The sequence below is a fragment of the Ferrimonas sp. YFM genome (assembly GCF_030296015.1).
Lineage (GTDB): Bacteria > Pseudomonadota > Gammaproteobacteria > Enterobacterales > Shewanellaceae > Ferrimonas.
Genome location: NZ_AP027368.1, coordinates 395,334 through 852,304 on the forward strand (window position 1 = coordinate 395,334; position 456,971 = coordinate 852,304).

Sequence of the window (456,971 nt, forward strand, 5' to 3'; positions counted from 1 at the left end):
GGAGGCATGATCCACGTCTGTGTCTCTGTGGGAGCCGGTTCGCCCGGGGCGCTGGTAGCGCCACACCGCATTCATGGCCCAGAACACCAGGCTGGCCAACAGCACCAGGGGCAGCATCAGCAGCAGCAGCGGCACCATCAGCAGCAGCAAGATCAGGCTGAAGCCTGAGGGCTTGATGATGCGGAACCTGTGTTGCCAACCTGCAATGCCGCTGGAGAACTGATTCATATTCCGTCCTATCTTTTTCATCTGTCGGAAAAACGTACACCTATATGTATTGTAAAGCCCCTTGGGCCGATGACAAGGGGGTGGGGCTAGTTGTCACAGGGTGGTACAGTGTGGGTCAAGTTGTATGTCCAAAATGCCCCATGTTGTTACGAACTCTGCTGATTCTGTTGATTGTCGTTCATCCTGTCCTGCAGGCCGCCGAGCGCCTGACCCCCAGCCACACCGCCGGCACCCTGGGCGAGGTATTGCTGGTGGCCCCCCAGGGCGCCCCGGGTTTCGCCGCCCTGGCCACCGCCCTGGAGACCCAGTTACCCGAGTATGGCTGGCAGGTGCGTCGCGTCGATGCCCTGCCCGAGACCGCCCCGGATCCGGAGAGTGTCTGGCTGGTGGAGGGGGCCACCGCCGGCACCCTGGCCAGCCGCATGGCCGAACAAAGCTGGCTGACGCCCCGGGCCCTGGTGATGATCGGTGGCTATCAGACCGCGGAACCCGCCCTGGGTCAGTTCCTGGTGGACCTGCCGTCGGCGGTGCTGGACGTGGTCTCCGACTGGGATCATCCCCTGGCCCTGGCGGATCGGCAGGACCGCAAGCGCCAGGCCAAACGCAGCAATAAAACCAACTACCGTCAGTGGCGTAGCTACCTCAACTACCATGAAGGGGAGGACCACGATGAGCTGGTCAGTCGCATCCATGGCTGGTTAAAACGGCAGTTGCGCGCCTCCAGAGGCATTCGTTGAATATACTGCCTTGAGTTGACAGGGAATTAGCCCTACAATCGGCGCGCCAAATTTTTTGAGTGGATCAAAATGGACCCTAGCACGAGTAGTCCCAGTTGGGACATCACTAAAGACTCGAATACAAAGCTGATTGACGGCACCGAAGCCCGCCGCTGATAGGGATCCCTCCCTCCTCATGCATGCTTCGTGGCCAATGGAGATGAAGCATGCAAAAAGACACCCTTTTTGCCACCCTGGAAACCGCAGTGATCGCCGGCGACAAACAGTCTGCCCGGGCGACACTGGAGCTTGCCCACCCGGCGGACATTGCTGAAGCGATCTGTGAGTTCACTGCCCAGCAGGCGGTGCACTTCCTGTCCCTGCTGTCCCTGCCGGACCACGCGGTGCTGTTCGGTTACCTCACCCCCCATGCCCAGGCGGAGATCGCCCGGGAGATGAGCCGCAACGATCTGGCGGCGCTGTTCTCGCAGATGGAAGCGGATGAGCGGGCCGACCTGTTCAACCGCCTCAGTGAAGAGGACCAGCACACCCTGCTGCCCGGCCTGGCCCAGGCGGAGCGGGAAGACGTGCGCCGGTTGGCCAGCTACCCGGAGGAGACCGCCGGGGCATTGATGACCTCGGACTACGCCACCCTGCGTGGCCACTGGCCGGTGCGCAAGGCGCTGAAGAAGCTGCGCCTGGAAGCCCCGGACAAGGAGACCATCTACCAGACCTATGTGATTGACGCCAACCGCCACCTGATGGGGACCCTGTCCCTGCGGGAGCTGATCCTGGCCAATCCCGACCGTCTGGTGGAGGACCTGATGCGGACCGAGGTGGTGCACACCCGGGTGGACGAGGACCAGGAGGTGGTGGCCAAGAAGATTCGACACTACGACCTGCTGGCCCTGCCGGTGCTGGATGGCGAAGATCGCCTGGTGGGCATCGTCACCTACGATGACGCCATGGACGCGGCGGTGGAAGAGGCCACAGAGGATGCCCAGAAGAGTGCGTCGGTGGCCAAGCTGGACGCGCCCATGAACCAGGTAACCGGCTGGGAGCTGTACCGCAAGCGGGTGTTCTGGCTGGTGCTGCTGGTGTTCGGCAGCCTGCTCTCCGGGGCGGGCATCGCCTATTTCGAGGACACCATCGCCAAGTACGTGGCCCTGGTGTTCTTTATGCCCCTGCTGGTGGGCAGCGGCGGCAACGCCGGCTCTCAGTCGGCGGCTCTGATGGTGCGGGCCCTGGCCACCGGCGAGGTGGCGATGAAGGACTGGGCCAAGGTACTGGGGCGGGAGTTCCTGGTGGCCGGTGCCCTGGGGCTGACCATGGCGGTGGCGGTGTTCGCCCTGGGCTGGTTCCGTGGCGGGGTGGAGATTGCCTGGGTGGTGGCCTTTGCCATGGTGTCTGTGGTGATGGCTGGCTCGCTGATTGGCCTGTGCCTGCCCTTCATCCTCAGCCGGGTGAAGCTGGACCCGGCGACCGCCTCCGGTCCCCTGGTGACCACCATAGTGGACGCCACCGGGGTGCTGATCTACTTCGGCTTTGCCACCACCATTCTCGGCCTCTAGAGCCCGAAGGTGAGCCAATAAAAAACGACGCCCAAGGGCGTCGTTTTTTTGTGTCGGACTGGGGTCAGTTGGCCACGTCGTAGACCTTGTACCCCTTCTCCTTCAGGCAGTTTCTCAGCACCAGGGCCTGGGTTTCGGTGGCTCTGACGCTGCCCTCGGCGGCGCCATAGGCCCCACCGGCCGCGGCGCCGACGGCGGCCCCAATCAGGGCGCCCTCCAGACCATTCTCAATGGCGCCGACCACCGCACCTCCCCCGGCGCCCACGGCGGCACTGTTGGCGGCCCCCACCTTGGCGGCCTCGCCCTTATCCACCTTGAGGGCATACTCCTGGCAGTAGGCGTAGTCCTGTTCATACTGGGCCTGATCCTTGCCATTGAGGTCCACTATGGGCGCCTGGTTGTAGGCACAGCCGCCAAGGGCCAGCAGGGGGAGAAGATAGATCGCTTTCACTGGGTCACTCCTTAGGCAGCGACCGGGCAGGGCTGCCGGATAACATCCACGGGACTCAGCCAGAGAGACCATCTGGGCGTCCATGGGTTTTAAGGTGGCCCCAGTATAAAAGCCAACCACTGTACGGAAACTGTACTTCTAGACGCCCCGGCCCGAACCGGCACTTTCCAGAGATCGTCGTGGCGGCATCAGGTAGTGATCCGGGTGACGCTGCCGGTGGACGAAGTGGCGGGTGTTCTTATAGGGCAGTTTCATGAAGCCGGAGATCCCCTGGTCGCGGATCTGAGGCACCTGGGCCAGAATCCGCCCCAGGCAGTCGCGAAATTCCGCTTCCCGCTCCGGATCCAGCAGGCGCAGGTAGGAGTGCAGTTTCATGTGGGTGGGCAACACCTCGAAGATGATGCAGCCGGTGTGGTGGATGGTGTTGAGCTCCGCCAGGGCGGTCATGATCCCCTCGGGCAGGCGCAGGTTCTCGTCCGGGTCCTGGCCATCCTCGAAATAGCTGTGCAGCCGCGTCTTGTCCTCCAGCTCGGGCACATCGGACAGATCGAAGCGGATCCGCTGCTCCTGTGAGGGCACAAACCCCTGCTGTGGCGTCTCCCGCTCGAGGTGCAGGGTGTCGCGGGCGTTGAAGAAACAGGCTTTGAACACCCCCTGATGGGGAATGGTCTGGGCCAGCTTCACCAGATTGTTGACCGCATGGGTGAAGGGGGCCTTAAGGGTGGGGTCAAACAGGTTGAGGCTGGAGTCGATGGCCACCCCGGCGCCGTGCCAGTGCAGGGCCAGGCCCCCGAGGATGGGAAACTCCCCCAATCGCCCCACAGCGGTGACAAAGGCTTTCTCCACATCCCCCATCCCCATCAGATAGTCCCGGTAGTAGCGGTCTATCTGGATGTCGCCGCTGGGCAGGGGCGCGTCCCCCTGATGCTGCTGCAGGAAGGATTTGCGCGAGCTGTAGGCCACGGTGTCGATCCCCTGGCCAAACTGGTGCACCCACACCGGCAGGGTGGGGGTGAGGCTGGGTTCGGCCATCACCGGTGGTTGCCAGGCCGGCCCCTGGGTCAGGCGCCGGATAAAGTGGTCGCCTCCCTGGCGCTGCACCTTGGGGTCGTCACTCAGCATGGCGTCCAGGGTGTCGGCGAAGGCCTTGGGCAGCCCCAGGCTGGCGGCGGGCAGCACGCTGCGGCCGAAGCGGCTGGGCAGGCCCGAGGCCAGGGCATAGAGGGTGCCCGCCACCCCCTGTTCATCGAATCTGGGGGAGGAGGGGCGCCCGGCCAGCTGGTCGGCGCCGATGAAGTAGAGATCCCCCATGCGGGCGTTGCTGTGCAGGGGCTCACCGCCCACTCCCAGGCCGGTGGCGGCGATGGGTTCGCCATCGGCGTCCTGCTGGGCGAACACCGCCGAGCCCCAGTCGATCAGAGACAGGGTCTGGGACAGAGGATCGAACACCAGGTTGGAGGGCTTGATGTCGCCGTGGACTATGGGGCGGGACAGATCCTGGCGCAGGTAACGCAGCAGCTCTGCCAGCTGGCGGGCGATGGCGGCCAGCCAGGTCAGGGGCAGGGGACCGCAGCGCAGCGCCAGCTGAGCGAGATCCCGGCCTGGGGCCAGGCTCATCACCATGATCCCCTGCAGCTTCAGCTGCTGGTAGCGGATCAGCCTGGGGATGTTGGGGTGGCTGACCTGGTCCAGCATCCAGGCCTCCTCCTCCAGCCGCGCCTGCAGATGCACCGGCAGGGTGATGCGGGAGAACTTGAATACCTGCTCCCCCTCGGTGGGGTGGCGGCCGGCGAACACAAAGCCGTACACCCCTTTGCCGACGAAGCGGATCTGCCGGTAACCCAGCCTGGCCAACTGCTTTTCACACAGCCTCAGCCACTGCTTCAGCTTTTGAGCATCGTCATGTTTCAGAAGATAGATCGACTGCTCTTCAGCGATGTAAAAATGGTGTAGCGGCGCCGTGTCTTTCATGGAACTCCCTGTATTTCACAGCTTTGCTGGTGATCACTGGGTAAAGTCGGACTTTTCTTTCCTGTTAAGCCCGGTTACCGCCATAGAAAAGCGTTCATTACCTTGATCAAAATCAAGGGTTTCGGGGCGGTTTATGTGATTATTGGATCCGCATTGTAACATGGGAGACAGAGAGATGGCCGAGGCTGCCGCCGCACCCACAGTCGCCGAACTGGTTGAGTTGTTAAATTATCCGCGCAACAAGATGCGCGACAACATGGATGTGCGCTTCTGTCCTCACGCGGTATTCTATAATCCGGTGGATGAGAGATGCATCTATTGCCATCAGGGCATGGAGTGCAAGTGGCTGAATCATAACGACGAGCTGGTCGCTGTTGAGCGGAAATCCATGAAGGAGTTTCGCCGTGAGCTGACCCTGGCTTGTGATTACGTTGAGGCTCAGCTGACCCCCGCCCACCTGTCTCGCCGCGCCTGCAGTTGCGACAACTGCAAATGGCTGGAGCGCGTGAGGGTGGTCCTGTCCAAAGAGTGGTAATGACATTCTTCCGGTGAGCAGGTAAGGTGCCAAGCCTGGACAGAGCAGGATTGGCACTTTATGGACGCATCATTCTGGCACGATAAGTGGGAAAACCAGCTTATCGGCTTTCATCAGGACGAAATTAACCCCTTCCTTAAGTCCCACTGGTCGAGCATCGACCACCAAAGTGGGCGCATCTTCGTTCCCCTGTGCGGGAAATCTCTGGATATGATCTGGCTGGCGGAACACGGCGAAACCGTGGTGGGCTGTGAGCTCAGTGAACTGGCGGTCTCCAGTTTCTTCGACGAGCGCGGCCTGTCACCGCAGATCGACCCTCGCCCTCCCCTGAAACGCTTCAGTGCCGGCGCCTATGAGCTGTGGCAGGGCGACCTGTTCCAGCTGGACAGGGAGCAACTGGCTCCGCTGAGCGCCTTCTACGACAGGGCGGCACTGATCGCCCTGCCCGAGGCGATGCGTGCCGACTATTGGCAGAAACTCGCCGACATGCTGGCCCCAGGCACCCAGGGGCTGCTGATCACCCTGGATTACCCTCAGCAGCAGCTGTCCGGCCCTCCGTTCTCCGTCAGCGAGCAGCAGGTTTTGGCGTTGAGTGACGGGCTGTTCAAGGTCGAGTTGCTGGAGCGCATCGACGTGCTGGCGGACAACCCCAGGTTCCTCAACAAAGGGGTGGAACGACTGGATGAACTGGTGTTCCGCCTGACCCGGCTGTAGTTACCCGAGAGAGAGCAGGAAGGGGATCAGGATCGGGGTGGCCAGGCTCAGCAAAAAGCCGGAGACAATGGCCACCGGCACCACCTTGGGTCCCCCGGTCTGCTGCAGCACCGGCAGGGTGAAATCCATGGCGGTGGCGCCGCCGTAGCCGATGGCACCGGCGGGGGAGATCCGCATCAGGGCCGGGATCAGCACGATGGCGATCAGCTCCCGGCTGAGATCCGCCAGGAAGGCCACCGATCCCAGCACCGGCCCCAGGCCATCGGTGATCAGAATCCCGGACAGGGAGTACCAGCCAAAGCCGGAGGCGAGAATCACCCCGTGCAGCAGCGGCAGGCCGTGAATTACCGCGGTCAGGGCGCCGGCGGCCAGGGAGGTGACGGCGACCAGGGCGGCGATGGCCAGTCCCCTGGGGTTGAGTAGGATGCTGCGCAGTCCCAGGTTGGAGCCTCTGAGCTGGATGCCGATGAGCGCCAGTAGCACCATCAGGGCGCCATTAGCGGTCTGTTCAATCAGGCTGTGGGGCAGGGTCACCACCAGCCCCACCAGCACCCCGCCGGCCACCACCAGCGCCAGCTTCAGCGATTCCATCACCAGCTTGCCCAGGGGCTGCTTACTCTCCCCCAGATCCAGCGCCAGGGGCCAGCGCTTGTCCACCAGGGGCAGGGCCGCCAGGTTCAGGCCCAGGGTCAGAACGATCAGGGTGGAAAGCAACAGCCCTATGGTGCCCAGCTCCGACGCCAGGTTGTCCACCTGGGCCAGAGAGAGGCCCATCAGGGCCAGGATCAGATAGACGATGCCACTGAGTATCCGGTCGATGCGCGCCAGCAGGCTGCGACTCTTTATCGGCACCAGATAGCCGCCGAACAGCGGCAGAAGAATGATCAAAGATTCCAGGGACATCAGTACTAACCTCGGTTGGGGACACAGCAGGTTAGCAGGGCCGCTCCGGGTCTACAACTTCGACCCTCAGCCGAAGCAGGCGTGGTGCCACTAGTGGATGTTTTATAGGGCTCAATGAGTTAGCTCGCTGCCTCATCCCATTGACGCCCTCCCTGCCGCCGAAGGTGTCGAAAAATTGCCGCCTGGAGAGGAATCAGGCGGTTTCGTGTATACTGTGCGCTTCGAATTTTTTGGGTTGGAGTATCACCTTTGCAATTTTCTGAACTGGGTCTCGACAAGCGATTGGTTGAGCGCATGGATCACCAGGGCTTCCCGCAGGCCACTGACATTCAGCAGCAGGCCATTCCGGTCGCCATCGCCGGCAAGGACCTGCTGGCGTCCTCCAAGACGGGATCCGGTAAGACCCTGGCCTACCTGCTGCCTGCGGTTCAGAGAGTGATGAAGCAGAAGGCCCTGAGCAAGCGCGACCCACGGGTGGTGGTGCTGGCTCCCACCCGCGAACTGGCCAAGCAGGTCTACGGTCAACTGCGCAGCCTGATCTCCAACACCAGCATCAAGGGTGTGCTGATCCTCGGCGGCGAAGACTTCAACCAGCAGAGCAAAGACCTGGCGAAAGACCCCCATTTCGTCATCGCCACCCCGGGCCGCCTGGCGGATCACCTGGAGCACGGCCACCTCTACCTCAACGGCCTGGAACTGCTGATCCTGGATGAGGCGGATCGGATGCTGGATCTGGGCTTCGCCGATCAGCTCAACGCCATTCACAAGGCGGCGGATCACCGTCGTCGTCAGACCCTGATGTTCTCCGCCACCCTGGACAGTGCGGTGGTCAGCGAGTTTGGCCAGGATCTGCTCAGTGCCCCGGCCCGGGTGCGCATCGATGCCGAACAGCAGATGCACGCCAACATCCGCCACACCTTTATCCTGTCGGATCACCTGGACCACAAGCAGGCTCAGCTGATGAAGCTGCTTGAGGAGAAGCCGTTCAATCAGGCGATGCTGTTTACCGCCACCCGGGCAGACACCGACCGTCTGGCTCAACTGCTGGCGGAGCAGGGCTACACCACCCTGGCCCTGTCCGGGGATCTCAGCCAGTCGGCCCGCAACCGCATCATGGATGAGTTTGCCGCCGGCAAGGCGCAGATCCTGGTGACCACCGATCTGGCCAGCCGTGGCCTGGACATCAGCCAGGTGTCCATGGTGATCAACTTCGACCTGCCCAAGCACTCCGAAGAGTACATCCACCGCAGTGGCCGCACCGGCCGCGCCGGCGCCACCGGCGAAGCCTACTCCCTGGTGGGACCCAAGGACTGGAAGGCGGCGGAAGACTTGCAGCGCTTCCTGGGGCAGAGCCTGAGCTTCGAGGCCCTGGAGGGGATGGAAGCCAAGTTCAAGGGGTTCAAGCCCAAGCCCAAGGCCAAGAGCGTCAGCAAGGGCGACAAGGGTGGCCCGAAGAAGGCGGCGCCGAAGAAGTCTGCCGCGCCCAAGAAGAAGCGCAAGACCGCCTTCGTGCTCAAGGACGCCGGCGAGCTGCCCTTCATTCCGAAGAAGCCCAGCTCAGAGGAATAAAAAAACGCGCCGAAAGGCGCGTTTTTCTTATGGCAGGCGAACTGTCTGTTACTCCAGGCCGTCGTCGACGTCGTCGTCCTCAGGCTCCAGCATGCCCCAGCCGTCGCTCTTGCCCTTGTACTTCTTACACAGGGCGGTCAGGGTCTTCTCAATTTCGCAGATGGGGCCATGCTCGGGCACCATCTCGGTTACCAGGCGCAGCTCCCACTCCTTGGCGGCCTCATTGTAGTTCAGGTAGAGGCCACAGCCCGGGTACTCCTTCTGCACCCGCTCGGCCGCCTTGCGGCCCTGCTCCTCGTCGGCAAACAGCACGTAGAAGTCCAGCATATAGGGCTGGCTCAGATCGATGCCTTCGCCCTGCATCAGTTCCAGCAGTTCGCCGGTGGGATCGGAGGGAAATGTCATGGGTTCTCTCTTTGGTTAAAACTCGATGGAGGGGCGGGCCCGCTTCTTGGGGGCACTGCTCTTGGCCTGGGCCTTGGGTTTGGCGCCCTCCTGGGGCGGAGCGATGGTGACCGTCTCGCCATTGAAGCTGACCCGGTCGCCGGCCACCAGTTTGCGCCGTTTGCGGGTTTCCAGCTCGTCGTTCACCTCGACCATGCCTTCGCTGATCACCAGCTTGGCATCGCTGCCGGAACCGACCCAGCCCTGAACCTTCAGCACTTTATACAGCTCGACGAAATCACACCCCGGCATCAGGGGCAGTTGCTCACTCATCAGTCTCTGTCCTGTTAAATCAACGGCGATAGTATAGCGGTAATCGTTGGGGAAGCGGGAGCGGGAAGAAAGGAAAAAAGGTGCAGACTGGGGTTGTGCTGCACCCTTAAGGTAAAACATTCTCTTTTGCCAGCTGCTGCTCTATCAGCTTTGGCTTGTTGCCATAGATCAAGGTGTCGCCAATGAGGAGGATGGGTACGCTGTCACAACCCAGGGGTACGTGTCCTTCGAACCAGTTTGAGCTGGCCGCCAGATCACGCTCCTCAAAATTCACCGCCCGGTTTGCAAGAAGTGAGTGGATCTCCCTGCTTGCTGGACACCAGCTGGCGTTATAGATAACCACCTGGGCCTTGCTGTCTCCGGAATAGGCCGAGAAGTCTCCTTGAAACAGAGCGGGGGGATGAGTCAGGCTCTCCAGGGCGACCACCAGCACCAGTGCCGAAAACGGCAAAAGCAACAGTTGAGCCACATTGGTCAGCAAGGGCCAGAGAGAGGAGTTGGCTTGCTGGTCCCGGAGCGTCGACATGACGTACCTCCCGCAGGGATATCAGGAACTGTCCGTTGGGCAGCAAAAAAAGGGGAGAGGTTGTCTGGACCTATCACTCCCTTGACTGCTGCCCAGACGCCTACAGAATACCGATGGCACCGGGTGGCCGACAGTGGCGACTACCGTCCCTTCGTGTGAGAGATCAGCCATTTACAATGTAAAGCATTCGCCGAGTTGGCGAAAAAACAGTTCAGGCCGGGGGCGCTGCGCCTGCCAATGTCCGGGAGAATGGAGAGTGCGGGGGTACTTTTTGGGGGACATAGAACGAAAAAAACCCTTAGCTCAGAGAGCTAAGGGTTTGAATTTTAAAACTTTAGAGCAGAGCTCTTAGTTCATGCCGTACTTCTTCAGCTTCTTGCGCAGAGTACCGCGGTTGATGCCCATGATGTTGGCAGCACGGGTCTGGTTACCACGGGTGTACTGCATGATGATGTCCAGCAGGGGCTGTTCCACTTCGCACAGGACCATCTCGTACACTTCAGAAGCTTCCTGGCCGTCCAGCTGAGCAAAGTAGTTACTTACGGCGCGCTTCACGGAGTCGCGTAACAGCTGAGGCTTCACGGTGCCGTTAGGGGTTTCGATCTGGCCTACGGTCAGTTGTGCTTCTGGATGGGAGTTCTGCTGATCAAACATACTGCCTTGCTCTTAATTAAATTGTTAAACCTGGTCAAAATAGCGCGTCAACGCTTCGAGTTGCGCTGTGGCACTTTCCAAACGATTAAACTCGCGTCGTACCGAATCCTGCTGCTGGTGCGTCAGGTACCAACCCACATGTTTCCGAGCGATGCGAAGACCACGCTCTTCGCCGTAGAAACGGTGCAGGGTGTCCAGGTGCTCCAGCATGATGCCCCGAATCTCTTCCTGGCTCGGGGCCGCTAGCTTGGTGCCGGTACGAAGAAAGTGCTCAATTTCCCGAAACAGCCATGGCTGTCCCTGGGCGGCTCGACCAATCATGATCGCATCCGCCTGGGTAACCTCCAGGACATGACGCGCTTTCTCTGGGCTGTCGATATCCCCATTGGCGACAACCGGGATGGACACCGACTGCTTGATGGCAGCAATGGTGTCGTATTCCGCCTCACCCTTGTACATGCACTGCCGGGTACGGCCATGCACGGCGAGGGAGGCGATCCCATGTTGTTCGGCAATCTGGGCAATCTCGATGCCGTTTCGATGCTCTGGATCCCAACCGGTGCGGATCTTCAGGGTGACCGGTACGTCCACGGCGTTGACCACCGCGTCCAGTATCTGCTTCACCCGGTCCGGTTCCCGCATCAGCGCGGACCCAGCCATCTTCTTATTCACTTTTTTTGCCGGACAGCCCATGTTGATGTCGATGATCTGGGCACCACGCTCCACATTGAAGCGCGCCGCCTGGGCCATTAACTCGGGCTCAGCGCCGGCGATCTGTACTGAACGAATTCCGTCTTCACCACCGTGGTCCATCCGCGAACGGGACTTGTCCGAATCCCAGACTTTGGGATTGGAAGACAACATCTCAGACACGGCTAAACCAGCGCCTAATCGGCGACACAGTGTGCGGAAGGGGAGATCCGTTACCCCGGCCATGGGAGCCACGATCAGCCGGTTTTCCAGTTGATAGGGTCCTATGCGCATGATGACAAATCTCCTCGTACGTTCACGAGGGAGCGCATATTACTCTTTTTTGTCAGTGGTGGGAAGGTCAATAAATGTACGAGAAGCAACTTTTTTTGCTTGACATTATTGGAGTTATTTCAATGAGGGCAGGGGGGTCAAAGTGAGTGGGTACTCACATACCCGACCACCCCTGAAATCGTTCGTTTTTTGAACGTTTACTTGCGTTTGCCGCTGATGCGACACCAATCTTCCATTACGGCGGTGTCGTCCAGCTCGAACCATTGGCTGTAAATTTTGCGAAGTTCGTCATTCTGTTCCTGCAGCAGGCCGGACAGCGCCAGGCGTCCGCCGGGCTTCACCAGGCCGGCGATCAGCGGCGCCAGTTCCCGCAGCGGGCCGGCCAGGATGTTGGCCACCAGCACGTCCGCCTGCAGGTTCTCAGGCTGGTTCTTGGGCAGGTAGAGGTCGAAGCGGCTCTCTTCGATGCCGTTGCGGCCGGCGTTGTCGCGGCTGGCGGTTAGGGCCTGGGGATCGATGTCGATGCCGATGCAGTGTTGGGCGCCCAGCTTGAGGGCCGCCACCGCCAGGATGCCGGAGCCACAGCCGAAGTCGATCACCTGCTTGTCGGACATCTCCAGGCCATCGAGCCATTGCAGGCACAGGGCGGTGGTGGGGTGGGTGCCGGTGCCGAAGGCCAGGCCGGGATCCAGCAGCACATTGACCGCCTCCGGCTCAGGGGCTTCGTGCCAGCTCGGGCAGATCCACAGCCTCTTGCCGAACTGCATCGGCTTGAAGTTGTCCATCCACTCCCGCTCCCAGTCCTTGTCCTCCAGGGCTTCCACCTTGTGGGTGAACTCCGGGCCCAGTTCAGGTTGCGCTTCCAGCTCGGTCACCACCGCCTTCATGTCGGTGATGGCGTCATACAGGCCGATTACGTCGGTGTCGCCCCACAGTCGGGTCTCTCCAGGCAGGGGTTCAAACACCGGGGTGTCTTTGGCATCGACGAAGGTCACGGAGACGGCGCCGGTTTCGGTCAGGTGGTCGCCGATGGTCTCGGCCAGCTCACCATTGGTGTTAATGCGGATCTGAATCCAGGGCATAGTGCGCTCATAGTTAAGGAGGTTTGGTTGCCTCTATTGTATGCGACAACGTCTGCGGCTGCATCAGGCGGATGACTGGGGCGGATCGCCGGCGGTATTTTGAACAGAGGTCAAATAGTGTGATTGATTTCACATGGGTGAAAATCCCAAGGGTGATCTTGATCAATGACTGGTGTTTTGTCCCTTAACTAGGGGCGGGCGGAGCCGTATCGTTGATCTTCCTCTTCTAATCCCTACAACAATAATAGGTTTATCTATGACCCCTAATGGAGTAAGCGGTCGTACCGCAGCCAGGCTGGATCGATGGCAGGGGCTCTCCGGAGCCGCGCTGGCGATCTTCCTGCTGTTCCACCTGCACTTCGAATCCAGCATTCTGTTCGGCAAAGAGGCGTTCTACCGGGTGGTGCGGATCCTCGAAGCGGGCTTCCTGGATCCCCAAGGCCATGGCTTCCCCGCCCTGACCGTGCTCGTGGCCCTGACTCTGACCGTATTGCTGCTGATCCACGCCCTCACCGCCCTGCGCCGCTTCCCCCAGAAGTACCGTCAGTGGCAGGCCCTGAAACAGCAGGCCGGCATGAGCCTGCCGGACACCCGCCTGTGGCTGGTGCAACTGGCCAGTGGCTTCGCCCTGTTTTTCCTGGTGCCGGTACACCTGATTGGCATCCTGCTGGATCCCGCCGCCATCGGTCCCCACCAGTCCGCCTACCGCATCGTCGAGCAGGGCTTCGGCTGGCTGTACATGCTGCTGATGCCCCTGGTGGTGCTGCACGCGGTGATCGGCCTCTACCGCCTCAGCCTGAAATGGTTTGGCGACAAGGTCTCCCGCGCCAAGGCCCGTAAGCTGGCCCTGGGGGTCACTATCTGGCTGCTGGTGCTGGGCAGTGCCAGCCTGGTGGTATGGTTGGCCGTGGGCCAGAACCTGCCGGTTCCCCTGACTCCCTACAGCCCCAACTGAGGATAACAACAATGAAAACCATCTATACCGATGCCTTGGTGATTGGCGGTGGGCTGGCCGGCCTGAGGGTGGCCATCGCCTGTAAGGAGCGGGGCCTCAATACCCTGGTGTTGTCGCTGATCCCCGCCAAGCGCTCCCACTCCGCCGCTGCCCAGGGGGGCATGCAGGCCAGCCTGGGCAACAGCGTCAAAGGCGTGGGCGACAACGAAGACGTGCATTTCCAGGATACGGTCAAGGGCTCCGACTGGGGCTGTGACCAGAAGGTGGCACGGATGTTTTCCCATGTGGCCCCCAAGGCGGTGCGCCAGGCGGCGGCCTGGGGCGTGCCCTGGAGCCGGGTGCAAAAGGGCGACCGCAAGGCCATTGTCAACGCCGAAGAGGTGACCATCACCGAGCCGGAAGAGGCCCATGGCCTGATCACCGCCCGGGATTTCGGTGGCACCAAGAAGTGGCGAACCTGCTACACCGCCGACGGCACCGGTCACTCCATGCTCTATGCCATGGACAACAAGGCGATCAGCCTGGGCATCCCGGTGCATGAGCGCAAAGAGGCGATCGCCCTGATTGAGGATGGCGAGCGTTGTCATGGTGCCATCGTCCGCGACCTGATCACCGGTGAGCTGGTGGCCTACCTGGCCCGCACCACCACCATCGCCACCGGCGGCTATGGCCGGCTGTGGTCGGTGTCCACCAACGCCATCATCTGTGAAGGCACCGGCCAGGGCATCGCCCTGGAAACCGGCAAGGTGGCCCTGGGCAACCCGGAGGCGATCCAGTTCCACCCCACCGCCATCGTGCCCGTGGGCATTCTGACCACCGAAGGCTGTCGCGGTGACGGCGGCATCCTGAGGGACAAGGACGGCTACCGCTTCATGCCCGACTATGAGCCGGAGAAGAAAGAGCTGGCCTCCCGGGACGTGGTCTCCCGCCGCATGACCGAGCACATGCGTAAGGGCAAGGGGGTGGACAGCCCCTATGGTCCTCACCTGTGGCTGGACATCACCCTGCTGGGCCGGGAACACATCGAGAAGAACCTGAGGGAGGTGCAGGAGATCTGCCAGTACTTCCTCGGCATCGACCCCGCCGAAGACTGGATTCCGGTGCGCCCCACCCAGCACTACTCCATGGGCGGCATCCGCACCGACGAGCAGGGCGAAGCGCCTAACCTCAAGGGGCTGTTCTCCGTGGGTGAAGCCGCCTGCTGGGACATGCACGGCTTCAACCGCCTCGGCGGCAACTCCCTGGCGGAGACCGTGGTGGCGGGGATGATCGTCGGCGAATACGTGGCCGACGCCTGTCAGCGCTACGACATGGGCAACCAGGCCCTGGCGCAGCAGTGCCTCAACCGCGAACAGGCGGATCTCGACCGGCTGCTGGCCCGGGAGGAGGGGGAGAACCCCTTTACCCTGCGTCAGGAGATGGAAGCGATCATGATGGACAAGGTGGGGATCTTCCGCACCGGCGAGGAGCTGGCCAAGGCCGTGGCCGAGCTCAAGTCCCTGGCGGATCGCAGTGAGAACCTGGTGGTGAACAACAAGAAGCGTCACGCCAACCCCGAACTGGTGGCCGCCATTCGCCTGCGCAAGATGATCAAGGTCGCCCTGGCGGTGGCCATGGGCGCCGAGGCGCGCACCGAATCCCGCGGTGCCCACTCCAGGGAGGATTACCCCCAGCGCAACGACCGCGACTGGCTTAAGCGCACCCTGGCGTTCTGGCGCGATCACGGCATCGACCTGGAGTACGAAGAGCTGGACGTGAACGAGATGGAGTTGCCACCGGGTTACCGCGGCTATGGCGAGGATAACGCCATCGCCCATCCGGACACCGACCGTCGCCTGCAGGAGGTGGAGGCGATCGCCAAGGAGTTCAGTGACCGTCATCAACGTCAGCAGCAAACCATGGCCTTCGAGCTGCCCGTTAAGTTCAAACCGAAAAACCAGCGCCGTGGAGAGGATCTATGAGCCGTACCCTGACTTTCCGTATCTTCCGTTACGACCCTCAGCTGCCCGGCGACAAGCCGATGATGCAGGAGTATCAGCTGCAGGAAGCCCCGGGGATGACGGTATTCATCGCCCTCAACCTGCTGCGTGAGCAACAGGATCCCACCCTGCAGTTCGATTTCGTCTGCCGCGCCGGCATCTGTGGCAGTTGCGCCATGGTGATCAACGGCTTGCCCACCCTGGCTTGCCGCACCCTGACCAGCAACTTCAGCAAAGGGGTGATCACCCTGATGCCGTTGCCCGGCTTCGAACTGATTGGGGATCTGTCGGTGAACACCGGCAAGTTCATGCGTGCCCTGTCCGAGCGGCTGCAAGCCTGGCTTAACCCTAAAGAGGTGAATCAGGATATGCACCGGCTGGAGCGCCCCATGGAGCCTGAGCTGGCGGACGCCATCTATGAGTCTGAGCGCTGCATCGAGTGCGGCTGCTGCGTCTCCGCCTGTGCCACCGCCCAGATGAGGGAAACCTTTGTGGGTGCCGTGGGCTTCAACAAGGTGGCCCGCTTCGCCTTGGACGACCGGGATGCCCGGGACGCCGAGGAGTTCTACCACATCATCGGCGACGAAGACGGGGTGTTTGGCTGCATGACCCTGCTGGGTTGTCAGGACACCTGCCCGAAAAACCTGGATCACCAGGGGCAGATCGCCTACCTGCGCCGCAAGCTGAGCAGCCCGGAGCGGATTATCTGATCCCGGCTGCAGTCAGCATTAAAAAAGGCCAGCGTACGCTGGCCTTTCTCGTTTAATCCAGCTCCATGATGCCATCCTGGTCGCTGGTCAGATCCTCGCTGCCGCCGTCATCGTCGTCGCCCTCATCGGCGGAGGACGACTTGGAGCTCATGGTGAACAGCTTGCGCCTCTGGCTCTTGGCGATGTACTTGGTCCAGGCCTGCTCCAGAACCGTCTCGGCCGGGCGCTCACCCCTGGCCATGGAGATAAACTGCTCCTCCTGTGGGGTGGCCGGCGGCTGAGTGCCTTCGGCCAGAGCCTTGAGTCGCCGCCCGTACTGCTCAAGCAGATCGGACTCTTTCATGGTGAAGTGGCCTGAACGGGCAAAGCCACGGGGAAAATGTTTGTCATCGAAGAAACGACCGGCTGGCTGAAATCCTTCAATTTGGCTCATGACATTCTCTCTCGGTGTACTGTCTGACTGTGCCCTCTTGTAGAGGGCCTTTGTGGAAGATTTGATGGCAAATATAGGACACTTTTATTACTTCGAGCCGGGGATTTTGGCAAGGACCCAGCGCACGTTTGCAGGGGCAATAAACTGCTGTTTGTTTTGCATGTTGTGTTATGTTTAAAAAACGTTAAGCAGCGCCAGGTGTCTTATGTTTTTAGATTATTTTGCTCTCGCTTTGCTCTTTTTTGTGGGGTTGGTCCTGTTCTACGGCATCATTGCCATCCACGACATCCCCTACGAAATTGCCAAAAAGCGCAATCACCCCCATCAGGACGCGATCCATGTGACCGGATGGGTCAGCCTGTTCACCCTGCACGTTATCTGGCCCTTCCTGTGGATCTGGGCCACCCTCTATCGCGAAGATCGCGGCTGGGGGTTTAAGCAGCTGCAGGAACACGAACAGGCGCTGGAGGTCAAGGTGGCCTCTTTGGAGAATGACGTCGCCAGCCTGCGGGAACAGGTGGCCAAACTGAGTGGGGAGAGCTAACAGATGGACCTGCTACTCATAATGACCTACACCGCCTTGTGCGTTGCCATCTTCAAAATCTTTAAGATCCCCCTGAATAAATGGACCGTACCTACTGCAGTACTGGGCGGCGTGGTCCTGATTGGCGCCTTGCTGCTGCTGATGAACTACAACCACCCCTTTACCCCGCTGGCGCGCCAGGTGTTTGTCACCACCCCCATCGTGCCTTCGGTGAGAGGGCCGGTGGTCGAGGTGCCTGTGGTGGCCAACCAGCCGCTGAAGCAGGGGGACGTGCTGTTTCGCATCGACGATACCCGCTATAGGGAAGTGGCCGAAGAGAGGCAGGCCCAGGTGACGGCGGCCACCGCCGACCGGGACCGTACCAAGGGTGAATACCTAAGGTATAAAGAGGGCTACGACAAGGGCGGCGCCTTTACCCGGTCGGAACTGGACATTCGCGAGCAGCTATACCTCGCCGCGGAAGCTAAGCTGGCGGCTCGCCAGGCGGACCTGACCAAGGCGGAGTATGACCTGAGTGAAACCGTGGTCCGGGCCCCCACTGACGGCTACGTGACCCAGGTGGCCCTGCGCCCCGGGATGATGGCGGTGCCTCTGCCGCTGCGTCCGGTGATGGTGTTCATCAACAGCACCGACTCGGCCTATGTGGGCGCCTTCAATCAGCGTTCCCTGCTGAGGATCAGCGAAGGCTACGAGGCCGAGGTGATCTTCCCGGCCATTCCCGGTCGGGTGTTCAAGGGCAAAGTGTCCCAGGTGCTGCCGAACATCGGCGAAGGTCAGTTTCAGGCACAGGGGCAGCTGTTTACCACCGCCGTGCTGATGGGCCAGGGCCGGGCCTTCGTTCAGATCGAGTTGGATGACGACATTGAGCAGTACGTGCTGCCGGATGGCGCCAATGCCGAGATGGCGGTGTACTCGGACAAGTTTACCCACGTCTCCATCATCCGCCGGGTACTGCTGAGGATGAAGAGCTGGCAAAACTACTTGTTCCTCGAGCATTGATTTTGTGTAGCAGCAGACAGCTTGGAATTTAAGCTGTTGTTACCATGGATGGAATTTGTTAAGAGTCAGACTGAAACGCCGTCGGTATGGCGAGTCGAATAAGGATTATATGAAATGCTGAACCCTACCTTCAGTCGCCGGCTGATACTGATGCATGAGATCGCCCATCATGAGAAGGCCAGTGTACCGGCACTGATGAAGAGCCTGGGCTGGCCTCGCCGCACCATCCAGGATGTGCTCAAGGCGCTCATTGGCATGGGCGTGCAGGTGGAGTTCATTGAAGATGGCGTGCGCCATAACGATGGCCACTACCGGGTGGCGGACTGGGGCCCCATCGATCCCATCTGGGTGAGGAACAACCTGGACAATCTGCTCGCGACTCTGGAGCGGTAATCCAGACTCAGGCATAAAAAAAGCTTCGCACCAGGCGAAGCTTTTTTATTGGAGGTCGTTCAGTGAGTCGGCTTAGGACTCGGCAACCATGCGACGGGCGGCTTCCACTACGATGGAAACGGCAGAGGTCTCGGTCTTCTTCATGGTGGCTTCGTCAGGGATCTCCTGCTGGGTGCGGTTTACAATCACACCGGCCACACAGCCCGCGTACCAGCCCTGGGCGGCACACATGGTCAGCAGAGTGGCAGACTCCATCTCGTAGTTCAGTACGCCCATCTCCTGCCACTCTTTCATAGAGCCCTTGAAGCGGCGGGTAACGCGACCGGATACGGTGTCGTAGCGCTCCTGACCTGGGTAGAAGGTGTCGGAAGAGGCGGTGATGCCTACGTGAGGCTCGTGGCCCAGATCGTTGGCGGCGTTCACCAGGGCAGTGGTGCAGGCGAAGTCGGCAACGGCAGGAAACTCCATGGGGGCGAAGTGCAGGCTGGCACCGTCCAGGCGAACAGAGCCGTTGGTCACGATCACATCACCCACATTTACGTACTCCTGGATGGCGCCGGTGGTGCCCACACGCAGGAAGGTGTTGATGCCCAGCTGGCCCAGCTCTTCTACGGCAATAGAAGTAGAGGGACCGCCGATACCGGTGGAGCAGATCACGACAGGCTTGCCGTCGAGGTAACCCAGGTAGCTGGTGAACTCACGGGTGCTGGCCAGGAAGGTGGGGTTTTCCATCAGTTCTGCAATGCGCTTTACACGCTCTGGATCGCCAGGGACGATGGCCACGTTGGCGCCGTCCAGCATCTCTTTGGTCAAACCGAGGTGAAACACTGTGCTCATGGTTGTTTCCTTATTAAGTAAAATTCGGTGGTGCTTAAAGGTGGTGAAACTGATTTCCGTAATTAAACAACATTCAGCTCACATCTTTGTAGACCCATGTGGCATAAATAGCCCATTTTTGCGCCCATGCCTGTGATCTAAGCACAAAAAAAGTAACTTTCAGCCGACGTGACCAAAAAAAAGCCGATCGAACGCGATTGTTGAGATTTCCCTTGCAGGAAGCGTTCCAGTCCCTATAATGCGCTTCCTGTCGACGGGGCAAAGCGGGTCATCAAACACCGCGCTGAGCAAAACATCGACACCCGGAAAAACCTTTGAAAATAGGGCTTGACGGGGGATGAGGAAAGCGTAGAATGCGCAGCCTCAGCAACGAAAACAACGTTGCACTGTTCTTTAACAATTAGTCAGACAATCTGTGTGGGCACTCGCGCAGGATTGATATCTCATATATCAATGTTGCACTGAGTGACTATAACAAGTTAATTCAGTAATTCATTGAGTCGGAATTTTCGGATTCCAAAAAACTTTTTAATTGAAGAGTTTGATCATGGCTCAGATTGAACGCTGGCGGCAGGCCTAACACATGCAAGTCGAGCGGAAACGACAGTATTGAAGCTTCGGTAGATTTACTGGGCGTCGAGCGGCGGACGGGTGAGTAATGCTTAGGAATTTGCCCAGTCGAGGGGGACAACAGTTGGAAACGACTGCTAATACCGCATACGCCCTACGGGGGAAAGAGGGGGACGCTTCGGCACCTTTCGCGATTGGATAAGCCTAAGTGAGATTAGCTAGATGGTGAGGTAATGGCTCACCATGGCGACGATCTCTAGCTGGTTTGAGAGGATGATCAGCCACACTGGAACTGAGACACGGTCCAGACTCCTACGGGAGGCAGCAGTGGGGAATATTGCACAATGGGCGCAAGCCTGATGCAGCCATGCCGCGTGTATGAAGAAGGCCTTCGGGTTGTAAAGTACTTTCAGCGAGGAGGAAAGGTTAACGGTTAATACCCGTTAGCTGTGACGTTACTCGCAGAAGAAGCACCGGCTAACTCCGTGCCAGCAGCCGCGGTAATACGGAGGGTGCGAGCGTTAATCGGAATTACTGGGCGTAAAGCGCATGCAGGCGGTCTGTTAAGCGAGATGTGAAAGCCCCGGGCTTAACCTGGGAACTGCATTTCGAACTGGCAGACTAGAGTCTTGTAGAGGGAGGTAGAATTTCAGGTGTAGCGGTGAAATGCGTAGAGATCTGAAGGAATACCAGTGGCGAAGGCGGCCTCCTGGACAAAGACTGACGCTCAGATGCGAAAGCGTGGGGAGCAAACAGGATTAGATACCCTGGTAGTCCACGCTGTAAACGATGTCTATTAGGAGTCTGTGCCCTTGAGGCGTGGGTTCCAAAGCTAACGCATTAAATAGACCGCCTGGGGAGTACGGCCGCAAGGTTAAAACTCAAATGAATTGACGGGGGCCCGCACAAGCGGTGGAGCATGTGGTTTAATTCGATGCAACGCGAAGAACCTTACCATCCCTTGACATCCACGGAAGCTTTGAGAGATCGAAGTGTGCCTTCGGGAACCGTGAGACAGGTGCTGCATGGCTGTCGTCAGCTCGTGTTGTGAAATGTTGGGTTAAGTCCCGCAACGAGCGCAACCCTTGTCCTTAGTTGCCAGCGCGTAATGGCGGGAACTCTAGGGAGACTGCCGGTGATAAACCGGAGGAAGGTGGGGACGACGTCAAGTCATCATGGCCCTTACGGGATGGGCTACACACGTGCTACAATGGTCGGTACAAAGGGTTGCGAGCTCGCGAGAGTCAGCCAATCCCATAAAGCCGGTCGTAGTCCGGATTGGAGTCTGCAACTCGACTCCATGAAGTCGGAATCGCTAGTAATCGTGAATCAGAATGTCACGGTGAATACGTTCCCGGGCCTTGTACACACCGCCCGTCACACCATGGGAGTGGGCTGCACCAGAAGTCATTAGCTTAACCTTCGGGAGGGCGATGACCACGGTGTGGTTCATGACTGGGGTGAAGTCGTAACAAGGTAGCCCTAGGGGAACCTGGGGCTGGATCACCTCCTTACGAAATAGATACGGTTTTGCGTTGAGTGTTCACACAGATTGTCTGAAATCATCCCAAGGGGTGATTTTGGCGTTTTTGCTTTAGGCAAAAACTTGCTCTTTAACAATTTGGACAAGCTGATAATTTCTCGAGATATTTGCAATTTTTGCAAGTGCCTTGAATATCTGGCGATAGATTAACGTATTGGTTGTGAAGCAATACGATTCCAAGACTTATTGGGGTTGTATGGTTAAGCGACTAAGCGTACACGGTGGATGCCTAGGCAGTCAGAGGCGATGAAGGACGTACTAACTTGCGATAAGCGGTGATGAGGCAGTAAGAGCCATTTGAGTCACCGATTTCCGAATGGGGAAACCCGGCCGCATAAGCGGTCACTGTGCACTGAATACATAGGTGTACAGAGCGAACCAGGGGAACTGAAACATCTAAGTACCCTGAGGAAAAGAAATCAATTGAGATTCCCTAAGTAGCGGCGAGCGAACGGGGATTAGCCCTTAAGCACAGAGGGTGTTAGTGGAAGCTTCTGGAAAGTAGCGCGATACAGGGTGATAGCCCCGTACACGAAAACTAACTTTGTGTGAAATCGAGTAGGACGGGACACGTGATATCTTGTCTGAACATGGGGGGACCATCCTCCAAGGCTAAATACTCCTGACTGACCGATAGTGAACCAGTACCGTGAGGGAAAGGCGAAAAGAACCCCTGTGAGGGGAGTGAAATAGAACCTGAAACCGTGTACGTACAAGCAGTGGGAGCCCTTCGGGGTGACTGCGTACCTTTTGTATAATGGGTCAGCGACTTACATTTTGTAGCGAGGTTAACCGAATAGGGGAGCCGTAGGGAAACCGAGTCTTAACTGGGCGAATGAGTTGCAAGGTGTAGACCCGAAACCCGGTGATCTACCCATGGGCAGGTTGAAGGTTGGGTAACACCAACTGGAGGACCGAACCGACTAATGTTGCAAAATTAGCGGATGACTTGTGGGTAGGGGTGAAAGGCCAATCAAACCGGGAGATAGCTGGTTCTCCTCGAAAGCTATTTAGGTAGCGCCTCGTATCTCACCATTGGGGGTAGAGCACTGTTAAGGCTAGGGGGTCATCCCGACTTACCAACCCTTTGCAAACTCCGAATACCAATGAGTGCAATTACGGGAGACACACGGCGGGTGCTAACGTCCGTCGTGGAGAGGGAAACAACCCAGACCGCCAGCTAAGGTCCCAAAGTTCTAGTTAAGTGGGAAACGATGTGGAAAGGCTCAGACAGCCAGGATGTTGGCTTAGAAGCAGCCATCATTTAAAGAAAGCGTAATAGCTCACTGGTCGAGTCGGTCTGCGCGGAAGATGTAACGGGGCTAAACTAGACACCGAAGCTGCGGATGCACACTTGTGTGCATGGTAGAGGAGCGTTCTGTAAGCGGTTGAAGGTGTGTCGAGAGGCATGCTGGACGTATCAGAAGTGCGAATGCTGACATGAGTAACGTTAAAGCGGGTGAAAAACCCGCTCGCCGGAAGACCAAGGGTTCCTGTCCAACGTTAATCGGGGCAGGGTGAGTCGACCCCTAAGGCGAGGCCGAAAGGCGTAGTCGATGGGAAACGGGTTAATATTCCCGTACTTCTTCTTACTGCGATGGAGTGACGGAGAAGGCTAGGCCAGCGCACTATCGGATGTGCGTTTAAGGTTGTAGGCGGTGTGTTTAGGCAAATCCGGACACACATTACGCTGAGAGCTGATGACGAGGTGCTACGGCACTGAAGTGGTTGATGCCATGCTTCCAGGAAAAACTTCTAAGCTTCAGGTAAGAAGGAATCGTACCCCAAACCAACACTGGTGGTCAGGTAGAGAATACCAAGGCGCTTGAGAGAACTCGGGTGAAGGAACTAGGCAAAATGGTACCGTAACTTCGGGAGAAGGTACGCTGCTGACGGTGATGGGACTTGCTCCTTAAGCTGTCGGCAGTCGCAGATACCAGGTGGCTGCAACTGTTTATCAAAAACACAGCACTGTGCAAACACGTAAGTGGACGTATACGGTGTGACGCCTGCCCGGTGCCGGAAGGTTAATTGATGGGGTTATTCTTCGGAAGAAGCTCTTGATCGAAGCCCCGGTAAACGGCGGCCGTAACTATAACGGTCCTAAGGTAGCGAAATTCCTTGTCGGGTAAGTTCCGACCTGCACGAATGGCGTAATGATGGCCACGCTGTCTCCACCCGAGACTCAGTGAAATTGAATTTGCGGTGAAGATGCCGTATACCCGCGGCTAGACGGAAAGACCCCGTGAACCTTTACTACAGCTTGGCACTGAACATTGACCCTACATGTGTAGGATAGGTGGGAGGCTTTGAAGCGTTGTCGCTAGATGACGTGGAGCCGTCCTTGAAATACCACCCTTGTAGTGTTGATGTTCTAACCTGGGCCCCTGAATCGGGGTTAGGGACAGTGCCTGGTGGGTAGTTTGACTGGGGCGGTCTCCTCCCAAAGAGTAACGGAGGAGCACGAAGGTTGGCTAAGTATGGTCGGACATCATACGGTTAGTGCAATGGCATAAGCCAGCTTAACTGCGAGACAGACACGTCGAGCAGGTACGAAAGTAGGTCATAGTGATCCGGTGGTTCTGCATGGAAGGGCCATCGCTCAACGGATAAAAGGTACTCCGGGGATAACAGGCTGATACCGCCCAAGAGTTCATATCGACGGCGGTGTTTGGCACCTCGATGTCGGCTCATCACATCCTGGGGCTGAAGTCGGTCCCAAGGGTATGGCTGTTCGCCATTTAAAGTGGTACGCGAGCTGGGTTCAGAACGTCGTGAGACAGTTCGGTCCCTATCTGCCGTGGGCGTTTGAGAATTGAGAGGGGCTGCTCCTAGTACGAGAGGACCGGAGTGGACGAACCTCTGGTGTTCCGGTTGTCACGCCAGTGGCATTGCCGGGTAGCTAAGTTCGGAATCGATAACCGCTGAAAGCATCTAAGCGGGAAGCGAGCCTCAAGATGAGTTCTCACTAGACCTTTAAGGTCTCTAAAGGGCCGTCCAAGACTAGGACGTTGATAGGCAGGGTGTGTAAGCGTTGTGAGGCGTTGAGCTAACCTGTACTAATGACCCGTGAGGCTTAACCATACAACACCCAATGGGTTTTGAAATCCCAGATAGAAAGCGCTTGCGAGAATGCAAACGAGAAAACAGCTTGTGCGAATTGTTCCAAATTCGTCTGACGACCATAGCGCTGTGGTCCCACCTGATCCCATGCCGAACTCAGCAGTGAAACACAGTAGCGCCGATGGTAGTGTGGGAGTTCCCATGTGAGAGTAGGTCATCGTCAGGCACCAAATTCGGCGGAGTGGTAGTTCAGTTGGTTAGAATACCGGCCTGTCACGCCGGGGGTCGCGGGTTCGAGTCCCGTCCACTCCGCCAACATTTTGAAAGAGCCCGTCCAGTTGGACGGGCTTTTTTCGTTTCTGCGGTTTGAAAAAGTGACGAGACCGGAGTGGACTACCCGAGTCGCGCTTTAGGGCGTTGGGAGTCAATCGTTCCTTTGGTGGTGGAACCCGTCCCTGGTGGATCCCCCAGGCCGACATCCCTGTCGGTCGCCTTCGGCACTGCGATGCTGCGCATCGGTTACCTCAGGCCCACTCCGCCAACAAATCGAAGAAGCCCGTAGCTAACGCTACGGGCTTTTTTCGTTTGTGCTGTTTATAACTTCCAGGTTGCTTGGTCAGGCCAACGAAGCTCTCCCCGCCCCACACGCACAATCGTCTCCCTGGCGCACGCCAGGGTCCAGCGGCTTTCATGTATCTCTTCAAAACCAAAGCCACTGGATACCGGCGTGCGCCGGCATGACTGTGCTAGGGGAAGCCGCATTAGGTTGGATTTAGACTCCTTGCGAACCCGCAACTGCGCAGAAGGCAGGTTGGTATTGGCACCTCACGTGCCAGCAGCTCTGGCAGGAGGGCTTAGGGACTAGGTGCCAAGGCGAAGAAGCCAACCCCTCCTGAAACGGCAACGAAGCTCTCCCCGCCCCACACGCACAATCGTCTCCCTGGCGTACGCCAGGGCCCAGCGGCTTTCTTTCGTCGCTTAAATCAAAGACTTATATGGACGCCCCTGCAGTTGCAAGACATTGATGAGATCGGTTTGCGGACGTATATTCGGCGTCTGTATTACCTTCGAGAGGTAGCGCCACAATGTGGTCCGAACCTGGCCACCTTCACGCTGGAACGACATTCTCTGTCGGTCTTATGTCAGGCTCTTGCCAGGCCGGATAACCGTTTTTCATCAAGCTATGCAAACTCAGGTTGCTTGGTACCCTCTATTCCTCTTTCTGAGTGGAGGATGTGGTTATTTAGAAACTGTGAAAGCGTGGGTCAACTCGAATTGGTTTCCGCTGACCGTCATGCTCCAGGCAATCCGGGCCAATTTATTGGCCAGGGCCACGATTGCCTTGCACTTGCCCCGACGCGCTATCAGGTTGCTCAGCCATCTCCCCAGCCTGTCATCTCGTTTGGCCACATGAGCGAAGACCGCTCTTGCCCCGTGAATTAACAGCACTCGTAGTTGCTTGTTTCCTGCCTTGGTGATGCTGCCCAATCTAGTTTTGCCTCCAGTGCTGTGCTGCTTTGGAACCAAGCCACACCAAGCCGCCAGTTGACGGCCATTAGAAAACTGCCGACCGTCACCCACTTCACTGACGAAAGCCGCCGCGACAATGGGGCCGAACCCCGGAATGCTCTGCAAAATTTGGTAGCGCGGCTGCTGTTTGCACAGCTGATGAATCTCCTGCTCTATGGCTTTGATTTCCTCATCCAGAGCTTTGAGCTCCCGCTCTATCCGCAGCAACAGCCCCCGCATGACAAAGCTCAGACCGTTATCGCCATCTTCAACGGATTCGGGTAACTGATTTCTCAGCAGCTTTATCCCGGTACTGAAGTTAACGCCATATTCCCCTGCCAAGCCGCGTATCTGACAGGCCAGAGCCGTTCTGTATTCGACCATTCTCTGCCGGACGCAACGCAGAGCCTTAATGTCTTGCTGCTCAATGGTCTTTATGGGGACGGGATGCAGCTTAGGCCGGAAGGCTGCCTCGCAAATGGCCAATGCATCGTTGGCATCGTTCTTTTGCGCAGACACCATGGGTTTTACGTGTTGTGCGGGGATGAGCTTCACCTGGTAACCAGCCTGCTGAAGCTGCCTTCCCCAATAGTGAGAGCGAGCACAAGACTCCATGGCCACTAGTGTACCCGTTGGAAATTCAAGGAGTGTGTGAAGCAGCTTTTCTCTTTTGACCTTGCGGTTCCAAAGGATGGAGCCATCCTCCAACAGAACGCAAACCTGAAAAACACTCTTGGCTAAATCAATTCCAATGGCTTTAATAGACATGATGGATGCTCCTCTCTGAATTATGTGTCGCAACTTAATTCTGGCGCATTTGACGCCGTATCGTAGGGGGGCGTCCATCACATCACTGGATACCGGCGTGCGCCGGCATGACTGTGCTGGGGGGAACCGCGTGGTCATGAAAGGGCACCGAGCGTGTTGAAGGTTTAGGCAGGGAGCCTTAGGACTTCTGTGCCAAGGTGAGGAAGGACTTCGCTAGCTAATCCTTCCTGTACCAGCAACGAAGCTCTCCCCGCCCCATACGCACAATCGTCTCCCTGGCGCACGCGAGGGTCCAGTGGCTTTCTCTCGTTCCTTAAAATCAAAGACTCTGGATACCGGCGTGCGCCGGCATGACTGTGCTGGGGGGAACCGCATAAGGTTGGAATTGGACTCCTGCGAACCTGCAACTGCGCAGAAGGCAGCAACAAAGCTCCGTACTCTCCACACGCACAATCGTCTCCCTGGCGTACGCCAGGGTCCAGCGGCTTTCTCTCGCTCCTTAAATTCAAAGACTCTGGATACCGGCGTGCGCCGGCATGACCGTGCTAGGGGAGGCGGTGTCGTAATGAAAGGGCACCGAGCTTGCTGAGGGTTCAGGCAGGGAGCCTTAGGACTTCTGTGCCAAGGTGAGGAAGGACTTCGCTGGCCAACCCCTCCTGCAACGGCAACGAAGCTCTCCCCGTCCCACACGCACAATCGTCTCCCTGGCGTACGCCAGGGTCCAGTGGCTTTCTTTCGCCCCTTAAAAATCAAAGACTCTGGATACCGGCGTTCGCCGGCATGACCGTGCTGGGGGGAACCGCGTGGTCTTGAAAGGGCACTGAGCATGCTGAAGGTTCAAGCAGGATGGCTAAGGGACCTATGTGCCAAGGCCAGGCAGCACATTACTAGCCAACCCCTCCTGCAACAGCAACGAAGCACTCCCCGCGCCACACGCACAGTCGTCTCCCTGGCGCACGCCAGGGTCCAGTGGCTTTCTTGCACAAGACTCTAGATACCGGCCTTCGCATGCATGACGCTGTTTCTAAACTGTTCCCTTTCTCATTCACCACACCCAACGCCCACTACAGCATTGGGTGGGGGCGCATGTAGCGGGCGAAGCGGGGGATGCCGCGTTCGGTCAGGCCGTTGTATCTGAAGGTGATCACCGAACCCACTTTAGGAGGATTTAAGCGCTCGGCGTCGCTGAAGCCGGTGCCTATGCGAAACTTGATGCCGTCCGGTGTCTCTACCAGCAGCGAGCCCATCATTCCGGTGTATTTGCCTTTACCGGGCAGGTGGCTGAGCACCACTGCCTCGGCATCGGAATAGCTCTTGTACTTAATCAGGCTGCCGGTGCGCCCTGGCAGGTAGGGGTTGTCCTTATGATGCAGCATCAGACCTTCAGCGCCGCTGTTGGCGAGCTGCTCTAGGGTCGATTGCAGCTCCTCCTCGTTGGCTATGGGGCTCTGGGGGAGCACCTGGATGTGTGGCTGACCTATGGCCTTTGCGATGGCTTGCAGGCGCTCATAGCGTTGCCAGAACGGCTGCATCACCCCGGGCATGTCAAACAGTTGAAGCTGCACCTGGCGCCACTGCTGATCGTCGGGCGTTTGGTCGCGCACCACAGACAGCAGGGTTTCAAACTGCCCCCGGCCTATCCACAGCTCGCCTTCCAGTTCCAGGGCGGGCAGGTCGGCGGTAAACCACTGCGGCGCCTGTATGGGCTTGCCACTGCGAGAGAGCAACTGACTGCCGGTCCAGTAGGCACGAACACCGTCGAGCTTCTCGCTGACCAGATATTGAGAGAGATCTATCTGGCCGTGATAGTCACTGGCCAGCATCAATTTGGGCTCAAGGGCGCTGGCAGTGAAAGGATATTGGCTAAAGGCGAGAGTCAGCCCCAGAGCCAGGGCCAATGAGTGCTGCTTCATAGAGACCTCCATGTCCGCTTGGCCTTCAGCTCCTTGAAAGCCTGACTGTCAGTGTAGCCGGGTCAGGGTGGTGTGTTCGCGACAGCAGCTATATCTCAACGGCGAAAGGGTCATTGTCTGCATCACTGTTCCATTGGTACTCGGCCAGGGTGGCGATGCGCTTGGCTTCCTTCTCTCCCCGGTAGAGTCGAACCAGCTCCAGGGCGGCGTCGGTGCCGGCGGAGACCCCGGAAGAGGTGATGTACTTGCCCTGATTGACCCAGCGGGCGCGCGGCTGCCACAGCACCTTGGCATTAAGGTGAGTCACCCAGGCGTAGGCCTGCTTGTTGGTGGTGGCAGACACGCCGTCAAGCAGCGGCGTGCTCGCCAACAGGGCGGAGCCGGTGCAGACGGTGAATACTTTGGCGGACACGTGGCACTGCTGGGTTAGCCAGGTCAGCAGCTCTTGGTCTTTGACCAGTTTACGGGTCCCTAGGCCTCCGGGAATGAGGAACAGGTCGCAAGGGTGCACCTGGTCCATGGACAGATCGCTGACCACCTTGGGCCCTTGGTAGCTGCGGGTTATGGAACGACGGCCCACCAACTCGATGGTGCAGCCCTCCATGTGCCCCAGCATCTCTACCGGACCGTGCAGATCCAGAGTCTCATAGTCGTCGAACACCAGGGCGATGACCCGAAACTGCCTGTGATCCGCCGAGGCATACAGCGGCAGGGAAGCAGAAGTGGCTACGGCCAGGCTGGCAGAGATAAATTGTCTTCTATTCATAGAGTTGCCCAGTGTGCAGAGGGTATCCACATACTAGGCAAACGCAGGGCGAACACCAGAGGCCAGGGTCATGTTCCTGGCAGTTGTGTCGGTGAAAGTGTGAGGGGCTGTGTTGTTGTGGGCAGATGTTACGCGAGGGTAAGGCGGCTCCTAAGTTCGGAGCCGCCATGTTAGTCAGTCGCGACCACACTGATCACCCTGAACAAAGCTCTGCAGTACCAGAGGGCCGAACTGGTCCCCGGTATTCAGCGGCAGTGAACAGGAGGTGTGGATGTCCAGAGTCTGCATGGTGCCGTTCACCTGCAGCAGCAGCTTGGTTTGCGGTGGCAGTCGTCCTGCACGTCCACCGGTGCCGTCGGCCACCACGGTCACGGCGCCGCCCAGGGAGACCATGGGTGTGGTGACAGCGATGTCTCGCTGGGTGTCACCCAGGTTGAACTTGTGGGCAAAGGTGGTGACGCTCACCGGCTCGGCGAAGTTAAGGTCGCCCATACACTTAAACTCTTCACCCTGATCGTTATCGGATGCGGCGCAGCTGCCCCCTACATAGGTGAAGGTGATCGCTTTAGGCCGACATTCACACACGTTCTCTACCGGAGTCGGAGTCGTCAGGCCCGCGGCCAGCCACACGAAGGAGGCCGGATCGATGGTCTTGGAACCATCCGGGTTCAACACGCTCAGGGGGTCCACATAGGGGTCGGTCTCGGAGAGGATCTCCACCTCCACGTAATCCACGCCAGCTGGGATGGGCACCATCTTCAGGTAATCGTCCCACTCCTCACCGCGGTTGCTCATCAGGGCGTTGGCATCGCGAATTTCATCGGCGGGATCGCCACCGGGGCGAATCACCACCACTGAGGGGCGGTCGTCGCCGGTCTGGCCGCTGCCTTCGACACTGGAGACAAACATGGAGAGAGCAGCGAAGCGCTCGACACTGGCGGGCTCAAATTGGAAGCGCACCGGTACGGTGGAGCCCAGGGTTTCGGAGAACTTGTCGGTACCCGGGTAGTTGCGCTCCCACCAGGCGGCATCGTGGCCATCGAGCAGCTGCACACCATCGCCGGAGTCGTCAGAGTAGATCAGCAGGATGCCAGCACCGTTACGGCCATCGTCACCGAAGTTGGGGTCAGGCAGGGCAATCTGGTCCAGGCCGGAGATCAGCAGGGTGTTGCTGCCGGGCTGAATCAGGTTGAGGTCGGTGATGTCGGCGCGAATGGTGGCGCTGTAGGCGTTGTAGAACGCCAGGTCGGGCGAGCCACCAAAGCCTTCCACGTACTCGCCAATTATTTGGCCGGTCACCATGTTGGCAAAGCCATCGCCCATGCGCTCTACGTCGATGTCGACGTCGTAGGCGGTGTCTTCATCGAACACCTGCCAGTAGAGCAGCACCCGCTCGATGGTTTCGCCAGGGTTCAGGTCGATGGTGATGCTGCCGGGCAGAGCCGGCAGGGTGTGCAGGCCGGTTCCCGAGATGCGAATTTTGTTGCCGTTGAGCTGGGCATCGATGATGGCCTGGCTGCCCACGGCGGGCAGCAGCATCTCGTTGCCTTCGGCATGGAGGTTGGTGCTTAAACAGAGGGAGAACAGTGTTGCTGTCAGCGTTAGCTTATTCATTCGTGGTAGCGCCGGTTTCATAGCAAACTCCTGTGGTTGGGTATAACAACCTAGGTCAGAGAGATAAGGAGTATAGGCAGGAATTGGCGCAAGCTCAGGAAAGTTGGGCTTCAATTTAAGGCAAGGTGAGCTACAAAATAAGAAAGGCACTGTAGAACAGTGCCTTCTCTCTTATGCCCTTAGGCAATGACTTTCGAAGTAATTCGGTCTTCGGTTCGACGCCCGGTCAGGTGCCGGCGATCTCCCTTCTCGTCTTCAAAGCGTACTTCGCCACGACGCTCCATATGGCTGCGGCGATCTTTTTCCCGGCGCTCTCGGTCACCGGCTTTTTCTCCATGGCTCATGGATGGCTCTCCTTCAGTGATCATACCTAAGTTATAGGAGAGGCTGCAGGATTCGGCCAATGGCAAAAAAAGACCCGGCCGTATGGGCCGGGGGGATTCTGAGTGCGAGGAACGCTAAGGGTGACGTCACACACTTTCAGCCTAGCTCTAATTGTGTGTCGGTGTGCGTCCCGGTGGTAACAAGGTGTTGCTGCAGTTTGGCTAAATTTGCCCATCAATATTTGGTGTAAGTCACTGGAAAATAGTATCAATTGCCGTAGATTGGGAGTTTGTACTCTCTGCCGTATATTGTCGCGAGTCCGTAGGAATGGATGCCCTAACCGCCAAGTTTTACGAAATCAACGCCGAATCGTTGGCGAACACCTATGACAGCGTGTCATTCAAGCAGGTGCACAAAGCCTGGGAGAGCTTTTGGCCGAACGAAAGCTGCCAGGATCTGTTTGCCTTGGACATAGGTGCTGGCAGTGGTCGCGATGCCAAATGGTTGGCTGAGCGAGGCGCGCAAGTGGTTGCGGTAGAGCCGACCGCAGCACTCAAAACCATTGGCAAGCTCAATACCCAGAACCTACCAGTAAACTGGATAACGGACTCGCTGCCGGAGTTTTCCGAGGTCACTAAGCTGGGAATGCGGTTCGACCTGATTCTGGCCAGTGCGGTGTGGATGCACATTGCCCTTTCTGAGCGTGCCCGTGCCTTTCGTAAGATGGCCAATCTGCTCAAATCGGGTGGCCACTTAATTATCTCTCTGCGCCATGGCGAATTTGGTGACGGTCGTACCGGTCATACCGTCTCAGTTGAGGAATTGGAGAAGCTGGCCAGGCATCACGGTCTGGTGATGAAGTTGGCCACCGAGAAAATGAGTGACGAGCTGGGTCGCAGTCAGGTTACCTGGCAGACCGTTGTACTGAGCAAGCCAGAAGACGGCAGTGATAACCTGGCCACTATTCGTCAGGTGATCCTCAACGACAGCAAGTCTGCCACTTATAAGCTGGCCTTGCTGAGAACCCTTCTTCGCATCGCCGATGCCCACCCGGGCTGTGTTCTTGATCGCAGTGACAGCAAGGTGGCGATTCCTGTGGGGCTGGTTGCGCTGTACTGGACTCGCCAGTACATGCGCCTGTGCAATATCGGTGGCCTGCACCAAATGCCAAGAACCAACGCCAAACTGGCATTTGTGAAAGCCGGTTGGAAACAGCTGCAGAAGCTGCATCTTGGCCCGGACGACCTGATGGTGGGGGCGTTTCTCAATACCGAAGAAGCGGCGGCACTCAAGGCCACGTTTCAGGATGTACTTAATACGATTAAGCAGGGGCCGGTTACGTTTATCTATCGTGACGACAAGAGCCAGCCGCTGTTTGCCATAGAGCGCAAGCAGGTGCGCGGTATCGGCCCGGTGCTGCTGGATAACGACTATTTCAGCAGTTACGGCCGCTTCATTCTCAATGCGGATTTGTGGGACAGTTTTCGGGTTTATCACAGCTGGATTGAGCCGCTGCTTACTCAGGAGTGGGTCAATGAGATGCGCCGATATCAGTGCAACATCGACCAGGAGCAGCGCCTGAACAGCCCCGTTACTCTGGGCGATTATTACGAGCACCTGAAGTGGGTGGATGCCAAACACGACACTAGCCTAATTCGGAATAAGATGGCTGAGTTGTACCAGAGCGGTTATGAACTACGGAGCGTTTGGAGTGGCAATCCAATGTCGCCAAAAGGGGCCGAGGTCGATCACTGCCTGCCGTTTGCCCATTGGCCGAATAACGATCGCTGGAACCTACTGCCCACGACCACTGAGGAAAATCGCAACAAATCAGACCGATTACCCCACCCACAACGGCTTATTCAATCACGCGCTTGGGTGCTGGAATGGTGGCAAACCGCCTTTAGCACCGAGCAGGAACGTAATCAGTTCTTCGCGCAAGCCCAGGTTTCCTTACCCAATCTAGACAAAGGCTGCCGTGAGTTTGAAGCCATCTACGACGCTCTGGGATTGCAAAGCGCCGGGCTAAAGAGCCGATTATTGTTGAGGGAGTGGCATGGATTGCACCGGGCTCCCTAAGCATTCACTCGTTGCTTAACGCCATTGCTTTATAGACTTCAGGCTGCAGATTCAGCACTTGATCCGCTGCTCCTTGAATTTTATAGAAGCGGGTTTGAGTGTTGGTTGGGTTAAATCCAAAGACTCGGTATATCCAATAATCCTTTCCTAATTCTAAGGAGCGCTCTACTTCATTTCTTGAGATATAGAATGGTGTATTGTGAGAGTCTGAAGTGGTTTTTACTTCGATGTATTTGCGATGGCCGTGAGCATCAAAAGAGAGCAGGTCATAGCCAGCAGCGGAATTGGTTAAGGCCACATGCTCCACTTTCTTGGCCAAGTCTGGCCGACCAGCCTGCAGTAGCTGAGATTTCTCATAAGCTAAAACCAGCTCTTCTCCCCGAAGGCCGACTTCTCTATTTCTCTGATCTCGTTTATCCCAATTAACAGTGCCCTGCGTTCCCGTGTGTGATTTGGTTCGTTGAGTTTGTCCAACTGGCTTTTTGCATTCTACGAGGCTTGCATGTTCATCGATAGGTTGCAGTGGTTTATAGGTGGCGACGGTTGGCGCTTGCAGCTCAAGGCCAATCTCTTTTTGCGTTGCCTGAGTTAAGGGCCAGTTTAGAATTTTCCAAGAGATATGAACGGGGTTGCTGGAGCGTGAGTCCCAGGAATGAAACGCTAGTGGACCAAGGTAGCAGTAATCGTCTTTTTCGGATGTTCTCAAAAATAGGTACACATTGTTGTCGTTCTCATTGTGAGTAACTAACGATTTTATGATCGGCGATTCTGGATCATGCCTGTTTTGGGATTTCCACATTAGGTAGCCATCAGCGGTGACTGAGTCTTCGTAATCATTGCCATCGTAGTGGCCAAGAGTAACGAATAGGACGAAGTCATCGACACAAGGAGAGTTTGGAATGATTCCTTGCAGGCCCCAAACGCCGCTTCCTGGGGTGAAGTTGGTCTTTGGTGAGAAGATACGACAAACCGATTTTCTGTTATAGCGACGGTGTAAAATCAGGCCATCTTCAGCGGTTGGTCGCTCTGTTTTGGGTTGAATGAGAAAACCGAGCTGCCTGAGCAGTTTAAAGCAAGGATGTTCATCGCCTGCGCTGAAATGGCTCGAGAGTACGGCTTGTCCTAACACCTGGCTTGCTGCCAGTCCAAAGATGGCTTTGGGTGGGTACTTGTTACCGTTTATGACGAGGTCGTATAAGCGGGAGTCATCATAAGATTCGATATCACCATTCAGAGATTCAAATTCGGCAACCGCGTTTAGGATGTGGCGGGCCGTAAGTCCTTTTAAATGAGAAGCCAATTGCAGAATTTGACCATTCTTTCCGTATTTGATCTTAGCCACAAGCGTACCAATGAGTGATTTAGTAACCGTAGTGATGATACTGCCACCGATTGCTTAATGATCAAATGTAGTTTTGATGAAATTTATTGATTTATAGTGGTTTTTTGTGAGTTTTGTTGTGTGATTCATTGAAGGGCAAGGGTGAACCACCGAGAATGATGTTCATAGTAAAGACCAGGAGTGAGCCTTAGAGTGAGATTTGGGCTGTGTGAAGCCTGTATCATAATCCAAGCATGACCAGTACAATGTTCTCTATTGTATTGCCAAGTTCCTTGGTGCAGTATTGAGGCTCTTTTAGTTTATTTTGCACCCTTCCATCGTATCTTTGTCAAACGAGAAGCGGTGTTCTAGAGGATTGTTTACACATACACCGATTAAACGGGAGTTAAACAATGACTGCTTTTCTAATGATATGGACTTAGTAATTTTATGGGTCCTGTGACAAATTGGGCAGTTTGCAGTCAGATCAAAGGACGTAAGTTCTCGTTTGACATATTTTGAATCTATGCATTGGTTAGTCTTCTTTACTTCGCTAATACAAATCGAGCCATAGGGCGACATCACATGCTCCAATAAAGTTACTTTTCTTAAAGCAACTGCAAGTAGATTTTTTATTGGTCTCCAGACTAAACAGTAACTGAGTGTAATGGTAGCCCATAAAAAGGTGGGGTAGAGCAGGTGTCCGTAGAGTTGAACAGAGACAAGCCACGCCGAAATTACTAAAGGTGTTATCCAAAAGGAAATTAATAAACAGGCCAGCAGCCACACTCTTGTTCTCCGAGATTCAAATAGAGGGTTGCATAATTTTAGGTACCAGGGTGTCCGTTTTAGCCTTACTGCTTCATATTTAATGGCTGTGAGTTGTGGATTATTATTCTGATTAGAGTTTAGGTTCTGAATAGTGGGTTCAGTACTAGGGTCGATTGGTTCTAGTTCAAAGTAAGTTTCATTTCCTGCTCCTCCTTCGCTACAGCGGCGAACGAGCATTGGGAAACGCTGTAGATCTTCCCCGTGTTTTTCCCATAATCGTTGTTGATTTTGCTGTAGTAAATCGCAGAGCTTAGTGAGCCATTTATCATGAGTCTTTGGATCTCGAGCGTTTCCCAAAGCAGCTAATTCAGGCAGTTCACTCCGTTTTAGGCTCTCCGTTTCTTGAAGGCGCTTCAAGCAATTCTCCAGAAATAGAATCTGTTCATCCCTTCCCAGATCTTGCTTTAAGAACTCAATGCTATTCGATAAGAAATTGAGCTGCTGCGGATTCATAGCCTTTCCCCACGCCTGCTTATGCCAGTATCCGGAAATTCCGGAAATTCACGAATTAATTTAGTACCTTATCCACTATTGGTCTCGAGCACAATAGTGCCATTAGATCTGTTGAAGGTGAGGTCACAAGCATGGATAAGTCACACGAATTGAACATTGTTGAGAAGAGCCAATCATTGGTTGGAAGCAGCTCTGAGTTACTCTACGGAAGGTTAAACAACAAGCTAGTACATATTGAGGAGGTCAGTCATGGGCTACTTTGTGATTGCCGCTGCCCCCATTGCGATGCACTATTGATCGCCAAAAAAGGCAACATTCGAGCTCATCATTTCGCTCACTATGCTGGTGCTGATTGTGGAGCTGGAGCAGAGACCGCACTGCACTTGATGGCTAAGCAGATTCTGGTAACCCATCGGTGCCTATTGTTTCCGGGTGAATCAGTATCTGTAGATGATGACCGGTTCGAAAATTTAGATTTGCAGAGACATAGGGAGGCAGAGCTAACTCAGTTTGAAAGAGTTGAGGTAGAGAAAAGTATAGGGTCTTATCGGCCCGACCTTACAGCGTTGACCTCAGAAGGGGATTGGGTTGATATTGAAATATTGGTTACCCATGGTATTGATGATGCCAAAGTTCTTGAAGTAACTAGAGCCGAGCGAACGATGATAGAAATTGACCTATCTTATCTGCCAAGAGATAGTTCACCTACAGATATAGAGCACGCTGTCCTTTGGAAAGCGCCGCGGTATTTTATTCATTCGAGTTGGTTTGCTGAAACTAAAATTCAGTTGCGTCAGCAGTTAAGTTCTCTACATAGCGAAATAGATAAATCTAAAAATGATGCAATCTTAAATGTTAATTCAAATGAAAGTGTCATGCTTCTGGGGTACAAGTTTGGTGCAGGATACTCTACTGGAAAGCAGTCAAATTTCGAAATTAGTCATCTTTTTTGCGTTGCTCCGACCCAAAAAAATGGAACAGTTAATTTTAGTATTAGATCCAGTGGTGGGTTTGAGCCGAAAACAATGAAAGTGGATTATGCACTTAATGAAACGTTGAAAAGACTCAATTACCCATGTGCTGTGCGTTTGCAGTTTTCAGCGGAGCCCGGGTATGGAAGAAGAACTAAGTGGATAGTCACTGGGATAGAGCAGGTATAGCTTTGCTTTGGCCGCGATTTTCAGCTGTTAACTGACAATTGTCAGTAACAATAAAGGCGCAGCGGTTACTAACCGGCTGCGCCTTGCTGTATATGGTGGCCCCTGGGGGACTTGAACCCACGACCAAGCGATTATGAGTCGCCTGCTCTAACCAACTGAGCTAAGGGGCCAAATTGTTTTGGTCGGGTTTGCACCCAACTAGGCCGAAGAGTATATCCAAGGGCGGCAGGCTTGTCATCCGCCTGAACCTTCCACCGGTGCGTTTGGTTAAGAAAACGCCACGCTGTCAAGCCGTTTCGCATGAACAAAGGTCCTGTGACCTTAGGGAGGGAGGTTGATGGAGATCATGGTTGGGTGCTTGGGGCTATGGTGCTATGGAACTGTGGCGAAAGATTCGCCAATGGAGTGCCTTTCAAGGCACGGCCCACCAGGAGCGCAGAAGGAGAGTCAGGATGAAAGCGTATAAGAAAGTATTGATTCCGTTAGATTTCCACAGCGACAACGACCAGATCATTGCCAAGGGCAAGGCGTTGGCCGAGATTAATGGTGCCAACATCTACCTGTTGCACGTCAATGAGCCGATGGCCGGTATCTACACTTTTGAAGCGGTGAGCTTCGGTGATGAGCTGGAAGCCTTTAAAGACAAGATCCGCAGTGAATCCCACGTACGTCTGGGCAACTTTGCCGAGGAGATGGGCGTTGCCGATTCCGAGCAGCTGATTCGCGAAGGTAAGGCGGCCACCGAGATTGAAGACGTGGTGCGTGAATTGGACATCGACCTGATCGTGATGGGAACTCATGGGCACTCCGGCCTGCAGCGTCTGCTGGGTTCCACCGCCAACAGTGTCCTGAACCACGTTGATTGCGACGTGCTGACCGTGCGTATCCGCGAATAGGTGTCCTGCTGGTGCCTTGATTGGGTGATTGCGAGTGAATGAAGAGAGCGGGCCAAGGCCCGCTCTGTTGTGTCTGCACACTGAAAAGGGCAGGACTCCGGGTCAGTGAAATGCGGTTCATTCACCTACAATTAATGGGGATACGCTGAGTTTCTGGTTTGGGCCTCACTGAAGGTCTGAGGCGAGTGAAAAGGGAGGCTGACTATGTGTAACTACAAGAAGGTTCTCATTCCGGTTGATTTTCACGACGACAACGAGCGCCTGGTAACCAAGGGCAAGCGCATTGCCGCCGACAACAACGCCGAACTCTTCCTGCTGCATGTGGACGAGTCTCTGTCCGATCTCTATCTGTTTGAGGCGGCCAGTTTCAGCGGCCACCTGAAGGAGTTCAAACAGGACCTGAATCGCCGCTCCCAGGAGAAACTGGCCCAGCTTGGTGGTGATCTGGACGACAATCACCTGCTGGTTCGCGAGGGCCGGGCCACCGGCGAGATTGAGCGGGCGGTGAAGGAGCTGGACATCGATCTGGTGGTGATGGGCTCCCACGGTCACTCCGGTCTGCGTCGTCTGCTGGGCTCCACCGTGAATGTGGTGCTTAACCATGTGCATTGTGACGTGCTGACCGTGCGCACCAAGGCGCTGGACACCTAGGCTTTATCAGGCGGTCGATTCAACTTGCGCCCGTAGCTGCAGCTTGTGAGCCAGCAGCACAATGAGGGCGTAGCTGACCAGGCTGCTGGCCACCACCAGCGGCCAACCTCCCAATTGCCAGATGGGCAGCAGCACGAAGCCGCCCAGGCTGGCCCCCAGATAGTAGTGCACCAGATAGAGGGAGCTGGCTTTGGCCCGCTCCCTTTTCGCCTGTTTGCCCACCCAGGAGTAGGCCAGGCTGTGCACCTGGAAAAAGCCCACCGAACACAGCAGCAGCCCCAGTACGATTACCGCCAGGTCGTGAGACAGGGTGATCACCGTGCCCATGATCAGGAACAGGGCGCCGGTCTGCATGCCTGCCGGAGCGGTGAAGTAACGCAGCCAGCGGCCCGACAGCTGAGCAGAGACGCTGCCAGCCAGGTAGGTGCAGAACAGCAATGAGAGCTGGGCAGTGGTCAGGTTCCAGGGGGCCTGGGCCAGCTGGAAGCCCAGCACGGTAAACAGGTTGACGAAGGTGCCGAAGGTGATGCCGGCGATGAGGAAGGCGGGCTGCAGCTGCTTGTTGTGCAGATGGTCCATCAGCCCATGCCAGGCGCACTTCAGCGATGGGGTGACGCTCTGGAAGTTCTGTTGTCTGGGCAGCAGCCACCACAGCATCAGGGCGGCGGCGCAGCTCAGGGCCACCAGGGTCATAAAGGGTACTTGCCAACTGTCAAACTGGCTGGCCAGGCCGCCCACCAGTCGGCCACTGAGGCCACCCACGGCGTTGGCGGCCACGTAGCTGCCCATGGCTGTGGGGAGACGGGCGGCGCCGATCTCTTCCGACATCCAGGCGGCGGCCACCGCCACGAAGCCGGCCAGCATCACGCCGTGAAGGATGCGCAGGGCGATAAACCACTCCACCTGACTGGTGGTGAGAATCGCCAAGTTAATGAGCGGCAGGCTGGCCAGAGAGATCAGCATGATGGGGCGACGGCCCAGGACGTCGGAGAGCATGGCCCAGGGGATTAACGACAGCGCCAGGGCCAGGGGGGCTCCGGCATGCAGCCAATTGGCGGTGGAGGCATCCAGGCCGAAGGTGTCGGCCAGTTGCGGCAGCATCGGCTGGGCCACATACAGGTTGCAGAACACCACCATGGCCGCCAGGGTAAGGGCGGTCAGGGCGCGGTAGTAGTTGCGTCCGTCCAGATGAGCCATGGGAATTCCGGGTGCGAAATCTGCCGTCAGCATACTCCTGTCCATGGGTGCGGAATAATACAAATCATCAATGAAGTCTTAATCGATGCCGAGGACAGCCGCTTACACTGGCGAGTGCTTTTTTGCGGTGCGCCTTCAGGCCCGGGCAATTGGAGTCGCTTTTGTGTCCTATTGATGACATGTGGGTGACCGTATGTCTGGGTCTGAAATATACGGGGGCGCTCCTTAACGCACTCACTTGGTGCTGGCCAAAGGGTGGGACACGGAGCATAAGAAGCGATGTCTCATCGTCAATTACAGTTGGGCCTGGCGCTGTTGATGCTGGTGGTGGCGGCCATAATGCCCGACTGGCAAACCCAGGTGGGGGTGGGCGTACGCTGGCTGCTGGTCTACCTGCCCTGGATCCTGCTGGGGGCGGCCGGAGTAACTGCGCACATCTACGGGCTGAAGAAGTTCAGCCTGATGGTGGTGCTGTGCCTGGTGCTCTACACCGTATGCCGACAACACCTGTTGGTGCTGCAGCCCGGGCATACCAGCGAGCTGCTGTTCTGGGAGCTGTGCCTGCTGGCCCCTCTGCTGATCTTTCTCTATGACCAGTTGCCGGATCACTGGTTGTTCGACGGTTACTACCTGGCGGTGCCGCTTTCCCTAGCGCCCTGCGGCTTACTGTTGCTGCTGCATCAGTATGCGCCGGAGCTTGAGCGCAGGATGCTGGAATCGCTGGTGGAGGGTCTGGGGGGCTATCCGGCCCCCTGGCTGGCGCTGCTGTTTATGCTGCTCTATTTTGCCCTGTGTGCCCAAACCCAGTACCGCAATCAGGATAAGGGGGACTCCGCCGCCCTGTTGTGCCTGACGGCCCTGGCGCTGCTATTCAGCAACTATGACATCTCCGGCTTCTCCTCCCTGGTGTTTACCTATCTTGGGCTGGCGCTGTGGACCCTGCTGCTGTTTCACGGGTTTCAGGTGGTCTATTTCGACCCGCTGACGGAGATCCGCAATCGGCGCCGCCTGCATGCGGTGCTCAGTGGTCGGGGTGGGCGTTATCAACTGGCCATGGTCGACATCGACCACTTTAAACGTTTCAACGATACCTTTGGCCACGACGTGGGCGATCACGTGCTGAGGATGGTGGCTCAGAGGCTCAATCGCATCGGTGCTGGCGGTGTGGCGTTTCGTTATGGGGGTGAGGAGTTCACCATAGTGTTTCCCTCCGCCGACCGCGCCACCTGTCTCGCGGCCCTGGCAGAGGTGCGTATGTCCATTGCCGCCTATCCGTTTCGCATCCGTTCCCGTGAGTCCAAGGGCAGGGTAGGGCGTCTGGGACCAGGAGGGAAAGAGGTGCCGCCTCAGGCCATCACCGTGTCCATTGGATTGGCCCAGGCCGAGCCCAGTGATGCCGGGTATGAAGAGGCCATCAAGCGCGCCGACATCGCCCTTTATGAGGCCAAGGAAGCGGGGCGCAACTGCATCCGCACCGACGCCATGGTGGGCCGCAGTGCGCGCAAGAGTGTGGCTTAGTATCTTCATTGTGCTGAGTGCGGTACTTCAGTGTCTGTGGTTTTAGCCGGAGCCCGAGCAGGAAAGCCACTGGACCCCGGCGTGCGCCGGGGAGACGATTGTGCGTGTGGAGGGGGAACACTTCGTTGCTACGTTTGTTTGAAGCTGCAGGTTCGCAGAGAGCCTGAATTCAACCCATGCGGCTCCCCTTAGCACCGTCATTGTGGCGAACGCCGCAATCCAGTGTCTGTGGTTTTCGGCGGAGCCCGAGCGGGAAAGCCACTGGACCCCGGCGTGCGCCGGGGAGGCGGGAGAGGGGTGTCATTGTGGCGAACGCCGCAATCCAGTGTCTGTGGTTTTAGGTGGACCTGAGCAGGAAAGCCACTGGGCCCCGGCGTGCGCCGGGGAGACGATTGTGCGATAGGGTGGGGGAGGCACTCAGTAGTAACGGGTTGAGGTTGCTGCTGACTCGTCGCCAAGAGGTCTTCTGCCTTTAGTCGCTGCTGCAGGTTCGCAGGGAGTCTGATTCCAACCTATGCAGCTCCCCTTAGCACCGTCATTGTGGCGAACGCCGCAATCCAGTGTCTGTGGTTTTAGGTGGACCTGAGCAGGAAAGCCACTGGGCCCCGGCGTGCGCCGGGGAGACGGGAGAGGGGTGTCATTGTGGCGAACGCTGCAATCCAGTGTCTGTGGTTTTCAGCGGGCCCGAGTAGGAAAGCCACTGGGCCCCGGTGTGCGCCGGGGAGACGATTGTGCAATAGGTTAGGGGAACACTTCGTCGCTGTTTTTAGTTGAAGCTGCAGGTTCTCAAGGAGCCTGAATCCAACCCATGCGGTTTCCCCTCGCACCGTCATTGTGGCGAACGCCGCAATCCAGCGTCTGTGGTTTTCATCGACGAGCAGTGGTGAGAGGCAGGTAGATAACAGAGTAAAATAATCCAGTTCACCGACGGATTGGCGGCGCTATAATCCAATCCGGTAAACGAGGCCGGCCGCGCAGTTTTCACCTGGTGTGTGATCGATAATGGGCGCCACCGAGCGCCGGCTGCGCTGAACTCAGAACAAGAAAGAGACCCCTATGGCCGAGAAGATTATCTTTGACACCGATCCAGGCATCGATGATGCCATGGCCCTGCTGTTTGCCCACGCCCTGCCCAACATCGACATGATGGCCATCACCACGGTGTACGGCAACGGCACCATCGAGGATTGCACCCGCAACGCCTGCTTCCTCAACGACAAATTCAACATGGGCGCCACCGTGGTGCGTGGTGCCGAAGGCCCCATCACTCGTGATCCTGTGGGCCCGACCGTGGTGGTGCACGGTGAACACGGCCTGGGCACGGTGGAAGCGCCGGCGGACCAGCCCATCAACATCGATTCTCGTCCCGCCCATGTGTACATGAGCGAGATGACCCGGGCCCATCCCGGCGAGATCACCCTGGTGGCGGTCGGCCCTCTGACCAACCTGGCGCTGGCACTGGAGTACGACCCTGAGATCGTCAACAACGTCAAAGAGGTGGTGATCATGGGGGCGGCCTTCGGCGAACAGGGCCACAGCGGCAACATCTCTCCCGTGGCCGAAGCCAACATCTATGACGACCCTCATGCCGCTGATGTGGTGTTTACCGCCGACTGGCATGTGGTGATCGTCGGCCTGGACGTGACCCACCAGACCTTCTTTACCGGCGAATACCTGGACAAGCTGCGCGATGCCGCCGGTGACGTGGGCCAGTTCATCTGGGACGTGAGCCGTTTCTACCTGAAGTTCTACTCCGAGCGCGTTGGCGTCAATGGCTGCCATGTGCACGACCCGTCGGCGGTGGCCTATGTGGCCGACCCCAGCCTGTTCACCACCCGTAAGGGGCCGGTACGCGTGGTCACCGACGGGCCTGCCATCGGCATGACCATCCAGAAGACCGACGACAAGTTCTACCACCACGACCAGTGGTCCTCCAACCGGGCCCAGAGTGTGTGCGTTGGGGTGGAGAACGAGCGTCTGCTTCAACTGTACTGGGACAGTATCCTCAGCCTGGCCTAGTTTCAGTTTGCGGCGGGATGGGTCGCCTTGTGCGAAGGATTCGCCAGGGAATCTATCCCGCTGCGGTGCCATTTCAGGTACTCTGTAGCACAAGAGAACAATAGGGCACCTGGTGCCAGCATAACCTTAGGGGAAGAGATAGGATGTCGCATCGCCTGATCCAACTAGGTATGGCGCTGTTTATGCTGATCAGTATGGCGGTGCTGCCAGGATGGCTGGCGGCCGCCGGCGGCGAAGTGCGCTGGCTGCTGGAGTACCTGCCCTGGGTGCTGCTGGGAGCGGCCGGGCTGGTCAGCTTCGTCTATGGACTGAAAAAGCTCAGCTTTATGGTGATGGTGTGCTTGGGTGCCTATGCCCTGATCCGCAACGACCTGCAGGTGCCCCTGCCCCAGGGCAACACCGAGCTGAAGTTCTGGGGGTTGTGCCTCATCGCCCCGCTGTTGGTGTTCCTCTACGACAAGCTCCCCGAGCGCTGGCTGTTCAGCGGCTACTACCTCTCTGCCCTGACCGTGGCCCTGGTGCCCACCGGTCTGTTCTACTATCAGCTCAGTACGGATCCGGCTGGTGCCCACCAGGCGCTGGCGGGCTGGTTTGAGCCTCTGGGCGGCTACCCCGCCCCCTGGCTGGCCCTGCTGCTGATGGGCAGCTATTTCGCCATCTGCGCCCTCAGCCAGAACCGCCGCCAGGACAAGGGGGATTCCGCCGCCCTGCTGTGCCTGATGGCCCTGGCGCTGACCAGCTTCAACTTCGATGTGCCGGGGATCTCCTCACTGATGTTCACCTGCCTCGGGGTGTTGCTGCTGGTGGTGCTGGTGCTGCACAGCTACCGGCTGGCGTTTTACGACCTGCTGACCAGTGTACGCAACCGCCGCAGCCTGGACTCGCGCCTGAAAGGGCTCAGTGGCCGCTACCAGGTGGCCATGGTGGACATCGACCACTTCAAGAGTTTCAACGACACCTTCGGCCACGACGTGGGCGATGACGTGCTCAGGCTGGTGGCCCAGCGGCTGACCAAGGTGGGGGCCGGGGGCACCGTCTATCGTTACGGCGGTGAGGAGTTCACCATCCTGTTCCCCAGCCGCGATCGCAAGCGTTGTCTGGAGGCGCTGGAGGAGATTCGCCAGGCCATCGCCGATTACCCCTTCTACGTGCGTGACAAGCAGCCCAGCGGCCCGGTAAGACGGCGTCGTCGGGAAGCCAAACCCAAGACGCCGCCGCAAACCATCACGGTGTCCATGGGGCTGGCTCAGGCCCGCTTCGATGATGCCAATGCCGAGGCGGTGATCAAGCGGGCGGACGAGGCCCTCTACCAAGCCAAACAGGCGGGCCGTAACTGCATTCGTGCCGACGCCACCCCTGGCCGGCGCCCCGCACGTCGCCGGGCCATGGCATAACGACCGGCAAAAAGTTCTAACTTTTCCCGATATTTCGATCTATCCCTTTAGGCGTACCCGGAACATCTCAACTATCCTCTTTGGTGAAAACCAAAAAATGGGAGCACAGGAGTGCTCCTCGCGAGGAACAGGATGTTGATATGTTGATACGGACGGTGCAGGGCGCCTTGCCGGTGCTGCTCTGCTCCCTGATACTGCTGCTGCCCCAACTGCTGGCAGGGTCTCATCCCGCCATCATGAATCTGGTCACGGTCCTGCCGTGGCTGCTGTTGTGCGCCGCCTGGCTGGTGAGCCGCCTCTATGCCCAACCCAAGGTCAGTTTCATTCTGCTGGTGTCCCTGGTGGCCTACAGCATCCTTGAACTCTATCTGCAGCAGCTGCTGCCCTTTGGCCACAACGAGCTGATGTTGTGGCTGCTGTGCCTGATGGTGCCGCCGCTGATCATCACCTTCGAGCTGGTGCCCGACCTGATGGCTGGGGAGTCCAACAACTGGAAGTGTTACCTGTTGCTGGCGTCGGTGCTGGCCCTGGGGGCGGTGCTGCTGGTGGAGATCCCGGCGACCTCAGAGCAGCTGCTGTCGAGCCTGCCCGGACTGGATCTGGGCGACCCGCCTCTGGCCGGATTGATTTTGCTGGTGACCAGCATGACGGTGCCCCTGGCCATGCTGTTTCAGCGGCGGGAGAGCGTGGACATGGCGGCGCTGATGGCGCTGCTGGTGCTCGGGTTTGGGGTGTGCGGCTTCAAGGTGGAGAGCATGCCTGAGGTGGCGTTCTCGGCCATGGGGGTGTTCACCATTTTGCTGTTGCTGCTGCACAGCTATCGTCTGGCCTTCTTCGATACCCTAACCGGGCTGCGCAACCGGCGCAGCCTGGAGTCCATGCTCAACGATCTGCCCAGGGGGTTTCATCTGGCCATGGCAGACGTGGATCATTTCAAGCAGTTTAACGATACCTATGGCCACGAAGTGGGTGATGAGGTGCTCAGGCTGGTGGCCCAGCTGCTGGATGAGGTAGAGGGCGGCGGCAAGGTGTATCGCCTGGGCGGGGAGGAGTTCGTCATCGTATTCCGTTCGCGCACCCGGGGGTGCTGCGCCAACGCCCTGGAGAATGTACGCCGCAAGGTGGCCAGCTACCCCTTCCGCATTCGTCGCCCCCTGAACCAGCCCGTCGATCACGACAAGCAGGAGCGGGTCGAACAGATCACCGTGTCATTGGGACTGGTGCAGCAGAGCATCGATGACCGCCACCTGGATGACGTTCTTCGCCGGGCCGATGCCGCCCTGTACCGGGCTAAGAATCGGGGGCGCAACTGCCTGGTGGTGGACAATGGTCGGCCATTTCCCTGGACCATCATAGGGCGGGGCCACACCCTGCCTTAGCGGCCGCCTGCTACCAGATCCCCTTGGCTTTCACCCGGCTGGCTTTCTCAAGCTGGCTTTCGAGCTGGGCCGGCTCCGGTTCGGAGGCGGCAGTGCCTGGCTGGGCAAGTTGGCCTTTGAGTCCCTTGAGCTGGGACATCAGTTTCTCCTGGCCCTGCTTCAGTTGCAGCAAAGAGGGGCCAAGGTCCGGCTGGCTGCGCTCGGGCAGGGCATCGAACCTCTCCATCAGCGTCTGTTGAAACTCCACCAGTTGCGTCAGTTGCCCTTCCAGGGCAGAGAGGGCCGGATCCACTTGGGCCGGTGTGGGGGCGGGGATGGTCGACAACTTGTGCTCTACCTGTTCCAGCTGGCGGGTCAGGGCGCCGAGATCAGCTCCGGCGTCCGGTTTTGGGGTGGCCATGGCGGTCTTCAGCATGGAGGTGAGCTGTTGCCACTGGCCATCGGAGAGGGCGCCCTCGCCGGACTGTAGCAGCCCGGCATTGGTCAGACACTGCTGCAGGGCGGCATCCGGATTGGGCTCCCCCAGGCGGGCGCTGAGCTGCGCCGTCAGTTGGGGGGAGAGCTGGTGCAGGAACAGCCCGCTCAGATACAGATCCCGATGGAAGGCGTTGCGGCGGGCCAGTTGCGCCTGGCTGTTGCTCTCCAGGCTCTTCTCCCGCTGTTGCCATTGGCGCAGTCGTTCCACCGCATGGCTGTGGTTCTGATGTTGTTCAGGCTCCAGGGTAAAGCTGCAACGTATGCGCATACTGGCCTCAGACGGCTTCGGCGGTTTGTGGCTCGGCGGCGTGGTAGCAGCAGATCTCCCGGCTCAGGGCTTCCTGGGGCTCGGGCACCAGTACAATCTTCTCGCCCAGGCTGGGGTAGGCTTCGCGGATCGCCGGCTCGATGAGGGTGGCGCCACCGCCCACCAGATAGATGCGGTTGGGGTTGCGGGCGAAGGTTTTGGCCTCGTAAGCCACGGCGCTGCCCAGTTCGGCGATCTTCTCGTCAATCTTGCCCAGCACCCAGTCCAGCTTGGACAGGTCATTGATGACGTCACCAACAAAATCGCGGTCGTGGCGGCGTTTGATCAGTTCGTTGGCCACCAGATAGCTGGCGTCGCTGTCGGCGGCAGCCAGGGCCTTGCGGGTGGCGTTGGTGACCATGGATACGCCGATGTCGGCATTGCCGTAGACGGCGGAGACATCGTCAAACTCACCGACGATCACCCCCATGTCCAGGGTGGTGCCGCCGCAGTCGATCACCAGGGATTTGGTGTACTGGTTGACGCCGGAGTCCATCAGGGTGGTCAGTACCGCAGGCAGGCTCTCCGGCAGCACCTGGACGTCGACAATCTCGAACAGCTGGCCCTTGTTGAGACTGATCTTCCGCATCAGGTTGGCCTTCTTGCGGGCGATGTTCTCTTCGTTCTTCTGGCAGTCGTCGGCGTTGTAGTACTCGGTGATGGGCAGGGTTACCAGGATGGAGACCGGGCAGGGCTCGATGCCGGTCTGCAGCAGGGCGTGGTGCACAGACAGCAGGTTCAGGTCGTCGTACTGGAAGGCCACGTGGGTAGTGGACAGTGCCTTGTCCGAGGTGGCGTCGTAGGTGTACTTGGTGCTGCCCACCTGGTAGTTGAACACCTTCTTGTCGCTCAGCAGCGCGGCGCTCTTCCACTCCTTACGGAAGGAGTTGGGGGAGGTGATGCTGCGCACCAGACCACCTTCGATCCAGCTGATTTTTACGTTGGTGGAGCCATCGTCGATGGCGAACTTCATCTTGGCCTGTGGCATTGCGGTTTCCTGAAAATTAGCCCACTGGGTGGGCTAGGGCGACAGCTTTTTTCCGGAACTTTAATTTCCTGTCGAAAATTGTGAGTTTTTGCGGGCGGCAGAAGGCCACTGGACCCCGGCGTGCGCCGGGGAGACGATTGTGCGTGTGGCGTGGGGGAGCACTCCGTCGTAGCTTTGGCTTGAAGCTGCAGTTTCGCAGGGAGTGTATTCATTGCCATGCACCTCCCCTTAGCACTGTCATTGTGGCGAACGCCGCAATCCAGTGTCTGTGGTTTTAGCCGGAGCCCAAACAGGAAAGCCACTGGCCCCCGGCGTGCGCCGGGGAGACGATTGTGCGTGTGGCGTGGGGGAGCACTCTGTCGCTGTTTTTACTTGAAGCTGCAGGTTCGCAGGGCACTCAATCAATGCCATGTGGCTCCCCCTCGCACCGTCATTGTGGCGAACGCCGTAATCCAGTGTCTGTGGTTTTAGCCGGAGCCCAAACAGGAAAGCCACTGAGCCCCGGCGTGCGCCGGGGAGAAGATTGTGCGTGTGGCGTGGGGGAGCACTCTGTCGCTGTTTTTACTTGAAGCTGCAGGTTCGCAGGGCACTCAATCAATGCCATGTGGCTCCCCCTCGCACCGTCATTGTGGCGAACGCCGCAATCCAGTGATGTGATGGACGCCCCCCTACGATACGGCGTCAAATGCGCCAGAATTAAGTTGCGACACATAATTCAGAGAGGAGCATCCATCATGTCTATTAAAGCCATTGGAATTGATTTAGCCAAGAGTGTTTTTCAGGTTTGCGTTCTGTTGGAGGATGGCTCCATCCTTTGGAACCGCAAGGTCAAAAGAGAAAAGCTGCTTCACACACTCCTTGAATTTCCAACGGGTACACTAGTGGCCATGGAGTCTTGTGCTCGCTCTCACTATTGGGGAAGGCAGCTTCAGCAGGCTGGTTACCAGGTGAAGCTCATCCCCGCACAACACGTAAAACCCATGGTGTCTGCGCAAAAGAACGATGCCAACGATGCATTGGCCATTTGCGAGGCAGCCTTCCGGCCTAAGCTGCATCCCGTCCCCATAAAGACCATTGAGCAGCAAGACATTAAGGCTCTGCGTTGCGTCCGGCAGAGAATGGTCGAATACAGAACGGCTCTGGCCTGTCAGATACGCGGCTTGGCAGGGGAATATGGCGTTAACTTCAGTACCGGGATAAAGCTGCTGAGAAATCAGTTACCCGAATCCGTTGAAGATGGCGATAACGGTCTGAGCTTTGTCATGCGGGGGCTGTTGCTGCGGATAGAGCGGGAGCTCAAAGCTCTGGATGAGGAAATCAAAGCCATAGAGCAGGAGATTCATCAGCTGTGCAAACAGCAGCCGCGCTACCAAATTTTGCAGAGCATTCCGGGGTTCGGCCCCATTGTCGCGGCGGCTTTCGTCAGTGAAGTGGGTGACGGTCGGCAGTTTTCTAATGGCCGTCAACTGGCGGCTTGGTGTGGCTTGGTTCCAAAGCAGCACAGCACTGGAGGCAAAACTAGATTGGGCAGCATCACCAAGGCAGGAAACAAGCAACTACGAGTGCTGTTAATTCACGGGGCAAGAGCGGTCTTCGCTCATGTGGCCAAACGAGATGACAGGCTGGGGAGATGGCTGAGCAACCTGATAGCGCGTCGGGGCAAGTGCAAGGCAATCGTGGCCCTGGCCAATAAATTGGCCCGGATTGCCTGGAGCATGACGGTCAGCGGAAACCAATTCGAGTTGACCCACGCTTTCACAGTTTCTAAATAACCACATCCTCCACTCAGAAAGAGGAATAGAGGGTACCAAGCAACCTGAGTTTGCATAGCTTGATGAAAAACGGTTATCCGGCCTGGCAAGAGCCTGACATAAGACCGACAGAGAATGTCGTTCCAGCGTGAAGGTGGCCAGGTTCGGACCACATTGTGGCGCTACCTCTCGAAGGTAATACAGACGCCGAATATACGTCCGCAAACCGATCTCATCAATGTCTTGCAACTGCAGGGGCGTCCATATACGTCTTTGGTTTTTGTCGAAGCCCGAGCAGGAAAGCCACTGGGCCCCGGCGTGCGCCGGGGAGACGATTGTGCGTGTGGCGTGGGGGAGCACTCCGTCGCTGTTTTTACTTGAAGCTGCAGGTTCGCAGGGCACTCAATCAATGCCTCGCACCGTCATTGTGGCGAACGCCGCAATCCAGCGTCTGTGGTTTTAGCCGGAGCCCAAACAGGAAAGCCACTGGGCCCCGGCGTGCGCCGGGGAGGCGATGGTGCGTGTGGCGTGGGGGAGCACTCCGTCGTAGCTTTGGCTTGAAGCTGCAGGTTCGCAGGGCACTCAATCAATGCCATGTGGCTCCCCTTCGCACCGTCATTGTGGCGAACGCCGCAATCCAGCGTCTGTGGTTGTAGAGGGGTGAAAACAATAAAAAAGCCACCGCTTAGGGTGGCTTTTCTGTTTTCAGGCTAGAGCTTACAGAGCGCTGAGCTGTTGCTTCTGCTCTTCCAGCTTGGCGATGTCGCGCTTGGCTTCATCCAGCTTGGCTTGCTCCTTGGCGACAACGGCCTCGGGGGCCTTGGCCAGGAAGCCCTGGTTGGAGAGCTTCTTCTCAACACGCTCGGCGTCCTGAGCCAGCTTGGCGATCTGCTTGTCGATACGGGCCATTTCGGCTTCCACGTCGATCAGGCCGGCCATGGGGATCAGCAGCTCCATCTCACCAATCAGCTGGGTGGTGCACATGGGCGCGTCGCCAGACAGCTCGGTGATGGACTCCAGGTTGGCCAGCTTGGTGAGGAAGGTGCTGTTGGTGTCGATGCGAGCCAGATCCTGAGCGGAGGCGTTCTTCAGCAGCACGTTCAGTGGCTTGGATGGCGCCACGTTCAGCTCACCGCGGATGTTACGCACCGCGACGATGAACTGCTTCACCCACTCCAGATCGGCGTGAGCCTCTTCGTTCACCAGAGAAGCATCGAAGCTTGGGAACTCACGCAGCATGATGGTATCGGCTTCGATGCCCATCAGCTTGGAAACGGTCAGCCAGATCTCTTCGGTGATGTAAGGCATCAGCGGGTGCAGCATGCGCAGCATCCCTTCCAGCACGGTCATCAGGGTGTGGCGGGTACCGCGCTGCTGGGCGTCGCTGCCAGATTGCAGAACCGGCTTGGTCAGCTCCAGGTACCAATCACAGAACTGGTTCCAGGTGAACTCGTAGGCGATGTTGGCGGCCATGTCGAAACGGTAGCCTTCCATCGCTTCACGGATGTTCTTCACGGTGTCGTTGTACTGGGCCAGGATCCAGCGATCCGCCAGGGACAGCTCCATCTCGCCACCGCCAAAGCCACAGTCGTGCTCTTCGGTGTTCATCAGTACGAATCGGCTGGCGTTCCACAGCTTGTTGGCGAAGTTGCGGTAACCCTCCAGGCGGTTCATATCCCAGTTGATGTCACGACCGGTGGAGGCCATGGCTGCCAGGGTGAAACGCAGGGCGTCGGTGCCGTGTGGGGCGATGCCATCCGGGAACTGCTTGCGAGTGGATTTCTCGATCTTGGCGGCCAGCTGCGGCTGCATCATGTTGCCGGTGCGCTTCTCAACCAGGGATTCCAGGTCGATGCCGTCGATCATATCCAGAGGGTCCAACACGTTACCCTTGGACTTGGACATCTTGTCGCCGTTTTCGTCACGAATCAGGCCGGTCACGTACACGGTCTTGAACGGAACCTGTGGCTTGCCGTCTTCGTCCTTGATGAAGTGCATGGTCATCATGATCATCCGGGCAACCCAGAAGAAGATGATGTCGAAACCGGTTACCAGCACGTCGGTGGGGTGGAAGGTCTTCAGATCTTCCAGGTTGTCCGGCCAGCCCAGGGTGGAGAAGGTCCACAGGGCGGAGGAGAACCAGGTGTCCAGTACGTCGTCGTCCTGGCGCAGGGCCACGTCGGCGGCCAGGCCATTGGCGGCGCGCACTTCGTCTTCGGTGCGGCCTACGTAGACCTTGCCAGACTCGTCGTACCAAGCCGGGATGCGGTGACCCCACCACAGCTGACGGGAGATGCACCAGTCCTGGATGTCGCGCATCCAGCTGAAGTACATGTTCTCGTACTGCTGAGGCACGAACTTGATGTCGCCGTTTTCAACGGCTTCGGTGGCGGTCTTGGCCAGAGGGGCGGCGCGCACGTACCACTGGTCGGTCAGCATCGGCTCGATCACCACGCCGCCACGGTCGCCGTAAGGCACCTGCAGCACGTGGTCTTTGATCTCTTCCAGCAGACCCAGCTCTTCGAATTCGGCCACTACGGCTTTACGCGCCTTGAAGCGCTCCAGGCCGTGGTATTTCTCGGGCAGCTCGGTGGTGTAGACGTCGGAGGCTTCACCGTTGAAGTCGAACACTTCGGCGGCGTCACGGATGTCGCCATTGAAGGTCAGGATGTTGATCATCGGCAGCTTGTTGCGTTTACCCACTTCGTAATCGTTGAAGTCGTGGGCCGGGGTGATCTTCACACAACCGGTGCCCTTCTCCATGTCGGCGTGCTCGTCGGCGACGATGGGGATGCGACGATTAACGATAGGCAGGATGATCTCTTTGCCAATCAGATTTTTGTAGCGAGGGTCTTCCGGGTTTACCGCCACGCCGGTGTCGCCCAGCATGGTTTCCGGACGGGTGGTGGCCACCACGATGTAATCTTTGCCGTCGGCGGTCTGAACGCCATCCGCCAGAGGGTAGCGGAAGTGCCACATGAAGCCCTTCTTCTCCTTGTTCTCTACTTCGAGATCGGAGATGGCGGTGTGCAGCTTGGGATCCCAGTTCACCAGGCGCTTGCCGCGGTAGATCAGGTCATCTTCGTACAGGCGTACAAACACCTCCTGAACCGCCTTGGACAGGCCTTCATCCATGGTGAAGCGCTCACGGTCCCAGTCTACGGACGCGCCCAGGCGACGCAGCTGCTGGGTGATGGTACCGCCGGACTCGGCTTTCCATTCCCACACCTTGTCAATGAAGGTTTCACGGCCCAGTTCCTGACGGGTGATCCCCTGAGCGGCCAGTTTGCGCTCGACCACCATCTGGGTGGCGATACCGGCGTGGTCGGTACCCACCTGCCACAGGGTGTTTTTGCCCTGCATCCGCTGGTAGCGGATCATGGTGTCCATGATGGTGTCTTGGAACGCGTGGCCCATGTGCAGGCTGCCGGTGACGTTCGGCGGCGGGATCATGATGCTGTAGGCGTCTTTGCTGGTGTCGCCGTGGGGCTTGAAGTACCCGGCATTCTCCCAACGCTGATAGTGGCGCTGTTCGATGGCGTTGGGGTTGTAAGTCTTATCCATGGGTGTTCCGAAATCAGTGAAAACTAAAGCGGCTGCGCAGCCAGGTCATGGGTGGTCAGTTCCACCCCCATCTGGCGGTAAGCGCGGTAACGCTCACGGGCCAGGGCCTTGGCATCGTCGGCAGCCGGGACAAAATCGAAAATTTGCGCAAATTCTACCGCAAATTGGGGCGCTTTGGCGGCCAGGTTGATTAAAACCGGCCGTTTTTTTGAGCTGAACTGGCCATTATGGCCAATTTCCACCGGGGCACCACCCCGGGGACCCTCTCCCACCAGGTTGTGGGGGACGAAGCGATCGGCATCGAACTGCCACAGGGTCTCATCCATCTGCTCTGCCTGGGCCTGGTCCTCGCAGTGGAGGTAGACAGGTTTGCCTTGCCGGTAGCAGTTGGCTGCCAGCTGGCAGGCCAGGCTCAGGTGGGCGCTCAGGGCACCGTCGGCGTTGGCATCGATGAGATAGAAGGTGGCGTTGGCCATGCAGTTCGGCTCCTGTCAGCTCAGCCCCAAAGGGCGAACGGAGTATTCTATCGCGTCGAGGCGGCGACAGAAACAGAAAAGGCGGGGAGAACCCCGCCTTTTTCAGTTGGTCAGGCCCAAGGCCTTATTCTACGTCCAGCTCACCGGTGCGGGAGAGCAGGAACTGGGTCAGCAGAGGCACAGGGCGACCGGTGGAGCCCTTGTTGGCGCCACTTTCCCAGGCGGTACCGGCGATGTCCAGGTGGGCCCAGCTGTACTTCTTGGTGAAGCGGGACAGGAAGGCCGCGGCGGTGATGGTCCCGGCGGGACGACCACCCAGGTTGGTCATGTCGGCGAAGGGGCTCTTCAGCTGCTCCTGGTAGTCTTCCCACAGGGGCAGACGCCAGCAACGGTCACCGGACTGTTCACCGGCGTGCTGCAGGTCGTGGGCCAGGGAGTTCTGGTTGGAGAGCAGGCCGGAGGCGTGCTTGCCCAGGGCGATGACACAGGCACCGGTCAGGGTGGCGGTGTCGATCACCAGCTCGGGGTCGAAACGCTCCACGTAGGTGAGGGCGTCGCACAGCACCAGGCGGCCTTCGGCGTCGGTGTTGAGCACTTCGACGGTCTGGCCGGACATGGTGGTGAGGATGTCACCGGGGCGGTAGCTCTTGCCGTCGGGCATGTTTTCACAGCCGGCCAGAACGAAGACGATGTTGGCTTTGAGGTCCAGCTCGCACACGGACTTCAGGGTACCCAGTACGCCGGCGGCGCCGCCCATGTCGTACTTCATCTCGTCCATGCCTTCGCCAGGCTTGAGGGAGATGCCGCCGGAGTCGAAGGTCAGGCCCTTGCCCACCAGCACGATGGGACGCTGGTCCTCGTCGCCGCCCTGGTAGTGGCAGACGGTCATCATCGACTCGTTCTCACTGCCACGGCCCACGGCCAGGTAGCAGTTCATTCCCAGTTCGGCCATCTGCTCTTCGCCGATCACCTCGACCCGCAGCTTGTCGTACTGCTCGGCCAGTTGGCGCGCCTGGCTGGCCAGGTAGGCGGGGTTGCAGATGTTCGGTGGCATGTTGGCCACGTCACGGCACATCTTGCTGCCGGCGGCCACGCCCAGACCATGGGCAATGGCTTTCTCACCCACGGTCAGCTCGCGACGGGTGGGCACGTTGAACACCATCTTGCGCAGAGGGCGACGGGTCTCGTCTTTCTTGCTCTTGAGCGCATCGAAGGTGTACAGGGTGGATTGGGTGGTCTCAATTGCCTGGCGCACCTTCCAGTAGGTGTCGCGACCCTTAACGTGCAGTTCGGTCAGGAAGCACACCGCTTCCATGGAACCGGTCTCGTTGAGGGTGTTGATGGTCTTGGCGATGATCTGCTTGTACTGGCGCTCATCCAGCTCGCGCTCTTTGCCACAGCCTACCAGCAGTACCCGCTCAGAAAGCACATTGGGTACGTGGTGCAGCAACAGCATTTGACCGGGTTTTCCTTCAAGATCGCCGCGGCGCAGCAGGTTGCTGATGTAGCCGTCGCTGATGCGATCCAGTTGTTCTCCTACAGCGGACAGGCGGCGCGGTTCGAAGACACCTACAACGATGCAGGCGCTGCGCTGTTTTTCTGGGCTACCGCTTTTTACACTGAACTCCATGCCATCTCCCGGTTTCGTAAAGACAAAGCGTATGAATTGTTAGATAATGGCCCCTTTATCGGCTCCTGACAGCATCATTGCGGAACTCCATCTGCTAAACTGGGGTCCGCCCCGATGTTGCCCCCTTAAATAATAGGGGATAAGGGCCCGGGCTGGTTACAAAAACATCTGAAAGTAACCAGTTTACTTAAATAACGTCTCGTTTCCAGAGAAATTACAAGTTTGCTAGTTGAGCACAGACTTTGATTATCTTTCGCTACTTGTTGAAGGAAGCGTTCAGAGCACAGATTGCCGTGCTGGCCGTGCTGGTTTCCATTTTCGTAAGTCAACAGTTCGTTCGCATCCTGGCGGACGCCGCCGAAGGTCAGCTTCCCGGGAAGCTGATCACCACCCTGGTGGCGCTGAATATGCCCGAACTCTTGGCGCTTATTTTGCCGCTGTCCCTGTTCCTGGGGATCCTGCTGGCACATGGCCGTCTCTACGCCGACAGTGAGATGACGGTGCTGCACGCCGTGGGGGTGTCCGAGTGGTACGTCACCCGGGTGACCCTGGTGCTGGCGCTGATCATGGCGATCGTCTCCGGCTTTATCTCCATCAAGGTGGCGCCCTGGGCCAAGGAGACGGAGTACCAGGTGCTGGAGAAGGCCGAATCTGAGGCAGGGCTGGCGGCCCTGGTGCAGGGCCGGTTCCAGCAGGCATCCAACGGTAAGGCGGTGATCTACGTGGAAGGCTTGTCCAAGGGCAAGCTGGAGAACGTGTTCGTGGCCATGCTGCCCCCCAATGATCAGCCGGACAGTGGAACCTCCATCGTGATGGCCAACGGCGGTGCCATGGTGGAGGAGCGCGACGGCTCCCAGCGACTGCAGCTGAGTGAGGGCACCCGCTACAACATGATTGCCGGCTCTCCCGAGTCCAATCAGATCGGCTTCGATACCTATCAGATGGAGATCCGCGAGCAGGAGGTGGACAAGAAGCGCCGCAAGCTGTCCGCCTACTCCATGCAGCAGCTGCTGGATGAGGGCACGCCCCACGCCTGGGCGGAGATCCACTGGCGGCTGGCGGTGCCCATCGCCATTCCCCTGCTGACCCTGATTGCGGTACCCATGGCCCGCACCAATGTGCGCCAGGGTAAGTTTGCCAAGATGATGCCGGCGATCCTGATGTACCTGGGGTACTTCGCCCTGATGATGGCCGGTCGCAAGGCCATTGAGGATCAGGTGATTCCCGCCGCCATCGGCATGTGGGGCATCCATCTGGCCGCCCTGGCCATCGGGGTGATATTGGTGGGCAAGGGCCGGCCTACGGGCAAGAAGATTGCCGCCAAGCTGGTGAGGGCCAAGTGATGATCAAGATTCTTGACCTCTACATCGGCCGCACCATCATCAACACCTCGGCCCTGTGCCTGCTGGTACTGACCGGCCTGTCCGGGCTGATCAAGTTTGTCGACCAGCTGCGCTACGTGGGCCGCGGCGACTTCGACATCTTCGACGTGGGCCTCTATGTGCTGTTCCTGGTGCCCCGGGACATCGAGATGTTCTTCCCCATCGCCGCCATGCTGGGTGCCCTCATCGGCATTGGCATGCTGGCCTCCAGCTCTGAGCTGGTGGTGATGCAGGCGGCGGGGATGTCCAAATTCCAGATCACCCTGTCGGTGATGAAGACCGCGGTGCCGCTGATGCTGACCATCATGCTGGTGGGCGAGTATGTGGCACCGGCCTCCGAGGCCACCGCCCGGGAGATGAAGGCGCAGAAGATCTCCGGCGGTAACCTGATTGGCGGGGCCCGGGGCTCCTGGGCCAAGGATGGGGACAGCTTCGTGAATATTGGCACGGTGCAGGACACCGGCCATCTGCAGAACGTCACCATCTACCACTTCGATAAATCTCGCAACCTGGACAAGGTGACCTTCGCCAAGCAGGCGGTGTTTGACGGCGATGCCTGGCGCATCATCGACATCACCGACACCCTGATGGAGGAGAAGCAGGTGACGGTGACCGAGCGGGAGCAGGATCGCTGGAAGTCCACCCTGACCCCGGACAAACTGCAGGTGGTGACGGTGCACCCAGAGTCGCTGTCCATCAGCGGTCTGCTGGATTATCTGGATTACCTCAAGGTGAATCAGCAGGACCCCACCCGCTATCAGCTGGCGCTGTGGCGCAAGGTGGGGCAGCCGGTGACCGTGGCGGTGATGATGCTGCTGGCGCTCTCCTTCATCTTCGGTCCGCTGCGCAGCGTGACCATGGGGGCGCGCATCCTGTTGGGGGTGGTGACCGGCTTCAGTTTCTACCTGGCCAGCGAGATCTTCGGCCCCATGAGCCTGGTGGCCAACCTGCCGCCCTTCCTGGGGGCGTTTTTGCCCTCCATGCTGTTTGCCGGAGTGGCCATCTACCTGCTGCAGCGGCGCTAGTTCCACTACACTCAAGGCTGGCAAAGGCCGGTTTAGAACTGGAAGAGGGAGCCCCGGGGCTCCCTCTTTGAGTTAAGTCATTTTGTGGAAGGCAATCATTACCATGACGGCACTCGTCAGGGCGATCATGGTTCCCAAAAGGCCGATACTGTCATCGGCAGTAATCTGAAACACCTGGGTCAGATAGCCACCAAAGATGGCACCTCCAACGGCCAAACCGATTGTCATTGAGGGGCCAAATCCCCGGGTGCCTCTTAGAGTCCACAGTGCCCAGCCGCCTACCACTACGCCGGCCACTATCCAGGTCAGGATAACCATGGGACCTCCTAAGGTGCGACGCGCCAATGGCGCGCCACCTGTAAGCATAGCCCTATCAGGAGCCCATGCGAGCCCGATTTTGCTCCAGGGTCAGCTCCACCATTTCACTGTGACTCCACTTGTCGTGCAGGGCGCGTTTGTCCGAGCTGAGCAGCATGGTCAGGGTCATCAATCCGAACAGGGAGGTGAGGGTGCGCACCAGGCCCTGCTGCCAGCTGATGAGGCTGCCGTCGGTGTTCTGCAGCTTGAGGCGCCAGGCACGCATGCCTATGGTCTGCCCAGACTTTTGCCAGAAGTAGCAGAAGAAGGCCATCACGCCTCCCAGCTTGAACAGCTCATTGACCAGGGTCCAGAAACTGCTGTGCTGCAGGACGTCGACGGCGTGTTCCTGCCCCAAGGTATCCACCATGCCATTGGCCACCAGGATGCCGAACAGGGCGAAGAACAGGGCACCTACGGCCATGTAGATGGCAAGGGCAACCAGGGCGTCGTAGATAAGGGTCGCCAGGCGGCGTTTCAGGCTGGCTCTGGGGGCATTGGCGTGGGGATGCATAACTTGTCCTAGTTCGAATTCTGGCGGCAGTTTACCAGAGAAAGAGGGGGTTACGCAGTTTGTGATAAATCTCTCGCTTCATTCAGTAAAACTGTGATTCCGGCTGGGTAATAGCTAATTCCGTGATCCCGAACTTGCGTCGGTGCTGATGTGGTTGCGGCTCACAAAAAACGTGACATTCTTGTTACCCAATTAATGAATTCTACTGATGTTTGTGCAAAAATGGTGCAAATCAAGTACATGTTTGGTTCGGCGCTAAATTAAGCCTGAATTAAGTCGCTTTTCTTTTGTACGACGCATTTTTTGCAACTTATTGATATAGAAATAATTGATGTTTAGCTTCGCCTGGGCGCCCCGTTAGAGGGCAAGTCAGCTGGTTGGATCTCTGTCAAGAATGGAATTCACCAGCCGATATCAAGGATGTGCCCAGCAATGAATTGTCATAAATCAGTCACATAACCAGTGCTCGAAATTATGGCGATTTCTGTCGAATGGATCACCCCAGTTGACCGTGCTTGAGGGAGAGCTTCCTCATAATTTTTATCGGTCGTGTAACTAAATCAGTTGCTGCAGTAGGTGGAGAAGATATATGAAGCGACTCGGATTGATGGGAAAGATGTTGCTCCTGGCAACCCTGCCTCTGGTGATTACCCTGGTGGTGGTGACCGCAGGCTCCATCTACTTCAAGGAGCAGACCCTTGAGAAGCAGGTGGCGACCTTTACCGAAGATCTGCGCCACGAGAAGATGGCCCAGGTGAAAGACGCGGTAACCATCGCCATCGGCACCGTCCGCAATCAGATCAAGGCGCAGCCTCACCGTGACCCCCTGGACGTGGTGCGAGACACCCTGACCCAGGTGAAATTCGGCGATGGTGGTTACTTCTTCCTGTACGACATGGAAGGCACCAACATGTTCCATGCCCTCAAACCTGAGGTAGAGGGCAAAAACCTTATCCACCTGAAAGATCCCAACGGCACCCCCTTTATCGTCGAACTGATCAACGCCGCCAAGGCCGGTGGTGGCACCTCCTCCTACTTCTATCAGAAGCCGGGCAGCGACAAGCTGGTGGAGAAGGTGAGCTGGGTTGAGCCCTTGAATGAGTATGGCTGGTGGCTGGGTACCGGTGTCTATGTGGACGAGATCGACGCCGCCGTGGACGCCTTCCGTACCGATGCGGAGGCCCGCGCCCAGGAGGAGACCCTGACCAACATCATGATCTCCCTCGGCATCATGGCACTGGCTATTGTCGCCATCGTCTACGTGTCCCGTCGCACCGTAGCGCCGGTGAACGCCATGCTGGTGAACCTGCAGGAGATCGCCCAGGGTGAGGGTGACCTGACCAAGCGTCTCGAGGTGAAGGGCCAGGATGAGATCGCCAAGCTGGGCGAAGCCTTCAACCAGTTTACCTCCAAGCTTCAGGAAACCATCAGCGAGGTGGCCGACGCGACCGAGCAGGTGGGCATGGCCGTGGACAGCATCAACGATCAGACCTCGACCATCAGTCGTCAGCTGGCCACCCACAATGACGAGACCGAGCAGGTGGTGACCGCGGTGACCGAGATGAGCACCGCCGCCGCCCAGATTGCCGGCAACGCCAACCAGGTGGCAGACGCCACCCAGGCCGCCGCCGATGACGCCGGTACCGCTCAGAACAAGCTGGGCCACTCGGTGACTTCCATCAATGCCCTGGTGGGTGAGGTGGACCTGGCGGCTCAGCACATCGACCGCCTCAACGAGCAATCCACCAAGATCCACAGCGTCCTCGGGGTGATTGGCGACATCGCCGATCAGACCAACCTGCTGGCCCTGAACGCCGCTATCGAGGCCGCCCGGGCCGGTGACCAGGGTCGAGGCTTTGCGGTGGTGGCCGATGAGGTACGGGGCCTGGCCAGCCGTACCCAGACCAGCACCCTGGAGATCAAGGAGATGCTGGACGAGTTGCATCAGTCTGTATCCAAGGCGGTAGAGACCATGAGCAACAGCCAGCAGAACTGTGAGACCACGGTGAGCTCCTCCTCGGAGATCACCACCAGCCTGAACGCGGTCTCCGGTGCGGTGAACGAGATCAACGACATGACCAGTCAGATCGCCACCGCCGCCACCGAGCAGAGCTCGGTGACCGAGGAGATCAACCGCAACATGGTGGCCATCCGCGATATCGTTGGCGAGCTGGTGCACGCCAGTGAGGAGTCCGCCCAGATCTCCGATCAACTGGGGATGTCCGGTCAGAAGCTGCGTCAGTTGGTGGGCCAGTTTAAGGTCTAACCCGCTTCAGCATTAGAAAAGCCCCGCATTGAGTGCGGGGCTTTTTTGTTTTTGCGGCTTTAAAAGTTATTCAGGAAGTAGGGAATCATCAGGGCGTTGGCCAGATCGATGAAGAAGGCGCACACCAGGGGCACCACGATGAACGCCAGCTGGGAGTTGCCGTACTTGTGGGAGACCGCCGACATGTTGGCCATGGCGGTGGGGGTGGAGCCCAGGGAGATGCCGCCGAATCCGGCGCACACCACGGCGGCGTCGTAGTTTTTGCCCATGGCCGGGAACACCACCAGCAGGTTGATGGCGATGGCCACCAGGAACTGGGCGCCGAGAATGGCGAAGATGGGCCCGGCCAGGTCCACCAGGGTCCACAGCTGCATGCTCATCAGCGACATTGCCAGGAAGGTGCCCAGGGAGATGTCGGCAATCAGCGCCAGGGCCGGCTTACGGGCAGGCCACTGACTGCCGCTGATGCGGGGGAAGTTCTTGGGCATCAGGTTGGTGATGGCGATGCCGGCAAACAGGCAGGTGACGAACAGGGGCAGTTGCAGTCCCAGTTGCTGTATCCCTTCGTTGAGCAGGAAGCCGGCGATGATGCACAGGTGGATGGCGTAGATGGCATCGAGGAAGTCGAAGGCGTCGATGCGGCTGTCGTCCTCCTCTGCCAGGCCCACGTTAGGCTGCTCGTGCTCCGCCGGCTTGAGGTTGTGGCGGGTGATCAGGAATTTGGCAATGGGGCCGCCCATCAGGCTGGCCAGGATCAGGCCGAAGGTGGCACTGGCGATGCCGATCTCCATGGCGCTGGTGATCCCGAAACGCTCGCCGATGGAGGGGGCCCAGGCGATGGCGGTACCGTGACCGCCGATGAGGGAGACGCTGCCTCCCAGCAGTCCCACGGGGGCATCCAGGCCGAACAGGGCGGCGACACTGATGCCGGTGAGGTTCTGCAGCACCATGTAACCTATGGTGACCGCCAGCAGGATGATCAGTGGTTTGCCCCCCTTAAGCAAATCCCCCAGGCTGGCGTTGATGCCGATGGTGGTAAAGAAGTAGACCAGCAGGACGTCGCGGGCGTTGAGGGTGAACTCCACCTCGATGGAGGTGAGCATATACACCAGGGTCAGCAGTACGGAGAACAGCAGGCCGCCGGTAACCGGCTCCGGTATGCTGAACTCGCGTAGAAAGCCGATGCCGGCATTGAGACGCCGCCCGATGAACAGGACGAAGATGCCGATGGTGATGGTGAAAAAGGGGCTGATGGTAAGGACGTTACCCTCAAGGACTAGGTCCATATGTGTTCTCCGACTCCTTGGACGCCTTGCGCACTGTGCGCAAGTAACAGAGGCGCCTCACTGGCACCACCCTCCAAGCTAGCACAGATTATGAGCAAGTTAACCTGCATCTCCCATGAACCGGAATAGCGAATTTTGTTTGGGGGGGCGGTGGGCCACAAGAGCCCAGCTGGCCGGTGTTTGCCCCATGGACGAATTCTATCCAGTTGATGCAATGGGGGTTGCGCCGAATCGCAGGGGGTCTATAATGCAAACCCTCTATGCCGAGGTGGCGGAATTGGTAGACGCAGCGGATTCAAAATCCGCCGGTGGTGACACCTTGAGGGTTCAAGTCCCTCTCTCGGTACCAAACATAGAGAAAGGCCCTGACGAAAGTCGGGGCCTTTTTCGTTTCAGCGCGTTTTCATCATCACTTATTTCGCTGGGGTGTCCGCCGTACTCTGCTATCAATCATGAATCGCTCGTTTCGGTGGCTATTCCTTCCGCAGTCACCCTCTATCTTCTGGCTGGCATTCTGGGTACCTCGCTTTCGGTCAGGCCGACCTATCCGGTATGGCCTGATCCGATCAGTTGGAAAAAGATCATTAAATATCAGTACTATCCGCTAGTGATTTGGATGCCATTGTTAACGGTTGGCTGAATTTCAATCGTCCGGTTTCGGAAAAAGCGACATTTCGGATACCTTTTCTCTAACATTAGGTTTCAGCTCACAGTTATTCAGTTTCCAGTAGGTTAGCTTTGCCTACTATGGCCGAGCTACGCCTGTTCGACCCGGATTCCCGGGGATTCAGTTAGCTCGCCGCCTGAAGAATTTCGGCAGAGAGGTCGCCGCGACTGCCTCTCGTGCCCTTAGCTGTTCAGTCGCGGGGGAGAGTCCATGATCCGCCTGGCAGAACTTAAAATCCGCCCAAAACTCATAGGTTTGCTCTTTATCACCGGGGTGATTCCCATGGTGATTGTGACCTTTATTGCCAGCCGTCTGGCCAATGAAGCCTTGATCAACCAATCCTTCGACCAGCTCAATGCGGTGCAGTCGATTCGTAAGGCCAACATTGAAAACTATTTCGATGAGCGTCTGGCGGACATTCGGGTGCTGTCTGAGTCGGAGCGCATTCAGAATTTGTTGCGGGAGCTGGACGAGGGCAGCCTGACCCGGGAGCGTCGTCAGGAGTTTGACGTGGCCCTGGAAGCCTACATTCAGGCCTATGGTTACAACAACCTCTACCTGATCGACGGCAGCGACGGCAGAGTGGATTTCGCCCTGACCCTGAGAGAGCTTGAGGGACGAGGCTTGCAGAGCGGCGTGCTGAGAGGCAGCGGCCTCAATCAAGCCTGGACCAAGGTGACCACCAGTGGCGATGCCGTGGTGGTGGACTTTGCCCCTTTCGAGCCCAACCAGGGCAGTGAGACGGCGTTTCTGGCCCAGCCCATTTTCGATCATCAGCAGCGCATCGTGTCGGTGCTGGTGCTGCAGCTGACCCCGGAATTTGTCACCGGCATCGTTGATGCCCGCGATGGCATGGGGGAGACCGGTGAGTCCTACCTGATGGGGGTCCATGGTGACGGTGAGCGCTATGAGTTCCGCAGCAACATGCGCACCATGGGCGATGGCAGTTACGTGGTGGGCTATGCCCTGGCCCAGCCCCTGGACTACTGGCGCAAGGCGGCGGAGATGGGTACCCGCGGCGGCTTCGACACCTTCATCGACAGTGCCGGCATTCCGGTGCTGGTGAGCTACAACCGGCTGGCGATCCCCGGCCTGCAGTGGTACCTGATCTCCAAGGTCAACGAGGATGAGGTGACCCAGCCCATCCTGGATATCTACACCCAGGTGGTGATGACCGCCGCCCTGGTGCTGCTGTTCATCGGCGGTGCCGCCTTCCTGTTCTCCCGCACTTTGACCCAGCCGCTGATCGACGGCATGGAGTTCGCTCAGAAGATCGCCCGCGGCAAGCTGGGCGCCAACCTGCCCGAGGCACGCAGCGATGAGCTGGGGGATCTGGCCCGGGCCCTCAATGGCATGGCCAGAGACCTGAGAGACCAGCATTGGCTGGTCTCGGGTAAGGAGACCCTGGATGACCAGCTGCGGGGCGACCTGCAGATGGAGGAGCTGGCGGGGCGCTTCATTACCCAGTTCTGCAAGCACATGGATTGTCAGCTGGGGGCGCTCTACCTGCTGGATGACGACCGCATGCTGGGCCTTCAGGCCAGTTACTCCTTCACCGACCGACAGGGCAACTTCAACCGCATCGCCCTGGGTGAGGGGATGGTGGGCCAGTCCCTGCTGGAGGAGGAGGTGATCTGCTTCTCCAGAGTAGAGCGGGCGCCGGTGTTGAACTTCGGTGCTGGCGAACTGATCCCGGAACATTTCATGGCCATCCCCATCAGCGTCGATGGCCATAAGCTGGGGGCGGTGCTGTTGGGGGCCACCACGCCGTTCTCCTCTTTGCAGCGCAAGTTTATCGATCAGGTGATGTCCAATGTGGGCATCCTGTTCAATGCCGCCAACGCCCGCCAGGTGATTGATCAGCTGCTGGCCCAGGCCCAGGAGCAGCAGCAGGCCCTCAAGGTGACCAATGAGGAGCTGGAGGAGCAGACCGATGCCCTGCGCCGCTCCGAAGGGGAGCTGCAGGCCCAGCAGGAGGAGCTGCGGGTGGCCAACGAGGAACTGGAGGAGCAGGCCAAGGTGCTCAAGCAGTCCGAGGCGGAACTCCAGGCTCAGCAGGAGGAGCTGAGGGTCACCAACGAGGAGCTGGAGGAGCGCTCCAAGGCGTTGGAGGAGCAGAAGGAGGCGATGGAGGCCAGCAACCACCAGTTGCAGCAGGCCCAGAAGGAGGCCCGCGACAAGGCCAGTGAACTGGAGGAGGCCAGCAAGTACAAGTCCGAGTTCCTGGCCAACATGTCCCATGAGCTGCGCACCCCGCTGAACTCCATCCTGATCCTCTCCCAGCTGTTTGCCGGCAACAAGGAGGGCAACCTCAACGACAAGCAGATTGAGGCGGCCAGGGCGATCAACTCGTCCGGGTCGGACCTGTTGTCGCTGATCAACGAGATTCTCGATCTGTCCAAGATTGAGGCGGGCAAGGTGGAGCTGATGGTCGAGGAGGTGGGGATCGATTCCCTGTTTGCCGACCTGGAGCGGCTCTACCGGGAACTGGCCACGGACAAGGGGCTGGATTTCCAGCTGAAGGTGCAGGGAGCGGTACCCGATACCCTGCACACCGACTCCATGAGGCTGCAGCAGGTGCTGCGCAATCTGCTGACCAACGCCTTCAAGTTTACCCATGAGGGCGAAGTGAGCCTGACCCTCTCCAGCCCGGACCCCAAGTGGTGCCTGGAGCGGGGCATCAACGGCGAGGGTTGCATCGCCTTTGCGGTGAAGGATGACGGCATCGGCATCTCCAAGGACAAGCAGCAGGCGATCTTCCAGGCGTTCCAGCAGGCGGATGGCAGCACCAGCCGCAAGTATGGTGGCACCGGCCTGGGCCTCTCCATCACCAAGGAGCTGACCCGCCTGCTCGGTGGCTCCATCCACCTGGAGAGCGAAGAGGGACAGGGCAGCTGCTTTACCCTGGTGCTGCCCCAGGGCGGTCCCAAGCTGCCGGACAATGCCGAGCCTCAGCCCAGTGCGCCGGCCCTTGAGCTCAAGCCTCAGCCGTTGACCGAGCCCGCGCCCGCGCCAATGGCCCCGGTCGTCCCTGCACCCAAGGTGGTCCAGACGCCCCCCGGGGATGACAGCGAATACATCAGTGATGACCGCAAAGGCTTGAGCGAAGAGGAGCGCAGCCTGCTGATCATCGAGGATGACAAGGCGTTCGCCAAGGTGATGCGCGACTTCGGCCGCGAGCGCGGCTTCAAGTGCATCGTCGCCTCCGACGGTGAGACCGGCCTGCACTTCGCCGATTACTACAAGCCCAGCGCCATCATCCTGGATATCGGCCTTCCGGGGATCGACGGCTGGACGGTGATGGAGCGGCTGAAGGAGAACCCGACCCTGCGCCACATCCCGGTGCATTTCATGTCCGCCAACGACAGCACCCTGGATGCCATGCGCATGGGGGCCATCGGCTACCTGACCAAGCCGGTGAACCTGGTGGAGATGGAGAGCGCCTTTGGCAAGATTGAGGAGATCATCTCCAAGCCGGTGCGCAAGCTGCTGCTGGTGGAGGACGATGATCTGCAGCGTCACAGCATCCAGGAGCTGATTGGCGACGGTGATGTCAGCATCACCGCCGTGGGCTCCGGCCGGGAGGCCCTGGAGGAGCTGGAGCACCAGGGCTATGACTGCATGGTGCTGGACCTGGGGCTGGAGGACATGTCCGGCTTCGAGCTGCTGGACAAGATCCGCCGCAGTGAAACCGCCGCCAGGGTGCCCATCATCATCTACACCGGCCGCGACCTGACCCGTGAGGAGGAGAAGGAGCTCAACCGCTACGCCGAGAGCATCATCATCAAGGGGGTGAAATCTCCCGAGCGTCTGCTGGATGAGTCTGCCCTGTTCCTGCACCGGGTGGAGGCGGATCTGCCCGAGGAGAAGCGGGGGATGCTCAAGTCAATCCACCACAAGGAGTCGGCCCTGACCGGCAAGCAGATCCTGTTGGTGGACGATGACATGCGCAACGTCTTTGCCCTCTCCAGTGTGCTGGAGGAGAAGGGGATGGCGGTGACCATCGCCCGCAACGGTTTCGAGGCCCTGGAGAAACTGGAGGAGATGGAGCAGGTGGACGGTGTGCTGATGGACATCATGATGCCGAAGATGGATGGCTATGAAGCGATGCGTCAAATCCGCCAGCGCAGCGACTGGGCCAAGCTGCCCATTATCGCCCTCACCGCCAAGGCGATGAAGGGGGATCGCAGCAAGTGCATCGAAGCCGGTGCCAGTGACTACCTAGCCAAGCCGGTGGATACGGATAAGCTGCTGTCGATGTTGAGAGTGTGGTTGTACTGATGAGTGAGATGGTAACCGTTGCCGATGAGCAACTGGAGATAGACCTGCTGCTGGAGGCGATCTTCCGCAAGTATGGCTATGACTTCCGGGATTACGCCGGGGCGCACACCAAGCGCCGTTTGGATCTGCGCCGCGCCCGGGAGGGGATGGCCAGCTTCTCGGAGATGCAGCACAAGGTGATCCGCGAGCCGGACTTCTTCAATAAGCTGCTGCTGGATCTCTCCATCAATGTCACCGAGATGTTCCGCGACCCCTGGTTCTATCAGAAGGTGCGCGAGGTGGTGGTGCCTCATCTGCAGACCTACCCCTTTATCAAGGTGTGGCACGCGGGCTGTTCCTCCGGCCAGGAGGTGTACTCCATGGGGATCCTGCTGGAGGAGGAGGGGCTCAAGGAGCGGGTGCAGATCTACGCCACCGACTTCAACGAGCGGATTCTGGAGAAGGCCCGTCAGGGGATCTACCCGATGAACCTGGTGCGGGAGTACACCGCCAACTATCAGAAGGCGGGGGGCACAGGCTCCTTCTGCGATTACTACACCGCAGATTACGACAGCGCGGTGATCAAGAGCCGGCTGCGGGATAAGGTGCTGTTCTCCTCCCACAACCTGGTGACCGACAGTGTGTTTGGCGAGATGAATCTGATCTTCTGCCGAAACGTACTGATCTACTTCAACCGGGAGCTGCAGAGCAAGGTGCTGAAGCTGTTCTACGACAGCCTCTGCCCCGGCGGCTTCCTCTGCCTGGGGTCCAAGGAGAGCATCCGCTTCTCCGAGGTGGCGGACAAGTTTGAGGTGGTGTCTGAGCGGGAGCGCATCTATCGCAAGAAGCGCCTGCCATAGGGGAGAGAATGAAGTCGGACTCTGACTACAAAGCGGTGGTGATCGGGGTGTCTGCCGGAGGCCTGGCGGCCCTGGAGAAGATCCTGCCCAAGCTCAAGGGGAGCTTTCCCCTGCCGGTGCTGATCGTTCAGCACGTGGGGCCGGTGTCCGACAGCTATCTCCCCATCCACTTCAGCATGCGCTGCGCCCTGCCGGTGTACGAGGCCGAGGATAAGCAGCCCATTGAAGCGGGCACCATCTATTTTGCTCCACCCAACTATCACCTGATGGTGGAGCTGAAGCACACCCTGGCCCTGAGTACCGAGGACAGGGTCAATTTCTCGCGGCCGGCGGTGGATGTGCTGTTTGAAACTGCCGCCGATGCCTATGGTCCGGGCCTGGTGGGGGTGATCCTCACCGGCTCCAACGGCGACGGGGCTGCGGGAATGGCAAGGATAAAACAGCGCGGGGGGCTGCTGGTGGTGCAGAGCCCCGAGAGCGCGGAAGCGCCACAGATGCCGATGGCGGTGCTGGAACGGGTCGAGGTTGACCACCAGCTGTCTCTGGATGAGATCGGCCACTTTTTAAATTCACTGAGTAGCGACTAGTTATGGGTATTCCCAAGATACTGATAGTGGACGACCGACCCGAAAACCTGCTGACCCTGGAGGGGCTGCTGGAGGGGTTCGATGCCGAGTTGGTTCGGGCCACCTCGGGCGAACAGGCCCTGGCCCACACCCTGGATCATGACTTTGCCCTGATCCTGCTGGATGTGCAGATGCCGGGGATGGACGGGTTCGAAGTGGCGGAGCTGATGCGGGGCAACAGCAAGACCAAGCATATCCCCATCATCTTCGTCACCGCCTCCTACAAGGCGTCGGAGCACGTCTTCAAAGGCTATGAATCCGGTGCGGTGGATTACCTGCTTAAGCCACTGAACCCGATGATGTTCCGCAGCAAGGTTGGGGTGTTTCTCGAGCTGTATGCCCAGCGAGAGGCCCTGTCTGAGAAGACCCAGGAGTTCGATCGCAAACTGGTGGAGCTGGAGGAGTTGCAGCAGCAGTTGGAGGAGACCAACGAGCAGCTGTTGATGCTCTCCACCACCGATGGCCTCACCGGCCTGCTGAACTGGCGCCGCTTCGATGAGCTGCTCAACGAGGAGTGGAAGCGCGGCAGCCGTACCCAGCGTTCCCTCTCCCTGGTGCTGATGGACATCGATCACTTCAAGGCGTACAACGACACCTATGGTCACCAGCTGGGCGACGACTGCCTGAGGGAGGTGGCCTCCACCCTGGTGAAGATCCCCATGCGCGCCATGGACAAAACCTCCCGCATCGGTGGTGAGGAGTTTGCCGTGTTGCTGCCGGAGACCGACTGCAGTGGTGCCATGGAGGTGGCCAACCGCATCCGTGAATGCGTCGATGCCCTGAACAAGCCACACCGCAGTTCGCCCACGGCGGAGAACGTCACCATCAGCGTGGGGGTGGCCAGCATGGTGCCTACCCTGGACGATCCGGCAAGAAAGCTGCTGGAGATGGCGGACGTGGCCCTGTACGAAGCCAAGAGCGAGGGGCGCAACCGTTGCTGCTGCCACGAGTGCAGCCTGGTGACCCCGGCATAGCCCGCCTTAAGCTTGCGGCAGATCAAACTTAGTGAGGTTCCTGCCCAGAGTGAGCGCTGATCGATTGTATGACGATTTTTAAATGAGTAATATTTTGCTCGTTTACTCATCGACGGAGCGTTCCATGTCCCAGTTTCTTCGCGCCGGTCTGCTGACCGCCTCCCTGATCAGCGGTGCCGTCAGCGCCCACTTCCAGGAACTGATCCCTCAGTCCGATTCCCTGAACGCCGTCAGTGGCGGCCAGGTGCAACTGGCGCTGACCTTTACCCACCCCATGGAGCGCGGTCCGGCGATGGCCATGGGCGCACCGGTGCAGTTTGGCGTGGTCGGCCCCCAGGGCAAGCAGGACCTGATGAAACGCCTCACTTCGACCCAGGTGGACGGTAAGCAGGCCTACCTGGCGGACTACCGGGTCACCCGTCCTGGCGACTACCTTTTCTATCTGGAGCCTGCGCCTTACTGGGAACCCGGTGAGGGTAAGATGATCATCCACTACACCAAGGTGGTGGTGGATGGCTTCGGTGCCCTGGAGGGCTGGGACCAACAAGTGGGGCTGCCGGTAGAGATTGAGCCTCTGAGCCGCCCCTACAGCCTGTGGACAGGTAACCTGTTCCAGGGCGTGGTACGCCATCAGGGTGAACCGGTTCCCTTCGCCGAAGTCGAGGTGGAGTGGCGCAACGACGGCAGCGTCACTGCCCCGTCCGACGGCTATGTCACCCAGGTGATCAAGGCTGACGCCAATGGGATGTTCAGCTACGCCATGCCCAAGTCCGGCTGGTGGGGTTTCGCGGCCCTGCTGGAAGCGGATAAGCCGATGACCAACCCCGAGGGCCAGCAGGTGCCCGTGGAGCTTGGCGGCCTCATCTGGGTGCACGCCCGGGATATGAAGTAGGAGATAACCATGGCCCACATCCCAGACGGGGTACTCTCTCTGCCGGTATTGGCTGCCTCAGGTGTGGTGGCCGCCGGCCTGACCCTGGTGGCGGTGAAGCGGATGAACTACGACCGTATCCCCCAGGCGGCGGTGCTGGCGGCGGCGTTCTTTGTCGCCTCCCTGGTGACGGTACCCGTGGGCCCCTCCAGTGTTCACCTGATCCTCAATGGCCTGATGGGGGTGCTGCTGGGCTGGGCCGCAGTGCCCGCCCTGTTGGTGGCCCTGTGTATGCAGGCGGTGTTTTTCGGGTATGGTGGTCTGTCGGTGCTCGGGGTCAATGCCCTGAACCTGGCGTTGCCGGCACTGCTGTGTGCCTGGTTTATCGCCCCCAGGCTGCGCGCCGCCCAGGGGCGGGCCGTGCTCTATTGGGGGGCCGCCGCCGGCGCCCTGGGCGTGGGGCTGACCGGGGTGATGGTGATGTTGTCCCTGGTGGCCAGCGGTCCTGAATACCTGCCGGCGGGGCGGGTGGTTCTGGTGACCTATTTGCCCCTGCTGCTGGTGGAGGCGGCGGTGACCGCCTGGGCACTGAGTTTTATGAAACGGGTGGCACCTGAGTTGCTGACCCCGGGAGAGAACGAATGAGATCTTGGATTCTGGGCCTGGCCCTGGTGATGAGCTGCGCCGCCCAGGCACACCTGCTGAAGGTGTTTGCCTATGGTGAAGGAGGCCGGGTACACGGGAGTGTCTACTTCGCCGGCGGCGGCCCGGCCACCGGGGCCAGTGTCCAGGTGCTGGCCCTCGACGGCTCGGTGCTGGCGACCTTGAGCCCGGATGAGAATGGCGAGTTTGTCTATCAGCCCGAGGCGCCCCGGGATCTTGAACTGCTGGTGGATACCGGTGACGGTCACCAGGTCCGCTGGCCGGTGAGTGCCGATGAACTTCAGGGGGTATTGCCGGCCCCACAACCTGGCCAAACGGTTGCCCCGGAGGCGGTGAACCAGCAACAGCTGCTGTCGATGATCGAGCAGGCGGTGGCCCGTCAGGTGGGGCCCCTGCGTCAGGAGCTGCAGCAGGCTGAGGACAGGGCCAGGTTGTCTGACATCCTTGGTGGTCTGGGGATGATCTTTGGCATCGCCGGCCTGGCGATGTGGTGGCGGGGCCGCCGGTGAACGACGGCCTCTGGCTTAGAAGCCAGCAACCCCGCTGGCTGGAGCGCAGTGACCCCAGATTGAGGGTGCTGTGCGCCCTGGTGTTGCTGACGGTGACCCTGGGGCTGAGTCATCCCCTGCCTCTGCTGCTCTCTTTGGGGTTCGCCCTGAGCCTGGTGCCCCTGGTGGGCCTCTCCTTCAAAGCCCTGTTCAAGCGCCTGCTGGCGGTAGAGGGGCTGATGATCCTGCTATTGGTCTCCCTGCCCTTTACCCTGCCCGGAGAGCCCCTGTGGCAAGGGCTGGGCCTGACTCTGACCGCTGAGGGTCTGGAGCGGGCCCTGGTGGTGCTGCTCCGTGCCAACACCATGGTGGTGGGGATGCTGACCCTGCTGGGCAGCATGGAGCCTGAACGCCTGGGTCACGCCCTGGGCCGTCTGGGGGTGCCGGACAAGCTGGTGCACCTGTTCCTGATGACGGTACGCTATCTGTTCGTGCTGCTGGAGGAGTACCGGCGCCTGCGTCAGGCGATGCGCGCCCGCGCCTTCAAACCTGGCAGCAACCTGCACACCTGGCGCACCCTGGGCTGGCTGATTGGCATGCTGCTGATCCGTTCCATGGAGCGCTCTACCCGGGTGCTGGCGGCCATGCGCTGTCGTGGCTTCCAGGGGCGTTTCTATCTGATCCACAAAGGGGAGTGGCAGGCGATGGACAGCCTGCACCTGGCCCTGTTTACCTCCCTGGCCCTGAGCCTGAAACTGCTGGAGCTACAGTTATGAGTCACCCACTGATTGAACTGCGCGATCTGGCCTTCGGCTACGGAGAGCGACCCGTATTCCAGGGGGTGAACCTGACCCTGAACCCCGGTGAGCGGCTGGCCCTGGTGGGGGGCAACGGTGCCGGCAAGTCCACATTGCTGCAGCTGGTGGTGGGGCTGCGCCGCCCCCGAGAGGGCCAGGTGCTGGCCTTTGGCCAACCCTGCTCTGACGAGGCGGCTTTCCATCAGATGCGCAGTCAGGTGGGGCTGTTGTTTCAGGACTCCGATGACCAGCTGTTCTGCCCGACGGTGATCGAAGACGTGGCCTTCGGTCCCCTGAATCAGGGGATGGACCAGAAGGAGGCCACCGCCCTGGCCAGGGAGACCCTGGCCAGCCTGGGTCTGGAAGCCTTCGCCGATCGCATCACCCATCGCCTCTCCGGCGGCGAGAAGCGGCTGGTGGCCCTGGCTTCGGTGCTGGCGATGCGTCCCAAGGTGCTGCTGCTGGACGAGCCCACCAACGGCCTGGATGAGCAGGCCCAGCAGCGACTGCTGGAGCGGCTTCAGGGGCTGGATCTGGCGATGATTCTGGTGTCTCACGACAAGTCGGTCATCGAGAAGCTGGCCAACCGGGCGGTGATCCTGCAGCAGGGGGAGTTGCTGGAGGCGGTGATGCACAGCCATCCCCATCAGCACACCCACAGCCATCTGCATATCCACCCCAAGCGGGAGCTGGAGAGCGACCACAGCCACCCCACTCCGGCTCACAGCGACCACCACAACGCCGGCAACTGATGCCTATGGCTACCCCTGCTTTGGCGGTGGCCACCCCCTTCCCCCGCCGTCGTTTCCATTGAACCTGGGTCGTTAGCCGGATCACCTTTCTCACCGAATAACTGGCATATGCCAATTACTCGCGCTAAGGTTATTGGCATATGCCAGATATGAGGTGGATATGCCCAGACCCAAACTTACCCGCAAGGTGCGCTGCTGCGCCCCTTATAGCTTGTACAAACCCAATGGTGTGCCCGGCAAGGAGCTGACCAAGGTGCCCCTGGGTGCCGATGAGCTTGAGGCGATGCGCCTCACCGACATGGAGGGGATGAGCCAGCAGCAGGCGGCGGAGGCGATGGGGGTATCCCGGCAGACCCTGGGCAACATAGTGACTTCGGCACGCCGTAAGGTGGTGTCTGCCCTGGTTCAGGGGCAGGCGCTGGAGATGGAGTCGAGCTTGCCCTTCCCAGCAGAACAAGAGGAGCAGTAGTTATGGCCATTGCCATGCCAGTAACCGACCGGGCCCGGGTGGCCGGACACTTCGCCAAGGCCAACGCCTTCGCGGTCTACAGCGATGAGGGCCAACTGATTCGCATCGACAACAGCCAGGATGGCGGCTGTGGACAGAAGAAGCGCCTGGTTAAGGTGTTCAAGGAGATGCAGGTCACCAAGGTGGTGCTGCGCAACATCGGCGAGCGCTCTCTGGCTCGCCTGCTTAATGCCGGCATCGAGGTGGAGCGACTGACCCGGGGCGCCACCATTGCCCAGGTGTTGGATGGCAGCATCGCCACCAACGCCCTGACCGAAGCGGCCCAGGGGCGCCCCTGCAAGCCCAAGTCCAGCAAGTGCTGTGGCCATAAGAGTCCGCCAAAGCTGTTGGAGACCGCCCCTGGAGCCCTGAGCAGGGCGGACGGTGCCCTGCCCAAGATCAAGCTGAACTGATTACCCCTTCGGTAAGTCGCCATGGATGGCGCTACTGGGTGCGCCCATCCTCGCGCACCCATCCCCCTGAGCAGGCGTTGCTCCTGCTCGCTGACCCCCTCGGAAAACCCGTCCTGGACCTGCTTGAGCAGGGGCGTGCTGGCGTGGTTGACCCGTTCCCCCTTGGGGACATTTCTCGCCAGCCAGAGGCCCCGCTGACCTGCGGCAGTGTTCTTCGCGATACAACAGTTCCATTCGGCCGTGAAAAAAGCGTTTTCTGAAGATCCGCTTTGAGGAATTGGGTATCTTGGCTGGAGATGGGCAAATTCAAGGAGAGTGCCATGGGGCGTAAACTGGCGTTGCTGCTGATTCTGGCGTTGGCAGGCTGTGGTGGCTTGCCAGGCCATGAGGTCACCACCCAGGCTCCGGCAGGGACCGCGGCCAGTCCGCCGCCGTCTGAGCTGCCCCTGCCGGCCATGAGCTCGGATCAGGCCAGGGTGGAGCGGGTGCTGGGGATGGAGGGGAACAGGTTGTGGCTGTCGCTGTCGGCGCGCCCTGCCGGCATCGACCCTCAGGTGCTGCTTACACCCAGGGGGATGAGACTGCCGTCGGTGACGGGAACTTGCCCGCTGGAGCGCAACCTGGCCCGCGCCCTGGTGGTGTTTGTTAACGAACGGCTGGCGGGGCAGGTGATGACTCTGGAGGGGATGGCCCTCACCGAGCAGGGGATGGTGGCCGATGCCTTCCTGGATGGTCAGCCACTGCTGCAGCGGTTGCAAGCCGAGGGACTGGCCCGCCCCACCGATAGTCCGGGCTGGTGTCCCTGAGCCCGCCCCCCAGGGATAAGCTTCAGGCCAGGGGCAGGCTGAAGCGGAACTCAGTACCCTGCTGAACCTTGCTGGAGACCTCGATGCTGCTCTTGTGCAGGGCCAGCAGCCGCTTGGTGATCGCCAGTCCCAGCCCGGAGTGGGCGGCGTCGCCACGGATGGAGTTGGCCGCCTTGTAATGAGCATCGAAGATGTGGGGCAGGTCCGAGGCGGGGATGCCGATACCGGAATCGCTCACTGATACCTTCACCAACTGGTCATCGTGAAGCAGTTGGATGCGGATGCTGTCCCCGGCATGGCAGTGGCGCAGGGCGTTGTCCACCAGATTGGTGAATACCCGCTCCAGTTTCTCGATGTCCGCCGCCACCTGCAGGCCGGGATCCTTGGGGGAGACATCCAGCAGCACCTTTTTCGCCTCGGCGGCGGGGCGGTACTTCTGCAGGACGTCCTGCACCAGCTCGGCGATGCTCACCGACTCGATGTTCATGGGCACCTGGTCGCTCTCCAGCCGCGCCAGCTCCATCAACTGATCCACCATCTTGTGAATCTTGGCAGCGTTCTGCTGGGCGATCTCCACGTATGCGGGATCCGGCTGCTGCCCCTTGCGCTGCTGCAGCATCCAGGTTTCCAGATAACCCTGAAGGGAGGCCAGGGGGGTGCGCAGGTCATGGCTGACGTGGGCCAGCAATTCGCGGCGCATCTCATCGACGCTCTTCACCTTGCGGTACTGCAGCTGCAGCCGCTGTGAGAGGGTGTTGAACGCTTGCTCCAGCTGGCGGATCTCCCGGGCGGCCCCCGGGGTGTTCAGGGCCAGGGAGGGGGTCTTGAATCCCTGGGCTTCCAGGGCGCCGATGGCGTTACTGAGCCGGCTCAGGGGGCGGGTGAGCCAGGCAAACAGCCCCAGGGTGGACGCCAGCAGGAACAGGGCGCCGCTGCCCAGCATCAGCAGGGCGAACGGCAGCCAGGCGCTGTCGGCTACCTGGGCCGCCATCGAATCGTAGATCTCGCCATTGATGATGATGTAGAGGTAACCCAGCATCTGCCCGTCGATCACCACCGGGGCCACGGAGAAGATCTTCTCGCGGATGGGATCCCTGGGGTCCGGCCCCCGCAGGGGCAGGGTAGGCTGACCGGTCAGGGCCAGCTCAATGGTGGCGGTGGGGATCCGCTCCCGGCGAATCTTCTCCGGCGGGGCGGAGTAGTTGAGCAGGGTGCCGTCGGGGGAGAGCAGGTAGAACTCGAACCCCTTACCCAGGATCATCATGTTATGGAAAGCGCGCTCCACGGCGGCGGGATCCGGCTTGCCCTCCACGAAGAGCGGGCCCTCATGGACGATGTGTTCCGCCAGGGAGAGGTGCAGTTTCTGGGTAACCTGCTCCTGGAAGCTGGCGTCCAGCTGACGACTCAGCTGCACCAGCATCAGCCCCAGCATCAGGAAGCTGACGGTGAGTACCAGGGCCAGCCTGGAGAACAGGGAGTTAATGGGAAAGTTTGTCATTGAACTTGTATCCTACGCCCCACACGGTAAGCACATAGTTGGGATTGGCCGGATCCTGCTCCAGCTTGGCCCGCAGACGGTTGATGTGGGAGTTGACCGTATGCTGATAGCCGCTGTGCTGATAGCCCCATACCGATTCCAGAAGCTGCTCCCGGCTGAAGACACGACCCGGATGGCGGGCCAGGTAGCAAAGCAGATCGAACTCCGTGCTGGTGAGCTCCACATCCCTGCCGGACAGCCTGAGTTCACGACGGTCTGGGTCAAGCTGCATCGCCCCGAAGGTGAGGGTTGCCGGCGCGGGCTGCCGGCTCTGGCGACTGAGTTCGGCGCGCCTCAGGTGTGACTTCACCCTGGCCTGGAGCTCGCGGACGCTGAAAGGCTTGCTCAGGTAGTCGTCGGCACCGCTCTCCAGCCCCACCACCCTGTCCACTTCGGTGTTGCGGGCAGTGAGCATCATGATGGGGGTGATGCACCCCTGCTGGCGCAGGGTCTGGCACAGGGTCAGGCCATCCATGCCCGGCAGCATCAGGTCCAGTACCATGAGATCGAATTGGCCACTGCGGGCCAGTTCAAACCCCTCTTTGCCATCCCTGACCCGCACCACTTCATGGTTCAGGGCTTCCAGGTTTAGCGACACCAGGGCGTTGATGTCCTCGTCGTCCTCGATTACCAGCAGTCTTGCCATGATCCCGTCTCCCTTGCCTGCCGCCAAAAGGGGCGACAGGCAATTAGACCGGGGTTAGCGGGTTCGCATTACAGTGAGACGTGCCACCGGCGCATCAAACTTGTGGCGACCATCCAGGGCGGACTCGGCAAAGCCGTCCTGATTGCCGACCACACCAGGGTGTCGGGCGACATAGTCCACGTCGTCGCGGGTGGCGTCATAACCTGCTCCGCCTCCGGCAGGCCCTGGAATGGTGGCCGCCAATTCGGAGTTGGCCTCAGTGCCTGCGTCGTACACCGGCAGGTTCACCGTCATCGACTGACCCACCGCCAGGGCGGAGAGATCCCAGCCATTGATGCCGGCGAAGGCGTCGTTGGTGTTCACCAACATGGTGGCCGACGTCAGCCGCATCCCCTGGCCTGCCTCCAGAGTCAGGGTCAGGCTTTGGGCCATGCCGGGGGGCAATATGCCTTCTCCGGCGGCGGTGATACCGGCTCCTGCCGCGGTTGCGGCGGCAAGCCAGTCAGTGCCGTCGCCGCCTTCCGCCAGTACTTCCAGCGGTTCCGAGGCGGCTTCGCCAAACTGCCAGCCGGCGACACTGCCGTCGTGGAGGTAGGCGGCCACGGGGGACATGGGCTGAGCGGCGGTGAGGTTGGTCACTGTCACTTCGAAGCTGACCATTTCCGGTGGCGGCGGTGCGGTGCTGTTGTCATCGTCATCGTCGTGGCAGCCCACCAGCAGGGCGGTGGCCATCAGGCCCAGGGTAAGTGTGCGCTTCATGGCGGCCTCCTTACTCTGCTACGGTGACGGTGATGCGGGCCACAGGGTTGAGCCAGCGGTGGATGCGGCTGTCGACATCACTGATGCCGCCGGTGGCGTTGGTGTCACCCAGGTTGCCGCGATGGATGTGGACCTTGGCATTGGGTTCCATGTCGGTCACGCCGGTGGCACCGCTGCCGCCGCCGGTCCCGGGGATGGCGGGCATGCCCGGAGTGCCCGGTGCGCCCCCTGCGCCGGCCACCAGCACCTCGTCGTTGGCCTCGGTACCGGCGTCATAGGCGTTCAGGTTGATGGTGTAGGTGCCTGGCTCAGAGGGGATCGGCCAGCTGTCCAGGCCGACGAATCCGTCGTTGCTGGGCAGGATCATGGCGGTCAGGGACAGCACCATCCCTTCGGTGACGTTTTCCAGGGTGGCACTGGTGCTGGCGGCGGGCGCCAGCAGACCGGCAGCGGGATTTTCTGCGGAGATGGCGCTGATGCTGTTGGCTATGGTCACCAGACCGCTGATGTCTCCCCCTTCAGCCATGGCGGCCAGCTCCGGAGAGGCGTCGGTGCCGGACTGGAACAGGTGGTACTGACTGTCATGGGCGGTGATCAGCAGAGGGGTGAAGTAGATCCCCTGGGTCAGGTTGGTGACCTCCAGGGTCAGGGTCTGTGCCTGAAGGGCGGGTGCGGCCAGCAGAGCGGCCAGGGCCAGAGGCTTGAGTGTCATGGTCTTCCATCTCCCGATTGATTGAGTCACTTCAGTCTAGGGAGCAGGTATCAACAGGCCTTCACGGATTTATCACGATTTCATCACAATTGCGTTGGGGCGCTGTGATGGGGATTGGTCTTTCCAATTACCAATATTTATGACCCAGTAATCAAAACGTCTAATTGACTAAAGGGAAAGGTGGAATAAATTGCCTGGGCGAATATCAGCTGAGAAATAAATTAAAATCCCTCCGGGTTAACGTCCTGAGAAATATGTTAATTAAATAAATGGCGTGCTATTTTAACCCTTCGTGGGATCCCTGCTTGATCGACCCGGAGCGACTGAAGTCGCGACTGACTCTGCGCCAAGATGGGGCGTTGAACCCCATTGTGGCGGGATTTCTGTGAAAGACGCAAAGCAGATTTTCAGTAATTGGCATTCAGTGTGCCAAATTGGGCGATCTTCATGAGATCGACACTCCAAGGCAGGAGGTCGATTATGTCTGAATTTTTAAAGTTAACGTGCTAACGCTCAAACTTTTTGTTTTTGGCTTTCATTAAACGTGGCGTAGCTAACATTCGAGCGTGTTTTTCAGGCGTACAGTGGGTCCAGATTTGCGTTTTAAGGAGTTCATTGATATGGAGCAGGAAGCTAAGTCCGGGCTCAATTCTAGCCATTGGGCTTCGCCGGTGCACGCCCGTTTCCGCCAACGGGACCAGGCACTGTTGCGACTTGGGGAGAGTCTGGTGAAAGAGCAGGGTATTGTCTCTTTCCGCTTCTCCGAATTGGCACCCCGTGCTGGGTGCAGTGCAGGGACGCTGTATAAGCACTTTAACTGTAAAGAGGATCTGCTGGTCGCCATCTTCGCCAAGCATGTGGAGCTGTTGACCGAACGTCAGCCTGAGCTGATGAACGCGGACCTGAACCACGCCGAGCGCTGGCTGGCGATGCACCTCTATGGCGCCATGGCCGTGGCCCACACCAGCTGGTCTCTGGGCTTCAATGCCCTGGCCGGTGCCGAGGGGATCGTGGATAAGGTGAGTGATTACCGTCTGCAGGAGATGCAGATGTTTGTGGATCAGGCCTGTTCGACCGCCAAGCGGGTCGTGGAAGCGGCACGTATTGAAGGGCAACTGGTGTCCGATGATCAGGAGATTGAGGTGGCCCACGCCACCATGGTGGCGTGCCAGCGTGGTGCGACGACCATGATCAACAACCCGATGATCGCCCAGAACCTGAATTTCAACCAGATCCACAAGCTGTATGACAGCCTGGCGCTGATCACCGGTACCTTGAACTGGCGGGTGGGGCTGATCCCTGAATCCCGTGACCGGGTGATCAAGGCCGTGGAGGAGCAGTTGATTGCCCTTCAGCAGGAGCACGACCTCACTGCGGTGTTCTAGGGTTTGACAGCCCTTTAGGCGGCGTGGCGGCTGCCACGGGTCAGGTTGGCTGCAAAATCGGGCCGGCTGGCCAGTAGCCGCTCTCTCTGCTCTTCGCTGAGCTGCCCCTCGGGCAGCCTCAGCACCTTCCGAGTCAATTTCCCCCTGGCCATGGCGGTGATCTTCAGCGGCGCCACCGGTCCCTCAATCGCATACTCCTCCACCGAACCCGCGCGGGCAAGAATGCCTGACTCCATCAGGGCACTGACGCCATGGTGGTTCAATGGCATGGGCACGCTGCCGCGAGCCTGCAGAATGAATTCGCGCAGGATGGCCCGCTCGGTATTGTCCAGGGTCTGTACCTTCTCCTCCATCAGCAGCTTTTGTTGGGCGGCGAGCCGCTGCTGCATGATGCGGCCGAAGATAAGGCGCCCGGCCAGGGTGGCCAGGTAGGCACAGCTGGCGACTACCGCCAGGCCCAGCCAGGAGGCGTAGTCGGTGACCCACTGTTGCAGATACAGAGACTGAGCCCACTTAACCGGCAGCCACAGCAGGGCCAGGCTGGTGACCAGAAGCCACAGGGCCAGCTTGTAGAGAGGGGCGTTGGTCAGGGCTTGGATATGAGAATCCTGACTTCCCATGGTGGTGAGTCCTCGTGTCGGAAAATTGGCGGAAACGGGCAGCCCCCATTGTAAAGCAAAAGGGGTGCCAGCTTACAGGCCCGAATGCGGCGGCCTGGGCCTGAGAAAAAGGTCCTGAGAGATCAGCAGCCTCTAGCTATTGGGGTTCACCAGGGGTTCGATCTGAATGGCGTTGCCGTCGTTAAACAGCTTGCTGGGGCCGTGCTCCCTGGCACTGGTGAGGTTCTGAGTGCCTATCTCCACCTCCACCTGGGGATAGAGGCTGTGACTGACACTGATGGCCACCCGGTTGAAGAAGCTGGCCAGCTTCTCGTCGGTTTCGGCCAACAGCAATTGGGCTTCGGCCAGCCTGACGCTGTTCTGCTGCTGTGCCTGGGTGAACTGAGCCACCAGGCGCTTGCGCTCTTCGTCGGTCTTGTCCTTGGCCATGGAGGCCTTGTTGACCGCCTGGCGCAGCTTGTAACTCTGGGCCAGCAGGGCCTGCTCTTTCTGGTGATACTCCTTGGCCATGGCGCGCAGATGCTGCACCCCGAGGCCTGCCCGAATGCGGCTCTGGGTGGCGGCGCGGGAGCCCAGGTTGATGCAGTTCACCGAGTGGGTGACCTGAGTCAGGCCGCCGACGATGTCTCCCTTCTTGCCATTGGGCACCCCAACGGTGAGGTTGTTGCCGCTGTGGGACTGACAGTGCACCAGTTGGGTTTGGACCAGGATGTCGCCCCCCGCTTTGAGATGGGCATACTGGGCGAAGGCCACGTGGATTTCGCCTTCGGCCTCCAGGGAGGTACTGAGTTTGCTGTTGTCGATCAGTCGGCCGATCACCCCTTTGCCGATGACGATGTCGCCGCCCGCCTTGAGCAGCTCTCCGTCGACAAAACCGTTAACCGTGATGTCGCCCCCCGCCTGAACCCGCATCTCCTCATCCACATTGCCGTTGATCACCACGTTGCCGTGGTAGTTGATGTGGCCGGTGCCCACGTTGACGTCTTTGAGGGTCAGGACCTCGACAATCTCCAGCCCATCCTTGGTTTCTTTGGGCTGGCCGTCGGCGCTGGCCAGAAGCAGGTTGGGATCATTGTCGGCGGTGGTGGTGCCCTTGCCCGCTTTCAGTTTGCGGTCCTTGCCGGGTTTGGCTTTGAGCACCTCGCCGATGACGTTGTAGCCGTCGACACCGGGTTCGGCGTCGTGTTTGCGCATCACCTCGTCGCCAGCCTGTACGGTGACAATCTCCCCCAGATCGCGCATGTCCACTTTGCCGTTGTCGAGGATCCTTGGAGTCATCAGTCGCTCGCGGTTGAGCTGAACCAGGCGCTCCAACTGGGCGTCCCGGCCATTTTTTGCGGGCTTACCCTTGGCGATGGTGGCACTGATGCTTTCGCCTGGGGAGGCGGACTCTGCCTGCTTCAACAGGGTGTTGATGGCGTTTTTCAGCAGTCCGTTCTGAATGGCGAGGGTCTGGAGTTCCTGGACCAGCTCTTTAAACCCGATGCGGCGCCCACCCTGGGGGGAGGTGAGGGTGGCGGTGACCTCCATCTTGTCGGTGGAGAGGTTGAGTTTGCACTCTCCGTCCACCTTCATCGCCAGCGGGATACGTTGTACCTGAGCCTTGTTGGCGCCCTTGGCCTGATGCTTCAGCAGTTGCAGCGCCTTGCGAACGTCGTGGTCGAGGAAGGCGCAGTGGCGATAGGGGGAGCTGTCCACCAGAGACTTAAGCTGACTCAGTTCCACTAGGGCATGCTTTTCTGGGGTGAGATCCACACAGAGGGTCTGGTGTTCTTCGTCGAAAAAGAGGAGGTCCGGTCCTATCATTGCGCCATTACTTTTGCTAATTAGGCGAGTTCAGCGAGTATACCGGATTGTTGACAATGGGGAATAGCAAAAAGCCCCGACCATGGGTCAGGGCTCAAAAATTTGGTGCAGAAGGAGAGACTTGAACTCTCACGTCCTAACGGACACTAGCACCTGAAGCTAGCGCGTCTACCAATTCCGCCACTTCTGCAAATATCGAATAATCGATTCAGGTCTTATTTTTTTGTCGGCTCACCATCTCAAAGAGAATGGTGCAGAAAGAGAGACTTGAACTCTCACGTCCTAATGGACACTAGCACCTGAAGCTAGCGCGTCTACCAATTCCGCCACTTCTGCATTTAGCCGTGGTATCGATGAGTGGTGCAGAAGGAGAGACTTGAACTCTCACGTCCTTGCGGACACTAGCACCTGAAGCTAGCGCGTCTACCAATTCCGCCACTTCTGCTCTGCATTTCCTCATCGGTACGGAGGCGCATTATAGAGAGATTCCGCGCCCCGTCAACACCATTATCCAATTAGTTTTTCGTTCGAGCAAATTTTAATCCGAAACTCTGAGATGAGAGTAGATTTTGAACTTTTTATCCTGTGCGGCGATGTTGACCCTGCCGAAGGCCTTCTCCAGGGCGTCACCGTAGGGCAGATGGTGGTTGGCCACAAACAGCAGTTGGCCGCCGGGTTTCAGGTGCTTGCGGGCACCGGCAATGAAGGCCTCGGCGGTGGCGAAGGTCTGTTTGCCCGCGTGATGGAAGGGGGGATTGGAGATGATCAGGTCGAACTCGCCCTCCACATCGCTGAACCCATCTGAGGGGTAGACCCTGCCATCCAGGCCGTTGGCTGCCAGGGTGGCCTGACTGCAGGTCAGGGCAAAGGCGTTGATGTCCACCATCTCCACCTGAGTCAGGGGGGCCTTGGCTTTGATGGCGGTACCTATGGTGCCGGCGCCACAGCCAAAATCCAGCACCCGGCCGTTCAGCTGGGGCAGGTGCTCGAGGAGCAGGGCGGTACCCGCATCCAGCTCTCCCTGGCTGAATACCCCGGGCAGGGCGCACACCTCGACCGCCGGCTCTCCGGCGAGGTAGGACGATGTGGCGGTCAGTTCCGGCAGCGCCGCAGGCTGACTGATGCCCATCAGCATCTGGCAATGGGCGCCGGTGGCGTACTTGCTGACAGGGTCGAAGTGGGCCTTCATCAGTTTGGGGGCACTCTTGATCCCCCCTTTGTTGTCGCCCACCAGGAAGCAGGGAGTGCCCTCCGGCAGTCGGGCAGCCAGCCACTGCAACAGATGATTGGCCAGGGCCTTGGCGCCGGGCAGCACCATGATGGCGGCGTCCACCTCTGGCAACGGTTCGCTCAGGTCGCACCCGAAGTGGAGGTCGCAGGTTTTGAGCTGCTTCAGTTGGCGGTAGACCAGGTAGTCGTGAGTCAGGGCGGTGACTGTCATTCCCTGACGCTGCAACTGAGGAATCAGGCCATCGGCCATGGGATTCAAAATTAAGAGGCGCGGACCGAGCTCGTCTGCGTACTTCTCTATCAGGCGGCTGGGGTTGGTCAGGGTCATGGCGTGTCTCGGGCCGAGTAAAAAAGGGTCGCCAGTATAGCATTGAGATGGGTCCTTGCCTGTAGTTGCGGAAGTTCGACAAATTTTTCAGTCCGTTCCGGGAGCGGCGGTTCCCTGTTCTACACTAAGTTTCATAGGATGTTCTTCGGAGCAGGTGCGGTAATGGATTTGTGGCGACTGGCCCTGCTCAGTGGGGCGGGTGTCGCTGTCCTTCAGGAGAGACGATGAGCCGTTCAAAGGCCCTTCCTTTTATCAGTCTACGCTGGAAGTTTCTGTTGGTGCTGGCTGTCATTATGACCCTGCTGACTCTGTTATTGGGGCAGCTGGCCCTACGTCATTTCGGCCAGCAGCGGGAGCTGTTCCTGGCCCAGCAGGCCGAGTTTCTGCAACGGGACTATGGCCAGACCCAGGAGATGCTGATTGGACAGCTGGCCTCGGTGGGGCGGGTGCTGGAGCAGAGGCTGGCTCAGCAGCAGGATCCCTATGGCGGGCTGAGGGAGCAGTGGCGGGAGCTGCGAGGCCTATGGCATCTTTCCGGTCTGCATCTGCACGACATCCAGGGGGAGAATCTGTTGTCACTGGGGGGGTATCCTCTGCCCAACGACAGCTGGTTGGATTCTCTGGAGTCCAGGGACCAGCAGTTGAGCCGCGCCCGCTGCCGGCCCGGCTGCATACTGGAGCTGGCCATGCCGGTTCCCCTTCAGGGAAAGCTGCACATCCTGGTGCTCTCCACCCCCCTGGAGCGCATCCCCGAGATCCTGGCCGACCATCATGATATCGAGCTGGCGATCCTGGGCCCCACCCAGGAGAACAGCCTCAATCCCTGGAGCCGTCCCATCCTCAGCCTGACCAACAGGGAGAGTAATTACCCGGTACTCAGCGCCGCCGCTTCCCAGGTGACCCTTGAACAGTTGTCCGACAGGCCCTGGTTGGTGGAGCTGGGGGGGCGTCACTGGAGTCTGTCACGCTGGCCCATTGATGAGGGCCACCAGTTACTGCTGTTCAGCGATGTCAGTGATCTGCAGCTTGGGCTGCAGTCTTATCTCAAGGACATGGCGGGTCTGATGCTGCTGTGTGTGCTGGCGGCCACTCTGATGGGCGGTTGGCTGTTCTGGCGGCCGCTGAAGCGAATCCAGGCGCTGCAGAAGCTGCTGCCGATGCTGCCCAACCGTGATTACAAGCGTTTCCGGGAGAGGCTGGTCAGTGGTGGGGCGGGGTTCACCGATGAGGTGGACCGTCTGGAGCAGGCCGTAGGGGAGACGGCCAATCAGCTGGAGAAGCTGCATGAGGAGGTAGACAGGTACACCCATGAGCTGGAGCGTCTGGCGATGATGGATACCCTCACCGGTCTGCCAAATCGCACCATGATGCATCATGAGCTGAGCAAATCCCTCAGCAGTTTGGGCCGGACCGATGAGAAGATCGCCCTGCTGTTTTTGGACTTGGATGAGTTTAAGCGGATCAACGACACCCTGGGCCATGATGTGGGGGATGAGTTGCTGAAGACCGTGGCCAACCGCCTGAAGAAGAGTGTGCGCTCCATGGATACGGTGTGCCGCCTCGGAGGCGACGAGTTTACGGTGATCATCCGTGGCTTGGGCGAGGGATCCAACATCCATCGCATCATCCATCAGATTTTTGTTTCTCTGCAGCAGCCGGTGCAACTGGGGCGCCATACCCTGATCGTCACCACCAGCATCGGCGTGGTGTTCTGTGACAACCCCATGGAGCGTCCGGAGGAGCTGCTGAAGCGGGCGGATCTGGCCATGTACCAGGCCAAACAGGCTGGGCGGTCCAACTACCGGGTGTTCGACGACCAGATGCTGGAGCTCGCCAGCCGCAAGCTGATGCTGGAGGCGGATCTGAGGCTGGCCCTGGAGGAGGGGCAGATCGCCATCAGCCTGCAGCCCATTCTCTCCATTCGTGAGCAGCGGGTGGTGGGGTTTGAGTCCCTGGTGCGCTGGTATCACCCCAGCCGGGGCCTGCTGATGCCCTCTGAGTTCATGAAGGACCTGGAAGGGAGCAGCGAGATACTGGCCCTGAGCGACTGGGTGCTTAAGCGCAGCCTCAATCTGTTGCTCAAGCTGACCAAGCTTTCCGGCAATCGGGACTTCTACATCGCGGTGAATCTGTCGCCGCACCAGTACCTGCACGCCAGCCTGGGGCACCGAATCGAGACCCTGTTGCAGGAGCTGCAGGTGGCACCGAACCGGCTGCTGCTGGAGCTCACCGAGGAGAGCCTGATCAAGAACCTGGAGCAGGCGATGACCACCATGGAGCGCCTCAAGGGGATGGGGGTGCGCATCGGCATCGACGACTTCGGTACCGGTTACTCCTCACTGAGTTACCTGAAACAGCTGCCCTTCGACGTGCTGAAGATCGATGGCAGTTTCGTGCGGGATCTGGACAGTTCCGACGTGGACCGGAACATCGTCAGCTCGGTGATCGATCTGGCCCACAACCTGCACCGCTCGGTGATCGCCGAAGGGGTGGAAAGCCACGATCAGCTGCAGTATTTGCTGAAGGCGGGGTGTGACCATGCCCAGGGCTACCTGTTCTCACCGGCTCTGGATGAACAACAGGTGGTGGAGCTGATTCGTCAGTTGGGCAGCACCCTGGAGTGGCAGCGCATCGAGTCCCTGCAGGCGGTGTTCCATCCCCTGAGTGGCAGCCGCAATTGAGCCTGATAGGCCGAACAGGATCAAAAAAGCCCCGATGAATCGGGGCTTTTTTTATATTGCTGGTGGTTAACGCTGGGCCAGGCGCGCCTCGATGGCATCGAACAGGCGGCCGGTGATGTCCACCTCGAACGCCGCCTCGATTTCGCGGATGCAGGTGGGGCTGGTGACGTTGATCTCGGTGACCTTGTCGCCAATCACATCCAGGCCGACGAAGATCAGGCCGCGACGCTTGAGCTCGGGGCCGATGGCCCGGGCGATGGCCCAGTCGCTGTCGGACAGGGGGCGGGCTTCGCCACGGCCGCCGGCGGCCAGGTTACCCCGGGTCTCGCCACCCTGGGGGATGCGGGCCAGGCAGTAGGGCACAGGTTCGCCGTCGATGATCAGGATGCGTTTATCGCCATCCTTAATCTGGGGCAGGTAGTTCTGCACCATGGTGTAGCTGCTGCCATGGGCGGTGAGGGTTTCGATGATCACCCCGATGTTGTCCCCCTCCGGCTTGATGCGGAAGATGGAGGCGCCGCCCATGCCGTCCAGGGGCTTGATGATGATGTCCTGATGCTTGGCGTGGAAGCGGCGGATGCGCTCGGCGCTGCGGGTCACCAGGGTATCGGCGGTGAACTCGCTGAACCAGGCGGTAAACAGCTTTTCGTTGCAGTCCCTCAGGCTGGAGGGTTTGTTGACGATCAGGGTGCCCTGCTCCTCGGCCCGCTCCAGCATGTAGGTGGCGTAGATGTATTCGGTGTCGAACGGGGGATCCTTGCGCATCAGGATCACGTCCAGGTCTGCCAGGGGGCGTTCCACCGCCTCGCCCAGCTCGAAGTGATTGCCCTGTTCGTTGCGTACGGTGAGGGGACTCATGCTCGCCAGGGCTTCACCCTGATCCAGGAACAGATCCGCCATCTCCATGTAGTGCAGCTCGTAGCCCCGCTCCTGGGCCGCCATCAGCATGGCAAAGCTGCTGTCCTTCTTCAGGTTAATCTCTGCGATGGGGTCCATCACTATGCCGAGTTTGATCACGCTGTGCTCCTTTCTAGCCCAGATCGCCGAAACGGGTCTGCAGGGCGGTAATGGCGGTCAGGGCGGCGGTCTCCGTCCGCAATACCCTGGGGCCGAGTAGAATGTCGGTAAACTGGTGCTGGCGGGCGGACTCAATCTCCTCCGCGCTCAGCCCCCCTTCTGGGCCGATCAGCAGTCTGGCCCGCTCCATGGGGGAGGGCAGGGTCTGGATGCTGTAGTCCGCCCTGGGGTGCAGGTTGAGTTTGGTGGACGAGGTTTCCTCTGCCAGCCAATCCTGCAGCTTCATCACCGGCCGTACCACCGGGATGGTGTTGCGGCCACACTGTTCACAGGCGCTGATGACAATCTTCTGCCACTGGGCCAGTTTCTTGTCCAGGCGGTCCCCCTGGAGTTTTACGCCGCAGCGTTCTGACCACAACGGGGTGATGGTGTTCACCCCAAGCTCCACCGACTTCTGGATGGTGAACTCCATCTTGTCGCCCCGGGAGATCACCTGTCCCAGGTGCAGATTCAGCGGGGATTCGCGGTCATCGACTTGTTGCTCCAGCACCCTGACCTCCACCTGCTTCTTGCTGGCGGCGGTGATTTCGGCGGGGTAGGTGTGGCCATCGCCGTTAAACAGCTCCAGGGCCTGGCCAGACTGCATCCGCAGTACCCGACCGACGTGGTTGGCCCCGTCCTCCTCCAGTGCCACCAGATTGCCTGGGACCAGGGGGCCGGGTTGATAGATTCTAGGGATTCGCATCGGCTTCCAATTGTTGGCATTGCTGAACCAGGTGGGGGTTAGGCCACCCCTGCTGCTGGCTGACCAGGCGGTGGCGCTCGCACTCAAGGGCGGTAACCGGATAGAGCCTGTCCCAGCTTTGCATCAGCTTAAGTTGAGATCCCGATAGCTTAACCCGATATTGCTCCTGCATATAGAGGTAGGTGCGGGCGATGGCACCGCGGGCACGCTCCGGAGGCTGGGCCTTACGCCCCTTGAAGTCCACCACCATCTGGCAGTGACCGTACTGGAAGGGGGTCTGTCCCATGTCGGTGAAGCGGTAGTGGGCCCGGTCACCGTTGACCTCCCCCAGGGCGGGCACCAGGTTGTGCATGTCCGCCTCCATTGCTTTGAATCTCTTGTCTTTTTTGCAATTTTTGCGACCGCCTTCCTGCCAGCACTGCAGCTGGTGACCAAAGGCCCAGGCGGGCATCACGTGCTCCCATTCGATGCGGCTGGCGCGGGTCTTTTGCTTGCGAACCCGGTAGCCGCAGCTGTGCAGATCCGGTAACAGTTTTTTCCCCACCCGCTGGTAATCACAGCCGCAGTAGAAGGTGGTGGCGCCGGGAAGGTGGTCGTAGACCGACACCAACTGCCGTTTGGCGGCGGAGAAACTGGTGGGGGCCGCCGCGACGGAGGCGGTGGCAAAAAGTAAAAACAGTAATGATTTCATTTTGTTGAGTCGTAAAACCTGTGCCGGCATAGGGTACTGCCGACCGGGGATAACTCAAACTGATTTCATTGACTGGCCTTAAGGGGCTGATTGCACAGGCGACAAATGTAGCGGGCCTGACCTCGACGCACCTTGTTGTGGCGACGCACCGTCAGGGCATGATCCTGGCAGCCGCAGCGGTAGGGAAAGGTGGCCGGGGCAACTGAGCTGATGTCGAAGCTGTGGCGGGCCCGGGGGGCGCAGTCAAATACCCGGCTCATCAGGACCTGCCACTCTGGGCCATGGGGGCGGACCCGGCCGTGCAGCTGCCAGGCGAGCAGGTGGGCCACCTCATGGGGCACTACCTCGGCCAGGAAGGCGTCCGGATTTTCCGCCAGCAGCACCGGGTTGAAGCGCAGACGATTCTCCTGAAGGTGGGCGGCGCCGGCGCTCTGTCCCCGCAGCTTCAGGCTGATCTGGGGTCTGGGAAAGGTCTGGCCCAGACGCCGTTCGGCGGTGAGGTAACAGGCTTCTACCCGCTGTGCCAGGGCCTGCGGCAGCTCGGTCACACCTGCTCCTCCAGCTCGGTGCCGCAGTGATTGCAGAAGCGGGCATCCTGATCGTGGCCGGAGCGGTCGCAGTTCTCACAGCGGCGCAGGTCCCGGTGCAGGGTCATCTCCTGATGGATGGTGGCGGTGAAGATGCCGGTGGGCACCGCCAGCACCGAATAGCCGAGGATCATGGTGACCGAGGCCACCAGCTGGCCCAGGGTGGTCTGGGGGCTGATGTCCCCATAGCCCACAGTGGTGATGGTGACAATCGCCCAGTAGATCCCTTTGGGAATGCTGGTGAAGCCGTGGACCGGCCCCTCCAGGATGTACATCACCGAGCCCATGACGCAGGCCAGCAGCAGCACGAAGGTGAAGAACACGGTGATCTTGCGCAGGGAGCCCTTGATGGAGCGCCACAGCAGGTTGGCCTCCGCCAGGTAACGGATCGCCTTGACGATGCGGAACACCCGCATCACCCGCAGTAGCCTGAGCACCAGCAGGTACTGGGTGCCCGGCAGCAGCAGCTGCAGATAGGTGGGCAGAATCGCCAGCAGGTCGATGACGCCGTAGAAGCTGCGGGCGTAGTGGCTCGGCTTGGGGGAGGCCCAAAGCCGCACCAGGTATTCGGCGGAGAACAGCAGGGTGAAGCCCCACTCGGCGTACCAGAACTGGCGGCCATACTGGCTGTGGAGGGCATCGATGGAGTCGAGCATCACCACCAGTACGCTGAGGAGGATCATCCCCAGCAGGAAGAGGTCGAAGGCCTTGCCCGCCGGGGTGTCGGTGCCAAAGATGACGTCGAACACCCGTTCTTTGAGACTTGGGTTACTCATGGTGTTGCTGCTCTATCAGAGGCTGCCAATGGCCTGGGTCAGCATGGCGCGGATCTGGGCGACGATGGCCGCTTCGGTGTCCGCCTCGTACTGGGCGATTCTCGGGGTATGGATATGGCCGGTGGGTACTTTGGCTTCCAGCAAGTTGCCCAGGCGGATGCTGCGGTAGCTGATCTCGTTGGAGAGGTAGCCGCCGCCGGAGCCGGAGACCGAGGTCTGTCCCGACAGCTCTTCCAGGCTGCTGGCCTCAAATTCGCCTTTTTCCAGGGTGGCCACCTGATGATTGTCGATGATTTTCCAGGGACCTTTGGCCCGTTGCATGGCGGATACCGGCAGGGAGAACTCCACAAATTCCGGGCCGGCCAGGGCCTGGTCCATCAGCCTGGGGGGCAGGGGGGTCTCCTTGGTGGCGCCGGTGAAGATGTTGCGGTTGCCCGGTGCCTTGGCACTGCGGTTGAGGCCGGGGAAGCGCTCCAGATCGAAGTCGCTGCGGCCCATGGAGATGGTGACCACCATGTCCACCTTTTTGCCTTCGAGGTAGGGGGTCAGCAGGGATTCGATCAGCCCCTGGTCGAAGTCCTCGAAGCGCACCGGGATCATCGCCGCCTCCACCTGGGCGGTGCGGCCATTGAGGTGCAATACCTGGCCGTCCAGGGCCAGAGCCGCCAGGCCGGAAGGGTTGGACTGGTTCAGGTGACGGTCGAGGAAGAAGGGGTCGAAGCCGGTGACCAGGATCTTCAGATCCGTGCCCTTATTGAACTGGATGTCGCTCATGCCACGGGAGGCGCGCTCGAAGGCGTCGAGGCTGATCTGTTGTTGCCAGTCCGCCTGGGAATAACCTGCGGCCTGTTGTTTCATCTCCCTGCGCACCAGCAGACGGTTCCAGTAGAGGGGGCGGTCATCCAGATCGCCGGATTGCACCCGGGCCACGGCGTGACGCCACAACTGGCTGCCCGACAGGGTCATCCCCTGGGTGTGCTGCTGCTCATCGACGGCGCTTTGATGGTAGCCGATGGCGTTGGCGCTGATGGGGGCCAGGGGGGAGAGCAGCTCAGGCAGGTCGGTTTCGACCTGGGCCACTCTCAGCTCTTCCGGGTCCAGCACGGCGGCATTCAGGGACAGGCTGAACAGGGTCAGCAGGGCAAGGTGTCGCATCGGGATCTCCCTATCTTTGGTTACTGGCGTCAGGGTATCACAGATGATTCTCGGTACCCGGATACAAAAAGAGGTGCCCAAGGGCACCTCTTCGTTCTCGACTGAGTGGACCTTACAGGCCGGCGTCGGCGCGCAGGGCCTCTGCCTTGTCGGTCTGCTCCCAGGGGAACTCGACGCGGCCGAAGTGGCCGTAGGCGGCAGTCGGCGCGTAGATGGCACGCTCCAGCTTCAGCATCTCGATCAGGCCGTAGGGGCGCAGGTCGAAGTGGCGGCGGACCAGCTCGATCAGCTTCTCTTCGGGCAGCTTGCCGGTGCCGAAGGTTTCGATGCTGATGGAGGTCGGCTCGGCCACACCGATGGCGTAGGAAACCTGAATTTCGCAGCGCTCGGCCAGGCCGGCCGCCACGATGTTCTTGGCTACGTAGCGAGCAGCGTAGGCCGCGGAACGGTCAACCTTGGAGGGATCCTTACCGGAGAAGGCACCGCCACCGTGACGGGCCATGCCGCCGTAGGTGTCAACGATGATCTTACGACCGGTCAGGCCACAGTCACCCATTGGGCCACCGATAACGAAACGGCCGGTTGGGTTGATGAAGAACTTGGTGTCCTTGTTGATCCACTCGGTGGGCAGCACAGGCTTGATGATGGTTTCCATCACCGCTTCGCGCAGGTCTTCGGTGGAGACACTGTCACAGTGCTGGGTGGACAGAACCACGGCGTCGATGCCGGATACCTTGCCGTTCTCGTAGGCGAAGGTCACCTGGGACTTGGCGTCGGGACGCAGCCAGGGCAGGGTGCCGTTCTTGCGCACTTCAGCCTGACGCTTCACCAGACGGTGAGAGTAGGTGATGGGGGCAGGCATCAGCACGTCGGTTTCGTTGCTGGCGTAGCCGAACATCAGGCCCTGGTCACCGGCGCCCTGTTCACGGGGATCGATCTTGTCCACACCCTGGTTGATGTCGGGGGACTGCTTGCCAATGGCAGACAGTACCGCACAGGAGTTGGCATCGAAGCCCATGTCGGAGTGGATGTAGCCGATGTCGCGAACGGTCTGACGGGTGATCTCTTCGATATCAACCCAGGCGGAGGTGGTGATCTCACCGCCGACCATCACCATACCGGTCTTAACATAGGTTTCGCAGGCTACGCGAGCCTTGGGGTCCTGGGCCAGGATGGCGTCCAGTACGGCGTCGGAAATCTGGTCGGCGATCTTATCGGGATGACCTTCAGATACGGACTCAGAAGTAAACAGATGACGTGCCATGGCAATCAACTCTCACATTAGAAACTGGGGAAAGATGCGGAATTTCAACCGATAAGCACACATCGCTCGGAATCGACTGGTTGGACGCATCTACATCTAGACGGCTATTTTATGTATTTGCCACCCAAAATCCAGTGATGTTGAGGGTATTTTTTTACTCAAGCCGTGAAATGGGCGTTACAGCGGGGTTCAGCCAGCAACGATATGGTGTCAGGGGATTGATCTGTGGAGAGTCCGTCTAGGGCGTGTTGACCTTTGCTGAATATTTTTGCGCCAGCAGCCATTCACTAAGGTCTAAATGTGTCGACATTGTGCCCAAAATGAATGGGTACCTAGACTGAGCAAGGCGCCCTTCGGGGCCGGCCTGACAACAGCCACTCGACGTCGTTCGATTTTGACGTAGGCCCACTATGCCGGCAATCGAACTCCTTGATTGGCTGGTGTCATCCTCGGCCAAATTCTAAACACCAAAGATAAACATGCCCTAGAAGTTCAAATTTTCTTCACCGGTTTCTCTGGCGCAAATTTAACAAAGGGGGTATAAAGCGCTCGGAGGCAACTGGCCCCAAACAGATTTCAATAAACTGAGGTTTTATGGTTCTCGTGGCATAAGCCGCCCGATGTGACAGTTCACGTTGGAGCGGCAACCGGTAGGATTTAGCACAACTATGATGATATCCCCCTCTTTCGGACCCTTCTGGTCCGGGTCGCGACCCTCGATCTCCGTTTTATCTACACTCTTTCTACATGAGTCTGCCCGCCAACCGGGACAGACGCGAAATGGTTCGGAGACCGCGCAATGAGCGACAAGCATTACAAAGAAACCCTCTACCCTGGTTATGGTCAGGAGTTTGGCATGGACAAGGTGCTGTTCCGCGCCCCCACCGAACACCAGGAACTGATCATCTTTGAGAATGAACGCTTTGGCCGGGTGATGGCCCTGGATGGCATTATCCAGACCACCGAAGCCGATGAGTTCATTTATCACGAGATGCTGACCCACGTTCCCCTGCTGGCCCACGGCAGCGCCAAGAAGGTGCTGATCATCGGTGGTGGTGACGGCGGCATGCTGCGTGAGGTGATCAAGCACCAGAGCGTGGAGCGTGTGGTTCAGGTGGAGATCGATAACACCGTTATCGAGATGTGCAAGGAGCACCTGCCCAACCACAGTCAGGGGGCCTTCGACGACGCCCGGGTGGAGATTGTCATCAATGACGGTAAGGAGTTCGTGCTGAACTGCCAGGAGACCTTCGATGTGATCATCTCCGACTGCACCGATCCCATCGGTCCCGGCGAGGCCCTGTTCGAGTCTGACTTCTACAAGGGCTGCAAACAGTGCCTGACCGAAGGCGGCATCTTCGTGGCCCAAAATGGCGTGCCTTTCATGCAGCAGGGCGAAGCGGAGACCACCTATCAGCGGCTGGCGCCCTACTTTGGCGATCGTCACTTCTATGTGGCGGCCGTGCCCACCTACATTGGTGGTGTAATGAGCTTCGCCTGGGCCAGTGATAACGCCGAGGCGCGCAAGGTGAGTCTGGAGACCATCAGTGCCCGTTTTGCCGACGCTGGCATCAGCACCAAATACTACAACCCCGGCATCCACCTGGGCAGCTTCGCTCTGCCTCAATACCTGGTGGATCGTCTGGCCAAGGTGAGCTGACGGAGGAGACGCCATTGAGCTGGAGTAGTCGCGACGCCCATCAACTCTACAACGTGCCCTACTGGGGACGGGGTTACTATGGGGTAAACGGCGAGGGTCAGGTTGAGGTACGCCCCAACCCGGCCAACCCGCAGATCAGCCTGTCGCTGTCCAAGCTGACAGAGCAGTTGATTCAGGACAGGGGCGCCCAACTGCCTATGTTGGTGCGTTTTCCCCAGATCCTGCACTCTCAGGTGCAGGGGCTGTGCAGCGCCTTTACCACCGCCATCAGTGAGTATGGCTACCAGGGTCAGTACCTGGCGGTCTACCCCATCAAGGTGAATCAGCAGCGCACCGTGGTGCAGGAGCTGCTGGCCGGTGGCGGCCAGTCCCTGGGACTGGAAGCGGGCTCCAAGCCCGAGCTGCTGGCGGTATTGGCCATGGCCCAGGACAGCGCCCAGGTGATCGTCTGCAACGGTTACAAGGACCGGGAGTATGTGCGCCTGGCCCTGCGTGGTCAGCAGCTGGGTTATCAGGTGTTCCTGGTGATCGAGAAGATGTCTGAGATGCAGCTGGTGCTGGAGGAGGCCGAGGCCCTGGGGGTGTCCCCGCTGTTGGGGGTGCGCGCCCGCCTGGCGTCCCAGGGTAAGGGCAAGTGGCAGGCCTCCGGTGGCGAGAAGTCCAAGTTCGGCCTGTCTGCCGCCCAGATCCTCAAGCTGGTGGAGACCCTGAGGGAGTCGGGCCGGCTGGAGTGTCTGCAGCTGCTGCATTTCCATCTGGGCAGTCAGATCGCCAACATCCGCGACATTCAGAAGGGGTTGACCGAGTGTGGCCGCTTCTACATGGAGCTGCGTAAGCTGGGTGCTCCCATCACCACGGTGGACGTGGGTGGCGGCCTGGGTGTGGACTATGAAGGTACCCGCAGCCAGAGCAACTGTTCGGTGAACTACTCCCTGCAGGAGTACGCCAACAACGTGGTGTATGCCATCGGCGATGTTTGCCGTCAGTACCATCTGCCCCATCCCAGGTTGATCTCCGAGTCGGGCCGGGCGATGACCGCCCACCACGCGGTGCTGATTGGCGACGTGATCGGGGTGGAGGCCTACGAGCCGGAAACTCTGCCGCCTCCGGGCAACGGTGCGCCCCTGGTGCTGAAGAACATGTGGCAGACCCTGCAGGAGGTGCGCGAGCACACCGACGCCCGCGCCCTGGGAGAGACCTATCACGACACGGTGAACGACCTGGCCGATGTGCACGCCAAGTACAACTATGGCCTGCTGGACCTGTCCCAGCGAGCCTGGGCGGAGCAGGTGCATCTGCAGGTGTGTTACGAGGTGTCCAAGGAGCTGTCGCCGAAGAACCGCTCTCACCGGCCCATCATCGATGAGCTCAACGAGAAGCTGGCGGACAAGTTCTTTGTGAACTTCTCCCTGTTCCAGTCCCTGCCCGATGCCTGGGGCATCGATCAGGTGTTCCCGGTGTTGCCCCTGTCCGGACTGGAGAGTAAGCCGGACCGACGGGCGGTGATCCTCGACATCACCTGTGATTCCGACGGCACCATCGACCAGTACGTGGATGGCCAGGGGATCGAGACCACCCTGCCGATGCCCGCCTGGAGTGCAGAGCACCCCTATCATGTGGCGTTCTTCATGGTGGGCGCCTACCAGGAGATCCTGGGGGACATGCACAACCTGTTTGCCGACACCGATGTGGTGGACATCAAGCTGCAGGACGACGGTGAGATCGAGGTGGTGGAGTACCTGCCCGGTACCCGGGTCAACGAGGTGCTGGAGTACGTCAACCTGGATCCCGAGTGGATGCTGGAGCGTTACCGCTCCCGTCTGGAGTCCTGCAGCCTGGCGGACGGTCAGCGGGACGAAGCCCTCATCGACCTGGAACAGGGGCTGGTGGGCTACACCTACCTGGAACCCTGACAGGGAAAAACTCGCTTTTTCAGTGGGTAGCTATCTATGAAACGGCCGAAAGGCCGTTTTTTTATGGGAATAGTTTGCTAAGGGGGTCACAAATGGCGAAAATATGCCACCTGATTTATGGAGCATACCCCTACATATACAAGTTGGAGCCAAGATGTCATCTCGTAAAGAGCTAGCTAATGCTATCCGTGCCCTGTCCATGGATGCAGTTCAGAAAGCCAACTCCGGCCACCCCGGTGCCCCCATGGGCATGGCGGACATTGCCGAAGTCCTGTGGCGCGATTTTCTGAAGCACAATCCAGGCAACCCCGAGTGGGCAGACCGCGACCGTTTCATCCTGTCCAACGGCCATGGCTCCATGCTGCTGTATTCACTGTTGCACCTCAGCGGCTATGACCTCGGCATCGACGACCTGAAGAACTTCCGTCAGCTGCACTCCCGCACCCCTGGCCACCCAGAGTACGGCTATGCCCCTGGTGTGGAGACCACCACAGGTCCTCTGGGTCAGGGCATCACCAACGCCGTGGGTATGGCCCTGGCCGAGAAGGTGCTGGCGGCCCAGTTCAACCGTGAGGGTCATGAGATCGTTGACCACCACACCTATGTGTTCATGGGCGACGGCTGTCTGATGGAAGGTATCTCCCACGAAGCCTGCTCCCTGGCCGGTACCCTGAAGCTGGGTAAACTGGTGGCGTTCTGGGATGACAACGGCATCTCCATCGACGGTCACGTTGAAGGCTGGTTCACCGATGACACTCCTGCCCGTTTCGAGTCCTACGGCTGGCACGTGATTCGTGACATCGACGGTCACAACCCGGAGCAGATCAAAGCCGCCATCGAAGCCGCCAAGGCGGAGAGCGACAAGCCTACCCTGATCTGCACCCGCACCATCATCGGCTTCGGCTCCCCCAACAAATCCGGTTCCCACGACTGCCACGGCGCCCCTCTGGGTGATGCCGAGATCGCCGCCGCCCGTGAATTCCTGAACTGGCCCCACGCGCCTTTCGAGATCCCTGCGGATGTGAAGCAGGCCTGGGACGGCAACGAAGTGGGCGCCGCCAAGGAAGCCGACTGGAACGGCCGCTTCGACGCCTATGCCGCCGCCTACCCTGAGCTGGCTGCCGAGCTGAAGCGTCGTATGGCTGGCGACCTGCCTGCCGACTGGGAAGAGAAGGCCGCGGCCTACATCGCCGATCTGCAGGCGAACTCCACCAAGGTAGCGACCCGTAAAGCGTCTCAGAACTGCCTGAACGCCTTCGGTCCCATGCTGCCCGAGTTCCTCGGTGGCTCCGCCGACCTGGCACCGTCCAACCTGACCATCTGGGACGGCTCCAAGTCCGTGACCCCGGATGATGCGTCCGGTAACTACATCCACTATGGTGTGCGTGAGTTCGGCATGAGCGCCATCATGAACGGTGCAACTCTGCACGGTGGCTTCAAGCCTTACGGCGCCACCTTCCTGATGTTCATGGAGTACGCCCGTAACGCGGTGCGCATGGCGGCGCTGATGAAGCAGCCCTCCATCTTCGTCTATACCCACGACTCCATCGGTCTGGGTGAAGATGGTCCGACTCACCAGCCTGTTGAGCAGATTGCCTCCCTGCGCATGACTCCCAACATGAGCACCTGGCGCCCCTGTGACTCCGTGGAGTCTGCGGTGGCCTGGAAGCACGCCGTTGAGCGTAACGACGGCCCTACCTCGCTGATCTTCTCCCGTCAGGGGTTGGCGCCCATGGCCCGTGACGCTCAGCAGCTGGCTGACGTGGCCAAGGGTGGCTATGTGCTGAAGGACAGCGCCGGCACCCCAGAGCTGATTCTGATCGCCACCGGTTCCGAAGTGGAGCTGGCGATGGAAGCGGCCGAAGTTCTGGAAGCTCAGGGCAAGGCGGTTCGCGTGGTCTCCATGCCCTGTACCGATGCCTTCGACGCCCAGAGCGCCGAGTACAAAGAATCTGTACTGCCTGCTGCCATCAGCAAGCGCGTGGCCATCGAAGCCGGCATCGCCGACTACTGGTACAAGTACGTGGGTCTGAACGGCAAGGTGATCGGCATGACCACCTTCGGTGAGTCTGCCCCGGCCGGTGAGCTGTTCAAGATGTTCGGCTTCACCGTCGAGAACATCGTTGAGGCCGCCAACGCCCTGTAAGCATTTGCTTTTGGAAAAATCCCCCGCTTGTCGGGGGATTTTTTTTGCCCGTTTGCCAGAGGCTTGACCAATCGCCTCAATAAAAGCCCTGCATAATCCTCTGAAATTGCGCCAGCTTGTCTACACTTGTCAGTCCGATTGACTGCCTGCCAGGTGATGTCCATGGGCTGGAGAGTATTGGGTTGGTTGCTGGGCTGCTGCCTGAGCGTCGGTGTTGTGGCGTCCCCGGCGGTGGTGTTCTCCGGTGACCGAAGTTATGGGGAGATGGCCCAGTGGCAACCCGGTGGCAGCTTCAGGGTGGTGGTGTGGTTTGCCAGCATCAATCCTGACCCCAATGCCCGCACCATGGTGCTCACCTCAGCCGACTCCAGTGAGTTTCTCTCCTTCACCCACACCAGTGTGCAGGGCCGCTGGGGGGGGCGCTATCCTGGGATCTACGGCAAGTTTGCCTTCAATGATACCGGGTATGCGGAGTTCACCGTCGAGCCCGGAGTGCTGACTGCCTCCGATGGTGTGGTGACGCACAGTGTGTCCGATGGTGCCATCGACCCGGCTGCCGTGGGCTATGGCTGGATCTATCGCCGCGGATACAAGGATTACTCCACAGGGGCTCTGCAGGGGCTGGCACTGATGGATCTGCAGACGCCGAGCAACTCCAGGGCCTATGGGGTGTTGTTCGGCGAGGGGATGGTCAGTCTGGAGGGACAGCCGGTCACCCTCTATGGTGTCGGCGAGGGAGACTGGATCACCGCCTCGGCGGTTCCCCAGAACCCGGATCCCGGCCTGTTTGACCCAGAGGCCTGGCAGGCCCTGTTCGGTGATGGCAGCGCGCCGCCACCTCCCGAGCCAGAGCCCGAACCCGAGCCCGAGCCAGAGCCGGAACCTGAACCCTCTCCGGGCATCCTGGCCTCCCAGGCGGTGTATTTTGATGGCATCGCCTCCTTCGGTACCCTGATGCCCTGGCAGGCCACCGGCCCCTTCCAGGTGTTTGCCTGGCTGGAGTCTCTGGCCGATGATCCCAAAGAGCGCACCATACTGCTGAGCGACTCAGGAACCAGTGAGTTTCTCGCCTTTAATCACGACACCGTCCAGGGACGCTGGGGCAGCGAGTACCCGGGGATCTATGGGAAATTCCGCTTCCAGGACTCCGGCTATCTGTGGATGCGGGTGGCACCGGGCAGCCTGAGCGCCTCAGATGGGGAGCGTACCTTTGAGGTCAGCGGCAGCACCATAGACCCCACCTCGGTGGCCTATGACCGGCTGTTCCGCCGAGGTTACAGTGACTACTCCCAAGGGGCCTTGCAACTGCTGGTGCTGATGGATGAGCAGACCCCTGCCAACTCCAGGGTCTACAGCTTTGAGCAGGAGAGCGGCATCTGGCTGTGGCAGTCCGGTGTCCAGGGGCAGTTAACCGGGGTCGGTCAGGAGGACTGGCTTGCGGCCACCCGGGTGCCCACCAACCCGGACCCCGAACAGTTCGATGACGCCCTGTGGGTAGCGGATTTCGGTGAGGGGAGCTCAGCACCGCCTCCGGAGCCTGAGCCCGAACCTGAGCCTGAGCCCGAACCTGAGCCCGAGCCACCCATAGTGGTGGTGCCAGACACCGATCTGCTGACCGGTGCCCATGGGCGTGCCGTGCGGTTTGACGGCATCGATGACTATGGTCTGCTGCAGGAGTGGTCGCCGGAGGGCTGGCACCGGATCCTGGCCTGGCTGGAACCTGTGGCCGACGAGGAGCAGGTGGAGACGGTGTTGATCAGCGATGCCGACAGCGGCGATCACATCGGCTACGGTCCCGACCGGGTGTTTGGCCAGGTGGCGGGCCAGCCATTCTCTGTGACCGGCCTGGCGCCCTACCAGTATCGTTACCTGCTGGTGGAACTTCAGGAGGGGCTGATACGGGTGTCCGACGCCCAGACGGAGCGTGAGGTGGTGATCACTTCGTTGGATCCCAAGCTGCTTCATTGGCAGCGCCTCTATCAGCTGGATGATGGTTACTACCCCGGAGCCCTGCGGGCGCTGATGCTGTTTGACGGCCACAACAAGGACAACTCCCGCAGCTACGGCTTCGATGGGGAACAGGGAATTGTGGAGCGAGGCGCCCTGTCCCAGAGCCTGACCCTGGTGGGCCCGGCTCAGCCCGATTGGCTAGAAGTTACCCAGCCTCAGCCTCTGCCCAAGCCCCATATCGATTCCAAGGTGGCCTGGGACATTTGGTTCGAAACCCAGTACCCGGTCACCCGGCCGTTGATGACGGTCACCGAGGGTAACGACAACAACCGCCTGGCCTGGGAGGGGCATTACTGGCTGCGTGCCTATGTGGATATGGCGGCGGCCTTCGACGATGACAGCTACCTGGAATACGCGGTGGAGCTGGCGGATCACATGCTGGCCTACACCGATGAGCAGCGGGTTGCCCGCGGCGAGCTGAACCTGAGCGCCGAGCCCTATGAAGTGGCTCCCAAGTATTACCTCAACACCCCGGGAGAGCCGGTCCCCGGCTGGCGACGGGCTTACCGGGGCTGGCGGGCCGAGGTACTCAGCGATGGCATGATCTTAAGCGGCATCATGCGTCTGGTGGATCACATCAAGACCCACAACAAGCAGGCGTTCATGGCGGCGGCGGATCGCTACCTGGCTCGCACCCTGGTCATCATCCGCAGCCACGACAGCTCCTACAGCAACACCAAGAACAGCGCCATTCCCGGCAGCTACCACTATGTGAACTACAAAAACAGCAGCTACGGGGACAACGGCCTGTTCACCAAACCCCTGCCTTACAATCACAGCCTGTCCATGGGCACGGCGATGCTGCTGGCTCACAGGCACGGCAGCGGGACCGGAGATCTGGCCATCAAGGCGGGGGAGTTGCTGATGTTCCTGCTGGACAGCTTCAGGCTGGAATCAGACCGTTACTGTCGCTGGAGCTACGCGTTCGACCCCAAGGGGGAAGACAGAGAGGTGGTGGAGGACCTCAACCATGGGCATCTGGATGTGGGCTTCCTGCTGTTGGCCCAGGAGATGGGGCTGGCGGACCTCAGCAGTGAGTTCCAGTGCCTGGCCAACACCCTGACCGAGGTGATCTACCGCCCGCCCGGACTGATGAGCTACGGGGTGGACGGCAGTGGCATCAGCGATCGCTTCGAGCAGGCGGCCCTGGGGTACGACTGGCTGGAACTGCACCCCTGGGATCCCAGGATCAACAGCCTGTTGGCGCACCAGCTGTTCCTGTACGCCAAGCCGGACTGGCATCGGGCTTTTGCCATCTGGGCCAGCGTGCTCCGGCAGAAGCAGGCGGCCCAGTGACCGCCCCATTGGCTTACTGGGGCCGGGTGCCCAGTTTGAGATTGTGTTCGTCGGCGAAGAACAGGGCCTGGCGGCGGCGCTTGCCGATCACCAGGGCGGCCTCGTCGGCAAACATGAAGCACTTCCAGTTGCGACGGAACACCGCCCAGTGGGTCTCCACCACGTGATCGCTGCCGTAGCAGACCCAGACCACGGTGTTGTCGTCCCAGGCCAGGAAGGGTTCCACCTCTTCCGGCAGGGAGGGATCGTCACTGTCGAAGGCGGCTTCCCAGGGCAGGGTCTCCTGCCAGGTTTGCTGGTTACGGGCCCAGTCCCCCTTTCTCAGGTCGGTGCAGTGGTTGGCGTTTTTGCTGATCTGCGCCTGCCACAGCTCGTCGGCGGCCCTGGGGGTCAGGGGACGGATATGGGACAGATCCTGTTCGCTTACATCCATATCCTGTCGCTTAAACACCCAGAGGTAGGGGTAGTGTTCAAAGTCGCTGTACTTCATTGAAGGGGTCCGGTTCCTTAGGTCCGCACACTCTACCAGATGGTCTACCCTTATTCAGCCGTCCCGAAATGTAGACGAATCTTTAAATTCTGCTTTTTTGTAATTTAATTTCATAAAAGTTGGGCCCGTGTCACAAAATCCGTTCGGTTATCGATGTAACTTTAGGCATCACTTGTAAGGGAGCAACGTAATCATGGCAACTAGCAAAGAAATTGGTGCGCTGAAAAAACTGGTTCGCGCAAGCAATTTTCTCTCAGTAGCTCAAATTTACCTGAAGCAAAACGTACTGCTGCAACGCGATCTGCAGCACGATGACATCAAGCCCCGCCTGCTGGGCCACTGGGGTACCTGCCCCGGCATCGCCTTCGTTTATGCTCACATCAACCGTCTTATCTGCAAGCACAACCGTCCCTTCCTCTACCTGGTAGGTCCAGGCCACGGCTTCCCCGCGGTACAGGCCAACCTGTTCATCGAAGGTTCTCTGTCTCACTTCTACCCTGAGACCATCCCGTACAAAGAAGCGGGCATGAAGCAGATCTGCGAGAAGTTCTCCGCAGCCTACGGTTACCCCTCTCACGCCAACCCTGAAGCCCCCGGCCAGATCCTGGAAGGCGGCGAACTGGGTTACTCTCTGGCGGTAGGCTACGGCGCTGCCCTGGATAACCCCGACCTGATCAACGTGGTTCTGGTGGGTGACGGTGAGTCCGAGACCGGTCCTCTGGCCGCCTCCTGGTACGCCAACCGCCTGCTGGATCCTAAGAACTCCGGCGCGGTACTGCCGATTCTGCACATCAACGGCTACAAGATCTCCGGTCCTACCCGTCTGGGTCGTATGGACGACGAAGAGATTCGCATGGAGTTCACCGGTCTGGGCTACGAAGTGCTGTTCGTTGACGATGAGAAAGAGGAAGACGTGTACGTTCAGATGGCTGATGCCATGGACCGCGCCTACGAGATCATCAACGACATCCAGACCCGCGCTCGCAACGGCGAAGATGTATGCAAGCCCAAGTGGCCTGTTATCGCCATGCGCACCGCCAAAGGCTGGACCGGCACCAAAGAAGCCGATGGTAAGAAGCTGGAAGGCAACTGCGATTCCCACCAGGTTATCATCAACAACTGCGCCAAGGACCCTGAGCACCTGCGCATGTTGAACGAGTGGATGGCCAGCTATGGCTTCGATGAGCTGTACAAGATCGAAGATGATGGCTCCATCAAGTTCGATGCCGACATCGAGTCCCTGATCCCCCGTGAAGATCTGCGCATCGGCCGTCAGATCCTGTCCTACGGTGGTGAGGTGGTTCGTCCGCTGAACAAGCCTGACCTGAAGGGACTGTCCTACGGTTCCGAGACCCCTCGCGGTCAGCGTGGCGTGTCCATGAACAAGATGGGTGAGTGGATGCGTGACGCATTCCGCCTCAACGCCGAGCAGAAGAACCTGCGTATCTTCTCTCCTGATGAGACCTACTCCAACCAGCTGCAGGCGGTATTCGAAGAGACCAGCCGTGCCTGGCAGTGGCCCATCAAAGAGTGGGATAACGACATGTCCCGCGACGGCCGCGTGATGGAACTGCTGTCCGAGAACCTGCTGTTCGGTATGCTGCACGGTTACACCGTGACTGGCCGTCACGGCATGTTCCCAACCTACGAAGCGTTCGCCCAGGTGGTTTCCTCCATGTGCGACCAGTACTGTAAGTACGTTTACGCTTCCCAGGGTGTGCCTTTCCGTAAGCCTGTGCCTTCCTGCAACGTGGTACTGTCCTCCCTGCTGGAGCGCCAGGACCACAACGGCTACTCCCACCAGAACCCGTCTCTGCTGGGCGCCATGCTGGAGAAGCACCCCACCATCATCTCTGCCTACCTGCCCGCCGACGGCAACAGCACCCTGTGCTACACCGAGAAGGCGTTTGACGACCGCGATAAGCTGAACGTCATCGTGGCCGGTAAGAAGGAGCTGCCTCAGTGGCTGACCCTGGAAGAGGCCAAGAAGCAGTGTGCTGAAGGCATCATGACCTGGGACTTCGCCTCCGACGAGAACCCAGACGTGGTACTGGCTTCCTGTGGTGACTACGTGACCCAGGAGTGTATGGCTGCCCTGGTTCTGATCCGTGAGCTGCTGCCTACCCTGAAGATCCGCTTCGTGAACATCTCCGAGCTGACCTCCGACGGCATCGGCAGCCTGAAGTACGGCCAGAACCCCACTCTGCTGGATGAGTTCCTGACCAAGGACAAGGGCGTGGTGATCAACTACCACGGCTACCCCAACACCATCCACAAGCTGCTGTTCAACTACCCTGGCATCAAGCGTTGCCGCGTGAAGGGTTACGTTGAAGAGGGTTCCACCACTACCCCATTCGACATGGGTGTACGTAACGGTACCTCCCGTTACCACCTGGTTATCGACATGGCGTACAAGGCCTTCCAGCAGGGCGTGATCACCGATGCTCAGCACGTTGAGATCACCACCGACATGCTGCAGCGCCTGGTAGACCACAGGAACTACATCAAAGAGTTCGGTGTGGATCCCAAGGAGATCACCGATTGGGTATGGTCTCGCTAAGACGCAGTGACTGACAATAAGAGGGCCTGATGGCCCTCTTTTTTTCAGGTGACTTTGTCTCAAATTCGGTGCCGAGTTACTGAACGAGGAGATTTTGCCTGAGAATTGTCCGAATCTGCGCCAGGCTGATGTAGTTGGCTTTCATTTGATGGCTTTAGGCTGTCTTTTATTTACTGATTTGGGAGCAAAGCCACCCGCCGGCTCCACCGACCATGGGGATAAGCCTTTGGGACGTGGCCTGTTCTGGGATAAAATGGCCGCCGCTGTAAAACCGATTAAGTGAATAGATGACAATACGGGTCGCCATCAATGGATTTGGCCGCATCGGCCGTTCTACTCTGCGAGCGCTCTATGAGAGCGGATTGCGGGAACAGATACAGGTCGTGGCCATCAATGAGCTGGCCTCACCGGAGGCGATCGCCCACCTGACTCAGTTCGATACCACCCACGGCCGCTTTGCCCAGTGCGTCAGCCTGGAGCAGGGGGCATTGAGAGTGGGGACAGACAGCATCGAGTTGCTCCACTGCGCCGATCCGGCCCAACTGCCCTGGAAGCGACTGGGGGTGGACATCGTGCTGGAGTGTACCGGCAAGCTGAGCAGCCGCGACGACGCCGGCCTGCATCTGCAGGCAGGGGCGGGCAAGGTGCTGTTCTCCCATCCGGCGGCCCCGGATGTGGATGCCACCGTGGTGTTTGGCATTAACGAGGCGAAACTGAAACCGGAACACCGCATAGTGTCCAACGCCTCCTGCACCACCAACTGTTCGGTGCCGGTCATTACCCTGCTGGATGAAGCCTTTGGCATTGAGCGCGGAGCCCTGACCACCATCCACTCCGCCATGCACGATCAGCAGGTGATCGACGCCTATCACGACGATCTGCGTCGAACCCGAGCCGCCAGCCAGTCCATCATTCCGGTGGACACCAGACTGGCCCGGGGAATTGAAAGAATACTGCCCCATCTGGCAGACAAATTTGAGGCCATTGCGGTGCGGGTGCCGACCATCAACGTCACCGCCATGGACCTGTCGCTGACCCTGAGGCAGCGAGTCGACATTGACAGCGTAAACCAGACCCTGGCCAAGGCGGCTCAGGGCAGGCTGCGCGGCATCCTGGACTATACTGAAGCGCCACTGGTTTCCAGTGATTTCAACCACGATCCCCACTCCTGCATCGTGGACGGAACCCAGACACGGGTGGCAGACGGCCACCTGGTGAAGCTGCTTATCTGGTGCGATAACGAGTGGGGCTTCGCCAACCGGATGCTGGATACCTGCCTGGCAATGTCGGCACAAGAACAGATTTGATTTAATCACTTTAAGAGGAATAACCATGAGCGTTATCAAGATGAAGGATCTGGCCCTTGCCGGTAAGCGAGTGCTGATTCGCCAGGACCTGAACGTGCCGGTCAAAGAGGGTAAGGTCACCTCCGACGCCCGTATCCGTGCGTCCCTGCCCACCATCAAGCTGGCCCTGGAGCAGGGCGCCAAGGTGATGGTGATGTCCCACCTGGGCCGCCCCACCGAGGGTGAGCCTGCTGCCGAGTTCTCTCTGCAGCCTGTGGTGGACTACCTGGCCGATGAGCTGGCGTGCCCCGTGCGTCTGGCCACCGACTACCTGGACGGTGTCGAGGTTGCCGAGGGTGAGCTGGTGATCCTGGAGAACGTTCGCTTCAACAAGGGCGAAAAGAAGGATGACGAGACTCTGTCCAAGGCCTACGCCGCCCTGTGCGACGTGTTCGTGATGGACGCCTTTGGTACCGCCCACCGCGCCCAGGCCTCCACCCATGGTGTGGCCAAGTTTGCCCCTGTGGCCTGTGCCGGCCCTCTGCTGGCCGGTGAACTGGACGCCCTGGGCAAGGCCCTGGACAACCCGGCCCGCCCTCTGGTGGCCATCGTGGGTGGCTCCAAGGTCTCCACCAAGCTGACCGTACTGGAGTCACTGTCTCAGGTGGTGGATCAGCTGGTTGTGGGTGGCGGCATCGCCAACACCTTCATCGCGGCGGCTGGCCACAAGGTGGGCAAGTCCCTGTTTGAAGCCGATCTCATCGATCAGGCCAACACCCTGACCGCTCAGGCCCAGGGTCGCGGTGGTGACATCCCTGTGCCGACCGACGTGGTGGTGGGCAAGGAGTTCTCCGAGAGCGCCGAAGCCACTCTCAAGCCTGTGGCTGAGGTGGCCGACGACGACATGATCTTCGACATCGGCCCCGACAGCGCTGCGGCCCTGGCCGAGGTCCTCAAGTCCGCCGGCACCATCGTCTGGAACGGTCCAGTGGGTGTGTTCGAGTTTGACCAGTTCGGCAAGGGCACCGAGACCATCGCCCGTGCCATCGCCGAGTCCGACGCCTTCTCCATCGCCGGTGGCGGTGACACCCTGGCGGCCGTGGACAAGTATGAGATCGCCGATAAGGTCTCCTACATCTCCACCGGTGGCGGCGCCTTCCTGGAGTTCCTTGAAGGTAAGAAGCTGCCCGCGGTGGCCATGCTGGAGCAGCGCGCTCAGGGCTAACAGGCCCAGACCTCAATAAGAATGAATTCAGGCGCGCGGGAAAGCGCGCCTAATAAGCCTTACATCTACAACAGGAGCTTTTCCCATGGCACTGATCTCTTTGCGCCAAATGCTGGACCACGCCGCGGAGCACAACTATGGTGTGCCCGCCTTCAACGTTAACAACCTGGAGCAGATGCGTGCCATCATGCAGGCCGCCGAAGCCACCGACTCCCCGGTGATCGTGCAGGCCTCCGCCGGTGCCCGTAAGTACGCCCGTCCCCAGTTCCTGCGCTACCTGATGAACGCCGCCCTGGAGCAGTACCCTGATGTGCCTGTGTGTATTCACCAGGACCACGGTACCTCTCCCGACGTCTGTCAGCGTTCCATCCAGATGGGCTTCAGCTCAGTGATGATGGACGGCTCCCTGCGCGAGGACGGTAAGACCCCGGCGGATTACGGTTACAACGTTCAGGTGACTCAGCGCACCGTTGCCTTCGCCCACGCCTGTGGTGTGTCCGTAGAGGGTGAGATCGGTTGTCTGGGCAGCCTGGAAACCGGCATGGCCGGTGAAGAGGATGGTGTGGGCGCCGAAGGCGTTCTGAGCCATGACCAGCTGCTGACCGATCCTGAAGAGGCGGCCCGCTTTGTTGCAGCCACCAAGGTGGATGCCCTGGCCATCGCCATCGGTACCAGCCACGGTGCCTACAAGTTCTCCAAGAAGCCGACTGGTGACGTGCTGCGCATCGACCGCATCAAGGAGATCCACGCCCGTATCCCTGATACCCACCTGGTGATGCACGGTTCCTCCTCCGTACCTCAGGAGTGGCTGGCGGTGATCAACGAGTTCGGTGGCAACATCCCTGAGACCTATGGTGTGCCCGTTGAGGAGATCGTAGAGGGGATCAAGCACGGTGTTCGTAAGGTGAACATCGACACCGACCTGCGTCTGGCCTCCACCGGTGCGGTTCGTCGTTTCCTGGCGGAGAACCCTTCCGAGTTTGACCCTCGTAAGTTCCTGAAAGCCTCCATGGACGCCATGGCTCAGATCTGTACCGATCGCTACGAAGCCTTTGGCTGTGCCGGCATGGGCTCCAAGATGAAGCCTCTGTCTCTGCAGGCGATGTACAAGCGCTACCAGACCGGTGAGCTGGATCCTAAGGTTCACATCTAAGGCGAATTCACTCCAAACTGCCGAAACGCCCGCATTTGCGGGCGTTTTTTTTGGCTGATTATGTTAACTTTGTCACACCTCCGGGCCCAGTGTTGGGCCGGAGTGCTTTAGGGATGCAGTAGAAAGGATTGGATGATGAAAAAAACACTATTGGCCGTCGCCCTGATGGCTCTTTCTCCCTGGGCCCTGGCCGAAGACGCCACCGCCCCGGTCGGGAACGCTGAGCTGGGATTCTCCAACACCACGGGTAACAGTGAAGTGACCACGGTGAAGGGTAAGGTGGAATACAAACACTGGCTGAGTGACTTCGAGAACCGTTACCTGCTGGAAGCCCTCTATGTGGAAGATGATCAGCAGGTGTCCAAGGAGCGTTACTACGGTGAGGCCCAGACCAACTACCGCTTCAGCGAACACTCCTACCTGTTTGGATTTGCTTCCAACGACATCGACAAGTTTTCCGGTTACCGCTATGTGGCCACCGCCGCCGCCGGTTACGGTCGCCGCCTCTACCAGGGCAACAAGATCTATCTGGATGGTGAGATTGGCCCAGGTTACAGCTATAAGCGGGTAGACCCGGCCCAGGCGCCGGATGCGAGCAATGAGTCTTCCATCATTGCCCGTGCCAACCTGGATTTCTGGTGGGCCTTCTCCGAGAACGCCGAATTCCGTCAGAAACTGGCGTCGGACATCAGCCTGTCAGGCAATGCCACCATCACCAAGGCGGAGTCCTCGGTGACTGCCAGCCTGGTGGGCTCCCTGGCGATGAAGTTTGCCTTCGCGGTCAAGCACACCACCAAGCCGGTGGATGACAAGGATTCTCTGGATACAGAGACCTCTATGACCCTTCTGTATAAGTTCTGATGGCGTCATAGGCCGGCCCTTCGGCGGCCCATTCCAGGTCGCCGGAGCCGGCTCCCTCCCCCTGGCGCATCAGCGCCAGGGCATCCCCCAGCTCCATCTCCCCGTCGAGCCAGCAGGCACTGAACTGCAGATTTATGGGCGTGCCCCGGAAGCGGGCGGCCATCTCATCGGCGATCGCCTCCACCTGTTGTGGCCGGCTGTCGGACACCATCAGCAGGGTGTGTTCCCCCATCTGGGCGATGCAGCTGTGCAGGGGCACCAGGGTGGCCAGTTGCTGACGGATCAGGCTTTGGTTGATCAGGCGGGTTTCGTGAGGCGGGGTGATCTCCTGATTGAGGCCGATGCGGATCAGCGCAGCCGGGGCCACCGCCCTGCGGTAGAACAGTTGCAGCTCGCGAATGCCCGCCACTGCCACAGTGGGCTCGGCGGGGCTCATCAGGGTCAGCACCAACTGCCCCCGGTCGTCGCTGGCGTTGATCTTGGCCAGCAGCGGCAGGATCCCCTGGTTGGCGGTGGCCAGCCACACCCGCTCCTCCCAGGCTTCGTCCCGGCCCAGGGTGGCGGTGATCCCCTTGGGGGTGATCCCCTCAGGCAGGCTCACCAGATCCGTGAGGCTGAGTTTGCGACAGGACTCCGCATCCAGGCCCAGCATCGACTGCAGTGAGGGGTTGCTCAGCACCAGGTGGTAGTCGCTGTCCATCAGCGCCAGGCCCACCGGCGTGCGGGACAGGGAGCGGTAGGCCTCCTCCTCATCGGTGATGGCGTGCAGGTTGGCCACCACCAGAGGGTAGTGGCCCTCCCCCTGGCTGTGGCACAGCTCCACGCTCAGCAGCTGCTGCATCTCCCGGGCGGGCAGCTGGCCGCGCCAGTGCCCCTTATCCAGGGCCACCTCCCAGCCATGGCGGGCCTGGGGAGAGTCAAACAGCTTGGAGAACCACAGGGCGCCCTGGCGGCCCCCTTTGAGGCCCAGCATGTTCAGGGCGGTGGGGTTGCCGGAGAGCAGCTTGCCCGAGGTGGTGAACAGCAGGGTGCTGCCGGCGTGCTGGTAGATCTGTTCGGTGATGTCCATGGCCAGCTTGAAGTGGCCCTGCTGACGCAGCAGGCCATGCTTCTGGATGGTGAGCCAGCACAGGAACAGCACCAGAACCAGGCCGGTGGCCCCCAGCAGGCGGCGGTGGTCCCTGGCCAGCAGCTCCAGATCGTGATCATCGAAGGAGGAGACCAGGTAGAAGGGCTCGAAATGTCCTGCGGTCACCTTAAGGTAGAGATAGTGGCGCTCATCCAGAGTCAACTGGCCAAACTGCTGGCCACGGATCTCAGGCCACAGGGCGTTGTAGTTCGCCCGCTCCTCACTGGTGAGGCGGATCTTGCCGCCGGTGTGGGACACCTTGATGGGGTCGCCCTGGATGTCGAACATCACCAGAGGGATCTCGCCCATACGGTCGGTGCGATAGAAGGCGCTCAGCACCGGGGTGAGATCGGAATAGATGGCGGCGTACTCCACCCCGTGAGGATTACGGGGGATGGGGATGCGCTGCCAGTGTTCGATGCGGTGCAGCTTGGGGTCCACCATCAGCGGAGAGTAGCGCCCCAGTTCCTCGCCCATGGCGGGCTGGTTGTCCGCCTGGCCGCCATAGCCGTTGAGCCCCTTGAGGTCGGTGCCCACCACCAGTTGGTTCTCCCCGTTATAGAGCTCGATGGCCTCGATGGCTTCAAACTTGTTGGAGAGCCCTTGCAGGTAGTTCTTCAGCAGGGGCTTATCCAATTGAGGGTCGTCCAGAAGGAAGCGCAGCACCCCGAGCTGGGCGATGGCCTGACCGCGAGCCTGGAGGGAGAGCAACCGGTCTGAGACCCGGTCGCTGAACAGCTGCACTTCGGAGAACCTGTGGTTGCCCAACTGTTCGCGCTGGGACTCCAGGTTGACGCCGAAGGCCCACCCCAGGATCACCGCGGTCAGGCAGACGATGACGGCGATCTGGCCCCAGAGGGTGTCCACTCGTCGTCCCATGCTGCTCAGTTCCGGCAGGGAATCCAGTAAAGAGGAGAGTTTCGGTGTCATGTCACGTAAGGGTTGGCTCGAATTTGCCTCACTGTATCACTCATGTAATCGGTGAGCCACGACCCTGGCCATTGATGAGGAGATTCTGGCCGGAAGACCGGAATGCTAACAGGTAAATTCGATTAATCAGCCGGTCATGATGGGCAAAAAAGAAAGACGGCCTTTGGCCGCCTTGTCGGTGTTGCCGGGCTCAGAGGCGGTCAGCCGACGACATCCAGTGCCCTGTGCCGGAACTGGACGCCCGCCTCATCACAGATCGCCTGGCAGGCCGGGATGTCCACCCCCTCCAGGCCGTCGATGGCGGAGGCGCTGACCCGGCTAATGTGCTGGGGCGCCTCCTTGAGGAAGGCGCGCATGGCGTTGTAACTGCCCTTGAGCCTGGGGCGACAATGCGTCTGATAGGTGGCTTCATCCTGGGCATTGAGGGAGATGGACAGGGCGTCGATGCACTCCCCCAGCTCCGGCAGGATGTTGCGGCGATGAAACAGGTTGCCCAGGCCATCGGTGTTGATGCGGGTGTTGCCGCCCTGGGCCTTCACATGGCGGGCGATGGCCAGCAGGGCGTCCAGGTTGAGGGTGGGCTCGCCGTAGCCGCAGAACACAATCTCGTCGAAGTCGGTCACCTCGCCGAGCAGGGGGATGATCTCCTCCGCCGTGGGCTGCTTATCCAGCTTCAGCTGATACTGATGGACCTCGGTGCTGCCGTTGTGCTTGGGGCAGAAGGCACACTCAAGGGTACAGCGACCGGTGAGGTTGATGTAGCGGCTGTTGCGGATGTCGTAAACCAGCTGGCTCATCTCGGATCCTACTTCTTCTTCGGCTTCTTGGGTTTTTTCGCCTTGGAGGCCGGCTTCTTCGCCTTTTTCGGGGTGCTGGGCTCTTTGGTCTGGGGCTTCATGTCCTGGAACACCCGGCGGCGAATGGGCTCGCCCACGTAGCGTTCAATCTTACCCAGGTAGGGGTGGTCATGGGCTTCGACGATGGAGATGGCACAGCCTTTGGCCCCGGCACGGGCGGTACGGCCGATGCGGTGTACATAGGTGTCTGCATGGCGGGGCAGGTCGTAGTTGATCACATGGGTGATCCCCTGGATATCCAGGCCCCGGGCGGCCACGTCGGTGGCGATCAGCACCTTGATTTCGCCATCGCGGAAGCGGGCGATGGCGGCGTCACGCTTGGCCTGGGGCATCTCGCCCTTGAGGCAGTTGGTGCGGATTCCGGCCCTGTCCATCTGGGCGATCAGCTTCTCGACCCGCTCACGGGTGCGAACGAACACCACCGCCTTGGTGCACTCCTCGTCGGCCAGCAGGCGCTTGAGCAGGGCCAGTTTGTGGGTGGCATCGTCGGCCCGGTAGTAGTACTGGGCGATCTTCTTGCGTTCACGGCGGGAGGGGGAGGAGTTGATCCGGGCGGGCTCATCCAGCAGGTCCCGGGCAAACCCCTCGACGGCGTTGCCCTCCAGGGTGGCGGAGAACAGCAGGGTCTGCTTGCGCCAGCGAGCTTCGGCGGCGATGCGGTCTACCGTGGGGCCGAAGCCCATGTCCAGCATACGGTCCGCTTCGTCGATCACCAGGATCTCCACGTCGCGACAGGCCACCTTCTCCTTCTCGATGTAATCCATCAAACGGCCGGGGGTGGCCACCAGCAGATCCAGGTTCTTACCCAGCATCTCGTCATCCTGGTTGTAGTCCACGCCGCCGGTGAGGGTGCCGGTGATCAGCCCCAGGCCGGCCAGCAGTTTGTCCGCGTAGTCGCGCACCTGGGAGGCCAGCTCCCGGGTGGGGGTCAGCACCAGCACCCGGGCATGACCCGGGTCCTTGCGGGGAAAGTCCAGCAGGTGCTGCAGGGCGGGCAGCAGGTAGGCGGCGGTCTTGCCGGTGCCGGTAGGGGCATTGGCCAGGATGTCTTTCTGCTCCATGGCCAGGGGGATCACCTCCTCCTGCACGGAGGTAGGGGTGGTGTAGCCCGCCTTGGTGACGGCGCGCATCAGCCGGGGGTCCAGCTCCAGGTTGTCAAAACTCATGTGGGGTCTATCCCTTCAGATAAAAGTCGGCGGTCAGGGCGCGGAACTCGTCGGAGTAGCCGCCGTCAGAGCCATGAATCACCAGTTGTTGAGTGGGGCAGCCGGCCGTGTCCCGGGCCAGCTCCGCCAGAATCAGTTTGTCCCCCTTGACCGGGGTGCTACGGACCCGGGTTAACCGGGTCAGGGCCAGGCCGCTCTCCATGGCGGCCTGGTTGAGTCTCTGCAGGCTGGAAGCGGGCAGCACCAGGCTGGCATGTCCGTTGGGGGTCAGCAGCTGTGCCATCGCCTCCAGCAGCCTGCTCAGGCTGAGGCCACTTCGGGCCTGGGCACGCTTGGGGCAGGGGGCGGCCAGGCTGTCCTCGAAATAGGGTGGGTTGCTGATCAGGTGCTGATAGCCGCCCTGGTGGGTGTCTGCCCACTCCCGTAAATCCCCCTGAAACACCCGGATCCGCTGATGCCATGGGCTGGCGGCGACATTGTCCCGTGCCTGTGAAGCCGCATCCGGGTCCAGTTCCAGGGCATCGACCTGGCCGGCGCCTCGTTGAGCACAGCACAGTGCCAGGAGCCCGCTGCCACAACCCAGGTCCAGGGTGCGCCCCTCGGGGACAACCCGTGCCCAGCTGCCCAGCAGCACCGAGTCGGTGCTGACCTTCATGCCGCAGCGGTCATCGTCGATGTGAAACTGTTTAAAGGTAAAACCCATGGACACATTCCAAATGTTCAAGGCGGGGATTTTACCAGATTCGATATCAAAAGCCTGTGTCTCTAATAAAACCAAGATGTTAATGAAATGGTCTGACTTGGTTTCATTTTGTGGTGAGGGCATTGTGTATTGTACGCGATTGCGGTATTAACTGTCGCTGCGATTTGATAGTCCATTGGATCGCCCTTAACGAAAAAGGACGAGAAACTAACCACGGACATTCGCTTTTACCAAACGATTGGTTAGAAAACCCTCAAAATAAGAGGGAAAAACAGCAAATTGAGTGTAACCCAAAGTTTACATGGGTGGCCCTGATACAGGGTTTTAGATGAAGAAGAGGCAAGTTTGGAAAAGCGTTTAACCTTGATGGACACCCTGAGTGTCGGCTTTATGACCTTCGCGTTCTTTTTGGGCGCAGGTAACATGATCTTTCCCCCCATGGCGGGCTTCCTGGCCGGAGACAACTACTTCCCGGCCATGATTGGCTTCCTGTGCACCGCCGTGGGACTGCCGCTGCTGGGCCTGGTGGCTGTGGCCAGGGCCGGGGGCAGCATCCCAGTGATCACCAAGAAACTGCCCGCTTGGGTCGGCGTGGTGATCGCCTCTGCCATCTTCATCATCATTGGCCCCGCGTTCGCGGCGCCCAGAGCCGGGTTGGTGGCCTATGAAATGGGGGCCGTGCCTTTCCTGACCGAACCCGGTGCCACCACCCAGGCCCTCTACTCGGTGATCTTCTTCGGCATCGCCATGCTGTTGGCGCTGTTCCCCGGTAACCTGGTGGACAGTGTGGGCAAGGTGCTGACTCCGGCGCTGATTGTGCTGTTTGCCGTGCTGGCAGTGGCCGCCTTCGCCTTCCCCCAGGACCCCATAGGTCAGGCCCAGGGGGCCTACACCAGCGGTGCCTTTACCAAGGGTTTCCTCGAGGGGTATGGCACCATGGACGCCCTGGCCTCCCTGGTGTTTGGCATGCTGATCGTGGATCTGCTGCGTAAGAAGGGGATCACCGACAGCGGCCGTCAGGCCCGCTACCTGGGTATCGCCGCGATGATCGCCGCGGCCGGTCTGGCCTTCGTCTATGTGCCCCTGTTCTACCTGGGAGCCACCAGCTCTGTGTTGGGTGCCGGTGCCGACACCGGTGGTGCCATCCTGACCACCTTCGTGTACCAGGTGTTTGGCAATGCCGGTGTGGTGATGTTGGGCGCGGTGGTGACCCTGGCCTGCCTGACCACGGTGATTGGCCTGATCTCCGCCTGTTCCGATTACTTTTCCGAGCTGATGCCAAAGGTGGGTTACCGCGGCTTCGTGGTGGCCAATGCCCTGTTCTGCGCCGTAGTGGCCAACGTGGGTCTGAGTCAGCTGATCCAGGTGAGCATTCCTGTGTTGATGGCGGTGTACCCTGTGGCCATGGCGCTGATCGCCTTCTGTTTCGTTCGTGGCTTTATGCAGAACGAGCGGGTGGGTCTGCTGCTGATGGTGTTCGTCTCCGGTCTGTTCGGCCTGTTTGACGGCATCAAGGCCGCGGGCATCAGCACCGACTTTATCTCTGCCCTGCCTCTGTACGATCAGGGGATGGCCTGGCTGCTGCCCACGGTACTGGCCACTGTCATCGGTTGCCTGATTCGCCGTCCTCAGCCGCAGCTGGCCCACTGAGCCCCGAGTTGACAACCCATCAGGGCGCCTTCAAGGCGCCCTGTTTTTTTAGGCGGCGGTGCCCGCCTTCTGGGCCAGTTGCACCGCACTCATCAGTTCGGTGCTGCACAGGCGGCTGATCTCCACCCCGTCGAAAATGGGGCCCAGAGCCGCCACCAGCCTCTCCCACTGGTCCTCATCCATCTTATCGATCAGGGCGGCAAACTGGTCTGAGACCGGGTGCGCCGGCAGGTAGTGACGGTACATGGCCACCACGGATTTGAGCATGCTCAGGTAGGGAGAGAGTTCGGTGGTGGTGGAGAGGGCGTCGCTGTCGATCCAGCCCACCGCCACCTTGCCGATGCGCTCCGGCTGGTCCAGGGACATTCTCAGCAGCAGTTCGATGTCGAAGGCGAAGCGCTTCTCCAGCATATGTCGGGTCAGTCCGTCGATGCAGCTTGCCCTGAGCATCTTGAATCCGCACTGGGTGTCTATGATGCTGTTGAGCTGTGGCAGCAACCGTTTCCAAAGGTAGATGAACAGTTTGCCTCTGTTGTTTCGCATCCCCTGTTTGACCACCACCGAGGTGGGTTCCCGCCGGGAGCCGCAGGCGATCAGGTTATCGTGACGCTGCAGGTTTTCCACCAGCAGCCCCAACTGACCGAGATGGGTGGAGAGATCCGCATCTGTGTAGGCGACGAAGTGCTCCCCCTGGTGGGGGTATTGGGCGGCGTGCCAGAGCCCGTGGGCGATGGAGCCCCCCTTCTGGCTGTCGTTGGTGCTGTCGAGTCCGGCGGCCGGTCCGCGTTTCTCCCGGATCGCCTCCTTCAGAAACACCACTTCGATGGGCGGGGTGCCCGGCAGGGCATCCAGTTGCTCCAGGGCGCGGCCGCCGCTGTTTTCCGGGCAGCCGTCGTCCAGCAGTATCAGCCGCCAACGCACCTTGGGGTTGTCCTGACACAACCACTCCAGCTGCTCAAACTTCCTCTGAATGAAGGCTTCACCATGGGGGTGCTCCTGGGGACTGAGCATCCTGTTGTGCTCTTTATACATGGCGAAAACCACACTTATCAGTGTGTTAGGTCTACACTCTCTAAGGTAGAGCTTGGAAATGGCCAGCTTGACCGCCATCTTGGCGGCCAGCGCCTGATGCAGGATCAGTTCCTGCTCCAGCTCTTTCAGCTGATAGAGGTCCAGCCCCTGTTCCAGCAGGTGGTTGGCCATGGAGGTCAGCTTGGACAGATGTTGATGGTTGGTCAGGTTCAAAAGGTGTGTGAGCTCCCCTTGCTCGCCGATCAGATCCGTTAAGGTTTGATTCATAACCCCTCCCTGGGTAGAAAACCTGTCAGTCCAATAACGCTAGGACAGAAAACTGGATTTAACCAATGGATTGGATAAAAACTTTGCCTCTGCCCATCGCCCTGATCTGTGCGTCTTGGCCGGCCTGTGCCGACGGGGAGGGAGAGTTCTATCGGGAAGCGGGACGCCGGGCGCCGGAGCAGAAGCGGGGTAAGCTGACCCAATCCGCCAGGGCGGAGGCAAAGCCTGCAGAGGAGGCGGAGTGGCAGGGGCTCTGGAAAGGGGTGACCAGCTCCTTCGCCCTGCCCCTGGAGCACCTTCTCGACGAGGAGCGTCCCTGGTATTCCGGGCTCTCGGGCAATGTTGCCGCCTACTACCCCTTGAAGGAGAGTGTGGTCGCCACCTCTGACAACAATGTGGGGGGCATCGAGGGAACCAACCCCTCGCTGACGGCCACGGTCAAATACAATCCTGTGGGGAACTGGTTCGCCACCCTGACCCTGTACCACTATTTTGATGGGGATCTTCAACAGCCCTGGGAGCCGGACTACACCTATGTGTTTGGCTACAGCGACTGGCGCCCCTACACCTTCAGCCTGATCTACTCCAACTATGGCGGCAACCGGTTCTCACCCAAAGAGGGGGAGAAGGGGACCTACTTTGAGCGGGGAACCTGGTCCCTGGGATGGAAGTTTCCCATCCCCCAACCCTGGCTTCGCCCCTTCTCCATCTGGGACGACGCGTCCATGGGCTGCCAGGTGGATTACCACTACACCCCGGAGTATTTCGATTCCGAGCAGGAGCTCTACCTCGAGCATGGCCGCAGCCTGAGCCTGGGGTGCAAGTACAGCTTTACCGGCAACTGGTATCTGAACTTCAACCTGTTTCATTACCCGGACAGTGCTCAGAAGCAGCCCTGGAGTCCGGATTTTACCTATGGCTTTGGCTACTTCGACTGGCGCCCCTTTACCTTCAGCCTGCAGTACAACAACTACTCAGGCAATCGCTACCCCTGGAACCCGTCAGAGCCCGGCACAGGTCGGTTCAAGGACGGTGCCCTGATGCTCGCCTGGAGCTGGGCCTTCTGACGCATCCCTCAGACCGATGCAGAACCGGTTGGCCAGGGGCTGAAGGTCCACCCAGCGGTTGACCGTGTTGAAGCCGGTGGCGGAGACCCGAATCAGGTAACGGCCGGAGGGCAGGGTCAGCCCCTGTGAGTAGCGGGGAGAGATATTCAGCACCTCTATCTTGGCGTTGGCCGGGGTGGTTTCCACGAACAGGGGCACCAGAGAGACGTCTTGTGAGTAGCGTTTCTGATCGTCCGTCCACTGCTGCCAGAGGGCAGCCTGACGTTGCAACTGATGGTTCAATCTGGCCAGTTGCGCCTGCTGTTCGCTCAGTCGGCGACGTTGATCGCCCAGTGTCTTCTCCAGGGCACGTTGACGCCGCTCCAGGGCGGGATCCTGCACAGGTTGTGGCAGCGGCAGTGGCACCGGGGCAATCGCCCGGGGCTGGCCGGGACGCAGATACGCCAGATAGAGGGGCAGCCACTGCGCCCAGGGTTGCGCCCTCTGCCGGGCCAGTTGGGCAAAGCGCTGCCAATCCGGATCTGTGTCGGAGGCGAGGCGCAGGCGCTCCTGCTCCATAAGCTGCGCCTTCATCGTCTGCTGAGCGCTGTGTTGGCGGATTGTCTGCAGCTGCTCCCAGCGCAGTTGCCACTGCCAGAGCAGCAGCAGGCCGAGCAGAAACAGCCCCGCAAGCAGCAGAACACTCAGGGTGTGTTTTTTGCCGATTCCATCCATGACGGCCATGTGACTCCCTGTTCTTTCAGGCAAAAATAAGTGTAGTTCAGTTTGAAGGAGCAGAATTTGTCTACTAGCGTTAAAGAAGCACAGTGGAGAGTGCAGACAGGGAATTGGGTCCAAATGAAGCTATTGGTTGTGGAAGATGCCACGGATGTGCGCCTGGTCCTGGTCGCAACGTTGAAGCGCTTCGGTTATCAGGTCAGACAGGCCGCCGATGGCGCCGAAGGGTTGGCGATCCTCAAGCAGGAAACCGACATTCAACTGGTGGTGTCCGACTGGGCGATGCCGGTGATGGATGGCTTCGAGCTGTGCCAGCAGCTCAAGCAGGCCCAGGCGATCGACCGCTTCATCTATTTCATTATGTTCTCCTCCAACGACGACGAAGAGCGGATCATCTCCGGCCTGGAGGTGGGGGCGGACGATTTCATCGCCAAGCAGGCGCCCAGGGCCGAACTCAACGCACGAATACGTGCCGGAGGGCGGATCATCGAGCTGCACAATCAGCTTCAGCGCAAGCAGGAGAAGCTGGAGAAGGCCTACGCCAGCATCGAGAACGATGTGATGCAGGCGGCCGAAATGCACGCCAGACTGCTGCCCACCATCCGCTCCCTGCCCAGGGTCAAGTTCGCCTGGCACGCCGTCAGCTCGGCGTTTCTTGGGGGCGACATGTTCGACTATCTCGAGCTCGATGAGCGCCACATCGCCTTCTATCTGCTGGATGTGTCCGGCCATGGCCTGCCTGCGGCTCTGCTGTCGTTCACGCTCAAGCATGTGCTGTCTCCGTCCCAGCAGGGGCGAAGCCTGATGAAGCCGCCTCTGGCGTCGGCCCCCTACTACTATGTGGCGGATCCCGCCGAGGTGGTGGCCAAGCTCAATGACAGGTTTCAGTCCGATGATGAACAGTACTTCACCATGGTCAGCGGGGTGCTGAATACGCAAACGGGGTTGCTGTCTCTGTGTCAGGCCGGGCATCCCGGGCCACTGCAGCAGACCGGGGAGGCGATCATTGAGCATCACAGGAACGGTTTTCCTGTTGGCATGTTGCCCGGGCTCGACTATGAATCTTATCAGGTCCAGTTGGCGCCGGGTGACAGGCTCTTCCTATACTCCGATGGCGCCAGTGAGTGTTTCAATGCCGCCCGTCAGGAGTTCGGGGTGGAGCGCCTGAGGCACACCCTGGAGGAGGGGAAACGGCTGGATCTGGACAGTCAGCTTCAGCAGTTAAAGCAACGTCTGGCGCTTTGGAACCAAGGCCCGGACTTCGATGACGACGTATCGGTGCTGGCCATAGAGTGGCTCGGCGATGAGGGAAAGTAAGCTATGGATATGCATACTGAAACAAGAGATGGACATCTGATTATCACCTTGAAACAGAGTCGGCTGGACGCCAGTGTGGCGCCGGGATTTCGCCGGGAACTGGAGGCGGCCATCGCTCAGGGCCATGACCGCATCGTTCTGGACCTGTCGGAAGTGACCTTCATGGACTCCAGTGGCCTGGGTGCCGTGGTGGCCATCCTGAAAGCCCTGAAAGGGGGCGAACTGCGCATCGTTGGATTGCAGCGAGCGGTCCAGGAGCTGTTCCGCCTGACCAGGATGGACAGCATCTTCCGCTGCCATGACGACGTCGGCTCTGCCCTGTCTGCATAGGAGAGAACCAGTGCGAGGAATGATTCTGGGCGCGGGTAAAGGAACCCGGGTGCGTCCCATCACCGAGAAGATACCCAAGCCGATGATTCCGATCCTGCGCCGCCCGGTGATGGAGTCGATCATCTATCACTTCAAGCGCCATGGCATCGACGAGATTGTGGTCAACACCTGCCACCTGGCGCCGGTGATCGAGGATTACTTCCGCGACGGCAATCAGTATGGGGTGGACCTGTGTTACTCCTACGAGGGGGTCAAGGAGGGGGATACCCTGGTGGGCAAAGCCCTGGGCAGTGCCGGTGGCATGCGCCAGGTGCAGCAAACCTCCGGCTTTTTCCATGACACCTTCGTGGTGGTCTGCGGCGATGCCTGGATCGATCTCGATCTCACCGAGGCGCTGGCCTGGCACAAGCAACAGGGCGGACTGGCCACCATCATCACCAAACGCATGCCGGAGGAAACCCTCAACCGCTATGGGGTAGTGGAAACCGACGAGCAGGGCAGGGTGCTGGCATTCCAGGAGAAGCCTCCCCTGGGCACCGCCGTCAGCGACATGGTGAACACCGGCATCTACATCTTTGAGCCGGAGATCTTCAACTACATCCCCCCGACCGGCGAGTACGACATAGGGTCGCAGCTGTTTCCCGAGCTGGTGCGTCAGGGCATCCCCTTCTACGCCACCGCCATGGAGTTTCAGTGGGTGGACGTGGGCCGCCTGAGTGACATCTGGGAGGTGACCTGCAGCATCCTCAACGGCGAGGTGAGCAACTACCCCATTCCCGGCCGGGAGATGGCCCCTGGGATCTTCGTGGGGATCAACTGTGTGATTGATCTGGAGATGCTGGATATCGAGGGACCGGTGGTGATCGGCAATGGCTGTCGCATCGAGACCGGCGCCAAGCTCCGCGGTCCCCTGGTGATTGGTCACAACTGCGTGATTGAGCGAGGGGCGGTGGTCAGCAACTCCTGTCTGGACGATTACACCCATGTCAGCGGCATTGCCGCGGTGACCGACCGGATGATCTACAAGCATCATTGCATCGATCATCAGGGGCAGCACTGCACCCTGGGGGAGATCGGCGCCGAAGGCCTGGTGAGGGACAGCCGGGCTCCCTCGGAGCCTGTCGCCCGAGAGCTGCATCAGCTGCCGGATTTCAAGGCGGGTAACTGACGAGTGAGCGACATGGCGAAATGCATCACCCTCAGGGGGGAGGCGGGCTACGCGGAAGTGAGCATGATGGCCAAGGCGGTGGCGGCCATGTATCAGCTCTCCGCCCTGCCGGCGAAGGACGCCTGCCTGGTGGAGCTGGCGGTGGTGGAGGTCGGTAATAACATCGTGGAGCACGCCTATGGGGACAAGCCGGGGGGGCTGCTGGAACTCAGATACCTCCAGGCAGAGTGCTCCATAGAGATTGTGCTGGTGGATGAGGGCGCCCCCATGCCCAAGGAGATGCAGGCTCGGGTTGCCTGCGCCGAGCTCCAGCAGATGGACCCGGGGGACCCCGCCACCTGGACCACCAGCGGCCGTGGTCTGGGCATAGTCAATGAAGTGATGGATGGCCAGAGCTATCGCCGCGAAGGCAACAAAAACTATTTCAGGATGATAAAACAGGCATAAGGATAGGCCTATGGGATTTTATTTTGAGGCGTTCGAGCAGCGAAAGCCTCCCGAACCTCTGCCGGCAAGCCCGGCGCGGGAAGCGCTGTTTCAACTGCTTGCCACCATCAGTCTGACTCTGGGCGCCTGGTATCTGTGGTGGCGCTGGACCGAGTCGCTCAATTTCGACGCCCTCTGGTTTGCCATTCCCCTGGTGGTGGCTGAGACCTGCGCCTACATCGGCCTGGTGCTGTTCACCGTCAATCTGTGGCGAGTCAGGGATTACCCTCGGCAGTCCCCCCCCCAAACCATAGGTCAGTGTCTGGCCGAGACGCCGGAACGGGACAGGCCGCTGACGGTGGATATCTTCTTCCCCAGCTACGACGAAGAGGTTGAGCTGGTTCGGCTGTCCATCCGTGACGCCAAGGCGGTGCGTTACCCACACCCCATCGACCTGCGCATCGCCATTCTGGATGACGGCAAACGTCCCGCCATGGCGGAGATGGCCCGGGAGGAGGGGGTTGGCTACATCACCCGGGAGGACAACGTGGGCTTCAAGGCGGGCAACCTGCGCAACGCCATGGAGCAGACCAGTGGCGACTTCATCGTTATTTGCGATGCGGATACCCGCCCCTTCCCCACCATACTGGAGCACACCCTGGGTTACTTCCGTGACCCGGATGTGGCCTGGGTGCAGACGCCCCAATGGTTTTTCGATATCCCGGAAGGGGAGCGGTTGCCCAACTGGCTGGGGCGTCGCCTGGGCGGGGCCGGACGCTGGCTGGGCAAGGCGGCAGAGAGGCTGTATGGCCCGGTGACCCTGGGTAAGGACCCCTTCGTCAATGATCCGCAGATGTTCTACGACATCATCCAGCGGCGCCGAAACTGGGCAAACGCCTCCTTCTGCTGCGGCGCCGGATCCATCCATCGCCGTGAGGCGGTGATGGAGGCGGCCCTGAAGTCCTACGCAGAGAGCATCTCCAGACAGCGCAGCCGCCAGGACAGCAAGATCAAGGCGCTGACCGGAGAGGAGGAGCTCAATCCTGAACTCAAGGAGATGATGGACACCCAGACCATATTGGATACCGAGTTTACCCCCTACAAATTCCATGTGTCCGAGGATATCTACACCTCGGTGGTGCTGCACTCGGACCCCGATCGGAAATGGAAATCGGTAATGCACCCCCAGGTGGAGTCCAAGATGCTGTCGCCTCAGGATCTGCAGACCTGGGTGATTCAGAGATTCAAGTACGCCGGCGGCACCCTGGACATCGCCAAGAACGACAACCCCCTGTTCCGGCCCGGCATGACCCTGGGGCAGAGGGTGATGTACGCCTCCACCGTCTGGAGTTACCTGGGGGGGATCTGGAACCTGGTGTTCCTGCTGTCGCCCATTATCTACCTGCTCAGTGGCATCGCCCCGGTCAGTGCCTACTCACAGGCGTTCTATCTGCACTTCATCCCCTTCATCATCGCCAATGAACTGGCCACCATGGCGGCGACCTGGGGCTTGGCGGGGTTCAAGGGGAAGGCCAACTACCTGGCCTTTTTCCCGGTCAACCTGAGGGCGATATGGACGGTGCTCAGGGGGCAGCAGATCAAGTTTCCCACCACTCCGAAGGAGCGGCAGGAGGGCAACTTCTTCCACCTGGTGCTGCCCCAGGCGGCGGTGATGCTGGTGACCTGTTTCGCCCTGATTCTGGGGTGGCTCAACATGGAGTTTAACTGGTACGGGGAGCACAGCCTGAGCGGCATGATAGTGAACACGTTTTGGGGACTCAACAACGTCGTGGCCATGTCTGGGCTGGTGATGGCGGCGTTCTGGAAGCCGCCCGAGCACGGGGTGGCAGAGCCGGCGGGATAGCGCAGCCCGCAGGTGTTTTTTAGGCTGGATATAAAGGAGAAAGCAGGGATGGCTTTCAAACAAAATCTTCTGAATGCCCGGCACCACCTGGTGTTTCTGGTGGGGCTGGCGCTGGCGTTTTCTCTGGTGCTGAGCCTGGAGCAGCGGGAGTTCGATAACGATCTTATCGACCGGCTGCACTTCTCTTCGGACATTCCCAACCCCAAACCCAGGCCATTGACGGCTCAGGAGCGTCAGTGGGCCCAGAGTGCCTGGCGCTACTTCGAGGCCAATACCCAGGAGAGCGGGCTGGTGAACTCGGTGGATGGCTACCCCTCCACCACCATGTGGGATACCGCCTCCTACCTGATGGCGGTGATCGCCGCCCGGCGCCTGCAGGTGATCGACGAGGGCGAGTTTGACCGCCGTATCCGCAACGCTCTGGTCAGCCTGGCGCGGATGCCGCTGTTCGATGGCATCTTGCCCAACAAGGTGTACGACACCCGCACTCTGGCCCTGGTGAACTACGACAACAGCCCCAATGAACGGGGGATCGGCTGGTCGGCCATCGACATCGGCCGGGTGCTGGTGCCCTTCAATATCCTGGCCTGGGACCACCCTGAATACACCCAGGGGGTCAACCGGGTGTTGCAGCGCTGGAACCTGTCGCCGCTGCTGCAGCAGGGAGTGATGTTCGGCGCCCGGGTGAACCGGGAGCTGACGGAGCTGGTGCAGGAGGGGCGCATCGGCTACGAGGAGTATGCGGCCAAATCCCTGGCATTGATGGGCCAGGATGTCTCCCAGGCGCTGCGCTACACCGACTTTCTGAAGATGGTGCCCATCGATGGGGTGGCGGTGCCCACGGACAAGCGGGATCCGCGACGCTACAAAGCCCACAACTATGTGGTCAGTGAGTCTTACATCCTGGATGGGCTGGAGTATGGCTGGGACAGAATCTCCCACGAGTTTGCCTGGCGGGTGTATCAGGCCCAGCAGGCCAGGTATCAGCGCACTGGCATCCTCACCGCGGTCAGTGAGGACAACATCGACCGTCCGCCCTATTTTGTCTACAACACGGTGTTCTCCAGCGGTCAGGCCTGGCACGCCACCACGGACACCGGTGAGCACGCCGATCAGTTCCGTACCCTATCCACCAAGGCGGCGTTCGGTTGGTACGCCCTGTACCAGGATGAATACAGCGAGAAGCTGCTGGCCAAGGCCGCCACCCTGGAGAGTCCGGACAAGGGGTTCTATTCAGGCTGGTATGAGATCCTCGGGGAGACCAATACCGCCTTGACCGCCAACACCAACGGCATCATTCTCGAGTCCCTGCTGTACATACGCGAAGGCCGCCTGCTGAACGTCGGCAAAGGGTCAGGACAGGTGCAGTTGGCCGCCAAGGAGCGTTGATATGAGAGGCGCCTTAGTAACCCTGTTTCTGCTCGGGGGCTGCGCGTCCCTGATGCCCACCGACGAGGCGCGTCAGATCGCCACCGAACCCGGCGATGGCATCGCCGTTCAAAGGCCCGGCCCGACGCCACCGACAGTCCAGGTACCCCAGGCTCGCCAGGGGGCGCTGACTGACCGTGAGATGGCCATGGCCCGGGTGGCCTGGCGTTATTTCGAGAACAACTATCAGCCCACCACTGGGCTGGTCAACGCGGTGGACGGCTACCCCTCCACCACCATGTGGGACACCGCCTCCTACCTGGGGGGCATGGTGGCGGCCCGGGAGCTGGGTATGGTCACCAAGCGGGAGTTCGACGACCGCCTGGTGAGGATGATCAAAACCCTCAATACCCTGGATCTCTACCGGGGAGAGTTGCCCAACAAGGCCTACAACACCCTGAATGCCGCCAAGGTGGATTACGGCAACACCCCGGGGGAGATCGGCTACTCCGCCCTGGATCTGGGCCGATTCCTCATCTGGATGTGGATCATCAAAGAGCGCTATCCCGAGCATGCCCCGGGCATCGACGCGGCGATCCTGCGCTGGAACTTCTGCAACGTGCTGGATGAGTTTGGCACCATGTACGGCGCCATAGGCTCGGGAGACCAGCCCACCCAGTATCTGCAGGAGGGGCGCCTTGGCTACGAGGAGTACGCCGCCAAAGGGTTTCAGCTGTGGGGGTTTCACACCGAACGGGCGTCCAAACCCGAGCCCTACGATCTGATGAACATCTACGGCATCGACATCCCCTACGACTCCAGGGATCCGCGCAAGCTGTCGGCCCACTCCTATGTGGTGACCGAGAGTTTTGCCCTGGATGGCATCGAGTTTGCCTGGGATCACCCCTGGGACCGGGAGACCGGCAGCGAAGGGTTCAGTCATCTGTGGATGGCCGACTTTGCCCAGCGGGTCTACGCGGTTCAGGAGGCACGCTACCTGGATACCGGCATCATCACCGCCCGTACCGAGCACCAGCTGGATAAGGCGCCCTATTTCGTTTACGACACCGTCTACACCGACGGCTACGCCTGGAACACCATCTCTGAGAAGGGTGAATATATGCCCCAGTATGCGGCGGTGTCCATCAAGGGGGCCATCGGCCTCTGGGTACTTTGGGACACGCCCTATACGGATCTGCTGTTCGAGCACATCGCCGATCTCTACAACCCGGAGAAGGGCTTTTATGAGGGGATCTATGAAAATGGCACAGGCCTCATCAACACCTACACCTCCAACAACAATGGCATCCTGCTGGAAGCCCTGGCCTACAAGGCCTTTGGTAAACTGGCAAGGCGGCATCCCTGGAATCCGCCCAGTCGCTGGGAGAAGGCACTGAATGATGAGTTCAGTCCCTACCTGGGCCGGTGCCTGCCTTCGAAGCACAGCTGCCCGACTTGCCGTAGCTGCCCTGACTGCAATTAGTCTGGCGGGCTGCGGTTCCCTGGTGAGAGGGGTGCAGGGCTCCTATCAGGGCCTGGTGAACTCCGAGTGGTTCTGGCATGGCCGTCATGGGGCCCTGACAGAGAAGGAGCTTGCCTGGGCCACCACCGCCTGGCGTTACGTGGAGCGGAACACCCAGGCCGACAGTGGCCTGGTGGGCGCCATCGATGGTTACCCGGGGTTTACCATGACCAACCTGGCCGAGTATCTGGCGGCCCTCAACAGCGCCTACCGCTTCTCTCTGGTGGAGGAGAAGGAGTTTGACGAGCGGCTTTCCGCGGTGCTGGAGTTCCTCAATGAGATGGATCTGGTGGGAGCCGGGTTGCCCAACCGCAGCTATCATGCGGCCACCGGTGACATGGTGGATTACGGGCTGCAGCCGGCTCAGGTGGGCTGGTCTGCCCTGGAGTTGGGTCGGTTGCTGATCTGGCTCAACTACTATCGCCGTCACTACCCCAGGTTTGCCGAATACATCGACAAGGCGGTGCTGCGCTGGGATTTCTGTGGCCTGCTGGATGATGACGGCAGCCTGATAGGAGGGCGCCGCACCGAGTCCGGATGGCAGCGGTATCAGGAGGGGCGCCTCGGCTATGAGGAGTACGCCACCTATGGCTACTACCTGTGGGGGTTCGATCCGGCCCGGGCGGATCGGCTGGAGCCCTTCGAGGTGCGCAGATTCTACCGGCTGCCCCTGCTGGTGGATGGCCGGGACCCGAGAGAGGATGGCGTGATTGCCCCCCTGGTGCCCACCCCCTACTGGTACGCCGGGATGGAATTCAACTGGGACAACTGGGGAGACAAGGAGAGTGGTGATACCCACCACAGCCGCCCCCACCTGGCGGAGCAGGCCAAGAACCTCTATCTGATCCAGGAGCGGCGCTGGCAGGAGGACGCCCTCTATACTGCTCGCGCCGAGCACCTGATGAGCGAGCCGCCCTATTTTGTCTATGATGCCATCTTCGGCCTGGGCTCCCCCTTCCCCACCCTGGATGACCAAGGCAACTTTCACGATGATGACGCCATGGTGGCCACCAAGGCGGTATTCATGATGTGGGTACTGTGGAACCGGGAGTACACCGACCGCCTGATGGCGGTGACCGAGCACCTGTACGATGCTGAGCGCGGCTGGTATGAGGGGCGGTGGGAGCGCAGTGCCGGCTATGAGCAGGTGTTCTCACTGAGCACCAATGCAGCAGTGCTGCAGGCACTGCTCTACAAGGTGGAGGGCAAACTGTTTCGCCAGCCGCCGCCCATCTCCCGGCTGGAAAGGGTCAGGGGCGATGAGTTCATCCATCCGGGGCGCTGCCAGCCCTACTCGGAAAATACCCCATAGGCCTGAATTCGGCCGGACACAGGCTGAGCGCCGCTGCTGAACAGCAGGGCGCGAACCTCCCCCTCTGGCCGTTGTCGCCAAAGAAACCCCGTGTCGTTGCTGTAGCGTCGCCAGCTCTGCCCCAACTGGGACAGGGGCAGATGCAGCCTAAGCTGCCGCTCTCCGGGCTCGCCATAGCCGATGGCCCGCGCCGAGCGTTCAAACCCATCGGCGTCTGCCACCCCGACCCACAGATGGTCGGTCAGGGGCTGATCCAGGGTCAGGGTCAGCCACAGCCCCTCGCTGGCACCTGGCAGGGGAGTGGGTAGGGTCAGGCGCTGCCACTGCGCCAGGCGGAAGGGGAGGGGATCGTCCGACAGCAGCTGGGGCTCGGGAGAGGGGGGCAGAGTCAGCCTGTGAAGCCAGCGTCCTTTGGGGTGCAGCCTCAGGGTGGTCTCGCCCTGGAGCCCGTGAAGGGGCAAAGGCAGCTGCAGCCGGTCACCGCTGCCGCTGATGCGTCGCCCCCGGCTGTCCTCCAGGTACCAGTGGCCCCAACCACTGAGCCTGAGATCCAACAGGGTCGCCGTGGAGTCATCGGCAATGATTCTGGGAGGGGGAGGGGCCTGGGCCAGCTGGTTCAGGGCGGCGGCGGCCGCCTTGGGATCATGGCCGGGGGTGAACAGGCCGAAGTGGCGCTCCGATTCTGCGAACCACCCCTGTTGCCTGGGATCGTCGGTGGCGCTGAACCAGCCCAGGGACACCAGGTTGTGACGCCTGAGGGTGGGCAGCATCCGTTTGACCCGGGCCAGTTCCAGGGCCTGACGCCCCTGCCAGCCCGGTTGAGAGGGCAGCGCCAGGTAGGCCAGATGATAGGGCAGGTCCAGGGACTGCTTCAGCAGACGGCTCAGCCTCAGGGTGCGGAACCAGGGTGACCACTCCAGGCTCTGCTGACTGAGCTCGGTGTGGGGGGAGACCATCAGCATGGAGCCCACGAAGTCTCCCTGGGCCAGGCTCTGCAGCACAGGTTCGCTGAGGGGTTGATCCGGGGCCAGCCAGTCCCCCATCACCAGCCCGATTTTAGCTTGAGGCAGTGCCTGGCGGAGCAGCCCGGTGACCTCGGCCATCCGTTCGGGCCATTGCTCCCATTGATCGATGCCGTTCTTGTTGAACTCAGGCTCCAGCAGCAGGGTGACCTGAGGCAGGGGTTTGAGCAGAGGGATCAGCCGGGTGCGCACCATCTCCAGATAGTCCTGCCAGTGCTGGCGGACAAACTCCGGGGAGATCTCATCGCCGAAGTACCAGACGGCCACCTGGGGGGAGTAGCCGGCACGGCTGGCGGCCAGCAGCAGATCCGGCTGCAGCCAGTTCCAGTCGCTGTGACGGCTGATCCACAGGGTCAGGTGCTGTACCGGCAGCTGGTGTCTGGGCAGGTGGCGCCAGATGGGGCGGTAGTCCTGTCCGCTGCCCGTGGGTTTGTCCAGGTTGAGGCGGGCACCGGAAGACCAGGTCAGAGGCGGGGGAGCGCCCTGGGGCAGGGGACGGGTCAGAGGGGCCAGGGCGTTCAGGCGCCTATGCCAGCTGCGTTTCAGCAGGGAATCGCCACTGAGGTAGTTGTCCAGGTTGGCCTGCAGACTGGCCAGTCGAGAGGCGGCCTCTGCCTCCTGCTCCGGCAGCAGGCAGAAGATCTGGGAGAATCCGGCTCTGAGGGCGGTTTTCGAGTCCGGATAACGTCGGCTCAGCCGGTCGAAATGGGCCAGGGCGCCCTCGGGATCATCGAACCACTCAAGCAGCACTCGTCCCTGCTGAAGGGCCACCTCCTGGGCCAGGACCGAATCCGGGTAGCTGGCCAGGAAGGCCCGGGCCTGCCGTTGCCATCGCTCGGGTTGCCCCTGCTCCAGGGGATGGCTCAGGGCCAGGTAGGCAGGCAGCTCCGGCAGCTGGCCATAGCGCCGGATCAGGCTGCGCAGGTGACGGGCCTCCAACCTGTGCACGGACGCGGGATCCAGGCTGAGGAAGTGGGTCAGCAGCTTCAGGGCCTGGTTCAGCTCCCCCTGGCCGAGTGCCAGGCGCGCTTCGAGAAACACCCAGTTGGGGTTGCTGTCCCTGTGCGTGCGCAACAGCTCTGCGGCCTGGGCAACCTCTCCCTGATAGAGTGCCAGCATGGCCCGGTCCAAGGGCGAGGCCATGGTCAGCCACCCCAGAAGGCTAAGAGTGAGTAGCAGCGGTCTCATCCTGCTGCTCCAGGGTGTCAAACCACTCCAGGTTCATCTTGATGCTGTCCAGTTGCTGCTGTTGTTGCAGTGAGGGGTGGTGGCGCTGCAAGGCTTCCAGGGTTTCCAGATTGGTCTTGATGCCCCAGACCATCACCTGCAGCTTGCTGACCGCCTGGTTGAGGGTGTCGGCCACCTCCTGCATCTCGTCTCCCTGCCGCAGCACCAGAGGATCGTTGAGGTTGCCGTTGCCCACCTTCTCCAGGTGGTTGCGGATGGCAATCACCGGGCCGGCGATGCGGCGGCTCAGCCAGAACCCCGCCAGGGCGGCGAGCACTAAGTTGATCAGCACCAGGGGGATGCCCCAGGCCAAGAGGGCCGACAGGGTGTCGGGCAGTCGGGCATTGATGGCCGCCAGCTCCTGAGGCAACAGCTGGAAGGTCAGCAGGCTGGCCAGCTCCTCCAGAATGCGATCGTAGAACAGGGCAAACTGAAGGGCACTGATCAGGCAGCACAGCAGTGCCAGCAGCAGCACCTTCAGGGTGATGGTCTTGGGCAGGCCACCTGGAGTGTCGCGAAACAGGGTTCCAAATCTACGCTTCATCAGACCATCCTTGTCTATACTTAGCACCGGGAATCAAGGAGGATGCCCGGATGTTGAAGAGATACTGTCTAGTGTTAGCCATCACCCTGCTGACGGGGTGTGCGTCATTCCATGACCATTGCGTCTATTGTGACTCTCCCGATGCCAATGAGACCGAGCGCCAGGCACTCTGGTCACAGCTTCGCGCCGACCGGGAGCGGGCTCTTGCCAGTCAACCCAGGTCCCACACCTGCAGCCATAACCGCTGCGGCGGCGTCAGCGACTGTCCTCATCCATAGCCAGCAGTAGGCTGACCAAGCCGATGGCGGCGGCGTTGTAGTCGATGGCAAACTCGTTGACCGAGTAGTCGCGGGCATCATCCACATAGCTTTCCATCCCCAGGCCCTTGGGGGCGATGCCCGCCTGGCTGTCGCCGTTGGGGCCCCCCACCATCATCCCGGGAGGCACGATGCCGGCGCTGCGGCCCCAGATGTGGTGCAGATTCTTCACCGGCTTATGACCCACCCCAGTGATGTAACTTTGACCCAGAGGGTTGAGCCCCACCAGGTAGTGCCACTGGTTCCAGGCCAGCTCGAGGAAACCGCTGTTGGGCTCCAGGGCATGGCAGTGGGCCAGCATGATCCCCTGTTCTGCCACCATCTTGTTTGAGCCCCAGATGAACCTGCGGTTGGCCACCCGGTAGGGGTTGTCCCTGGCCTGTTCCGCCAATTGTCGGCAGCGTGCCAGCAGCCGGATGGACAGTTGTTGGGAGAGCAGGGAGTCTACGTCTGCCTCCAGCAGATGCAGCGCCCCCATCAGTGACGGGTCCTTCCACTCGAACAGCATCAGACTGCCTGGCAGCTTGGCCCGGATATGGGGCAGCAGCATCTTTTCCCCTGTGGCCAGGTAGAGCTCTACCGCCGCCCAGAATCGGTCATCCCGGTCGTGATTCAGAGAGGGCTGCTGATCCCAGCGGTTGAAGATGTAGGGGCCGGAGCCGCCGTCATCCGAGGTGCGCCAGTCGATGTGCTGGCGGGGGATGGCCCTGAGCCATTGCCACCCTTTCTGGGCGGTCTCCAGGTAACGCTTGGCCCGCTGAGGATCCCGGTCGGAGAGCTGGCGGGCGGCCATGGCCAGCACGGCGACCGCCTTGGCGCTGTCCGGGGTGGAGATGCCGTAGAGGTACCTCGGCTGGCGATCCAGGTGAGGGGGGACCAGTTCGGGCCAGCGGGCACCACCGACCTTGCGATAGAAGGCGCCATCGGGCCGCTGCATCTTCGGCAGCCAGTCCAGGCCAATCAGGGCCTCCTCCAGCATCGCTTCCGCCAGCTCAGGCCGGGACGGTGCCAGTTGCCTGGCGGCGTCCAGCAACCGGGCGGCGGTAATGGTGGTGGTGGCCAGGTATTTGCCGTAGTCACCGGCGTCATACCAACCTCCGCGCACCTCCACATACTGGCCTTCGCGGTGGAAGGTGTCCCCCCGGGCCAGAATGGCGTCATTGCCGTGACCGGCGGGACGACGGTAACCCGTGGCGCCATCGAGCAGGGCACGGCCTGCGTGTTGGTAGAGGTAGGCTCGCACCAGCAGTTCCAGGGTTTGCTCCTGACCGGCCGCGCCGATGGGGAACAGATCTCCGTCACTGCCCTCAAGCTTGTACCAGCCCGGCGACACCTTCCGCTCCGGCTTAAGCCAGCCCTCGGCGTCGGCCACCAGGATGGTGGCCGGGCGTTCCTGCTGGTCGAGCAGCACCACCTTGCTGTCTGGGGCAGCTTTGGCCACCAGGTGGTCGCCGCTGAGGTAGCCACTCTGGTTGAAGAGTATCTGGGCGTTCAGCGGCAAGCTCACCAGCAGCAGCATCCAACGGGTCATAGGGATACCTCGAACTCAAAGTCGCTCCGGGCCAGTCTTTGTCCCTGCTGGTCATGGATCAGGGCCTCTGCGCGGTATCGCCCCGGTGGGAGCGAACGATTGGGAAAGGGGGCCAGGGGCATAACGCTGTCTCCGGGAATATCCAGTTGCTCTCGTCGATGTTCCACCAATTTTTCAGTGTGGTAAAGGGAAAGCGTCAGGCTGGCCTGACGGAGGGACTCCAGGTGGTCATTCACCAGAACCACGGGCAGAGGCACGGTCTCTTCCGGGCCAAACCTGTTTTGGTGGTGGACGATGGAGGGCAGCAGCGGCTGGTAGGCCTGGGCCAGGGCATGAAAGCCAGGCTTGGGGTTGCGCCGGTAATCCAGAACCCCCCAGTTCATCGAGGGCCAGTGCTCCACCAGCATAAACTGGAAAATGGCTCCCACCGGTTTGTACTTCTGGCGCCGGTAGCTCTCGGCGGCGTAGCGGGTGAGCCTGGCCTGATAGGCCTGGGTATTACGCACCAGGGCGGGCACGTCGGCGCCCGGCTCGATGCCGGCCAGCTCGAAGGTCTCCTTGGGTTGGAAGTTGTGGTACTGCCACTGTTCCCAGTTGTCGGGCAGGGAGGGCCAGTCAGAGGGCTGCCCGAGAATGCGGTACAGCACCTCGGCATCGGGCAGGGCCTGGGCACCAAACTCGGTGATCAGCTTTTCGGTGGTGGGGGTGCCGTAATCCTGCCAGGAGCCGCTGTACCAGCCAAACCAGGGGTGTTCTGCGGTGCGGGACAGGGCGAAGGCCGGACGACCGGGATCCAGGGTACGCAGCTTGCCATAGAGTGCCAGGTCCAGCTGCAGATTCTGTTGTGGGGTGTAATCCGGGTAGCGATAGCGCATCCAGTCCGCATCCCAGGGGGGCTCGTTGTGGGCCGACCAGGTGATGATGGAGGGGTGGTGGCCGAACTGATCCACCATCTCCTGCAGTTGGGCTTCCGCCTTGGCCTGAAAGCGGGGGCTCTCCTCATAGCCCCACTGCAGGGGGAAATCCTGCCACACCAGCATGCCCGAGGCGTTGGCCAGTTCATAGAAGCGCTGGGGCAGCAGATGGGCATGAACCCGCACCACGTTGATGTTGGCCTGGCGCATCAGGGCGAGATCCCCCTGGAGCAGGGCTTCGTCGGCCAGGGAGAGATATTGATGGGGAATGTAGTTGGTTCCCCTCAGGAACAGGGGACGGCCGTTGATGGTCCAGCGGCCCAGTTGGCCATCGTAGTCAACACTGCGAAACCCCATGGTGCGCTGCCAGGTGAGCTGGGGAGCGCCGTTGTAGAGAAACTCTGCGGTCAGTCGATACAGGTGGGGAAAGCCCCTCTCGGCGGGCCACCACAGTGGCCGCTCCGCCTTCGGCAGGGTCAGCAGCGCCTCCCCGGCCCCAGCGGTGAGCGCGCCTGGCTGAAACCACTGGGTGGTGTCGCCGTCGAAGTTGACCGGGGTCAGGGTGAGCCGCCATCGCCCCTCCTTGGCTTCTGGACTGTGGTAGCTCAGGTGGAGCCGTCCCCAGGAGAGAGAGCCATCGACGCTGGTGCTCAGGTAACTGCCTTCGGTGGTGACGGCCTCCATGGGCAGCAGCTCGACCCTGCCCCAGATGCCGCCGGTGTTGAGCTCCTGCCCCCGCTCGCCCCAGGCACCTCCCGCCCGGGTGTCATGGTGACCCAGAACCCCCTTGATCAGCCCCTTGTGCAGGGACCAGGAGGGGCCCTCCTGGGGTTCCAGCGGGCTGTCCACCCGCACCGCCAGCAGGTTGTCGCCCTGGCGCAGGGCGTTGGTGGCCTCCAGGCTGAAGGCGGCGAAATAGCCGGAGTGCCCCCCCAGCCTATGACCGTTGAGCCACACTTCGGCGTGATAGTCGACCCCCTCAAACCTGAGCTGCCATCGCTCACTGCTGCCCGGCTGCCACCGAAACCGGGTCCGGTACCAGTGGGCGCCGTGGGTGTCCTGGCCCTGGGGCGTCCAGTTGCCGGGCACCCTGATCTCGGGCCAGTGGCTGTCATCGAAGCCCGGGTGGGCCGGGGCGGCCCCCATCGCCTGTTCCGGCTGGAAGCGCCAGTTGCCGCTGAGATCCTGATGGTGGTCCTGAGGGGTGTGACATCCAAACAGCAGTAGGGCTGCCATCCATAGCAAACGCATACAGTGTCCTGATTTTGGCTGTACTCATTCAAGGCTAGTTCAGGGGAACAAGAGTGGCAACGTACGGTATTGCAAAAGAAAAGGGAGCCAACTGGCTCCCTTTGTTCAGGCTTTCTGCTCCTTGGCACCGGGGCGCCACCACCAGACAATGAATCGCTTGAAGTCGTCCAGAATCAGGTAGAGGCTGGGCACCAGCAGCAGGGTCACCAGGGTGGAGAACAGGATGCCGAAGGCCAGGGAGGTGGCCATGGGGATCACGATCTTCGCCTGCAGACTCTTCTCGAAGAACACGATGGGCACCAGGCCCAGGAAGGTGGTCAACGAGGTGAGTACGATGGCGCGGAAGCGGCGGGTGCCCGCTTCCACCACCGCATCCTTCAGGCGGATCCCCTGGCGCCTGGCCTGGTTGACGAAATCCACCAGGATCAGCGAGTCGTTCACCACCACCCCGGCCAGGGCGATGATGCCGCACAGGCTGAGGACATTGAGGCTCAGCCCCAGCATGTAGTGGCCGATGGCGGCGCCAATCATGCCGAAGGGGATCACCGACATGATGATCAGCGGCTGGCTGTAGGATTTCAGCGGAATCGCCATCAGGGCGTAGATGACAAACAGGGCCAGGCCCGCCCCCTGGAGCAGGCTAACCAAGGCGTCGCTCTCCTCGGCGCTGGCGCCGTCCAGCTCACTCTGAACCCCGGGGTAGTGGGAGAGCAGCTCAGGCAGATACTCTTCGTTGACCTCTTTGGCCACCTTGCCAGGCTCCACCTTGTCCTTGTTGGCCCTCGCGGTGACGGTGATAGCCCGCTTGCCGTCGGTGCGGATGATGGCGCTGTAGCTCTCTGCCAGTTCCACTCTGGCCACGGCAGAGAAGGGCACCTCGACGCCGGAGGGAGTGCGGATGCGCATGTTCTCCAGGTGACCCAGGTTGCGGCGTTCGCTCTCGGGGTAGCGCACCATCACCTTCACCTCCTCCTTGTCCCTGAGCATCCGCTGGGCTTCATAGCCGTAGAAACCGTAGCGCACCTGGCGGGCCAGGTCGGAGAGGGTCAGCCCCAGGGCTTCCGCTTCCGGCTTGATCGCCAGGCGCAGTTCCTGGGAACCGGAGGAGTAGTTATCGTTGATGTCCTGCAGGCCGTCGTAGGTGGCCAGCTTCTCTTTCAACTCGCTGGCGGCCCGGGAGAGCATCACCATATCCTTGCCTTCCAGGCGGAAGGCGATGTCGGCGCCGGCACCGCCGGTGGTGCCCTGGATATCGATGCCCTTAACCCCGGGCATCTGGCCGATGGCGTCCAGCCAGAGTTCGCTGATCTGGTTGGTGTCCAGCAGGCGATCCTCCCCCTTGGTCAGCTCGATGACGAAGGAGCCTGAGGTGCGGGAATCGAGATCCGCCAGCACATGCTTGACCATGGGCTGGCCAAACTCCTGCTGCCACTGGCTGTCCAGGTTCTCCAGCTGATCCTCCATGTGCTGCAGCGCCTTGAGGGTGCTCTCCTCAGAGGTGCCCTGCTCCATGGTCAGCTGCACCTGCATGAAGTCCGATGGGATGTCCGGGAAGAACACAAAGCGGATGTGGCCGGTGCCCATCATGGCCCCCACCAGCACCAATACGCTGATGAAGCCGACCACCACGGTATAGCGCCGGGCGATGCAGGCTTCTAATACCGGCTTGTAGCGCTCCTGGATAAACTGGCGCACCTTGAGGTTGAAGGCATGCTGCTTGCTGCCCAGCCAGCCGGCCTTGCCCCGTTTCTGCAGCCTGGCGTGCACCAGGTGAGCAGGCAGGATCCACTTGGACTCCACCAGGGAGAAGGCCAGGCAGAGGATCACCACGAAGCCGATGGTTTTCCAGATGATGCCGAAGGGGCCCGGCACCAGCAGCATGGGCACGAAGGCGGCGATGGTGGTCAGTACCCCGAAGGTGGCGGGCATGGCGACCCGCTGGGCGCCGGCGATGACGTTGTCCGTGGTGTGACCATGCTGCTCAATCTCGCTGTAGGCGGACTCGCCGATGACGATGGCGTCGTCCACCACTATCCCCAGCACCAGGATGAAGGCGAACAGGCTGAGCAGGTTGATGCTCATCCCCAGGGGCGGCATCAGGAACAGGGCGCCGAGGAAGCACACAGGCAGGCCCATCATTACCCAGAAAGCCACCTTGAACTCCAGGAACAGGGCCAGGATCAGGAACACCAGCAGGGCACCCTGGGCCATGTTGGTGAGCATCATGTTCAGACGGCCCTGGAGGTAGAAGGTGACGTCTCCCCAGTGCTCCACTTCGATGGAGGCGGGCAGGGTCTCTTTCAGTTCGGCCACCTTGTCGCGCACCTGCTCGGAGATGTCCAGGGCGCTCTGTTCGCCGACGCTCTTCACCCCGACAAAGACTGCGGTCTTGCCGTTAAAGCGGGTGTACCTCAGCCCTTCGGTGAACTCGTCGCGGATGCGGGCCACGTCGGAAAGCATCACCCGGGTGCCGTCGGCACGGGTGAGCACCAGGGTGTTGGCGAAGTCCTGCTCGGTGTAGGACTGGCCCTTGGTGCGCAGCAATATGTCACCGTCTTGGGCGCGGATGGAGCCGCCGGGCAGGTCGATGGAGTTGCGCTGCACCGCCGAGGCCACCTCTTCGAAGGTGAGGCCGTATTCTCGGAGCTTGTCCTCGGACAGCTCGATGCTGATCTCGTAGGAGGGGGCGCCGGTCAGGTCGGCGCGGCTGACCGCAGGCAGGTTGGTGATCTCGTCGCGGATCTCCTTGCCCAGCTCCTTCAGCTCCGCCAGGGGGGCATCGCCGTAGATGGACAGCCAGATGACGTCCTGCTCAGGGCGGATGCGGAATACCTCGGGTTTCTCGATGCTGTCCGGGAAGGTGGAGATGGTGTCGATGCGCAGTTTGACTTCATCGAGCACCTCGGCGGGATCCGCTTCATCCTCCACCTCGATGGTGACCGTGCCGCTGGAGTCGGAGGCCACCGAGGTGACCTTTTTGATCCCCTGGACGTCCTTGATCGCCTCCTCGATCTTGATGGTGATCCCCTCCTCGATCTCCTGGGGGGCACCACCGGGGTAGCCCACGGAGACCCGCAGCAGGTTCAGCTCAAACCGGGGAAACACCTCTTTGTTGATGGTGAAGGTGGCGAAAAAGCCGCCTATCAGCAGGCCGAACATCAGCAGGTTTGCCGCCACACTGTTGCGGGCAAACCAGGCGATCAGCCCTTTTCGGGTTTGCATATCACTCATTGGCGCTGACCTCGGCACTCAGGGCACGGCCGTTGGTGGCCTGGGGCTCCTCTCCGAGGATGCGCACTTCGCTGCCATTCTGGAAGGAGTTCAGTGCGGTCAGGGAGATGCGGTCCCCTTTGCTGATGTCGCCGCGGATGTAGACGGAGTTAAGATCGGTGTGCACCACTTCCACCGGGCGGCGCTCCAGCAGATTGCCTTCGCCGATGACCATCACGGTATCGTTGCGCACGCTGTGGCGGGGCAGGCGGATGATGTTCTTCAGGGTGCGTCCCTGGATCTCGGCGTTGACGAAGCTGCCAAACTTCAGCACGCCGGAGTCCAGCTGTCCCTTATGGTTGTAGGGGTCGTCGATCTGGGCCACCAGGTAGATCATCCGGCTCTGGGCGTCGATCACCTGTTCCGAGCGCACCAGGCGGGCGGTCCAGTTCAGGGTGCCTGTGGGGCTCTCCTGGGTGAGGGCCACTTCACTGTCCGGGCTGTCAGGGTTGGTGATGAAGCGCAGCTGCTCTACGCTCAGGGGCAGGCGAATCTCGGCGATGTCGGTGCCCAGCACTTCACCCAGTTTGGTGCCCAGGCCCACGTACTGACCCAGATCCACATCCCGGTTCTTCACCAGGCCGTCCAGGGGGGCGCGAATGACGGTGCGTTCCAGGTTGCGCTGGGCGCGGGCCAGGGAGGCCTCGGCGGAGCGCAGCTTGGCCTGCTCCTGGGCCAGCTGGGGCTTACGCAGGCCCAGCTCCGGCGGCAGGCCGCTGGTGACCCCTTTCCACTCCTGCTCCGCCACCTTGCCCCGGGCGATCTCCTCTTGCAGTTGAGCCTTGGCCTGGGCCAGGTTGGCCTGAGCCTGCATCAGGTCTGCCTGGTAGTCGGCGGGTTCGATAAGGGCCAGAATGTCACCCTTTTTCACCTCTTCGCCGGCAATAAAACTGGGTGAGAGCTCAAGGATGCGGCCACTGACCTCCGCCACCAGTTGAGTCTGATGCTTGGGTTGAACCACGCCGTAGGAGTTGAGGGACAGGGTGATGTCGTCGCTGCGAATCTCCTGGACTTCCACCAGGGGCAGCGCCTGGGTATCTTCCTTCTTCTCGGGTTGTGGCTTGGTCTTGATAATAAGAGTTACGCCGCCCGCCAGCAGACAGAGTATGATGGCGATGGGCATCAGGCGCCTTAACCAAAGCATAGTTGCGTTCCTTCGAGAATGGTTTTGTCTTTATAGCCCCACAGGTTAACAAAATGTTGAGTGGCTCGTGAGGGTTATTTGTAAGTGAGTTTTTGTAGAGTGTAAGAGGCTATGACTGAGAGTAACAATAAGCTTCGTCATAAGGATCAGTTGCTTATAGAAGGGTTCCTGGATCGGCTCTGGGCGGAAAAAGGCCTCTCTGAGCATACCCTGGCGGCCTACCGCAGCGACCTGATGCGCTTCTGCGAATTCCTGATTCCCAGAGGGGAAGCCCTGGAGCAGGTGACCGGGGAAACCCTTCGCCAGTATCTGGAGGTGCGTCAGCAGGCGGGGATGGCCAAGACCAGTACCGCCCGCACCCTGAGTGCCCTGCGCCGCTTCTATGGAGACCTGGTGCGCCGGGGGGAGTTGGAGAATGACCCCCTGGCCAGGATCAAACCCCCCAAACTCACACGACACGTGCCGGATACCCTGAGCGAGTCCCAGGTCAGCGCCCTGCTGGATGAACCGGACAGAGAGGATCCCCTGGAGCTGAGGGACGCGGCGATGCTGGAGCTGCTCTATGCTACCGGACTTAGGGTGTCAGAGCTGGTGAGTCTGCAACTGGAGCAACTGGGACTCAGGCAGGGAGTGGTGCGGGTGACCGGCAAGGGCAGCAAGGAGCGGCTGGTGCCCGTGGGCGAGGCTGCCCTGGATCTGCTCACCCTCTACCTGAAGCAGAGCCGCCCTCAGCTGCTGGCCGGACGGGATTCCGATGTGCTGTTTCCCAGCAGTCGCGGCATCATGATGCAGCGCCAGACCTTCTGGCACAGAATCAAGCTCTATGCGGTGCGGGCGGGGATCAGCGGCAGCATCTCCGCCCACACCCTGCGTCATGCCTTTGCCACCCATCTGCTCAACCACGGGGCGGATCTTCGGGTGGTGCAGCTGCTGCTGGGGCATTCGGATCTCTCCACCACCCAGATCTATACCCATGTGGCTCAGGCCAGGCTGCAACGGCTCCATGAAACCCATCACCCCAGGGGATGACCGTCGGCTTGATGTTCTGAATCAGTGCGTTAAAACCATCCTGAACCGAGATGTTTCCCTCATTCAGGCCGCGGATGAGCTATACACTCAGAGCTGGTTACAAAAAAACCTGATTCGCCGCGGGTTGCGGGGAAATGTAGCTTGGCTAAACAGGTTCCATACTGTAATTTCTGCTGTCACAGCCCGGTCTATACCACTGAGGCGAAACGGAGTCATTAAAATGAGAAAACAGATTTTGTCCCTGATGGGGGCGCTGACCCTGGTTGCGGGTACCGCAGTGGCCGGGGAGGCGGAGGTGAAAGCCGCCATGGAGAAGACCCTGGGCATCAAGGCTGAGGCGATCTCTCCCGCACCCATTAAGGGGTTGTACGAAGTGGTCACAGGTCAGGGGCTGTTCTATGTAACCGAAGATGGCAGCAAGCTGATTCACGGTCAGGTGTATGACCTGAAGAATCAGATGGCCAACCTGACCGAACAGCGTATGTCCGGCATCCGCAAGGAGCTGCTGGCCAAGGTGGCGGATACCGCCATCGAGTTTAAGGCCCCCAACGAAAAGCATGTGGTGACCGTATTTACCGACACCACCTGTGGTTACTGCCGCAAGCTGCACAATGAGATGCAGGATTACCTGGATGCGGGCATCACCATTCGCTACCTGGCCTATCCACGTGGCGGCGCCAACAGCGGTGCCTGGAAGGAGATGGAGAAGCTGTGGTGTGCCAAGGACCCCAAGGCCGCCATGGGCGAAGCCAAGGCGGGCCAGAAGCTGGCGGGCGCCGCCTGCCCGGCCGCTGCCTCCATTGCTAAGCACTACGAGCTGGGTAACACCTTCGGCGTCAGCGGCACCCCAGCCATGGTGCTGGATGACGGCACCATGGTCCCAGGTTACCTGCCTGCCAGCCGCTTGCAGATGCAGCTCAGTAGCCGTTAAGCTAGTCCCAATCCCAGAAGCGGGCCCAGGCCCGCTTTTTTATTGCCCCATGCCGAGTCCCCAATGACCAGAATCGTTCGCCGCGACACCGTGGATGATGCCCATCTGCCCGACACCCTGCCGCCCCTGCTCCGTCAGCTCTATGCCCGCCGCGGCGTACGCTGTGTCTCGGAGCTGGAGCGGGAGCTCAAGGGGCTGATCAATCCAGCCAAACTCAAGGGCTGCGCCGAGGCGGCGGCCCTGCTGGCGGATGCCCTGACCCGGCAGCAGCCGATGCTGGTGGTGGGGGATTTCGACGCGGACGGGGCCACCTCCAGCGCCCTGACCCTGCTGGCGATGCGTGCCCTGGGGGCCCAGCGCATCGACTACCTGGTGCCCAACCGCTTCGATTACGGCTATGGACTCAGCCCTGAGCTGGTGACCCTGGCCCAGGAGATGGGTGCCGAGGTGCTGATCACCGTGGACAACGGCATCTCTGCCCATGCCGGTGTCCGAGCCGCCAAAGAGGCCGGGATGACGGTGATCGTCACCGACCACCACCTGCCCGGAGACACCCTTCCTGAGGCGGATGCCATCGTCAACCCGGTTCAGCCCGGGTGCGAATTTCCCTCCAAGGCGATGGCCGGAGTCGGGGTGGCCTTCTACCTCATGCTGACCCTGCGTTCAGAGCTGCGCCGCCGTAACTGGTTTGCCGAACAGGGGATCGCCGAGCCCAACATGGCCAACTACCTGGACATCGTGGCCCTGGGCACTGTGGCGGACGTGGTGCCTCTGGATGCCAATAACCGGCTGCTGGTGCAGCAGGGGATCAACCGCATCCGCGCCGGGCGTTGCCGCCCCGGCATCACCTCACTGCTGGAGGTGGCCGGCCGCAGCGCGGGTCGCCTGGTGGCGTCGGACCTGGGGTTCACCGTGGGGCCCAGGCTCAATGCCGCCGGTCGCCTGGACGACATGTCCCTGGGGATCGAGTGTCTGCTGACCGAGGATCTGATCGCCGCCCGCCAGCTGGCCAGTCAGTTGGACAGCCTGAATGCGGAACGGCGGGAGATCGAGGCGGGTATGCAGCAGGAGGCGGTCCAGGCCCTGGATTCTCTGCAACTGAGCGACAAGGACCTGCCCTGGGGGCTGGCGCTCTATCAGGGTGACTGGCATCAGGGGGTGATCGGTATCCTGGCCTCCCGCATCAAGGAGAAGTACCACAGGCCGGTGATCGCCTTCGCCGATGCGGGGGACGGCGAGCTCAAGGGCTCGGCCCGCTCCATTCCCGGGCTGCATATGCGTGACCTGCTGGAGCGCATCGATACGCTCAACCCCGGGATGATCCTCAAGTTTGGTGGTCACGCCATGGCCGCCGGCCTCAGCCTGGATGGTGCGCGCTTCGAGGAGTTTGCCTCCGCCTACGATCAGGCGGTGCGCGCCGAGCTGGAGGAGCATCAGCTGACCGGGGAGCTGCTCAGTGACGGTGAACTGCCGGCCCAGGCGCTGAGCCTGCAGACCGCGTCGCAACTGCGGGACGCCGGCCCCTGGGGACAGGCGTTCCCCGAGCCGATGTTTGATGGCCGCTTCCGCTTGCTGGATCAGCGCCTGGTGGGGCAGAAGCACCTGAAGATGGTGGTGGAGACCGAGTGCGGGGCCCTGCAATTGGACGCCATCGCCTTCAACGTGGATCTCAAGCTGTGGCCCAATGGCGGTGTGCAGTGGGTGGAGCTGGCCTACCGGCTGGATGTGAACCACTGGCGGGGCAACGACAGCGTGCAACTGATGGTGGAGTGGTTGTCTCCCAACTAAGAATCTCCGGCAGAAAAAAGGCGCGTTGTGCGCCTTTTTTTGTGTCTGGTTATCCGGTTCTGGCCTGCCCCTTGATGGCCATGGCGCCCAGGACTAGCATCAGCACCAGCATCAGCGGCCACACCAGCACCAGGGACAGCTGTTGTCCCAGCAGGGTGAAACCCACCAGGGCCAGGGCGGCACTGGTCAGGGCCAGGGGCAGCTGGGTGCTGACGTGATCCACCGGGGCGCAGCCGCTGGCGGTGGCACTCAAAACCGTGGTGTCGGAGATGGGGGAGCAGTGATCGCCGAACACCGAGCCGGCCATCACCGCACTGAGGGCGGGCAACAGCAGCTGGGGTTGCAGCTGCCAGGCGATCTCGGCGCCGATGGGGATCATCAGGGCGAAGGTGCCCCAGCTGGAGCCGGTGGCGAAGGCGGTGACCGCACACAGCAGGAAGATCCCCGGCAGCAGCAGCCCCTCTGCCAAGTGGGCCGAGGCCCAGGTGGCCATCACCCGGCCGGTCTCCAGATCGCCGATGGCCCGGCCCACCATCCAGGTCATCATCAGAATCCCCAGGGCGGTGGCCACAGAGCGCAGCCCCATCCAGCTGGCCACCAGCATCGCCTTGAGCCTGATCCCCTGACGCCATTGCAACACCAGGGAGAGCAGCACCGCCCCCAATGAGGCGTTGCGCATGGCGGCGCCAATATCCGCATTGGCCAGCCACTGCATCAGGGTGTCGCCCCCCTCCAGGCCGGAGATCACCGCCAGCAGCAAACTGCCGCCGATCAGCACCAGCACCGGCAGGCCCAGCAACCAGGGACTGCCGGCTTGCTCCTCCTGAGCCTGGAAGTGCTCCGGCCTGGCCGGTGCGCTCTTGAAGCCCAGGTTGCTCCAGGCCACCAGGGCCGCCAGGGCCAGGGTGATCACCGCATAGAAGTTGGTGCAGGCCACCTGCAGGAAGGCGGTCAGGGGCGCTTCATTGAGGAAGGCCAGCCCTGCCAGCAGGGTCATCACATAGGGGCCCCAGCTGGAGAAGGGTAGGATGGCACACAGGGGAGAGGCGGTGCTGTCCACCAGATAGGCGAGCTGGGCGTTGGAGATGCGGTAGCGCTCGCACAGGGGTCGGCTGACGTTGCCGTTGGCCAGGCAGCTGAAGATGCCATCGATAAACACCATCCAGCCCACGGCCACCACCGCCAGCCGGGCCTGGCGGCGGCTGCGGATCCTGGGAAACAGCCAGTGGGCAAAGGCATTGACCGCGCCGCTGCGGGCCAGCTGCTGGGTGAGGATGCCCAGCAGTGCGATGGTGAGGATCACATCCAGATGCCACCCCTGCCACTGGCCGTCGGCATAGAGCTGGCCGGTAAAGTTGTCCGCCAGATAGAGCACCGGCCCGGTGACCGTGCCCCAGTGCAGAATCAGCGCCGCCAGCAGCAAGCCACTGCCCAGGGCCAGCAGAGTTCGGCGGATGACCAGGGCCATGCCAATGGTGAGCACCACCGGAGCCAGACTGAGAAGCTCGTTGGTTATCATATTGTTGTTCTTGTGGAGGTCCGGCCTCCATGATGCAACATAGGGACCCTGGGTGCCAGTGAAGCGCCCGGAAACCGGGCAAATTCATCGACATTTTTTTGCACAAAAACCCCGCAGAACCCGGTGCGATCCGCCCTGCTTTAGGTTAAAATTGCCGGTTTGCATAGTGTCATCAATCTGTAGGACGGAAATGTTCGAAATCAATCCGGTTCAAAACAAGATTAAGGAGCTGTCTGAGCGGACAGATCTCCTTAGGGGGTACCTTTGACTATGACGCCAAGAAAGAGCGTCTGGAAGAGGTTAACGCGGAGCTAGAGCAGCCCGACGTCTGGAACGAGCCTGAGCGTGCCCAGGCACTGGGTCGCGAGCGTGGTGCCCTGGAGGAGGTGGTAAAGACCATCGACACTCTGGATCAGGGCCTGGAAGACGTGACCGAGCTGCTGGAACTGGCGGTCGAGGAGGAGGACGAGGACAGCTTCAACGAGACTCAGGGTGAGCTCGATGAGCTGGAAGCCCGCCTGGCCAAGCTGGAGTTCCGTCGCATGTTCTCCGGTCCCCAGGACGGCAACGACGCCTACCTGGATCTGCAGGCCGGTTCCGGCGGAACCGAAGCCCAGGACTGGTGCAACATGCTGCTGCGCATGTACCTGCGCTGGGGTGAAGCCAAGGGTTTCAAGACCGAGATTATCGAACTGTCCGAAGGGGACGTGGCCGGCCTCAAGAGTGCCACCGTCAAGTTCACCGGTGAGTACGCCTACGGCTGGCTGCGCACCGAGACCGGCGTACACCGTCTGGTGCGTAAGTCTCCCTTCGATTCCGGTGGCCGTCGTCACACCTCCTTCTCCTCGGCGTTTGCCTACCCCGAGGTGGACGACAACATCGACATCGACATCAATCCGGCGGACCTGCGTATCGACGTATACCGCGCTTCCGGCGCCGGTGGTCAGCACGTGAACACCACCGAATCTGCGGTGCGTATTACTCACCTGCCCACCAATACCGTGGTGCAGTGTCAGAATGAACGCTCTCAGCACAAGAACAAAGACCAGGCAATGAAGCAGCTGAAAGCTAAGCTGTTTGAACTGGAAGTGCAGAAGCAGAATGCGGAGAAGCAGGCGGCGGAAGACGCCAAGTCCGACATCGGCTGGGGCAGTCAGATCCGCTCTTACGTGCTGGATGACTCCCGAATCAAAGATTTGCGTACCGGGGTGGAGAACCGCAACACCCAACAGGTACTGGATGGCGACCTGGATCGCTTCATCGAAGCCAGCCTGAAATCTGGCCTGTAAGACTGAGTAGAGAAAATGACTGAACAGGTACAAGACGAAAACAAGTTGATTGCCGAACGCCGCGCCAAGCTGGACGGCATCCGCAAAGAGTGCAACGCCAACGGTCACCCCAATGACTGGAAACGCGAGCACCAGGCTGCAGATCTTCAGGCTAAATACGCGGACAAATCCAAAGAGGAGCTGGAAGAGCTGGCCGAAGTGGTGTCCATCGCCGGTCGTGTGATGGCCAAGCGTGGTCCCTTCCTGGTGATTCAGGATGTGTCCGGCCGCATTCAGGGCTACGCCTCCAAGGGCGTGCAGAAAGAGCTGAAGGCGATCGGTGGTCTGGATATCGGTGACATTGTCGGCATCAAGGGTCAGCTGCACCTGTCCGGCAAGGGCGACCTGTACGTGGACATGGGCGAGTACAAGCTGCTGACCAAGGCGCTGCGTCCCCTGCCCGAGAAGTTCCACGGCCTGACCGACCAGGAGCAGCGCTACCGTCAGCGCTATGTGGATCTCATCGTCAACGAAGAGTCCCGCAACACCTTCAAGGTGCGCTCCAAGGTGATCTCCGCCATCCGCCAGTTTATGACCGAGCGTGAGTTCATGGAGGTGGAAACCCCCATGATGCAGGTGATTCCCGGTGGTGCGTCTGCCCGCCCCTTTATCACCCACCACAACGCCCTGGACCAGGAGATGTTCCTGCGTATCGCCCCTGAGCTGTACCTGAAGCGTCTGGTGGTAGGTGGTTTCGAGCGGGTGTTCGAGATCAACCGCAACTTCCGCAACGAAGGTCTGTCCCCACGCCATAACCCGGAATTCACCATGATGGAGTTCTATATGGCGTACGCGGACTTCAATGATCTGATGGATTTGACCGAGGCGATGCTCAAAGAGGTGACTCAGAAAGTGCTGGGCACCAGCGTGGTCAGCTACGGTGAAGAGACCTTCGACTTCGGTGCGCCCTTCGCTCGCATGAGCATGGTGGACGCCATCCTCAAGTACAACACCGAGGTGACCCGCGAGCAGCTGGCCGACTTCACCAGCGCCTGTGAAGTGGCCAAGGATCTGAAGATCGAAGTGGAGAAGGGCTGGGGCCTGGGTCGGGTGATCACCGAGATCTTCGAAGAGACCGCCGAGCACCGCCTGATTCAGCCGACCTTCATCACCGAGTACCCGGCTGAAGTGTCGCCTCTGGCCCGTCGTAACGACGAGAACCCGGAGATCACCGACCGCTTCGAGTTCTTCGTGGGTGGCCGCGAGATCGCCAACGGCTTCTCCGAGCTCAACGACGCCGAAGACCAGAAGCAGCGCTTCCTGGATCAGGTGAAGGCCAAGGACGCCGGTGACGACGAAGCGATGTTCTACGACGGTGATTACGTAACCGCTCTGGAGCACGGCCTGCCTCCGACTGCCGGTCAGGGCATCGGTATCGACCGTCTGGTGATGCTGTTTACCGACAGCCACACCATTCGTGACGTGATTCTGTTCCCCGCGCTGCGTCCCCAGGGCAGCTAAGCCGGAGTGAATCACTTAAGTGCCCGCCTTTTGGCGGGCATTTTTTTGTCTGAAATTCCAGGGGGTGGCCGATGTTGTCAGCATGTTGTTCCCCCTTGCCCTGCCGAAAGAGATCAAGGCCAGTGGAATTCACTGCCTTATCGAGAGAAAACCAGTGAATTGCAGTGCTCAGGTGCAGAGGCTGCTCCGATGAGCGGCAGGGTTTGGAAAAGTGTGACCTGGATCGGCTGGTGGATCATGCTGGCTTCAACCGGGCATCCAGTGGATGAAACCAGTGAACCTTCGGGTTTCGGCCAGATGTTATATCTGAATTGGGCTCTGTAACTGGATAAATTGCCTGTTAACCGCCGTGTAACCTGTGTCTTTTCTCTGGCATCAGCGATAGTATATGCCGGTCTTACATGAAGGCTCCGCCTTAAGAGAGCCGTCGAAGCGCCACCGGGCGCCCAATACAGGTAGCACCTATGCATTCCAACTCTTTGTCCAAAAGGATCTTTATCGGCCTCTTCTCCGGCCTGCTCCTTGGGACAACCATCCAGTTTCTCCTGGCCGATGTGGCCCTGTTTTCTGAATCCCTGGTGGAGCTGGCCACCCTGGGGGGACAGCTGTTCGTCAACCTCATCATGCTGATGGTGGTGCCCCTGGTGTTTGTGTCCATCGTCAGCGGCGTCTGTGAGCTGCCGGATGTGCGCGCCTTTGGCCGCCTGGGGAGCAAGACCTTTGGTCTGTACATCATCAATACCATCATGGCCATCGCCGCAGCGGTGGCGATCTCCCTGATGTTCCAGCCTGGCCTGGGAGCCAACCTGGTGAGCATGGGGGAGGGGGCGCAGATTCAGTCCACCGACCTGCCCAACATCGGCGAGCTGATCCTCAATATTGTGCCGCGCAACCCCATTACCGCCTTTGCCTCCGGCAACATGCTCCAGGTGATCTTCATGGCCCTGCTGCTGGGCATCGCCATCAAGAAGCTGGGCAGTGAAGTGGAGGGGGTGGCCAGGGGCTTCGGGGTCGCCAACCGCATCATGATGACCCTGATCACCATGGTGATGAGCCTGGCGCCCTATGGGGTGTTCTGCCTGATGCTGAAACTGGGGGCCACCCTGGAGGCGAAGACCTTCCTGTCGGTGCTCAGCTATATGGGGCTGATCCTGGGGCTGCTGCTGCTGTGGCTGTTTGTGGTCTACCCTGTGGTGGTGTCCCTGACCACGGAGATGAGCGCCGCCGAGTTTCGCCGTAAGACCCGGGAGCAGGTGCTGTTCTCCTTCTCCACCGCCAGTTCCAACGCCACCATTCCGGTGACCATGCGTACCCTGGTGGAGAAGATGAAGGTTAACAAGGCCACCGCCGGATTTGGTGTGCCCCTGGGGGCCACCATGAACATGAGCGGGGTGTCCATCTACATCACCATCGCCGCTTTCTTCCTGGCCAATGCCTATGGCGCTCCCATCACCATGGCCCAACTGCCCGCCCTGGTGACCTCCTGTTTCCTGCTGTCTGTCGGCGCCGGTGGCGTGCCCGGTGGCGGCATGGTGATGATCGGGGTGCTCATTCATCAGATGGGCCTGCCGGTGGAAGCCTTTGCCCTGGTGGCCGCCCTGGACCGGGTGATCGACATGGTGCTGACCTCCACCAATGTGGTGGGGGATACTGCGGTGGTGACCATAGTGGACCGCAGTGAGGCTCGCCAGGCCCTGCTGGAGGAGCGCACCGAACTGTCCGGTTAACCCCTCATCGGCCTGGATAAAGACCCCGCTCCGGCGGGGTTTTTCTTTGTGGGGGTTCTGTTATTCTGGTTAACAGTTCAACGCCACACGAGGGATGGGAATGAGCCTTTGGGTTAACGGCACCGTAGTCGAACGGATCGACTGGAACGATAAACTCTTCACTCTCAAGGTGGAGGCCGAGGTGGAGCCCTATGTGGCCGGCCAGTTCACCAAGCTGGGGCTGGAGCAGGACGGGGAGCGGGTGCAAAGGGCCTACTCCTTCGTCAATGCGCCCGGTGAGTCCTTGCTGGAGTTTCTGGCGGTGTCCGTGGAGGAGGGGAAACTCTCCCCCAGGCTGCAGGACCTTCGCCCCGGCGATCAACTGATGGTGGCCAAGCGTCCCACCGGGTTTATGGTGCTCGACGAAGTCCCCGCCGGCCGTGACCTGTGGATGCTGGCGACCGGCACCGCCGTCGGCCCCTTCCTCTCCATACTTCGCGACCCGGCAAGCTGGGATCAGTTCGAGTCCTTCAACCTGGTGTACGCGGTACGCAACCTGGAGGACATGGCCTATCTGGAGGAGATTCGCGCCCTGGAACAGGCTCGCCCTGAGCAGTTTAAGTTCATCCCCGTGGTCAGCCGTGAAGAGGTGGAAGGGATGCTCAAGGGGCGAATTCCGGCACTGATCTCCGGCGGTCAGATTCAGGAGTACGCCGACCGGCCCATCACCCCCTCGCGCAGTCAGGTGATGGTGTGCGGCAATCCGGACATGATTCGCGATACCCTGGCGGTGCTGGAGGGGATGAAGCTGAGGAAAAACCTGCGGCGCACCCCGGGACAGATCACCATGGAGAAGTACTGGTAGACTCCCCTGGAGTCCGGTTTACTCTTCCCGGCGAAACTGGTTCTGCTCCGGCAGGTAGTGAAAGCCGATGGCGCCCAGCTTGTGTTCCAACTGGGCGCCGCTTATTCCCAGATCCTCCTCAAGCTCTCCAAGGTTCTCGCAGGACAGCCTCAGGCGCTCATTGACGATGCCCAGCAGAATGTGGGCATCCAGCAGTTCCGGCCGTTGAATCTCCATAATGCCTCCAGAAAGATGACTCCTGTCGTTAACTATAGATTAGGGGCTAAACGACGGAGTGTGTACAGCCGGGGTTAAGCTAGGATCTCCCTACACTGGTATAAACTTGCCATGCTCTCAATTCAGGGCATTATGGAAGTGGGATTGAGGGAGAGAAACGGATGCGAACCAGAACAATCTTATGGCCTCTGCTGCTGGCTCCGGTTGTGGCTCAGGGAAGCGAATATGGCCCGCTGATGGTCAAGGCCCAGTCGCCGCTACAGGCCCAGGCTTACACCCCCATGCTGCGCAGTGGTCAGGTGATGGAAACCGGCACGGTGGAGTGGCATCTCACCGGCGCCATCGCCAGTGTCTGGGCGGTTACCCCAGATTATGAGATGGACTACTACCACAATGAGGTCAACCTGGGGGCCCGTTTCGCCCCCTGGGAGCGCTGGGAGTTTGAGCTCAACTACCAGTATCGTTTTGCCGCCGACAATGGGTTGGACACCATCACCGAGAAGTTTCACGACTTCTTTGGCCTGGGGCAGAACGGCCGCGACCAGGTGCCCAAGCACCGCTTCTACATCTCCGCCCCCCAATATGGGGTGCTTTATGAGGACTTTCAGGGCGAAACCCTGAGTAACGCCCTGTCCGGTTATGCCGGTTACCAACTCTATCAACAGGGGCCCCACGCGGTGTCTGCCGGACTGGGCCTCTCCTACAACTATGTGGGCAGCGGTCCGTTCGAGATCAGCTCCTTCGAGCAGATTGCCCAGCTCAACTACAGCTACCAGCCCAATTCACCTCACCATTTCCATTTTACCGTCGGCACGGCCCACAGCGACGATCAGGAGGTGTCCGGGGGACTGAAGATGAGTGACTGGTCGTGGATGGCCGGTGGCAGCTATCAGTACCGCCTCGGTGAGCGTCATCGGTTGTTGCTGGAGTATCACGTCTACAGCGGTGAGACCAAGGATGTGGATGAACTGGATGAGATCTCCCATGAGTTTCTGCTGGGGTACCGCTACCACTTGAAACGGGGGGCCATCGAGCTGACCATGATTGAGAACGTGTTCAATATGGACAACAGCACCGACATCGCCTTTGCCCTGGGCTATCGCCACAGGATGTAGTGCAGTCCGACAACAAAAAGGGCGCCCCGGGGCGCCCTTTTTCGTTGGAGGAGGTTACTCCTCGCCAAACAGCGGGTAGGGGCGTGGCTCGATGGCCAGTTCCACCTCGCCGATGCGCAGCCTGGCGTCGGCCTCCACATCCTTGGCCATCACCGCCGTGGCCCAGAGTTCCCCCTCAACCAGCTGGCTGCTCAGCAGGGTGCCGCCACGGCGCCAGTTTTCACCCAGGGCCAGCTCCAGATCCCCCTCGGGCAGGGCCGAGGCGCTGCCCTTGAGGACGAAGGTGGCGCGCTTATTGCCACCACGGAAGTGCATCCGGGCCACGGTCTCCTGGCCGATGTAGCAGCCCTTGTCGTACTGAATGCCGCCGACGGCGTCCAGATTCAGCATCTGTGGCACCAGTTCGCCACTTTGACTGGCGGGCAGCATGGGCCAGGCCTGGGCGATCTCATGGCGCAGCCACTGTGCTTCGCTGCCACTCTCCAGGGCGCTCAGGCCGCCGGGTACCTCTCCCAGGAGGATGGCACTGGCGTCGTCCAGCAGCAGGCTGGCGCTCTCCAGGTGGCGCAGGTTGCCGTCACCGGCAAACAGCTCTGCGGCCAGCTGACAGGCATCGTCGCCCAACAGCCCGTGAACCGGCAGCTCGTCGCTGGCGTCGGTGATGGTCACCTTGTTGAACACGGCGTACTTCTGAAGCTGAGGCATATCCAGGGAGATCAGCTCTTTGGGCATCAGCATCAGGATGTCGCCGCCCTGCTTGAGCACCCGGAAACTGGCCAGCAGCTTGCCCTTGGGGTCACAGTGACCGCCCCAACTCCACTGGTTCTCCTCCAGGGTCATCAGGTTGATGGTGAGTTGCCCCTGCAGGAAGGTCAGGGTGTCGTCGCCGCTGATGCGGACAAGACCCAGGTGGGTCAGGGGGATGAGCTGCGCCATGGCAAATCCTAAAAATATGGTCGATGGAAGCCCATCAGTGTAAGCCATGGCGAAGTGGAAAAAAACTGGCCTAAGTCCCCATTTTGAAAGGGGCCATTCACCAGATGGTGAATGGCCCCAACGGAGTCAGACCTGGCGACAGGGCGCCGGCAGGGATCAGTGCAGAATACGGGCGCGGATGGTGCCTTCGATGGCGCTGAGCTGGGCCAGGGCGTCGTCGGCGTATTGAGTTTCCACGTCCATCACCACATAGCCCAGGTCGCCCTTGGTTTGCAGGAACTGGGCAACGATGTTGATCTCCTTGGCGGCAAACGCCTGGTTGATCTGGTTGAGGATGCCGGGCACGTTGTGGTGGATGTGCAGCAGACGGCTGGCGCCGGTGTGCTCTGGCAGGGACACCTCGGGGAAGTTCACCGCCGACAGGGTGGAGCCGTTGTCGGAGTACTTCACCATTTTGGAGGCCACTTCGATGCCGATGTTCTCCTGAGCCTCCTGGGTGGAGCCCCCCACATGGGGCGTCAGGATGACGTTGTCGAACTCACGCAGCGGGGTGACAAACTCCTCGTCATTGGATTTGGGCTCCACCGGGAACACGTCGACGGCGGCGCCGCGAATGCGACCACTGGAGAGGGCGGCGGACAGGGCGTTGATGTCCACCACAGTGCCACGGGAGGCGTTGATCAGTATGCTGCCCTGACGTATGTGGGCCAGGGTATCGGCGTTGATCATATCCTTGGTGGCCGGGGTTTCCGGTACGTGCAGGCTGACGATGTCCGCCTGGGCCAGAAGCTGGGGCAGGGAGGCCATTTGACGGGCATTGCCCAGGGGCAGCTTGTTCTCGATGTCATAGAACATCACCTGCATCCCCAGGCTCTCCGCTAACACGCCCAGCTGGGTGCCGATGTGGCCATAGCCGATGATCCCCAGCACCTTGCCACGGGCCTCGAAGCTGCCGCTGGCACTCTTCTGCCAGACGCCGCGGTGGGCCAGAGCGTTCTTCTCGGGAATGCCACGCAGCAGCAGCAGGATCTCACCCAGCACCAGTTCAGCCACGGATCGGGTGTTGGAGAAGGGGGCGTTGAATACCGGCACACCCTTCTTGGCGGCGGCCTTGAGGTCTACCTGGTTGGTGCCGATGCAGAAGCAGCCGATGCCCACCAGTTTGCTCGCGGCTTCAATCACTCTCTCGGTCAGCTGGGTGCGGGAGCGGATGCCGATGAAGTGCACATCCTTGATACGCTCGATCAACTCCTCTTCGGAGAGGGACGTCTTCAGGGCCTCGATGTTGTCATAACCGGCCAGTTTGAAGCTTTCGATGGAGCGCGGGTGCAGTCCCTCCAGCAGCAGAACCTTGATTTTGTCTTTTTCGAGAGAGTATTGGGTCATGGTACAGATTCCATACAGCGCGAGTGGGAATAGCCCAGCTTACCCTAATTCCTTTTTGTATGAATAGTGGAATTGATCGTTATACTTAGCCGCAATACAACCATAGGAATGATAGATAATAGCCATGTCACAAACCTTGCCCCGCCTGGCCTGGGCCGCTGTTTTTACCCTGGTATTGATCTGGTCTGCCATCGATCCCAAGGATGGCTTCACCTGGTTTCTGGAGGTGTTGCCTGCCCTGATCGGGGCGGTGATTCTGCTGGTCACCCTGAAGCGCTACCCACTGACGCCTCTGGCCTACCAGCTGGTGCTGGTGCACTGCGTCATCCTGATGGTGGGGGGCCACTACACTTACGCCGAGGTGCCGCTGTTCGATACCCTGGCCGAGTGGTTTGACTGGGAACGGAACAACTACGACAAGGTGGGCCATCTGGCCCAGGGATTCATCCCCGCCATACTGGCCCGGGAGATATTCCTGCGGAATCAGGTGGTGCGCCCCGGAGGCTGGGTGTTCTTCCTGTCGGTCTGCTTCTGCCTGGCTTTTTCCGCCTTCTATGAACTGATCGAGTGGTGGGTGGCACTGGGAACCGGTGAGGATGCTGAGGCCTTCCTGGGGACCCAGGGCTATGTCTGGGATACCCAGTCCGACATGATGTGGGCCATGATCGGCGCCATTGCGTCCCAGCTGTTGCTGGGACGGGTACACGACGGTCAGCTGAAGGCGCTCAGCTCTCAGGCGTGATGGCCGGGGGCGGCCAGGGCGTTCCAGAAGATGGTCATGGCCGCCTGGTGCTGTTCGGGGTCGGCGGCCTGGTCAGGGTGGTCGATGAAGTGACCGGCACTGGCCATAAACAGGCTGTGGCACACCTCCATCATCAGTTCATGGGGGTAGTTTGCCAGCTCTCCGCGGGCCTGCCCCACCTTGATCAGCTCCAGCACGAACCCCAGGGTTTCAAACTTGGCGGTACGCCGGGTCTCGGGCGTCAGCACCGGAGACTGGTAGTAGGCCAGCAGGAAGCGCAGTTTGTCCGGATGGCTCAGGGCCCACTCCATGGAGGCCTGCCACATCTTGCCCGCCATCTCCCGGGTGGGGATCTCCGAGGTCACCGGCGGCAGCCGCTCCGCCAGTTCGCCCTTGATGGCCAGATAGAGGGCTGACACCAGCTCCTGCTTGTTGGCGAAGTGATGAAACAGGGTGCCGGTGGCGACACCGGCTTCCTTGGCGATCTTGGCGGTGGCCGCCCCTTCAAGCCCCTGCTCGACGAAGAGCACCAGGGCGGTATCCAGAATCTGCTGACGTTTCGAGGCGCTCACCTCAACTCCTTATCTGAGGAAGAATTTGAAGATCAGTTTCTGCAGCCACTTGTCGTAGGGGGGATACACCAGTTTGCCTACGAAGAGGCGCCCCTGGCGCAGCACCGTCTTGGCATGAGAGAAGGTCTTGAACCCCTCGATGCCGTGATAGTGGCCCATGCCTGATGGTCCGACTCCACCGAAAGGGGCGTCGTCTGCGGCCACGTGGAACAGGGCGTTGTTGATGCACATGCCCCCGGCGTGGCTTTGGCTGATCACCTTCTGTTGCAGCACCTTATCATAACTGAGCAGGTAAAGGGCCAGGGGACGGGGGCGGCTGCGGACGTACTCCAGTGCCTCGTCGATGCTGTCGTAAGGGATGAGCGGCAGCAGCGGGCCGAAGATCTCCTCCTGGCGAACCGTCATCTCGTCTGTGGTGTCCAGCAGCAGGTGAGTGGTCAGGCGTTTTCGCTCGTCATTCCTGTGATGGCCGGGCACACAGGGCAGTACCTTGGCCCCCTTGTTTTCGGCCTCCTCCAGCCAGGCGATCAACCTCTGATACTGGCGCTCATTGACCACAGAGGTGTAGTCCTGGCTGTCGATCCCCTTGGGATAGAGTGACTGGAACTGACGCTGGTAGGCCTCGGCAAATCCCTGAAGCTTCTCCCTAGGCACCAGCACATAGTCCGGTGCCACGCAGATCTGACCGCCATTGAGCGTCTTGCCGAGGATCATCCGTTCGGCGGCAGTGTCCAGATCCATGTCCGGGCCCACTATGGTGGGGCTTTTGCCCCCCAGTTCCAGGGTGACCGGGGTCAGGTTGTCGGCGGCCGCGCGCATCACATGACGGCCTACTGTGGTGGAGCCGGTAAACAGCAGATGATCGAAGGGCAGGGCACTGAACTGGGCGGCGATCTCCGCCTCTCCCTCGATGCAGACCACCTGCTTCTCGTCAAAGGCGTCCGCCAGCATCTCAATCAGCGCCGCGTTGGCCTTGGGGGTGAACTCAGACAACTTGATCATCGCCCGGTTGCCCGCCGCCAGGGCGGTGATCAGCGGGCCGATGGAGAGCATCACCGGGAAGTTCCAGGGCACCACGATGCCCACCACACCCAGAGGCTGATAGTGCACCTCCACCTGGGCAGGAGCCAGCAACAGCCCGGCGTGGCGACGTTCTGGCTTTGTCCATTTTTTCAGGCGTTTAGTGGTGTAGCCAATGTTCATCACACAGGGGAGGATGTCAGAGATCAGGGTGTCCTGATGGCTGCGCCCCTGGTAGTCCTGGTCTAGGGCCTGGGCCAGGTTGTCACTGTGCTTCAACAGGGCCTGCTTGAGGCGGCTGAGGTCGTCGATGCGGTGCGCTACATCCCGGTAGGGCTCCTGGTGAAACGCCGCCTTCTGTTGCTCAAAGTGCAGCAGCATGGCCTGCTTTTCACTGTTCAATGGCTGCATGGGTTGCTCGGTCATGGGTCCTCCGGGACGAAAAAACTACCGACTGATTAGTCGGTCTGATCTTGGTCCAAAAAAAGAGCGCCGTCAAGGCGCCCTGTTGGAATAGTTTATAACCGGCTTAGCCCTCAGAAACCAACTTGTTGATCTCTTTGACGATATCTTCATCATCTGGCTTGGTGGTCGGGGCCCAGTAATCCACCAGCTTGCCGCTGCCGTCCACCAGATATTTGTAGAAATTCCACTTTGGGGAGCCCCCCTGGTCCGCCAGAGCCTTGAAGATGGGGTCGGCATCGCTGCCACGCACCGAGACCGGAGCCAGCATGGTGAAGCTGACCCCATAGTTGCGGTAGCACACCTCTGCGGTCTTGGCTTCCTCGTCCTCCTCCTGGAAGAAGTCGTCGGAGGGGAAGCCGATGATCACCAGCTTGTCGCCATAGGTTTTGTGTAACTGCTCCAGTTGCTTGAACTGGGGGGTGTAGCCACAGTTGCTGGCGGTATTGACGATCAGGGCGGGTCGACCGGCGGTCAGCTGGCACAGGTTGACCTGCTCCTTGTCATGCAGACGGCGCTTGTCCACATCCAGCCAGTCTGGGCAGGAGGCGGCGTAGAGGGAGGGGGTGGCCAACAGGGCCAGCAGGGCGATAACAGCTCGCATTGTCACTCCTTGGACTGAAAAAGGGGTATCCACTACCCCTTACGAGAATGGGCGGCGAGCCGATCACAGGATCGGCCCGACACAGAGGTGGTTACTTGATGGTCTTGACGCCTTGTTCGGTGCCCAGCAGCAGTACATCGGCACCGCGGTCGGCGAACAGGCCATTGGTCACTACACCGACGATGGCGTTCAGCTGGGTTTCCAGCTTCTTGGGCTCGGTGATCTTCATGTCGTATACGTCCAGGATGACGTTACCGTTATCGGTCACCACACCTTCACGGTAGACCGGGCTGCCACCCAGTTTGACGATTTCCCGGGCCACGTAGCTGCGGGCCATGGGGATCACTTCGACCGGCAGAGGGAAGTCACCCAGGATGTCCACTTGTTTGGAGCCGTCGGCGATGCAGATGAACTTGTCGGCCACGGCGGCCACGATCTTTTCGCGGGTCAGGGCAGCGCCACCGCCCTTGATCATCTCCATGGCAGGGTTGATTTCGTCGGCACCGTCTACATAGACGGACAGGTTGTCGACGCTGTTCAGGTCGAACACCGGGATGCCCAGGGCCTTCATCTTGGCGGTGGAGGCTTCGGAGCTGGATACGGCACCCTCAATGTTGTTTTTCTTGGTGGCCAGGGCATCGATAAAGTGGTTTACGGTGGAGCCGGTGCCCACGCCCACAATGCTGCCGTCTTCCACATATTCCAGCGCGGCCCAGCCGGCGGCTTTTTTCAGTTCGTCTTGTGTCATCGAAGGATCTCCTAAAAGTCTGTCGGGAATTATAGTTCCCTTGGCTCCTGGAGATAAACCGTTAGGTCACATTTGGGAGAGAGAAAAAGAGAAGTGGTATTTCAGTCAGTTTACTGCCGGAGCAGTAAGCCATGCTTACCCTTGGTGATGCCTTTTGCGCTGATCGCCATCGTTTTACAAGAGTGGCTATTTCTGGCTAGGGATGATGATTTAAGTGCACAATCAGATGGGGTTGGCGCCCTACGGGGCCGGACTGGCGACTTACACTTGGCGTCGTTTGGTTTTGACGTAGACCACTATGTCTGCAACCAAACTCCTTAATTGTCAGTCGTCATCCTCGACCAAAAAGCTATCAACAAGAAAAAACATGGCTTGGGGAGATAACGGCTCCGGCAAGGCGCCCGTTAACGGGCGCCGGTCATTATCAGGCTTCGACCAGACGGCCTTCCTGCTTGATGGCGATCTTGCGAGGCTTCATCGCTTCCGGGATCTCGCGGACCAGATCCACGTGCAGCAGACCGTTCTCCATCTGGGCGTCACTGACCCGAACATGGTCGGCCAGCTTGAAGCGGCGCTTGAAGTTGCGCTCGGCAATGCCCTGGTGCAGGTAGTGGCGCTCTACATCGCCCTTGGCCTTGGTGCCCTCGATGCGCAGGGTGTCTCCCTCGACTTCGATATCCAGCTCGTTGTCACCGAAGCCGGCCACGGCCATGGTGATGCGGTAGTGGTTCTCTTCCACCAGCTCGATGTTGTACGGAGGGTAGCCGTTGTGATTCTCGGCGCGCTGGGCTTCATCCATCAGTTTGGCGAAACGCTCGAAGCCGATGGCGGATTTGTACAGGGGGGCAAAATCAAAACTACGCATAACAGTGTCCTCTTTTGAGCAACAAATTCAGTGTGTAAGGTTGTCGTCCGGGCCTCCATTGAGCACCCATGCTTCGACACTGTTAGAGATGGAGTCGCCGGAGGGCTTTTCAACCCTCCCACAAAATTTTTTTACACAGTCGCGGTTTCCAGAGTTGGCGCCAGGCGAGTTATTGCTCCTATAAGTTGCTGTTTATCATATGGTTTGGGCACGTAGTAATCCATGCCTGCGTCGTAACAGGCCTGAACGTCGTCGTCCAGCACACTGGCGGTCAGGGCGATGATGGGGGTGCGACGCCGCTGCTGTCGCTCCTCCAACTGGCGAATCTGCCGACTGGCTTCGAAGCCGTCCATCACCGGCATCATGCAGTCCATCAGAATCAGATCGTATTCGCTGGCGACCACCATCTCGGTGGCCTCCTGGCCATTGTTGGCAATCTCAACGTGGAATCCCGCCTTGGAGAGGATGATCTGGGCGACGCGCTGGTTGGTCTTGTTGTCCTCCACCAGCAACAGCCGGGCTCGATAGTGCTCTGAAGGAGTGGTACTGGCGGACTGCAGGGGGTTGGCGGCCGCAGGCTCAGTGGCCATCAGTTTCTCCAGGTTTCTCTGTAGCCGCTCACCGCGAATCGGGGCCAGCATCACCTGAACCGGTGTGGTGATCTCATCCAAAGTCAGACTGTTGGACAGGTCGTTGAGCAGCATAAGTGGCAGGGGGTGGCTCTGCTGCAGGGTCACCAGGGTGCGCTCCCCATCAGGCAGGCTGGAGTAGCGTGCGATAAGCAGGTCGAAACGGCTCTCTCCCTGGAGCATGGGAAGCAGCTCGCTGACCTGGGTGACGTAGCTGACCTCCATCCCCAGGGCCACCAGCTCCTGACAGTAGCGCTGGGCGGAGTCGTAATAGCCGTCCAGCAGCAACACTTTCAGGCCTTCCAGTTTGTTGGAGTGAATTCTGGGGGTGGGCACCTCCTCCAGAGGCAGTTCCAGCAGGAAGGTGCTGCCCTCTCCTTTGAGGCTGCTGACCCGTATCTGTCCTCCCATCAAGTGGGCCAGCTGGCGGCAGATGCTCAGGCCCAGACCGGTGCCGCCAAACTTGCGGGTGGTGGACCCGTCCTCCTGCTTGAAGGGGTGGAAGATCTCTTCCTGCTTGTCCTGGTCGATGCCGATGCCGGTATCCTTGACCCGGATGCAGAGGATGGGGGCCTGCTCCTTCCGCTGCAGTACCCGGCAGCCCAGCAGTACCTCTCCGTCGGCGGTGAATTTCACCGCGTTGGAGAGCAGGTTCAGCAGTATCTGACGCAGGCGATGGCTGTCTGTCATCACCTGTTCCGGCAACTCAGGGGGGTAGTCCACATCGAATCGGATCCCCTTCTCCATCGCCTTGGGGGCCACCACGCTGGCCACCTCGTAGAACAGCTCCTTGAGCTTGGTTTTGATGGGGGAGATCACCAGGTTGCCTGCCTCGATCTTGGACAGGTCCAGCACGTCGTTGATGATCGACTGCAAAGCCCTGGAGGAGCTTTGGATGGTGTGCAGATACTCCAGTTGCTCACCGCTGAGTTGGGTGCTGCTGAGGATGTCGGTCATGCCGAGGATGCCATTGAGGGGCGTACGGATCTCATGGCTCATGTTGGCCAGAAAGATGCTTTTGGCATGATTGGCTTTTTCCGCCTCCTCCTTGGCACTGACCAGGCTGGCCTCGAATCCCGCCCGCTCCTGAACCAGCCGATTGAGGGTTTGACCGAGCCGGCTGAGTTCATCCTTTCCCGGCAGTTCGATGCGCAGGCTGTAATCCCGGGTCTCCTCCACCTGTTTCATGGTGTCACCAATGGCGGCAATTCCATGGCGAAGGTGGCGGGCCAGTCGCAGGGCCAGGGCGGCCATCATCCCCAGCATCAGCAGCAGTATGGCCAGGTTGGTGAAGAAGTGAGTCTGCTGGCTGTGGTAAGCCTGGCTGGCGGACTGGGCGATGTCGTTGCGCACCGCCTGCAAAACCTGATCCAGCAGTTTCATCCTGGTGTCGGCGGCTTCGAGCCTCTCCGCGGTCAGGGTGTGACTCTCGCCATCGAGCAGGGACTGGCGCAACTCATTGCCTCGGGTGAAGGCATCGTTGGTGAAGGCGGAAAGCAGCAGATTGACCTGGGACTCGCTGGCATAGACGCTGACGTACTTATCCAGCACCGATTGTTGCAACAGAGCCAGCTCCTGCAGTCGTTGCCGGGCGGCGGCGCTGAGAGCGCCCGATTTGAGTGCCTCTTTGATCACCAGCAGCTCTTCCCGGGCGTACTCCAGCATGAACAGCAGCTGATTGTAGGCCAGTATCCCCTCGCGGACGGTTCGGCTCTCCACCTCTACCGGCAGCGACTCCACCATTCTCAGGCTGTTCTGTTGCCAGTCGTCTGCCAGAGAAAGCCACTCCCAACGAAGGTCCTTGTCCAGCTCGCTGTCCGGCAGTTCGCCGATGAGGTAGGAGAGCTCCTCCAGATGCAGCTCGAATCCGTCGGCATCGGCGACAAACAGCTGGCGGAACTCAGGGGCATCGAGGTGGGTGGCTGCCAGGCGGGCATTGGAGATCTGGGTGGCCAGGGTACCCAGGGTGGGCTCAATGACGGTGGAGCGGCGCAGCTTATCCACAGCAGCCATGGCCAGTTGCAGCTCAGAGATCAGTTGGTAGCGTTGCTCGATCTGTTGCAGATCCTGAAGCTCGCTGTACTGACCCATCATGTAGCGGCCAAAGATGATGGAGCAGAACAGCAGTGGTATGACCACCAGCAGTTGGATTCGGCTGCGCAGCGAAAGATGTTGGGCCATTGAGCTTCCCTTCTCAACCAGCAATAAAGTTGATCTGTTGTCAGAGCGTGTTGACGACACTGTTCCGTCGAGTGAGTCTGACGCCGGTCCACCGGATCAGAAATCGAACATCTTGATTGGTCACTATAATTCTAGGCCAAAATTTAACCGCCGAAGATAAACACGCCCTATACTGTTACTTGATAAAGCCTAGCAATGATTATGGATTTTGCTTATCAGGGATGACTTGAATGATGCATTCAGGGATGAAATGGGCTTATCGGTTACTGTTGCTGCCGTTGTTGCTGGTCATCTGGCCAGCGAGAGCGGAGTACGTGCTGATCACCCTCAACGACAATATGCCTGCCATCAGCGAGAGCAAGGCCAAGATGCTCTATCTGGGCAAGTTGCGCTCTCTCGACAGCTTCGGTCGGGTGGAGCTGCTGGATTTCCCTGAGGGGAGTTCCCAGAAGCAGGCGTTCTATCGCTCCTTCCTTAATAAATCGGTGCCCCAGATCAACAGTCGTTGGGCCAGGATTGCGTTTTCGGGCAAAGGGAAACCGCCGGAAAGCCTGTCCGAGGCCAGTGAAGAGGCGCTGCTCAGCTGGCTGGCTGAGCACCCCAGGGGCATAGCCTATGTACCTAAGAATCAGGTGCCCGTGGGGGCCCGGGTTATTCTCGACATCGAACAGGGAGTGGATCGATGAGAGCCGTCATTCTGATTATTGCTGTGCTGACCCCTTGGGGAGCCCAGGCCGCCGTTGAACTTTGGGATCAGTACCTGTCCCTGTCCGGATTTGCCTCAGTATCTGCCACCAAGAGCGACAATAGCGTGCCACTCTATTTCCATCGGGGCATAGAGGATGAATGGTGTTATGACTGTGATACCACTGTGGGTTTGCAGCTGGACTCCAGATTCAACGATCACTGGCGGGCCTCGGCTCAGGTGGTGAAGCGCCCTCGGGACAATTTTTCCAACCCTCAGTTTGAGTGGGGTTACCTCAGCTGGCAGGGAGAGCAGACTGAGATCCGCGCCGGTCGGCTCCGGATGCCACTGTTCCTGGCGTCTGACTACTACTATGTGGGCAACGCCTATCCCTGGGCCAGGCCACCGGTGGACCTGTATGACACCCTGTTGGGCATCACCGCCTTCAATGGTATCGATCTTATTTTTGAGATGAGCTTGAGCGATGAACTGGAGATGGCGGTGCACCCATACTACGGTGGGCACAATCACGAGACTGTCGATGTGGGCGTGGCTAAGCTGAGGGTGGAGACCGATGTACAGACCGGCCTTAATCTGAGGCTGAATACCCCGGAACTGCTGTTTAACTTCTCCTACCTGCACACCGAGTTCACCCTGGATGGGGTGGAAGACCGCATGGACATCTTCACCATTGGCGGTCGTTACGAGGGCGAGCTGTGGGAGTTCTGGGCTGAATTTGAGAAAGATAACATTCAGCACGGTGGCTACTTGGGGATTGTGATGAACCTGGACCTGTGGCGTCCCTACCTGATGGTGGCCCGAAACTGGGAAAGGTTGGAGTCGGTGAGTTATATCGGTGGTGTTCGCTATGATCTTCAGCCGAACCTGTCGGTGAATCTGGAAGTGCAGTTGGCGGATGCCCTGGGTGACACCGCAGGGCAGTTCATACTGCCTCCCAAGCTGGTGGGGGAATCGACTCAGGCCGAGCTGGTGACCCTGATGCTCAGCTACAACTTTTAAGTCTCAGCGGACGGTCAGCCAGCGTTTGGGGGTGACTACCGCATCCAGGGGGATGTCCCAGGGCTCACGGTCCAGGCGCTCCAGCCGCTGAATCTCGTGGGCGCAGCCCACCAGCAGCGGCCTGGGGCTCTCTCCCGCCAGGTAGCGATCATAGTATCCGGCGCCCATGCCCAGACGGTTGCCCTGCTCGTCGAAGCCCACCAGGGGCATCAGCATCAGCTCAATCTGCTCCCTGTGGAGTATCTCACTCTCTGTCCAGGCCGGTTCGGCGATGCCGTACCTGTTGTTCACCATGGCGGTGTCGGGGGCGAAGCGCTGGAACAGGATCTGTTTAGGGTCACTGGGATCCATCACCGGCAGGACCAGGGTCTTGTGCTGCTGCCACAGCAGGCGTATCAGCGGCATCAGATTGGGTTCGCCATCATTGGCCAGGTAGAGCGCTATGGTCTTGGCCTGGGCAATCTCGGATTGGTTAATGAGAGTGTGGGCCAATGCCTGAGAGGCCTGACGTTGCTGTTCGGGGGAGAGGGCGCGGCGCTGCTGGCGAAGGTGCTGACGAAGTGCCTGGCGATCCTGGGGCATGGTTACTCATCCTGATGGTTAATCAGGATTAAAGGTACCGGAGATGGCAGGAGAGAGAAAGAGTGCTCCCCACAGATGTCGCTGCAGGTGTAAGCCCGTGAACCGTAGGTTCAGGGCGGGAACACTGCCTTCGCCGTAGGCTTCTCGGTACTTGCCGAGCATGCGCAGTAGCGCCGGAGAGTGAACCCTTGGTTAGTAGCATCGGCCAGGGACATAACCCGCTGACGAGCACCACAGGGAGCTTGTAACTTTTCGGGACCGGGTCCCGGGACGGGGCGATTCTTTGTGACTCTGGGGTCGCAGGAACCGGTTTGCCGCCACTTTCGGCAGGTCACCTGAGTGACTTGCCACACCGGACTCCATGGAGTCACGGTGGAGAAGAGTGCTCCCCGCGGATGTCGCTGCGGGTGTAAGCCCGTGAACCGTAGGTTCAGGGCGGGAACACTGCCTGTGCCGTAGGCTTCTCGGTACCTGCCGAGCATGCGCAATAGCCCAAGGGAGTGAACCCTTTGTTGATAGCATCGGCCAGGGACATAACCCGCTGGCAAGCATCACAGGGAGCTCAGTAATTGTAGAGCGAAATACCGTTCGGTGCCTTGCTCTGTAATTCCAGACTACTGCGAGTCTGAGTCGGACTCAACCGATTTTGGCTGCGTCACTTCACGTTTGCGCAAAGCCTGTTCAATGGCGTTTTCAAGTGCCTGAATTTTCTTCGATCTCTCCTGCATTTCCCGTTGAGTACGGGTCTCCAGGTTCATCAATTCATGGGTCAGGTTGAGGGCGGCCATCACCGCCAGCTGATCGATGGAGAGCAGGGCGTTGCGTTGTTTGAGCTCAAGAAAACGCTGGTTCAGCTGGTGCGCGACCTGCTGCAGGGTGGCCTCCTCCCCGGGGGGGCAGGCGATGGTATAGACCCGTTCGAGAAGCGTAATTTCTATGGTGTTTGAGCTCATTCTGGGTTCCGCTGTTTTGGCCGGGTACGGACTATATGCCGGGAGGGCCGAATCTGCAAGGTGATGCCCCCTGTTATGCCTTATGGTTGGCCGGATCTCAATACGGCTGTAACACCTTGTATCAATGAATGAACAGCAGAAACTTCGGCCAGGATGACAGAGCAGGGAAGATATGGAGCACGACCTGTCGCCGTGATAGCATGAGCTCACTTCTACTGCGGGAATAGAACAGATGAAATGCAACTCACCTTTACTGCTCAATAAGCTGGACGCGGCGTTGAATAAAGCGGGTCTGACCATGCTGCCCAGCGAATTCCACGGCTTGATGACCGGCCTGGTCTGCGGCGGCATTCGCCTGGACAAGCGTGGCTGGCAGGAGAGCTTCCTGGCCCTGGCCAACGAGGGGCAGCCGTTCGGCGATGAGCTGGAGAAGGTGATGAAGGAGGTCTATCGCTGCATCGATAAGAGCCTGTCTGAAGATCCCGAGGTGCCTTTTCAGCCGCTGCTTCCCGACGAAGATGAAGCCCTGGCGGTGCGCCTGGAATCCCTGATTGAGTGGATTCAGAGCTTCTTCCTGGGCCTGGCCCGGCTGCAGCCCACCTTTAATACGGTCGGAGGCGAATTGGGCGAGATGATCGGTGACCTGCGTGAGATCACCAACGTCGAGTTCGACGTAGAAGACAACGAAGAGAATGAAGAGGGCTTCCGGGTGCTGGTGGAGCACGTGGTAGACACCTGCTGGAAGTGTTTGCTGGAGTTCGGCACTCTGCCCGGCGACAAAACCCTGCACTGAGAACAATAACCAAGGATTAGCGCCCAATGGAGATTAAGGATTTCAAGGCACAGCGTCAGCAACTGATGGCCAGCCTGCCCGAAGGCAGTGTGGCCCTGCTGTTTGCCGCCCGGGAATGCACCCGTTCCAACGATACCGAGTACCACTTCCGTCAGAACAGCGACTTTTTCTACCTGACCGGCTTCAATGAGCCCGACGCCCTGCTGGTGTTGCGTCCCGGTCAGACGCCGGAGTCGGTGATCTTTGTCCGGCCCACCGACAAGCTGGCGGAGATCTGGCACGGTCGCCGCCTGGGGGTGGATGCCGCCCCCGAGGCGCTGCAGCTGGATGCCGCATTCAGCGTGGAACAGATGGCAGAGCTGCTGCCGGACCTGGTCAATGGCGCCGATACCCTGGCCTGGCTGCCCGGCCAGGAGGGCTACAGCGACGAGGCGGTGTCCGCCCTGATGGCGACCCTGAGAGGCGGCTTCCGTCAAGGGCGTCGCGCCCCCACCCAGCAGCTGGACCTGCGTACCCAGCTGCATGAGATGCGTCTGCACAAGAGCGACGCCGAGGTGGCGGTGATGGCCCGCGCCGGTGAGATCAGCGCCAAGGCCCATGTGCGTGCCATGCAGGCCTGTCGTCCCGGCCTGTTTGAGTATCAGCTGGAGGCGGAGATCAACCATGAGTGCGCCATGCACGGCGCCCGCTTCATGGCCTACAACTCCATCGTCGGTGGCGGCGACAACGCTTGCATCCTCCACTACACCGAGAACGAATCTCAGCTCAAGGACGGAGACCTGGTACTGATCGACGCCGGCTGTGAGCTCGAAGGCTACGCCGCCGACATCACCCGCACCTTCCCGGTCAATGGCCGCTTCTCCGAGGAGCAGAAGGCGATCTACGCCCTGGTTCTGGAGGCGGAAAAAACCGCCATCGCCATGATCAAGCCCGGTGTCTCCATCAAGGAGGCCAACGACCAGGTGCTGAAGATCATGGTATCCGGCCTGGTTGAGCTGGGATTGCTCCAGGGTGAGGTGCAGGAACTGATTGAACAGGACGCCCACAAGGCGTTCTATATGCACGGCCTGGGCCACTGGATCGGCATCGACGTTCACGATGTGGGTGACTACCACACCGCCGAACGCACCCGTCCCCTGGAGCCCGGCATGGTGCTGACCATTGAGCCCGGGCTCTACATCGGTCCCGACGCCGAGGTGGATCCCAAGTGGCGCGGCATCGGCATCCGGGTGGAGGACGATGTGCTGGTCACCGAGGAGGGCCACCGGGTTCTGACCGGTGACGTGCCCAAGGAGATCGACGAGATTGAGGCCCTGATGGCCGGGTAACCCCATGGATCAGTTTGATATCGCCATCGTCGGCGGTGGCATGGCCGGTGCAACCCTGGCATTGGCCCTGGCAGGACAGCAGCAGGCTGGGCGGCGCTGGCGCATCGCCCTCATCGAGGCGCAGGTGCCCGACAGCGAGGCCCATCCCGGCTTCGACAGCCGGGCCATCGCCCTGGCCCATGGTTCGGTGGCCCGCTATCGACAGCTGGGATTGTGGAATGCCCTGGCACCCCATGCCGCACCCATTCACACCATCCACGTCAGCGATCGTGGCCACTGGGGCCAGGTGAAGATGACCGCCGCCGAGCAGGGGGTAGATGCCCTGGGACAGGTGGTGGAGCTGGAAAGGGTGGGCCCGGTGCTGCATCATGCCCTGGCACAGACCCAGGTGGTGCGCTTCTGTCCCGATGCCCTGGCAACCCTGGAGCAGCAGCCCGACGGCTGTCAACTGACCCTCGAGTCCGGCGCCCGGCTCAGTGCCAGACTGGTGGTGGCCGCCGACGGCGGCCCATCTCTGGTGAGGCAGCAGCTGAAGCTGCCGGTGAGTCGCAGCGACTATGGTCAGGTGGCGGTGATCACCAATGTGGAGCTGACCCGGGGCGGCGACATCGCCTATGAGCGCTTCACCGACGAGGGGCCCCTGGCCCTGCTGCCCATGACCGAGGGGCGCTACTCCCTGGTGTGGGTGCGCCATGAGGAGCAGGCCGAAGCGCTGATGGCCCTGGAGGATGAGCCCTTCCGTCAGGCGCTGCAGCGGGCCTTTGGCTATCGTCTTGGGGAAGTCACCCGGGTGGGCAAGCGCTTCAGCTACCCCCTGGTGCTGCAGCGCATCGAGCGCCCCATCCATCACCGGGTGGCCCTCATTGGCAACGCCGCCCAGACCCTGCACCCCATTGCCGGGCAGGGGTTCAACCTGGGGATGCGCGATGCCCTGACCCTGGCGGACCGGTTGGCGCTGGCCCTGGCGCAGGGCGAGGACCCCGGCAGCTTTGCCCTGCTGGACGATTATGCCCAGGGGCGCAAACCGGACGTGGACCGCACCGTGGGACTGACCAACAGCCTGGTCAAACTGTTTTCCAATAACAATTTCCTGCTTCAGGTTGGTCGCAACCTGGGGCTTATCGCCATGGACCTGTTCCCCTCTCTGGGGCAGGAGATGGTGTCCCACACCATGGGACAGGGATCCAAGAGAAGGAGCGAAAGGTGGTAACGGCACAATCGGTTCAGGTAGCCATCGTCGGCGGTGGCATGGTGGGGATGGCAACCGCCATCGGGCTGGCCAAGGCCGGCATCAGCGTCGCGGTCATCGACCGTGAAGAGCCCACCCCGGCCAGCGGCCCGGCGGACCTGAGGGTCAGCGCCATCAACCGCGCCAGTGAACTCTATCTGAGGCAGCTGGGCGCCTGGCCCCGCCTGCCCAAGGAGCGGGTCTCCCCCTACACCGGCATGCGGGTCTGGGACAAGGACAGCATCGGTGTCATCGAGTTTGATGCCAGGGATTACCATCAGCCGGATCTCGGCCACATCATCGAGAATCGCTCCATCGCCTACGCCCTGTGGCAACAGGCCCAGAGTGAGCCCAAGATTCGCTGTTTTGTCGGCGCGCCGCAATCGGTGGCGTTCGGCGAGCAGGAAGCCTGGCTGACCCTGGCAGACGGCGCCATGCTCAGTGCCCGGTTGTTGGTGGCCGCCGACGGCGCCAACTCCTGGCTGCGTCAGCAGCTGAATGTCCCCCTGACCTTCCGCGATTACGGTCACCATGGCCTGGTGGCCACGGTGCAGAGCAGCCGCCCCCATGAGCGGGTGGCCCGTCAGGTGTTCCTGCCTCAGGGGCCCCTGGCGCTGCTGCCCCTGCCGGACGCCAACCAGTGCTCCATCGTCTGGTCCCTGCCACCGGAGCAGGCCCAGACGCTGACCGAGTGTGATGCCGAGACCTTCTGCCGCAAGATCAGCCTGGCCAGCGAAGGGGCCCTGGGCAAGATTGAGGTGGTCAGCGATCGTATGGCGATCCCCCTGACCATGCGTTATGCCCGTGACTTTGTCCTGCCCAGGCTGGCCCTGGTGGGGGATGCCGCCCACACCATCCACCCGCTGGCGGGCCAGGGGGTGAACCTGGGGCTGGCGGACAGCGAGCAGCTGGTGAGTGTCCTCAAGGAGGCCGCAGACCGTGGCTGGGACCTGGGGGATCTCAAGGTGCTGCAGCGTTACGCCCGCCCGCGCAAGGCGGCGGCCCAGGAGATGATTGCGGCGATGAGCGGCTTCAAGTGGTTGTTCTCAGGACAAGATCCTGTGAAAAAGGGGGTGCGCGACATAGGTCTGGCCCTGGTCAACCGCATGCCCGGTTTAAAGCAGAAGTTTATCGCCCAGGCACTAGGCATTGCTGCCTCAAACCTAAGGTGATTTTGTATACAAACAGGCTGGGTTGGGTATAATGCGCCCAGCCCCTAAAATAGACCCTGATCACAAAAGGGCATAAAGCCAGACAAGGAACACAAATGGCGAATCAAACCGTACTCTACGCGAAGCACCTGGAGTCCAACGCCAAGATGGTGGATTTTCACGGCTGGGACATGCCGATCCACTACGGCTCCCAGGTTGAGGAACATCATCAGGTCCGCACCGACGCCGGCATGTTCGATGTGTCTCACATGACCGTGGTAGACATCACCGGTGCCCAGGCACAACCCTTCCTGCGCAAGCTTCTGGCCAACGACGTGGCCAAACTCACCCAGCCCGGCAAAGCCCTCTACGGCGGCATGCTCAACGAGCAGGGTGGCGTCATTGACGATCTGATTACCTACTACCTGAACGACAACCACTACCGCATGGTGGTGAACTCTGCCACCCGGGAGAAAGACCTGGAGTGGATCTGTGCCCAGGCCCAGGGATTCGAGGTGTCCGTCACCGAGCTGCCGGAATTGGCGATGATCGCCGTTCAGGGCCCCAAGGCGGTGGAGCGCACCGCCACCGTGCTGGATGACGCCCAGCAGGCGGCGGTTGCCGGCATGAAACCCTTCTTCGGCGTGCAGGCGGGCGAGTTGTTTATCGCCACCACGGGCTACACCGGCGAAGCCGGCTATGAGATTATGGTGCCCCAGGACCAGGCGGCGGACCTTTGGGATAAGCTGCTGGCAGCCGGGGTAAAACCAGCTGGCCTTGGCGCCCGTGATACTTTGCGTCTGGAAGCGGGCATGAACCTCTACGGCCAGGATATGGACGAGAGCGTCAACCCTCTGGCGGCCAACATGGGTTGGACCGTGGCCTGGGAGCCGGCGGATCGCGACTTCAACGGTCGCGAGGCCCTGGCCCGGATCAAGGCCGAGGGCACCGACAAGCTGGTAGGCCTGGTGATGACCGACAAGGGCGTGCTCCGTGGCGGTTTGAACGTCTTTTTCACCGATGCCGACGGCAAGGAACAGCAGGGGGTGATCACCTCCGGCAGCTTCTCGCCTACCCTGGGCTACTCCATCGCCATGGCGAGGGTACCCCGCAGCGTGGGCGAGGAGGTAGAAGTGGAGATGCGCAAGAAGCGGGTCACCGTCAAGGTAATCAAGCCCAGTTTCGTGCGTAATGGCAAACAAGCCTTTTAAGAGATTGATGGGGAAACAACAATGAGCAACATTCCATCCGAACTGAAGTACACCAGCTCCCACGAGTGGATCCGTCCCGAGGGTGACAACGAGTACACCATCGGCATCACCGAGCACGCCCAGGAGCTGCTGGGTGACATGGTGTTCGTGGACCTGCCTGACGTGGGCGACGAAGTAAACGCCGGCGACGACACCGCCGTGGCCGAGTCCGTTAAGGCGGCCTCCGATGTTTACTCCCCTCTGACCGGTGAGGTGGTGGCCATCAACGAGGAGCTGGAAGACAGCCCTGAGCTGGTCAACAGCGACCCCTTCGGTGACGGTTGGCTGTTCCGCGTGCGCATCAGCGACGAGGCCGAGCTGGCCAACCTGCTGGATGCGGAAGGCTACCAGGCCGTCATCGACGACGAGTAACATACCGACTGATTAAAGCCCCCGCAGAGGGGCTTTTGTCTTCTTATCTGAGCCGCCCTGTACCCTGGACGCGGCATCACAAGGATTATTGGATAATGAGCGAGCAGCAGTCTCTGTCCCAACTGTTTAACCGGGACGAGTTCCTTCCCCGTCATATTGGCCCCACCCTGGCTCAGCGTCAGCAGATGCTGGAGTTCGTCGGCGCGACCTCTCTGGAGGATCTCACCGGCCAGATCGTGCCGGAAGGGATTCGTCTTCAGAACCCACTGGGGATCGGCGACCCTCAGCGCGAAGTGGACGCCCTGGGAACACTGCGCGGCTTTGCCGAGCAAAACCAGGTGTTTACCTCCTACATTGGTATGGGTTACTACAACACCCATGTGCCCCATGTGATTCAGCGTAACGTGCTGGAAAATCCGGGCTGGTACACCGCCTACACCCCCTATCAGCCAGAGATCGCCCAGGGCCGCCTGGAAGCGATCCTCAATTTCCAGCAGCTGACCATGGACCTGACCGGCCTGGACCTGGCCTCTGCGTCCCTGCTGGACGAAGGTACCGCCGCCGCCGAGGCGATGGCCCTGGCCAAGCGGGTGTCCAAGAACAAGAAATCCAACCTGTTCTACATCGCCGACAACCTCTTCCCTCAGACCATCGACGTGGTGGTGACCCGGGCCAAGCACCTGAACATCGAGGTGCAGGTGGGCCCGGCCGAGGACGCGGCGGATCACGACATCTTCGGCGTGTTGCTGCAATACCCTGACCGCAGCGGTCAGGTGACCGATTTCTCCTCCATCGCCGAGGCGGTGAAGGCCAAGAAGGGCATTGTCTGTGTCGCCTCCGACCTGCTGGCCCTGGTGAAACTGACCGCCCCGGCCGAGCTGGGTGCCGACGTGGTGCTGGGCAGTGCCCAACGCTTCGGTGTGCCCATGGGCTATGGTGGTCCCCACGCCGCCTTCTTCGCCACCCGAGACGCCTACAAGCGCTCCATGCCAGGGCGCATCATCGGTGTGTCCAAGGACACCCGAGGTAAGCCCGCCCTGCGGATGGCGATGCAGACCCGTGAGCAGCACATCCGTCGTGAGAAGGCCAACTCCAACATCTGTACCGCTCAGGTGCTGCTGGCCAACATGGCCTCCTTCTACGCCGTCTACCATGGCCCAGAGGGCCTCAAGCGCATCGCCGAACGTACCCACCGCCTGACCACCATCCTGGCGGCGGCGCTCAAGGGTGCCGGCATCTCTCTGGTGAACGACAGCTGGTTTGACACCCTCACCCTCGAAGTGAGCGATGTGGACGCGGTGTTGGCCCGGGCCAAGGCCGCCCGGTTGAACTTGCGGGTGGATGGCGGCAACCGTCTGGGCGTCAGCCTGGATGAGACCACCACTGCCGAGGCGCTCAAGGCCCTGTTTGCGGTGATCGTCGACAAGGGCGAGCTGGACCTGGACGCCCTGGATGCGGCCAGCGCCAGCCCTCTGGCTGATGCGCTGGTGCGCAGCGACGCCATCCTCAAGCATGAGGTGTTCAACGCCTACCACAGCGAAACCGAGATGCTGCGCTACATCCGCCGCCTGGAAGGCAAGGATCTGGCCCTGAACCACTCGATGATCTCCCTGGGCTCCTGCACCATGAAGCTCAACGCCACCGCCGAGATGATGCCGGTGAGCTGGCCCGAGTTCGCCAACATGCACCCCTTCTGCCCCCAGGAGCAGGCCCAGGGGTATCGCAAGATGGTGGACACCCTGGCCGACTGGCTGGTGAAGGTGACCGGGTATGATGCCATGAGCATGCAGCCTAACTCCGGCGCTTCTGGGGAGTACGCCGGCCTGCTGGCGATCAAGGAGTATCAGGAGTCCATCGGTGAAGGTCATCGTGACATCTGCCTGATCCCAAGCTCCGCCCACGGCACCAACCCGGCTTCCGCCATGCTGGCCAGCCTCAAGGTGGTGGTGACCGCCTGTGACGCTAACGGCAACGTGGATCTGGATGACCTGCGCGCCAAGGCGGAGGAGCACGCCGACCGTCTGTGCTGCGGCATGATCACCTACCCCTCCACCCATGGGGTGTATGAGGAGACGGTGCGCGAGATCTGCGACATCATCCACCAGGCCGGTGGCCAGGTGTACATGGATGGCGCCAACATGAACGCCCAGGTTGGGGTGACCACTCCGGGCTCCATCGGCTCCGACGTGTCCCACCTGAACCTGCACAAGACCTTTGCCATCCCTCACGGTGGCGGCGGTCCCGGCATGGGCCCCATCGGCGTCAAGGCGCATCTGGCGCCCTTCGTCGCCGGCCACTCAGTGGTGAAAACTGGCGCCGAGTCCCAGCACAACGGAGCGGTGTCCAGTGCCCAGTACGGCTCTGCCAGCATCCTGTCCATCAGCTGGATGTACATTGCCATGCTTGGGGACCGCGGCCTGGCCGAGTCCACACAGGTGGCCATGCTCTCTGCCAACTACCTGGCCAAGAAGCTGGGTGAGCACTATCCGGTGCTCTACACCGGCCGCAACGACCGGGTGGCCCACGAGTGCATCATCGACCTGCGCCCCCTGAAGGAGGCCAGCGGCGTCACCGAGATGGACGTGGCCAAGCGCCTGATGGATTACGGCTTCCACGCCCCCACCATGAGCTTCCCGGTGGCGGGCACCCTGATGGTGGAGCCCACCGAGTCTGAGTCCCAGGTGGAGCTGGACCGCTTCGTCGAAGCCATGGTCAAGATCCGCAGGGAGATCGACAAGGTGCAGGCCGGTGAATGGCCGGCGGACAATAACCCGCTGCGCAACGCCCCTCACACCCAGGCGGACATCATGGACGAGGCCTTTGGTGAGCGCCCCTACAGCCGTGAGCTGGCGGCCTTCCCCACCCAGGCCACCCGTGAGGGCAAGTTCTGGCCCACGGTGAACCGCATCGACGACGTGTTCGGTGACCGCAACCTGTTCTGCGCCTGCGTGCCCATCGACGCCTACCAGGAGTAAGGGCTGCACACTGCAGACAAGACAAAAAGCGAGCCGGATGGCTCGCTTTTTTTGTGGGGGTTATTTTGCAGTGCGTATCTGCACCTGGGCATCGCTGCGCAGGTAGATGAGGGTGTCGCTGTTGGTGATCAGGCTGTGGCGGGACTCTCCCAATGCGCCGAAGTAACTGCCTGGGCTCAAACGGGTCTGGGCCTGGGTGTTTGCTGGGCGATAACCGGGCTGGCCCTGGATGATCACGGCTCTGAGCTCATCGCCCTCGGAGCGCAGCTCCCCCTGAAAGCCTGCGGGCAGTTTCAACAGGCTGCCCCTGAGTTGGCCCGGCTGGTTGGTTCCCCAGAGCAGGGCAATGCCGGCATCCTTGGCGGCAGTGCTGTTCCACTTCAGATCCGAGGCGCTCAGCCACACCAGGTTGGTGGCATCCACATTGACCGGCCGCTCGCCATTATCGAAGGCTTCACTGGCGGGTTTCACCAGGTAGGGGCCTTCGTCGATCTCTATGTAGGCCAGGGTGTTGTTGCCCTTGGCGGCGGTGATGTGCACCTCGCCTTTGGGCTGGGTCCAGAAGGAGCCACTGGGCATCCACATTCTGGCGGCATCGGGGTCGTCGTTATGGATAACACCACTGATCACCACGCCGCGATAGGAGACATTGTGGATATGGGGCGGTGATTGAAAACCGTCGGTGGGGCGCAGCAGGTAACCTGTGGCCTGGGAGCCGTTTCTGTCCCCCCACAGGGTGCCCGCCCCTGGGCTTTTGTCGCCGCGAGCGGGATTGAGGTGTTGCCACTCCACCTCGGACGCTGTCACCAGCTCATAGGTGGTGGCGTGGACTGGTGCTGCCAGGGTGGCAGTGGCCAGCGCCAGGGTGGAGAACAGGCTTATCTTGTGCATAGGTGAGGCTGACGAATTCGGGAACAATTCCGTCAGCTTAAGAGCCAGTTGCCCCGGCGATAAGCCTGCATCAGACAGAATCACTTTCAACAACCTCCGGGGTAATGGGGTCTTGTCATCAGGCATGGGTCCCGGCAGGGACATCTGTTCACAGAGACCACTCATCTTTGCTTCTGGTCAAAGGGTGAGCAGCCAAGAGCAACTAACCTAATCTTAGAGGAAAACAGGCTTATGGACTGAGCTGATGGGAAACTGGGTGGAGTTTGTCGCCGGGCTGGGGATCTTCCTCTATGCCATGCAGCGGCTGGAGAGCGCACTGGGCACCCTGGGGGAGCAGACCTTCCGCAGGGTGCTGCTCAGTGCTACCGATTCCACTGCAGGGTCTGTGGTCAGTGGCACCCTGGCCACCGCTGTGTTGCAGAGCAGTTCCATGGTGGGGCTGATGGTACTGGCGCTGGTGGGCAGTGGATTGCTGCCTCTGGCCAATGCCATCGGCATGATTGTCGGTGCCAATCTGGGGACCACAGTGACCGGCTGGCTGGTGACCCTGCTGGGGTTCAAGCTGTCGCTGACCACTATCGTGCTGCCGATGATGGGCGTGGGTGGTTTGGTCTACATCTGGGGCGAGGAGCGCAGCCGTCGCCGGGCCATCGGTTTGATACTCTTTGCCCTGGGCCTGCTGATCTTTGGTCTGGATACCATGAAGGGCAGTGTGGCCGACCTCAAGGGCAGTTTCCGCCCTCAGGATTACGCCCATCTTCACAGCATTGTCTTTGTCCTGGCCGGGGTGGCGTTCACCGCCGTCATTCAGTCCAGCTCCGCCTGCATGCTGATCACTCTCAATGCCCTGAGCGCCGGCCTGGTGGAGCTGCCGGCGGCGGCGGCGATCATCATCGGAGCGGACTTGGGCACCACCATCACCATAGTCATTGGTGGGCTCAGAGGCAGTGACAATAAGCGCCGGGTGGCCGCCGCCCATGTGCTGTTCAATCTGGCCACCGCCGTCATGGCTTACCTGCTGATCTTGCCTGTTATCCAACCTCTCTATGCCTGGCTGGGGCTCACCGATCCCCTCTATGGTCTGGTGGCCTTCCACAGCCTGTTTAATCTTTTGGGGGTGGCTCTGGTGTACCCCTTCGTCGGTTGGCTGGCCAGGTGGCTTGAGCGCCTGTTCCAAGCTCCGGCGCCCCAGATGGACAGATTGATGATGGACATTCCCCCTGACCAGGTCGCCATCGCTTCTCTGGCCATAGACAAGGCACTGAGAGAGTGCTGCCAGCTGGCCCTGAGGATCAACAACCGGGTTTTGAAACTGCCCATGCCCTCGGCTACCGAGTTGTCACCGGAGGCGGGGGCCCACACCACCTATGAGGAGGAGTATCAGGCGCTGACGGACAGGGCTGGCCAACTCAGTGCCTTTGTCCTGCAGGTGCTGGCCCATGCCGAGCCCAAGGAGAAGCCAGCATTGCTTACCGGTCTGAAGTTGCTGCGCCACATCGGTTACGCCACCAAGGCGGTGAAGGACATCAGGGAGGACCTGCATCAGGCCAAGGTGGCTGGCGACAGGTCCCTGATGCGGCTTAAGCGGGAACGTACCCTGCTGGAGCAGCCCAGGCTGGAACAGGTGGCGCTCTGGCTGGAGCCCAATGAGATGACGGCAGACAAAGAGGCTCTGCACCAGTTGCAGAGGCAGGCACTCCAGGACCATCTGGCGTTTATTGACCGCATCTACGGCTGGATTCGTGAGGAGGAGATCCAAGGCGAGACCTTCATCGTTCTCACCAATCTGAGCAAGCACCTGCAGGATATGCAGAAGCAGTGGGTGAGCTGCCTGGCGCTGCTGAATCACCCGTCAGAGCCAATGTAACTGATGTCATTACATTTGATTACATTGCGGGAATTCCGAATGCTGCATAATGTCTGGCCTTATCCACAAATGCACTCTTGCTGCAGCAGTGGATGGGAGAAGTCTGAGTCCTGAAGGTCTCAGGTTTCTGCAAATTCATCGATTTTGGTGCCTGATGGGCACCGATTGATGGATTTTCCAATCAGTTTTTGAAGACCGTTCCCGCCAATCCCGACAGCGTCCGGTGGGTCCGGTCATTTTTTTGTCTGCGCTTTGACCTTCCATCCTGTTCAGCACGATCTCCGTTTCCATCCATGCAATCTGCAGTATGATGCCCACAGACAGTGCGTTCCCACTGAGACTGTAACTCGGGTGCCCTCATCATGAACAAGCAGATTAAATACGATGCCTATCAGATGATCCTGTTTGATGCGGTGGCATCGACGGGCAACTTCACCAAGGCCGCAGAGCGGCTTGATGTCTCTATCTCCCATGTGAGTAAACAGGTGAAGGACCTGGAGCAGAGGCTGGGAGTAAAGCTGATCAAGGTGAACTCCAGGCATCTGACCCTGACCCGTGAAGGGGCCATGTACGCCGAGTCGTGTAAACAGGTGGTCAGCATGATGAAGCAGGCCTCGGACCAGGTTGTGGATTGCCGAAATGAAGTCAGTGGCCGGGTGCGCATCGCCATGTCCCACTCCTTGGGGGCCCGATACATACAATCCATTGCTGAGCGGCTGCACAGAGACCATCCGGGTCTGACACTGGAGGTGACTCTGGGGGATTGTCGGGTGGACATGCTTGAAGATGATGTCGATCTGTGGTTTACCACCAGCAATGAGATCACCCCTGGCTACATCGCTCAAAGGTTGTGTGACATCCGCTTCCTGCTGTTGGCCTCCCGGGAGTACCTGACCCGGCACCCAGCTCCTCGTCATCCTCGCGATCTTAAGGGGCACAACTGCATTACCTATCAGAGCAAAACCCGGGATTACCACCTCTGGTCCTTTAGTCAGGCTGAGCAGCGCCATGAGGTAGAGGTGAGCGGCAACTTTGTCATCGACAGCGCCGAAGTGATTCTGGATGCGGTGGTCGCCGGTATGGGCATAGGTTACATCGCCGATTATCTGCTGCTCAAGCAGCCGGGGGCGGAGAAGCTGGTCACCCTGCTCGATGACTGGAAGGCCGATCAGACGATGCCGGTGTACGCCGTCTACCCATCACGCAATGCCCTGCCCAATAGGTTGAAGGCGGTGATCGAGGTGGTCAGGGCACACCTGAACACCTCCCCTGACTGATTTCACTTCACTCTTTCAATAATGCGTTCTGCCTCGGCGGGAAAAGCAGCTTTTCCCGCTGGATCTGTTTGCCCCCAGCTCTCACCGATACCATGACTCCATGTCTGGAGACTGCCGATACAACAGCAGCTTCCGGTTGTTTAGTTATTGTTTTTAAAAAGCTTTGTTGAGCTGGAGGCCTGGTATGACTGTGGTAAATAAGGATGAGAAGACCAAGGGGATCCGCCAATACCATATCGGTATGGTGGAGGGAGATGTGGCGGAATACGTCCTGCTCCCGGGAGACCCGTTCCGCACCGACATCATCGCCAACTACCTTGAGGACGCCAAGCTGGTGGCCCACAAGCGGGAGCACAAGACCTACACCGGATACTACAAAGGGGTGAGGGTTTCGGTGACCTCCACCGGTATGGGCTGTCCCTCTACCGCCATCGCCGCCGAGGAGCTGGCGAACATCGGTGCCAAGGTGTTTATTCGTCTGGGGAGCTGTGCGGCGCTGCAAGATGAGATCAACATTGGCGATCTTGTGGTGACCACAGGGGCGATGAAAAACGAGGGCACCTCCAAGTTCTACGTGCCCGACAACTTTCCCGCCATTGCCGATCTGGAGGTGACCGCCGGGCTGATTGAGGTGGCCAAAGAGTACTGCGCCGGTAAGGCGCCGGAGGTGCACTGGGGAATCACCTCCACCGACGACTCCTTCTATGGCGAAAGCCCGGAGTGGATTCAAAAGCTCATCGACCTTGGGCTGAAGAATATTGAGATGGAAGCCTCTGCCCTGTTTACCGTGTGTCACCGTCGTGGGCTGCGCGGGGCCACCATCTGCGCCGTGGCGGCTAACCACAAACGGGCGGAAAACTTCTGGGGCAAACGCAACATCCCTCTTGAGCAGGGAATCGAGCTGGAGACAGAGGTCGCTCTGGAGACCATCTATCGCCTGCATCAAGCCGGTCTGGCGCTGTAACCCTGGGCGGGAGAGCACTCTCCCGCTTGCTGATTCACCCTGCTTGAGGATTAGACCATGAGTGTGGAGCTACTGGGGTACCTGGGCTCAGCCCTGATCACCGTGTCGCTGTTGTCGGCCAATGTCTATTTTCTAAGAACCTTCAACTCTATCGGGTGCCTCATCATGGCGGGCTATGGCCTGGCCATCGAGGCCTATCCGGTGACCCTGATGAACGTCATCTGCGTGGTGATCAATCTGGCCCAGATGGTCAAAACCCGGCGAGCATCCAGTCGCCGGGCGGTATGAGCCTCTGAGGGGTCAGCCCCGGCCGTGGGGGCGATCCAGATCCAGCTGGGGGCCCTCGGGCACTACTTGGGTGGGGTTGATCATGGTGTGGCTGAAGTAGTAGTGGCGCTTGATGTGGTACAGGTCCACGGTGTCGGCAATGCCCGGCTGCTGGTAGAGCTCCCTCAGGTAGCCTGACAGGTTGGGGTAGTCGGCGATCCGCTGCTTGTTGCACTTGAAGTGCCCCACATACACCGCATCGAAGCGCACCAGAGTGGTAAACAGCCGCCAGTCTGCTTCTGTGAGGCTGTCGCCGGTCAGGTAGCGGTTGTCGGCCAGCCGGCTGTCCAGCTGATCCAGGGCGTCAAACAGGTTGGCATAGGCTTCACTGTAGGCCTCCTGGCTGGTGGCAAAGCCTGCCCGGTAAACCCCGTTGTTGATGGTCGGATAGATGAAGTCGTTCATCTCATCGATGACTGGCCGCAGCGATGGCGGATAGAGATCCAGGGTGTTGCCGGTAATGTCGTTGAACGCCGAGTTCAGCATGCGGATGATCTCCGACGACTCATTGCTGACGATGCGGTTTTGCTGTTTGTCCCAGAGTACGGGCACGGTCACCCGGCCTGAGTAGCTGGGGTTGTTTCTGGTGTAGACCTGATGCATGAAGTCGAAGCCGAACAGGTGGTCTCCGCTGCTGCCTCGCTCGGTGTCGAAGCTCCATCCCTGTTCCAGCATGTCCGGGCTCACCACGGAGACGCTGATGTGATCCTCCAGCCCCATGAGTTTGCGGTAGATCAGGGTGCGGTGTGCCCAGGGACAGGCCAGGGACACGTAGAGGTGGTAGCGGCCGGACTCCGCCTTGAAGCCCCCTTCACCGCTGGGACCTGGGGCGCCGTCGGCGGTGATCCAGTTTCTCAGCTGGGCTTCCTCACGCTGGAATTTGCCCTTGGTGTCTTCGGTTTCGTACCAGACGTCCTGCCAAACGCCGTCCACTAATCGTCCCATGTCAGTCTCCTATGGTGCCGAATTTGCCTGATTGATAGTCCTTCACTGCCTGACGGATCTCCGCTTCGGTGTTCATTACGAAGGGACCCATGTGGACAATCTCCTCCTTGATACGGTTGCCGGAGAAGATCAGTGCCCCACCGCCTTGTTCACTGCTGAGTTCCAACGGGGCACCAGGGTCGGCAAGCAGCAGGTGACCGGCGCCGTAGCCATTGATCTGGCCTCTATGAATATAGATAAACAGCTGCTCATGGTGGCCCCGGTCCAGATTGGCGCTGCCACCTGGGGAGAGGCGGAGATCGGCGACCGAAGCCTGCCCCGCCAGTTCCTCAATGGGTGAGATAGCCTGTTGCCCCTCCATCTCCCACTCTCCTGCCAGGGCGCGCAGTAATGCCCCCTGGCTGCCTTGAATCTCAGGAATCCCCTGGGCGACCGAATCCTGATAACGGGCAGGGCGAAGCTTGTCTTTGGCGGGCATGTTCACCCAGATCTGGAAGCCATGCATGCCCCCTGCACCGGATACCGGCATCTCGGAGTGCACCACGCCAAATCCGGTGCTCATCCACTGTACGTGTCCCGGGCCAATCACCTTGCGATTGCCCATCTGGTCTCTGTGCTCAAAGCCGCCGTCGATGATGTAGGTGAAGGTCTCTATGCCCCGGTGCGGGTGGGGAGGGAAGCCTCCCATGTAGTCCGCTTCGTTATCGGATTTGAGCTCATCAATCATCAGGAAGGGGTCCAGTATCTGACCGCTGAAGTCAGCCACCCGGGAGATGTTGACGCCATCGCCATCCTGGGTGGCAACGCTTGTGGCGAGATTAAGAATCTTCATGGTCGCTCCTAAAGAGTTTTGATGATCCAACCCTAGCAGGAGCCTTGGGGCACAACTATCGCAAAGATCTGGCCACTAGATTCTAAAAAATAGAAAGAATGCCGCTGTTGAGCCGGAGTTTGTACTGCAATGAGGGACTAAGCCGGGAGTTGAACGGCCTAATATTCGAATTTTACGAACGCCCGGCAGAGTGCCGAGCCAAAGAGATGGCAGAGTGCAGTCGTTAGCGGCAAAAATAAATCATAAATGCTGAAAATGAATTTAACATTTGCTGCCGGTGCAATCTACCACAACTCTCCTTAGGCTTACATCTGCTGAATCATATGTTCTGCCAGTGGTCGGCTGTGCAGAGGATTTCATCGGTCTACGCAGATTGGCGCGGAGTAATCCCCAAGTTTGGTGCGCCCTGGGGAAGTTGATATGGGTCACCAAATTTAAGTCATTGTTTCTCTTAACATGTCTCTGACCATTTGGATGGTTATCCCTTTGTTGGAGAAATGATGATGAAACTAACAACTAAAACTCCGCTGGCATTGATGCTGGCCTCTGCGCTGATGATGAGCGGCTGCAGTGACGGTGACGATGGCAAGGATGGTGCGCCGGGAGAACCAGGTGCCCCGGGTACGCCCGGTGAACCAGGCTTGCCTGCAGGCTCCTTTGTCGATACGGCCAACAGCCCTGCGGACCTGGTCTACACCATAGCCCCCACCGATGTGGTGATTGAACCCGGTAAACCTTTCGCGGTGAAGTTCACCGTGACCGGCAAGAATACCAAGGGTGACGACGTGCCCTTCGTGGGCCTGGATAAGATCGCCCTCTACCTGACCGAGCAGGTTGCCAACGAGTCCAATACCGGTGCGCCCTACCAGTGGATCAACCATGGTGTGGCCACCGAGTTTGGCTCCTCCCTGTATTGTTCCCCCACCGGAGCGACCACGGATCGCAGAGGCAATGAGGTTCAGGCCTGTACTCTGACCGAAGATGAAGCCAATCCTGGCAGCTACTCCCTGACCTGGGAGCACGACGGCGATGCCCCGCTGATCTGGGCTGACGCCGACATCAACAACCTGCACCGTCTGATGATCCGCTCCTACAACATCGTCGATGACCAGGGAGTGGGGCTGTCGGACAAGGTACTGACCCCGCCCATGGACTATGTCCCGGCTACCGGGGAGTTGGCCGAGTCGGAGAAAGATATCGTCAGCAGCAACGCCTGTATCCGCTGCCACGGTGAGAAGGAGGGATGGATAGAGAACATCCACGCCCATCACAACTACCAGCGGGTGGAGAACTGCGTTTCCTGCCACAACGTACAGATCAACCTGCCCGACAGTGAAAACGGTGTGGCCGACGACAATGGTGACATCAAGGGGTTCAACCCCAACTTTGCCCCCATGGTTCACCGTCTGCACGCTGGCCACCACATCGAGGATGCCCTGCTGGGTGAAGCCAAGGAGATGTTTGGTGAGATCGGCTTCCCAGCGGACATGAGTGAATGTTCTGTCTGTCACGACAATGGCGCCGGCTGGGCGGTGAACATCTACGCTGACGCCTGTCAGGCCTGTCACATCGATGTGAACTTCGAGACCGGTGAAAACCATGCAGGCATCGTTCCTCAGGACGACAGCGTCTGCGCCGGTTGCCACGGTGCCGGAGCCCTGAGCCCCATGGAAGCCCATAATGTGGGCGGCCGCATCGCGTCCGAGTCTGCCTTCGAGATTGTCCTCTCCAGCATCGCCATCGATGATGCCAGCGGCGATCTGACCCTGGTGTTCGACACCACCGCCCGTCTGGGTGACGGAGTGACCCTGACCGATGCCATCCTGCGGGACGACATCATGTTTGGTCAGATTGAAGCGGACGGCATCTTCAACCAGTCCGGCACCATCAACCTGCTGGACGGTGTGGAGTCCAACGGCAGTTACACCGTGACCGTGCCTGGCCGCACCGAACTGGTGGGCAACAGCGCCTACTTCGTGCCTGACTTTGCCATCTGCACCGACGGTGCCGACCTGATGGCCTGCGCCGACGTGGAGCTCAAGGTGTCCGCCACCATGGCGCCCACCTACTGGAACTTCGCCAATGCCGACGGCAGTGATTATGTTGCGCCCCGCATCGAGAGAGACAACGTCTCCATCGATGAGGCTACCTGTAACAACTGTCACGATAACCTGACCTGGGTGAAGCTGCCCCACAATCATGGTGCCAATCAGTTCACCACCTGCGTCAGTTGCCACAGCCCCAAGGATGGCTTCACCGGCTCTTTCCACAGCCAGGTCAGCGCCATTGGCAAAGACGCCGACGGCAATGATGTGGCCGTGGACGTGAAACCCGGAGAGTTCTACAACCGTGATCTGATGACCGTGGCCCACCGCTACCACAGTGGTGAATGGCATGTGACCGGTGCTCACGGCGTCTTCCGCCGGGTGGACGATCAGGGCGTCATCGGTGATCTCAATGGTTACCCAGATGTTCAGAGCGACTGTCAGGCCTGTCACAAGGCGGACGTGAGCCTGTTCACCGCCAATGGCACCCTGGCCTCGGGCAAGGACTCCATTGCCATCACCAAGGACTTCGGCTCCACCTATGGCTACATCTCTCCGGTCTCCGAGAGCTGCCGTAGCTGCCACGTTCACAATACCGATGCCGCCAAGGCCCACTTCGTTGCCAATGGCGCGACGCTCACCGATGAGCCCGCTGCCACTACCGCCGACGTGAGCATTGAGAGCTGCGGTGTGTGTCATGCCGAGGGTAAGACTTACGGCATAGATTCAGTGCACAGCGGTCCTGCGCACTAGCGTTTGCATTTCCCTGCAACGCACCAAGCCAAAGCGCCTTCGGGCGCTTTTTTTTGGTGCAATAAAGATCATGAATAATAAAGGAAAATAAAGTTCTGCTTAGTGTTATGAGTGACTGCATTTCCGTGACGGATCTCCGTAAAGCCCGCCAAGGGATCGCCTATATTAGCTTTTTCGGATGTCGGGGAAATCGATGAAGCGGCTCAATGATGTGAGTATCTTTTCGTTCCAGGTGTTTGTGCTTGTCTATGAGTCTCTGAACTCCATGACGGTGGCTCAGGCCCTGAATGTGCCTGCCTCGAAAGTGAGCCGAATCCTGAATCAGCTGCGTCATGCCCTGGACGATCCCCTGTTTCACCGGAAACAGTATGGTTTTGAGCCCAGTGAGATGGCCGTGCGTATCTACCCCGAGATGAAGCGGGTGCTGGAGCTGGCTGAGCAGGCCTGTTCTCTGGACCTGGATGAACACAGCCGAATCAAGAGGGAGGTGTGCATCGCCGCACCGTCCGGTCTCAGGGTGGGCCTGTCACTGTACTTGAACAAGCTGGCGGAACAGCACAACCAGAGTTGCACCTTCGTGGTTAAGCCCACGAACTACTACGTGGAGCGCGATATCCGTCAGGGGGAGATCGATCTCAGCATTTCCAACGAAGCCTCGGTGGCGGACGGGGTCAACAGCCGATTCATCACCCAGTCCAACTCGGTGTTTGTGGTGGGCTGTCAGCACCACCCCATATGGCAGGTGGATGAAGACAATATGCTGGAGGAGATCATCCGCTTCCCCTTCGTGGTCAATGGCATTCCTGCCTTTAACGACAGGATCGATCCCCTTGAGGTCTATGCCCGGGATCTGGGCCGTGAGCTTAAGATTGAGGCCAGGGTGTGCGACATTGCCGAGTTGGCCAACCAACTCCTGGACACCCAGTCACTCTCCTTTGTCGGCGGGCTGCCGGCGGTCACCTTGCTGCAGCGGATAGAGGGGATAAGGGTACAACGCCTTCCTCCCGGGCAGATGGAGTTGCTTCATGGTCGCATGGGGGCCCCTAACCATTTCCTGCTCAGCTCTTCGCGCCAGCACAGTTACCCGGAGTGGCTGATTGACGCGATTTTTGACTATGTTTCCGACTCTGTGGTGCTGCCAGATTAAATCTTGAGAGAATTGAGTTTGTTACTGGGTGAGAGTATTAACTCTATTCTGGGGGAGGATCTTTTTATGCTCCCACCGGATGATTGGGGGAGTGCATCGAGGCGCTGGTTAATTAATTAAATAATATGAAAAACTCGAATTCTGGCCGCCATCTTCCGCATCAGTGCTGGTTATTTATGTCTTGTAAGTTGTTCTAAATCCTGTTTTTAGATTTGCTTTCACCCCTTCTCATTCACGCCATTCATGCTACATTCGGCACTCTCAACGTTCGTCTTCATATGTGAAATTTTCGCATTTCTATTTGGCTGGGGTGCGGCTCGGTTGTGGGATTTCTTATTCGAAAGGCACGTCAGTTGTCCGAGAAAATTCGTTAAAGATGATAAATATGAATAGCATGTGGAAACGTTTTGCCTCAGTTGTATTGGCCTTTTCTCTGACTTCTCTGGCGTCGGCTGCAGAGCTTGACCTGCCTCAGGGGCAGGTTTTGTTGACCATCAGTGGCAAGATAGCGCGAACCAATGCAGCTGGGGAGGCTCGACTCGATCGACCGATGTTGGCTCAGCTGCCTCAAAGCAGCGTGACCACCCTGACCCCCTGGACGGAGAAGCCGCATAAATATGAAGGGGTGCTGCTGACCGATCTGCTGCACTATCTCGGAGCCTCAGGTCAGCGAATCAAAGCCCGTGCACTCAATGATTACTTTACCTACCTCGACTTATCGGAGCTGGCACACTACCCCCTGCTGCTGGCGACCCATGTGGATGGCAAACAGATGCGGGTCAGGGATAAGGGGCCCATCTGGCTGGTGCTGCCTTTGACCGATTTCCCGGAGCTGGATGAGGTGAAGTTTCATGAAAAGATGATCTGGCAACTTCGCTACCTGGAAGTGCTTGAATGAAGAGATTTAAGCTGCTGGTGCTCACCTGTGTGGTGCTGCTGTTTGCCTTCAGCTCGGTCATTAGCAGTCAGCGCCACAGTCAGATGACCAATCTGCTCTCCCTCTCCATGAAGACGGTCAGCTGGTCTGCCGCGGAGCTGGAGATGGAACTGATCAGGCTGCAGCATGCGTTTCGGCGGGTTGCCCTGTCCGATCTGCCCGCCGATGAGGCCAGGCTGAGATTTGAGATCTTCTGGAGTCGGGTTGAGGTATTGGCAGTCGGGGAGGAGGCCCGGGACTTCAGGGGCCACCCTGGGGTCGAACAACTGCTTCAGGAGCTGCGGGCATCCCTGACCCGCATGGATTCACAGGTTATGGCTCTCTCCGACGGGGATGTGAGCGCTCTGGAGCTGCTGACACAGCTGGCGCCTATGGAGGAGCAGGTGCGGCAGCTGAATGTGCGCAGCTTCTCCGGGGACAGGGCTCTGTTCAGTCTCAAGCGGGTGTTTGACCTTCAGTATGAGGCCAACATCTATCTGCTTGGGCTCCTGCTCAGTGGCGCGTTTCTGGTGATCCTGGTGATCCGTGAGAGCCGCAACAATCGTCGACAGGCGCTGCACGACAGTCTTACCAACCTGCCTAATCGCAATCTGTTTCAGAAACGCCTCGAGCTGGCAATCTCCAAAGGGAGGCGGAAACAGCACAAGGTCGCCGTTTATATGATGGACATGAACGGATTCAAGGAGATCAACGACCAACTGGGACATGCCGCCGGGGATCAGTTGTTGCGGGAGGTGGCGGCCCGACTGAAAAACTCCATTGGCAAGGGGGAGCTGGTGGCCAGGCTCGGGGGTGATGAGTTTGGCGTGCTTCAGCAGGGGGTAACGGGAAGGGATCAGGCCCTGGTGTTTGCCCGGCAGCTGGCGGCGGAGATCAACACGCCGGTGACCATTCTGGGGCAGCGGATCTCCCCCAGGCTCAGCATAGGCATCAGCCTGTTTCCTGAGGATGCCCTTCAGCCCGACAAACTGCTCAACAATGCGGACACCGCCATGTACGCCGCCAAGAACGAGGAGATGTGTTGCCGTCTGTTCGAGCAGGAGATGGAGAACAGGGCCTTGCGCAAGCGGATCCTCGCCGAGGATCTGAAGCGTGCCATTGCCCAGGACCAATTGCAGCAGTTGTATCAACCCATAGTGTCTGTAGTGGACCGGCGGGTGATCCTGGTCGAGGCACTGCTGCGCTGGCGCCACCCTGTCTATGGGGATATTTCGCCGCTGGAGGTGGTGGCCCTCGCCGAGCAGTCTGGGTTGGCGGAGTCTCTCAATTTCTGGGTGATGACCAAGGCCTGTCATCAGAATATGGCCTGGCGATGCGAGGGCCTGAATCCGCCCCAGGTGTCGGTCAATATCTCACCCATGATGTACAGCCGATATGACCTGGTGGCCATGGTGGAGCGGGTGCTGGCCGAGACCGGTCTGCCGGCGGAGCAGCTGGTGATCGAGGTGACTGAAGACACCACCATGCAGGACATTGAATCCTCGCCGCAGATTCTGTCCCGGCTCAGGGGGCTGGGAGTGGAGCTGGCACTGGATGATTTTGGTACAGGGCACTCCTCTCTAAGTCATCTGAAAAAAATGCCATTTCAGAAGCTTAAGATAGATAAGAGCTTCGTCAGAGAGCTGGAAGCATCCCCGAGAGACGTGGAGCTGATCAGAGCCATCATCCATATGGCCCATGGTCTCGGAATGCAGGTGGTGGCCGAGGGCATCGAAGAGTACAGCAGCTTCCGCCAGTTGAGCCAGCAGGGGTGTGAATATGCCCAAGGTTATCTGCTGTATAAGCCATTGCCCAGTGGTGAGATAGGGCAGATATTGAGCAGTGATGCCTCCGTTGAGCTGTTGCAGAGCTAGCGGCGAAAGGCGGAAATTCCCGCCTCTGACTGGAAATGAGAGCGATTCTGACTTATACCGGAGTAAAGGCACTAGTTTTACGGCGACCGCTTCCGTTCGTGCCTTCCCATTTCACACGTTCGGCCAGTCAGGCGGTCGCCAACCCTCTTCCCCTTGGGCTAGAATGTCTCCCCCTGACTGAAAACGCATCTCACCAATGACCCAACTGGATGAACGCTATCGGCTGCTCCGGGCCGCTGATGAAACCCATTTCCATACCTGCTTCTATTGTGGCTGTATCGCCACCGAGCATGACTTTGCGCCACCACAGGCTCATTGGGGGGCGTTCGAGCATCACCGCCAAGCGGCGGACAACCTGCAGGTTCCGGCTTGCAAGGAGTGCGTCAGCCTGTTGAAGGGCTGCACCATGGGATTGCTGCAGCAGCGCCGTGATGTGGCTCAGGCCAAGCTGGCTGCCAAGTACAAAAAGGCGATCAATGTCTATCTGCGCTGGAGCCAGGAGGAGGTGGCGGATCTCGATCGCTCGCTCAAGCACAGCATTGCCGCCGGCCTGACCCTGGGTGAGGAATCCCACCGGCGGGCAAATTATCCGGGGTTTACCTATGAGGTGGACGGCAGTCGCGTGACTGTGGAGCAGGCGGTCAGCCAGCCTGTGGTGGTGTTTGGTCAGCGCTTCGAGGGGATTAAGGCCGCTCTGGAGCACTCTGCCAAGGCGTATGGCATCAGCCAGGGCAAGCTGGCGCAGGGGTTGGAGCAGCACAACGATAACCTGGAGGCGGTGATCCTCTCTGTGCAACAGCAGCAACAGAAACAGCTGGAGACGCGCCAGATGAACCGCCTCTGTGGCGAGTTTGCCAAGAGCCATAACCAGTCCCGGCGCTATGTGGTCAATGCGGTGCAGCGTTATCTGGACCGGGACGACAGGCTGACGGTGGCTGAGGCCCTGGAGAAGCTCTATGAGGAGCGGGTCCGTCACTTTAGCTGACCCTCTCTTCACACAAGTGTATTGTTTTATTTACTTTCAAACATACTGTCATCGTATGTAAGGGAATTTATTTTTCCGCCCCTGATCCAAAATTATATTTCTTAGCTGTTTTATTCTTCGCGCAAATTAGTTTCTTGGCAGTTATTTGCCAAGTCACATATGCACTCATCCTTATCTTGTTAAGTTAATTCATTGTTTGTCTCTGGTGATCAATTTGATTTGGTTTGAGCATGAATTAACTTTTGGTTGTTGAAGGGTAAATATGCAATCGAATGACAAAGTGAGCTTTGTCAGGGAGCTCTATTCTCTGGCCAACGACATTCACGGCGATCAGGGCGCCCTGCGCCGTCTGTTCCGTACAACCTCATTTATGACCTGGGGCTTCATGCACTCCAAAGGAATAAGGCAACTCTCCTCGCTGCTGAGGTGTGAGGCGCTGACTCCGGTGATTCGGCTCAATCCCAAGGTGATTCAGAAGCCCTTTAAACCCTATGTTTGCCGCAGCTGGAATAAAAGGCGAAGGATGGCCGAGGTGGCCAGCCACTTCCAGCTTCTTTCTCAACTTTTCCCAAACACCATTGATCAGGTTTATACCTATAAAAAGGTTAAGCTCCTCCAGATCAATGATGAGGATGGAAATACTTATAACCTCTATATTGAGCAGGGGCACAATAAAGAGGGAAGTCTGGGTATTGCCTTAAGGGATGCCAATGATATTGGCGTATTCTCCTCTACGTTCAGTCTGTCATCACGGCAGAACGGCAGCTTGTATGTGGGTGCCGTGCAGGGACCGTCGAGTAAGGTTGAGGGCAGGGAGAAAGTGATTCGCTCCCTGACCAAGGCGATGCATGGCCTCCGCCCCAAGGCGCTGATCGTCGAGCTGCTGCTGATGCTGGCCCGGGAGTTTCAGCTTGCCAATGTCTACGGGGTCTCCAACCGCGGTCACATCTATCAGAGTCTTAGGTACCTGGGGCGTAAAAAGCGCGGCAAGGTGAGTTTCGATTACGACACCCTTTGGCTGGAGCATGGCGCCGAGCCGGTGGACCCCTATCTTTATGCCCTGCCGTTGACCCTGCCTCGTAAGGAGGTGGCGGAGCTCAAACGCAGTAAGCGCCGGCTCTATACTAAACGTTACCAATGGCTGGATGAGCTTGAAACCGAGTTTCGCAGCAACCTCAAGGCACTGATGGTGCATTGATGGCGCGGCGGCAGGAGAAGGAGGCCCAGGCCTCCTTTTTCATTCAAGGGACTATGGACAGCATTCGCAGGTGGCGAAGAGGCCATGTCCCTTAACCCCTCCGGTCCATTTTCCTGGGGTGCAGACTGCATTGCACATGGTGATGGAGCCTCCATCCACGGGTACGTTGCCTTTGTAATTTGGCTTGGGACAGATAGGCGATGGGGGGGCATCGATATCCTTGACGATGTCGTCAAAGATGTGGCTCATGAAAGCCGAAGGTGAGGTGTTGCTTTTTGTGCCACTGTAATTGTGGCACTCAAAGCAGTTCATCGTTCCTTTACCCCAAGGGGCGTCTCGTTGGAACTGCGTTTCCATCACGGTATTGGCCAACTGCAAAGAACCACGTTGATTATCCGGGGTGGAGTCTTTCTCGACATCGGATACCCAAAGTGCTCCCACGACAAAGTAGTTTTTCCAAACTTGCAGTGACTCTGGTGTGCCTTGTTGGGCAAAGATGGAGTCTTCTCCGCCAATGTAGCTGTTGAGTTTATTCACAAGCTGGGTATTGAGACTGTAATCGCGATCATCTGGCTTGCTGGCATGAGCATATCCCTGACAGATTTCGGTACGCAGACCTGTCTTGGTCAGGCCGGCGGCTTTGACGGTCTGGTTAAACTGACAATCTGAAGGCGTCTGAGCACAGGAGGCACTGGTAAAAGACCAGGGCCCTCCGGTTACTGTTGGGCCCAAGTCATCGCACAAGGGGTTGTTGTCTTGATGCTCTAATGTCACCCACACCATTTCGGGATGATTATCAGCGCTGATGGCCAGATGAAGTCCCACCAGCCCCAGGGTCAGAGTCTGGGTTCGTTCAACACTGTTTTCTGCGATTACCGCCTGCATCACATAGTAGTTTCCGCTGTTGGCTTCATCGTCACCGAGAATACGCCAGGCGGTCTTCATCTCCAGTGTGCCCCCGGGAAAGTTGGGCTGACTCTGTATCTTCGTTACATCACAGAGGTTTTGGCTGAAACGGATCTCATACAGAACAATATTGCCGTTCTGGTCATAGATCGCGTCTGCGAATGCCTGGTCAATGCGCTCTGGCAGGACGAAGGGAGAGCTGTCCTTCATCGACTTCATTGAGCGGACCATTAGGGCGTTGGCCGGGTAGCTATCGTCGCAGGAGTTCGTGCCTCGGGTTTCAAGTAAAGGGAAGAGTGACTGATCCTGCCAGCGTGGTTCATCGAACTTGTCCTGACTCACAGGGGACACCAGGTATCTCATCCAATCCCAGGAGAACTGGTAAAACTCGCAGAATTCCGGCTCTCCTGTCGTAGGGTTATTGGCGACAACAAGAGGTGGGTATCCTTGAGTCGGAGATTGATTCCACCATTGCCCCTGAACTTGGAAGTTACACTCTTTGACTTGCAGGTTGTCCGGATAATCGCTGTCGGCCAATGCGCTCCATGAGGCCAAAACTGCGATACACAGCAGATAGATTCTATTCATTGCTCTAATCCTTTAAAGCGAAGGAAGGTGCAGTGATCTCGATGTTTTCTAATGAGTTGCACTTTTCAGATTAGGATTTGATCTGAAATAAAGCTTCAGAGGAGCAGGCGTTGGCTTGTAGGCAAAGTTATATGGCGTGAAGGGGAGTAAGACCGGAGTGCCTGTAAGTCTTGAAAAGAATCGGGGCTCAATAAGCCCCGACTTCATCTAGCGTTCAGTGTTTAGAATGAACCTAAGTCCACCGCATACGGCGGCCACCTGAGCCTGATTACACTCCTGCGGGGTGGCTGTGGGGCTGTCTGGATAGACTTCGGTGGTGGTGACGTAACGGGCGTCACTGAGGCCGGCGCACAGCCCCAGTTCCTTGGTGGGGTAGTTGATGACACCTTCCTGCTGCAGCGGCGCGCCGATGATATTGCCTTGATCGTCTGGGGGCGCAATGTGGGTCACCTGACGGACAGCGTCGATCATCGCTTTTTGAAATTCAGGCTGAGGCTGATCGCTGTCCCCCACCAAATAGAAGCCGTCGGGAATGACTCCGGGCTCAAAGGGCTTGCCGTCACGGGCGGCGAGGGCGGGGCGGAACTCCTCCTCATCGCTGTCGGTGGTTTCATGAAGGTCAAAGTGTGCCAGGGGGACGGTGCCCACGGAACTGACCAGCGCCATCAGGGCGGCCGCTTCCTCTGAGGGACTGTCCGGATAGAAGGAGCGGTTGGGATCCACAGCCTGAGGGTTCCAGCGGTTGATCACCTCATAACCCCAGGGGCTGACGCAGGGGGCAATCAGGAAGTTGAACTGCCCCTCGAAGCTGGCGGCCTGGGTGTTTGCAAAGGCGAGGGCGCCGTGGACGCCGGAGGTTTCGTAACCATGGACACCGCCGGTGACCAGTACCACAGGCTTGCCGTCCTTCCAGTTACGGCTTTTCAGGGCGAGCAGCGGATAGCGCGCCGGGTCAAGGCTGAGGGCGCCGTATTGCACCAGTTCGAACTTCTGCTGCAGCAAAGTGATCTTGCTGACCACCTCCTCCTGATAGCTGCGTTTGCGGCTGATGTTCGCCAGCCACTGTTCTTTATGGGCCTGGGTCCAGGGTTGGCCTGGGGTGCCTATGGGGTAGAAGGGGGTAAGACTCATGTTGCTCCCTGTCTCGGGTTCCTTTGAAGGCTCCAGTATAGAGACAGAGAGGCAACCGGGGTAGCCCATCCCTACAGGGGGGCTCCGTTGATGGCGGACAGGGGCGCGTTTACGGAAAACAGTTTTCCGTTTACCGGGCCTATGCCCCATTGGGTCAACCTGGCGGTGTGCATCTCCAGATAGGCCCGGGCACTGGCTTCATCCTCAAACAGATAGATGCCACCGGCCTCACCGCTTTCCGGGTTCTCTGTCCAGATCTTCCATACCATTCCCGGCTCCTGATTGATCGATTCGGCCAGCTCTTTCATCTGTTCGCTCATGGCCTGTCCCATGGGGCCCTGATAGGGGAAGTCGACTTGCAACATGGTTTTCATAAGGGGTCTCCTCTTGGTGAGACTCCATATTATTGGTCTAAAAAATCATGATAAAGTGCAAAATATAGAGCCAATGTGTAGAAGATATAGACCATGAAGCTGAAAACGACGCTGGAGCAATGGCTGACCCTGATAGAGGTGGAGCAGGCAGGCAGCATACAGGGGGCGGCTCAGGCATTGAACAAGAGCCACACGACCCTTATCTATGCCCTGCGCAAGCTGGAACAGCAGCTGGGCATGGAGCTGATCCGGGTGGAGCAGCGACGTTCTGTGTTGACCGATCAGGCCAGATCCTTGTTGAGGCGGGCGGTGCCTATGGTGGAGCAGGCCAGGACCCTGGAAGCGGTCAGCAGGCAAATGGCCCAGGGGGTGGAGTCGGAGATCACCCTGACGGTGGATCATCTCTGTAGTCGTCAGTGGTTGATGGAGCCGTTGTCGCGGTTTTTCGAGGCGTTTAGAGGAACGTCGGTACAGATACGTGAAACCTCTCTGTCAGCTACCGAACGGGCAGTGACCCAGCGTCAGGCGGATGTGGCCATCATCACCCTGCCCATAGAGAACCATCTGAGTGACCCCTTTGCCGTGGTGACCATGGTGCCGGTGGTGGCGCACAGCCATCCCCTGGCGCAGCAGAGTTCGGTGACCGTGGAGGAGTTGATCAGCCACACCCAGATCGTGGTTCGAGATCTGGGGCAGGGGGATCCCAGTGAACACCAGGATGTGGGGTGGCTGCGCTCGCAGCTCAGGGTGACGGTGGACAACTTCGATCATGCCTGGGATGCGGTCAGAGCCGGAATCGGTTTCTGCAGAATGCCGGCCCATCGGCTGCCTCAGGGGAAGCCATCTGAGGTGGTGCCGCTGACTCTGGAGGGAGGCGGCAGCTATCAGGTGCCCCTGAACCTTTGCTTGCCTAAAGGCGAGCAGACCGGGGTTGCGGCGCGGGCGCTGTACGCCATGTTGCTGGAACAGGCTCAGCAGCCATCCTTTGAGGGTAAGTATTTCTGACGCTCAGCGACGAGTGAATCTGCCAGAGCCCCATTAAGCTCATTTCAGGATCTTAGTGAAATATGTGCTTTATTTGGTGGTTATTATGGGGATTTCATGGTTGTTTTTGATCTTGGCAGTGGCCACAGAGGTGGCGGGTACCAGTATGATGAGCGTCATGGATGATGGCGTTGCCAAATACCTGAGCCTCTATCTGCTGATCGGCTGTTCCTACTTTTTCCTGGCCAGGGCGGCGCGGCGCATCGCAATCGGGGTGGCCTATGCGGTGTGGGAGGGGGCCGGCCTGGCACTGATCACCCTGTTTTCTGTGGTGGCACTGGGACAGACAGTGACCCTGCCGGTAGCGCTGGGCCTGGGCGGTTGCCTGTTGGGATTGGTGATGGTCAACCTGGGGGAGGTGACCTCATGAGCCCCTTTACTCTGGTGGTCGTCGCCGCGCTGCTGGACATAGGTGCCAACTTCTGTGCGACACGCTCTGACGGCTTTGCCCGGCGCAGCTGGGCGGTGGCGACTCTGCTGTTGATCTTTTCCGCCTTTACCCTGCTGGCCCAAGCCGTTCAGGGCATGGATCTGGCCGTGGCCTATGCCAGCTGGGGCGCCATGGGAATTATCGGCACCGCTGTGGTGGGCAGGTTGCTGCTCGGCCAGAAACTCAAGCCTGTGGGCTGGTGTGGCATCGCCCTGATGACCGCGTCTGTGTTGTTGATGAAGCTGGGATGAATGATGAGGAGAAGGAATGAACACCCAACAGGTATTGCACTTCACCCTGGCCGCCCGGCTGGGGTCTCTGGCCCGTGCAGGCGCCGAGCTGGGGCAGAGTCGCAGTGCTGTGAGCATGTCGATTTCGGCGCTGGAAGATCAACTTGGGGTCAGCCTGTTCCACCGCTCTGGTAATGCCATCACCCTGACTCAGATTGGGGAGGCGTTGCTGGAGGATTGTGAACGCCTGCTGGCCATGGAGAAGCGGATAAGCCGCAGGTGCCAGCTGTTTCATCAAACCGGTGAACACAGGCTGTGTATCGCCCGGGATGATGCCCTGCCAGAGTCTCTCTGGCAGGAGATTCTGATCGAGGTAAAGCGGACCTATCCCGGCCTCAGCCTGGTGGTGGTTCTGGCCACGCCCGGCGAGTTGCCCCAGCAGGTTGCTTCCGGAGCGGTGGATCTTGGCTTTGGCGTCTCCTTGCCAAGCCACCCGGAGGTGCGCCGCTGGAGCCTGGGCGAGATCAGGCTGCAGCTGGTGAGTGATGGCTCTCATCCCCTGGCTGCTCAGAAGGCGCTGACCCAGGAGGACTTGGCCCTCAATACTCAGGTCACCCTGGCCAGTGCCGGGCTGAGCGGGGTGGACACTGCCCACAGGCTCAGCAGCGACTTCCTGGGATTGTCCAGCTTCGAACAGATTCGGGACATGGTGCAGCAAGGGGTGGGGTGGGCTTGGTTACCCTCACCGCTGCTCAGCGCCAGGCTGAGACGGGAATCTCTCAAGGTATTGGACTGCCAGCCAAACCAGCAGTGGCAAAGCTATCAGGTGTGTTGTCGTCAGCAGGCCAGCCTTGGGGTGGTGAGCGAGAGCCTGTGCGACAGACTCTCGAGTTCTTTGGCGCAATACCGTTAGCTGGCCAGTCCCAATGCCTGACGTATGTGCTGCTCGAGGATCTGTTGCAGCCAGAAGGGGGTGGTGACCCTGCCGTCACTGTCATGCCTGAGCCACAGGTAGATGGTTTTCGGGGTCTTGTAGCTCACCAGCTCATCGAACTGTTCGGAGCTGAGCTGAATCGCCTTAAGGCCCTTAAACTCCTTGAAGAAGTTGGCGCAGGAGTCGAATTCCAGGACGGACAGGGCGTCGGATTCTTGCAGGGAGTGGGCTACGGCCCCCATATCCGAGGCGATGGAGTCCAGCTTGAAGGGCACCCCCTTGCGGCGGCAGTAGAACTTCATCGGCGACTGGCTGTTGGGGTAACAGCTGTTGCCATAGAGGATCTGCGGGTGACGGGCTATCTCCTCCAGTACCGGATTGTTCCACACCGGGTGGTTTTCCCTGGCCACCAGGAATACCTTCTTGGGGGAGGCGATCGCCTTGGAGATCACCCCATCACGCTCAGCCGGGGTAAAGCTGAGTACCGCATCGGTTCGGTTGGCCGCCAGATCATCCAGGCTGGAGTCGTTGAACATCCGCAGGTGAACACTGTGGGGGTCATCATGGGTGTCCGACGCGTGCCGCACCTTCTGAATCAGGTTGATCGCCAATTGAGGCGGTGTGGCGATATGCAAGTTCTTGTGCTGATCCATCTCCTGAAAATGGCTGATGGCTGCCACAGACTCTGACTCGCCTAAGAGCCGGCTGAGGATGGGGTAAAGGCGGCAGGAGAGCGGAGTGGGCTCGAATCCATGCTGACGCCGAATAAACAGCGGATCGGAGAACGACTGCCTTAGGGCATTCAGGCTGCGGCTGATCTTTGATGGCGGCACGTCCAGGATGCTGGCGACGGCGATGGAGTTGCCGTGCTGGAACACCAGGCAAAATACCCGGATGACAAAGAGGTTGATGTCTCTCAGTTTATCTATGTTGGTTGCTGGCACTCTGTTACTCCTCCTCGCCGGGTTCAGGCAAGACCACCGCGCTGGTGACAAATTCGCTGATGGCCGGCAGCAACCATTCGGGCAGGTTGCGTCCTCGGGGCGGGCTCAGCAGGAAGTAGCTGGGCACCCCCATGCGCTGGTGCAGCAGGTCAAATTGATCCTGTGGCAGTCGGCGCACCTTGATGTCCGACATGCGATCCAGGAATTCGGCGGCGTACTTCTGGCCTACGAAAGTCAGGCTGGATGAGTTGTCCAACTGGTCCGCCAGCTCCGTCAGGCCGCTGACCTTAACCTCCACCTCCAGGCTGCGATGGATGTCATTGGCGTACACCTCAAGGGGGTCGATGCGATCGTTGAAGGCGGGGCAGTCCGCCACAATGAAGGGGTAATCGATGATCTCCGCCAGCTGTGGTTTCACAGAGCGTTGCCAGATGGGGTGATCATTGCCGCCGGCGACATAGAGGCCGGTTCCCTTGGTAACGAATTCGCTCTTCACCCCTTCGGAGCTGCTGGATTCAAAGGAGATGGCCACGTCCACATTGCCATGCTGGATCTCACTGTCCACATGGTGATTGATGGGCTTGACGATAAAGGTGAAGTGCTGGCCATGCTGCTGGGCATGTTTCTGCAGGCTTCGGGACAGCTTGACGCACAATCCGGTGGGACAGGCGATGGTCAGTTCCTGTTTCAGCCTGTTGTTGTCGTCCATGTCTACGGTGCATGCCTGGCCCGCCAGCTCCAGGATCTTCTTCATCTCAGGATAGATGCGAGTGGCCATCTCACTGGGTTCGAACCCGTACTGCTTACGGTAAAACAGCGGATCATCCAGGGCATGGCGGAGGCTGTTGAGGCAGCGGCTGATCTTGGAGGCGGGCACATTCAGGGTTTGGGCAACACTGAGCGAGTTCAGTGACTCATATACGAGCACAAACACCTGGAATGAGAAAATATTGATGTCTTTGAGTCTGTCCATCACCGGGCCCATATCGGTTTTGTGCAACTATACGGTATTGCACATATGGGTTTCCTGATACAAATCACAGAACCGTATCGAATTCTGTACTTTCTTTATTGTTAAACAGGCTAAAACTAGCCATAAGTGACTGATTTTTTGATTCTTGCAATAAGTGAAATTGATGCTGGTTAGGGATATGTTCAATATATCAGTTGAATCCTCAAACATATTTCAGGTCGTTTTCGGCCGCATCCTCAATATTCCTGAACTCAAAAGAGTCGCGCCAGAACGCTACTTGGAATAAGGGTCGACGCTACTTCTTTGTATTTATTATGCTTCTTGGAGAGCATCCGATTTGGTCGTCTGACAGAGCTTCTGGGTAAACTGATCCGCAGGCTCTGGACGGGAGAACAGGAAGCCCTGAACCAGATCACACTGCTTGTCTTGCAGCACCTGATACTCCGCCTCGGTTTCCACCCCTTCGGCCACCACCTTGAGTCCGCCCTGATGGGCCAGGGCCAGAATCATATCTACGATGGCGGCGTTGTCCTGAATCCTGTCCAGGTTGGAGACGAAGGCGCGATCGATCTTCAGGGTGTCGATTGGCAGGCGTTTGAGATAGGAGAGGGAGGAGTAGCCGGTGCCAAAGTCATCCATGGCGATGGTGACGCCACTGGCTTTGAGCTCCTTCATGGTGTCCACCACTCTCTGAGGATCGCTGGCGGCCACCTCTTCGGTGATCTCCAGTTCCAGCAGTCCGGGGGTGATGCGGTGGCGTGCCACGGTTTTGGCCACCAGCTGAGGGAAGCCACTGTCCTGAAACTGCTGGGCGGAGACGTTGACCGCCACGGGGCAGGTGGTGATGCCCCTGGCCTGCCATTGCGCCAACTGGCGGCAAGCCTCATTCAGTACCCAGTTGCCCAGCGGCATGATCAGGCCAGACTGCTCGGCCACGGGAATGAACTCCCCTGGGCTGACCAGCTCACCGTTTCGGCGCCAGCGTATCAGCGCTTCTGCCCCGGCCACCTGGGCACCGTTGGCGGTCACTTTGGCCTGGTAGAAAAGCTCAAACTCATCGTCTCTGAGCGCATTACGCAGGGCGCTTTCGGTTGCCAGCCAGCGCTGGGTTCGGGCGGTCAGTTCGGCGTCGTAGAAGCGGTAGATACGTCCAGGCTCCACCAGGGCGTGAATGGCGGCATCGGCGTTGCGCATCAGCCTGTCGCTGTCTGAACCATCTTGGGGGTAGCGGGTGATGCCAATCTTGACGCTCAGGTTGAGCAGGCGGTCACCGATGCAGAAGGGGTCATCGGACATGGTGGACAGGGAGCAGGCCAGTTGCTTGAGGTGCTCGGGCTCGTTGCTGCAGGTCAGTTGCACCGCCCAGGTGTCATCATTGTAGCGGTAGAGAATGGCGTCACAGGGGCTGAGGCGCAGCTTTTCCTGAATCCACTTGCCGATGTGTTGTATCACTTCGCCGCCGAAGGCGTGACCATAGGTGCCGGTGATCAGCGGGTAGCGTTCCAGCTTGAGCAACACCAGGGCACCGCTCTCTCCCTCCTGCTGGGTCTGTTGCAGTGCCTCTTCCAGGGAGCGGCGGTTGGGCAGGCCGGTCAGGCTGTCGTAGAAGGCAAAGCGGAACAGCTGGTCCCTGTCCTTCAGTCTTGAGTAGAGGGCGACAAGAACGAAGAGGGAGACCACCACTATGGCGATGGTAAAGCCGGACAGCAGTTGAGCCAGGCGATCTACCTCGGTCAGGGCGGATTCGCTGTCCTGCATGGTCACCATGCGGATGTTGGCCTGCCACAGGTCCAGTTGTCCCTGGGCTTCGACGGCGGCGGCCTGAGCGTCGGACAGGTGTTCTCTCAGCCTGTCCCAGTCACTGTCGGGGCGGGCCATCTCCCGGTCGAAGTTGTTGGCATGCAGCTGCAGTTTGGTGAGGGTGGCGCGCAGAGCCAGTGCGTCCTGGCGACTGATGCCCAGCTTTATCAGGTAATCGATGCTGTGGTCTATCTTCTCATCTTCGAAGCGGCTGCCTGAGAGATAGGCATCCCGTTCTGTGGTGGCGTAGTAGAGATAGAGCTGGTTGACCCTGTTGCTCAGGGCCCGCTGCAGGAATCCGATGGTTTCCAGCTCAGGGATGTGGCGCTCCACCATCTCCCGGGAGTCCTCCTGAACCATGAAGCCGGTCTTGACGCTGAGCCAGCTCATGGAGGCCAACATGGCAGTAACCAGGAGAAACGCGGCAAACATCCATTTGGCCATGTGCTTCGATCCCAGCTTGGGTGTTCCTGTCTGCGCCATCCGGCTGTATCCCTGAATTCCATCGGAAGCGGCAGTGTATCAAATTCATCATTTGTTAACCCTATTTCATTGGTTAACATGCATTTAATAATCACTAAAAGGTTCGAAACACCAATCAGATAGGGGATGCGATCTGGTAGGACCATTATGGCGGGCCGGACTGACTAACCCTGGTCCCGGGACTACACTGGGAGGGACGACTGGAGGGAGAAGCATGGAACTGCACTGGATATGGGATTGGGTTGGCTACGCCGCGTCCATCGTGGTGGCGATTTCACTGACCATGGCGGACATCAAGAAGCTGAGGTGGTGGAACCTGCTTGGGGCCGCCCTGTTCGTGCTGTACGGCTGGGCCATTGCCGCCTACCCGGTGATGCTGGTCAATGCCTTTATTGTGATCATCGATGCCTACTACCTGGTGAAGATCTATCGTCACGAGGCGGAGGAGGAGAGCTGAAGATCAGGTTTCCTGCTCTCGCTTGAAGGCTGCCGGGGTTTTGCCTGTGTGGCGTTTGAAGTACTTGATGAAGTGGGTGATGTCGTCAAACCCCAGTTGGAAGGCGGCGTCCTGGACCGACAGCCCATCCATGGCCAGCTTGCGCTTGATCTCCAGGATAATCCGAAAATCGATCAGCTGCTTGGCGGTGTGGCCGCAGCAGGTTTTACATAGCTGGTTCAAACATTTGTAGCTGCTGTGCATCAACTGGGCGTACTGGCTGGCTTCCCGAATTTCGCTGTAATGCTTATCCACCAGCCGCAGGAACTCCCCGAAGCGCTCCTTCTGATGTTCACTCAGGTGGATAAGGTGACTCTCCCTCTGCTTGGTCAGTTTGAGCAGCATGGCCGACAGCAGCAGCTGCACTATGACGCCGCTGTCCGGTCCTTCGCTCAGGGCCCGGGTCATTTCGGTCAGCATTGCCCGGCAACTTTCATTCAACTCCTCGGAGAGATGAAGCACCGGAAACGCGCTCAGGCTTTGATGCACAGGGACAAAGTAGGAGGTGCGGATGTTGGCAGAGCTGGCGGAGAAGAACTCCCGGGTCATCAGCACCAGCTTGCCCTGGATCTTCCTCTCTTTGTCGAACCCGTGTATCTGCTCTTTATTGAGGAAGATGATGCAGTCCGGCTCATACTGATAGGAGTGGAAATCGATAAAGTGCTCCCCCTCCCCCTGCTCCACAAAGATAAGGCAGAAGTGACTGACCCTGTGGGGCTGATAGGGGTTGGCGCCCTGGGCACAGATGTCCTGGAGAAACTCCTCGAGGTCCAGTATGTCCATGCCTGTCTTACGAAGCCTGGGGCTGTCGTAGGTGATTTGGGGAATGTCGTCGATTCTATCCATTAGTCGGCTTCTCGCGAGGGTCCGCTACAGTGTCTGTGCAAAAGCCCGAAGGCTTGTTGTTGAAAAAAGAGGTGTCAGCCTGATTCGCTGACACCTCCCGGAGCAGGGTACCTTAGAGGTGCACTTGTTTCATCTTAGCGGCTCGGGCGTCATAGTCCTCGGTATGGCAGCCCTGACAAGAGTCGGCGGGGCGCAACCAGGGCTGACTGTACTGGCCATCCTCGGAGTAGTGGTGACCATCCTCGGAAGGCGCGGAGATGTCGACCTTGAACAGGTGTGACTGACTGGGCATATGACAACTGGTGCAGTCTGTGCTGCCGTGGATCATGGCCGCCATGCCGTTGCCGCCTTCGGCGTTGGCAAACTCCATCTGGTGGCAGTCGGTGCACGCCTTCTTCAAGGCCCCTTCGTGTCCTGGCTTATCCCTGAAGTGCGTGGACATATGGCTCTCATGGCAGGTGTTACAGTGCATGTTGCGCTTCTTGCCCTGGGCCACACCGGTATCCGGATCGTATCCCATCATGGTGTCGGCCGCGACACGACCACCGCGTCCACCTCGGCCACCCGCGCCTTTGGCAACCAGGCCGCCGACCGCATCAGTACCGCCAAAGGTTTCGGTGTAATGGGTCAGGTATTCGGGGTAGGACTTGTCGCCACCATGGGTGTGGCATTCCACACAGGCCACCGCTTGGCCAAAGGCCTGATCCTCAGCTGTCATCTGTGCCACAGTACGAGGCTCGGCCAGGCGGGTAATGTTGCTGCTGGATGGAGCCATGATGTGGTCGCTGCCGGCGCCGTGGCAGGATTCGCACTGGACGCCGGGCTGTTCGAAGGTGCCCAGGATCCCCTCCATGCCATCCTGATGGTGGGGGTTGCGATCATCGCCCTCTTCGGAGGTGAAATCCTTCCAGCCTGTGGTATGACAGCGGCCGCAATAGAAGGGGGCTCGCTCTGGGCCGAGGTTGTCTCCCCAGGACCACATCTCATAGACGTAACCATCTTCGTCGAGCTTGCCGATTACCTTGTCGCCGGTGTAGCGGTAGCCATCCAGGTCCAGCCACATCACCTGTTTCTTATAGCCGCCAATGACGTAGGAGACATCCTCATAGCTTTCCGGGGCACCGCTCGGGTTGACCACACCTTCGAGCATCTCCAGTGCACCAATGATGTTGGTGTAGGGGTACTCGGGCATCTGACCGTCGACCACTTTATTAAGTTTGAAGGGATGGCCGGATGTCAGGAAACTCTCCTTGTTGCTGTGGCAGGTGAGGCAGGCTTGGCTGCCCACATAGCTCAGCTGAACCACAGGCTCGGCCTGAATGGAGAGGGTAAGGGTGGAGGTGGCTTCACCGCCTTTGCCATCGGTAATCAGGTAGGTGAACTTGGCTTCTCCGGCCTGTTCTGGTTCAAACACAGCCTTGTTGTCCTCGATGGAGACGCTGCCGCTTCCCTCGGTCAGATCGATCCGGGTCAGGGTCAGGGGGTCACCATCGGCGTCGGTGTCGTTGGCCAGCAGGTCTATGGTGACTGGCGTGCCAACGGTGGCTTCGGCGGTGTCCGGATTGGCGACCGGGGCCGTATTTGCCGCCGGGGGCGGCGGAGGTGGAGGCGTCACGGACGCCTCGTTGTTGTCATCGCTGCCGCAGGCGGTCAGCATGCTGAGCAGCATGGCCGCTGTCAGCGTCTTCAAGGGCGCATGGTGCGCGGTGGGGTTCATCATCATCATTTCCCTGTAGTAGGTAACACGGTGGAACCTGTATGGGCAGGGACCAACAGGAACCGGGCTGTGCAATAGGGAAAGTAATGGTGAACTCACCAAGGAAACAGGTCGGAAAAGTCTCGAAAATTGCCGTTAATGTACCTTGTGACGGGAATGTGATCGCCGCCGTCCTTGAGGCGGAGCCGGATCTCAAAATACACCTCTTCAAAACCGGTTAGGCTTGTTGAAGCGGGGTGGGCGCTAAAACTCATTGTCCCGTTTAAAGGCGGCCGGAGTCTGTCCGGTCAGCCGCTTGAAGTATTTGTTCAGGTAGCTGCTGTCTTCGAAGCTGAGATCCGAGGCGGTCTCCTGAGTCGACAACCCATCCATCACCAGCTTGCGCTTGATCTCCAGTATGGTGCGGAAGTCGATCAGCTGCTTGGCGGTCTGGCCGCAGCAGCTCTTACACAGTTGATTGAGGCTCTTGTAGCTGGTGTGCATCCACTGGGCGTACTGACTGGCTTCCCGGGCCTCGATGTAGTGTTGCTCCACCAGGTTGAGAAACTGGCCGAAGCGCTCCTTTTGTTGCTCACTCAAATGAGCCAGATGACTCTTGCGTTGCCGGCCCAGCTTGACCAGCAGGGCGATAAACAGCAGCTGGACCACCAACTCATCATCGGCGCCCTCCTGTTGAGCGAGGCTGACTTCCTTGAGAAGGGCGTGACAACTGTGATTCAGTTGGGGAGACAGCTGAAGAACCGGTGAGGAGGCCCGGTTCAGGTGGGTGGGAATGAAGTAGGAGGTGCGAATATTGGCCGCACTCTTGGCAAAGAAGGCGGGGGTCATGTTGATCATCTTGCCCTGGGGACGGTCACTGGCGTCGAATGCGTGCACCTGATTGGGGTTGATGAAGATGACACTGCCGGAATCATAGGGGTAGCGCTCAAAGTCGATCAGGTGCTCCCCCTGACCCTCGGTGATGTAGAGGAAGCAGTAGTATTTCACCCTGTGGGGCTTATAAGGGTCAAAGTGGTAGTGTTTCAGCCTGCTTCGAAACAGCTCGAGGTCGAGTATCTCGATGCCGGACTCCTCTATGGAGGGGGGGCGATAGCTGACGTCGGGAATGGGATCGCTGTTGTCCACGGGATCTCCTGTTAAAGCCTGCCGTTCAATGATGACACCTCCATCAGGAGGTGTCAGTAAGCTTATGGAAAGCCGGCGACCATGGTCGCCGGCCTTTGGCTTTAGTTGTGGATGGTGCCGATGCGGACAGCCCGCTCGTCGTAGTCCTCCTCGTGACAGCCTGAGCAGCTGTCGTAAGCACGCAGCCAGGGTTTCACGTAGTCACCGTCCGCCGAGAAGTGCCTTGGGTCATCCTTGGCCCCCTCGAGATCGATCTTGAACATGTGCGAGTCCGAGCCCCCGGGCATGTGGCAATCGAGGCAGGTGGCGGTGAACTCGTGGGCCGCAGCGGCGATGTCGCTGCCCGGAGCGTTATTGAACTCCTGGGTATGACAGTCGGTACACTGGCGCACCATGGCGTTTTCGTGGCCGGGTTTATCCATATTGACTTTGGACTGATGCGGGTTGTGGCAGGTTGAGCAGGTGAAGCCCTTCTTCTTGCCCATGGCCTCGCCGGTGTCCGGATCGGTGCCCAGCAGTTCCGTTGCCGCCTGACGACCACCCCGGCCATCACGACGGCCTTCGGGGCCAAAGCCGGTCATCACCTTCAGCCGCGCTTCCAGGCTGTCGCCGCCAAACTCCTGGTTATGAGGCGACACGTAGTCTGGATAGCGCCTTACTGCATCATCGGTGCTATGACACTCGGCGCAGGCGATAGGCTTGCCGAAGCCCATATCCTCTGCCAGGAAATCGTTGGTGGAGCGTGCCTCGGCCACCTTGACGATGTTGTCTTTGGAAGGCTTTTGAATGTGGGCAAGGCCGGCGCCGTGACAGGCTTCGCACTGAATGCCGGTGAGGGCGAAGGTGCCGCCCATGCCAGGCATGTCATCCTGGCGGTTGAGGTTGCGGTTGTCGTGGCTGCCCTCGGTGTAGTCCCTCCAGCCTGTGGTGTGGCAGCGACCGCAGTAATCGAAGCCGTGGGAGTCGGGAGCATCGTTGGCACTGTAGGGGAAGGCATAGGGTACCTGCCCCCCTTTGGGCGCCACGCCGACACCGGCCTTGTCGCCCGAGAAGATGTAACCATTTTGGTCGATGAACATGGCGCTGCGCATGTAGCCACCAATCACGTAGCTGATGTCCTCCCAGCCATTGGGGTTACCCAGGGTATTGTGCACATCCAGCAGGTCTAGGGCACCGGAGATGGAGGTGAAGGGGTAAATGGGCTCTTCACCGTTCACCTTGGTCAGCTTAAAGTTGTGGCCCGTCTCCAGGTAGCTCTTCTTGTCGGTATGGCATGAGAGACAGGCCTCTGAGCCCACGTAGCTTAGCGCCTGGGCAGCGACGGAGATGGTCACCGTGGAACTGGCGTGGCCGCCGTTGCCGTCGCTGATGCTGTAGTTGAGGATGGTGGTCCCCACCTCCAGAGGCTCGAAGCGGATGCGGTTGCCATCAATGGTGGCGACACCCCGGCCGTCGAACAGGGTAACGGTTTCCAGGGTGAGTTCATCGCCGTCGGCATCGGTGTCGTTGGCCAGAGCATCAATCATGCTGGGGCTGCCCATGGTGGCGCTGGCGTCCACAGGGTTGGCAACAGGAGTCGTGTTTCCGGGGGGAGTCGGGTCCCCGCCATTGTTATTGTCGTTATCGCCGCCACAGGCGCTCAGCAGGCTGAGCAGCATGGCTGCGGTCAGTGTTTTGAGGGGCGCATTGAGCGCGTAGAGTTTCATCATCATTTCCCTTTGGTAGGTGACACAGTCTGGTGCCGAGGCGGAGTGGATGCCTGGGCAAAAAGGTTTGTGCACCTGTGAAAGTAATGCTGAAACCGGGGACAAAACAGGTAACAAAAAGCCGCAAACAGGCCGATTGTGTACCTGAGTTTGAGAGTGTGATCCTGGCAGCCCGGGAGCTGTGATCAGGCTCAAAATCAGCCTGGTCCCGGGTCAGTTCCGTGACGGGGACCTAGGCATAAGATGGAGTACCCTCGCGGGAGACTTTTTGTTGGCTAGAGGGGGGAGTCGCTTATTCAGGCTGCTGAAAGCGCCCTTGCCTCAGGAAGAGATCCGTCTGTCTGGCGACCTCGGAGGAGAACAGCATGGAGGTGTGGCTGTGGGGCAGAATGATGTGGTCGTGAAACCCCTCCAGCCGGGTTTCCTCAACCAGTACCGTACCGTCGGTATCCGACTCTTCGTTGGGCAGGAGCAGTCGGCCCACGCCGATGCCGGCGTTGCCCGCCAGGCTGCCAAGCTCTGCCGAGCCTTGATAGTGGTCGTTGGGGTTGGTCAGCAGTCCATGCTGATGGGCATTGCCCATGACGCCCTCCAGCTTCCACTGGGCCAGGCGGCGGGCGATGGCGGCGCCCTTGTGCGGTGAACCCAGGGTGACGATGCGCGAGCCTTCGGGGAGCTCCATCTGTTCGGCATAACGTCGCGCCAACACCCCGCCGAGGCTGTGTCCCACCAGAAACTGGGGCTCTCCCGGACGTGACAGGGCCGACAGGCGCTCAAACAACAGCCCGGCATCAATGGCCAGGCTGTTGTAACTGAACCCCTCAATTTGCCAGCCCAGGTTGCTTAGCTGGGCGGCAAGGGGCCGCATGATGGTGTGGTGCATATACAGTCCATGTAGCATCACCAACTGCATAATTCTCTGATCCTTAAATGAGGCCGGGGCCTCAGCATACCCTATTTATTCTGGGAGCGGATCATACTCAGGGTTTCACCCTTGGGCTTGTTGCCGTAGAAGTTGTTGTAGTTCAACAGGTCGATGGCATCGTTGCCGGTGACGGGGCATTGACGCTCCTTCTTCATGTCGGCGCTGTTCTTGATGCGCTTACCCTGTGCATCGTAACAGTGGGTGGCAGAGTTTGCATTTGCGTATGCCGGGCCCGGATAGCCGCCGCCGCCGCCGCCGCCAGTGGCCATGGCTGCGCCGCTGAAAACCAGAGTTACCAATAACAGTGACTTCATAGTGCTTCTCCATTTGCTACCTCATTCTTCAGGGTAGACCGGATCGCTCCTGTATGTATTTCAACCTTTAGCTCAAATCCTCAATCGATAAAAGCGAATACAGGGATGCATTTTGCTCGTTTTATTAAATTGATGGTGGGGTCCACAATTGATTTTGTCGATTAACGGAGGGGTTATGTGGCAAGGCCTCTATGAGTGGATTGAGTGGCGCTGTGGCGCCCAGGAGCAGAATCATGAGCAAACGACTGACCGCACAGAACGGCGCACCCATCGCCGATGATCAAAATAGCCAAAGCTTTGGTGCTCGGGGCCCGGTGGCTTTGCAGGATTGGCACCTGATTGAAAAGTTGGCTCATTTCAACCGAGAGCGGATTCCCGAGCGGGTGGTTCACGCCAAGGGAAGCGGCGCCTACGGCACCTTTACCCTGACCCGGGACATGTCTGAGTTTACCCTGGCGGACCACTTCAATGGGGTGGGAAAGCAGACCGAAGTGGTGGTGCGTTTCTCCACCGTTGGGGGAGAGTCGGGCAGTGCCGATGCGGAGCGCGATCCCCGGGGATTTGCGGTGCGTTTTTACACCGAAAATGGTAACCACGACATAGTTGGTAACAATACTCCGGTGTTTTTCCTGCGAGACGGCATCAAGTTTCCCGATTTCATCCATACCCAGAAGCGTCACCCGGTGACCAACCTGAAAGACCCGGAAGCGATGTGGGACTTCTGGTCTCTCAACCCTGAGGCATTACACCAGGTCACTATCCTGATGTCGGACCGGGGGATTCCTGCCAGCTACCGACACATGAACGGCTATGGCTCTCACACCTTCTCATTGTGGAACGACAAGGGAGAACGCTTCTGGGTGAAGTTCCACTTCAAGACCCGCCAAGGGATCCAGAATCTCAGCAATGAGCAGGCGGACAAATTAAAGGGAATAGACCCGGACCATGCCCAGCGTGATCTCTATGGTGCCATCGCCGACGGTGACTTCCCCAGCTGGACCCTCTATCTGCAGGTGATGCCGGAGCTGGACGCGGAGCAGTACCAGATCAACCCCTTCGATCTGACCAAGGTGTGGCCCCACAAGGACTATCCGCTGATTGAGGTGGGCATTCTGGAGCTGAACCGCAACCCGCAGAACTATTTCAATGAGGTGGAGCAGGCGGCCTTTGCCCCGTCCAATCTGGTGCCCGGGGTGGGCGCGTCTCCGGATAAGATGTTGCAGGCGCGGCTGTTTGCCTACGCCGACGCCCAGCGTTACCGGGTCGGGGCCAACTACAACCAGCTGCCGGTGAACTGCCCCCATGCGGCCCAGGCCAACCACTATCAGAGAGCCGGAGCCATGGCGGGAACAGGCTGCCCCTACCATGGTGATGCCAAGGAGAGTGGCGTGAGCTATGGGCCCAACAGCCAGGGAGGTCCGGAGCAGCAGCCGCAGTTTGCCGAGCCGCCATTGAAGATCAGCGGAGATCTGGACAGGTACGATCGCTTTGCTGAAGAGAACTTTGCCCAGGCCGGCGATCTCTACCGACTGATGAGCGATAGCCAACGTCAGGCCCTGGCGGACACCATCGCCGCCACCCTGAGTCAGGCCAGTGATTCGGTGCAGCAGCGGATGCTGGCCCATTTCTATCAGGCGGATGAGGAGTATGGTCAGCGGGTGGCCCGGGCCATCGAGGCGGTTAAAGCCTGACCGAACCCGGTTTACCCTGTGGAAACTGTGATCGCCGTCTCTTGTTGAGGCGGCGTTGCCATTGCTAGTCTGATGGCTCGGCCTGACGCCGAGCCACTTATTTTTCAGGTAGAGATGATGCTGTACTCCATCGTTTTTATCGCTCGATTTTGCCAGCCTCAATGGCAAGGTGGAGCGTAAACTAACTCGCTGACCATGCCATTGGGGCTAATTGAACCGACAGTTGTCGGGATTCAATTGGCAAGGTGGTGTGTCTCTTCCTGCTCCCCCTCCTGTTCAATCTCCCGACCACTGTCTAGCGTTTTTACTGACAACACCGGGATGACTTAACTTTGAACACCAAACTCGTAGGCGCCACCCTCATCGTGGCCGGCACCAGCATCGGCGCCGGCATGCTGGCACTGCCCATCGCCGTGGCCAATATCGGCTTCTGGCCCGCCATTGCGCTGATGCTGCTGATCTGGGGCCTCTCCGGCTATACCGCCCTGTTGCTGACCGAAGCCAACCTGGCCACAGGTCGTGGCCTCAACTTTCACCGGATGATGGGAGAGAGTCTGGGGCGGGGCGGTCAGCTGCTGTGCTCCGCCAGTTTCCTGGCCCTGCTCTATGCCCTGACGGCCGCCTATCTCACAGGTGGCGCGTCGTTGGTGGCCCTCAAGGCCAAGAGCCTGTTGGCGGTGGAACTGGGGGGCAGCAGTGCCACCCTGATCTTCGCTTGCACCCTGGGGTTGGTGGCGGCCTTTGGGGTGCGTTACGTGGATCTGCTGACCCGGGGGCTGTTCAGCCTGAAGATGGTGGCCCTGGCGATTCTGGTGGTGTTGCTGTTGCCCCAGGTGGAGATGCATAACCTGGCTCCGGCGCTTTCCGATCAGGGGCAGGGCAGCCTGCTGATGGCGGCACTGCCGTTGATCTTTACCTCTTTCGGCTTCCATGTGTGCATCCCTCCTCTGGTGGATTACCTCGAGGGTGATGTTCGCTCACTGCGCAAGGTGTTCCTGATGGGCAGCGCCCTGCCGCTGCTGTGCTATACCCTGTGGCTGCTGGCGGTATTCGGTCCTCTGGGGCAGGCGCAGCTGGCGAGCCTGGCTCAGGGGGACAGCCTGGCCAACCTGGTGAATGCCATCGCCACCCTCACCGGTTCCAGCAGCATCGCCACCCTGGTGACCCTGTTTGCCGATCTGGCTCTGGTCACCTCCTTCATCGGGGTGACCTTGAGCCTGTTCGAGTACCTGGCGGAGCTGCGTCAGGGCCAAGGCGGCCGGGTCGGCACCTGGCTGATCACCTTTGTTCCCCCTCTGGTGCTGGCGCTGGCGCTGCCGGAGGGGTTCATTGCCGTGCTGGGGTTTGCGGCGGTGCCGTTGGCGGTGCTGATCGTCTTTCTGCCGGTGGCGGCGGTGCTGAAGCTGCGCGACAGTGTTGACGCTCCCTACCGGGTAGCGGGCGGCACACCGGCATTGATTCTGGCGACACTGTTGGGAGCGCTCATCGTTCTGGCCCAGTTGATGTGAGGCCTTGTTAGTCTATTCGCTGGATTATGAACCTGATTTCCCGCCAAATTGCTTCATGATGTTACAGCGAGGTTATTCCGCACAATCGCTTGTGATAGAGTGTTCCGGACTATTCTGGCGGCAGGTGAGCCTGCCGCCACCCACCCTAAAGGATCATCCGTCCGTGTATTAAGAGACGGAATCTGAGAAGGAAACAGCAATGAGAGCTTGGTTAACCGCGGCAGTGGTAGCACTGCCGCTGACGGCGCTTGCCGACGAGGGCATGTGGCAGCCCTATCAAATCCCCTCCCTGGAGGACAAACTGACGAAGATGGGCCTGGAGATCGACGCCAAGTCCATGGCGGATCTGGGTGCCTTCCCCATGAACGCCATCATCAACTTCGGTGGCTGTACCGCCTCTTTCGTCTCTCCCGATGGCCTGGTGGTGACCAACCACCACTGTGGTTATGGCGCCATCCAGTACCACTCCACTCCGGAAGACAACATCCTGGAGAACGGCTTCCTGGCCAAGACCCGCTCTGAAGAGAAAGAGCCGGTACCTGGCTACAAGATCTGGGCCACCGAGTCCATGGTCGACGTCACCGACAAGGTGTTGTCCGGCACCAAGTCGGCCAAGAACGGCGAGGAGTACTACAACACCATCGAGAACAACACCAAAGCCCTGGTGGCCGAGTGTGAAGTGAGCGATGACTACCGTTGTGACGTGTACAACTTCCACCGCGGCGCCCAGTACTTCCTGATCAAGGAGCTGGAGATCCGTGACGTGCGTCTGGTGTACACCCCCTCCATGTCCGTGGGCAAGTACGGCGGCGACATCGACAACTGGATGTGGCCCCGTCACACCGGCGACTACTCCTTCTTCCGCGCTTACGTGGGTAAAGACGGTCGTCCCGCTGACTACAGCGAAGAGAACGTGCCCTTCCAGCCCGAGCGTTTCCTCAAGGTTTCTGCCAAGGGTGTTGAGAACGGTGACTTCGTGATGGTGGCGGGCTACCCAGGCCGCACCAACCGCTACCGCACCGCCGAAGAGGTTCAGACCTACTTCGAAGCGATCTACCCCAAGTCCAAGGTGGCTCGTGAGGAGATCATCGACCTGATCAAGGCGACCTCTGCCGAAGGCAGCGACGCCCGCATCAAGTACGAGAGCACCCTGGCCAGCCTGGCTAACTACGCCAAAAACTTCCAGTCCATGATCGAGGGCTATGCCAAGACCGGCATCCTGGCCAAGAAGATGGGCGAAGAGAAGGCACTGCTGGATTGGATCAACAGCGACAGCAAGCGTGCCAAGCAGTATGGCGACGTAATCAACCAGCTGAACGCGCTGATCGAAGAGGATCACGCCCACCTGGATCGCGACATCATCCTGGGTTACCTGCGCTACAACCAGATGACCAGCATCGCTGCCCGTCTGTATCGCCTGTCCCAGGAAAAGCAGAAGCCTGATCTGGAGCGCGAGCCTGGCTATCAGGAGCGTGACTGGGATGGCATCAAGGCCGCCATGCAGCGTGTAGACCGTCGTTACGACGTCGAGGTGGACAAGGCTATCCTGGCCCTGCAACTGGGCAAGTACGCTCAGCTGCCCGCGTCCGAGCACCTGGAAGATCTGGACCGTGTATTTGGCCTGACCGGCAAGTTCGACGCCGACGCGCTGAAGAGCAAGCTGGACTCCATGTACGCCACCACCGACCTGGGCAAGGCGGACACCCGCCTGGCGTGGCTGGACAAGACTCCTGAAGAGTTCCAGGCCAGCAACGACCCCTTCATCCGCTACGCCGTCGCCACTTACGACGCCAAGATGAAGCGTGAGAAGGAAGCCAAGGACCTGTCCGGTCGCCTGCTGCAGGTTCGCCCTGACTACATGAACGCCATCATCGCCTACAACGAGAGCCTGGGTCTGCCGGTTTACGCCGACGCCAACTCCAGCCTGCGTCTGACCTTCGGCACCGTGGTGCCTTACTCTCCGCAGGATGGCCTGGTCGCCGTACCTTTCACCACCCTGGAAGGCCTGGCCGCCAAGGCAACCGGTGAAGCGCCTTTCCACGCCTCTGAGAAGCAACTTCAGCTGATCAAGGACAAGGTCTACGGCCCCTACAAGCAGGAGTCCCTGGGCAGCGTGCCGGTGAACTTCCTGACCAACCTGGATTCCACAGGTGGTAACTCCGGCTCCCCAACCATGAACGGTCGTGGCGAGCTGGTGGGTCTGCTGTTTGACGGTGTGTATGAGTCCATCACCGCCGACTGGAGCTACAACAACGACCTGAGCCGTTCCATTCACGTGGACAGCCGCTACATGCTGTGGGTGATGAAGTACCTGGACGGTGCCGACAACCTGCTGGAAGAGATGGAAGTGGTTGAGTAAACCCGCCTCTCCTTGAAAAACGCCCCGCTTTGCGGGGCGTTTTTGTTGGTGGGGTAGGAAGAGAAGCGGGAAAGGGTGGATTACATCTTGCCAAGGCATATGGGAATTTCATAAGCTAAGTGTCTGACGCGGCTATCGTATAATGGCCATTACCCGAGCTTCCCAAGCTCGTGATGAGGGTTCGATTCCCTCTAGCCGCTCCAAGATTCCCGTAAAAAACCGGCTCAATGAGCCGGTTTTTTAGTTTCTGTGTTTTACTTTTCATCCAGAATCTTCTGCAGTGCCGGACTGAAGCGACTGACCGGGCCCGTGGGGCCGCGCTCCACCAGCATCACCGCCAGGTCCAGCTCTCTGGCCAGAGAGAGGGCTTTGGCCGGAGTCAGCACCATCATGGCGGTGGCGTAGCCATCGGCGACGGCGCAGCTGGGGTGGAGCACGGTCACCGACAGGGGGCCGGAGGTGGCCGGAAAACCGGTGCGCGGGTCGATGATGTGTCCCAGGGTCTGGCCCTGGGCCTGTATTGCGGTGACGTAGTTGCCCGAGGTGGCCATGGCCATGTCGGTCAGTGGCACTACCTGCTGAAACTCCAGGCTCAGTTTTTCGGGACGGGTGACCGCCACCTGCCAGCGCCTTCCCTGGGGCGAGTGGCCCCGACTGCGAAGCTCACCGCCCACTTCCACCAGGAAGTGCCTGATGTCCATCTGCATCATGGCCTCGGCGATGAGATCCACCCCATAGCCTTTGGCAATGGCAGAGGGGTTGAGCTCCAATCCCTGAATGGTCTTGATGAACCTGCCCTCTCTTAGCTGAAATCCTTCCATGCCGGTCCTGCTGCGTACCCGCTCCAGTTGTCCCAGGGTTTTATGACTCAAGTCCCTGGGGCGCACTCCAAATCCCCAGAACTCGATGACCGGGCCCAAGGTGATGTCCAGGGCACCATCCGTCTGTCTGTGTATGCGCTTGGCCAGGCTCAGCACCCGCACCGTCTCTTTCGATACGCCAATGGACTGGCCAACCGGTGCGCGGTTGAGGGCGACAACTTCGGAGTCTTGGCGAAACACCGACAGGGTGTTGTTGATTCTCTCCAGCTGGCGCTCGACCCGGTGCAGCACCTGGGCCGGATTTTGTTCCGGACTCTGCTGTTGCCAGCGGATGCTGTAGCTGGTGCCCATGGTATTGCCATGCAGCTGACGCACAGGGCTGCTGGCGGATGCACTGAGGCTCAGCAGCATCAACACCAGCCAAAGGGGAGTGAGCAGAGAGTGAGAAGATGGGGTCATGTTGGCCTCCAGAAAAAAGCCGGCCGCAAGGGCCGGCAACAAGGGGCGGAATCCTTCCCCTTAGAGGTTGGCAGCTTCCTTACCTGCGATGCGGCCAAACACGGTCACATCGGTGATGGCGTTGCCGCCCAGGCGATTGGTGCCATGGGTCAGGCCGGTGACTTCACCGGCGGCGAACAGACCGGGGATCGCCTGGCCGTTGTCGCCGATGACCCGGGTGTGGGTGTCGGTGACCAGGCCGCCCATGGTGTGGTGCACCGAGGGCTTGGCCACCAGCATGTAGAAGGGGGGCTTGAGCAGGGTCTTGAGGCCACCGCGATGGTTGAACTGCTGATCCTGGCCTGCCTTGGCAAACTGATTGACCTGAGCTACCTGGGCCATCAGGGCCTGCTTGTCGATGCCGAACTTGTCGGCCAGCTCTTCGATGCTGTCGGCCTTATACATGAAGCCTTTGCGGTGAAGCTCGTCGAACTCCTCCTTGTGCACATCCACGGTGTGGGCGTACTTCTCGATCTCCTGGCCCCAGAGCACATAGGCTTGCTGGTTGGTCTGCGCCAGGATGGCGCGGCTGATGACATCACGACGCTCCAGCTCCTCCACAAAGCGGTTGCCCTCCTTGTTCACCAGGATGGCACCGAAGAAACGAGAGTCGGCGATCAGGGAGATCACTCCGGTGTCCACATGGCAGATGGGGTAGGTCTGGATGTAGTTCATGTTGGCGGTCTTGGCCTTGAGCTTTTCCGCCATCACAATGCCGTCGCCGGTGATGCCGCGGGCATTGGTGGTGCCGTAACGGTTGTCCAGCTCAGGGACAAACTTGGTGCGCATCGCCACATTGGCGCCGAAGCCGCCGGTGGCCAGGATCACGCCCTTAGCGGCGTTGTAGACCATCTTCTTCCCATTGTGCTCCGCTTCCACGCCGATAACCCGTCCGCTCTGATCCTTGATTAGGGCGGTGGCTGTGGTGCGGGTGTGGATGGGGATCTGAAGTTCGTCGGCCTTGGCCATAAACTTGCTGATCCACTCGGCGCCGGTGTGGTTCTTGGGGATCAGGGCGCGCTTGACGCTGTGGCCGCCAAACTGGAACAGCTGGTCTTTGTAGAAGTCGACTTTGATGTAGTCGCGCAGCCACTCGGCCGCAGGCAGCGACTGCTCCGCCAGGATGCGAACCATTTCAGGATCGCCCTTGTAGTCGCCCCCTTTCAGGGTGTCCTTGATGTAGAGCTCGATGTTGTCTTCGATGCCCATCTTCTTCTGAACCCAGTTGCCGGGCACATTCATCTGGCCGCCGGTGATCAGGGAGTTACCTCCAACCGTGGGCATCTTTTCGATGATCACCACCTTGGCACCGGCGTTCTTGGCGGTGATGGCGGCGCTGAATCCGGCTCCCCCTGACCCAACCACCACCACGTCGAAGTTCTGCTCTGCGTCCAGGGCTTTCTCTTTCTTGCCGGCCTTGGCGGCACCGGCAATCAAGGTAACGCCGGCGGCATCCAGGGAGTTGTTGACCGCCTCTTTGAAGGCGCCAGAGGTGATGGTGGCACCGCTGATGCCGTCCACTTCGGTGCTGTTGGCCTGGAGCATGGCGTCCTTCATTTCGGTGAACACCGCACCGGCCAGCACTTTGTTTTCGTTCTGCTTCAGGATCTGGATATCCACCAGCTGACCGCCCTTGGTTTCGGTCTGAACCTGAATCTCACCGTGTTTGCCAAAGGCCTTGCCCTGACTGGTGACGCTGGGTTGTTCGGTCTGGGCGCTGCAGCCCGCCATCAGCGCCAGGATGGCGCCGCAGATAAGAGATTTCTTAATCATTCAGTAGTCCTCTCGATCAGAAGCTGAAGCCAACGGCCAGGCCGTACTCGATGCCATCGTTGGGCGTGGCCCCCCAGCTGTCGAACTGGGTCAGATGCAGCTTGGTGTAGACGCCATCTCCCAGGCTGGTTTTCAGGGTGGTGATGATCTGGTGGCCGTAGCTGTCGTAGCCCAGGGTGCTCTGGTGCTCGTCGTCCCGGCCGAACTGACCCTCGTAGTTGATGCTGAGGGAGTGTTTGAGGCCCAGGAACTGCAGCGGATAGCGCGCATTGATCACCGCGGCGCCCCCGGTCAGGCCGTCGAAGCTGGCGTTGGTGGGGCTGAAGGAGGCGGCGGAGTAGTTCACCCCCAATCCGGCATTAATGAACAGCTGGCCATATTTACGGTTGGTGGTGAAACCCAGGTAGAGGTTGTCCTCCATCACGGTGCGGTTGGAGGAGAGGAAGTTCTGCAACCACCAGTTGTAGGCGGAGTCGCCAATCTGTTTGTCGACGATGGCCAGGGATTTAACCGTCAGTTTGCCGTCGGCGCCATGTTGGGCGTCTTTGACTTCACCGGGGTTTTCCAGTTTCACGTAGGCGAACAGGGTGCCCCAGTCTGCTTTGTTGAAATGGCTCAGCTTCAGAAACGGCTGGTCATAGGCGCCGCGATTATCATCCTTGGTGTCTGAGGTGTAGGCCTTGTAGCCGATGTCCAAAGAGGTGGCGGAGAGGGCCGGGGTGGCAACCAGGGCGATGGTTGCCGCCAGGAGTTTGAGTTTCATAATAAGTGTCCCCTTATAATTGACGGAGACAGAATAACTATTGGCTCAGGGATTAATGTGAGTTGGTTCGCGCTGATTTTTAAGTGAAATATAACTCTGTGGCTTTAGGAAGTAATGGAAAAAGGTTTATAAATTTCACCTGGATGCTGTGGGGTAATTAACACAATCGGCCGAACTTTAGAGGTCTTTTCCCCGACAGATAAACTCAATGTCAAATGCGCGTCAAAACATCCGATGGCTTCGACATTATTTTCACCAAAATAAAAAATGGCGACCGGGTAGGCCGCCATTTTTCTGCTAGGACTGTATCTGCAGTCTGGCGCAAAAATGCCCCTGCTCCCTCGATGTATTGAACTGCCATCCCAGCTGTTTGGCCAATCGCCTGACCAGCATCAGTCCCAGGCCAAAACCGCTGTGATTGTCTTCGCTGGTGGGATTGCTGATGGTTATCGACTCCCCCTGCTGGCGAATCACCACTCCCTGGGCACCGTGTTCCATGGCGTTGCGGATCAGGTTATTGAGCATGATGGCCAGGGGCTCTTTCAGAAGCCGGAGCCGGGTGTCGTCCCTTTCGATGTCGATGTGCGTCAGATAGCCCTGAGCCTGACGTTGGCCTGAAACCACCTCTTCCAGCAGCTGCCCAAGCTCGACCTCCTCCTCATCAAGGGGGCTGCACTCCTCATTGGTGAGCCACAGCAGGGTCTCGGTGATCGATTTCATCTGGGCTGTGGCCTGACTGGCGTGCAGGGTGGGGCCGCTGAGCTGCCCCTGCTGGAGGTTGAGGATCTCAAAGGAGGATTGGCAGATGGCGATGGGGGTGCGCAGCTCGTGGCTGGCAAAGCGAAGGAAACTGAGTTCCCTCTGCTGTGCCTCCTGAAGTTTTTTCAGGGAGTTATCCAGGGCGTCCACGATGGACTGCAGTTCGGCGTAGCACTGTTTGGGGAAGCTGAATGGCTTCATGTTCTGCCAGTCGTGCTGTTTGATGGCGCGGCTGATCTGGTGCACCGGGGTGATCACCTGGTTTTGCATGTAGAACGCCAGGCTGGCGACCACGAAGAAGGTCATGGTGATCAGCAGCAGTATGGCGGTCATGTTTTTGGGGGCGAACACCAGGTCGTGGGTGGCGTCGTACCTGAGCCAGATGAAGTAGGTCTGGCCATCGCTGCCCTGGTAATTCATCAGGGCATCGATGTAGGCACCGTCATCGTGATGATGGAGTACCCCCTGCTCTGGCATCGGTCGCTTGTTGTCGTTGAGTTGTTTCGCCAGTTCCGGAACCTCTGACCAGCGCCGGTAGACCCTGAGGTTCTGTGTTTCATAGGGCTGGTCAGTCAGCTGAAACCACTGCTGCGCGGCCTGCCCGGCGTTGGTCATGGTGATCTCATGCATGGAAAACATGCCGGTGCACATCATGCACAGGGGGATGATGCTGTTGATGGCCAGGGTCAGAACCAGAAACCCGATGCCATAGAGCTGATAGGTGCGCTTGAGGCTGAGCTTACGCGCCATCTGTGGTGCTCCTCAGGCTGAGTCCGACACCTCTGACGGTGTGCAGCAACTTGGTCTCGAAGGGTTTGTCTACCACCCGGCGCAACAGGTGCAGATGACTGCGCAGGCTGTCGCTGTCCGGCGGACTGTCTGGCCACAGGGTGCGCTCTATCTCTTCACGCTCGACGATCTCCGGGCTGCGCCTGGCCAGCAGAGAGAGAATCTGCCAGCCAGTTTTGGAAAGATTCAGGGGTTGGCCCTGGCGGTGGGCGCTGTGGCGGGCAAAGTCGATCTCCAGGTCACCGAGTTTGAGTGTCTTGGGGGCCGGGCGCCTCTGGGAGATCACCTTCAGCCTGGCCACCAGCTCCTCCATGGCGAAGGGCTTGACCAGGTAGTCGTCGGCACCGGCATCGAAGCCGTCGAGCCTGTCGTTGAGGCTGCCCCGGGCCGTCAGCATGATTACCGGCGTATTGATGCACTGCTGCTGCCAGCGCCGGCAGGCGGTGACGCCATCGCCATCCGGCAGGTTCAGATCCAGGATGATGGCATCGAAGTGGTGGTGAGACAGGCGTTGTTCTGCCCGCTCCAGGGTGTCGGCAAAATCACACTCTATCTCCCTAAGTTCCAGATAATGTAGGATGTTTTTTGCCAATAGGTGATTGTCTTCGACCAGGAGTACCAACATATTTCAGAACAACTCAAATTGGTGGGCGATATGAATCAGGTTGGCTCGATTGGCCGCCCCAAGCTTATTTCTCAACGACTCCATATGATATTCCACTCCTCGAGCGGTAATGTGGAGCCGCTCGGCAATTTCGTGATTATGAAATCCCAGTGCCGCCATTTTCAGCACTTCGATGGCGGTCGGATTAAATAACCGGCTTTGCCGATAGGGGTTAAACGAGGTGCGATGACTGTCCAACAGCAGAGCCTGCCCCTGCCTGAGGGTTTGCTCCAACTCCTCTTTTGTCGTCGAGTCCCTTTGCTGGGTGCTGAGCAGGATGAAGCGTCCACTCCAGGCACTCAGGCCAAAACTGGGCAGTGGCCAGCTCAGTACCGAGGTGACATCGTGGTTGAGGAAGAGCCGGGCTGCCTGAGGGGCAACAGCGGGATCCAAGCAGTAGCGATGAGGGGAGGAGAGATCCAGACTTTGTTCGAAGTTTGGGTCCTGGCGCGCCACCCGGGACAGGTAGAGGCGTTGCAGGCTCTGAACCTGGCTGGAGGACGCCAGAGTCGCCACCGGACGACGTAGGGCTGCCGGGGTAAACAGCTGGCTTCGGCAGGGGGCGTTATAATTTTGCCTGGCATGATGGGGAATCCCCTGATACCAGAATCCGGAGAAGCCCAATGGCAGAATCATGGCTCTGAGGTGCTGACGGAGCTGGTCCAGGCTGGGCGGCATCGGGCGCTCCTGCCGCTGGGCAGGAGTTTGGACGGCGTGCATGATCTTCCCCCTTTCACTGTGATTGATCACAGACTCTACGACTTGAGGTGTCGCTGGAAAAGCGGTGTAAACCGGAAGCGATAGCACCTCGGCAAAAGCGAAAATCCGGGTGAGAAAGTCAGTTTTTTTGACGAGATTTTGATGTTGGCTGCGCTAGCATGGTGAAGCCCTTGCACCTCGCACAGGGGAAGAAAATGGCCGTCCGATGGGCGGCCTTTTTATTGGTGTGCTTCCAGTATGTAGTTTTCCAGGCAGCGTTGCAGCCAGGGCGGCGTGGCCAACCTTCCCTGGGCGTCCTGCTTCAGCCACAGATAGGTACTGGGGGGGCTGAAATGATCCAGCACCTGTTTGTCTTGCTGGTAACCCATCTTTTGCGTCCTAAGTCCCTTGAACTGCTCCAGATAGTCGACGGCAGAGCGGATGCCGACAATGATCACTCCTTCGCTGTTCAGCAGCAGGTGGGCCGCGCAGCCGAGGTCGGGAACCGTGGCCAGTTCATCCTGCAGTTTTCCTCTGGAGCGGGCGTAACAGGCCAGGGGGGACTGGTTGTCAGGGAAGGGCAGGGAAGCCAGTTTCACCAGGGGGTATCTGATCAGCTGCTCAGGGCAGGGATTCTCCCAAACCGGGTGGTCTTCTTTGGCTACCAGGTAGCCGGCTCGAATCTGGATCACCTTCTTCGTGTATATCCCATCTCGCGCAGCTGGCTCGAAGGCGATTACCGCGTCGGCTTCATTGCTGATCAGTCGCTGGGCGCTCTCCTTGTTCCAGTACTCCATCTTCAGGGTCAGCTGGGTCTGGTGGCGTTTGGCAGCCTGGTGCAACGCCAGGGGCAAAGACATGGCGATCTGAGGGACGGTGATGATGGTCAGGCTAGCGCTGCTTCCATCTTGCAGGGCCTCTCCGGTTCCGCAGGCTTCTTCGGCCAACATCACCAGTTGGCGCATCAGGGGATAGAGGTGGTGAGCCGCCTCTGTGGGCTGCATACCCCCCTGTTGGCGGTTGAACAGCGGGTCTTTCAGGGCCAGCCTCAGCCCCTTGAGCTTGCGGTTGAGCTTGGATGTGGTCATCTCCAGCTGCTCTGCCAGCTGGGCGATGCCTTTGCCATTGTAGAGCTGGCAGAAGAGATCCAGGCTGGAGAGGCTGAGTTTAAGCAGGTTGTCTGCCAGGCTGGTAAAGCTGGGATGTTGTTGCCAAAGCTGCTGCATTCGCTTGAATACCGGATAGAGCTGTTCGGCTACCTGACTGCGTTCAAAACCTGGCTGGCGCCTGATGAACAGGGGGTCGTCCAGGCAGTCTCTCAATGAGTTCAGTCCCCGGCTGATGGCCGCCGGTGTGGTTGCCAGGGTGGTGGCCACCTCCTTGGCGTTGAGGCGCTCATACACTTCCACGAAGAGGTTTATCTGGAAGAGGGTGCAGTGTTGCAACTTGTTCACGGTTCCGATCCCTGAGTAAGACTCGAGCTAATCTACCCAGCTTCAAGAAGGTTGGCGATTGTCACCTGTTCGAAAATGAGCCTCCCTCACTGTCGCCATCGTGTTTCGTGATCCCGTCCACGTCCGAACCTGACATTCGAGGCGATTCCGAGAATTGCAAATGCCGACTTTGGTTAATTCGCAAAATCAAACTTGGTGAAAGCTCCGAAAAATATTGAAAAAGCCGAGGTGTTTGCCTGAAACCTTCATGTCTGCCGGCCCGGGGCCTCTGCTCCAGGGCGCCCCGTAGCGAAATCCTCTTTTTGCGTCGCTCTGCTCAAGGGTGATGGCGGTCAATTCCCGGAGTGGTCCGGATACCTACCATGGCTGCGACCACAGTGATGATGGTTTTACGGAGATGATAATGATGAAAACACCTAAGGCGCCGTTGGCGCTGTTGATGGCGTCGGCTCTGATGATGGGCGGTTGCGGGGATGGCGATGACGGCAAGGATGGGCAGCCCGGTCAGCCAGGGCAACCGGGCGATCCAGGTGCGCCCGGCAGCGTTGGCCTGCATATCGATATGGCTCAGGAGGCCATTGCCGAGATCAAGGGAGCAAGCTACGCAGAGGGTATTATTACCGTCGGGTTTGAGCTGACCAACGCCCAGGGGGTGGGTCTGTTTGGACTCGATGGCAGCAACCCCTACCACGACTTCCGCTTTTCCGTGGCGCAGCTGGCGGTAGAGGATGACCTCAAGCAGTGGCAGTCACTGCTGAATGAGGCCACCAATGAGGCTGGTACCACTTTTGAGCAGGGGTTTGAGAAGCTAAAGGATTGTCCGGATTGCCTCCAGGACAACAGAGATGGCAGCTACAGCTACCGTTTCCATACCGACCTGTCTCAGTGGCAGGATCCGGCGGGCGTCGTTTTCGATCCGGCTCTGACCCAGAGACTGGCCATCGAGATGCAGTTCGAGTATGACTCCGGCCATGAACTGGCTGAGAATGCTCACTATGATTGGATCCCCTCCAGCGGAACCCAGGAAGGAGTGGAGACCCGGGAACTGCTGTTGATGGACACCTGTTATACCTGCCATCAGCCCGATAGCTTAAAGGCCCATGGTGGCCGGCGTCTGGATCTGGAAAACTGTCAGTCCTGTCACAATGGGCTGGTGTCCGATCCCGAGGGCGTGTCTGTCGAGCTGGGGCATATGGTTCACGCCATCCACATGGGACCGAATCGTCAGGGTAAGGATGAGCAGGGGAATGTGGTGCCCATGCCCTACACGGTTTCCGGCTATCACGGCCCACACGCCTTCGATTACCCGGCGTTTCCCACCAAGCCTTTCATGGACTGCACCGCCTGTCACACCGGAAACGAGTCCCTGGCCGATGCCGACCTGTGGTTGAAGGATGCCAACGCCAATGCCTGCATCGGCTGTCATACCGACAGCCCCGTGCAGCACAACTCCGACAAGAATCCGCAGCTGACCTGTACCGATTGCCACAGTGGCGTAGACCACCGCAAGCACGGTGCGCCCTATGACGCTGCGGCGGGATACTCGGTGACTGTGTCCAACATCGTGGTCAACGCCGAGAATCTGCTGGAGATGGACATTCAGGTCGTCGATGCCGACGGCAACCTGGTCACCATCGATGAGATCTACCAGCAGGGGTATTCCAACCCCTATGTGGTGGTGAGCTGGGATGTGGACAAGGACTATCCCGAGCAGCGGGTGACCCTTGAGGGAGAGGGTTTCAGCGAGGGGACGACTTATGAGCACCGTCGTTTCAGCCTCAAGGGCGACGGTTCCACCACCTACGCCGATGGCACCTTCCACCTGACCACTGAGAAGGTCAAGCGCGGCACCACCTATACCCTGGACCTGCCAGCCGATATCGCTCAAAAGACTCTGGAGGTCCTGCCGTTGGTGAAGGTGTGCTTCGAGGACAACAGTGCGGTTCGCACCGACTGCGTCAGCGAGGGTGCCTATCCGGCCTATGTTCAGAGTGAGCCGGTTCGCATCATCCTGGGTGACAGCGAGTCCCAGGTGCCGTCGCGCCGTGCCATCATCGACCAGGCGAGCTGTTTCGGTTGCCACTCCAAGGAGTTCTACCACGACTCCAACGGTGTCAACTGCATCGCCTGCCACACCAACGACAAGAAGTTGGTGGACGTGGAGGTGGATCACCAGCCCACCGGCTATCTGAAGTCCTCCAGCTTCATGTACAAAGCCCATAAGGCCGAGGGGCATGATAACGGCCATGGTGGCAGTGGCACTCTGCTGAAGACCGACTGCATGACCTGCCACTCTGCCGAGCAGGGCTGGGGTGGTCTGGCTTATGGTTTCGAACTGGGGCGCAACGCTGGCAGCGCCCTGGCGGTGCCCAGCACCGTCAAGGAGAAGGATGTGGCCGAGACCTGGTATGCCTCTCCTGACGTGGGTGCCTGCATGAGTTGCCATCAGAAGTACCTGTCCGATGCCGCCATGTCTCACATGATCAGCAACGGTGGTTACTTCGGTGACGACAAGGCCCAGGCTCAGGCGGCTCAGGAAGCCTGCGCCGTGTGCCACACCCCTGAGAAGGTGATGGCTCACCATGGGCACAAGCTCTAAGTATCATCATTACTTTCAGTGACCCAAAGCGCCCAATAGGGCGCTTTTTTTGCGCCATAAAAAAGGCCGCCCGATGGGCGGCCTTTTCGTCGATGTTGCTCAGTAGTGCCAGGGGAACTTGCCGAAGTCCTGGTCGCGCTTCTCCAGGAAGGCGTCGCGGCCCTCCTGGGCCTCTTCGGTGCCGTAGGCCAGGCGAGTGGCTTCACCGGCAAACAGCTGCTGGCCCACCAGGCCGTCGTCCGGCAGGTTGAAGCCGTACTTGAGCATGCGCATGGCGGTGGGGGACTTGGAGTTGATCTCCTTGGCCCAGCGCAGTGCCTCGGTTTCCAGCTCGGCGTGGGGGACGGATTTGTTGACCATCCCCATCTGGAAGGCTTCATCGGCGCTGTAGTTGAAGCCGCAGAAGAAGATCTCGCGGGCACGCTTCTGGCCAATCATCTTCGCCAGGTAGGCGGAGCCGTAGCCGGAGTCGAAGCTGGCCACATCCGGATCGGTCTGCTTGAATACCGCGTGCTCCTTGGAGGCCAGGGTCAGGTCACACACCACGTGCAGGCTGTGTCCGCCGCCCACGGCCCAGCCGGGTACTACCGCGATCACTACCTTGGGCATAAAGCGGATCAGGCGCTGCACCTCGAGGATATGCAGTCGGCCCATGCGGGCAACATCGGCCTTGCCCTTCTCTTCACCTTCGTACTTGTAGCCATCTTTGCCCCGAATGCGCTGGTCGCCACCGGAGGAGAAGGACCACTGCCCTTTGGCGGAGGGACCGTTGCCGGTCAGCAATACGCAGCCAACGTCAGACCATTGGCGGGCGTGATCCAGGGCCAGGTAAAGTTCATCCACCGTCTTGGGGCGGAAGGCGTTCAGGCAGTCGGCGCGGTCAAAGGCGATGCGAACCGTGCCCTGATCTTTGGCTCTGTGATAGGTGATGTCTTCGAAGTCGAACCCTTCCACCTCCTCCCACAGGGAGGGATCGAAGATGTCAGATACCGCGTTGCTCATAGGGTGTTCCTTGTATTTTCGTTGGCCAAAAGTTTAGGGCCTGTTGAACTTTGCTGAGTCGTCTTGCGCCAACATTTGGCTGTTGTGAAGCCAATTGGATTGGTCTTCATTTGGTCTGGATGAGCTGTTGGCAATGTCGTTGCGCCCTTCGGGGCCGGCCTGACGGCAGCCACTCTGCGTTGTTCGATTTTGACGTAGAACCACTATGCCTGCAATCGAACGCCTTGATTGGCCACCGTCACTCTCGGCCAAGCCCTCGCACCAAAGATCATCAGACCCTAGGCCTAAAGCTCAGCAGGGTCAATGGCTCAGGTCTTGGGGAGTGATCCCTGTTCATGGATTAGCGCCTGCAGCAGCGGCAGGTCTGCCGGAGCCAGGGTGGTCAGGTCCACCTTATCAGGTTCAACCCACAGGTAGCGGTCGTGGCTGCCGGTCAGTTGGATAGGCTGAGGGCGCCACTGACAATAGTAACCATGCAGTCTGACCCCCTTGCTGCCGTAATGGTGCTCCGAGGTGCCCAGGTGGTGGCCAACCTGCTGCTCGATGCACAGCTCCTCTTTCAGCTCCCGTGCCAGGGCCTGCTCCAGGGACTCGCCGGGTTCGCACTTGCCACCGGGAAACTCCCACAGGCCTCCCTGGCTGCCGTCGGGGTGGCGACGACATAACAACAGCTTGTCCTGATGGACGATCAGGGCACAGGCGACTTCCAGCATGGGGACTCCTTCAGAAAAACGAGGATTCAGTGTGCGGATTTCCGAGGCGAATGCAAGGGATTGCTCTCTTCTGAAAAAATGTGATCTGGGATACACTTTTTCCGTGGATTCAATAGTCTTCCGTGGGGAGACCGAGTAAGGAGTGCTGGCACTATGCCGAGAGAGGAGAAGGATCTGAGCCGTCCCTGGCTCAAAGGGTGGATCGCCCTTATCTATGTTCCCCTGGGAATTCAGATGATGTTCTGGATGATGGCTCTGGGGCTGGTGGACTTCAGCCTGCCCGAGTCCGTCGGGGCAGTGCCCATTACCCTGGTGAACTACTATGTGTCGATAACCATACTGCTTTACCCGGCGTTCTTTCTCTACGGGTTGTTCTTCTCCCTGCATCAGAATCGCTGTGGCCTTGCCGCCCCCAAAGTCATGCTGGCCAGCCTCATCCCCTTCCTCAGTGCCGCGCCCTATCTGCTGGTGGGGGAGATAGGTGCCTATTTCGGTGGAAACTGACCATCAAGCGGGGAGTTTGATCACACTGTGGCCTGCATTGGCTGGGCCAACCTTTCTCCTGGGTTTAGACTGCGATTGCTTACCCTAGAAACGAGGTTTCCATGAACGCTACCATCGCCACTGTTGTCAGCGCCAAGCTGGTCAATCAGGATGTCTATCACGTACGCCTGCGTCCTCACAGCCCCATGGCTGCGCGAGCGGGTCAGTATGTGGAGGTTTGTCTGGATAACGGTTGGTGCGTTCCCTACTCCATGGCCAATGACCCTCAGCCAGGTGGCGAGCTGGAGATGTACATTCAGCACTTCCCCGAAGGCAAAGCCTGTGATCAGGTAATCAAAACCCTGACCAGCCGCACCGAGGTGCCCATTCTGGTGGATGGTGAGATTGTCTATGAGCAGGAGTGGGACAAGGATCCTCTTATTGTGCTCAGTGCCGGCTGTGGCATCAGTCAGTCTCGCAGCGTGATTGAGCACCGTCTGGCCAGCAGCAGTGCTCAGCCCATCTATCTGTGCTGGGGAGGACGGGATGAAAGCGAACTGTTCGAGCTGCCGCAACTGCAGCAGTGGCTGAATGATCGCCGCTTTATGGCGGACCTGGCCCTGGAAAACCCTCCCGAAGGCTGGAGCAACAGTCAGGGCTATGTGGTTGACGTGGCGCTGCAACGCCTGACCTGGATGACCCCTCTTGAGCGGCAGCGTGCCCGGGTGGTGCTCACCGGTTCGCCCACCATGGTGGATGCTTCTATGGCAAGGCTGGTTCAGGCGGGCTTCCGTCGTGAACGCTTGCTGGCGGATCAGGACTTTTATACTCCAAGAACCCTGGAGCCCCTGACCGCAGAGGTTGTTTAGCCAGTTAGGGCCAGCTCATTGATTTTTAAGGGACGCATCAGCGTCCCTTTTTCGTTTTTCTGCTAAACCAGCAAAGCCGTGCCACACTTTACCTCTCGGGCTGAGGTAAACAGATGACTCTGAAAAGGCTGGCGTTACTGCTGTCCATGGTGCTGATACTGGTGTTGGTGGCGAGTTACTGGCTGATTCGTATGCTGGTGATCATTCCCATGCTTGAACGGGAGGTGGCTACCCTTCAGTGGCATGAAACCCTGACGGTTCGCCAGTACTTTTCTCAGCAGCAGATGTTGCTGACTGAGCTGGCGGCCTCGCCGGGCTACGACAGGTGGGCCAAGGTGGTGCTCACCGGTGGAGAGACCACGCCCAGGCTGACCAAGGGGGCGGAGATCGCCATGGTGTACGGCCCCGACCTTTCTCTGAAGAGCTTTGTTGCCCACTCGACCCAGGAACCCCAACACTTCCCGATGCTGGTGGAGGACGTTGCCTACGAGCGCGCCAGGCTGATGCCGGCGATGCTGCCCGAGAGCGAGATGTCCACCACAGGCCTGCTTTGGGCAGACGAAGGGTTGTACAGCTACAGCGCTTCCACCGTCTGCAGCATGGAAAAACTGGGTTGCAGCCTGGGTTATCTGTTGCTGCTCAAGCCCTTAAAAGTGTCCGAGATGGAGGCCAGCTTTGCCAAGCTGGGCATTCGGGTCTCCGCCCGCTCAGCCGCGTCGGAAGATCTCTCCCTGCCCGCACTGATGACCCTGACGGAGTTTGAAAAGCCAGTCCAGCAGCGTGAGTTGCTGGTCAGGGACAGTCTGGCCAAGGGGGCCTGGGTACTCACCCTGACCTACTCGGCCAAGGTGAAGCACGGTGTGGAGCAGCGGGAGTGGATCGCCTTCGTCCTGTTGGTGCTGATGCTGCCCGCCACCAACTTCCTGTTGTGGCGCATCTTCGTGACCCCCATAGAGTTTGGCAGTGCCCAGTTGCGGCAGATGGAGCGTGATCGTCACTACCGAAAACTCACCGTCAACATGTACGTGCGGGAGTTCCAGCATCTGGTCAATGCCTTCAACGGCCTGATCGGCAGGGTGGAGAAGCAGCGCAAACAGTTGCAGGATCTCAGTCAGACCGATTCTCTGACCGGCCTGGCCAATCGGCGCGGCATGGACCACTTTGCGGTTCGAGAGTGGCGCCGGCTGTGCCGGGCCAAATATGGCGGGGCCGTGATGATGCTGGATATTGACGACTTCAAAGCCTACAACGATGAGTTTGGTCATCAGGCCGGGGATGACTGCCTGGTGTGCGTGGCCAGGGAGATAAAGCGGGTGGCCAGGCGTGGTGAGGATATTGGCTGCCGTTATGGCGGTGAGGAGTTCTGCGTCATCTATGTGGAGGTGCAGCCTGACACCGTGGAAAAGCTGGCGGAAACCCTGAGAGAGCAGATTGAGCGGTTGCATAAGTCGACCGCCCTGCTCAAACGCCCTATCAGCGCCAGCATAGGTGTGGCGTTGATTGAACCCGGAGTGGATCTGGCCAAGCAGTTTCAGGACTTCGATCAGCTGGTTCGTATTGCCGATCAGCAGCTTTACCTGGCCAAACAGCATGGAAAAAATCAGGTGAAGATGTGGCGGCTGTCACCAGCCGCCACCGAAAAGCCCGGTTAGATGGTCAACAGGTCGGCACTGCGCTCGGCACAGGTGGGCCTGAGGAAGTGGGCGAAGCGCAGGGTGTAGCCGCAGCTCAGCGGCTGGATAGCCTGATCTACGCAGATAACCCCAGGCTGATGATTCAGATGCAACTGCTGACTGAAGCTGATCAGGTCATAGCTGTCCGGCTGCAGAATCTTGAGCAGGGCATCCAGTACCTGGGTGGCTTCCTCGCCTTTGAGATTGGTTTCGAAACTGACGTAGGAGCTGTTCTCCTGCGGGGTGATGTGCATGGTGGCGTAGCGATCACCACGGATGGCATTCATGGAGTAGCCAAAGGGCTCGAACAGGAAGTCATCCAGCTGGAAGCCGGGCAGCAGAGCCTCCCAGTTCAGCCGCTGACGAATCCCCTCCAGGGTTTGCTCTTCACTGCGCAGGTACTGGGCATTGGCACCGTTGATGTGGTACATCAGCAGCTCTACCGTGGCATCGTCCTCTTTCGGCTGATAGGGACGGTCCAGGTGGTAGATGTAGTTGTGATGCCCATCCAGGTAGCCCAGCTGGTAGCCCACCCCTTCGACCTGCTGCTGCAGCGCCTTCACATCCTCTTCGAAGGAGCTCTTTTGCAGGTGGGACTGGTACTCATTTTTGCGCTGATAGCTGAGCATGGCCAGATTGTCGGCACAGAAGCGCTCCAGGAAGCTGACTACGGCGTCCACCAAAGTGGTGGTGCCGCAGGTGAGCATCAGGAAGCGATCTTCCCAGACAAACAGGCTGGATTCGCTCAGCAGATAGGCGTCACACTCCTCATTGTGCACAGAGGAGAGGATGGTGGCATTGGCCTTGGCAACGATCTGCTGCCAGAATTCGCGTTCCAATTGTCTGAGTGAAGGCTGACCCGGCTGGAGAACCACCTCGATCTTCTTCTCAGACCCTTCGAAAAAAAGCATGATTGCTCTAACTCCTGTTGAAGGTCGGGCGGGTTACCTGAGTGTACGCCGCCCTGATTATCGGTTTAGCAGACGATGTTCTGCTTCCCCCCAACAAGTTTGGTGACTGTCCGGATTGGCCGGAGTCACCTCCCCATATTCGACTCGCATTGGCTGGACCCTAGGGTTGCCCATTTTTTACGCCGTTTTACAAGCCGGAGCTGGATTATACACAAATTCTCAACCAGGCCCAGAACCCTGTCCTAGACTTACAGCATAGAGGAGAAAAACGGCGGCCTAATGCCCTTGGCATATGCCGCCGCAGTTGTCTCTGAGGGATGCGTGCGTGGGATTTTTAGGGGAGGTTCCAATGACGAAATGGATCGCCTGGCTGGGGGCCGCAATGCTGGCTCCGGTCTCTGCTCAGGAGCCGCAGCACTCTTTTGAACTGGTCAGTAACTACTGCCAGGAGCAGGAGTGCCAGCTGCTGTGGAGCTATCAGGGCAGCTATGCGCCCACAGGCCAGCAGTTGCTGGACCTCTATCGACAGGGAGAGCGTTATGGCCGTGGCGCCATCACCCTGGAGGAGGACATTGTCAGCCGCACCCTGCTGATGAGAGTGGAGCGCGACCTGGCCCCTCAGCCTGTTGGGGAGGCCGGTGACCCCTGTGATCAGGGGCAGTGCGCGCCCTGACCTGGCTGGCACTGGGCGATAATGAACTCCCGCAACCAGCGGTGTGCCGGGTCCGCCGACAGGTGGGCCGGCCAGCCGAGCAGGTTGCTCAAAGGCTCCATCTTCAGCGGCAGTGGCAATTTCACCAGGTTATGGCTTTCGGACACCCGGTTGGCAAAGCTGCGGGTGCAGGTGAAGGCCAGGTCGCTGTGTTGACACAGCAGGGCGGCGGAGTAGAAGTCTGAGGTGCGCATCGAGGCGGTGATCTGATGGCCGGTTTCCGCCAGTACCTGGTCCAGCAGCCAGGCATCGGAGCCCTCACACTCAATCTTCAGGTGGGACAAGCCCACATACTGTTCCAGACTCCATTCCCTTTCCAGAACCGGGTGCTTGTCGTGCACCAGGCAGACATGGTCATCTCTGCTCAGTTCCACGTATTCCAGATTCTTGGGCAAACTGCTGATGTGAAAGGGGTGGGGGGCCCGGGTGTCGTTGTCCCTGGGGAAGATCGCCAGATCCACCTCGCCCTTATTCAGCAGCGGTAAGCCCACCGCTTCCCAGCTCTTGGTTTCCAGCATGATGCCGGGGGCGGCACTCATCATCGGCCCCAGGAAGCGGGTGAGCAGGGTGGCGAAACAGGTCTCGGTCAGGGCCAGGCGAAAACGCCTCTGGCTGCTGGCGGGATCAAACCCCTGGGGCTCGAGAATCTCATCGGCCATGGCCAGCCAGGCGCGGACCTGGGGCTCCAGGGAGCGGGCCCTTGGGGTGGGGGTGAGCCCTTTGGGGTGACGGATAAACAGCGGATCCCCCAACTGCTGCCGTAGTCTGGCCAGCTGCTTGCTGACCGCCGACTGAGTCAGACACAGCTTCTCAGCAGTGCGGGAGACACTGAGCTCCTCCAGCAGGGTCAACAGGATTCTGAGCAGATTCAGGTCGGTATGGCGGATCATGATATTCCTTCTTGGACTATCAGCTTAGGATTATAAGTCATTTTATTTCATATCTGGCGATCCCTACAATAGACGCATCGACGTTTAAGGAGTAGTCATGCGTTTAACCAACCCTCTGCCGCTGTTCATGATGATGGTGCTGTTTTCACCCCTGGCCATCGACATCTTCCTCCCCGCCATTCCCCAGATGGCCGAGGCGTTGTCGGTGCCTGTGTCCTGGGTGCAACAGAGCCTGCCCATGTTCATGCTCTCCTTCGGCATAGGGCAACTGCTGGCCGGTCCCCTGGCGGACCGTTACGGCCGCAGACCGGTGGCGCTGACCGGAACCCTGCTCTACATTCTGACCTCCTCCATGGCGGCTCTGGCCTCTGACTACGCCCTGCTGATGGCCGCCCGCCTGGGGCAGGGCTTCTCGGCCTGTGCCCTGTCTGTGGCGGCCTTCGCCGGAGTGCGCGACTTCTTCGGTGCCGAGCGCTCCAAGCCGATGTTCAGCTATCTGAACGGCGTCATCTGTATCGTCCCGGCGGCAGCCCCCCTGTTGGGTGGCCTCTTGACCCACTGGTGGGGCTGGACCGCCAACTTCTGGTTTATGGCTGGCTATGGTGTGCTGGTCAGTGCCGTACTCTGGCTGATGCTGCCTGAGACCCGCCCCGCGAACACCAGCAGCGAAGGTCGTCTGCTGTCCTGGAGTCGCTACGCCAGTGTGTTGCAAGTGGAGGCGTTTCGCTTCTACGCGGTGCTGGCGCTGCTGGGGATGGCGATGATCATCGGCTATGTGGCTCAGTCCCCCACCAGGCTGATGGTGGAGCTGGGGCTGGATGCCCGCAGTTACGCCATCTGGTTCGGCGTCAACGCGACCATTAACATCGTGGCGGCCTTTGCGGCGCCCAAGGCGGTGGCCTGGATGGGGCAGAAACGCGCCCTGTGGTTCGGCGTGGTGCTGATGGCCCTGGCGGGCATGGCCGAGTTTGCCTTGCGCGGTCTGATGACTCCCATCGCCTTTATGGGGCCGGTGTTCGTCGCTTCCGTGGCTTTCTCCTTCCTGATCGCCATCTGCGCCGGCAGTGCCCTGGCCCCCTTCGGTGACCGTGCCGGAACCGCCTCTGCTCTGCTGGGGCTGTTCCAAATGACCGGAGCGGCCATAGTGGTGGGCCTGTTTGGTGTCAGCGGCCTTGGCGCCGTGGAGCAGCTCTCCATGATGATGGCCCTGCCTCTGATCTGGGTGCTGCTGCGCGGTCGTCGCCAACAGCTGGAGCCTCAGGCGGAAGCGGCCTGATGAGTTTGCAGGTCTGAGAGAGACCATAAAAAAACGGCGCCCCAGGGCGCCGTTTTCTTTTTCTGTTCAGTCCTTAGCGGGACTTCACATAGGGCACACCCACAGACTTAGGTGCCACGGAGCGGCCGATGAAGCCCGCCAGCAGCAGTACAGTCAGGATGTAGGGCAGTACCTCGATGGCCTGAACCGGTACCTCGCCAACACCAGGCAGGGAAACACCCTGCAGGCGGATGGCTACGGCGTCCAGGAAGCCGAACAGCAGACAGCCCAGCATTACGGTCAGAGGGCGCCACTTACCGAAGATCAGTGCCGCCAGGGCGATAAAGCCCTTACCCGCGCTCATGTTGGGTACGAAGCCGGCGTTCTGGCCGGTGGACAGGTAAGCACCGGCGATACCACAGAGGATGCCGGCGATGATCAGGGCACGGTAGCGCAGCCAGGCCACGGAGATACCGGCGGTGTCCACCGCGTGGGGGTTTTCACCCACGGCGCGCAGGCGCAGGCCGAAGCGGGTGCGGTACAGAATCCACCAGCACACAGGCACCAGGGCGAAGGCGCCATACACCAGCAGGTTGTGTCCGGACAGCAGGGTCGAGTAGAGCCCGCCAATCAGGGGAACGTCTGCCAGGGCGTCCGCGAAGGGGAAGGTGATGGGGTTGAACCGCTGTTCATCGGTCAGGGTCGGAGTCTGGCCACCCAGGCCGAACCAGTAGCGGCCCAGGGTGATGGTCAGGCCCGCGGCCAGGATGTTGATGGCCACACCGGACACCACCTGGTCACCATTGTGGGTCACAGAGGCGAAGGCGTGGATCAGCGCCATGCAGATGCCCACCAGGATGGCGGCCAGCAGGCCCAGCCAGACGCTGCCGGTGGCCGTGGCGGTCGCTGCGGCGGCGAAGGCCGCGGACAGCATCTTACCCTCCAGGGCGATGTTCACCACGCCGGAGCGTTCGGAGAACATACCGGCCATGGCGGCCAGCAGCAGAGGGGTGGACACCCGCAGGGTGGCGTCGAGGATCAGGATAATATTCTCGTACATAGCTTAGGCCTCCGCAGTCTGCTGTTTGCTGGATGATACAGCGGCGAAGAACTTCTCCATGTAGGGCTTGAGCATGTACTCAAGGGCACCACAGAAGAGGATCACCAGGGCCTGAACCACCACCACGATGTTGCGGTCCAGTTCAGGGTATTCGAACGCCAGCTCGGCGCCCCCCTGGAACAGCAGGCCGAACAGGATGGATGCCAGGATGATGCCCACCGGGTGACCACGACCCATCAGCGCCACGGCGATACCGGTAAAGCCGTAGCCGGCGACGAAGTCCAGCTTGATCTGGCCGGAGTAACCCTGCACCTCGTTGATGCCCACCAGGCCAGCCATGGCACCGGAGATCAGCATGACGATAACGGTCAGCTTCTTGGGATCAATACCGCCGTAGCGGGCGGCGGTGGGGTTGCTGCCCATGGCGCGGATGGCAAAGCCCCAGCGGGTGTGCCACAGCAGAACCCACAGGAAGAAGCCGGTCAGCAGGGCGATGATGAACGCCAGGTTCAGCGGGGACTCTTCGATGGTGATGCCAAACCAGCCCATGATCTCATGCATGAAGGGCAGTTGGGCACTCTGTTCGAATACGCGGGAAACCGGCGCCATCTGGCCGTCCAGCTTCAGTACGTTCACCATCAGGTATACCATCAGCGACGAGGCGATGAAGTTGAACATGATGGTGGTGATCACGATGTGAGAACCACGGTAGGCCTGCAGGTAGCCGGGGATCAGTGCCCACAGGGCACCGAACACCATGCCGGAGAGCATGGTGATGGGCAGCAGGGCCCAGAAGGGCAGGGCGGAGTCCAGGGCCAGACAGGCCAGACCCACGCCCAGACCACCGATGTAGGCCTGACCCTCACCACCAATGTTGAACAGCCCGGCGGAGAACGCCAGGGCCACACACAGGCCGGTGAAGATAAAGTTGGTGGCGTAGAACAGGGTGTAACCAATACCCTCTTCGTAGCCCAGGGCGCCGTACAACATCACCTCGGCGGCTTCGACAGGATCGATGCCAATAAACATGAATACCAAGGCGGATACGGCGAACGCCAGGGTGACGTTCAACAACGGCAGCAGGCCTACATTGGCCCACGCCGGCATTTTGGAGTCGCTCACGCTGCATCTCCTTCGGCCGAATTGGCCTGTTTCAATTCATCTGGAATAACGTTGGCCATCATCATGCCCAGAATCCGCTCATTGGCCTTGTCAGCCTGGACTTCGCCCACCACCTGGCCGTCGAACATCACGATGATGCGGTCGGACAGGGAGAGGATCTCATCCAGCTCAACGGAGACAAGCAGCACGCCCTTGCCTTCGTCGCGCAGCTCGATAAGGCGCTTGTGAATGAATTCAATGGCACCGATGTCCACACCACGGGTAGGCTGGCCCACCAGCAGTACATCAGGGTTCTGGTCCACCTCACGGGCGATGATCAGCTTTTGCTGGTTACCACCGGAGAACAGCGAACTGCGCAGATTGGGGTTGCGCGGCCGCACATCCCACTCATCCATCAGGCGCTTACACTCAGACTCGATGACCCCTGTCTTGGTAAGAACCTTGCCGTTGTACTTCTCTTGCTCGTGGTAGCCCAGAAGGGCGGACTCTTTGGCGGTGAAGGGCTTGACCAGACCCATGGCCAAACGATCTTCAGGCACGTGTGCCACGCCCATCTCCCGCACTGCGGCAGGATCGCTGGGGACGTCTGCAGAGATAGTGGTGTCGCCGATAACCACCTTGCCGCTGGTGGGGGTGAGTAAGCCGCTTAACACCTCCATCAGTTCGGACTGGCCGTTGCCGGATACACCAGCGATACCCACGACCTCACCGGCCTTGAGTTCGATATTGACGCTCTTGAGCAGCTCTACGCCGCGGCTGTCCACCACACGCAGATCTTCGGTCTTGAGCAGGGTCTGCTTGGGCTTGGCGGCCTCTTTGTCCACCTTCAGGCGCACCTTGCGACCCACCATCAGTTCCGCCAGTTCCTCTTTGTTGGTCTCTTTGGTGACCACGTGAGAGACCATGGCGCCCTGACGCATTACCGATACATTGTCGGTGGCGGCGAGAATTTCCCGCAGCTTGTGGGTGATCAGCAGGATGGTTACCCCCTGATCGCGCAGGGCATCGAGGATGCGGAACAGGTGATCGGTTTCCTGAGGGGTGAGCACGCCGGTGGGCTCATCCAGAATCAGGATTCGGGCACCGCGGTAGAGCGCCTTGAGGATCTCAACTCGCTGCTGCAGACCAACAGGCAGCTCTTCGACCAGGGCGTCCAGAGGCACGTCCAGCTGGTACTCCTTGGCGAGACGAGTCAGCTCTTTACGGGCTTTGGTCAGGCTCCCTGCCAGCATTGCGCCTTCCTCAGCGCCCAGGACTACGTTCTCAAGTACGGTGAAATTGTCTACAAGCATGAAGTGCTGGTGCACCATGCCGATGCCGGCCTCGATGGCGGCCCGGGAGGTTTTAATGCTGCACTTCTTTCCGTCCACCAGGATTTCACCTTTGTCGGCCTCGTAGAAGCCGTAGATGATGTTCATCAGGGTGGACTTACCGGCGCCGTTCTCGCCGATGATGCCATGGATGGTCCCTGCGGGGACCTGAAGGTCGATATTGTTGTTGGCGTGTACTGCGCCGAAACGTTTGTCGATGCCTTTTAGTTCCAGGGCGAACGGTTTTTCAGTTCGATCTGACATAGCAGAGTTCTCTTTGCTATCTGGCATGAGATGCTGGGAGGGGAAAGCCCGGAGAGGCGGACCTCTCCGGGTTTGGAGCGGTAAGCTTAGTACTTACAGGTGTTGTCGCTCATGTAATCGTGAACCACGATGTCGCCAGACTTGATCTTGGCGGCGATGTCGTTCAGCTGCTTCTCCATCTCAGGAGAAACCAGGGAGCGGTTGTAGTCATCCAGAGCCCAGCCTACGCCGTTCTCTTTCAGACCCAGGGCGTTGATGCCAGCGTCCCACTTGCCGTTCTGAGCGTCGGCAAACATCTCGTAGGTCGCCAGACCAACACGCTTAACCATGGAGGTCAGCATCACACCTGGGTGCAGGTAGTTCTGGTTGGAGTCTACGCCGATGGCGAACTTGCCTTCGTCCTTAGCGGCCTGGTAAACACCAACACCGGTACCGCCGGCAGCGGCGAATACTACGTCAGCGCCTTTGGTGAACTGGGACTTGGCCAGCTCGGAACCACGGGCGGGATCGTTCCAGGCAGCAACGGTGGAACCGGTCATGTTCTGGAATACTTCGGCGTCTTTGTTTACGTACTTGGCACCCTGCTCGTAGCCACAAGCGAACTTACGGATCAGAGGGATGTCCATGCCGCCAACGAAGCCCAGCTTCTTGGACTCGGACTTCATGGCTGCCAGAGCACCTACCAGGAAGGAGCCTTCGTGCTCTTTGAACACGATGGACTTAACGTTTGGCAGATCTACAACGGAGTCGATGATGACGAATTGGCTGTCGGGGTACTTCTTGGCCACCTTTTCCAGGGCGGTGCCGTACATGAAGCCTACAACTACGATGGGGTTGAAGCCGCGCTTAGCCAGACGCTCCAGACCCTGCTCACGCTGAGCATCGTTGGCAGGTTCAAACTCACGGATCTTCATACCTTTGTCGTTGTTGAACTGGGTTACACCATTTTCAAAAACTGCCTGGTTGAAGGACTTGTCGTACTTACCGGTTACGTCATAGGCCACGGCAGGTTTGAAGTCTGCTGCGCCGGCGACGAAGGATGTCAGAGCCAGAGTCACTGCGGCCGCAGTAGAGGCGATTGCTTTCATCATCGTATCCTCGCGATTGTAGTAATTTTCTTTAAGCAACTTTTATCCAGAAAAGTTGATGTCACAGCCATATACCGACACTGCTCCTCCATCAAGCGGCGAATATGACTTCCCTTGGCTTGTGTGACATGAATCACGTTATTTTTGATTCCGGGTTAAATAATCGCCGATTTTCCGTTTATTTTGCTCTGAAAGTGACTGACGGAAAAAACATCGTTCGTGGTAATATTACGAAAAAAGCATAAGTTAGGGCGGAAAGATACGGGGTTTTGCCAGTTGTGTTAACGACAATTTTGGGTGTTTAAAACGAAGTTTTACTCCAAGGAGTCACCACCGAGTTAATGTGAATGGCTATTCAACCCGGTGGTCTGTCCATTGTTATTGAGAGGTTGCAGGGTGACTAAACAGCCGCCTGTGCCAGTCTCCGCCGACGCCGGTTTCAAGCCAGCGCTTCGCGTGATTTCTCCACACAGAGGTCAGCTTGGGGTGCTCAGCCAGTCGGGTGAGATCCTCCCGGTTGAAGGGTTGCCCATAGAGGATGGCGTTGCACTGCGCCAGGGTCAGCCCAAGGGGATCCTGTTCGACCCGCTCCAGGGTGTCTCCCGGGGCAATGTCGCCCTCTTCGATAACCCGGAAGAACCAGCCACAGCGATGGGTCAGCTGAACCTGCAGGGCCATGTGGCTGTAGTCAAAGCGGGTGTTGAGTTTGTGGCAGGGGCAGCGGGGCTCGCTCACCTCAAGCAGGGTGCCGCCGAGCCGGAAGCGGTCTCCGACGCAGACAGTGTGCTCGGTCCAGCCTTGGCCACAGAGGTTTTCACCAAAGGCGCCGGCTTCGAAGGGGGTCGGTGAGGCGGTCAGACCCAGGCTCTGCCAATAGTGAGCCCAGAATTGATAATGCTCCGCCGGGTAGTAATGCAGGGCACGGTCGGCGCCACCATGGAATCTTGGGTCAGCCACCTCGTCTCCGGGCAATCCCAGGGTAGAGCAGAACAGGGCTGCGTCGGCGGGTTCTTTATGGATGGCGCTGTGGCCATCACCGAAGGGGCGGCTGGTGCCGGTAAGCAGGATCATCTTCCCTCCTGAATATTAGTGATACAAAAAAGGCGCCAAAGGGCGCCTTTTCTTTTATGGGGAGAAGCTTACTGCTCCTCGATGCCCATGTCCCGCTTTTCCTGCGAGGGGATGCCCAGCAGTTCCACTTCGAACACCAGGGCTGCATTGCCAGGAATGGACTGGCCGGCGCCACGCTCACCATAGGCCAGCTCGGAGGGGATGTACAGTTCGTACTTGGAGCCCACGTTCATCAGCTGCAGACCTTCGGTCCAGCCTTTGATTACGCCATTCAGCGGGAAGCTGATGGACTCGCCGCGCTTGTAGGAGGAATCAAACTCGGTGCCGTCGATCAGGGTGCCGCGGTAGTGCACTTCCACGGTGTCGGTGGCAGCAGGCTTGGCGCCTTCACCTTCGGTGATCACCTTGTACTGCAGGCCGGACTCGGTCACCTTCACGCCCTCTTTCTTGGCGTTTTCGGCCAGGAAGGCTTCACCTTCAGCCTTTACGGCGGCGGTTTCTGCGGCTTCCTTCGCCTGGGCGGCTTCGGCGATCTTGGTGTCAAATGCCTGCAGCAGCTGACCCATCTCCTCTTCGGTCAACTGGTTGTTGCCAGCCAGACCTGCCTTGATACCCTGGAGAACCAGATCGCGGTCCACGGAAATCTCCAGCTCGTTCAGCTGGTCCAGGCTGCTGGCCAGGTTACCGGCAAAAGAGGCGCCGATGGCGTAGGCGATCTTCTGGTCTTCGGTGTTGAGCTTGACGTCTTCCGCCTTGGTATCGGCGGCTTTGTCCTGGCAGCCGGCCAGAGCTACGGCTGCGGCAACCAGGCCGATCTTAAATAGAGTGCGCATTGGATTCTCCCTAAAAACATCCCAACTACTATTAGGGCTAACCGCCCATTATGCAAGGGTTATTCGTATAAACAGGGGGTATGACCCGGGATTGGACCCAGGGTTCCCGAAATTTGTCTTCGGGCTCTCTGAAAATTGGCCAGAAGGTGACGGCCGGCAAGTAAATACTGGTACACTCCAGCGGTTACCCTTATTACTTCTGGAATTGAGAACTGATGGCCCTGAAAGCGACGGTGTTCCGTGCCCACGTCGAGTTGGCGGATATGGATCGCCACCAATATTTGAGCGAAAGTCTGACTCTGGCCCGCCACCCCTCGGAAACCGACGGTCGGCTGATGGTGCGGTTGCTGGCCTGGTGCATGTATGCCGAAGAGAAACTGGAGTTTACCAAGGGGCTGTGTGCCGATGACGAGCCTGAGCTGTGGCTGAAGAACGATGCCGGTGAGATTGAGCTGTGGATTGAGCTCGGCCAGCCCGATGAGAAGCGCCTGAAAAAGGCCTGCTCCCGTGCCAGGCAGGTGGTGCTGTTCAACTATGGTGAGCGTTCCGCCCAGGTGTGGTGGCAGCAGAACCAGGGCAACCTGGGCCGCCATGACAACCTGACCATCTGGAGCCTGTCCGATGAGGCCTTCAATGGCCTGGCTGATCTGGCGGACAGAAACATCCGCCTGCAGGCCAACATCATGGATGGTCAGTGCATGCTCTCGACCGAAACCGGCTCCATCTCAGTAGAGCCGGAGTGTCGTCAGAAGGCGGGATAACCCTAGGCCACCACAAAACCCTGGATTCGGGAGAGCCACTGCTGCCACTGGTGGCTCTTCTGCTCCAGCTCATGCTCCGACTCCAGCAGCGCCGGATGGGCGCCCCAGATGGGGCCCGGCCAGGCGTCATCGCTGGCAAATCTGGCCACATGGTGCAGATGCAGCTGAGGCACCATGTTCCCCAAAGACGCCACATTTACCTTATCCGGGCTCAGCACCTCCTCCATGATCTGCGCCACCTGGCAGGACTCCCGCATCATTTGCTGCTGATCGTCGTCACTCAGGTGGTGGATCTCCTTGATACCGCTGCGCTCGGGGATCAGGATAAGCCAGGGGTAGCGGCCATCCTTGGAGAGCCTTACCTGACACAGACTCAGGTGACCAATCAGCATGGAGTCCTGCTCCAGCCGCTCGTGTAGCTCAAACATAGCTTCTCCTAGAATTTGAATTGGCCGACCAGGCCAGCCGTCTCACCATCATAGTAGGGGGCGATGGCCAGATCCGGGTGCGGGGACACAATAAAGTGGTTGAACGCCAACCCGATGGCGGCACCGGCGAGCACATCCTCAACTTCATGGTTGTCGGTCTGGACCCGGGCATAGCCGGTGTAACCAGCGAGAAGGTAGGCGGGCAGGGCATATTGCCAGCCATAGCGACGATGCAGGAAGCCTGCGCTGGAGAAGGTGAGTGCGGCGTGACCGCTGGGGAAGGCATCGTCATCCTTGCCATTTGGGCGCTCTTTGTCGACCGCAGCCTTCAGGGCATAGGTGGTCAGGGCAGTGGCGCCCAGGCTGTAGCCAAACTGCCACAGCCCCTCTTCATCCTCTTCGACGAAGTAGGCGATGGATGCCGCAGCGGCAGGCAGGGCAAACTCCAGTACATCACTGCTGTTTTCCGTAAAGGAGGCATTGGCCCCAAAACTGGCGGTAACTGCCAGAGATATTAAGATTTTTCTCATAAAAAAAGCTGCCCTCCAAGAAGGAGGGCAGCTTATCAGACCTGAGGGTTGAGCGGAATGATCCGCTCAATGCCTGTTAGTCGTTGAATTCGCGACGCTGGCGCTTGCCCTGGTAACCGCCTTCGTTGCGGCGACCACGGAACTCACCGTCTTCGCGGCGGCCACGGAATTCGCCGTCGTTGCGACGAGGGCGGAATTCACCGTCGTTACGACGAGGGCGGAACTCACCATCTTCGCGACGACCACGGAACTCACCGTCGTTGCGGCGACCACGGGAGTCGCCGTCGTTGCGACGACCACGGAATTCACCGTCACGGCGACCGCGGAACTCACCATCGCGACGAGGACGACGGTTGTCATCACGATCCCGAGGCGGGATCTGCTCAGAGGTGATCTGACCGTCGATCTGGCGGTTGCGGATGCGGATCTTACGCATGTCGTTCTGAACGTAAGGAGGCATGTTCTGCGGCAGCTGCACCAGAGTGTGGGCATCGAACAGGCGGATCTGACCGATGAGACGGCTCTCCAGCTGCAGTTCGTTGGCCAGGGCGCCGACGATGTCCTTCACCTGGGCGCCATGCTCACGGCCAACGGCCAGACGGTAGGTGTCGAAGTTGATGTTCTCGCGACGTGGGCGACGATCATCACCATCGCGGTCACGACGTTCGGAACGCTCGCGGCGCTCGAAACGAGGCTCTGGATCTGGCTTAGGCTTCAGAGGCTTCTTACGCTGGCGTTCAAACAGCAGGGCGGCGGCCAGGCTGAGAATGTCCTTCTCGGTCTTCTCGGCCATTTCGGTCAGCATACCCTTCAGCTCTTCCAGGTCTCGCTCGTCGATGCAGGTGGTCAGTTCCTCCTGCAGGCGGCCAACCCGGTGACGGCCCAGCTCTTCAGCGGTCGGCAGATCCATGGGGATGATGGTGCCCTTGGTCTGGCGCTCATAGGTGCGGAGCAGACGCATTTCGCGAGGACGGGCGAACAGAATCGCTTCACCTTCACGACCGGCACGACCGGTACGGCCGATACGGTGTACGTAGGACTCGGAGTCCATGGGCAGGTCGTAGTTCACTACGTGGGTGATACGAGGCACATCCAGACCACGGGCGACTACGTCGGTGGCGATCAGGATGGAGATACGACCTTTGTGCAGCTGGGCAACGGTGTGCTCACGCTGCTGCTGGCTCATGTCACCGTTGAGGGCGGCGGCCTTGAAGCCCAGGCCGTTCAGGTGGGCGGCCAGGTCGACGGTGTCACCACGGGTACGGACAAACACGATCATGGCGTCGTAGGGCAGAGTCTCTGCCAGACGCTCCAGGGCAGTCTGCTTGGAAACGCCGGTAACTTTCCAGGCTTTCTGGGTAATGTTGGCCTTTGCGTTTACATCTGCAGCGATCTTGACGTGCTTGGGATCTTTCAGGAAGCGCTGGGCGATGCGACGGATCTGCTGAGGCATGGTGGCGGAGAACAGTGCCATCTGAGTCTCAGAGTCCAGGTGCTCCAGGATCCACTCGATATCTTCGAGGAAGCCCATGTTGAGCATCTCATCTGCTTCGTCCAGTACGCAGCAGCTAACCTTCTCCAGGTCGATGCTACCGCGACGAATGTGGTCCATCAGGCGGCCGGGAGTAGCCACGACTACCTGACAGCCGCGCTCCAGATCACGCAGCTGAGGGCCGTAGGGCTGGCCACCGTACAGGGTGGTGACGCGCAGGCCGCGCAGGTTTACAGCGAACTCTTCCAGGGATTTGGCAACCTGAATTGCCAGTTCACGGGTCGGGGCGAGCACCAGCATCTGAATGTGGCGCTGGCTGGGATCTATGCGGGCCAGCCCGGGCAGACCAAAGGCAGCGGTTTTACCGGTACCGGTCTGGGCTTCACCCAGGATGTCGTTGCCCTCAATCATGTAAGGGATGGCTTGGGCCTGAATCGGTGTGGGGGCGGTAAAGCCCAGGTCAGTAACGGCCGCAAGCAGAGGAGCCGGCAGATTTAAGCCAGCGAAATCAATAGTGGTATCAGACATGTATATCCAGTCAGGTTGTCGCAGCTTGGCTGCGAAGCGGAGCAACGAGGCATTAGCCCAAACAACAACCCATTTAGAGCCGCCCTGGCCGGCAGACGTTGTATGGCGCTAATAGCCTCCCAATAAGGGAGATAGATCCCGAGGGCGCGCATATTACTCTTTGTAGAGCTAAAAGCAAGTGTTTTGATGAAAAAAACGCCAAAGAAAATTGAACCTAGCCATAAATCTAGCCAAAGAGGCTGAAATCCCTTCGGAATTCAGCCTTTGTTACGGCGAACAGGTCACTGCTGGTCGGGAAGGGCCTCCAATTCACGCTGCAGTGCACGGCCCATGGCGGGTCTCTGAGACAGTCTTAAGCGGTAATTTTCGAGCTTATCCGGCAAGGGCACCTTAAAACCGTGAGCCCAGTTGAGGGTGTGGGCCAGCAGAATGTCGGCCACGGTGGGGTTTTTCCCCAACAGGTAGCCCTGCTCTGGTACCCAGGGCTCCATCAGCGAGACGGCACGGGCAAACTCCCAGACAGCGGTGTCGATTACCGCGGGGACCCGCCGCTCTTCGGGCAGGGCAAATTTGTGCTTACCTATGGTCCAAAGCGGTTGTTCCAGCTCACACAGGGTAAAGAGCAGCAATTGATGATGCCGGGCCGCGTCGTCTGTGCCAGGCTGAGGGAGCCAGTGGCTGCCATACTTCTCTGCCAGGTGCAGGCAGATGGCGCCGGACTCCAGCAGAGTCAGTTCGCCATCGGTAAGCGCGGGTACTTTGCCTGCGGGGTTTACTGCCAGATAGTCGGGACTGCGGTGTTCCCCTTTGTTGAAGTTCACCAGGGAGTAGTGCCACTCCAGCCCCAGCTCTTCCAGCAGCCAGGAGATTCTCAGTGAGCGGGTGCGGGGAAAACCATAGAGGGTGATCATAGATGCTCCATATCCTTGGGGTGACTGCCTTTTAAGCTAGTGGCTATGGGGCGGGTTGGCAATGAGTGCCATGACAGGAGGGGGGATTCAGGCCGCCAGAGGCGGCCTGACTGGCTTTAGAAGGTGATGGTGGCGCCTATGGTGTACATCCAGGTGCCATCGAGCACATCCAGATACTCCACTTCGCCACGAAGTGCGAAGCTGCCCAGTTCGAACTCCAGACCTACGCCGCCGGCGGCGTCAAAGCCGTCATCACTGCTACTGGTATCACCGATGTCGATGTCAGAGTCCCAGTAGATGCCACCTAGCTTGCCGAAGACCCTCACCGGGCCTAGGGGGATGCCGGCAACGGCGAAGAGATCCAGCCCATAGGGGTCGATCTTGGTGCCAGAGTCGGAAGGGGAACCCAGATCTACGTAGCCGCCTTCGATGGCCAGCAGACCACTGAACTGGTAGCCGCCGAAGATTTTCCAGGCAAAGTCGTTTTCATCGAAATCGAAGTCGCCCAGATCCGGATCGGCACCATCCTGTTCTATGGTGGCGGAGCCCAGGGATGCGCCCATATAGAAGCCTTCATCTTTAGCTTGGGCAGAGGTGGTAGCAAAGGCCAACAGCAGGCCCAGTGTCAATGCACTTAGTGATTTGTTCATCATCAATTCCTTTTGTTGCTCTATTTGAGTGCTCCCGTACTGTGCGGGTGCTGTTTGAGCCTAGTAAAGAAGCTGATAATTACAAGTTCGATGCAAAATGCGGGTTTTTTCCGACATTTGAGCCGAAAAAGGGGGAGGGTTTCTCAGCGGTGTTGGTCAGTTGAAGCCGTGCGCTCGGGAACTGGCACAACCGCTAAACGAAAAAAGCGCCAACCTTGCGGTTAGCGCTTTTCTCTAAGATGGTGCCTCGACCCGGAAACGAAAGGCAGGATGCCTGAAGTAACATCGCTTGCGATGGCCCGAAGGGCGAAGTCATCGAACCAAGCGAAGCGACGTTCGATTACCGGGTTAGGCACCTTGCTCGGGCTTCAACAGCCCCCAGAAACGAAAAAAGCGTCAGTCTTTCGACTAACGCTTTTCTCTAAAATGGTGCCTCGACCCGGAATCGTACGCGGCCGGCCAGGTCAGGGACACGCCGTTGGCACAACGGCTAATACGAAAAAGCCCCGAACTTGCGTTCAGGGCTCTTCAATATGGTGCCTCGACCCGGAATCGAACCAGGGACACGGGGATTTTCAATCCCCTGCTCTACCAACTGAGCTATCGAGGCGACGGGGCGTATTAAACGGATTTCGTGCTGGCAAGTCAACAGCAATTCCGCTCAAAAGTGCTGACTGGCGAATCTTTGTCTTTTGTGGCGGTGAATTGGGCTTGGATTGATGGATTTTGGTGCTTTGTTCAGTAAGCCACTGGACCCCGGCCTGCGCCGGGGAGACGATTGTGCGGGGATTGGGAAAGCACTTCGTTGCCTCGACCGCGGAAACGAAAGGCAGGATGCCTGAAGTAACATCGCTTGCGACGGTCATAGTACGCGGCTGGCTAGGTGGGGGCGCCTAGCCCAGGGACACGCGGCTGGTACAGCCGCTAAACGAAAAAAGCGCCTATGTTGCGGTGGGGACGCCCAGTCTAGCGCTATTCTCTAAGATGGTGCCTCGACCCGGCAACGGAGGGAGGAACGACCGGAGTAACATCGCTTGCGATGGCCCGAAGGGCGAAGTCATCGTACGGGGGCGCCTAGCCCAGGGACACGCGGCTGGTACAGCCGCTAAACGAAAAAAGCGCCTATGTTGCGGTGGGGACGCCCAGTCTAGCGCTTTTCTCTAAGATGGTGCCTCGACCCGGCAACGGAGGGAGGTACGACCGGAGTAACATCGCTTGCAATGGCCCGAAGGGCGAAGTCATCGAACCAAGCGAAGCGACGTTCGATTACCGGGCTAGGCACCCTGCTCGGGCTTCAACAGTTCCCAGAAACGAGAAAAGGCTCCGATGTTTCCATCAGAGCCTTCTCAAATATGGTGCCTCGACCCGGAATCGAACCAGGGACACGGGGATTTTCAATCCCCTGCTCTACCAACTGAGCTATCGAGGCAACGGGGGTGTATTAAACGGATTTAACGCAGGGGAGTCAACCGTTTTTTTCGCCCGCATGCCCGTCTGCTGCAAAATTGTGCACGGTGGAGGAGTCTGGACTCCCGTGCAGGACACCTTTATGGTTGAGGCCTGGATTCCTAATTGAATGATGCGATGAATATTGAGGTATTTCTGCAGCAACACCTCATCGAGTTTGAGCGCTTTGAGCATCCCCCACTTGAGAACTGCACCGAAGCAGACAGGCTGAAACTGCATCGGCCGGGTCAGCGCCTGAAGAATCTGTTTCTAAGAGATAACTATGGACGGCGCCACTTCCTTTTGATCACCCGGGCAGATAAGGCTGTGGATCTCAAACAACTCTCGAGGGACCTGAAGATCAGCCGCCTGGGTTTTGCCTCTGCAGAGCGTATGCAGAAGTTCTTGGGGGTATCGCCAGGGCATGTGTCTTTGCTGGCCCTGATTAATGACCCTGAACACCAGGTGGAACTGTGGTTTGATGCGGATATCTGCAACGGGCAGGCGTTTCAGTGCCACCCACTGGTGAATACGGTGACCCTGGTGTTGTCCGAAGCCAACGTAGAGCGCTTCCTGAACCTGGTAGGTCACAGGCCTAAAATCCTTGATATTCCGGAAGTTGGTGGTCAAAAGGTTTAATGTTTGGCTTAAATGTGCCGAAACTGATGAGGTCGCATGCCTGGTGAAGCACTTGGGCTGTGAAGAAGACCGTGGTGCCTCGACCCGGCAACGGAGGGAGGAACGACCGGAGTAACATCGCTTGCGATGGCCCGAAGGGCGAAGTCATCGGACTAAGCGAAGCGACGTGAGATTACCGGGTTAGGCACCCTGCGCGGGCTTCAACAGTCCGCAGAAATGAAAAAAGCGTCAGTCTTTCGACTAACGCTTTTCTCTAAGATGGTGCCTCGACCCGGAATCGTACGCGGCCGGCCAGGTCAGGGACACGCCGTTGGCACAACGGCTAATACGAAAAAGCCCCGAACTTGCGTTCAGGGCTCTTCAATATGGTGCCTCGACCCGGAATCGAACCAGGGACACGGGGATTTTCAATCCCCTGCTCTACCAACTGAGCTATCGAGGCGGTGGACGGCTATTAAACGGTGGTCGGGCAAAAAGGTCAAACGATTTTAGCTCAATGTGTACCGTTTGCCGAAAAAAGAGCCATCTGCCTGTGGTGGAGGGACATAAGTCAAACCCCTCAATCCAACCGGGTTCACACCCCGGTCAACTGCCCGAATAATGACTCGGTTTCTGCGAAAATCATCACAGGAACAGTAGGGGGCAAACGGCATAATAGTCCTTGATTGTAAAACCATTTTGGGGCGCCAATGGTGCCCGAGAGCGATTCTCAAACTCAACCCAGGCAAGCACAGTGAAAACAATACAGATAACCCCTTATCTTGTACTGGATAATCAGCATCTTTGCTTGATAGATACGAGATCCTCCGAAGAGATTAAGTTGTCCTTTGCCGAGGCCGCAGTACTCAGCTATCTGATGCAGCATCAGGATGAGATTTGCACCAAGGAGGTGCTGCTTCAGGAGGGGTGGCCCGATCGGGTGGTGGCTCCCTCGTCGCTGATCCAGTGTGTCAGCACCCTGCGAAAAAAGCTGGAACTCTTCCCCGAAGTAAACCTGAAGACGGTGGCTCGCCGCGGCTATCAGGTGGTGGTTGCCAGTGCCCGGCCGTTGGCGGAAGAGCCTTCTGCTGAATCCTTGAACGAGGTGGTCGAGCCTCAGGTTGTTTCTCACCGAACTAAGCCGTTGATTGCCGTTGGCGCCATCGCCGCCACCCTGGTGATGGCGGCTCTGGTTTACCTGCTGTTGCCAAGGTTCCACGCCAGCAACTCTGTCAGTGACTGGACCTGGATAGAGCAGGGGGAGCTTCGAATCGGCAGTGAAACCGGCCCCACAGAGCTGCTGGCCTCCAGTGATCAGGCCCGGCCTGAGCTGGCTCGCTGGCAACGGCATTTTGATACCAGCTCCACCAGGGCGATCATCAGGGACTACAAGGCGTTTGCCCTGACCGATGGCAAGACCGATTCCATCTCCATCTGCCCCGGTTTTGACGGCAACTGCCCAGGTAAGGACATCATCAATATCAACTTCCCCACCACCGAAAAGGTGAAGATGGACTTGCCGGTGTTCTTCGAGCTGGCGAAGATCATGGAGCAGCGCATCAGGTATAACCGTATTGAGCTGCCGACGGTTCCCTTCCACCAGGGGGAGCTGACCGAACACATGTACAGTGCGGATGTCTATTTCCCCAGAAACGATCAGCTGTTGGTGCGGGTCGATCACAACATCTCACTGGTCTACAAGGATGAGTCCAAGGGGCTGTTCTTCGCCTCTTTCTGCGTCACCGATCAGGACTGCCTGACTTCGCCTATCAAGTACAACTTCGAGGGTGAGTTCACTCGCTTTACCGCAGACATAGGCGGTCACAAGGTGGATGTGTTCAAGATTGAAACTCAGTCCCGTAACCTGCTGAAACCGGAGAAGGTGACTCAGGCTGCGCTGCCATTTTACCGGGAGCTGCGCCGCCAGAGCCTGTCCGAAGAGCCTCTCTATTTCTATCGCTTCTATCAGGATGAGCACTCCGCTGCCTGGGTGATCCCCTTTTATGGCTACTCCATGGCGTGGATGAAAAAATCCACCATGGCGATGTAAGCCGGAGCAGTGCTAACGAAAAAGGGCGGCCACTGGCCGCCCTTTTCGCTTTCTCAGTTGTTAACTTTGTGGCTTGGCCGCGCTGTACTTGGCAATCAGTTTATCCAGGTATGGGGCGACTTCCGGGTCCTCCCAGTCCAGGTAGCCGCGGACGAAACCGACGATGTTGCCATTGCCGTCGAGCACATAGGTGGCGGGCACCACGTTTACCGGCATCACGCCGTGCATGCTGTGGTCAGCATCGAACAGGGTCTCGATGCCTTGCAACTGGTAGTTGGCCAGGATCTTGTAGACCTCATCCGGGCTCTGTTCGTCAATGGAGACCGGCACCACGGCCAGGGGCTGTCCCTGGTACTCCTTTTCCATCTGATCCAGGGAGGGCAGCTCTTTCAGGCAGGGACCACACCAGCTGGCCCAGATGTTAATCAGGGTCAGGTTGCCCCTGTGCTGATTCATGGATACCGGGGCACCGTCACGGGCATGAAACACCAGCTCGGGAGGTTTGCGGGCGTTGGTGAACTCCACAAACTTATTCATGATCATCGGTTTGGGGATGGGGTCGCCGGTCCCGTATACCTTCTCCAGGTTTGAAGCGCTTGCTTGAGGCAGCAGCACCAGGGAGGTGAACAGGGTGGCGGTCAGGGTCAGGGCTTTCATCTTTACTCTCCTAGTCCTGGTGGGCGGCGCAGCATGCGGGGCCAGACCACTACCATCAGCAACAGACCGACCAGCAGCACTGGCATCAGCCACAGCGGGGCGGTAGCCCCGGCAAGTCCTGGCTGGTAGCGGATCTGTTCGCCATAGCGTTCCACCAGATATTGGACGACTTGCTCCTCCTGCCGACCCTCCTTGAGCTGCTGGGCAATGAGTCCCTTGAGTTCAAAGGCGATGGCCGCTTCTGAGTCAGCCAGGGTCTGGTTGACCGAAGCGGGACAGCGCAGGCTGGTGGCCAGGCGCTCCACTCGTTGGCTCAGGTCATTGCCGTCTGAGGCGGCTGCGTGAAGCGGCAGGCAAAGCAGTGACAGGCAGAACAGAACAACAACTCTCATCCGTTGTACTCCTGATAGTGGGTGGTGCGGCTGCGTCGCCAGGCCAGCAGACCGCCGAATGCGGTCAGTAAGCCGCCTATCCAAAGCAGCCGAACCCAGGGTTTGTGGCTGATTCGCACCAGAAACTGGTCGTCGTTGATGGCCGGACCCATGGAGATGTAGAGATCGGACAGAGGGGAGTGGTACACCCCGGCGATGGAAACCTCACTGCGATCGTCCAGATAGGTGCGTCTCTGCGGCCTGATGTATGTGAGTGCTTGCTTACCTTCGTCATCAAGCCGGATGACCGCCTCACTTGCCTGGTAGTTGCGTTGCTGTACGTTTAGGGTCTGCTCGTACACTGCGGTGTAGCCGGCCAGGGCCCGGCCGTTGCCCGGGCCCATGCGCACCATGACCGCCTCTTCGTAATGGGTGAGTACCGTTGCCCCCAACACAAAGACGGCCACCCCAAGGTGGGCGAGCCAGGGGGCCAGGAAGAGGTTGAATCTGGACTGTTGCCAATGGTGATAGCCGCAGAGGAGCAGGGAGAGGGCCAGCCAGGAGGCGGACATCAGTCCCATCCACATCCAGTCCGGGCGGTTGCTGCTGGCATACAGGGTCAGAGCCGTGGCGCCGCCGGTGCACAGCAGCAGCAGGACTACCCGCACACCCGTGGTGGTCGCGGGCGGCAGGAGCACCCAACCCAGCAGCAGGGCTGCCAGCAACACCATGGGGATAAATACCGTATTGAAGTAGGGGGCACCCACAGAGATGCTGCCCAGATCCAGGGCGGCATAGATAAAGGGGTAACAGGTGCCCAGCAGCACAGAGAGGGCAGCGACCACCAGCAGCAGGGAGCCGACCATCACCAGCCAGTGACGACTCTGGCCATTGAGGGCCTGGCCTCGAGCCATGACTGGGGCTTGCCAGGCCAGCAGGGCCAGGGCGGGCAGGGCGGTGGCCAGCAGCAGAATCAGTACCCCGCTTCCCCTTTGGGGGTCCGAGGCAAAGGCGTGTACTGATTGAATGATGCCGGAGCGAACCAGGAAGGTGCCTATCAGGCTGACAATAAAACCGCCCAGGCAGAGAACCAGTGAGGTCAGCACCATGGCCTTCTGGGTGCGGGTCAGATACAGGGTATGCAGCAGAGCGGTACTGAGCAGCCAGGGGATAAAAGAGGCATTCTCTACCGGGTCCCAGAACCACCAGCCTCCCCAGCCCAATTCGTTGTAGGCCCACCAGGAGCCAAACAGATTGCCCAGGGTGAGCATAAACCACGCCAGTAGATTCCAGCGCCGCAGCCATGCCAACTCGGCGCCTTTGATATGGCCTTGGCCCAAGGCGGTCACGGCTCCTGAGAAGAGCACAGCCAGCGCCACGTAGCCGCCAAACACCATGGGTGGATGCAGAATCAGGCCTATGTCCTGCAGCATGGGGTTGAGGTCCCTTCCTTCGATGGGCACTGCGGGCAGCAGCCGATCGAAGGGGTTGGAAGTGAGCAGGATAAACAGCAGGAAACCAAAGCTCAACAGCGCCAGCACCGACGCAGTGCGACTGGCGAAACGGTGCGGGTGATGGGGGCGCGCGGCCACCACCGAGGTGACCAGGGTCAGTCCCAGGGCCCAGAACAGCATGGAGCCCTCATGCCCGCCCCAGAGCGCGGCAACCTTGAAATACCAGGCCAGATGGCTGTTGGAGTGGTTGGCTACATAGGCAACGGAGAAGTCATCGGTCAGGAAGCTGTATACCAGAATGGCCGTCGCACCCAAAGCCAGCGAGGCGCTCAACTGAGCCAGGGGGCGGACAAAGTGATTGAGATAGAGCTCAGCGGATCGTCCCCAAAGCAGCAGGAACAGACCTGTCAGTAAAGAGGTCGCAGTTGCCAGTATCAGTAGAAAGTGGCCTATCTCGGGGATCACAGTCAGCCTCCGGTAAACCTAAGGGGGCTAGGTTTTTCTCATGGGTTTAAATATGACTCTATCACCTATAAATTGGCCTTTCTCTTGGCAAAAATTAATTTTGTGAGCCGGGAACATTTGTTATTGAAATGGTTTTTAATAGAGATTTAATCAAAGGGTGGCTGTCTGTGATCTCGGTGACAATTACCGTTTATTCCTGGGTAAAATATTCTATTTTTATCTTTTTTTATCTGTTTTATCTCCTGAAATTGGCTCGAAAACTCTAAATGGCACCTGCTTTGGTTTTGGTTAAGTGATTGCTAGTAAAGGTATTTGTTGGTAATTGACTGGGGCGTCCGCCTTGAGGCTATAAAGCGAACCCAATTTGTGCTTGAAATCCACTTTTTATGGCCATTCTTCTGTTGTTATCTATAGCGTTTCTTGCAATTACCAACCTAATTGGCTTCAGGCTTGGACACAAAAAGCAATGCCAGGCAAGAAATACAAAACCCTTTTGTAGGAGATAATGATGAAAGGCTGGAAAATAAAGGCGTCTTTGGCCGCCCTGGTCTGTGCATGGACTGGTTCAGCGGTAGCGGCAGATGCCGCCCAAAGTGACCAGGGCTATAAGCAGTCCCCCCAGGCCCAGATGATCTTCGCCAACCCTGACGGGACTGAAGAGGCGAAGGGGGTGAAGACCCTGCATGATTACATCATCCAGGAGAAGGAGCTGTGGGACTTCCTGTTTGAGAACCACCCAGTGTTTAAGACCTACGCCCCTGAGGGCCGGATGGTGGGTAAGCCCCACATCTCCGACCGTGGCGAGGAGTATCTGCACACGGGTAACTCAGAGGACTACAGTGACAAGATTGGTCGTCCCATGGCGGTTCAGTATCGCCTGGGTGCCAAGTCCATTCTGGATTACCCCAACAAGTTTATTGGCCCTGAGAAGTGCGGCGAATGCCACGGCGTTCAGTACGAGAAGTGGAAGCGCTCCCGTCACGCCAAGACCGTACGTTTCCCCGAGGAAGTCGTCGAAGCTGGCGGTGACCTGAAGAAGGGGATGTTCGGCACCGATGTGCCCATTTTGCCTCAAGGTATCACCGAAGACGCCATCTACGCGGTTATTGGTACTCCAAGAACCAAGTACGGCTTCATCGATGCCTGGCTGGTTCGTGGCTCCTACCACGTAAAAGATGGTCTGCTGCGCGATGGCACCGGGACTCTGCACGCCGGTGGCAACCAGTTCTCGGTGAACTGGCTGACCTTCCTGACCCCGGAGAAGGCCCGTGAAATCAAGGAGGTGATCCCTGAATTCCCGGCAGTGATGGAGGAGTTTGGTTACTCCGGATCTGACGTATGGGGTGTGAACTCCTACGGCGCCAAGAAGGACAAGATGTTCCTGTTCCAGCCTGCGTCCTCCTACTGCGAGGTGTGCCACACCTTCAAGTTCGACTTCCAGGACAAGCAGGAGTACTTCGACGCCCTGGGTGATCCTCAGAAACTGCGTGAGCACACCATCTCCAAGGGTATCGCCTGTGAAGAGTGTCACGGCGCCGGTGCCCACCTCGATGGTGGTGTCGGTGGCGGCATGCCTTCCAACTGTGAACGCTGTCACCAGCGCTTCAACTATGTGGCGGAAATGGCCGAAGGCCCCAATGCCAAGCCTGAAGATGCCTTCACCGTGAAGATGAAGGGGGCCTGCCCATCCTGCGGTACCGAAGGTGGCCAGATGTTCAACTCTGCCCACTATGACAAGGGCATGCGTTGTACCACCTGTCACGATCCACACGAGGTTACCGACGGCAGCTACCTGTCCCACGTGACCAAGACCAAGATCAAGAAGGTGTGTGCCGACTGTCACGAGACTCAGGCCGAGTTCCACGCCAGCTCCAAGCCACACGGCGAAGCCGAGTGCTCCTCCTGTCACATGCCCAACATGGGCAGCTGCGAGAAGTTCACCGCCATCCAGTTCCCCGATGAGGCCGGCTTCGACAACGTTCGTGCCTCCCACATCTGGAACATCAAGGTCTCTCCCACCAAGAAGACCCTGAACCCGCCGGAAGGCAAGCCTCGCACCTCCGCCACCAAGGGCTGGACCGTGGCTCAGGATGAAGACGGCTACTCCTACCTGGATCTGATGTGGACCTGTGCCCGCACCTCCGCCCTGGACCGTACTGTGGTCAGCGGCAAAGGCTGCCACAGCCAGTTCCAGTCTGAGCTCGACGAAGGCCTGCACTTCGAAGACCAGATGGAGATCTACGGCGAAGTAATGGAGTGGCAGGAGCCCGTTAAGGAGACCCACGCCAAGGTGGTTAAGCAGCTTCAGCGTATCGATGAGCTGATGAATGTGACCCGCCTGTCCGTTTCCGAGAAGGCCAAGGTACTGATGATGGTCGATAAGGCCCGTGAGTCCGCCGCCAAGATCGAGAAAGACGGCTCCTGGGGTGTCCACGGACCCTCCATGGCGCAGCGCATGATGAACGATGCCTGGATCTACGTTCAGGAAGCTCAGGCCATCATGGATGACGCCGGTTACGACAAAGAGTAACCAACCCTAAGCGCCCCCGGGCAACCGGGGGCCATTCAAATGAGAGAGGCACACACCATGCGTTACCCCATTGCAGCTGCCACGGCCCTGTCCCTGCTGATGGCTGCCCCGGTTTTGGCCGGCGGCGCCGACGAGATTCGGCCGGCAGATGAATATCGTATGGAACTGAATTACATCAGCATGCAGGAAGCAGAGCTGCTGGTAGGCAAAAAGGATGTCTACTTCTTCGATGTGAACACCCTGGAGCTCTGGGCTCAGGGGTTCATTCCCGGGGCGGTGCACTTCTTCACCGAGAACTGGAAGGAGCTGCTGCCCAAGGACAAGAACGCCCAGATGATTTTTTACTGCGCCAACCGCCTGTGCAACGCCAGCGAGATCGCGGCCTATTCGGTGATGCAGATGGGCTACACCAACGTCCGCCAGATGCCAGACGGCATCTTCGGATGGCGGATGTCAGGGCGCCCAACCGAGAAGCCCTGAGCCTTTAGGTACTAACTGGATTAGAAGAGAGACACTCATGAAAACCGCTATCAAACCCCTGATCATCGCCCTGGCTTTCGTTTCTGCTCCCTCACTGGCGGAGCAGGCGCAAACCGACACCGAGTCCTACGCCATCGGCGCCTCCCTGGGCAACTACCTCAATGGCCAGCTGGCCATGCAGGAGGAGTTTGGCCTCAGCGCCGACCTGGAGCAGGTACTCAAAGGGTTCGAGGATGCCGTCAAAGGCCGCTCCTCCCTGGACAAGGAGGCGCTGATCGATGCCCTCAATGCCAGGGCCCAGCTGCTCAATACCCGTAAGGATGAGCGCAAAGCCGCCCGACTGAAAGAGGTGGCCCAGGCCTCCCGCGATTATCTGTCCGATAACGCCGATAAGCCCGGGGTGACCGTGACCGAGTCCGGCCTTCAGTACGAAGTGCTGGTGAAGGGCGAGGGCCAGCTGCCCGCCCGTGAAGACGCGGTCACTGTGCACTACAAGGGCCAACTGGTGGACGGCACCGTGTTTCAGGATACCCGTGCCGACAGTGATGCCCAGCCCCGCCAGGTGGCTCTGATCAACTCCATCGCCGGTTGGGAGGAGGGGCTGCAACTGATGCCTGTGGGCTCCACCTACAAGTTCACCATTCCAGCGGAGCTGGGCTACGGCACCCAGGGGATGGGCGCCATCCCTCCGGGGTCTGCCCTGGTGTTTGAGATTGAGCTTATCGACACCAACAAACCCGGCGATGCCCACAAAGAGATGGGCATGGGCATGGGAATGGGCGCCATGGGCATGGGCTCCATGTCCCAGATGTTTGGCAACCAGTAACAGGCTCGACCCGGATTTCAGTTAGGAGCTGCATTCAGCATGAAAACCCTCTCCCTTAGCATCTTCCTGGCACTGCTGGCCGCGGCATTCACCCTGGCCTGCGGTCACAGAGGCTATCTCCGCGCCGCCGGGGAGGCTGCATTGGGAGAGGGCCCCTCTTTGCCCAGGGCGGGGTGGTGGGCTCCAGCGCTTATGCTGGTTTTCCTCATCCTCATTTCCCTGCTTACCTACTCCCGCCTGGGGCACTTTTCCGGCTGGCAGCAGCAACACACAGAAACCCGGGTCGATTACCTGCTTCAGAGCAGGATCAACCAAAGCATGTTCCAGGCCGAGCGCCGCCCCGAGGATGCCACCAGTTGGTTGGCCCTGGCAGAGAGCCAGGCCGCCGGTGGCCACTATGGTGAGGCGGTGGAGGCCCTGGATCAGGCCCTGGCTCTGCAGGGGGACACCGCTCCCCTGCTGGGCCTGAAGGCCAAATACCTTTACTACCAACAGGGCCGGGCCCTGGGAATCGACGCCGTGGCGGCGGTTTCCCGGGCTCTGAGCCTTGATGACACCGATTTCACCAGCCGTGAACTGCTGGCGTCCCATGCTTTTCGGCAGGGGCAATATCAGCAGGCGGTAGAACATTGGCAGGTGCTGCTGGACAGCGGCGCCGCCGGTACCCGGGAGGCAGCCATCCAACGGGCTGTGGAACGGGCTAAAGCAAGGATAAAAGCGGCAGCCACGCCGCAATAACACAGAGATAGTTGGAGGATGATGTGAACGAAGTGATGTTACCGCGCCGCAGCCTGTTAAAGGGCCTGGGCGTGGGGTCGGTAGCCATGCTGGCGGGAGGATGCGGTTCCACCGATCCTGCCGCCGAAGCTGGTGAAGGACCCAACTATGTGCTGCTGTTTGACCAGACCAAGTGTGTGGGCTGCGGCCGCTGTGAAGACGCCTGTAACCAGGCAAACAATCTGCCGGAGGGCGTTGCCCGCCTGACCCTGGAGCGCCAGAGCGACCGGGTGCCCGGTGCCGTGTGTCCCCGCTGTGGTAAGACAGAGTGTAACTGCGACCGCAAGTACGTGCGGGTCTCTTGCCAACAGTGCGACAACGCTCCCTGCGTCATGGTGTGCCCAACAGGGGCTGCGTACCGGGATGAGAAAACCGGCATCGTCACCATGGATGGCGACAAATGTGCCGGCTGTAAGTACTGCATCGCTGCCTGCCCCTACAAGGTGCGCTTTATCAACAGCGAAACCAAGGTGGCGGAGAACTGCGACTTCTGTCTGCAGAGTCGTCTGGCCAAGGGAGAGCTGCCCGCCTGCGTCAGTCAATGCAAGTTTGACGCCCTGGTGTTTGGTGATGCCAGTGATCCCAAGTCCTACGTCGCCCGCCTGTTGGCGGTGAAGAACACCGCCAGGGTGAAGCCGCACCTGGGTACCGAGCCCAGTGTTCACTACATCCCTATTGCCAAGCCTGAGGTGTAACAAGATGAACGGAATCGATTTTTCCACCGGTCTTGGCGACGCCATCGCCTGGCCCTGGCCCATTGCGGTCTACCTGTTCTTTGCGGGGATCTCCGGTGGCGCCCTGGCCATCGCCCTGCTGATGCGCATCTACAAGAAGCAGACTCAGGACACTCCCCTGCTGAAGGCGGCCGGTGTGGTCTCCTTTGTCACTATTTGCCTGGGGATGCTGTGCCTGGTGCTGGACCTTTCCAACCCGCTGTTTTTCTGGAAGATCCTGCTCTACTACAACCTGAACTCGGTGATGTCCCTGGGCGTTATCGTCTTGCTGTTTTACATTCCGCTGACCGCGGTGATTGCCGCCATCGCCCTGCGGGGTGAACTGGCCCGCTTCCCCCAGCTCAAGCCGCTGATGCCCTGGCTGGAGAGACTGGCGGCGATGCGCAGCCCTCTGGAGTGGCTGACCCTGGTGCTGGCGGTGTCTGTCTGTGCCTACACCGGCTTTTTGATTTCGGCGCTGATCCGCTTCCCCATCATCAACACCTCGCTGCTGCCGGCGCTGTTTATCGTTTCCGGCCTCTCTGCCGGGGCGGCCATGGCCAAAATGGTGGCGGTGAAGTGGTTTGGTGAGTCGCTGCACTCCGAAGAGATGACTCTGCTCCATGGCGCCGAGTGGCCGATCATGGCGGTGGAGGCGATGTTCCTGTTCATGCTGTTCAGTGGACTTATCTTCGGCACAGGTCCCAGCCAGGCGGCCACCCAGGCGTTTTCCCAGGGAGGCTGGTCCAGCCTATTCTGGGGCGGGGTCATCGGCCTCGGCTTTGTTCTTCCCCTGATGCTCAATTTTGCATTGGGTCAAAAGTTTGCCCATTCGGGCAGAGCCTTCTACCTCACGGGCGGCAGCGTGATTTGCGGCATGATGTGCCTGCGACTCTTCCTGCTGTACGCGGGGCAGATCTACACCATCTGATATGAGTACCGGGGAGGCTGGTCCTCCCCACAACCAAGAGAAAGACTATGCGTAACCTCCTGTTGCTCCTTCTGCCCCTGGTTCTGAGCGGCTGCGGCCAATCTGTTGCGGATACCACCCCGGTTGCCGGCCCCAAGGCCCACAGCATTCAGATCACCGACGAGCGACGCTGCCATCAATGCGGCATGTTCATCACCCGCTATCCGGGGCCCAAAGGTGTTGCCAGGGTAAAGGGACAGCCTGGAGATACCGCGTTCTGCTCTACCGGTGATCTGTTCCAGTTTATCCTGCAGCCGCAGAATCGGCGCCAGGTGGAGCAGGCCTGGGTCCACGACCTGGCCCAGACCGACTGGGACCAGCCTTCCGACAGCGCCTTTATCCCGGCAGACAAAGCCTGGTATGTGGTTGGCTCCTCCCGGCACGGGGCCATGGGGCCCACCCTGGCCAGCTTCAGTTCCCGCAACATGGCGGAGGCCTTTGCCAACTCCTACGGCGGCAAGGTGTTTGCCTATGACCAACTGACCCTGGAGATGCTGGGTAAGGGTGGTCATCACAAGCACAAGCATCACTGACGGAGTCCAGATGATGAGAGGGCTGCTGCTTCTGCTGATCTGTTTGCCCCTGCTGTGTCAGGGGGCGAGCATCAGTGTGCGGGGGCCGGAGCAGCTTGCCCACTGGCTGGAGGCGGCCAGGCCTGGTGATGAGCTGAAACTTGAGCCCGGGCGCTACCCGGGCAACTGGCGCATCGGTCAGCCCCTAATCCTGCGGGGGCAGTCCGGAGTGATCTTCGATGGGGGCGGGCAGGGCACCGCCATCTTGCTGGCGGCCAACGGCATAGAGCTGCATGGTTTGACGGTGGAGAATTGGGGCGCTGACCTGCCTGAGATGGATTCCGCCATCCGCGGCGTTAAGGGGGTCTCCGGGATCCTGATTGCCAACAACACCCTGCGTGGTGACGGCTTCGGTATTCGCTTCGATGAGGGGGAGGGGTTTCAGATCCTCGGCAACCTCATTGAGGGAGACACCAGTCGTCCTGTGGTTGCCCGAGGAGACAACATCTACTTCAAGGGCAGCCACCAGGCCGTCATCAGTGGCAATCGCCTAAGCGGTGGCCGTGACGGCGTCTATGTGGAGAGTGTGTCGGAGATGGTGATCGACGCCAACACCATGAGCAATCAGCAGTATCCGGTGCACTACATGTATGCCAGGGAGACGGTCACCAGCAACAACACCAGTCACAATGTCGTGGGCGGCTACGCAATTATGGGCTCCGAAGGGGGGGCAGTACTGGGCAACAGCGTGGAGGATGCGGTAGAGTTCGGCATCCTGCTCAATATCAGCAGTGGAGTGCGGGTTCAGGACAATCTGATACGCCGCATCCATAACCCCGATGCCGCCATCGTCTTCGATGGCGAAGGCAAGGGGATCTACGTCTACGGCGCCCAGGACAACATCATCTCAGGCAATCGCTTTGCCCAGTGCCAGATTGGCATCGCCATGGCTCTGGGTGGGGAGGGCAACCGGGTCTTCGGTAACGACTTTGTCGCCAATCAGGTGCAGGTGCGTTACGTGGGGGATGTGGTGCTGGAGTGGAGTCATAAGGGCCGGGGCAACTTCTGGAGCAGCTACGGCGGCTGGGATGCCAATAAAGATGGCATCGGCGACCTTCCCTATCGGCCAAACGATGCCCTGGATCGGCTGTTCTGGGTCTACCCGGAAGCAAAATTTTTGATGGACTCCCCTGTGGTGGGGGTTCTGCGTTGGCTGGAGCGGCAGATGCTGCCGCCCCAGGCGGAAGGCATTACCGACAGCCGGCCGCTAATCTCTCCCGTCATTGAAAGAAGTAACCTATGACACAAACGGCAGTCTCAGTGGTACAGGTGAGCAAGAGCTTTGGCGAGGTCCAGGCTCTGGATGAGGTCAGCCTGTCTCTGCGTCCCGGCGAACTGCTGGGGTTGCTGGGCCATAACGGCGCCGGCAAGACCACACTGATTAAGTTGATCCTGGGCCTGAGTACCCCGGATCGTGGCCAGATCCGGGTCAATGGCAAGGATCCGGGACGGACCGAACACAGGGCGTCTCTGTCCATCGGTTACCTGCCCGAGCACGTCAGCCTGTATGACAACCTCAGTGGTGGAGAGCTGCTGGGCTATTTCGCCGGCCTGCGCCGGGTAGGCAAGGAGCGGGTCGAAGAGGTGCTGGCCAGGCTGCAGTTGGACTACGCCCGGGATCGCAAGGTGCGCACCTACTCCAAGGGGATGCGCCAGCGCCTGGGGCTGGCCCAGGCGATCCTGGCCGAGCCCAGGGTACTTATTCTGGATGAGCCTACCGTCGGCCTGGATCCCCAGGCCAGCGCCCTGTTCTACGAGCTGGTGGCCGCCCTGAGAAACAATGGCACTGCGGTGATCATCTGTACCCATGAGCTGACTCTCATCGACCGACATCTGGATTCGGCCCTGATCCTGGCCAAGGGGCGTCAGCTGGCCCGGGGCAGCATCGAGGACCTGCGTCAGGAGCACAAGCTGCCCACCAAGGTGGAGGTGGCCGGAGCAGAGCTGCTGGCCAGCCGTGATATGTTGCTGGCGGCAATGTATGACCCTAATAGCAAAGCCTTTATGGTCGGTCAGGAGCAGAAGCAGCAGCTGCTGGAGCACCTGACTGGCCACCACAAGATTTTCGACTTCAATGTCCTGCCCCCGTCGCTGCCTGAGGTGTATCAGAGCTGTCAGCTGCGGGCGCAACTGGAGGAGTTCCCATGCTGAATCCAGTGGCCCTGGTGGCCCACAAAGAGTTTATCGACGGTTTTCGCCACCGCTGGGTAGTCTTTGCCTCTCTCAGCTTTGCACTGCTATCTCTGGCGGTGGCTTTTCTTGGCTCGGCGGTCAGTGGCCAGCTGAGTACTCCGGAGCTGGCGCCAACCATCTCCGCCTTGGCGACTTTGGCGGCCCTGGTGATTCCCCTGCTGGCGGTACTCCTGGGTCACGACAGTTTCGTCGGTGAGCTGGAGGGGGGCACCCTGCTGCTGCTGCTCTCCTACCCCATCAGCCGCTGGCAGCTGTTGCTGGGCAAGTTCCTGGGGCAGGGGGCGGTGCTGGCCACCACCTGCTTCATCGGCTTCGGCGTCACCGCCGTGGCCCTGGGCTTTGTGGTGGGCACCGACCAGTTGCTGGAGCTGACCGCCGCCTTTGCCCTGTTTATCTTCAGCTCGGCGCTGCTGGCCTGCACCTTCCTGCTGGTGAGCTACCTGGTGAGCCTGGCGGTGAGCACCAAGGGCAGGGCGATGGCCATCTGCCTGCTGCTGTGGTTTGTACTGGTGCTGCTCTATGACCTGGTACTGCTGGGGCTGATTGTGGCCGAAGGCAGTGAGTCCTGGGTCAGGGCGCTGATGATGGCCAACCCGGTAGACCTGTTCCGCCTCTCCAACCTGGTGTACGTGGAGCATCAGTCGGTCAGCGGCGTACTCTCCCTGGTTACCTCGCAGAACTCCAACCTGTGGCTGATGCTGCTGCTGATGTTTGCCTGGAGCGCCGCTGGCCTGTTTGCCGGCTGGCAGATCTTCAAGCGTAAAAGAGTCTGACAACTACAAAAAAGCCCGCCAATTGGCGGGCTTTTTCGTGGAACAGGCTTACTTCTCCTCGGGGGGACGGTAGCCTTCAATCTCCACGTCCTGGCCTTCAAACAGGAAGCCGGTCATCTTCTCCTCGAGCATCTGGCGGTGCTCGGGGTTCATCATGTTGAGCTTGTGCTCATTGATCAGCATGGTCTGCTTCTTCTGCCACAGGCCGAAGGCTTCCTTGGAGATGTTGTCGAAGATCTTCTTCCCCAGCTCGCCGGGGTACAGCTGAAAGTCCAGGCCTTCAGCCTCTTTGTTCAGGTATTGGCAAAATACGGTGCGTGCCATGATCGGGTCCTTACCAGATTGGATTGCTCAGTTATACCAAATGCGGCCCTAGAACTCTAATCCCCGCGGCCGGTTACCAGGCTTCTGAGCAGCCCCTCCGTGGGGGCGGCCAGGCCCACCTGAATGTGGCTCCCAAGGGCAAACCAGTTGTGCTCCAGTTCGCCTACCTGACTCGGTTGGCGGCCCAGTTCCAGCTTTACCGGCTGGATGTCCAGATGATAATGGCTGAAGGTGTGGCGAAAAGGTTCGAAGTGGTGCCAGTTGGTGTCGATTCCCTGATTTTCCAGCCACTGTCTGGCCTGCTGCTCGGTGTCGAACTGGGGAAAGCACCACAGGCCGCCCCAGATGCCGCTGGGGGGACGTTTGTGCAGCAGGACTTGGCAGTCGTGCACCAGCATCAGCTGGACACAGGCCCGTACCGGCTTCTCCTTCTTGGGCTTCTTGCCTGGGTAGTCAGTCTGGTTGCCCTGGGCGTGGGCCTGACAATCCTCTCCGACAGGGCATTCGCTGCACTTGGGTTTTGTACGGGTGCAGATCATCGCACCTATGTCCATCATCGCCTGGTTGTAGGCCTGGATCTCATTTGCTGGTGTCACCGCCTCGGTGACCTGCCACAGCCGGTTCTCCACCGCCTTTTGTCCAGGCCAGCCGTCGATGGCCTGGTGACGTGCCAGTACCCGTTTGACGTTGCCATCGAGGATTGGGTGATGCTGGCCGAGAGAGAGGGAGAGCACGGCGCCGGCGGTGGAGCGGCCGATGCCGGGCAGGGCCATGACCTGCTCCAGAGTTTGGGGGAACTCGCCGTTGTGCTCGTTCACGATCGCCTTGGCGGCTTTGTGCAGGTTGCGGGCTCGGGCGTAGTAGCCCAGACCGGTCCAATGGTGGAGCACGTCATCCGTGGGGGCCTCGGCCAGATCTTTGACCGTAGGGAAGCGCTCCATGAATTTCAGGTAGTAGGGAATCACAGTTGCGACCTGAGTTTGTTGCAACATGATCTCTGAGATCCATACTCTGTAGGGACTTTTATCCTGTTGCCACGGCAGGGTTTTTCGTCCCGCGAGCCGGTACCAATGAATCACCCTGTCAGAAAATGGCTTCCTGCTCGCTTCCATCAACTATTCACCTAAATTACAATTGCCGCTTTTTGGCGTCACAGTGTAACGCCTTAGGGCTAAAAGCGAGAAGGTTGAGATGACTGAAGAGCAAAAGCCGGATCTGCCTGAGGGCAAGCGAATCCGCAAGATCCGCTCCTATGTAAAGCGTGAAGGACGCATGACCAAGGGCCAGGCCCGGGCCATGGAGGTCTACTGGCCCACCATGGGCCTGGAGCACGACATGGGCAGAATCGACCTGGCCCAGGTGTTCGGCCGTGAGGCGCCAGTGGTGCTGGAGATCGGTTTTGGCATGGGCAAGTCCCTGGTCGAGATGGCCGCCGCCGAGCCTGAGAAGAACTTCATCGGTATCGAGGTGCACGGCCCTGGTGTGGGCGCTTGCCTGATGTACGCCGAAGAGCTGGGTGTAACCAACCTGCGCGTGTTTGAACACGACGCGGTGGAGATCCTGGCCGATTGCATCCCTGATGCCAGCCTGGACCGGGTACAGCTGTACTTCCCTGATCCCTGGCACAAGAAGCGTCACCATAAGCGCCGCATTGTTCAGCCGGAATTCATTGAATCGGTGCGCAATAAGCTTAAGATGGGCGGCGTATTCCATATGGCGACCGACTGGGAGCACTATGCCGAGCATATGCTGGAGGAGATGAGTGAAGCCCCGGGCTTTACCAACACCGCCGAGAAGGACTTTGTGCCCCGTCCCGATTTTCGTCCCCTGACCAAGTTTGAAGCCCGTGGCCAACGCCTGGGTCACGGTGTCTGGGACCTTATCTTTGCTCGAAACAAATAGGAGAGCATTATGACCACCATTCCAACCGCCAAGAACCGTAGCCGCCGCCTGCGCAAGAAGCTGCGTGTAGACGAGTTCCAGGAGCTGGGTTTCGACCTGAGCTGGCGCTTCAACGACGATGTGACCGAAGAGCAGATCGACGCCCTGGTGGATCAGCTGATTGAGGAGGTGATCGAGCCTCTGAAGCTGGGTTACAGCGGTGGCGGCCACAAAGCCTGGGACGGCATCGTCTGCACCCAGAAGCTGGGCAAGTGCACCGACGAGCACCGTCAGGCGGTAGAGAAGTTCTTCGCCGACAAGCCGGTGACCGAGGTTAAGGCTTCCGAGCTGTACGACATCTGGTGGGGCTGATGCCCGACCTGGCTCTGCTGCAAAGCATCCACGAAGAAGCCCTGCCCCTTATCGGGCGGGGTCAGGTGGCGGACTACATCCCGGCTCTGGCCGGGGTGCCCGCCAACCGCCTCGGCATCGCCATCTGCACCGCAGATGGAGAGATGCTGGGGACCGGTGACTATCTTGAGCCCTTCTCCATTCAGAGTATCTCCAAGGTGTTTTCCCTGATTCAGGCCATGAGTCTGTATGAGGAGGAGGAGCTGTGGAAACGAGTGGGCAAGGAGCCCTCGGGTAACCCGTTCAACTCCCTGGTTCAGCTGGAGTTTGAGCACGGTATTCCCAGAAATCCCTTCATCAACGCGGGCGCCCTGGTGGTGAGCGACATGCTCCAGGGACGGCTGAGTGCGCCCAAGCACCGGATGCTGGAGCTGGTTCGCGAGCTCTCCGGCAATGAGCACATCGTCTGCGACAAGGCAGTGGCCCGCTCCGAGTATGAACACTCGGCCCGTAATGCGGCGATCTGCTATCTGATGAAATCCTTCGGCAACTTCCACAACGAAGTGGATGTGGTGATGAAGAGCTACTTCAACCACTGCGCCATCCGCATGAGCTGCGCCGATCTGGCTCGGGCGTTTTTCTTCCTGGCCAACAAGGGGGTCTGCCTGGGTGGCAGACGGATGATCAGCGAGCGTCAGAGCCGTCAGGTGAATGCCCTGCTGGCAACCTGCGGTCTCTATGACGGGGCCGGGGAGTTTGCCTATCGTGTTGGCATGCCTGGCAAGAGTGGCGTCGGCGGTGGCATTGTGGCTGTAGTGCCTGGCGAACTCAGTGTTTGCGTATGGTCTCCGGAGCTTGACCCTTCGGGTAACTCTCTGGCGGGAACCCGGATGCTGGAGTTGCTGGCCAAACGCCTTGGCCGCTCCATCTTCTGATGGCGATTCTCACCACATTCTGGTGAGCATTCCTACCAAGCCCTCTCCCATTTCAAGTCAACTATATAAATATCAGTGACTTATACTATTGGCCCAATATTGGCATTACCCAGGCATATCCAATTCAAAGGAGCTGAGTAATGTCATTGTCCAAAGTTGCCGCCGCCGTGATGCTGTCCTCCACCCTGGCCTCCGGTGCCGCCCTGGCCCAAAACCAGCAGTGTGATTTCTCCTTCAACCATGATCTGGTGATCAGCGACACCAAGCTGGAGGTGATGGAGAAGGGGCGCACCCTGTATCTGTTTGAAGATGGCCGACTGTGGGTTGAAGGAGACAGTGTTTCCTTAGATGGCAGTCAGCAGGACGCCATGAATGATTTCCAGCTGGCGGTCTACAACCAGATGCCCGCCACCATGGAGGTGATTGAGAAGGCGCTGGAGATGGCCAGTATCGCCCTGGATGCGGTGGCCACCGAGTTTGCCGAACTGGGCGTGGACATGAACAACCTGCGTGATGTCGCCGATACCCTGGCTCAGTCGGTGCGGGAGAAGATCGCCCTGGATGACGGCTCCTACCGTCTGGTGAGCGGTGACTTCGATCAGTTTGGTGACCAGTTCGACCAGGAGTTCGAACGTCAGCTGGAGACTGCCATCACCCAATCCATGGGAGCGATCATGATGCAGATGGGCTCCGCCATGGTTAACGGAGAAGGTGAGGGCTTCGAAGCCAAGATGGAAGCCTTCGGCGAGCGTATGGAGCGTATGGGAGAAGAGTTGGAGCAGCGCTTCGCCGGCCAGGAACAGGTCCTGGAAGCTCAGGCCGAAGAGCTGTGCCGCAGCTGGCAGCAGCTGGATGAGATGGAAAATCAGTTGCTGCAGCAGATCCCCGAACTCGAGCCTTTTGACCAGCTGGATGTAAAAGCGGACAAACTGGCCTACCGCTGGTACTAAGTTCACTCCACGGGGGCAGGCAGGCTGTCCCCTCTAAATTCAGTTCGCTACAGCGGACAATCTACTCCCCAAAAAGTTGATCCAATCTCCACTCTTTGCGGCATACCTGCATTTGCCGCTTTTTTTTTGTTTTCTAAAAGGGTTCAATGTATGGGTTAACCGGAGAGTGATATGCGTGAGCTGTTAGAACCCATAGTTATCTATACCCATGTAGTGCGTGCCCAGGGCTTTTCTGCCGCCGCCCGCCGCCTGGGCATTTCAAAATCCAAGGTAAGTAGCCAGGTAAGTCAGCTGGAACAACAGCTTGGCGTCCAACTGGTGCAGCGCACCACGCGCTCTCTGAGCCTGACTGAGGCGGGGGAGACCCTCTACCGTCATGGTGAGTCCATTATTCGTGAGGTGGACTCTGCCGTTGCCAACGTCCAGAGTCTGCACGATGAGATTCGCGGCGTGCTTCGGGTGGGCATTACCCAGGCCTTTGGCTCCATGCACCTGATGCCTCTGATCCCCGACTTTATGGCCCGCTACCCCAACCTGGAGCTGGAGATAAGCTTCCTGGATCACAAGGTAGATGTGGTCAACGAAGGGCTGGACCTGTTGCTTACCATGTCTGAACAGCTGCCCCTGGGGATGGTGGCCAGGCCCTTGATGGACTGTCGCTTCGTTCTGGTGGCTTCTCCCGACTATCTGGCCAAGCACGGCGTTCCCTCCACCCCTGATGATCTGGTTCAGCACAACTGCCTGGTCTATAAGAGCGAGTGGTATGAGCATGCGGTGTGGGAGTTTAAGCGGGGGGCCGACGAGAAGAAGATTCCGGTCAAGGGGAACTACCGGGTGGATGATGCGCCGGCACTGAAAGAGGTGGCCAAGAAGGGGCTGGGCATTGTCTATCTCTCCACCTACCTGCTGGACAATGAACTGCAGGAGGGGGAACTTATTCCTATCCTGACCGAGTGGAGCCTGACTCACCCCCTTGCCCTGCAGGCGGTCTACCCCAGACGCCAGAACCTGGCCCCCAAGGTGCGTGCCTTCACCGACTTTGTGAAGGAGAGCCTGGGCGAAGTGCCACGCTGGGATCGCAAATTGGCCCTGTTATTGTAGCCCCTGGCGAAAACATTGTTCTCAATACGGAACATAGCCGTGGTTCGCAGGGGGTTCGGCACTTAAGCTGTTGATTTTTAAAGTGTGCCCTGCTCAATCCTGAACCTGATTTTGCAAAAATGTTGCGTTTTGGTGGAATTGTTAACTGCCGACCCCTTGTCAATTGTTCTTATATGAATACAATGGCCACATCAGTTGAGGTTAAAGCTTTATGGAATTGACCCCTCCATTAAGCCAGCCGTTTGACCTCACTGAGTGGTGGCGAGTCACCTCGCGGTTCTCCATCACAGGATTATTGAAATCCATCATCTGGAATTTTGGCCCCGGCAATATCCGGGGCATTTTTCAGACGAAAGATTACCTCCTCCGTACCCTACAAATAAAGGCCAAAGAGCCTTGGAGAGCGGTAGACGGGCGATGGGCAGCGTCAAAAACAAAATAATTGAGCCCAGCATAATAACAAGAGATGGGAGAGCCGAAAGGCTCTCCCTTTTTCTTTGGCTGAACACCAACATCCGCTTCTTTGGCTGAACGCCAACATCTGTTGAGATCGACGAACTATTGTTTGCTGAGATGAACAAGTGTCGAAGGGTTTTGGCGTTCTGTCAGGGAGGTCGGCTGCAGAGTCAGTCTGGCAGGAACATGGCAAGCAGCTCATTCAGGTAGCGATGCCCCTGTTCGGTCAGCCCCATGGTTTCATCATCCAGGTGGATAAGCCCCCGCTCTCTGGCCTGCTCCAGCAGTGGCCGAACCTGTGCCAGGGTCAGCGGAGTACGCTGCGTGAGCTCTGCCACCGGCATACTCTCCATCAGTCTCAGCCGGTTCATGTAGTACTCCAGGGCGAAGTCCTCCTCCTCGACTCTGGAGCAGACATCCATAAACTCTCTGTTCCGGTCGAGGAAACCGGCAGGGTGTTTCACCTTCACCGTTCTCAGAACCTGGCCAGTGAGGGGCTGGGTGATCTTGCCGTGGGCGCCGCAGCCGATCCCCAGGTAATCGCCGAAGCGCCAGTAGTTGAGGTTATGCTCACAGCGGAAGCCGGGCTTGGCCCAGGCGGAGATCTCATACTGCTCATAGCCTGCCGCCAGCAGCATTTCCCGTCCCTGCTCGAAGATCTGCCACTGTACCTCCTCCTCAGGCAGCTGAGGGGGGCGGGAGGCGAACTGGGTGTTGGGCTCTATGGTGAGCTGATACCAGGAGAGGTGAACCGTATCCTGAGCGATCGCCTGGCGCAGATCATACAGGGCGTCTTCCACACTCTGATCCGGAAGTCCATGCATCAGGTCCAGATTGATGCGCTCGAAGCCCGCTTCTTTGGCGCTGGCCACCGCCTTCAATGCCTGGGTGTCGTCATGAATGCGTCCCAGTACTTCGAGCTTTGACCGCTGGAAGCTTTGTACCCCTATGGAGAGCCGATTGACGCCGGCACGGCGGTATCCCTGGTAGCGACCCGCCTCCAGAGTGCCCGGGTTGGCTTCCATGGTGATCTCTATGCCAGGAACAAAGGGGATTCGCTGCTCTACACCCTGCAGCAAACGCTCTATCCCCCCTGCAGAGATGAGAGATGGGGTGCCGCCGCCAATAAAGATGCTGTGTAAGGCGCGCCCCTGGGCCAGGTGTTTGTCCCGGTCCAGATCGGCCAGCAGGGCATCGATGTAGTCATCCTCGGGGATGGCGCCCTTGCGTCCATGGGAGTTGAAGTCGCAATAGGGGCACTTCTGTTCACACCAGGGGATGTGAACATAGAGGGAGAGTGGCGGCAGCTGCATCATCAGATGATGCCTTTGTCTTTCAACTGGGCCAGCAGCAGATCCATGGCTTTGCCACGGTGGCTCAGCGCATTCTTTTCGCCAGCGTCCAGTTCGGCGGCAGTGCGGGTGTCTCCTTTCACCAGGAACACCGGGTCATAGCCGTGGCCCTTCTCGCCTCGGGCTTGGGTGAGGATCTCTCCCTCCCAGCTGGCCTGACAGATGATGGGCGTCGGGTCTTCGGCATGGCGCATAAACACCAGCACACACTGGAAGCGGGCATTGCGGTTCTCTTTGCCATCCATCTCTGCCAGCAGCTTGCGCCAGTTGTTCTCGGCGTTGGAGGGCAGGCCGGCGAAGCGAGCGGAGTAGATACCTGGCTTGCCGTTGAGGGCATCCACCTCGATGCCCGAATCGTCGGCAATGGCGGGCAGGCCGGTGGCCTTGGCGGCGTTGCGTGCCTTAATCAGCGCGTTTTCGACGAAGGTGAGGCCATCTTCGATGGCTTCGGGAACCTCAAATTCACTTTGGGGGGAAACGCTAATGGGGAAGTCGGCCAGCAGGGTGGCGAACTCTTTGACCTTGCCGGCGTTGCCGGTGGCCAGGACAATCTGTTTCATGGCATCTACTCAAACCAGGGCTAGGGGCTGGAATTCTACCCGAGCCCCGGCCTGAGTGCGATATCAGTCTACGTAGAACTTCTGCTTGAACTGCAGATTGGTGTCCAGATCCGTGCCGTTGGAGATGTCCAGGGTGAAGGTAAAGGTCTCCTCATTCCGGTGATCCACCTCGGCGATGTAATAGATGGCGGTGCCTTCGCGAATCTCTTTAAACTTGAGGGATTTCTGGCTTCCCAGCAGGTTCTGGGCGTTGCCGCGGATGCTGGCGGCGACCGCTTCTCCCTCACCACCTTTGGAGGTGTCCAGAACCACCACGTTCACCAGGCCCACATAGCGGCTGCGGTTGATGCCATAGGTCTTGGCGATGGAGGGTGGGATAAAGGTGCTGCCGAAGGAGACGTAGTGGATGGCGTAGTCCCCTACCTGAACCTTCTGCTCTGCCTTCACGGGAAGAACGAGGAACAGGCTGAGCGCCAGCAGGGCGCATAGACGTTTGAACATAAACGAACTCCTTCTCTGTGTTGCGCGTGGGTATGGCCCCGCATCACAGGGCCATTCTCACTATTATAATAGTTGCTCAATGAGTTCGGGGATCTGCACCGGGTCGTCAATGCGTACCTGCTTATGTCGACCCAGCTCCCCTTTGAGGATGGAGACCTGTCCCTTGGCCACACGGAACTGCTTGGCCAGGTACTTGGTCAGGTGAGCATTGGCCTTGCCGTCCACCGGTGGGGCGGTGATGGCAATTTTCAACTCTTCGCCGTGTGGACCCACTATCTGGTCACGGCTGGCCTTGGGCTGAATGTAGAGATTCAGCAGCAGGGATTTCCCCTGCTGCTCTACCGGCCTCAAATGGCGCCCCAGAGTGGGATCAGGTCATAGAGGAACAGGTTGATGAAGTTCAGGCCAATCAGCACCACCATCAGGGAGAAGTCCAGGCCACCCATGGCAGGGATCACCCGGCGGATGGGAGCCAGCATCGGCTCGGTGAGCTGCATGAACACGTACTCGATGGGGTTCTGGCCCTGGCTTATCCAGCTCATGATGGCGCGGATGATCAGGATCCAGAACAGCAGCATACCCGCTTCCTTCACCAGGGTGATGCCACCCAGATAGAAGGCGATGGGGTCGAAGGTGCCGCTTTGCACCATCATCAGTAGCGCCCACTTGGCCAGGGCGACCAGGTAAGCCAATACCACACCGGCCAGATCCAGGCTGCCGATGGCGGGAATGAATCGACGCAGGGGGGCCAGCAGCGGGTGGGTGGCTTTCACGATAAACTGGCTGAAAGGGTTGTAGAAGTCGGCGCGGGCCCATTGCAGCCAGACACGCAGGATGACCACCATCAGATAGAGGTTGAATACTGTGCTGATCAGATAGAGAAAGGCAGATGACATAGTTAATCGTTACCCTAATAGAAAAATTAAAACTGTTCGGCCATCTCTTCGGCCCTTTTTACTGCGGCCTTCATGGCCCCGTCTACTGTGTCTCGCAATCCCTGCTGTTCGAAATGTTCTATCGCCTTGGCGGTGGTGCCTCCCTTTGAGGTGACCCGGTTACGCAGCTCCGCCAGGGAAAGATCGGGATTCTGTTTTACCATGGCCGCAGCGCCGATGGCGGTCTGCTGAATCATCTCCCGGGCCTGTTCCCGGCTGACCCCCAGGCTGTTGACTGCGCTCTCCTCCATCGCCTCCATCATCAGGAAGAAATAGGCCGGAGCACTGCCGGCGCAGGCGATCACCTGATCGATGCCGGACTCCTGCTCTACCCAGGTGATTTCGCCCACTGCCTGCATCAGATGACCGGCCAGCTGCCGATCCGTGTCGCTGCAGCCCTTGGCCGCGTAGAGGCCGGTCATACCCAGCCCAAGCAGGGATGGGGTGTTGGGCATGGCACGTACCACCCGCACATCCTGGCCCAGGTACTGGGCAATTCTGTCGCAGGTGACCCCGGCAGCGATGGAGACCACCAGCTTATTGCTGAAATCGATGTGACTCAGAGTTTCGCAGACCTGTTTCAGGATCTGGGGTTTCACCGCCAGGATTACAACCTCACTGGCCGCCGCTTCCAGGTTGTCGTTGCTGGTGCGGATGGAGAACTTGCTTTTCAGTTCATCCAGCTTCGGGTTACTTGGATTGCTGGCGATGATGGCGCTGGCGGGATAGCCGCCCTTGACCAGGCCACTGATGATACTGTGGCTCATGTTGCCGGCCCCGATAAAGCCCAGGGTTGGCTGTTGCATCTCTGTCACTGTTACTTCCTTGCCCCAAAAATGGCCGTTCCCAGCCTGACCATGGTGCTCTGTTCGGCGATGGCGGCATCCAGGTCGCCGCTCATCCCCATGGATAGGGTATCTATATCGCTAAATTCAGATTTTAGCTCATTAAACAGCTTTTTAACTTTGGCAAACTGCGCCCTCTGCTGCTCGGGATCCTGAGTGGCCATGGGAATGGCCATCAGTCCGCGCAGGCGGATGTTCTCCAGCTGGCTCACCTCTCTGGCCAGGGCGGTCACCTCGTCGGCACTGGCACCGGATTTGGATTCTTCGTCGCTGATGTTCACCTGCAGGCAGATGTTCAGCGGCGGCAGCTCGTGTGGTCGCTGCTCCGCCAATCGTCGGGCGACCTTGATGCGGTCCACACTGTGGACCCAATGGAACTGCTCGGCGATGGGGCGTGTCTTGTTGGACTGGATGGGGCCGATAAAGTGCCAGATGATCTCCAGATCGGTCAGCTGCTGCTGTTTCTCCAGGGATTCCTGAAGGTAGTTCTCCCCGAAATGACGCTGGCCTGCCTCATAGGCCTCTCTGAGCATGGAGGCGGGCTTGGTTTTGCTTACGGCAAGCAGGGTGATCTCGTCTGAATTTCGTCCTACGACGGCCGCAGACTGTGCAATCTGCTCTTGGGCCAGACTCAGCTGGTCTGCTATGGTTGTCATAATTTTTGGGTTATGTGATGTCAGATAAATGGATATTACTGAGCTTCTTGCTTTTAGTGTAAAACACAACGCCTCCGATCTGCACCTATCTTCCGGTGTGGCCCCTCTTATTCGAGTCGATGGTGAGGTTCGCCGCCTGAGTGTTCCTGAACTGGATCACGCCACCATACAGGCGCTTGTCTACGACATCATGAATGACAAGCAGCGTAAGGAGTATGAGGAGAAGCTGGAGATCGATTTCTCTTTCGAGGTGCCGGATCTGGCCCGCTTCAGGGTCAACGCCTTCCACCAGTCAAGGGGAGCTGCGGCGGTATTTCGTACCATTCCCAGCGAAGTGCTGACCCTGGAGCAGCTGGAAGCTCCAGACATCTTCCGCCAGATCGCCTCCTTTCCTAGGGGACTGGTGCTGGTGACCGGCCCTACCGGATCGGGCAAGAGCACCACCCTGGCTGCCATGGTGGATTACATCAATGCAGAGCGCCGGGACCATATCCTGACCATCGAGGATCCCATAGAGTTTGTTCACAAGCCGAAGAACTGCCTGATTAACCAGAGGGAAGTGCACCGGGATACCCACAGCTTCAACAATGCCCTGCGCAGTGCCCTGCGTGAGGACCCCGACGTGATCCTTGTGGGGGAACTCAGGGACCTGGAAACCATCCGTCTGGCCCTGACGGCGGCGGAAACCGGTCACCTGGTGTTCGGCACCCTGCACACTACCTCGGCGGCCAAGACCATCGATCGGGTTGTGGATGTGTTCCCGGCGGCGGAGAAGGATATGGTGCGCACCATGTTGTCTGAATCCCTGCAGGCGGTGATCTCCCAGACCCTGGTGAAAAAGGTGGGCGGAGGCCGGGTGGCGGCCCATGAGATCATGATGGGGACACCGGCCATCCGTAATCTGATCCGTGAGGACAAGGTGGCGCAGATGTACTCCGCCATACAGACCGGCATGAGCCATGGCATGCAGACACTGGAGCAGAGCCTGACCAAGCTGGCGAGTCAGGGGCTGATCAGCCGTCAGGATATGCTGTCCAAGCTGAATAAGCCTTCTCTCTAGGAGCCCCCATGGAGATCAATCAGCTATTGGCTCAGATGGTCAGCCGTCAGGCCAGTGACCTGTTTATCACCGCCGATTTTCCTCCCAGCGCCAAGATTGACGGGGTGATGACTCCCCTTGGTGAGGCGCCTTTGACCCCTGAGCAGTCGCTGGCCCTGGTGGAGTCGGTGATGACCCCGGACACCAGGGAGCAGTTTCACCTGCACCGGGAGGCCAATTTCGCTTACAGCTTCGATGAGTCATTGGGGCGTTTCCGGGTCTCTGCATTCTGGCAGCGGGAGCAGGCGGGTATGGTGCTTCGTCGCATCCAGACCGAGATCCCCACCCCGGAACAGCTGCATCTGCCCCAGGTGATGACGGACGTGGCCATGGCCAAGCGCGGCCTGGTGATCATGGTGGGGGCGACGGGAACGGGTAAGTCCACCTCTCTGGCGGCCATGGTGGGACACCGCAATGCCCATCAGGCCGGGCATATCCTTACCATCGAAGATCCGGTGGAGTTTGTCCATAAGCACCGCAAGAGCATAGTGACCCAGAGGGAGGTGGGGCTGGACACCGAGTCTTTCGAAGCGGCCCTGAAGAGCTCCCTGCGCCAGGCGCCGGACGTGATCCTCATAGGTGAGATCCGCAGTCAGGAGACCATGGAGTTTGCCCTGGCGTTTGCCGAAACCGGCCACCTGTGTATGGCGACCCTGCACGCCAACAACGCCAACCAGGCTTTGGACCGCATCATGCATCTGGTGCCCAAGGAGAGGCATCGGCAGCTGCTGTTTGACCTGTCATTGAATCTCAAGGCGGTGATGGCCCAACAGCTGGTGCCCTGCAAGCAGGGCAATGGTCGGCGGGTGGCCATCGAGGTGCTGCTGAACACCCCCAGGGTGGCGGATCTCATCGCCAAAGGCGAACTGCATGAGCTGAAGGGAACCATGGCGGCCAGTCGGGAACAGGGGATGCAGACCTTCGATCAGGCGCTGTTTGACCTCTACATGGCTGAGCAGATCAGCTATGAGGATGCCCTTCACTACGCGGATTCCCCCAATGACCTGAGGCTGATGATTAAACTCAAGGCCAATGAGGGAAGCTCGGCGGGAAGCCTGGAAGGGGTCACCATTGAACTGGACTAGAACACACAGGGGTTACTGAAAGCATGGCCAATAAACTGGGGCGGCCGGTCGGAGAGTCCAATGCCAGAGAGCTGTTGGTAGAAGCAGCCAGGGATCTGTTTTCCGAGCTTCCCTATGAAAAGGTGTCCACCCGCAAGGTGGCTGAGCGGGCCGGGGTAAACGCTTCGCTGATTCGTTACTACTTCTCCAACAAGTGGGGGCTGTTTGAGGCGATGATGCAGGAGACGGTTCAGCCTGTGTTTGAAAAGGCGATCAAGGCCAGACAGGGTGAGGACTTCTCATCCCTGTCCGAGATGTTTCGTACCTATTACCGGGTGATGTCCAAAAGCCCCTCTTTTCCCAAGCTGCTCTATCGTCTGCTCTCAATGGATGGCAGAGATGGTCAGATCGGTCACGCCTATGCCATGATCGAGAAGGGACTGGGGTTGGGGGAGAAGCCGTTGATGCAGTCCATGGCGGACAATGGTGATCTCAAGCCTGGCATTGACCCAACCATGGCCCGACTGAGCCTGATGAGTTTGATGGTATTTCCCTTTGTTGCGCCGCCGAAAATGCTCGAGCTTCATGGCATTACCCTGAATGAGGAGTTTATAGAGCGACTGGCTGAGCACAATCTGGCCCTGCTGGAAGCGGGACTGCTGCGAGAGAGTGACCCATCCTCCTGTAAGTGATCCGCCCGAATCGCCCTGAAGTTCTAACGGTGATTTTGGGGCAAGCCATTGACTAACTAAGTTTTTACTTCTGTGGCGCATTAATCCGTCTCCTTGGTTCTGCACCTGAACCTAGCGGGAACTCCTTATTCTGACTAAGTTTTAAGTTGGAGTCGGGAGGACTCCCTGGGTTTAGAGGTGCAAGGATGCGCAGTTTCTCCGCATGGTCTATCAGAGCGCAGTTGGTGGTGCTCTTTCTTATCATTCTCTCTCTTGGTGGGCTGGGTGCCTGGCGCATCCATCTTCATGGTGCCGATCTGGATGGCGCCAGCCATCACCTGGCCAATGAACAGTTGCCCGGCCTGACCCAGGTACACCGACTTCAGCTCGAGATCGTCACCATAGAGAAGCTCCTCATTGAGCTCAGGCATCAGGAGGTGAGCCCCTCTCTGGTACTGTCGCTGATCCAGGCCCGACAGCGGGTGCTCGACCTTGTCTCCTCAGGCGCACTGGAGGGCCACTCCCCTGCCTTGGTACAGCTGTTGATGCAGGGGGCCGATCAGTTGGATGAGCTGCTGGCTCTCTCCGGTGAAGGTGTGAGCCAGGGGCAGCGTCTGGACTCGGCTTTCGAGGCCACCCTGGTGAGTGCTTCAAAGGTTCAGAGCGAACTCTCCTCTTTGTCCGGTCAACTGATGCTCAGTGCCCAGCGCTACCCAAATTTGGTGCACTCCCTGAACGAGCAGGCGATGGAGATGGCCCTGTGGGCAAACCTGGTATTGTGGTTTCTGGTTGGCGCCATCATCTATCTGCTGCGTCTCTATGTGACCGAACACCGCCACAGCCTCAGGCTGACCAGCTTTGCCAAGCGAAATCCGGATCCAGTTATGGCCAGTGATTTAAACCTGGCAGTTGAGTACGCCAATCCGGCGGCATTGAGCCTGTGCCGTCTTCTGGGGCTGTCCGGCCCCGCCTCGCTGATTGAGCAGCTCAAGCCCTATGCGGAATCGTTGATAGAGCAGGGTGACGAACTGCTGGAGAGGGAGTTGGAGATAGGCAATTGCATTCTGTTGGTTCGTTTGGTGCTGCTGAAATCCCTCTCTCAGGTGCAGTTCCACCTTAAGGACATCTCCAAGGCTCGCCGGGTAGAGAAAAACATGGAGCATCAGGTTAATCATGATTTTCTGACCGGCCTGCCGAACCGCCGCCAGTTCGAGCGGGACCTGCGGTTCTGGCTCAAAGAGTCTCAGCATGATGTGGTCGTTGGCATGTTGCATCTGGATCGTTTTCAAAGGATCACCGCCGCCATCGGTTTCGAAGGGGGGGATTCTGTGCTCAAGGGGGTCACTGAGCTGCTCAGGAACCAGCTGAGTAAAGAGGCGGATCCGGATGCCCAACTCTCCCTCTACCGGTTTGAGTCCACCCGCTTTGCCATGCTCTGGGTGACACCTTTTGAGCGCACCAGGGTAGAGACGCTGGCCGAGAGGATTCGACAGGGGTTTGCGCCGCCAGTGGCGTGCATCAGAACCAAGCGGCGATTTCACTTCACCCTGAGCCAGGGATTCGCGGCAACGGGGTTGTCAGAGCGGGATGTAGACAGCCTGGTGCGCGATGCAGACTGTGCCGCAGGGCGGGCTGCGGCCCTGGGAGGGGATCGCCTCTGCATCCATACCCCGGAGCAGGGCGATATGGAGCGTCGCAGGGTGCAACTGGAGCAGGACTTGCGCTACGCGCTGGAGCGAAATCAACTGCAGGTTTACTATCAGAAACAGTGTAATCAGCAGGGGCAGGTTGTCGGGGCTGAGGCGTTGCTGCGCTGGCAGCATCCGGAATTGGGTGTGGTGCCACCTGATGAGTTTATCGGCCTGGCTGAGCAAAGTGGCCTGATACTGGAGATTGGAGAGTGGGTTCTTGAACAGGCCTGTCTTCAGGTGTGCAGCTGGAACTGTCAGGGGGGAGAGATGGGGGTGGCGGTGAACATCTCTGCCCGCCAGTTGATGGACAGCAAGTTCGTCGAACGGGTGGAGTCGGTGATTAAGCGTACCGGGGTGGATCCCAGGATGGTTGAGTTTGAGCTGACTGAGTCGATGATGATGGAGAACCTGGCTCGGGGCAAAGAGGTGATGCTCAGGCTGAAGGATCTGGGGATCTGCTTTGCCATTGATGACTTTGGTACCGGTTACTCCTCGCTGGCCTACCTGTCCCAACTCCCCTTCGACGTGCTGAAGATAGACCACAGCTTTGTGCGTCAGCTTCCCAGGGATCCCTATTACTGCAAGATAACCAAGGCGGTGTTGTCATTGGCCAAGACCCTGGATCTCACTGTGGTTGCCGAGGGGGTGGAGTATTCAGAGCAGCAACGCTGGCTGGCCCGTCACGGCTGCGATCTGATGCAGGGGTATCTCCACGGCAGGCCCATGCCCATAGTGGAGTTTGGCAAGCTCCTGAAGGTGGAAGCCCTGGCTCACTGATTTGGTCTTACCCCTGAACCGGTGGTGAGGCCTCCTGTAGTTTTCTGAGCAGTGCAGGAGATTAAATTTCGTTCTGACGCACCATTTCCCTTCCCTGCACAGTCTTGGTGCATAAAATCGTAACTTTTCAAGATTAGCGAAAGTCTAATTGGTCAATTGGTTATTTTTCCAAGAAAACTTTCAATATATTGGCCTGTCCTTGTGCTCCCTGTCTTCTTTTATGGTTTATTTAGTTACTGATCATAAAAGCTTTTTCACTATCCTTTTGGCTAATTGCTGACTATGTGGGCCATTGTTAGACTCGGCCCGATCTTCATTGGATCAAGTTTTGCTTAAGCCGTTGTTGGCCCGGCATTTTACCGGGAGGCGGGAGCGACCCGCATGGAGTTTTCCTAAGAAGCCCAATTTGGAGTGGAGCAATGACCAAGATAGTGATCGTCGGCGGCGGAGCCGGCGGTATGGAGATAGTGACTAAGCTGGGCAGAAAATTAGGAAAAAAGGGAAAAGCGGAGATTACCTTGGTGGATCGCTGTGACCACCATATCTGGAAACCTCTGCTTCATGAGCTGGCTACGGGCAGCCTGGATGAGGGGCTCAATGCCCTGGACTACCGGGTGCATGCTGCCCGAAACGGTTATCGGTTTGAGCAGGGGATGCTGCATGGCATCGACCGGGGAGCCAAGCAGCTGATCCTGTCACCCATGATGGATGATCAGGGCGGGGAGATCCTGCCTGAGCGGCGCATAGACTACGATTTTCTGGTGCTGGGTGTCGGTGCGGTGACCAATGATTTTGGCATTGCCGGAGTACAGCAGCACTGTGACTTCCTGGATCTGACCGAGGAGGCGATGCTGCTTCGGCGCAAGATCCGTAATCGGTTCCTGCAGTACGCCAAAGAACACAATGTGGAGACGGAGCATTTCCAGATCTCCATTGTCGGTGCCGGAGCAACAGGTGTGGAGATGGCGGCGGAGATGCACCATGCGGCCAATACCCTGCGGGGTTATGGTTATGACATCAATGAGGATCTGCTGCAGGTTAACCTGATTGAAGCCTCCAATCGGGTATTGCCGAGGATCGATAAGCTACACATCTGCGACGCGGTTGGCCGGGAACTGGGCAAGCTGGGGGTCAATGTGATGACCAATACCCGCATCAGTGAAGTTCAGGCGGATGGCATGCTGACCAGCGAAGGCCAGTTTATCCCATCCGATATGGTGATCTGGTCAGCCGGGGTGAAAGGACACCCCATGCTCTCCACTCTGGGGCTGGAAACCAGCGAGACGGATCAGATCCTGGTCCACCCCAGCTGTCAGAGCGTCACCGATCCGGCCATCTTCGCCTTCGGAGACTGCGCCGCCTGTCCTCAGGAGGACGGTTCCTGGGTGCCGCCAAGGGGGCAGACCGCCCGGCAGATGGCTCTGCTGGTGGGGGAGAACATCCAGAAGCTGATGGAGGACTCGAGCGCCACACTGGGAGAGTATGTGTACCGGGATCTTGGTGCCTTCATCAACATGTCCAGATTTCATACCGTGGGTAACCTGCTCTCCTGCGTCGGCGGTGGCATGACGGTGAAGGGTAAGCTGGCACGTTGGGTGTATACCACCCTCTACCGTCGTCACCTGATCGCCCTGCATGGGGTGTGGCGGGGTCTGCTGCTGATGACTCTCAATGGGTTGCAGCGATTGATGCGGCCTGAGTTAAAGCTGCATTGATGTCTGTGGTCACTTGATCCATGAGGGACATTAAAAAGGGGAGCCATTGGCTCCCCTTTTTCCGTTATGGCTGCTGATGTCAGCGCTGCGCCGGTACCGGCCTTGGCTTACCGGAATCGGTGATCGCCACATAGGTGAAGGTGCCCTCGGTTACGCAATGACGGCCATCTTCCCCCTTGAGCACCGGCTTGGCCCACACTTCCAGGGTGATGGTCATGGAGCTGGTGCCGACTCGGGTACATTGGCCATAAACGCACACGGCGTCTCCCACAGATACCGGCGTGTGGAAGCTCATGCCATCTACCGAGACCGTGCAGATGCGTCCGCGGGCGATCTCCTTGGCCAGCAGGCCGCCGGCCATGTCCATCTGGGACATGATCCAACCGCCGAAGATGTCGCCGTTGGGGTTGGTGTCGGCGGGCATGGCCAGGGTACGCAGCAGCAGTTGGCCCTGGGGAGTGCGTGTGTTGCTCATTATCTGTTACTCGCAAAGAAAGCTTTGGTTTCGGTGACCAGCTTATCCATGTCGGCTCGATCCACATCCAGGTGGGTCACCAGTCTCAGGGTGTTGGCCGCAGAGATGATGATACCCCTCTGAGCCAGGTGATGCTGCAGAGCCCTAGGGTCCTGGCCCTTGAGGCGGGCAAACACCATATTGGTCTGAACCTGGGCCATATCCACTTCAAGCTCCTCCAACTGGCTCAGTTCACTGGCCAGGTGCAGGGCATTGGCGTGATCCTCGGCCAGGCGTTCCACATTGTGCTCCAGGGCGTAGTGTCCGGCGGCTGCCAGGATACCCGCCTGGCGCATGCCCCCTCCCAGCATCTTGCGCCAGCGGCGAGCCTTGTTGATCAGAGCCTCATCACCGACCAGCAGCGATCCTACTGGCGCCCCCAGCCCCTTGGAGAGACAGATGGTCAGCGAATCGAAATGCTGGGCGATGGCGGACAGGGGCAGCTGCTGCTTTACCGCTGCATTGAACACCCGGGCGCCATCCAGATGAATCTTCAGGCCGTGATCGAAGGCAAAGCGCTGGGCCTGAGCCAGGTACTCCTGGGGAAGTACCTTACCGCCAATGGTGTTCTCCAGGCTGAGCAGCCGGGTCTGAGCGAAGTGGATGTCGTCAGGCTTTATCTGGGCCGCCAGCTTATCCAGGGGCAGGGTGCCATCCGGGTTGTTCTCCACCGGTTGAGGCTGAATGGAGCCCAGGACCGCAGCACCACCGCCTTCGAATCGGTAGTTGTGTGCCTGCTGACCACAGAGGTATTCGTCTCCCCGCTGGCAATGACTCATCAGCGCCAGCAGGTTGGCCTGGGTGCCTGAACTGGTGAACAGGGCTGCTTCGAAACCGGCCAGATCGGCGGCGTACTCCTCCAGTCGGTTGACGCTGGGATCATCACCATAGACGTCGTCCCCAACCTGGGCGTCGGCCATAAGGCGGCGCATCTCTTCACTGGGGCGGGTTACCGTATCGGAGCGGAAATCGATCATCGCAGTTCCTGACTTGCTGTGGAGAGTGGAGGCCACACTCTATCAGCTTGGCTTATTAATGACACTTATTTGCATTGATACCCACCTCTGTGCTGTGGCATGGGTCACAGCAATGGTCCAGCTGCATGAAGTTAATGATTTGTAGAGATCGGTTAATGGGAGCGGTGTCGCCATTTCACATGAGCGAAATTAATTCGAGGAGTATTTTTCGTCGTTTGTACGGGGCCGGGGTTGGGGGTAAATTGAACACCTCGTTGATTCAGGAGTCAGAGTCCAGGTCAATGATCGCCGCAGGGTATAGGCACAAGGTTTGTGCCATCTCAGTGTGTGAGTGTTTTTCGTTTCATCCAGTTATTTTGCCAAATGGGGCCGAGAAGTTTTTTTGTGTCGGAGCTTCTCACTACATCAGTCCCTTTTGCTATTTTACTGTCGGCAGGCCTTGATGGCCTGCCTTTTTTTTGCCTGTTTTCCGGGTTTACCCTCTCTCCAGGCTGTACAGCCAGCGGATCTCTTCGGCCCAAAGATCTTCATCTATGGTCTCCAGGACCATGGGGATCTCCTGCGTCGAGGGGTGATTCATAAGAAACTCAAACACTTCGGTTCCCATCTCTCCCTGTTGCAGGCTATGGTGCCGGTCCACCCGGCTGCCAAGGGTGGATTTGGAGCCATTGAGGTGCATCGCCTTGAGGTATTCAAGCCCAACGACAGAGTCGAATTCGGCGAAGGTGGCCTCGGCAGCGGCGTAGCTGGAGAGGTCATAGCCAGCGGCAAAAGTGTGGCAGGTATCGAGACAGACTCCCACCCGGCTTTTGTCCTCAACCAGTTCGATGATGCGGGCCAGTTGTTCGAAGCGGTGACCCATGTTGGAGCCTTGCCCTGCGGTATTTTCTATTACGGCGGTCACCCCCTGGGTCTTTTCCAGGGCCAGGTTGATGGAGTCCGCAATCAGTTTCAGGCAGTGCTCTTCGTCGATCTGCTTCAGGTGGCTGCCTGGGTGGAAGTTAAGCAGAGGCAGACCCAGTTGCTCGCAGCGTTGCATCTCATCGATAAAGGCATCCCGGGAGCGTGCCAGGGCGTCGGGGTCCGGGTGGCCCAGGTTTATCAGATAGCTGTCATGGGGCAGGATATGCTGCGGGGCGATGCCCACCTCGGTGCAGTTCTCCTTGAAGGCCTTGATGCTCTTCTCCGTAAGGGGCTTGGCCTGCCAGCGGCGCTGGTTCTTGGTGAACAGGGCAAAGGACTTTGCACCAATCTTCCGGGCGTTCAGGGGGGCATTCTCTACGCCCCCCGAGGCGCTGACATGGGCTCCGATTCGTCTCATCTGTGCATTTCCTGATTTTTGCAATCTGCAGGATAGTAGGGAGTTGTCAGCCAGGGATCAATTGCTCTGAATCATTGGGTTGTTTATGCTGTGCCTTTTTTCGAGCAGAGCCGGGAGAAACCGTGGATATTAGCTGGCAGGGCATTGTGGATAGGCAGCGAGAGCAGCCCTATTTTCAGGAGATGGCCCGCCGCATTGCCGATATCAGGCAAAGTGGTGTCGAGGTCTACCCCCCCAGTGGAGAGGTGTTCAACGCGCTTTTCCAGACCCCTTTCGAACAGGTCAAGGTGGTGATCCTCGGTCAGGACCCCTATCACGGCCCGGGCCAGGCCCATGGTTTGAGCTTCTCAGTGCCTCAGGGGGTAGCAACCCCACCCTCACTGAAGAACATCTACAAGGAGCTGGCTCAGGATATCCCCGGATTTGACGTTCCGGATCACGGATACCTCCAGGGGTGGGCTGAGCAGGGCGTCTTGCTGCTTAATACGGTGCTCACCGTTGAGCGGGGGAAGGCCCACTCCCACGCCCGTTTTGGGTGGGAGCAGTTTACCGATGTGCTCATGGAGGAGCTGAATCAGCGTCACCCAGGTGCGGTGTTCATGCTGTGGGGCGCTCATGCACAGAAGAAGGGAGCCAGACTGGATGAGAGTCGCCATCTGGTGCTGACCGCCCCCCACCCATCTCCTCTGTCGGCCCATCGAGGCTTCTTCGGCTGTCGCCATTTCTCCATGGCCAATCAGTGGCTGGAGCAGCGGGGATTGTCCCCGATTGACTGGTGCCCTTGATCTCTGTCAAAGCTTAGAGGCTTGAACAGAAAATGTTTTTTGGCGGCAACTTAAATTTAACTATGATTAAACGACGTACGTTTTTGAGGGGAATGCCATGCTGGCCAGGATTCATACCGACCACAAACACATTCTGACTCTGCTCCGGGTTCTCTCCGGTAAGGCGAAGAGTCTGCGAGAGGGGCAGGAGGTCAACCTGACCCTGATCCGGGATGTGGTGCACTACCTGATGCAGTACGCCGACCACAGCCATCATCCCATGGAAGATATTCTCTATCGCCACTATCTGGACAAGACAGGGCGAGAGGGGGAGGTCAGTCAGCTGGAGAAGGAGCACCAGTCTCTGCGCGTCTCCACCGAGGAGCTGCTGGATACCCTGGGGATGATCCTCAATGATGCGGTGGTGCCCAGGGAGAAGTTGATCCACGATGTGGAAGCCTTCGTTGAGATGCAGACTCGTCACCTCAAATACGAGGAAACCAAGGTGTTGCCCGAGTTGGCCAAGGCCTTCGATGACGATGACTGGAAGCAGGTGGACCGCCTGGTGGCCAGTAAACTGGTCGAGGACCCCCTGTTTGGCAGTGCCTCGGAGCAGGAGTTTGAGGACCTGCGCAACTACCTGGCGGACGTTGAGGATTGAGCATCGGATGGTGTGAAACAAAAAGCCCCGCGAGTGCGGGGCTTTGTTAATTCTGTCAGGCTTCGATGAGGTCCCAGTCGGGCTCGTAGTTGAAATCGATATCTTGCAGCTCTTTCTCTAAGCGATGACGCTCTTTCAGTGCTTCAATTTCCCGCCACTTGCGCTTCTTGCTGCTGCTCCGTGAACGGGTCGGCTTTTCGACCACGCTTCCTAATGGTGAGCCGTAATCCAACCTTTCCATAGGTCCCCTCCTCAGCTTTGCCTCAGTAATATCGGTATATCACAGCCGGATTTCAGTATGCAACTCAAATGTTGCATAAAGGTTACTGAGACAGAAGGGGATTACTCGACTACAACTCTCCTTTACGGAAGATAGTAATCAGCCTGGCTGTGGAGGCATCCTGATCCAGCTTTGGAGTATCGCTTTCCAGGTCATCTAATATGGAATTGCCTAACACCTTGCCGAGCTCAACCCCCCACTGGTCGAAGGAGTTGATCTGCCAGATCGCGCCCTGGACGAAGGTGCGGTGCTCATACAGAGCCACCAGTGCACCCAGGGTGGCCGGAGTCAGCTTGTTCATCAACAGGGTGTTGCTGGGTTTGTTACCCGGCATCACCTTGTGGGGAGCCAGGGCTTCGATGGCGTCGTTGTCCATCCCCTTCTGCTCCAGCTCTCGACGGGCCTCCTCCAGGGTCTTTCCGGCCATCAGCGCCTGGGTCTGGCCAAAGCAGTTGGCGGCCAGCATGGCGTGATGACGGCCCAGCGGGTTGTGGCTGTTCAGTGGCAGGATGAAGTCTGCGGGGATTACGCCGCTGCCCTGATGCAGCAACTGGTGATAGGCGTGCTGACCATTGGTGCCTTCGCCGCCCCAGATCACCGGTCCGGTGTGGTAGTCCACTTCGCTGCTGTCGCCGTTGACCCCTTTGCCGTTGCTTTCCATATCCAGCTGCTGGACATAGGCGGGCAAACCGCGCAGGTAGTGGTCGTAGGTCAGAATCACATGGCTGGCGGAGTCAAAGAAGTTGGTGTACCACACGGCCAGCAGACCCATCAGCATGGGCAGGTTCTTCTCCAGAGGCGCGCTGTGGAAGTGCTGATCCATCTGGGCGGCACCATCGAGCAGCTGACGGAACTGGTCGAAGCCAATTTGCAGGGCGATGGGCAGACCGATGGCGGACCACATGGAGTAGCGGCCGCCCACCCAGTCCCACATGGGGAAGATGTTCTCTTCGTCGATGCCAAACTGCACCGCGGCAGGCACATTGGAAGTCACGGCAACGAAGTGCTGACCAATGGCTTTATCCGGGGCACCCTTGGCCAGGAACCAGTCCCGGGCGGTCAGGGTATTGGTCAGTGTTTCCTGAGTGGTGAAGGACTTGGAGGACATCACAAACAGGGTAGTCTCCGGATCCACCCTCTTCAGCTTCTCACTGATGGCGGTGCCGTCGACATTGGCCACATAGTGGCAGTTGAGATCCTTGTGCCAGTAAGGCTTGAGTGCCTCGGCCATGATCTTGGGCCCCAGGAAGGAGCCACCGATGCCAATGCTGACGATGTCGGTAAACTTCTTGCCGGTGTAGCCCAGCCATTCTCCCTGGTGAACCGCTTTAACGAAGGCTTCCATCTTGCTCAGGGTGCTGGCGATCTCCTCACGAATATCCTCACCGTCCACCAGCAGAGGGGTGTCACTGCCGCTGCGCAGGGCGGTGTGCAGCACGGCGCGATTTTCGGTGTGGTTGATCGCATCGCCACCAAACATGGCGTCTATCTTGGCACTCAGGCCGGACTCGTCGGCCAGCTGTGCCAGCAGCTTGAGAGTCAGGTCATTGATGCGGTTCTTGGAGAAATCCAGTTGCAGGCCAGCGGCCCCCGCCAGATACCGCTGTGAGCGGGCAGGGTCGTCGGCAAACAGGGTTCTGAGGTGGGTGGCCTTAATCTCTTCGGCGTGCTCCGCCAGGGCTTTCCAGGCGGGCAGGGAGGTCAGGGTGCTCATGACAGATCCTTATAAAACAGTCAGGCTCCCCAGATGGGGAGCCCGGAAAATCGCGTTAACCGGTCAGCTTTTCGCTGAGCATCGTTTCCAGCTTGTCCTGGTCGATGGCGAAGTTTCGGATACCTTCGGACAGCTTGTCTGTGGCCATGGCATCCTGGTTCATCTCCCAGCGGAACTGGGCTTCGGTGATGGGGGCTGGGCGGGATTCCACTTCGCCGCTGAAGCTCAGCTTTCTCTCCACCTGGACATCACTCTGTTCCAGTTGCTCCAGCAGGCCTGGGCCGATGGTCAGGCGGTCGCAGCCTGCCAGTTCCAGGATCTCGCCGGTGTTGCGGAAGCTGGCGCCCATCACTACGGTCTGGTAGCCGTGGCGCTTGTAGTAGTCGTAGATGTTGCTGACGGAGAGTACACCTGGATCTTCGGCCGCGCTGTACTCCTTGCCGGTGCTGGCCTTGTACCAGTCGAGAATCCGGCCCACGAAGGGGGAGATCAGGTAGGCGCCGGCTTCGGCACAGGCGCGGGCCTGGGCAAAGCTGAACAGCAGGGTCAGGTTGCAGTTGATCCCCTCCTGCTCCAGGTGACGTGCGGCCTGAATGCCCTCCCAGGTGGAGGCCAGCTTGATCAGGATACGCTCGTTGCTGATTCCCGCTTCATTATAAAGACGCATCAGCTTGTGGGCTTTATCGATGGAGCCTTTGGTGTCGAAAGAGAGACGGGCATCCACCTCGGTGGAGATGCGTCCGGGAACGATCTTGAGGATCTCCAGGCCGATGTTGACCGCCAGCTTGTCGGCGGCATCTTCCAGTTGTTGTGCAGGATCGCTGCTCTGCGCCTTGGCCCAGGCGACCGCTTCCTCGATCAGCGGGGCATACTCAGGGATCTGGGCAGCCTTCAGGATCAGAGAGGGGTTGGTGGTGGCGTCTTCCGGGTGATAGCGCTTGATCGCTTCGATATCACCGGTATCGGCTACTATGGTCGTCAGTGCTTTCAGTTGGTTTAGAGCATTAGACATAGATGTTCTTCCGTTACAACTTTCTGGGCAATTAGCCCACCATTAAATGCGATTTTGTATTATTTGCCAACAATAAAGTAATAAAATTACAGTAAATCGCCAGCTCCAGGGACCCAATCGCGCATTTTGGGAGTGAATTCCCTTTAGCCTCTTGCCTCTTCTCCAGCCGTGAGCTGAGGCAAGAGTTAGGTTCTGTGTAGATAAAAGGTGCTTGTTTCTCAGTAGTTTCAAGCCACTTTTTCGGACAGAATCAGAGAGTCTAGATCAAAGGGACACCGGGGTTCACCCATATAAGTCAATTTTCACCGGGTTTTTCATGGAACAGGGCTTTTTTCCATCCACGGGTGAGTGAAAAGTGTCCAGAATGAGTGTTGGCGAAGATCGTTACCCTCTGCCTATAGAAAAAGGTAGTCGTCAGGCAGGCGTTTGCCACGACGATCATGGGTAAAATATTGGCTTCAGGTTAAAAAAATGCTGCCGCAGGTGGGTTTTTCGGTAATGCCTTCGTTGCGTCCAGGATAGCGGGGTGTTGTGTTGTGAGCGGCCTCACGCGCTGTTCTGAAAAACCTATGCTAACGTGCCCCCCCATCGCCCGAAAGAGGTGCCTAAAAGTTGCCCTCTTTTGTTCAATTACAACCCTAAATAGGGGCGAAAGGCCAGGCACGGCCGCACTTTGTGGTTAGGGACAGTCCCATTAATAGTGAACCGGTAAGAATGACGCCGGGCTTTTTCACTCAGCAAAGAAGAATTCCAATATGAATATGACAGCAGTCACCGGGGCCACTGCCCTGGAAGCCGTGAACGACGTTCTGGCTTCGGCAACCGGCGCCGTAAACGGTCTACTGTGGAATCACATCCTGATCTACCTGCTGGTATTTGCAGGCTTCCTGTTTACCGTACGTCTGGGCTTCATCCAGTTCCGCCGTTTGGGTCATGGCTTCCGCTCTGTGATGCATGGTCGTGAGACCGAACACGGCATCTCCTCCTTCCAGGTGTTCTGTACCTCCATGGCTGCCCGTGTGGGTACCGGTAACATGGCGGGTATCGCCGTGGCCATCGTCGGTGGTGGTCCTGGTGCCATCTTCTGGATGTGGGTCATTGCCCTGCTTGGCATGTCCACCGCATTCGTCGAGGCCACCCTGGCTCAGCTGTTCAAGGTTGAAGATGATGAAGGCTTCTACCGTGGCGGTCCTGCCTACTACATGGAGAAGGGGCTGGGTCAGCGCTGGATGGGGATCCTGTTCTCCATCTTCCTGATCATCTCCTTCGGATTCGTGTTCAACGCCGTTCAGGCCAACACCATTGCCGGTGCCATCGGTGATGCCTTCGGCATCGACAAACTGATGCTGGGTCTGGTGATGGTCGCCGCAACCGCCTTCATTATTGTCGGTGGTATGAAGAAGGTGGCCCACGCCTCCGAGGTAATTGTGCCCATTATGGCCGTGGTCTACCTGGCGGTTGCCCTGGTGGTGGTGTTCCTGAACCTGGGCAAGGTGCCTGCGGCTCTGGCGCTGATCATCGAGAGTGCCTTTGGCCTGGAGCAGTTTGCCGGCGGCGCATTGGGTGCCCTGATCATCGGTGCCAAGCGTGGCCTGTTCTCTAACGAAGCGGGTATGGGTTCTGCGGCCAGTGTGGCGGCCAGTGCCAACCCCAACCCCAAGCACCCGGCTTCCCAGGGCTTTATCCAGATGACCGGCGTATTCGTGGATACCCTGGTGATCTGTACCGCCTCCGCGGCCATCATCCTGCTCTCCGGTGTTCTGGACAACCCGGGTGATGCCCAGGGTATTGGCCTGCTGCAGCTGGCTCTGACCAATGAACTGGGTGGCTGGGCAAGCTACTTCGTGGCCTTTGCCATCATCCTGTTCAGCTTCAGCTCCATCATCGCCAACTACAGCTACGCCGAGAACAACATCATGTTCCTGAACGGCAACACCCACAAAGGCCTGATGCTGTTCCGCATCGCCGTGCTGGGTATGGTGCTGTTTGGCTCTCTGGCCAAGGTGGCCGTGGTCTGGGATCTGGCCGATGCCTCCATGGGTATGATGGCGCTGGTGAACATTGTGGCGATCCTGGGCCTCTCCGGTCTGGCGGTGAAGTTGGCCAAGGATTATGTGCAGCAGCTGGATGCGGGTAAGACCCCGAGCTTTGATCCTGCACGCTTCCCTGAGCTCAAGGGCAAACTGGCCCCGGGCGTCTGGGAGAAGTAAGCCGATTACCCCTATCGAAAACCACGCCAGCCGGCGTGGTTTTTTTGTTGGGCGCCGGTGCTATCATGGCTCCATCACTTTTGAATAAGGATGGAGCCTGCCATGCTGGCCGTTATTTCCCCCGCCAAGAATCTGGATTACGACAACCCCGCCCCCACTGCCGTCAGCACTCAGCCCCAGTTGCTGGATGAGGCCGCCGAGCTGATTGAGGTGTGCCGTAAGCTGACTCCGGCGGATCTGGCCTCCCTGATGAAGCTCAGTGACAAGCTGGCGGGACTGAATGTGGCCAGGTTCCAGGAGTGGAGTGCCCCCTTTACCCCGGAGAATGCCAAGCAGGCACTGTTTGCCTTCAATGGTGATGTCTACACCGGCCTGGAGGCGACCAGCCTGAGTGAGCCGGAGCTGGAGTACACCCAGAAGCACCTGAGGATTCTCTCCGGTCTCTACGGTCTGTTGCGTCCTCTGGACCTGATGCAGGCCTATCGTCTGGAGATGGGCACCAAGCTGGCCAACCCCAGGGGCAAGGACCTGTATGCGTTCTGGGGTAAGTTGATCACCGACCGGCTTAACCAGGCTCTGGCGGAGCAGCAGACCCAGGTTCTGGTGAACCTGGCCTCAAACGAGTATTTCAAGTCGGTCAAGGTCCGTGAGCTGAACGCCAAGGTGGTGACCCCGGTCTTCAAGGATCTGAAGAATGGCCAGTACAAGATCATCAGTTTCTACGCCAAGAAGGCGAGAGGGATGATGGCCCGCTTCATGGCCAAGGAGCAGGTGACTGAGCTGGCCCAGTTGGAGCAGTTTAACTACGGCGGCTACTACTACAGCGCCGAGCACTCTGACGATAAGACCCTGGTGTTCCTGCGGGACGAGCCAGCTTAACTGACCGGCTGCCCATTAAAAAAGGAGGACTCAGGGTCCTCCTTTTTTGTGTTCGTTTCCCCGCTCACTCCTTTGGAAGGGGGATGGGGCGCAGAGGCTGTTCGGCGTTGGCCATCAGCCAGGTGTAGAGGGTGTAGACGGTGCTGCTCTGGCGCAGGGCATCCGGATCCACCTTATCCAGGGTGTCGTCCATGGTGTGGTGGAAGTCGAAATAGTCGGTACCGTCCATGGACAGGCCCGCTACCGGAACCCCTTCGTCCGGCAGGATGGAGACATCCGGGCCACCCCAGGTGCGGTTATGACCCCTCTCAACCCCCAGGGAGGCCAGTTGTCGGGCGACCTCATCCATCATCGGCAAGGCGGCCTCATTGACCCTGGAGTCCAGGCGATAGATGGGACCGGCGCCGAAGTCCGCTTCGGCGGCGATATAGATGCGGTCCAGCGTATCCAGGTGAGCCTTCTTATAGGCCTTGGCGCCGACAAGGCCAATCTCCTCGGCGGCGAACAGTACCACCCGGATGGTGCGCCTAGGCTTGAGGCCGCGCTCGATGATGTGCCTGGCGGCGGCGGTGACAATGGCGACGCCGGCGCCGTCATCCAGGGCGCCGGTGCCCTCGTCCCAGGAGTCCAGGTGAGCTCCGATAAGGACCACTTCATTTGGCAGGGTGCTGCCGGTGATCTCGGCCACCACATTGTAGCTGGTCTGCTCGGTTCGGGTTTCGCTGCCCAGGGTCAGGTTGAGGCGAACCGGCTGCTCCCGTTTGAGCAGGCGCGCCAGTTGGTCTGCGTCCGGGTTTGACAGGGCGGCGGCGGGGATCTGGGCGATGCCGTCCTGATATCGCATCATACCTGTGTGGGCGAAGCGGTGGCTGTCTGTGCCGACGGAGCGCAGCAGCATGGCCACGGCGCCCTTCTTGGCGGCTTCCACGGCGCCTTTACCCCGGGCCTTGACCACAGGGCCATAGCCGCGGCCATTTTTGTGTCGCTCCATCTTATGGTTGATGAAGACAATCTTTCCCTTCACCGAGCTCGCATCGGCTTGTTTCAGGTCTTCAAGGGTGTCAAAGGCCACCACCTGGGCCTCCACACCTTCGGCGGGCGTGCCTATGGTGTTACCCAGAGCGCTGACCACCAGGGGCTGAGGGAAGGGAGCGGTAATACTGGCCTTGGCCTCTCCCCTGTGCCAATGGGGGACTGTGACGGGTTCGGCGTAGACCTTGTCGAACCCCATGGTCTCCAGCTTGGCTTGGGCCCAGGCGACGGCGCGGCGGTCCGCTTCGGTCCCCGGAAGGCGTGGGCCGACCTCTGTGGTGAGAGATTCCAGCAGATTCCAGGCCTGATTGCTGACCGTGGCGTGTTGGCGCAGCTGTTGGCCCTGGCTCAGGACCTCCTGAGTAAAGGGGGCGGCCAGTGTGGTGTGGGCGGCCAGCAGGCCGGCGAGCAGTGTCAGGGGCAGACGCATGGGGGTCCTTCTGGTTGTGATTTTTCCTTGGCCGGGCAATGTAGCAGATTCGGATGGGGCCAGGCAAAGAACCAAAAGGGCGGGGTGCTGAATTTCAGGCATAAAAAAAACCGGCCTAGGCCGGTTTTTTATCGTCACGAAATCAGAAGCTTACAGAGCTTTGATCTGAGCGTTCAGACGGCTCTTGTGACGGGCAGCCTTATTCTTGTGAATCAGGCCTTTGGTCGCCATGCGATCCAGGATCGGCGCGGCGGCGTTGAAAGCTTCGGTAGCAGCAGCTTTGTCGCCAGAGGCGATAGCAGCTACGGTTTTCTTCAGATAGGTGCGCAACATGGAGCGGCGGCTAGCATTGTGCTGGCGACGCTTCTCAGACTGAATTGCACGCTTCTTAGCAGACTTGATGTTAGCCAAGGTCAAACTCCTAAAAGACGGTGCTGTCGTATTCTCAAAGGCCGTGGAAAATACCGCTTTTATGGGGCAATGTCAATCACGCCGCGCAAATTAGCGACACCAAGTTCGGAGAAACTCCTAACTTTGGCATTCTTCGGGCCAACTAGTTTAAGATGGGGCGCAATTCTAGCAGCATTTTTTGCCGGGCGACAGGGGCAGTGAGGGATATTTCTCACCCTGGCCTCTTTGTGGCGCTCCGGCAGTGAAAAGTAGAGCAATTTCCTTTGAGTAAACAGTTGATGCGCTCCGGGGCCGTGGTGAGTGCCATGACCCTGATCTCCCGTGTTCTGGGATTGGTTAGGGATGTGGTGGTGGCCAACCTGATGGGGGCGGGCGCCGCGGCGGATGTATTTTTCCTGGCCAACAAGATTCCCAACTTCCTTCGGCGGTTATTTGCCGAGGGCGCCTTTGCCCAGGCCTTTGTGCCGGTATTGACCGAATATAAGCAGAAGGGCAGTGACGAGGAGGTTCGTCACCTGATTGCCAAGGTGAGCGGCACCCTGGGCACCCTGGTGACCATTGTCACCCTGGTGGGGGTAGTGGCTTCGCCGGTATTGGCGGCGCTGTTTGGCACCGGCTGGTTTGTGGCCTGGCTCAACGACGAGCCGGCGGGGGCCAAGTTTGAGCTGGCCAGCCTGATGCTGAAGATCACCTTCCCTTACCTGTGGTTCATCACCTTTACTGCGTTGTCCGGGGCGATCCTCAATACCCTGGGGCGTTTTGCCGTCGCCGCCTTTACCCCGGTGTTTTTGAATGTTGCCATCATCGGCTGTGCGCTGTGGCTGGCCCCTCAACTGGCCCGACCCGAGCTGGCCCTGGCCTGGGGGGTATTCCTGGGAGGCCTGATTCAGTTCCTGTTCCAGATCCCCTTCCTTATCAAGGCCAAGGTACTGGTAAAACCAAGCTGGGGCTGGAATGACGATGGGGTTAAGCGGATTCGCACCCTGATGCTGCCGGCGATGTTCGGGGTGTCGGTCAGTCAGATAAACCTGCTGTTTGACACCTTTATTGCCAGCTTCCTGATGACCGGCTCCATCAGTTGGCTCTACTACTCGGACCGTTTGCTGGAGTTTCCCCTTGGGTTGTTTGGCATCGCCATCGCCACGGTGATTTTGCCGGCACTCTCCCGTAAGCATGTGGATGACAATGGGGGGGAGTTTGCCTCCACCATGGACTGGGGAGTGCGCTCAGTGGTGGTGCTGGGGGTGCCCGCCGCGGCAGGGTTGATCGCCCTGGCCCAGCCGATGCTGATGGTGCTCTTTATGCGAGGCCAGTTCTCCGTGGCAGACAGCCAGATGGCCTCCTACAGCCTGATGGCCTATGGCAGCGGCCTGCTCAGCTTCATGCTGGTGAAGGTGCTGGCGCCGGGCTACTACTCGCGACAGGATACCAAGACGCCGGTGCGCTATGGCATCATCGCCATGGTCAGCAACATGGTATTCAACGTGATGCTGGCGATCCCCTTCGGTTACGTGGGACTGGCCATGGCCACTGCCGCGTCCGCCACCCTCAATGCAGGGCTGCTCTATCTTGGTCTGCGCCGTCAGGGAGTCTACCGCCTGAGCGGCGAAACCCTGGGTTTTGTGGCCAAGGTGCTCCTTGCTGCCCTGGTGATGGCGGTGACTCTGCTGCAGTTTTCCCCCGGGGAGAGTGAGTGGGTCGCCATGACCTTTATGGCGCGTTGCCTGACTCTGGCGGCGCTGATTGGCGCAGGTGGGGCACTCTATTTGGTGATCCTGATGGTGACCGGGATCCGGCCTCGTCATCTGCGTGCAGCCTGAGTGCTGATTCCGGCGCCACTCTGAGGTATAATCCGGCGATTTTCGACAGTAAAAAGCCCTGGCAATACGATGGAGCTGATCCGAGGTATACATAATCTGCGTCCCCGCCACCGGGGGTGCGTTCTGACCATAGGTAACTTCGACGGGGTCCATCGTGGCCACGCCGAGGTGATTAACTCCTTGGTCGAAAAGGGCAAAGAGCTGAACTTGCCCACCACGGTGATGCTGTTTGAGCCCCAGCCTCAGGAGCATTTTGCCGGGGATCGCGCGCCGGCACGCCTGAACCTGCTGCGGGATAAACTGCGGCGGTTGACGGAGCTTGGGGTGGACCGGGTGCTGTGCATCAGCTTCAACCACAGGTTTGCCGAGCTGACCAGTGAACAGTTTATTGAGCAACTGTTGGTGGATAAGCTGGACGTTCGCTACCTGGTGGTGGGGGACGATTTCTGTTTCGGAAAGGGGCGCAAGGGGAATTTCCAGGCCCTTGAGCAGGCTGGCGCGCAACATGGCTTCCAGGTGGTGCCGACCGACAGCTTTATGGTGGCTCAGCAGCGGGTGAGCTCGACCCTGATACGCCTGGCCCTGGCGCACGGAGATCTGGACCGGGCCCATGGCATGCTGGGTTATCACTATCAGATAACCGGCCGGGTGGCTCATGGCCGCAAGCTGGGTAGGACCCTGGGCTTTCCCACCGCCAACATCCTGATGAAGCGTCGGGTGGTGCCCGTAAACGGGGTGTTTGCGGTGCGGGTCTATGATGAGCGTGACCGTTGCTATGAGGGGGTGGCCAATGTGGGCCACAGACCGACGGTGTCGGGAACACGTTGTCAGCTGGAGGTGCACCTGTTCGAGTTCGACGGTGACCTCTATGGAGAACATTTGCGGGTGGCTCTGGTGAGCCACCTGAGAAAGGAGCAGGCCTTCGATTCTCTCGAGGCTCTGCAATCACAGATTATCAAGGATGCTCAGCAGGCCAAGACCCTGCTTGCTGCGTCTTAAACTGCTTTATAACAGGGGCATTAAATACTTGGTGTTACCTGAACTATGGTGAAAGGATCGATGAGCGACTACAAATCAACGCTAAACCTGCCGGAAACTGAGTTCCCCATGCGTGGCAACCTGGCCAAGCGGGAACCTGAGATGCTGAAACGCTGGGACGAGAAAGAGCTGTACAAAGCGATTCGTGCCAGCCGTCAGGGTGCGAAGCCATTCATTCTACATGATGGCCCTCCATATGCGAATGGCGACATTCATATCGGTCACTCTGTTAACAAGATCCTGAAAGACATCATTATTAAGTCCAAGACCCTGGCCGGCTTCGATGCCCCCTATGTGCCGGGTTGGGACTGTCACGGTCTGCCTATCGAACTGAAGGTCGAGGGCAAGGTGGGTAAGCCTGGCCAGAAGATCTCTGCCGCTGAGTTCCGTCAGAAGTGCCGCGAGTACGCCCACAAGCAGGTGGAGGGTCAGAAAGCTGACTTCATCCGTCTGGGTGTGCTGGGAGAGTGGGACAAGCCCTACCTAACCATGGATTACGGCACCGAGGCGGAGATCATTCGCTCCCTGGCCAAGATCATCGACAATGGTCACCTGCACAAGGGCGCCAAGCCGGTTCACTGGTGCACCGACTGTGGCTCTGCCCTGGCCGAGGCCGAGGTGGAGTATGAGGATAAGACCTCGCCCTCCATCGATGTGCGTTTCAGCGCCGTGGACGCCAAGCTGGTGGAAGACAAGTTTGACTGTGCCGAAGGCCACACCGGCCAAGGCCCTGTCTCCGTGGTGATCTGGACCACCACCCCCTGGACCCTGCCTGCCAACCGCGCCGTGTGTCTGCACGCCGATCTGCAGTACGCCCTGGTTCAGGTTGAGGGTGACAACCCCGAGCGCCTGATCCTGGCTGCGGATCTGGTTAAGGATGTGATGGACCGTGCCGGCATCGAACACTTCCACAACCTGGGCTACTGTAAGGGCCAGGATCTGGAGATGCAGCAGTTCAACCACCCCTTCTACGAGATGACCGTACCGGCCATCCTGGGCGATCACGTGACCACAGAGTCCGGTACCGGCGTGGTGCACACCGCCCCCGGCCATGGTCAGGAGGATTTCGCGGTGGGTCTGAAGTACAACCTGGAGGTGGCCAACCCTGTGGGCAACAACGGTGTCTACCTGCCTGACACCCCCCTGTTTGCCGGTCAGCACGTCTTCAAGGCCAATAATGCCGTGGTGGACGTGCTGAAGGAGAAGGGTGCCCTGCTGCATCACGAGTCCTTCCGTCACTCCTACCCGCACTGCTGGCGTCACAAGACCCCCATCATCTTCCGTGCCACTCCCCAGTGGTTCATCTCCATGGATCAGGCCAAGCTGCGTGAGCGCTCCCTGGAGGAGATCAAGGGCGTGCAGTGGATCCCCGACTGGGGCCAGAGCCGCATCGAGGGCATGGTTGCCGGTCGTCCCGACTGGTGTATCTCCCGTCAGCGCACCTGGGGTGTGCCTATCGCCCTGTTCGTCCACAAAGAGACTCAGGCGCTGCATCCCAACTCTGTTGCCCTGATGAACATGGTGGCGGACCGGGTTGCCGATGCCGGCATCCAGGCCTGGTGGGATCTGGACGTTGCCGAGCTGCTGGGTGAGGAAGCGGATCAGTACGACAAGGTGATGGACACCCTGGACGTATGGTTTGATTCCGGCTCCACCCACGCCTCCGTGGTGGATGCCCGTGACGAGTTTGGTGGTGCCGAGGTAGACCTCTACCTGGAAGGTTCCGACCAACACCGCGGCTGGTTCATGTCCTCCCTGATGACCGGTGTGGCCATCAAGGACAAGGCCCCCTACAAACAGGTGCTGACCCACGGCTTCACCGTGGATGGCAAGGGCCGCAAGATGTCCAAGTCCATCGGTAACGTCATCAGCCCTCAGCAGGTGGTAAACAAGCTGGGTGCCGACATTCTGCGCCTGTGGGTGGCTTCCACCGACTACACCGGTGAGATGACTGTCTCCGATGAGATTCTCAAGCGCAGCGCCGACGCTTACCGCCGTATCCGTAACACCGCCCGCTTCCTGCTGGCCAACATCAATGGCTTCGAGCCGAGCCAGCACATGGTGGCCCCGGCCGAGATGGTGGAGCTGGACCGCTGGATGGTGGCCCGTGCCTACGATCTGCAAAAAGAGCTGGTTGAGGCCTACGACAGCTACAACCTTCTGCAGGTAACCCAGAAGCTGATGCACTTCTGCTCCATCGAGCTGGGCAGCTTCTACCTGGATATCATCAAGGACCGCCAGTACACCGCCAAGGCGGACAGCCATGCACGCCGCTCCTGCCAGAGCGCCATGTACCTGATTCTGGAAGCCATGGTTCGCTGGATGGCGCCGGTAATGAGCTTTACCGCCGACGAGATCTGGCAGCTCCTGCCTGGTGAGCGCGATCAGTTTGTCTTTACCCAGACCTGGTACGACGGTTTGAGCCGCGAAGAGGGCTCCCTGAGCGATGACCAGTGGCAGCAGCTGCTGGAGGTGCGCAGTGTGGTTCGCAAGGCGCTGGAAGAGGCCAAGTCCGACGGCATCAACAACCCGCTGGACGCCAGTGTGACCCTGTATGCCGACGACAGCCTGACTCCGTTGCTGGCCAGCCTGGGTGATGAGCTGCGTTTCGTGCTGATCACCAGTGATGTTAAGCTGGCGCCACTGGCTGACGCCGGTGAGCTGGCTGAGACCGCCCTGGCCGGCATCAAGGTAGGCGTGACCCTGTCTGAGGCCGCCAAGTGTGAGCGCTGTTGGCACCACCGCGAAGACGTGGGCAGCCACGGTGAGCACCCAAGCCTGTGCGGCCGCTGTGTCACCAACGTTGACGGTGACGGAGAGCAGCGTCAGTTTGCCTAACGGAGTGACAATGGCACTACAGTGGAACAACAGCGGCCTGCGATGGATCTGGGTCGCTCTGGTGGCCCTGGTCCTGGATCAGGCGACCAAGCTGGCGGTGATGGACAGCTTTCAGCTCTATGAAAGCGTGGCCCTGATCCCCAGCCTGAATCTGACCTATGTGCACAACACAGGTGCCGCCTTCAGCTTCCTGGCCGATGCCGGGGGCTGGCAGCGCTGGGCCTTTGCCGGCTTTGCCCTGGTGGTGACCACGGTGTTGCTGGTGCTGATGCGCCGCCAGGAGAGCAGCCAGTGGCGGCTGAATCTCTCCTATGCGCTGATCATCGGCGGTGCCATAGGCAATGTTATCGACCGGGTTGCCTATGGCTACGTGGTGGATTTTATCGATTTCTACGTGGGGAGCTGGCACTGGCCAGCCTTCAATATCGCCGACAGCGCCATCTGCGTTGGGGCGGTACTGATGATCCTCGACAGCTTTATGGACGGCCGTAAGGTCAAGGAGGCGTCATGACAGAGCCAGTGATTGGCAACAACAGTCAGGTATTCGTTCACTTCAATGTGGAGTTGCCCGACGGCACTGTCGCCGACAGCACCCGTGCCCATGGAAAGCCCGCCCGGCTGACCCTGGGGGACGGCAGCCTCAGCGGTGCGTTCGAAGCGGCCATTCGCGGCATGAGTAAGGGAGAGACCCGCCGTTTCTCCCTGGATCCTCAGCACGCCTTCGGTGAGCGTAACCCGGACAACATCCACCATATGGATCGCACCCAGTTTGCCGCCGACGCGGATCTGACTGAGGGGACCATCATGGCGTTTTCCACTCCAGACGGAAACCAGGTGCCGGGCATCATCCGTGAGGTGGCCGGGGACTCTGTCACCGTGGATTTCAACCATCCCCTGGCCGGGCAGATGGTGATCTTCGACCTGGAAGTGCTGGACATCATCGTTAAGGACTGAGCATGCAGATTCAACTGGCAAACCCCCGGGGCTTCTGCGCCGGCGTCGACCGGGCCATCAGCATCGTAGAGCGGGCCCTGGAACTGTTTGAGCCGCCCATCTATGTGCGTCATGAAGTGGTGCACAACCGCTACGTGGTGGACAGCCTGCGTCAGCGGGGCGCAGTGTTTGTGGATGAGTTGCACGAGGTGCCGGACAACAGCATCGTCATCTTCAGTGCCCACGGGGTGTCTCAGGCGGTGCGTCAGGAAGCGGACAACCGCGGCCTCAAGGTGTTCGATGCCACCTGCCCTCTGGTGACCAAGGTGCATATGCAGGTGACCCGGGCCAGCCGAAAGGGGCTGGAGTGTGTGCTCATTGGCCATGCGGGACACCCAGAGGTGGAAGGCACCATGGGCCAGTACGATAACGCCGACGGTGGCATCTACCTGGTGGAGTCTCCGGAGGATGTGCTCAAGATGGAGGTCCGGGATCCGGACAACCTGCAGTTTGTTACCCAGACTACCCTGTCTGTGGATGATACTGCAGAGATCATCGAGACCCTTAGGAGCCGCTTCCCCTCCATTGCCGGGCCCCGAAAGGATGACATCTGTTACGCCACCCAGAATCGTCAGGATGCGGTGCGTGAGCTTGCCTCCCGCTGTGATCTGGTGTTGGTGGTCGGCTCCAAGAACTCCTCCAACTCCAACCGCCTGCGTGAGCTGGCGGAGAAGTCCGGTGCCCGAGCCCATCTGGTGGATGGCGCGGAAGACATCGACGCCGCCTGGCTGGAAGGGGCCGCCACCATTGGCGTGACCGCCGGTGCCTCGGCGCCGGAAGTGCTGGTGAAAGGGGTGGTTGCCGAGCTTCAGAATCTTGGCGCCGACTCGGTCGAAGAGGCCCAGGGCAGAGAAGAAAACGTGGTTTTCCAAGTGCCTATAGAGCTGAGATAAGCATCTTCTGTTTCGATATAACAGGCGCCACCCTCTCGGGTGGCGCTTTTTTTGTGCTGGCATAAGCTTAGATCTATAGGGAACTCCACCGAGCCAACAAGGATGTTATGGCGATTTCTACCCAATCAGGGGTCACCCTGATCGAGGTGCTGGTGGCGGTGGTGGTGCTGGCAGTGGGACTGCTGGGCACCCTGCAACTGCACCTCGTTGCTCAGCGAAGCAGCTTTGAGTCCTTCGAGCATGCCAGGGCCCTGATCCTGGCGGAAGCCATGCTGGAACGGATACGACTCAACCCCTCTCAGTTGGCAGCCTATCAGGGCAGCTACGGCACTTCCGTGCCCTCTCCCCCTACCCCTGCCTGTGTGTCTGTCAGCAGTGCCATCACCCCCTGTACTCCGGCTCAAATGCTCAATTGGGACAGTTATCAGTGGGCCCTGTCCCTGCGTGGAGGTGGGGAACTCAAAGGCTCCCAGGCAACTGGGCTGGCGGCGGCACAGGGCTGTGTTCGCGTCCAGGGGAGCAGGGTGGAGGTGGTGGTCAGCTGGCAGAGCCGCCACAGCACCCGGGATGGTGCTGCCTCGGGAGACAGCTGGCGTAACGAGTGTGGCAGCGGCGGCCCCAGGCGGCGACAGGCCTACCTGGACAGCAGCAAGGTGACTCTATGAGGCGAAACCTGGGACTGACTCTGGTGGAGATGATGATCGCCATGGCACTGGGGCTGTTTGTGCTGGGCTCTGTGCTGGGCGTCTTCGTCGCCTCCTCCTCCTCGGTGAGCCATACCGGCCAGTACAACCAGCTGCAGGAGTCGGCACGGCTGGCCCTGAGACTGATGAAGGAAGAGATCGCCCAAGCAGGGTTTTGGGGAGAGCTCACCGGAGATTCATTGAATCTGGGCAGTGTCCAGGTGCTGGCTGCGGTGGGCAATGACTGCATCGGCGACGGTGACAACAACGGGTCACTGCCTGGGCAGCGCGGGCACTTTCGTTTCCTGTGGGCCTACCGGCAAACCGCTTCTCCCAAGATGACCTGCGCGCAGGAAGCCCTGGAGGGCAGCCATGTAGTGCAGATTAAGCGTGCCATGGGGCCGGCGCAGGACATCGCTGGCCTGGACAGCAACCGTTACTACCTGCTCGCCAATGCCAGTCGCGGAGTCCTGTTCGCCGGCGACACCCTGCCGGTGCCAACCCTGACCCAGGGGCGTTACTGGGAGTTTCAGCATCGGGTGTTCTACGTGGAGCGCCGAGATGACGGGGTGCCGGTGCTCAAGTGGCGCCAGCTCTATGTCAACGGTGGCATGGTCGAGGAGGAGCTGGTGGAGGGGGTGGAGACCCTGCAATTGAGGCTGGGGGTGGACTCAACCGGAGACGGGGCGGTAGACAGCTATATCCTGCCTGACCTCCTGAGCCATGAGCAGTGGGAGGGGGCCCTGACCCTGGTGTCGGTCTCCCTGTTTCTGGTGGTTCGCGGCGTGGAGGCGGATCCTCTGGCACAACAGACTCTGGCGCTGACCCTGCCAGACGGCACCCTGAGCTTCGATGACGGCATTCCCAGGCGGCTGTTCAGCGCCACAGTGATGTTGCGCAATCCGGTCCTCTCTCTGAGGGGGCAGTTATGAGACGACAATGCGGTGCCGTATTGGTGGTCAGCACCTTCCTGTTGGTGCTGCTGATGGTGCTCGGGCTGTCATTGGCGGGGGGAAGCCGGGTGACCCTGATGGGGTCGGCGGCGTCGGCGGCTCGTCAGTTGGCGTTGCAGCAGGCCAGGGGAGCCCAGGAGGGGTTTGTGGAGCGCCAGCGCCTGGCCAGGGAAGACAGCTTGCTGCTCACCAACAGCGGCACTCGGACTCAGGCCGACACCCTGTTTTCCGCCGAGCACAGTATAGGTTTCATCTCAGAGGCCCCCTGTAAGCGGACGGCGTTGGCGGATGCGGGCAGCAACTTTGTCTGTCGAACCAATCAGGTCAGCTCTCAAGTGAGGTATGGAAAGGGGGAGATGGGCCGCCTGAGTGTGACCACAGGGATAGAGCAGCAGGTGCTGCTGGTGGGGAACTGACGATGCGAACTTTGTTGGTAGCAATGGCGATCTGGGGGGTAGGCATCGGCTGGGCCGATGACACCGAGCTCTATGTATATGGCGGCACCCTGACGTCGGACAGCCGCCCCCAGGTGCTGATCATCTTCGATAATTCAGGTTCGATGAAAACTGAGGAGGAGGAAGCGCCGCCCCCCTTTGACCCTGGCCATGACTACACCGCAGGCAATGACCGTGGCCGCTTCTACTATGTGCGTGGTCAGGTGAATGACAACCTGCCGGACCCCAGAAGCGGCAGTGAATACCGCTACTTTGACCGCAGCCTCAATGGCTGCGCCGCGGCAGAGGCGCCTATGGTCCCAGAAGATCCTGGCGCCGGGACCCTCATCGATCACAACGGCTTCTTTACCGACTCCATGCTCAACTTCCGCAAGGGGGGATGGTGGGATCCCGAGTGGCGCTGGCGCCGGTTTCCCTCCAGCCTGAGATGGGCTCATGACCGGGGCAGCATCGACGGATACGGTTTTGACTGCCTGCAGGACATCCATGACCTTCGCCTGAACAATGCGGCGGGGCACACCAGTACCAGCCTGCAGATGAGCGGTTTCCCCCAGGACCTGCAGCAGAGTGCGCCCTATGATGGCAGTCATGCGGGTCTCGGCGCTGCCGAGCTGGAAGCGGCTGCCCAGGCATCGCTGACACAAACCGGATTTGCCAATGCCGAGAGTGTCACCCTCTATACGGAGAACTACCTCTACTACCTGCATACCGCAGAGACAGTGCGTCGCAGCCGCCTGGCCATTGCCAAGGAGGTGGTGACCTCCATGGTGGAGAGTACCCCTGGTGTGGATTTCGGGCTGGCGGTGTTCAACGTCAACAGTGGCGACGACCGCTATCAGAGTGGCAGCCATGGGGGGCGCTTGCTCAGCGGCATTCAGGAGATGTCCACCATCAACAAGGCCAACCTGATCAGCACAGTAGAGGGGCTGACCGCCAGTACCTGGACCCCTCTGTGTGAGACCCTGTTTGAGGCGTATCGCTATTTCAGCGGCGGGTCATTGGCCTTTGGCAGCGGTACGGCGGTGTATGGTCAGCCTTTCGCCTCTGGAGGAAGTTACCTCAGCCCCTTTGCCAGCTGCCAGCCTCAAGCCTATGTGGTGCTGATCACCGATGGCTCGCCGACAAAGGATGAAGCCCTCAACAGTCGTATTCGCAGTGAGCTGGGAGTGGCTTCCTCCCAGGCCTATTCGGTGTATGACCCCTATCGGACCCTGGGCAGTGGCGACTGGGCAGACAGCTACCTGCCGGCACTGGCCGAGCACCTGCATACCCAGGACCTGAATGGCTCGGTCAGTGGCCGACAGAGTGTGATCACCTACACCATAGGCTTTTCCCAGGATGCCATCGACAATGCCGGCGCCCTGTTGGCGGAAACCGCCCGGCGTGGCGGTGGCCAATATTTCCCAGCCGCCAGTGCCCAGGCTTTACAGAATGCCCTGCAGAGGGTGTTTTCCGAAATTCTGGCGGTGGACGCCAGTTTTACCTCTCCCTCCATTGCGGCCAACAGTTTTGACCGGACCCAGACCCTGGACTCGGTGTACTACTCCATGTTCCTGCCCTCGGACCGTCCAAGGTGGTCCGGAAACCTGAAGAAACTGAAGATCCTGGCTTCCGGACAGGTAGTCGATGCCAGGGGGGCTCCGGGCATCGACAGCTCGGGCAACATCGCGGAGACCGCGTGCAGTTTCTGGACCCAGGCAACCACCTGCACCCTGGCGTCCAGTGGTGGGGACGGCAACTCGGTGGAGGAGGGGGGGGCCGCGGAAAGCCTGGTGGCTCAGACTCTGCGAAGAGTTCTGGTGGAGCCCGCTTCGGGGATCGGTGCCCTGGTGCCCCTCAGTCAGTCTGCTCTGGAGGCCAGGGCTGGGGGGAGCACTGCCCTGCTGGCGGAGCTGGGGGTTGGTGTCGATGAGCTGGCGGACACCCTGGCCTGGATAGGTGGCCAGGATGTGGACGATGACAATGACAACGAAGTGACCGCAGAAACCCGGACCGATCTGATGGGGGATCCCCTGCACTCCAAACCGCTGGCCATTCATTATGGCCAGGGCAAGGGGGTGCGAATTCTGATGGGGACCAACGCCGGTGTACTGCACATGTTCCAGGATGCGGGAGACACCATCTCCGAGAGCTGGAGCTTCCGTCCCCACAGATTTCTTGGTGATCAACCTACCCTGAGAAGCAACCCCAGGACCGGCGGCCACAGCGTCTATGGTGTGGATGGGTCGCCTGTGGCCTATGTGGAGGACAGCAATGGTGACGGAGAGATAGATGCCGGCAGTGGTGAGCGGGTCTGGGTGTTCTTCGGATTGCGCCGGGGAGGGCGAGCCTATTATGCCCTGGACCTGAGTAACCCGGATCAGCCCTCACTGATGTGGACGCGGACGGCTGCGGACACCGGGATGTCTCTGCTGGGACAGAGCTGGTCCGAGCCTGTGATAACGCGTATACCGGATCATCCAAGCGGCAATCTGTCGGCGGCGTCCGCCAGACCGGTGCTGGTCGTCGGTGGAGGATACGACACCAATAAGGATCTGGAGACTGTTGGCTCCCCCGACAATCTGGGAAGAGCGGTGTTTGTGCTGGATGCCCAGAGCGGAGAGCTGGTGCACAGGTTTTCCGCCGAGGGCGGAGAAGCGGGGCACACCCAGGTGGGATTTTCAGACAGCATCCCCGGCCGGGTGGCCACACTGGACGGGAATGGCGACGGATTGACGGATCGCCTGTATGCGGCGGACACCGGCGGCAATGTCTGGCGGATGGATCTGCCTGGCTTGCGCAGCAGTCACCCCTGGACCGGGTTTAAGTTTGCCGAGCTTGGCGGGGCAACCCAGGCCGATGATCGCCGCTTCCATCACGAGGTGGCGGTCGCCCAGACCAAGATCCTTCTGAAGGAGTCGCTGACTGAGACTATAGAGGGCGAGAGTGTCACCCGGGTGGTGAACACGGAGCGCCCCTATGATGCGGTGGTGATTGGCAGCGGTAATCGCTCCCACCCCAATGCAACAGGCACTCAGGATGGGCTCTTTGTCTTGAGGGATCTGAACCTCTACCCCCAGAGTTTCGATGGTGGCTCTGAGCCGGGACACAGTGAGGTGCCTGCGGCCATTACCTGGAGCCAGCTGTTTGATGTGACCGCAGATCCCATAGGCCAGGCCGATGACGCCGAACAGCGCCTGGTTCAGGAGTTGCTGGCGGGCAGTAAACAGGGGTGGCGAGTGAGCCTGAGCCAGAACGAAAAGGCGCTGTCGGCGGCCACCATTCTTAACGGCAACGCCTATTTCACCACCTTCGTCCCCGGCAACCAGAATCAGGCCGACAGCTGTCTCTCTGCAGGGCAGGGGCGGCTCTATGTGCTGGATCTGCATCTGGGACTGAATCGTTACCGCCACAGATACCTGAACCTGGGGGCGCGCCTGCCGGATACGCCCCAGGTGGTGGTACCGCCCCCGGCAGACGGAACGGATCCGGAGTGGAATCCCAAGGTATTCCTGGTGGGGGTAGGCCAGGGGTTTAGCCTGGATGAGGAGGGGATCAACCTCAGTGACAGTGGCAGCGGCGATCCGGATAAGGTGCTGGCGCCAAGGTATCTCTATTACTACCAGGGAGGAGAGTGATGAAGACCCAGCGGGGCATCAGTTTGATAGAGCTGATGTTGGTGGTAGCCATTCTGGGGTTGCTGATGACACTGGCTCTGCCCTCTTACCGGGGGCAACTGGCAACCGGGTATCGCAGTGAGGCGGTGGCGGCGCTGATGAAGCTGGCGAATCTGCAGGAACGTTACTATCTCCATCATCAAAGCTACACCGATGATATGACCAACTTGGGGATGAGCGCCGATCCCTGGCTGGTGGACAGTGGTCGTTACTCCCTGGATGCTCAGTCGGCGGGAAACGACGGTTTTGTGCTTAAGGCGACGGCCTTGGGGGCACAAGCCTCAGTGGACCCAGGCTGTGCGGCCATCACGCTGAACGAAATCGGAGCGCGAACTCCTCTGGAGTGCTGGCAATGAAACTGTTGTGGATGATTCTGCCTCTGATGCTGAGCCAGCCAATGAGGGTGGAGTACAAATGCTGGCTGGAGGACAGCCTGGGTCGGGAGCGGGTGCTGTTTTTCCTCTGGTACCCCAGCCGTGCCCGTCAGGAACAGCTGCAATTGCCCGGGCGGGGGCTGGTCGAGGAGACGGCACAGATACTGAGGGTGATGGAGTGTCAGCCGGGCCGCGAGCGGTTTCGTTCTCCCAAAGCCCGGGCCCTGGAGCAACTGACGCCCAGATGATCACTGGCAGCTGGTGCTGCCGTCATGTTCTTCCAGCTTGACCCGTCCGGTGCGGCTGATCACCACCTTCACCGGGTGGCTGACCAGTGGCTGATCGCTGCAGTAGTAGAAGCTGCCATTTTGGCCGGTGAACCCCTCGGGGTCGAATCGGATCGCATTGACCGTGGCACTGTATTTCAGGTGGTCTTGAGAGTCGATGCCCGTGCGGCTGAACATGACAAGATCGTCACTGTCCAGGGTTTGCAGGGGGAGGGCGTCGATAAACACCTGGTAGCCTTCTCCCCAGTTGCCATCACACTGGTTGCTTGTGGAGACAGGGCATAGGGTGACCATGGCCTGGTAGCTCAGAGCCAGGTGACGGGCCTGGGTCAGGTCGTGGTAGAGGGCATGGATTTTCGCCTTGGCTCGGGCATCTGCAAACAGGCTGCGCATGGAGGGAGCGCCCCAGAGTAACAGGATGGCGGCAACCGCCAATGCGATCATAAGTTCGATCAGGGTTAACCCCTGCTCGTAGCGTCCAGGCAACATTTCAGGCTTCCCTATCCCGATTTGAATCGCTTACACTCTTTATCAGTTTAGCTGGCAACAGGCTGGCATGGTTGTGTAATGGCGCGGACTGCGCCGAAGGGTGAGGGCAGATGAAAAAGATTGAAGCGATCATCAAGCCGTTTAAGCTGGATGATGTTCGGGAGGCACTGGGCGAGATCGGTGTGAATGGGATGACGGTTCAGGAAGTCAAAGGCTTCGGTCGTCAGAAAGGACACACTGAGCTGTATCGTGGTGCCGAGTATATGGTGGATTTTCTGCCCAAGGTGAAGATTGATCTGGTGATTGCCGATGAGCTGGTTGACCAGGCCATTGAAGCGATCGTTGATATTGCCCGTACCGGTAAGATTGGTGATGGCAAAATTTTCGTCACCGACGTTGAGCGGGTGATTCGCATCCGTACCGGTGAAGAGAACGAAGACGCCATCTAAGAAAGCGGTTTATTAAAAAAAGGCGCCGGTTGGCGCCTTTTTTGATTCTGCACAGACTCAGTCTGCCAAACTGTTTTCCGGGTAGGTTGCCTTGAGAACGGTCAATACGTTCTGCTTCAATTTTTCCTGACCCAGTTCTTCGTAGCTCTTAACCATCACCTCCAGCGCACCCTCTACTGCAGGGGTGCCGGCGTAGGTTTCCAGAATCTGCTGGGCACGGTTGGCGGCGGCCACCCAGGCTTCAATCTTGACGTAGTACTCCGCCACTCGAAGGGAGTACTCTGCCAGACGGTTCTTGATGGCGATCATCCGCTGGCGGCCGTCGGCGGCGTAGCGGCTGTCCGGGAAGGTCTTTACCAGCTTCTCAAAATCTTTGAACGCTTCCTTGGCGTTCTCAGGATCACGGTCGGTGCGATCCATATCCAGCAGTTCGTGGAACAGGTAGCTGTCCGCCTGCATGTTCACCAGACCACGCATGTAGTAGACGTAGTCGATATCCTTGTGGGTAGGATTGAGTCGGATAAAGCGGTCGATGTTCGCCAGGGCGCTGGCGGTGTCGGCCATCTTGTAATAGGCGTAGATCAGGTCCAGCTGCACCTGAGTTTTGTAGGTGCCGAAGGGGTATCTGGAATCCAGGGCTTCAAGAACCTTGGAGGCCTTGGTAAAGTTGCCGGCTTCCATGGCCTGGCGGGCATCGCCATACAGAGCTTCCGGGGAGCGGTCTTCGACGACGTAGGCATCAGGGCCCTCTTTGGTTGAGGAGCAACCGGCCATCATCAGGGTGCCGGCCAAGGCGAGAAGCAAAGGGCCTGCTAGTTTACGCATTGTTTGAACCAATTCCTTATCATTATCGTGAAGTTCTGCTGCAAAAAGAGATAAAATTGCGGCTGGAGCGATTCTATCAGAACTGCGAGTGATTTCGAGCTTTTACAGCCGCATCGAGAGTATATGACCCAACACGTTGAATTAAATGGCGTAATTGATAATACGCACCTAGGTATGCGGTTAGACCAGGCTCTGGCCGATCTGTTCCCCGACTATTCGCGCAGCCGAATCAAGGAGTGGATCCTGGCCGGTCAGGTGACTCTGGACGGAGAAACCGTCACCAAACCCAGGGAGAAGGTGTTGGTGGATCAGCAGGTGGCGATTCAAGCCACCCTTGAGGAGGAGGTGAGCTCCAAACCTCAGGATATTGAGCTGGATATCGTTTATGAGGACGACCATATCCTGGTGATCAACAAGCCAGCGGATCTGGTGGTGCACCCTGGAGCGGGCAACGCCGACGGCACCATTTTGAATGCGCTTTTGTATCACTGCCCCGAGATCGCCAATGTGCCTCGGGCCGGCATTGTTCACCGTCTGGATAAGGACACCACTGGATTGATGGTGGTGGCCAAGACGGTTCCGGCGCAAACCCATCTGGTGGCTCAATTGCAGGCCAGGGAGATTACCCGGGAGTATGAAGCCATTGCCCACGGCACCCTGACCGCTGGCGGCAGTGTGGATGCCAACATTGGCCGTCATCCTCAAAAGCGTACCCACATGGCGGTGACCGAGATTGGCAAACCTGCGGTGACCCACTACCGCATTGCTGAGAAGTTCCGTGCTCACACCAGACTGCGCCTGCGACTGGAGACCGGGCGTACTCACCAGATCCGGGTACATATGGCGCACATCAAGCATCCTCTGGTGGGCGATCCCCTCTACCAGGGACGCCCTCGTCCTACCAAGGGCGCCAGTGAGGAGTTGCAGACCGTGCTCAGAGGCTTCCGTCGTCAGGCCCTGCACGCCGTTAAGCTGGAGCTGGCCCACCCAGTGACCAGTGAGTGGATGCAGTGGCATGCGCCTGTGCCCGAGGATATGGTCAAACTGACCGAGGCGCTGCGTCAGGATACCGCCGAACGAGGCATGGATTACTGATGTGGTTTACCCCGGACTGGACTCTGCCTGAGGGTGTCGCTGCAGCCAGCACCGACAGGTTGGGTGGCCAATCCCAACCGCCTTTTGACGGTTTTAATCTGGGGGCCCATGTCGGGGATGAAGCCGAGGCGGTTCGCCTCAACAGGGAGGCGCTGCGCCTTGGGCTGCAGTTGCCCAAGGATCCTGCGTGGCTGGAGCAGGTGCATGGCACCCGGGTGGTGACCCTGCCCTGCGATGAATCGCTTCCCCGGGCCGATGCTTCCTATGCCAACACACCAAATCAGGTGTGTACCATCATGACCGCGGATTGTTTGCCTGTGCTGCTGTGCCATCGGGATGGCAGCCAGGTGGCGGCGGCCCATGCCGGTTGGCGGGGGTTGTGTGATGGAGTATTGGAGCAGACGGTGGCCCGCTTTTCCGGAGAGGCGTCGGATCTTCTGGCCTGGATAGGGCCGGCGATCTCAGCCGAGGCATTCGAAGTGGGGCCAGAGGTCAGGGAGCAGTTTGTTAGCCAGGATGCGCAAGCGGTTTCTGCCTTTGTCGCCCGTGGAGACAAATACCTGGCCAACTTGCCGCAACTGGCTTTTCAGCGCTTGTCTGCCCTGGGGCTCACCCAGATTACCCTGAGTCACCTCTGCACCTATTCAGACTCCGACAAGTTCTTCTCCTACCGTCGTGATGGCCGCTGTGGCCGCATGGCCTCTCTTATCTGGATCCGTTAAGCGGACTTGAAATCCCTGTTAAGCATACCCATCTATTCTCTGTGTTAGATGATTTGTGGGAGTTTAGGGTATGCGACTCGACCGACTGACCAACAAGTTCCAAATGGCGATCTCCGATGCCCAGTCCCTGGCATTGGGACGGGACCACCAGTACATAGAGCCTGAGCACCTCATGCTGGCCCTTCTTAATCAGGACGGCGGCACGGTTCGCCCTGTGCTGGCCGGATCGGGGATCGACGTCAATGCCCTGAGATCCAAACTGACCGAAGCGCTGGACCGGCTGCCCAAGGTGACCGGCACCGGCGGCGAAGTGCAGCTCTCCAGGCACATGGTGGCGGTGTTCAACTTGTGCGACAAGCTGGCGCAGAAGCGCAAGGATCAGTACATCTCCAGCGAGCTGTTCCTGCTGGCGGTGATTGAGCGCGGGGACGCCCTGGGTGAGACCCTGAAACAGATGGGGGCGGACAAATCCCGCCTGGAGGCCAGCATCGACAAGCTGCGGGCCGGCCAGACCGTGGAGGATCAGAACGCCGAAGATCAGCGTCAGGCCCTGTCCAAATACACCATAGATCTCACCGAGCGCGCCGAGGCGGGCAAGCTGGACCCGGTCATCGGCCGGGACGATGAGATTCGTCGCACCATCCAGGTGCTGCAGCGTCGCACCAAGAACAACCCTGTACTGATTGGTGAACCCGGTGTGGGTAAGACCGCCATCGTCGAGGGGCTGGCCCAGCGGATCATCAATGGAGAGGTACCGGAAGGCCTCAAGGGGAAAAAGGTGCTGTCTCTGGACATGGGGTCCCTGCTGGCGGGGGCCAAATACCGGGGTGAATTCGAGGAGCGTCTCAAGGCGGTGCTCAATGAGCTGTCTCAGCTTGAGGGGCAGATCATCCTGTTTATCGACGAACTGCACACCATGGTCGGTGCCGGTAAGGCGGAAGGGGCCATGGATGCCGGTAACATGCTCAAACCCGCCCTGGCCAGGGGTGAGCTGCACTGTGTCGGCGCCACCACCCTGGATGAATACCGTCAGTACATAGAGAAGGATGCGGCCCTCGAGCGCCGCTTCCAGAAGGTGCTGATCGAAGAGCCCAGCGTCGAGGACACCATCGCCATCTTGCGGGGACTCAAGGAACGCTATGAGCTGCACCACAGTGTGGAGATCACCGACCCGGCCATCGTGGCTGCGGCCACCCTGTCTCACCGTTATGTGTCTGACCGTCAGCTTCCGGATAAGGCCATCGACCTTATCGACGAGGCGGCATCCTCCATCCGCTTGCAAATTGATTCCAAGCCTGAGCCCCTGGACAGGCTGGAGCGCAAGATCATCCAGCTGAAGCTGGAGGAGGAGGCGCTCAACAAGGAGGAGGATGAGGCCAGTCGCAAGAGGCTGCAGATTCTCACCGACCAGCTTCACGGGCTGGAGCGGGAGTATACCGAGCTTGAGGAGGTCTGGAAGACCGAAAAGGCTGCCCTGGCCGGCACTCAGCACATCAAATCTGCCCTGGAGCGCGCCCGTCAGGATCTGGAGGTGGCCAAGCGGGCCAGTGATCTCAGCCGCATGTCCGAGTTGCAGTATGGCCGTATCCCTGAGCTGGAGAAGCAGCTGGATCTCGCCGCCCAGGCTGAGATGCAGGACATGAATCTGCTGCGAAACAAGGTGACGGACAACGAGATTGCCGATGTTCTCTCCAAGGCGACCGGGATCCCCGTGGCCAAGATGCTGGAGGGGGAGCGTGAGAAGTTGCTGCGTATGGAGTCGATGCTGCATAAGCGTGTCATCGGTCAGGAGGAAGCGGTATTGGCGGTATCCAATGCGATTCGCCGCAGCCGGGCAGGGCTGGGAGATCCCAAGCGACCGATTGGTTCTTTCCTGTTCCTGGGACCCACAGGTGTGGGTAAGACCGAGCTGTGCAAATCCCTGGCTCAGTTCCTGTTCGACACCGATGAGGCGATGGTTCGCATCGATATGTCGGAGTTTATGGAGAAGCATTCGGTGGCACGGCTGGTGGGCGCACCTCCCGGTTACGTGGGCTACGAAGAGGGGGGCTACCTGACCGAGGCGGTCCGCCGCAAGCCCTATTCGGTTATCTTGCTGGATGAGGTGGAGAAGGCCCACCCGGATGTTTTCAACATTCTTTTGCAGGTGCTGGATGATGGCCGCCTGACCGACGGTCAAGGCAGAACCGTGGATTTCCGCAACACTGTGGTGATCATGACCTCTAACCTGGGCTCGGATCTGATTCAGCAACAGGCTGGTGAAGACTATGAGCAGATGAAGTCCGCGGTGATGGGGGTGCTGAGTCAGGCATTCAGACCTGAGTTCCTCAACCGCATCGATGAAACCGTGGTGTTCCACCCTCTGGCCAAGCAGCACATCAAGGCCATTGCCCGTATTCAGTTGGAACTGCTTCAGAAGCGGCTGACTGAGAGAGACTATCAGCTGGAGGTAAGCGAAGAGGCGCTGTCACTGATCGCTGAGGCTGGATTTGACCCGGTATTTGGTGCCAGGCCTCTGAAGCGAGCCATTCAGAATCGACTGGAAAATCCCCTGGCTCAGGAGATCCTCAGTGGCCGGTTATTGCCGGGTAAGAGGATCACCATAGAGAGAGGTGAGCAGGGCTTCAGTTTCATACAGTGAGCTTCAGCCGAAGAAAGAGGGGCCCTTAAGTGGGCCTCTCTCTTTTTTTAAGCGATTTAGAACCAAGAGTTATAGAGCTTTCAGCTTCCAGTCAGGATCTATGGTCTACACTTGAATGTCTGCAGCAACACCTCACAGGCCTCGCCGTTTTAAGGACCCTCCTTGGCGACGAAGATGGCGCGAGGCACCGCTCTGACCAAGCCTTGTTATGCCGATCCTTAGGATCTTGGCATCAAATGCTTGACTGTTCAGCGGTTTGCAGTATGATGATCGTCCGCTTTCGACAAGTGGCCTGGGAAAACTCCACGGAGTGAGCTCGGGACTAACTTTTTTATCTCCAGAGAGAAAAAAGTACTTGACGAAAGCAGGGAGTCGCGTAGAATGCGCCTCCTGCCTCGATGAGAGGCACGCTCTTTAACAATTAGTCAGACAATCTGTGTGGGCACTCGCGCAGGATTGATATCTCATATATCAATGTTGCACTGAGTGACTATAACAAGTTAATTCAGTAATTCATTGAGTCGGAATTTTCGGATTCCAAAAACTTTTTAATTGAAGAGTTTGATCATGGCTCAGATTGAACGCTGGCGGCAGGCCTAACACATGCAAGTCGAGCGGAAACGACAACAAAGATTCTTCGGATGATTTGTTGGGCGTCGAGCGGCGGACGGGTGAGTAATGCTTAGGAATTTGCCCAGTCGAGGGGGACAACAGTTGGAAACGACTGCTAATACCGCATACGCCCTACGGGGGAAAGAGGGGGATGCTTCGGCACCTTTCGCGATTGGATAAGCCTAAGTGAGATTAGCTAGATGGTGAGGTAATGGCTCACCATGGCGACGATCTCTAGCTGGTTTGAGAGGATGATCAGCCACACTGGAACTGAGACACGGTCCAGACTCCTACGGGAGGCAGCAGTGGGGAATATTGCACAATGGGCGCAAGCCTGATGCAGCCATGCCGCGTGTATGAAGAAGGCCTTCGGGTTGTAAAGTACTTTCAGCGAGGAGGAAAGGTTAGCGGTTAATACCCGTTAGCTGTGACGTTACTCGCAGAAGAAGCACCGGCTAACTCCGTGCCAGCAGCCGCGGTAATACGGAGGGTGCGAGCGTTAATCGGAATTACTGGGCGTAAAGCGCATGCAGGCGGTCTGTTAAGCGAGATGTGAAAGCCCCGGGCTTAACCTGGGAACTGCATTTCGAACTGGCAGACTAGAGTCTTGTAGAGGGAGGTAGAATTTCAGGTGTAGCGGTGAAATGCGTAGAGATCTGAAGGAATACCAGTGGCGAAGGCGGCCTCCTGGACAAAGACTGACGCTCAGATGCGAAAGCGTGGGGAGCAAACAGGATTAGATACCCTGGTAGTCCACGCTGTAAACGATGTCTATTAGGAGTCTGTGCCCTTGAGGCGTGGGTTCCAAAGCTAACGCATTAAATAGACCGCCTGGGGAGTACGGCCGCAAGGTTAAAACTCAAATGAATTGACGGGGGCCCGCACAAGCGGTGGAGCATGTGGTTTAATTCGATGCAACGCGAAGAACCTTACCATCCCTTGACATCCACGGAAGCTTTGAGAGATCGAAGTGTGCCTTCGGGAACCGTGAGACAGGTGCTGCATGGCTGTCGTCAGCTCGTGTTGTGAAATGTTGGGTTAAGTCCCGCAACGAGCGCAACCCTTGTCCTTAGTTGCCAGCGCGTAATGGCGGGAACTCTAGGGAGACTGCCGGTGATAAACCGGAGGAAGGTGGGGACGACGTCAAGTCATCATGGCCCTTACGGGATGGGCTACACACGTGCTACAATGGTCGGTACAAAGGGTTGCGAGCTCGCGAGAGTCAGCCAATCCCATAAAGCCGGTCGTAGTCCGGATTGGAGTCTGCAACTCGACTCCATGAAGTCGGAATCGCTAGTAATCGTGAATCAGAATGTCACGGTGAATACGTTCCCGGGCCTTGTACACACCGCCCGTCACACCATGGGAGTGGGCTGCACCAGAAGTCATTAGCTTAACCTTCGGGAGGGCGATGACCACGGTGTGGTTCATGACTGGGGTGAAGTCGTAACAAGGTAGCCCTAGGGGAACCTGGGGCTGGATCACCTCCTTACGAAATAGATACGGTTTTGCGTTGAGTGTTCACACAGATTGTCTGAAATCATCCTTAGGGGTGATTTTGGCGTTTTTGCTAAGGCAAAAACTTGCTCTTTAACAATTTGGACAAGCTGATAATTTCTCGAGATATTTGCAATTTTTGCAAGTGCCTTGAATATCTGGCGATAGATTAACGTATTGGTTGTTTAAACAATTAATGCAATCTCAAAACTCGGTATTGCGCTGGGATTTGATTTCCAATTGAGGAAGCGCTTGAGCGAGCGAGGGAGTTAACTTCTGTTAATGACCGACGCGAGTGAAAGGGCTGACGACAAGTGGGAAGCAAAGAACAAGCAAGACCCATTGGGGTTGTATGGTTAAGCGACTAAGCGTACACGGTGGATGCCTAGGCAGTCAGAGGCGATGAAGGACGTACTAACTTGCGATAAGCGGTGATGAGGCAGTAAGAGCCATTTGAGTCACCGATTTCCGAATGGGGAAACCCGGCCGCATAAGCGGTCACTGTGCACTGAATACATAGGTGTACAGAGCGAACCAGGGGAACTGAAACATCTAAGTACCCTGAGGAAAAGAAATCAATTGAGATTCCCTAAGTAGCGGCGAGCGAACGGGGATTAGCCCTTAAGCACAGAGGGTGTTAGTGGAAGCTTCTGGAAAGTAGCGCGATACAGGGTGATAGCCCCGTACACGAAAACTAACTTTGTGTGAAATCGAGTAGGACGGGACACGTGATATCTTGTCTGAACATGGGGGGACCATCCTCCAAGGCTAAATACTCCTGACTGACCGATAGTGAACCAGTACCGTGAGGGAAAGGCGAAAAGAACCCCTGTGAGGGGAGTGAAATAGAACCTGAAACCGTGTACGTACAAGCAGTGGGAGCCCTTCGGGGTGACTGCGTACCTTTTGTATAATGGGTCAGCGACTTACATTTTGTAGCGAGGTTAACCGAATAGGGGAGCCGTAGGGAAACCGAGTCTTAACTGGGCGAATGAGTTGCAAGGTGTAGACCCGAAACCCGGTGATCTACCCATGGGCAGGTTGAAGGTTGGGTAACACCAACTGGAGGACCGAACCGACTAATGTTGCAAAATTAGCGGATGACTTGTGGGTAGGGGTGAAAGGCCAATCAAACCGGGAGATAGCTGGTTCTCCTCGAAAGCTATTTAGGTAGCGCCTCGTATCTCACCATTGGGGGTAGAGCACTGTTAAGGCTAGGGGGTCATCCCGACTTACCAACCCTTTGCAAACTCCGAATACCAATGAGTGCAATTACGGGAGACACACGGCGGGTGCTAACGTCCGTCGTGGAGAGGGAAACAACCCAGACCGCCAGCTAAGGTCCCAAAGTTCTAGTTAAGTGGGAAACGATGTGGAAAGGCTCAGACAGCCAGGATGTTGGCTTAGAAGCAGCCATCATTTAAAGAAAGCGTAATAGCTCACTGGTCGAGTCGGTCTGCGCGGAAGATGTAACGGGGCTAAACTAGACACCGAAGCTGCGGATGCACACTTGTGTGCATGGTAGAGGAGCGTTCTGTAAGCGGTTGAAGGTGTGTCGAGAGGCATGCTGGACGTATCAGAAGTGCGAATGCTGACATGAGTAACGTTAAAGCGGGTGAAAAACCCGCTCGCCGGAAGACCAAGGGTTCCTGTCCAACGTTAATCGGGGCAGGGTGAGTCGACCCCTAAGGCGAGGCCGAAAGGCGTAGTCGATGGGAAACGGGTTAATATTCCCGTACTTCTTCTTACTGCGATGGAGTGACGGAGAAGGCTAGGCCAGCGCACTATCGGATGTGCGTTTAAGGTTGTAGGCGGTGTACTTAGGCAAATCCGGGTACACATTACGCTGAGAGCTGATGACGAGGTGCTACGGCACTGAAGTGGTTGATGCCATGCTTCCAGGAAAAACTTCTAAGCTTCAGGTAAGAAGGAATCGTACCCCAAACCAACACTGGTGGTCAGGTAGAGAATACCAAGGCGCTTGAGAGAACTCGGGTGAAGGAACTAGGCAAAATGGTACCGTAACTTCGGGAGAAGGTACGCTGCTGACGGTGATGGGACTTGCTCCTTAAGCTGTCGGCAGTCGCAGATACCAGGTGGCTGCAACTGTTTATCAAAAACACAGCACTGTGCAAACACGTAAGTGGACGTATACGGTGTGACGCCTGCCCGGTGCCGGAAGGTTAATTGATGGGGTTATTCTTCGGAAGAAGCTCTTGATCGAAGCCCCGGTAAACGGCGGCCGTAACTATAACGGTCCTAAGGTAGCGAAATTCCTTGTCGGGTAAGTTCCGACCTGCACGAATGGCGTAATGATGGCCACGCTGTCTCCACCCGAGACTCAGTGAAATTGAATTTGCGGTGAAGATGCCGTATACCCGCGGCTAGACGGAAAGACCCCGTGAACCTTTACTACAGCTTGGCACTGAACATTGACCCTACATGTGTAGGATAGGTGGGAGGCTTTGAAGCATTGTCGCTAGATGATGTGGAGCCGTCCTTGAAATACCACCCTTGTAGTGTTGATGTTCTAACCTGGGCCCCTGAATCGGGGTTAGGGACAGTGCCTGGTGGGTAGTTTGACTGGGGCGGTCTCCTCCCAAAGAGTAACGGAGGAGCACGAAGGTTGGCTAAGTATGGTCGGACATCATACGGTTAGTGCAATGGCATAAGCCAGCTTAACTGCGAGACAGACACGTCGAGCAGGTACGAAAGTAGGTCATAGTGATCCGGTGGTTCTGCATGGAAGGGCCATCGCTCAACGGATAAAAGGTACTCCGGGGATAACAGGCTGATACCGCCCAAGAGTTCATATCGACGGCGGTGTTTGGCACCTCGATGTCGGCTCATCACATCCTGGGGCTGAAGTCGGTCCCAAGGGTATGGCTGTTCGCCATTTAAAGTGGTACGCGAGCTGGGTTCAGAACGTCGTGAGACAGTTCGGTCCCTATCTGCCGTGGGCGTTTGAGAATTGAGAGGGGCTGCTCCTAGTACGAGAGGACCGGAGTGGACGAACCTCTGGTGTTCCGGTTGTCACGCCAGTGGCATTGCCGGGTAGCTAAGTTCGGAATCGATAACCGCTGAAAGCATCTAAGCGGGAAGCGAGCCTCAAGATGAGTTCTCACTAGACCTTTAAGGTCTCTAAAGGGCCGTCCAAGACTAGGACGTTGATAGGCAGGGTGTGTAAGCGTTGTGAGGCGTTGAGCTAACCTGTACTAATGACCCGTGAGGCTTAACCATACAACACCCAATGGGTTTTGAAATCCCAGATAGAAAAGCGCTTGCGAAAATGCAAACGAGAAACAGCTTGTGCGAATTGTTCCAAATTCGTCTGACGACCATAGCGCTGTGGTCCCACCTGATCCCATGCCGAACTCAGCAGTGAAACACAGTAGCGCCGATGGTAGTGTGGGAGTTCCCATGTGAGAGTAGGTCATCGTCAGGCACCAAATACGAGAAAGCCCGTCCTTTTGGACGGGCTTTTTTCGTTTTAAGTCCTTAAGTACGCATGAGATCAGGCCCCTGATCCCATGCGCTAATTCCCGCCGCCGGCGTCCAGCAGTGAAACACAGCAACAGCGATGGTGGAGTGGGTGCTCTCATGTGAGAGTAGGTCATCGTCAGGCACTCATTCAGAGAAAAGCCCAACCGCAAGGTTGGGCTTTTTTCGTTTCTGCTGTCTAGTGCTTCCAGATTGCTCTATGAAGGCAACGAAGCACTCCCCGTCCCTTACGCACAATCGTCTTCCTGATGAACATCAGGATCCAGTGACTTTCTTCTCAGACCCCGTAATGGCAACAAAACCACAGACACTGGATACCGGCGTACGCCGGCATGACGGTGCTGGGGGAGGCCGCATGGTAATGAAAGGGCACTGAGCGTGCGGATGGTTCAGGATGTGAGTCTTAAGGCCTATGCCAAGGTCATCCTTCTAGCAGCAGCGACGAAGCGCTTGCCGCCCCTTACGCACAATCGTCTTCCTGATGAACATCAGGATCCAGTGACTTTCTTCTCAGACCCCGTAAAGGCAACAAAATCACAGACACTGGATACCGGCGTGCGCCGGCATGACGGTGCTTGGGGAAGTCCGCCGTCGTAATGCATGAGCACCGAGCGTGCTGACGGTTCAGGCATAAAGTCTTAGGGTCTATGCCAAGATGAGGAAGGACTTCACTAGCGAATCCTTCTTGCAGCAGCAATGAAGCGCTTCCCGCGCCTCATGCACAGTCGTCACCCTGGCGCAGGCCAGGGGCCAGCGGCTTTCTTGTAACTCTTCAAAACCACAGACACTGGATCCCGGCCTACGCGGGTATGGCGGTGGTGGAGGAGGCCTCAGGCTGCGTGGTCTCTGACAGCTTCAGCGAGGTAAAGGATCGCAATCACACACTGGCTGTTCAGGAGAACACCATGGATGATTGAAATCGGTTGTTATCTTGCTGCACCTGGCCGAATCCTATTCCCTGTCGATCTGTGTTATTCCAATCATGCTGACTTTAAGGAGGTGCTCTTATGAGAGACAAACATAATTAGCTAATTTTTATCAATGGCTTATGAGCTGTGCGCCTGTTCATTTCTGACAGGGTGAACTTTGCTCAGTGATCGGGCTCAAACAGAGGTAGGGGTGGAGTTAGACTTTGGTCAAATAGTCTAAGCTGAGAGGAAGTGATATACCTTCAATCACTGACTCGCAGTATCCAAGAACAGACAACGGAATGAGGTAGAGTATGAACGAATTTGATAAGACTCCTGAGAACGGCACCGAAGGCTTTAATGAGCGCGAGAACTGGCGTTCCGGTAACCTGGGTCGGCAACTTGTCGCGGTACTCGAAGATTCCTATGGCTCAGAAATTGATGGTGATTCTCTGCAGAAGCACTGCTCAGAGGTGGCAAGAGGCTAAAACTGTTTAAAATTGGCGGTCATTGCTGGTTAGTTGGTCAGTCGGTTATTTTTCAATGAAAAAGGTCTTTACCTTTCAACCTGGGGACGTATAATTCACCTCGTTCGCTAGGGGTGTAGTTCCAATTGGTAGAACAGCGGTCTCCAAAACCGATGGTTGCGGGTTCGAGTCCTGCCACCCCTGCCACATTCCAGACGGCCCGCAGAGAAATCTGCGGGCCGTTTTGCGTTTACCCTCCCACGCGCTACCCGGCTGGTATACACTGAGCCATCAAATCCACTGGACAGTTTGTTGATGTCTTCCTTTTCCATACGCCCCATGGTGGCGAGTGACCTGACTGCCGTGGCGGAGATCTATCGCCAACGCAGCTGTGTCGAAAACTCTCTGCATACGCCTTTCATGTCAGAAGATGAGTGGCGAGCAAGATTGCAGCAGATGGGGCGCGACCTTCAATGCCTGGTCGCGGTACGAGATGACCAGGTGCTGGGCCATGCCTGCCTGATCACTTTCGGCACCGAACCCCGGCGACGTCATGCGGGCAGCCTGGGCGTGGTGGTTCATTCGGACTGCAGGAGACAGGGAGTGGCGTCGAGCCTGTTGCGAGAGCTGATTGATACCTGTGACAACTGGCTCGGGATCAGTCGTATCGAACTCGAAGTCTTTGCGTCCAATGAGGGAGCGATTGCTCTGTATCGTAACCTGGGCTTTTGTGAAGAGGGACGGATGAAGGGGTTTGCTTATCGCAATGGCCAGTTGGAGGATGCGATCCTGATGGCAAGATATGAGGGAGTGGAGTGATGAAGGGTGACACCGGGCAAAGAGCACGCTTTCTGGCGACTCTGGGGTTCACTCAGTGGCAGCTTAGGGAAGAGTACTCAGAAGGCACACAGAGCGACACTGTGGCCTCTGAAGGCCAGCACAAGCATCATGGGCTGACCATCAGTGTACAGGGGCTCTCCGAGGCATTGAGTGACGATATCAAGCTGGCCCTGCATCTGCTGGACCTGACGGAGTCCCTGGTTGAAGAAGGCGCCGGTGGCAAACTGGTGGTGTGCCAGGATGGCGAGGTGCATCTTGCGCTGACGTCGGATGAACTTGGGTCTCCCCGGGGTAAGCGCCGGCTGTGGTCGGTGCTGAGGGAGGTCGCGTGAGTCATCGCTTTGTGCCTATGGACTCGGTTGAGCTGGATGAGCTGTTTGTCATCGAGCAGTCGTGCCACTCCTTTCCCTGGAGCAGAAACACTCTGGCCAGCTGCATCGGCAGCGGTTATCAGGGAGAGGCGCTGATCTGGGGTGGTCGCGCCGTGGGTTACTACATCACCCAGATTGTAGTGGGTGAGGCGACCCTGATGAACATCTGCATCCTGCCGGAGCTTCGGGGGCAGGGGCTGGGCAGGCATCTTCTGCATCGTTGTCTGCAGCGGCTCAGCAGTGAGCAGGCGGATTGTTGTTTCCTGGAGGTGAGGGCCGGCAATAAGCCCGCCCTGGGCCTGTACAGGGAGATCGGCTTTGAGCCCCTGGCGGTCCGCAAAGGCTATTACCAGGGGGAGGCCGGTCGTGAAGATGCGGTGATCATGAAGCTGACCCTGGATGAGAACCCCATGTGTAAAAAAGGAGCCTGACGGCTCCTTTTTTCTATTTGACCTCTTTGCCCTGGGCCTGGAGGTCGGCGTGATAGCTGGACCTGACCAGAGGGCCACAGGCGGACTGGGTGAAGCCCAGTTCCAGAGAGTAGTCTCTCAGCTGATCAAACTCCGCCGGCGGCACGTAGCGCTCTACGGGCAGGTGGTGCCTGCTCGGTTGCAGGTACTGACCCAGGGTCAGCATCTCAACGTTATGAGCACGCAGATCTCTCAGTACCTCCTGGATCTCCTCATTGGTTTCACCCAGGCCCATCATCAGTCCGGACTTGGTGGGCACATCGGGGTGAAGTTCCTTGAACTTCTTCAGCAGATCCAGGGACCACTGGTAGTTGGCACCCGGGCGAGCCTTACGGTAGAGGCGAGGCGCGGTTTCCAAGTTGTGGTTGAACACATCCGGCGGCTCGGTGGCCAGGATCTCCAGGGCACGGTCGATGCGGCCGCGGAAGTCCGGCACCAGAATCTCAATCTTGATGTGAGGCGACAGGGCGCGGATTTCGCGAACGCAGTCGGCAAAGTGCTGGGCGCCGCCGTCACGAAGGTCATCCCGGTCTACCGAGGTGATCACCACATACTTGAGCTTCATGTCGCGGATGGTTCTGGCCAGCTTGACCGGCTCTTCAGGGTCCGGCTTCAGCGGGCGGCCATGGGCCACGTCGCAGAAGGGGCAGCGGCGGGTGCAGATCGCCCCAAGAATCATAAAGGTGGCGGTGCCGTGGTTGAAACACTCGGACAGGTTGGGGCAGGAAGCCTCCTCACAGACTGAGTGCAGTCCATGCTTGCGCATGGCGCTCTTAACTTCATCGATCTTCTGACTGGAAGCGGGCAGCTTAACCCTCAGCCAGTCGGGCTTGCGGAGCATCTCTTGCCGATCAGTGGGGACCACTTTCACGGGGATGCGGGCGACCTTCTCGGCATCACGCAGTTTGACGCCGGGAACCAGCCGCTGTGGGCGTTCACTCATGGGGCAATCCTTCACTCAGGGTCAGCTGGGTGTAGCCCAGCTTGTTATAGAATATCTGTGCCAGCTCATCGGCGGCATCGGAGACGGTCTTGGGGCCACCCAGGTGGGAGGTCTGGACCATCTCCATCCCGGCGTAACCGCAGGGATTGATTCTCAGAAAGGGGCTGATGTCCATGTCGACGTTCAGGGCCAGTCCGTGGAATGAGCAGCCTTTGCGGATTCTCAGGCCCAGGGAAGCCACCTTGCGGTCATCCACATAGACGCCGGGGGCATCGGCTTTGGCGTAGGCGGTGATGTCGTAGGGAGCCAGGAGATCAATCAGGCTTTGCTCGATGTGGGTCACCAGCTGGCGAACTCCAATGCCCAGCCGTTTGATGTTCAGCAGTGGGTAGGCCACCAGCTGTCCCGGGCCGTGATAGGTTACCTGGCCGCCTCTGTCGACCTGAACCACAGGGATGTCGCCGGTATTGAGCAGGTGCTCCTCTTTGCCTGCCTGGCCCTGGGTAAAGACCGGGGCGTGTTCAAGCAGCCAAAGCTCGTCGGCATCGTCCTGAGTTCGGGTGTCGGTGAAGTGCTGCATCGCCTGCCAGACGGGCTCATAGGGCTGTAGCCCCAGGCGACGCACGATAAGAGTTTTTGCGACCAATCCGTTATCACGCCTTGTGGGAAGAGATAGGCCGCATTATACCTGCACAAGGCATAAATGCCAGATGGATCACATTATAGAACCCGGATTACGCCGTCGATTGCGCCAAGCTCGGTATACAAAGTTTCCAGCTGCTCCTTGCTGGTGGCGGTGATGTTGATGGTCACCGAGTGGTAGCTTCCTTTGCTGCTGGGGCGTACAGAGGGTTGGTAGTCCCCTGGGGCATGGGTCTGGATCACCGCCACCACCTTGTCGGGCAGGGCCTCATCGGCATGACCGATTACCTTAAACGGAAAACGGCAGGGGAACTCCAGAAGTTCGTCAAATTTGGTATCCATGATTACTCCAACAGGATTTGTTCGGCTGCAGCCGTTATGGGGATTAGTGTATCAAATTTCAATCGTCGCCAATGAAAAAGGCCTGCTTTCGCAGGCCTTCACTGTTCAGGGAGCCCAGCTTTAGGGCGTCACCCTTAGTTAAACCAGCTCATCACCAGCAGCTTGATGTAGTCGATCAGCTTGGAGAACCAGGAGCCCTCTTCTACATCCTGCAGAGCCACCAGCTTGTACTCGGCGATGTCCTTGCCGTCCAGCTGGAAGTAGAGCTTGCCCACCACCTGGCCTTTGGACAGGGGAGCCTTGAGCTCTTCGGTCAGCTCGAAGTTGGCTTCCAGCTTTTCCGCCTGACCACGGTAGATGGTCACCGGAGTGTCTTCCAGCACGCCCAGGCTTACTTCGGGCTGGCTGCCGTACCAGATCTTGTGGCTGACAAACTGGTCACCGGCCTTGTAAGGGGTAATGGTTTCGAAGAAGCGGAAGCCGTAGTTCAGCAGCTTCTTACTCTCGGCTTCGCGGGAGGAGGCGCTCTTGGCTCCCATTACCACGCTCACCAGGCGCATGTCGCCGCGCTTGGCAGAGGCCACCAGGCTGTAGCCGGCGTTGCTGGTGTGGCCGGTCTTGATGCCGTCCACGCCCAGGCTGCGATCCCACAACAGGCCGTTACGGTTATGCTGACGGATCTTGTTGAAGGTGAACTCCTTCTCCGCGTACAGGGCATACTCCTCCGGCACATCCCGAATCAGCGATTGCCCCAGCAGCGCCATGTCGTAGGCGGTGGTGTAGTGTTCATCGTTATCCAGGCCGTGGGCGTTGGCGAAATGGGTGTCCATCATCCCCAACTGGGTGCTCCAGGCGTTCATCAGGTCGGTGAAGGCGCCCTGGCTGCCGGCAACGTGCTCGGCGATGGCCACACAGGCGTCGTTACCGGACTGGATCACCATGCCCCGGTTCAGATCTTCCAGCAATACCTCTTTGCCCACCTCGATGAACATCTTGGAGGAGTCTGGGAAGTTCTTGGACCAGGCGTTCTTGCTGATCTTGACCTTGTCGGTGAGTTTGACGTTGCCCTGAGCCAGCTCCTGGCCCAGTACATAGGAGGTCATCATCTTGGTCAGGCTGGCAGGTGCCCGACGGTCGTAAGCGTTCTCTTCAGCCAGGATCTGCCCGGTCTGAAAATCCATCAATACATAGGAGGTGGCGTTTACCGACGGAGGATTCGGCACCACGGCTGGAATGGCGGTGGCGGAGGCGGCAAACAGCAGGCCTGACAGGCCCAAAAGCGAGTGCTTCAGATTTTTCATAATGACTAGACTGGAATCCTGTGCGTTTGATGTTAGTCGTGTGTCCTTAACACCGAAAGGGGAGTATATCACTTGGTTCCCTTTACCGGACAAAAGTTTCCGGCGCATCGGAACTTTCATAAACCGTAAAGGCTCCGGGGTAGCCCGCGGCCTTTATGGTGTTCAGCATCTCCCGGCTGCGAAAGGGATCCTCTATGGGTCCCAGCTGCAGCTTGTATAAACCACCCTGCCTCAGCAGACGGCTGCCGACGCCATAGGTTTGCTCAAGCTCAATGGCCAGCTGTTGCAGTGCCTGTTCGTTGGAGGAGGCGGTCAACTGCAGGTACTGACTCACTTGGGCTTGAGGCAGCAGAGGCGCGGGGTTGGGTTCGGTGGCCAGGGCTTCGATGCGCACCTTGGCGGTACCCTGTTTCAGCATGCCGAGATGGAAGGCGGCGGCATAGGAAAGATCGATCAGCCGGTTGCCATGGAAGGGGCCACGATCATTGGCCCGCACCACCACACTCTGTCCATTGTCCAGATTGGTGACCCGCAAATAGGTGGGCAGAGGCAAACTCTTATGGGCGGCACTGAAGCCGTACATGTCGTAGGTTTCGCCATTGGAGGTGAGGTGGCCATGGAATTTGGCACCGTACCAGGAGGCGGTGCCCTCTTCCACATAACCTGAGGCACTTTTCATCACCTGGTAGTTGCGGCCAAACACCATGTAGTCCTTGTTGCCCTGCTTGCTGGGGGCCTCGTACCTGGGCCTGGGTTGCTCCAGCTGACTCACATCCGGCGCGTTGTTCGGGGCCCTGTCCTCGGACATGTGGTAGCGGCCACTGCTGCACCCGGCCAGCAGCCCCAGGGTCAAAAGCCCGGCAAGGGCGAGCTTAAGGTTGGTCATAGGCATCCTGAAGCCTCTTGGCAAACTCGACCGCCGCCATGGCATAGAGCGGGCTGCGGTTGTACCGGGTGATGGTGTAGAAGTTCGGGAACACCTGATAGTACTGAGTGTCGGTTTCACTGCTCTCCAGTGCCAGCAGGGCTGCCTTGTCCGCATCCGCCCCCTGAACCCGGGCGCCACTGGCTTTGAGCTGACCCACGGTGGCGGTCAGGGGCTTGCCGTTCCACATCAGCGCCTTGGCAGGCTCATTGGTGGGGGCATCGATGGCGGCGGCGGCCGGAGCTTGGTGGGACCACTTGTGCTCGGCAAAGTAGTTGGCCACGCTGCCGATGGCGTCCACCGGGTTGTTCAACAGATCCCGTTTGCCGTCGCCGTCGAAATCTACCGAGTAGGCCAGGTAACTGGAGGGGATGAACTGGCCCCAGCCCATGGCACCGGCGTAGGAGCCCTTGGTGTCACCCAGGGTCCAGCCTTCCTGTTGGGCCAGGGTCAGGTAGTGGCCCAGCTCGGAAGCGAAGAACTTGGCGCGCTTGGGATAGTAGAACCCCAGGGTATAGAGGGCATCCAATACCGGATAAGTACCGGTGTGGCGGCCATAGCGGGTTTCGATGCCGATGATGGCGACGATCATCGAGGCATCCACGCCAAACTGGGCTTCAGCCCGCTCAAGGGTCTCCTTATGCTCCTGCCAGAAGGCGATGCCATCCTCGACCCGCTCTTGAGTCAGGAACAGCTGACGGTACTGATACCAGGGTTTGGCTTCCCAGGGTGTGGAGATGGCATCCAGCACCTTCTGATTCTTGCTGGCCTGCTCCAGGGCCTGTTCGATGTAGCTGCGATCCAGGCCTTTGGCGGTCCACTCCTGGACAAACTGCTGTTGAGGCGTCATGGCGAAGGCGGCACTGGAGAAACCCAGTGCCGAAAGGAGTAACCATTTGGTCATTATTAGCTTCCCGGCTATCTGCTGTTAAAGCGTCTGTGGGTATGTATAGCCATGAGCATGCCAAATCCCGCCATCAATGTCAGCATGGATGTGCCGCCATAGGAGACCAGGGGCAGGGGAACGCCAACCACGGGCAGGATGCCGGAGACCATGCCGATGTTGACGAACACATAGACGAAGAAGGTCAGGATGATGCTGCCACCAAGCAGCCGGGCAAAGGGGGTCTGGGCTCTGGAGGCGATCACCAGGCCGCGGCCGACGATAAACAGGTAGATGGCCAGCAGCACCAGGGCACCGATCAGACCAAACTCTTCCCCCAATACCGCGAAGATAAAGTCGGTATGACGCTCAGGAAGAAATTGTAACTGGGATTGTGTGCCGCCGAGCCAGCCCTTGCCGGAGAGTCCACCGGAGCCAATGGCGATCTTGGATTGGATGATGTGGTAGCCCGCTCCCAGGGGATCCTTTTCCGGATCCAGCAGGGTCAGTACCCGGGTCCGCTGATAGTCCTTCATCAGGTAGAACCAGAGCACCGGCAGGAAGGCCAGCACGCTCAGAATACAGCCGGCCACCACGGCCCAGCTCATGCCTGCCAGGAACAGCACAAAGACCCCGGAGGCAGCCACCAGGATGGAGGTGCCCAGATCCGGCTGGGAGGCAATCAGCAGGGTGGGCACTAACAGGATGGCGGCACCACCGGCCAGGTAGCGCTTCTTCGGCGGCAGGGGATAGCGGCTGATGTACCAGGCCATGGTGATGGGGAAGGCCAGCTTCATCAGCTCCGAAGGCTGAAACTCCATGAAGCCCAGGTTAAGCCAGCGCTGCGCCCCCTTGTTTACCTCTCCAAAGAGCTCTACCGCCACCAGCAGGGCGATGCCCACCAGGAAGATGGGCAGGGCCCAGCGGCGGAACACCTCTGGGTTGATCTGGGCGATGGCGAACATCACGGTCAGGGAGAGACCGATTCGCACCAGCTGTTTCTCCAGCATCAGCGGGCTCTGGCCACTGGCGGCGTAGAGCACCATCAGGCCAAAGCCCATCAGGGTGAGGATGCCAAGGAGCAGAGGCAGGTCGATGTGCAGGCGCACCCAGAGGTTGGGGCCTTTGCGTACTCTAGTGTTCATTGGTCTTGGCGATCTCCTGGCTGGTTGAGTCAGGCTTGGGTTCCAGGTAGTGATCCAGCAGGGCACGGGCGATGGGGCCGGCATTGGCGCCACCCCAGCCGGCGTTTTCCAGCACCACGGTCAGGGCGATGGTGGGGTTCTCCGCCGGGGCATAGCCGACGATCAGGGCGTTGTCCCTCAGATGCTCGGCGATCTTGTCCTTCTCATACTTGGCGTCTTCCGCCAGGCCAAACACCTGAGCAGTACCTGTCTTGATGGCGGCGGTGTAGGAGGCGTCGGCGAAGCGTCCCTCGGCGGTTTTCACCATGGCGTCGTGGACGATCTGCCAGGCGTTGTCGTTCTTCAGGACCAGGGGGCGACGCTCCGAGGGTTCGGTCAGCGCCATCTGACCCTCCTGCCCCTTGGCGCGAAGCAGGTGGGGGGTAAAGTGCCGGCCCTTGTTGATCAGTACGGTCAGGGCTTCGGTGAGCTGCAGTGGCGTGGTGGTCCAGTAGCCCTGGCCAATGCCCACTGAGATGGTATCCCCTATGTACCAGGGTTCCTTGTAGCGCACCTGCTTCCAGTCCCGGGAGGGCATGATGCCAGCAGACTCCTCCTTCAGATCCACCCCGGAGTACTGGCCAAAGCCAAACTCCAGCATGTAGCGGCTGATGGTGTCGATGCCCATGTCATAGGCCAGCTGGTAGAAGTAGGTGTCATTGGATTTGATCAGGGCGTCATAGACGTCCACCCAGCCGTGCCCCCAGCGTTTCCAGTTGCGGTACTTGCGTTCCACCCCGGGGATCTGCCACCAACCCGGATCCCAGATGCGGGTCTTCACGGTAATCTTACCCTCCTCCAGGCCCACCAGCGCCAGCATTGGCTTGACGGTGGAGGCGGGGGCATACTGCCCCTGAGTCGCCCGGTTGATCAGTGGGCGGGAGCGGTCGTTGAGCAGGTTTCGATAATCCTTGCCGCTGATGCCGTGAACGAACAGGTTGGGGTCGTAGCTGGGGTTGGAGACCATGGCCAGGATGCCACCATCTCGGGGATCGATGGCCACCAGGGCGCCGCGGTGGTCCTTCAGCAGCTCCTGGGCCTTCTGCTGCAGAGACAGATCCAGGCTGAGGTAGAGGTCGTCCCCAGCCTTGGGGGCGGTGGTGTTCAGGGTGCGCACCACCCGTCCCCGGCTGTTGACCTCGACCTCCTGCAGGCCGGGTATGCCATGGAGCTCCTGCTCATAGAAGCGCTCCACCCCCAGCTTGCCGATATCCTTGGTGGCGGCATAGAGGGCGGCTTTGCCCTCCGCCTCAAGATTGGCCACGTCATTGCTGTTGATGCGGGCCACGTAGCCCAGGGCGTGGGTCAGGCTGTCCTTGAAGGGGTAGTTACGCTTGAGGCCAGCGGCGATTTGAAACCCGGGGAAGCGGTGCTGATTGACGCTGAACTTGGCCACCTGATCTTCGCTGAGTTTGCTGAGCAAAGTGGTGGACTTGAAGCTGCGGCGGGCCTTGACCCGGTCGAGGAACTCCTGCTGATCACTGTCCGGAATGGCGAATAGCTGCGCCAGCTCGGTGAGGCTCTGCTCCAGGTGTTTCGCCTGCTCTGGGATCACTTCCAGGGAGTAGACAGGCTGGTTCTCTGCCAGCAGCACTCCATGGCGGTCATAGATGAGTCCGCGATTGGGGGCAACCGGCACCACCCGGATGCGGTTGTCATTGGAGCGGGTCTGGTATTCGCTGTGGTCGACGACCTGAATGACGTAGAGATTGCTCAGCAGTATGCCGATCAGAGCCAGCACGCCAAAGAGTGAGACCACGGCCCGTCTGCGGAACAGGGCGGCCTCGGCGGCGTCGTCGCGGATCTTGGTACGCTGATAAAAACGCATTTACTCTCTGTGATACGGGTGGTTGTTGTTGATGCTCCAGGCCCGGTACAGGCTCTCCGCCATGATTACCCGAACCAGAGGGTGAGGCAAGGTCAGATTGGAGAGGGACCAGCTCTGTTCTGCGGCGGCTTTGCAGGCGGGCGCCAGTCCTTCGGGGCCGCCGATGAGGATGGCGACGTCCCGCCCATCCATCTGCCAGCGCTCCAGCTGCTTCGCCAGTTGGGGGGTATCCCAGGGCTTGCCGGGGATGTCCAGGGTGACGATGCGACACCCCTGGCAAACCGCCAACATTGCCTCACCCTCCTTCTCCAGGATGCGGGGGATGTCAGCGTTCTTGCCTCGTTTGCCCGCCGGAATCTCAATCAGTTCCAGGGGCAGATCCCGGGGGAAGCGCCGCTGGTACTCGGCGAACCCCTTCTGAACCCAGTCAGGCATCTTGGTGCCGACGGCGATCAGCTTTAACTTCATCGGTTACTTCTGCTCCGGGTGAGCGGACCACAGCTTCTCCAGCTGGTAGAAGTCTCGGGTCTGTTCCTGCATGGAGTGCAGGATCACATCACCCAGATCAACCAGAACCCATTCGCCGGATTCCTTGCCTTCCACGCCCAGAGGGGCCTGGTCGATGCGCTTGGCTTCCAGGGCCACGTTCTCGGCGATGGCACGTACGTGGGTCTTGGAGGTACCGCTGCACACCACCATGAACTCGGCCACGGTGGATTTGTCGCTGATGTCCAGGACCACCAGGTCACGGCACTTCAGCTCTTCAGCTTTTTCTACTACAAAGTCTTTCAGTTCTACGGGGGTCACTGTTGGCTCCCAAGGTTAATTTGCAAAGCGGACCATTATACCCTGCCGCTGGGGGCGACTCCATGGTCATAGAGGCCATTGTGGTCGATATAGTCGGCAACGGCGGCGGGAATGTGGTCTCGGGGCAGCTGACCTGATGCCAGGGCAGCGCGAATGGCGGTGGAGGAGAGCCCCTCGGGCTCCAGATCCGTCAATAGGATCTGACCACAGGGGTTGTCTCTCAGGATGTGAGGCTCAGTGGAAACCACCCGGTTGAATGCGCCCAGTTCAGGGGCGGCAATGCCGTGACGGCGGCAGACCACCAGGTTGGCCAGCTCGAGAATTCTCTCTGGCAGATACCACTGATTAAAACTGGCCAGGGAATCCATGCCGATGATGAAGCACAGAGAGTCATCCGGGTGCTCCTGCCTCAGCTGCTCAAGGGTGTCTACCGTATAGGAGGGCTGTTGACGCTTGAGCTCGCGGTCGTCCACAGAGAGCTGAGGGTGAGGGGCACAGGCCAGTTTTACCATGGCCAGCCGTTGCTCACTGTCGGCGTGGGCGCCGGGCTTATGGGGCGGCAGGCGGTTGGGCAGCAGCCTCAACTCGTCCAGCCCCAGTCGCCGATGCAGCTCCAGGGCCATCTGCAGGTGGCCATTGTGGATGGGATCGAAGGTGCCCCCCAACAGGCCAAGCAGTCTCAGCGACATGGGGTGAACTCCTGATATCGTTGGGCAAAGCCCAGGCAGACTTCACTGATCTCGGTCCAGGGAGAGTCTGCCTCCCCCTTGATGCGCTGCTCCAGTTGGCCGCAGCGTCCCAACAGGGCGGCGATGCGTGCCAGAGGTAAGCGTTGCAGACAACCTCGATAGAGGGGCTGACGCTTGGGCCAGATCTTCAGTTTCTTGAACAGCGCGGCCTGGTTCTCCCCCCGGCTCATTGCCTGCTGCAGTTCCAGCAACAGTTGCAGCTCCCGAATCAGGGCCCAGTTGATCAGCACAGGCGCGGTGTCCTCCTGCTTAAGCTGGCCCAGCACGGTCAGTGCCTTGTCGCACTGTCCCTGAAGCAGCAGGTCAGTCAGTTGGTACACCGTGTATCTGGATTGGTTGGAGAGCAGCTTGGAGAGGGCATCACCGCCGATGCTGCGATTGCCCGCCAGCAGCGCCAGCTGGGCCATCGCCTGGTCGGCAGCCAGCAGGTTGCCCTCGAACATCTCGCCAAACTGAGCCAGGGCATCGGGCTGCAGGTTAACCCCATGATGACGTAGCCGCCCCTGCAGCCAGCGCTGGTAGTGGGGGCCTTCCGGGGTCAGAGCCTGGACATAGAGGCCGGCCGCTTCCAGGGTCTTAAACCACTTGCTGTTGGTTTGCTCCTTGCCCAGTTTGGGGCCATGAAGCAGCAGCAGGGTGTCCTGAAGCGCGGGGGCCAGCTCGGTCAGTACCGCACTGCCGTCGGCACCGGGCTTGCTGTTGGGCAGTTCCAGCTCGATGATTCGGCGGCTGGCGAACAGGGAGAGGGATTGGCACTCCTGTGCCAGATCCTGCCAGTTGAAGGGAGATTCCTGCACCAGGGAGAGGCGTTCGCCGAACCCCTGGTCACGGGCGGCGGCCCGAATCTGATCCCTGGCTTCTTCCCGCAACAGCAGGTCGTCACCAAACACCATGATGATGGCAGGCAGCTGGGTCAGGTGCTGGCCCAGCTGGCTGACAAAGATCCGCATCTACTGAACCTTGATGCTGGAGAGGGTGCGGATAATGCGATCAGCCGCTTCGGCGCGCATCTCCTTGAGCAGCAAATCCAGCTCGCGGTTTTTCGCCAGAGCGGTCCGGGGATCGTCCAGATAGTCGCGGCGGATCTCCAGGTCGAAGCTCTGGGAGGGTTTGCCCTGGAAACCCACGGCAAACTTCACCGAGTAGATCAGCTCATATTCCGCCACCTGGCCAGAGGGGAACAGGGAGAGGGTGGAGCGCTCCAGGTTGTCGTCCCCCAACCAGAGGCGGGGAGCGGTGTCGCTCTCCACCATCGTGATGTCGGAGAGGCGCAGACGCTCGCCCACCAGGCGGTGCAGCTCACCATATTCATCAGAGCTCTCCAGTCGCAGAGTCTGAAGCTGTTCGGGGATCAGATAGTCCCCCTTGAGATGAAAGCCGCAACCGGCACTGACCAGAATGGTCAGTGCCAGCAGGGCGGTCAGAGCGTGTCTCAGCACTCCGATCTCCTTAGTTGGCTACGATGTTGAGCAGCTTGCCTGGCACGTAGATCACCTTGCGCAGGGTCTTGCCATCGGTGAACTTGCTGACGTTCTCCTCGGAGAGGGCCAGCTCCTGAACCTGCTCCTGAGTGGCGTCGGCGGCCACGGTGATGCGGGAGCGAACCTTGCCGTTCACCTGGACCACAATCAGCTTCTCATCTTCGACCATGGCGTCCTTGTCCGCCACAGGCCAGGCCTGGGTGTCGATGTCCCCTTCCAGTCCCAAGGCGTTCCACAGGTGGAAGCACACATGAGGGGTGATGGGGGCCAGCATCTTGACCACGGCCTCAAGGGCTTCCTGCATCAGGGCGCGATCCTGGTCGGACTCCTTGGGTGCCTTGGTCAGCTTGTTCATCAACTCCATAACTGCGGCGATGGCGGTGTTGAAGGTCTGGCGACGACCCAGGTCATCGCCCACTTTGGCGATGGTCTTGTGCAGGTCACGGCGCAGGGCTTTCTGGTCGCCGCTCAGGGCGGTCAGATCCAGGGCCGGGGCCGCGCCCAGGTTGATGTGTTCGAAGGCCAGTTTCCACAAGCGCTTGAGGAAGCGGTTGGCGCCTTCTACGCCGGACTCCTGCCACTCCAGGGTCATCTCTGGTGGGGCGGCAAACATCATGAACAGACGCACGGTGTCGGCGCCGTACTTGTCCACCATCTCCTGAGGGTCGATGCCGTTGTTCTTGGACTTGGACATCTTGGTCATGCCGGAGTGCACCAGCTCACGGCCTTCGCCGTCGGTGGCCTTGACGATGGCGCCTTTGCCATCACGCTCCAGGGTCACCTCGGTAGGGGCTACCCAGACACGCTGGCCGTTGTCGCCGGTGTAGTAGAAGGCGTCACACAGAACCATGCCCTGACACAGCAGGCGCTTAGCGGGCTCGTCAGAGTTCACCAGGCCGGCGTCACGCAGCAGCTTGTGGAAGAAGCGGAAGTAGAGCAGGTGCATGTTGGCGTGCTCGATACCGCCGATGTACTGGTCCACAGGCAGCCAGTAGTTGGCCTTGCTTGGGTCCAGCATGGCGTCGTCGGTGCCGACGCTGGTGTAGCGGGCGTAGTACCAGCTGGACTCCATAAAGGTGTCGAAGGTGTCGGTTTCACGGGTGGCCTTTTCACCGTTGATGGTGGTCTGGGCCCAGGACCGGTCCGCCTTGATGGGGCTGGTTACGCCATCCATCACCACGTCTTCAGGCAGGATCACCGGCAGATCTTCGGCAGGTACGGGTACAGTTTCGCCATTTTCCAGGGTGGCCATCGGGATAGGCGCGCCCCAGTAACGCTGACGGGATACGCCCCAGTCGCGCAGACGGAAATTGGTGGTCTTGTGACCCTTGTTCAGCTCACCCAGCTTGGCGGCGATGGCGTTCAGGGCGCCGTCGAAGTCCAGACCGTCGAACTCGCCGGAGTTGAACAGGATGCCTCTGTCGGTGAAGGCCTGCTCGCTGATGTCCAGCTCGCCGTCGATGGGTTTGATCACCGGCTTGATCTCCAGATCATACTTGGTGGCAAACTCATAGTCACGCTGGTCGTGGGCCGGTACGGCCATTACGGCACCTGTGCCGAAATCCATCAGCACGAAGTTGGCAACGAACACTGGCACCTTGGCACCGGTGAGGGGGTGGATGGCGTACAGGCCGGTGGCCATCCCCTTCTTCTCCATGGTGGCCAGCTCGGCTTCAGCCACCTTGGTGTTCTTGCACTCGTCGATAAAGGCGGCCAGCTCCGGGTTGCTCTCGGCGGCTTTGGTCGCCAGGGGGTGACCGGCGGCGATGCCCACATAGGTCACGCCCATCAGGGTATCGGGGCGGGTGGTGTAGACTTCAACTTTGTCGTTGCTGCCATCCACGTCGAAGGTCATCTCGATGCCTTCGGAGCGGCCGATCCAGTTGCGCTGCATGGTTTTCACCATCTCAGGCCAACCATCCAGCTGGTCCATGTCGCTCAGCAGCTGATCGGCGTAGTCGGTGATCTTCACGAACCACTGGGGGATCTCTTTCTGAACAACCGGAGTGTCACAACGCCAGCAGCAGCCGTCGATCACCTGCTCATTAGCCAGCACGGTCTGGTCGTTCTCACACCAGTTTACTGAGCTGGTCTTCTTGTAGATCAGCCCTTTGTTGTAGAGCTCGGTGAAGAACCACTGCTCCCAGCGGTAGTAATCGGGTTTGCAGGTGGCCAGTTCACGGTTCCAGTCGTACCCGAAGCCCAGCATCTTCAGCTGGCCCTTCATGTAATCGATGTTTTCGTAGGTCCAGGGCGCCGGAGCCGCCTTGTTTTTCACGGCGGCGTTTTCGGCGGGCAGGCCGAAGGCGTCCCAGCCAATGGGCTGGAGCACGTTTTTGCCCTGCATCCGCTGGTAACGGGAGATCACGTCACCAATGGTGTAGTTGCGCACGTGGCCCATGTGTAGACGACCGCTGGGGTAGGGGAACATGGAGAGGCAGTAGAACTTCTCTTTGCCCTCTTGCTCAACGGCGGTGAAGGTTTTTTGCTCTTCCCAGTGACGCTGCACATTGGGTTCGATATCGCTGGGGTTGTATTGCTCTTGCATCGACACGATAGGATCCACGACTGATATTTTGATTTCGAGCCAACTATGGCTCATAAAAAGATCTGCATAGAATAACTCAGCGGGCGGCTAATACCAATGATGGGGTGCGCCGAATTTTCCCGAATTTCCGCGGGCTGCGCCGGGATGGGGGCCGGGTGTTGATTCGCCGGAATCAGGTTACTGCCAGGCGGTTTCCTCCGGGGATATCGGTCTGGCCGAGAATGTGTTATACCAAAGATATCAACGAATTGTGCTGGCGGTTTCGCCGGTACTGTCTGACCAAGCTGCAATGGAGATGGCCATGGCGGAAGAAAAAAGTCGGTTGATTGAACGTTATGAGGCGCTGCTCAGGGAGATGGAGCGTCGTTATCAGGAGGATCCGGACCTGACTCTGGGTCAGCTCAGTCAGGTGCTGACGGACAGCAGTGCCTACCTTCAGCTCAAGGAGAGCCTCTCCGAGGGCGAGTTGGAGATGGTGGAGCAGTTTCTGCGCCGGGATCTGGGTGAGTTTGTGCTGCATGCAGGGGATGAGGTCGAGCAGCCCTCAAGCCTGTTTACCCTTGGGTTGGAAAATACCCTGTGGCAGTGGCTGGCAGAGATCACCGATAAGAGCCAGCTGGAGTGGCATGAACTGGGCGAGGACCTGCGCCACCAGGGGACCTATGAAGCCGGCGAGGTGGTCGGTCTGGGAATTCTGGTGTGTGACAAGTGCGGCCATGAGATGACCTTCAATCGCCCTGACCTTCTGCCGGCTTGCCCTGAGTGTGACCACCGCTTCTTCTCGAGGAAGATGCTGGCACCCTGATGGTCGCCCCAATCAGCGCCAGCAGCGCCAGTAACCAGGCGCTGTTCTGGCCATAGCGGCCAAACACCGTGCTGCCCTGAACCAGGGCCACGTCGCCGGTGAGTACCCCCTCCTCAAATTGAGGCAATTGCGCCTGCATCTTTCCCTGTTCATCCACAATGGCGGTGACGCCATTGTTGGTGACCCTCAGCAGGGGTTTACCCAGCTCCATGGAGCGCATTCTGGCGATCTCCATATGCTGCAGCGGGCCGGTGGAGTGACCAAACCAGGCGTCGTTGGAGACGGTCAGCAGCAGGTCAGTGTCCGGGGTGATGTTGGCCCTGAGCTGCTCGGGGAAGGCGATTTCGTAGCAGATGGCCGGCGCCAGATTCACCTCGCCGGCGCGCAAGTTCTGCTGCACCCGGTCGCCTCGGGTGAAGGAGGACATGGGCAGGTTGAACAGAGGGGCCAGGGGACGCAGCACAGCTTCCAGGGGCACGAACTCGCCGATGGGCAGCAGGTGGCTCTTGTGGTAGCGGTTGTCGTCACCGGGCTGATGGCGCCTAGGCCCGTCATCGTCCCCCAGCACCAGCAGGGAATTAAAGAACTCGCGGGTGATGCTGTCGGCGCTGATGATGCCGGTGATCACATGGGTGCCCCGGAAGGCGGCCGCATGGTCGAAGCTGTTGAGGAAGTCGTCCACCATCATCTCCGGGGCGGGCACCGCCGCCTCCGGCCACACCACCAAGTCCACGTCCATATGAGGACGGCTGAGATCCTGATACTTGAGCAGGGTGGGCCATAGCTGTTCGGGCTGCCACTTGAGGCTCTGGGGGATGTTGCCCTGAACCAGGGCTACGGAGAGGGTGTCGCCGCTGCGCTCTGTGGTGTTCAGTGAGGGCAGGGTGACCAGGGCCAGGGCGGTGGATGCCGGTGCCAGCAGCCACAGCCAGCGGCGGCGCAACAGCATCAGCAGGGCGCCGGCCAGCAGGGCAATAAGCCAGCCCAGCCCCAGGGCGCCCAGGGAACTGGCCAAGGGCGCCAAAGGCCCCTCTACCTGGCTGTAACCCAGCCACAGCCAGGGAAAACCGGTCAGCAGTTTGCCCCTGAGCCATTCGGAAATCAGCCACAGGGCGGAGAAGGCCAGTACCCGGCGGCCCTCTGCACGGGGCCAGAACCGAGCCAGCAACCCCATGGCCAGGGCGGGGAACAGGGCCAGATAACCGGCCAGCAGGGCCATCAGCAGCAGGGATACCGGCAGCGGCAGGCCGCCGAAATTGTCGATGCTCACATGCACCCAGGCGATGCCGTGGGCAAACAGGCCAAAGCCGAAGCCCCAGCCCAGCAGGGCACTGCGTCTGGGAGTCTGCCCCTCACCGAGCCACAACAGGCCCATCAGCGCAGGCAGCAATACCGGGCTGAAGTGATAGGGGGCAAAGGCGAAGGGGGAGAGGGCGCCGCACAGCAGCGCCATCATCAACCGGAGTTTGGGAGAGGGCCGGGACAACATCAGGCGGCAGACTCATCCTCGGTCTGGGGGTTCTGCTTCTCCAGGTTGCGCACCTGCAGTTGCAGCAGCCGGCGGGTGTCGGCGTTGACCACCTTGAACTCGAAGCCTGCCAGTTCCACCTTCTCGCCGCGCATGGGCAGGTGGTTGAAGGCGTGGCTGACGATGCCGCCGATGGTATCGAACTCCTCGTCGGAAAATTCGGAGCCGAAGTGCTCATTGAACTCTTCCACCGGGGTCAGGGCGGCCACGGACCACACCTGCTTGCCCACCTTGCGGATGTTCTGGGACTGGTCTTCGTCGGTGTCGAACTCGTCGCCGATGTCGCCGACGATCTCCTCGAGGATATCCTCGATGGTGACCAGGCCGGATACGCCGCCATACTCATCGACGACGATGGCCATATGGTAGCGTTTCTGACGAAACTCCTTGAGCAACACGTCCACCCGCTTGCTCTCGGGGACCACCACCGCCGGGCGCATGATGGCTTCCAGCTCCACCTCACTGGCGTCGCCACTGAAGCCGTAGGGCAGCAGGTCTTTGGCCAGGAGGATCCCTTCGATGTGGTCTTTGTCCTTGTCCACAACGGGGAAGCGGGAGTGGCCGGATTCGATGATGGTGGACAGGTAGGCGCCCAGATCCTGGTTCTTCTCGATGGCGATAATCTGGGAGCGTGGAATCATCACGTCGCGGACGCGCAGGTCGGAAACCTCCAGCACCCCTTTGATCATCTCTTTGGTGTCCTGGTCAATCAGATCCCGCTCTTCAGCATCCTGGATCACGTCGACCAGCTCTTTGCGGTTTTTCGGCTCACCGCCAAACAGCTGGGAAATGCGCTCAAGCCAGCTCTTTTTAGGAGAGCCCTGGCTCGACGGAGGGTTGTCTTCGTTCATAACTTCTCGTCGTTAAAACAGCAAAAACAGGCTCAACGCTCCGTGTAAGGATCGCTGATGCCCAGTCCATGGAGAACGCGGGTTTCCAGAGCTTCCATCTGCTCCGCTTCCTCATCCTCCAGATGATCATAACCTATCAGATGCAGGCAACCGTGTACAACCATGTGGGCCCAGTGGTCCCTGGCAGTTTTTTGTTGCTCTTTTGCCTCTTTTTCAACAACTTCTGCACAAATCACCAGATCACCGATTAGGTCGGTGGGGATCATCGGCGGTGCTTCAAAAGGGAAGGAGAGCACATTGGTGGGTTTGTCCTTGCCCCGGTAGTCACGGTTGAGCTCCTGGCTCTCTTCGGCACTGACGATGCGGATGCTCAGTTCCGCAATCTCACGCTCCTGGGCCAGGGCGGCCTCGGCCCAGCTTTGAAACTGGGCTTCGCTTGGCAGATCAAAGCCTTCAACTACTGGTTGAAGATCAAGAATCAGTTCCATCCTCTTTGGCCTCCTCCTGCTGGCGGACTTTCTCCCGCTCCACCTTGAGCTTGTGCTGCTGCTGATCATGCTTCTCATAGGCGTCGACGATGCGTGCCACCACAGGGTGGCGAACCACGTCGCCGCTCTGGAAGAAGTTGAAGCTGATGGACTCCACGTCACGCAGCACCTCGATGGCGTGGCGCAGGCCGGAGCGGACATTGCGCGGCAGGTCCACCTGGGTGATGTCGCCGGTGATCACCGCCCGGCTGTTGAAGCCGATACGAGTCAGGAACATCTTCATCTGCTCCGTGGTGGTGTTCTGGCTCTCATCCAGGATGACGAAGGCATCGTTCAGGGTGCGGCCACGCATGTAAGCCAGGGGGGCCACTTCGATGACGTTGCGCTCAATCAGCCGCTCCACCCGTTCGAAGCCCAGCATCTCAAACAGGGCGTCGTACAGGGGGCGCAGGTAGGGGTCCACCTTCTGGGACAGATCGCCAGGCAAAAAGCCCAGCTTCTCGCCCGCTTCCACCGCAGGGCGGGTCAGCAGGATGCGTCGCACCTCCTGGCGCTCCAGGGCATCCACCGCCGCGGCCACTGCCAGGTAGGTTTTACCCGTACCCGCTGGCCCGACACCGAAGGTGATGTCGTGGGCGATGATGTTGCGAATGTACTGGGCCTGGTTGGGGTTACGGGGCTTTAAGATGCCGCGCTTGGTCTTGAAGAACACCTCTTTGCCCAGGGCGCTCTCATCCTGCTCCGCTTCGAGGGCAACGAACTCCTGAATGGCCAGGTGCACCTGGTCGGGCTCCAGATCCGGCATGGCACCGCGCACCGGGGCGGTCTGCACATAGAGATCTTTGAGGATGCCGATGGTGCCGTGAACGAACTGGAGCTGACCCACCACCTGGAAGTGGTTGTTGCGGTAGCTGATCTCGACGCCGAGTCGGCGCTCCAGTTGTTTCAGGTTATCGTCGAAGGGACCGCACAGGGCGGCAAGCCGGCTGCTCTCAGCCGGCTCGAGGTACACATCGTGTGTCACTAATTTGTTGGTCAAGCCGGTCTCCGATTACGGCTGAAAAGTGGCAACGCCCAGCTCGTCTGGTTCGCCGGCGGGGCGCTTGGCTAGAATCTCAGAGGGGCGCAGCTGACGGCGCAGATCCATCTGATCTTCGGTCCTTACCACTATACCACGTAATGAGTTAGGCATAACCTCAGTGATCTCCACATCCACGAAGCTGCCGATCATCTCGGGAGCACCTTCGAAGTTGACCGTGCGGTTGTTCTCGGTCTTGCCGCGAAGCTCCATCACGTTCTTCTTGGAGGTGCCCTCCACCAGGATGCGCTGAACGCTGCCCAGCATGCGGCGGCTGTATTGCATCGCCTGCTGGTTGATGCGCTCCTGCAGGATATAGAGGCGCTGCTTCTTGGCCTCTTCGGTCACATCATCGGGCAGATCCGCCGCTGGGGTGCCCGGGCGCGGGCTGTAGATGAAGGAGAAGCTCTGATCGAAGTCGATCTCCTGGATCAGCTTCATGGTCTGCTCGAAGTCGTCATCGGTCTCGTTGGGGAAACCTACGATGAAGTCGGAGCTGATGTGGATGTCGGGACGCACCTTGCGCAGGCGACGGATGATCGATTTGAACTCCAGCGCGGTGTGGTTGCGTTTCATCTGGGTCAGGATGCGATCGGAGCCGCTCTGGACCGGCAGGTGCAGGAAGTCCACCAGCTCAGGCACATCGGCGTAGGCGTCGATGATGTCCTGGGTGAACTCCACAGGGTGGCTGGTGGTAAAGCGCAGACGGTCGATGCCGTCGATGGCCGCCACATAGCGCAGCAGATCCGCGAAGCTGCAGATCTCGTCATCATGGGTGGCACCGCGGTAGGCGTTGACGTTCTGGCCCAGCAGGTTGATCTCACGAACCCCCTGCTCCGCCAGTTGGGCGACTTCGTAGAGGACGTCGTCCAGGGGGCGGCTTACCTCTTCCCCACGGGTGTAGGGCACCACACAGAAGCTGCAGTACTTGTTGCACCCTTCCATGATGGAGACGAAGGCAGTGGCACCCTCGGCGCGGGGCTCGGGCAGACGGTCAAACTTCTCGATCTCGGGGAAGGAGACGTCCACCACACCATGTTCACCCTGCTGGATGCGGGTGATCATCTCCGGCAGGCGATGCAGAGTCTGGGGGCCGAACACGATGTCTACGAAGGAGGCGCGTTCGCGAATGGCGTCTCCCTCCTGGGAGGCCACACAGCCGCCAACGCCAATCACCAGGTTGGGGTTCGCTTCCTTGAGAGGCTTCCAGCGACCCAGCTGATGGAACACCTTCTCCTGCGCCTTTTCACGGATGGAACAGGTGTTCAGAAGGAGCACGTCGGCTTCAGCCGCGTCCTCGGTCAGGGAGTAGTTGCCAAAGGATTCGAGCAGACCCGCCATCTTGTCGGAGTCATACTCATTCATCTGGCAACCCCAGGTTTTAATGTGCAGTTTTTTGCTCATCAAACTGTGCCGCTCGTATTACCTAATGAAAAAATAGCGGGCTATTCTAAACCCGAAAACTCCATCTGGCTAGTTGCTGCACAGTGTTAACCATCATTGGGGGCTGAGGGTCTGGGGCCCGGCAGTGGCTTTTATGGGCGCCGAGCGCTGGGTATCTGTTTCTTCTGCTTGGGCAAACTGTTCGCTAAGCTCCAGTCCGCTGGCCATCAGGGCCTGGTGTGACTGAGCCAGAATATCGTCTTTAAGCTCCTCCTCCATCTCATACTGGGCCTGGGCCACTATGGGCAGGGGGGCATACACCTCCATGGTGTAATCGGCTCTTGGGGCCGCCGTCAGCAGCAGCGGGGCCAGGGCAAACATCAGCATTGTCGTTGGGGCCTTCATATCTCACCTCACAGGTCCTAAGTGGCTTTCGCAAGCTAAGTGTAGGAGCTGCTCCGAGACCGCCAGGGAAGGGTTGTAAATGAGTGTGTGGAATGGCCGGGAAACACACACTCAGTTACAGCCGGTAAGAATTGGTCATGATATGATGGCCCAATCTTCGTTGGAGCCCGGAAGGATGGGATGGAGCAGAGCGATATTTTGATTGCCGGTGGCGGCATGGTGGGAGCGGCCAGTGCCCTGGCCCTGGCGGATCTGGGCCTGGAGGTCACTCTGTTTGAAGCCAGGGAGCCGGAGGAGTACGACGCTGAGCAGCCCATGGACCTCAGGGTCAGCGCCATCAGTCAGGCGTCAGAGCGCTTGCTGGAGAGTCTGGGAGGCTGGGCTGGTGTGGAGAGCATGCGCAGTGCCCCCTATCGGACCCTGGAAACCTGGGAGTGGCAGGGAGCCCGTATCTGCTTCGACGCCGACGAACTAGGGTTGTCTCACCTGGGGCACATCGTTGAAAACCGCATCCTTCAACTCTCTCTCTGGCAGGCGGTGCGTCGTCACAGCCGCATTCGTCTGATCACCGGCATTCGTCCGGAACGCTTCTGGCAGGATGAGCAGGGCGCCTGGCTCGAGGCCGACGGTACCTTCTACCAGGGACAGCTGCTGCTGGGGTGCGACGGTGCCCAGTCTCAGGTGCGCCGCCAGGCGGGAGTCGGAGTCAGTGGCTGGAACTATCGTCAGCACTGCCTGGCCATCAATATCCGCACCCAGCAGCCGCAGCAACAGGGTACCTGGCAGGAGTTCACCCCGACCGGTCCCAGGGCGCTGCTGCCCCTGGCGGGCAATCACGCTTCCCTGGTGTGGTACGACGCCCCTCAGACCATCGCCGAGCTCAAGCGCCTGAGCCCCTCCGAACTCAAGCGGGCCATCGTCGCTGCCTTCCCCGACCGACTGGGGGAGTTTGAGATTGAGCAACTGGCCAGCTTCCCCCTGACCCGGCAGCACGCCAAGGCCTACTTCAAGGGGCGCATGGTATTGCTGGGTGATGCGGCCCACACCATCAACCCCCTCGCCGGCCAGGGCGTCAACCTGGGCTTTAAGGATGTGGCTGTGCTGGCGGAGGTGCTGCGTGAGGCGATGGAGCGGGATGAGCCGATTCACAGTGAGTCTGTCCTCAAGCGCTATCAGCGCCGCCGTCATCCGGACAACCTGGCGATGCAATCGGCCATGGATGCCTTCTACCTGATGTTCAGCAATGACCACCTGCCACTGAAGCTGGTGCGAAACCTGGGACTGACACTGGCGGAACACTCCGGCCCCATCAAGCGCAAGGTGATGCAGTACGCCATGGGTCTGTAGCAGTGCTGCTCTCGTTTCGGCGCTGGTGGTTCAACGGCCACATCAATCTGGCGTTGCGCCTCAGTACCGCGGTGATGCTGTGGCTGGCGCTCGCCTGGACTCTGGACCTGTTCCTGTTGGGTCTGCTGTCGTTGTTGGCCCTGCCTTGCGTGTTTATCTCCGGCATAGATCAACCTTCACCGGGCTGGGGCAAGCGCCTGGCCTGGTCCATTCCCCTGCTCGGGGGCGTGGCACTGGTGTTTGGTGCCCTGGGCGCCTGGTGGCCCCCCTCGTTGATACCGGCCCTACTGGTGGCCGGTGTGCTGCTGACGACCCTGTCCGCCTTTGGTGAGCTGTCGGGCAGGACCGGGCTTGCCGCCCTGGTGATGGCGGCCATGTCCCAGGTGTCGGCCGGGGTGATCCCCGCCTGGCAGTTTGCCCTGGGTACCACTCTGGCGGCCCTGTGGGTGGTGCTGTTCTCCGACTGGTGGTTTCGAGCCCAGAGGGAGTACCCGCTGCGCCAGGCGCTCTCCCTGAGCTATCGGCGGCTGGCGGTGATCCTGGCCAGCCGGCTGCGTTGGCTGGAGGACCCGTCCCTGGGCGCCAGATTCGACCTGCCCCTGGCTGAGCAATTGGCCCTGGTTCGGCGCTATGTGGCGGTGGCCAAGTCCAGAAACCGCTTGACCCCAGAGCTGTATCAGGCGTTTGTGGCGGCGGTGGACTTGCAGGAGAGGCTGCAGGCGATTCCCAATCCCGAGCTCAGTCGCGCCCTGTTTGCCCAGCCTGGTGTGCTACCCGCCTATCGTTTGTGGGTGGCGGTGACCAGCCGGCGCCTGCGACAGGTGGCGGATCACCTGATGACGGTCCAACCCATAGGGGAGGACCCCAGGTTGGCGGATGTGGAGCAGCAGTTGCTGACCGCCCTGACCCCATTGCAGAGAGGGCGCTTTGGCAGCATTGCCCCCTATTTTGTTTCCAATGCCAGGCGGATCAGTCGCTTGGCCCAGCGGGTGGCACCGCTCTACCGCCGGCCGATGATCGGTCAGGAGCCGGTGATGGACCACTGGCAGCGATGGCGGCAACACCTGAGCTGGTCCTCGCCCATTTTCCGCGGTGCGGTGCGCCAGGGGTTGCTGCTGGCAACGACCATGGGGATCATCCAGTACTTTGACCTGGATAAGGGATACTGGGCGCTGCTCTCGGTGCTGCTGGTGGTCCGCGGGGGCATAGTGGATACCCGTCAGCGGGCCTGGCAGAGGATCTGGGGCACCCTGGTGGGCCTGGGTCTGGCGGCCAGTGCCCTGTCCCTGGGACTGACCGGTAACTGGGCCCTGGCCCTGGGGCTGGTGCTGGTACCGCCAACCCTCTCCCTGATCCCTGTGCATCACGGATACTCCTGCACCCTGGGCACCATCATCTTGATCATGGTGTTTGAATACATCGCCGGGCAGGGGATGTCGGTGATGCCCCTGCGTCTGCTGGAGACAGTGATTGGCTGTGCCGTGGTACTGCTGGGGTATCGATATCTGTGGCCGCAGTGGCAGGGCGGTCGGCAGGCCGAGCTGAGGCGACAGGCGATAGGGCGACTGAATCACTATCTGTTGCTGGTGCTGTCGGTGTTTGAGGGGCAGCAGGTCTCCTCCTTGTCTCTGGCTCGGGCGCGGCGCCACACCTATGAGCAAGGGGTGGCCCTGACCAGCAGCTTCGAACAGATGCGTCAGGAGCCCAGCTACAGCCGCCATCGTGACTCTGCTGAGTTGATTCGTCTCTATAAGGAGACTCAATCCCACCTCAACGCCCTGGCCCCGGCTGCGCGACGTGGTACTCAGTTGACTGAGGAGCAGTCCCAGAGCGCCCACCGGGTGCTGACCGGGGCGGTGGCCGCCCTGGAGCGCGCGTTGGAGGGGCAGGGCAGTGGTCAATGGCCTGAGTCAGTTGAGCAGGAGCGGCAGAGGCTGTACCGGCTGGTGGAGGAGGGCAGAGTCGACAGGACCGGCTTTGTGCTCTATCAGCTCAACCTGATTGCCGAACGTTACCAGCAGATGCTGGCCATTGCCGCCAGGCCGGCACCGGATAAACACTAGAGATCAGACAGGGCCCGCACAGAAGCGGGCCTTTTTTTTGGCAAAGGCTGAGATCTCTTGCGCTTAGACCGCTGACAGCAAAGCCCACTGCCTCCTGCTGGTGCGAAGCCGGGGAGCGCCGGGATCAAAAAAGCCCGCTCGAGAGCAGGCTTTTTCTTTTTTATGGCTGGGCAGCAGGGCGTAATGGCCTTTGGTGGGGGCAACACGCCCTTGGGTTCGGACCTAGGGTAGACGCCGGGATCAAAAAAGCCCGCTCGAAAGCAGGCTTTTTCTTTGTATGGCTGGGCTACCCGGTTCGTACCTGGGGTAGACGCCGGGATCAAAAAAACCTGCTGAAGAGCAGGTTTTAATGAAGATGGCTGGGCTACCCGGTTCGGGCCTGGGAGTAGATGCCGGGATCAAAAAAGCCCGCTCGAAAGCAGGCTTTTTCTTTTTTTATGGCTGGGCTACCAGTTTTGAACCTGGGGGTAGACGCCGGGATCAAAAAAACCTGCTGAAGAGCAGGTTTTAATGAAGATGGCTGGGCTACCAGGATTCGAACCTGGGAATGGCGGGATCAAAACCCGCTGCCTTACCGCTTGGCGATAGCCCAACAAATTGTGTCATGGGTGCCTGAGGCAACCACTTTTTAATGGAAGGAGTCTCGGGGAAACCCGTTATCTCTAGCCATTGTTTAATATGGCTGGGCTACCAGGATTCGAACCTGGGAATGGCGGGATCAAAACCCGCTGCCTTACCGCTTGGCGATAGCCCAACTGAATTAAATGGTGCGGGAGGAGAGACTTGAACTCTCACACCTTGCGATACCAGAACCTAAATCTGGCGCGTCTACCAATTCCGCCACTCCCGCACAGGAGTTATGTCGTTGCGGGCAACGAAATAATGGTGGCTATGGCGGGACTTGAACCTGCGACCCCAGCATTATGAGTGCTGTGCTCTAACCAGCTGAGCTACATAGCCACGAAAAATGGCTGGGCTACCAGGATTCGAACCTGGGAATGGCGGGATCAAAACCCGCTGCCTTACCGCTTGGCGATAGCCCAACAGATGAAAACAAACGTTAAGAGAGATCTCTATCCATCTCAAAAAGGTGATGGTAGCTGCGGCGGGAGTTGAACTGCGACACTTCAGTATTAGCTGAGTGCTGCGCTCTTTCCTGCGCTAAAAACCAACCCTTCAAAAAGATGGTAGCTACGGCGGGACTTGAACCTGCGACCCCAGCATTATGAGTGCTGTGCTCTAACCAGCTGAGCTACGTAGCCATCGTTTTGTTTTCTCTCCCCATCGTGGGAAGCGGGGCGTATTATGCGTAGAACCGCGGATTGGGTCAACCGCTTTTTTCCACGGATTTGGGCCCGCAAGCATCGTTCGACTGCAAAATGAGCGATTCGGTTTTCCCCTGGTCGGGTAGCGAATGCTCCTTAACCAGACGGGCCACCGAAACAGAGGGAAAGTGTAGCTGAGGTTTGCCGGGAAAAAAGAAACGCCCCGCAGGTGCGGGGCGTTTAATCTGTCTGTGTCAGACGGGATGGTTAGACGTTAAACAGGAAGTGGATAACGTCGCCGTCTTTTACGATGTAGTCTTTACCTTCGGAGCGCTTCTTGCCCGCTTCCTTGGCGGCGTTTTCGCCACCCAGCTCGACGTAGTCATCGTAGGCGATCACTTCGGCGCGGATGTAGCCACGCTCGAAATCGGTGTGGATCTTACCCGCCGCCTGGGGACCGGTGGCGCCCACAGGGATGGTCCAGGCACGCACCTCTTTCACCCCGGCGGTGAAGTAGGTTTGCAGGTCCAGCAGCTCGTAACCGGAGCGAATCACCCGGTTCAGGCCGGGCTCTTCGATGCCCAGATCCGCCATGAACTCGTCACGCTCTTCGTCGTCCAGTTCGGCGATCTCCGCTTCGATCTCGGCGCAAACGGCAACGACTACGGCGTTCTCTTTGGAGGCGATCTCGCGAACCTTATCCAGATAGGGGTTATTCTCGAAGCCGTCGTCGTTGACGTTGGCGATGTACATGGTGGGCTTCAATGTCAGCAGGCCCATGTAGTCGATCGCTTTCTTCTCGTTGGCGTCCAGCTCGACGGAGCGGGCCATGCCACCCTCTTCCAGAGTCGGCTTAATCTTGTCCAGTACGGTGATCTCGAACTTGGCGTCCTTATCGCCGCCCTTGGCGCGCTTGCCCAAACGCAGCAGGGCGCGCTCAACGGCGTCCAGATCGGCCAGGGCCAGCTCGGTGTTGATCACCTCAATGTCGGCCGCAGGATCGACGCCGCCAGCCACGTGAACGATGTTGTCGTTCTCGAAGCAGCGTACCACGTGACCGATGGCATCGGTTTCACGGATATTGGCCAGGAACTTGTTACCCAGACCTTCACCCGTGGAGGCACCCTTCACCAGACCGGCGATGTCCACGAACTCCATGGTGGTGGGCAGCACCCGCTGAGGGTTGACGATCTTGGCCAGAGCATCCAGGCGGCTGTCCGGCACAGGTACCACACCGGTGTTTGGTTCGATGGTACAGAAGGGGAAGTTGGCCGCTTCGATACCGGCTTTGGTCAGTGCATTGAAGAGAGTGGACTTGCCCACGTTAGGCAGGCCGACGATTCCGCATTTAAAACCCATGATGGAAAACCTTTCTGTTTACGCTCAGGCCGGCTCGGCCTTGAATGTATGGAGTCGATTCATTGCTTTGGTGATGCCGTCTTTGAGCAGGATGTCGATGCAGCGGGACGCTTCGTCCACTGCTTCATCCATGGCGCGCTGCTCGGCAGCGGGCGCCTTGCCCAGTACGTAACCACTTACTCTGTTTCTATCGCCCGGGTGGCCGATGCCGATGCGCAGGCGGTAGAACTCTTTGTTGTTGCCCAGTTTGCTGATGGTGTCTTTCAGGCCGTTGTGACCGCCGTGGCCGCCGCCCTTTTTCAGGCGGGCAACGCCGGGGGGCAGGTCCAGCTCATCGTGAACCACCAGGATCTGCTCCGGGGCCAGGCCATAGAAGTTGGCCATGGCACCAATGGCTTTGCCGGAGAGATTCATAAAGGTGGTGGGGATCAGCAGGCGCAGATCGGCGCTTCCCTGTTGAATTCGGCCTGTGAGTCCAAAGAACTTGCTCTCCGCCTTGAGGGTGATGCCGTGCATGCGGGCCAGTTCCTCCACCAGCCAGGCGCCGGCGTTGTGACGGGTTTTGCTGTATTCCGGCCCTGGATTGGCCAGGCCGACGATCAACTTAATGTCGTTACTCACTGTCTTTTGGACTCTTTTAACTAGTAAATCTTGGGAGGTGCCTGGAAAAGGGAACCGAACCCTTCCACCTTCAGTTGTTGACCCTGCCGTGGCGTGGCCTGGGGGCAAAGGCAGCGCAGTGTACCACTTTGACCCCGGTGTTCTCAATTTATCGCCAGAGGCAACGAAAAAGCGCGGCCATTGGCCGCGCTTATTCAGTCAATCAGCGTGAGCTTAGTCGCCCGCTTTCTTAACTGGATCGTCCTGCTTCAGGCCATCAGGGGCAATAAAGGTCAGGCCTGTAGGCAGCTGAACCAGTTGCTCTCCGTTGGCTTCCATCATCTCAACGTATTCAATCATGGACTCGTTGTCGATGAAGCCAGATTTAACCATGGGCGCCTGGTTGCGCTCAGCGAAGATGGCGTAACCGTCTTTGCCGCCGGCGATGTAGGCGTTAGTGGCGATCTTGTATACCTTCTCATCTTCAATGTCGACACAGCTATTGGCAGCAACGCCACCTGGACATACCTGCAGGCCTTCAATCTGCTCACCCGCAGTGGCTTTACCGTTGAAGGTGTACTGAACGTTGGCTGTGGTGGGGAAGGCACCGCTGGAGGTGGTGATAGAGTAGTTGATGGTGCTGTCCAGCAGATCGCGTACGTCTTTACCCTTCAGCTCAACGATGGCCAATTCATTGTTGAAGTAGAGCAGGGAGCCGATGATGTAACCGGCGGTCAGCCCGTTTTCGCCTGCGGCGATGTTGTCACGGACACCACCGGTGTTGGTGATGGCCATGTCAATGTTGTAGCCGTGCTTGTTCAGCTTCCAAACCATGGATGCGGCCACATGCGCTCCGGCTTCAGAACCGGTAGTCGGCAGAGAGGCGGCAAACTTGGCTTGGCCTGGGATACGGGTGTGATCCAGGCTCTTGGAGTCTACTGGGTCGTTGGCGTCATTAACCTGACCTACGACTTTGGCCTTCAGTTTTTCAACTTCAGGTGCATATTCGGTGTCGATCATCAGGCGCATCAGAGGATCTTCAGGAGAGATGGCAATGTTGTCCTGCTCACCAACAAAGCTTTCCACGGCACCCTGGTGCTCGTCGGTCAGCGCGATGCGGTTTTTGCCGTCATATTTATGAGCGAAGTTGTTGTCGATAAGCAGGGTGTTGTGGCCACCACAGTTGCTGACGGCACCCTTGGCGAAGTCAACTTTAACCTGACCAACAGCTTGAGCGTATTGCCCAGCTTGTACCACACAGGTTTTACCTAAGCCATCAGGGTTGGTGACAATCTGTGCGTAATCCACTTCGGCGTCACCGTGGCCCAGGCCGATGTTGGTGAAATCACCCAGCAGAGTGTGGGAATGACCGCCTACGATCAGGTCGATGCCGTTGACGTTTTCAGCAACCTTCATGTCACGATCAACACCGATGTGGCTGACCATGATGATCTGCTCGACGCCTTTTTTCTTCAGCTCGTCGACGGTCGCCTGAGCGGAGGCAACTTCCTTTTCAAACACCAGGTCTTCGCCCGGAGAGGAGATGGTTGGCATATCTTCCAGAACCAAGCCGAACACACCTACGGCAATACCGTCAAACTCTTTGATGATGTATGGCTTCAGGTTGTCCAGTTTGGACATGTCGCTGTCCTTGCTGGTGTCCATGTTGGCGGCCAGAACAGGGAAGTTGACGTTGTTGACGAAGTCAATCAGCGCTGCATTGCCCAGATCGAATTCGTGGTTACCCACTGCCATGGCGTCCAGACCCATGTCGCTCAGCAGTCGGGCGTTACCTTTACCTTGAAGCTGATTGAAGTACAGGGAGCCCTGGAAGGCATCACCGCCATGCAGGGCCAGGAAAGGCGTGTTTGCTTGGCCCGCCTGATAGCGTGCTTCGGCAAGCTTTGCGGCAATTCTTGGGTAGCCGCCTACGTCAGAACGTACGGAGAATTCATCCAGGCCATCATGGTCACTGTCGTGTTCGATGTGGGCGGTGAAGTCCAGGCTGGTCGCATCGAAGTTAGAGTGAGTGTCGTTAATGTGAGCGACGATAAGGGAGAAGTTGTCAGGAGTGGTGTAGCTGGGACCGTTGTCGTTGTCGGAGTCAGAACAGGCAGACAGGGCTGCCAGCAGGGAGACCGCGATCAGGGATTTTTGCAATTTCATCATACTGGATACTCGATTGATTTATTTTATGAGTTTTCCGCCATCTTGGCTGGTGGGAAGGTATCACTAATGGCGATCACGCTTGGGTGATCCAGATCACGCCAGCAAGAATTTCGAAACACCAATGTATCATTACAGTATTGTGACAATCATTCGGTCTTGTTGCTGAGCCGAATTACTTGGCGAAATGTGCGCATAAGATCGCAATGGGAAAGGTGGCTGAATAATATTTTTGTAGATAAAAGAAAAAAGGCGTTCCTGAGGAACGCCTTTTTTGGGATAGAGACTTGCGAGCGGATTAGTGCTCGAACATCGCAGAGATGGACTCTTCGTTGCTGACTCGGCGGATGGCTTCGGCCATCACGGAGGACATGGTCAGCTGGGTCACCTTACCGGTGGCACGCATCTCTTCGGACAGGGGGATGGTGTCGGTGACGATCACTTCATCGATCACGGAGTTGGTGATGTTCTGCGGGGCGTTGCCGGAGAAAACAGGGTGGGTGGCGTAGGCGAATACGCGACGGGCACCACGCTCTTTCAGGGCTTCGGCGGCCTTACACAGGGTGCCACCGGTGTCGATCATGTCATCAACGATGATGCAGTCACGGTCCTGAACGTCACCGATGATGTGCATCACCTGAGACACGTTGGCACGGGGGCGACGCTTGTCGATGATGGCCAGGTCGGTGTCGTCCAGCAGTTTGGCGACGGCACGGGCACGCACTACACCACCGATGTCCGGGGAAACCACCACGGGGTTATCCAGATTCTTGGCACGCATATCTTCCAGCAGCACGGGGCTGCCGAATACGTTGTCCACGGGCACATCGAAGAAGCCCTGAATCTGCTCGGCGTGCAGGTCACAGGTCAGCACGCGGTCAACGCCTACGCTGGACAGGAAGTCAGCCACAACCTTGGCGGTGATTGGCACACGGGCAGAGCGAACACGACGGTCCTGACGGGCGTAGCCGAAGTAGGGGATCACGGCGGTGATACGGCCAGCTGAGGCGCGGCGCAGGGCATCCACCATCACCACCAGTTCGATCAGGTTGTCGTTGGTAGGAGCACAGGTGGACTGAATAATGAAGACATCAGCACCACGAACGTTCTCGTTGATCTGGACGCTGATTTCGCCATCGGAGAAACGACCTACGTCGGCCTCGCCCAGGGAGCAGTAGAGACGGTTGGCAATACGCTGGGCCAGTTCAGGAGTCGCGTTGCCGGCAAAGAGCTTGATGTCGGGCACAGTATTAACCTCAGGCTAGGCTTATTTTGTTTTGGATGTGGAGTCGCTGGTTGCTGCTCTTTATAGGGGCTGTTGGCACCGTCCCATCAAGGGGGAGCGGTTGCAGCCACGAGCAACGAACCCTTGCCACTCATTGGGCAGATCGGCATAGGCATTCAGCGCCTCCTCCTCAGTGGAAAAGGTGCCAAAAACACAGCTGCCGGTGCCGGTCATTTGAGACGGCGCGTATTGTATCAACCAGCCCAAGGCGTTTGCAACTTGACCATGGCTTTGCAACACCACGGGCGTGCAGTCATTGTGCCACTGACTGGGACGGCGTTCTGGCTGGGCCAATTTGGGGGTATTTCGGGTCAGCCCAGGGTGGCCGAAAATCTCGGCGGTGGAGACCTCAACACCTGGGGCGATCACCAGGTACCAGGGCTCTTGAATGTCCACCGGACGCAGCTTCTCGCCGACGCCGTCGGCAACGGCGGCGCGGCCCCGGACAAACACCGGGACATCGGCCCCCAGGCTTAGCCCCAGCTCCGCCAGGGTATCCTCATCCAGGTTCAGGCCCCACAGGGCATTGAGCGCCACCAGGGTGGTGGCCGCGTCCGACGAGCCTCCGCCCAGTCCACCGCCCATGGGCAGTCGCTTCTCCAGCTCTATCTTGGCCCCCTGGGTGCAGCCTGTGTGTTGCTGCAGCAGTCGGGCGGCGCGAACAATCAGGTTGTCCTCATCGGCCACCCCTTCGACCGCCGGGCTCAGGGTGACATCCGGCGTGTCGGTGATGGTGAAATGCAGGGTGTCGCCAAAATCCAGAATCTGGAACAGGGTCTGCAATTCGTGGTAACCATCCTCCCGGCGACCGTTGATGTGAAGGAAGAGGTTGAGTTTGGCGGGGGCGGGCCAGTTACGGCTTGGGGTTGGCATCACCTTGGAAGCTCCGGTTGCCAGTCTGAAAGCGCCAATTTTAACCTGTTGTCCCCCTGGCGCAAGCTGACCATTCTGGGGATGCGATACCCTTCAACTTGTTGCCAGCCCTGATATTTCATCTGCCAGGGGGGCTGATTGGGGTCCAGCACCAGGGTCACCTGAGCCGGCCAGCCGTTGTCATCCAGTACGGTTTGCCCCTCATCCTGTGATCCCTGCCCAAGAATCCAACGAGAAAGATCAGTCAGGGGAACTGCCCAGCCAGTTAGGCGTCCTAACAGCTCAGAAGCGTTGTTGCCTGAGTAGGTTTTGTCCTGGTAACGGATCTTGGCCCCATTTTCAGAAGCCTGAAGCGTGATCAGGGTTGAGCCAAACAGGTTGGTCAGTCTAAGATCGTCGCGGTCGCCGTTATGCTGCCAGTGAAGGTTGACAGAAAGTCGCTCTTCCGGCTGGATAATGGCCAGCTTTCCCTTGAGTTGCCAACGGGTTAAATCTGATGGTGAGGCGGAGTCCCTGGATGCAGGGGGAGCAGTGGCACAGCCGGACAACCACATTAAAAATAAGAGTATGAAATACGGGTGAGATCGGCGTTTAAGCATAAATTACCTGTTTTGTGCACTGTACCACAATCAGCAACATGACCATTGTTTAGAGTCGACAACCGCCTTTCAAGGTTGCGCGTTTGCGCATAGAATTGCGCAAATCTCGACCCATGTTCAAATTTCGGGTTTAAGCTGGAGAACCATGACGTTAGTAGCAATTGGGATCAACCACAAGACCGCCAGTGTCTCTCTGCGGGAGAAGTTGGCATTTGGACCGGACATTCTGGGCGATGCCCTCAAGAGCGTGTCCAGGCTGACGCCGACCGGCGAAGCGGTGATCCTGTCTACCTGCAACCGCACCGAACTCTACATCAACCGTGCAGACAGCGAAGCTCTGGTGGCCTGGCTGGTGGAGTACCACAACCTGCCCGAGGATGAGGTGCGAGCCAGCCTCTATCTTCACGAAAACCAGGCTGCGGTCAAACATCTGCTGCGTGTTTCTGCCGGCTTGGACTCCCTGGTCCTGGGTGAGCCTCAGATTCTGGGGCAGATCAAGCAGGCCTTCGGTAACGCCCAACAGCACGGCACCGTGTCTCACACCCTGGACCGCATGTTCCAGCACACCTTCAAGGTGGCCAAGAAGATCCGGACCGAGACCGAGATCGGTTCGTCGGCGGTCTCCGTGGCCTTCGCTGCGGTGAACCTGGCCAAACACATCTTCGACGATCTCTCCAAGTCCAACGTACTGCTGGTGGGGGCGGGTGAGACCATAGAACTGGTGGCCCGTCACCTCAAGGAAGCCGGTGTGACCACCATGACCGTGGCCAACCGTACCGTCAGCCGTGCCGAAGGGATGGCGGAAGAGTTTGGCGCCAAAGTGGTGACCCTGCCCCAGATCCCTGAGTGTCTGCCTCAAGCGGACATCGTCATCTCCTCCACCGCTTCGCCACTGCCGATCCTGGGCAAGGGGATGGTGGAGAATGCCCTGAAGCAGCGCCGTCAGCAGCCGATGCTGCTGGTGGACATCGCCGTGCCCCGCGACATCGAAGCCGAGGTGGGCGAGCTGGAAAATGCCTATCTGTACACCGTGGACGACCTGCAGGGGATCGTTCAGAAGAACATGGAATCCCGCCTCGAGGCTGCCGAGCAGGCCGAGGTGATCGCCGATGAGCAGTCCGAGGAGTTTATGGACTGGTTGCGCAGCCTGGATTCCATCGACACCCTGAAGCAGTTCCGGGATCAGAGCCTGGCCACCAAAGATGAGGTGCTTGAGCGCTCCCTGGCCAAGCTGAAATCCGGCGCCTCTGCGGAGCAGGTGTTGAGCGAGCTGGCCAACAAGCTGACCAACAGATTGATCCACGCTCCGACTCAGGCACTGTCCCAGGCCGCACGTTCCGGCGACCTGAATTCCCTAGACCTCTTGCGTAAGGCCCTTGGCATCAACGACAATTAGCGCCAGCGTTATTTGTTAAAGTTGAAAAGATGAAGCCTTCCGTTATTGCAAAACTAGAGGGCTTGCTCGAGCGTTATGAAGAGGTTCAGGCGCTGTTGGGCGAGCCCGATGTGATTTCCGATCAAGATCGATTCCGTGCTCTTTCCAAGGAGTTCTCCCAGCTGGAAGAGGTGGTGAAGGCGTTTCAGTCCTACCGCCAGGCTGGCGAAGACATTGAGACCGCCCAGGAGATGCTCGACGATCCCGACATGAAAGAGATGGCGGAAGAGGAGCTCAAGGAGGCCCAGGAGGTTCGGGAAAGACTGGAAGATGAGCTGCAGATCCTGCTGCTGCCCAGAGACCCCAAGGACGACTCCAACGCCTTTATCGAGATTCGTGCCGGTGCCGGTGGCGATGAAGCCTCCATCTTTGCCGGAGATCTGTTCCGCATGTACAGCCGTTATGCCGAAACCAAGGGCTGGCGCATCGAGCTGATGTCCGCCGCCGAGGGTGAGCATGGTGGTTTCTCCAAGGTGATCGCCAAGCTGTCCGGCGATGGTGCCTATGGGGTGATGAAGTTTGAGAGTGGCGGTCACCGGGTGCAACGGGTGCCGGCCACCGAGTCCCAGGGTCGCATCCACACCTCCGCCTGTACCGTGATCGTAATGCCCGAGCTGCCGGAAGCGGAGCAGATTGAGATCAACCCCGCCGACCTGAAGGTGGACACCTTCCGCGCCTCCGGCGCCGGTGGTCAGCACGTGAACAAAACCGATTCCGCCATCCGCATTACCCACCTCCCCTCCGGGGTGGTGGTGGAGTGTCAGGATGAACGCTCTCAGCACAAGAACCGGGCCCGGGCCATGTCCATCCTGGCTGCCCGCCTGCAGGCCGCCGAAGATGAGAAGCGTCGCAACGAGGAGCAGAGCTCTCGCCGCAACCTGATGGCCTCCGGTGACCGCAGTGAGCGTATCCGCACCTACAACTACCCCCAGGGGCGGGTCACCGATCACCGCATCAACCTGACCCTGTATCGCCTCAACGAGGTGATCGAAGGGGATCTGGACGCCCTGGCCCAGCCCATCCTCCAGGAGTACCAGGCGGACATGCTGGCCGCACTGGCGGAGGAGTAAGGGTGCGCCTGGATCAGGCACTGGCCCATGGCGCCAGCTGCCTGCAGGAAGGGGAGTCGCCGCAGATCGACGCTCAGCTGTTGCTCTGCTTTGTGCTGGATCGCCCCAAAACCTATCTCTATACCTGGCCTGAGCGGGAGCTGACCCCGGAGCAGGAGAGGGCATTCGACGCCCTGCTGAGCCGACGGGCGAACGGCGAGCCTGCAGCCCACATCACCGGAGTCAGGGAGTTCTGGTCCCTGGCGCTGAAGGTCAACCCCAGCACCCTGATTCCCAGGCCGGATACCGAGGCGCTGGTGGAGTTTGTCCTGGAGAGGGATCTGAAACCGGGCAGCACCGTAGTGGATCTGGGCACCGGCACCGGTGCCATTGCCCTGGCCCTGGCCAGCGAGCGCCCCGATTGGCGGATCACCGCCGTCGACCTGAAGGAAGATGCGGTGGCCCTGGCCCGGGAGAACCGGGATGCCCTGGGGCTGGATCTGGAGGTTATCCAGAGCAGTTGGTTCGACTCTCTCGAAGGGCGACGCTTCGATCTGGTGGTGTCCAACCCGCCTTACATCGAGGAGGCTGACCCCCACCTGAGGCAGGGGGACGTGCGCTTCGAGCCGCTGTCTGCCCTCACTTCAGGGGAGGATGGTTTGGTGGATATTACTCATATTGTTGAAAATGGACGCCAATTCCTCAATGATGGCGGCACCATGGTGTTAGAGCACGGTTACAATCAGGCTGCTCAGGTTCGAGCTCTGTTTGAACATTTCGGTTACACCGAGGTTGGATCCGGCAAGGATCTGGCCGGAAGGGAAAGATTCAGTTTTGGCCGCCTGATGGCGGCAACCAAGGAGACTTAATGGACGCACTCTACCCTGGAGTCAAACACTTCCACATGCTGATGATCGGCATGAGCGTGACCCTGTTGACCCTGAGATTCATCTGGAGCATGAGTGGCTCCGGTTTCATGAACCGCCGCTGGGTCAAGGTGTTTCCCCATGTGGTGGACACCCTGCTGCTGCTCTCCGGCGCCGCCCTCTGCTTCCTGATCGCTCAGTATCCGGGGTCCAGCCCCTGGCTGACCGAGAAGCTGCTGAGTCTGGTGGCCTACATTCTGCTGGGTGTTTTCGCCATGAAGAGTAAGGGCAAGCTATTGAGAGTTCTGGCCTTCTTTGGCGCTCTGGGCTGGCTGGGGATGATCGCCAAGGTGGCCATGACCAAGACCCCCATCCTGATGGGCTGATTTTGATGGCGCCCCCGGGCGCCATCTTTTCCTGACTCCCGCGGTCAGGCCATAAAAACACGCTGGCTAAGACCGGTGACAATAATAATTCGAGGAAGTTATGCAACAGGTAATGTTTACCAACCCGGCCACCGTGCTGGGTATTTTAATGTTGGTACTGGGGGCGGTGTTCTACACCCACCAGAGCCGTCATCCCTTCTGGCAGGGGTTCTATCGATTCGTTCCCGCTTTGCTGCTGTGCTACTTCATCCCCTCGCTGCTCAACAGCTTCGGGGTGATCGATGGTGATGACAAGACCCTGTACTATGTCGCCTCCCGGTTCCTGCTGCCCACCGCCCTGGTGCTGTTGACCCTGAAGCTGGATCTGCGCGCCATCGCCCGCCTGGGTCCCAAGGCGATCATCATGTTCTTCACCGGTACCCTGGGCATCGTCATCGGTGCACCCATCGCCCTGCTGGTGACCTCGGCCATCTTCCCCGAACTGCTCGGCGGACACGGACCCGAGGCGGTATGGCGCGGCATGACCACGGTGGCAGGCAGCTGGATTGGCGGCGGTGCCAACCAGACCGCCATGAAGGAGATCTATGGCGTGGGCGACAATATCTTCTCGGCGATGATCGCCGTGGATGTGATTGTGGCCAACGTGTGGATGGCGGTACTGCTGTTTATGGCGGGTAAGGCGAAAGAGATCGACGCCGCCAACGGCGCCGATGCCTCTGCCATTGAGGCGCTCAAAGACAAGATGTCTCACTGGGAGGCCAACAACGCCCGTATGGCCCACCTCAATGACCTGATCTTCATCGTGGCCATCGGTTTCGGTGTGACCGGCCTGGCACACCTGGGCGCGGATATCCTCAGCCCGTGGTTTGCCGACAACTTCCCGGAGCTGAAGCGCTACAGCCTGCATTCCAAGTTCTTCTGGCTGATCGTGATCGCCACCGCCGTGGGTATTGCCCTGTCATTGACCCGAGTGGCTAAGCTTGAGGAGGCGGGGGCCTCCAAGGTGGGCTCGGCCTTCATCTATGTGTTGGTGGCCACCATCGGCATGCACATGGACATCAAGGCCATTCTGGATTCGCCGGTGTACTTCCTGCTGGGTGGCATCTGGATGCTGGTGCACGCCAGCCTGATGCTGGCGATGGCCAAGATCATTAAAGCCCCGCTGTTTTACATGGCCGTGGGCAGTCAGGCCAACGTGGGTGGCGCCGCCAGTGCCCCTGTGGTGGCCAGCGCTTTCCACCCCAGCCTGGCGCCTGTGGGCGTGCTGCTGGCGGTGCTGGGCTATGCCGTGGGAACCTACATGGCCTGGTTCAGCGGACAGATATTGCAAGTATTGGCGGGTGGTTAAACCACCCCATTCATAAAGAGAATTGTTATGCAAAATCGCACTATTGAAGTGAGTAACCTGGAGGTTGCCAACGACAAGCCGTTCGTGCTGTTTGGCGGCATGAACGTGCTGGAGTCCCGTGATCTGGCGATGCAGGTGGCGGAACACTACGTCGAGGTGACCAGCAAGCTGGGCATTCCCTACGTATTCAAAGCCTCCTTCGATAAGGCCAATCGCAGCTCCATCCACTCCTACCGCGGACCCGGCATGGAAGAGGGGCTGAAGATCTTCGAAGAGATCAAGGCGCAGTTTCAGGTGCCGGTGATCACCGACGTTCATGAGATCCATCAGTGTGCGCCCGTGGCCGAAGTGGCGGACGTGATCCAGCTGCCCGCCTTCCTGGCCCGTCAGACCGACCTGGTGCAGGCGATGGCTGAGACCGGCGCGGTGATCAACGTCAAGAAGCCTCAGTTCCTCAGCCCGGGACAGATGAAAAACATCGTCGACAAGTTCAACGAGTGTGGCAACGACAAGGTGATTCTGTGCGAGCGCGGCAGCAACTTTGGCTATGACAACCTGGTGGTGGACATGCTGGGTTTCCGCACCATGAAGGAGTGCAGCGGTGGTTTGCCGGTGATCTTCGATGTGACTCACGCCCTGCAGTGCCGTGACCCTCTGGGGGCGGCTTCAGGGGGACGTCGTCATCAGACGGTGGAGTTGGCTAAGGCGGGTATGGCGACTGGACTGGCTGGTCTGTTCCTGGAGGCGCACCCGGATCCCGACAAGGCCCGCTGCGATGGTCCCAGCGCCCTGCCTCTGGCAGTGCTGGAGCCCTTCCTGGCTCAGATGAAAGCCCTGGATGACCTGATCAAGTCTCAGCCTGACCTGGCCATCTCCTAACTCTTTCGCCCCTGTCGCCCGACCTTGGCGACAGGGCTTCTTCCTTGCGAAATTTAGTCAGCCAGGGTGGCTTTGGGAGCGGGCTGAGTCGCTACATCCATAGGCTCGCTCACTTCCATGGTGGCCTGCTCGGCCTGCATCTGCTGAACCTGTTGCTCCAGCTGTAGTTCGATCTGTTGATGAATCTCGTTGAGGTTAAACTCCACCGCTTCTGGCTGGGCCAGGGGGTTGTGCATGGCTACGGCAACTACGGTGGGGATAAGCAGGCTTAAAGTGGTCATGTCGGGCCTCATCGATTTCAGGAAGAAGGTTAAATTCAGTGCGTCTACGGGGTGAAAAATAGCCGGACGGGATAGTGATAACAAACGATTTAATATAATATTCGGTATTAGAAAATCTTATCCGGTAACCTTGAGGTAACCCTATGTCCCGCCGCCTGCCCCCGCTTAACGCCGTTAAGGCCTTTGAAGCGGCCGCCCGCAATCTCAGCTTCACGCGGGCAGCAGAAGAGTTATTTGTGACCCAGGCCGCAATCAGTCACCAGATAAAGGCGCTGGAAGAGTTTTTGGGATTAAAACTTTTCAGGCGCAGAAACCGATCCTTACTGCTCACCGAAGAGGGCCAGAGCTACTTCCTGGACATCAAGGATCTCTTCACTCAGCTCAGCGATGCCACCGAACGGCTGCTGGCCAGAAGTGCAAGCGGTTCTTTGACCGTCAGCCTGGCGCCCAGCTTCGCCATTCAGTGGCTGGTCCCCCGTTTGGCCAAGTTTTCCGAACTTCATCCCGATGTGGATGTTCGGATTAAGGCGGTGGATATGGATGAGGGATCCTTGTCCGACGACGTGGATGTGGCCATCTACTATGGCCGTGGCAAGTGGCCAGGGCTGCGGGCGGACATGCTCAGGGCAGAATCCCTGGTGCCTGTGTGCTCCCCCCAGTTGCTTGCCGGCCCCAAGCCGCTGAAGAGCGCCGAGGATCTTCAAAAGCACACCCTGCTGCACGATATGTCCCGCCGTGACTGGAAAACCTGGGCCAAGATGGCCGAAGTGGAGCTGCCCAACGTCAGTCAGGGCCCCATCTTCAGCCACTCCTCCCTGGTGTTGCAGGCGGCGATCCACGGCCATGGCGTGGCCCTGGGGTACTCGGTGCTGGCCCGGCCCGATATCGAAGCGGGCCGTCTGGTGTGCCCCATCGACAAGGTGCTGCCCAGCAAGAACGCCTACTACCTGGTGTGCCAGGAGAGCCAGTCGGATCTCGGTAAGATCTCAGCCTTCCGAGAGTGGATGGTGGATACCTTCCGCCAGGAGAACGAGTCGGATCCGATTCCGGCACCGGCTTACGATATCTAAGGAGCAGTGATGGTCAGAATCGATGGCAACCGGGACGCTCGCCACTGGCTGTTGCTGGCTCATGGCAGCGGCGCCGGTATGGACCACCCCTTTATGGACACCATGGCCAGAGCCATTGCCGGAGAGGATCTCTGTGTGGTGCGCTACGAATTTCCCTATATGCAGACCATTCGGGCTACCAACAAGCGCCGCCCCCCTGATAGAATGCCGCGCCTGCTGGACGCCCTGGGTGATCTGATCGGGGAGTACCGCCGTGATGATCGCGTGCTGGTGCTGGGGGGCAAGTCTCTCGGAGGCCGGGTCAGTGCCACCTGGGCGCTGGACAATCCGGTCGCCGGTGTCATCGCCCTGGGGTACCCCTTCCACCCCGTGGGCAAGCCGGACAAGTGGCGACTGGAACCCCTGACCGAGGGCCGGGTGCCGACCCTGGTGCTCCAGGGGGAACGGGACAGTTTTGGTAATCGGGGTGAGCTTGAAGGTGTCGCCCTGCCGGACCATGTGCGTCTGCAATACGTCACCGATGGTGACCACAGTTTGAAACCCAGGAAGGCCAGTGGCGTGACCGAGGAGCAGAATCTCCAGGCTGCGGCCACCGCCTGCCGGGCCTTTATTTTAGGATTAGAACCATGATGAAACGTGCCTTTATGGCCCTGGCGACCTTTGGCGGGGCCATGGCCACCGCCCTGGGCGCCTACGGTGCCCACGGCCTCACCAAGGTGGCACCGCCTCACCTGGTGGAGAGCTTCAATACCGCGGTGATGTACCAGTTCTTCCACTGCCTGCTGCTGATGGCGGTGGCCCTGTGGATGCGCAGCAACAGCTCCAGGCTGCTGATCTGGGCCGGCACCCTGGTGGTGCTGGGGATGCTGGGCTTCTCTGGAAGCATCTACTCCATGGTGCTGGTCGGCACCAAGGGGATTGGGATGATCACCCCCATGGGTGGTGTCCTGTTGATCATTGGTTGGTTGCTGCTGTTTGCTGCCGTATGGCGTTGGGAGAGAGTGTCATGAATACCCTGTTGTTGCATTGCCGTCCCGGTTTCGAGAAGGAGTGTGCCGCAGAGATCCAGGACAGCGCTGCTACCCTGGAGGTGTACGGTTTTCCCCGCCTTGAGAAGGACTCAGGCTTTGTGCTGTTCGAGTGCTACCAAAATGGTGACGCCGACAAGCTGATGCATGAGCTGGACTTCCATCGGCTCATTTTCGCCCGCAGCTGGTTCTGTGTGGTGGGACAGCTCACCGACATGCCCCTGGGTGACCGCGTCGGGGCGGTGCTGGCCCATGCCAAGGCCCTGCCCAAGGCGGGTAAGCTGTGGGTGGAGTCTGCCGATGGCGATGCCTACCGTCAGGTGCTGCCGTTTTGTAAGAAGCTGAGCGTGCCTCTGCGTCAGGGGCTGCGCAAGCAGGGGATCCTGACCGCCCAGGAGCGTGAGAAGATGCCCCGCATCCACCTGTTCCTCACTGACAACCAGAACGGTTACGTGGGTTACAGCCGTTCGGACAACGGTTCCCCCTTCTTTATGGGGATCCCCAGACTCAAGTTCCCCAGCGATGCCCCGAGCCGCTCCACCCTGAAGCTGGACGAGGCTTTCCTGGTGTTCCTCAACGAAGAGGAGACCGAGGAGCGTCTGCACGGCGGCCTGTATGCGGTGGATCTGGGCGCCTGCCCGGGTGGCTGGACCTATCAGCTGGTGCGTCGCGGCATGTTTGTCTCCTCGGTGGATAACGGTGCCATGGCTGAGAGCCTGATGGAGACCGGCCAGGTGACCCACTTCCCCGAAGATGGCTTCAAGTTCGTCCCGGAAGACCCCAGAATTCACTGGATGGTGTGTGATATGGCGGATCAGCCCCATAAGGTGGCGGCGCGGATGGCCACCTGGGTCATCGAGGGCTGGTGTAAGGAGACCATCTTCAACCTGAAGCTGCCGATGAAGCAGCGTTACCAGGCGGTGGCGGAGTGTTTCGCCGAGATGACTGCCATGCTGCGCAAGGCCGGTGTCCGGTATGGTCTGCAGGCCAAGCACCTCTACCACGACAGGGAAGAGATCACCGTTCACCTGTACCGCATCTGAGGGTGAGAGTCAGACAATGAAAAAGGGGCCAGCTGGCCCCTTTTTTATGGCGTGCGCCAGAAGCTGCGCTGAATTACAGACGAGCCAGGATGGCGTCGGTAAACTCAGTGGTGCCGGCTTCGCCGCCCAGGTCGCGGGTGACGTGTTCGCCGGCGGCGATGGTGTCACGAACCGCGTCGCGGATGCGGGCTGCCTTGTCGGCCATGCCCAGGTACTCCAGCATCTGTACCGCACCCAGCAGCAGAGCGGTGGGGTTGGCCAGGTTCTGGCCGGCGATGTCGGGAGCACTGCCGTGAACCGCTTCGAAAATGGCGGCATCTTTACCGATGTTGGCACCTGGAGCCATGCCCAGTCCCCCCACCAGACCGGCGCACAGATCAGACAGGATGTCACCGAAGAGGTTAGTGGTGACAATGACGTCGAACTGGCTGGGATCCATCACCAACTTCATGCAGGTGGCGTCAACGATCATCTCGTCAGACTGGATGTCCGGGTAGCGTTCGCCCACTTCACGGGCCACTTTCAGGAACAGGCCTGAGGTGGACTTCATGATGTTGGCCTTGTGCACCGCGGTCACCTTCTTGCGACCCTCTTTACGAGCGAGCTCGTAGGCGAAGGTGCAGATGCGTTCGGCGCCTTCGCGGGTGATGATGCTCATCGCTTCGGCGGTTTCACCGTCGTTGCTGACCCGCTGACCGGCACCAGAGTACATCCCCTCGGTGTTCTCGCGGATGGTGATGATATCGACGTTGTCGTAGCGTGCCTGAGTACCCTTGAGGGACAGCACAGGACGTACGTTGGCGTAAAGGTTGAACTTTTTACGCAGGGTAACGTTGATGGAGGTGAAGCCTTCGCCGATGGGAGTGGTGAGAGGCCCTTTCAGGGTGACCCGGTTTTTCTCAATCAGATTGAGGGTTTTCTGGGGGAGCAGCTCGCCATGTTTCTCCAGGGCCATCAGGCCCGCATCGGCGAATTCGTAGTTGAAATCACACCCGGCCTTGTCCAGGACCTTCAGGGTGGCTTCGATGATATCTGGACCGATCCCGTCACCGGGAATTACCGTGATATTACGTTTAGACATGGATACATCCTTCCATAGGTCTTAATGATCCTGCCCCTCTATTTTGTGACTCTTATCGGGGGCTTTGTTAGCATAGTCGGGCGCCATCTTACCTTTTTTAACGCTGACGTTACAGCTAGAGAAAGGTCGAAAGCGCGAATAATTACTATTAAGGAGTCACTCTTGAGGATTTGGCATCCCCTTGCCGCCCTGGTCGGGCTGGCCTGCGCCTCCGCCACGGCGGCGCCCCTATCTCTGCAGCAGATCATGAACTTTGAAACCCTTAAAGATCCGGTGATTGCCGACAATGGCCAATGGGTGGCCTATGTGGCTCAGCCGGATCGGGGCGAACCCCGAGGGCTGGTCCGGGGCCTGGACGGCGGCCTGTGGCAGGTGGAGCGTGGCGTCGAGCCGTTGCTCAGTGCCGATGGCGCCTTTGCCCTGTTCGAGCGCAAGGCCCCCCTGTGGAAACGGGAGAACGCGGGCAAGAAGAAAGCCGCCAAGATGGCGGTGGATCGCATCCTGATCAACACCGCTACCGGCGAACAGCGGGTGTTTGAGGCGGTGACCAAGGCGGATTTCTCCGCCGACGGCCGTTTCCTGATGCTGAGCTTCAAGGCTGAGGAAGCTGAGGAGACAGAGGAGAAGGAAGAGGCGTCCGATAAGGAGGCCATCGACGCCGACAAGCTGGGCACCAAGGCTCTGCTGCTGGATCTGAAGAGTGGCACCGAGCTGGCCCTGGATTCGGTGTCCATGTTTGCCCTGGCCCGGGAAGCCAATGTGTTGGTCTATGCCACCAGTCATCAAGATGGGGTGGCCAATGGCGTGACTCTGAGGTACCTGGAGACCGGCCAGGATACCGTATTGTGGCAGCGCCAGGATTGGGGCGCCGCTGAGTTGGCCATCAGTGAGTCCGGCGGTGCGGTGGCCTTCACCAGCGCCTACCTCAAGTCCGAACAGGAGCACCAGCTGGTCCATGAGCTGTGGCTGAGCCAGGGACCCAGGCCCGCCGATGCCCTGCCTTTGCCGCAGGATGGCATGCTGGTGACCGAACACAGCAACCTGCACTTCAGCCGCGACGGTCTGCGTCTGTTTGTCGGTCGGCAGCTGCCTCTGCCCAAGGAGGGGGTGATCCGTGATCTCAAGGCGGACGGCGACCTTCAGGATATGGAGGTGTTGCTCTCCCGGGTGGAGCTCAACGTCTGGCATGGAGATGACCCGCGGATCAAGACCAATGAGATCAAGCAGTATTCCAAGGCCCGTAAGCACAACTACGTCGGGGTGTGGCACCTGGAGGACAAGCGTTTCGTGCAGCTGGCGGATGCCGGGGTGCCGGATGTGGAGGTGGGAGATAACGCCCGCTACCTGCTGGCCAGCAGTGACAAGCCCTACCTGAAGATGATCTCCTGGGCCGGTTTCTATAAGGACTGGTACCTGGTGGATATGGACAGCGGTCAGCGTCGTCTGCTGGTGACCCAGTCCGGCAGCAATGACCAGCCCAGCCTGTCGCCCCTGGACGATGCGGTGGCTTGGTATGTGCGGGGTCAGCTCTTTCATCACAACATTGCCACGAGCAACACCACCGAGGTGGCCGGTGGCCCCAAGGCAGGCTTTGCCAACGAGGACCATGATTACCCCTCACCGGCGCCGGGCTACGGCTTTGGTCCCTGGCTGAGCGACGGCTCAGGTGTGCTGGTGTACGACAAGTTCGATATCTGGCGCCTGGACGGCAGCGGCAAGCTGGCGGCCCTGACCCAGGGACGGGCAGACAAGTGGCAGTACCGGGTGATCGACACCGATGAGCGCAGTGATCTGGTGGACGCTGCCAAGTCTGTGCTGGTGCACGGTTACAATGATTTTGACAAGCGCGAGGGCGTGTACCACCTCAACCTGAGTGCGGCCAGCCTCAAGCCGGCGCAACAGGGGGAGTACAAGCTGAGCTTTGTGGCCAAGGCTGAGGACGCCGATACCCTGCTGTTCAAGAAGCAGCGCTATGACCTCTATCCGGATCTGCTGGCCACCGACAGCCAGGTGAACAGCCTCAAGCCGGTCAGTCGTCTCGGCGACCAGCTCAAGGAGTTGGCGTGGGGACAGGCGCAGCTGGTGCACTGGCGCTCCAACGACGGCAAGCCTCTCTCCGGGGTGGTGATCACGCCTCCAGGCTATAAGGGGGAGAAACCTCTGCCGACTCTGGTTTACTTCTACCGCTTCATGAGTCAGCGTCTGCACAACTTCCCGCAGATGGCCCTGAACCATAGACCCAACTTCGCCCAGTATGTGAATGATGGTTATGCGGTGTTCCTGCCGGACATCCGCTTCGAAGTGGGCCATCCAGGCCAGTCTTCGCTGGCCTCCATGCTGCCGGGAGTGCAGAAGGTGATCGACCTGGGCATCGCCAAGGAGGACGCCATCGGTATTCAGGGGCACTCCTGGGCCGGTTATCAGGACGCCTACCTGATCACCCAGACCGACATCTTTGCGGCGGCGGTGTCCGGAGCACCGGTGAGCAACATGACCAGTGCCTATGGCGGCATCCGACTGGGCAGCGGCCTGACCCGTCAGTTCCAGTATGAGTCCGGCCAGTCCCGTATCGGCAAGACTCTGATGGAGGCGCCCCACCTCTATATCGAAAACAGCCCAATCTTCCACGTGGATCGCATCGATACCCCGCTGGTGATCATGTTCGGCGACGAGGATGACGCCGTGCCTTACCCCCAGGGGATCGAGCTGTACATGGCGATGCGCCGGGCTGCCAAGCCGGTGGTGATGCTGCAGTATGAAGGGGAGCCTCATCATCTGAAGAAGTACCCCAACAAGCTCGATTACAGCGTCAAGATGAAGCAGTTCTTCGACCACTACCTCAAGGGGGCCGAGGCACCCAAGTGGTGGAGTGAGGGCGTGCCCTACCTCAAGAGCAAGGCCGAAGAGTAACCGGTTGGAGTGAACCACCACAAAAAAAGCGCACCCCAGGGTGCGCTTTTTCTTTCTATTAATCGGTCAGTTGGAGGCGCTGACCTGCTGCAGCTTGGGCAGGCCGTTGGTCATGTAGGTATCCACGGCGTGGTCCCCTATGCCCACCAGCTTGCCGGAGACAAACAGCAGCGGCGTGCACTCATCCGGGGTGGTTTCACCGTCGCTCTTCACGTGGTGGGTGCGATAGCGCACCAGTTGCATCTCCACACCGTCGATGATCTGGGCGTCATTGAAGTTGGGGGCGCCCAGGGCCTCCATCACCTGCTTCTTGCCATCCCCGAGAGAGAGGGTGGCAATGGTGTTCTGGTTAAACACCTGACGATCATCCCAGTCCATATCCGCGATGGTCGCGGGGGCAGGGTCATAGAAGGTGATCACCAGGGCGGCAAACAGGGCATAGCCACCGAGGATCAGCCCGATAATCTTGGGGATGTTGCTGGATGTGGGACGACGGGGTTCCATTCTCTCTTCCTAACTGACGTGACTCAATTACTCTAATGCCGGGACCGGAGGATTTCCAGCTTTGGACACACTCTGTTAACAATGAGTCTTACCAGGGCAGTTCGGTGCCGTCGTAGTTGTAGAAGGTGCCGCTGTCCACCAGGTTCAGCTGCTCCACCACATGACGCATGCCGCGTACCGACACCTCGGTGGTGATCAGGGCATTGGGTCCGCCCATGTCGGTCTGAACCCAGCCGGGGTGGAGGATGGCCACGGCCACGCCCCGGTCCTGCAGGTCGATGGCCAGACTCTTGCCGATGGCATTGACCGCAGACTTGGAGGCGCGATAGACGTAGCTGCCGCCGCTGCCGTTGTCGGTGATGGAACCCATCTTGGAGGAGAGCAGGGCCAGCTTGCTGCCCTGACCCAGATTGTCCACCAGGGCCTGGGTCAGCAGCATGGGGGCCGCCACGTTGATGCGCATCACCTGCTCGAAGTGCGCCTGCTGGTAGTCGCCGAAGGGCAATCCCTTGGGGCCGTAGACGCCGGCGTTGAGAATCAGCCTGTCGAGGGTGCGTCCCTTAAGGTAGTCCGCCAGAGAGTCGAACTGCTCCGGCTCTGCCAGCTCCAGGGCCACCAGCTCCAGCTGGTTGGGGTATTGCTCAGACAGCAGCTGAAGATCCTCTGCGTGCTCGGGGTTGCGGCAACAGGCGATGACAGCATCGCCGTGGCTCAGGTACTGGCGGCAAAATTCGAGTCCGATGCCCCGGTTGGCACCGGTGATCAGGGTTAGGTTGGCCATGTGAAAGTCCTTATCCGGATAACGTTCTGGGTATTCTGAACTGGTTGAGGCTGGTATCCAGCTTAAGCCCACATCTGAGCTTTGCCAACTTGTAGCTTAACTGGGCCATGGGGTAGCCGGCGCGCAGCTTCTCGCCGGTCTTGCCGGAGACGGTGCCCTCTTTGAACAGCTCTGTGATGGGGTGCTCGTTGAGAAGCCGGCTGGCGGTTTTGGCACCGATGCCGGGGATCCCTGGGATGCCGTTGCCGCTGTCACCGGCCAGGGACCAGTACTCCAGCATCCGCTGGGGCGGCAGGCTGAATCTCTCCATGCAGTAGTCTGCATCGAGCCAGCATTGATCGAAGTGGTTCCACTGGGTGACGCCCATGGGGTGCAGCTGGAAAAAGCCTTTATCGGTGGAGGCCAGCACCACCTGGCCACCGGCGCTTAAGATCTTGCTGGCCAGGGTGCCGAGGATGTCGTCTGCCTCGGTGCCTTCGACGCTGATGGAGTGAATGTCGATCTTATCCAGTGCCTGCCTGAGGTTGGCCAGGGTCTGGGCCAGCTCTTCGGGCATGGCCGGTCGGTGGGCCTTGTATTCAGGATGGATCCCCTGGCGCCAGGCGTGGCTGTTCTCCCCATCCCACACCATCACCACATGGCTGGCCTGATGGAAGCGGATCATCTTGTGGCAGGCGGCCTGGGTGCGCTCGTAGAGGGCATCCCTGTCTCCCTGGGGCACCGCCGCGTGGATGCGGCGGACCAGGTTGAGGGCATCAATGAGCAGGACTTTGGCGGACATTATGAATCTCGTAGCATGGGGTGTACTCCCCTTCGAGTTTCATTCTACCTTGGCTCACAAAGGCTGCGAGCAGTTTATCCATCTTTTTCATGATGTTGGGATCGCCATAGAGCTGGAACGGCCCCTTGGAGCGAATCTGGGCCATCCCCTCCGGCTTCACGTTGCCGGCGACGATGCCGGAGAAGGCCCGGCGCAGATCCGCGGCCAGCAGGGCCGGGTTTTTCTGGGGAACCAGGTTGAGGTTGGCCATGTTTTCATGGTCCGGGTCGAAGGGCAGCTGAAACTCCGGTTCGATCTTCAGAGACCAGTTGTAGGTGTAGGCGTCGCCCATATGGCGCCTGTGCTGTTTGACCACGGGCATCTGCTGCTTGAGGTGTTTGGCCACCTCCTCCGGGTCGTCGATGATGATCTGGTAGAGCTTCTGCGCCTCCTCCCCTAAGGTGGTGGCGATGAAGCGGTCGATCTCCTCGAAGTAGGCGGCACTCTCCGCTGGACCTGTGAGGATCAGCGGCATGGGCTGATCGTTGTTGTCCCGGTGCAGCAGGATACCGATGAGGTAGAGCAGCTCCTCCATGGTGCCGGCGCCGCCGGGGAAGATGACGATGGCGTGGCCGAGGCGGACAAAGGCCTCCAGACGCTTCTCGATGTCCGGCAGGATCACCAGCTCATTGACGATCTGGTTGGGCGGCTCGGCGGCGATGATGGAGGGTTCGGTCAAACCCACGAAGCGGCCATCTTTGACCCTTTGCTTGGCGTGGGCGATGGCGGCCCCCTTCATGGGACCCTCCATGGCACCGGGGCCGCAGCCGGTGCAGATATTCAGTTCTCGGAGCCCCAGCTCGTAGCCCACCTCCCGGGTGTATTGGAACTCACTGCGGCTGATGCTGTGGCCGCCCCAGCACACCACCATGTCCGGGGCCGCATCGGCGGGCAGGGCTTTGGCGTTGCGCAGGGTCTCAAACACCACATTGGTGATGTGGTAGGAGTTGGTCAGGTTGATGTGGCGGATGCTGTCCAGGCGGTCGCCGATGTAGAGGATGTCCCGCAACACGGCAAACAGGTGCTCCTGGATCCCCCGAATGATCTGGCCGTCCACGAAGGCCTGGGAAGGCGGGTTGGTCAGCTCCAGCTTGATGCCGCGCTCCCGCCGCAGGATACGAATTTTGAAATCGCTGAACATGGCGAACAGCTGGGTGGTGTCGTCGGTCTGGGCTCCGGAGGCCAGGACGGCGAGGGAGCAGTTGCGATAGAGCTGATAGAGATCCGAGGCGGCGCTCTCCTGCAACCGCTCCACTTCCAGCTGTGAAAGCTGTACCAGACTTCCCCTGGGCCTGATCTGTACCTGCATAGGCACCTCCTATTGTTATTAGGGTGCGTTGAGCTTCGCAGTCTGCTTGGCATCAACGCATATCGTCTGCGGTACCAAGGTGCTTGGAGGGTGTTCAAGGTGGCGGTGTCTGCGGGCAGTTTGGGGTTGGCCAAACTCTTGCCACCCAAGGTCACCAAGTCCTGGAGGGGGCCATAAAAAAAGGCCACCCGTCTAACTAGGATAGCCTTTAATTTTCAATACGCTATGGATTTATTATCCCTTAGTCGTCCATCTCCACCTTGTCACGGCCCTGACGCTTTGCCCGGTAGAGGGCGGCATCGGCACGCTCGAAGGTCTCCTGAATGGTCTCATTGGCCCCCACTTTGGCGGCGCCGATGGAGACGGTGATGGAGAGCCGCTCATCGCGGAATTTGAAGGGGATCGCCTTGATGCGTTCACGGATCCGGTTGAGCACCTGCTGGACCTGTTCCCTGTCCATACCGGGCAGCAGAACCACAAACTCCTCACCTCCATAGCGGGCGACAAACTCCTCCTTGCGCAGGGAGTTCTTCAGCGCCATGGAGACCACTTGCAGGGTCTTGTCCCCTGTGGTGTGGCCAAAGTTGTCGTTGATGCTCTTGAAGCGGTCGATATCCGCCACGGTCACCCAGAGTTCGTGACCATAGCGCTTAAACTGGCGGTAGGCGCGCTTGAGTTGCTCATCCAGGGCGGCGCGGTTGGGCAACTGGGTGAGGGCATCCACCTGGTTCAGGCGCTGCTGCTCAATCAGTTTGTCCTTATAACTGGCGGCTTCGGCGGTGAGGCTGTTTATCTCCGCCTGCATCTTCTGCATGCTCTGTTTCATCGCCAGGAACTCGTTCTGCTCCTGGGCATCGCGCTTGGCCAGCTGTTGACGGATGAAGGTCAGTTCATTGACCACCTGGGCTTTCAGGGTTTGCAGATCGCCGGCGTCGGACACCTGATCGCTGAACTGGCCCATGTGGCTGTTCAGCTTCTGGTTGAACGCCTTACTGGATTTATAGCTATTGCTGGTGGCCTGCCAGTTCTCTCCCATGGCCTGGCGGACCACGGAGAGAGAGTCGGTGATGGCGGCGAGGAACTGCTGGGAGGCACTCTTCTCCTTGGCCATCTCGGCCACCAGGATATTCAGGACCTGGCTGTAGGCCTCGAGCAGCTGGTCCACCTGGACATCCCCACTGAGCATCGCCTTGATGGCGTTGATCTCCTCGCCATACTGGCTGGGGAACTCAATCTCAGACAGCAACTGGGCCAGTTCATGGGCCAGCTGGCGGTGTTTCGGGGTGGTGGGGATGCGGTCCTCTTTGGCGAGGCGCTCCTGCAGCAGTTGCTCGTAGTACTTAACCAGCTGTTCCACTCGGGGAATGATCTCCCACACCGTGTGGATCGGCTTCTGGATGTCCTGCTGGTAGTACTTGATCTCTCGTTTGAGCTTTTCCGGAATGCCACTCAGGCTGGAGAGCTGTCGGGCCAGCTGTTGAATCGACTGTTGGTTATGCTCAATCTCGCGCTGGGTGTTCTGGTATTGGGTCTGAAGAGCCCGGCTCAGCTCACCCATCTCAGGGAGGGCGTTGTCGAGATTGTTGGGATCGGAAAGTTGCTGACGGATTTTGGCCAGGCGGTTGTCCAGCTCCAGGTTCTGCCCTTTGCAACACAGGCCCAGGCGCATGGAGAATTGAATCAGTCCCTGAAGCTGTTTGGCGCGTACGTCTTCGAGCTCCTGATGCTCTTTACGTACTTTATCTAGCTTTTTCTGCATATGCTCCAGCTGAGATTTGGCGTCAGTGACCATATTCATTCGCGTTTGCTACCTTCAATCCGCTAAGCCCTATGATTGTTTTAAAAGTGGTTTCGTTTTTGGAGGGGCTCAGTGTGTATCGTAGCGGCTTTGTTTTTAAGTGCAAGAGGCCTTTTGCTAAAGCCTTTTTAAAATTTGGTTATTGCGAATTCGGTGTCGTTGTTGTTGTGCCAAAGTCAGGAAAAATTGCTCAATGAACAACATTCTCGTTACAATTTGCCGGCAGTGACTGTGATTTACAGGCGATTCCAATGTTAAGGAAAGATGACAACTCAGTTTTAGCGAAGGGACGCTAACTGCAAAAATGAGCTTCTATCCTTAGGACAGAGCGTTTCGGGGCCGGGTCCATTGCTGCATAAATATGCAGCTTATTACCGAGTCTGACATAAAGAGTGACAGTTGAGCGCTCCACCTCGGTGCCGGGCCGCTGATATACTCCGGCCCCCACCAGGAAGAGAATCGGTTAAAAAAAGGATTATCAATGCGTTTTGTTCTTGGCACCCTGGCACTGGTTGCCCTCTCGGCCCAGGCGCAGGTCCAGTACAGGGTCGAACTGACCCAGCCTCAGCACCATCTTGCCACCATCACTGCCGAATTTCCCCGGCAGCAGGCGGGTAACTTCGAGTTTCAGTTGCCGGACTGGCGCACCGGCCGCTACCAGTTGCTGCCCCTGGCTGACGGCATACGTCGCCTCGAGGTCACCGACGCCGATGGCCACCCTCTGCCGGTGACCAAGGTGAACCGCAGCCGCTGGACCGTCACCCTGAATGATCCAACCAAAGTGAGCGTTCGCTATCAGATCTACGCCAATGAGCTGGGCGATCGTACCCGGCACATCGATGACAGCCACGCCTATCTGGACGCTTCGGCGGCCTTCGTCTACAACCCGGCGCTGCGCAACGAACCTGTGTCCGTGTCCCTGTCCGTTCCCGGCAGCTGGCGCAGTGTGTCGGGCATGGAATCGCCGCAACCCCATAGTTTCACCGCCGCCAACTACGATGTGCTGGTGGACAGCCCCATCGAGACCGGCGAGCACAGCAGCCAGAGTTTTAGCCAGGATGGCCGCGACTATGAGGTGGTATTCTGGGGCGAAGGCAACTACAACCAGCAGCAGATCATTGAGGATCTGCAGAAGCTGGTGGCCGAAGGGGGCAAGCTGTGGGGAGGCTACCCCTTCGAGCGCTACGTGTTCATGGTGCACGCCACCAGTGGCGCCAGCGGCGCCACCGAACACCTGAACTCCACGGTGATCCAGCGCCCCAGGTACCGTTTTCATAAGCGCAAAGACTACGTGGGCTTCCTCAGTCTGGCCTCCCACGAGTTTATCCATACCTGGAATGTGAAGGCCTACCGGCCTAAGGGGTTGGTGCCCTATGACTACCAGGGGGAAAACTACACCCGGCTGCTGTGGCTGGCGGAGGGCTCCACCAGCTACTTCCAGAAACAGTTGCTGCTCAGTGCAGGCCTAATCAGTCCGCAGGAGTTTCTCGAAGATCTGGCGAAACGCATCGAACGCAGTGAGGCCAAACCGGGGAATCAGGTACAGAGCGTGGCCGACGCCAGCTTCGACAACTGGATCGCCACCGGCGGTGACTACGCCCGCAACCACAGCGTCAACATCTATGCCGAGGGCTACCTGGCCTCTCTCTCCCTGGACCTGGAGATGATTCGCCGCAGCGATGCCAGCCACAACTACCGTGAGTTGCACCGTTACCTGTATGAGCACCATCGTCTGCCTCAGTCTTTTACCGAGCAGGATGTGTTGGCCGGGCTGAAATCGGTGACCGGCAGTGATTTCAGCGACTGGTGGCAGCAGACCATCGACTCTCCGTTTCAGCCTGATTTTGATGCCATGCTGACTCAGCTGGGGCTGGAGCGCGCCCCACAGGAGAAGCCCAAGCGGGTCGACCTTGGGCTGGAGATCAAAGAGGAGAAGGGACTGGCCAAAGTCACCCATGTGAGACGCGAGGGCGCGGCCTGGCAGGGGGGACTCACCACAGGGGATCAACTGGTGGCCATCAACGGCATGCGCCTGCTGCCCAGCCAGTGGCAGGATCGCCTGGCGGAGCTGCCGCTGGACAACAAGGTCACCCTGACCCTGTTCCGCCGGGACAGGCTGATGGAGCTGGAGGTTAAACCCGCTGCCCAGCAGGCGGATAAGCTCAAGCTGCAACCTGTGGCCGACGCCAGCGACGCCCAGAAGCGGGCCTTTGAAGCCTGGGCCGGAGTGGATTGGCCTTTCGACTCGACAGGCGAGTAACAAAAGAAAAGGGCGGGGATATCCCCGCCCTTTCTGTATTCGCTTAACTCAATCTCATCATCTGAATGATCAGTGAGTCGGAGCGGGTCTTAAACCTTCTCCTGCTCCACCCCTCCCAGGGCAGCAAACAGGTCGGGCAGGAAGCCGGTAAGCTCACCGCACATCAGGGCGAAGTCGGCGTCCAGACGAGCGGCCAGCTCCTCCTTGTCGAATTCGCTGTTCTGATCGCGGATCTCCTCGCTGAACTTCAAGCGCTTCACCGATAGGTCCGCACCCAGCACCAGGGAGAGGATATCCCGGTACTCCAGGGCGATCTTGGTGACTTCCAGCCCCTGCTCGATGTGGGCGGTGACCTCATCACTGTTCAATGCCATCTGCTTAACGGCTACGCTGCCGCCATCTTCCAGGGGGCTCTTGAGGGTGGCTTCATCCAGCATGGTGAATCCGTCGCCGACGTGGCCTCGAGTCACCCACTCGGTCATGGATTCCTCGGGCAGGCGGGTCATGCTCACCGGAGCGATGGGCAGAGAGCCGATCGCCTTGCGCACCAGGCTCAGCAGCTCTTCGGCCTTGGTGTGGCTGGTGGCCTCCACCAGCACCAGCTGCAGCGGGGCCAGAATCAGTGCCCGGGTGCGGCTCTTACGGCTGAAGGCGCGGGGCAGCAGGGTATGGATGATCTCATCCTTGATGCTGTCCTTCTCCTTCTTGGTGACCTTGCGGCCCTGCTCATCCTCGATCAGGCTGACTTTCTGCTCCAGCTCTTCGCGGATAACCGCCGCCGGGAGCATCTTCTCTTCCTTCTCTATGGCCAGCAGCAGGTTGCCCTGGGCACTGTGCACCAGGCTGTCACCTACTTTGCCCAGAGGCTTCACAAACCCCAGCTTGCTGATGTCCTGGCTGCCGGCGGGTTTGAACACGAAAGGTTCCAGCTGCTGTTCCAGCTCATCGGCATCCCACTGGGTGGGTTTGGTGAGACGGTAGAGCAGCAAATTCTTAAACCACATGGCGTTGTCCTGACTATGGGATGGGAATGGCCCGCCAGTGTATTGGCATCGCTCCTCTCGGGCAAGGGATGGCAAGAGGCGAAAAGAGAAGAGTTCTGCAGTAATGGGGGTGAACAGGGTTCCCTGCAGGTGCGGAGTAGATACTTTGGTGCAACAAAACTGTCATATAGCACTGTAAATACGCAATAAAACTGTCACACGCGACTCGTACACTGCGTCCATCAAAAAACAAGACAGCCCAATTTGTTGACAAGGAAACCTGAGATGAACCTGATCAAACCCACCCTGATTGCCGCCCTGGTTGCCGCTGCTCTGCCTATGACTGCTGCTGCCGCTGACGCCGTGACTGTTTACGGTAAGATGAACGTTACCGTTGACAGCTTCGATGTAGATGGCGAGAGCACCACTGGTGTTCACTCCAACGCTTCTCGTCTGGGTGTTAAGGGTGCTTTTGAGCTGAGCCCCTCTCTGGAAGCTTTCTACACCATCGAGTACGAAGTCGATACCGGTGATGACGTGAAAGAGAACTTCAAAGCTCGTAACCAGTTCGTTGGCCTGCGTGGCGGCTTCGGTGCCATCTCCGTGGGTCGTAACGACACCATGCTGAAGAAATCCCAGGGTAAGGTTGACCTGTTCGGCGACCTGGCTGGCGATATCAAGAACCTGTTCAAAGGTGAAAACCGCATGGAGCAGACCGTGACCTACATGACCCCCTCCCTGGGCGGTTTCAAGTTCGGTGCCACCTATGTTGCTGAAGAGTCTGCCAGCCAGAAGAACGACGACGACGGCTTCTCCCTGGCGGCCATGTACGGCGACGCCAAGCTGAAGAAGTCCCCCTTCTACGCCTCTGTGGCGTACGACACCGACGTGAAAGGCTTCGACAACATCCTGCGTGCCACTGTTCAGGGCAAGATCGGTGACTTCAAACTGGGTGCCATGTACCAGGACCAGGAAGAAGCCGGTAAGGACAGCATCGACGGTTTCATGGTGAGCGGCGCCTACAAGCTGAATGCCGTGACCCTCAAGGCCCAGTTCCAGGACATGGACACCAAGGGTGATTCCATCTCCATCGGCGCTGACTACAAGCTGGGCAAGCCCACCAAGCTGTTTGCCTACTACACCCAGCGTGACCTGGAATCTGCATCCAGCACCGACGACTACATCGGCGTGGGTCTTGAGCACAAATTCTAAGGCAAAAAACGCTTACAGAGTTATCTGCTGAAAAGGGGCCGTAAGGCCCCTTTTTTATTGACTCTTCGTTCAGCTACGTCATATTTCTGTAATAACACTGACCCATACTCTCCTCAGTTCATTCATGATGGAGCATAGCAAGGTAATGACTGCCCGCATCTTAATCGTTGAAGATGAATCAGCCATTCGCGAGATGCTGACTTTTGTTCTGGACCAGCATGGCTTCCAGACCGTCAGCGCGGAAGATTTTGAACAGGGAGTTCAAAAGCTGGTCGAGCCCTTCCCCGATCTGGTCCTGTTGGACTGGATGCTGCCCGGTGGCAGCGGTATTCAGTTGGCCAAGCAGATGCGCAGCCAGGAGCACACCCGCCAGATCCCCATTATCATGCTCACCGCTCGTGGTGAGGAGGAGGACAGGGTGCGGGGTCTGGAGGTGGGGGCCGACGACTACATTACCAAGCCCTTTTCCCCCAAGGAGCTGGTGGCGCGTATCAAGGCGGTGCTTCGCCGCAGTGCGCCCACCCGCCTGGAGGAGGCCATCGAGGTTCGCGGCCTCAAGCTGGACCCGGTCAGCCACAGGGTCAGCGTCGAAGATGAACAGCTGGATATGGGGCCGACGGAGTTTCGTCTGCTGCACTTCTTTATGACCCACCCTGAGCGGGTCTACAGCCGCGAACAACTGCTGGACAACGTTTGGGGAACCAATGTATATGTTGAGGATCGCACCGTGGATGTGCATATCCGTCGGTTGAGGAAGGCGATCCAGGCCAAGGGACATGACGCCCTGATCCAGACGGTTCGGGGTGCCGGATACCGCTTCTCCACCAAGGTGTAGGGCAGAGGCCGTACCCATGACCCATTGCCCTGCGCACCCAGTGTTGCGGCAATGGGTTTTTTCGTTTTCGTACCCTCTGTGTAAGGCAGATTGAATGTTTGAAGAGTATTCCGGCTACCGCCTGGCAGGACGCCTGGCGCTGTGGTTCTCCCTGTGGGCCGTGCTCGGTCTGTTGCTGGATCAGTTTTTGCTGCTTCTCCTGGTGGGGGCCCTGGTTCTGCTGGGGTATCACTATCGCCACCTCTCCCGTCTGGCTCACTGGCTGTGGAAAGATCGCCGTCTGACGCCGCCCCATGGCAGCGGCAGCTGGGAACCGATCTTTAATGGCATCTATCGCCTCCAGGGCAAGAACCGCCGTCGCCGCTCCCAGTTGGCCAGGCTGCTCTCCCGCTTCCGGGAAGGAGCCGAGGCACTGCCCGATGCGGCTGTGGTCATGGGCCATGAGGGCGACATTGCCTGGTGCAACAAGCTGGCTGAGCTGCATCTGGGCATTCACTGGCCCCAGGATTCGGGGCAGCGCATCGACAACCTGATTCGTCACCCCAAGTTTTCCAAGTATCTGCACAGCAACCGCTATGATGATCCCATCGAGATGGTGTCGGCGGCGTCGGACTCCAGATTGCTGGAGATTCGGATCATGGCTTACGGAGACAACCAGAAGCTGCTGCTGGCCCGGGATGTAACCCGCCTGCGTCAGCTCGAGCAGATGCGCCGCGATTTTGTGGCTAACGTATCCCACGAACTCAAGACCCCATTGACCGTGCTCCAGGGTTACCTGGAGATCATGAGCATGATGCCGGCCCAGGACGAGAAACAGGTCAAGGCGATGTCTGACCAGACCTTGCGGATGAAGAGCCTGGTGGATCAGCTGTTGACCCTGTCCAAGATCGAGGTCTCCACCGAAGTGGATCCTGCCCGTCGCATCAGCATGGGCCAGGTGTTGCGCCAGGTCGTCGAGGAGGCGGAAGCGATCTCCAGTGGCCGTCATCAGATCCGATTCGACATCGACGACTCCCTGGATATGTACGGCGATGAGCTGCAGATCCGCAGTGCCTGCGCCAACCTGGTGCAGAACGCGGTGAACTATACGCCGGAAGGTGGCGAGATCCGGGTTCGCTGGTGCCGTCAGGAGGATGTGGCCCGCTTCGAGGTTCAGGACACCGGTGAGGGTATCGCTCCTGAGCACCTGCCCAGGCTGACCGAACGCTTCTACCGGGTGGATAGGGCCCGCTCCCGCCAGACCGGTGGCAGCGGCCTGGGCCTGGCCATAGTGAAACACTCCCTGAATCACCACAACAGTCATCTGGAGATTCAGAGTACCCCGGGAGAGGGCAGTACCTTCGGCTTCTCCATCCCGTCAAACCTGATCGCAGTTCAGGCCCATGAGCGGGCGTAATGTCATCGACCAGTCACTCCATAGTCACATAAGTGTCATCTTCAGAGTCGATACTGAGTGCCGTCACGAAACCTGATTACGGAAGATACCGGAGTAATCCAAATGAAAATCAAACATCTTGCCAGTGCACTGGGCTTTGCCGCAGCTACCCTGTTCGCTTCTGCTACCTCTGCTGCCATCGACCCTGCTCTGCCTGATTACCAGAAGACCAGCGGCGTGTCTGGCAACTTCTCCTCTGTGGGTTCCGACACCCTGGCCAACATGATGACCCTGTGGGCTGAAGAGTTTAAGCGCCTGTACCCCAACGTGAACCCTCAGATCCAGGCCGCCGGTTCCTCTACTGCGCCACCGGCTCTGACCGAAGGGACTTCTCAGTTCGGCCCCATGAGCCGCAAGATGAAGCCTAACGAAGAGGAAGCCTTCGTTAAGCACTACGGCTACAAGCCTACCGCCATCCGCGTTGCCATCGACGCCCTGGCGGTATTCGTCCACAAGGACAACCCAATCGAAGGCCTGACCATCAAGCAGGTTGACGGCATCTTCTCCTCCACCCGCAAGTGTGGTGGTGGTGAGGTATCTCGCTGGGGTGACCTGGGCCTGACCGGCAACTTTGCGGGCAAAGATGTGCAGCTGTATGGCCGTAACTCTGTGTCCGGCACCTACGGTTACTTCAAGAAGAAAGCTCTGTGTAAGGGCGACTTCAAGGCCAGCGTCAACGAGCAGCCTGGTTCCGCTTCCGTAGTACAGTCTGTGTCTACCAGCCTGAACGCCATCGGCTACTCCGGTATCGGTTATAAGACCGCCGGTGTGAAAGCTGTGCCTCTGTCCAAGAAGGGCGGCAAGTACATCGCTGCCACCACCGACAACGCGGCCAACGGCACCTACCCCCTGAGCCGTTACCTGTACGTGTACGTGAACAAGCACCCCAACAAGGACCTGGACCCCATGACTCGCGAATTCCTTAAGTTCGTACTGTCCAAGCAGGGCCAGAGCATTGTTGAGAAGGACGGCTACGTTTCCGTACCTACTACTGTGACCGCTAAGGACCTGGCCAAGGTTGGCGTTAGCCTGTAAACCTTAAGGTTCTTGGAAAAACCCGCCGACAGGCGGGTTTTTTTATGGTTCTGTCTTTTGGGGATGGCAGGATCAAAAAAGGCGCCGACTGGCGCCTTTGGCTTTACTCTGACTGGCTAGCGCCACTCCAGGGCCCAACCCAGCTCCTCGAGATGATGATTCTCCATCTCCAGATCCGTCGCCAGCAGGTCGTCCTCCTTGAGGTTGTCGCCAAAGGTCAGCTTGAGGGTGCGCTTTTTCAGCTCAATTTGAGGCAGAGGGATGTGATGGCGGCGCCCCAGGTGCATCAGCACCGACAGACGCAGGGGCAGCAGCAGGGCCAGGATGGCGTCTTTGTCCATCAACTGCAGCTTTGGGGGTTCGCAATCGGTCAGCTTCTTACGGTGCCAGCGCACCAGAAAGGCCAGCAGCTGCTGTTCCTCCAGGGTGAAGCCGGGCAGGTTGCTGTTGATGAGGATGTACTCGCCGTGCTTGTGGATGCCACGGTAGTTGATCTGCAGCCCGATCTCATGAAGAGCCGCCGCGAAATGCAGCCAGGGGCGGTGCTTCTTGGGACCCAGCTTGGCCTGATGATACAGCTGACTGGCGCTGGCAAAGATTCGCTCGCTGTGGAGCCTGTCCAGCTGGTAGCGTTTCTGCAGGGAGAGGATGGTGCGCTTTTGCACATCCAGGTGCAGTGCCTCATCCGCCAGTTCGCTCAGCACTCCCTCTCTCAGGGCATGCTCGCTGAACTCCATCTGCTGGATCTCCAGCTGGCGGAAGCAGGCGATGAGGATCGCCAGCCCTGAAGGCAGCACCTTGCGCCTGAGCTCCGCCAGATGCTCGAAAGGCAACTGTTCCGTGTGCTCAAACTCCACAATGCGTTTGGCCAGCGTCTCCAGTTGCTCCAGGGTGATCGGCTGGCTGAGATCGCCGTCGTTGACGATGCTGGCGATCGCCTTGATGGTGCCCGAGCAGCCGATGGCCCCATGGAATCCCTGGCGCAGGTAGCGCTGCTGCAGCTTCTCCAGTTGCTGCTCTGCGGCGAGGATCGCTTTGCGCATCCGCTTGGGGGAGATCTTGCTGTCGGTAAAGTAGCGGGACTGATAGCTGACACAGCCCATGTTGAGGCTCTCCATCTGCCTGGGCTCATGGCCCTGACCGATCACCAGCTCGGTGCTGCCGCCGCCGATGTCGATCACCAGGGTAGGGAAGGGCAGGCTTTGATTCTGGCTGACGCCGGTGTAGATAAGCCGGGCCTCCTCCCGGCCGGAGATCACCTCGATGGGGTAATCCAGGATCTCCCTGGCCTGACGGATGAAGTCGCGACGGTTGGGGGCCTGGCGCAGGGCATAGGTGGCGACGATGCGGATCTCATCGAAGCGCATCTCGGTCAGCCGCTGGCTGAATTGCCTCAGGCACTCCAGCCCTCGCTCCATCGACTCCGGGTGGAGGTTGCCCTTGTCGTCTGCGTCCTGGGCCAGCTGCACCCGCTGTTTCATGCGGTGCATGGGCTGGATGCTGCCTTCCAGTGCCCGGGCAATGCCGAGATGGAAGCTGTTTGAGCCCAAATCGATGGCGGCCAGGATGCGGCCCTGGGAGGTCTCTGCTGGTGTCATGTGTTTATCTTCAGTGCCAGTCTCTTTTCATGGTCGAACAGATAGTCGTAGATCGCCATCTGTGAGCGGATTTTCTTCCGGTTTCCACGCTTTACGTAGGGGTTGTTCTGCTCGCGGTTCAGGACCCGGGCCTTGGTGGTGTCTTTGAACTGCAGTGCCAGGATGTCCAGTACTTGCTGTCTTAACAGAGGATCGTATATGGGGCAGCCCACCTCAATGCGGCGGTCGATGTTTCGGGTCATCCAGTCGGCGCTGGAGAGATACACCTTGGGGTCACCGTCATTGTCGAATACCATGATCCTTGGGTGCTCCAGGAAGCGATCGACGATGGAGATGGCCTCGATGTTGTCTGAGGCGCCGGCGACTCCCGGGATCAGTGAGCACATGCCGCGGATGATCAGCCTGACTCTGACGCCGTTTCTGGACGCGTCATAAAGCCTCTTGATCAAGCCACTGTCCACCAGGTTGTTGAGCTTCAGGGTGATGCCGGCGCTCTTTCCTGCCAGTTTGTTCTGAATCTCCCGATCGATGAGGCTGTACAGCTTACGCCTGGCGTCATTGGGGGAGACCATCAGGTGGTTGAAGCGGAACTTCTTGTAGCTGTGTTCGATGAACTCAAACACGTTTTCCACCTCGAAGCAGATCTCTTCGTGACAGGTGAACAGGGCGAAGTCGGTGTAGATCTTGGCGGTTTTTTCGTGAAAGTTGCCTGTCCCTATGTGGGCATAGTTGCGCAGTTCGCCGTTCTCCAGGCGCTTGATGAGGATCAGCTTGGAGTGGATCTTCAGGGTGGGAATACCGAAGTTGATGCGCACGCCGTGATCGGTGAGGAATTTGGCCCAACCTATGTTGGCTTCCTCGTCGAACCTGGCCTGCAGTTCCACCACCACGGAGACATCCTTGCCGTTTTTCACCGCCTCGATCAGTGAATGGACGATCTGGGAGTTCTTCGCCACCCGGTAGATGTTGATTCGGATGGATCGCACCGCAGGATCGAACGCCGCCTGGCGCAGCATCTCGGTCACATGGCTGAAGGCGTGATAGGGATAGTAGAGCAGGATGTCTTTGGCCCGGATTGCCGCAAAGCTGTTGGGATAGGCGGTAAACTGGCTGCTGCGCAGCGCCGGCACCTTGGGGTTTTCCAGGTAGCCCCGCCCCGGATTGGGGAAGGCGATGAAGTCGCGGAAGCTGTGGTAGCGGCCTCCGGGAATCATGGCGTTGGCGGCGGTGATCCCCAGTTTTTGCTGCAGCATTTCCTGCATGGTCTGGGGCATCTCCCTGTCGTAGACGAAGCTCACCGGTTCGGCGGTCAGTCTCTGCTTCAGTCCCGAGGACATCTTTTCCAGCAGACTCATCTCAATCTCGTCGGACAGGTCGTACTCGGCGTCCCGGGTCAGCTTGATGGAGTAGCACTCGACGGTGTCGAACTCGAAGAAGCCGGTGAATACCTCTGCCAAACAGTAACGGATGATGTTGTCCAGCAGGATCAGGGTCTTCTTCTTCTTGCTGCCGGCCGTGGGCAACTGGACGAAGCGGGGCACCTGGGCGGTGGGGACCTCGATCAGGCTGTGGGTGACCTGCTGGCCTTTGCGGATGGCGGTGACCAGATAGGTGGTGCCATCGTTGAGGGTACGGGAGATGTTGGTGTCGTCGGTGATGATCAGCGGCACGATGTGGCGCCGGATCTTGTCCCGGAAGTGCTTTTTCAGCCATTTGCCCTGCTCTGGGGAGAGCTGGGTTTCGTTGACCAGAAAGATGTTGCGGCGGGCGAGATCCAGCAACAGCTGCTTGTAGATCTCATCAAATTTGACTTGTAATTCCAGTACCTTGTCGTTAATGGCCGCCAGCAGGTTGCGGGCACGTTGGCCGCGCCCCTTGGATTCGTCGATGAGGATCTGACGGCGGACGTCCGCCACCCGTACCCGGAAAAACTCATCCTGGTTATTGGAGTAGATGCCAAGGAAGCGGACGCGTTCGATCACCGGAACCTTGGGATCGGCCGCTTCCTGCAGCACCCGCTCGTTAAAGGACAGCCAACTGAGCTCTTTTTCGATATAGGGAAAACTCGTTTGCGCAGACATCTTAGGGTCCTTCTTAAGTGAGTTGCGCACATTCTCTGTCAGAAAAGTGTCATCTTTATGAAACTTAGCAGAGAATTTTCAGTTAGTTGGCGATACGCTCATACTCCACCATCAGGTCGTCACCCAGGGTGAACAGCTCCTGTTCGATTGTGTCAAGACTGGCCTCATCCGGGGCGGCCAACAGGATGTTGAGACGGAACAGCGGCACACCGGTGTGGTTGGCGGTGTCCAGGTCGCTCTCCAGCTGTTCGATGTTGGCGTGATTGGCCTTGAGGATCTGGGTGACCGCAGCGACGATGCCGGGGCGGTCATTGCCGATGACCTCCACCTGAAACTGCAAGCTGGGCTGAGCCTTGGGCGAGACCCGTTGCAGCTCGATACTGAGCTTGGGCACATCCGCCAGCTGGCGCTTCAGTGCCTCGGAGTTCTCCTTGGGCAACTCCATCTCGATGATGCCGGCGTAGCGGTCTCCCACCCGCCGCAGGCTGGCATCCAGCCAGTTGGCGCCGTTGTCCTTGAGGATCTGGGCAAGGGTCTCGGTAATACCAGGGTAATCCTCACCGATTACACTGGCGATCCATTTGTCCATAGGGGCTCCTTAATGCGCTCTTTGTGACTCGGGGTGTAACACTAGTGTCATACAACCGACATATACTCCCCAACAATTTCAGAAACGACTGCTCCCATTTGCTCGAGGATATTGATGGAACAGACGATTGTTGACCGATATCGTGCCAGCAACAGGCGCCTGATCAAGGACAGGCTGGCGAAGTACGGTGTTACCTCCGGCGGCGTCATGGTGCTGATCGCCCTGCTGCTGATCTTCTTTTACCTGCTCTACGTCGTTGCGCCGGTATTCAAGGGAGCCAAGCTGACCCCGGTTTACACCACCAGTGTAAGCGACGGGGCTGCGACGGTTCAGTTGGGGACCGACGAGCAGAAGGAGTATCTTTACCGTATCACGTCCTCGGGCAAGGTACAGTTTTTTTCGTTGGGTTCCAAAGACCTAACTACTGACCTTCAAGTGCCTGTCGCACCTGGCCTCACCGGCACCGGCTCCGCTCGCAGTAACCCAGCTCAGCGCAGCTCGGCACTGGCCTTTGATAATGGTTCAGTGTGGGTGGTTCAGCCTGACTTTGCCATCAGCTACCCCAACGATGTCCGCACTGTGACCCCTCAGCTTCGCTACCCTCTGGGGCAAGAGGCGATTCAACTGAGTGACGGCCTGGCCATCGACCAGCTGGTGTTTGCCTCAGGTGAAGAGGCCAGCACCTTCATCTGGAGCGACACCGAGTCCGATACCCTGAACCTGACCCGCATGGGCGCCGAGGTGGACTTCCTCACCGATGAGGTGGTGTGGACCCGTGAAGATCACCAGTTGCCCCGTCCCGCCGAGCCGGTCAGCAAGATGCTGCTGACCCCGGACCAGCGCAATCTGATGCTGCTGGCGGGCGATCGCATCACCGTCCTCAATGTGGAGGAGGGGGACAACGTCTTCATTGAGCAGGTGTTGGAGCCCGCCGAGAGTGGCGCGCACATCTCTGACATCGAGCTGCTGGCCGGAGCCAGTTCGCTGATGGTGGCCAATGACAACGGCGTCATCTCTCAGTGGTTCCAAGTGCCGGGCAAAGACGGCCGTCGCTTCCAGCGCATCCGTGATTTCGACACCGGCACTGCGGCGGTGTCTCTGGCGTCGGAGTTCTTCCGCAAGAGTTTCGTGGCCGGCACCGACAATGGTGAAGTCCAGCTGTTTTACACCACCAGTGAGAACAAGCTGCTGACCGAATCCCTGGCCAGTGCGCCTGTGGAAGCCATGGCCTTCTCTCCTCGGGGTAATGGCCTGGCGATTCAGTCGGGCGATACCCTGACGTTCGCCGAGCTGGACAACGCCCACCCCGAAGTGTCCTGGAGCGCCCTGTGGACCAAGGTCTGGTATGAGGGCTACCCGGAGCCTCAGTTTGTCTGGCAGTCCACCTCAGGCTCCGATGACTTTGAGGCCAAGCTCAGCCTGATGCCTCTGGCGTTCGGTACCTTGAAGGCGGCCCTGTACGCCATGCTGTTCGCCACCCCTCTGGCGTTGGCCGGCGCCATCTACACCGCCTACTTCATGTCCGGGCGGGTGCGCAGCGTGGTCAAACCGACGGTGGAGATCATGGAGGCCCTGCCTACGGTAATTCTGGGCTTCCTGGCCGGTCTGTGGCTGGCGCCCCTGGTGGAGGACAACCTGCCGGGCATCTTCATGCTGTTGTTCTCCCTGCCGGTCTCCATTTTGCTGGCGGCCTTTGCCTGGAACATGCTGCCCCGCGAGATTCAGAACTCCCGCTTCGGCGAGATGCGTGAGCTGATGTTGATCCCCCTGCTGCTGTTTGTGGGCTGGGCCGCCATTGAGCTCAGCCCGCTAGTGGAAAACGCCTTCATGGGCGGCGACGCCCGCCGCTTCGTGACCAACGAACTGGGCATCACCTTTGACCAGCGCAACGCCCTGGTTGTGGGCATCGCCATGGGTTTTGCGGTGATTCCCACCATCTTCTCCATCGCCGAAGACGCGGTGTTCTCCGTGCCTCGCCATCTGATCAACGGCTCCCTGGCCCTGGGTGCCACCCAGTGGCAGACCCTGGTTCGGGTGGTGATGCTCACCGCCAGCCCAGGCATCTTCTCTGCGGTGATGATGGGTGTGGGCCGGGCCGTAGGTGAAACCATGATCGTGCTGATGGCCACGGGTAACACCCCGCTGATGGAGTGGAACATCTTCGAGGGGATGCGCACCCTGTCCGCCAACATCGCCGTTGAGATGCCGGAATCGGCCATTGGCAGCTCCCACTACCGGGTGCTGTTCCTGACCGCCTTCGTGCTCTTTATCTTCACCTTTATCTTTAACACTCTGGCTGAGTTCATCCGTCAGCGTCTGCGCGACAAGTACAGCTCCCTGTAATGGAAGGTAATAAATCAATGGGTAAGTGGATTAAATCGGGCTCTCCCTGGATCTGGATGACCGCAGGTTCGGTCAGCCTCAGCTTGATTGCGGTACTGGGTCTGTTGCTGATGATCGCCTGGCGTGGCCTGGTCTACTTCTGGCCATCCCCGGTTCATCAGCTGGAGCTGGAAGTGGCCAACGGTCAGGTTGAAACCGTCATCGGTGAGATCTATGACCGGGAGCAGGTGCCGCTGGAGCGCGTGCTGCAGTCGGGCATTGAACTGAAGAGCGACGAAGAGTTTGTCACCCGGTACCTGATTAAGACAGGTAACCGTGAATACGTGCCCCTGGATTTCCGCTGGGTGCTGGAGCCGATGATCCAGTCTGACACCAAGCCGGTGGATGTGGCGGTCTTCGAGCGGAACAAGAACGGCAACTTCTACGGCTTCCCGGTGGAGCTGAGCTTCAACGGTCAGATCTACACCGGTGCCGACATCCATGACCAGCTGTTGCTGGCCATCGACAAGGCCGCCGACATCAACGATGAAGCCCAAGAGCTGCAAAAGGTGGACATCGGCCGCATCAACTATGAGTTGGAGCGTCTGCGCCTGGACCAGCGCAAGCTGGAGCTGAACAACGCCCTGACCGAAGCGGCGATGGCGGACCTGGCCAAGCGTCGTCAGCAGCTGGACGATGAGTACCAGGTGTTGGAGAAGGACCTGTTCGCCCTGCGCGACCAGGCCGCCGAAGATTATGTGGTGGTCCGTGACATGCGCGGTGAGCGTGTCACCCTGCCCATGGACAGCGTGCTGGATGTGGCCTTCCCCAACGAACTGGGCTTTGGCGGTAAGGTGGCCCACTGGATGCATGCCATCGCCAAGTTCGTCAGCGACGATCCCCGTGAAGCCAACACCGAGGGCGGGGTGTTCCCGGCCATCTTCGGTACCGTATTCATGGTGTTGCTGATGGCGGTGATCGTGACCCCATTCGGCGTGATTGCCGCGGTCTACCTGCACGAGTACGCGGCCAAGAACGCCCTGACCAAGCTGATTCGCATCGCGGTGATCAACCTGGCTGGCGTACCCTCCATCGTTTACGGGGTATTTGGCCTGGGCTTCTTCGTCTACATGGTGGGCGGCTCCCTGGATGACCTGTTCTATCCCGAGGCGTTGCCGAACCCCACCTTTGGTACGCCCGGGGTGATCTGGTCCGCCCTGACCCTGGCGATTTTGACCCTGCCGGTGGTGATCGTCTCCACCGAAGAGGGCCTGTCCCGTATCCCGTCAGCGGTCCGTCACGGCTCCCTGGCCCTGGGTGCCACCAAGGCGGAAACCCTGTGGCGCATCGTGATTCCCATGGCCAGCCCGGCAATCATGACCGGCCTGATTCTGGCCGTGGCCCGAGCCGCCGGTGAGGTTGCCCCTCTGATGCTGGTGGGTGTGGTGAAGCTGGCGTCCACCCTGCCGGTGGACGGCAACTGGCCATACATCCATCTGGATCGTAAATTTATGCATCTGGGCTTCCACATCTATGATGTCGGTTTCCAGAGCCCTAACGTGGAAGCGGCGCGTCCGCTGGTATACGCCACCTCGTTCCTGCTGGTCAGCGTGATTGTTGCCCTGAACCTGACCGCCATTGGCGTACGTAACCACCTTCGTGAAAAATTCCGTTCCTTGGAACACTAAGCCGAGATGACCAAGATGATTGCTATTGAAACCCTGAACAAATCCTCGGCGCCGCTGGATCTGAAACAGCTGTCGCCTGAGATGACCGCGTTTGACATCAACAACCTGGATCTCTTCTATGGTGACAAGCAGGCCCTGTCCGGCATTACCATGAAGATTCCCCGCAACCAGGTGACCGCCTTCATCGGCCCCTCAGGTTGCGGCAAGTCGACTCTGCTGCGCTGCCTGAACCGGATGAATGATTTGGTGGACAGCTGCCGGGTTGAGGGAAAGATCCTGCTCAACAACGATGACATTTACGGCAAGCATGTGGATGTGGCGTCGCTGCGCCGCAACGTGGGCATGGTGTTCCAGCGTCCCAACCCCTTCCCCAAGTCCATCTATGAAAACGTGGTCTACGGCCTGCGCCTGCAGGGGGTGAACAACCGCCGTGAACTGGATGATGCGGTAGAGCGTGCCCTCAAGGGCGCCGCCCTGTGGGATGAGGTGAAGGACCGTCTGCACGACAACGCCTTTGGCCTCTCCGGTGGTCAGCAGCAGCGTCTGGTGATCGCCCGCGCCATCGCCATTCAGCCTGAAGTACTGCTGCTGGATGAGCCCACCTCGGCCCTGGACCCCATCTCCACCCTGACCATTGAGGAGCTGATTCACACCCTCAAGGACCAGTTCACCGTGGTGATCGTGACCCACAACATGCAGCAGGCGGCTCGCGTATCCGATCAGACCGCCTTCATGTATATGGGTGAGCTGATCGAGTACAGTGACACCAACACCCTGTTTACCACGCCAGCTAAGAAAAAGACCGAAGACTACATTACCGGTCGTTACGGATAAGGATCAGAGCCGATGGACAACAACAACCTGGGAAGACACATCTCCGGCCAGTTCAATGTGGAGCTGGAGGATGTTCGCAGCCAAGTGATGGCCATGGGCGGCTTGCTGGAGCAGCAGCTGAACGATGCCCTGGAGGCCCTGCAAAGTGGCGACGGTGAACTGGCCCGCAAAGTGGTGAGCGCTGATCGTAAGATCAACTCCATGGAGGTGAACATTGACGAGGAGTGCGCCCGCATCATCGCCAAGCGCCAGCCCGCCGCCTCCGATCTGCGCCTTATCCTGGCCATCTCCAAGACCACCGCCGATCTGGAGCGCATTGGTGATGCCTGTGTGCGTGTGGCCAAGGCGGTAATCGACAACAACGAAGGCAACCGCAAGGGTCTGCTGGTCTCCATGGAGGCCATGGGCCGTCACTCCGCCCGCATGTTGCACGATACCCTGGACGCCTTTGCCCGAATGGACATCGACGCCGCGTTCCGCCTGCACAAGGAGGATCGCAAGCTGGACAAGGAGTTCGAAGCGGTATTCCGTCAGCTGATGACCTTTATGATGGAGGACCCGCGCTCCATCCCAGGCATCCTGGATGTGATGTGGGCCGCCCGCGCCCTGGAGCGCATCGGTGATCGCTGTCAGAACATCTGTGAGTACGTTATCTACTTCGTTAAGGGGAAGGACGTGCGCCACATGGACACCGAGGATATGGAAGACCTGTTGGGCTAACCCAGAGGTGTTTGACACAGAGAAAGCCGGGCCCAGTGCCCGGCTTTTTTCTTTTCCTAACCCAGAACCTTGAGCTGGCGCCAGTGAGCGATCACCGCCTCGGCGATGGTCAGCCCCAGTTCCTGGGGCGGCTGCGGGAGTCGTGCCAGGGGGTAGTAGCCCTCCTTGCCGGCGGCGGTGTAGCCGGTGGAGACCCCGTAGTAGAAGGCGTCGGGCTGAACCGGCTGCCATTGCCCGTCTCTGTCTAATTGCAGATCCCGAATCCGTTCCCCCATAGGGGCATCGGCCTGATAGTGGAAGCGCAGGCCGGCGGCATAGGGGTAACTGCCGGTGCCTGTCCCCACTACGCCGTTGTTGGTGGCGTTGTTGATGGCGGACTCCAGGGTGTCCGCCAGCTCCTGACCGGTGAGGCGATAACGCTCGACACCGATGGCGAAGGGGGCCAGGGTGCCGGCGATCCAGCCGGCGCTCACCTCTCCCTGGGGGATGGAGGATCGGGTGCCGCCGGCGTTGTGCAGGCCGAAGTCGGTCTCCAGACCCAGTTCCCTGGCCTGCCAGCGCATCGCGTGTGCCAGCAGCGGCGCCACCTCACTGCCGCCCTTGTCATCGGGAATGCGGATATGGCGCAGATCCCGCTGAGCCAGGGCGATCTTCTGTCGCTCAAACTCCAGGATCTTGGGACGATAGTGCTCTTCGATGAGTCGGTGCACCTTGGGATCCGGCGTCACCTGCCATAGGTTGTCCTGAGCTTCCAGGTAGGCCCAGGCCTGCTCATCTTCGGGCGGGGTCAGAGGTGTCTGGCCCCCCGAGTCGCGGCTGAGGCTGTGTCCCAGCAGCAGCAAGTTGCCTCCGTCCACTCGGTCCAGGCTGCCGTCGGCGTTAAGATCCAGTTTCAGCTGGCCGAGGAACAGGGCGTTGCAGCCGGCCTGGACCACGGCGGTGCCATTGATCACCACCCCGTAATGGTCGCGACCGCCGAGACCCAGGTTGTCGAAGTGGCCCTGGAGGGTGTGGGTGTGGCCGCCGATGATCGCCGCCACCTGATCCAGCTGCTCGGCCAGCATCAGGTCTCTGTCGTAGCCCAGGTGACTGAGCAGGATGATCTTGTTGATTCCCTCCCGGCGGATGGCGGCCACCGTGTCTCGGGCGGTGGTGAGGCAGTCAAGGAACAGGGTGTCCGGATCGGCGCAGGCCAGTTCCGGCATGTTATCCGGGGAGAGGCCGAACAGGGCCACGGGCTCGCCACCTAGATGACGCACCAGGTAGCGACCATGGCCGGCGTCCTTGTCGAAGTCGTAGAGCCCGGGTTTGCCCCGCATGGGGTTCTCCTTGGAGGACTCCTCCTGACTGAGGTCCATGTTGGCGCTGAGCATGGGGAACTGAATGTGGTCGAGGAAGGCGGACAGGGGCGGGTTGCCCAGGTCGAACTCATGGTTGCCCAGAGCCATGGCATCCAGATCCAACTGGTTGTTGAGCACCGCATTCATCTTGCCCTTGAAGTGGGCGAAGTAGAGCGAACCCTGAAAACAGTCACCGGCGTGCACCAGCAGCAAGTGCCGATTCTCTTCAACGGCGTCGGATTTGGCCCTGTCCACGGCACTGCACAGGCGGGCATAACCGCCACATTCGGCAAAAAGTTCGCCCAGACCCGGCAGGGTCAGTTTGAGCCGGCTGGCGTCGAAGTGTGAGTGGGTGTCATTCAGGTGGGCCAGGGTCAGGCTCAGGGGGCGGTGTGCGGTCATCTTACTCTGTGGTGCGGGTAGTGAGGCCCACCAGTGTAGCACTTTCCGCCAGCGTCATTATGACAGAAACCAATTCATGCTGGCGTTGGCATGGGAACTGCCTTTATACTGTCCGCCGACTTCGGGGGAGTAATCGCCCTGCAAAAGCAGGGGGCAACATCAACATCCTCGGCCATTCGGCTGTGGTGTTGCCGGCGGGGCTCAGGCCTTAGCTTGGTGAGACTCGAACGCGCCATCTCCGGCGAGGGCAGGGGAGGGTTCGTTCGTGTGTATCTGCCCTCTGAGTTGTATCTATGTCTTCATTACTGCTTCCCATACTCGCCGTTCTCGGCGGTTTCCTGGTGCTGACCGTCAGTGCCGACCGATTGATTGCGTCCGCCGCGACCCTGGCACGTCACTTCGGCCTCTCCATTGTATTTATCGGCATGACCATAGTGGCCTTTGGTACCTCGGCCCCCGAACTGTTGGTGAGCGCCGTGGCAGCGGCCAACGGAGCCGATGGCCTCTCGGTGGGTAATGCCATCGGATCCAACATCATCAATACCGGACTGGTGCTCGGGATCTGTGCCCTGGTGACGCCACTGATGATCAGCCGCCGCTTCCTCAAGCGGGAGTTTCCCATCCTGCTGCTGGTGATGACCTATGCCGCCCTGGTGTTGATGGGCGGATCCCTGGGTTGGCCCCAGGGGCTGGCCCTGCTGGGGGCGATGATCGCCTACGGCCTCTACCTGGGGCGCAGCCACAACAGCGAGGAGGAGCTGGAGGTGGAGTTCCTCAGCATCGGCAAGGGGCGCGCCATGGCGGAGACCGGGCTGATGCTGGTCCTGCTGCTGTCCAGCTCCCAGGTGATGGTGTGGGGCAGTGTCGAACTGGCGCGGGCCTTTGGGGTCAGCGAGTTGGTGATTGGCCTGACGGTGATCGCCTTTGGCACCAGCCTGCCAGAACTGGCGGCGGCGGTGGCTGGGGTGCGTCGGGGTCTGTATGACATGACCCTGGCCACCGTGGTGGGCTCCAACATCTTCAACCTGCTCGGGGTATTGGCGTTTCCCGGGTTGATCGGGGGCGGCATGACCCTGCCGGAGCAGGTGATGGCCAGGGATGTGCCGGCGATGTTTGCCCTGACCCTGATCCCAGGCTTGTTCTTCCTGCTGGCCCGTTACCGTCATGGCCGGGCACCCTATATTCCCATGAACCGCTTGGCCGGGGCTCTCTTGCTTATTGGCTTTGCCGGTTACATGGGTCTACTGACGCTGGAAGTGTTGTCAAAAGCGTAAAAAAATTGATCAATTCAGTCAGTTGAAACTTGGTCGATAGATGAGCTGTGATATGCTCAGGAAAGTTGCAAGTATGCAGATTTCCAAGGGTAAGGAGCAGCTCTATGAGAGGGATAGCCTGGTTAGGTTTCGTGTCGTTGGCCCTGTTAGGAGGCTGTAACCAGGCCACCACGGCCCCTCCTCCTCCGCCTCCCAGCGTCACCACCACCACGGTGGCCCTGAAGCCGGTAACCTACACCATGGAGTATGTGGGCCGAACCCAGGCCAGCGAGGATGTGAGCATCCAGGCCCAGGTTTCCGGGCCCATGCTCAAACGCCACTTCATCGAAGGGGACCATGTGGAGCAGGGGGCGTTGCTGTTTGAAATTGACCCGGCCCCCTACCAGGCGGAGCGGGCCCAGGTGGCCGCCGAGCTGGAGAGAGCCGTCGCCGCCCGTGATGTGGCGATCCTCAACTGGCGCCGGGGCAAGAAGCTGTTCCCCGATGGCATGATCTCCGCCACCGACATGGACTCTCTCACCGCCAACAAGCTGCAGACCGAAGCCCAGATGGTCCAGGCACAATCTGCCCTGGAGGCGGCTGAGCTCAAGCTCTCCTACACCAAGGTGACCGCCCCCATCGCCGGCAAGATCTCTACCGCATTGATCTCTCAGGGGGATCTCATCAACCTGCAGCAGGATCTGGCCACCCTGGTTCAGGTGGATCCCATTCGGGTGATCTTCCAGGTCTCTGCCCGGGAGATGTCCAACGCCTACCGGGTGATCCGGGAGAACCCCAGTGCCCTGCCCAGACTGGAAGATCTCATTCTTAACCTGAGACTGCCCAATGGGGATGAGTATGCCCATCAGGGCAAGGTTGATTACGTCTCCAACCGAGTGGATTCCGCCACCAGCACCGTGGAGCTGCGGGCCACCTTCCCCAACCCCGACGAGTTTGTCCTCCCCGGCACCTATGTCACCGTGGTGGTGAAGGCGCCGGAGACCGAGATGGCGCTGTTGGTGCCTCAGGCCTCGGTGCAACAGGATCAGCAGGGACGTTATGTGTTCGTGGTCGGCGCCGACAGTAAGGTCGAGAAGCGCCTGGTGACCCTGGGTCAGCAGTTTGGCGTGGACTGGGAGGTCCGCGACGGTCTCAAGGATGGCGAACAGGTGGTGGTGGAAGGCTTGCAGAAGATCCGCCCCGGGGTGGAAGTGAAAGCCACCGAGCGCAGTGCCACCCCCTTTAACCAGGGTTAGGGGGCCGTATGATCAGTCGCTTTTTTGTCTTCAGGCCCAAGTTTGCCTTCGTAATCTCCATTGTCCTGACTCTGTCGGGGCTGCTGTCCATTCCTCTGCTGCCGGTGGCGGAATTTCCCGATGTGTCGCCGCCGCAGATCAATGTGACCACCAGTTTCTCCGGGGCCAGCGCCGAGGTGGTCAAGGATACCGTGGCCCAGGTGATCGAAGCCGAGGTCAACGGGGTGGAGGACATGATCTACATGTCCTCAAAGTCCGCCAACGACGGCAGTTACTCGCTGACGGTCACCTTTGAGGTGGGCACCGACGCGGACGCCGCCCAGGTGAACGTGCAAAACCGGGTGCAGCAGGCCCTGCCCAGGTTGCCGGAGACGGTGACCAAGCAGGGGGTTCGGGTGAAGAAACAGAGCCCCAACTTCCTGATGCTGGTGAACCTGGTGGCGCCTGAGGGCAGCCTGGACTCCCTGTTCCTCACCAACTACGCCACCCTGAATGTGAAGGATGTGCTGGCCCGTCAGGGCGGGGTGTCCGAGGTGCAGATCATCGGTGGCCTGGATTACGCCATGAGGATCTGGCTGGATCCGGACAGGATGGCCGCCCTGGCCATTACCGCCAGTGATGTGCAGGCGGCGCTGCAGGAGCAGAACATCCAGGTGCCGGCAGGCCGCATCGGCTCCGCCCCCATCTCCCCGGACCAGCAGTTTCAGCTGAGCCTGCAGACCCGGGGGCGACTGGTTGAGGTGGAGGAGTTCGAGCAGGTGGTGCTGCGCTCCAACCCCGACGGTTCCAAGGTGGTGATTGGTGACATCGCCCGGGTGGAGCTGGGCTCCCAGACCTATGATGCCCAGGGCCAGCTCAATAACGCCCCCAGTGCCATTATCGCCGTCTATCAGAGCCCGGACGCCAATGCCCTGGAGGTGGCCAAGTCGGTGCGCGAGCAGATGGCCCTGCTCCGCCAGAACTTTCCCCAGGATATGGAGTACACCATCCTCTACGACACCACGGAGTTTGTGACCGTCTCCATCAGGGAGGTGGTGACCACCCTGTTCGTGTCCGTGGCCCTGGTGATCGCCGTGGTCTACCTGTTCCTGCAGGATTTCCGCGCCACCCTGGTGCCGGGAATCGCCATTCCGGTCTCCCTGGTGGGCACCTTTGTGTTCCTGCTGGTGGGGGGGATGACCATCAACACCATCTCCCTGTTTGCCCTGATCCTGGCCATCGGCATCGTGGTGGATGACGCCATCGTGGTGGTGGAGAACGTCAGCCGCATCATGGCGGATGAGGGGCTGGACGCCAAGGCGGCCACCATCAAGGCGATGGAGGAGGTCACCGGCCCTGTGGTGGCCACCACCCTGGTGTTGCTGGCGGTGTTTGCCCCAACGGCGGTGATGCCGGGGATCACCGGCCAGATGTACGCCCAGTTCTCGGTGACCATCTGCGTGGCGGTGCTGATCTCCTCAGTCAACGCCCTGACCCTGTCACCGGCGATCTGCGCCTCGGTGCTCAAGGCGCCGCAGCCCAAGACCACCGGCCCCTTCGGGGCCTTCAACCGCAACTTCGACAAGCTGACCCTGGGCTACGGTGGCTGGGTGGGGGTGCTGATCCGTCGCAGTGGCCTGGCGATGCTGGCCTTTGTGGCCGCCATCGCTGCCACCGCCTGGCTGGGGACCTCTCTGCCCACCGGCTTTGTGCCTGCCGAGGACAAGAAGTCCTTCCTGGTGGACGTACAGTTGCCCAACGGTGCCTCCCTCAACCGTACCGAGGCGGCGATGGCCCAGATGGTGGACCAGACCCTGGCGGTGCCCGGGGTCAACTCCGTCATCCATGCATCCGGGTTCTCGGTGCTCTCCGGATCGGTGTCCTCCAACGGCGGTCTGCTGGTGGTGGTGCTGGATGACTGGGACGAGCGTCAGGCGCCGGAGCTGACCGATAAGGCGATCATGCGCCAGCTACAGGGGATCTACGCTCAGAATCCGCTGCTGCAGGCGATGGTGTTTGCCCTGCCACCCCTGCCTGGGGTGGGGGCCGTCGGCGGCTTCGAGTTTGTGTTGCAGGACAACATGGGGCGCAGCGCCGCCGAGCTGGCACAGGTGATGCGAGGGTTGATCATCGAAGCCAATGGACGCCCGGAGATTGCCATGGCCTTCAGTAACTTCCGTGCCGATACCCCGCAATTGTTCGTGGATGTGGACCGCAATCAGGCCAAGGCCCTGGGGATCCCCCTGACCGAGGTATTCTCCACCCTGCAGACCCAACTGGGCGGCAACTACGTCAACGACTTCAACCGCTTTGGCAAGGTGTTCCGGGTGATGCTGCAGGCGGAGGAGGAGTACCGCAACTCCGACCGGGATATCTCCCGCTTCTATGTGCGCACCGCCCAGGGGGAGATGGTGCCTCTTTCCACTCTGACCCGGGTGGAACCCATACTGGGGCCCGAGGTGGTCAACAACTACAACCTCTATGGTTCGGCGGTGATCAACGGTATTCCGGCCCCGGGTTACAGCTCCGGACAGGCGGTGGCGGCCATGGAGCAGGTGGCGGCAGGCAACCTGCCGGCGGGCTACAGCTTCAGCTGGACCGGTCAGACCTACCAGGAGATCAAGGCGGGCAACCTGGCGCCGCTGATCTTCAGCCTGGCCCTGGTGTTTACCTACCTGTTCCTGGTGGCCCAGTATGAAAGCTGGACCATCCCCCTGGCGGTGATGCTGGCGGTGCCTGTGGCCGTGCTGGGGGCCTTCCTCCATGTGTGGCTGGCGGGCTCGGAGGTGAACCTCTACACCCAGATCGGCCTGGTGCTGCTTATCGGCCTGGCGTCGAAGAACGCCATCCTCATTGTGGAGTTTGCCAAACAGCAGAGGGAGAGCGGCGTGAGCGTAGTCGACTCGGCGGTGACCGCGGCCAGACTGCGTTTCAGGGCGGTATTGATGACCGCGTTCTCCTTTATCCTCGGCGTGCTGCCCCTGGTGGTGGCCACTGGGGCCGGGGCCGAGAGTCGCAACAGTCTGGGCTATGCGGTGTTTGGCGGCATGGTGATGGCCGGCGTGGTGGGCACCCTGCTGGTGCCGGTGTTCTACTACCTGCTGCAGACCATGCGTGAAAAGATGAAGGGACAGCCCGGATAACCTCTTGGACCGCATAATATCATGGGGGCTTCGGCCCCATTTTTGTGCCTTCACGGTCCATAAATTGCCATATTGGCCCTCTTCGAAGGGCAATTTTGCCTGGATGCCCGATGGCGGAGAGATGGCCCGAATTGCGCAGCAAATCATTCCGTTGTGGTCAAACCCGTGATCTCACGCACGTTATCTTCCATCACCCCCCTTCAGAAAAGATGAGAAAAGCCGGCCCCTGTCCCCTTGACCCTTTTCAGTCCCTGTGTTGGTGATTCTCTGTGGTGACAGATCAAAAACTAGGTAAAACAGCTTTATACCGAAATATTCGCCATTGCTTAGCTATAAGGAATCAATATCTGGCTAATGCCAAACTTGTGAAAATAAGTGAATAAAGGCGAGTAAATGCCCTGTCCAAAAATCAAATGTAGGAAATTAACCACAAAATTAGACTAAAGGCGTAGAGTCTGATCGGCAAATTTCAGTCGAATGATTAAAACTGTTGTTTAAAGCATTTGTTCTAATTAAATATTCTTTAATTACAGTTATTTGGGTTGTTTTGGTAAAAAAGTTGTCTTTTGGCTGTTGATCTTGAAATCCCTCTGTTGCAGGTTAATTAGACAGCCTTTAGGGCATATCTTGACCGAATGTGGTCTAAGCTTGTTCCAAAGCAAAGTGGTTTTCTAGTTACAAATGAAAGTTGCACTGGAGGTGCGCCATATGAGCCAGGTTACGGAGTTAGCGCAGGGGTTAAAGGTTATCGGTCCTCACAAGCCGGAATACGACACGATCCTTAGTGAGGATGCACTGGCGTTTCTGGCGGATCTGGCTGGGCGGTTTGCGCCCGGCGTCAAGCAGCTGCTGGCGGGACGAGAGGCGCGCCAGGCGATGGTGGATGCGGGCCAGTTGCCTGACTTCCTGCCCGAGACCAAGGACATTCGTGACGGTGACTGGAAGATCCTGGGGATCCCAGAGGATCTGCGGGATCGCCGTGTCGAGATCACCGGCCCGGTTGAGCGCAAGATGGTGATCAACGCCCTAAACGCCCGGGTGAAGGTGTTTATGGCCGACTTCGAAGACTCTCTGGCCCCCGCCTGGGATAAGGTGATCGAAGGTCAGCAGAACCTCAAAGATGCGGTGGAAGGCACCATCGAGTACACCAACCCTGCCAACGGCAAACACTACCAGCTGGATGAGAATCCTGCGGTGCTGATAGCCCGGGTCCGTGGCCTGCACCTGAAGGAGAACCATGTGCTGTTCAATGGGGAGACCATTCCCGGTGCCCTGATGGATTTCGCCCTCTACTTCTACCACAACTACCGTACCCTGCTGAAGAAGGGTTCCGGTCCCTACTTCTACATCCCCAAGCTGCAGAGCCATCTGGAAGCGCGCTGGTGGGCTCAGGTGTTTGCCTACACCGAAGAGAAGTTCTGCCTGCAGCCGGGCACCATCAAGGTGACCTGCCTGATTGAGACCCTGCCTGCAGTGTTCGAAATGGATGAGATCCTCTACGAGCTGCGCAACAACATCGTCGGACTGAACTGCGGTCGCTGGGATTACATCTTCAGCTACATCAAGACACTGCGCAGCTACCCGGATCGGGTTCTGCCAGACCGTCAGCAGGTGACCATGGACAAGCCCTTCCTGTCCGCCTATTCCCGACTGCTGATCAAGACTTGCCACAAGCGCGGCGCCCTGGCCATGGGCGGCATGGCGGCCTTCATTCCCGCCAAGGACCCTGCCAAGCAGGAGCAGGTGCTGGCCAAGGTGAACCAGGACAAGGAGCTGGAGGCCCGCAACGGCCACGACGGCACCTGGGTGGCACACCCCGGCCTGGCGGACACCGCCATGGCGGTGTTCAACGACCACATTGGTCCGGACATGGACAACCAGCTGCACATCACCCGGGATGTGGATGCGCCCATCACCGCCCGTGAGCTGCTGATGCCCTGCGAAGGGGAAGCCACCGAGGCGGGCATGCGTGCCAACATCCGCATCGCGGTGCAGTACATCGAGGCCTGGATCACCGGCAACGGCTGCGTACCCATCTATGGCTTGATGGAAGACGCCGCCACCGCCGAGATCTCCCGCTCCTCCATCTGGCAGTGGATCAAGCACGGCAAGCACCTGAGCAATGGCCAGCTGGTGACCGCCGATCTGTTCCGCTCCATGCTGAAAGAGGAGCTCAAGGTGGTGCGAGACGAACTGGGGGATGAGCGCTTCAACGGCGGCGCCTTCGACCGGGCTGCCGAACTGTTCGAGCAGCTGACCACAGCCGATGAGCTGGCAGAGTTCCTGACCCTGTCCGGCTACCAGATTTTGACCCAAGAGACGGTTTCTTAAGGATTTGCAATTTAAAGGAGTAACACTATGTCCACCTACAAGTCAGACATCGACAACGCAGCCACTTTGATTGGGTCTCAAGGCAGTGCCTGGAATGCCATCAATCCGGAGTACGCCGCCCGGATGAAGGCGCAGAACAAATTCAAGACCGGACTGGATATCGCCCGCTACACCGCCAAGATCATGCGGGCCGACATGGAGCGTTACGACAACGATCCCTCCCAGTACACCCAGTCCCTGGGGTGCTGGCACGGCTTCATCGGTCAGCAGAAGATGATCTCCATTAAGAAGCACTTCAACAACACGGATCGTCGCTACCTGTACCTGTCCGGTTGGATGGTGGCGGCCCTGCGCTCCGACTTTGGTCCTCTGCCGGATCAGTCCATGCATGAGAAGACCTCGGTGGCTGGCCTGATTGAGGAGCTGTACACCTTCCTGCGCCAGGCCGATGCCCGTGAGCTGGGTGGCCTGTTCCGTGCCCTGGATGCGGCCCGTGAGGCCGGCGACAGCGCCAAGGAAGCGGAGATCCAGAGCCAGATCGACAACCATCAGACCCACATCGTGCCTATCGTGGCAGACATCGATGCCGGTTTCGGTAACGAGGAAGCCACCTATCTGCTGGCGAAGAAGATGATTGAGGCCGGTGCCTGCTGCATTCAGATTGAAAACCAGGTGTCCGATGAGAAGCAGTGTGGCCACCAGGATGGCAAGGTGACCGTGCCCCACGAAGATTTCCTGGCCAAGATCCGCGCCGTCCGTTACGCCTTCCTGGAGCTGGGGGTGGATGACGGTGTTATCGTTGCCCGTACCGACTCCCTGGGCGCCGGCTTGACCAAGCAGATCGCCATCACCGAAGAGCCCGGTGATCTGGGTGACCAGTACAACAGCTTCCTGGACGGTGAGTACATCGACAGTGCCGATGACATCGCCAACGGTGACCTGGTGATCAAGGCCAACGGCAAGCTGCTCAAGCCCAAGCGTCTGCGTTCCAACCTGTTCCAGTTCCGTAAGGGCACTGGCGAGGACCGTGTGGTACTGGACTGCATCACTTCACTGCAGAACGGCGCCGACCTGCTGTGGATTGAGACCGAGAAACCTCACGTAGGCCAGATTGCCGCCATGGTGAACCGCATCCGTGAAGTGGTGCCCAACGCCAAGCTGGTCTACAACAACAGCCCCTCCTTCAACTGGACCCTGAACTTCCGCCAGCAGGTGTTCGATGCCTGGAGCGAAGCGGGTAAGGATGTGTCTGCCTTTGACCGTGCCAACCTGATGAGCGAAGAGTACGACGCCACCGAACTGGCTCAGGAAGCGGATGCCAAGATTCGCACCTTCCAGGCGGATGCCGCCCGTGAAGCGGGGATCTTCCACCACCTGATCACCCTGCCCACCTACCACACCGCGGCCCTGTCCACCGACAATCTGGCCAAGGAGTACTTCGGTGAGCAAGGGATGCTGGGTTACGTGAAGAACGTCCAGCGTCAGGAGATTCGCCAGGGCATCGCCTGCGTGAAGCACCAGAACATGGCCGGCTCCGACATGGGCGACGATCACAAGGAGTACTTCTCCGGTGACGCGGCCCTGAAGGCAGCGGGTAAAGACAACACCATGAACCAGTTCGGTTAATGGTGTGGCGGTGGCCTCCCTCGGCCACCACCATGACCGGCTTCGAGCAGTTGGAGGCCGGTGCTCCATCCACCGCCATGCAGTAGGGCGGTGGGTTGGCGGAGTGGAGTGACTCCCAACCGTCAGCCATGGGGTACCACGAGTACCCTGCCCCATAAGGGGCATCCTTCCAATTTAGCTACGTTGCTTGTGCTTAGGGGAGTGGATCTTGCGGCCACTCCCCCTTTTTTTGTCCCGCTTTTAGCCTCCGTTGTCACCCTTTAGCGCCGCCGTTATGGCGGAGCGGCTCAGCTGGTGAATGTGCAGGGCCATCTCGTCGTTGCTGTAGTTCTGTTTTCCCGAGAGCCACTGGGTCAGCATCCAGGCGTAGGAGCCGGCGATGGAGTGGGCCAGCAGCGGCAGGGGCAGGGTCAGCGCCTTGTCGGCGAAGCAGTGGCCGAGGTTCTCCTCCACCAAGGTGGTGAGCAGCTCGCGGGTGTGTCGGGAGACGTACCCGGTATCCGTGCCCAGCCGGTAGGCCACCGCCCGGCGCAGACTATGACGGCTCTGATACTGCTCCAGGAAGCGCTGCAGTGACGGGGGCGGGGTGTCCGCCAGCCACTGTTCGCTGCTCTGAAGGTCCGCAAACAGATCCAGGAAGATGCTGCGATGCAGACCCACCAGCAGATCCGCCTTGCTCTTGAAGTGGCGGTAGAAGGTGCTGCGCCCCACGTCCGCCGCCTCGGCGATCTCGGCGACCCCCAGCTCGTGATAGTGGCGCTGGCCAATCAGCCCGGTGAAGGCGTTGATCAGCCGGGTAACGGTACGGTTCTTCTGGCGCTGGCCTGCTTGCATGGCACACTCCGGTGGGACAAAGGGGCTGGTCTGTCTCAGTTGGGACTGAGGCTGACCATTGTCCTTAGGTGGTGAAGGTTGGGCAACTTAGACTGTCAGTGTTGGGATCGCGGTCATTTTCTCAGGAAAGAGGCAGACAAAAATGACCACAGGACAACTGGACAGAAGATAGTGACCATTACCGAACTCCTCTCCCTGGCTCTGTTTGCCGCCCTGGGCGCCTGGCTGCTGCTGAGCCGCTGGCCCAAGATGGGCTGGCTTCCCGCCGCCACCCTGGCGCTGACCGCCTGGGTTCTCTCCCTGGCGCCCCTGGTGTGGGGGGCTTTCCTGCTGCTGGCCGCATTGATGGTGCTGACCTCGGCCCTGGTGACCCTGCCCCCTCCGGCACTCAAAAGGGTGGACCAGTGGCGAGGCTATGCTCAGGCCGCCTGTGCCCTCTCCTTTGGCGCCATCGCCGTTCAGTATGCCCTGCACGTGATGCAGCTGTGGGACGGCATCCCCTGGATCGCCCGTCCGGATCTGGTGGACGGCTTTCTGCCCATCGCCGCCGGAATTCAGTTGCAGGCCTGGCTGGCGGAAGGCTACTGGGACGGCCACCACCCTGCCGGGGTGATCCTGCTGCTGCTGACCATGCTGGTGAGCCTTGGGGTAAAGCGTGCCTTCTGCGGCTGGATCTGCCCCCTGGGGTGGGTCGGGGAGCGACTCTACCAGTTCCGTCTGAAGTTCTGGCCCGCCAAACTGACGCCCCCCGCCTGGCTGGACTGGCCGCTGCGCTCGCTGAAGTACATCCTGCTGGGGGGCATCGTTGCCATCGTCCTCAGCCTGGGGGGCAAGGGATCCATTGGTTTCCTCAATGGTCAGTACCACCAGGCGGCGGATCTGAAGATGTGGTACCTGTTTGCCAGCCCCACTCTGATAACCGTCCTGTGTGTGGCATTGGTGGTGGCCGTGATGGCCCTGCGCCGGGGTGCCCTGTGCCGCTATCTGTGTCCCTACGGCGCCTGGCTGGCCATCGGTGGTTTGCTGAGCCCCTTCAAGGTGCGTCGCAACCCACAGCGGTGCCTTAAGGAGGCCAAGGGGATGGCCTGTGACAAGTGCACCCGAGCCTGTCCGGCAGGGATTCCGGTGGACAGACGGGGTACGGTGCACAGCGATGAGTGCAACAGCTGCCAGCGCTGTGTCAGCGCCTGTCCGGTGAAAGGAGCGGTGACCGTCAGCCTGCCTGGCCATCGGCTGCCCCTGTCGCCCCTGGCCCTGGTGCTGTGGCTGATGTTGGTGATGCTGGTGTTGCCCTTCCTGCTCCATGGTGCGGACCTGTGGCAGAGCAGCACCGACCCCGAGATTCGCAGTCTGCTGCTGAACAACCTGGGCTTCCTGGGGCATTAGGGGGCATAGACCTTTGCTGAGCAAAGCGCCCTTCGCGGCCAAACTCTAAACACCTGAAATCAACACGCCTTACCAAGAAAAAAAGGTGCCCTCTGGGCACCTTTTTCTATTCCTCCGGGGCGCGTCAGCGCTCCAGGCAGGGTTTCAGTCGTTTGGCGCGAACCCCCTGCCATAACCAGACGCCGAGGAAGATCAGGGCGCCGTAGATCATGGCCCCGCCCAGGGACCAGGCGAACAGCAAACAGGCAACGCTGCCACTGACGGCCTTGAGGCGGAAGCGGCCGGGCAGCAGGCGCCAGGCCGCCAGCATGGAGAGCAGGTAGATCACCACGAACACGCCATTGACCGACTCCAGCAGGGTCTCAAAGCCCCAGCCAAAGCCGTGGGCCAGCACCAGGGAGGCGGCCACCACCGACAGCAGCACCCCAAGGCCCAGGGCGGGCACCCGATGGCGGTTGAGTCTGGCGAACAGTGGCGGCAGCTGCTTCTCCTGGGCCAGGCTCCAGCCCAGGCGGGACATGCCAGCCAGATAGGTGTTGACCGTGGCGATGCCGGCGGCGGTGCCCAGCACCCCGACCACCAGCTCGCCTCCTCCGCCCAGCACATGGTTGAACAGACGCACCATGGCCAGGCCCTCTCCGGCGGAAAGCGCCTGAATCAGCGCGGTGCAGAGCAGGTAGATGGCAGCCACCAGCAGGGTGGCGATCACCATGGCGGGCACAAAGTCACGCTCCGGGCGCTTGAACTCGGCGGACAGATGGCTGACCACCTCCACACCCAGGTAGGCCCACAGAGCCAGGGCAAAGGCGCTCCAGACTCCAGGGGTAAACTGCGGCAGCTCGCCGCTGGGCAGGGAGAGGCCGCCACTGACCCCCAGCACCACCGCCAGGATGGCCAGGGTCAGGCCCAGTTGCAGGGAGCTGGAGAGCTGCATGCCGCGCACGTTGATCAGCCAGAGCCCGGCCAGCATCCCCAGCTGCGCCAGCAGCAGGGCGCTGCCCTCCAGGTGCACCAGGGGCCGGATAAATTCGAAGGTCATCATGATCGCCGCCGGGGTGCCTATGGGGGCGGCCATCAGGAACAGCATGCCGACACTGGTGCCCAGGCGGCGGCCAAACGCCAGCTGGACGAAGTGGGAGGGGCCGCCGGCGTTGGGAAAGCGTTTGCCCAATTCGGCGAAGATCAGCGCCAAGGGCAGGATGGCGGCCACCAGCAGCATCCAGGCCCACATCGCCCCCTCTCCCGCCATTTTGACGGTGAGCTCCGGCAGGATGAATACGCTGGTGCCCAGCAGTGAGGTGGTGATCAGTCCCACCCCCTGCCAGCGGCCTATGGTGCCTTTCAATTCGGTCATGACTGGTTCTGGTGTTAAGGGATAATAGAGGCAAGTGTACGCCTAAATTTTCCTTGTCGGCGTCGGAAATGGCACGCAAACTATCGGAGTTTGCCGACGGATCGTCGGCAGTCACCGACAGGAGAAAACCGATGCCTCAAACCCTGGACTCATTCGATCAGGCGATCCTGGCGGAGCTGCGCCTGGATGCCCGTCAGTCGGTGGCCGCCATCGCTGATAAGGTTAACCTGGCGCGCTCCTCGGTGTCAGAGCGGATCAAGAAGCTGGAGCAGCGCGGGGTGATCCGCGGTTACCGGGCCCAGATCCAGCAATCCATGCTGTCGGGGATCAGCGCCTACTTCGAGATCATCCATGAGGATAAGAGCTGCCTGGACATCATCGACGTGATTCGTCAGATCCCCGAGGTGATGAGTTGTCATGGCATCAGCGGCCACATCGACCTGCTGGTGTTCGTCAAGATGGACTCCATGCAGCGCCTCCATGAGATCCGCGCCGAGATCAACGATCTTCCCTCGGTGGTGAAGATCACCACCCATGTTGTGATGAACGAGTGGCTCTAAACGGCAATGATGATTAGCCCCTGGGCCACTCCTGCGCTCGCCGGCGGGCGTAGTCCATCATCTGAGGGTAGAGCTCTTCGAAGGTGCCTAAGATGGCGTCCTGGTGTTGCCACAGCACCGTATCCCCCCCTTCCAGCAGCTGCGGCCGGCTCAGGCGGCGGCTGATCCCGTTGACCGCCAGGGTGATCCCCTCACGGTAGCGATAACTGCCCAGCCAGTCGCCCCTGGCCATGTTGGTCACCAGTCGGTGGCCGACCTGAGGAAGCTGGGGGTCGGTCAGCAGGGCGTGGTAGCTCTGCTGGCAAAAGTGCTCCAGGGAATCGTGGTGATAACCGGACCAGTGGCTGGCCAGTTGGTGGTCGAAGGCCATGTCCAGCAGGATGCCGGCGGTACGCCGGTAGGGGCGGGGGAACAGCGCCTTGAGGGCCTGCATCTGTGGTTGGGCATCGATGTGGCTGTCCAGCTGACGGTGCAGCCAGATCCCCTGCTGCAGAGGGTGGGGCAGGTGGTCGATGGGGCCCTTGACCAGATCCCCGGCCAGGGCGCCGGCCAGACTGGTGTCGGTGATGTGAGCCAGATGCAGGTGAGCAAGGAAGTTCATGAGCCCACCTTAGCCCCCGGGCGCTATGGCGGCAAGGCCTCAGTGGTTGCGGCGCTGTTTCATCTGCTCGCGCATCTTCTGTTTCTGCTCATCGCGAATCACCTCATACTCCTGCCACTGGGTCTCGGTGAGGATCTCTCGCATTGCCACATCCCGGGCTTCGGCGGCATCGCGCATCTGCCGTCCCTTGTCTCGGCGGCTGCCGCTGCTCTCCTTCAGGGAGAGCAGGGTGTCACTGAAATGGGTCTGCTGCTCCAGGACTTCCGCCTGTTGTGAGTCGGTCAGCGACAGGGCCTCGGTGAGGCGGTCGGTCATCTCCTGGGCCAGCTCATTGGCTTCGCCGGCCTGCAGGGTCAGGGGCAGTGCCAGCACCAGGGAAAGAATCAGGCTACGCATGGTGGGTATCTCCGTTTGCAATCAGGAGCTCCTATTCTAGTGAGGAGAGTGTCAACCGCTGTCCGCGGTGGGTAAAGATAGGAAAACTTGATTATGGCCCGTTCACTTCTTAGACTAGCGCCCCCGCCCTAAGGGGTGATGCCACAGAGTAGATGAGTATGCAGGTTGCTGACTTCCAATTTGACCTTCCCGATGAACTGATTGCCCGCTATCCCACCGAGGAGCGCAGCGCGTCGCGCTTGCTGCATCTGGATGGCAACAGCGGCCATCTGGTGGACAGTCAGTTTCCGGACCTGCTGGACCTGCTCCACGACGGGGACCTGTTGGTGTTCAACAACACTCGGGTGATTCCCGCCCGTGTCTACGGCAACAAAGCCTCCGGCGGCAAGATTGAGGTGCTGGTTGAGCGGGTGCTGGATACCCGCCGGGTGCTGGCCCACGTGCGCTCCTCCAAGTCTCCCAAGCCCGGTGCCGAGCTGGTGTTTGACCAGGGGATCAGCGCCACCATGGTGGCCCGCCACGATGCCCTGTTTGAGATCGAGTTCCACGGCGACACCCCGGTTCTTGCCATTCTCGATGCCATCGGCCACATGCCTCTGCCTCCCTATATCGACCGTCCCGATGAGGAGACCGACAAGGAGCGCTATCAGACCGTCTACAACCAGCGTCCCGGCGCGGTGGCGGCGCCCACCGCCGGCCTGCATTTCGATGAGGGGATGATGGCCAAACTGAAGGCCAAGGGGGTGGAGTTTGCCTATGTGACCCTGCACGTTGGGGCCGGCACCTTCCAGCCGGTGCGGGTTGACAAGGTGGAGGACCACCACATGCACTCCGAGTGGGCGGAGGTGCCCCAGGAGGTGGTGGACGCGGTGATCCGCACCAAGGCCAATGGTGGCCGGGTGGTGGCCGTGGGCACCACCTCGGTACGCTCTCTGGAGTCGGCCGCCCAGGCGACCCTGGCCAAGACCGGCGTGCTGGAGGCGTTTGCCGCCGACACCAGCATCTTCATCTACCCTGGTTATCGCTTCCAGCTGGTGGACGCCATGGTCACCAACTTCCACCTGCCCGAGTCCACCCTGATCATGCTGGTCAGTGCCTTTGCCGGTCAGGACAATGTGATGAACGCCTATCGGCATGCCGTTGAGAACCGGTACAGGTTCTTCAGCTATGGTGATGCCATGTTCATCAACCGGGATGAGAAGCTCCACGGCGAGGTGGAGTAGATCCCGAATCCAGATGTGATGCGCCGCCCCTGGGCGGCGCTCTGTTTTTCGGCGTTCGGAGCCCCTGAGGCCCAGGTTTTCGGGGTTTTTTGATCCCCATCTCACTGGCTCCCTTGAAATCCGCTACCTGAATCCACATTTTGTATTTCATGCCAAGGGCATGTGTATTTCGTCAGACTGTTTATCTGGCACAAAGAGGATGTAATGAAGTTCGATCTGATCACCACCGATGGCCGCGCACGCCGTGGCCGCCTCACCTTTGAGCGGGGCACAGTAGAAACCCCGGCCTTTATGCCCGTGGGTACCTATGGCACCGTCAAGGGGATGACTCCGGAAGAGGTGGAGGCCACAGGCGCAGAGATCTGCCTGGGCAACACCTTCCACCTGTGGCTGCGTCCCGGCACCGAGATCATGCAAAAGCATGGGGACCTGCACGATTTCATGAACTGGCAGAAGCCGATTCTGACCGATTCCGGCGGTTTCCAGGTGTTCTCCCTGGGGGACATCCGTAAGATCACCGAAGCGGGCGTGCACTTCCGTCACCCCATCAACGGTGACAAGATCTTCCTGGACCCAGAGAAGTCCATGGAGATCCAGTACCATCTGGGTTCCGACATCGTGATGATCTTCGATGAGTGCACCCCCTATCCGGCCACCGAAGAGGAAGCGGGCAAGTCCATGCGCATGTCCCTGCGCTGGGCTCAGCGTTCCCGTGACGCCTTCGACAAGCTGGAGAACCCCAACAATCTGTTCGGCATCATCCAGGGTGGCGTCTATGAGCACCTGCGCGATGAGTCCCTCGAGGGGCTGATGAATATCGGCTTCGACGGTTACGCCGTCGGTGGCCTGGCGGTTGGGGAACCCAAGGAGGACATGCACCGCATCCTTGAACACATCTGCCCCAAGATCCCCGAAGACAAGCCCCGTTACCTGATGGGTGTGGGCAAGCCGGAGGATCTGGTGGAGGGCGTGCGCCGTGGTATCGACATGTTCGATTGCGTAATGCCCACCCGAAATGCCCGTAACGGTCACCTGTTCACCTCCGAAGGGGTGATCAAGATCCGTAACGCCAAGCACAGGGACGACACCCGCCCCCTGGACGCTGAGTGTGACTGTTACACCTGTAAGAACTACAGCCGCTCCTACCTGCACCATCTGGATCGCTGTAACGAGATTCTGGGCGCCCGACTGAACACCATCCACAACCTTCGTTACTATCAAAAGGTGATGGAAGGTTTGCGGGGGGCTATTGAGCAGGGTAAATTAGAGCACTTTGTCGAAGAGTTCTATTCCAAGCTGGGCCGCCCTGTGCCGCCTTTAAACGATTGATTAACAGAGAACTAAAAGAGAACCACTATGTTTATTCCAATGGCATACGCTGAAGCTGGCGCCGCCCCCCAGGGTGGCGGTCTGCAAACCCTGATCATGCTGGTGGTATTCGGTCTGATCTTCTACTTCATGATCTACCGTCCCCAGGCCAAGCGCACCAAGGATCACAAGAACCTGATGTCCTCCCTGAGCAAGGGTGACGAGGTCCTGACCAACGGTGGTCTGGTTGGCAAGATTGCCAAGATCAAAGAGGACGATGATTTCGTGGTTCTGTCCCTGAACGATCAGACTAACGTGACCATCCAGAAGAGCTTCATCACTGCTGTTCTGCCTAAGGGTTCCCTGCAGTCTCTGTAAGTTGGTTGAGAGGGCACAGCGGTGCTGAATAAATATCCATTATGGAAGAGCCTGATGGTGGTGTTCATCATCGCCATCGGTGCTCTTTACGCCTTGCCGAACGTGTTTGGCGAAGATCCTGCTCTGCAGATCTCCGCCGGCCGTAACGCCGAGGTGACCCCGTCTACCCTGACCCGGCTGCAATCTGCGGTGGAGTCCCAGGGGTTGACCATTAAGCGGGCTGAGCTGGAAAACGGCCAGATCCTGATCCGTTTCAACAGCGGAGACGATCAGCTGAAGGCCAAGGACCTGGTGTCCAAGGAGCTGGGGGACGATTACTTCGTTGCCCTGAACCTGGCCCCGGCCACCCCTGACTGGCTGGCAGCCATCGGCGGCAGCCCGATGAAACTGGGTCTGGACCTTCGTGGTGGTGTGCACTTCCTGATGGAGGTGGACATGAGCGAAGCGGTGCGCAAGCAGGAAACCCAGCTGGTCACCGACTTCCGGGCCGACTTGCGCGGTGAGCAGCTGCGTTATGCCGGCATCCGCGCCGGTGCCAAGGGCATTGAGATCCGCTTCCGTGACGAGGAGACCCTGGTCAAGGCGGAAGACTTCCTTAAATTGCGTAACCCCAACCTGCTGTTCGATGACAAGGACCTGACCCTGCACGTCACCATGGGCGACGCGTACCTGGCCGAAGTTCAGAAGTACGCCCTGCAGCAGAACATCACCATTCTGCGTAACCGGGTGAACGAACTGGGTGTGGCCGAACCTGTGGTTCAGCAGCAGGGTTCCAACCGCATCGTGGTTGAGCTGCCTGGTGTTCAGGACACCGCCCGTGCCAAGGAAATTCTGGGCGCCACGGCGACCCTGGAGTTCCGCATGGTAACCGAGGGGGCCGATCTGGGCGCCGCGGTTCGTGGCCGTGTGCCTCCAGGCTCTCAGCTGTTTGAAGACTCCAACGGCCGCCCCGTGCTGCTGGACAAGCGGGTGATCCTCACCGGTGATCACATCACCGGCGCTCAGTCTGGTTTCAGCGAAACCAGCCAGCCTCAGGTGAGCATCAACCTGGATGCCACCGGCGGCAACAAGATGGCGGACTGGACCCGGGACAAGATCGGCAAGGCGATGGCCACGGTCTTCATCGAGTACAAGTCCACCGGCGAGCGTAACCCAGACGGTTCTCCCAAGTTCGATAAGCACGAAGAGGTGATCAACACCGCGACCATTCAGGCTCGCCTGGGTCGCAGCTTCCGCATCACCGGCCTGGACACCCCTCAGGAGGCCCAGAAGCTGGCCCTGCTGCTGCGTGCCGGTGCCCTGATTGCGCCGATCACCATCGTCCAGGAGAGCACCATCGGTCCCTCCATGGGTCAGGAAAACATCGACAACGGTATGGCCGCGATGCTTTCCGGTCTGGTGGCCACCATCCTGTTTATGGCGGTCTACTACCGTAAGTTTGGTTTCATCGCCGTGGGCGCCCTGGTGGCCAACATCGTACTGATGGTGGGCATCATGTCGATGATCCCCGGTGCCACACTGACCATGCCAGGTATTGCCGGTATCGTACTGACGGTGGGTATGGCGGTGGATGGTAACGTGCTGATCTTCGAGCGTATCCGTGAGGAGCTCAAGGCGGGTCGCAGCGTTCAGCAGGCGATCCACGAAGGCTATGCCAACGCTTTCTCCACCATTGCCGATGCCAACATCACCACCCTGCTGACCGCGCTGATTCTGTTCGCCGTGGGTACAGGTCCGGTGAAGGGCTTCGCAGTGACCCTGATGATCGGTATCGCTACCTCCATGTTTACCGCCATCGTCGGCACCCGTGCCGTTGTTAACGGTCTCTGGGGCGGCAAGCGTCTCAAGAAGCTGTCGATTTAAGGGGCTGTCATGTTTGAACTGTTAAAACTGAACAAGACCGTTGATTTCCTGAAGCACGCCCGGGTGATCAGCATGATCTCCCTGCTGCTGATGGCGGCGTCTGTGGCCTCCCTGGCCACCCGAGGCATCAACTGGGGTCTGGATTTCACCGGCGGCACCGTCGTAGAGATTGTCTACTCCGAAGCCAAGGACACCTCAGAACTGCGCAAGGCTGTGGAAGCCCAGGGCGTGGAAGGGGTGATTGTCCAGCACTTCGGCGCGGCCACCGATCTGATTGTCCGTGTTCCGCCTAAGGCGGGTAAGGGCAACGAGATGGTGTCCCGCATCGAGAGTGCGGCCCGCAGCCTGGAATCGGACGCGGTGATCAAGCGCGTCGAGTTCGTCGGCCCGCAGGTGGGTAAAGAGCTGGCAGAGCAGGGCGGCCTGGCCGTACTGACCGCCATCATCTGTATCCTGGCCTACGTGGCGTTCCGCTTCGAGTGGCGTCTGGCCCTGGGGGCGGTAGCGGCCCTGGTGCACGATGTGATCGTCACCCTGGGTGTGTTCTCCTTCTTCTTCCTGGAGTTCGATCTGACGGTACTGGCGGCGGTGCTGGCGGTGGTGGGTTACTCGCTCAACGACACCATCGTGGTGTTCGACCGGGTTCGGGAGAACTTCCGCAAGATGCGTAAGGGCACCCCGGAGCACGTGGTCAACACCTCGGTGACCCAGACCATGAGCCGGACCATCATCACCACAGGCACCACCCTGTTCGTGGTGATCGCCCTGTTCGTTCAGGGTGGCTCCATGATCCACGGCTTCGCCACTGCGCTGCTGCTGGGCATCGGCTTCGGTACCTTCTCCTCCATCTATGTGGCCAGCTACGCCTCCATCAAGCTGGGCCTGACCCGCGAGCACATGATGCCCGTGGTGGTGGAAAAAGAGGGCGCCGATCAGGAAAGCTTGCTGCCCTGATTCAGTGCCAGTCACATTGTTCAACTCTAAGCCACCCCACGGGGTGGCTTTTTTATGGCTTTTTGTAGATGATGTCCGGGCACAACTCATAAAGGATCAGTGATGTGCTTGGCCAGGAATGCGGCGGAGGGGACTTTGACAGGAGCCCTGCTGCGGGTCGACACTGAACGGAGTGACACGAGGATTAGAGTGTGGTTATGGACAGCTTTGTTGAGTTATACCGGGCCAGTAACGCCCTGGAAGCCCACGCCCTGAAGGGGGCGCTGGAGCAACAGGGAGTGATGGTACGACTGTTGGGGGAAGCCCTGGCAGGCGGGACCGGTGAGCTTCCCGTCGACAGTCAGGAGGTCGGCTTGTTGGTGCAACGTCGTCATTTGGAAAAAGCCAACGCCGTCTTGGAGCAGTATCATCAGAGTCAGGCCCCCTGGCAGTGTCCCAGCTGCGGGGAGCAGAACGATGGCCATTTCGAGACCTGTTGGCGGTGCGGGGGCGTCCCCCAAAAATAGGTCTTACACATGAAGCACAATCCCGGATTTGAACAACTGGTGGACTCACTCCGCCCCCAAGTCAATGAAATCTCAATCGATACCCTGCTGAACTGGCAGGGGGACAGCACCCCCCACCACCTGGTGGATTGCCGTGAGCAGGATGAGTGGCAAAAAGATCGTCTCCCCGGTGCCGCCTACCTGGGCCGTGGTGTGATGGAACGGGATGTGGAAAGCCTCTACCCCAACAAAGAGAGCGTGCTGGTGATCTACTGCGGCGGTGGCTACCGCTCGGTGCTGGCGGCGCACAACCTGGTGCAGATGGGCTACACCCAGGTGCACTCTCTTATCGGCGGTCGCCGTGAATGGATGGCCCGCAGCCTGCCCATGGAAGCCTGATGCGTTACTTTCCCCTGTTTTTCGACACCCAGGATCGCCAGCTGCTGATCGTTGGCGGTGGCGAGGTGGCGGCCCGCAAGCTGTCGCTGTGGCGCCGCAGCGAGATGGCCATCACCCTGGTCTCCCCGGTCCTCAATGATGAACTGAGTGCCCGCCAGGAGGAGTTTACCTGGCTGGCTCAGGGCTTCAGCGATGAGCTGGTGAGGGGAAAGCACGGGGTGATTGCCGCCACCGACGATGAGGCCCTGAACCGGCGGGTAGCCGCCCTGGCCCGCCAGGCAGGCGCCTGGGTCAACGTGGTGGACGATCCCGAGTCCTGCACGGTGATCACCCCGGCCATTGTCGATCGCAGCCCTATGGTGGTGGCCATCGGCAGTGAAGGGGCGGCCCCCGTGCTGGTCAAGGAGCTGCGGCGCCGCATCGAGTCTTTGCTGCCGGAGTCTCTCGGTGCTCTGGCGCGCTTTATGGGGCAGGCCCGCTACCTCATTCCCCTCAAGGAGCGTCGCTCTGTCTGGGAGCGATTCCTGGGCAGCAATGGCCTGGAGTGGGATGAGCACAACAGCGAAGGGCGGTTTCAAGCAGCCCTGGAGGGCGAAGAGCAGCCAGGTTGGGTGCTGTTGGTGCCCTCGGATCTGGATGCGGAGCTGCTTCCGCTTAAGGCGGTTCGGCTGATGCAGGAGTGTGACGCCCTGTGGCATCAGGGGACTCTGCCTCAGGCCCTGGACGAACTGTGTCGCCGGGATGCGTCTCGCCTTACTGTGGGTGAGCAACTGCCCCAGGTTCGGGGCAAGGTGATGCTGGTGCTGGACAGCGAAGCCGAGCAGCGACTCACCGCCCAGTTGCACGGGGTTCAACTTATCCGCGTTGAGCCGGGCAGGGTGGCCGATTAGAACAGATCGTTGCCGGTGACCACCATCAGGGCGAAGATCCACACGGTGAAGGCCATGCACAGGTGCACCAGGCCATAGATCAGGGCATCGGAGCGTTTCATCACCCGGTCATCCACCAGCAGATAGAGGTGGAGCAGGGCAATCAACCCCATGGCGATGTTCAGCGGCCACTGGAAGGCATGGTTGCCTTCGGGGATCACCAGCCTCACCAGGATGGCAAACACCACCATCATCAGGGTTAATATCGGCGCCAAGCCGATTCGGTAACTGTCCGGATACCACTGCAGCACGTTATCTCCTTATCTGTGTGCCGATCACTTCCTGGCGATCAGTTGCGCCGTGAAGCGGTGCGGCTGGCTGTGCTCCTTTTCAACGTAATGCAGAGTGGTCAGGGATGCAAAGTGTTGTTGCAGCTCGCCGGGCGTTAACAGGAAATCCGGGTTGCTGGGTTTGCCGATGCTGGCCTGCTGCTCCAGGAAGGTTTCGTACACCAGCAAGCCCCCTGGCATCAATGCCTGCTCTATGGCGCTCATCAGAGGGCGGTGCAGATAATTGAATACCAGGATGGCGGCAAACTGCCGCTCCCCCAAAGGAGAGGGGCCCGGCTGTTCCAAGTCCTGTTGCCAGGTGACCAGATTCAATCGCTCCTCAGCCGCCGTCCGTTGTAACTGGGTCAGGGCATCGGCATTGCGGTCGCAGCACCACAGGGGCAGGTTTTGTCTGGCCAGATGGAGGGCATTGCGGCCACGGCCACAGGCCAGGTCCAGTATGGGGCCCTGGGGAAGGGTGTCGAACAGGGGCAGGTTGTCGGTGATCAGCGATGCCGGGGTCTGGGTACAGGGCATGGGGCTCTCCTTGTCGAATCGCCCCTGATTATACCCACAAAGGGGGCAGCCTGAAGCTTAGCCTTTGATCTCCTTGGGGCCGTCGATGCGCTTGCGGTGCACCACAGAGTAGTGACGCAGCCCGGCGGGGCCGTGGGAGGTGACCACAGAGATCAAGGCCACCAGGCAGAACAGCGGTACCTTGAATTGGGGGAAGGGGTAACACAGGGCCACCAGGACCACCTTGACCAGGGTCAGCACCCCCTTCATCTGAATCAGCCACAGCGGGGAGCGAATGATCTCCCAGGCCATCAGGATAAGGCCGGTGCTCATGGCCAGAATCCACCAGGGCAGCCACAATGCCTTCTCCACCTCATAGAAGAAGCCGCCGCTGGCGCCGATGATCCCCAGCACATGCAGGGCGCGCAGGCTGGACTTACCCAGTCGCTGAATCCAGAACTGTTTCTCGGGAATGTGGGCGTGTTTCTTGGCCATGGGGGGATCCGCTGGAAAAATTTGCCCAAGGGTATCACAGTGCCCCAGAAACAGTGGACAGCCTTATCTCAAACACCCCCCGATGGCGTGATCCTCCGCACGTCGACGACAAATTCCTTAAACCATCGGAAACTGAATGAGATTTTTTTCTGTCCTATGGTTTACAGTTGAAATGAATCCGGGTAGGGAATCCGGCAGTATGGCGACGAAGAGGAGTGGAACATGATGAAGCGACTGATTCTGGGTGCACTGGTGATGAGCAGCGGCGTGTCCGCCATGCCCGGTATGGGCAATGGCATGCCCCAGAATAACCCGGGAGCCAACCCCCATGGCGCCATGCCACTGGAGACCGCCGAACTGACCGGTGTCCTGACCAGCCAGCAACTGATTTTTGAGATGATCCCCATGGGCCGAGAGTACCTGGCCTACCAGGTGGATCAGAGCGCCATGGCCCCCCTGAAGGCGGTCTCTGAACCTGTGGAGATCCTGGCGGTACTGGGCACCTGGGAGCCCAACAGCCAGAAGCTGGTGCCGCGGATGATGAAGATTCTCAAGCTGGCGGAGAACGACAAGATCACCGCCCAGTATGTTGGCGTGGACAAGAAAGGCAGTGCCGGCGACAGCACCTTGCTGGAGGGAGTGCAGGTACTGGCCTTCCCCACCTTCATCGTTCGGCAGGGTGGCAAAGAGATCGGGCGCATCGAAGGGGCCCCCAAGGGCGGGCTGGAGCAGGCCCTGGTCGATATCCTCAAGTAATCTCTTCGAAGCCGCCGCCAGGCGGCTTTTTCATGGCCCAGTCTTAGGCGTCAGCCTTGTGAAACAGCCTCAGGGTCAGGGGCCAGTGTATCCCCCGCTGCCGGTCGGGCTCCCCCCAGGCATGGGCCAGTGCCTGCCAGATGGGGGCCAGCGTCGCCTCTTCATGGTGGCGCAGATAGCTCTGCAGCGCTGACCAGGTGCGCAGGTAGCCGATAAACTGAGCCAGGTTCCAGTGGTGACTCAGTGTGGTCAGCTTAGGGGTCTGAGGCCGAAGCGGCAGTCGGAGTCCTGTATAGCCCTGTTCCACCCAGCGTCTCTCCGGGGTCCAGAACGAACCGAGTACCTCCTCGTAAAGGTGGTGCACCACCTTGTCTACGTCATTGCCGACGCTGCAGTTGCCGTAGCTCCACACCGCCAATATCCCTTGGGGTTTTAGTACCCGGGTGACTTCGGGACCCAGAGAGTCCAGATTCAGCCAATGGAGTGCCTGGGCGATGGTGATCAGATCCACCGTGTTGTCCCCCAAGGGCAGGGATTCCCCCAGGGCCATCAGGTAGCTCAGGTTGGGGGCCTGGCAGCTGTGGCTCAGTTGGTGACGACTGAGATCCGCTCCCAGGACGCGGTCGAAGTGGCGCGACAGACCGCTGGCGGACTGGCCCGAACCTGTGGCCAGGTCCAGGGCCAGGGCGCGGGAGGGAGCCAGTTCGGCCAGCTGATGGAACAGCGCCCCAGGGTAATGAGGGCGGTAGCTGGCGTACTCCTTACTGTGTCCGGAGAACAGGTCCTTGGGGACCGATGGGTTTTTCATAAATATTCGTAATTAAAAATATTACCAAAGATAATTTTTACATCTGGGTGTGGCGACTAAACTCCTTGCATCTGAAGAATATTGGTGGAGTTCAGTGATGCAGCTACAGCTTGAGAATAAGCGGGTTTTGGTAACAGGTTCAACCGCAGGCATTGGCCGTGCCATTGCCGAAGCCTATCTGGCCGAGGGGGCAGAGGTGATTATCCATGGCCGGGATCAGCAAAGATGCGATCAACTGGCGGTGGAGATCGCCGACAAGATGTCCGCCGTAGGCCGGGTGTTTGCCGTCGCCGGTGATCTCTCCGACGCCGAGCAGACCCAGGCGCTGCTGGCCCAGTGCGAGCAGCTCGGTGGCATCGATATCCTGGTGAACAACACCGGCATCTTCGAGGTGAAGGCGTTTGAAGCGATCACTGATGAGGAGTGGCTGCACTACTTCAATGTAAATGTGATGAGCGCCGTCCGTCTCTCCCGTGCCTTGCTGCCAGCTATGCAGGCGCGCGGTTATGGCCGCATCATCAATATCTCATCCGAGTGCGGCATCAAACCCCTGGGGCAGATGGTGCACTACTCGGTGACCAAGACCGCCCTGATAGCCCTGTCCCGCGGCTTGGCGGAATTGACCAAGGGCCAGGATGTCACGGTGAACTCGGTACTGCCCGGACCCACCTGGACCGAGGGGGTGGAGAACTACTTCGGCACTCTGTCCGAGTCAGAGGGCAAGCCGGTTCAGGAGCTGACCGACAACTACTTCAGTGAGCATGAGCCCACCAGTCTGCTGCAGCGTTTCGTTCAGGTGGAGGAGGTGGCCAAGGCGACCGTGTTCCTGTCCAGCAACAGAGCCATGAATGGCCAGGCATTGAGGGTTGAGGGCGGCATCATCCGCGCGCTCTGACACGCAGAAAGGACAGAAATAAGGCGGCCATTGGCCGCCTTATTTGTTAGCTGTTGCGCATCATATTGCGCTGAGCACTGCGCTGCTGGCGCATCTGGGCATCCCACTGCTCATAGAGCCCGAGGATCTGGCCGGCGATCGCCTGATAGCCCTCCTGCAGGGGGGGCTCATACTCCTTGGCAGCGTAGTGGCGAGCCAGCAGGCACACCAGGTGCTCTGTCTGGCTTAAAGGGCCCTGATCCAGACTCTTAATTACCATCAACCGAAAGCCGATGCTCAGCATCTGCAGCAGTGAGCCCTCGTCCAGTTCCTGTTCCCTCAACAGGGCCGGGTCTTCCGCCAACACCAGGTTGGTGAGCAGGTTGACCACCTGATCCAGGGAGGTGGCGCCGTGAAACAGGTTGTGCACCAGGGGATCGGACGCGATGTGGGATTGCAGATCCTGAGCCAGGTCGGCCACTTCCCAGCGGCGACGGCTGAAACTGCGAATGTCGGACATGATCTCTAAACCTTTGTCAGCATCTCTGTTGCGCCTAAGTGTACCTGTGCCTGCCGGGATTGTCTCACCCCATCCCCAGCCCTAAACCCTGGAGTGGAGCAATGACTCAATAACGGCTGACAAGGAGTGTTCTCTGCCGTAGTATTGGGTGAAAAGTGAGCGCTTAGGGATAAGGCTATGAAACGAGTGGTGTTTAACCAGAAAGGTGGTGTGGGCAAGTCCAGCATCAGTGTCAATCTGGCCGCGGTCAGTGCCGCTATGGGGTATAAAACTCTGCTGGTGGACCTGGATGTTCAGGGCAACGCCAGCCACTACCTTGGAGTGGATGAAGCCAGCCTGCCGGCAGGCAAGACGGTGGCCGATCTGCTCAAGCAGACCGTGGGCTGGTTCGGCTCTCTGCCGGACCCGGACCAATACGTGCACAGAACCGAGTTTGACAACCTCAGTCTGCTGCCCGCCAGCCCCGTCCTAGCCAGTCTGGAGCGGGAGCTGGAGATGCGCTACAAGATCTACAAACTCAGGGACGCCCTCAAGGCCCTGGAGAAGCAGTTCGATCGCATCTATATCGATACCCCGCCCAACTTCAACTTCTACTCCAAATCGGCCCTGATTGCCGCAGACCGGGTGGTGATTCCCTTCGATTGCGACGGCTTTTCCGCCCAGGCCATACACAGGCTGATGGACAACCTGCTGGAGCTCAAGAGCGACCACAACGGCAAGCTGATGGCAGAAGGGGTGGTGGTCAATCAGTTCAACGCCCAGGCCCGCCTGCCCCAGCAGTTGGTGACGGAGCTGGAGGAGCAGGATGTGGTGCCCCTGTTTGGCACCCGGCTCTCCTCGTCGGTGAAGATGAAGGAGTCCCATCAGGCCCAGACGCCCCTGATTCATCTGGCACCTGGGCATAAGCTCACCGGCCAGTTTGTGGAGCTGTTCCACGAGCTGGAGCCGGATTTCGCCCGCGCCTGACCCAAGCCATGGGGCCGCTCCCTGTGGAGCGGCCTACCGATTCGGCGAAAACCTCCGGCGGCGTTAACATAGCGACCCATACGCATCCGACTATATCCTTTCAGAATCATCCGCTTATAGAGCAAATGCTCCCCTTTACCCTTTTACGGCATTGTTAATAAACGGGATCGGGATCACCCCTGTTTTCGGGATAATTGCAGTTTAAATGACTCTTTAGAATCTACTGATATACGGTGCTTTTTTAGGGTGGGGGTCGAAGTGTGATCCCTGTCTCGCAGAATATTATGCTGCCTCCGGCTTTTCTGGTTTTTCCTGCAACAAAAGCGACTTAAAAAATACAAAAATAACTGGCAATGATAATGAAAATGGCTATCATTTGCGCCAGAGCCAAGTCCAATAGGGCTTGAATCACAACAAAAAATTTCTGGAGCGATGATGTCCTTTAAGTTGAAACCCATTGTAGCCGGTGTGGCTCTGGCCCTGACCGCCACCTCCTCCTTCGCCGCTGACTCCGTACAGGAACAGCTGAAAGCCCAACAGGAGCTGATCAAGCAGCAGCAAGCTGCCATCGAGCAACTGAGCCGTCAGGTCAAAGAGAACCAGGAAGCGGTAGAAGCGGCCGTGGAAGCGGTAGAGACCGATTCCGGCAGCAGCGCCATGGACAAGGTTACCATTGGTGGCTACGGCGAACTGCACTACAACAACCTGACCGGTGAGGGCGGTGCCAGCGACAAGAAGGCCATCGACTTCCACCGCTTCGTGCTGATGTTCGGTTACGAGTTTGCCGACAACATCCGCTTCTTCTCCGAAGTGGAGCTGGAGCACTCCCTGTCTGGCGACGGTAAGCCAGGTGAAGTGGAGCTGGAGCAGGCCTACATCGATTGGGATTTCTCCGACAACTGGACCTCCCGTTCCGGTCTGTTCCTGCTGCCCGTTGGCCTGCTGAACGAGACCCATGAGCCCGATACCTTCTACGGTGTTGAGCGTAACAACGTAGAGAAGTACATCCTGCCTACCACCTGGTGGGAAGCCGGTACCGGTGTGATTGGTCGTCTGGATAACGGTGTCACCGTTCAGGGCTTCGTTCACAGCGGCCTGGAAACCAGCGCCGATTCCGGCTACTCCATCCGTTCCGGTCGTCAGAAAGTGGCCAAGGCCAACGCTGAAGATCTGGCGGCCACCATCGCCGTGTCCTACGCCGGTGTTCCCGGTCTGACCATCGGCGGTAGCTTCCAGTACCAGGGTGACATCACCCAGTCCGCCGACGCGGATGCCGGCAGCGCCTACCTGCTTGAAGGTCACTTCGACTGGCAGTACGACGCCTTCGCCCTGCGTGGCCTGTACGCCATGTGGACCCTGGATGGCAACGGCCCTGAGTCCATCGGTGCCGATGAGCAGACCGGTTGGTACCTGGAGCCCAGCTACAAGGTGACCGAGAAGTTGGGTGTGTTTGCCCGCTACAGCACCTGGGACAACCAGGCTGGTGACAGCGCCGACAGCGCCAAGGCCCAGACCGACATCGGTATCAACTACTGGCTGCACCCCCGCGTTGTGTTCAAGGCTGACTACCAGATGCAGGACAACGACAACGGCAAGGATCAAGACGGTTTCAACCTGGGCGTAGGTTACTCTTTCTAAGATGCTGAAACAGTTAAAAGGGGGCCTAGGCCCCCTGTTTGCTATCCTGGCCCTGGTACTGACTTTCGGCGCCAAAGGAGCCACCGAATACATGACTCAGGAGGCCTTCCTGGCTCAGGCGTTCAGTGGTGGCCAGCCTCAGCAGGGGACGGTCTGGCTCAAGGGGGAACTCAAGAGTCAGCTCAAGACCCTGATGGGCGAAGGCTATCCCAAGCTCAGGGTGCGTTACTGGGAACAACAGGGGCGCACCGCCTGGGTGTTGGAGTCCGTCGGTAAGGATCAGCCCATTACCTTTGGCTATGTGGTGGAGAATGGCACCATCATTCAGGCCAGGGTGCTGATGTTCCGTGAACACCGGGGCTGGGAAATTCACCGGGACGCCTTTACCCGCCAGTATCAGGGGGTGTCGCTGGACGGCAATGCCCTGTCAGAGATCATCGACGGCATCAGTGGAGCAACACTGTCGGTGCACGCCATGAATCGAACCGCTAAAATGGCTCTTTTCCTGGCAGACCATGTGAATCGATGAAAACCCGAACCCTCACCCGATGGCACAGCAAAATAGGCATCCTGGTGTGCGCCTGGATCCTGCTGCTGGCCTGCACCGGCCTGGTGCTGCAACACGGCCACCGTTTGGGGCTGGATAAACCCTTGTTGACCGGTGCCTTCTGGTACTCCCTGGCAGACCTGCCGCAGCCCAGCGTGTCTGGCGCCAAGGCGCAGGGACTGTATCAGGTGGACAATCGCCTGCTGTCCCGTCATGGCCATCTGGCGATGCTGGACGGCAAGGTACAGGGTTTGGTGGTGGGTGAGGAGTCACTGCTGGTCAGTGATCTTGGGCAGCTGTGGCTGCTCACCTCAGAGGGTGAGCTGGTGGACAGCGTGCCCCTGGAGGGTTTTGTCCTGGCGGGCACCTCGGCTGCGGGCTTGCCCCTGCTCAAGGGAGAGGAAGGCCGCTACTGGCAACTGGACTGGTGGCTGGAGTCTGAGCCTGAACCGACCGATGCCAGGCTGGCGCAAAAGCCGGTGCCCTTTGTCGAAACCAGCCTGCCTGGTGAGATAGAGGACAGCCACAGCGGCGTCAGTGTCGAGAGGCTGATTCTGGCCCTGCACAGCGGCCGCATCTTTGGTCCCCTGGGGGAATGGCTGATGAGCGCCGTGGCCCTGATGGCCATCGGCATCGCCTGCACCGGGTTTGTGATCTGGGGGCGGCGTCGCTAGCCGTAACCAATTCTCATGAAAAGAGGACGCCTTGGCGTCCTCTTTTTTTGGCTCTGAAGTCGGGCGCTAGGCCTGCTCAGGGGTAAACAGCCGCTCCTCCAGACTCAGGCCCAGGGCCAGGCGTCGATAGGGGATGCGGGCGGCCTTGAGGGCGGTAAGCAGCTCCAGGTCGAAGTCCGGGTGGGCGGTCAGGTCGTAGCGCACCAGGTACTCGTCCCTGTCCCGCTTGGTGACCTGACGTACTCCGGCAATCTGGGTGAGTACGGACTGCTGGTCTTCGGTGCCCGGTGCCAGGGTCAGGGTAAGCGCTCCCTCCTGACCGGCATCGTCCACCGCCACCTGGTTGCTGAGCCTGCCGTGATCGATGTGCAGCACGGTGTCGCACATCTTCTGCAGCTCCTCCAGGTTGTGGGAGCTGATGATGAAGCGGCATTGGCCTCGCAGCCGATTTACCAGTTCACGCACCGCCCTGGCGTTGGCGGGATCCAGGCCGGCGGTGGGCTCATCCAGCAGCACCAGTTCCGGCTGGCCGATGAGCGCCTGGGCGATGGTGACCCGCTTGCGCATGCCGTGACTCAGGGACTGGGGCAGGCTGTTGAAGGTCTCCGACAGCTGCACCAGCTCCAGCACCCGCCGCGCTTCCTCTTTGGGCTTGGTGATTCCCTGCAGGGCGGCGTAGTGGGACAGCTGGATGCCGACGCTGAATCCCGGGTCCAGTTGGGCATCCTGGGGCAGGGCACCGATGCGTCCCAGCAGGGCATTGCTGCCTGGGTCCTCCCCCAGTACCTTGATCTCTCCCTGGCTGGGTCTCAGGTAGCCACAGATGAGGGACATCAGGGTGGTCTTGCCGGCGCCGTTGGGGCCCACCAGGGCGATGCTGCCGTTGGCGGCCAGGGTCAGGTCGACCCCGTCCAGGGCGGTCTTGCTGCCATAGGTCTTGGTCAGCCCCCGGGCTTCAATCATCAGGCTCATAGGGCGCTCCTTAGCAGAGTTATACGGGCCAGGGCGAGCATCACCAGGGTCTGGGCCAGGGGCAGCCAGCTGGTGGTGAGAGCGTCGGCCGGGGTCATCACCATCAGGTCCTTGATCTGGCCACCGGGGATCAGCAGCAACAGCTGCTCGAAGGGTTGCCAGGCCATGGAGAGCAGGCCGATGGCCAGGGGCGTCATCAGCCAGAACAGGGTGGCCAGCACCACCGCCTGGCGGCCGGACTTGGCCAGCAGGGAGAGCAGGGCCATGGTGGCGGTAAAGGGCAGCACCACCAGCAACAGGTTGAGGGTGACCAGGGCGCTCTGTCCCAGCACCGGCATCAAGGGGGCGCCCTTGTACAGGGCCAGTCCCAGGGTGCCCGCCAGGGAAGCAAGAATCATCAGCAGCTGAATCGCCAGCATCCCCAGGAAGCGCCCCAGCAGCAGGCTGTCGCGGCTGACCCTCAGGGTCAGAAACCTCAGGGTGCCACGCTGAAGGTCTGAGGCCATCTGGTCCGCCGCCAGGCCTATGGTGGCCATGGGGTAGAGCACCAGGGCTGCTACCCAGAACACCGCCAGCTCAGGGCTGGACCACAGATAGAGGGTGCTCAGGCCATCGGGGGAGAGGGACAGGAAAAACTCCCTCAGGTCGTCCCTGCGCATCAGATCGGCCGCACTCAAGATGGGGTAGCGCAGCAGCAGGCCCCACACCAGGGCAAAGGCCAGCAGCCATAGGGCGCCGCGGCGGGTGGCAAACAGCCGCCTCAGCTCGAAGACGGCGGTGAGCCGCAAATGGGTCAGGGACACAGGGTTCCTCCGTAGTTACTGTCGACCGTCTTGAGCACGGCGCTTCTTGAATTCAGACTCTTCCAGCCACTTGGGCCAGTCGCCATTGTTGGCCAGCCGGGCGGCGATGATCGCCATCAGGGAGAGATCCTGCTGCATCCCCTCCAGGGTCCAGTCCGGGTTATAGTCGTCCGCCGGCTTGTGGTATCTGTGGGGAATGTAGTCGGGGTCATTGTCGCCCAGGCTCATGAACAGCAGGCCGGGCACCCCCACCTTAGCCATGGCGAAGTGGTCGCTGCGATACAGCAGTCCCGCCTGGGGACGGGGATCCGGTTTGACCTTGCGCCCCTGGCTGGCGGCGGCCTCCTGCAGGTAACCCTCCAGCTCCGACACCCCATCGCCGTAACGCAGGATGTAGTCCAGGGCGTTATCCACGTTCATGCCGTCGATGTTGAGGAAGGCGACAATCTGGCCGTTTGGCACCGTGGGATGGGCGGCGAAATGGCTGGCACCAATCAGTCCGGTCTCCTCGGCGGTAAAGCTGCTGAACAGTATGCTGCGCTTGAAGGGGCTTTGGCGGTTCTGCTCGCTCAGTACCCGGGCCAGCTCGATGACCCCGGCCACCCCGGTGGCGTTGTCGATGGCGCCGTTGTAGATGTGGCCGTCACTCTCATTGGTGCCCAGGTGATCCCAGTGGGCGTGGATCATCACCACCTCTTCCGGGGTCTCGCTGCCGGGGAGCAGCCCCAGCACATTGTGAGACTCGGCCATGCGGGTGCTGTTGTCGAATTTGAGGTTGGCCTTGCCGGGCAGGGGCACCGCCTTGAATCCGGGTTTGGCGGCGGCATCGGAGAGGGCCGCCATATCCAGTTTGGCCTGTTTGAACAGCTTCTGGGCGGCGCTCTGGTGCAGCCAGCCCATGACCGGCAGTTCTCCGGCGTTGTTGTTGTCATCCACCAGGGTGTACTTGCTGCCGGTGTTGGAGTTCTCCACCACGCCCCAGGCGTAGCCGGCGGCGTCGGTCTGGTGGATGATCAGGGCGGCGGCGGCGCCCTGGCGGGCCGCTTCCTCATATTTGTAGGTCCAGCGGCCATAGTAGGTCATGGCATTGCCCTTGAAGTGGGCGGGATCCTGGATGGCAAAGCCGGGATCGTTCACCAGCATCACCACGGTCTTGCCCTTGACGTCCAGGCCGGCGTAGTCATTCCAGCCATATTCTGGGGCGTTGATGCCATAGCCAACAAACACCATGGGGGAGTCTTTCAACTCGATGCGTGGGGTGATCTGCTGGGTGCGGGCGGTGAATTCACTGCCGTTGGTCAGGGTGAGGTCGCCCAGGGTCAGGGTCATCCCCTGATCGGCGGTGACCTTGGCCAGAGGCACAGGTTGCAGGAAGCTGTCACCATTGCCGGGCTTGAGCCCCAGCTTGGCAAACTCCTTGGCGATGTAATCGATGCTCAGGGCCTCTCCCTGGGTCAGGGGACCGCGGCCACCGTACTGGTCTGAGGCCAGGGTTTTGATGTGGGTACGCAGCTGCTGTTTATCAAACTCCGGGTCCGCAGCCGTTGCAGCGGTGCTGATGCCCAGGGTCAGCGCCAGGGCCGCCCAGGACTTTGTGGGGAACGCAAACATCCTGTGTCCTTCTTTTATGTTGATTTCTTTATTTGTTTTAATCGGTCAACACTAACACAGGGTGGGGGATAAGGCACAGAGGGGAGGGCGGGCGCCCTCCCCGAAGGGTTACTCGGCTGCCAGGCCGTCCAGTCCGATGACACCTATGCCGATGCCGGGAGTGGCGAGTCCGGTGACGTTGTCAGGATCGTCCACGGCGATGGCGGTGTAGCGCATGCCCGCTTCGAAGGTGAGCTCTGCCGGGCCGACCGCGATGGTGGCGGCATCACCGGCCGGGGTGATCATCAGGTTGTAGGTGCCCGGAGGGATACCGAGGATGCCGGATTCCGCCAGGTAGGGCACATCAGACAGCTTGATGTCTCCCTCGTCCGGGGTGGTGTCGGCGCTCAGGTAGATGTCGACGTTACCGGCGGACTGACTGCCATGCTGGACACGCAGCCTGGATTCGGTGGCGATGCTGCGTAGATCCTCTTCCAGGGCCCACAGGGTCGGGGCGCCCATGGCGTCGATGACGGCAGTGGCGCTGTAGGCGCGACCGGGCATCAGAGTCAGGGCGGGAATGTCGATCACCACGTCCGTGGTGGCATTGAGAGCCACCTGGATTTGGTAATCACCTGAAGGCAGGTCCAGGTAGCCCTGAGCCGGGGTGGTGTTGGTAAAGGTCAGGTTGTACAGGGGGGACCCCATCTCCGGGGCCGAACCATTGACCCAGATGTCCACGCCACCGACGGCGCTGATGCCGTGGGTCGCACGCAGGCCGCTGCCCAAGTTGGCGTCCTGAATGATCGCCGCATCATTGCCGTTTTCATCGGCGGCATTGTCGGCCACGAGAAGATTGACCGGGGCTGCGCCACTCTGGGTGTTGGCCACTGCGGCGATGAAGAGATCCGCCGGATCGGTCAGGGGCAGGGCGCCGCTGTCGTACGCCACGATGGACGCATCATCGGGGTCAGTCAGGCGGACGCGGTAGGTGCCGGTATCCACCATTACCGGCGTTTCGGTGAACTCGCCGAAGTTGAGTTCGGTCAGCTCGGTGGCGGCGCTGAGTTCGTCATCCGGTCCGGTGACGTGTACGCCAACATTGCCGACCGCCGGTGCGGCGTGGGCCACCTGCAGTCTCAGCATGGTGGGGTCGTCGGTGAGCAGATTCCGAGGGACAACCACTGGGGCAAATGGGGTGGGGCCGCTGCCTGCCAGCAGGCTGGCCACCAGGCCGGTGGCGGTGATGTTGTATTCGATGTCCGGATCTAGGGTCAGGGTCGCATCGAAGACGGTGGCCGCAGTGCCGTCCGCCAGAATGCCCTCAACCTGGATTCGGTGACTGCCTGAGGGCAGGGCCAACAGGGTGGAGGCTTGTTGATAATCCACCTCGGACAACACGGTGGCTTCGTCCACCAGGACATTGACCTTGGGCGCGTCCGGTGAGGCGTGGATGACGCGCACATAACTCATGGTCAGCTCTGGCGGCGGGACAACCACGGGATCGTCATCGTCATCATCACAACCGGTCAGAATGAGGGCCGAGGCGGCCAGAATTGCGGATAGGGGTAAGAGTTTCATCGTGGTGCTCCATCAGGAATAAGCCTGGAAAACTACGGAGCACAGTGGCGGGGCGATCACAGAATTGTTTGATTTTTGATCACTCTTTTTGAAAGGAGATGAAGACTTCGGCCACGGTGATGCCGAACTTGTTGATCTTGGCCCGATTGAGCAGGTGCCGGTCATCCACCAGTACCATCAGGTCGTCGAAACTGACCTGCCATTCACCGTCTTCGGTGACCAGAATCATCTCGTACTGCCATCTGAGCAGGGGGCCATGACGCTCTCCCGAGGCGGTGCCCAGGATGTCGTCCGCTTCTCCGGTGTAGCTGTCGGGACCGGTCCGGCGGATGCGCCACTGCCGGAACTGAGTTTCGCCGTCGTCGTAGAGGAAGTATTCGTCCAGTACCCCCTCGCCGTCCTGCCAACGGCCGACCAGATCCACGGTGAATCGCCGAACCACTTCACCACTGAAACTGGTCACCATGCCCTGGGCCTTGACCTTGCCGTCGAAGAACCTCTCCAGTTCCAGAGCCGGTTGCTGGGTCTTCATGGCGCTGTAGTCGGCGCTGCACCCAACCAGCAGGGTCAGCAGCAGGGCAAACAGAGTCCGCATCTTATTCTCCTTTGGCAATGAGCCTGTTCGTCAATCTTGGGTAGGCGCTCTGCTCAGACAACCAGATGGCCAGAAACTGGCTGTTGCCCTTGGAAGGGGGCAGGGCGCAGCGCAGTTCGCCGTTGAACTCGATCTCTGCCCGGTTGTTCGGCGCCAGTGTGAAACTCAGGTTGTCACCGTCACTGACGTCGGGGAAACAGCTGGCCACCTGCTCAAGCCAAGCCTGGCTATCCGGGTCCTGGTAGTCCAGTCGCTGCCACTGCTCTTTGGTGGCTTTCACCAGATCCGCCGAGTCTATGCTGCGGTGGTAGGTGAGGCTCAGGGTCAGGGGCGGGCTGATGCCGGTGAACTGCCCTTGAGGGGCATAAAGCCGTGCGGTGTAGATGTCCCAAAACAGCACCCGAAGCTTGCTCTCTCCGACGAGAGGCAGGGTGGCGGCGGCGGGGCCGCACAGCATCAGGCTGGTGATGCAAACAGCAAGGGCCTTCATGATTTGGTTCCAAGATGGTTGATAAGCAGCATGACCCCGCCCCACCAGAGGATGAAGCCGAGCCACAGGAGGGCTGAGTCGTATTGCAAGCTGGCTGCGCCGAGTTGGGCGGCGGCCAGATAGCTCAGGGGGCCAGTAATGGCGCCCAGGAGAAACAGAGCGTAAGAGGGCAGGGTCACGCAACTGACCAGCGTCAGCAGATATCGTGCACACGCCAGCCACAACAGCATCAGCCACAGGGGCACGGTGAATGGGCCGGGCAAACTGTCATGGGGCAGGAACAGACCAGACTGTATCCACATGGCATCGACGGCGCTGCCCAGCATCGCCAGCACGCCGGCGATGAGCCACAGCCGCCCCGGCCAGGGAGAGGCCAGAGACCAGAGAATGAGCGCCGCGATCTGCATCGGCACATGGGGCGACAAAATGGAAGCAAACCAGAACAGCTGAAACACCGCACTGTCCAGCAGCAGCTGTTTGGTTTGTGGCGTCAACTTCGGCCGGGTAAAAGGGATGCCTGTCATGGTGAGTTCCTCCAAGAGTCTCAACATACGTGCGGGGCGGGTGTTGAGATCACCGGGTGAACTGTTGGCAGCGCTTGTGCGTAACAAAGGTCATTGTGCCAACCCAAGTGACGGAATGATGCGACTACCCCTTTTCCCCTTGAATGCCCACGTGTTTCCCGAAGGGCGTCTCGCCCTGAGGATCTTCGAGGCCAGATACCTTCGCATGGTGCGCGAGCGAGCGGGTCACGAGCCCTGCTTTGCCATGGGCATGCTGGAAAAAACCGCCGACGGCAGCAGCCGGGTACTCGGTGTGGTGACACTGGTGAAGATGGTGGACTTTGATCAACTGGACGATGGCTTGCTGGGCATTACCGTAGAAGGGGTGTCCCTGGCCCGGGTAGATGAAACGGAAAGTGATGAGGATGGCTTGCGCTGGGCAAAGTGCATCCCCTTTGACCTGTGGCCCGAGGAGGCCCCTGGCGAAGACCCACGGATTCAGCAGGCGCTGGCGAGACTCTTTAGTGAGTATCCTGAGATTGGCGGGCTCTATTCCCAGCCCGGACTCGACTCCCTGACCTGGAGTCTGCAGCGCTGGCTGGAGCTGTTGCCCATCGAGGCCTCCGCCAAGGCGACCCTGCTCACTCAGCCCTCCTCCGCCATGGCGGTCAGCCTAATCCATTCTATTCTTGATAAAAGTGATCCATAGTAGTGGAGTCGCCGTATCCAAGACTCTATGCCGATCTGGGGCGCATGATGCGCCCCTCGCCGAGCCGCTACGGGGACCACCTATGAGAGTTGCATCGACGTCAACGAAAAAGAGGGATTCCAAGACATCCATGACAGTGTCTGCCTCCCAGGATGATCTGAACCAGCGCTTGGCTCAGGCCATGACACGTGTGGCCAACAACAGAGACAAGCAAGCCTATGCGGAACTGTTTCGGCACTTCGCCAGCCGTGTGCACGCCTTCTGCTTCACTCGCCTGGGCGACGATCAGACCGCCCGCGAAGTGACCCAGGATACTCTGCTGGCGGTGTGGCAGAAGGCGGCCAGTTTCGATTTGGATAAGGGCAATGTCTCGACCTGGATCTACACCATCGCCCGCAACCGCTGCTTTGACCTGGGCCGGCAGAAGATGTCGCGCCCCACTTTGGTGAGCGCCGACGAGCTGTATCTGGAGCCCACTCCCGTCGAAGACGGCTGTGATCTCCAGGTGCAGGGTGAGGCGGAGAAACGGCGGCTGAATGAGCTGATCGCCCGCCTCCCTGAAAACCAGCGGCAGGTGGTGTCTCTGGTGTATCTCAAGGAGATGAGCCATCAGGCGGTGGCCGAACACCTGGACCTCCCTGTCGGGACAGTGAAAAGCCGGCTGAGACTGGCCATGGAGAAACTTTCGATGCGTTTAACCAAGGGGGCACTGGGCTATGAGTGACCGTCATCATCCAACCGCTAAGGAACTCGAACAGTTTGCCTCTGGTGAGCTGGACGATGTGCTCGCCATCATGGTGTCTGTGCACCTGGGTCAATGTCACCGCTGCCGGGATCGGGTTGAACTGATGCAGCAGCAGCAGGCCGAGCAGCTCTCTGCGCTGATTCCGCCTTCTGAATTTGGCGACGATGAGCTGGCCAGGATGCTGAACAGGCTGGAGGATGCTCCGTCGGAGGCCCCTGCGGCGCCAAAGCCAACCGAGATGGAGTTTCAGGGACGAAGTATTGCCCTGCCGCCTGCCCTGGCTGGCCTGGTGGATCGTGCCGGTCCCTGGAGCCGGGTGGTGAACCGGCTTTGGAGTGCCCCCATTCAGGACCATCAGCGAGATTATCAGCTGAACTTCATCTACATGGAGCCTGGGGGAAGCATCGCCGCGCACACTCACAAGGGTAAGGAGTGGACCCTGGTCCTCGATGGCACCTTCAGTGACGATTCCGGGGATTATGGCCCGGGCGATCTGGTGCACTGCTCGGAGTCCAATGAACACAGCCCCAGGTCTGAGAAGGGGTGTCTGTGCCTGGCGGTGATCGATGCGCCTTTGCACTTTACCTCTGGTCTGGCACGGGCACTGAACCCCTTCAGTCAGCTGTTTTTTAAGACCGGCGGCTGATCTCAAGCCAAACAAAACTGAATACAGTCTGAATAACTGATCGATTTCAGCACACTGGTGGAACCGCTCTGAGCCCTGATAACTCTGAAGAATCAGGAGGAGGAGCGGTTTTTGTGATCTGGTCGATCTTGAAAACCCCCTTCGTCACCCAGAGAGTAGGAGCAGGGCCGCTCATCAGAGCGGTCCGGTTTCTGGAAAAGGAGACTGAATGGGCAAGTTTTTAAAAACGGCGCTGATGTTGTTCATGGTGGGGCAGGCCCCGGTCCAGGCAGCCACTCAGCTATCCCTTGATACATCTCTAGACAAGCTCCCCGGACTGGAGCGCACCAACAAGGCAGAAAAGGGCCTGCCGGGTCTGATGGCCATCGAAAGCCAGGATACTGCATCGGCGATTCAGCCGACCTCAGACTTCGAAAACCTTTATCTTCGCGCGCAGCATGCTCAGAATGAGTTGGCCATGCTGACCCACCGCGTGGCCTATCTATCCTCCACCCAAGCCGACGTCCCCGCCGTAAAAGGCCGTGAGCGCGCGTTGGCAAAGCTGGAGGGCAAACTGGATGGCGATGTAACACTGCTGACGGATCTGGCCCGCACCACCCTGGTGGCGGATGATGTGGAGGGCCTGCTCCGGGCCTACCATGAGCTGGATCGCCAGGGAGAGGTGGTCAGAGTGAAAAACCGGTTTCTCACCCCCAAAGCCAACGGCTACCGGGACCTGAACCTGCTGGTTCGGTTGCCTGAAAGCCTGATGGTGGCGGAGGTGCAGATCCACCTGCGTCCCTTCGCCGAGATTAAGAACGGCCCGGAACACGATCTGTATCAGCAGATCCAGGAGCTGGAGCGCCAGGCACTGGTGCAACAGCGTTCTCTGAGTGAGTTTGAACTGGCCAGGGTAGAGAGATTGCGTCAGCAATCGACCATGCTGTATCAGCAGGCCTGGGAGGCGATCTCAACCCCCGGCAGGGTCAGGTACGGTTAACCACCAAGGGCGGAGTCTTCTCCGCCCTTTTTTTGTGCTTGCTGGGACGCAGGAATCAGTTCAGGTCGCCATCCTGCCAGTAGCGGCTGCCGTTGATGTTGGCATCCAGCAACAGCCCCTTCTCATTGAGGACATAGAGGGCAACGCCGTTGTGGAAAGACTGGCCAAACTTGGCGGATTCGTTCCAGGCCAGGATGCCCGCCTCGGCGCCGCCGCTCCAACCATCGTTGACGAACTTGTCAAAACTGGCTTCATCCTCGAACAGCATCACCTGCTGGTAGAATTTGGCCCCAAAGCCCAGGGCCAGACCGCCCCCCAACATATTCATGTAGGTGCGTTTGCCTCTTGCCCGGTTAACGGCAACACCGGAGCCGCCATTGGTGTGCAGCAGCAGGGAAAACTGTCTGGAATCAAATACCGCATAGCCGTAGGCATCGTCGTACAGGGGTTTGACCTGAGGATGCTCGGTAAGCAGTTTGACCAGGGTCACCTCGGACAGGGTGTTCAGGGCGTCCCTGGCCTCCTGGGGGCTGTCGGGTTCCACCATCTCCTCCAGCTTGGTTTCCCCCTGGTGGTACCAGGTTTTTCCCTTCTCCAAGGCGTCGTCACTCCACTGGCCGGCGCTGTCCAGGGCACCCTCTGCCCAGACGGAGGAGGCCTCCCAGGTGTCCTGACTCCACTCCTTGGTGGCACTCCAGGCTTCCTGGCTCACCTCGGCGGTGCTTTCCCAGGCCTCCTGGCCCACCTCTGAGGCTTTCTCGCCCAGCTCCCTGGCCTTGGCTTTCAGCTCATCCCAGCCTGCCTGGGTGGGAAGGCTCAGGGTGGCGGCCAGCGCCAGCAAGAGTGCCTGTTTCTTCATGGTGCTTTACTCCGATAATCATCTTCGGCGCCAGTGTACCATCGCCAGATGAAAAAGAGGTGAGCGGGCCGCCAGCGGTTGCAGTGGTCGCCGCCGCTGGTTCAGCGGTGCTCAGTCGTCCTCGCCCCAGTCGTCGTAGGGATCCCGTTCGTGCTTGGTGAAGGTCGCGTCGTTGTAGGGCCAGGGCACGGTGGCCAGGAAGGCGGCCAGCTCCGGGGTGCCGGCATGGTGTTCGCGGATCACCGCCAGGGTGCGGTTGATGTGGAAGGGGGAGACCTCTTCGCCACCGCCAATGGCACAAAAGTAGTTCGCCAGCAGCGGCAGCTGCTCTGGTGCCAGGCACAGGGCGTAGGCGGCATTGGCCAGGGGGGGCTCGCCATCATGGCCCACCAGGCGCGCGGCGCAGGGCCAGCGACTGAAGTGGTCAATCAACCGGGCGATCAGCGGGGCACACCCCTCGTGGTGGATCGCCTCATGGAAAAACTGCTTCTCACTCAGGGTCCTGTCCAGGCCATCACTGAACGCCAGATAGAGGGCTCGGCGAGGGGCTTCCTGCCTGGGTTTCACCCTGCCCAGCAGCCGCCCCAACCAGCCGCAGTCACCCCTCTGGGTGTCACACAGGTTTTCCTGCAATGCGGGCAGCAGTCTCAGCAGCTGCGCCAGGGCCTGTTGGCGGCCCTCGGCGCTGTGGAGATCGGTTGTGGTGATATGAACGCAGCCGCTGGGGCCAGGTTGGGCCTGCAGTGTCTCTGGAATCTCCAGCCGTTGGCCCATAAGGGGCCGACAGGCCAGCCACTGCGGCTCCTCCTCCAGAGGCGCTGCGGCCATCGGCTCGGGGAGGGTGGCCTCAAGGTGTTCATCGCACTCGAAGCCGTAGGCCAGGGTTAACCGGTCTAGGTTGCGGCCGGTGGGGACCAGCCGCTCGTGATCGAAGTAAATGGGGGAGCGGCAGCCGCCGTTCGCAGCCTGCTCCCCCAGCCGGTAGAGAGGGGAGAGCCTCTGCCCGTCCAGGCCGATCTTCTGCAGCGTTCCGTCCTGCCAGCCCAGCCAGATCTCGGGCAACTCCGGGTCGAACCAGGCGCCAGTCAGGCAACTGAGAAGCTGCTGCCAGGCGTCGCTGTCGGTATGGGCATACTGGCCGGCGACGATGCGTCCCAGGGCCTCGCCCAGCGACCGATGGCGATGCTCATCCCCCACCTGGGCCAGGTTGATATGGCGCACCACGCGTTGCCACACCACCTCTCCCAGGTTCAGGTCCAGCAGTTGCACCTCGAAGGCGAAGCTGTCTTCACCCACCTGGGTCAGGGTATTCGCCGCGGGCATCAGTGCCAGACCCCGGGCCTTGTCTTGGAACAGCCAGGGACGGACGGTGATATTTTCTGGGGTGGGCTTGCTTGGCAGGGGGCAGCGCTGCTGTTCGCCATTGTCCGGGTTGATGGAGTGAATCCAGTGTTCGCGGAACTTGTAGCCTGGTTTGCTGTTGCGACCGTAAAACGCAAACTGACCGTCACTTCGGCGGGTCAGGGTGGTCAGGTCCAGGTCGCGGTCGTCAATGGGCCAATCAGCAGCCAGAGTGCCTGTCATCAGATCCAGGGCCAACAGGCGGCGCCCTTTGAGCGGTTGCTGGCGGAAGTGGCCAGCCAGCCACAGCCGTTGCTGCGCCGGCTCCAGCCAGGTGGCGGAATCGAAGGAGCAGGTCAACTCCGCCACTTGCGGCATCTGTCGCCGGCCGAGATCGCCGAGGAACACCTTGCCCTTGTTGGTGACGGCCACCAGGAAGCGGTCATCCATGGCTTCGAGCAGGGTCAGCTCGGCGTCCTGGGTCTCTGGCAATTCGCACTGCCACAGCAGCCTGGCTGGGCTGCTGTTCTCCAGCACCTGGATCTGGATGTCGCCCACGTAATCGAGGGAGACAGCCCTGAGTTGATAGGAGAGGGTCATGGTCAATCGTCCTTGCCGCTGAAGGGCCAGGGCAGGGCCTGGCTACCTTGGTGATCGGGATGCCGGTAAATCAGGCGGCGGTTGTCGAGGCTCAGCCCGGTTTGCCACTGCACTGGCCGCAGTGGGGCGCAGCTGTCGCTCAGGTGGATATCCAGGTCGCCGTTTGCTGTTGCCATGATGCTGGGCCTCTACTCTCTGCCCAGCAGGCGTTTGGCCAGCAGTCGCACCCCTTTTGAGCTGTCCTTCAGCATGCTGATCAGTCCGGGCTCGGTCAGCCCCAGCTCATGCAGGCGCTGGGCCAGGGCCTGGCGATCCTTGCCGCTAAGGTAGAGGCTCATCTGCGGCAGTGCCTTGCGGCTGACGGTCTCTCTGAGGTAGTCGTCCGCCCCTGAGTGGAAGGCGAAGGCGACCCGAACCCCTTCGGGGATGTCCAGCTGCCGCAACCGCCGTAGCGCCCATTCAGCTGCGCGCCGCACCAGTGCCTGGCGGGCGTTGGGGTCGCGGATGGTGATGTGACCCACTTGCAGGTGCTGCCAGCGCTCCTCCATGGTCAGCTCGCCCTGAGTGATCTGCTGGGCCACATAGAGGTCGGTCAGCGGCTCGGCTGACAGCAGCTTCAGGGCGGAGACGTGGTGGTTGAGCAGCAGGGTCAGCAGCCGGTCGCTGCGGGCGTCATCCAACAGGCCCCACAGGTAGTACTGGGGCCCCAGGCGGCTCTCGACGTCGGTCCTGGAGTTGAGCTCCTGGCTGAGGGAGGTGGCCAGTGTTGTCTGCGCCTGTTGCCTGTCGGCGTCGCCGTTGAGGTAGGCCAGCACCTTGGCGGCACTGTCATTGGCAAGTTGACGGCGGCGGGTCGGCCGCTCCAGCCAGTCCAGATCCTCCTCCACCTCGGCGTTGCTCGCCAGGTAGCCGGTGAGGGCCTGGGTGAACTCCTCCTCCAGCCACTGGGGCAGCAACGCCTCGGGGTGGCGGCTCTTCAGATCGCGGTAGAACTGCAGCCGCTCCCGGTCCTCACGTCGTCGCAGCACCTGCAGCATCTGTTGATACTGGTTCCAGGCGGAGGCGCCCAGCATGGAGCGGTCATCGGGGCGGGCCTCGCCGTAGTGATCCAGCATCGACACATAGCGTTGCCAGAAGCGCGCATCCGCCGGGCGGTAGCAGGCCAGCTGCTGGTCACTGCACAGCTGGAACACCTCCAGCTCGCGGTCACTGACGCCGCACTTGCTCAGCTGGCGGTGCAGGGTGTGCTCCACTTCGACATCGTTGATCCCCTGATAGAGCGGGTAGTCGGAGTAGGGTTTGCTCAGCAGGCCGATGACCTTCTGGGGGGCCAGGGTCAGCATCAGTTGCAACAGTCGGTGGCTCAGGCGCTCAAGACGTACCGGCGTCCTCCCCAGCCAGCTGGCAATCTGAATCCAGAACAGGCAGTTAAGCCCAAACTGAAAGCCATCGTCGTAGTTGAGCAAGGCGTAGGCGGGCTGCTGGGCGGAGATCTGCGGACCGGTGCTGCCGCCGTCCTGATACAGCGGTTCGGCCAGCAGTTTCGCCATCTGCCGGTGGCGCTCCTGGTCGAAGGGGGCCGGCTCCGCTTCGGTCAGGTAGTGGTGCAGCGCCTCGGGCAGCGCCTCCTCCTCACCCCGCTCACAGATCTGTTCACACAGCATCGGCATCAGGTGGTGATCCAGCCAGGCGGTCATCCGCTGGGCGGCGCCGTCGGCCACCTCGATATCCTGGGCGCACCAGGCGGCGTAGGTCGCGGTCCCCAGGGTTTTTGGCCAGGCCTCCGGGGCCAGCAGTCCCGGGTTGGCGCGGGTGCGCTGGTCCAGCTCCTTCAGTTCGTCCAGTTCCAGCTCATCGCCCCACAGCTCCTCAAGATCCTCGGCCAGGGCCTGCTGATGCTGCTCCTCGCCGCGAGGATCCTGTTGATAGCGCCTGGCATACTCCGTTTCGCTCAGGAGGCCATGTTCATCCACCAGGGTTTCGGTCATCCGTCTCGGGAACTGCGGGCGCCCCAGCAGTCGCCAGAACAGATCCAGCAGTCTAAGCAGTTTCTCCTGCGGCTGCGCCTCATTGAGCAGCTGTTCGAAGTAGTAGGGGAAGGTCGCCACCACATCTTCCTGGGCAAAGGGGCGGCTCAGCCACAGGGACAGGTTTTCCTGGAAGGCTTCCGCGCCCCCATGCTCATAGCGGCCGATGGCGCCGAAGTCGAAGGCGGCCAGGCTCTCCAGCAGGGCGATACCCTCGGCGTCATCCAGCTCTCTCTGGACGTAGGCGCGCAGTCGGGGGCCCTGCTCCAGAGCGCCGATAAAGGTGAGGGCGTTGCCGAACTGGTCGCCGAACAGGCAGCCCTGGTCCCTCTCCTCCAGGTGGGCCTCGGCCACCACCACCAGAGGCTGCCGGGCTTGCGCCTCGATGGCCTGGAACAGCTCCAGCGCCGCGTCTTCCAGGGTTTGGTCCATAAAGGGTTGCTGGTTGACCTCATCCTGCCACTGCTCCTGATGGTGGGGATCGGACGTCACCGGCCATTGGGCCCTCATGCTGTGGAAGAAGTCCAGCACCGGGTGGGTTTCATCCAGGCTGCTCTGGTCGTGGTAGGCCAGCAGCGGCCGCCGCAGCAGGCGTTGGCTCAACTGGTCGCAGAACCACTGGTACTCCTGTGGGTGTTGTTGCAGGTAGTCTGCCAGGTCGGCGTGGGCATCCGTATGGTTGAAGGAGCGGCGCACCTGGGGATTGTCGCAGTAGACATAGGCTTTGAGCAGGTCCCTCGACCAACCGCAACTCTGCACCAGCAGCGCCATCAGCTTGTTGTGGGAGCCCTCGTGCTCGGTGTCCCAGTAGGGGATGAAAAAACCAGCCAGCAGCCAGGCGCACTCATCATGCTCTACCGCCAGCATATACAGGGCTTCCAGGCCAAACAGGTGACAGTCGTCCAGCCACATGTCGCTGGTGTCGTTGCGACGGCGGGCAAAGGCCACCATCGCTTCGGCGGTGGCCACCACCTCCTCCTTTAACTGCGGATGCGCCAGGGCGGCGGCAAACAAGATCGCTTCGCTGAAGTAGATCTCATCGGCGTCGCCCACCCGGGTGGGCATGCCGCCACGCACGCAGGTCATGGCGAAGGCGAGCAGGCGCTCCATCTCGCCGGCGTCGGACGGTTGCAGCCGCCGCGGCTCCCCGCCCTGCTGGGCGACAAACTCCACGTTGAGCATCAGCCCCATCTCCTGGCGGAACGCTTCTCCTGAATCGAGCAGCTCGCGGTAGCGGCCCAGTGCCGCGCGCAGGCTGTCCTGATTGCTGGGGTCGAGGGGGATGAGGATCTGTTTGTCAAACTGGTTCATGGGGGCCCGTGGTCTGGTTGCTGAGAGTGGTCTGGTGCCAAAACTGGTCAGGAATGGTATCAATAATCGACGGGCGAGCAACCATTCTTTAGGATTAAAGTTATTATAAATCAGTATGTTGATCGAATGTTTCCAGAGGGTTTCTGGCCATTGACGGTTCGGGCTGGCTCAGATTGCCGACGGGGAGGGAAACCTTAGCCCAAGGTGGCGTCGCTGGTTCAAGTACGGTACCTCGGCAAGGGGTACCGTCGAACCGTTGGCGTGGGTCCGCTGGCGATCACGCGGTTTCTGTTATCAGGTACTGTTGCAGCTGGCGGCGAATCTGCTCGGGCATGACGGTTTTCCGGTTGTTGTGGAAGTCGTACACCACCACTTCGGCACTGCCCACCGAGGTGACCGCCCGTTGGCTCTGGCTGAATACCTGATACTCCATGGTGAACCTGTCGTCGCTCAGCTCAGTGATGCGGGTGCCCACCAGCACGGAATCGGGAAAGAACAGGGGGCGCTTAAAGCGGCAGCGGGTTTCCGCCAGGATGGGGCCGATGCCGGTTTTCTTCAGCTCCTCCATCAGACCGATCTGATTGAAGAAGTCGATGCGGGCGGTCTCGAAGTAGCGGAAATAGACCACGTTATTGACGTGTTGCAGGGCATCCATCTCTCCCCAGGCAACCTGGATAGGGGTGTGGATGGGAAAGGTTTGAGTGAAACTCTCCATGATAAATTCAAACGTCCGTTTAGATTGGGTGTTTTAACTTAACAGGGGGATGGGGGAAAAACAAACGGGCCACCCTGAGGTGGCCCGTTGCAGAATCAGGCGACTTCCGCCGGCTGCTCCTCTTCGATGGGTTCGTCTCCGGCCAGCTCATCGACGATGGCGGCGCAGACCGCATCGCCGGTGATGTTCAGGGCGGTACGGATCATGTCGAAGATGCGGTCCAGGGCGAACAGCAGTGGCAGGCCTTCAATGGGGATGCCTGCGGCCAGGAGCACGGCGACCACCAGGAAGGAGGGACCAGGCACACCGGCCTGGCCGACGGCGCCCAGGGTGGCGGTGAGGATGATGGCCACGTAGGCGCCCAGTCCCAGATCCACCTGGAATGCCTGGGCGAAAAAGACCGCCACCAGGCCATAGTAGATGGCGTTGCCACTCATGTTGATGGTGGCACCCAGGGGCAGCACGAAGCTGGCGGTGGAGTTGCGGATGCCCAGCTCCTTCTCACACACATCCATGGTCACTGGCAGGGTGGCCATGGAGGAGGCGGTGGAGAGGGCCACAGCCTGGGGCTTCTTCATGGAGGAGACAAACTTGCTGACCGGAATGCGGGTCAGGGTCTTGATCATCGCCGGGTAGAACAGGAAGCCGTAGATGAGGATGGTGGCCACATACACCAGGAACAGGTTCATCACCGTGCTCAGGGCGGCAAAGCCAAAGGTGCCCACGGCCTCGGCCATCAGGCCGAATACGCCGATGGGGGCGACTTTCATCACCACATTAATCATCCAGACAAAGGCGTCCACCACGGTGTTGATGCCGTCGATCAGCGGCTTGGAGCGGCTGGCTTCCACCTTGGAAAGGGCGATGCCGAAGAACAGGCAGAACACCAGAATCTGCAGGATGTTGCCGTCATGCAGTGAGGTGAACACATTGGTGGGGATCATGCCGGTGATGGTGGCCCAGAAGGTGGGCAGTTGGCCCTTGTCCGCCAGGTTGCCTTCGTACATGGCGTCCACGGCGGAGAAGTCGATGCCGATGCCGGGCTGGAAGATCTCCCCCATGGCCAGGGCCAGGGCGACGGCGACGGCAGAGGTCAGCCCGAAGAAACCCAGGGTGGTCAGGCCGACGCGGCCGGCGGCGTGGCTGTTGCCCAGGCCCGCTGCACCACTGATGATGGCCACGGCCACCAGGGGAATCACCAGCATCTTGATCAGGTGAATGAAGATGCTGCCCAGGGGAGCGAACGCCGCGGCATCCTCCCCGAGAAGAATACCGACCAGGGTGCCGACGATCATGGCAATGATCACCTGAACACCTATGTTGCTCAGCAGACTCGTTTTCTTTTGCACAGGTAACGCCTTTGTTAAGAGGTTGTTGATCTAAAAACTAATTAATTCAATGAGCTATGACTCTTGTTCGGTCACTTTTTCCAATATGCCGCATGGTTTTACTCCCTTTAAATCCGCATTTCAAACCCGGAAACGGCTAATTGCGACCTGGTCATAACTAAGGCAATGAAATCCCGGCTGTTGTTTATTTTTGGGCCTGAATCTCCACGTCGGGGCGGTGTTAAAAAAGGGGGAGGAGGATGTGTACCCCTGTGTCGTTCTCTGTTGTGGAAATGGGGGTGTTTCGACGGTGCGATGAAATGGGATCCGCTCTGAGTCGGTCTGGTTGGGCGGACGATAACAAGACAAGAGACCTAGCATGGAACTGATACGCCAATTTCACCGAGCCAACCTGAGCGAGAACAGCCTGATTCGCTACCTGGTCGTGGTGACCTCCGGATACCTCATCTGGATGGGACTGCTCAAACTCAGTGAATCTGAACTCAAGATGATCCAGTACTGGTTGGGAGGGAGCAGCCTGTGGGCGCCGGTGTTGCAGTGGTTGCCCGTCAAGGCGCTCGCCACCGCCATGCTGGTGACTGAGACCCTGTTTGGCGGCCTGCTGCTCTCTGCCCTATGGGGAGGGCGCTTTGCCTGGGTGGGCGCCCTGGGCGCACTGCTGATCTTCGCCCTGAACTTTGGGCTGCTGTTCACCAACCCCATTTTCGTGGCCGACCTGGGTGGCTTTCCCTGGTTGGGCGCCGGTCAGGGGTTGATCAAGTATCTGGCGATGTTTGCCGTGGCCCTCTATCTGTTTGCCCATCTGGCTCAGACTGCCGGGGTGACTAACAAGGGAGCCTTCCTCAAAGGCTGGGCGTCCCGGCTGGCCCTGGCGGGCATAGTGTTGGTGATGGGCTGGATAGGTTTCCTCAAGTTTCAGCCCTACGAAGCCCAAGGCATAGTGGACTTGATGGAATCCAACTGGCTGTTCAGCTGGACCTATCTGATCTGGGATGTGCAAGGCGCCTCCAAATTCATCGGTGTGGTGGAGCTGGTGTTCATGGTGGGGATTCTGGCCTTTCCCTTCAGTGTCACCCTCGGACGCCTCGGCGCCCTGGGGATCGCCCTGACCGCATTCGGCACCCTGAGCTTCCTGTTCTCCCTGCCCGGCTGGAGTGCCGATGCCTATTTTCCTCTGCTCAACAGCAGTGGTGTTTTTATTATTAAGGATCAGTTACTTCTGGCTGCCGCCGCCATACTCTGGCATAAATACCCTAGTTGCGACATTGCTAAATAAGAAATCTCTAATATAATGTGGGTTCACTCATGGAGAGAACCCACAGGAGAGTAGGGATGAGAAATGCCGTGGCCATTGGCCTGATGTCGCTGGTGAGCATGGGCGTCTGGGCAGCAGAACCCGACGAGATGCGGCCAGAGGGCTTATCGGTCATCAAGCAGTTTGGCAGTACCCTGAAGCCCAGCCTCAAGGCGGCGATGCAATCCGGCGGGCCGGTGGCAGCGGTGGAGGTGTGTGCCAGTCAGGCACCGAAGATTGCCGCCCAGCTGACTGCGCAGAGTGGCTGGCAGATAAGCCGGGTCAGCCTCAAGCCAAGGAACGGCCAGACGGCCCAGGCGGATCAATGGGAAGCCCAGGTGCTGGCAGAGTTTGAGCAGCGATTGCTGGCGGGTGCAGCGCCCAAGAGCCTGATTGCCGAGCGCCATCAGCCACAAGAGTTCCGGCTGATGAAAGGCATTGTCATCGACCAGGTTTGCCTGCAGTGTCATGGCCAGCAACTGGCCCCTGAGGTAAAGCAAGCTATTGCAGAGCACTACCCTTGGGATCAGGCCACTGGTTATGAGCTTGGGCAGTTGCGGGGAGCGTTCAGCGTCAGTCGCAGGCTGTGACTGAGCGAGCCGGGGTCAGAGCCTGACCCCGGTGACGCTGCCGCTGATCCCTGAGGTTTCTACCCGGCCGCCCCGGTCTGAGGTAAGGGTCAGGTCGCCACGCAGATCCCTGACCCGAATATCTCCCTTGCCATCTTTGAGTGTCACCTTGCCGCGGATATTGGCCAGGTCGGTGTCGCCACTCTTGTTGGTGATCTTCACCTTACCCTCCACCCGGTTGAGGGTGATGTTGCCGCTGCCATCGCTGATTCTCACCTGGCCCTGGATGTTGCGGGTGACGATGGCTCCGGACTGATCATTGAGGGCCAGGCTGCCGTCGTGGTTTTCCACCAGGATCTCGCCCTGATTGTCGTTGATCTTCAGTTTGCTCTGACAGTTCTTCACCTGGATATCACCGCTGCCGTCGTTGAGGGTGAATTTGCCTTTGGTGTTTTGCAGCACTATCTCGCCGGGGCCATCGATCACCCTGCCTCCTTTACGAACGCCAGTGATGCGGATATCGCCGCCACCGTCGCGCAGATCCAGGAACAGGGATTGGGGCATGCGGATCTCAAGGTCGATGCTGGCCTGATGCTGCTTGGCCGGTATCTGCTTCTGATAACCCGCCTTGAGGGTCAGCTTCTTGCCGTCTGCTTTGAGGTAGGTGTCCATCAGGGTGCGCAAATGACGCTGGGCCTCCTTGGCCGAGCCCGGGTAGCGGTAGGTCAGGCGCGCCTCCACCTCTTTCAACCCTTTCACTCCGGTCACGGTGAGGTCGCCATCCCCGGCAAACACCAGCAGCTTGGTGATGCCTTGGGTGTCGTGAGACAGGGTTATGGTCTGGGTTGCACTCCAGGCGGGAAGGGCAGTCAGGGTTAACATCAGCAGCAGGGTTCGCATCTCGGCTCTCTTCCTTGTGGTGGCCAGGTGGTTGATTCCTGAGCGAAAGCTAGCAAGCTCCTGGGAAGATGTCGACGCGTTGAGGCTGAGGGAGGCTGGGGAAGCGCCCCATTGGTTGGGGAGCGACCGGGTGGCGGAGTTTTGGCACCCGGTGCTCTGTCGGGTCGGGTTAGCGGGTTTCGACTTCGGCGATCTCCACCTTCAGCTGATACACCTCACGTTGTTCCACCTCCAGACGCAGCTCCAGTCCCTCTTTACTGGTGCCAGGGCGCAGGTAGGTGTCGGCCATCCGCTTGATGGAGCGCCACATGGGCAGGGTGTCCTGACCCAGTACCTGACCGAACTCATCCATCACGGTCATGCGCACATCCACCTCGATGATCGCCTCGCGCCCCTGGTTGGTGACCGAGGTGGGGATGATCAGCTCCCCCCCTTGATAGCGGGCCCGGCCCAGCAGGGCATCCAGGCCGTAGTCTGACAGCTGCATGACATCCTTGGCCTCGCCCGGGCGGACGATGACGCCACTGGACATCGGCTTTTTCGGCATCGCATCAGGCTTGGATGGGGCGGCTGCCTTGGGCAGGGCCGGAATGGCGGTGGCGGCCACAGGGGCTTGCGGCTCGGCAGGCAACGGCTGGGCCTTCGCGGCGTCGTCGACCTTGGGGGCCTCGGGCGCCAGATACTGCCAAGTAAAATCGTCATGGAGAATCACCTTGCGGCCATCCTCCAGGGTGACCACCTGATCGGCTGCCTGGGCGGTGAAGCCCATCATCAGTGCCAGCATGGCGGCAAAGGGTTTGATTGACATAGTGTTAGTCCTATTCCTCGCATTCAGGGCAGACTACCAGAAATCCCTGGTGGATGCTTCAGTCCCGACGGCGGCGATAGTGGTGCTTGGTGATGGCCCCCAGCATCACTTCCGAGCTCAGGTGTTGGAACCACAGGGGGGTGGCGAGGTCGCCAAACAGGGGCGTGCCGCCGCCCAGCAGCACCGGCAGCTGACTGATGATCATCTCATCGATGAGATCCGCCTCCAGGAAGCTCTGGATGGTCTGGCCCCCGTCGATGTAGAGCCGCTGAAATCCCCTGTCATTGAGTTGGCGGGTGACCTCCGCTGGCAAGCCCTGGATCAGTTCAGCCTTGCCCTTTAGCGTTTCGGGGAGGGTACTTAGGGTTCGGCTCAGGACAAACACCGGCTTGCTGTAAGGCCACTCCCCTTCAAAACCACACACGGTGTCAAAGGTGTTACGCCCCATCACCAGGGCATCCACCGATGCCATAAAGGCGCCGAAGCCGCAGTCGTCCTGCTCCGGGTTGGGCAGGGTGGTCAGCCACTCCAGTCCGCCCTGTTTGTCGGCGATGTAGTTGTCCAGACTGGTTCCGATAAAGACGATGTTGCTCATGTTCTCTCCGTTCATTGCAGGTGGCCACTCAGGTTCTGCTTGGCTTTGATGGATGGTTATTCTACACTGTAGAAATTGTATTTTCAGACTAGCTGGAGAGAGTTTTGACTGTCAAGGGGAAACGTCGTGGCCGGCCTCAGGGAGGAGCGGCCCTGTCCAGGGAGCGCATTCTGGAGGCGGCGGCTTCGCTGCTGGGACAGGAGGGTAAGGTGCCGAGTTTAAGGAAGCTTGGGGGAGAGCTGGAGGTGGACGTGATGGCCCTGTACCACTACTTCCCCAACAAGGGCGCCCTGCTGGAAGCCCTGTGTTGCCAACTGGTCTCGGGCATCTATACGCCGCAAGAGGGTCAGCCCTGGCGACAGGAGCTGACGCGGTTGAGCCAGAGCTACCTTTCCCTGTTGCGTCGCCATGGCGGCTTGCTGGAAACCCTGTTGGGGATGTCCACCTCGGGACCGGCTCAGGTGTTCATGGCGCGCTTTGACCAGGCGGTGGCCCCCCTGAGCCTGAATGAGACGCAGCGAGGCCATGCCATGGCATTGCTGGTGGATTACCTCCATGGCTTCGCCCTGGCGATCCACTGCAACAGCTGCGGTGGCCTGGAGGATGACGGCCATCTTGAGGGACCACTGAACTTCTACCTGGATGCCCTGGAGGCCAGGGCCTGAAAAAAACAGGGCGCCAGAGGCGCCCTTGTGGGTGTTGTCTGCTTAGCCGTGCAGCAATGGCGCCAGCCATTTGCGCGCCTGCGCCTCGCTCCAGCCCTTGCGCCGGGCGTAATCCTGCAGCTGGTCCTCGCCGATGTCGGTCACGCCGAAGTAGCGGGATTCGGGGTGGGCGAAGTACCAGCCGGAAACCGCCGCGGTGGGGTACATGGCAAAGCTCTCGGTGATATCGAGGCCGATGTGGTGATCCGGTTGCAGCAGCTGCCACAGGGTGCCCTTCTCGGTGTGATCCGGACAGGCAGCGTAGCCCGGGGCCGGACGAATCCCCTTGTAACGCTCGCGGATCAGCGACTCGTTATCCAGCTGCTCGGCGGCGTCATAGCCCCAGAACTCCTTGCGCACCCGCTCATGCATCCGCTCCGCCAGGGCTTCCGCCAGGCGATCCGCCAGGGCCTTTAACATGATGGCGTTGTAGTCGTCGCCGGCCGCTTCGAAGCGTGCCACATGGGGTTCGATGCCGATGCCGGCGGTGACCGCGAAGGCGCCCATGTAGTCTTTCTTGCCGCTCTCTTTGGGGGCCACGAAGTCGGACAGGGCAAAGTTGTGGTTGCCCGCGCGCTCTATCTGCTGGCGCAGCATATGCAATTTGGCGATGGCGGTCTCGCGGCCGTCGTCGGCGTAGAGTTCGATGTCATCCACATCCGTGGTGTTGGCGGGGAACAGGCCGATCACCGCGGCGGCTTTGAGCCACTGCTGATCAATGAGGGTCTCCAACATCTTCTGACCGTTGGCGTAGAGCTCGCTGGCCTCTTCACCCACCTTGGGATCCTCGAGGATATCCGGGAAGCGACCGTGCAGGCCCCAGCTGCGGAAGAAGGGGGTCCAGTCGATGCGCTCCAGCAGGTCGGTCAGCGGATACTCCTTGAACACCCGCACCCCGGTTTGCTTGGGCTTGCAAGGCTGGTGGTTGTGCCAGTCGATGGCGTTGCGGTTGGCCCTGGCCTGCTCCAGAGAAACCAGGGTCTTACGCCGGCCCTGGGCTTCCCGGCGCGCCTTGAGTTCGCCATACTCGGCGTACACCTGCTCTACGAAGCCCTGGCGCTGATTCTTATCGATCAGCTTGGCCACCACAGGCACGGTACGGGAGGCGTCCGGCACATAGATGGCGCCGTGGGGGTAGTGCTGATGGATCTTCACCGCGGTGTGGATCTTCGAGGTGGTCGCCCCGCCGATAAAGCAGGGGATCGTCAGTCCCGCCTTCTGGAACGCCTTGACGTTGTGGATCATCTCATCCAGAGAGGGGGTGATCAGTCCGGACATGCCGATGGCGTCGGCGTTTTCGGCAATGGCGGTCTCGATGATCTTCTCCACCGGCACCATGACTCCCAGGTCGATCACCTCGTAGCCGTTGCACTGCAGCACCACGGCGACGATGTTCTTGCCGATGTCGTGCACATCCCCTTTCACCGTGGCCATGACGATCTTGCCGGCGCTGCTGACCTCCTGCTTGCTCTCTTCGATGTAGGGAGTCAGGTAGGCCACCGCCTGTTTCATCACCCGGGCGGATTTCACCACCTGAGGCAGGAACATTTTGCCGTCGCCGAACAGATCCCCCACCACATTCATGCCATCCATCAGCGGGCCCTCGATCACCTGGAGGGGGGCGTCCGCTTCCAGGCGGGCCTGTTCGGTGTCCTCTTCGATAAAGTCGGTGATCCCCTTCACCAGGGCGTGCTCCAGCCGCTTGGTCACCGGCCAGCTGCGCCACTCAGCGTCTCTGGGATCCGCTTCGGCGGCGCCGTCGCCCCGGTACTTTTCGGCCACGGCCAGCAATCGCTCTGTGCCGTCCGGGCGGCGATTGAGCACCACATCCTCCACCCGCTCCCGCAGCTCATCCGGAATGTCGTCGTAGATTGCCAACTGGCCGGCGTTGACGATCCCCATGGTGAGGCCGGCGTGGATGGCGTGGTAGAGGAACACCGCGTGGATCGCTTCCCTTACCGGGTTGTTGCCCCGGAAGGAGAAGGAGACGTTGGAGACGCCGCCGGAGATCATCGCGTGGGACAGGGTCTGCTTGATGGTGCGGGTGGCCTCGATGAAGTCCACGGCGTAGTTGTCGTGCTCCTCGATGCCGGTGGCGATGGCGAAGATATTGGGATCGAAGATGATGTCCTGGGGCGGGAAGCCCACTTTGTCGGTGAGCACCCGGTAGGCACGGGTGCAGATCTCCACCTTGCGCTCATAGGTGTCCGCCTGGCCCTGCTCGTCGAAGGCCATGACGATGGCGGCGGCGCCGTAGCGGCGGATCAGCTTCGCCTGCTGGATGAAGGCCTCTTCCCCCTCCTTGAGGGAGATGGAGTTGACCACCCCCTTGCCCTGGATGCACTTGAGGCCGGCCTCGATCACCTCCCACTTGGAGGAGTCGATCATGATCGGTACCCGGGCGATCTCCGGCTCGGAGGCGATCAGCTTGAGGAAGCGCTCCATGGCGGCGACGCCGTCGAGCATCCCCTCATCCATGTTGATGTCGATGATCTGGGCGCCGTTCTCCACCTGCTGGCGGGCCACGGAGAGGGCGGTTTCGTAATCCCCCTCCTTGATCAGCCGCAGGAAACGGGCGGAGCCGGTGACATTGGTGCGCTCGCCGACGTTGACGAACAGGGCGTCGGCGTCGATGGTGCAGGGCTCCAGGCCGGCCAGGCGACAGGCCACCGGGATCTGCGGGGCACGCCTGGGGGCGTACTGATCCACCGCCGCCTTGATGGCACTGATGTGCTCCGGAGTGGTGCCGCAGCAGCCGCCGACGATGTTCAGCCAGCCCTCAGAGGCCCATTGGCCGATGATCTCGGCCATCTGCTCCGGGGTTTCGTCGTACTCGCCGAATTCGTTGGGCAGGCCGGCATTGGGGTGGGCCGACACCGGAAACTCACTGATGCGTGCCAATTCCTCCACATAGGGGGAGAGCTCCTTGGGACCCAGGGCGCAGTTGAGGCCAATGGCCACCGGTTGGATGTGGGTCAGGGAGTTGTAGAAGGCTTCGGTGGTCTGGCCGGTGAGGGTACGCCCCGAGGCATCGGTGATGGTGCCGGAGATCATCACCGGCAGGGAGCGACCCAGCTCCTCGAACAGGGTGTCGATGGCAAACAGGGCCGCCTTGGCGTTGAGGGTATCGAACACCGTCTCCACCAGCAGGATGTCGGCGCCGCCCTCCATCAGGGCCTGGGCCGACTCATGGAAGGCAGTCACCAACTGGTCGAAACTGATGTTGCGATAACCGGGATCATTCACGTCCGGGCTGATGGAGCAGGTGCGGTTGGTGGGCCCCAATACCCCGGCCACAAACCGGGGGACGCCGGTCTCCTCGGCCACCTGGTCCGCCACCTGACGGGCCAGCCTGGCGGACTCGAAGTTGATCTCCCTGGAGAGTGACTCCATCTGGTAGTCGGCCATGGCGATGGTGGTGGAGTTGAAGGTGTTGGTTTCGATGATGTCGGCACCGGCCTGCAGATAGGCACGGTGGATGCCGGCAATGATCTCGGGCTGGGTCAGGGAGAGCAGATCGTTGTTGCCCTTGAGCTGGCAGGGCCAGTCGGCAAAGCGCTCCCCACGGTAATCCTCCTCCTCCAGGCGGTGACCCTGGATCATGGTGCCCATGGCGCCGTCCAGAATCAGTATCCGCTGTTCGAGGAGTTGCTGCAGTGTGGTAGCCATGGCGCCGTCCCTAATTTCCCAAATAGACATTTATACGTTTAGACGTCTATCTTAGCCAAGGTGATGGCCCGTGGATAGCCCCCCAGGGTAAAAAAAGCGCAATGGCGCCATAGTGGTCGATTATGGGCGGGATGCCTCCGGCTTGGGGTCTGCCCCTTGGATTTCCCTGCGCTTTGGGTCATGATTTCCCTGACATCACCATTTACCCAAGGAGAGAGGATGATCGACCACGCCGAGGCGGTGCGCCGTTTCGCCGAATTGGGCCATGACACCAGGCTGAGCATTTTCCGCCTGCTGGTCAAAGGGGGCCTGCAGGGGCTGAATGTGGGCGAGATTCAGCAGCATCTGTCCATTCCCGGATCGACCCTGAGCCATCACATCAGCCGGCTGATGAACGCCAACCTGGTGACCCAGGAGCGACGTGGCCGTGAGCTGATCTGTCGCGCAAACCTGGAAGCCACCGATGAACTGATGGGCTTTCTCAGTGCCGAGTGTTGCTCCCTGGAGAGCTCGGACTGACCCGAATCACTGTGGGTTTTCCCATGCCATGGGCCGAAAGAACCCCGTAAAATGAACCCTTTTCCTTGCAGATACAGGATGAATCCATGACCGATACGAACCAGCGCCACAAGGAACGGCAGCAGAAGGTAAAAGAGAAGGTGGATGCCAAGGTCGCCCAGGCCCAGGAGGAGCGGGGCGTGGTGCTGATCCTAACCGGGAACGGCAAAGGAAAATCCACCGCGGGCTTTGGTACCGTGGCCCGTGCCGTCGGTCATGGCCAGAACTGCGCCGTGGCTCAGTTCATCAAGGGCAACTGGGCCTGCGGTGAGCGGGACTTGCTGGCCGGACACGGCGTGCGCTTCCATGTGATGGCCACCGGCTTTACCTGGGAGACCCAGGACAAGGAAGCGGACACGGCCGCGGCCCAGGAGGTGTGGCAGCAAATAAAGCAGGAGCTGGCGGATCCCAAAGTGGACCTGGTGCTGCTGGATGAGATCACCTACATGACCAATTACGGTTACCTGGATCTGGATGAGGTGATTCAGGCCATCGCCGACAGGCCGCGGGAGCAGAGCGTGGTGATCACCGGTCGCGCCGCCCACCGTCGTTTGGAGGAGCTGGCGGACACCGTCTCGGAAGTGCGGCCACTCAAGCACGCCTTCGAGGCGGGCATCAAGGCACGTAAAGGGGTAGACTGGTAAGCCTGACAGCGCCTACGAGTCCCCCATGCAAGATTCCCTTAAGCGCCAGTTCTGGCGCTTTTTAGTCCCTACCGTTGCCGCCATGATGGTGAGCGGCCTGTACCAGTTTGTGGATGGCCTGTTTGTCGGCCAGCAGATCGGTGCCGTGGGGCTGGCGGCCATCAACATCGCCTGGCCGGTGATCGGCCTGGTGTATGGCGCGGCGCTGATGGTGGGCATAGGCGCCGGCGCCCTCTCCTCCATGGCCCGGGGAGAGGGGGACGGTGCTCGGGCGGCGCGCTGGCTGGGTGGTGGCCTCTCGCTGTTGCTGATGATGGCCGTGCTCTGCGGCGTTTTGCTGCTGCTCCTGGGGGAGAGCTTGCTGACCCTGCAGCAAGCCTCTGGTGAGGTGTTGGCCATGGCCAGGAGTTACCTGCAGGTGCTGGCCTGGGGTTGCCCTCTGGCCCTTGGCGGGATCGCCATCCCCTTTCTGGTGCGCAACGACGACGCCCCCAACCTGTCCACCCTGCTCATCGGCGGTGGCGCCCTGGCCAACATCGCCCTGGATTACCTGTTCATTGTGCAGCTGGACTGGCAGCTGCAAGGGGCCGCCCTGGCCACCGTCCTGTCTCAGGCCCTGGTGTTGCTGCTGGGTCTGGCCTATTTTCGCTCCTCGTTGTGCCGCACCCGACTCTCCCTGGCGGACGCCGGACTGAGCCTCGCGGATGCCAAAGCCATACTGTCCCTGGGGATGGCCAGCTGGCTGATGTACCTCTACTACAGCTTCATCACCGCGGTGCACAACGCCATGTTTCTCGAGTATGGGGATGCCATCCAGGTCGGGGCCTTCTCCATCGTCGGCTACCTGTGTGTGGTCTATTACCTGTTTGCCGAGGGGGTCGCCGGCGGTGCCCAGCCGTTGCTCAGCTATCTGTTTGGCGCCAGGGAGTACCCCAGTTTGCAGAAGGTGATGGGCTGGGCCCTGGGGTTGGTGCTGATCTCCGGCCTGCTCACCGTTCTGCTGTTTGTCACCATGCCCACCCCACTGATTCATGCCTTCAACAACGACGACCCTGCCCTGTATGAGGCCACCCGTCAGGGGCTGGCCTGGCACACCTGGGCCCTCTATTTTGACGGCATCATCTTCGTGATTGCCGCCTATTTTCAGTCGGTAGGCGATGGCCGCCGGGCCGGGATCATTACCCTGGCCAATCTGGCACTGCAGCTGCCCTTCTTGTTGCTGCTGCCTGTCTGGCTGGGGGTTCAGGGGGTGTGGATTTCGGTGCCGCTGTCCAACACCCTGCTGGTGATCTGGGTGCTGTGGCTGTTGAGGCAGGATTGGCAGCGGCGGGGATTGCCGCTGCGCGTTAGGGGGTAACCGCTCTAGCGGCTGGCCAGCTCCCCTTTCAGGCGTTCAATCTCCGCCTTGAGGATCATCACTTCATGCTCCAGCTCCTGAATACGGGCCTTATCGTCCGCCACCACGTCGGCGGTGGTGGGCATGGACACCTCCCCTGAGAACAGGTGGGCGTAGCGGGCCTCCCGCTTGCCGGCTTCCCGGGGCAGTTGCACCACCATCTCCCGCTCGGCCAGCCCCTGCAGCGCCGAGTCAACCGCAGTCACATCGGCAAACTGGGCCAGGCGGCCGGTGCGGCTGCGAAGCTCACCCGGGGTCTGGGGGCCGCGCAGCAGCAGCACGCACACCAGGGCCCGCTCCTGCTCACTCAGTTTCAGGCCACCGAAGGCGGTGTTGCAGAACCTGTGCTTGTACTTGCTGGCCCGGGCGCCGCCCTCCTCACTGACCAGGCGGCGATCCATCAGGGCGTTGAGGGTCTGACGAATCTCGTTGTCGCTGAGGGAGAGCACCGGGTCCCGGTTGCTCTTCTGGTTGCAGGCGCTTTTCAGGGAGTTGAGGGTCAAAGGGTAGAGATCAGGGGTGGTGCTCTCTTTCTCCAAGAGGCAGCCGATGACTCGGGTTTCGTTAAGGGTCAGGTTCATCTCCACGGCGGGCCTCCTTAGCAGTTAGACCGACTCAGTATTTCCCCTGGCGGATAAAACGGCAAGCCCTGGCGCAGATGACTGGCCAGCCTTTGAGCAATGACAGAGGAAAAAGGGTTAGAGACTTGATCCACAATAAGAAAGGTCAGAGAAGCCTCGTGGGGCCAACTCTGTCTATCGGCAGGAAGGTAAAATTGTTTAGAAAACATTCAATCTAATTGTCAGAATTGCCGGTCGGCGTCTGAATTCTGGCCAATGAAATTGAACCTGGGTCGTTAGTTTCTGTATTCTGGTGACTTATCTCTAAGTTGCCGTGGAACCTCCCTTGAACCGCATCGCCGTCTTCGTGGATGTGCAGAACATCTACTACACCTGTCGCCAAGCCTTCGGTAGCCAGTTTAACTACCGGGCTCTGTGGCAGCACCTGTGCAATCAGGGAGAGATTGTGTTTGCCACCGCCTACGCCACTCATAAGGGCGACGATGGTCAGCGCAAGTTTCAGGATGCCCTTAAACACATTGGTTTCGATGTGAAGCTCAAACCCTTTATCCAGCGGGCCGATGGTTCGGCCAAAGGGGACTGGGATGTGGGGATCACCATAGACGTGATGGAGCAGGCCCCCCAGGTGGACACCGTGGTGCTGCTCTCAGGCGACGGCGACTTCGACCTGCTGCTGCACAAGGTCAGCCGGGACTACGGAGTGGATGCCCGGGTCTACGGGGTGCCCGCCCTGACCGCCCACTCCCTGATGGAGGCGGCGTCCGAGTTCTGTCCCATAGGCCCGGCGATGCTGCTGTAACGATTGTCAGTTGTTCGCCTTCTTCTCAAAATACTGCAGATCGATAAACAGGGTGGCCATCAGCAGCAACTGACGGCTGCGGTTGTCCAGAGAGGGATCACTGTACTCCACCACGAAGTTGTCCTTGTCGGTAAACAGCTCGGTCAGTCCCCCTGACCAGCGTTTGCTGATGCAGGCCACGTCCCGTCCCTGACGCTGTACCGGAAAGGTCCAGATGCGCCACAGGGGCGAGGCGACCGTCATTAACACCCGGCCATGCTCATCTTCGATGTCGAACTTCTTGTGCAGCAGGGCGAAGCGCTGCTGAACCGTCCCTAGCCGGACGCCGCTGGCATCGCTCACCTCCAGGCACTGAAACCACCAGCGGAAAGGGTGGTGGGCAACCAATAGAGGTGTTCGCTGGGGTGAGAACAGGTGGATGTCGAAACGGCGCCAGTGACCAAACAGCTGCCGGGAGAGGGTGCCCAGCATGCCGGAGCTCTGTTCGGCGGCGTAGCCCAGGGGGCGTTCATGGGCGTCCAGCACCTGGTAGCGGTTGCGGCTTTCGAAGCCGAACAGCTCGGCCATCTCAAACACTTGCTGAATGCGGATTCTGGAGTGGTTCTCTAGCATAGCGGGCTCCTTGCTGAAGCCACTACTATAGCGAATCTATCGGAATCTATTGATACTTTTGCAAAATCAGGCGTCTCTGGGCAGGCCTTTCTGGACCACACGAATCAGCCGTTGTTGCTGTTTGCTCATCTTGCCCAGGCCGCTGCGTTGCTGCGCCAGGGCCCAGCGAATGTGTTCATCCACCATCTCATCCACCCTGCCCAGTCCCCGCTCCAGGGCGTCGATGATCGCCTCATCGGCGGGGGCGTTCCCCAGGGCCACTGCCAGGTTGCGCTGCCAGCGACAGAAGCCGATGCGGCGGATGGGGGAGCCCTCGGTGGCGCTGAGAAATTCCGCCTCGTCCCACTGCCACAGGGTCAGCAGCGGCGCCTGATGCAGTTGAGGGCGAGTGTGAAAGTCCCCCTCTGCGGTTAGAGGCGCCTCCCGGTTGTGGGGGCAGGCCAGCTGGCAATCGTCACAGCCGTAGATGCGATTGCCCATCAGAGGACGCAGTGCCTGCGGAATGGCCTCGTCGGATTCGATGGTCAGGTAGGAGATGCAGCGGCGGGCGTCGACCACGTAGGGGGCGACGATCGCCTGGGTGGGGCAGAGGGTGAGGCAGGCGGTGCAACTGCCGCAGTCTCCCTGGTAGGGGGCATCTTCAGGCAGAGGCAGGTTGGTGAGCAGCTCGCCGATAAAGAACCAGCTGCCCGCTTGCCGGTCGATCAGCAGTGAGTGCTTACCTACCCAGCCCAGTCCGGCCTCCTTGGCCAGGGGGCGCTCCAGGATGGGGGCGGAGTCCACGAAGGGGCGGCCATCGAACTGGGCGACCCGCTCTCTCAGGCGGTTGCCCAGTTGCTTAAGGCGGTTGCGCATCAGCTTGTGGTAGTCCCGCCCTCCGGCGTAACGGCTGATGTAACCGAGATCCGGCTGACTGAGGGTAGCGGCAAATCCCGCCTCTGGGGGCAGGTAGTCCATGCGCACCACGATGGCGGTGACACTGCCCGGATGCAGCAGGGCGGGCTGGGTGCGCATCTCCTGGTTGCGGGTCATGTAGGCCATGTCACCGTGGTAATGGTTGGCCAGCCACTGTTGCAGGGCGCCTTGCTCGCCGGTCAGGTCCAGACGGGCGATGCCACAGGCGGCAAACCCCAGCTCACTGGCCCAGGCCTTGATCTCAATGGACAGGGCGCCCCAGTCCGGCGCGCCCTGTGTTGTGCTTTGGTCGTTCATGGGGGCTAGGGTATCAGATCTGCCCCCAAGGGTCCTATTTCAGGTGTCCGGAGGTCATGGGGGCCAGGGTCAGCGAACCATTGACGGTTTTCATCTCCACCTTGGCGTCCCCCTGGCCCTGGCTGAAGCTCAGGCTCTCGGTGGGGACATACTCACCCCGTTTCGGCTGGTGTTCGCTGATGCGGTTGCTGATGTCACCGCCGGGGCCGGTATCCAGCTTGAAGCGGGCTGAGGCATCCCGGGGCAGACTCAGTTTGGTGTCGCCATTGACGGTGTCGAAACTCAGCCTAGCGTTGCCGGTGAGGCTGTCCACCTCCACCTGGATGTCCCCGCTGACGCTGGTCACCTCCAAGGCGCCCACCTGAGTCAGTTGAAGCTGGATATCACCGGAGACGTTCTCCACTTCGAGCCTGTCGCCGGCGCGGCTCAGCTGCACTTCGCCACTGACCGACTCCACACTGGTGTCGCCCTGAAGCTGCGCCGCCTTGATGTCACCGCTGACGGTTTCCAGCTCAATCTCTCCCTCCAGGGCGGTGGCGGTGATGTTGCCGCTGACGCTGTCCACTTCCACCTCACCGGAGACCCGGGCTATCTCGAGATCGCCGCTGACGCTCTCCAGCTCCAGCCCACGGTTGAGGTCGCTGACGTTGAAGTCGGTGCTGACCCCTGTGGCTTCCACCTCGATGGAGCCGGGCAGGGTAACGGTCAGGGTGCTGCCGTCGTTGTCCCCCTGCCATTGACTGGGCATCTTGACCTCGGCCACCAGGGTGTTGCCCTCCCGTTCAAACACCCACTCCTTGGCCTGGTCATCCAGTTCACCCTGAACCCGGATCTCGCTGTGGCTGCCGCCGGTCAGGGTGACCTCTCCCCGCGGCACCACCAGGGTCAGTTTGCTGATGCCGTCGGCGTTCATGCGGCTGTCGATGGCGTCACCGGCCCAGAGGGGCAGGCTGAGGCCCAGCAGGCCTGTGGTCAGTATCAGTTTCTTCATAGGGTTCTCCTTGAGGTGTTCTTGTTCGTCGTTGTGCCGCCGCCGGAGCGTCAGAGTTGCTGCAGGCGTTGGTGGCGAAGCTGCTGTTTCTGGATCAGGTCCAGTTCCCGCTGCTGTACCCAGAGCCACAGCTGCAACAGCTCCGGATTGTCCGGTTGCTGGGTCAGGGCGGTGTACAGCTCCTGTTCGGCGCTGCGGATGCTGGCCAGGGCTTCGCTGGCAGCCAGGGCGCCCGGTGTGGTGCCGGCGTGCACCATGGCCGGCGTCAGCCGGGTCTCCAGCCGTTGGCGCCGGGCATCGTGTTGCATCTGGAGCTGGGTCAGGACGCCCAGCAGTGGTGCCTGGGGAGCCGGGCTGCTGAGGCGTCCCCCCAGGAATCCGCCCAGGGTGGTCACCAGCAGGCTGGCGGCCAAGGCCCAGGGAAGCCAGGGCCGCTGCGGCGCCGCAGGCACGGAAGAGCGATCCAGCCCGTTTTCGATGGCGGGCCACAGGTCTCGGCCTGGGGCTATCTCTTTGTCCAGTTCCTGCAGCATGGAATCCAGTTGGCGACTCATATCAGCATCTCCTGTAGCAGTTGGCGGGCCCTGTGGTACTGGGCCTTGCTGGTCCCGGGCTGAATCTCCAGCAGTTGGGCCACTTCGTGGTGGTGGTAGCCCTCGATGGCGTGCAGCACAAACACCTGGCGTGCCCGCTCCGGCAGCCTGGGCAACAGGCGGTCCACCAGTTGCAACTCCTCCATCGCCGCCCCCTGTCGCTGGGCTTCCTCCTCGCTCAAGGGCGTCAGCTGAGGCTGACTCTTGAGGTAGTTGAGGGCGTGGTTGAGGGTCAGGCGGTGCAGCCAGGTGGTGAATTGTGCCTCGAAGCGAAACTGAGGCAGTTTCTGCCACAGACGGATAAACACCTCCTGGGTGGCCTCTTCGGCGCAGGCGACCCGGCCGCTGAGTCTCAGGCACAGGGCATAGACCCTGGGGCTGTGGCGGCGGTAGATCCGGGCAAAGGCGTCGCGATCGCCTTTTTGAGCCAGGCGGATCTCCCGCTCCTGCTCTGCCGGAAAGGGGGGCAGATTTTGTGTCAATGCACTCTCCTTGAAGGGCCAAACCGGTGGCGCCGGCCATCTCTGTTACTCCCTATGACAGGCCCAAGGTGGCAAAAGGTTGGAAGGGCAACAACAAAAAATTGTTTTTGAGGACGAAGATTTCGAGTGAAGTCAGTTCACACAAGATGGGATTTTGTGATCACTTCCCATGAATTTGCGGCTAATTGCTGTCAAAATGCGCGCCACAACCCGCGGATTGCCGCGATTCCCCCAGCTCCCCGGAACTAAGCACTGGCACGGATGAACTCCATACGCAGCAAATTGATCTTATGGTTGGCCCTGTTGCTACTGGTGACCAATGGCCTCGGGTTCATCAATGCCCTGTGGACCGCCAAGGGCTATTACCAGGATGTCCACGATGCCAACCTGGCCCAGCGGGCCAGGGTGATGCTGCAACTGCTCAACGAAACTCGGGCCGATCGTGTGGATGAGGTGGTTCGTCAGGCGGTCAAACGTTTTGAACAGCTGGACCTGACCTATCGGCAGGGGTGGATTCTGGGGGATGACGCCGAGCTGAATAATTCGGACCTGGTGCACTACCAGATCTGGAGCCGGGGTCACTGCGTCAGTGCCAATGGCCACCCCTGTGTGGAAGGTGGCATCTTTTCCGATCTCAATGCGGGGTTCGCCCGCCAGGAGTACAAGGGCGACACCTGGCACACCTATACCGTCTACAGCCTCAGACACGAGCTCTATCTGACCGTGGGTTACCCCGATGCCCTGGGACGGGATCTGCTTCAGCGAGCCATGTGGGCCAGTTGGGGCACCCAGATGGTGCTGTTGACCCCATTGAGTATCCTGCTCTGTTCCCTGGTGGTGGGTGTCTCCATTGCACCGCTGAGGCGCCTCAGTAAGCAGGTCAGTCAGTGGCCTGCGACTCCCCTGCCTGACGGTGAGACCCTGCCCAAGGAGCTCAGAGCCTTTGTCTCGGCACTGGGACGCAGTCAACGCTCTCAGGCCGATGCCGAGTCCAAGCGGCGGACCATGGTGGCGGCGCTGTCCAAACGGGTTACCGGTCACCTGCATGCCCTGGGGGAGCGGCTGCAGCGCCACCCCGATGATCTGGTGGGGGCGATGCAGGCTCTCAATCGCAGCGAACGCCTGGTGCGTAATGGCCATCTGCTCAGTGAACTGGACAGAAGCTGGCGCCAGGATGAGATGCGCTGTGACCTTTACCGGGAAACGGCCCTGAGCTGTGCCCGCCATTATGGCGACGCCATGGCCCTGGGGGTCAGATTGACACTGCGAGGGCTGCAGCGTCAGGGCGAGGTGGCCGTACCCCCGGTGATGCTTCAGGGGATGCTGGATAACCTGATAGACAACGCCATCAATGCCAGCCCCAAGGGGGCCGAGGTGATCGTCACCGTGCGTCAATCCGAAGGGGGACGCCTGTTGCTGACCGTGGCGGATGCGGGGCCCGGGCTGGATGAGCAGACTCTGAATCTCGACGGGCTCAGCGACGCCGCCAAATATGAGCACGGCGTCGGCCTGGTGCTGGTGCGGGAAGTGGCAGCCACCTTCGGCCTGGACCTGACCCTGGGCAGCAGCCGATTGCTTGGGGGTACCCTGCTGCGCTGCAGCTTTCCGCCCCTGGACTGAAACTACCCCATCTCCAGGGCGGAGATCGGGTCCAGCTGTTCTCCCTGATACACCTCCAGCCGGTTACGCCCCAGGTGTTTGGCCCGGTAGAGGGCGGAATCCGCCTGCTGCAGAAGATCCGGCAACTGTTGCTCCCGGCCGGTGACCGTGGCCAGGCCGATACTGGCGGTGATCGTCAGCTTATTGCCGGACCAGTCCACCCTGTGGTCGGCAATGGCACTCTGCAGGGTGTTGGCCACGTGCAGGGCGCCGACGGCCGGAGTGTTGGGCAACAGCACCGCAAACTCCTCGCCGCCATAGCGGCACAGCACATCACCGGGCCGCTGCAGGGCGCGGTCACACACCTGGGCCAGCTCCATCAACACCTTGTCGCCGCAGGGGTGGCCATATCTGTCATTGACCCGCTTGAAATGATCCAGATCCACCAGCAGCAGACTGAAGGGCTGTTGTTCCCGGCGGCTGCGCAACAGCTCGATGCGGTAATGCTCATCGAAGTAGCCGCGATTCTTCAGCCCGGTCAGGGGGTCGGTGCTGGACTTCTCCTCAAGGTGACGGTGCACTCGCACCAGGGAGCGGATCTGCTGGGAGAGGCTGCTGTTGCTCTGCTCCCGCAAAAAGGCGTGCTGGCGGTGATTGAGCTTGAGCAGGTTCCTCAGCTGGCGCCTCTGGGAGACCAGCAGGGTGAGCAGCAGCAATCCATGGCACACCGACCAGAGCAGGGCGCAGCTCAAGGTGATCAGGGGCGGTACCTGGGTATCCAGCACCAGGGTAAACAGCAGAGGCAACAGCAGCAGCAGTTTCACCAGTTCGGTGGAGGCAAAGCTGCGGGGCAGCCTGTGGTTGCCATTGAGTATCCAGCTGGCCTGCCAGGCCACCAGCAGCATCATCAGAGGCGGCAGGGCCAGGTCCAGGGTCCAGTTGGGGACCATCAGCAGTCCCACCAGCAGCAGCGCCAGAGCGGCCTGCGCCCAGAGATGACGACGAATGAGTGCCTGGCTGGCCTGTTGGCTCAGCAGGGCCAGGAACAGAGCGAACCACAGGGGTTTGATGGGCACATGACCGGTGAGCTCCATCAGGGCCACGGCGAAAAGAGGCAGTTGAGTCAGGCTGTGGGTCAGGGGCAGTTTGTCCGCCAGTATGGTGCTGGTGACCTGCTGAGTGAGCCACATGGCCAGCATCAGTCCCAGCAGCAGCCCGAGGAAGAGATCCGGCAGCTTGGGACGGCG

At 59.5% G+C, this 456,971-nt stretch carries 398 protein-coding genes, 17 tRNA genes, 6 rRNA genes, 2 other RNA genes, 1 pseudogene and 1 riboswitch (2 of these 425 cut by a window edge); of the genes and pseudogenes, 212 read left to right on the top strand and 212 right to left on the bottom strand.

The annotated features are described in order from the left end of the window. Nucleotides 1-228: the 5' portion of a hypothetical protein gene (locus QUE41_RS01950; protein ID WP_286341292.1), read on the bottom strand. The gene continues 42 nt to the left of window position 1, outside the view; only the first 228 of its 270 coding nucleotides appear in the window; the start codon lies at nt 226-228; the stop codon falls past the left edge of the window. 140 nt (nt 229-368) lie between these two features. Between QUE41_RS01950 and QUE41_RS01955 the strand changes: the two genes are divergently transcribed. Together QUE41_RS01955 and mgtE are read left to right on the top strand one after the other, a co-directional pair. Further along, a complete protein-coding gene (locus QUE41_RS01955; protein WP_286341293.1) occupies nt 369-965 on the top strand; it encodes a DUF3530 family protein in 597 nt (198 codons plus the stop codon). A gap of 206 nt (nt 966-1,171) precedes the next feature. After that, nucleotides 1,172-2,515 (top strand): magnesium transporter, encoded by a 1,344-nt coding sequence (mgtE, locus tag QUE41_RS01960; RefSeq protein WP_286341294.1) that lies wholly within the window; start codon nt 1,172-1,174, stop codon nt 2,513-2,515. Between the two features lie 64 nt (nt 2,516-2,579). On the opposite strand, the gene QUE41_RS01965 is transcribed toward mgtE, so the two are convergent. Beyond that, complete coding sequence (locus QUE41_RS01965; protein WP_286341295.1) at nt 2,580-2,966, bottom strand: glycine zipper family protein; 387 nt, start codon at nt 2,964-2,966, stop codon at nt 2,580-2,582. 138 nt (nt 2,967-3,104) lie between these two features. Next, nucleotides 3,105-4,937 (bottom strand): serine/threonine protein kinase, encoded by a 1,833-nt coding sequence (locus QUE41_RS01970; protein WP_286341296.1) that lies wholly within the window; start codon nt 4,935-4,937, stop codon nt 3,105-3,107. Between the two features lie 175 nt (nt 4,938-5,112). Between QUE41_RS01970 and QUE41_RS01975 the strand changes: the two genes are divergently transcribed. Next, on the top strand, nt 5,113-5,472 hold the full coding sequence (locus QUE41_RS01975; protein ID WP_028109727.1) for a hypothetical protein: 360 nt from the start codon (nt 5,113-5,115) through the stop codon (nt 5,470-5,472). A gap of 60 nt (nt 5,473-5,532) precedes the next feature. Beyond that, on the top strand, nt 5,533-6,186 hold the full coding sequence (locus QUE41_RS01980; protein WP_286341297.1) for a thiopurine S-methyltransferase: 654 nt from the start codon (nt 5,533-5,535) through the stop codon (nt 6,184-6,186). Here QUE41_RS01980 and QUE41_RS01985 read toward each other — a convergent pair whose 3' ends face one another. Further along, nucleotides 6,187-7,089 carry a LysO family transporter gene (locus QUE41_RS01985; protein ID WP_286341298.1) on the bottom strand — a complete coding sequence of 301 codons (903 nt, stop codon included), beginning with the start codon at nt 7,087-7,089 and terminating at the stop codon, nt 6,187-6,189. Nucleotides 7,090-7,338: 249 nt separating this feature from the next. Here QUE41_RS01985 and QUE41_RS01990 point away from each other — a divergent pair, with 249 nt between their 5' ends. Then, entirely contained in the window at nt 7,339-8,658 is a 1,320-nt protein-coding gene (locus QUE41_RS01990; RefSeq protein WP_286341299.1) for a DEAD/DEAH box helicase, read from the top strand. Between the two features lie 48 nt (nt 8,659-8,706). Here the strand turns inward: QUE41_RS01990 and QUE41_RS01995 are convergent, their stop codons facing one another. The 6 genes and pseudogenes from QUE41_RS01995 to prmA form a co-directional block, all read right to left on the bottom strand. Beyond that, nucleotides 8,707-9,063, bottom strand: a complete 357-nt coding sequence (locus QUE41_RS01995) for a ribonuclease E inhibitor RraB (protein ID WP_286341300.1) — start codon at nt 9,061-9,063, stop codon at nt 8,707-8,709. 102 nt (nt 9,064-9,165) lie between these two features. After that, a pseudogene (locus tag QUE41_RS02000) lies at nt 9,166-9,375 on the bottom strand (RNA-binding S4 domain-containing protein); the annotation flags it as partial. Nucleotides 9,376-9,481: 106 nt separating this feature from the next. Further along, nucleotides 9,482-9,901 (bottom strand): glutaredoxin family protein, encoded by a 420-nt coding sequence (locus tag QUE41_RS02005; RefSeq protein WP_286341301.1) that lies wholly within the window; start codon nt 9,899-9,901, stop codon nt 9,482-9,484. 348 nt (nt 9,902-10,249) lie between these two features. Continuing rightward, the gene (gene fis / locus QUE41_RS02010; protein WP_028109733.1) at nt 10,250-10,555 is read right to left on the bottom strand and encodes a DNA-binding transcriptional regulator Fis; all 306 of its coding nucleotides are present in this window, start codon (nt 10,553-10,555) and stop codon (nt 10,250-10,252) included. Nucleotides 10,556-10,579: 24 nt separating this feature from the next. Next, nucleotides 10,580-11,539 carry a tRNA dihydrouridine synthase DusB gene (dusB, locus tag QUE41_RS02015; protein ID WP_286341302.1) on the bottom strand — a complete coding sequence of 320 codons (960 nt, stop codon included), beginning with the start codon at nt 11,537-11,539 and terminating at the stop codon, nt 10,580-10,582. A gap of 197 nt (nt 11,540-11,736) precedes the next feature. Then, nucleotides 11,737-12,621, bottom strand: a complete 885-nt coding sequence (gene prmA, locus QUE41_RS02020; RefSeq protein ID WP_286341303.1) for a 50S ribosomal protein L11 methyltransferase — start codon at nt 12,619-12,621, stop codon at nt 11,737-11,739. 256 nt (nt 12,622-12,877) lie between these two features. Between prmA and QUE41_RS02025 the strand changes: the two genes are divergently transcribed. The 3 genes from QUE41_RS02025 to QUE41_RS02035 are packed head-to-tail and all read left to right on the top strand — an operon-like array spanning nt 12,878 to nt 16,265. Continuing rightward, a complete protein-coding gene (locus tag QUE41_RS02025) occupies nt 12,878-13,576 on the top strand; it encodes a fumarate reductase cytochrome b subunit (protein WP_286341304.1) in 699 nt (232 codons plus the stop codon). A gap of 11 nt (nt 13,577-13,587) precedes the next feature. Continuing rightward, nucleotides 13,588-15,537, top strand: a complete 1,950-nt coding sequence (locus QUE41_RS02030; RefSeq protein WP_286341305.1) for a fumarate reductase flavoprotein subunit — start codon at nt 13,588-13,590, stop codon at nt 15,535-15,537. Further along, nucleotides 15,534-16,265 carry a fumarate reductase iron-sulfur subunit gene (locus QUE41_RS02035; protein WP_286341306.1) on the top strand — a complete coding sequence of 244 codons (732 nt, stop codon included), beginning with the start codon at nt 15,534-15,536 and terminating at the stop codon, nt 16,263-16,265. The genes QUE41_RS02030 and QUE41_RS02035 overlap by 4 nt, the downstream gene beginning before the upstream one ends. Nucleotides 16,266-16,317: 52 nt before the next feature. Here QUE41_RS02035 and QUE41_RS02040 read toward each other — a convergent pair whose 3' ends face one another. Continuing rightward, the gene (locus tag QUE41_RS02040) at nt 16,318-16,698 is read right to left on the bottom strand and encodes a MaoP family protein (protein WP_286341307.1); all 381 of its coding nucleotides are present in this window, start codon (nt 16,696-16,698) and stop codon (nt 16,318-16,320) included. Nucleotides 16,699-16,903: 205 nt separating this feature from the next. Here QUE41_RS02040 and QUE41_RS02045 point away from each other — a divergent pair, with 205 nt between their 5' ends. The 3 genes from QUE41_RS02045 (at nt 16,904) to QUE41_RS02055 (ending at nt 18,634) form a co-directional block, all read left to right on the top strand. Further along, entirely contained in the window at nt 16,904-17,242 is a 339-nt protein-coding gene (locus QUE41_RS02045) for a DUF3302 domain-containing protein (RefSeq protein WP_028109740.1), read from the top strand. Nucleotides 17,243-17,245: 3 nt separating this feature from the next. Then, complete coding sequence (locus QUE41_RS02050; RefSeq protein ID WP_286341308.1) at nt 17,246-18,241, top strand: HlyD family secretion protein; 996 nt, start codon at nt 17,246-17,248, stop codon at nt 18,239-18,241. Between the two features lie 114 nt (nt 18,242-18,355). After that, on the top strand, nt 18,356-18,634 hold the full coding sequence (locus tag QUE41_RS02055; RefSeq protein WP_286341309.1) for a helix-turn-helix domain-containing protein: 279 nt from the start codon (nt 18,356-18,358) through the stop codon (nt 18,632-18,634). Between the two features lie 72 nt (nt 18,635-18,706). Here the strand turns inward: QUE41_RS02055 and udp are convergent, their stop codons facing one another. Beyond that, nucleotides 18,707-19,471, bottom strand: a complete 765-nt coding sequence (udp, locus tag QUE41_RS02060; RefSeq protein WP_028109743.1) for a uridine phosphorylase — start codon at nt 19,469-19,471, stop codon at nt 18,707-18,709. 529 nt (nt 19,472-20,000) lie between these two features. On the opposite strand from udp, the gene QUE41_RS02065 reads away from it, so the two are divergent. The 4 genes from QUE41_RS02065 to QUE41_RS02080 all read left to right on the top strand — a co-directional run bounded on the left by QUE41_RS02065 (nt 20,001) and on the right by QUE41_RS02080 (nt 24,962). Next, a 16S ribosomal RNA gene (locus QUE41_RS02065) occupies nt 20,001-21,555 on the top strand. 227 nt (nt 21,556-21,782) lie between these two features. Continuing rightward, nucleotides 21,783-24,668 (top strand): 23S ribosomal RNA (locus QUE41_RS02070). Nucleotides 24,669-24,758: 90 nt separating this feature from the next. Beyond that, nucleotides 24,759-24,873 (top strand): 5S ribosomal RNA (rrf, locus tag QUE41_RS02075). The 16S, 23S and 5S rRNA genes sit together here with 1 tRNA gene alongside, the layout of an rRNA operon. Nucleotides 24,874-24,885: 12 nt before the next feature. Beyond that, a tRNA-Asp gene (locus tag QUE41_RS02080) sits at nt 24,886-24,962 on the top strand. Nucleotides 24,963-25,886: 924 nt separating this feature from the next. Here the strand turns inward: QUE41_RS02080 and QUE41_RS02085 are convergent. From QUE41_RS02085 to QUE41_RS02105, 5 genes are all read right to left on the bottom strand, one after another. Then, the gene (locus QUE41_RS02085; protein ID WP_286341310.1) at nt 25,887-26,924 is read right to left on the bottom strand and encodes an IS110 family RNA-guided transposase; all 1,038 of its coding nucleotides are present in this window, start codon (nt 26,922-26,924) and stop codon (nt 25,887-25,889) included. Between the two features lie 1,064 nt (nt 26,925-27,988). Further along, nucleotides 27,989-28,837 (bottom strand): DNA ligase, encoded by an 849-nt coding sequence (locus QUE41_RS02090; RefSeq protein WP_286341311.1) that lies wholly within the window; start codon nt 28,835-28,837, stop codon nt 27,989-27,991. An 88-nt stretch (nt 28,838-28,925) separates the two neighbouring features. Next, entirely contained in the window at nt 28,926-29,603 is a 678-nt protein-coding gene (locus tag QUE41_RS02095; protein ID WP_286341312.1) for a DJ-1/PfpI family protein, read from the bottom strand. Nucleotides 29,604-29,777: 174 nt separating this feature from the next. Further along, nucleotides 29,778-31,217, bottom strand: coding sequence for a DUF7467 domain-containing protein (locus tag QUE41_RS02100; protein WP_286341313.1), 1,440 nt, complete (start codon nt 31,215-31,217; stop codon nt 29,778-29,780). 179 nt (nt 31,218-31,396) lie between these two features. Next, nucleotides 31,397-31,561 carry a hypothetical protein gene (locus QUE41_RS02105; protein ID WP_286341314.1) on the bottom strand — a complete coding sequence of 55 codons (165 nt, stop codon included), beginning with the start codon at nt 31,559-31,561 and terminating at the stop codon, nt 31,397-31,399. Nucleotides 31,562-31,868: 307 nt separating this feature from the next. On the opposite strand from QUE41_RS02105, the gene QUE41_RS02110 reads away from it, so the two are divergent. Continuing rightward, nucleotides 31,869-33,620, top strand: a complete 1,752-nt coding sequence (locus tag QUE41_RS02110) for a class I SAM-dependent methyltransferase (protein WP_286341315.1) — start codon at nt 31,869-31,871, stop codon at nt 33,618-33,620. Between the two features lie 4 nt (nt 33,621-33,624). On the opposite strand, the gene QUE41_RS02115 is transcribed toward QUE41_RS02110, so the two are convergent. Together QUE41_RS02115 and QUE41_RS02120 are read right to left on the bottom strand one after the other, a co-directional pair. Next, nucleotides 33,625-34,962 carry a DUF3427 domain-containing protein gene (locus tag QUE41_RS02115; RefSeq protein WP_286341316.1) on the bottom strand — a complete coding sequence of 446 codons (1,338 nt, stop codon included), beginning with the start codon at nt 34,960-34,962 and terminating at the stop codon, nt 33,625-33,627. A gap of 294 nt (nt 34,963-35,256) precedes the next feature. After that, nucleotides 35,257-36,225, bottom strand: a complete 969-nt coding sequence (locus QUE41_RS02120; RefSeq protein ID WP_286341317.1) for a hypothetical protein — start codon at nt 36,223-36,225, stop codon at nt 35,257-35,259. Nucleotides 36,226-36,356: 131 nt separating this feature from the next. Here QUE41_RS02120 and QUE41_RS02125 point away from each other — a divergent pair, with 131 nt between their 5' ends. After that, on the top strand, nt 36,357-37,385 hold the full coding sequence (locus QUE41_RS02125) for a competence protein CoiA family protein (RefSeq protein ID WP_286341318.1): 1,029 nt from the start codon (nt 36,357-36,359) through the stop codon (nt 37,383-37,385). Between the two features lie 93 nt (nt 37,386-37,478). Here QUE41_RS02125 and QUE41_RS02130 read toward each other — a convergent pair. Beyond that, a tRNA-Ile gene (locus QUE41_RS02130) sits at nt 37,479-37,555 on the bottom strand. A gap of 282 nt (nt 37,556-37,837) precedes the next feature. On the opposite strand from QUE41_RS02130, the gene QUE41_RS02135 reads away from it, so the two are divergent. Both QUE41_RS02135 and QUE41_RS02140 read left to right on the top strand, forming a co-directional pair. Continuing rightward, nucleotides 37,838-38,281 carry a universal stress protein gene (locus QUE41_RS02135; protein WP_286341319.1) on the top strand — a complete coding sequence of 148 codons (444 nt, stop codon included), beginning with the start codon at nt 37,838-37,840 and terminating at the stop codon, nt 38,279-38,281. A 204-nt stretch (nt 38,282-38,485) separates the two neighbouring features. After that, nucleotides 38,486-38,932: a universal stress protein gene (locus tag QUE41_RS02140; RefSeq protein WP_286341320.1), complete on the top strand. Its 447-nt coding sequence runs from the start codon at nt 38,486-38,488 to the stop codon at nt 38,930-38,932. A 6-nt stretch (nt 38,933-38,938) separates the two neighbouring features. Here the strand turns inward: QUE41_RS02140 and QUE41_RS02145 are convergent, their stop codons facing one another. After that, on the bottom strand, nt 38,939-40,129 hold the full coding sequence (locus tag QUE41_RS02145) for an MFS transporter (protein ID WP_286341321.1): 1,191 nt from the start codon (nt 40,127-40,129) through the stop codon (nt 38,939-38,941). A gap of 279 nt (nt 40,130-40,408) precedes the next feature. On the opposite strand from QUE41_RS02145, the gene QUE41_RS02150 reads away from it, so the two are divergent. The 4 genes from QUE41_RS02150 to QUE41_RS02165 all read left to right on the top strand — a co-directional run bounded on the left by QUE41_RS02150 (nt 40,409) and on the right by QUE41_RS02165 (nt 46,439). Then, nucleotides 40,409-41,647, top strand: a complete 1,239-nt coding sequence (locus QUE41_RS02150; RefSeq protein WP_286341322.1) for a GGDEF domain-containing protein — start codon at nt 40,409-40,411, stop codon at nt 41,645-41,647. 1,056 nt (nt 41,648-42,703) lie between these two features. After that, complete coding sequence (locus QUE41_RS02155) at nt 42,704-43,666, top strand: nucleoside hydrolase (protein ID WP_286341323.1); 963 nt, start codon at nt 42,704-42,706, stop codon at nt 43,664-43,666. Nucleotides 43,667-43,809: 143 nt separating this feature from the next. Further along, the gene (locus tag QUE41_RS02160; RefSeq protein WP_286341324.1) at nt 43,810-45,060 is read left to right on the top strand and encodes a GGDEF domain-containing protein; all 1,251 of its coding nucleotides are present in this window, start codon (nt 43,810-43,812) and stop codon (nt 45,058-45,060) included. A 140-nt stretch (nt 45,061-45,200) separates the two neighbouring features. Next, nucleotides 45,201-46,439 (top strand): GGDEF domain-containing protein, encoded by a 1,239-nt coding sequence (locus tag QUE41_RS02165; RefSeq protein WP_286341325.1) that lies wholly within the window; start codon nt 45,201-45,203, stop codon nt 46,437-46,439. A 10-nt stretch (nt 46,440-46,449) separates the two neighbouring features. On the opposite strand, the gene QUE41_RS02170 is transcribed toward QUE41_RS02165, so the two are convergent. Both QUE41_RS02170 and parM read right to left on the bottom strand, forming a co-directional pair. After that, nucleotides 46,450-47,184: a hypothetical protein gene (locus QUE41_RS02170; protein WP_286341326.1), complete on the bottom strand. Its 735-nt coding sequence runs from the start codon at nt 47,182-47,184 to the stop codon at nt 46,450-46,452. Between the two features lie 7 nt (nt 47,185-47,191). Further along, nucleotides 47,192-48,211 carry a plasmid segregation protein ParM domain-containing protein gene (gene parM / locus QUE41_RS02175; protein WP_286341327.1) on the bottom strand — a complete coding sequence of 340 codons (1,020 nt, stop codon included), beginning with the start codon at nt 48,209-48,211 and terminating at the stop codon, nt 47,192-47,194. A 734-nt stretch (nt 48,212-48,945) separates the two neighbouring features. On the opposite strand from parM, the gene QUE41_RS02180 reads away from it, so the two are divergent. Further along, a complete protein-coding gene (locus QUE41_RS02180; RefSeq protein WP_286341310.1) occupies nt 48,946-49,983 on the top strand; it encodes an IS110 family RNA-guided transposase in 1,038 nt (345 codons plus the stop codon). A 696-nt stretch (nt 49,984-50,679) separates the two neighbouring features. On the opposite strand, the gene QUE41_RS02185 is transcribed toward QUE41_RS02180, so the two are convergent. The 3 genes from QUE41_RS02185 to pepA form a co-directional block, all read right to left on the bottom strand. After that, a complete protein-coding gene (locus tag QUE41_RS02185) occupies nt 50,680-53,526 on the bottom strand; it encodes a valine--tRNA ligase (RefSeq protein ID WP_286341328.1) in 2,847 nt (948 codons plus the stop codon). Between the two features lie 23 nt (nt 53,527-53,549). Next, on the bottom strand, nt 53,550-54,002 hold the full coding sequence (locus QUE41_RS02190) for a DNA polymerase III subunit chi (protein ID WP_286341329.1): 453 nt from the start codon (nt 54,000-54,002) through the stop codon (nt 53,550-53,552). Nucleotides 54,003-54,126: 124 nt separating this feature from the next. After that, nucleotides 54,127-55,632, bottom strand: coding sequence for a leucyl aminopeptidase (gene pepA / locus QUE41_RS02195; protein ID WP_286341330.1), 1,506 nt, complete (start codon nt 55,630-55,632; stop codon nt 54,127-54,129). Between the two features lie 242 nt (nt 55,633-55,874). On the opposite strand from pepA, the gene lptF reads away from it, so the two are divergent. Continuing rightward, entirely contained in the window at nt 55,875-56,975 is a 1,101-nt protein-coding gene (gene lptF / locus QUE41_RS02200; protein WP_286341331.1) for an LPS export ABC transporter permease LptF, read from the top strand. Nucleotides 56,976-56,977: 2 nt separating this feature from the next. Next, a complete protein-coding gene (lptG, locus tag QUE41_RS02205) occupies nt 56,978-58,039 on the top strand; it encodes an LPS export ABC transporter permease LptG (RefSeq protein ID WP_286342891.1) in 1,062 nt (353 codons plus the stop codon). Between the two features lie 72 nt (nt 58,040-58,111). Here lptG and QUE41_RS02210 read toward each other — a convergent pair whose 3' ends face one another. Further along, the gene (locus QUE41_RS02210; protein WP_286341332.1) at nt 58,112-58,357 is read right to left on the bottom strand and encodes a GlsB/YeaQ/YmgE family stress response membrane protein; all 246 of its coding nucleotides are present in this window, start codon (nt 58,355-58,357) and stop codon (nt 58,112-58,114) included. Nucleotides 58,358-58,412: 55 nt separating this feature from the next. Continuing rightward, complete coding sequence (locus QUE41_RS02215; RefSeq protein ID WP_286341333.1) at nt 58,413-58,910, bottom strand: RDD family protein; 498 nt, start codon at nt 58,908-58,910, stop codon at nt 58,413-58,415. 589 nt (nt 58,911-59,499) lie between these two features. Between QUE41_RS02215 and QUE41_RS02220 the strand changes: the two genes are divergently transcribed. Continuing rightward, nucleotides 59,500-61,176 carry a methyl-accepting chemotaxis protein gene (locus QUE41_RS02220; RefSeq protein ID WP_286341334.1) on the top strand — a complete coding sequence of 559 codons (1,677 nt, stop codon included), beginning with the start codon at nt 59,500-59,502 and terminating at the stop codon, nt 61,174-61,176. Between the two features lie 59 nt (nt 61,177-61,235). Here QUE41_RS02220 and gltS read toward each other — a convergent pair whose 3' ends face one another. Next, on the bottom strand, nt 61,236-62,462 hold the full coding sequence (gene gltS / locus QUE41_RS02225; RefSeq protein ID WP_286341335.1) for a sodium/glutamate symporter: 1,227 nt from the start codon (nt 62,460-62,462) through the stop codon (nt 61,236-61,238). Nucleotides 62,463-62,724: 262 nt separating this feature from the next. On the opposite strand from gltS, the gene QUE41_RS02230 reads away from it, so the two are divergent. From QUE41_RS02230 to QUE41_RS02290, 13 genes are all read left to right on the top strand, one after another. After that, a tRNA-Leu gene (locus QUE41_RS02230) sits at nt 62,725-62,811 on the top strand. Nucleotides 62,812-63,339: 528 nt separating this feature from the next. Further along, the gene (locus tag QUE41_RS02235; RefSeq protein WP_286341336.1) at nt 63,340-67,410 is read left to right on the top strand and encodes a response regulator; all 4,071 of its coding nucleotides are present in this window, start codon (nt 63,340-63,342) and stop codon (nt 67,408-67,410) included. Further along, the gene (locus tag QUE41_RS02240; protein ID WP_286341337.1) at nt 67,410-68,249 is read left to right on the top strand and encodes a CheR family methyltransferase; all 840 of its coding nucleotides are present in this window, start codon (nt 67,410-67,412) and stop codon (nt 68,247-68,249) included. Before QUE41_RS02235 ends, QUE41_RS02240 begins: the two co-directional genes overlap by 1 nt. Nucleotides 68,250-68,257: 8 nt before the next feature. Beyond that, on the top strand, nt 68,258-68,836 hold the full coding sequence (locus QUE41_RS02245) for a chemotaxis protein CheB (RefSeq protein WP_286341338.1): 579 nt from the start codon (nt 68,258-68,260) through the stop codon (nt 68,834-68,836). A 26-nt stretch (nt 68,837-68,862) separates the two neighbouring features. Beyond that, a complete protein-coding gene (locus tag QUE41_RS02250) occupies nt 68,863-69,849 on the top strand; it encodes a diguanylate cyclase domain-containing protein (protein WP_286341339.1) in 987 nt (328 codons plus the stop codon). A gap of 124 nt (nt 69,850-69,973) precedes the next feature. Continuing rightward, complete coding sequence (locus tag QUE41_RS02255) at nt 69,974-70,741, top strand: DUF4198 domain-containing protein (RefSeq protein WP_286341340.1); 768 nt, start codon at nt 69,974-69,976, stop codon at nt 70,739-70,741. Nucleotides 70,742-70,750: 9 nt separating this feature from the next. Next, nucleotides 70,751-71,365, top strand: a complete 615-nt coding sequence (gene cbiM, locus QUE41_RS02260; protein WP_286341341.1) for a cobalt transporter CbiM — start codon at nt 70,751-70,753, stop codon at nt 71,363-71,365. Then, nucleotides 71,362-71,892, top strand: a complete 531-nt coding sequence (locus tag QUE41_RS02265; protein ID WP_286341342.1) for a NikL family nickel/cobalt ECF transporter subunit — start codon at nt 71,362-71,364, stop codon at nt 71,890-71,892. The genes cbiM and QUE41_RS02265 overlap by 4 nt, the downstream gene beginning before the upstream one ends. Then, nucleotides 71,889-72,647, top strand: a complete 759-nt coding sequence (gene cbiQ / locus QUE41_RS02270) for a cobalt ECF transporter T component CbiQ (RefSeq protein ID WP_286341343.1) — start codon at nt 71,889-71,891, stop codon at nt 72,645-72,647. Before QUE41_RS02265 ends, cbiQ begins: the two co-directional genes overlap by 4 nt. After that, a complete protein-coding gene (locus QUE41_RS02275) occupies nt 72,644-73,420 on the top strand; it encodes an energy-coupling factor ABC transporter ATP-binding protein (RefSeq protein ID WP_286341344.1) in 777 nt (258 codons plus the stop codon). The genes cbiQ and QUE41_RS02275 overlap by 4 nt, the downstream gene beginning before the upstream one ends. A 160-nt stretch (nt 73,421-73,580) precedes the next feature. Continuing rightward, nucleotides 73,581-73,889, top strand: coding sequence for a DUF134 domain-containing protein (locus QUE41_RS02280; RefSeq protein WP_286341345.1), 309 nt, complete (start codon nt 73,581-73,583; stop codon nt 73,887-73,889). 2 nt (nt 73,890-73,891) lie between these two features. Further along, nucleotides 73,892-74,341 (top strand): NifB/NifX family molybdenum-iron cluster-binding protein, encoded by a 450-nt coding sequence (locus tag QUE41_RS02285; RefSeq protein ID WP_286341346.1) that lies wholly within the window; start codon nt 73,892-73,894, stop codon nt 74,339-74,341. Between the two features lie 320 nt (nt 74,342-74,661). Next, nucleotides 74,662-75,147: a hypothetical protein gene (locus tag QUE41_RS02290; protein WP_286341347.1), complete on the top strand. Its 486-nt coding sequence runs from the start codon at nt 74,662-74,664 to the stop codon at nt 75,145-75,147. 22 nt (nt 75,148-75,169) lie between these two features. On the opposite strand, the gene QUE41_RS02295 is transcribed toward QUE41_RS02290, so the two are convergent. Genes QUE41_RS02295 through QUE41_RS02310 form a run of 4 tightly spaced genes read right to left on the bottom strand, consistent with a single transcriptional unit; the run spans nt 75,170 to nt 78,801 of the window. Continuing rightward, nucleotides 75,170-76,645 (bottom strand): sensor histidine kinase, encoded by a 1,476-nt coding sequence (locus QUE41_RS02295; protein WP_286341348.1) that lies wholly within the window; start codon nt 76,643-76,645, stop codon nt 75,170-75,172. After that, a complete protein-coding gene (locus tag QUE41_RS02300) occupies nt 76,626-77,333 on the bottom strand; it encodes a response regulator transcription factor (RefSeq protein ID WP_286342892.1) in 708 nt (235 codons plus the stop codon). The genes QUE41_RS02295 and QUE41_RS02300 overlap by 20 nt, the downstream gene beginning before the upstream one ends. 51 nt (nt 77,334-77,384) lie before the next feature. Further along, nucleotides 77,385-78,089: a spondin domain-containing protein gene (locus QUE41_RS02305; RefSeq protein ID WP_286341349.1), complete on the bottom strand. Its 705-nt coding sequence runs from the start codon at nt 78,087-78,089 to the stop codon at nt 77,385-77,387. Nucleotides 78,090-78,099: 10 nt separating this feature from the next. Next, nucleotides 78,100-78,801: a spondin domain-containing protein gene (locus tag QUE41_RS02310; RefSeq protein ID WP_286341350.1), complete on the bottom strand. Its 702-nt coding sequence runs from the start codon at nt 78,799-78,801 to the stop codon at nt 78,100-78,102. Between the two features lie 620 nt (nt 78,802-79,421). Between QUE41_RS02310 and QUE41_RS02315 the strand changes: the two genes are divergently transcribed. Then, a complete protein-coding gene (locus QUE41_RS02315; RefSeq protein ID WP_286341351.1) occupies nt 79,422-80,186 on the top strand; it encodes a TetR/AcrR family transcriptional regulator in 765 nt (254 codons plus the stop codon). 14 nt (nt 80,187-80,200) lie between these two features. On the opposite strand, the gene QUE41_RS02320 is transcribed toward QUE41_RS02315, so the two are convergent. The 6 genes from QUE41_RS02320 to QUE41_RS02345 form a co-directional block, all read right to left on the bottom strand. Next, complete coding sequence (locus tag QUE41_RS02320; protein WP_286341352.1) at nt 80,201-80,806, bottom strand: superinfection exclusion B family protein; 606 nt, start codon at nt 80,804-80,806, stop codon at nt 80,201-80,203. Nucleotides 80,807-80,938: 132 nt separating this feature from the next. Continuing rightward, on the bottom strand, nt 80,939-82,612 hold the full coding sequence (locus QUE41_RS02325) for a flagellar assembly protein A (RefSeq protein WP_286341353.1): 1,674 nt from the start codon (nt 82,610-82,612) through the stop codon (nt 80,939-80,941). Nucleotides 82,613-82,715: 103 nt separating this feature from the next. After that, nucleotides 82,716-82,802, bottom strand: a tRNA-Leu gene (locus QUE41_RS02330). Between the two features lie 59 nt (nt 82,803-82,861). After that, a tRNA-Leu gene (locus QUE41_RS02335) sits at nt 82,862-82,948 on the bottom strand. Nucleotides 82,949-82,970: 22 nt separating this feature from the next. Further along, a tRNA-Leu gene (locus QUE41_RS02340) sits at nt 82,971-83,057 on the bottom strand. Nucleotides 83,058-83,150: 93 nt separating this feature from the next. Then, on the bottom strand, nt 83,151-84,170 hold the full coding sequence (locus QUE41_RS02345) for a methyltransferase (protein ID WP_286341354.1): 1,020 nt from the start codon (nt 84,168-84,170) through the stop codon (nt 83,151-83,153). A 224-nt stretch (nt 84,171-84,394) separates the two neighbouring features. Here QUE41_RS02345 and QUE41_RS02350 point away from each other — a divergent pair, with 224 nt between their 5' ends. Further along, on the top strand, nt 84,395-86,851 hold the full coding sequence (locus QUE41_RS02350) for a putative bifunctional diguanylate cyclase/phosphodiesterase (RefSeq protein ID WP_286341355.1): 2,457 nt from the start codon (nt 84,395-84,397) through the stop codon (nt 86,849-86,851). A 66-nt stretch (nt 86,852-86,917) separates the two neighbouring features. Here QUE41_RS02350 and gshB read toward each other — a convergent pair whose 3' ends face one another. The 7 genes from gshB to metK form a co-directional block, all read right to left on the bottom strand. Further along, nucleotides 86,918-87,868, bottom strand: coding sequence for a glutathione synthase (gene gshB / locus QUE41_RS02355; protein WP_286341356.1), 951 nt, complete (start codon nt 87,866-87,868; stop codon nt 86,918-86,920). 13 nt (nt 87,869-87,881) lie between these two features. Continuing rightward, nucleotides 87,882-88,613 carry a 16S rRNA (uracil(1498)-N(3))-methyltransferase gene (gene rsmE / locus QUE41_RS02360; protein WP_286341357.1) on the bottom strand — a complete coding sequence of 244 codons (732 nt, stop codon included), beginning with the start codon at nt 88,611-88,613 and terminating at the stop codon, nt 87,882-87,884. Beyond that, a complete protein-coding gene (locus QUE41_RS02365) occupies nt 88,600-89,334 on the bottom strand; it encodes an endonuclease (RefSeq protein WP_502875937.1) in 735 nt (244 codons plus the stop codon). The genes rsmE and QUE41_RS02365 overlap by 14 nt, the downstream gene beginning before the upstream one ends. Before the next feature lie 35 nt (nt 89,335-89,369). Then, entirely contained in the window at nt 89,370-89,852 is a 483-nt protein-coding gene (locus tag QUE41_RS02370; protein ID WP_286341359.1) for a SprT family zinc-dependent metalloprotease, read from the bottom strand. Further along, nucleotides 89,849-90,667, bottom strand: coding sequence for an ion transporter (locus QUE41_RS02375; RefSeq protein WP_286341360.1), 819 nt, complete (start codon nt 90,665-90,667; stop codon nt 89,849-89,851). Before QUE41_RS02375 ends, QUE41_RS02370 begins: the two co-directional genes overlap by 4 nt. 15 nt (nt 90,668-90,682) lie before the next feature. Beyond that, complete coding sequence (locus tag QUE41_RS02380; RefSeq protein WP_286341361.1) at nt 90,683-91,822, bottom strand: PA0049 C-terminal domain-containing protein; 1,140 nt, start codon at nt 91,820-91,822, stop codon at nt 90,683-90,685. Nucleotides 91,823-91,934: 112 nt separating this feature from the next. After that, a complete protein-coding gene (metK, locus tag QUE41_RS02385; protein WP_286341362.1) occupies nt 91,935-93,086 on the bottom strand; it encodes a methionine adenosyltransferase in 1,152 nt (383 codons plus the stop codon). A gap of 799 nt (nt 93,087-93,885) precedes the next feature. Between metK and speE the strand changes: the two genes are divergently transcribed. The 4 genes from speE (at nt 93,886) to QUE41_RS02405 (ending at nt 102,111) form a co-directional block, all read left to right on the top strand. Then, a complete protein-coding gene (gene speE, locus QUE41_RS02390; RefSeq protein ID WP_286341363.1) occupies nt 93,886-94,746 on the top strand; it encodes a polyamine aminopropyltransferase in 861 nt (286 codons plus the stop codon). A gap of 14 nt (nt 94,747-94,760) precedes the next feature. Then, nucleotides 94,761-96,659, top strand: a complete 1,899-nt coding sequence (gene speA / locus QUE41_RS02395) for a biosynthetic arginine decarboxylase (protein ID WP_286341364.1) — start codon at nt 94,761-94,763, stop codon at nt 96,657-96,659. 154 nt (nt 96,660-96,813) lie between these two features. Continuing rightward, nucleotides 96,814-98,805: a transketolase gene (tkt, locus tag QUE41_RS02400; protein ID WP_286341365.1), complete on the top strand. Its 1,992-nt coding sequence runs from the start codon at nt 96,814-96,816 to the stop codon at nt 98,803-98,805. Nucleotides 98,806-98,967: 162 nt separating this feature from the next. Next, nucleotides 98,968-102,111 (top strand): hypothetical protein, encoded by a 3,144-nt coding sequence (locus QUE41_RS02405; protein WP_286341366.1) that lies wholly within the window; start codon nt 98,968-98,970, stop codon nt 102,109-102,111. A 13-nt stretch (nt 102,112-102,124) separates the two neighbouring features. Here QUE41_RS02405 and QUE41_RS02410 read toward each other — a convergent pair whose 3' ends face one another. Further along, a complete protein-coding gene (locus QUE41_RS02410; RefSeq protein WP_286341367.1) occupies nt 102,125-102,601 on the bottom strand; it encodes a DUF2947 family protein in 477 nt (158 codons plus the stop codon). 193 nt (nt 102,602-102,794) lie between these two features. Here QUE41_RS02410 and QUE41_RS02415 point away from each other — a divergent pair, with 193 nt between their 5' ends. The 5 genes from QUE41_RS02415 to QUE41_RS02435 all read left to right on the top strand — a co-directional run bounded on the left by QUE41_RS02415 (nt 102,795) and on the right by QUE41_RS02435 (nt 109,686). Then, the gene (locus tag QUE41_RS02415) at nt 102,795-105,161 is read left to right on the top strand and encodes a phosphoketolase family protein (RefSeq protein ID WP_286341368.1); all 2,367 of its coding nucleotides are present in this window, start codon (nt 102,795-102,797) and stop codon (nt 105,159-105,161) included. Nucleotides 105,162-105,448: 287 nt separating this feature from the next. After that, entirely contained in the window at nt 105,449-106,468 is a 1,020-nt protein-coding gene (epd, locus tag QUE41_RS02420; RefSeq protein WP_286341369.1) for an erythrose-4-phosphate dehydrogenase, read from the top strand. Nucleotides 106,469-106,493: 25 nt separating this feature from the next. Further along, nucleotides 106,494-107,672 carry a phosphoglycerate kinase gene (locus tag QUE41_RS02425; RefSeq protein ID WP_286341370.1) on the top strand — a complete coding sequence of 393 codons (1,179 nt, stop codon included), beginning with the start codon at nt 106,494-106,496 and terminating at the stop codon, nt 107,670-107,672. A gap of 85 nt (nt 107,673-107,757) precedes the next feature. After that, a complete protein-coding gene (gene fba / locus QUE41_RS02430) occupies nt 107,758-108,825 on the top strand; it encodes a class II fructose-bisphosphate aldolase (protein WP_028109226.1) in 1,068 nt (355 codons plus the stop codon). 135 nt (nt 108,826-108,960) lie between these two features. Beyond that, complete coding sequence (locus QUE41_RS02435) at nt 108,961-109,686, top strand: DUF481 domain-containing protein (RefSeq protein WP_286341371.1); 726 nt, start codon at nt 108,961-108,963, stop codon at nt 109,684-109,686. Here the strand turns inward: QUE41_RS02435 and QUE41_RS02440 are convergent. From QUE41_RS02440 to QUE41_RS02455, 4 genes are all read right to left on the bottom strand, one after another. Beyond that, entirely contained in the window at nt 109,661-111,694 is a 2,034-nt protein-coding gene (locus QUE41_RS02440; RefSeq protein WP_286341372.1) for a nitrogen regulation protein NR(II), read from the bottom strand. The genes QUE41_RS02435 and QUE41_RS02440 overlap by 26 nt on opposite strands. Nucleotides 111,695-111,945: 251 nt before the next feature. Then, nucleotides 111,946-112,542, bottom strand: coding sequence for a TatD family nuclease-associated radical SAM protein (locus QUE41_RS02445; protein ID WP_286341373.1), 597 nt, complete (start codon nt 112,540-112,542; stop codon nt 111,946-111,948). An 8-nt stretch (nt 112,543-112,550) separates the two neighbouring features. Further along, entirely contained in the window at nt 112,551-113,768 is a 1,218-nt protein-coding gene (gene srmB / locus QUE41_RS02450; protein WP_286341374.1) for an ATP-dependent RNA helicase SrmB, read from the bottom strand. A 7-nt stretch (nt 113,769-113,775) separates the two neighbouring features. After that, nucleotides 113,776-114,471 carry a tRNA1(Val) (adenine(37)-N6)-methyltransferase gene (locus QUE41_RS02455; RefSeq protein ID WP_286341375.1) on the bottom strand — a complete coding sequence of 232 codons (696 nt, stop codon included), beginning with the start codon at nt 114,469-114,471 and terminating at the stop codon, nt 113,776-113,778. Between the two features lie 345 nt (nt 114,472-114,816). On the opposite strand from QUE41_RS02455, the gene brnQ reads away from it, so the two are divergent. After that, nucleotides 114,817-116,121, top strand: a complete 1,305-nt coding sequence (gene brnQ / locus QUE41_RS02460; RefSeq protein ID WP_286341376.1) for a branched-chain amino acid transport system II carrier protein — start codon at nt 114,817-114,819, stop codon at nt 116,119-116,121. A 48-nt stretch (nt 116,122-116,169) separates the two neighbouring features. Here brnQ and QUE41_RS02465 read toward each other — a convergent pair whose 3' ends face one another. Beyond that, nucleotides 116,170-117,420, bottom strand: a complete 1,251-nt coding sequence (locus QUE41_RS02465) for a glycosyltransferase family protein (RefSeq protein ID WP_286341377.1) — start codon at nt 117,418-117,420, stop codon at nt 116,170-116,172. 65 nt (nt 117,421-117,485) lie between these two features. Here QUE41_RS02465 and QUE41_RS02470 point away from each other — a divergent pair, with 65 nt between their 5' ends. Next, a complete protein-coding gene (locus QUE41_RS02470) occupies nt 117,486-118,487 on the top strand; it encodes a hypothetical protein (RefSeq protein WP_286341378.1) in 1,002 nt (333 codons plus the stop codon). Here QUE41_RS02470 and QUE41_RS02475 read toward each other — a convergent pair. Next, entirely contained in the window at nt 118,422-119,210 is a 789-nt protein-coding gene (locus tag QUE41_RS02475; protein ID WP_286341379.1) for a hypothetical protein, read from the bottom strand. The genes QUE41_RS02470 and QUE41_RS02475 overlap by 66 nt on opposite strands. A 114-nt stretch (nt 119,211-119,324) precedes the next feature. Here QUE41_RS02475 and QUE41_RS02480 point away from each other — a divergent pair, with 114 nt between their 5' ends. Genes QUE41_RS02480 through QUE41_RS02515 form a run of 8 tightly spaced genes read left to right on the top strand, consistent with a single transcriptional unit; the run spans nt 119,325 to nt 128,511 of the window. Beyond that, a complete protein-coding gene (locus tag QUE41_RS02480; RefSeq protein WP_286341380.1) occupies nt 119,325-120,521 on the top strand; it encodes a PP2C family protein-serine/threonine phosphatase in 1,197 nt (398 codons plus the stop codon). A 9-nt stretch (nt 120,522-120,530) separates the two neighbouring features. After that, nucleotides 120,531-120,851: an STAS domain-containing protein gene (locus QUE41_RS02485; RefSeq protein WP_286342893.1), complete on the top strand. Its 321-nt coding sequence runs from the start codon at nt 120,531-120,533 to the stop codon at nt 120,849-120,851. A gap of 19 nt (nt 120,852-120,870) precedes the next feature. Then, entirely contained in the window at nt 120,871-122,019 is a 1,149-nt protein-coding gene (locus tag QUE41_RS02490) for a nucleotidyltransferase family protein (protein WP_286342894.1), read from the top strand. Between the two features lie 12 nt (nt 122,020-122,031). Further along, the gene (locus QUE41_RS02495; RefSeq protein WP_286341381.1) at nt 122,032-122,466 is read left to right on the top strand and encodes an ATP-binding protein; all 435 of its coding nucleotides are present in this window, start codon (nt 122,032-122,034) and stop codon (nt 122,464-122,466) included. Between the two features lie 10 nt (nt 122,467-122,476). Further along, nucleotides 122,477-124,309: a glycosyltransferase family 2 protein gene (locus QUE41_RS02500; RefSeq protein ID WP_286341382.1), complete on the top strand. Its 1,833-nt coding sequence runs from the start codon at nt 122,477-122,479 to the stop codon at nt 124,307-124,309. A 48-nt stretch (nt 124,310-124,357) separates the two neighbouring features. Next, on the top strand, nt 124,358-125,698 hold the full coding sequence (locus QUE41_RS02505; protein WP_286341383.1) for a DUF3131 domain-containing protein: 1,341 nt from the start codon (nt 124,358-124,360) through the stop codon (nt 125,696-125,698). A gap of 1 nt (nt 125,699) precedes the next feature. Next, entirely contained in the window at nt 125,700-127,160 is a 1,461-nt protein-coding gene (locus QUE41_RS02510; protein ID WP_286341384.1) for a DUF3131 domain-containing protein, read from the top strand. Next, a complete protein-coding gene (locus QUE41_RS02515) occupies nt 127,075-128,511 on the top strand; it encodes a DUF3131 domain-containing protein (protein ID WP_286341385.1) in 1,437 nt (478 codons plus the stop codon). Before QUE41_RS02510 ends, QUE41_RS02515 begins: the two co-directional genes overlap by 86 nt. Here QUE41_RS02515 and QUE41_RS02520 read toward each other — a convergent pair. Both QUE41_RS02520 and QUE41_RS02525 read right to left on the bottom strand, forming a co-directional pair. Then, nucleotides 128,490-130,721 (bottom strand): tetratricopeptide repeat protein, encoded by a 2,232-nt coding sequence (locus QUE41_RS02520; RefSeq protein WP_286341386.1) that lies wholly within the window; start codon nt 130,719-130,721, stop codon nt 128,490-128,492. The genes QUE41_RS02515 and QUE41_RS02520 overlap by 22 nt on opposite strands. Continuing rightward, the gene (locus QUE41_RS02525) at nt 130,696-131,304 is read right to left on the bottom strand and encodes a HAMP domain-containing protein (RefSeq protein ID WP_286341387.1); all 609 of its coding nucleotides are present in this window, start codon (nt 131,302-131,304) and stop codon (nt 130,696-130,698) included. The genes QUE41_RS02520 and QUE41_RS02525 overlap by 26 nt, the downstream gene beginning before the upstream one ends. A gap of 50 nt (nt 131,305-131,354) precedes the next feature. On the opposite strand from QUE41_RS02525, the gene QUE41_RS02530 reads away from it, so the two are divergent. Further along, entirely contained in the window at nt 131,355-131,582 is a 228-nt protein-coding gene (locus QUE41_RS02530) for a hypothetical protein (RefSeq protein ID WP_286341388.1), read from the top strand. Here QUE41_RS02530 and QUE41_RS02535 read toward each other — a convergent pair. From QUE41_RS02535 to QUE41_RS02550, 4 genes are all read right to left on the bottom strand, one after another. Continuing rightward, nucleotides 131,560-133,152, bottom strand: coding sequence for a glycoside hydrolase family 9 protein (locus QUE41_RS02535; RefSeq protein ID WP_286341389.1), 1,593 nt, complete (start codon nt 133,150-133,152; stop codon nt 131,560-131,562). The genes QUE41_RS02530 and QUE41_RS02535 overlap by 23 nt on opposite strands. Then, nucleotides 133,149-135,317 (bottom strand): glycoside hydrolase family 2 protein, encoded by a 2,169-nt coding sequence (locus QUE41_RS02540; protein WP_286341390.1) that lies wholly within the window; start codon nt 135,315-135,317, stop codon nt 133,149-133,151. The genes QUE41_RS02535 and QUE41_RS02540 overlap by 4 nt, the downstream gene beginning before the upstream one ends. Nucleotides 135,318-135,422: 105 nt before the next feature. Next, nucleotides 135,423-138,539 (bottom strand): efflux RND transporter permease subunit, encoded by a 3,117-nt coding sequence (locus tag QUE41_RS02545; protein ID WP_286341391.1) that lies wholly within the window; start codon nt 138,537-138,539, stop codon nt 135,423-135,425. Between the two features lies 1 nt (nt 138,540). Next, complete coding sequence (locus QUE41_RS02550; RefSeq protein ID WP_286341392.1) at nt 138,541-139,731, bottom strand: efflux RND transporter periplasmic adaptor subunit; 1,191 nt, start codon at nt 139,729-139,731, stop codon at nt 138,541-138,543. Between the two features lie 111 nt (nt 139,732-139,842). Between QUE41_RS02550 and xerD the strand changes: the two genes are divergently transcribed. The 3 genes from xerD to recJ all read left to right on the top strand — a co-directional run bounded on the left by xerD (nt 139,843) and on the right by recJ (nt 143,479). Beyond that, nucleotides 139,843-140,760 carry a site-specific tyrosine recombinase XerD gene (gene xerD / locus QUE41_RS02555; protein WP_286341393.1) on the top strand — a complete coding sequence of 306 codons (918 nt, stop codon included), beginning with the start codon at nt 139,843-139,845 and terminating at the stop codon, nt 140,758-140,760. Between the two features lie 220 nt (nt 140,761-140,980). Further along, entirely contained in the window at nt 140,981-141,691 is a 711-nt protein-coding gene (gene dsbC / locus QUE41_RS02560) for a bifunctional protein-disulfide isomerase/oxidoreductase DsbC (RefSeq protein ID WP_353506864.1), read from the top strand. A gap of 63 nt (nt 141,692-141,754) precedes the next feature. Further along, entirely contained in the window at nt 141,755-143,479 is a 1,725-nt protein-coding gene (gene recJ / locus QUE41_RS02565; RefSeq protein ID WP_286341394.1) for a single-stranded-DNA-specific exonuclease RecJ, read from the top strand. A gap of 49 nt (nt 143,480-143,528) precedes the next feature. On the opposite strand, the gene QUE41_RS02570 is transcribed toward recJ, so the two are convergent. Further along, nucleotides 143,529-144,995: a Na+/H+ antiporter NhaC family protein gene (locus QUE41_RS02570; RefSeq protein ID WP_502876010.1), complete on the bottom strand. Its 1,467-nt coding sequence runs from the start codon at nt 144,993-144,995 to the stop codon at nt 143,529-143,531. 193 nt (nt 144,996-145,188) lie between these two features. Between QUE41_RS02570 and prfB the strand changes: the two genes are divergently transcribed. The 4 genes from prfB (at nt 145,189) to QUE41_RS02590 (ending at nt 150,358) form a co-directional block, all read left to right on the top strand. Then, nucleotides 145,189-146,287, top strand: a protein-coding gene (gene prfB / locus QUE41_RS02575; protein ID WP_286341396.1) for a peptide chain release factor 2 whose coding sequence is annotated in 2 segments (ribosomal slippage) — nt 145,189-145,263 and nt 145,265-146,287 — 1,098 coding nt in all. Because the reading frame shifts where the segments join, the coding sequence is not laid out codon by codon here. 15 nt (nt 146,288-146,302) lie between these two features. Then, the gene (gene lysS / locus QUE41_RS02580) at nt 146,303-147,787 is read left to right on the top strand and encodes a lysine--tRNA ligase (RefSeq protein ID WP_286341397.1); all 1,485 of its coding nucleotides are present in this window, start codon (nt 146,303-146,305) and stop codon (nt 147,785-147,787) included. Between the two features lie 464 nt (nt 147,788-148,251). Next, nucleotides 148,252-149,514, top strand: coding sequence for a dicarboxylate/amino acid:cation symporter (locus QUE41_RS02585; RefSeq protein ID WP_286341398.1), 1,263 nt, complete (start codon nt 148,252-148,254; stop codon nt 149,512-149,514). A 100-nt stretch (nt 149,515-149,614) separates the two neighbouring features. Next, complete coding sequence (locus QUE41_RS02590) at nt 149,615-150,358, top strand: ferredoxin--NADP reductase (RefSeq protein WP_286341399.1); 744 nt, start codon at nt 149,615-149,617, stop codon at nt 150,356-150,358. A gap of 18 nt (nt 150,359-150,376) precedes the next feature. Here the strand turns inward: QUE41_RS02590 and QUE41_RS02595 are convergent, their stop codons facing one another. Next, nucleotides 150,377-150,574, bottom strand: coding sequence for a DUF4250 domain-containing protein (locus QUE41_RS02595; protein WP_286341400.1), 198 nt, complete (start codon nt 150,572-150,574; stop codon nt 150,377-150,379). 161 nt (nt 150,575-150,735) lie between these two features. Between QUE41_RS02595 and QUE41_RS02600 the strand changes: the two genes are divergently transcribed. After that, nucleotides 150,736-151,689: a DUF3187 family protein gene (locus QUE41_RS02600; RefSeq protein ID WP_286341401.1), complete on the top strand. Its 954-nt coding sequence runs from the start codon at nt 150,736-150,738 to the stop codon at nt 151,687-151,689. Between the two features lie 54 nt (nt 151,690-151,743). Here the strand turns inward: QUE41_RS02600 and ygfZ are convergent, their stop codons facing one another. After that, nucleotides 151,744-152,625 carry a CAF17-like 4Fe-4S cluster assembly/insertion protein YgfZ gene (gene ygfZ / locus QUE41_RS02605; protein WP_286341402.1) on the bottom strand — a complete coding sequence of 294 codons (882 nt, stop codon included), beginning with the start codon at nt 152,623-152,625 and terminating at the stop codon, nt 151,744-151,746. A 156-nt stretch (nt 152,626-152,781) separates the two neighbouring features. Beyond that, nucleotides 152,782-154,011, bottom strand: coding sequence for a phosphoglycerate dehydrogenase (gene serA / locus QUE41_RS02610; protein WP_286341403.1), 1,230 nt, complete (start codon nt 154,009-154,011; stop codon nt 152,782-152,784). Between the two features lie 124 nt (nt 154,012-154,135). On the opposite strand from serA, the gene QUE41_RS02615 reads away from it, so the two are divergent. Beyond that, on the top strand, nt 154,136-154,753 hold the full coding sequence (locus tag QUE41_RS02615; protein WP_286341404.1) for a DUF2238 domain-containing protein: 618 nt from the start codon (nt 154,136-154,138) through the stop codon (nt 154,751-154,753). On the opposite strand, the gene QUE41_RS02620 is transcribed toward QUE41_RS02615, so the two are convergent. From QUE41_RS02620 to QUE41_RS02645, 6 genes are all read right to left on the bottom strand, one after another. Then, nucleotides 154,744-155,325, bottom strand: coding sequence for a TetR/AcrR family transcriptional regulator (locus tag QUE41_RS02620; protein WP_286341405.1), 582 nt, complete (start codon nt 155,323-155,325; stop codon nt 154,744-154,746). The two genes, QUE41_RS02615 and QUE41_RS02620, sit on opposite strands and share 10 nt — an antisense overlap. A 9-nt stretch (nt 155,326-155,334) precedes the next feature. Next, nucleotides 155,335-156,771, bottom strand: a complete 1,437-nt coding sequence (locus QUE41_RS02625) for a coniferyl aldehyde dehydrogenase (RefSeq protein ID WP_286341406.1) — start codon at nt 156,769-156,771, stop codon at nt 155,335-155,337. A 103-nt stretch (nt 156,772-156,874) separates the two neighbouring features. Continuing rightward, on the bottom strand, nt 156,875-157,411 hold the full coding sequence (locus QUE41_RS02630) for a glutathione peroxidase (protein WP_286341407.1): 537 nt from the start codon (nt 157,409-157,411) through the stop codon (nt 156,875-156,877). A 91-nt stretch (nt 157,412-157,502) separates the two neighbouring features. Further along, nucleotides 157,503-158,159, bottom strand: coding sequence for a ribose-5-phosphate isomerase RpiA (gene rpiA / locus QUE41_RS02635; protein ID WP_286341408.1), 657 nt, complete (start codon nt 158,157-158,159; stop codon nt 157,503-157,505). Between the two features lie 424 nt (nt 158,160-158,583). Next, nucleotides 158,584-159,024 (bottom strand): Hsp20 family protein, encoded by a 441-nt coding sequence (locus QUE41_RS02640; protein ID WP_286341409.1) that lies wholly within the window; start codon nt 159,022-159,024, stop codon nt 158,584-158,586. A 131-nt stretch (nt 159,025-159,155) separates the two neighbouring features. Further along, nucleotides 159,156-161,834: a hybrid sensor histidine kinase/response regulator gene (locus QUE41_RS02645; protein WP_286341410.1), complete on the bottom strand. Its 2,679-nt coding sequence runs from the start codon at nt 161,832-161,834 to the stop codon at nt 159,156-159,158. A 230-nt stretch (nt 161,835-162,064) separates the two neighbouring features. Here QUE41_RS02645 and QUE41_RS02650 point away from each other — a divergent pair, with 230 nt between their 5' ends. Both QUE41_RS02650 and QUE41_RS02655 read left to right on the top strand, forming a co-directional pair. After that, nucleotides 162,065-162,520: a hypothetical protein gene (locus QUE41_RS02650; RefSeq protein WP_286341411.1), complete on the top strand. Its 456-nt coding sequence runs from the start codon at nt 162,065-162,067 to the stop codon at nt 162,518-162,520. Then, nucleotides 162,517-163,539: a hypothetical protein gene (locus QUE41_RS02655; RefSeq protein ID WP_286341412.1), complete on the top strand. Its 1,023-nt coding sequence runs from the start codon at nt 162,517-162,519 to the stop codon at nt 163,537-163,539. The genes QUE41_RS02650 and QUE41_RS02655 overlap by 4 nt, the downstream gene beginning before the upstream one ends. 3 nt (nt 163,540-163,542) lie before the next feature. Here QUE41_RS02655 and QUE41_RS02660 read toward each other — a convergent pair whose 3' ends face one another. From QUE41_RS02660 to QUE41_RS02675, 4 genes are all read right to left on the bottom strand, one after another. Continuing rightward, nucleotides 163,543-164,121, bottom strand: coding sequence for a 5-formyltetrahydrofolate cyclo-ligase (locus QUE41_RS02660; RefSeq protein ID WP_286341413.1), 579 nt, complete (start codon nt 164,119-164,121; stop codon nt 163,543-163,545). Between the two features lie 62 nt (nt 164,122-164,183). Continuing rightward, nucleotides 164,184-164,364: non-coding RNA, 6S RNA (ssrS, locus tag QUE41_RS02665), on the bottom strand. A 139-nt stretch (nt 164,365-164,503) separates the two neighbouring features. Further along, a non-coding RNA gene (ssrS, locus tag QUE41_RS02670) (6S RNA) lies at nt 164,504-164,684 on the bottom strand. Nucleotides 164,685-164,735: 51 nt separating this feature from the next. Beyond that, entirely contained in the window at nt 164,736-165,074 is a 339-nt protein-coding gene (locus QUE41_RS02675) for a cell division protein ZapA (RefSeq protein ID WP_286341414.1), read from the bottom strand. A 232-nt stretch (nt 165,075-165,306) separates the two neighbouring features. Here QUE41_RS02675 and QUE41_RS02680 point away from each other — a divergent pair, with 232 nt between their 5' ends. From QUE41_RS02680 to gcvP, 7 genes are all read left to right on the top strand, one after another. Further along, entirely contained in the window at nt 165,307-165,867 is a 561-nt protein-coding gene (locus QUE41_RS02680; protein WP_286341415.1) for a UPF0149 family protein, read from the top strand. A 26-nt stretch (nt 165,868-165,893) separates the two neighbouring features. Then, the gene (gene pepP / locus QUE41_RS02685) at nt 165,894-167,195 is read left to right on the top strand and encodes a Xaa-Pro aminopeptidase (RefSeq protein ID WP_286341416.1); all 1,302 of its coding nucleotides are present in this window, start codon (nt 165,894-165,896) and stop codon (nt 167,193-167,195) included. 4 nt (nt 167,196-167,199) lie between these two features. Further along, entirely contained in the window at nt 167,200-168,405 is a 1,206-nt protein-coding gene (gene ubiH / locus QUE41_RS02690) for a 2-octaprenyl-6-methoxyphenyl hydroxylase (protein WP_286341417.1), read from the top strand. Continuing rightward, nucleotides 168,399-169,595, top strand: coding sequence for an FAD-dependent oxidoreductase (locus QUE41_RS02695; protein WP_286341418.1), 1,197 nt, complete (start codon nt 168,399-168,401; stop codon nt 169,593-169,595). The genes ubiH and QUE41_RS02695 overlap by 7 nt, the downstream gene beginning before the upstream one ends. Before the next feature lie 95 nt (nt 169,596-169,690). Continuing rightward, nucleotides 169,691-170,785 carry a glycine cleavage system aminomethyltransferase GcvT gene (gene gcvT, locus QUE41_RS02700; protein ID WP_286341419.1) on the top strand — a complete coding sequence of 365 codons (1,095 nt, stop codon included), beginning with the start codon at nt 169,691-169,693 and terminating at the stop codon, nt 170,783-170,785. Nucleotides 170,786-170,806: 21 nt separating this feature from the next. After that, complete coding sequence (gene gcvH / locus QUE41_RS02705) at nt 170,807-171,196, top strand: glycine cleavage system protein GcvH (RefSeq protein ID WP_286341420.1); 390 nt, start codon at nt 170,807-170,809, stop codon at nt 171,194-171,196. Nucleotides 171,197-171,291: 95 nt separating this feature from the next. Next, the gene (gcvP, locus tag QUE41_RS02710; RefSeq protein WP_286341421.1) at nt 171,292-174,171 is read left to right on the top strand and encodes an aminomethyl-transferring glycine dehydrogenase; all 2,880 of its coding nucleotides are present in this window, start codon (nt 171,292-171,294) and stop codon (nt 174,169-174,171) included. Nucleotides 174,172-174,231: 60 nt separating this feature from the next. Here gcvP and QUE41_RS02715 read toward each other — a convergent pair whose 3' ends face one another. Then, nucleotides 174,232-175,062: a DUF4437 domain-containing protein gene (locus tag QUE41_RS02715; protein WP_286341422.1), complete on the bottom strand. Its 831-nt coding sequence runs from the start codon at nt 175,060-175,062 to the stop codon at nt 174,232-174,234. A 244-nt stretch (nt 175,063-175,306) separates the two neighbouring features. Between QUE41_RS02715 and QUE41_RS02720 the strand changes: the two genes are divergently transcribed. The 4 genes from QUE41_RS02720 to QUE41_RS02735 all read left to right on the top strand — a co-directional run bounded on the left by QUE41_RS02720 (nt 175,307) and on the right by QUE41_RS02735 (nt 179,458). Next, entirely contained in the window at nt 175,307-176,929 is a 1,623-nt protein-coding gene (locus QUE41_RS02720; protein ID WP_286341423.1) for a Na/Pi cotransporter family protein, read from the top strand. Nucleotides 176,930-177,291: 362 nt separating this feature from the next. After that, the gene (locus QUE41_RS02725) at nt 177,292-178,206 is read left to right on the top strand and encodes a LysR family transcriptional regulator (RefSeq protein ID WP_286341424.1); all 915 of its coding nucleotides are present in this window, start codon (nt 177,292-177,294) and stop codon (nt 178,204-178,206) included. A gap of 184 nt (nt 178,207-178,390) precedes the next feature. Further along, entirely contained in the window at nt 178,391-179,170 is a 780-nt protein-coding gene (locus QUE41_RS02730; RefSeq protein WP_286341425.1) for a nucleoside phosphorylase, read from the top strand. Nucleotides 179,171-179,227: 57 nt separating this feature from the next. Further along, the gene (locus QUE41_RS02735; RefSeq protein WP_286341426.1) at nt 179,228-179,458 is read left to right on the top strand and encodes a uroporphyrinogen decarboxylase; all 231 of its coding nucleotides are present in this window, start codon (nt 179,228-179,230) and stop codon (nt 179,456-179,458) included. A 12-nt stretch (nt 179,459-179,470) separates the two neighbouring features. Here QUE41_RS02735 and QUE41_RS02740 read toward each other — a convergent pair whose 3' ends face one another. Both QUE41_RS02740 and QUE41_RS02745 read right to left on the bottom strand, forming a co-directional pair. Then, nucleotides 179,471-180,442 (bottom strand): glutathione S-transferase family protein, encoded by a 972-nt coding sequence (locus tag QUE41_RS02740; protein WP_286341427.1) that lies wholly within the window; start codon nt 180,440-180,442, stop codon nt 179,471-179,473. Between the two features lies 1 nt (nt 180,443). Beyond that, nucleotides 180,444-181,274: a pirin family protein gene (locus QUE41_RS02745; protein ID WP_286341428.1), complete on the bottom strand. Its 831-nt coding sequence runs from the start codon at nt 181,272-181,274 to the stop codon at nt 180,444-180,446. A gap of 503 nt (nt 181,275-181,777) precedes the next feature. Here QUE41_RS02745 and QUE41_RS02750 point away from each other — a divergent pair. From QUE41_RS02750 to QUE41_RS02775, 6 genes are all read left to right on the top strand, one after another. Next, nucleotides 181,778-184,072 carry an OmcA/MtrC family decaheme c-type cytochrome gene (locus QUE41_RS02750; RefSeq protein ID WP_286341429.1) on the top strand — a complete coding sequence of 765 codons (2,295 nt, stop codon included), beginning with the start codon at nt 181,778-181,780 and terminating at the stop codon, nt 184,070-184,072. A 211-nt stretch (nt 184,073-184,283) separates the two neighbouring features. Then, entirely contained in the window at nt 184,284-185,219 is a 936-nt protein-coding gene (locus tag QUE41_RS02755; protein WP_286341430.1) for a LysR family transcriptional regulator, read from the top strand. A 385-nt stretch (nt 185,220-185,604) separates the two neighbouring features. After that, the gene (locus QUE41_RS02760; RefSeq protein WP_286341431.1) at nt 185,605-186,117 is read left to right on the top strand and encodes a putative pterin-binding protein; all 513 of its coding nucleotides are present in this window, start codon (nt 185,605-185,607) and stop codon (nt 186,115-186,117) included. Then, nucleotides 186,114-188,009, top strand: coding sequence for a putative bifunctional diguanylate cyclase/phosphodiesterase (locus tag QUE41_RS02765; RefSeq protein WP_286341432.1), 1,896 nt, complete (start codon nt 186,114-186,116; stop codon nt 188,007-188,009). Before QUE41_RS02760 ends, QUE41_RS02765 begins: the two co-directional genes overlap by 4 nt. Before the next feature lie 196 nt (nt 188,010-188,205). Then, complete coding sequence (locus QUE41_RS02770) at nt 188,206-188,994, top strand: hypothetical protein (RefSeq protein WP_286341433.1); 789 nt, start codon at nt 188,206-188,208, stop codon at nt 188,992-188,994. A 262-nt stretch (nt 188,995-189,256) separates the two neighbouring features. Beyond that, complete coding sequence (locus QUE41_RS02775) at nt 189,257-190,192, top strand: VirK/YbjX family protein (protein WP_286341434.1); 936 nt, start codon at nt 189,257-189,259, stop codon at nt 190,190-190,192. A gap of 51 nt (nt 190,193-190,243) precedes the next feature. Here QUE41_RS02775 and QUE41_RS02780 read toward each other — a convergent pair whose 3' ends face one another. The 3 genes from QUE41_RS02780 to QUE41_RS02790 form a co-directional block, all read right to left on the bottom strand. Then, nucleotides 190,244-191,686: a hypothetical protein gene (locus QUE41_RS02780; RefSeq protein ID WP_286341435.1), complete on the bottom strand. Its 1,443-nt coding sequence runs from the start codon at nt 191,684-191,686 to the stop codon at nt 190,244-190,246. 207 nt (nt 191,687-191,893) lie between these two features. Next, nucleotides 191,894-192,817, bottom strand: coding sequence for a M14 family metallopeptidase (locus tag QUE41_RS02785; RefSeq protein WP_286341436.1), 924 nt, complete (start codon nt 192,815-192,817; stop codon nt 191,894-191,896). A 71-nt stretch (nt 192,818-192,888) separates the two neighbouring features. Continuing rightward, complete coding sequence (locus QUE41_RS02790; RefSeq protein ID WP_286341437.1) at nt 192,889-193,191, bottom strand: monooxygenase; 303 nt, start codon at nt 193,189-193,191, stop codon at nt 192,889-192,891. Between the two features lie 93 nt (nt 193,192-193,284). Here QUE41_RS02790 and QUE41_RS02795 point away from each other — a divergent pair, with 93 nt between their 5' ends. The 4 genes from QUE41_RS02795 (at nt 193,285) to QUE41_RS02810 (ending at nt 195,808) form a co-directional block, all read left to right on the top strand. Next, nucleotides 193,285-194,196, top strand: a complete 912-nt coding sequence (locus tag QUE41_RS02795) for a LysR family transcriptional regulator (protein ID WP_286341438.1) — start codon at nt 193,285-193,287, stop codon at nt 194,194-194,196. A 100-nt stretch (nt 194,197-194,296) separates the two neighbouring features. After that, entirely contained in the window at nt 194,297-194,605 is a 309-nt protein-coding gene (locus QUE41_RS02800) for an SMR family transporter (RefSeq protein WP_286341439.1), read from the top strand. Then, nucleotides 194,602-194,916 carry an SMR family transporter gene (locus QUE41_RS02805; protein ID WP_286341440.1) on the top strand — a complete coding sequence of 105 codons (315 nt, stop codon included), beginning with the start codon at nt 194,602-194,604 and terminating at the stop codon, nt 194,914-194,916. The genes QUE41_RS02800 and QUE41_RS02805 overlap by 4 nt, the downstream gene beginning before the upstream one ends. Before the next feature lie 16 nt (nt 194,917-194,932). Continuing rightward, on the top strand, nt 194,933-195,808 hold the full coding sequence (locus tag QUE41_RS02810) for a LysR family transcriptional regulator (protein ID WP_286341441.1): 876 nt from the start codon (nt 194,933-194,935) through the stop codon (nt 195,806-195,808). On the opposite strand, the gene QUE41_RS02815 is transcribed toward QUE41_RS02810, so the two are convergent. The 3 genes from QUE41_RS02815 to QUE41_RS02825 form a co-directional block, all read right to left on the bottom strand. Further along, nucleotides 195,805-196,773, bottom strand: a complete 969-nt coding sequence (locus tag QUE41_RS02815; RefSeq protein ID WP_286341442.1) for a LysR substrate-binding domain-containing protein — start codon at nt 196,771-196,773, stop codon at nt 195,805-195,807. The genes QUE41_RS02810 and QUE41_RS02815 overlap by 4 nt on opposite strands. A gap of 4 nt (nt 196,774-196,777) precedes the next feature. Then, nucleotides 196,778-197,746 (bottom strand): LysR family transcriptional regulator, encoded by a 969-nt coding sequence (locus QUE41_RS02820; protein WP_286341443.1) that lies wholly within the window; start codon nt 197,744-197,746, stop codon nt 196,778-196,780. Between the two features lie 312 nt (nt 197,747-198,058). Next, entirely contained in the window at nt 198,059-200,029 is a 1,971-nt protein-coding gene (locus tag QUE41_RS02825) for a putative bifunctional diguanylate cyclase/phosphodiesterase (RefSeq protein ID WP_286341444.1), read from the bottom strand. A 214-nt stretch (nt 200,030-200,243) separates the two neighbouring features. Between QUE41_RS02825 and QUE41_RS02830 the strand changes: the two genes are divergently transcribed. After that, complete coding sequence (locus QUE41_RS02830) at nt 200,244-200,486, top strand: hypothetical protein (RefSeq protein WP_286341445.1); 243 nt, start codon at nt 200,244-200,246, stop codon at nt 200,484-200,486. 3 nt (nt 200,487-200,489) lie between these two features. Here the strand turns inward: QUE41_RS02830 and QUE41_RS02835 are convergent, their stop codons facing one another. The 6 genes from QUE41_RS02835 to QUE41_RS02860 all read right to left on the bottom strand — a co-directional run bounded on the left by QUE41_RS02835 (nt 200,490) and on the right by QUE41_RS02860 (nt 207,158). Continuing rightward, on the bottom strand, nt 200,490-201,371 hold the full coding sequence (locus QUE41_RS02835) for an AraC family transcriptional regulator (RefSeq protein ID WP_286341446.1): 882 nt from the start codon (nt 201,369-201,371) through the stop codon (nt 200,490-200,492). Between the two features lie 112 nt (nt 201,372-201,483). After that, a complete protein-coding gene (locus QUE41_RS02840) occupies nt 201,484-203,091 on the bottom strand; it encodes an Ig-like domain-containing protein (protein WP_286341447.1) in 1,608 nt (535 codons plus the stop codon). Between the two features lie 240 nt (nt 203,092-203,331). Next, nucleotides 203,332-204,213, bottom strand: coding sequence for an AraC family transcriptional regulator (locus QUE41_RS02845; protein ID WP_286341448.1), 882 nt, complete (start codon nt 204,211-204,213; stop codon nt 203,332-203,334). 101 nt (nt 204,214-204,314) lie between these two features. Continuing rightward, nucleotides 204,315-205,919, bottom strand: a complete 1,605-nt coding sequence (locus QUE41_RS02850; protein ID WP_286341449.1) for an Ig-like domain-containing protein — start codon at nt 205,917-205,919, stop codon at nt 204,315-204,317. 292 nt (nt 205,920-206,211) lie between these two features. Next, on the bottom strand, nt 206,212-206,832 hold the full coding sequence (locus tag QUE41_RS02855) for an esterase/lipase family protein (protein ID WP_286341450.1): 621 nt from the start codon (nt 206,830-206,832) through the stop codon (nt 206,212-206,214). 41 nt (nt 206,833-206,873) lie between these two features. Beyond that, nucleotides 206,874-207,158 (bottom strand): hypothetical protein, encoded by a 285-nt coding sequence (locus QUE41_RS02860; protein ID WP_286341451.1) that lies wholly within the window; start codon nt 207,156-207,158, stop codon nt 206,874-206,876. 233 nt (nt 207,159-207,391) lie between these two features. Here QUE41_RS02860 and QUE41_RS02865 point away from each other — a divergent pair, with 233 nt between their 5' ends. The 4 genes from QUE41_RS02865 to QUE41_RS02880 all read left to right on the top strand — a co-directional run bounded on the left by QUE41_RS02865 (nt 207,392) and on the right by QUE41_RS02880 (nt 212,919). Further along, complete coding sequence (locus tag QUE41_RS02865) at nt 207,392-208,849, top strand: catalase (protein WP_286341452.1); 1,458 nt, start codon at nt 207,392-207,394, stop codon at nt 208,847-208,849. Nucleotides 208,850-209,181: 332 nt separating this feature from the next. Then, nucleotides 209,182-210,357 carry an amino acid permease gene (locus QUE41_RS02870; protein ID WP_286341453.1) on the top strand — a complete coding sequence of 392 codons (1,176 nt, stop codon included), beginning with the start codon at nt 209,182-209,184 and terminating at the stop codon, nt 210,355-210,357. 199 nt (nt 210,358-210,556) lie between these two features. Continuing rightward, nucleotides 210,557-212,716, top strand: a complete 2,160-nt coding sequence (locus QUE41_RS02875) for a S46 family peptidase (protein WP_286341454.1) — start codon at nt 210,557-210,559, stop codon at nt 212,714-212,716. Nucleotides 212,717-212,844: 128 nt separating this feature from the next. Beyond that, nucleotides 212,845-212,919, top strand: a tRNA-Gly gene (locus tag QUE41_RS02880). Nucleotides 212,920-212,970: 51 nt separating this feature from the next. Here the strand turns inward: QUE41_RS02880 and QUE41_RS02885 are convergent. The 7 genes from QUE41_RS02885 to QUE41_RS02915 form a co-directional block, all read right to left on the bottom strand. Continuing rightward, nucleotides 212,971-213,996 (bottom strand): FAD:protein FMN transferase, encoded by a 1,026-nt coding sequence (locus QUE41_RS02885; RefSeq protein ID WP_286341455.1) that lies wholly within the window; start codon nt 213,994-213,996, stop codon nt 212,971-212,973. Nucleotides 213,997-214,056: 60 nt separating this feature from the next. After that, on the bottom strand, nt 214,057-215,808 hold the full coding sequence (locus QUE41_RS02890) for a flavocytochrome c (protein WP_286341456.1): 1,752 nt from the start codon (nt 215,806-215,808) through the stop codon (nt 214,057-214,059). Between the two features lie 16 nt (nt 215,809-215,824). Then, entirely contained in the window at nt 215,825-216,571 is a 747-nt protein-coding gene (locus QUE41_RS02895; RefSeq protein ID WP_286341457.1) for an outer membrane protein OmpK, read from the bottom strand. A 297-nt stretch (nt 216,572-216,868) separates the two neighbouring features. Next, nucleotides 216,869-218,080 (bottom strand): sensor histidine kinase, encoded by a 1,212-nt coding sequence (locus QUE41_RS02900; protein WP_286341458.1) that lies wholly within the window; start codon nt 218,078-218,080, stop codon nt 216,869-216,871. Then, nucleotides 218,070-218,744, bottom strand: coding sequence for a response regulator transcription factor (locus tag QUE41_RS02905; RefSeq protein WP_286341459.1), 675 nt, complete (start codon nt 218,742-218,744; stop codon nt 218,070-218,072). The genes QUE41_RS02900 and QUE41_RS02905 overlap by 11 nt, the downstream gene beginning before the upstream one ends. 3 nt (nt 218,745-218,747) lie before the next feature. Next, nucleotides 218,748-219,503 (bottom strand): helix-turn-helix transcriptional regulator, encoded by a 756-nt coding sequence (locus QUE41_RS02910; protein WP_286341460.1) that lies wholly within the window; start codon nt 219,501-219,503, stop codon nt 218,748-218,750. 218 nt (nt 219,504-219,721) lie between these two features. Continuing rightward, nucleotides 219,722-220,936, bottom strand: a complete 1,215-nt coding sequence (locus QUE41_RS02915; protein ID WP_286341461.1) for a LysR family transcriptional regulator — start codon at nt 220,934-220,936, stop codon at nt 219,722-219,724. 403 nt (nt 220,937-221,339) lie between these two features. Here QUE41_RS02915 and QUE41_RS02920 point away from each other — a divergent pair, with 403 nt between their 5' ends. Next, nucleotides 221,340-223,535, top strand: a complete 2,196-nt coding sequence (locus QUE41_RS02920) for an OmcA/MtrC family decaheme c-type cytochrome (protein WP_286341462.1) — start codon at nt 221,340-221,342, stop codon at nt 223,533-223,535. A gap of 99 nt (nt 223,536-223,634) precedes the next feature. On the opposite strand, the gene QUE41_RS02925 is transcribed toward QUE41_RS02920, so the two are convergent. Together QUE41_RS02925 and QUE41_RS02930 are read right to left on the bottom strand one after the other, a co-directional pair. Beyond that, nucleotides 223,635-224,537: a 1,4-dihydroxy-2-naphthoyl-CoA synthase gene (locus tag QUE41_RS02925; protein WP_286341463.1), complete on the bottom strand. Its 903-nt coding sequence runs from the start codon at nt 224,535-224,537 to the stop codon at nt 223,635-223,637. 308 nt (nt 224,538-224,845) lie between these two features. After that, nucleotides 224,846-225,250, bottom strand: coding sequence for a (deoxy)nucleoside triphosphate pyrophosphohydrolase (locus tag QUE41_RS02930; protein WP_286341464.1), 405 nt, complete (start codon nt 225,248-225,250; stop codon nt 224,846-224,848). A gap of 153 nt (nt 225,251-225,403) precedes the next feature. Here QUE41_RS02930 and QUE41_RS02935 point away from each other — a divergent pair, with 153 nt between their 5' ends. From QUE41_RS02935 to QUE41_RS02945, 3 genes are all read left to right on the top strand, one after another. Further along, nucleotides 225,404-225,754, top strand: a complete 351-nt coding sequence (locus QUE41_RS02935; RefSeq protein ID WP_286341465.1) for a hypothetical protein — start codon at nt 225,404-225,406, stop codon at nt 225,752-225,754. Nucleotides 225,755-225,855: 101 nt separating this feature from the next. Continuing rightward, nucleotides 225,856-226,602 carry a ferredoxin reductase domain-containing protein gene (locus tag QUE41_RS02940; protein WP_286341466.1) on the top strand — a complete coding sequence of 249 codons (747 nt, stop codon included), beginning with the start codon at nt 225,856-225,858 and terminating at the stop codon, nt 226,600-226,602. Nucleotides 226,603-226,715: 113 nt separating this feature from the next. Beyond that, complete coding sequence (locus tag QUE41_RS02945) at nt 226,716-228,254, top strand: GGDEF domain-containing protein (RefSeq protein ID WP_286341467.1); 1,539 nt, start codon at nt 226,716-226,718, stop codon at nt 228,252-228,254. Here the strand turns inward: QUE41_RS02945 and QUE41_RS02950 are convergent. Next, nucleotides 228,251-229,186, bottom strand: a complete 936-nt coding sequence (locus tag QUE41_RS02950; RefSeq protein WP_286341468.1) for an adenosylmethionine decarboxylase — start codon at nt 229,184-229,186, stop codon at nt 228,251-228,253. The two genes, QUE41_RS02945 and QUE41_RS02950, sit on opposite strands and share 4 nt — an antisense overlap. Nucleotides 229,187-229,535: 349 nt before the next feature. Here QUE41_RS02950 and QUE41_RS02955 point away from each other — a divergent pair, with 349 nt between their 5' ends. Beyond that, complete coding sequence (locus QUE41_RS02955; protein WP_286341469.1) at nt 229,536-229,859, top strand: hypothetical protein; 324 nt, start codon at nt 229,536-229,538, stop codon at nt 229,857-229,859. Here the strand turns inward: QUE41_RS02955 and QUE41_RS02960 are convergent. Next, entirely contained in the window at nt 229,838-230,788 is a 951-nt protein-coding gene (locus QUE41_RS02960) for a LysR family transcriptional regulator (RefSeq protein WP_286341470.1), read from the bottom strand. The genes QUE41_RS02955 and QUE41_RS02960 overlap by 22 nt on opposite strands. Before the next feature lie 97 nt (nt 230,789-230,885). Here QUE41_RS02960 and QUE41_RS02965 point away from each other — a divergent pair, with 97 nt between their 5' ends. Beyond that, complete coding sequence (locus tag QUE41_RS02965) at nt 230,886-232,064, top strand: multidrug effflux MFS transporter (RefSeq protein WP_286341471.1); 1,179 nt, start codon at nt 230,886-230,888, stop codon at nt 232,062-232,064. Nucleotides 232,065-232,137: 73 nt separating this feature from the next. On the opposite strand, the gene QUE41_RS02970 is transcribed toward QUE41_RS02965, so the two are convergent. The 6 genes from QUE41_RS02970 to fkpA form a co-directional block, all read right to left on the bottom strand. After that, a complete protein-coding gene (locus tag QUE41_RS02970) occupies nt 232,138-233,103 on the bottom strand; it encodes an ABC transporter permease (protein WP_028109150.1) in 966 nt (321 codons plus the stop codon). Nucleotides 233,104-233,106: 3 nt separating this feature from the next. Then, nucleotides 233,107-234,225, bottom strand: a complete 1,119-nt coding sequence (locus QUE41_RS02975; protein WP_286341472.1) for an ABC transporter permease — start codon at nt 234,223-234,225, stop codon at nt 233,107-233,109. Continuing rightward, complete coding sequence (locus tag QUE41_RS02980; protein WP_286341473.1) at nt 234,222-235,799, bottom strand: ABC transporter ATP-binding protein; 1,578 nt, start codon at nt 235,797-235,799, stop codon at nt 234,222-234,224. Before QUE41_RS02980 ends, QUE41_RS02975 begins: the two co-directional genes overlap by 4 nt. A gap of 86 nt (nt 235,800-235,885) precedes the next feature. After that, nucleotides 235,886-236,890: a BMP family lipoprotein gene (locus QUE41_RS02985; protein ID WP_286341474.1), complete on the bottom strand. Its 1,005-nt coding sequence runs from the start codon at nt 236,888-236,890 to the stop codon at nt 235,886-235,888. Between the two features lie 375 nt (nt 236,891-237,265). Further along, nucleotides 237,266-237,958, bottom strand: coding sequence for an MOSC domain-containing protein (locus QUE41_RS02990; protein WP_286341475.1), 693 nt, complete (start codon nt 237,956-237,958; stop codon nt 237,266-237,268). Nucleotides 237,959-238,026: 68 nt separating this feature from the next. Further along, the gene (gene fkpA / locus QUE41_RS02995; protein WP_286341476.1) at nt 238,027-238,791 is read right to left on the bottom strand and encodes an FKBP-type peptidyl-prolyl cis-trans isomerase; all 765 of its coding nucleotides are present in this window, start codon (nt 238,789-238,791) and stop codon (nt 238,027-238,029) included. 215 nt (nt 238,792-239,006) lie between these two features. Here fkpA and QUE41_RS03000 point away from each other — a divergent pair, with 215 nt between their 5' ends. Next, the gene (locus QUE41_RS03000) at nt 239,007-239,552 is read left to right on the top strand and encodes a YaeQ family protein (protein WP_286341477.1); all 546 of its coding nucleotides are present in this window, start codon (nt 239,007-239,009) and stop codon (nt 239,550-239,552) included. A 2-nt stretch (nt 239,553-239,554) separates the two neighbouring features. On the opposite strand, the gene QUE41_RS03005 is transcribed toward QUE41_RS03000, so the two are convergent. The 7 genes from QUE41_RS03005 to QUE41_RS03035 form a co-directional block, all read right to left on the bottom strand. Continuing rightward, nucleotides 239,555-239,980, bottom strand: coding sequence for an HIT domain-containing protein (locus tag QUE41_RS03005; RefSeq protein ID WP_286341478.1), 426 nt, complete (start codon nt 239,978-239,980; stop codon nt 239,555-239,557). An 8-nt stretch (nt 239,981-239,988) separates the two neighbouring features. Further along, nucleotides 239,989-240,510, bottom strand: coding sequence for a phosphatase PAP2 family protein (locus QUE41_RS03010; RefSeq protein ID WP_286341479.1), 522 nt, complete (start codon nt 240,508-240,510; stop codon nt 239,989-239,991). A gap of 76 nt (nt 240,511-240,586) precedes the next feature. Then, nucleotides 240,587-242,530, bottom strand: a complete 1,944-nt coding sequence (locus QUE41_RS03015) for a DEAD/DEAH box helicase (protein WP_286341480.1) — start codon at nt 242,528-242,530, stop codon at nt 240,587-240,589. Between the two features lie 281 nt (nt 242,531-242,811). Next, a complete protein-coding gene (locus tag QUE41_RS03020) occupies nt 242,812-243,441 on the bottom strand; it encodes a glutathione S-transferase family protein (protein ID WP_286341481.1) in 630 nt (209 codons plus the stop codon). Nucleotides 243,442-243,557: 116 nt separating this feature from the next. After that, nucleotides 243,558-244,091, bottom strand: coding sequence for an outer membrane beta-barrel protein (locus tag QUE41_RS03025; protein WP_286341482.1), 534 nt, complete (start codon nt 244,089-244,091; stop codon nt 243,558-243,560). A 534-nt stretch (nt 244,092-244,625) separates the two neighbouring features. Further along, nucleotides 244,626-244,701, bottom strand: a tRNA-Phe gene (locus tag QUE41_RS03030). Between the two features lie 743 nt (nt 244,702-245,444). After that, nucleotides 245,445-245,520: transfer RNA gene (locus tag QUE41_RS03035), tRNA-Phe, on the bottom strand. Nucleotides 245,521-245,675: 155 nt separating this feature from the next. Between QUE41_RS03035 and QUE41_RS03040 the strand changes: the two genes are divergently transcribed. After that, complete coding sequence (locus QUE41_RS03040) at nt 245,676-246,176, top strand: prolyl-tRNA synthetase associated domain-containing protein (RefSeq protein ID WP_286341483.1); 501 nt, start codon at nt 245,676-245,678, stop codon at nt 246,174-246,176. A gap of 366 nt (nt 246,177-246,542) precedes the next feature. Here QUE41_RS03040 and QUE41_RS03045 read toward each other — a convergent pair. Continuing rightward, nucleotides 246,543-246,618: transfer RNA gene (locus tag QUE41_RS03045), tRNA-Phe, on the bottom strand. A gap of 378 nt (nt 246,619-246,996) precedes the next feature. On the opposite strand from QUE41_RS03045, the gene QUE41_RS03050 reads away from it, so the two are divergent. Beyond that, nucleotides 246,997-248,205 carry a winged helix-turn-helix domain-containing protein gene (locus tag QUE41_RS03050; RefSeq protein ID WP_286341484.1) on the top strand — a complete coding sequence of 403 codons (1,209 nt, stop codon included), beginning with the start codon at nt 246,997-246,999 and terminating at the stop codon, nt 248,203-248,205. A gap of 60 nt (nt 248,206-248,265) precedes the next feature. On the opposite strand, the gene QUE41_RS03055 is transcribed toward QUE41_RS03050, so the two are convergent. Genes QUE41_RS03055 through QUE41_RS03065 form a run of 3 tightly spaced genes read right to left on the bottom strand, consistent with a single transcriptional unit; the run spans nt 248,266 to nt 251,152 of the window. Then, nucleotides 248,266-248,862 (bottom strand): TlpA family protein disulfide reductase, encoded by a 597-nt coding sequence (locus tag QUE41_RS03055; protein WP_286341485.1) that lies wholly within the window; start codon nt 248,860-248,862, stop codon nt 248,266-248,268. Between the two features lie 2 nt (nt 248,863-248,864). Further along, the gene (locus QUE41_RS03060) at nt 248,865-249,254 is read right to left on the bottom strand and encodes a cytochrome c-type biogenesis protein (protein WP_286341486.1); all 390 of its coding nucleotides are present in this window, start codon (nt 249,252-249,254) and stop codon (nt 248,865-248,867) included. Beyond that, complete coding sequence (locus QUE41_RS03065) at nt 249,251-251,152, bottom strand: heme lyase CcmF/NrfE family subunit (RefSeq protein ID WP_286341487.1); 1,902 nt, start codon at nt 251,150-251,152, stop codon at nt 249,251-249,253. The genes QUE41_RS03060 and QUE41_RS03065 overlap by 4 nt, the downstream gene beginning before the upstream one ends. A 508-nt stretch (nt 251,153-251,660) precedes the next feature. On the opposite strand from QUE41_RS03065, the gene QUE41_RS03070 reads away from it, so the two are divergent. From QUE41_RS03070 to QUE41_RS03115, 10 genes are all read left to right on the top strand, one after another. Next, a complete protein-coding gene (locus QUE41_RS03070; protein ID WP_286341488.1) occupies nt 251,661-253,682 on the top strand; it encodes a cytochrome c3 family protein in 2,022 nt (673 codons plus the stop codon). A 57-nt stretch (nt 253,683-253,739) separates the two neighbouring features. Then, nucleotides 253,740-254,162, top strand: a complete 423-nt coding sequence (locus QUE41_RS03075) for a rhodanese-like domain-containing protein (protein WP_502876011.1) — start codon at nt 253,740-253,742, stop codon at nt 254,160-254,162. Nucleotides 254,163-254,199: 37 nt separating this feature from the next. After that, on the top strand, nt 254,200-254,988 hold the full coding sequence (locus tag QUE41_RS03080) for an FKBP-type peptidyl-prolyl cis-trans isomerase (protein WP_286341490.1): 789 nt from the start codon (nt 254,200-254,202) through the stop codon (nt 254,986-254,988). Between the two features lie 39 nt (nt 254,989-255,027). Beyond that, nucleotides 255,028-255,726: a tetratricopeptide repeat protein gene (locus tag QUE41_RS03085; protein WP_286341491.1), complete on the top strand. Its 699-nt coding sequence runs from the start codon at nt 255,028-255,030 to the stop codon at nt 255,724-255,726. 86 nt (nt 255,727-255,812) lie between these two features. After that, nucleotides 255,813-256,460, top strand: coding sequence for a 4Fe-4S dicluster domain-containing protein (locus QUE41_RS03090; RefSeq protein WP_502876012.1), 648 nt, complete (start codon nt 255,813-255,815; stop codon nt 256,458-256,460). Nucleotides 256,461-256,464: 4 nt separating this feature from the next. After that, on the top strand, nt 256,465-257,409 hold the full coding sequence (nrfD, locus tag QUE41_RS03095) for an NrfD/PsrC family molybdoenzyme membrane anchor subunit (RefSeq protein ID WP_286341492.1): 945 nt from the start codon (nt 256,465-256,467) through the stop codon (nt 257,407-257,409). A gap of 47 nt (nt 257,410-257,456) precedes the next feature. Next, on the top strand, nt 257,457-257,981 hold the full coding sequence (locus tag QUE41_RS03100; RefSeq protein ID WP_286341493.1) for a nitrous oxide reductase accessory protein NosL: 525 nt from the start codon (nt 257,457-257,459) through the stop codon (nt 257,979-257,981). Between the two features lie 10 nt (nt 257,982-257,991). After that, nucleotides 257,992-259,263 (top strand): nitrous oxide reductase family maturation protein NosD, encoded by a 1,272-nt coding sequence (nosD, locus tag QUE41_RS03105; protein ID WP_286341494.1) that lies wholly within the window; start codon nt 257,992-257,994, stop codon nt 259,261-259,263. After that, the gene (locus QUE41_RS03110; protein WP_286341495.1) at nt 259,260-260,171 is read left to right on the top strand and encodes an ABC transporter ATP-binding protein; all 912 of its coding nucleotides are present in this window, start codon (nt 259,260-259,262) and stop codon (nt 260,169-260,171) included. Before nosD ends, QUE41_RS03110 begins: the two co-directional genes overlap by 4 nt. Further along, on the top strand, nt 260,165-260,986 hold the full coding sequence (locus QUE41_RS03115) for an ABC transporter permease (protein ID WP_286341496.1): 822 nt from the start codon (nt 260,165-260,167) through the stop codon (nt 260,984-260,986). The genes QUE41_RS03110 and QUE41_RS03115 overlap by 7 nt, the downstream gene beginning before the upstream one ends. A 48-nt stretch (nt 260,987-261,034) precedes the next feature. Here QUE41_RS03115 and QUE41_RS03120 read toward each other — a convergent pair whose 3' ends face one another. Further along, nucleotides 261,035-261,310 (bottom strand): oxidative damage protection protein, encoded by a 276-nt coding sequence (locus QUE41_RS03120; protein WP_028110430.1) that lies wholly within the window; start codon nt 261,308-261,310, stop codon nt 261,035-261,037. 56 nt (nt 261,311-261,366) lie between these two features. Further along, nucleotides 261,367-262,422 carry an A/G-specific adenine glycosylase gene (gene mutY / locus QUE41_RS03125; RefSeq protein ID WP_286341497.1) on the bottom strand — a complete coding sequence of 352 codons (1,056 nt, stop codon included), beginning with the start codon at nt 262,420-262,422 and terminating at the stop codon, nt 261,367-261,369. Between the two features lie 79 nt (nt 262,423-262,501). Between mutY and trmB the strand changes: the two genes are divergently transcribed. From trmB to QUE41_RS03150, 5 genes are all read left to right on the top strand, one after another. After that, nucleotides 262,502-263,212, top strand: a complete 711-nt coding sequence (gene trmB, locus QUE41_RS03130; protein ID WP_286341498.1) for a tRNA (guanosine(46)-N7)-methyltransferase TrmB — start codon at nt 262,502-262,504, stop codon at nt 263,210-263,212. Nucleotides 263,213-263,221: 9 nt separating this feature from the next. Beyond that, nucleotides 263,222-263,563 (top strand): 50S ribosome-binding protein YggL, encoded by a 342-nt coding sequence (locus QUE41_RS03135; protein ID WP_286341499.1) that lies wholly within the window; start codon nt 263,222-263,224, stop codon nt 263,561-263,563. Further along, nucleotides 263,563-264,477 carry a glutaminase B gene (glsB, locus tag QUE41_RS03140; protein ID WP_286341500.1) on the top strand — a complete coding sequence of 305 codons (915 nt, stop codon included), beginning with the start codon at nt 263,563-263,565 and terminating at the stop codon, nt 264,475-264,477. The genes QUE41_RS03135 and glsB overlap by 1 nt, the downstream gene beginning before the upstream one ends. Before the next feature lie 140 nt (nt 264,478-264,617). Further along, nucleotides 264,618-265,427, top strand: a complete 810-nt coding sequence (locus QUE41_RS03145) for a DUF2884 family protein (RefSeq protein ID WP_286341501.1) — start codon at nt 264,618-264,620, stop codon at nt 265,425-265,427. Between the two features lie 171 nt (nt 265,428-265,598). After that, a complete protein-coding gene (locus QUE41_RS03150; protein ID WP_286341502.1) occupies nt 265,599-266,528 on the top strand; it encodes a LysR family transcriptional regulator in 930 nt (309 codons plus the stop codon). A 626-nt stretch (nt 266,529-267,154) separates the two neighbouring features. Here the strand turns inward: QUE41_RS03150 and hemW are convergent. From hemW to QUE41_RS03185, 7 genes are all read right to left on the bottom strand, one after another. After that, nucleotides 267,155-268,297 (bottom strand): radical SAM family heme chaperone HemW, encoded by a 1,143-nt coding sequence (hemW, locus tag QUE41_RS03155; protein WP_286342897.1) that lies wholly within the window; start codon nt 268,295-268,297, stop codon nt 267,155-267,157. A 2-nt stretch (nt 268,298-268,299) separates the two neighbouring features. Then, nucleotides 268,300-268,896 (bottom strand): RdgB/HAM1 family non-canonical purine NTP pyrophosphatase, encoded by a 597-nt coding sequence (rdgB, locus tag QUE41_RS03160; protein ID WP_286341503.1) that lies wholly within the window; start codon nt 268,894-268,896, stop codon nt 268,300-268,302. A 63-nt stretch (nt 268,897-268,959) separates the two neighbouring features. Further along, complete coding sequence (locus QUE41_RS03165) at nt 268,960-269,397, bottom strand: DUF4426 domain-containing protein (RefSeq protein ID WP_286341504.1); 438 nt, start codon at nt 269,395-269,397, stop codon at nt 268,960-268,962. 63 nt (nt 269,398-269,460) lie between these two features. Beyond that, the gene (yggU, locus tag QUE41_RS03170) at nt 269,461-269,748 is read right to left on the bottom strand and encodes a DUF167 family protein YggU (protein ID WP_286341505.1); all 288 of its coding nucleotides are present in this window, start codon (nt 269,746-269,748) and stop codon (nt 269,461-269,463) included. Then, nucleotides 269,745-270,293 carry a YggT family protein gene (locus QUE41_RS03175; protein ID WP_286341506.1) on the bottom strand — a complete coding sequence of 183 codons (549 nt, stop codon included), beginning with the start codon at nt 270,291-270,293 and terminating at the stop codon, nt 269,745-269,747. Before QUE41_RS03175 ends, yggU begins: the two co-directional genes overlap by 4 nt. A gap of 26 nt (nt 270,294-270,319) precedes the next feature. Further along, nucleotides 270,320-271,138 carry a pyrroline-5-carboxylate reductase gene (proC, locus tag QUE41_RS03180; protein ID WP_286342898.1) on the bottom strand — a complete coding sequence of 273 codons (819 nt, stop codon included), beginning with the start codon at nt 271,136-271,138 and terminating at the stop codon, nt 270,320-270,322. Nucleotides 271,139-271,149: 11 nt separating this feature from the next. Continuing rightward, nucleotides 271,150-271,833 carry a YggS family pyridoxal phosphate-dependent enzyme gene (locus QUE41_RS03185; RefSeq protein ID WP_286341507.1) on the bottom strand — a complete coding sequence of 228 codons (684 nt, stop codon included), beginning with the start codon at nt 271,831-271,833 and terminating at the stop codon, nt 271,150-271,152. A 28-nt stretch (nt 271,834-271,861) separates the two neighbouring features. Here QUE41_RS03185 and QUE41_RS03190 point away from each other — a divergent pair, with 28 nt between their 5' ends. The 5 genes from QUE41_RS03190 to QUE41_RS03210 all read left to right on the top strand — a co-directional run bounded on the left by QUE41_RS03190 (nt 271,862) and on the right by QUE41_RS03210 (nt 278,850). After that, nucleotides 271,862-272,893: a type IV pilus twitching motility protein PilT gene (locus tag QUE41_RS03190; protein WP_286341508.1), complete on the top strand. Its 1,032-nt coding sequence runs from the start codon at nt 271,862-271,864 to the stop codon at nt 272,891-272,893. 8 nt (nt 272,894-272,901) lie between these two features. Continuing rightward, nucleotides 272,902-274,017 (top strand): PilT/PilU family type 4a pilus ATPase, encoded by a 1,116-nt coding sequence (locus QUE41_RS03195; RefSeq protein ID WP_286341509.1) that lies wholly within the window; start codon nt 272,902-272,904, stop codon nt 274,015-274,017. Between the two features lie 23 nt (nt 274,018-274,040). Then, entirely contained in the window at nt 274,041-274,688 is a 648-nt protein-coding gene (locus QUE41_RS03200) for a TetR/AcrR family transcriptional regulator (RefSeq protein WP_286341510.1), read from the top strand. A gap of 185 nt (nt 274,689-274,873) precedes the next feature. Continuing rightward, on the top strand, nt 274,874-277,135 hold the full coding sequence (locus QUE41_RS03205; RefSeq protein WP_286341511.1) for a putative bifunctional diguanylate cyclase/phosphodiesterase: 2,262 nt from the start codon (nt 274,874-274,876) through the stop codon (nt 277,133-277,135). 419 nt (nt 277,136-277,554) lie between these two features. After that, the gene (locus tag QUE41_RS03210; protein ID WP_286341512.1) at nt 277,555-278,850 is read left to right on the top strand and encodes an NAD(P)/FAD-dependent oxidoreductase; all 1,296 of its coding nucleotides are present in this window, start codon (nt 277,555-277,557) and stop codon (nt 278,848-278,850) included. Nucleotides 278,851-278,929: 79 nt separating this feature from the next. Here QUE41_RS03210 and yciA read toward each other — a convergent pair whose 3' ends face one another. From yciA to nfo, 3 genes are all read right to left on the bottom strand, one after another. Continuing rightward, nucleotides 278,930-279,325 (bottom strand): acyl-CoA thioester hydrolase YciA, encoded by a 396-nt coding sequence (gene yciA, locus QUE41_RS03215; RefSeq protein ID WP_286341513.1) that lies wholly within the window; start codon nt 279,323-279,325, stop codon nt 278,930-278,932. After that, nucleotides 279,325-280,341 (bottom strand): low-specificity L-threonine aldolase, encoded by a 1,017-nt coding sequence (gene ltaE, locus QUE41_RS03220; protein WP_286341514.1) that lies wholly within the window; start codon nt 280,339-280,341, stop codon nt 279,325-279,327. The genes yciA and ltaE overlap by 1 nt, the downstream gene beginning before the upstream one ends. Nucleotides 280,342-280,816: 475 nt before the next feature. Further along, a complete protein-coding gene (nfo, locus tag QUE41_RS03225; RefSeq protein ID WP_286341515.1) occupies nt 280,817-281,662 on the bottom strand; it encodes a deoxyribonuclease IV in 846 nt (281 codons plus the stop codon). Between the two features lie 128 nt (nt 281,663-281,790). On the opposite strand from nfo, the gene ung reads away from it, so the two are divergent. Together ung and QUE41_RS03235 are read left to right on the top strand one after the other, a co-directional pair. Continuing rightward, nucleotides 281,791-282,447, top strand: coding sequence for a uracil-DNA glycosylase (ung, locus tag QUE41_RS03230; RefSeq protein WP_286342899.1), 657 nt, complete (start codon nt 281,791-281,793; stop codon nt 282,445-282,447). Between the two features lie 97 nt (nt 282,448-282,544). After that, complete coding sequence (locus tag QUE41_RS03235) at nt 282,545-283,087, top strand: hemerythrin domain-containing protein (RefSeq protein ID WP_286341516.1); 543 nt, start codon at nt 282,545-282,547, stop codon at nt 283,085-283,087. Nucleotides 283,088-283,142: 55 nt separating this feature from the next. Here the strand turns inward: QUE41_RS03235 and QUE41_RS03240 are convergent, their stop codons facing one another. From QUE41_RS03240 to tal, 3 genes are all read right to left on the bottom strand, one after another. After that, complete coding sequence (locus QUE41_RS03240) at nt 283,143-283,328, bottom strand: DUF3545 family protein (protein WP_028110407.1); 186 nt, start codon at nt 283,326-283,328, stop codon at nt 283,143-283,145. Nucleotides 283,329-283,437: 109 nt separating this feature from the next. Next, nucleotides 283,438-285,081: a glucose-6-phosphate isomerase gene (pgi, locus tag QUE41_RS03245; RefSeq protein WP_286341517.1), complete on the bottom strand. Its 1,644-nt coding sequence runs from the start codon at nt 285,079-285,081 to the stop codon at nt 283,438-283,440. A gap of 55 nt (nt 285,082-285,136) precedes the next feature. Further along, nucleotides 285,137-286,093, bottom strand: coding sequence for a transaldolase (tal, locus tag QUE41_RS03250; RefSeq protein ID WP_286341518.1), 957 nt, complete (start codon nt 286,091-286,093; stop codon nt 285,137-285,139). 761 nt (nt 286,094-286,854) lie between these two features. Here tal and QUE41_RS03255 point away from each other — a divergent pair. Next, on the top strand, nt 286,855-288,303 hold the full coding sequence (locus QUE41_RS03255; protein ID WP_502876013.1) for an alanine/glycine:cation symporter family protein: 1,449 nt from the start codon (nt 286,855-286,857) through the stop codon (nt 288,301-288,303). A 102-nt stretch (nt 288,304-288,405) separates the two neighbouring features. After that, complete coding sequence (gene yaaA, locus QUE41_RS03260) at nt 288,406-289,182, top strand: peroxide stress protein YaaA (protein ID WP_286341520.1); 777 nt, start codon at nt 288,406-288,408, stop codon at nt 289,180-289,182. Nucleotides 289,183-289,246: 64 nt separating this feature from the next. On the opposite strand, the gene QUE41_RS03265 is transcribed toward yaaA, so the two are convergent. After that, nucleotides 289,247-290,644 carry a M20/M25/M40 family metallo-hydrolase gene (locus QUE41_RS03265; RefSeq protein WP_286341521.1) on the bottom strand — a complete coding sequence of 466 codons (1,398 nt, stop codon included), beginning with the start codon at nt 290,642-290,644 and terminating at the stop codon, nt 289,247-289,249. A 150-nt stretch (nt 290,645-290,794) separates the two neighbouring features. Beyond that, complete coding sequence (gene rpsT, locus QUE41_RS03270) at nt 290,795-291,055, bottom strand: 30S ribosomal protein S20 (protein ID WP_028110401.1); 261 nt, start codon at nt 291,053-291,055, stop codon at nt 290,795-290,797. A 263-nt stretch (nt 291,056-291,318) separates the two neighbouring features. Between rpsT and murJ the strand changes: the two genes are divergently transcribed. The 12 genes from murJ to QUE41_RS03330 all read left to right on the top strand — a co-directional run bounded on the left by murJ (nt 291,319) and on the right by QUE41_RS03330 (nt 305,006). Then, nucleotides 291,319-292,875, top strand: a complete 1,557-nt coding sequence (murJ, locus tag QUE41_RS03275) for a murein biosynthesis integral membrane protein MurJ (protein WP_286341522.1) — start codon at nt 291,319-291,321, stop codon at nt 292,873-292,875. A 69-nt stretch (nt 292,876-292,944) separates the two neighbouring features. Further along, nucleotides 292,945-293,874: a bifunctional riboflavin kinase/FAD synthetase gene (ribF, locus tag QUE41_RS03280; protein WP_286341523.1), complete on the top strand. Its 930-nt coding sequence runs from the start codon at nt 292,945-292,947 to the stop codon at nt 293,872-293,874. A gap of 60 nt (nt 293,875-293,934) precedes the next feature. After that, on the top strand, nt 293,935-296,751 hold the full coding sequence (gene ileS / locus QUE41_RS03285; protein WP_286341524.1) for an isoleucine--tRNA ligase: 2,817 nt from the start codon (nt 293,935-293,937) through the stop codon (nt 296,749-296,751). Between the two features lie 10 nt (nt 296,752-296,761). Next, entirely contained in the window at nt 296,762-297,262 is a 501-nt protein-coding gene (lspA, locus tag QUE41_RS03290; protein ID WP_286341525.1) for a signal peptidase II, read from the top strand. Then, nucleotides 297,259-297,705 (top strand): FKBP-type peptidyl-prolyl cis-trans isomerase, encoded by a 447-nt coding sequence (gene fkpB, locus QUE41_RS03295; RefSeq protein WP_286341526.1) that lies wholly within the window; start codon nt 297,259-297,261, stop codon nt 297,703-297,705. The genes lspA and fkpB overlap by 4 nt, the downstream gene beginning before the upstream one ends. Nucleotides 297,706-297,707: 2 nt before the next feature. Further along, the gene (gene ispH, locus QUE41_RS03300; RefSeq protein WP_286341527.1) at nt 297,708-298,637 is read left to right on the top strand and encodes a 4-hydroxy-3-methylbut-2-enyl diphosphate reductase; all 930 of its coding nucleotides are present in this window, start codon (nt 297,708-297,710) and stop codon (nt 298,635-298,637) included. 107 nt (nt 298,638-298,744) lie between these two features. Next, the gene (gene pilV, locus QUE41_RS03305; protein ID WP_286341528.1) at nt 298,745-299,302 is read left to right on the top strand and encodes a type IV pilus modification protein PilV; all 558 of its coding nucleotides are present in this window, start codon (nt 298,745-298,747) and stop codon (nt 299,300-299,302) included. Further along, nucleotides 299,299-300,252: a PilW family protein gene (locus tag QUE41_RS03310; RefSeq protein ID WP_286341529.1), complete on the top strand. Its 954-nt coding sequence runs from the start codon at nt 299,299-299,301 to the stop codon at nt 300,250-300,252. The genes pilV and QUE41_RS03310 overlap by 4 nt, the downstream gene beginning before the upstream one ends. Further along, complete coding sequence (locus tag QUE41_RS03315; protein WP_286341530.1) at nt 300,249-300,689, top strand: pilus assembly protein PilX; 441 nt, start codon at nt 300,249-300,251, stop codon at nt 300,687-300,689. The genes QUE41_RS03310 and QUE41_RS03315 overlap by 4 nt, the downstream gene beginning before the upstream one ends. Before the next feature lie 2 nt (nt 300,690-300,691). Continuing rightward, on the top strand, nt 300,692-304,345 hold the full coding sequence (locus tag QUE41_RS03320; RefSeq protein WP_286341531.1) for a pilus assembly protein: 3,654 nt from the start codon (nt 300,692-300,694) through the stop codon (nt 304,343-304,345). Further along, nucleotides 304,345-304,740, top strand: a complete 396-nt coding sequence (locus tag QUE41_RS03325; protein WP_286341532.1) for a type IV pilin protein — start codon at nt 304,345-304,347, stop codon at nt 304,738-304,740. Before QUE41_RS03320 ends, QUE41_RS03325 begins: the two co-directional genes overlap by 1 nt. Then, nucleotides 304,737-305,006, top strand: coding sequence for a TapY2 family type IVa secretion system protein (locus QUE41_RS03330; RefSeq protein WP_286341533.1), 270 nt, complete (start codon nt 304,737-304,739; stop codon nt 305,004-305,006). The genes QUE41_RS03325 and QUE41_RS03330 overlap by 4 nt, the downstream gene beginning before the upstream one ends. Here the strand turns inward: QUE41_RS03330 and QUE41_RS03335 are convergent, their stop codons facing one another. Then, complete coding sequence (locus QUE41_RS03335) at nt 305,007-305,534, bottom strand: GspH/FimT family pseudopilin (RefSeq protein ID WP_286341534.1); 528 nt, start codon at nt 305,532-305,534, stop codon at nt 305,007-305,009. It lies immediately after the preceding gene. 110 nt (nt 305,535-305,644) lie between these two features. Here QUE41_RS03335 and QUE41_RS03340 point away from each other — a divergent pair, with 110 nt between their 5' ends. After that, nucleotides 305,645-305,983, top strand: a complete 339-nt coding sequence (locus tag QUE41_RS03340) for a P-II family nitrogen regulator (protein ID WP_028110389.1) — start codon at nt 305,645-305,647, stop codon at nt 305,981-305,983. Nucleotides 305,984-306,040: 57 nt separating this feature from the next. On the opposite strand, the gene QUE41_RS03345 is transcribed toward QUE41_RS03340, so the two are convergent. Further along, nucleotides 306,041-306,808 carry an outer membrane protein assembly factor BamD gene (locus QUE41_RS03345; protein ID WP_286341535.1) on the bottom strand — a complete coding sequence of 256 codons (768 nt, stop codon included), beginning with the start codon at nt 306,806-306,808 and terminating at the stop codon, nt 306,041-306,043. A 123-nt stretch (nt 306,809-306,931) separates the two neighbouring features. On the opposite strand from QUE41_RS03345, the gene rluD reads away from it, so the two are divergent. From rluD to rimI, 11 genes are all read left to right on the top strand, one after another. Then, nucleotides 306,932-307,903, top strand: coding sequence for a 23S rRNA pseudouridine(1911/1915/1917) synthase RluD (gene rluD / locus QUE41_RS03350; protein ID WP_286341536.1), 972 nt, complete (start codon nt 306,932-306,934; stop codon nt 307,901-307,903). Further along, complete coding sequence (pgeF, locus tag QUE41_RS03355; RefSeq protein ID WP_286341537.1) at nt 307,903-308,625, top strand: peptidoglycan editing factor PgeF; 723 nt, start codon at nt 307,903-307,905, stop codon at nt 308,623-308,625. Before rluD ends, pgeF begins: the two co-directional genes overlap by 1 nt. 70 nt (nt 308,626-308,695) lie before the next feature. Further along, nucleotides 308,696-311,266, top strand: coding sequence for an ATP-dependent chaperone ClpB (gene clpB / locus QUE41_RS03360; RefSeq protein ID WP_286341538.1), 2,571 nt, complete (start codon nt 308,696-308,698; stop codon nt 311,264-311,266). Nucleotides 311,267-311,815: 549 nt separating this feature from the next. After that, nucleotides 311,816-313,370: ribosomal RNA gene (locus tag QUE41_RS03365) — 16S ribosomal RNA — on the top strand. 359 nt (nt 313,371-313,729) lie between these two features. Continuing rightward, nucleotides 313,730-316,615 (top strand): 23S ribosomal RNA (locus QUE41_RS03370). A gap of 90 nt (nt 316,616-316,705) precedes the next feature. Then, nucleotides 316,706-316,820: ribosomal RNA gene (rrf, locus tag QUE41_RS03375) — 5S ribosomal RNA — on the top strand. Between the two features lie 1,278 nt (nt 316,821-318,098). Then, the gene (locus QUE41_RS03380) at nt 318,099-318,272 is read left to right on the top strand and encodes a hypothetical protein (protein WP_157509253.1); all 174 of its coding nucleotides are present in this window, start codon (nt 318,099-318,101) and stop codon (nt 318,270-318,272) included. A gap of 109 nt (nt 318,273-318,381) precedes the next feature. Beyond that, nucleotides 318,382-318,458, top strand: a tRNA-Trp gene (locus QUE41_RS03385). A gap of 108 nt (nt 318,459-318,566) precedes the next feature. Beyond that, nucleotides 318,567-319,070 (top strand): GNAT family N-acetyltransferase, encoded by a 504-nt coding sequence (locus QUE41_RS03390; protein WP_286341539.1) that lies wholly within the window; start codon nt 318,567-318,569, stop codon nt 319,068-319,070. Continuing rightward, nucleotides 319,070-319,423 carry a hypothetical protein gene (locus QUE41_RS03395; RefSeq protein ID WP_286341540.1) on the top strand — a complete coding sequence of 118 codons (354 nt, stop codon included), beginning with the start codon at nt 319,070-319,072 and terminating at the stop codon, nt 319,421-319,423. The genes QUE41_RS03390 and QUE41_RS03395 overlap by 1 nt, the downstream gene beginning before the upstream one ends. Next, nucleotides 319,420-319,893 carry a ribosomal protein S18-alanine N-acetyltransferase gene (rimI, locus tag QUE41_RS03400; RefSeq protein WP_286341541.1) on the top strand — a complete coding sequence of 158 codons (474 nt, stop codon included), beginning with the start codon at nt 319,420-319,422 and terminating at the stop codon, nt 319,891-319,893. Before QUE41_RS03395 ends, rimI begins: the two co-directional genes overlap by 4 nt. A 13-nt stretch (nt 319,894-319,906) precedes the next feature. Here rimI and lipA read toward each other — a convergent pair whose 3' ends face one another. From lipA to leuS, 14 genes are all read right to left on the bottom strand, one after another. Beyond that, nucleotides 319,907-320,875 carry a lipoyl synthase gene (lipA, locus tag QUE41_RS03405; protein ID WP_286341542.1) on the bottom strand — a complete coding sequence of 323 codons (969 nt, stop codon included), beginning with the start codon at nt 320,873-320,875 and terminating at the stop codon, nt 319,907-319,909. Continuing rightward, a complete protein-coding gene (gene lipB, locus QUE41_RS03410; RefSeq protein ID WP_286341543.1) occupies nt 320,868-321,521 on the bottom strand; it encodes a lipoyl(octanoyl) transferase LipB in 654 nt (217 codons plus the stop codon). The genes lipA and lipB overlap by 8 nt, the downstream gene beginning before the upstream one ends. Before the next feature lie 74 nt (nt 321,522-321,595). After that, on the bottom strand, nt 321,596-321,862 hold the full coding sequence (gene ybeD, locus QUE41_RS03415) for a DUF493 family protein YbeD (protein WP_286342900.1): 267 nt from the start codon (nt 321,860-321,862) through the stop codon (nt 321,596-321,598). 131 nt (nt 321,863-321,993) lie between these two features. Then, nucleotides 321,994-323,160 (bottom strand): serine hydrolase, encoded by a 1,167-nt coding sequence (locus tag QUE41_RS03420; protein ID WP_286341544.1) that lies wholly within the window; start codon nt 323,158-323,160, stop codon nt 321,994-321,996. Between the two features lie 82 nt (nt 323,161-323,242). Next, on the bottom strand, nt 323,243-324,046 hold the full coding sequence (locus QUE41_RS03425) for a septal ring lytic transglycosylase RlpA family protein (protein WP_286341545.1): 804 nt from the start codon (nt 324,044-324,046) through the stop codon (nt 323,243-323,245). After that, a complete protein-coding gene (mltB, locus tag QUE41_RS03430; protein WP_286341546.1) occupies nt 324,033-324,989 on the bottom strand; it encodes a lytic murein transglycosylase B in 957 nt (318 codons plus the stop codon). The genes QUE41_RS03425 and mltB overlap by 14 nt, the downstream gene beginning before the upstream one ends. 14 nt (nt 324,990-325,003) lie before the next feature. Next, nucleotides 325,004-326,113 (bottom strand): rod shape-determining protein RodA, encoded by a 1,110-nt coding sequence (gene rodA / locus QUE41_RS03435; protein WP_286341547.1) that lies wholly within the window; start codon nt 326,111-326,113, stop codon nt 325,004-325,006. Beyond that, nucleotides 326,103-327,980 carry a penicillin-binding protein 2 gene (mrdA, locus tag QUE41_RS03440; protein WP_286341548.1) on the bottom strand — a complete coding sequence of 626 codons (1,878 nt, stop codon included), beginning with the start codon at nt 327,978-327,980 and terminating at the stop codon, nt 326,103-326,105. The genes rodA and mrdA overlap by 11 nt, the downstream gene beginning before the upstream one ends. Next, nucleotides 327,981-328,448, bottom strand: a complete 468-nt coding sequence (gene rlmH / locus QUE41_RS03445) for a 23S rRNA (pseudouridine(1915)-N(3))-methyltransferase RlmH (protein ID WP_286341549.1) — start codon at nt 328,446-328,448, stop codon at nt 327,981-327,983. A 3-nt stretch (nt 328,449-328,451) separates the two neighbouring features. Further along, nucleotides 328,452-328,787, bottom strand: a complete 336-nt coding sequence (gene rsfS / locus QUE41_RS03450; protein WP_028110475.1) for a ribosome silencing factor — start codon at nt 328,785-328,787, stop codon at nt 328,452-328,454. A 35-nt stretch (nt 328,788-328,822) separates the two neighbouring features. Next, nucleotides 328,823-329,476 (bottom strand): nicotinate-nucleotide adenylyltransferase, encoded by a 654-nt coding sequence (nadD, locus tag QUE41_RS03455; RefSeq protein ID WP_286341550.1) that lies wholly within the window; start codon nt 329,474-329,476, stop codon nt 328,823-328,825. Beyond that, complete coding sequence (holA, locus tag QUE41_RS03460) at nt 329,467-330,486, bottom strand: DNA polymerase III subunit delta (RefSeq protein ID WP_286341551.1); 1,020 nt, start codon at nt 330,484-330,486, stop codon at nt 329,467-329,469. The genes nadD and holA overlap by 10 nt, the downstream gene beginning before the upstream one ends. Further along, entirely contained in the window at nt 330,487-330,975 is a 489-nt protein-coding gene (locus QUE41_RS03465) for an LPS-assembly lipoprotein LptE (RefSeq protein WP_286341552.1), read from the bottom strand. It abuts the gene before it with no gap. 10 nt (nt 330,976-330,985) lie between these two features. Then, complete coding sequence (gene leuS / locus QUE41_RS03470; RefSeq protein ID WP_286342901.1) at nt 330,986-333,565, bottom strand: leucine--tRNA ligase; 2,580 nt, start codon at nt 333,563-333,565, stop codon at nt 330,986-330,988. Between the two features lie 301 nt (nt 333,566-333,866). On the opposite strand from leuS, the gene QUE41_RS03475 reads away from it, so the two are divergent. Further along, nucleotides 333,867-334,370, top strand: coding sequence for a zinc ribbon-containing protein (locus QUE41_RS03475; RefSeq protein WP_286341553.1), 504 nt, complete (start codon nt 333,867-333,869; stop codon nt 334,368-334,370). Here QUE41_RS03475 and lnt read toward each other — a convergent pair. The 6 genes from lnt to QUE41_RS03505 form a co-directional block, all read right to left on the bottom strand. Beyond that, on the bottom strand, nt 334,294-335,859 hold the full coding sequence (lnt, locus tag QUE41_RS03480) for an apolipoprotein N-acyltransferase (RefSeq protein ID WP_286341554.1): 1,566 nt from the start codon (nt 335,857-335,859) through the stop codon (nt 334,294-334,296). The two genes, QUE41_RS03475 and lnt, sit on opposite strands and share 77 nt — an antisense overlap. Next, nucleotides 335,859-336,749: a CNNM family magnesium/cobalt transport protein CorC gene (gene corC, locus QUE41_RS03485; protein WP_286341555.1), complete on the bottom strand. Its 891-nt coding sequence runs from the start codon at nt 336,747-336,749 to the stop codon at nt 335,859-335,861. The genes lnt and corC overlap by 1 nt, the downstream gene beginning before the upstream one ends. A 32-nt stretch (nt 336,750-336,781) precedes the next feature. After that, nucleotides 336,782-337,237: an rRNA maturation RNase YbeY gene (gene ybeY, locus QUE41_RS03490; RefSeq protein WP_286341556.1), complete on the bottom strand. Its 456-nt coding sequence runs from the start codon at nt 337,235-337,237 to the stop codon at nt 336,782-336,784. Next, complete coding sequence (locus QUE41_RS03495; protein WP_286341557.1) at nt 337,221-338,276, bottom strand: PhoH family protein; 1,056 nt, start codon at nt 338,274-338,276, stop codon at nt 337,221-337,223. Before QUE41_RS03495 ends, ybeY begins: the two co-directional genes overlap by 17 nt. 12 nt (nt 338,277-338,288) lie before the next feature. Next, nucleotides 338,289-339,719 carry a tRNA (N6-isopentenyl adenosine(37)-C2)-methylthiotransferase MiaB gene (gene miaB / locus QUE41_RS03500; protein ID WP_286341558.1) on the bottom strand — a complete coding sequence of 477 codons (1,431 nt, stop codon included), beginning with the start codon at nt 339,717-339,719 and terminating at the stop codon, nt 338,289-338,291. Between the two features lie 93 nt (nt 339,720-339,812). Next, nucleotides 339,813-340,103 (bottom strand): hypothetical protein, encoded by a 291-nt coding sequence (locus QUE41_RS03505; RefSeq protein WP_286341559.1) that lies wholly within the window; start codon nt 340,101-340,103, stop codon nt 339,813-339,815. Between the two features lie 180 nt (nt 340,104-340,283). Between QUE41_RS03505 and QUE41_RS03510 the strand changes: the two genes are divergently transcribed. Next, nucleotides 340,284-341,450 carry an FAD-dependent monooxygenase gene (locus QUE41_RS03510; RefSeq protein WP_286341560.1) on the top strand — a complete coding sequence of 389 codons (1,167 nt, stop codon included), beginning with the start codon at nt 340,284-340,286 and terminating at the stop codon, nt 341,448-341,450. A gap of 2 nt (nt 341,451-341,452) precedes the next feature. After that, nucleotides 341,453-343,513 (top strand): FUSC family protein, encoded by a 2,061-nt coding sequence (locus QUE41_RS03515; protein WP_286341561.1) that lies wholly within the window; start codon nt 341,453-341,455, stop codon nt 343,511-343,513. A 517-nt stretch (nt 343,514-344,030) separates the two neighbouring features. On the opposite strand, the gene QUE41_RS03520 is transcribed toward QUE41_RS03515, so the two are convergent. From QUE41_RS03520 to lolB, 12 genes are all read right to left on the bottom strand, one after another. After that, nucleotides 344,031-344,105 (bottom strand) — tRNA-Gln (locus QUE41_RS03520). Between the two features lie 87 nt (nt 344,106-344,192). Next, a tRNA-Gln gene (locus QUE41_RS03525) sits at nt 344,193-344,267 on the bottom strand. An 11-nt stretch (nt 344,268-344,278) separates the two neighbouring features. Then, nucleotides 344,279-344,363, bottom strand: a tRNA-Leu gene (locus tag QUE41_RS03530). A gap of 33 nt (nt 344,364-344,396) precedes the next feature. Beyond that, nucleotides 344,397-344,473, bottom strand: a tRNA-Met gene (locus tag QUE41_RS03535). Nucleotides 344,474-344,481: 8 nt separating this feature from the next. Then, nucleotides 344,482-344,556: transfer RNA gene (locus QUE41_RS03540), tRNA-Gln, on the bottom strand. A gap of 142 nt (nt 344,557-344,698) precedes the next feature. Further along, nucleotides 344,699-344,775 (bottom strand) — tRNA-Met (locus QUE41_RS03545). Between the two features lie 270 nt (nt 344,776-345,045). After that, nucleotides 345,046-346,137 (bottom strand): redox-regulated ATPase YchF, encoded by a 1,092-nt coding sequence (gene ychF / locus QUE41_RS03550; RefSeq protein ID WP_286341562.1) that lies wholly within the window; start codon nt 346,135-346,137, stop codon nt 345,046-345,048. Nucleotides 346,138-346,161: 24 nt separating this feature from the next. Continuing rightward, complete coding sequence (gene pth / locus QUE41_RS03555) at nt 346,162-346,758, bottom strand: aminoacyl-tRNA hydrolase (protein WP_286341563.1); 597 nt, start codon at nt 346,756-346,758, stop codon at nt 346,162-346,164. A gap of 213 nt (nt 346,759-346,971) precedes the next feature. After that, complete coding sequence (locus tag QUE41_RS03560) at nt 346,972-348,906, bottom strand: bifunctional metallophosphatase/5'-nucleotidase (RefSeq protein WP_286341564.1); 1,935 nt, start codon at nt 348,904-348,906, stop codon at nt 346,972-346,974. A 295-nt stretch (nt 348,907-349,201) separates the two neighbouring features. Next, a complete protein-coding gene (locus QUE41_RS03565) occupies nt 349,202-350,149 on the bottom strand; it encodes a ribose-phosphate pyrophosphokinase (RefSeq protein WP_286341565.1) in 948 nt (315 codons plus the stop codon). 60 nt (nt 350,150-350,209) lie between these two features. Next, on the bottom strand, nt 350,210-351,061 hold the full coding sequence (gene ispE / locus QUE41_RS03570; RefSeq protein ID WP_286341566.1) for a 4-(cytidine 5'-diphospho)-2-C-methyl-D-erythritol kinase: 852 nt from the start codon (nt 351,059-351,061) through the stop codon (nt 350,210-350,212). Further along, nucleotides 351,061-351,615 carry a lipoprotein insertase outer membrane protein LolB gene (gene lolB / locus QUE41_RS03575; RefSeq protein WP_286341567.1) on the bottom strand — a complete coding sequence of 185 codons (555 nt, stop codon included), beginning with the start codon at nt 351,613-351,615 and terminating at the stop codon, nt 351,061-351,063. The genes ispE and lolB overlap by 1 nt, the downstream gene beginning before the upstream one ends. A gap of 190 nt (nt 351,616-351,805) precedes the next feature. Here lolB and hemA point away from each other — a divergent pair, with 190 nt between their 5' ends. The 6 genes from hemA (at nt 351,806) to kdsA (ending at nt 357,623) form a co-directional block, all read left to right on the top strand. After that, a complete protein-coding gene (hemA, locus tag QUE41_RS03580) occupies nt 351,806-353,056 on the top strand; it encodes a glutamyl-tRNA reductase (RefSeq protein ID WP_286341568.1) in 1,251 nt (416 codons plus the stop codon). Nucleotides 353,057-353,085: 29 nt separating this feature from the next. Further along, nucleotides 353,086-354,165: a peptide chain release factor 1 gene (gene prfA / locus QUE41_RS03585; protein ID WP_286341569.1), complete on the top strand. Its 1,080-nt coding sequence runs from the start codon at nt 353,086-353,088 to the stop codon at nt 354,163-354,165. A gap of 2 nt (nt 354,166-354,167) precedes the next feature. Next, nucleotides 354,168-355,013: a peptide chain release factor N(5)-glutamine methyltransferase gene (gene prmC / locus QUE41_RS03590; RefSeq protein ID WP_286341570.1), complete on the top strand. Its 846-nt coding sequence runs from the start codon at nt 354,168-354,170 to the stop codon at nt 355,011-355,013. Further along, nucleotides 355,013-355,396, top strand: a complete 384-nt coding sequence (locus QUE41_RS03595) for a SirB2 family protein (RefSeq protein WP_286341571.1) — start codon at nt 355,013-355,015, stop codon at nt 355,394-355,396. The genes prmC and QUE41_RS03595 overlap by 1 nt, the downstream gene beginning before the upstream one ends. A gap of 100 nt (nt 355,397-355,496) precedes the next feature. After that, on the top strand, nt 355,497-356,744 hold the full coding sequence (locus QUE41_RS03600; protein WP_286341572.1) for a DUF819 family protein: 1,248 nt from the start codon (nt 355,497-355,499) through the stop codon (nt 356,742-356,744). A 27-nt stretch (nt 356,745-356,771) separates the two neighbouring features. Then, the gene (gene kdsA, locus QUE41_RS03605; protein WP_286341573.1) at nt 356,772-357,623 is read left to right on the top strand and encodes a 3-deoxy-8-phosphooctulonate synthase; all 852 of its coding nucleotides are present in this window, start codon (nt 356,772-356,774) and stop codon (nt 357,621-357,623) included. 53 nt (nt 357,624-357,676) lie between these two features. Here the strand turns inward: kdsA and QUE41_RS03610 are convergent, their stop codons facing one another. Then, entirely contained in the window at nt 357,677-357,904 is a 228-nt protein-coding gene (locus QUE41_RS03610; protein ID WP_286341574.1) for a hypothetical protein, read from the bottom strand. A 143-nt stretch (nt 357,905-358,047) separates the two neighbouring features. On the opposite strand from QUE41_RS03610, the gene QUE41_RS03615 reads away from it, so the two are divergent. From QUE41_RS03615 to rlmM, 4 genes are read left to right on the top strand one after another with little or no spacing between them, the layout of a single operon-like run. Beyond that, nucleotides 358,048-358,974 carry a transcriptional regulator GcvA gene (locus QUE41_RS03615; protein WP_286341575.1) on the top strand — a complete coding sequence of 309 codons (927 nt, stop codon included), beginning with the start codon at nt 358,048-358,050 and terminating at the stop codon, nt 358,972-358,974. 9 nt (nt 358,975-358,983) lie between these two features. Then, nucleotides 358,984-359,604: an alpha/beta family hydrolase gene (locus QUE41_RS03620; protein ID WP_286341576.1), complete on the top strand. Its 621-nt coding sequence runs from the start codon at nt 358,984-358,986 to the stop codon at nt 359,602-359,604. Next, the gene (locus tag QUE41_RS03625; RefSeq protein WP_353506865.1) at nt 359,601-359,984 is read left to right on the top strand and encodes a DUF423 domain-containing protein; all 384 of its coding nucleotides are present in this window, start codon (nt 359,601-359,603) and stop codon (nt 359,982-359,984) included. Before QUE41_RS03620 ends, QUE41_RS03625 begins: the two co-directional genes overlap by 4 nt. Further along, nucleotides 359,981-361,045 carry a 23S rRNA (cytidine(2498)-2'-O)-methyltransferase RlmM gene (gene rlmM, locus QUE41_RS03630; RefSeq protein ID WP_286341577.1) on the top strand — a complete coding sequence of 355 codons (1,065 nt, stop codon included), beginning with the start codon at nt 359,981-359,983 and terminating at the stop codon, nt 361,043-361,045. The genes QUE41_RS03625 and rlmM overlap by 4 nt, the downstream gene beginning before the upstream one ends. A 73-nt stretch (nt 361,046-361,118) precedes the next feature. On the opposite strand, the gene QUE41_RS03635 is transcribed toward rlmM, so the two are convergent. Next, complete coding sequence (locus QUE41_RS03635) at nt 361,119-362,126, bottom strand: isocitrate dehydrogenase (protein WP_286341578.1); 1,008 nt, start codon at nt 362,124-362,126, stop codon at nt 361,119-361,121. Nucleotides 362,127-362,288: 162 nt separating this feature from the next. Here QUE41_RS03635 and QUE41_RS03640 point away from each other — a divergent pair, with 162 nt between their 5' ends. Continuing rightward, on the top strand, nt 362,289-365,036 hold the full coding sequence (locus QUE41_RS03640; protein WP_286341579.1) for a S9 family peptidase: 2,748 nt from the start codon (nt 362,289-362,291) through the stop codon (nt 365,034-365,036). A gap of 66 nt (nt 365,037-365,102) precedes the next feature. On the opposite strand, the gene QUE41_RS03645 is transcribed toward QUE41_RS03640, so the two are convergent. The 5 genes from QUE41_RS03645 to QUE41_RS03665 form a co-directional block, all read right to left on the bottom strand. Further along, a complete protein-coding gene (locus QUE41_RS03645; RefSeq protein ID WP_286341580.1) occupies nt 365,103-365,540 on the bottom strand; it encodes a DUF3192 domain-containing protein in 438 nt (145 codons plus the stop codon). An 88-nt stretch (nt 365,541-365,628) separates the two neighbouring features. Further along, nucleotides 365,629-366,321: an SDR family oxidoreductase gene (locus QUE41_RS03650; RefSeq protein WP_286341581.1), complete on the bottom strand. Its 693-nt coding sequence runs from the start codon at nt 366,319-366,321 to the stop codon at nt 365,629-365,631. 10 nt (nt 366,322-366,331) lie between these two features. After that, nucleotides 366,332-367,102, bottom strand: coding sequence for a flap endonuclease Xni (xni, locus tag QUE41_RS03655; RefSeq protein ID WP_286341582.1), 771 nt, complete (start codon nt 367,100-367,102; stop codon nt 366,332-366,334). Then, nucleotides 367,077-368,450, bottom strand: coding sequence for a nucleotide 5'-monophosphate nucleosidase PpnN (gene ppnN / locus QUE41_RS03660; RefSeq protein WP_286341583.1), 1,374 nt, complete (start codon nt 368,448-368,450; stop codon nt 367,077-367,079). Before ppnN ends, xni begins: the two co-directional genes overlap by 26 nt. A gap of 241 nt (nt 368,451-368,691) precedes the next feature. Further along, the gene (locus tag QUE41_RS03665; RefSeq protein WP_286341584.1) at nt 368,692-370,248 is read right to left on the bottom strand and encodes a GGDEF domain-containing protein; all 1,557 of its coding nucleotides are present in this window, start codon (nt 370,246-370,248) and stop codon (nt 368,692-368,694) included. A 481-nt stretch (nt 370,249-370,729) separates the two neighbouring features. Between QUE41_RS03665 and QUE41_RS03670 the strand changes: the two genes are divergently transcribed. Continuing rightward, entirely contained in the window at nt 370,730-372,508 is a 1,779-nt protein-coding gene (locus QUE41_RS03670; RefSeq protein WP_286341585.1) for a M61 family metallopeptidase, read from the top strand. A gap of 89 nt (nt 372,509-372,597) precedes the next feature. On the opposite strand, the gene rdgC is transcribed toward QUE41_RS03670, so the two are convergent. Then, entirely contained in the window at nt 372,598-373,512 is a 915-nt protein-coding gene (gene rdgC, locus QUE41_RS03675) for a recombination-associated protein RdgC (RefSeq protein ID WP_286341586.1), read from the bottom strand. A gap of 264 nt (nt 373,513-373,776) precedes the next feature. Between rdgC and QUE41_RS03680 the strand changes: the two genes are divergently transcribed. From QUE41_RS03680 to QUE41_RS03695, 4 genes are all read left to right on the top strand, one after another. Next, the gene (locus QUE41_RS03680) at nt 373,777-374,703 is read left to right on the top strand and encodes a porin (RefSeq protein ID WP_286341587.1); all 927 of its coding nucleotides are present in this window, start codon (nt 373,777-373,779) and stop codon (nt 374,701-374,703) included. Between the two features lie 145 nt (nt 374,704-374,848). Continuing rightward, entirely contained in the window at nt 374,849-375,538 is a 690-nt protein-coding gene (gene phoB / locus QUE41_RS03685) for a phosphate regulon transcriptional regulator PhoB (RefSeq protein ID WP_286341588.1), read from the top strand. A gap of 94 nt (nt 375,539-375,632) precedes the next feature. Further along, nucleotides 375,633-376,934, top strand: coding sequence for a phosphate regulon sensor histidine kinase PhoR (phoR, locus tag QUE41_RS03690; RefSeq protein ID WP_286341589.1), 1,302 nt, complete (start codon nt 375,633-375,635; stop codon nt 376,932-376,934). A 102-nt stretch (nt 376,935-377,036) separates the two neighbouring features. Beyond that, on the top strand, nt 377,037-378,008 hold the full coding sequence (locus tag QUE41_RS03695) for a PstS family phosphate ABC transporter substrate-binding protein (protein WP_286341590.1): 972 nt from the start codon (nt 377,037-377,039) through the stop codon (nt 378,006-378,008). Between the two features lie 116 nt (nt 378,009-378,124). On the opposite strand, the gene ppx is transcribed toward QUE41_RS03695, so the two are convergent. The 3 genes from ppx to QUE41_RS03710 all read right to left on the bottom strand — a co-directional run bounded on the left by ppx (nt 378,125) and on the right by QUE41_RS03710 (nt 382,276). After that, nucleotides 378,125-379,606: an exopolyphosphatase gene (gene ppx, locus QUE41_RS03700; protein WP_286341591.1), complete on the bottom strand. Its 1,482-nt coding sequence runs from the start codon at nt 379,604-379,606 to the stop codon at nt 378,125-378,127. After that, on the bottom strand, nt 379,603-381,687 hold the full coding sequence (gene ppk1, locus QUE41_RS03705) for a polyphosphate kinase 1 (RefSeq protein WP_286341592.1): 2,085 nt from the start codon (nt 381,685-381,687) through the stop codon (nt 379,603-379,605). Before ppk1 ends, ppx begins: the two co-directional genes overlap by 4 nt. Before the next feature lie 82 nt (nt 381,688-381,769). Further along, nucleotides 381,770-382,276: a glycine cleavage system transcriptional repressor gene (locus QUE41_RS03710; RefSeq protein WP_286341593.1), complete on the bottom strand. Its 507-nt coding sequence runs from the start codon at nt 382,274-382,276 to the stop codon at nt 381,770-381,772. 114 nt (nt 382,277-382,390) lie between these two features. Between QUE41_RS03710 and QUE41_RS03715 the strand changes: the two genes are divergently transcribed. The 4 genes from QUE41_RS03715 to phoU are packed head-to-tail and all read left to right on the top strand — an operon-like array spanning nt 382,391 to nt 387,840. After that, nucleotides 382,391-384,619 carry an ABC transporter permease subunit gene (locus QUE41_RS03715; RefSeq protein WP_286341594.1) on the top strand — a complete coding sequence of 743 codons (2,229 nt, stop codon included), beginning with the start codon at nt 382,391-382,393 and terminating at the stop codon, nt 384,617-384,619. Nucleotides 384,620-384,636: 17 nt separating this feature from the next. Next, nucleotides 384,637-386,286, top strand: coding sequence for a phosphate ABC transporter permease PstA (pstA, locus tag QUE41_RS03720; RefSeq protein ID WP_286341595.1), 1,650 nt, complete (start codon nt 384,637-384,639; stop codon nt 386,284-386,286). A gap of 15 nt (nt 386,287-386,301) precedes the next feature. After that, nucleotides 386,302-387,120, top strand: coding sequence for a phosphate ABC transporter ATP-binding protein PstB (pstB, locus tag QUE41_RS03725; RefSeq protein WP_286342903.1), 819 nt, complete (start codon nt 386,302-386,304; stop codon nt 387,118-387,120). A gap of 12 nt (nt 387,121-387,132) precedes the next feature. Next, a complete protein-coding gene (phoU, locus tag QUE41_RS03730; protein ID WP_286341596.1) occupies nt 387,133-387,840 on the top strand; it encodes a phosphate signaling complex protein PhoU in 708 nt (235 codons plus the stop codon). Nucleotides 387,841-387,896: 56 nt separating this feature from the next. On the opposite strand, the gene QUE41_RS03735 is transcribed toward phoU, so the two are convergent. Beyond that, nucleotides 387,897-389,582 (bottom strand): bifunctional metallophosphatase/5'-nucleotidase, encoded by a 1,686-nt coding sequence (locus tag QUE41_RS03735; RefSeq protein ID WP_286341597.1) that lies wholly within the window; start codon nt 389,580-389,582, stop codon nt 387,897-387,899. Between the two features lie 119 nt (nt 389,583-389,701). Next, nucleotides 389,702-389,864: riboswitch (yybP-ykoY riboswitch) on the top strand. An 11-nt stretch (nt 389,865-389,875) separates the two neighbouring features. Between QUE41_RS03735 and QUE41_RS03740 the strand changes: the two genes are divergently transcribed. The 5 genes from QUE41_RS03740 to QUE41_RS03760 all read left to right on the top strand — a co-directional run bounded on the left by QUE41_RS03740 (nt 389,876) and on the right by QUE41_RS03760 (nt 399,170). After that, on the top strand, nt 389,876-390,856 hold the full coding sequence (locus QUE41_RS03740; protein ID WP_286341598.1) for a calcium/sodium antiporter: 981 nt from the start codon (nt 389,876-389,878) through the stop codon (nt 390,854-390,856). Nucleotides 390,857-390,960: 104 nt separating this feature from the next. Continuing rightward, a complete protein-coding gene (locus QUE41_RS03745) occupies nt 390,961-392,091 on the top strand; it encodes an efflux RND transporter periplasmic adaptor subunit (protein ID WP_286341599.1) in 1,131 nt (376 codons plus the stop codon). 8 nt (nt 392,092-392,099) lie between these two features. Then, on the top strand, nt 392,100-395,213 hold the full coding sequence (locus tag QUE41_RS03750; RefSeq protein ID WP_286341600.1) for an efflux RND transporter permease subunit: 3,114 nt from the start codon (nt 392,100-392,102) through the stop codon (nt 395,211-395,213). Between the two features lie 708 nt (nt 395,214-395,921). Next, complete coding sequence (gene aceB / locus QUE41_RS03755; protein WP_286341601.1) at nt 395,922-397,544, top strand: malate synthase A; 1,623 nt, start codon at nt 395,922-395,924, stop codon at nt 397,542-397,544. Between the two features lie 27 nt (nt 397,545-397,571). Then, nucleotides 397,572-399,170, top strand: coding sequence for an isocitrate lyase (locus tag QUE41_RS03760; RefSeq protein WP_286341602.1), 1,599 nt, complete (start codon nt 397,572-397,574; stop codon nt 399,168-399,170). Nucleotides 399,171-399,410: 240 nt separating this feature from the next. Here the strand turns inward: QUE41_RS03760 and QUE41_RS03765 are convergent, their stop codons facing one another. After that, nucleotides 399,411-400,004: a TetR/AcrR family transcriptional regulator gene (locus QUE41_RS03765; protein WP_286341603.1), complete on the bottom strand. Its 594-nt coding sequence runs from the start codon at nt 400,002-400,004 to the stop codon at nt 399,411-399,413. Between the two features lie 171 nt (nt 400,005-400,175). Here QUE41_RS03765 and QUE41_RS03770 point away from each other — a divergent pair, with 171 nt between their 5' ends. Further along, nucleotides 400,176-401,390 carry a 4Fe-4S binding protein gene (locus tag QUE41_RS03770; RefSeq protein ID WP_286341604.1) on the top strand — a complete coding sequence of 405 codons (1,215 nt, stop codon included), beginning with the start codon at nt 400,176-400,178 and terminating at the stop codon, nt 401,388-401,390. Between the two features lie 124 nt (nt 401,391-401,514). Here the strand turns inward: QUE41_RS03770 and yjeH are convergent, their stop codons facing one another. Next, nucleotides 401,515-402,744 (bottom strand): L-methionine/branched-chain amino acid transporter, encoded by a 1,230-nt coding sequence (gene yjeH / locus QUE41_RS03775; protein ID WP_286341605.1) that lies wholly within the window; start codon nt 402,742-402,744, stop codon nt 401,515-401,517. Nucleotides 402,745-402,812: 68 nt separating this feature from the next. On the opposite strand from yjeH, the gene QUE41_RS03780 reads away from it, so the two are divergent. Further along, nucleotides 402,813-403,304: an Lrp/AsnC family transcriptional regulator gene (locus QUE41_RS03780; protein ID WP_353506866.1), complete on the top strand. Its 492-nt coding sequence runs from the start codon at nt 402,813-402,815 to the stop codon at nt 403,302-403,304. 13 nt (nt 403,305-403,317) lie between these two features. Here the strand turns inward: QUE41_RS03780 and QUE41_RS03785 are convergent, their stop codons facing one another. Both QUE41_RS03785 and QUE41_RS03790 read right to left on the bottom strand, forming a co-directional pair. Then, nucleotides 403,318-403,905, bottom strand: a complete 588-nt coding sequence (locus QUE41_RS03785; RefSeq protein ID WP_286341606.1) for an acyl carrier protein phosphodiesterase — start codon at nt 403,903-403,905, stop codon at nt 403,318-403,320. 39 nt (nt 403,906-403,944) lie between these two features. Next, on the bottom strand, nt 403,945-404,301 hold the full coding sequence (locus QUE41_RS03790) for a DUF4890 domain-containing protein (RefSeq protein ID WP_286341607.1): 357 nt from the start codon (nt 404,299-404,301) through the stop codon (nt 403,945-403,947). 158 nt (nt 404,302-404,459) lie between these two features. Between QUE41_RS03790 and queA the strand changes: the two genes are divergently transcribed. The 8 genes from queA to QUE41_RS03830 all read left to right on the top strand — a co-directional run bounded on the left by queA (nt 404,460) and on the right by QUE41_RS03830 (nt 411,801). Next, complete coding sequence (gene queA / locus QUE41_RS03795) at nt 404,460-405,524, top strand: tRNA preQ1(34) S-adenosylmethionine ribosyltransferase-isomerase QueA (protein WP_286342905.1); 1,065 nt, start codon at nt 404,460-404,462, stop codon at nt 405,522-405,524. 204 nt (nt 405,525-405,728) lie between these two features. Beyond that, the gene (gene tgt, locus QUE41_RS03800) at nt 405,729-406,853 is read left to right on the top strand and encodes a tRNA guanosine(34) transglycosylase Tgt (RefSeq protein WP_286341608.1); all 1,125 of its coding nucleotides are present in this window, start codon (nt 405,729-405,731) and stop codon (nt 406,851-406,853) included. Nucleotides 406,854-406,880: 27 nt separating this feature from the next. Next, entirely contained in the window at nt 406,881-407,210 is a 330-nt protein-coding gene (yajC, locus tag QUE41_RS03805) for a preprotein translocase subunit YajC (protein ID WP_286341609.1), read from the top strand. 21 nt (nt 407,211-407,231) lie between these two features. Then, on the top strand, nt 407,232-409,073 hold the full coding sequence (secD, locus tag QUE41_RS03810) for a protein translocase subunit SecD (RefSeq protein WP_286341610.1): 1,842 nt from the start codon (nt 407,232-407,234) through the stop codon (nt 409,071-409,073). Between the two features lie 9 nt (nt 409,074-409,082). After that, nucleotides 409,083-410,027 carry a protein translocase subunit SecF gene (gene secF / locus QUE41_RS03815; protein ID WP_286341611.1) on the top strand — a complete coding sequence of 315 codons (945 nt, stop codon included), beginning with the start codon at nt 409,083-409,085 and terminating at the stop codon, nt 410,025-410,027. Between the two features lie 197 nt (nt 410,028-410,224). After that, entirely contained in the window at nt 410,225-410,533 is a 309-nt protein-coding gene (locus QUE41_RS03820; RefSeq protein WP_028108738.1) for a putative signal transducing protein, read from the top strand. Between the two features lie 9 nt (nt 410,534-410,542). Further along, the gene (locus QUE41_RS03825; RefSeq protein ID WP_286341612.1) at nt 410,543-410,911 is read left to right on the top strand and encodes a rhodanese-like domain-containing protein; all 369 of its coding nucleotides are present in this window, start codon (nt 410,543-410,545) and stop codon (nt 410,909-410,911) included. After that, nucleotides 410,911-411,801, top strand: coding sequence for a precorrin-2 dehydrogenase/sirohydrochlorin ferrochelatase family protein (locus QUE41_RS03830; protein WP_286341613.1), 891 nt, complete (start codon nt 410,911-410,913; stop codon nt 411,799-411,801). Before QUE41_RS03825 ends, QUE41_RS03830 begins: the two co-directional genes overlap by 1 nt. Here the strand turns inward: QUE41_RS03830 and QUE41_RS03835 are convergent. Genes QUE41_RS03835 through QUE41_RS03845 form a run of 3 tightly spaced genes read right to left on the bottom strand, consistent with a single transcriptional unit; the run spans nt 411,798 to nt 413,120 of the window. Further along, nucleotides 411,798-412,091: a hypothetical protein gene (locus QUE41_RS03835; RefSeq protein ID WP_286341614.1), complete on the bottom strand. Its 294-nt coding sequence runs from the start codon at nt 412,089-412,091 to the stop codon at nt 411,798-411,800. The two genes, QUE41_RS03830 and QUE41_RS03835, sit on opposite strands and share 4 nt — an antisense overlap. Nucleotides 412,092-412,115: 24 nt before the next feature. Further along, nucleotides 412,116-412,646 (bottom strand): class I SAM-dependent methyltransferase, encoded by a 531-nt coding sequence (locus QUE41_RS03840; RefSeq protein WP_286341615.1) that lies wholly within the window; start codon nt 412,644-412,646, stop codon nt 412,116-412,118. Nucleotides 412,647-412,703: 57 nt separating this feature from the next. Continuing rightward, complete coding sequence (locus tag QUE41_RS03845) at nt 412,704-413,120, bottom strand: hypothetical protein (RefSeq protein WP_028108734.1); 417 nt, start codon at nt 413,118-413,120, stop codon at nt 412,704-412,706. Nucleotides 413,121-413,342: 222 nt separating this feature from the next. Here QUE41_RS03845 and QUE41_RS03850 point away from each other — a divergent pair, with 222 nt between their 5' ends. Next, nucleotides 413,343-413,876, top strand: coding sequence for a thioredoxin family protein (locus QUE41_RS03850; RefSeq protein ID WP_286341616.1), 534 nt, complete (start codon nt 413,343-413,345; stop codon nt 413,874-413,876). Nucleotides 413,877-413,919: 43 nt separating this feature from the next. On the opposite strand, the gene QUE41_RS03855 is transcribed toward QUE41_RS03850, so the two are convergent. After that, on the bottom strand, nt 413,920-414,684 hold the full coding sequence (locus QUE41_RS03855) for a class I SAM-dependent methyltransferase (protein ID WP_286341617.1): 765 nt from the start codon (nt 414,682-414,684) through the stop codon (nt 413,920-413,922). 97 nt (nt 414,685-414,781) lie between these two features. On the opposite strand from QUE41_RS03855, the gene QUE41_RS03860 reads away from it, so the two are divergent. Further along, complete coding sequence (locus tag QUE41_RS03860; RefSeq protein ID WP_286341618.1) at nt 414,782-415,579, top strand: SDR family NAD(P)-dependent oxidoreductase; 798 nt, start codon at nt 414,782-414,784, stop codon at nt 415,577-415,579. A 46-nt stretch (nt 415,580-415,625) separates the two neighbouring features. On the opposite strand, the gene QUE41_RS03865 is transcribed toward QUE41_RS03860, so the two are convergent. Further along, nucleotides 415,626-416,078: a hypothetical protein gene (locus tag QUE41_RS03865; protein ID WP_286341619.1), complete on the bottom strand. Its 453-nt coding sequence runs from the start codon at nt 416,076-416,078 to the stop codon at nt 415,626-415,628. Nucleotides 416,079-416,255: 177 nt separating this feature from the next. Here QUE41_RS03865 and QUE41_RS03870 point away from each other — a divergent pair, with 177 nt between their 5' ends. The 4 genes from QUE41_RS03870 to QUE41_RS03885 all read left to right on the top strand — a co-directional run bounded on the left by QUE41_RS03870 (nt 416,256) and on the right by QUE41_RS03885 (nt 419,903). Beyond that, on the top strand, nt 416,256-417,044 hold the full coding sequence (locus QUE41_RS03870) for a ParA family protein (protein WP_286341620.1): 789 nt from the start codon (nt 416,256-416,258) through the stop codon (nt 417,042-417,044). A gap of 435 nt (nt 417,045-417,479) precedes the next feature. Further along, nucleotides 417,480-418,682, top strand: coding sequence for a porin (locus tag QUE41_RS03875; protein WP_286341621.1), 1,203 nt, complete (start codon nt 417,480-417,482; stop codon nt 418,680-418,682). A gap of 1 nt (nt 418,683) precedes the next feature. Further along, the gene (locus QUE41_RS03880; protein ID WP_286341622.1) at nt 418,684-419,211 is read left to right on the top strand and encodes an FMN-binding protein; all 528 of its coding nucleotides are present in this window, start codon (nt 418,684-418,686) and stop codon (nt 419,209-419,211) included. Beyond that, the gene (locus QUE41_RS03885; protein WP_286341623.1) at nt 419,208-419,903 is read left to right on the top strand and encodes a PepSY-associated TM helix domain-containing protein; all 696 of its coding nucleotides are present in this window, start codon (nt 419,208-419,210) and stop codon (nt 419,901-419,903) included. The genes QUE41_RS03880 and QUE41_RS03885 overlap by 4 nt, the downstream gene beginning before the upstream one ends. 66 nt (nt 419,904-419,969) lie before the next feature. Here QUE41_RS03885 and QUE41_RS03890 read toward each other — a convergent pair whose 3' ends face one another. The 7 genes from QUE41_RS03890 to QUE41_RS03920 all read right to left on the bottom strand — a co-directional run bounded on the left by QUE41_RS03890 (nt 419,970) and on the right by QUE41_RS03920 (nt 426,458). Then, nucleotides 419,970-420,875: an ABC transporter ATP-binding protein gene (locus tag QUE41_RS03890; RefSeq protein WP_286341624.1), complete on the bottom strand. Its 906-nt coding sequence runs from the start codon at nt 420,873-420,875 to the stop codon at nt 419,970-419,972. Further along, complete coding sequence (locus QUE41_RS03895) at nt 420,872-421,678, bottom strand: ABC transporter permease (protein WP_286341625.1); 807 nt, start codon at nt 421,676-421,678, stop codon at nt 420,872-420,874. Before QUE41_RS03895 ends, QUE41_RS03890 begins: the two co-directional genes overlap by 4 nt. A 15-nt stretch (nt 421,679-421,693) precedes the next feature. Further along, the gene (locus QUE41_RS03900; protein ID WP_286341626.1) at nt 421,694-423,289 is read right to left on the bottom strand and encodes a M28 family metallopeptidase; all 1,596 of its coding nucleotides are present in this window, start codon (nt 423,287-423,289) and stop codon (nt 421,694-421,696) included. A gap of 108 nt (nt 423,290-423,397) precedes the next feature. Next, entirely contained in the window at nt 423,398-424,849 is a 1,452-nt protein-coding gene (locus QUE41_RS03905; RefSeq protein ID WP_286341627.1) for a DUF4397 domain-containing protein, read from the bottom strand. A gap of 79 nt (nt 424,850-424,928) precedes the next feature. Then, nucleotides 424,929-425,444: a DUF3833 domain-containing protein gene (locus QUE41_RS03910; protein ID WP_286341628.1), complete on the bottom strand. Its 516-nt coding sequence runs from the start codon at nt 425,442-425,444 to the stop codon at nt 424,929-424,931. Between the two features lies 1 nt (nt 425,445). Then, nucleotides 425,446-425,934: a chalcone isomerase family protein gene (locus tag QUE41_RS03915; RefSeq protein ID WP_286341629.1), complete on the bottom strand. Its 489-nt coding sequence runs from the start codon at nt 425,932-425,934 to the stop codon at nt 425,446-425,448. Beyond that, nucleotides 425,931-426,458, bottom strand: coding sequence for a DUF2878 domain-containing protein (locus QUE41_RS03920; RefSeq protein WP_286341630.1), 528 nt, complete (start codon nt 426,456-426,458; stop codon nt 425,931-425,933). Before QUE41_RS03920 ends, QUE41_RS03915 begins: the two co-directional genes overlap by 4 nt. A 118-nt stretch (nt 426,459-426,576) precedes the next feature. Between QUE41_RS03920 and QUE41_RS03925 the strand changes: the two genes are divergently transcribed. The 4 genes from QUE41_RS03925 to QUE41_RS03940 all read left to right on the top strand — a co-directional run bounded on the left by QUE41_RS03925 (nt 426,577) and on the right by QUE41_RS03940 (nt 429,516). Continuing rightward, nucleotides 426,577-427,146, top strand: coding sequence for an LON peptidase substrate-binding domain-containing protein (locus QUE41_RS03925; RefSeq protein WP_286341631.1), 570 nt, complete (start codon nt 426,577-426,579; stop codon nt 427,144-427,146). 130 nt (nt 427,147-427,276) lie between these two features. Continuing rightward, nucleotides 427,277-427,870: a sigma-70 family RNA polymerase sigma factor gene (locus QUE41_RS03930; RefSeq protein WP_286341632.1), complete on the top strand. Its 594-nt coding sequence runs from the start codon at nt 427,277-427,279 to the stop codon at nt 427,868-427,870. After that, nucleotides 427,863-428,537, top strand: a complete 675-nt coding sequence (locus tag QUE41_RS03935) for a ChrR family anti-sigma-E factor (RefSeq protein ID WP_286341633.1) — start codon at nt 427,863-427,865, stop codon at nt 428,535-428,537. Before QUE41_RS03930 ends, QUE41_RS03935 begins: the two co-directional genes overlap by 8 nt. Before the next feature lie 208 nt (nt 428,538-428,745). After that, nucleotides 428,746-429,516 (top strand): nucleotidyltransferase family protein, encoded by a 771-nt coding sequence (locus QUE41_RS03940; RefSeq protein ID WP_286341634.1) that lies wholly within the window; start codon nt 428,746-428,748, stop codon nt 429,514-429,516. A 55-nt stretch (nt 429,517-429,571) separates the two neighbouring features. Here QUE41_RS03940 and QUE41_RS03945 read toward each other — a convergent pair whose 3' ends face one another. The 6 genes from QUE41_RS03945 to QUE41_RS03970 all read right to left on the bottom strand — a co-directional run bounded on the left by QUE41_RS03945 (nt 429,572) and on the right by QUE41_RS03970 (nt 437,718). Continuing rightward, nucleotides 429,572-430,375, bottom strand: coding sequence for a lipid-binding SYLF domain-containing protein (locus tag QUE41_RS03945; RefSeq protein WP_286341635.1), 804 nt, complete (start codon nt 430,373-430,375; stop codon nt 429,572-429,574). Nucleotides 430,376-430,486: 111 nt separating this feature from the next. Then, on the bottom strand, nt 430,487-432,316 hold the full coding sequence (locus QUE41_RS03950; protein WP_286341636.1) for a hypothetical protein: 1,830 nt from the start codon (nt 432,314-432,316) through the stop codon (nt 430,487-430,489). Nucleotides 432,317-432,318: 2 nt separating this feature from the next. After that, nucleotides 432,319-432,492 carry a hypothetical protein gene (locus QUE41_RS03955; RefSeq protein ID WP_286341637.1) on the bottom strand — a complete coding sequence of 58 codons (174 nt, stop codon included), beginning with the start codon at nt 432,490-432,492 and terminating at the stop codon, nt 432,319-432,321. A 12-nt stretch (nt 432,493-432,504) separates the two neighbouring features. Beyond that, nucleotides 432,505-435,654 carry a hypothetical protein gene (locus QUE41_RS03960; RefSeq protein ID WP_286341638.1) on the bottom strand — a complete coding sequence of 1,050 codons (3,150 nt, stop codon included), beginning with the start codon at nt 435,652-435,654 and terminating at the stop codon, nt 432,505-432,507. Nucleotides 435,655-435,931: 277 nt separating this feature from the next. Beyond that, entirely contained in the window at nt 435,932-436,369 is a 438-nt protein-coding gene (locus QUE41_RS03965; RefSeq protein ID WP_286341639.1) for an acyl-CoA thioesterase, read from the bottom strand. Between the two features lie 95 nt (nt 436,370-436,464). Further along, the gene (locus tag QUE41_RS03970) at nt 436,465-437,718 is read right to left on the bottom strand and encodes a dicarboxylate/amino acid:cation symporter (RefSeq protein WP_286341640.1); all 1,254 of its coding nucleotides are present in this window, start codon (nt 437,716-437,718) and stop codon (nt 436,465-436,467) included. Nucleotides 437,719-438,076: 358 nt separating this feature from the next. Here QUE41_RS03970 and QUE41_RS03975 point away from each other — a divergent pair, with 358 nt between their 5' ends. Continuing rightward, nucleotides 438,077-438,994, top strand: coding sequence for a DUF417 family protein (locus QUE41_RS03975; protein WP_286341641.1), 918 nt, complete (start codon nt 438,077-438,079; stop codon nt 438,992-438,994). 56 nt (nt 438,995-439,050) lie between these two features. Further along, entirely contained in the window at nt 439,051-439,602 is a 552-nt protein-coding gene (locus QUE41_RS03980; RefSeq protein ID WP_286341642.1) for a Tll0287-like domain-containing protein, read from the top strand. A gap of 15 nt (nt 439,603-439,617) precedes the next feature. Here the strand turns inward: QUE41_RS03980 and QUE41_RS03985 are convergent, their stop codons facing one another. The 3 genes from QUE41_RS03985 to QUE41_RS03995 form a co-directional block, all read right to left on the bottom strand. Beyond that, the gene (locus QUE41_RS03985; protein WP_286341643.1) at nt 439,618-440,481 is read right to left on the bottom strand and encodes a DUF4097 family beta strand repeat-containing protein; all 864 of its coding nucleotides are present in this window, start codon (nt 440,479-440,481) and stop codon (nt 439,618-439,620) included. Nucleotides 440,482-440,650: 169 nt separating this feature from the next. Further along, complete coding sequence (locus tag QUE41_RS03990) at nt 440,651-441,289, bottom strand: DUF3157 family protein (protein ID WP_286341644.1); 639 nt, start codon at nt 441,287-441,289, stop codon at nt 440,651-440,653. 58 nt (nt 441,290-441,347) lie between these two features. Continuing rightward, complete coding sequence (locus QUE41_RS03995; RefSeq protein ID WP_286341645.1) at nt 441,348-441,884, bottom strand: dihydrofolate reductase family protein; 537 nt, start codon at nt 441,882-441,884, stop codon at nt 441,348-441,350. A 104-nt stretch (nt 441,885-441,988) separates the two neighbouring features. On the opposite strand from QUE41_RS03995, the gene QUE41_RS04000 reads away from it, so the two are divergent. After that, nucleotides 441,989-442,549, top strand: coding sequence for a TetR/AcrR family transcriptional regulator (locus QUE41_RS04000; protein WP_286341646.1), 561 nt, complete (start codon nt 441,989-441,991; stop codon nt 442,547-442,549). A 42-nt stretch (nt 442,550-442,591) separates the two neighbouring features. Here the strand turns inward: QUE41_RS04000 and metH are convergent, their stop codons facing one another. After that, entirely contained in the window at nt 442,592-446,287 is a 3,696-nt protein-coding gene (metH, locus tag QUE41_RS04005; RefSeq protein ID WP_502875941.1) for a methionine synthase, read from the bottom strand. Between the two features lie 189 nt (nt 446,288-446,476). On the opposite strand from metH, the gene QUE41_RS04010 reads away from it, so the two are divergent. From QUE41_RS04010 to QUE41_RS04020, 3 genes are all read left to right on the top strand, one after another. Beyond that, the gene (locus QUE41_RS04010; RefSeq protein ID WP_286341648.1) at nt 446,477-446,776 is read left to right on the top strand and encodes an ArsR/SmtB family transcription factor; all 300 of its coding nucleotides are present in this window, start codon (nt 446,477-446,479) and stop codon (nt 446,774-446,776) included. 86 nt (nt 446,777-446,862) lie between these two features. Further along, complete coding sequence (gene cobO, locus QUE41_RS04015) at nt 446,863-447,459, top strand: cob(I)yrinic acid a,c-diamide adenosyltransferase (RefSeq protein ID WP_286341649.1); 597 nt, start codon at nt 446,863-446,865, stop codon at nt 447,457-447,459. Nucleotides 447,460-447,484: 25 nt separating this feature from the next. After that, nucleotides 447,485-448,816: an MATE family efflux transporter gene (locus tag QUE41_RS04020; RefSeq protein ID WP_286341650.1), complete on the top strand. Its 1,332-nt coding sequence runs from the start codon at nt 447,485-447,487 to the stop codon at nt 448,814-448,816. A gap of 5 nt (nt 448,817-448,821) precedes the next feature. Here QUE41_RS04020 and QUE41_RS04025 read toward each other — a convergent pair whose 3' ends face one another. After that, entirely contained in the window at nt 448,822-449,436 is a 615-nt protein-coding gene (locus QUE41_RS04025; RefSeq protein WP_286341651.1) for a YceH family protein, read from the bottom strand. A 325-nt stretch (nt 449,437-449,761) separates the two neighbouring features. On the opposite strand from QUE41_RS04025, the gene QUE41_RS04030 reads away from it, so the two are divergent. Further along, nucleotides 449,762-450,235 carry a LabA-like NYN domain-containing protein gene (locus QUE41_RS04030; RefSeq protein ID WP_286341652.1) on the top strand — a complete coding sequence of 158 codons (474 nt, stop codon included), beginning with the start codon at nt 449,762-449,764 and terminating at the stop codon, nt 450,233-450,235. A gap of 6 nt (nt 450,236-450,241) precedes the next feature. Here the strand turns inward: QUE41_RS04030 and QUE41_RS04035 are convergent, their stop codons facing one another. The 5 genes from QUE41_RS04035 to QUE41_RS04055 form a co-directional block, all read right to left on the bottom strand. Further along, entirely contained in the window at nt 450,242-450,847 is a 606-nt protein-coding gene (locus QUE41_RS04035; protein ID WP_286341653.1) for a phospholipid scramblase-related protein, read from the bottom strand. A 66-nt stretch (nt 450,848-450,913) separates the two neighbouring features. Next, entirely contained in the window at nt 450,914-452,059 is a 1,146-nt protein-coding gene (gene queG / locus QUE41_RS04040; RefSeq protein ID WP_286341654.1) for a tRNA epoxyqueuosine(34) reductase QueG, read from the bottom strand. 34 nt (nt 452,060-452,093) lie between these two features. Beyond that, complete coding sequence (locus tag QUE41_RS04045) at nt 452,094-453,050, bottom strand: DUF4097 family beta strand repeat-containing protein (RefSeq protein WP_286341655.1); 957 nt, start codon at nt 453,048-453,050, stop codon at nt 452,094-452,096. A gap of 50 nt (nt 453,051-453,100) precedes the next feature. Then, nucleotides 453,101-453,604, bottom strand: a complete 504-nt coding sequence (locus tag QUE41_RS04050; RefSeq protein ID WP_286341656.1) for a hypothetical protein — start codon at nt 453,602-453,604, stop codon at nt 453,101-453,103. After that, entirely contained in the window at nt 453,601-454,125 is a 525-nt protein-coding gene (locus QUE41_RS04055; protein ID WP_286341657.1) for an RNA polymerase sigma factor, read from the bottom strand. Before QUE41_RS04055 ends, QUE41_RS04050 begins: the two co-directional genes overlap by 4 nt. A 261-nt stretch (nt 454,126-454,386) precedes the next feature. On the opposite strand from QUE41_RS04055, the gene QUE41_RS04060 reads away from it, so the two are divergent. Continuing rightward, on the top strand, nt 454,387-455,745 hold the full coding sequence (locus QUE41_RS04060) for a sensor histidine kinase (RefSeq protein ID WP_286341658.1): 1,359 nt from the start codon (nt 454,387-454,389) through the stop codon (nt 455,743-455,745). A 2-nt stretch (nt 455,746-455,747) separates the two neighbouring features. Here the strand turns inward: QUE41_RS04060 and QUE41_RS04065 are convergent, their stop codons facing one another. Beyond that, nucleotides 455,748-456,971, bottom strand: the 3' portion of a protein-coding gene (locus QUE41_RS04065) for a sensor domain-containing diguanylate cyclase (protein WP_286341659.1). It continues 417 nt past the right edge of the window; the window shows 1,224 of its 1,641 coding nt (coding positions 418-1,641); the start codon falls outside the window, past its right edge; its stop codon occupies nt 455,748-455,750.

Coding starts and splice junctions, on each gene's coding strand:
- QUE41_RS01955 (WP_286341293.1), top strand. CDS start 369: ATGTTGTTACGAACTCTGCTGATTCTGTTGATTGTCGTTCATCCTGTC.
- mgtE (WP_286341294.1), top strand. CDS start 1,172: ATGCAAAAAGACACCCTTTTTGCCACCCTGGAAACCGCAGTGATCGCC.
- QUE41_RS01970 (WP_286341296.1), bottom strand. CDS start 4,937: ATGAAAGACACGGCGCCGCTACACCATTTTTACATCGCTGAAGAGCAG.
- QUE41_RS01975 (WP_028109727.1), top strand. CDS start 5,113: ATGGCCGAGGCTGCCGCCGCACCCACAGTCGCCGAACTGGTTGAGTTG.
- QUE41_RS01980 (WP_286341297.1), top strand. CDS start 5,533: ATGGACGCATCATTCTGGCACGATAAGTGGGAAAACCAGCTTATCGGC.
- QUE41_RS01985 (WP_286341298.1), bottom strand. CDS start 7,089: ATGTCCCTGGAATCTTTGATCATTCTTCTGCCGCTGTTCGGCGGCTAT.
- QUE41_RS01995 (WP_286341300.1), bottom strand. CDS start 9,063: ATGACATTTCCCTCCGATCCCACCGGCGAACTGCTGGAACTGATGCAG.
- QUE41_RS02005 (WP_286341301.1), bottom strand. CDS start 9,901: ATGTCGACGCTCCGGGACCAGCAAGCCAACTCCTCTCTCTGGCCCTTG.
- fis (WP_028109733.1), bottom strand. CDS start 10,555: ATGTTTGATCAGCAGAACTCCCATCCAGAAGCACAACTGACCGTAGGC.
- dusB (WP_286341302.1), bottom strand. CDS start 11,539: ATGCGCATAGGACCCTATCAACTGGAAAACCGGCTGATCGTGGCTCCC.
- prmA (WP_286341303.1), bottom strand. CDS start 12,621: ATGCCCTGGATTCAGATCCGCATTAACACCAATGGTGAGCTGGCCGAG.
- QUE41_RS02025 (WP_286341304.1), top strand. CDS start 12,878: ATGACCCCTAATGGAGTAAGCGGTCGTACCGCAGCCAGGCTGGATCGA.
- QUE41_RS02030 (WP_286341305.1), top strand. CDS start 13,588: ATGAAAACCATCTATACCGATGCCTTGGTGATTGGCGGTGGGCTGGCC.
- QUE41_RS02035 (WP_286341306.1), top strand. CDS start 15,534: ATGAGCCGTACCCTGACTTTCCGTATCTTCCGTTACGACCCTCAGCTG.
- QUE41_RS02040 (WP_286341307.1), bottom strand. CDS start 16,698: ATGAGCCAAATTGAAGGATTTCAGCCAGCCGGTCGTTTCTTCGATGAC.
- QUE41_RS02045 (WP_028109740.1), top strand. CDS start 16,904: ATGTTTTTAGATTATTTTGCTCTCGCTTTGCTCTTTTTTGTGGGGTTG.
- QUE41_RS02050 (WP_286341308.1), top strand. CDS start 17,246: ATGGACCTGCTACTCATAATGACCTACACCGCCTTGTGCGTTGCCATC.
- QUE41_RS02055 (WP_286341309.1), top strand. CDS start 18,356: ATGCTGAACCCTACCTTCAGTCGCCGGCTGATACTGATGCATGAGATC.
- udp (WP_028109743.1), bottom strand. CDS start 19,471: ATGAGCACAGTGTTTCACCTCGGTTTGACCAAAGAGATGCTGGACGGC.
- QUE41_RS02085 (WP_286341310.1), bottom strand. CDS start 26,924: ATGTCTATTAAAGCCATTGGAATTGATTTAGCCAAGAGTGTTTTTCAG.
- QUE41_RS02090 (WP_286341311.1), bottom strand. CDS start 28,837: ATGAAGCAGCACTCATTGGCCCTGGCTCTGGGGCTGACTCTCGCCTTT.
- QUE41_RS02095 (WP_286341312.1), bottom strand. CDS start 29,603: ATGAATAGAAGACAATTTATCTCTGCCAGCCTGGCCGTAGCCACTTCT.
- QUE41_RS02100 (WP_286341313.1), bottom strand. CDS start 31,217: ATGAATAAGCTAACGCTGACAGCAACACTGTTCTCCCTCTGTTTAAGC.
- QUE41_RS02105 (WP_286341314.1), bottom strand. CDS start 31,561: ATGAGCCATGGAGAAAAAGCCGGTGACCGAGAGCGCCGGGAAAAAGAT.
- QUE41_RS02110 (WP_286341315.1), top strand. CDS start 31,869: ATGGATGCCCTAACCGCCAAGTTTTACGAAATCAACGCCGAATCGTTG.
- QUE41_RS02120 (WP_286341317.1), bottom strand. CDS start 36,225: ATGAATCCGCAGCAGCTCAATTTCTTATCGAATAGCATTGAGTTCTTA.
- QUE41_RS02125 (WP_286341318.1), top strand. CDS start 36,357: ATGGATAAGTCACACGAATTGAACATTGTTGAGAAGAGCCAATCATTG.
- QUE41_RS02135 (WP_286341319.1), top strand. CDS start 37,838: ATGAAAGCGTATAAGAAAGTATTGATTCCGTTAGATTTCCACAGCGAC.
- QUE41_RS02140 (WP_286341320.1), top strand. CDS start 38,486: ATGTGTAACTACAAGAAGGTTCTCATTCCGGTTGATTTTCACGACGAC.
- QUE41_RS02145 (WP_286341321.1), bottom strand. CDS start 40,129: ATGGCTCATCTGGACGGACGCAACTACTACCGCGCCCTGACCGCCCTT.
- QUE41_RS02150 (WP_286341322.1), top strand. CDS start 40,409: ATGTCTCATCGTCAATTACAGTTGGGCCTGGCGCTGTTGATGCTGGTG.
- QUE41_RS02155 (WP_286341323.1), top strand. CDS start 42,704: ATGGCCGAGAAGATTATCTTTGACACCGATCCAGGCATCGATGATGCC.
- QUE41_RS02160 (WP_286341324.1), top strand. CDS start 43,810: ATGTCGCATCGCCTGATCCAACTAGGTATGGCGCTGTTTATGCTGATC.
- QUE41_RS02165 (WP_286341325.1), top strand. CDS start 45,201: ATGTTGATACGGACGGTGCAGGGCGCCTTGCCGGTGCTGCTCTGCTCC.
- QUE41_RS02170 (WP_286341326.1), bottom strand. CDS start 47,184: ATGCGCATACGTTGCAGCTTTACCCTGGAGCCTGAACAACATCAGAAC.
- parM (WP_286341327.1), bottom strand. CDS start 48,211: ATGCCACAGGCCAAGATGAAGTTCGCCATCGACGATGGCTCCACCAAC.
- QUE41_RS02180 (WP_286341310.1), top strand. CDS start 48,946: ATGTCTATTAAAGCCATTGGAATTGATTTAGCCAAGAGTGTTTTTCAG.
- QUE41_RS02185 (WP_286341328.1), bottom strand. CDS start 53,526: ATGGATAAGACTTACAACCCCAACGCCATCGAACAGCGCCACTATCAG.
- QUE41_RS02190 (WP_286341329.1), bottom strand. CDS start 54,002: ATGGCCAACGCCACCTTCTATCTCATCGATGCCAACGCCGACGGTGCC.
- pepA (WP_286341330.1), bottom strand. CDS start 55,632: ATGGAGTTCAGTGTAAAAAGCGGTAGCCCAGAAAAACAGCGCAGCGCC.
- QUE41_RS02210 (WP_286341332.1), bottom strand. CDS start 58,357: ATGGTTATCCTGACCTGGATAGTGGCCGGCGTAGTGGTAGGCGGCTGG.
- QUE41_RS02215 (WP_286341333.1), bottom strand. CDS start 58,910: ATGCATCCCCACGCCAATGCCCCCAGAGCCAGCCTGAAACGCCGCCTG.
- QUE41_RS02220 (WP_286341334.1), top strand. CDS start 59,500: ATGAAGCGACTCGGATTGATGGGAAAGATGTTGCTCCTGGCAACCCTG.
- gltS (WP_286341335.1), bottom strand. CDS start 62,462: ATGGACCTAGTCCTTGAGGGTAACGTCCTTACCATCAGCCCCTTTTTC.
- QUE41_RS02235 (WP_286341336.1), top strand. CDS start 63,340: ATGATCCGCCTGGCAGAACTTAAAATCCGCCCAAAACTCATAGGTTTG.
- QUE41_RS02240 (WP_286341337.1), top strand. CDS start 67,410: ATGAGTGAGATGGTAACCGTTGCCGATGAGCAACTGGAGATAGACCTG.
- QUE41_RS02245 (WP_286341338.1), top strand. CDS start 68,258: ATGAAGTCGGACTCTGACTACAAAGCGGTGGTGATCGGGGTGTCTGCC.
- QUE41_RS02255 (WP_286341340.1), top strand. CDS start 69,974: ATGTCCCAGTTTCTTCGCGCCGGTCTGCTGACCGCCTCCCTGATCAGC.
- cbiM (WP_286341341.1), top strand. CDS start 70,751: ATGGCCCACATCCCAGACGGGGTACTCTCTCTGCCGGTATTGGCTGCC.
- QUE41_RS02265 (WP_286341342.1), top strand. CDS start 71,362: ATGAGATCTTGGATTCTGGGCCTGGCCCTGGTGATGAGCTGCGCCGCC.
- QUE41_RS02275 (WP_286341344.1), top strand. CDS start 72,644: ATGAGTCACCCACTGATTGAACTGCGCGATCTGGCCTTCGGCTACGGA.
- QUE41_RS02280 (WP_286341345.1), top strand. CDS start 73,581: ATGCCCAGACCCAAACTTACCCGCAAGGTGCGCTGCTGCGCCCCTTAT.
- QUE41_RS02285 (WP_286341346.1), top strand. CDS start 73,892: ATGGCCATTGCCATGCCAGTAACCGACCGGGCCCGGGTGGCCGGACAC.
- QUE41_RS02290 (WP_286341347.1), top strand. CDS start 74,662: ATGGGGCGTAAACTGGCGTTGCTGCTGATTCTGGCGTTGGCAGGCTGT.
- QUE41_RS02295 (WP_286341348.1), bottom strand. CDS start 76,645: ATGACAAACTTTCCCATTAACTCCCTGTTCTCCAGGCTGGCCCTGGTA.
- QUE41_RS02305 (WP_286341349.1), bottom strand. CDS start 78,089: ATGAAGCGCACACTTACCCTGGGCCTGATGGCCACCGCCCTGCTGGTG.
- QUE41_RS02310 (WP_286341350.1), bottom strand. CDS start 78,801: ATGACACTCAAGCCTCTGGCCCTGGCCGCTCTGCTGGCCGCACCCGCC.
- QUE41_RS02315 (WP_286341351.1), top strand. CDS start 79,422: ATGGAGCAGGAAGCTAAGTCCGGGCTCAATTCTAGCCATTGGGCTTCG.
- QUE41_RS02320 (WP_286341352.1), bottom strand. CDS start 80,806: ATGGGAAGTCAGGATTCTCATATCCAAGCCCTGACCAACGCCCCTCTC.
- QUE41_RS02325 (WP_286341353.1), bottom strand. CDS start 82,612: ATGATAGGACCGGACCTCCTCTTTTTCGACGAAGAACACCAGACCCTC.
- QUE41_RS02345 (WP_286341354.1), bottom strand. CDS start 84,170: ATGACCCTGACCAACCCCAGCCGCCTGATAGAGAAGTACGCAGACGAG.
- QUE41_RS02350 (WP_286341355.1), top strand. CDS start 84,395: ATGAGCCGTTCAAAGGCCCTTCCTTTTATCAGTCTACGCTGGAAGTTT.
- rsmE (WP_286341357.1), bottom strand. CDS start 88,613: ATGCGAATCCCTAGAATCTATCAACCCGGCCCCCTGGTCCCAGGCAAT.
- QUE41_RS02365 (WP_502875937.1), bottom strand. CDS start 89,334: ATGCCGGCACAGGTTTTACGACTCAACAAAATGAAATCATTACTGTTT.
- QUE41_RS02375 (WP_286341360.1), bottom strand. CDS start 90,667: ATGAGTAACCCAAGTCTCAAAGAACGGGTGTTCGACGTCATCTTTGGC.
- QUE41_RS02380 (WP_286341361.1), bottom strand. CDS start 91,822: ATGCGACACCTTGCCCTGCTGACCCTGTTCAGCCTGTCCCTGAATGCC.
- metK (WP_286341362.1), bottom strand. CDS start 93,086: ATGGCACGTCATCTGTTTACTTCTGAGTCCGTATCTGAAGGTCATCCC.
- speE (WP_286341363.1), top strand. CDS start 93,886: ATGAGCGACAAGCATTACAAAGAAACCCTCTACCCTGGTTATGGTCAG.
- tkt (WP_286341365.1), top strand. CDS start 96,814: ATGTCATCTCGTAAAGAGCTAGCTAATGCTATCCGTGCCCTGTCCATG.
- QUE41_RS02405 (WP_286341366.1), top strand. CDS start 98,968: ATGGGCTGGAGAGTATTGGGTTGGTTGCTGGGCTGCTGCCTGAGCGTC.
- QUE41_RS02410 (WP_286341367.1), bottom strand. CDS start 102,601: ATGAAGTACAGCGACTTTGAACACTACCCCTACCTCTGGGTGTTTAAG.
- QUE41_RS02415 (WP_286341368.1), top strand. CDS start 102,795: ATGGCAACTAGCAAAGAAATTGGTGCGCTGAAAAAACTGGTTCGCGCA.
- epd (WP_286341369.1), top strand. CDS start 105,449: ATGACAATACGGGTCGCCATCAATGGATTTGGCCGCATCGGCCGTTCT.
- QUE41_RS02425 (WP_286341370.1), top strand. CDS start 106,494: ATGAGCGTTATCAAGATGAAGGATCTGGCCCTTGCCGGTAAGCGAGTG.
- fba (WP_028109226.1), top strand. CDS start 107,758: ATGGCACTGATCTCTTTGCGCCAAATGCTGGACCACGCCGCGGAGCAC.
- QUE41_RS02435 (WP_286341371.1), top strand. CDS start 108,961: ATGAAAAAAACACTATTGGCCGTCGCCCTGATGGCTCTTTCTCCCTGG.
- QUE41_RS02440 (WP_286341372.1), bottom strand. CDS start 111,694: ATGGGACGACGAGTGGACACCCTCTGGGGCCAGATCGCCGTCATCGTC.
- QUE41_RS02445 (WP_286341373.1), bottom strand. CDS start 112,542: ATGAGCCAGCTGGTTTACGACATCCGCAACAGCCGCTACATCAACCTC.
- srmB (WP_286341374.1), bottom strand. CDS start 113,768: ATGAGTTTTGACAACCTGGAGCTGGACCCCCGGCTGATGCGCGCCGTC.
- QUE41_RS02455 (WP_286341375.1), bottom strand. CDS start 114,471: ATGGGTTTTACCTTTAAACAGTTTCACATCGACGATGACCGCTGCGGC.
- QUE41_RS02465 (WP_286341377.1), bottom strand. CDS start 117,420: ATGAATCAAACCTTAACGGATCTGATCGGCGAGCAAGGGGAGCTCACA.
- QUE41_RS02470 (WP_286341378.1), top strand. CDS start 117,486: ATGGATTGGATAAAAACTTTGCCTCTGCCCATCGCCCTGATCTGTGCG.
- QUE41_RS02475 (WP_286341379.1), bottom strand. CDS start 119,210: ATGGCCGTCATGGATGGAATCGGCAAAAAACACACCCTGAGTGTTCTG.
- QUE41_RS02480 (WP_286341380.1), top strand. CDS start 119,325: ATGAAGCTATTGGTTGTGGAAGATGCCACGGATGTGCGCCTGGTCCTG.
- QUE41_RS02485 (WP_286342893.1), top strand. CDS start 120,531: ATGCATACTGAAACAAGAGATGGACATCTGATTATCACCTTGAAACAG.
- QUE41_RS02490 (WP_286342894.1), top strand. CDS start 120,871: ATGATTCTGGGCGCGGGTAAAGGAACCCGGGTGCGTCCCATCACCGAG.
- QUE41_RS02495 (WP_286341381.1), top strand. CDS start 122,032: ATGGCGAAATGCATCACCCTCAGGGGGGAGGCGGGCTACGCGGAAGTG.
- QUE41_RS02500 (WP_286341382.1), top strand. CDS start 122,477: ATGGGATTTTATTTTGAGGCGTTCGAGCAGCGAAAGCCTCCCGAACCT.
- QUE41_RS02505 (WP_286341383.1), top strand. CDS start 124,358: ATGGCTTTCAAACAAAATCTTCTGAATGCCCGGCACCACCTGGTGTTT.
- QUE41_RS02510 (WP_286341384.1), top strand. CDS start 125,700: ATGAGAGGCGCCTTAGTAACCCTGTTTCTGCTCGGGGGCTGCGCGTCC.
- QUE41_RS02515 (WP_286341385.1), top strand. CDS start 127,075: ATGATGAGTTCAGTCCCTACCTGGGCCGGTGCCTGCCTTCGAAGCACA.
- QUE41_RS02520 (WP_286341386.1), bottom strand. CDS start 130,721: ATGAGACCGCTGCTACTCACTCTTAGCCTTCTGGGGTGGCTGACCATG.
- QUE41_RS02525 (WP_286341387.1), bottom strand. CDS start 131,304: ATGAAGCGTAGATTTGGAACCCTGTTTCGCGACACTCCAGGTGGCCTG.
- QUE41_RS02530 (WP_286341388.1), top strand. CDS start 131,355: ATGTTGAAGAGATACTGTCTAGTGTTAGCCATCACCCTGCTGACGGGG.
- QUE41_RS02535 (WP_286341389.1), bottom strand. CDS start 133,152: ATGACCCGTTGGATGCTGCTGCTGGTGAGCTTGCCGCTGAACGCCCAG.
- QUE41_RS02540 (WP_286341390.1), bottom strand. CDS start 135,317: ATGCGTTTGCTATGGATGGCAGCCCTACTGCTGTTTGGATGTCACACC.
- QUE41_RS02545 (WP_286341391.1), bottom strand. CDS start 138,539: ATGCAAACCCGAAAAGGGCTGATCGCCTGGTTTGCCCGCAACAGTGTG.
- QUE41_RS02550 (WP_286341392.1), bottom strand. CDS start 139,731: ATGCTTTGGTTAAGGCGCCTGATGCCCATCGCCATCATACTCTGTCTG.
- xerD (WP_286341393.1), top strand. CDS start 139,843: ATGACTGAGAGTAACAATAAGCTTCGTCATAAGGATCAGTTGCTTATA.
- dsbC (WP_353506864.1), top strand. CDS start 140,981: ATGAGAAAACAGATTTTGTCCCTGATGGGGGCGCTGACCCTGGTTGCG.
- recJ (WP_286341394.1), top strand. CDS start 141,755: ATGACCAGAATCGTTCGCCGCGACACCGTGGATGATGCCCATCTGCCC.
- lysS (WP_286341397.1), top strand. CDS start 146,303: ATGACTGAACAGGTACAAGACGAAAACAAGTTGATTGCCGAACGCCGC.
- QUE41_RS02585 (WP_286341398.1), top strand. CDS start 148,252: ATGCATTCCAACTCTTTGTCCAAAAGGATCTTTATCGGCCTCTTCTCC.
- QUE41_RS02590 (WP_286341399.1), top strand. CDS start 149,615: ATGAGCCTTTGGGTTAACGGCACCGTAGTCGAACGGATCGACTGGAAC.
- QUE41_RS02595 (WP_286341400.1), bottom strand. CDS start 150,574: ATGGAGATTCAACGGCCGGAACTGCTGGATGCCCACATTCTGCTGGGC.
- QUE41_RS02600 (WP_286341401.1), top strand. CDS start 150,736: ATGCGAACCAGAACAATCTTATGGCCTCTGCTGCTGGCTCCGGTTGTG.
- ygfZ (WP_286341402.1), bottom strand. CDS start 152,625: ATGGCGCAGCTCATCCCCCTGACCCACCTGGGTCTTGTCCGCATCAGC.
- serA (WP_286341403.1), bottom strand. CDS start 154,011: ATGACCCAATACTCTCTCGAAAAAGACAAAATCAAGGTTCTGCTGCTG.
- QUE41_RS02615 (WP_286341404.1), top strand. CDS start 154,136: ATGTCACAAACCTTGCCCCGCCTGGCCTGGGCCGCTGTTTTTACCCTG.
- QUE41_RS02625 (WP_286341406.1), bottom strand. CDS start 156,771: ATGACCGAGCAACCCATGCAGCCATTGAACAGTGAAAAGCAGGCCATG.
- QUE41_RS02630 (WP_286341407.1), bottom strand. CDS start 157,411: ATGCGAGCTGTTATCGCCCTGCTGGCCCTGTTGGCCACCCCCTCCCTC.
- rpiA (WP_286341408.1), bottom strand. CDS start 158,159: ATGACACAAGACGAACTGAAAAAAGCCGCCGGCTGGGCCGCGCTGGAA.
- QUE41_RS02640 (WP_286341409.1), bottom strand. CDS start 159,024: ATGCGTAGTTTTGATTTTGCCCCCCTGTACAAATCCGCCATCGGCTTC.
- QUE41_RS02645 (WP_286341410.1), bottom strand. CDS start 161,834: ATGGCCCAACATCTTTCGCTGCGCAGCCGAATCCAACTGCTGGTGGTC.
- QUE41_RS02650 (WP_286341411.1), top strand. CDS start 162,065: ATGATGCATTCAGGGATGAAATGGGCTTATCGGTTACTGTTGCTGCCG.
- QUE41_RS02655 (WP_286341412.1), top strand. CDS start 162,517: ATGAGAGCCGTCATTCTGATTATTGCTGTGCTGACCCCTTGGGGAGCC.
- QUE41_RS02660 (WP_286341413.1), bottom strand. CDS start 164,121: ATGCCCCAGGATCGCCAGGCACTTCGTCAGCACCTTCGCCAGCAGCGC.
- QUE41_RS02675 (WP_286341414.1), bottom strand. CDS start 165,074: ATGAGCTCAAACACCATAGAAATTACGCTTCTCGAACGGGTCTATACC.
- QUE41_RS02680 (WP_286341415.1), top strand. CDS start 165,307: ATGAAATGCAACTCACCTTTACTGCTCAATAAGCTGGACGCGGCGTTG.
- pepP (WP_286341416.1), top strand. CDS start 165,894: ATGGAGATTAAGGATTTCAAGGCACAGCGTCAGCAACTGATGGCCAGC.
- ubiH (WP_286341417.1), top strand. CDS start 167,200: ATGGATCAGTTTGATATCGCCATCGTCGGCGGTGGCATGGCCGGTGCA.
- gcvT (WP_286341419.1), top strand. CDS start 169,691: ATGGCGAATCAAACCGTACTCTACGCGAAGCACCTGGAGTCCAACGCC.
- gcvH (WP_286341420.1), top strand. CDS start 170,807: ATGAGCAACATTCCATCCGAACTGAAGTACACCAGCTCCCACGAGTGG.
- gcvP (WP_286341421.1), top strand. CDS start 171,292: ATGAGCGAGCAGCAGTCTCTGTCCCAACTGTTTAACCGGGACGAGTTC.
- QUE41_RS02715 (WP_286341422.1), bottom strand. CDS start 175,062: ATGCACAAGATAAGCCTGTTCTCCACCCTGGCGCTGGCCACTGCCACC.
- QUE41_RS02720 (WP_286341423.1), top strand. CDS start 175,307: ATGGGAAACTGGGTGGAGTTTGTCGCCGGGCTGGGGATCTTCCTCTAT.
- QUE41_RS02725 (WP_286341424.1), top strand. CDS start 177,292: ATGAACAAGCAGATTAAATACGATGCCTATCAGATGATCCTGTTTGAT.
- QUE41_RS02730 (WP_286341425.1), top strand. CDS start 178,391: ATGACTGTGGTAAATAAGGATGAGAAGACCAAGGGGATCCGCCAATAC.
- QUE41_RS02735 (WP_286341426.1), top strand. CDS start 179,228: ATGAGTGTGGAGCTACTGGGGTACCTGGGCTCAGCCCTGATCACCGTG.
- QUE41_RS02740 (WP_286341427.1), bottom strand. CDS start 180,442: ATGGGACGATTAGTGGACGGCGTTTGGCAGGACGTCTGGTACGAAACC.
- QUE41_RS02745 (WP_286341428.1), bottom strand. CDS start 181,274: ATGAAGATTCTTAATCTCGCCACAAGCGTTGCCACCCAGGATGGCGAT.
- QUE41_RS02750 (WP_286341429.1), top strand. CDS start 181,778: ATGAAACTAACAACTAAAACTCCGCTGGCATTGATGCTGGCCTCTGCG.
- QUE41_RS02760 (WP_286341431.1), top strand. CDS start 185,605: ATGAATAGCATGTGGAAACGTTTTGCCTCAGTTGTATTGGCCTTTTCT.
- QUE41_RS02765 (WP_286341432.1), top strand. CDS start 186,114: ATGAAGAGATTTAAGCTGCTGGTGCTCACCTGTGTGGTGCTGCTGTTT.
- QUE41_RS02770 (WP_286341433.1), top strand. CDS start 188,206: ATGACCCAACTGGATGAACGCTATCGGCTGCTCCGGGCCGCTGATGAA.
- QUE41_RS02775 (WP_286341434.1), top strand. CDS start 189,257: ATGCAATCGAATGACAAAGTGAGCTTTGTCAGGGAGCTCTATTCTCTG.
- QUE41_RS02780 (WP_286341435.1), bottom strand. CDS start 191,686: ATGAATAGAATCTATCTGCTGTGTATCGCAGTTTTGGCCTCATGGAGC.
- QUE41_RS02785 (WP_286341436.1), bottom strand. CDS start 192,817: ATGAGTCTTACCCCCTTCTACCCCATAGGCACCCCAGGCCAACCCTGG.
- QUE41_RS02790 (WP_286341437.1), bottom strand. CDS start 193,191: ATGAAAACCATGTTGCAAGTCGACTTCCCCTATCAGGGCCCCATGGGA.
- QUE41_RS02795 (WP_286341438.1), top strand. CDS start 193,285: ATGAAGCTGAAAACGACGCTGGAGCAATGGCTGACCCTGATAGAGGTG.
- QUE41_RS02805 (WP_286341440.1), top strand. CDS start 194,602: ATGAGCCCCTTTACTCTGGTGGTCGTCGCCGCGCTGCTGGACATAGGT.
- QUE41_RS02810 (WP_286341441.1), top strand. CDS start 194,933: ATGAACACCCAACAGGTATTGCACTTCACCCTGGCCGCCCGGCTGGGG.
- QUE41_RS02820 (WP_286341443.1), bottom strand. CDS start 197,746: ATGGACAGACTCAAAGACATCAATATTTTCTCATTCCAGGTGTTTGTG.
- QUE41_RS02825 (WP_286341444.1), bottom strand. CDS start 200,029: ATGGCGCAGACAGGAACACCCAAGCTGGGATCGAAGCACATGGCCAAA.
- QUE41_RS02830 (WP_286341445.1), top strand. CDS start 200,244: ATGGAACTGCACTGGATATGGGATTGGGTTGGCTACGCCGCGTCCATC.
- QUE41_RS02835 (WP_286341446.1), bottom strand. CDS start 201,371: ATGGATAGAATCGACGACATTCCCCAAATCACCTACGACAGCCCCAGG.
- QUE41_RS02840 (WP_286341447.1), bottom strand. CDS start 203,091: ATGATGAACCCCACCGCGCACCATGCGCCCTTGAAGACGCTGACAGCG.
- QUE41_RS02850 (WP_286341449.1), bottom strand. CDS start 205,919: ATGAAACTCTACGCGCTCAATGCGCCCCTCAAAACACTGACCGCAGCC.
- QUE41_RS02855 (WP_286341450.1), bottom strand. CDS start 206,832: ATGCAGTTGGTGATGCTACATGGACTGTATATGCACCACACCATCATG.
- QUE41_RS02860 (WP_286341451.1), bottom strand. CDS start 207,158: ATGAAGTCACTGTTATTGGTAACTCTGGTTTTCAGCGGCGCAGCCATG.
- QUE41_RS02865 (WP_286341452.1), top strand. CDS start 207,392: ATGAGCAAACGACTGACCGCACAGAACGGCGCACCCATCGCCGATGAT.
- QUE41_RS02875 (WP_286341454.1), top strand. CDS start 210,557: ATGAGAGCTTGGTTAACCGCGGCAGTGGTAGCACTGCCGCTGACGGCG.
- QUE41_RS02885 (WP_286341455.1), bottom strand. CDS start 213,996: ATGACCCCATCTTCTCACTCTCTGCTCACTCCCCTTTGGCTGGTGTTG.
- QUE41_RS02890 (WP_286341456.1), bottom strand. CDS start 215,808: ATGATTAAGAAATCTCTTATCTGCGGCGCCATCCTGGCGCTGATGGCG.
- QUE41_RS02895 (WP_286341457.1), bottom strand. CDS start 216,571: ATGAAACTCAAACTCCTGGCGGCAACCATCGCCCTGGTTGCCACCCCG.
- QUE41_RS02900 (WP_286341458.1), bottom strand. CDS start 218,080: ATGGCGCGTAAGCTCAGCCTCAAGCGCACCTATCAGCTCTATGGCATC.
- QUE41_RS02905 (WP_286341459.1), bottom strand. CDS start 218,744: ATGTTGGTACTCCTGGTCGAAGACAATCACCTATTGGCAAAAAACATC.
- QUE41_RS02910 (WP_286341460.1), bottom strand. CDS start 219,503: ATGCACGCCGTCCAAACTCCTGCCCAGCGGCAGGAGCGCCCGATGCCG.
- QUE41_RS02920 (WP_286341462.1), top strand. CDS start 221,340: ATGATGAAAACACCTAAGGCGCCGTTGGCGCTGTTGATGGCGTCGGCT.
- QUE41_RS02925 (WP_286341463.1), bottom strand. CDS start 224,537: ATGAGCAACGCGGTATCTGACATCTTCGATCCCTCCCTGTGGGAGGAG.
- QUE41_RS02930 (WP_286341464.1), bottom strand. CDS start 225,250: ATGCTGGAAGTCGCCTGTGCCCTGATCGTCCATCAGGACAAGCTGTTG.
- QUE41_RS02935 (WP_286341465.1), top strand. CDS start 225,404: ATGCCGAGAGAGGAGAAGGATCTGAGCCGTCCCTGGCTCAAAGGGTGG.
- QUE41_RS02940 (WP_286341466.1), top strand. CDS start 225,856: ATGAACGCTACCATCGCCACTGTTGTCAGCGCCAAGCTGGTCAATCAG.
- QUE41_RS02945 (WP_286341467.1), top strand. CDS start 226,716: ATGACTCTGAAAAGGCTGGCGTTACTGCTGTCCATGGTGCTGATACTG.
- QUE41_RS02950 (WP_286341468.1), bottom strand. CDS start 229,186: ATGCTTTTTTTCGAAGGGTCTGAGAAGAAGATCGAGGTGGTTCTCCAG.
- QUE41_RS02955 (WP_286341469.1), top strand. CDS start 229,536: ATGACGAAATGGATCGCCTGGCTGGGGGCCGCAATGCTGGCTCCGGTC.
- QUE41_RS02960 (WP_286341470.1), bottom strand. CDS start 230,788: ATGATCCGCCATACCGACCTGAATCTGCTCAGAATCCTGTTGACCCTG.
- QUE41_RS02965 (WP_286341471.1), top strand. CDS start 230,886: ATGCGTTTAACCAACCCTCTGCCGCTGTTCATGATGATGGTGCTGTTT.
- QUE41_RS02970 (WP_028109150.1), bottom strand. CDS start 233,103: ATGTACGAGAATATTATCCTGATCCTCGACGCCACCCTGCGGGTGTCC.
- QUE41_RS02980 (WP_286341473.1), bottom strand. CDS start 235,799: ATGTCAGATCGAACTGAAAAACCGTTCGCCCTGGAACTAAAAGGCATC.
- QUE41_RS02985 (WP_286341474.1), bottom strand. CDS start 236,890: ATGATGAAAGCAATCGCCTCTACTGCGGCCGCAGTGACTCTGGCTCTG.
- QUE41_RS02990 (WP_286341475.1), bottom strand. CDS start 237,958: ATGATCCTGCTTACCGGCACCAGCCGCCCCTTCGGTGATGGCCACAGC.
- fkpA (WP_286341476.1), bottom strand. CDS start 238,791: ATGCGCACTCTATTTAAGATCGGCCTGGTTGCCGCAGCCGTAGCTCTG.
- QUE41_RS03000 (WP_286341477.1), top strand. CDS start 239,007: ATGGCCCTGAAAGCGACGGTGTTCCGTGCCCACGTCGAGTTGGCGGAT.
- QUE41_RS03005 (WP_286341478.1), bottom strand. CDS start 239,980: ATGTTTGAGCTACACGAGCGGCTGGAGCAGGACTCCATGCTGATTGGT.
- QUE41_RS03010 (WP_286341479.1), bottom strand. CDS start 240,510: ATGAGAAAAATCTTAATATCTCTGGCAGTTACCGCCAGTTTTGGGGCC.
- QUE41_RS03015 (WP_286341480.1), bottom strand. CDS start 242,530: ATGTCTGATACCACTATTGATTTCGCTGGCTTAAATCTGCCGGCTCCT.
- QUE41_RS03020 (WP_286341481.1), bottom strand. CDS start 243,441: ATGATCACCCTCTATGGTTTTCCCCGCACCCGCTCACTGAGAATCTCC.
- QUE41_RS03025 (WP_286341482.1), bottom strand. CDS start 244,091: ATGAACAAATCACTAAGTGCATTGACACTGGGCCTGCTGTTGGCCTTT.
- QUE41_RS03040 (WP_286341483.1), top strand. CDS start 245,676: ATGAATATTGAGGTATTTCTGCAGCAACACCTCATCGAGTTTGAGCGC.
- QUE41_RS03055 (WP_286341485.1), bottom strand. CDS start 248,862: ATGAAAGCCCTGACCCTGACCGCCACCCTGTTCACCTCCCTGGTGCTG.
- QUE41_RS03060 (WP_286341486.1), bottom strand. CDS start 249,254: ATGAGAGTTGTTGTTCTGTTCTGCCTGTCACTGCTTTGCCTGCCGCTT.
- QUE41_RS03070 (WP_286341488.1), top strand. CDS start 251,661: ATGAAAGGCTGGAAAATAAAGGCGTCTTTGGCCGCCCTGGTCTGTGCA.
- QUE41_RS03075 (WP_502876011.1), top strand. CDS start 253,740: ATGCGTTACCCCATTGCAGCTGCCACGGCCCTGTCCCTGCTGATGGCT.
- QUE41_RS03080 (WP_286341490.1), top strand. CDS start 254,200: ATGAAAACCGCTATCAAACCCCTGATCATCGCCCTGGCTTTCGTTTCT.
- QUE41_RS03085 (WP_286341491.1), top strand. CDS start 255,028: ATGAAAACCCTCTCCCTTAGCATCTTCCTGGCACTGCTGGCCGCGGCA.
- QUE41_RS03090 (WP_502876012.1), top strand. CDS start 255,813: ATGCTGGCGGGAGGATGCGGTTCCACCGATCCTGCCGCCGAAGCTGGT.
- nrfD (WP_286341492.1), top strand. CDS start 256,465: ATGAACGGAATCGATTTTTCCACCGGTCTTGGCGACGCCATCGCCTGG.
- QUE41_RS03100 (WP_286341493.1), top strand. CDS start 257,457: ATGCGTAACCTCCTGTTGCTCCTTCTGCCCCTGGTTCTGAGCGGCTGC.
- nosD (WP_286341494.1), top strand. CDS start 257,992: ATGATGAGAGGGCTGCTGCTTCTGCTGATCTGTTTGCCCCTGCTGTGT.
- QUE41_RS03110 (WP_286341495.1), top strand. CDS start 259,260: ATGACACAAACGGCAGTCTCAGTGGTACAGGTGAGCAAGAGCTTTGGC.
- QUE41_RS03115 (WP_286341496.1), top strand. CDS start 260,165: ATGCTGAATCCAGTGGCCCTGGTGGCCCACAAAGAGTTTATCGACGGT.
- QUE41_RS03120 (WP_028110430.1), bottom strand. CDS start 261,310: ATGGCACGCACCGTATTTTGCCAATACCTGAACAAAGAGGCTGAAGGC.
- mutY (WP_286341497.1), bottom strand. CDS start 262,422: ATGGAAGCGAGCAGGAAGCCATTTTCTGACAGGGTGATTCATTGGTAC.
- trmB (WP_286341498.1), top strand. CDS start 262,502: ATGACTGAAGAGCAAAAGCCGGATCTGCCTGAGGGCAAGCGAATCCGC.
- QUE41_RS03135 (WP_286341499.1), top strand. CDS start 263,222: ATGACCACCATTCCAACCGCCAAGAACCGTAGCCGCCGCCTGCGCAAG.
- glsB (WP_286341500.1), top strand. CDS start 263,563: ATGCCCGACCTGGCTCTGCTGCAAAGCATCCACGAAGAAGCCCTGCCC.
- QUE41_RS03145 (WP_286341501.1), top strand. CDS start 264,618: ATGTCATTGTCCAAAGTTGCCGCCGCCGTGATGCTGTCCTCCACCCTG.
- QUE41_RS03150 (WP_286341502.1), top strand. CDS start 265,599: ATGCGTGAGCTGTTAGAACCCATAGTTATCTATACCCATGTAGTGCGT.
- hemW (WP_286342897.1), bottom strand. CDS start 268,297: ATGCAGCTGCCGCCACTCTCCCTCTATGTTCACATCCCCTGGTGTGAA.
- rdgB (WP_286341503.1), bottom strand. CDS start 268,896: ATGAAACAGATTGTCCTGGCCACCGGCAACGCCGGCAAGGTCAAAGAG.
- QUE41_RS03165 (WP_286341504.1), bottom strand. CDS start 269,397: ATGTTCAAACGTCTATGCGCCCTGCTGGCGCTCAGCCTGTTCCTCGTT.
- QUE41_RS03175 (WP_286341506.1), bottom strand. CDS start 270,293: ATGTCATCTGCCTTTCTCTATCTGATCAGCACAGTATTCAACCTCTAT.
- proC (WP_286342898.1), bottom strand. CDS start 271,138: ATGCAACAGCCAACCCTGGGCTTTATCGGGGCCGGCAACATGAGCCAC.
- QUE41_RS03185 (WP_286341507.1), bottom strand. CDS start 271,833: ATGACAACCATAGCAGACCAGCTGAGTCTGGCCCAAGAGCAGATTGCA.
- QUE41_RS03190 (WP_286341508.1), top strand. CDS start 271,862: ATGGATATTACTGAGCTTCTTGCTTTTAGTGTAAAACACAACGCCTCC.
- QUE41_RS03195 (WP_286341509.1), top strand. CDS start 272,902: ATGGAGATCAATCAGCTATTGGCTCAGATGGTCAGCCGTCAGGCCAGT.
- QUE41_RS03200 (WP_286341510.1), top strand. CDS start 274,041: ATGGCCAATAAACTGGGGCGGCCGGTCGGAGAGTCCAATGCCAGAGAG.
- QUE41_RS03205 (WP_286341511.1), top strand. CDS start 274,874: ATGCGCAGTTTCTCCGCATGGTCTATCAGAGCGCAGTTGGTGGTGCTC.
- QUE41_RS03210 (WP_286341512.1), top strand. CDS start 277,555: ATGACCAAGATAGTGATCGTCGGCGGCGGAGCCGGCGGTATGGAGATA.
- yciA (WP_286341513.1), bottom strand. CDS start 279,325: ATGAGCAACACACGCACTCCCCAGGGCCAACTGCTGCTGCGTACCCTG.
- ltaE (WP_286341514.1), bottom strand. CDS start 280,341: ATGATCGATTTCCGCTCCGATACGGTAACCCGCCCCAGTGAAGAGATG.
- nfo (WP_286341515.1), bottom strand. CDS start 281,662: ATGAGACGAATCGGAGCCCATGTCAGCGCCTCGGGGGGCGTAGAGAAT.
- QUE41_RS03235 (WP_286341516.1), top strand. CDS start 282,545: ATGCTGGCCAGGATTCATACCGACCACAAACACATTCTGACTCTGCTC.
- QUE41_RS03240 (WP_028110407.1), bottom strand. CDS start 283,328: ATGGAAAGGTTGGATTACGGCTCACCATTAGGAAGCGTGGTCGAAAAG.
- pgi (WP_286341517.1), bottom strand. CDS start 285,081: ATGAGCACCCTGACCTCCCTGCCCGCCTGGAAAGCCCTGGCGGAGCAC.
- tal (WP_286341518.1), bottom strand. CDS start 286,093: ATGTCTAATGCTCTAAACCAACTGAAAGCACTGACGACCATAGTAGCC.
- QUE41_RS03255 (WP_502876013.1), top strand. CDS start 286,855: ATGACAGCAGTCACCGGGGCCACTGCCCTGGAAGCCGTGAACGACGTT.
- yaaA (WP_286341520.1), top strand. CDS start 288,406: ATGCTGGCCGTTATTTCCCCCGCCAAGAATCTGGATTACGACAACCCC.
- QUE41_RS03265 (WP_286341521.1), bottom strand. CDS start 290,644: ATGCGTCTGCCCCTGACACTGCTCGCCGGCCTGCTGGCCGCCCACACC.
- ribF (WP_286341523.1), top strand. CDS start 292,945: ATGGAGCTGATCCGAGGTATACATAATCTGCGTCCCCGCCACCGGGGG.
- ileS (WP_286341524.1), top strand. CDS start 293,935: ATGAGCGACTACAAATCAACGCTAAACCTGCCGGAAACTGAGTTCCCC.
- lspA (WP_286341525.1), top strand. CDS start 296,762: ATGGCACTACAGTGGAACAACAGCGGCCTGCGATGGATCTGGGTCGCT.
- fkpB (WP_286341526.1), top strand. CDS start 297,259: ATGACAGAGCCAGTGATTGGCAACAACAGTCAGGTATTCGTTCACTTC.
- ispH (WP_286341527.1), top strand. CDS start 297,708: ATGCAGATTCAACTGGCAAACCCCCGGGGCTTCTGCGCCGGCGTCGAC.
- pilV (WP_286341528.1), top strand. CDS start 298,745: ATGGCGATTTCTACCCAATCAGGGGTCACCCTGATCGAGGTGCTGGTG.
- QUE41_RS03310 (WP_286341529.1), top strand. CDS start 299,299: ATGAGGCGAAACCTGGGACTGACTCTGGTGGAGATGATGATCGCCATG.
- QUE41_RS03315 (WP_286341530.1), top strand. CDS start 300,249: ATGAGACGACAATGCGGTGCCGTATTGGTGGTCAGCACCTTCCTGTTG.
- QUE41_RS03320 (WP_286341531.1), top strand. CDS start 300,692: ATGCGAACTTTGTTGGTAGCAATGGCGATCTGGGGGGTAGGCATCGGC.
- QUE41_RS03325 (WP_286341532.1), top strand. CDS start 304,345: ATGAAGACCCAGCGGGGCATCAGTTTGATAGAGCTGATGTTGGTGGTA.
- QUE41_RS03330 (WP_286341533.1), top strand. CDS start 304,737: ATGAAACTGTTGTGGATGATTCTGCCTCTGATGCTGAGCCAGCCAATG.
- QUE41_RS03335 (WP_286341534.1), bottom strand. CDS start 305,534: ATGTTGCCTGGACGCTACGAGCAGGGGTTAACCCTGATCGAACTTATG.
- QUE41_RS03340 (WP_028110389.1), top strand. CDS start 305,645: ATGAAAAAGATTGAAGCGATCATCAAGCCGTTTAAGCTGGATGATGTT.
- QUE41_RS03345 (WP_286341535.1), bottom strand. CDS start 306,808: ATGCGTAAACTAGCAGGCCCTTTGCTTCTCGCCTTGGCCGGCACCCTG.
- rluD (WP_286341536.1), top strand. CDS start 306,932: ATGACCCAACACGTTGAATTAAATGGCGTAATTGATAATACGCACCTA.
- pgeF (WP_286341537.1), top strand. CDS start 307,903: ATGTGGTTTACCCCGGACTGGACTCTGCCTGAGGGTGTCGCTGCAGCC.
- clpB (WP_286341538.1), top strand. CDS start 308,696: ATGCGACTCGACCGACTGACCAACAAGTTCCAAATGGCGATCTCCGAT.
- QUE41_RS03380 (WP_157509253.1), top strand. CDS start 318,099: ATGAACGAATTTGATAAGACTCCTGAGAACGGCACCGAAGGCTTTAAT.
- QUE41_RS03390 (WP_286341539.1), top strand. CDS start 318,567: ATGTCTTCCTTTTCCATACGCCCCATGGTGGCGAGTGACCTGACTGCC.
- QUE41_RS03395 (WP_286341540.1), top strand. CDS start 319,070: ATGAAGGGTGACACCGGGCAAAGAGCACGCTTTCTGGCGACTCTGGGG.
- lipA (WP_286341542.1), bottom strand. CDS start 320,875: ATGAGTGAACGCCCACAGCGGCTGGTTCCCGGCGTCAAACTGCGTGAT.
- QUE41_RS03420 (WP_286341544.1), bottom strand. CDS start 323,160: ATGAAAAATCTGAAGCACTCGCTTTTGGGCCTGTCAGGCCTGCTGTTT.
- QUE41_RS03425 (WP_286341545.1), bottom strand. CDS start 324,046: ATGACCAACCTTAAGCTCGCCCTTGCCGGGCTTTTGACCCTGGGGCTG.
- mltB (WP_286341546.1), bottom strand. CDS start 324,989: ATGACCAAATGGTTACTCCTTTCGGCACTGGGTTTCTCCAGTGCCGCC.
- rodA (WP_286341547.1), bottom strand. CDS start 326,113: ATGAACACTAGAGTACGCAAAGGCCCCAACCTCTGGGTGCGCCTGCAC.
- mrdA (WP_286341548.1), bottom strand. CDS start 327,980: ATGCGTTTTTATCAGCGTACCAAGATCCGCGACGACGCCGCCGAGGCC.
- rlmH (WP_286341549.1), bottom strand. CDS start 328,448: ATGAAGTTAAAGCTGATCGCCGTCGGCACCAAGATGCCTGACTGGGTT.
- nadD (WP_286341550.1), bottom strand. CDS start 329,476: ATGTCGCTGAGACTGCTTGGCCTGTTGGGGGGCACCTTCGATCCCATC.
- holA (WP_286341551.1), bottom strand. CDS start 330,486: ATGCGGATCTTTGTCAGCCAGCTGGGCCAGCACCTGACCCAGCTGCCT.
- leuS (WP_286342901.1), bottom strand. CDS start 333,565: ATGCAAGAGCAATACAACCCCAGCGATATCGAACCCAATGTGCAGCGT.
- QUE41_RS03475 (WP_286341553.1), top strand. CDS start 333,867: ATGGCGGAAGAAAAAAGTCGGTTGATTGAACGTTATGAGGCGCTGCTC.
- lnt (WP_286341554.1), bottom strand. CDS start 335,859: ATGTTGTCCCGGCCCTCTCCCAAACTCCGGTTGATGATGGCGCTGCTG.
- corC (WP_286341555.1), bottom strand. CDS start 336,749: ATGAACGAAGACAACCCTCCGTCGAGCCAGGGCTCTCCTAAAAAGAGC.
- ybeY (WP_286341556.1), bottom strand. CDS start 337,237: ATGGAACTGATTCTTGATCTTCAACCAGTAGTTGAAGGCTTTGATCTG.
- miaB (WP_286341558.1), bottom strand. CDS start 339,719: ATGAGCAAAAAACTGCACATTAAAACCTGGGGTTGCCAGATGAATGAG.
- QUE41_RS03505 (WP_286341559.1), bottom strand. CDS start 340,103: ATGAAGGCCCCAACGACAATGCTGATGTTTGCCCTGGCCCCGCTGCTG.
- QUE41_RS03510 (WP_286341560.1), top strand. CDS start 340,284: ATGGAGCAGAGCGATATTTTGATTGCCGGTGGCGGCATGGTGGGAGCG.
- ychF (WP_286341562.1), bottom strand. CDS start 346,137: ATGGGTTTTAAATGCGGAATCGTCGGCCTGCCTAACGTGGGCAAGTCC.
- QUE41_RS03560 (WP_286341564.1), bottom strand. CDS start 348,906: ATGATGAAATTGCAAAAATCCCTGATCGCGGTCTCCCTGCTGGCAGCC.
- ispE (WP_286341566.1), bottom strand. CDS start 351,061: ATGCCAACCCCAAGCCGTAACTGGCCCGCCCCCGCCAAACTCAACCTC.
- lolB (WP_286341567.1), bottom strand. CDS start 351,615: ATGTGGTTGTCCGGCTGTGCCACTGCTCCCCCTGCATCCAGGGACTCC.
- hemA (WP_286341568.1), top strand. CDS start 351,806: ATGACGTTAGTAGCAATTGGGATCAACCACAAGACCGCCAGTGTCTCT.
- prfA (WP_286341569.1), top strand. CDS start 353,086: ATGAAGCCTTCCGTTATTGCAAAACTAGAGGGCTTGCTCGAGCGTTAT.
- QUE41_RS03595 (WP_286341571.1), top strand. CDS start 355,013: ATGGACGCACTCTACCCTGGAGTCAAACACTTCCACATGCTGATGATC.
- QUE41_RS03600 (WP_286341572.1), top strand. CDS start 355,497: ATGCAACAGGTAATGTTTACCAACCCGGCCACCGTGCTGGGTATTTTA.
- kdsA (WP_286341573.1), top strand. CDS start 356,772: ATGCAAAATCGCACTATTGAAGTGAGTAACCTGGAGGTTGCCAACGAC.
- QUE41_RS03610 (WP_286341574.1), bottom strand. CDS start 357,904: ATGACCACTTTAAGCCTGCTTATCCCCACCGTAGTTGCCGTAGCCATG.
- QUE41_RS03615 (WP_286341575.1), top strand. CDS start 358,048: ATGTCCCGCCGCCTGCCCCCGCTTAACGCCGTTAAGGCCTTTGAAGCG.
- QUE41_RS03620 (WP_286341576.1), top strand. CDS start 358,984: ATGGTCAGAATCGATGGCAACCGGGACGCTCGCCACTGGCTGTTGCTG.
- QUE41_RS03625 (WP_353506865.1), top strand. CDS start 359,601: ATGATGAAACGTGCCTTTATGGCCCTGGCGACCTTTGGCGGGGCCATG.
- rlmM (WP_286341577.1), top strand. CDS start 359,981: ATGAATACCCTGTTGTTGCATTGCCGTCCCGGTTTCGAGAAGGAGTGT.
- QUE41_RS03635 (WP_286341578.1), bottom strand. CDS start 362,126: ATGTCTAAACGTAATATCACGGTAATTCCCGGTGACGGGATCGGTCCA.
- QUE41_RS03645 (WP_286341580.1), bottom strand. CDS start 365,540: ATGGAACCCCGTCGTCCCACATCCAGCAACATCCCCAAGATTATCGGG.
- QUE41_RS03650 (WP_286341581.1), bottom strand. CDS start 366,321: ATGGCCAACCTAACCCTGATCACCGGTGCCAACCGGGGCATCGGACTC.
- xni (WP_286341582.1), bottom strand. CDS start 367,102: ATGTCCGCCAAAGTCCTGCTCATTGATGCCCTCAACCTGGTCCGCCGC.
- ppnN (WP_286341583.1), bottom strand. CDS start 368,450: ATGCAGGTACAGATCAGGCCCAGGGGAAGTCTGGTACAGCTTTCACAG.
- QUE41_RS03665 (WP_286341584.1), bottom strand. CDS start 370,248: ATGAATATGGTCACTGACGCCAAATCTCAGCTGGAGCATATGCAGAAA.
- QUE41_RS03670 (WP_286341585.1), top strand. CDS start 370,730: ATGCGTTTTGTTCTTGGCACCCTGGCACTGGTTGCCCTCTCGGCCCAG.
- rdgC (WP_286341586.1), bottom strand. CDS start 373,512: ATGTGGTTTAAGAATTTGCTGCTCTACCGTCTCACCAAACCCACCCAG.
- QUE41_RS03680 (WP_286341587.1), top strand. CDS start 373,777: ATGAACCTGATCAAACCCACCCTGATTGCCGCCCTGGTTGCCGCTGCT.
- phoB (WP_286341588.1), top strand. CDS start 374,849: ATGACTGCCCGCATCTTAATCGTTGAAGATGAATCAGCCATTCGCGAG.
- phoR (WP_286341589.1), top strand. CDS start 375,633: ATGTTTGAAGAGTATTCCGGCTACCGCCTGGCAGGACGCCTGGCGCTG.
- QUE41_RS03695 (WP_286341590.1), top strand. CDS start 377,037: ATGAAAATCAAACATCTTGCCAGTGCACTGGGCTTTGCCGCAGCTACC.
- ppx (WP_286341591.1), bottom strand. CDS start 379,606: ATGACACCAGCAGAGACCTCCCAGGGCCGCATCCTGGCCGCCATCGAT.
- ppk1 (WP_286341592.1), bottom strand. CDS start 381,687: ATGTCTGCGCAAACGAGTTTTCCCTATATCGAAAAAGAGCTCAGTTGG.
- QUE41_RS03710 (WP_286341593.1), bottom strand. CDS start 382,276: ATGGACAAATGGATCGCCAGTGTAATCGGTGAGGATTACCCTGGTATT.
- QUE41_RS03715 (WP_286341594.1), top strand. CDS start 382,391: ATGGAACAGACGATTGTTGACCGATATCGTGCCAGCAACAGGCGCCTG.
- pstA (WP_286341595.1), top strand. CDS start 384,637: ATGGGTAAGTGGATTAAATCGGGCTCTCCCTGGATCTGGATGACCGCA.
- pstB (WP_286342903.1), top strand. CDS start 386,302: ATGATTGCTATTGAAACCCTGAACAAATCCTCGGCGCCGCTGGATCTG.
- phoU (WP_286341596.1), top strand. CDS start 387,133: ATGGACAACAACAACCTGGGAAGACACATCTCCGGCCAGTTCAATGTG.
- QUE41_RS03735 (WP_286341597.1), bottom strand. CDS start 389,582: ATGACCGCACACCGCCCCCTGAGCCTGACCCTGGCCCACCTGAATGAC.
- QUE41_RS03740 (WP_286341598.1), top strand. CDS start 389,876: ATGTCTTCATTACTGCTTCCCATACTCGCCGTTCTCGGCGGTTTCCTG.
- QUE41_RS03745 (WP_286341599.1), top strand. CDS start 390,961: ATGAGAGGGATAGCCTGGTTAGGTTTCGTGTCGTTGGCCCTGTTAGGA.
- QUE41_RS03750 (WP_286341600.1), top strand. CDS start 392,100: ATGATCAGTCGCTTTTTTGTCTTCAGGCCCAAGTTTGCCTTCGTAATC.
- aceB (WP_286341601.1), top strand. CDS start 395,922: ATGAGCCAGGTTACGGAGTTAGCGCAGGGGTTAAAGGTTATCGGTCCT.
- QUE41_RS03760 (WP_286341602.1), top strand. CDS start 397,572: ATGTCCACCTACAAGTCAGACATCGACAACGCAGCCACTTTGATTGGG.
- QUE41_RS03765 (WP_286341603.1), bottom strand. CDS start 400,004: ATGCAAGCAGGCCAGCGCCAGAAGAACCGTACCGTTACCCGGCTGATC.
- yjeH (WP_286341605.1), bottom strand. CDS start 402,744: ATGACCGAATTGAAAGGCACCATAGGCCGCTGGCAGGGGGTGGGACTG.
- QUE41_RS03780 (WP_353506866.1), top strand. CDS start 402,813: ATGGCACGCAAACTATCGGAGTTTGCCGACGGATCGTCGGCAGTCACC.
- QUE41_RS03785 (WP_286341606.1), bottom strand. CDS start 403,905: ATGAACTTCCTTGCTCACCTGCATCTGGCTCACATCACCGACACCAGT.
- QUE41_RS03790 (WP_286341607.1), bottom strand. CDS start 404,301: ATGCGTAGCCTGATTCTTTCCCTGGTGCTGGCACTGCCCCTGACCCTG.
- queA (WP_286342905.1), top strand. CDS start 404,460: ATGCAGGTTGCTGACTTCCAATTTGACCTTCCCGATGAACTGATTGCC.
- tgt (WP_286341608.1), top strand. CDS start 405,729: ATGAAGTTCGATCTGATCACCACCGATGGCCGCGCACGCCGTGGCCGC.
- yajC (WP_286341609.1), top strand. CDS start 406,881: ATGTTTATTCCAATGGCATACGCTGAAGCTGGCGCCGCCCCCCAGGGT.
- secF (WP_286341611.1), top strand. CDS start 409,083: ATGTTTGAACTGTTAAAACTGAACAAGACCGTTGATTTCCTGAAGCAC.
- QUE41_RS03820 (WP_028108738.1), top strand. CDS start 410,225: ATGGACAGCTTTGTTGAGTTATACCGGGCCAGTAACGCCCTGGAAGCC.
- QUE41_RS03825 (WP_286341612.1), top strand. CDS start 410,543: ATGAAGCACAATCCCGGATTTGAACAACTGGTGGACTCACTCCGCCCC.
- QUE41_RS03830 (WP_286341613.1), top strand. CDS start 410,911: ATGCGTTACTTTCCCCTGTTTTTCGACACCCAGGATCGCCAGCTGCTG.
- QUE41_RS03840 (WP_286341615.1), bottom strand. CDS start 412,646: ATGCCCTGTACCCAGACCCCGGCATCGCTGATCACCGACAACCTGCCC.
- QUE41_RS03845 (WP_028108734.1), bottom strand. CDS start 413,120: ATGGCCAAGAAACACGCCCACATTCCCGAGAAACAGTTCTGGATTCAG.
- QUE41_RS03850 (WP_286341616.1), top strand. CDS start 413,343: ATGATGAAGCGACTGATTCTGGGTGCACTGGTGATGAGCAGCGGCGTG.
- QUE41_RS03855 (WP_286341617.1), bottom strand. CDS start 414,684: ATGAAAAACCCATCGGTCCCCAAGGACCTGTTCTCCGGACACAGTAAG.
- QUE41_RS03860 (WP_286341618.1), top strand. CDS start 414,782: ATGCAGCTACAGCTTGAGAATAAGCGGGTTTTGGTAACAGGTTCAACC.
- QUE41_RS03865 (WP_286341619.1), bottom strand. CDS start 416,078: ATGTCCGACATTCGCAGTTTCAGCCGTCGCCGCTGGGAAGTGGCCGAC.
- QUE41_RS03870 (WP_286341620.1), top strand. CDS start 416,256: ATGAAACGAGTGGTGTTTAACCAGAAAGGTGGTGTGGGCAAGTCCAGC.
- QUE41_RS03875 (WP_286341621.1), top strand. CDS start 417,480: ATGTCCTTTAAGTTGAAACCCATTGTAGCCGGTGTGGCTCTGGCCCTG.
- QUE41_RS03880 (WP_286341622.1), top strand. CDS start 418,684: ATGCTGAAACAGTTAAAAGGGGGCCTAGGCCCCCTGTTTGCTATCCTG.
- QUE41_RS03885 (WP_286341623.1), top strand. CDS start 419,208: ATGAAAACCCGAACCCTCACCCGATGGCACAGCAAAATAGGCATCCTG.
- QUE41_RS03890 (WP_286341624.1), bottom strand. CDS start 420,875: ATGAGCCTGATGATTGAAGCCCGGGGGCTGACCAAGACCTATGGCAGC.
- QUE41_RS03900 (WP_286341626.1), bottom strand. CDS start 423,289: ATGTTTGCGTTCCCCACAAAGTCCTGGGCGGCCCTGGCGCTGACCCTG.
- QUE41_RS03905 (WP_286341627.1), bottom strand. CDS start 424,849: ATGAAACTCTTACCCCTATCCGCAATTCTGGCCGCCTCGGCCCTCATT.
- QUE41_RS03910 (WP_286341628.1), bottom strand. CDS start 425,444: ATGCGGACTCTGTTTGCCCTGCTGCTGACCCTGCTGGTTGGGTGCAGC.
- QUE41_RS03915 (WP_286341629.1), bottom strand. CDS start 425,934: ATGAAGGCCCTTGCTGTTTGCATCACCAGCCTGATGCTGTGCGGCCCC.
- QUE41_RS03920 (WP_286341630.1), bottom strand. CDS start 426,458: ATGACAGGCATCCCTTTTACCCGGCCGAAGTTGACGCCACAAACCAAA.
- QUE41_RS03925 (WP_286341631.1), top strand. CDS start 426,577: ATGCGACTACCCCTTTTCCCCTTGAATGCCCACGTGTTTCCCGAAGGG.
- QUE41_RS03930 (WP_286341632.1), top strand. CDS start 427,277: ATGACAGTGTCTGCCTCCCAGGATGATCTGAACCAGCGCTTGGCTCAG.
- QUE41_RS03935 (WP_286341633.1), top strand. CDS start 427,863: ATGAGTGACCGTCATCATCCAACCGCTAAGGAACTCGAACAGTTTGCC.
- QUE41_RS03940 (WP_286341634.1), top strand. CDS start 428,746: ATGGGCAAGTTTTTAAAAACGGCGCTGATGTTGTTCATGGTGGGGCAG.
- QUE41_RS03945 (WP_286341635.1), bottom strand. CDS start 430,375: ATGAAGAAACAGGCACTCTTGCTGGCGCTGGCCGCCACCCTGAGCCTT.
- QUE41_RS03950 (WP_286341636.1), bottom strand. CDS start 432,316: ATGACCCTCTCCTATCAACTCAGGGCTGTCTCCCTCGATTACGTGGGC.
- QUE41_RS03955 (WP_286341637.1), bottom strand. CDS start 432,492: ATGGCAACAGCAAACGGCGACCTGGATATCCACCTGAGCGACAGCTGC.
- QUE41_RS03960 (WP_286341638.1), bottom strand. CDS start 435,654: ATGAACCAGTTTGACAAACAGATCCTCATCCCCCTCGACCCCAGCAAT.
- QUE41_RS03965 (WP_286341639.1), bottom strand. CDS start 436,369: ATGGAGAGTTTCACTCAAACCTTTCCCATCCACACCCCTATCCAGGTT.
- QUE41_RS03975 (WP_286341641.1), top strand. CDS start 438,077: ATGGAACTGATACGCCAATTTCACCGAGCCAACCTGAGCGAGAACAGC.
- QUE41_RS03980 (WP_286341642.1), top strand. CDS start 439,051: ATGAGAAATGCCGTGGCCATTGGCCTGATGTCGCTGGTGAGCATGGGC.
- QUE41_RS03985 (WP_286341643.1), bottom strand. CDS start 440,481: ATGCGAACCCTGCTGCTGATGTTAACCCTGACTGCCCTTCCCGCCTGG.
- QUE41_RS03990 (WP_286341644.1), bottom strand. CDS start 441,289: ATGTCAATCAAACCCTTTGCCGCCATGCTGGCACTGATGATGGGCTTC.
- QUE41_RS03995 (WP_286341645.1), bottom strand. CDS start 441,884: ATGAGCAACATCGTCTTTATCGGAACCAGTCTGGACAACTACATCGCC.
- metH (WP_502875941.1), bottom strand. CDS start 446,287: ATGTCTATTTGGGAAATTAGGGACGGCGCCATGGCTACCACACTGCAG.
- QUE41_RS04010 (WP_286341648.1), top strand. CDS start 446,477: ATGATCGACCACGCCGAGGCGGTGCGCCGTTTCGCCGAATTGGGCCAT.
- cobO (WP_286341649.1), top strand. CDS start 446,863: ATGACCGATACGAACCAGCGCCACAAGGAACGGCAGCAGAAGGTAAAA.
- QUE41_RS04020 (WP_286341650.1), top strand. CDS start 447,485: ATGCAAGATTCCCTTAAGCGCCAGTTCTGGCGCTTTTTAGTCCCTACC.
- QUE41_RS04025 (WP_286341651.1), bottom strand. CDS start 449,436: ATGAACCTGACCCTTAACGAAACCCGAGTCATCGGCTGCCTCTTGGAG.
- QUE41_RS04035 (WP_286341653.1), bottom strand. CDS start 450,847: ATGCTAGAGAACCACTCCAGAATCCGCATTCAGCAAGTGTTTGAGATG.
- queG (WP_286341654.1), bottom strand. CDS start 452,059: ATGAACGACCAAAGCACAACACAGGGCGCGCCGGACTGGGGCGCCCTG.
- QUE41_RS04045 (WP_286341655.1), bottom strand. CDS start 453,050: ATGAAGAAACTGATACTGACCACAGGCCTGCTGGGCCTCAGCCTGCCC.
- QUE41_RS04050 (WP_286341656.1), bottom strand. CDS start 453,604: ATGAGTCGCCAACTGGATTCCATGCTGCAGGAACTGGACAAAGAGATA.
- QUE41_RS04060 (WP_286341658.1), top strand. CDS start 454,387: ATGAACTCCATACGCAGCAAATTGATCTTATGGTTGGCCCTGTTGCTA.